Origin of the sequence: Leptospira abararensis, assembly GCF_016918735.1 — a bacterium.
In the GTDB taxonomy this organism is placed as follows: domain Bacteria; phylum Spirochaetota; class Leptospiria; order Leptospirales; family Leptospiraceae; genus Leptospira_A; species Leptospira_A abararensis.
In genome coordinates this window covers 115,344-501,314 of sequence record NZ_JAFFPR010000060.1, presented here as the reverse complement: position 1 = coordinate 501,314, position 385,971 = coordinate 115,344, and the positions used below count along the sequence as shown (strand labels likewise).

Below are 385,971 nucleotides of genomic sequence, written 5' to 3'. Positions count from 1 at the left end.
AGGTTAGGAAGGAACAGAATTTTTGGAATTGGAAAATTAGAAGTCGAAATGATTTAAAAGGTAAATCTAACAGGGATTTGATCCCTGTTAGATTTACTAATTTACTCACCAAAACTTTTTGAAAATTCCAGTGTAAAATTGAGAGCGTTGAAATCAAATTTTGTAGTTTGGGAACCATCCCAAGCTGAATACAAAAGTGTTGCCGTAGGTGAGTTTCCTAAAGAAAGGTAGTTTTGGTATTTCACCTTCATACTTTCTTTGGAATATCCCCATTTAGCAGCAAACCAAGAAGAGAATCGAAACACAAAGTCCAATGTTTGTTTTGTTCCTGTGTAAGTAGCGTCTCCACCTGAATAACCGAAACCAGCTAGGCCAAACGATACGATTGAGGAGGTGACTCTAGAATCATTTCCTTTTAAGGAATAGAACTGCTGGCCCAAATGGATTTCAAACCATCGTAATGGTTTAATTTCCAAATGGATACCTGGAACAATTCCCTTCACGTCCAAATTTGCATCTCTAGACTCAAATCCAAGGTAAGATTGGAAGTTGGTCCCAATAGGAGAAAATCCGTAATATAACCTTGGGGTTTGAGTTAACTGATCAATTGATACGTGTCTTAAACTCGCACCAATATTAAAGTGTGGATTGATCGGGTGGAAGTAGGAAATTCCTAAACTTCTTTTCTTTTCTGTGAATTGAGTTTGGTAAGGATCCGCTTCTTCTGATTTTTTTTGGTTTACTAAGACTCGAGATTCATAAAAAATACGAAACTTATCTTGGTATCGATACTCAAGTTCTCGGGTATTTGAGCTTCCATCAAACTTCGGCATCTGCATTGAGTAAGATAGCAAACTATCGACCGAAGCACCGTTGAACAACATATAAGAAAGGTCTTCATTCCTTACATAATCTTTCTCTGGAATAATTAGACCGCCGGCACTTCCGATAGATCGAAAGTATACACGGTGTTTGTCCGGTTGCCTTACTTCTGGCAATTCATGGGTAGAGTCAAAGTCTTTGGCAAGAAGGCTTCCAAAAGACACAAGCACAACCCCCAATGTTAGGATGATTTTGTTATGGGACACGGTTTATTCCCCCCAAACAATCACACATTCGCGATAGAAAAGGCCGAATGGTAAAATCGTCAAAGACTCCCTATCTACAACAGCAATCTTTTTGATGTTTGCATGTTGTGCAGCTTCTTCAATTGAGTTACCAGCACCATAGAAGAAAATATTGATTGCAAAGCCTGATAAACTGCAAGATTTACCTGATTTTTCTACTTTAGCAGAAGTTACCATATTACCAACTGCATCCCCATTTAAGTGTTGGGTGGTGTTAGCAAATAGATAAGCTGGAAGTGGAGTGGTCACACAATTTACAAAAAGTGCCAAACTAAAAATTGAAAGTAAAAGGTATTTCATAATTATTCTCCAGATACAATTGTACAGTAGTTACGGAATAAACCGGTAAGGACGGATAAAGAAGAGTGGTCGATGGTTGCAATTTTGGTAATTCCGTTTTTGTTTGCAACGGATCCGGCACCTGCATCACCTACGCTAAAAAGATAAAGGATAGTAAACTGACATCCTGTTCCTTCTTTTGCGGCCTTCACATTATTTTCTGGATTGAACGTACCTGCAAATTTTGTAGAAGTAAAAAGAAATCCATGAGTGGGGCCAATGGCACAATTTGCGAATAAAAACACACTTAATAGAGAGATAAATACTAATTTCATTTTCATTGGGAAACTCCGATTATGATCCTTTAACAACAACACATACTCTGTGGTAGATGTAACCCGCTATGATTCCGAGTTGTTCATAATCCAAATATGCCACCTTTGCGATATTAGCATTTTTCTTTGCTGTTTCGATAGATGAGTCACCGAATGCAAACAAATAAAGAACGGAATGGCTACATGCTTTACCTTCGGCAGTTCCTTCGGTATTAAGTCCGAGAGGTCCAGGAACATAAGTTTTGTGAAAGAATAGGCCACCTTTCGTAAGGATGGAAGGGGTTGCGTATTCCCTGGTTGGGTTTGTATTTGCACTTGGCACATAACTTGCGTGATATGAACTACCTGAACAGTTTTGTGTTAAAAGTATAAATGTGAGTGAGATGCTAAAGAAAATGCTCTTTTTCACATGATTCTCCTGATTGATTTTTGACAGTTGTAAAATTTGTTAGGTTTTGAGTCAATCGTGTTGAGAATTTTGAATGAAATCCTTGGGTTCAACTAACAGCCTTGTAGCGGAAAACCAGTGGGAATACAATTGATGAATTTTTTAAAACTGTCATCCAATGTAATGAATGTCCTTTAACGGAAAGTTTGTTGCAATTCGCCTATATTTTTTTCAATTTTTATGTATCCTCCAAAACGGGAAACCTCTGGATTTTTAAAAGGTAAACAGATGCAAAACTAATTCCTAGAAGGGTTCTAAATTTATTCCAAGAGACACAAGAAAATTTATATTTCTCTTTGCTCTTCCTTTCGTCCCATTTCTATTGGGGTGAACGAGATTCAGTTTTTTCACCACTTAGATTTAGGAAGAGAAAAGGTTTTTTGCCAAGTGACTCTATTCCTAAACTATGGCTAAAATATATATACTTTCTAAAGAAGGTTCTGTTTGTTTGCTAAACTTTTTGCCTCAAAAAATGTGATGACGATTTCCGATGACCTTTTCACGGAAGTGATGTTAAGAAACAACAAACGAATGTTCCTTTCGTTTCTTTCGATACTCGCTCTTGCGAATGTTGCAACACTTTCCATTAAAATTGCAGGAAAAGGTTCGGACTATCTCACATACCAAAGTATTCTTATTGAATTTGTCCTAGCCACATCCATATTGATCGTTGGATTTTTACTTTCGACAAAATTAAAAACACACTGGGCTTCTAGTTATATTTCTATTACCGGAGTTACTTTATGTTTGCTCGTGTTTCAATATGTAATTTACGGAGCCACTGAACTTTCTGCTACTTTCTATATATCCTTCGTTTTGAGTGTGTTATACTTCAATCGAAATGCTTCCATCTACAATTTTATTCTGATTATCGTTTCTGAAATTGTTTTGTTTGTGTTCCGACCTGAACTCATTCCCGGTGGTCCAAAAAGTAATATCATTGTAAGATTTCTTATTTTTGTTTGGGTAGGGATTGGTGCGACAGTAGGTGCCACTGCGACGAGAACTCTTCTTAACTTAGCTGTTGAAAAACAAAAAGAAGCAAAGAAAGCCTTAGACAATTTGATGAATATGGCAAAAACTATTTTGAATACAATTGATATGATGAAACAGCAGATTAAAAATCAAGACACCATATCGGATGAATTAAAACAAATTTCTGAACACCAAGCATCCTCTCTTGCAGAAATATCTACCTCTTTAAAAGAATTATCGTCAAAAGCAGATTCAAATAACAAAATCGCCAAATCCTTGTATAACGAATCAGAAGTATCCATTCAATCGGTAAATGATTTAAAAGCGATCAATGAAACTGTTCAAACTGGAACAGGAAGGATATATAAAAATTTAGATGTGGTTATGGGTTATTCGAATGATACTTCCGAACATATCCATCTTTCGATTAACAAGTTCAATATCCTTAAAGATAAAAGTACGGAAATTTCCGATTTTGTCTCTGTCATCAATGACATTGCTGATAAAGTAAATTTGTTATCCTTAAATGCTGCGATTGAAGCGGCAAGGGCAGGGGAACATGGTAGGGGATTTGCTGTTGTTGCAGAAGAGATATCAAAGTTAGCGGATGCAACCACAAGGAACTCAAAAGAAATCTCAAAGATCATTCAAGAAAATCTTTCTCTCATTGGAGAGAGTAGCGAACTCATTAACAAATCATCTGCGATGATGGGAAAATTGGATACAGCAATTGGAATCATCAAAAATGAAATCACCGGTGTTGGCACCAAAATTGTGGAAATTGACAAAGCAATAGAGACCATCGACAATCTAAATACAAGGATTTACGAAACTAGTAAAACCATCGAAAACTCTACGAACTTCCAAAAGATTGCGACCGAAGAATCTACTAAAATCACAGCAAACATTTCGGAATCGGCAGCCAACATAGTCGAAATTTCCAAACAAATTTCAGAAAGTAGTAAATCTTCGGGAGGGATCATTGTTCAGCTGGATTCCATGGCCAAGGAAATGACGAATTAACGATCAAATTGCCAAATATCCGCCGTAAGGAAGAGAAAATTGCGGAAGGATTCGACATTCAGAAAAAGTGAGTGGAAACTCATTTCCTGGTTGACCGATTCTTTTACGTACGTAATGTCCATGGGTTGTATACGCCCACAACTATGAACCGAATCCTTAGCCTTGTTCTTTTTTCCTTTGTTAGTTGGTTTTTCTTGGTAACCCCAACTTCTATCTCTGCTCAAGAATATGTTCCCAGTGCCGGTTGCGAAAAAGATCCTCCACCCAAAAATCTTCCCTTTCCTATGGATGAGAGCAAACAACTTTGTAAAAAGGACATAGAGGATAAAAAGGAAAGTTGGTATCCTACGGGTTTACCTCTTATCAACTCCGATCCAAACGAAGGGATAGGGTATGGGGCCCGAGCTTATATCTACGAGAATGGAAAAAAATCGGACCCACTTTTTTATTACACACCGTATCGTATGCGTGTGTTTGCTCAGTATTTTAATACAAACAAAAATGCCCAATACCACCAAGTAAGTTTGGACATGCCTTTCATTGCGGATACACAATGGCGACTCCGCGCCGACTTATTTTTAACCATCACCCCTACCACACTCTACTTTGGAATTGGTGAAGATACGATGAAACCTTTATCGTATTTGGAGAGAAACCAACCAGATGGAAGGCATATCGTAAATGCAAGCTATATGGATCAGGAAAATAACCTTACTTTCTTTCGACCAGGAACTAGTTCTGATCCGATTAGTTTAGGCGGGAAAACCTATTCTGGATTTCCGCAAACTCCAGGTTATGTTGTTACAGACAAAATGTACAATCGTTATACTATCGAAACACCGATGGCAACGGCAAGTACAGAACGTTCGTTTGTAGGAGGAACTGTCAGACTCGTAGCAGGTTTTAAATTTTCAAATAATATTGTCAGAACATATGACGGAAAATTAGCCCGTGGAGTAGATCCTCTCCTTGGTGGTGAACACACAGCAGATGTTCCCAATGGAAAAACAAGGCTCACGGAAGACTATGAGGGTAAAAAAATAATTGGATATAATGGCGGTTATGTGAATGCTCTTCGAGTTGGTCTTGTTTACGACACAAGAGATTTTGAGCCAGATCCTAACTCAGGAATTTTTGCAGAAGCCACTTACGAAAAACATACAAAGTCAATTGGATCCGAATATGATTTTCAAAAATACTTTGCGCAAACAAAATTGTTTTGGAGTCCCTTTCCAAAGGTTTTTGATAAGTTAGTCATCGCCAATCGTTTTGGATTAGGTGTGACGGATGGGGAAGCACCATTTTATGAATATAGAAATATGTGGGGAACAGAAGGACTTGTTGGGGGGCTTGGAGGCCTTAGAACCGTTCGAGGTTTCAAACAGGATCGATTTGTAGGCCGTGCTATGGGTTGGGGGAATACAGAAGTTCGTTGGAAGTTTGCAGAAGCCAAGTTTGGGTCTGAGTTCTTTGCTTTCAACTTAGTTCCATTTTTTGATTATGGTCGTGTCTGGGACGACGAACATAAATTAGGTTGGAAAGGTTATGCGTATTCTCGGGGTATTGGTTTACGAATTGCCTGGAACCAAGCAACCATCATCATGATCGATTATGCAAAATCTAGAGAAGACGAACAACTTTTTGTGAATTTCAGCCATGTTTTCTAAGAGATTAAGTCTTTTCCTCTGCTTTTTCAAATAGGATTTGGAACTCCTTATCAATTGGTAGTACCTTCATAATCCCAATATTGGCCCCACCTGTATTTCCTAGAGGAACGCGGCCGATGAGAGATCCAATCCCCGCCACGGCTAGTCGTACTAACTGTCCGAGGATTTCGCGTTTGTCATTTTTACGAATTCCTACTTTCAACATCCACCAATGGTTGTATGTATGAGGAATGACAAACCTTTGGCCAAGGATATGAGCCCGTTCCAAATGGAAAAAAGATTCTGTATACTTCGATTCTTTATACAGTTTTTTTGCCTGATTCATTTCAAGTGCAAAAGCATTTTTTAAAATAGGATGCATGATGGACTTTCCTTGTTCGTATTGTAATGGTTAGTTTGTAAATTTGTTTCATAATTTTGAAAAATGAAATTTTTATTTTGAAGGTTTATTTTTAAACTTTAATGCATTTTTGTAATGTTCGTTTGCTTCTGTCAAATTCCCTCTTTCTGTTTCTAAATCTCCGAGGCTTTGATACACCGCACCTTTGTTTGGAAATTTTGATTCTAATAGATCCATATAAATCTTTTCGGAATCATAAAAGTTTTTAACCAATAAGAGTGCATTTGCCTTTAGGAACAAATTGTTTTGATCTGTTGGATCAATCTCTAATGCTCTATTGATATAATGAAGTGCACTTCCGTAGTGACCCAGTTTAAATTCGGTTTTTGCATTTGTAGTTAGCTTTGTTAAATTAGGTTCTTCCGATAAATCTTCTAGCAGAAATTGTGAGTAATCTCGTCCAGAAAGTCCTTGTAGAACATTGATCACAGTAGCTCTATCGTCTCTTTCTAAATTATGTATGTATTTTTCTAAAACGGGAATGGCTCGTTTATCTTTGATTGTATCAAAGGCGAGCGCGGCACAATATTTTGTATGGTAATAATTGTCTTCCTTAATTGTTTTTAATAGATATTCCGTTACCTCTTCTGTTTCCATCCAACTAAGGGCTCTTATCACAGTAAAACGAACATGGTCACTACTTTCTTTCTTCAGTAAAGATGAAAGTGCAGGAATGTATTTAGGGTCCTTCGATAATCCTAAACAGGTAATTCCCTCTACATTTGTGGGTTCCCGAAAACCGTATTCACTTCCATTGATCGCTAAATCTAAACATCTTTCTAAGTGATCACCGTTGCTTTCGAGAGCATTGAGATTTGCGGAAATTAGAAAACTTGTTAGGAGGGCCAAAAAAAAATAACATCTGTTTATATTCAAAAAATAATCAAATAGATGGATTCAAACAAATATTTTTTTAATGGAGTCATGATTTTTATAAAAAATAATCCGAACGGTTCACTCTACTTAGCATATCGTTTTTAAATATTCCTCTGGGCTTAGTCCAATGGTATTTTTAAAATCCTTTATAAAATGTGCCTGGTCGTAATATCCCAGTTCGAGGGCCATCTCCGCATAATGGATAGATTTTTCTTTTTCAATTCGTTCTGCTACTTCTTGGATTCGAAATCGTTGGATCACCCATTTGGGGCTGACACCAACATACTCTCGAAACAGTCTTTGCAAACTACGAAGGTTGATTGAAAAAAGCTTTGAGATTTGATCCACTGTTTGGATACTTCTATCTTCTTTGATTTTATCTATCATTGTATTGATTAAGGGGATTTTAGGATCGGGTTCTGGAAGGAAATTTCCTAACCAAGTTTCAATGATTTTGATTCTACTTTCTTCGTCCTTTTTTTGAAAAATTTCATTTTCAAGCGGAAGGATATCTATCTTTGTAATTTCAGTGATGGGAATTGTTTTGTCTGTGAGGATAGAAATATTTTTTTGAAAGAAGGGATAAAACCCTCCAGGCCGGAATTTGATCCCAAACACAGAACCTTTGCCTGCCAAAAGAGTAGAAAACCTTCCTTTGGTGACTCCGAATATTTTGGAATTTCCTTTTTCAAAGACAATGTGTACGCTTGGGTAGGGAAGAGTCTCTGCAAGATAAGGTTCTTTACCTGTTAAATCCCAACTAACAGTCCAATAGTGTTCAATAAAATAATCTAGTTTTGTATTAGCAAAAAACTGATTGTGTTTCGTCTTCAAATTGGCTTTGGTTTGACGTAAAACTCCTCGCGTTGGTTTTCCTTTTTCTTTCGCCATACCACTTATTTATTGTTTTGTCGTGTTTTTACAATCCAAAACTTTGAATCCCTGGTATCTTATATTTAGAGGCGACCAATGAATACAACAAATCAAATGAATCATAATTTAAGCTTAAGTCTTACAAAAACCATTCATTCAAATCCAGAACGTGTCTGGGAGATTCTTACAACACCCAAATACATCAAAGAGTATTTATATGGATCCGATGCCATTTCTGAATGGAAAGAAGGATCTTCCCTTGTTTTTAAAGGAGTATGGGAAGGAACACCTTATGAAGAAAAAGGGATTATTCTTTCCTTCCTGCCGCCCTATACATTTAAATATTCATATTTTAGTGCTTTCTTTGGTTTGCCTGACAGACCGGAAAACTATTCCATCATCGAAAACAAACTAACATTTGCAGACGGACTTGTAACAATCCACTTAACTCAAACAGGATTTACCGCAGACGACAGACGAGATCATTCTGTTGAGAGTTGGAACCAATGTTTGAATATTATCAGAGAAATTGCAGAGAAAAAGGACTAGAATTTTGATTGCCTATAACTATTTTTAATTTTTTTCATCATATTTTTTTTCAAAAGGGAATGTGTATTAATTTGAACACTATTTTTTTTTGACAATATTTGGATTGGGGTGAAAAGGAAAATGCTTTTCAATAAACGTTGTTACCAGTAAATTTTTCCGAATGGACTCTAATCAAATCACCGTTCAATCCACCATTAGTGCCGACACTAAAAAAGTTTGGGATTATTATACCAATCCGAAACATATCATTCATTGGAACTTTGCTTCTGATGATTGGCAATGCCCTTGGGCCAAAAACGATTTGCGAGTCGGCGGAAAATACAGTGCGAGAATGGAAGCAAAGGATGGAAGTTTTGGCTTTGAATTTGAAGCGATCTATGACAATATAGTAGAACTAAAATCATTTACCTATACGATGGAAGATGGTAGAAAAGCCTCTGTCAACTTGGAAAGTCTGGGTAATAAAACAAAGGTGACGGTAAGTTTTGATCCAGAAAATCAAAACCCAGAAGAAATGCAAAGGGGCGGATGGCAAGCCATACTGGACAACTTTAAGAAATATGTGGAGTCGCATTAGAAACTTTTAAATTTCCTCGTCTTTAAAGTTGTATGCCCTCCTGGAATGCATCGATCAGAAATTTCGTGCGAGAATTAATTCTCCTGATTTTTGTATTCCTTCTCTATCTCATTGCAGGAAAACTCAGCCTCAATCTTTCCTCCATAGATGGATACAGTACTCCAGTTTGGCCGCCCGCAGGCCTTGCCTTGGGATTTGTTTTAATCTTTGGCAATCGCGTTTGGCCTGCATTGTTTTTAGGTGCTTACTTTACGAACACAACCCATCTCCCCACATCCGAAACGTGGATCCAATTTATAATTTCTAATCCACAAAATATAACCATCTCTCTTGGAAATTCGACCTCTGCACTATTAGGATCCTATCTTTTAAAAAGACATTCGAGTCCTAATTTAAATATTTTCCAAGCGAACGAGATTGTAATCTTTTTTATTTTAGCAGGCCCTGTAACTGCATTTATCTCTTCTGTTATTGGAAGTTTGTCTTTGTTTTATTTTAAGATCATCTACTTTGAATTTCTTTTTCAAACATGGATTACTTGGTGGATGGGTGATTCGATAGGAATCATCATTTTTACTCCACTGCTTATTTTGATTTGGAAGTGGTATGAAGGTGAGGAAAAACTTTTAAGATTAATTATTTTTGCTTCTGCAACAATGAGCACTTTTGTTTTTACCTTATCCATTTTTTTTCTAACTAGGAATTGGGAAAAAGAATTTATCAAATATAGGATCAAGTCAGATGGTCAAATCATTTTCGCCGGAATTGAAAATCGATTATTGGAAAACCTTCGAGTTGTCAAAGGCCTGGGTTCATTTATATCCTTAACGGAAAAATTGAATCGTAAATACTTTGATGCGTTTTCAAAAGGGATTATGGAAAATTCTGATAGTGTGACCGCCTTGTCTTGGAATCCATTAATTCGTCATTCGTTACGTCCCATTGCTGAAACTAAATTAAGGATAGATTATCCAGGTTCCATCGGTATCTCCGTACAAAAGGATAAAAAATTACATCCTTCTCCTGAATATGAAGAGTATGTTTATATTCAGTATATTTATCCATATATGGAAAATAAACAAGCAATCGGGTTCAACTTACTTTCAGATGCAGCGAGAAAGGAGGCGTTGTATCACGCAACTGAAAGGCAAGGGATTGATATGACAGGTAAAATTAGCCTGGTTCAGAGTTTGGAAAACAATTTGGGATTTTTAGTTTTATATCCAGTCACAAGATGGAATGGAGAATTTGGGTTTGCTACAGCTGTCATTCGAATCGCTGCTATTATAGAAAAGGCCCTCATCGGGAATGATCAAAATCATTTATGTATCAAAATTGAAGAATTAAATGGCCCCTCTAACATTGGAATATTTTCAAAGGAATGTTCTCATACGGAAGAAAAGATTTTTTCAGATTTTTATTACGAACGTCAAATGACGATTGGTTCGCATATACTCAATATAAAAACAATTGCGACTAAAGAATATTTCCTAATGAATCTTACAAATGCATCCAGATTTTTGCTGATCATATCTTCGCTGTTAACGGGCTTACTTGGGATATTGCTCCTTATCGTTATGGGTAAAGAAAAGAGCATTCAAGATATAGTAGAAAAAAGAACTTTTGAACTTGAAAAAGCCAATCGAGTCAAATCAGAATTTTTAGCAAATATGAGTCATGAAATCCGTACACCCATGAATGGAGTGTTAGGTATGTTAACTCTCTTGGGACAAACGAATATAGATCCAGAACAAAAGGACTACTTAGAGAATGCGGAAAAATCAGTCTTATCCCTTTTGACAATCATCAATGACATATTGGATGTTTCTAAGTTAGAAAATAAAAAATTAGAAATTATAGCTAAACCAACAAATTTGAATAAATTATGCAAAGATGTAACTCAGTTGTTTTTGGCGGATGCAAAGAAAAAGAATTTGGAATTGCATGTGAATTTGATTGGGTTGGATCCAAATCTTTATGTTCTAGTTGATGAAAATAGGCTTCGCCAAATATTGATTAACTTAATTGCAAACGCTATTAAGTTTACATTTGTTGGATCTATTTCTTTAGATGTAATTCTGAATAACGATAAGAGGTATATTGTTTTTAAAGTTAAGGATACTGGAATCGGGATTTCGGAAGGAAATATTCCTAGATTATTTAATCGTTTTGTCCAGTTAGAGGATTCTCGCACCAAAAAATTTGAAGGTTCTGGTCTTGGTCTTTTTATTTCTAAACAGCTTGTTCAGTTGATGGGTGGAGAAATAGAGGTTCATAGTCGAGTAAACGAAGGATCCACGTTTCAGTTTACTATTCCATTTCAAGAAACTGAACAAAACGCATCACCTTTAATTAACATCAATTCAAAGTTAATCGGTACTGGTAAAAATTTTCATATTTTAATCGCGGAAGATAATTTATTAAATCAAAAGTTTGTAGTTAAAATTTTTCAAAAAGAAAAAATTAAAGTAAGTGTTGCATCCAATGGTCTCGAAGTCATTCAATTATTAGATGATTCGTTAAGTCATTTGGAAGATCGCTTTGATATGATCTTAATGGACATTCAAATGCCTGTGTTAGATGGAATGGAAGCAACAAAACTCATCCGAAAGCGAAATGATTCGTATCGTGATATTCCGATCATAGCAATCACTGCAAATAGTATGGATTCTCAATTGAACGAATATTTGGAAAATGGAATGAATGCTTATGTAAAAAAACCAATCATACTTTCAGAGCTCCTCTCCACTATCTATCAAAATTTTAGATAATTAAATTTGATTTTAAAAACCTATAGTCAAAGGCTGAGAGACAAAAATCAAAATCCGTGAATCATTCTCGTAAATTTCTTTTATAATTCTCTCTGTACCAAATAAGCCAATAGGGAGATCAGAAGGCAGAGAGGAGAAAATAGGATTGTATCCCAATATGCAAATTCCTTATTTTTGATCCGTTTGCTGAAACCAACATATTTAAAATCTCCTATGGCTCGAATCCCGAAGATAACAGTCGTAAACCAAAATCCAATCTTGTAAACCTTGGGATCAAAAGACAAAGCTGCAAAACCTGTGAATGAAACATAAAAGCCAGCAAGAAGAGTAAGAGCTAGGCCAACTAAAAAACTTTCGATTCTTTTGGGATAAAATAGAAAACTTCCATCTTTTTTTCGCGGCAGTGCGGATTCAAATCCCCAAAGAATATTGAGGGACCAAAGAAAATGCAAAATGGCGAGAGTGAGAAAAATAACAACTAAGGCCAATGTGTAAAAAAGATTCATATAGGAAATCTTTAGAAATTGGAAACAGGATGGATACTCATTATCTAAAATGATAAATCATAGGAAATTAGAAACTTTTGTGCATTGGAATTCTGTCCCATGGATATTGAATCTTTTTGGATATCAAATTGTAATCCTGATTGGTTAGTTCCTTTTTCCCAAGAGATTCCAAACCAGTAAGTGTATCCAAGTTGCATAATATATTTTAAACCTAGTAAGGTGAGTTTCATTTCATTGTTTTCTCGGATTTTGTCTAAGTCTTTTTTTGAATCCAAACTATGTAATAATAAAAGTAAGTTTTGATCTGTAACAGTTGGTTGGCTAAGATAGGAAAACTGTAATAAGTTTTGCGATTCGGAAAATGTTTTTCTCTCCCTCTCTTCTTCATTGTGGCCTCTATATTCTGATCTTGCTAGTAAGGTTGTAATTCCGGCGACAACATATCCCTTTCGGTAGGCTTTTGCATGAATCAGACCCCATCCAGGTAAAACTGCGCTTCGCCAAACTAAATCCCATCTCGATCGATTCTCTATTTTTGAATCTTCTCGGTCCGAAGGTGATTCATTTTTTGAAGTAACTTCCTCTGCATATGAAATTGTAAAAGCCGTTAACAGTAGCAAGAATAGGATTTTTTTCATAGTGTGATCATATAGTTTTGGAAAGTTCCTGTGGGAGTGATACTAGAAATTTGATAACTTAGGGAATTGGCGTTTTTTGTTGTTAGTTTAGGGTTTGTAGTTTGAGAGTTTTTTTGATTTTTATTCCGTTTTATTCCATTGACAAAATATGTCTCTTTGGATTTGTTTAGATTCTATTCCGGGAGGAATGAGGTGAAACTCCTCAACTGACGGCGCAACCGTAAATCCTTATCCAATTCAGATAAGGAAAGTCGGATCTTCCCACAGATGAATCGCCCGTAAACGATCATCCGTACCGAAAATTTTTTCAGGGCCCCGGACTATTGCTACCGGGATACCCACACCTTTTTCAAAAGATAAGATGTTGTGTCCCGACTAACGGAGATTTAGTCATGGATTATCAATCAGAAGTATTATTAAAAGAAAACAAGGATCGTTTTGTGATCCTTCCCTTAAAGTATCCTAAAATCTGGGAAATGTATAAGAAACAACAGGCATCCTTTTGGACTGCAGAAGAAATTGATTTAAGTAGTGATTTGGATGATTGGAATTCCCTTACCGATAACGAAAGATTTTTTTTAAGTAATGTTTTAGCTTTTTTTGCTGCCAGTGATGGGATAGTGAACGAAAACTTAGCTGTCAATTTTATGCGAGAAGTCCAGCTTCCAGAAGTTAGGTGCTTTTATGGATTCCAAATTATGATGGAAAACATACATTCGGAAACTTATTCCCTTTTGATTGATACCTACATCAAAGAACCAAAAGAAAAAAACAGATTATTCCATTCCATAGAAACAATTCCTGCCGTACAAAAAAAATCAGAATGGGCATTACGTTGGATCGGTGAGGGAAATTTTGCAGAACGGCTTCTCGCTTTTGCTGCTGTAGAAGGAATATTTTTTAGTGGAAGTTTTTGTGCCATATTTTGGATGAAAAAACGAGGGCTCCTGCCAGGACTCAGTTTTTCGAATGAACTGATTAGTCGTGATGAGGCCTTACATTGTGAGTTTGCTTGTATTCTCTTTAAAATGATCCAAAACAAACCAAGTGCGGAGCGTGTGTATGAGATATTTACTGATGCAGTAAATATCGAGAAGGAATTTATCACCGAATCTTTGTCAGTGGATCTCATCGGTATGAACGCAAAACTAATGCAACAATACATTGAATTTGTTGCTGACCGTTGGCTTATCGAACTAGGTTTTGAGAAACTCTATTATTCCTCCAATCCCTTTGATTTTATGGAAATGATTTCTTTACAAGGAAAAACAAACTTCTTTGAGAAACGTGTGGGTGACTACCAGAAGGCTGGTGTTCTTAATTCGGAACAAAGTTTTACTTTTTCCTTAAGTGAAGATTTTTAAATGCTAAAAAGGTAATTATATGTTTGTACTCAAAAGAAACGGAAAACAAGAATCAGTTAAGTTTGATAAAGTCACCGCTAGGATAGAAAAATTATCCTATGGCCTAAGTCGTTTGGTAAGTCCTATCGATGTTGCAAAAAAAGTAATTGAAGGCATTTACGATGGGGTCAGCACTTCTGAATTAGATAATTTGGCTTCAGAAATTGCTGCCTCACTTACCACCAAACACCCAGACTACGCACTCCTTGCAAGTCGTATAGCTGTGAGTAATCTCCATAAAAATACTACAAAATCTTTTTCAGAAACGATGGACCGTTTATATTCTTATAACGACCCAAAAACAGGAAAATGGATGCCTCTCATTGCAGAGGATGTTTGGGAGATCGTAAAAAAACATTCAGAATTATTGGATAGTTCCATTATTTATGATAGGGATTTTGGATTTGATTATTTTGGATTTAGAACTTTAGAAAAATCTTATTTATTAAAACTGGATGGAAAAATTGTAGAACGCCCGCAACATATGTACATGCGTGTGGCGATAGGAATCCACAAAGATCGAATAGATGAAGTCATCAAAACATACAATTTAATGAGCGAACGTTGGTTTACTCATGCAACTCCTACACTATTCAATGCAGGCACTCCGAAACCTCAAATGAGCAGTTGTTTTCTCTTAACCATGAAAGACGACAGCATTGATGGAATTTACGATACACTAAAACAAACGGCAAAAATTTCCCAGAGTGCCGGTGGGATTGGACTTTCTATTCATAATATTCGTGCCACAGGTTCTTATATTGGTGGAACCAATGGAACCAGTAATGGAATCATCCCTATGTTACGAGTATTTAATGATACTGCGCGTTATGTGGACCAAGGTGGTGGAAAAAGGAAAGGAGCCTTTGCCATTTATTTAGAACCATGGCATGCCGATATATTTCCGTTCCTGGAGCTAAAGAAAAATCATGGCAAAGAAGAAATGCGAGCTCGTGATTTATTCTACGCACTTTGGATTTCAGACTTATTTATGAAACGAGTGGAAGAGGGTAGTGATTGGAGTTTATTTTGTCCCCATGAAGCTCCTGGTCTCTCTGATGTGTATGGAGAAGATTTTGTCAAACTGTATGAAAAGTATGAAAGAGAAGGTTTCGCTCGTACCAAAGTTAAAGCCCAAGACCTTTGGTTTGCCATTGTCGAATCGCAGATAGAAACGGGAACTCCCTATTTGTTGTACAAAGATGCAGCCAATAACAAAAGTAATCAGAAAAATTTAGGAACCATCAAAAGTAGTAACCTTTGTACCGAAATTTTAGAATTTACTAGCCCCGACGAAGTTGCCGTTTGTAATTTAGCCTCAGTCGCCTTGCCAAAGTTTGTTTCTAATGGAAAATTTTTATTTGATACTTTGTATGAAATCGTCTATCAGATGACTCTCAATCTAAATCGCATCATTGATGAAAATTACTATCCAGTTCCAGAAGCACAAAATTCTAATTTAAAACATAGACCCATTGGCATAGGTGTGCAGGGTCTAGCTGATGTTTTTATTCTATTACGAATGCCTTACGAAAGTGATGCCGCAAAACAACTCAACATTGAAATTTTTGAAACTATCTATTTTGCCGCAATGACAGCCAGTAAAGATATTGCAAAAGTTGATGGCCCCTATACTAGTTTTGTAGGATCTCCTCTATCAAAGGGAATTTTCCAATTTGATTTATGGAATGTAAACCCTACGGGACGTTGGGACTTCGAAACACTTCGTAAAGAAGTGATCCAATATGGTGCAAGAAACTCTCTTCTTGTGGCTCCTATGCCCACAGCTTCCACCTCACAAATTTTGGGAAATAACGAGTGTTTTGAACCTTATACTTCCAATATTTATTCAAGAAGAGTCTTGAGTGGAGAATTTATCATTGTCAATAAACATTTGTTACATGACCTAATTGAGCTTGGACTCTGGAATTCTGAAATGAAAAATCAAATCATCGCAGCGGGTGGTAGTATCCAATCCATCCCTTCCATTCCTGATTCTATCAAAGAAATATATAAAACAGTTTGGGAAATGAAACAAAGATCACTCATTGATATGGCACGGGATCGTGGTGCATTTATCTGCCAATCTCAGTCTTTAAACCTTTTTGTAGAAAATCCAACCGTTTCTAAACTTTCCTCTATGCATTTTTATGCATGGAAACAAGGTCTAAAAACAGGAATGTATTATCTACGAACGAAAGCCGCCACCCAAGCCATTCAGTTTACTGTGGAAAAAACTAAAGACAAAATTACAAAAGAAAACGAACCCACTTCGCAAGAATCAACTAACAAAGACGAGGCGGTTTCTGAATTTATAGGAGAATCCTGTTCCATGGAAGAAGGATGTCTCGTTTGTGGAAGTTAAGTAGGTCCTTTATGGCATAAGTGAGATCGCTAAAAAAGAAGCCATAATCACTAAGTGGATGAGTCCATGAAGGGATGTGGTTCTTCCCGATCCAAAAGTAAAACTGCCTGCAAGAAATGTTACCATTAAAAATACAATTCCCTTTGCGTCTAAACCGAGGGTTAGTGGCTTATCAAATAACAATGAATAGATGCTTACTGCAGGTATGGTCAGAGCAATACTCGCAGCCCCCGATCCCAAAGCTAAATTCAAACTAGTTTGTAATTCATTGATTTTTGCAGCATTCATTGCAGCCAATGTCTCTGGTGCGAGGACAAGAATTGCAATCACAATCCCCACTACTGCCTTTGGAGCACCTAATGCAGCAATGGTGGTTTCGATTGTTGGACTTAAAATTTTTGACAAACCAACAACGGCAACGAGCGAAAACAAAAGTGAGATAAAGCTAGTGATTGCTCTTTTTTTACTAGGCTTAGCTATCATTGAGTCAGTTGGCTCAACTTCAATCTCTGTCGCAGAAAAAAAGTTTTTATGAGATTTGGTTTGTGACCAAACTAGAGATCCATACAAAACAAGAGATGCAAAGGAAACAAAGATAAGTTGCCCCGCACTATAAGTTCCTTTGTTTGTGGATGTAGTGTATAAAGGCAAAATCAAAGTGAGAGTCGAAAGCACAGCGAGAACTCCGAGTAATGCCGTTGTTCCTACCAATTGGAATCCCAATTCTTTATGTTTTAATCCACCTAACAGAATGCAAATTCCTATGATTCCGTTGGTTACAATCATTAGAGCAGCAAACACAGTGTCTCTTGCAATCTGAGGTGAGTCGGCGGTGTCGTTACTCATAAGACTTACTATGAGTGCCACTTCAATCACAGTGACTGATATCGCTAAAATCAAAGTTCCGAGTGCAGGTCCCACTCGTTCTGCAATGACCTCTGCACTATGAACAGCACTCGAAATTCCTACTGCTAAAAAGACAACAGCGAATGCAATCAGAAGTCCTTCGCCAATGGGTGCGATCATGGCAAAGATCAATACCAAAAAGGAGATGATCGAAAGCCAATCATTTGATGTTAAAGTTTTTGTTTTTGTCATGGGGATCTTACGTTTATAAAATAATACCTTGCCTTCTTCAGACGATCAAAAATGCGATAAAGTTCAAGTAAATCCACAGATTTGCCACCGTTCCCTAATTTGGGGCGCCTCGAAATCTATCTAATCGAAATACTCTTTTCTTAAGCGACCGGGCTTTCCGTTCCACTCGCCGCTTCGCTTCGATTTCCACTGAAATCCCTGGCGCTGACACAGTTCAAAACAGATATTTTTTACCAACGTTTCTATATTTTAGGAATGACATTCTAGCGAATCCGCTTTACTTATGTTTGTTGGTTAGGATGAAGAGATTGTTACTCAATCAATTTAGAATTTCGGGTTTCTTGCGGTATTTACCATCTTTGTATTTGATTGGATGTTTATTTTCGTTTAATGGCTGTCTCCTTAATCCTATCGTTCGAGATTTACTTTGTCCCGGAAAAGACCCTTCCTCCCAATCTTTGTTTTATCTATGGGCCTTACTTGCCAATTCCAATTCCGTAGTCGAACTAAACCACACCTGGGCCGGAATTCGTAAAGGAAACAGTTTACAACTGGAAGCTCAGTACTATATGTACGGTAACAAAACAGATTCCACCTTCCAATGGTCGAGTAGTAATAGTTCTGTTGCCACTGTGGATGCCAACGGGTTTGTTTTAGGAATTGGGAATGGAAAAGTCTCGATTATTGCCACTTCAGCTGATGGAAGGGCTCGCGCAAATTCTGATATCACAGTGTATTCGGGATATGTTTATACGAGTTTGGATATAGCAAATCGAGTTGGCCATTTGACTATGAATGAATCTACTGGAATATTAACTGCGAATCCTACGATTTTGGTTGGGACTTCTCAGCCAACGGGGATCGGTGTAGATCCCGCTGGAAATTTTTTATTCACTAGTGATTTTGGTGGTGCTAGTATTTCCCAATTTCTAATTAATCAAAGTACGGGCGTTTTGTCTCTAAATAGTCCCGCTACTGTATCAGCTGGGTTAAGTCCACGAAATTTAGTCATTACTCCGGACGGAAAGTATTTGTATTTAGCTTCTGAAGGAACTCAGGCCATTCGTGCTTACGCCATTAATACCGATGGTACGCTTAGTTTTTTAAATGTCTATCCAACCATCATTGGACACACGCAAATTCAAATTTCTAGGAATGGAAATTTTATCTTCTATGTAAGTCCCACAGCAACGGAAATCGTTTCGTATCGAATCAATTATGCAGATGGAAGTTTATCGCAAGCAGGGATTAGTCCAACTTTTCCTAATGATGGCTCCGGTCATATTTCGACTCATCCAAACGGAACCTATTTATATGTAGGTTCCTATCCGGCTGTAACCATTTTAAACTTTGATGGCAATACAGGTAATATGGGTTTTGTGGATTCCGTTTTTCATGGTATGAGTATCAACAGTTCCGCAATCCATCCGAACGGTCGTTTTTATTATTTATTGCATATCAATGAGGGTATTATTTCTTGTTATACGATAGAACCTAAAACGGGAAAAATTTCTTATTCATCTAGTGTGACGGGAATCACAGGTAGTTTGCGATTTATGGTGATTGATCCGTCAGGACGTTTTGCTTATGTAGCAAATAACGGCGCGCAACTAAGTCAGTTTAGCATCAACCAATCCACAGGTGAGCTCACTTCTATGGGATCTATCAGTCCCGGCGGAGTTCAGTGGAATTTGACTTTTCTTTAGATAGTTTGCTTCACTTATGCCTTAGGAAGTTCCAAAGCATCCATTCCAATCTTTAATTCCGAAAACCATTGGATGAACCTTTCTACATCAGGGCCTTGGAATACAGAGCCATGTTGTGGACAAAGCATATCCGGTTTGAGATTAGAGATTCGTTCACACCAAGCGAGTTTGGCCTGTTCCGAAGCCATCCAACGTTTGTGAAATTTTTCCATAAACCGAATGTGTTTATCAAAATCTTTTACAATCAAATCAGTTTCATCGACAGGAAGTAAGGCGGCACCCACATCACCACTGAACAATATTTTTGCTTTTGGATCCCAAAGATTTAAGTTTCCCGCGCTATGTAAAAAATGGGCGGGGATGGACCTAAGTTTAATGTTTTGGTGAATGATTTCCATTCCTTCATCGGGCATAGGAATGTAAGTTTCTGCATTTCCTCCAAAGTGAGGTAAAAAACCTGTCCAAAGCCAACTCACATAACAACGAATTGATGGATTGACTTCCAACCATAAAGAAATAGAGGAAACAATATCAGGATCTTGGTGAGATGCAAAAATATTTTTAATTTGTGAAGCCGGAAATACTTCTACCAGAGCAGAAAAAACTTCGGGAAAAATTTCGCTTCCCCCTGGGTCTGTCAGTAGTCCCATTCCATCTGACTCAATCAAGTATTCATTTGTATCAATGAGCCAATTGGGTTTGGCTGGATCTCTTGCAATCACTGACCATTTGTGGTCATTATTCGAATAGATAGTTTGAATTTTTTTCATGGTTTACCAGAGTTTTGCAAGATAACGATAGGAAGATTCGATGATATTTAAAGCTCCATCAAAACTTTCTGCAACTGCTAAAAATAATTTTTGATTTTCGACGATGGTTGCCGATTCAATACGAGTTTGTAAAGAAACCGTACGTCCTTCCAAACAAAGTTTAGTCGAACTTTTCACTATATTTTGAATGGCATTAAATTCTTTTCGCAACTGTGAATCTAACATTTCCTTTTCTTCGTTGCGGTATCGTAAACTAGACTCAATATTTTTAAAATGACTAGGATCAACTTTTCTTCGATTACAAGTTTCGACTGTTAGCTGCATCAAATGATACACCTTGGAAATTTTTTGCATTTCACTTGCCATCTTGATGACAACATTGATCGCATTGGTTAACCTTTCGTTGACTTCTTGGATTTTGTGATTGAAATGAATGATTTCCGCCGATACAACACCATAACTTACCGCAAATGCCCCTGAGTTTGCAGAAAGAATCTGTGCATTGAGAGCCCGAATTTTTAAACTATAAAGTAAATTCCTTAGTTTTAAAATCTCTTCATTGGTAAAAATGATCTTTCGAAAAAAATCTTTTGTCTCATCGTCAGCCATAAGGGAACCTAACAGGAATTTCAAATATTTAGAACTCAATCAGCAGATCATTTATCAGACGAATTGTCAAGAAGAGATAGCAAAATCCAATTTAGGAAAATTAAATATAGAATGGGTCTAAAAAGTCCAGTAGGTGATCAATCGAGAGTATTGAGAGAGTCCGGGCGCCTCGTATTGGATTCCATTTACCGATTGGACCTTAGAACCGACCGGGCTTTCCGTTCCAATCTTCGCTTTCGCTTCGATTTCCTCTACAATCCCTGGTGCAGGGATTTTTAAATCATCGTATATGTTAGGTGAAAATGCCGGCCACATTTTGTTATTGGTCGTTTCGCGTTTCGGTACGCTTCGCTACTCAACGACCGAAACGACCGTTGCTATGATGATTAATACAACTAGGGCATTGAGTAGGCCGAAGGCCGTATCGAAATGCCTCTTTATCCATTCCTTAAAATCTTCTCTATCACTTTGCCTTTTGCTAATTCATCCACAAGTTTGTCCAAGTATCTAACTTGCCTAGTGATCGGATTTTGAATTTCCTCGATACGATATCCACAAATCATTCCTTTGATGAGGTCTGCATTTTTATTTAATTTAGCTTTCTCAAAGAATGTTTGGAAAGTTACGTTCTTCTCCATTAATTCTTTTATCTTCTTCTCATCAAAAGACGTTAACCATTCAATCACTTGGTTTAGTTCTTTTTTTGTTCTGCCCTTTTTTTCTATTTTAGTTAAATAAAGAGGATACACCGAGGCAAAAGTCATTTGAGCCATTCTTTGATTGTGTTCGGCGGTTGGTTGCATGAATTTAACCTTATTTGTTACCGAGTTCTTCGGCTAAACCAATTAAAATTCCTTCGGTTCCACGAATATAGCAGAGTCGATACATGTCTTCATATTGAACCACTTCACCAACGAGTTTCGCACCATGTTTAGTAAGTCTAGATACCATTTCGTCAATGTCTTCAACGGTGAACATCACTCGCAGATAACCGAGTGAGTTTACTGGAGCTGTCCTATGATCTGCAATTGTAGGTGGGTTTAGAAACTGTGAAAGTTCAATTTTGCTATGGCCATCGGGGGTAACCATCATAGCAATTTCTACACATTGCGAACTAATGCCAGTGACTCGACCTGCCCATTCCCCTTCTATCGTGCCTCGCCCTTCAAGCTTAAGTCCTATCTCTTCAAAAAAAGAAATAGCTTCATCCAAGGATTTTACGACGATACTGACATTGTCCATTCTGAGTAACTTGTTTTTGGCCATGATTCATTTCCTCTGCGATTGAATTGGTTATTTGCTGTTCTGCGAAATTTTGCCTTAATATGATTCAGTGTTTCGTAAAGAGCAATTCTAAAAGATTTACCAAAGACGAAATTATCTTCAAGCTGTTTATTATTAAAACTTGGAGAAGTATACTCTATAGTTTTAATAAACTGTTATTCTTTTTAGTTTTGAGAGCCCATGGTAGAGTGTTACCCTTTGTATCTTTTGTGGAATGGCAGGCTTCGAGTATTCAAAATGAAATTAAGATCAATTGATTTCAATTGAATGAATTTCTGAATTCTTTCGGAGTGAGAGTTGTTTTTGTTTTGAAAAGTCTACTGAAATATTGTGGGTATTCGAATCCCAATTGAATTGCAATTTCATTCACAGAAAGCGCAGTAGTGGCCAATTTTTCTTTTGCCCTTTCTATGACCCAAGTATGAATGTGCTGTTGGGTATTTTGGCCTGTGCTCATCCTCAAGAGATCACTTAAATAGTTAGGTGAGACATTCAGTTGGAAAGAAAGATATTTAACTGTCGGTAATCCAAGTTGTTGCACCTGATTACTGTCAAAATACTCATTTAACAAACCCTCCAATCGAATCAAAAGATCGTCATTGGTATGTTTGCGGGTGATAAACTGTCTATTATAAAATCGATTGGCATAATTGAGAAGAACTTCGATATGGGATATCATTAGATCCTGACTGAATGTATCAATAGGAGTGAGGTATTCCTCTTCGATATTTTTCATAATCGTTTCAATTATCGCTTCTTCTTTGTCGGATAGATGCAGTGCTTCGTGTGTTTCATAGGAAAAGAAACCATAGTTTTTGATTTGTTTTGCTAGATGGGAATGGCGAATCAAATCCGCATGAAAAATCAAACCCCACCCTGATAGTTCGGAAACATCTGTAGACTCATCAAAAGAAAATACTTGTTTGGGGGCACTCAAACTCATGATTCCTTCACTAAAATCATAATTTTGTCTCCCATACCGAATGGTACCTTTGATATTTTTTTTAATCGAAATCATATAAAAGTCATAAACAAATTTATTTTCCAAAAAATAGGGACTCATTGTTGTCCCAGTAAATTTCATAATGGATACCAGTGGATGTTGTGGTTTAGGTAAATCCAAAGCTTTGTGATAAGCACCAATGGAATCAAATGTAATCAGTCCTTTTGTTGTCATAATCTTATCCAATGGGTGAGCGGGAGAAAAAATAGGATGAGTTTTGTACTCCCGCAAATTCTTTTAACGATCTAAGAAAGTCATAGAGGCCGCATCATAACGATCTCCGGTAGACGTACCTAGGGGAATGATCGATTCCAGTTGGTCGAGTTCTTCTGTGTTTAAAACAATATTGGCTGCCGAAATATTTTCCTCTACATATTTGACTCGTTTTGTTCCTGGAATGGCAACCACATCTTTTGAGAGTACCCAAGCAATTGCCAGTTGGGAAGGAGTAATTCCTTTCCCAGTTGCTATTTTTTTGATTTGATTTACCAATTCTAAATTTTTATAAAATTGTTCTCCTTGGTAACGTGGAAAATTTCTTCTAAAATCGTTTGCATCAAAATCCTCAGGGGTTTTGATTTCTCCAGTTAAAAAACCTCTACTGAGCGGAGAATAGGCGACAAGTCCGATTCCCAGTTCTCGCATAGTCGCTAAAATCCCTGAACTTTCTACTTCTCTTTCGAATAAAGAATATTCTGTTTGAACGGCTGTTAATGGATGGATTTTATGGGCACGTCTGATAGTGGCGGAAGAAACTTCCGAGAGTCCGATGTAACGCACTTTTCCTTCTTTGACAAGTTGGGACATGGCGCCGACTGTATCTTCGATTGGTGTATTGGGATCCAGTCTATGGAGGTAATACAAATCAACATAATCTGTGTCTAAACTTTTTAAAGAACGTTCCAAAGCTTTTTTTACATATTCTGGCTTTCCATTGATTTGCCAGGTGAGTTGTTCGTTGTCATCTACTTCGTAACCGAACTTGGTCGCAAGTATATAGGCATTACGATTGCCTTTGGTTGCTTTTGCAATCAGTCTCTCATTTTTCAGAGGACCATATAAATCAGCTGTATCTAAAAAGTTTACACCCAATTCAAAAGCACGGTGAATTGTAGCGATGGATTCTTTTTCACCCGCAACACCATAAATATTCATTTCAGCCATTGTGGACATTCCCATACAACCGAGTCCTTCGATAGGAACAGCTAATCCTTGTTCGCCCAAATTTATTTTTCTTATGTTTGTCATAAATTAAATGGAAGTTTCAAATGAAAAAGAATTCAATTTGAATTTAAACTTTGGCTGTATACAGACCCAGTATATTTGTATACAAAATGAAGGAAATATATGTAATTAATATGCGTTAGTTGGTTGGTCGGAAACTCCAGGCTTTAGATTTCCATCTGCGAGAATCCTCATAAACTATCTTACAACCAGATTATGGGGAAGATGCAGCGATGGAAGTGCCATAGGAAAGTGCTACAAAGACACCATTCCCATAGGTAAGAGTATACCAAAATGTTGTGTTCGGTAACGTGCGCGCCGTCCAATTGATGCCGTCAGTGGAGGTAGCCGCCTTTGAGGTGTTATAGGCAACTGTAACAAAGACACCATTTCCAAAGGTAACAGAGTACCAATTTGCCGAGCTAGGTAACGTTCGCTGTGTCCAATTGATACCATCAGGGGAAGTTGCCGCAATATTGCTGCTATCAGCTATGACCACAAAGATTCCATTCCCGTAAGTAACCGACTGCCAAGAAGAAGTGCTGGGTAAAGTTCGCTGAGTCCAGTTAATACCGTCGGGTGATGTTGCCGCTATGTTGCTACCATAAACGATAGCCACAAAGATTCCGTTCCCGTAAGTAACAGCCCACCAAGTATCCGTAGTTGGTAAAGTTCGCTGAGTCCAGTTAATGCCATCGGGTGATGTCGCGGCCCTTGTGCTGGAAATATCAATGGCAACAAAAAGACCATTCCCAAAGGTAACCGATTGCCATCCGACTGCAGGAGCAGGTAAGGTTCCTTGTGTCCAAGTGATGCCATCGGGCGAAGTTGCTGCAATTGTACTGTTGCTACTAGCTATCGCTACAAAGATTCCGTTCCCAAAGGTGACAGAAATCCACCAGGCACCCACTGGCATGGTACGTTGTGTCCATGTGATTCCGTCTGGTGAGGTTGCTGCCGTTGTGCTTCCGACTCCATCAGCAACTGCTACAAAGACACCATTCCCGTATGCAACGGAAGCCCAATTTCCCGTTGGTATCGTTCTTGCCGTCCAAGAGCTTCCATCCGAACCCGCAAAAGGAGAATTGACTAACTTCGAGTAATTGATTCCGCAATGAGAGGATGGATCACGTAAACTGAATTTTAAAAGTATGGTGGAAATATTTGTTTTACTATGTGGATCACAAATATTTTCCATTGGAGTTTGTTTACAGGAGTTGGATAAAAATAAACACACGATTGCAAAAAATAGAAAGAATAGTTTTTTACACTGTTGCTTCAAGATCGAAGTAAGGAAAAGAGTTGTGCTTAAAAAATTTTTCATTTTATGGTATCTATCGTTGCTCCAAGCAATCTGGTAAACCACTGGATATACCTTGTCAATAAATTCCTGTTTTGGAGACTATAGGAGAAGAGGAATTATCTATCTAAATCACATCATATGAATGATAATAATGTAATGATAATACAATCAAAAAATTAATAATTATTGAATTCCAAAAAAAAAGAAACGATAATTTAAATATTTACAATTCATTTTCTTTTTATCGATAAAGAACTTCCTCCCCCTCTTTTTGGATTGAACTTGTTTCGATCACCTTGCGGCTGATAAATTCCGAAACTCTTTCTTATCGAAATTCCTCAACTAAACTCTAAAAACCCTGCGCCCCGGATAGAAGCGGAAATCCTTTGCGATAGCAAAGATTGGAGCGGATAGCCGGAAATGTGCGCCCCAAAAAAACTTGGATGCAAACATATGTTCGGTTTGAGGGTTCTAAATTTTTTCTATACTAGTTTATGGTTTTAAAAAACTTTTAGTATCTTATCGATCTCTTCGTTTTCTATGTACCAACGAATTGGCTCTCCCTTTTTAAAAACGACAGAAGGTGCAATTCCGAAGATGTCCCGAAATACATTGGTAAAGTGAGCTTGGTCGTAAAAACCAGCGTTTAGGGCCGCATCGGTAAGGGTTGCCCCTTTTTTTAGTGCGATCACTGCTGTTTTGATTCGAAACCATTTACGAAAGGCACGAATCGGGAGACCAACCACATTCTTAAATTCGTGTAGTAGCCAAGACTCCGACATTCCAATCTCACTTGCAAGGTCTTCGACATTTAAGGTTTCTTCTGGGCTCTCGATGAGTATACGTATAACGTTAATTAGACGATCATCGTCTTGTATTTTTTTGGCCGGTGTAAGTTGGTTGAAAGGAAAGGAACTGCTTAGAATTTCTGGATATTGTTCCGGATTTGCAGACTGAATTTCAAAACAAGTTGCGATCAATTCCTGAGCCCAAGTGGGATTTGAGGAAAGTCCGTTGGGGCCTGCTTCTTTTGTGAGAATCTCTCCGATTTCACTTCCGGGATCTGCAAACAAAATACCGACAGGTCCATCGAGAACCGTCTCGTGACTCAATGTTCCATCAAAAACAAAACAACGAGAACTCATCCACTGTCCGTTCCCTTTGAGACGTTTTTTGATTTCCGTAGTAAGGCCTACGACAGTTGCAGAGGTAACGGTCGAATGAAAGGCAAGATATGGCAATTGGCCTACGAACAGCACAGCACCTCGAAGAGCACAGATTACGTTCTGCATCTACTCATGTTAAATGGGAAACTATTCAATTACAATCGAAAACTTTGACTCACTCAATGGATGGAAACAAAAAAATCAACGCGGTTCTGCGATCACATATTTGTATTTTGCTTGGGCTGTTCTTTTATTTTCTTCGTTAAAAAAATCACAAACATATTCCAAATGTTTTCCATTCTTTTTTACGAGTCTTGCTTTGGCGCGAACGGTTTCCGTCCGAACGGGGCGCAAGTATCGTATTGATGCATCCATCGTAAAGGTTCTTTCTTTTTCATTTTCCACATGGAAGAAGGCCATGATGGATGTGAGTGTATCACCGACAGTAAAGAAACAACCTCCATGCATAAATCCGTGAAGTGCTCTGTTACTTTGAGAATAGGGAATGTTAGCTTCAGAAATTTCTGCGGTGAGATTCAAAACTTTCATATTCGTCGCCCCGGGATGGCATTGGTCGATCAGATTCTGAGCCTGTTCTACCAAAGAACAGTTTTCCTTTAAAGTAAAAATGTCCAATGGCACATTATGATGTAATAATTCTAGAACCGTCATCCTTTTCCCCGTTTGTTTTTTATAGGAAGAAGGATAACATGTCATAACGTTCGAGTCTTGGAAAAACCTGCAAATGTTTCGGGATAGCCGGAAATGTTCTCCTCAATGAACAGATTGGAAGTACAATTAGGAGAGAAGATAAAGACGGTGCATTCGAGGGAAAATCAAACACACAATCAATGGCAAGGGTGGTCTAATCTATATGCAATCCCTTTCCTTCCCATCATTTCCCGTTGTGGAAACAACCTATACTTCCTTACCGAATTCATTTTTCCAATCCACCAAACCCACTCCAGTTTCTTCTCCCAAAGTTTTATTTTGGAACGATGCTTTAGCACTTGAGTTTCAATTTTCGCATTGGAAAAAGGAGGAGGAAGCCACCGCTCATTTTTTTTCTGGGACAAAATTTCCGGAAGGCATCCAGCCGTTTGCACAAGCTTATGCCGGCCATCAGTTTGGACACTTTACAGTGTTAGGTGACGGTAGAACGATTGTGATGGGAGAATTCAAAAACAGAAGTGGGGAACGTTTTGATTTCCAATGGAAAGGTTCAGGAAGGACTAAGTATTCTAGAAATGGTGATGGTCGTGCCACCATAAGCGCTATGGTGCGAGAGTATATCATGAGCGAGGCGATGGCTGGTTTGCAGATTCCCACAACTCGAAGTTTGGCTGTAGTGAAAACGGGAGAGAGAGTTTTAAGAGAAGAACCACAAGAAGGAGCCATTTTGACTCGGGTGGCAAAAAGCCATATTCGTGTGGGAACATTTGAATATGCGTATCAAACTTTATCCTTGGAAGAACTGGAGGCATTATTTCAATATACGGCCAATCGGCATGCTCCTGAAGTTTGGCAAACAGACAATCCCGCACTAACATTTTTGGAATTTGTGATGAAACGACAAGTAACCCTAATCACAAATTGGATGCGGGTTGGATTTATCCATGGTGTGATGAATACCGACAATATGAGTATTTCCGGAGAAACCATCGACTATGGTCCCTGTGCCTTTATGAATGGATTCTCCGCAAAACGTGTGTTTAGTTCCATTGATGCTAATGGGCGTTATGCATTTTCCAATCAAGTCGGGATTGCCCAGTGGAATCTTGCTTGTCTCACGAATTCCCTCCTCCCTCTCATTGACCCCAATCAGGAGACCGCTATTGAATTGGCAAAAGCAAAACTTTCCGAATTGGAAACTTGGTTCCAGGAAAGTTACATACGAATGTTAGGTGAAAAAATTGGATTTCCCAACCTAACAGAAAAAGATTTACCCTTACTCCAAAACCTTTATCAGTGGATGCAAGATACTGAAGCCGATTTTACCAATACATTTCTGGTATTGGAGGGAGTGTATACGCCAAAAGATTCGATATACAATGAGAGTCGATGGAAAGATTGGGTGAAGGTTTGGATGGAGGAAAAAAAGAAACAAGGAATCAGAGACGAGGATGCCATCTCACTCATGCAAAAAACAAATCCAAGCCTCATTCCGAGAAATCATCTCGTGGAAATCGCACTTGCGAATGTAAACCAAGGTCTTTCAACTGTTGCCGAACAACTCATCGAAAGGAGTTTGTATCCTTACAAACGGGAATTAGGTTATAATTATTCAGAAGAAGTTCCATCTGGTGGTGATGGCAATTATCAAACGTTTTGTGGGACATAGCAATCGTTAGCTGAATTTAAATTAGATAGAACCAGCGACCGGTCATTCAATTCCGATCGTTTCTTCCTCTCATCAAACACGAGATGGATCAGTGAAATTCAGGAATAGACCTACTTTTTCGTGGGAACCTGCTTTGCGGCAGTGGCTGCATCTTTCTTCCCTTTGGCAACAGCGCTTTTCGCGTTTTTCTGCGATGTCTGCTTTGTTTTTGTTTTCGGATTTTTATCGCCCATTTGGTCTCCTGACTCATCGGTCCGGGGCTTTGGTGGCCGCGCCGTAACTACAACGAGAGTAAATCATCGAATGCATCGGTTGTAAACAAGAAAACGTAAATATAAATGTTTCTCTTTTGAAATAGGAAGTTAAGGTTCTACAAAATTCGAAATATTCATCAAGGAACTTCACTATAAGTTACAATCACTTCCTGATAGGATGCATCATTTGCTAATTTAGCTTTGAATATAAACTCACTTGGAGATAGATTTCTCGGATACGGGAAATAAAAAGTTTTGAGTGCCAATTGGTTGGATTCGATTTCAAAAAGTTCAAAAAGTTGCAAAGGATCCACAGATAACAATATTGGGAGCTGAATTGCATTTGCTTTGATTGTTTCTAAAAAATTGCAACAATTGTCTACATGTATTGATTCCGATGAGTCTGCTTTGTCGGATTGAAGTTTAATCTTTGGTTTTGCAGAAACGATAATTTTATTATCACCAGTATTTTGAATTAAAACGTCTAAAATAATATAGTCAACGTTGGGATCTCTAGGTCTTCTATTAAAATCACTTAAACTAAAAGTATCCATCCGTCCCATTTCTATGATTTTGACGGTCATAAATGAGGATGAGCCGTTTTCTTTGTTATCTTTGACACGTTCGATAGTTGAAGTACAATTGAGTAGGTTCAAAGTAAGAAAAATAATAGTAAAATATTTCATAGGTACTCCATTAAACATATTGTTGAACCATCATACTCTAATATGGATTTACGGATCAACATTTTCCATACCTGGACGTTTCGGATAACTCCAGATTGATTTTTTGCCACGAATTACATCATCAACTTCATTCGCCGGAATTTGTCTTGTCTTCAACCCTCTGTCGATGAATCTCCCTGGAATAGGAAACCGAACCCCACGTTTGGTCAACATATCCATTAGTTTGTCTTTATCCGGTTGCAATCCATCATGGACGTTACTTGCTTCCGCCAATCTACCTAACCCTTGTAAATCGTGGTTGTAACCTTGTTCCAAAAACCAAATTGCTATATCAAAACGTGAATATCCTGCAATTGCCAGTTCAGGTGCCGAAGTAACGGCATATTTTTCATCATGAATATTGATGTTCGCACCTGCTTCGAGTAGGATTTTGATATTTTCTAAATTGGCATATCTACTTGCAATGAGCAGAGGTCTACTATCTCCTCCATCCCCTTTTTTTGCATTCAGATCTCCGCCGTTTTTCAAAGCTAGGTGCAAAAATTCAGGCTTTCTCAGTGCTGCAGCCATAACCGTTGCAGACCATCCTTCCTTAATTTTACTCGTAGTAACAAAACGGTATCCCCTCCATCTGAATCCGAACATTCCCGAACCAAAACTCTGACCGTCCCCGATTCCATGACCAGTTCCGTCGAGATTTGGATCTGCTCCTGCTTTGAGGAGCGCCTCGAATCCTTCCTGATTCTCCGCGCATAAAGTCCAAAGGAGCATTGGAACTTTCCCATTTTCCAGATGGTTCGGGTTGGCACCTTTACGAACCAACTCTTCCACCTTTTTACTGTTACCTTTTACGGCTGCATTCACTAATTCTAATGCATTCGCATCTACATAGGCTTCGCTCAAAGTGCAACCTGAACACCTGAGTTCCAAAGAAGAACAAGATATCCCCGTCAGCATTGACATAACGAGGATGATTCCCCCGTAATTTAATGTTTTTGATACTTTCCTATTCACAATTCTAGTCCTATTCTCAAGTGGAAACCGAATCTGACGAGACAAGTCCATTATAGAATGTTAGTTGGCCTTAATCAACACTATTTATCTCAGAAAAGGTTCTTCGAACCACAAACAAAATACTTTAGTATATTCGGAAATAAAAAATGAGAGTCCGATGTCACTGCCTTTCTAATTTTTGGTGACAAACGTTTGTCGGTGCAAACGTTCCTTCAATGTGGGCACCTCGCAATCAAAAGTTTAATTCTGAATTTATTGTGTAAGCGACCGGGCTTTCCGTTCCAATCTTTTCGCTTACGCGAAAAGGATTTCCACTCAATCCCTGGTGCGGGGGATTTTTGTTTTAATTCAAAAGAGATCATTCTCCCGAAATTTTGTGATCTTTTTCATTTAGATATTCTATATTTGGATCTGTACTTTGAGCAACAATTACCAATTCTAATATTTGTGAATTTAGTTGTCTGTATTGAAAATTTAAGATGATTAAATTTCTAAAAATTCCCTTTCTGGAGTTTGAATTGTTGGTTCTCTATCTCTCATCAAAGACGAGATTGATAAACAATGGGAAAGCAAATGATTCATTATTAAATTATATATTGGAAAAATGAATCAGCAGGTCATCCTCAATTCGTCTTTTTCGGTTGGATCGTTTTTCTAGTGATTTCTCCCTATGAAATAACTCTGTTTGTTTATCTTCTCTCTTTACTAATTTCCGCAAAAGGAAACGAATTCGTTTTGACGATTCTTTGCCAATTTACAGGATAAAAATAAACTTATGGCGTTTTTTAAAAAAAAAATTCGTCAGTCATTATGAGGATTTTTACATTATGTCATCTGTTTCTGGAAACTACTTAGAAAAAGGAAGTATGATCGCGAACACGATTCGCATTTCCTTTGCAATTGTAATGTTATCTATCAATATTTTCTTTATGGTGGCTATTCCAACTACCGAACGAACTATGAGCCTTATTCTATCCTTTCTAGAATTTGTAGTTTTATCATATGGTGTTTATACTTTTTGGCTCTATAAAAAACAAAAATTTTATTTAAAATTTGCTTACCTCTCCATTTTACTCGATATCATCATTTATTCGAGTGTTTTTGCCATTGTTGTCATTATGTCCAAAACACCAGCAGAAAAGGTTTCGATTGCAACGTTACCATTTGTAATGTTGGTTCTTCTATTTGTCGTTATTTACTCAGGTTTTCTTTTGTCATATCGCCTAACTATGGCAGTCGGATACATTGCAATTTCAAGTTTACTTCTATATGTATTTTTAGGAGTAACAGGTGGTGCTGAAATTAAATTTATTGCTACCGCTTCAAATCAATTTGGAATTCCATTCATTGGGATCAATACAATTGCTTTGATTTGTGGTGTGCATATGATGAGTGCCGTCGTAAAATTTATGTCGAATTCTAGTAGTGAAGCGACAAAATCTGCAGAAGAAGCAAGGCTAAAATCTGAAGCCGCAAATCAAACAAAACAAAACATTCAACAAGAAGCGGAGACTTTGAATCAAAGTGTCCAAGAAATGTTAAAATTTATGGATTCTTTGAATTCTGAAATCCAAACACAAGTTTCTAGTGTAGAGGAGATCAGTGCGTCTATGGAAGAACTTGCGGCTTCAATGGACAGTGCTAGCGATTTTGTAAAATCACAGTTTACCAGAATTGATGATCTAAACCAAGAAAGTACGGTCATGGATAAAATTTTGTCTGAAGTATACACTTCAACGATCAATTTGGCACAAACCACTGATGAATCCAAACAATATAGTGTTCAAGTAACTACAGCTATGGATTCAGTGAGCTCCAATTTTGAAGAAATCAAAGAAAGCTTTCAAAAAGTGGAAGAAGTAAACCAAATTTTACGAGACATTGCAGATCGAACCAACTTACTTGCATTAAATGCTTCTATTGAAGCAGCGCGTGCTGGTGAACATGGAAGAGGTTTTGCTGTGGTAGCTCAAGAAGTCGCTAAACTTGCTGACAGTGCACAGGAAAATGCATCACTAATTTCAAAGATCATTACACAAGCTGCTAAACAAATTGTGAGCGGAAATACAGCAGCTTCCGAAACGAAAGAAAAAATGGGAATCCAGGACAAAAGTTTTGGTATCCTCGTATCAAACCTTTCTGATTTAAAAATTAAAGTAGAAAAACAAACATCCATTCATAAATCTTTTTTAAATTCATTCCAAGAGTTGTTTTCACTTTCCAAACAATTGGAAGTTTTGGCATCGGAACAAAAAATGGGTACACAAGAAATGTCGAGAGCTCTTGTATCTATTGAACAATCTGCTTCATCACTTGCATCCAATACTTCCCACTTGCGTGAAAATGTGGATGGACTCTCCAAACAATCAGAGCGATTGGCAAAACACATATAGGATTGCAGCGGAGAGCCGGAGATGTGCGCCCAAAAAAAAAGGGAACCAAAAAGTCGGATCAGTTGTTTTCGTGAAGCTTCTTTGAATAAAGTCTCTAATGCTAAGTGAACTAATTTTGTTTTCTTTTGACGTTACCATTGTTAAAGTTGGAATCGAATGATTCTCAGATTAACAAAAAGAGTTCAGGACAACTTCAAATTAAAAAATTTAAAGCCAATTCCAGAATCTAACCTTGAAAATGAGTGGTATGTAAATACCTTCACTGCAGGCAGGCTTAAATATTATCTTGTTACACATGCAGAGACTTTGTTTTCCGTGATCTTCCGTGGCGCTGGTATCAGAACAGAGGAAGAATTTTTAGATCGGATCTTAGAAGAATGGAAACACCAACTGGAAGGAGAGTGTTTACCGACAGTGATTGGAAATCTTTTGGCACCTATGTCCAAAGAAATTTATATAACAACTACTTTGAATCGAAGGGTACTTGGATCTATGACTGATATGATTCAAATGACAAAGTTCATTCTGAAAGACGAACCGAACGGGGACGAATCATCCCCTTTTGCACATAGCAAATTTTTAAATAAAACTCCTTTTTCATATTTAGGAATGGATACTCCAACAAAAAGAATTCAAAAATATAAAACTTAAATATCTAGTTCCATATTAAGACTCGTCCAAGCAGCTCCTGTAAAATCGAATTTTTTTAGCATGTAGTTTAAGCTGCATGAAATCCTGTGCCATCAGTGACTCTTTTTTCTTTCGAGACCAACCTTGCAATTGTTTCTCTCTGTAAAATGCATGATCGATTCTTGAATATGCTTCAAAAAAAATTAGTTTAACTGGCAGACGTTTCTTCGTATAGCTTGCACCTTCTCCGCTTTGGTGTTGCCTAAGTCTTCTTGCCAAATACTTCGTACTACCTGTGTAGTACGTTCGATCAGAACAGAGTAATATGTACATGTATCCCATCGTTTTTAACGTTCGTTTCGCGTTTCGATACGCTTCGCTACTCAACGACCGAAACGACGGTAATGGACCATCAACGACAACTCCGACCAACCAAGTCGAGCATTGAGTAGGCCGAAGGCCATATCGAAATGCGGCATTCTCCTCACCAAATAAGTTAAAAATAAAACATTCTGGTTCTATATTTCCTAATGTAATCACCAACCAAACCCCGCGCCCCGGATAGAAGCGGAAATCCTTTGCGGAGCAAAGATTGGAGCGGATAGCCGGAAATGTGCGCCCAAAAAAAAGAGAACCAAAGGTTCCCTTTTCGACCTTAATCCTTAGAGTGAGAGTTTCACCCGAAGGATTGCAGAGTAGTTTTCTAAATCAGAAATATCTTTTATCGGATCCCCGGTTTGATGTATTTCAATTCATCCAAGTATCGACCTGTTCCTAGCACCACACAAGTCAGTGGGTTTTCAGCACGGAAGACCGGAACTCCTGTTTCTTTGGTGAGGTAGTGTTCGAGACCACGAAGGAGGCAACCACCACCAGTGAGAACGATCCCTCGTTCTACGATGTCGGCAGCAAGTTCTGGAGGAGTGCGTTCCAATACGGATTTGATCCCGTCTAGGATTTCGTCTGTTGGTTCTTTGAGGGCTTTACGGATTTCGTTTGAGTCGAGTTCGAGGGTGCGTGGGAGTCCTGAGATGGCGTCACGGCCTTTCACTTCCATCGTGTCGACACGTTTGTCAGCGAAAGCGTTACCGATCGTGAGTTTGATGTCCTCGGCAGTTCTTTCTCCGACAACTAGGTTGTATTGGTTACGGAGGTATTTGACAATGGCTTCATCAAATTCGTCCCCACCAGTGCGGATGGACTCGGCGATCACCATACCACCAAGAGAGATCACAGCGATTTCTGTGGTTCCCCCGCCGATATCAACGATCATGTTTCCAGCAGGTTCATGGATCGGGATGTTGGCACCAATGGCAGCAGCGAGTGCTTCTTCGATAAGGAAAATTTCGCGGGCCCCGGCTTGTTCTGCGGATTCCCGAACGGCCCGTCTTTCTACTTCGGTAATTCCCGAAGGAACTCCGATGACGATCCGTGGTTTTACAAATGTAGTGCGGTTGTGAACTTTAGCGATGAAGTAACGAATCATCTTTTCTACAGTTTCGAAGTCGGCGATGACCCCGTCTTTCATAGGACGAATGGCAACGATGTCACCAGGAGTTCTTCCTAGCATTCGTTTGGCTTCTTGGCCAACGGCAAGGACCCGACCTGTTGAGGCCTGGACTGCCACGACCGACGGTTCGGATAGGACAATTCCTTGTCCTTTCACATGCACGAGGGTGTTCGCGGTTCCCAAATCGATTCCCATATCGTTCGAGAATAGTCCATAGAGGTTATCAAATATCATATCAGATCCTGGTGAAAGAAGTACGAAAGGGGGAATTTCAGGTGGCTTAACACCAAAATAATATAATTCTACCCGTTCCCCATAATTTTCGGCTGGTTTTTGCTTTCAACCGTAAAAATTTTCGGTACGCTTGTAAGATACAAAATGCTTCCTTTCTCACAAATCTTAAGAAAACCCAATCCCGCATTTCGCACGGAAAAGATACTCGCTGCCATTGATTTAGGCACAAATTCTTTCCATATCGTCGTCGTAAAACTAAGACCGGACGGTACACTCGAATATTTAACCAAAGAAAAAGAATCCGTAAGACTGGGAAGCGGTAGCAGTGATTATGCGGTCATTCAGGAAGATGCCATGGAAAGAGGACTCGCTTGCCTCAAACGGTTTCAGTCTTTGGCAGTCTCCTATAAGGCCGAAATTCGAGCTGTAGCCACAAGTGCCCTCAGGGAAGCAGAGAACCGCCAGGTATTTCTTGACCGAGCCGAGAGGGAAACAGGAATCCAAATCCAAGTCATCTCGGGAAATGAGGAAGCAAGGCTCATCTATTTAGGGATTTTGCAAGGCCTGCCGGTTTATGACAAACGAATCCTACTCATTGACATTGGAGGAGGGAGTACAGAGCTCCTTGTGGGAGAAAAGGGAGAGATACTATTTTCAACTAGTTTGAAACTCGGAGCCATCCGCCTAACAGAAAAGTTTTTAAAGAAAGATCCTTTGAGTGCTACCGATATACAAAAATGTCGGATTCATATTGAATCTGTGTTATCTGCTTTTTTACCACAGATTGAAACATGGAAACCCTTTTTGGTTGTGGGAAGTTCGGGAACCATCTCCTCTGTGGCCTCCATCGTTTTGGAAAAAAAGATGGAAAAACGGGACAGATTGAACGGAACAGAAATTGCCATCGATCAGTTTAAAGACGCCCGCAAACAAGTATTAGATGCTGATAGTCTCAAAAAAAGATTAAAAATTCCAGGCCTGGATGCCAAAAGGGGAGATATCATTGTAGGTGGGGTTTTGGTTTTAGATGAAGTTTTACAAAGGATCAAAGCTCCTTCCATTACCGTGAGTGATTTTGCTCTTCGGGAGGGAATTGTTTATGATACCATTGAGTCTTGGTATCGTCATACGGACACCTCACTTCCTCCTTTAGATAATATTCGTGAAAAAGCAATCAAAACCGTTGCCAATCTTTATCCGGCCGGAAAAAGTCATGCTGAAGCCGTGGCAAAGATCACCTTGCAGATGTTTGATGATTTAAAAGATTTACATAAACTTGGGAATTTGGAACGCGATTATTTGGAGACTGCATGTTATTTGCACCAAGTAGGGCTTTGTATTTCCCATCACAACTACCACAAACATAGTTATTATATCATTAAAAACTCAGAAGCCATGGTGGGTTTTTCCAATGCAGAAATTGAAATCATTGCCCTTCTTGCCCGTTATCATAGAAAAGGTGGTCCCAAAGGAAAACACGAAGAGTTTAAGGCATTAAGAATCGAAGACCAACTCCTTGTCAAAAAATTAGCTGCATTTTTACGGATTGGAGATGGGCTTGATCGTTCGGAAAAATCTATCATTGAGCGATTGGACGCTGTGTATGAAAAAGGAAAGGTTCTTTGTCGGTTGTATCACAAAAAAGGAACTGATCCCAATTTAGAAATCTGGTCTGTGGCAGAAAAAAAAGATCTTTTTGAAGAAACCTATGGTGTATCCTTAGAGTTCCAAACCTTTATCTTATGAATTTATATATTAAAAATGTCCTTCTTCTTTTTCTTTTATTGCCCGTCTCCCTTTGGGCCTTACCGGTCGACCTTACCAAAAACTGGAATGTCAAAAAGGGTTGGTGGGAATCGGAGGTTCCTATTGGTTCTGGATGGATTCCTTTGGAATCCCTCCCTCTTGTTACCATCAAATCTCAGTTAGATTTTCCCGATGGAATTTTACAAAAAATTACAATGGTAAAACCATTTCTTTTATCAGAAATTGATTTTAAGGAAACGGACTCAGATTCCTTTGCCTTACATATACCGTATCTTTCTAATGTGTACAAAGTGTACATAAACGGGGAGTTGGTTTCTAAAAGTGGGGTTATAGAAAACGATCATATCTCGGAAAGTGGATACAAAAGAAACATTCTCGTTAAACTATCACGAAATTTGTTACGAGTTGGGAAAAATGAAATCCGAGTCCTTCTTGCATCAGAATCGGGTGAAGAATTAAATTTTTATAAAGTTTTTAATGATTTTGGTTCATCCATTGATCGTTATGCGGTTTTGGAAAAAGTTGAGGATGAATATGCAACCTTTATGTTGTTATTTTTATACTTTTTTGTTGGGATTTATCATGGTTTGTTTTATTGGAAACGCCGTAATGAAACATACAATCTTTACTTTGCACTCTTTGCTGTATTTTTATCCGCTTATATGTATTTTAGATCCCAGGCCATCTACCAGTGGGATGTTGACCCTTTTACCATTACAAAAATAGAATACTTTATCGTATTTTTGACACCCACCTGGCTTTTGTTATTCGTTGATACTTTTTTTCGCAAACGAATTAGCCCGATCACTAAAGGGTATTTTGGATTCAGTTTCATTTTGGCGATGTTACAAATTTTTGTGAACCGAGCCAGTTCTGTGATGCTTTTGCGAGTCTGGCAAGGATCAGTATTGGCATTCAGTGTGGTTTTGTTTTATATCACAATTCGGGCAGTAATGAAGGGTAATAAAGACGCCAAGCGTTTGTTATCTGGTATTTTGTTTTTGATATTTACAGCCATTTGGGATATTTTGGGGGCCTCTGGACTGATCCCTATTCAGAATTTAAATTTATCAAGATTTGGATTTTTATTCTTTGTGCTTGGGATTGCTGTCGTGTTAGCCAATCGTTTTTTACGTGTGCATAAACAAGTGGAAGAATTGAATGCTAACCTAGAAAGAAAGGTAGTCCAAAGAACAAACGAATTACAAGAAACCCTCACACGAGTCCAGGAATTAAAAATCCAACAAGATGGAGATTATTTTTTAACATCATTACTACTCGATCCGCTCAATGATTCCAAAAAATCGAAATCGCCAATGATTGGAATCCAATCCTATACCAAACAAAAAAAAGAGTTCGAGTTCAAAGGAAAAATCAAAGAGATTGGGGGAGACCTCATCATCTGTGATGACATTGTTCTCAATGGTAAAAAATACTTCGTTTTTATCAACGGAGATGCGATGGGTAAGTCCATCCAAGGGGCAGGAGGCGCCCTCGTATTAGGTGTTGTGTTTTTATCGTTTATCAAACGCACACAACTTCTACTCGAGAGTCAATCCAAATCTCCGGAACGATGGATCAAAGAATGTTTTTACGAACTACAAACTATTTTTGAATCTTTCGACGGATCTATGCTCGTGTCTGTTGTCCTAGGCCTTGTGGAAGAGGAAACAGGAGTGTTGTATTATCTCAACGCCGAACATCCTTGGACTGTTTTGTACAGGGACGGAGTTGCTTCCTTTATTGAAGAGGAATTGGAACTTCGTAAAATTGGAACTAAAGGAATGGCTGGCAATGTGCGCATCCGGGTTTTTGTTTTAGAACAAGGGGATGTTCTTTTTATCGGTTCGGATGGTCGGGATGATTTGATTTTGGAAATGGGATCTGATGGATCGCGTGTGATGAACGAGGATGAAACCAAATTTTTACAAGTGGTTGGTGAGTCGAAAGGAGAATTGGAACAAATTGTTGAGAACCTCCAATCAATTGGAAGTTTTTCTGATGATTTGACCTTACTACGACTGGAATGGATGGGTTCCGCCAAAAGGATGAGTTCTTCTTCCCTAACTACTGTGGGATCAGATCATTTTTTATATTCCGAACTTCAATCAGTATTGGAATCAGGGAATGCGGAAGAAACTTACTCAACCATAGAACGAATGTTAAATAATGAAAATTTGGAAGATGATGTGCGAATCAATTTACTTCGTGAAAAATCTCGCATTTCCCTTTTATTGAAACGATTTGATTCTGCTGTAGAATCTTTAGAATCCATTTTTCCTTATTTTGTTACCGACAATGAAATTCTATTACAATTGAGTTATGCCTACCGAAAATCAAAGAATGTACGTAAGGCGGTGGAAATTGGAGAGAGGTTACGAGCGAGGGATCCAAAACACATTCGAAATCTTATTAATTTAGTAGAATGTTACAGACTTCTCAAAAACAAAGACCGAGCTCGAAAAATTCTGGAAAGGCTTGGGACAACTTCTCCTGAAAATTCTCAATATTTGAAACTAAAAGAGGTTTTGGACAAAGAACTTTAGTTTGCAGAATTTCCTTGAGATTTATGAATAGATCAGAATAAGGAAATAGAATGAATTTTAAGTTCTCTACATATCATGTTTTTGTAGTTGGTTTACTTGCTTTTTTGCAATTCACAGTTGTCCTTGATTTTATGATCCTCTCTCCGCTGGGAGTTTTGGTCATGAAAGAATTACAGATTTCAACACAGCAGTTTGGATTTGTAGTGTCAGCTTATGCGTTCAGTGCAGGTGTTTCTGGAATCCTTGCTGCTGGTTTTGCGGATCGTTTTGATCGCAAAAAAATGTTATTATTTTTTTACATAGGATTTGTGGTCGCTACCTTTCTATGTGGAATCGCAACTAGTTATTTCTTTTTATTTGGTGCTCGCATCTTAACTGGGGTTTTTGCAGGGGTCATTTCCTCCATTTCCTTTGCCATTGTTGCTGACTTATTTCCTCTCCAAGTAAGAGGTAGGGTTATGGGCTTTATCATGACTGCCTTTGCGGCAAGCCAAGTTTTTGGACTTCCGATTGGAATTTTTATCTCCAACTTATGGGGATGGCAGTCTCCTTTTTTGATGATTGCTGGTATTAGTGGAACTGTTGGGTTTGTGATTGTTTTCTTTTTAAAACCACTCACCACTCATTTGGATAATAAAACGGAAAGACATGCTTTTTTGCATTTGGTGAAAACACTCACGGAACCTAAATACTTTCCCGCATATATTGCAACGACCTTACTTGCAACCGGTGGATTTATGTTGATGCCTTTCGGCTCTGCCTTTTCTGTTCACAATTTGGGAGTAAAATTAGAAGATTTACCTTTGGTTTATATGGTCACGGGAGTTGTATCCATGTTAGGTGGTCCACTCATGGGTAGATTGAGTGACTGGATCGGAAAATACAAAATGTTTGTAATTGCTTCACTTTTTGCTTCTGTGATCATCATATACTACACAAAAATGCAGATCACACCTTTGCCTATGGTCATTTTTATCAATTCCATTCTTTTTGTATTTGTGGCAGCACGAATGATTTCTGCCAATGCGCTCACCTCAGCCGTTCCCGATTTACACGACCGCGGTGCCTTTATGGCGATCAGTTCTTCCGTCCAACAGATCTCCGGTGGGATTGCAGCGACTGTTGCGGGTCTCATCGTTGTACAAACTTCTAGTGGTTATATGGAAAATTATGAAACATTAGGTTATGTTGTCGCAGCGGCCATATTGATTACCGTGATCTTAATGTACAATGTGAACCGAATCGCCTTGAGTAAACACTCAAAATAAATATTGTCTGCTTTGGTGAATGAGTTGTTTTGCGGGAAATGAACGGGGGAGAATTAAATTCCCCCGCCGTGTTTGTTTTCACTTAAGTTAGGCTATTTACTTCCGAGACAACTCGTTTGCCAAATCAACTAACAGACGTACGCCGTATCCTGTAGGACCGGAAAATTGAGTTCCTGATTTTTTCTTTCTCCAAGCGGCACCAGCGATGTCAATATGAGCCCAGTTGATAGATTCATCCACAAACTTGGAAAGAAAAATTCCTGCAGAAATGGTTCCTGCTCCTTTTCCTCCACCAGTGATGTTTTTGAGATCGGCAATGTCTGATTTCAAATCTTCACCGTATTCTTCCCAAAGAGGAAGTTCCCATACCCGGTCATCCGATGTTTCGGATGCTTTGAAGAGTGCTTCGCGTAACGGATCTGAGTTGGTTAGGATGGCCGCTGCTTCATGGCCTAGGGCAATGATGACAGCCCCCGTGAGTGTTGCTAAGTCCACCATATAGTCTGGTTTGTAGTTTTTGGAAACGTAGGATAACACATCCCCGAGGACTAGCCTTCCTTCCGCATCAGTGTTTTGGACTTCCACAGTAGTTCCATTGTAGGCGGTATAAACATCACCCGGTTTGATGGCTTTGCCATCTGGCATATTTTCAGCCACACCAATGGCAGCTACAATATGGATGGGAAGTTCGAGTGCGGCAATGGCACCAATCGCGTGTATGGTGGCCGCGGCTCCGCACATATCATACTTCATTTCATGCATTTCCCCTGGAGGTTTGAGGGAAATTCCACCGGTATCAAAGGTTAAACCTTTTCCTACAATAGCAAATTTCTTTTTAGCCTTGGCCGGTTTGTATTCCAAAATCACCATCTTTCCTTGGAGTTCCGATCCGCGGGCAACGGCAAGGATCCCACCAAGACCTTCTTTTTTTAACTGAGGTTCATCCCAAACTTTAATGGACAGTTTGTACTCTTTGGCAATTTCTTTGGAACGAGAAACAAAGTCATCGGGAGTGAAGTAGTTTGCCGGCAAATGTGCAATGTGACGAGCACCATTGACGTGTTTGGCGACAATTTTACTCTTAGAAAGTCCTGATTCGGCTAAACTTGAAACCGATTTATCTTCAAACTTTAAATAAACAGCTCCCACTTTCTTTTTTTCTTTTTTCTTTGTTTGTAAAACGGAAACTGGATAACTTCCGATAAAAAGTGTGTTGGCAATTTGGTATGCAATTCGGTCGGCCGAGAATTTTTTGGAAAGTGCTTTAGAAATGATGATCTCAAGACCCATACCATCATAACTAAGAATTTTTTCTCCGTATTTAAAAAAGTGAGAAATGAACTTTCTGAAATTTAGTTTTTCTTTTTCACCTAATCCGAGATAGATGGTTTTTTCGGATTCATCTCGAAATTCTTTTCCAAGATCTCCAGAAAATACCTTGGTTTCTATTTGGACTGGGAATTTTTTTCCCAATTCTTCTTTCACATCCTCTTGAAAGATAGGGATGAGTTTGTAATAAGAGCCGGATTTGGGTGCACCGATTTGGATTTGTAGCGGAGAGATTTCTATTTTCATTTCCCTTGGATTTCCTGAATGTCTTTGATGATTTCTTCCACGTGACCTTTTACCTTCACGCTGTCATAGATTTTTTTGATTTTGAGAGAACTGTCCAAAAGGAAGGTGGATCTTACAATACCCATGCCTCGTCTTCCCATAAATACCTTCTCTCTCCAAACCCCATAAGCTTCACAAATTTCCCCCGATTCGTCGGAGATCAGATCAAAATTGATTTCTTGTTTTTCAATGAACTTGGTATGAGATTTCGGATTGTCTTTGGAGATTCCAATTACATTGAATCCAAATTTTTTCAAGCGGGCAAAATTGTCCCGGAAGTCACAAGCTTCTGTTGTACATCCTGGTGTCATATCTCTCGGATAAAAATAGACAACGATCCCATTTTTTCCTGTTAGGTCTGCGAGTTTTACTTTTTCGCCATTTTGGTTGCTACTTGTAAAATTGGGGGCTTTTTTGCCGACTTCCAACATATATTTCTCTCCTGGTAATCACATTCTTTTAGACAAAATTCAGTTGTCAATTTCGGAATTTGGTTCGATACTCTTTGTATGGACTCCAAGGAAAGAGCACAACTCATTCGCGAAGCAAATACCGCCTTCAATGCAGGTGATATTCGAAAAGCGCGTGAACTCTTCCTGAAAACCGATTATAAAGATGGGCTCATTCGTTTGGGTGATCACTTTATGTACGATCGGAAACTTCCCATGTTGGCCTTTGGATACTACAAAAAAGCAGGCCGTCAAGACAAGGTGGACGAAATTTTCCAACGAATGGTTTATGCACTCTCTATTTGGCTCGGTCGAGATAAGTGGAAACAACCTGCATCGGCAAACCAAATGGATTCGTCTACTTCCAAACCATCCTCTTTGCTGAACCCTGATGACTTTGTTGTGCATCCCATTCTAAAAGCAAAGGCTTTAGAGATACTTTCTTCGAAACGATAGTCGTTCGAGATCGTCTAAGGAATAAACATGATCGATAGTTTTACCTTACAAGCTCTAGTTATTTCCACACTCATTCTATTTTCTATTTTATCTAGTAAACTATTCTTTCGTTTTGGATTCCCCATTCTTTTGATTTTCTTAACCTTTGGTATGTTAGCTGGTTCTGATGGCCCTGGTGGGATTGATTTCAGCGATTATAGTTTGGCACAGTCGATTGGGATTTTTGCTTTAATTTATATTTTATTTTTAGGTGGACTCGAAAGTGAGTGGGATAGTTTAAAAAACTTCCTTGCTGTTGGGATTCGTCTCTCCATCATCGGAACAATTCTTACAGCCCTCATTTTAGGTGTGGTCATTCATTATTTATTTCCAGTGCTTGGATTTATGGAATCGTTTTTACTCGGATCCATAGTCAGTGCCACAGATGCAGCCTCTGTATTTAATATTTTTAAAACCGATTCTACTGATCTTCCCGTTCATTTAAAAAAGATCATTGAGTTTGAGTCTGGATCAAACGATGCAGTGGGAGTTCTTCTTACCACCATCTTTATGAATCTACTCAGTGCCGATGCCAGTTTCAGTGGGTTCCAATTCTTTCGTTTTTTTGTGATGCAAGTCCTTGTCGGAATGATGATGGGATATAGTTTGGGTATCCTCATTTTGTATTTGATGAACTCCGTTAAACTTGGGTATGACGGTCTTTATTTAGTTTTTATTACGGCATCGGTTCCCTTCATTTATGCAGTGACCACAGTCTTTCAGGGTAATGGATTTTTAGCGGTTTATATCGCTGGTATTATTGTTGGTCGAAACAAATTCATTCATAAAAAATCCATCTTCCGTTTTCTCAATGGATATGTTTGGATTTTACAAATTGGTATGTTCCTTTGTTTTGGACTTTTGGTTTATCCCACTCGTATGGCAAACATTTGGGTACCCGGCCTTCTTATCGGGGTATTACTCATTCTTTTCGCAAGACCAGTTGCAGTTTTTATTTCCTTATTCCGTGTGAATTTACCTATAAGGGAAAAGTTGTTTATTTCATGGGTGGGCCTACGTGGTGCGTCACCCATAATTCTTGCCACCTTTCCTATCGCCCAGGGTCTTGTCTGGGGAGATTTACTCTTCCATATTGTATTTTTTGTCGTTCTTGTTTCCTTACTCATCCAAGGATCGCTCATTCCTAAAGTGGCGCAGTGGTTAGGAATCTTAAAAAAGGATCCCGATCGTAAAATTTATCATCCGACAGACTTTGATAACATCGAGTTTCCGGGCATGACCTTACAAGAGTTAATTGTCCCCTATAATTCTAGTGTGGTGGACAAAGCATTATTTGAAATCAAACTTCCTGAGCAGTCACATATCCTTCTCATTGCTCGGGGGGAACAGTTTTTAATTCCCTCAGGAAACACACAAGTCAAGGGTGGGGATGTGGTTTGGGTGTTGGCAAAAGATGATGTGATGCCTATCATTGGCAGAACCTTTATGGCCATTGCCTAAAGGTTTTTATCACGAAATACAATCTTAGTATCATTTCAAAAGTAAAAACTGAAGTTTGAGTTTTTTAAATCTAAGATTGTTTCAAATTTTAATTCTTTACTTTGACCATCTTTTTATCCAAACGAAATCCGTAATACACGGGAAGGGCAATGAGAGTGATCATAAGCCCCCAACCCGCTGTCACTGGTTTTTCAATAAAGAGAATGGTCATCACGGCAATGTTTGCTAAGATATAAAGAAAAATGGGTAGAGGATAAAAGGGAATTTTGTAATCTGATTTCATTCCCATCTTTTCAAATCGAAACGGTGTAGCGGCCGTTAAGCAGGATAAAATGAGTATCGAACAAGTAATCATATAGAGCAGTGCTTCGATTTCTTTCACAAACAAAAAAAGTATCGCTACAAAAGCCTGAAAGAAAATAGAAACATAAGGGCTATGCCATTTGGGATGGATTTTGGAAAAAGAAGGGATAAACACTCCATCTCTTGCCATAGCAAAGTAAACTCGACTTCCTCCAATGAGGATGGCCGACATCGATCCTAAAATCACCCAAGCTATGAAACTCGTGGTAAGGATCGAATAATTCACTCCAAATAACTTTTGAAAGGCGATGGCTCCAATCCCATCCTGACCCGCAAGCTCCTCAATAGGAGCAGAAATGACAAAAAGTAAATTGATGGCAAAATACAAACCAGCCACAAGAAAACAAGCGGTGATGGCAGAACGAACGATAGTTTTTTCTGGATTCTTTACTTCTTCTGCAATGTAGGTAATCATATTCCATCCCAGATAGGAAAAGGAAACAGGTACGATCCCAATCAAAACTTTGGTATAAAAAGAGAGCTCTAGTAAATTTGGAAAAGGTGAATTCCACAAATAAGACCAGTTGGTATTTCCGATGGAAAACCCAAGTGCCAAAAAAAGAACAAGTCCTGTAATTTTTAAAACAGCAAATACATTCTGCACGCGAACCGCGGACTTAATTCCAAAAAAGTTAAGACCACTAAAAAACAGAATGGGCAATACACCAATAAAGGTAATGGAACTAATTTGTAAGTCTAATCCGAGTAAGGTGAACGTCGGTGATTCCCAAACAGGGATACCTGGAAATAAAATTTGAACATACTTTCCAAAGGCAAGGGCAAGCACAGACACACAGGCGGAAAAATTTGTGAGCAAAGAAGACCATCCACTCATAAAGGCTATGGCCGGTGAGTAAGCAACTTTTAGATAAACGTAATCTCCTCCAGCAAAAGGAAGGAGGCGTGCTGCATAAGCATAAGTGATAGAGCCGGAGAGAGCAAGTACTCCGCCGACAATCCAACAGAGTAGGACAATCCAAAGATTTCCTGTTTCTTTGATGAGATAACCAGAAGTGAAAAAAATTCCCGACCCCACCATGGAAGAAAATAGAACGGAGATGGAATCAAAAGTATTGAGGGAACGTTTTAATTCCAATTAACCGCCAAGAAGTCGTTTTACCATGGTTTCAGAAATTGGTTTCATGGAAGCTGTAGACACAGATCCAATTTTACCTTTGAACTCGTCAGGACTTAACATCATTCCTAGTGAGAAGATGTTTTCGCCTTCCACTTCTTTTTTCTTAAGCTCTGCAAGTAGGCTTGAGATATTGCCTTTGCTATTTTCCAAAATTTCTGGTTTGGTTACTTTGTTATCACCTAACTCTGGGAATAGTGGTTCGCCTTCAAAAAGAAGTTCTTTGAGTTTGTTTTCTTCTTGAGTGGTATCTTCCAAAAGTCCAATCCGTGATTGTTCCTTGGAAAGTTGTTTTTGCAGTTCCGTGAGTCGTGATTGGATATTGTGGTATTGAACAGGAAGGCTGACAACAAAGTCGGATTTTTCATCTGACTTCTGTACGGTGGTTCCTGTCTTTCCAGAACTGACATCTTTAGTGTCTTTTTTGTCCTGGACTAGTTTTTCTGCTGAGTTGAGGAGACGATTGAGACGAACATCCATGTCCTACCTTCCTTGGTAAAGGCCTTATGTCTCGGCGGTGCCTGGACATAAATCCTGTGACTACCTGTCTAATTTTCGGTTAGCCTGTACAAGGAAAATAAACTTTTTCTAAAAAAAAGTAAAGAATTATTAAAGTTGACTCGGGTTTTTGCAAGGTTTTGCTTGTGAGAGTTTATGGAAAGAAACCAATTTCTTCTCTTTCTCTCCTTTTTGTTCTCCACAATTGCCACAATTCTCGGAATTGCCATCCTGGTATCTGGATCAAGTCTTGCCCGTTTCTCTAGTGGGACCGGTGGAAGCCTCTTCCAAGCCAGTGAAATTGGAGCCGTCGTCATACCCATCGTAGGCGAAATCCACTCCGGTGAGTCTACTTTTGATTCTACGGGAGCCGACACCGTCTTACGCCAATTACGGGAGCTCGAAGAGGATGGCAATGTCAAAGGGATCCTTCTTGAGATCAATTCCCCCGGTGGAACGGTCGCTGCCTCCCAAGAAATTTTTAATGAACTGCTGCATCTTCGTAAAACCAAAAAGATTGTGGTGAGTATGAAAGACGTAGCCGCCTCCGGTGGTTATTACATTGCGGCGGCTTCGGATTATATCTTTGCCCAAAATGGAACGATCACAGGTTCCATTGGAGTCATTTCCTTTGCACCTAACGTCAAAGGTCTTCTCGATCGTTATGGGGTAGGGGTTCGCACTTACAAAGCTGGAAAATACAAAGATATGTTTTCTCCGTTTCGCGACTCTACCAATGAAGAAGATGATATGATCGGAAAACAGTTACAAGACACCTATCGCAAGTTTGTGGAAGATGTTGCCAAAGGACGAAACAAAACGGTTAAGTCCATTGAAGAGTTGGCTGAGGGTAAAATTTATTCTGGCGAAGATGCGTTTCGTAACAAACTTGTGGATGATATTGGAGGAAGGAGGGAAGCTCATAAAAAACTTTCTGAACTTTGCCAATTTGATGGACTCATTCCTCTTTTTGAACAAGAGATTTCTCCCTTTGATCGATTTTTGCAAACTTTGGGCGTAAGTTTTTTTGGAGACAATTCTCATGTATCCAAAATTCGTTCCCTCATCCAATCACAAGTGTTAGTCATTCTACCTACAGCTCTTGGAAAATTGATGTTATGAGAGATTTTTTCTTCGATTTAGTTGATGTATTGGAACTTGTATTTTTGGATCCCCTTCGTTATTCGGAGGAAGTGAAGGAGATACCCTTTGCGGCAAGTCCCGTGTCGAGTTGGATGTTTACGATCCTTTCCGCCTTATCTCTGTCAGTGGGAATGAGTATCCTCTCGGCACCGTACACTATTTCCACTTTGTCATTTTTGTTTTTTGGTTTTATAGCCAACTTGATTCTGTTTCGTTTTTTCCCATTTTTTTATGCATTAGTGGCTGACTACTATGTACAAAAAAAAGGAAGAGCGCAAAAACTCTTATTTTTACTGCTGTTTGCAAGGCATTCGGTTGTTTTGTTTTTGTTATTTGCACCGGTTTGTATTGTCTTTCATGCAGTAGGGCTTTCTGGACTCGGATCGGGACTATTTTTACTAATCACATTTGTATTCCTTTACAGTTTGGTTGTTTCTCGTGGACTCAAATCCATTTATGAATTAAGAAATCGCGACTCGCTCAAGTTTTCTTTTTATGCACTAGGCCTTACGATTTTATTCCCTTTCCTAATGAATTTATATACTGCAACCAGTATTCTCCAATCGATCTCAGGTGGTTTATAGTTTGAATTTACTCATCACAAATGACGACGGAATTTCTTCCGCCGGAATCAAAGCTTTGGAACGAGTCCTTGGAAAATCTTATAACACTTATCTCATAGCTCCTTTGAAGGAACGGTCTGTGACTTCCATGGCACTCACTGTCTTTCAAGGAATGCGAGTCGAACGAATCAATGACAACCATTACATTGCGGATGGATTTCCTGCGGATTGTGTGAACATAGGTTTGTATGCAGAAATCTTTCCTAAAATTGACTTTGTGATCTCTGGAATCAACAGAGGTGTGAATATGGGTTATGATGTGCATTATTCGGGAACAGTCGGGGCCGCCAAACACGGAGCCCTTCATGGAATTCCATCTCTTGCGGTGAGTTCTGGTCGGATTGATCCAGACGATGGGTATGAAAGGGAAGCGGAACTGGTTTTATCTTTTCTCTCCAAATACAAATCACAAATCCAATCGGGCGAAGTTTGGAACCTAAACTTTCCTCCAGAAATTTCTGGATCGGGCACAATCAACGAAATCGTTTTTACAAGGCTTGGTCGCAGGCGTTATTCAGAAAAATATGAGAAAAAACAAATCATCGAAGGGGTCAGCGAATTTCAGTTAAACGGAAGTTTACTTGGACACGATGAAGAAACGGGAACAGACTTTGAAGCCTACAACCAAGGAAAGTTACCGGTCACTCCCATCCAATTGGACTTAACGGAAAAAAGACGACTTACGGAATTACAATCCAAATAGAAACAATGGCAGAAGAAACAGACTACCTCGGTTACATGAATAAAGGCAATTATGCCATGGCACTGAATCTTTTGGATCAGGCCTTACTCCAAAATCCAGAAGATCCGATTCTTTTGTATAATTTTGCACTCTGTTGTTTCCAGACCAAAAACTTCAAAAAATCAATTCAGGTTTTGGACCGGATTCTGGAAGAATACCCAGGTTTTATCGAAGTCGATAATGTCTACCGACTGAAAGTGTTTGCCCTTGTGGAACTAAAAGATTGGGAAACCGCAGAGTCGATTATCAAAGATCGATTGCAAGTGGCAGTGGATGATCCCAAACTCCTTTCCTTTTTGGCCCATGTGTATGAATACACCCATCGTTTGGAAGATGCGATAGAAATCCACCGCCGCATCTTGAAACATACTCCCGATTACAAAAATAGTCTCAATTCTTTGGGTTATTTACTTGCTTTAAAGAAAAAAATCAGCACCGAAGAACGCACAGAAGCCATCAAATCCTTAAAAAAAGCATTGGAACTTGATCCAAACAACCCAGCTTACCTAGATTCCTTTGGTTATTTTCTGCAAACCATAGGAAAACCAGAAGAAGCATGGAAGGCCTACCGCAAAGCCCTGCAAAAGAACCCAAACCATCCCGTTCTTTTAGAAAGATTGAAGAACCTGAAGAAATAAATCTCCCTTTTGTTGACACAGTCCATCTGCCAAAAACACTGGTGATTCAAGGACTTTCTCGGGATGTAGCGCAGTGGTAGCGCATCTGTTTTGGGTACAGAGGGTCGCAGGTTCAAATCCTGTCATCCCGAATCAGTTGGTTCTATCCGACCCGGTAGCTCAGCTGGATAGAGCAACTGCCTTCTAAGCAGTTGGTCGGGGGTTCGAATCCCTCCCGGGTCAAGATGTTTTAGAAATGGTGGATGTAGTTCAGCGGTAGAGCCCTGGTTTGTGGTACCAGTCGTCGCGGGTTCGAATCCCGTCATCCACCCATTAAATCGCCTTCGGCGATTCAAATTCCAAACAATCTTTTATTAGAAACCAAATGATTGGGATTCGAACGATTTTGCGATAGAGTTCGAGTAGCCAATTTGGCAAGACACCTTGCCTAATTGGCGTTAAGCGAGAACGACCGAGCACAGGAAGTGCGAGGGCTCGCAAAAGACGGCCTGGAGCGAGTTCGACCTGGATGGGAGAACCGCGTAAGGCGAAATCCCGTCATCCACCCACTTAGAATTCCCCCTTCAGCGTATATACTTTCTTAGATATGGCATGGGTGCCTTGCGTTCGCCTGGCCCTCCATGGCCAGAGCTCCCGCTCGCATCCATCCGTGGATGCTGTTCGGCGCCCATGCCATATCTAAGAAAGGGCTCGAATTCATTTGGGAAATTGGTACAAGTGAAAAGTTATTTAAGATACTAGTTTTGACTTTTTGAATATCTTCAAATGCGAATAGCGAACTAGAGGACCAACCACAGCGAGTTGCGCCAAAAGTGCCATCGGGTAGTTTTTGATCACAGAACTTATGTAATGTTCTAGAAAATGATTTTCTGTTCCAACGTTGATGAGTGTAGTGATGAGTGTCATCAGTAGACACATCCCAGTAACCATAAGTAGTACCATGACAAGAATGTGTTTAAACTTTGGATCTGTAGGTGAGACTAGAATTTTATGGAGTTTAGAAACATTATGACTTACTATTAATTGTTCTACAGCAAATGCGATTAGGAATATTGGAACAAACTGTTTTATGATCAATATAATTGTCTCTGTATGAAATCCAAAAATCAAGACCATATTATACGATAACATTATCGTTACCATACCAATTGTCATCATCGTAGAAAAAGCTAATTCTTCTTTAAGTGTTCGACTCAAAATTTACCCTCTTCATTTAACTCGAAATGAAACCAGGAGCACAATTATTTTTATGGGCCATTTTGGCAATAGGTTTCATAGGACAAGATCACTAACTTTGTTTTTTGGTCGTTTGACATCAAAGAAACATAAATGAATTTATTTTATAACTTCGGTTGTCGTGATATTTGGGAATAATTCGTATCCTGTCGAATGAATATTCTTACATATCATCTTTCCTCCGGAATCCAATCGTATTCCATTCGTTTGGCTGTTCGAATCGCTACTTCCTCTCCAAATATTTTTTGTAAAAGATAAAAACTCAAATGAATGCCAGAGGAGATTCCGCCTGAAGTTAAAATTTTTCCGTTATCAGTATACCGGATATTGGTTTTTACATTTAACAAAGGATAGTTTTTCTTTAAAGTGTCTATGTCCATCCAATGAGTAGTCACTTCTAACCCATTTAAAAGTCCAATTTCTGCTAATAGAAATGCACCTGTACAAATAGAGGCCAAATGCTTAACTTTTAAGTGTTTAGCTTTAATCCAACTAAGAGTTGTTTGATTTTTAATTTCTAACTCTTCTGCACCATATCCTCCAGGAATGATCAGTATATCCATCGGAGGGCAATTTGAATAATCAAAATTAGGCAAAACCATCAAGCCATTCCTTGCGAAGACCGGAGATAGGTTTTCGGCAACAAGAAATACCTGGCATAATTTATTACGGTCGTTAGTTTCTGCGAGAGAGAATACTTCGAAAGGACCGGCAAAGTCTAACACTTCCACTTCAGGGAATATAAGGATTCCTATTTGCAACATAAACTGATTTTTCCTTTTTTTACTTTACATTATAAATAATTAATTTCTAATATGCCTCGTTTGTGACGAAACAAATTTAGTAATTCACTGGAAGGTAGAAACTATATGTCATTCCAAGATGCGATCAAAGTATGTTTACAAAAGTATGCCGATTTTACCGGCAATGCAAAAAGGCCAGAATTCTGGTGGTGGGTTGTTTTCTGCATTATCATTAGTGCGGCAATTAGTGTAGTTCTTCCTTTTGTAGCAGGAGTTTTTTCCTTAGCTGTACTTTTGCCAAGTTTAAGTGTGGGGGCAAGGCGTTTGCATGATACAGGTAAAAGTGGATGGTGGCAATTGATTGGCATCACAGGGATTGGACTTCTTGTGCTTATTTTTTTCTGGGCACAAAAAGGAAAAAGTTAGAATTTAATTTCGAAACTCAATTCCCCCTTTTCTTGCGTTAGGGGGACGTAGGGCTTGGTCGCCTACCATCGTTAGATGGTTGGTGACGGGAGCGTAAGCGCACCCCGGAGTGACCCGGCCCTTATTTGGATTTATTTTTAAAAATCAAAAATTTGGGAACGCACAAACTTGTTCTTAACATGTTTTTGATGTTAGGAGTTCGTTCCTTTTTTAGATTTATATAAGGTTTTATCAACTTCCAATGCGTTTTGGATATAAGGAAGGAGAAGTTTTGGATTTATCTCACCGGGAGAATGGAAGGTGAAACAATAGACCTGTTTACGGTTTTCTTTTTCTAGTTTTTGTTTGGGATCATTTAGAAGGTATCCATTACAAAACCCTAATTGCACGCCTGACTTTGGGCCTGGTTTAATGGATGCCGGCCATATAAAACAAACACGGCTATTTTGAAAGTAATAGAGAACAGAATACGAGATTCTTTCCTCTAGAGTAACAAATGGCTTTAAAATTTCCTTTAATCGCAAAACAATAGAAAGTTCTGTTTCGGTAAGGGAAGAATAAAATAATTCAAATTTCTCGTTCATTCAGTTTTGCTTCAGTATTCTAGTATTTTTCTTTTTTCAAAATTGCGATAGAAATTTCACGCAAATTCTTTGGGAATTTTTCGGTTTTCTATAGGCCAAGGGAAACAAAGTGGTGTTTGTTGGGATCCAGATTTGGATGCGAGAAAGGAAGGTTAATTTTGATTTTCTGTGTCTGGGAGAGAACTTGGAATTTCTTTTTTGGCTGAGATTCGATCTAAAGGACTCACAATGTTTTCTAACCGACTCCTTGCCACTTTTGTATAAATTTGAGTGGTTCGGACACTTGCGTGTCCGAGTAATGTTTGGATCATTCGTAAGTCAGTACCAAGCTCTAACAAATGTGTGGCGAAGGCATGTCTTAAACTATGGAAACTTACTTTTTTCCCTATATTTGCTTTTTTAGCTGCGTTAGTAAAGATTGCCTCGGCAGTGCGGATATGTAAAGGCCTGTTTCCAGAACCTGGGAATAACCAAGGATTGGCACGCACTTCGTTATAACTGTGTTTTAAAAGTAAATTGTATTCTCTGACCTTAAGATATTCTTTTAGTTCTTCGACTAGAGACGTAGCAAGGATGGTATACCTATCTTTTTTCCCTTTGCCCTGGCCCACACGAACCATATTTCGTTTTAAGTCAATGTCTGTGATTTTTAAATGAATGACTTCACTCACACGCAAACCAGAGGAGTAACTGATCAGAAGTAACATTTTATGTTTTCGATTGGGAAGTGCATTGAATATCGACCTAGTTTCTTCTGCAGATAAAACCTCTGGTAGTTTGGAACCGACTAACATCCGTGGAAATTTCAGTTGTGTGAATTGTTGTCTGACTTCGCGGAAATAGAAGATAAATGCCTGTCTTGCCGACCTAACACTTGTTGCCTTTACTCCGCGATCGGTCACTAGGTGGTCTAAATATTTGTCCAAATCACTGGTTTTGACATTCATTGGAAGTTTTCCTGTGTACACCAAGAGTTGAAATATATGGGAGTAGTATGTTTTTGTTGTGCGAAACGAAAAATTACGTTCTCTTGTTGCTTTAAAATAATCATCTAATATTCCGCACTGTTTGGGAATTTCTTTGGGAAGAATTCGGATATCATGATCTGAAAATGCATTTAATACTTGTTTTATGATGTTTGGATCGTTCGGATATGACCAGGATTGGTCAATAGAATTGTAAACACCCTTGGGTAGGGATTTTGCAATGGAATAAAAAGTTTTTGAATAGTGAAATCGTAAATAGAAACGATTGTCCTTTGGAGAATACCGAAATTTGATCATAGAACACCTAACCTTACATTGGTAAGTTTATTAGGTGGAATCTTTACTGTTTGGTTCTTGATTTTTTAATTTTAGGAATTTTTTTAATGGAATTGCGATTATTTGCTTTTGGGGTGGGGGTGTTTTTTTGAATCTTGTATCCCCGCCCTGACTAGGGTGGGGAACTAGACCCGCCACCCAATACGCTCCCTTTACCACGCCCTCGCCGAATCCGAAATCCAAATCTTACGATACGTATTTTTTTTCTTGGAAAGTTCGCATTCTTACATAAGCTTACAGAATCAAGGAGACTTATGAACCTAATCACTGTTGGACTCGGCGTATTTTTTATCCTCTACGGAACCACCACCTACATCCTCCGCCTCTACAAACCCGGATTTTTTTGGAAACTCGAACCCATGAAACAAAAATGGGGCGAAAAACGCGGTTATTTCATCCATGTCTTTAGTTATTCGATTCTTCCCATCATCTTAGGAATTGTTTATACCATCCTTGGTCTTAGAGGTTAATAATTGTTTGGTGTAATTTACCGAACGAATTGATTTATGATTAAATAAACTTAAGTTAGATGGGCGCCTCCCATTTGGTTTTGAGATTTTTGTTTTATACAAAAAAGGACCGGGCCCTCCGCTCCAATCTTTCTCTTCCGAGAAAGGATTTCCGCTAGGGTCCCTGGCGCTTTCGCCTTGATTTGTTTACTTAGAGTTTGTGAGAAACGATGGTATCTTGGCGTGAAGGAGTTCTGTCTTCTGGATAGTCTGTGCTAAAATGAAGCCCACGACTTTCCTTTCGCAGCAGTGCCGACCGAACAATCAGTTCAGCCACTTTCACTAAGTTCCGAAGTTCGAGTAACTCAATTGAGACCGTAGTGCGATTGTAGTAGTCCTTCACTTCTTCTGAAATTAATTTCAATCGGCGAAGGGCTCTTTCAAGCCGCATATCCGAACGAACAATCCCTACATAATTGCTCATTATGGTTTTGATTTCCACCAGATCATGAGAGATGAGGACCCATTCTTCTGTATTTGTGGTTCCTTCTTTATTCCAATCGGGTATAAGATCCGTCTCTTTTGAATAACTTAAGGATCCTTGTGACCGAATATCCCCTGCTATGCGATGAGAGAACACAAGACATTCGAGTAGACTATTCGATGCCAATCGGTTTCCACCATGCACTCCAGTGCAAGTGGTTTCTCCGCATGCATATAAGTCGGCGATATTTGTCCTTCCCAGTAAATCGGTGGCCACACCTCCGCACATATAATGAGCGGCTGGCACTACTGGGATCGGATCTGTTGTGATATCAATTCCCAGTTTTTTACAACGTTCATAGATGGAAGGAAAATGGTTGATGATATCGTTTGCCGGCCGATGAGTAATATCCAGAAGGACATGAGGTTCGCCTTTCTTTTTCATCGTATCGTCAATGGCTCGGGCTACAATATCCCTTGGGGCTAGTTCCCCCATCTCATGGTAGTCCTTCATAAAAGGTCTACCACCTATCTCACGTAAGATGCCACCATGGCCCCGAACCGCTTCCGAAATTAAAAAACTATTTCCCTGTTCATGAAAAAGAGAAGTCGGATGGAATTGATAGAACTCCATGTTCTTAACAATGGCACCGGCACGATAAGCACTGGCGACTCCATCACCCGTTGCAATATTTGGGTTTGTGGTATGTAGATACACTTGGCCGGCCCCACCCGTTGCCAAAATGGTTTTTTTGGCAAGGACGGGAAACACTTCCCCAGTTTCTGTATCTACAATATAAGCACCGTAACACCGGAGGGGAAGGTTGTCTTTTTCCTTTAAATGGTGTTTGGTGATGAGATCCACACAGGCATGGTTTTCTAAAATACGAATGTTTTGGTTGGCGTGAACATGGTCAAGTAGCGATTGTTCTACGGCACTTCCTGTTCTGTCCAGAGAGTGAATGATTCGGTTTTTGCTATGTCCACCTTCGCGGGCAAGATCCAATTCCCCGGTTTGGTTTCTGGTAAAAGGAACTCCCAAATCCAGAAGTTCGCGAACCCGAGTGGGTCCTTCTTCGACAAGGACACGCACAGCTTCCAAATCACAAAGCCCCGCCCCAGACTCCAAGGTATCTTTGATATGTTCTTCAAACTTATCCTTGTCATCGAAAACGGAGGCAATGCCTCCTTGTGCATAATTGGTATTGGACTCGTAGTCTGCTTTTTTGGTAACAACGACTACGGATCCCAGCGGAGCCAACTTTAGTGCTGTAAAAAGGCCACTCACTCCGCTTCCAATGATTAAAAAATCCGATTTAATTCGTGTCACATGATTTCCAATGGTTTCTAAATGTTATATCCATCTCCTTTGGGGACTTGGATTATTTTGTATTCAACATTCCTTCGATGTAATCCAAACTTCTGATGAGCATATAGTCTGGTTTGATGGCATCATTGGCATGTGATTTTAAGAAGGCGTCCGCCTTTCCATTTTTCTTAGCATACTCTTTGATGGCATTTACATTGAACTTGGACTTCACAACACCTTCATGAGGGATGAGGGGAAGGTGGTTCCACATATCTTCCTCACGGTAACGGAATGGAAATCCGCCATCAGGTTCTTCGGAAACTTCAATATCAGGAGAAACGCCCACAACTTGGATGGTTTTTCCAGATGGTGAGTAGTATCTTGCATTAGTGATTTTTAACAAATAATCAGGGTTGTTTTCTAAGTTATTTAAACTTTGAACGGTTGCCTTTCCGAAAGTTCTTTCCCCTAACAAAATTCCGCGTCCATGGTGTTGGATGGCACTGGCAACAATTTCAGAAGCCGATGCCGATTTGGAATTAATCATGACAACTAGCGGCAGTTTAGTGATATCTTTGTTTTTTGCATATTTTTCTTCATCGCTACGGAACGGAGTTCTTGTGAATACAATCATTCCTTTTTCGATAAACATATCAGTAATATCAATGGCTAAATCTAAATACCCGCCCGAGTTTCCGCGTAAATCTAAAATCAAAGCTTTGAGTGGTTTGCCACTGTCTTTGGCTTCTTGTTCCATCTCCACAACTGCATTGGCAATTTGTGTGTCGATTGGTGCTTCGCCTGGGCCTGGTTTGACAAACCCGGTAAGTTTGATATAACCAACTTGAGGATTTTCTTTTACGATATGGTGGGTTACGTTTTTAATCGTAATTTTATCACGAACTACTTCGATGTCCGTTTTTCCAGTGTTACCCTTTCTTGTGATGGTTAGAACCACTTTGGTTGCTTTTGGTCCTTTGATTTTTTTTACCACTTTGTCGAGAGATAAGTTTTTAATGATCTTTCCATCCACAGCAATAATGGTATCTCCACTTCGGATTCCCGCTTTGACTGCAGGGCTTCCTTCCAATGGATTTTCCACAACCACCTCGCGACTGCCACCACCAGAAAGTATGGCACCAATTCCTTCAAAGGAACCATCGCTGATTTTAGCCATGGACTCTTCCCACATTTCTTTTAGGAAAACATTGGAATGTGGATCAAGAGAATTCAAATAACCGTTGGCTGCAGCAAGAAACACTTGTTCCATGCTGAATTCTTTTTTCTCTTCCTCTTCTTCAGGAAGTTCCCCGTCAAGTTCTACAAGCCCTTTGAGAACAGGTGTTTTGTAAGTTTCCAAATTATCTTGGATATAAGAGATCACTCGATCAAATTCTTTACGAGAGAAATTGATTTCTTCCCATTTAGCAGCGATAACCGATTTTTTAAGTTTTTCTTTTTCGATGAGTTTTTTTAATTCTGCATCAGAAAGTTTTCTGTTTTCGTTTTTCTTTAATTTTTCTTTTTGAATTTTTTCTACTAGAACATAATCAGGGTCGAATAACACAAATTTGTCGGAAGGGGAAATTTTGAATGTTTTTCCTGGCCAAAGATCGTCTTTGTCATCGTATTTTTCCCTTTCATTGAAATAACTTTCTGGGTAAATATAGAGTGGGTGAGGCATACTGAGAACGGCAAAGGATGCCGCATCCGTGAAAGCTCGGTTTTTATTGATATTTTTATCAATATAGTACTTATCCACTGATTTGACCACGGTTTCGAAGTCTTGGTAGGTAAAATTGGTTACACGGTTAGGAGCTTTTTTGGCTTCCGGTTCGCAGGAGATAAAGCCTACAGGAAGGGCAAAACTGAGTAGGGTGAAAAAGGAAAGTAGGTAAACAATTCGTTTCAAGGGATCGCTCGTAAAGTGGATAGATTATCCTAAGAATTTCCGATTTTCCAGTCCATGCAACTCAAAAAAAATCGGGACAAATCTAGGACACACGTATATCATAGACGGTGTGATGCGTCCATTCGTTGTCCTGATTTTCGCTCTTTCCTTTGGGTTTTGTACAACAGAGCCTCAGAAAAACCCAACCCGAGATCCGTACAGTTTGGAAACCCTAATCTTCTTGGAAGAGGTGCTCCTTGACGTATGGGAGTCCTCCGATTCTAGAGAAGTCGCTATGTCTCGACTAAGATACGTTTGCCGAACAAGGGACACCGACGATGGATATTTATGTTACACTTGGGGACTTCTCGAATTCCACCGAGGCAATTATGCAGAGAGTTATACTGCTTTTAGAAAGGCTCTAGAGAAAAATCCAAACGACAGTTTGTATAAAAATATGTTACGAATTTCCGCCGAAAAGTCGGGAAATTTAGCGGATCTCAAAGCACATTCTCGGGATGGAGAGGTTTTGGCAGTTTTTACTGAAACACAAAAACTTTGTAAGGAAAACAAACTACCAGAGGCCGAATCCTTTCGATTTCTTGCAGAACGTGGGATCCTCACCAAAGAAACTTTGCGTCGGGGTGTCCTTTCCGATTGTTTCCAACGTTTGGGTGAGGGTGACAAATCTCGGATCCAAAAAGAAATCCGAATTTCTGCCCTTTCCTATAAGGAACGTCTTTATGCGGACCAAATGAAAACGGATCCTTTTTCTAGGATTTGGGACACAGCCAGTTTCCACCGTGGTGAATCGGGACAGGCAGTGGGTGCTAGTGCTGGAGTTGTGACTGCCAATGCACCGCTTGGAACAGAAAGCGGTATGTCGTCCTTGCCTGGATCGGCAAAACCCGGTGCACCGATTACGGATGCTTGGAGAAAACTCAAACTCGCTTCCCTTTCAGGAAACGAATCACAAGGCAAAGAAGCCATTCGTAGTTTTTTATCAGAGATCCAACAGGCCAAACGGAAAGGCAAACTAGAAGGACAACTCGCTTTGGCCTTAGAAAGAGCAGCCAAGTTACTCCTCGAACAAGACCCTCAGTATTCTAAACTTCGTTTCCTAGCGAAAGAACTCTAAGGTAATCCCTTATAGTAGTCTCCATTCCTACGATCAGGCTTTGGCTCACAAGCCTATGACCAATCGAAACTTCTGCTAAATGGGGAAGTTTGGCAAAAACTTGCAAATTGTTTGTATCCAAGTCATGTCCTGCATTGACACCTAATCCCAGTTTGTGGGCCTCTTTGGCTGCCATTTCATAATCTTTGAAACTGAGTAAACCTTCTTCCAAAGACCGTTCGTAAGCATAAGCAAAGGGTCCTGTATACAACTCGATCCTTTCGGCTCCTAATTCTTTGACCAGCGGATATTGTTCGAAATTGGTTTCCATAAACAAAGAGACACGGATTCCTTCTTCGTGGAAACGTTTGGTCATGGATTTTAAAGTTTGGAACACTGTTTTGTCTTTTAAATCAAATCCGTGGTCGGAGGTGATTTCTCCAGGTTTCACGGGAACGAGTGTGGCTTGGTCGGGTTTTGCCAAAAGGACTAGGTCTAAAAATCGTTCACTTGGTTCCCCTTCGATATTGAATTCTTTTTTAGGAAATCCCTTTTTAGATAAATTTTCGTTGTAAGATTTCAAAAACTCCCTTATTTCGAATACATCTTGTTTGGTGATATGCCTTTCATCCTCTCTGGGATGGATGGTGATGCCGTATGCACCGGCATTTAGAATGATCTCAGAAATTTGAATGACACTAGGAATGGATCCGCCACGAGAATTTCGTAGAGTGGCGATCTTGTTGACATTGACACTTAATTGGGTCATAGGAAAAAAAAAACTTTTCATTAAATTTCATCCAGGAGAAAACCGTCCAATTTCAAAAAGGTTGTCCCTCTGAGGGGATTTCCAAAACTGTCAAAAGTACGTTTATGGTCGCAAAAAAAGCAGTCAAGAAGCAGGCCCCGCCCAAGAAAAAAGCGGTAGCCAAAGAGAAACCAACCAAGGACGCAAAGTCCGCTTCCCCGAAGGAAGATAAAAAAAAGCCCGTAGCTGGCGCTAAAATTCCCGCTACTAAGGCGAAAGCCGTGCCGGCCCCGAAAACAGCTTCTGCTGTCTCCAAGGCACCCGCTGTAAAGATCGATCCCAACAACCCTTTGGGCAAAAAGTTCAATTGTTACTCTTGTGGTACCAAATTTTATGATTTGCACAAACTGGAAAAAAAATGCCCTAAATGTGGGGCAGACCAATTGGCAAAACCAGCCATCAAATCACGAATGGCGGCTATCCGCAGTTCTGAATATGAAGTGGAAGAAGAGGAAGAGCCAGTTTTAGAAGATGATGAACTTATGGAAGAAACGGAAGAATTAGAAGAGGCCGAAGAAGAGGAGGTCGCAGCCGAGGAAGAGGTGTGATCCTTCCCATCCTTGGTGGACCCACCGGTTCTGGAAAAACGGCCCTCACTAAAGTCCTCGACCCCAAACGTTTCGAAATTGTTTCTTTTGACTCACGCCAAGTCTACCGGGACCTTCCGGTAGGCACAACGGCACCCACTCACGAAGAGTCCTCCCACATCCGCCACTGGCTCGTTGGTTTTTTAAACGCAGACGAATCTATCAATGCCAGTCAATTTTCCCTCTGGGCAAGAGAGGCTATAAAAGACATTACAGCCCGAGGAAAAATTCCCTTTCTTATTGGAGGCACAGGTTTTTACCTTCGGGCCTTTCTTATGGGAATGTATCCCGTACCAAATGTACCCAAAGAAACTAAGGACTTTGTTTTGGAACTTCCGTTGGAAAAAGCAAGAGAGGAGTTATATGCGAAAGATCCCAAAGCGCTGGAATCTTTGTCACCACAAGATGGATACCGAATCAAACGAGCTTTAGAAGTAGTTCTCACGGGAGTTTTGTGGTCCGAAGTTTCCAAGGAAACGGTGGGTGGATACTTAAATGATTATCCAGATGTCCAAGTGATTGGGCATTGGTTGGACTGGCCCCGTGACATTCTCTATGAAAGAATCAATCACAGAGTGGAAGAGATCGCCACGGGTATGTTAGCGGAGACAAAAGAAGTGGTTTCTAAATACGGATCGAACTGTCCAGGCCTACGAACCTTAGGTTACAATTTTGCGCTTGCCTTTCTAAATGGAATCATAGACAGTAATACATTCATTGAGCAGTTGGCCCAAAGCCACAGGAATTACGCGAAACGACAGATCACTTGGTTCAAAAAAGATCCGTTACTTTCACCCATTTCCTTCGAAGCAGCTGTCCAATTGTATACAAATATAGATAAAATATAGAGAAAACACTCGGGATTTCCAATGTCGGCAAAAAATAATATCCAAGACCAACTTCTAAATACAGCAAGAAAGGAGAAAATCGATCTCACTATCTACTTGTTAAATGGAGTTCCGCTGAAAGGAAAGGTTGTCAGTTTTGACAACTTCACGATCATCTTAGAAAACGAGAGCAAGCAGAACTTGGTGTACAAACACGCGATTTCTACCATCATCCCGGCAAAACCCATCAAACTCCACAGTGAAGATGCCCCGAAAGAAGCGGGAGGGGTCTAACTCTTTTCTGGTTTTCCTCTGTTTGCTTTGCTAGATTCTGGTTCCAAACCCTATGGCAAAATTACCTAAAGAATCCCCGGTTGTCCTCATTATGGCTGGTGGAAAGGGGGAGAGGTTTTGGCCTCGCTCCCGCACCAATTCCCCGAAACAACTCCAGAAAGTTTATTCCAATAAAACCCTTCTCAAAGAGACCATTGATCGTGCTCTCACCATTACTACTCTCGATAGAATTTATATTGGAACCAATGCGAACCTGAAAGCAGAAATCCTAAAAAAAGATCCTAAATTCCCTTCCACCAATTTCATTCTGGAACCAGAAGGAAAAAACACAGCGCCCATCATTGCTCTTTCGGCCCTATACTTTCAGAAAAAATTTGGAAATCCGAATCTTATTGTTTTGTCTGCGGATGCTTTTATTGATCCCATCAAAGAATTTACAAAAACCATAGAACAGGCTCTCTACGAAACAGAAAATGGAATGGTTCTACTTGGGGTCAAACCCAACCGTCCTGAAGTTGGATATGGTTATATTAGCACTGGAAAGCCAACTGATGTAGGTTATACGGTAAAGGCTTTTTTTGAAAAACCAGATTTCAAAACTGCTTTAAAATACATAAAGAAGAAGAATTTTTATTGGAATCCAGGGATTTTTCTTTTTCGTACAGAAACCATTCTTTCGGAATTAGAACGTCATGCTCCTCATATTTTAGGACCACTCAAAAATGGATTTCCTTTTAAGAGTTTTGGAGATTTAAAGACCGCCTTCCAAATGCTTCCTTCAGAAGCGATCGACACAGCCATTATGGAAAAATCCAATCGCATCCGTATGGTGGAAGCTACTTTCAATTGGGATGATGTAGGGTCTTGGATGTCTTTGGAAAGAATCCTTCCAGGGGACAAAGAAAAGAACCACCACCAAGGAAAAGAAGTCCTCTACCATAAAGCTTCTGGGAATATTTCTTCCGTTCAGAAGGAACTCATTGCCTTTCTGGGTGTGAAGGATCTCATCGTAGTGGAAGAACCAGACGTCCTTCTCGTGACCTCTCGTGACGGTGTAGGAGATATCAAAGCTATGTTATCCACTATGCGGAAAAATAAAGTTTTACAAAAGTACCTCGACTAGAATTTTGACAGATAGGCTTGATATAAGGAGGAAGGAATGCCTTCCGGAAAAAAGAGAAAGCGTAGAAAAATCGCAACCCACAAACGTAAGAAAAAACGCAGAGCCAACAGACACAAAAAGAAGAAATAATCTTTCTTCAGTGACTTTCTTTTTCCTCCGATAGATTTGTTATGAAACAAGTCTGGAGGAAACAGAAACCCCGCACACCCGGTTTCATCCGAGCATTTACCATGGAAACACCTCTCGGGGATGTCCTGGAGGCTGAGTTCAACTTTCACGAACGACTCGTTCGGTTAGCTGTAGAAATCAAAGAAGAGAAGGGCCGTATGTATGGTGCCACCGTCAAAAACGGTACCGTACAAGGTGAGAAGGATATTACTTCTGGCCGTGCTTATCCTGTCTTTCGAAAGGTTTGGCCCTTTCGCGAATACTTCAGTGCTCTCCCCGATAAAGACATGCTTGCATGTATTGGCGGGGCGTACGAAATTTATCCCCCCTTTGTACCTGATACCCAGGAAAAAAGCCGTACTTCGAGATTACCTTTACAGTCAGCACTTTTTCCTTCTACCCGCTATGATTCTATTTTCGGCATTGTCCGGGAAACTCGGTTCCAACGTTGGAGACGGGAGCGTCGTGAGGCAAGAGAGGCCCGAGGATCGCTCTGGTTGCGTTTTAAAAGGCGTGTCTGGGGAGATTTGCAAGATATCTGTATGGGGATCGGATTCGGATGTTTGGTGTATTATCTCTATTATGATTATGTCGTATTAGGACTGACTCTGGGAATCCTAGGTATGACCGCAGGACTTCTGGATTTTCTTGTCAGAAAACGTTCTGTCTTAATGACAAAAGTGTTGTCATTTCTGAGTTTCGGTTCATATTTTTTCTACAATGGCTACGTCTACTTCTAGTGCGTAGGTACCATTTTAGAAAGTTATATGGCAAAAGAAACATCATCCGCAAACCAATTCATTCATGAGCAGTACATTATATTCAATTTGGGCGATGAAGAATATGCCATTCCCATCACCATTGTCGAAGAAATTGTCAAAATCACTAACCTAATCCGCGTTCCACAATCCAAAAGTTTTTTTGCAGGGATAATGGACATTCGTGGCAAAGTCGTTCGAATGATTGACCTTGCCAAACGTCTGAACATTAAAAATGTTACAGAAGCGGCAGCAGACCGAGCCATTGTGATTAATGTCTCTGGAAAGTCCATTGGTGTGATTGTGGATAAGGTCTCGCACGTGGTGCATTTCCCCGCAAACCAAGTGGACCCACCACCTCCTTCGGTCAAAGGGATATCTTCCAGGTACATCACGGGTGTGGGTAAAAAGGATAACAGGTTCATCATCCTAATTGATATTGAAAAAATTCTCACTGTGGAAGAAGTCACCGAGTTAGCAACCGTCTAACTACCGAAAGGTTTTCGTTTATAGTTATAAAATATGATCATTTCAAAGTTTTATTACCTAAGAAAGAATTTGTATTCCATGGCAGAACTTGTTTTGGAACAGGTCATTCTCTTAAGTGAGGCTTTAGAAGATGATGATTATGCACAAGCGGAACGTATTGTAGAACGAGACGATTTGATTGACGATTTGGAAAAGGAAAATGATAACCTTTCCCAAAATGCCATTTTAGAAGCGGTGAGTAATCGTAACATTCTTGGTATGGGAGATGTGGACAACGACATCGTCTTAAAAAAAGACCCACTCCGTTTTGCACTCTCCGCCATTCGGATTACTAGAAACATGGAAAGGATGGGAGACCAAGTGGTCAACTGTGCTGATGTTTTTCGCCATAAAACCATTCGCAAAGGCCTTTTTAAAAATGAAGAACCAATGACTCTTATCTTATCACGAGTGACCACTCTTGCGGGAATGGCCATTGAATCCCTTGTTGAAGAAAAAGAAAGGTTTATGGGAAGTGTGAATACTTTAGAAGATGAATTGAATGCTCTTTGTGACCAAGCATTTCATAAATATCGTTGTGTCCCTGATATGGAAAAACAGGAATTTGCTGATGTGTATCGAATCATCCTCGCACTAGAACGGTTAGGTGACTATGCGGTAAACGTAGCAGAAGAACTTGTGCGATTAAATACGGGTAAGGACATTCGCCATTTAGAGAATGTAAAAACCAAAGCTTCTAATTTTCCTTAAAACATTTAGAGTCCTTCTAATTTACAAAAAAAATCGATAATTACATCCTTTATTAAATTCGTATCCTTTTTACTGAATCATTCGAATCTTCTGAAACAAAAAAGAAATTTCCGAACAAATCAACTTACTTGCATTAAATGCTTCTATTGAAGCGGCAAGAGCGGGGGACATGGGAAGGGGATTTGCGGTTGTTGCTTCTGAGGTGGGAAAACTCGCAGAACGGACAGCTTTTTCTACAAAAACAATTTCTGATTTGATTAAACGAGTCTCTGTTTCCTTTGCAACAGAGGAACAAAAAAAAAGTGAATGAAGAAATGAGCTCTTCTGTTCATCATCTGGCAAACGATACCGCAAAATTATCAATGATGTCAGAAAAAACTGCAAAATCATCAGCGGAGTTAAATTCCTTGATTTTAGAATTAAATCGTGAGTTATCATTATTTAAACTATAATTATGATTAGTGCAACTTTTATCTTTAAACAAAAAAAATCAGATCAAGAATTTGAAACTTTGGATTCTTCGATTGAATCGTATGTAGAAAGTCACCCTGAATATTTGGGAAAGGATAGTTGGGTCAATTTAGAAAAGGGGACAATGGCCGTTGTTTATTATTTTAAAACCTACCTTGGCCTCGAATCGCTTAAGACTTTTTCTGATCATACATTGGCAAAATCTCAATATTCTAAATGGTATGAAGGGTATCAAGTGATCATTGCGGAAGTTACCAAAACCTACGGAGATGGAGGGATAATTCATGTAACTAAAAATTAGTTGGTATGATTATTTTTAATTTTTTTCTGATTTTTAGTGTATTTATTTTTTTTAGAATCTAATATCTCTTTATAAGTTTGTAATAAGTTTTCTATATAAAAAGGTTTGCTTATAAATCCATTCATACCTACTTCAAAACATTTTTCTTTGTGTTCGGTAAGGACATGAGCCGTGACGGCCAAAATGATGATTTTTTCAGATTTAGTTTTTTCGAGTTCTCTAATTTTTAATGTGGCTTCAAAACCATCCATTACTGGCATTTCACAGTCCATTAGAATCAGATCATATTGATTTTGCTTAAAAAGAGTAACGGCAATTTCCCCGTTTTCTGCTAAATCAAAATTAATATTATATTTTCTTAATAGTCCACCGATTACTTTTTGATTTAATACATTATCCTCGACTACCAAAAACTTTTGGTTAGAAAATATTGATTCCAAAGAGGCAGTTTGTATCAATTCTGAAACATTCGTTTTGTTTATATTAGTTGAATCTGGGTTTTCGTAAGGAAAAAGGCACCAAAATAAACTTCCTTTGTTTAGCTGACTGTCTGCTCCGATGGTTCCTCCGAGTAACGAAACCAAACGTTCTGAAATAGCAAGCCCCAAGCCCGTTCCACCATATTTACGAGAAGTAGATGCATCGGCTTGTGAAAACATATTAAAAATAGATTTAATTTTTTCATCAGGGATACCAATTCCGGAATCTTCCACTTCCAGCCGGATCCACTGCATTTCTTTTTTAAGTCGTAATATAACAGAACCTTTCTCTGTAAATTTAATAGCATTCCCAAGTAAATTGAAAATGATTTGGCGAATTCTACCAACATCCGAGTAAATAAACTCTGGTACATCCTGATCGATTTCAAGTTTTAACTCAATGGCTTTTGATTTGGATTCGATGGATAATAAATCAAAAATTTCAGTTACTGCATCACGAATATCGAATTTGCTTTTTTCGATATTCATTTTTCCCGCTTCCATTTTTGAAAAATCAAGAATATCATTTAGAAGGAGCAACAAAGATTTTCCGGCAGATGCTATGGACTTTACAAGAGATTCTTGTTCTTCATTTAAGTTTGTTCTAAAAAGGATTTGTGTTAGTCCAATCACTCCATTTAGAGGTGTGCGAATTTCATGGCTCATGGATGCTAAAAATTCCGACTTCGCTCGGTTTGCAATTTCGGCGGAATTTTTTGCTCGTTCTAGTTCTTTTTGAATTTCTTTTGTTAATCCAATATCTGTGGAAATACCACAAAGTGCATAAATTTCCCCGGTTTGGTTCCTTAAGGGGATTTTTACAGTAAGAAAAGAATATGTTTTTCCATCGGAACGATTGTGGATTTCTTCCTCTGCATGAAGTGTTTTTCCTTCCAATAAAACTGTCCTATCGTTTTCGATGATTGTTTTTGCAGTTTCTTCTTCGAGGAATTTTTCATCTGTTTGGTTTAGAATTTCTTCTAAGGGATATCCAAAAAGATTACATACGGCTTGGTTAGCAAAAAGATATCTACCACTTGTGTCTTTAAGATAAATACATGCGGATACATTGTTTAAAATATTGCGAAGTTTGGATTCGCTTTCTATTAATCGTTGTTTAGTGGATTCGCCTTCTTCATGTAATTCCTGTAATCTTTTTTGTGTAATATTTAAACTATAGAGAATGGAATTTTTCAAGGAAACAGGGTGGATATCTCCAGAAAAGTTTCCTTGCCCCAATAAAGAGATTCTACGAAAAGCTTCATCGACACTTCCCCCAATGATTGCGGTCAGTGACCTATGTGTAAGGAATAAACTGAGTGCAAAAAATACACCGGAAACAATGAGTATTGTCCTCAGGATAAAAACTTTTCTTTTTGCATCTTCGATGGCTTTTGTAGTGCGATCATTGAGTTGATAATATAAATCATTGATTGGCTTCATAATCTCCGCTTTTGCTTGGAGATAGTTATCATCGAATAGTAAGTTGATTGCACGTGGATTGGATTTGGATCCAACTTTCATGTCAGAAGCAACAATGGACATAGCTTCAAACTCTATTTTTGTCAACTGGTCAGATTTGCGTTTTGATTCCGAAAGTAATAAATAATCGGACTCAAGAAACTTAGCATTTTTCATGGATTCATAAATGCTGATGGCTTTTCCTTCTTCAGAGGGCGGAGGGAGTTTGTTGGCTATGACTAAATCCCAATAAGCATTATCATAATCTTTTGGTCGCGGACGATTCCCGTCGCGAATATCCAAAATCATCTGAAAGTAAATTTTGTATTTTTCCTCTTTCTGGATCGCATACAATCTTACTAAGTTTGTGAGTTGGTCAGAGGATTGCCGGAGTTCGTTTGCGATTTGTAAAGATTTGTAACGGTTTTCTTCTGCCTCATCGATATTTCTTTCACTAGCAGTATAAAATAAAAAAGCAATGGCGACAAAAATAAAAAGGAGAATGTTCAAAAGTAAGTATGGAAACAACCTACCTTTTTTTGTCCAAATTCTTGTCGGCATGTCAAAAAATTACAGATTCAAGTTTTATGGTAAACAATAATATTAAGAGAGGTTTTAAATAGGAATTTCTTACACTCAGTTTTATAAATTGAATTTTGGTCTTTGTATATTTTTGATTAAAAAGTACTCGTACCCTTACTATATATTAGTGAACTTTAAGATTTTCCTTCCATATAGGCTTGCAATTCTTGTTGTAATCCTTCGGGAAGATTGAGTCCTCGAGCTCTGATTCGTTCATTGTATTTGTTGAAAGACATTCTGTGTTGGTTGGTGTTGAGATACCCTTCCAATGCTTCGGCCGCCCAAGACATAATTTCTTTTACAAAGTCGTGGTTTTCTTCCAGTTGATCACAAAAGGGAATAAACAAAGGGCGATTGACAGGCCTTCCAATATTTCTATAAAATAATAAACAATATAGAGTCTCATCGCCAAGAACAGATTCGGTTCTGATTTTTTCTTCTACATATTTCAAATTGATTGTATCCAGATAATCAATGTTAAATGTTTCTGGAGCTAACCTTTTTGAAACAAATTTAGAAATTTCTGTTTTTACAAAAGACAGATTCGTACAGTGAGCAGGGCAACAACTCTGATCTTTGTGTAAGTCGCATTCCAAAAGCAAAATGCAGTCAACATCGGAAGTGGGATCAACAATTCCAAAGTTGATTGATCCTAAAAGTTCTAAGGCAACTTCATACCCTTTGCGTGACAATTCTTGGGTGGCGAGTCGAAACGCTTGCATCCGTTTGAGGGCATATTTGGTATCATAATTTCGATATTTGTTTTTGAGGACGAGATACCTTTCAACGATGTTTTTTGACATAGGAAATCCAGATCTACGGTGGATTGCCTTACAGTGAACGCTAGTCATTGCAATTATACAACACCTTTTGGTTGTCGAAATTTGATTTTTCGCCGATAGTTAAAATCAGGGAACTGAATCGGATTGTATGCAACAGGATTGGGCCCCAGAAAACCTGGGAAAAGAAAAGAGTGATAAGATGGGAAGTGACTTTCTTGGGAAACTGAGGTCCTTTGTCGTTTCTTTGTTCATTTTATTCTTTGGGGTTGGGAATTTATGGTCTGGAGAAGAGGACCGCAGAAACCCCCTATCTGGGCTTTATTTGTCCCCCTTACAAGTAATATCGACGGAAGAAATCCAAACACTAGATTCAGAAAAAAGAATCCCGATTGATGAAGATTCAGGAATTGCCCTTCGAGAAGAGCCGAAACCTGTAGATCCCAATGCCCAAGATGTGCCAGTTGTCCCTGGAGCCGATACTCCTGTCGATGTCAGCGTCGATACTGGACCTAAAAATTTAGAAACTAAGATTCGTGAGGCGGAAGGTTTACTCAAACGTTATTACAGTCAGTTTATTGAAGAAAAACGAATCTGGGAAGATAGAGAAAAAGGGAATGTTTACAATTCGCGAACGGAGATGAATGATATTCGTCTTTTGTTATGGCAGAGCACTCATAAAAATTCTGAAACCTATATCGTTCGTGATTCCCCATTATTATATAATCTACACATAAGACTTGCTCGACTACATGTTGAGTCGGAAAAATATGCGCCAGCCTTACGTCATTATCTCGCTGCCTTTAGATACCACCCTCTCGAAATGACGGAAGAAGGGTTTAGAAATGGGGAATGGCAAAAAGAAGATCTACTGGGGTATGATGCTTTATCTGCAAAAGAACATGATCGTTTGTTTAATGAGTGGAAACAATCAGAAGAAAAACTTAAAAAAACAAAAGATGAAATTCATCTCAAGGAAAGTAATTGGATTCGAGAAGGAAAAAAATTATCAGATTTAATCCCTCAATCGAAACTTTGGAAAGAGGATGTTCGAACTGCGGAAGAAAATAGAAAACAAACAAAGCAGAAGTATGATGATTCAGTGAATCTCAGATATTTGACTTATCTTAATAAACGAAAACAAATTGAATCTAATGATCTGTATGCATTTGCTAATGTAGTTAGGAAATTGGAAGATGATAACAAAGAACGTCTTAAAATTGTTAACAAATTAGGAACTGCAGGTAAAGGTATTTATGTATTATTCGACTATAAGCGGAACACAGACTTTTTTGCCTATGAACTTATTTTAGAAAGAGCCTATCGTTTATGGAATGAAAATCCTTTGGTGTTAACCGATATCGCAGAACAATACAGACAGGATGGTAAAAAAGAAAGAGCAACTGACTTTTATGAAAAGGGATTGGCTGAACTTTTAAAAGTAAAAAATCCATCCCCAGAAGAACAGGAAAGAATCATAAAATCAAATCTTCGTTTGGCAACCATTAATGCAGATTTGAAACGAAATATCATCGCAGGTCAATACTATGAAAAGTATTTTAACTTATCTCCAGATTCTGTCGATAAAACCAGAGTTTCCTATGAAATTGGTGTTTTTTTTAATTCACAGATTGGGGATCCCGATCGTGCCGCTTCCTTTTTGGAGTATTGGTTAGAACGAAATAGTAAGGACTGGAATCCTGCTTTAGATACGGATACTGGACTTACTGAACTAGAATCGATAGCTTATTATTATCTCAGTAAAAAAGATAAAAAACACAAACGAAACGAATTAGAAAGAAACAAACTCAACATCTCTTTTGCTCAATGGAAGAGGTTAGATGAAAAAATGATTTTGGCGGAAAAAGAACTCAAAGATCTTATCGAGAAAAAACAAAATCTCAAAAAAGATCTTATGGTGACTACACTCGACGATATTCTATCTCAATATCGATTGATGGACTTAAAAATTGAAGATCAAGAAGCAGTGATTCGAGTATTAGAAACGAAAAAAAATAAAATTCCATTGATTAAGATATTGTTTCGGTTAGGTGTTTTGGCTGAGGAATCTAGAGATTTTAGCAAAGCAAAAGAGTTCTATGAACGAATCATTAAAGAAGGTGGAGAAACCGACATTAGGGTTGCTCTGAAAGAATTAGAACGAGTGAAGAGAATTTTAGAAACAGGAAATATACAACCACCCATCAGCGAGAGTATTTGATAATTTCGTCTGTTTGGTCACCAGCTAATTCTTGTTCTAGGTTTTCTTGCGTATAACCTTCGTCAGGTAACACCCTGAATTTTACCTCATCCACCGTATCCCCTTCATGAACGATTTTAATTAAATACTCACCCGTTCGTAATAAGGAAAATTCATCTCTTATTGCAAGTGAATCTGGCTCTACTCGTTTTTTCTTGATATCAATCTCTACGAAGTCCAATTCATAACGATTGAGTGAGATGTAAAAGTCCGTCTCTAAACCAGGATTTCTTGAAAACTGGTAAACATAGTGAATGGTATCGGTGGGAGAAAAGATAAGATCATCCCGCATCATTTTATAGTCGGTGATGGTTTGGATGTGTTTTTCTAGAATGTCCATTTCCTCCATTTTTGTTGTGGTCCACCCAAATTCACCTTTTGGGACTCCGCATTGAATGAGAGTAATCGTGAATAAGATTGGGAGGAGGGCAAAGATCTGCTTGGAAAAATTCCGAATGAGGGGATTTGGTACCGAATTCTGTCTCATCTTAGTTTCATTTTCGACAGAATTACGAAATCACATGGTAGGAAATCGGAACTTAGTCTATAATTTTTCCTCGGTCGGAAACGTCTTTTTCCTTGGATTTGGTCCACCCTTGGTTTTGGGGATAACCTTCTCTTTGTTTGTTCCCTAACTCCTCTGCAATTTTTGCCGGTAAAATCAGGATACGACTCACCCAACGCAGGATCAAAAAAAGGAGAATCGAGAGGACAATGATTTTTGCCATAACACCTCACTTGGCGCGAAGGGATTTGGGAAGGTAGCGGTCTTCCTCATTTTCACCCCAACCGAGCCTCGTAACACCATACAATCCCACTAGGAGAAAAAGGAAAACGGAAAGATAAAGGAAGGGACTGTATTCTTCTGAATAAAACACCCTTCCTTCCCCAGGTTTGGGAACTTTTTTTGGAGTTTGAGGAAGGCCAAATTTCCTCGCGAGAGATTCGATTTGAATGAAGTTAACCACGGGAACTTCTCGTTCTAAAAAAGATTTGATCACCGAGTTCGGAATGTGAACTTCCTCGGGTAAATCGGTAATGAGACCGTTTTTGAAAACTTGTTTCCCTAGGTTAGTTCCAAGGATGGTGGTGCCTCCGCCAACGTTCACAAATAATTTGATTGGTTTTCCGCCCGATAACTCTTCATATAACTTCATTCTTTTTGCAATGGAATCATCAAAGTGAATGGGATCTAAGAATTTTACTTGGTTTCTTTGCAACGCACGATTTAAAAGTTCCTTTCCTTCTTTTGATATTCCCATGGCTTTATCTTGAATTCCACCGAGCGATGCGTAACTGGAGCGAAAGGAAAAAATTCCAGATGTGACAAGTTCTCTTTCCATATCCAACCATAACATTTGCGGGTGGTTCGCTCCAAATTGTGATGCAGAAGCACTGGAGATTATAATTGGTTTTAGTTTCAAAGTATCCAAGGCTGCAAACAAACAAATGTTTAGAGCAGGAAAAGATCCTGATACTGCGACTGCAACGGTATCTCCTTCCTCTAATTTTGCTTTTTTTAGAAACTGAATCATAACCGCTGCAAAGTTTGGATTGATTGAAGTTTGTTTGGCAGATAAAGATCCGCTATTGCTTGTAACGGGTGTTAGGAATTCTCCAATGAATCCAGAATTGGTTGGATCTAGTTCTTTATAATCTGGTTTCTTATGTTTTAGAAGCTCTGGTTTTAAAATTTGAAATCCGCGTTCGGCAAGTTTTGCTGCATGCAGTTTTTTTTTAAAGTAGGATTGTTCCTTTTTTACTTTGCAAGTCTCAATTAATAAAAGCCCCAATATTCCCATTACTGCTAAAATAAATAAAGCAATTCTGGAATGTTTCCATGGGGACCAATAAATTTTTGTCATCATAATGTTTCTAACTCAGTACCCAAAAGAAAAATAAGGAGAATTTTTACAAAAATAGAAGCAAGTATGAGGACAGATGTTGTTTCCAATACACCCTGTCTTTCATACCAAACAGCAATAAGTCCAGGGATGATAAATCCGATCCCTCTCACTTCAGAAAGATAAGCAATATCTATATCAGGAAGGATTTGGTAGTTTAACAGATATCCGAAAAAATATCCAAATAACAATATAAAGACGACTTTTCTCTTTCCAAAGATAAGTAAAAAGTTGGATAATAACTCGACACAAATAAAGGAAAGTAGGGCAATTAAAAAGGTAAGTGCAATGTTCTTTGGATGGTTTAACGACATTGCTAAATACCCAGGAACAACCAGTCCAGTGCCAAGAATTCCAAACAATTCCGAAAACACCAAACTAACAACGAGACTAAGTCCAATGGATAAAGGAAGAATTTCATTCATTCGTTTGTTCCGACCTGTTTTTTAAATATAAAGATAAGTCCATTCCCAAACCAACAATATTTCCAATACCAAAAACTAAAGATTGTTTAGGCAGGATAGAAAGTAAAGATTCAAAAATTCCATCTAAACTTAAGTGTTCCCAAACAAAGATAGGGATGTCTTTTTTGGAATATTTCTTTAGGTATTTAAAAGCAAGGGAAGTGGAGGAGCCAATCAAAATCACAGCCTCGTATCCTTCCCAGTTTGCAAATTCTTTGACTAGTTGGCGACTTCTTTCGGGTCTGTCATCTCTTGTGTGAAATAAGATGTAGCGTTTGTTATGTTGTGGATAACGTTCGATCACAGATGACCAAATGAGTTTTGTACTATCGGGATCATTTGCTGCCATCGCATTTGCATAGATAAATTCTTTTCCAAAAAAGTGGATCGGTGATACGGACAGTGCGCCAGGATCTGGACTTACTTTCCACATAGCTTCCAGGGCCATTTGTCGATTCACTCCAAGTAATTCGCAGACTTGTAGAGCAAGATAAACATTTTCTTTATGTTCCCAATAGGAAAATTTTGTCATCTCTTCTTCGGTAATCGTCTGAATAGAATTTTCTTTGATTAAAATTGCTTTTGATTTTCTATCATCACAAACTTTGAGAATTAATGATTCAAATTCTGTAGGTCCAACAACGAGAGTACCATTTATTGGGCAAGTTGATAACAATGATTTGGCGACATCCAGTAAAGTTGGCCCCATCACTTCCATATGGTCTTCTCTAATGTTTGTAATTACACCAATGTCCGATTTCAAAATTTGACCTTCGCTCGCCCACTGGTAACGCGGTTCTAAGGCCATACATTCTAAAACAACAATTTCAGCACCTTTCCTTTCTGCCTTCTTTAGAATTTTAATTTGTTCTAAAATAGATGGTTTTCCAAATCGTGAGATGGATTCTTCGGATCCATCTGGAAAAATCATTCGCGCCATAGTTCCCGTTGTTTTGGCAAAAACGGACATTCCTGTGCCGGAGAGGCCTGCTCGTATGAGTCTTGTGACACTCGATTTCCCTCTGGTTCCGTTTACATGGATTCTATGTTTGAATGATTTTAATGTACGAATATGTAGGATGTATTCAAAAGTATAATAGATTGCTAAAACGAGGATGATAAGGAAAAAAAGAAAAGCGTTTGGTTTCATCTTAAATTTTCGGGATGATACATTTCCTTCAAGGGAATGTCATTTGATTGTAACTCAAAACTGAGAAGATTCACGTAGTTTTCTATGAGCATACGTTACAAATTCTTATTAATATTGAGTGTGAGTCAAATTCTTCTTGTAATTGCTCTCACTACCAGTTTCGCCTATCTCTTGCAATCGGTTAAGAATATACCGCAAACGCAGCGAGCGGAAGACTTGTCTCGGAATTTTCAAAGAGAATTAGAATTTAAAGAGGAAAAACTGCGTTTACTGCTTGAGGAAATCACTTTTAACTCTCAAACTCGAGGAATTTTAGAAAGAGGGCTTACTGACCGTTCCATACTTTCGAAAGAACTCCCTTATTTACAACAAATCCTAAAAAGATACGGCCTTTCTATTTTCGAAATCGGAGACAACCAAGGAAAGGTTTTGTTTCGGGTACATCGCCCCAAAGATTTTGGTGATGATAAAAAAAACCAACCGATCATTCGAAATGCACTGAATGGGCAATCGACAGCTGCTTTGGAAGATGGACATAGTGGGCTTGGATTTCGATTGGCAGCTCCACTCTTTGGTCGGGGTACTATTCTTATTGGCCAAGTAGTTGATGACAATTTTACAAAAACCATATCGAAAAACAATCGAATTCATTTAGCAATTTTTCAAGAAGGTAAAGTTAAAACCATTGGATCGGATATGATTCGTTCGGTGATGAATGAAAAGCCAGATTTGTTAATGGAAGAACAGAGATTCCATTTTCAAAGCAAACCATATTATTTGGTAAAAATTCCTTATGCGGGAAGCTCGCAATCGGTTAAACACCTGGTATTTCATGTAATGATCGATGAAAACGAAGTAGAATCCAAAACTTGGAGAATTTGGTCTTTTTTTGTTGTCGCCTCACTTATATTATGTGGCGTAATTTTCCTAATATCATTTTTATTTTCAAGAGATATGGTTGAGGCAATCAAACTCCTGACAACAGCAATGGTGGATTTAGACCAGTGGAAACCGGAAACTTTACCTACTCACAGGAGTGATGAGATTGGGCAAATGGGTAGAGTTTTCGTGGAGATGAAAGAAGAGTTATCGGAACACCAAAATCATTTAGAAGAAATGGTGAACCTGAGAACTAGGGAACTAAACGACACTTTATCCGAGATGCAAAAACTCCAAGACAAACAAGATGGGGATTATTTTTTAACTTCACTTCTCATCAAACCTCTGCGTGGTTCCTTTGCAAAATCAGAAACAGTCTCTATTAAAATTTTTGAACGTCAGATGAAACAGTTTCGATTCAGAAACAAACAATCGGAAATTGGTGGAGATCTTTCGGTTTCAGATTCTATATATTTGATGGGTAAAAAATATACTGTCTTCCTAAATGCAGATGCCATGGGTAAATCCATCCAAGGTGCCGGCGGTGCTCTAGTTATGGGAACTGTATTTAAATCCATCATTACAAGAACCCAGAAGCTAAGGTATATGCAAGATAGGCATCCCGAACGATGGTTAAAAGAATGTTTTCAAGAAGTTCATAATGTCTTTATTAGTTTCGATGGCCACATGTTGCTTTCCGCCATACTAGGATTAGTTGATGAAGAAACAGGAACATTATATTATATCAACGCAGAACATCCATGGATTGTATTGTATCGAGATGGAATTGCGAATTTTCTGGAGAATGAACATTCCTTAAGAAAGATCGGTTTTACGGAAATGAGTGGGGACGAAGTGGTGATTCAGATTTACCCTTTGCGTCCAGGTGATGTACTCATTTTAGGATCAGATGGACGTGATGACTTATTTGTTGGTCAATCTGGTGGAAATCGAGTTATCAATGATGATGAAACCATTTTTTTACGTCATGTGTCTGAAGGAGGCGGTGACTTAAATTTAATTTGTAAAGCCATGTTACAATTTGGAGATCTCACCGATGATTTAAGTCTGATGCGGATTGCTTTTTTAGAAGAGGTCGCTTACGCTGCTAAAGAATCCACTAAACCAAATGTTTACTATCAAATGTTGGGAGAAGGCATTCAATCTTATCGTGATGGAGAATGGAACAATGCAATCTTTGCTTTGGAACTTGCATTAGAATCGGAACCAGATGATCTATACTGTCTAAGAGAATTATCTAAATTGTATATGAAATCTAAGGATTATGAGAAGGCGATTGAACTTGCGAATCGATATTTACAATTGAATCCAGGGGACACGGATTTTTTATTCTATATTGCTTATGCCCACAAACAAAGAAGAGATTTTGTATTAGCAACGGATTTTGCCGAAAGACTTCGATTTAGAGATCCAAAAAATTTCAATAACCTACTATTACTTGCAGAAATTCTAATGCATAGAAGGGACATTGAACGTTCGAAAGAAGTGCTTCTTGCTTTGCAAGAAATGGCTCCCGAGAATCCAAAGGTTCAGAAGTTAAAAAACTTTTGGAAGAAAATGGTGACTACTTCGGTCAGTTAAGTTATTTGAAGGAATTGATCGCTTCTTCTGTACTTTCAAAGATTTGAATCACTGAAGAAATTTTAGAAATTCGAAAAATTTGCCTGATGGTTTTGGAAACATTGACTATTCTTAAACCTCCACCTAACTCGGTTAATTTATCATTCAAAGACATGATGAGTCCAAAACCTGAAGAATCAATAAAACTGACACCTTCCAAGTCGAAGATAAATCGATGTTCTTCTTGAGACGCAGATTCTTTGATCCGTTCTTTTAGGATGCCGGCATTTAACATGTCTAAGTTGCCGAACAATTTCAGAACAACAATACCATCGAATTTAGATTCTGTATATTCCATTGAACCGCTTTGAGAATAGCCAATTTTGGGATTTGGTCAATAGATTAATTGACGAACTTATCCCATTTTTCTTCTACCGAAATAGACCTAAGAATCCGCCAAATCAGTTTGGATCCGTTTTCTGAATTGGTCATAATGACAACTCCATATCCTTTTTCTGTGTTGAAAAGAGCAAGCGACTTATGTCCCTTTGTGTGACCCCCATGAAAGAAGTATTCTGTTTTACCGGTGCGGTTTAGAAAAAATCCATGGGCGACCAGTGCATGGACTGTTAGGTTTGCAGCACTCATCTTGGGTGAAAGCAAATACTCTGCTGATTCTTTAGAAAGAAAATTTGATTTCCCTTGTTTCGCCTTCGCTACTTCCGAAAATAATAGACCTACTTCCTCCGGAGTTGTCCAAAGCCCTCCTGAGGATAGTTCTGGTGTAACAAAAGTTTTTTGGGGAAGGATATTTTCTTGTTCATCATATCCATCACAACGATCATCATTGATCGAAAGATTTTGACGAAATGTACTACGTATCATATGTAGGGGTTCGAAAACTACTTCGGACATAAGATTTTGAAATGATTTGCCCGTTCGTTCGGTGAGTATCTCTTGCACAATGCTATAACCTCCACCGGAATATCTAGATTTGGTTCCTGGTTTGTAATACAATTTTAAACCATTCCCTTTGGTTGTATTTGTATCTTTTAACTCACGTAGATGTTTTTTTCCGGAGTTAATGGGATCGTCCCAATTTCCTTTTTCTGTAAGTCCACTAGTATGAGATAGTAATAAATCAAGATTCACGATAGATCTTCTTTTTCCTTTCGGAACGGACACTTTATACTGTTTTAGTTTTCCGATCCAATTGGAATACAAATCTAATTGGCCTGTTTCCACTAATCGTAGTGTTGCGGTTGCAGTCATTGTTTTGGAAAGAGAGCCGGCTCGAAAAAGTGTATGTTGAGATTTTGTTCCATACATTTTTTTCCAACTTAATCCATAATTTCTGAATACTGCAATTCCAAGGGAAGGTACTTTTTCTTCTTTCATTAAATCTTCAATAGATACTTCGTTTGGAAGATTTGATTTTTTTCTTAGATTTAATTTTTTTGCATCAAAAATAATTTCGGTGATAGCCGATTTCACAGAAGACAAATCCCCTTTGCTACTACCATAAGGACTTACAATTGTAATGAAGATCCTACTTTTTAAATCATGATAAACAAAATTGGAAATCCCTTTTTCTTTACCATAAGTCCAATAAAAATAATCTCCAACGAAGATTCCTTCACCAAAGGCGATTGGATCTTCAGATATGGAATCGGACAAAACTGTTTTTTTAATGATTGTGTCTCGAGATAATTTGGAAATTAGTTTTGGTTTTTTAAGTTCTTCACCAAAAATCACAAGGTCTTCGGGAGTAGAATAAATTCCGCTATTACCAATTAACACTTCATTGGAATCCACATTCGTATTTTTCATACCAAGTGGAGTGAAAATATTTTCTTTCAAATAATTGGAATAAGAAATACCTGAAATTTTTTCTATAAGATACGATAGGATGAGATAATCGAGACGGCTATATTTCCAATACTCTCCAGGAGGAAAGGCTGGTTTTAGTTTAGATTCTAAAAACAGTCGTTTGATTTCCTCTCGTTTTAGGTGAGATTTTTCCGTATCGAAATTTGGAAGAAATTCGATGATTTTTGGCAAGCCTGATGTATGGCGTAACAAATGACCTATGGTAACTTTGGAATAGGGAAACCAATTTAGATGTTTAGAAACGGAATCGGACAAAGATAATTTTTTTTCTTCCTCCAATTTATGTATGACAAAAGAAGTAAATATTTTGGTCGATTCACCTAACGGAAAATTATGTTTTTTGTAGAGTTGGTATCTTTTTCTTTTTTTACCGGCATAAATTGATTCTCGAAATAAAATGTTGTCATCTTGGGAGATAAGGACAACTCCATGAAAACCCTCTTGTTTGATTTTCTTTCTGATCTTCTCTTTTGTTTCTTCAGAAAAAGAACCGATTCCGGGTTCTGAACAGTTGAAAAAAATAAAACTGAAAAGAATACCGATAATAATCCGAAAATACATAATAATTGAGGGATTTTAATCCCTGCTAATTAGACTTGGATGGTATCCTTCTGGAGGTTCAAATCCAAGTAGATCCATCATAGTTGCTGCAACGTTGGCCAAACCTTTTTCCTTTAGGTTTTGATCGAGCTTGATCTTTCCTTTTGGATCATAGAGAACAAATTGAACTGGATTGAGTGTATGGCTTGTTTTTGGAACAGGTTTTCCATCTTTAGCTGTCTCTGCAGTTCCTTTTTTTGTGAGTTGGTACATTTCGTCCGCATTTCCATGGTCCGCTGTTATACATAAAACAGTCCCAGTTTCATCGCAGATTTTTTTAATACGTTCTAAACATACATCGAGATATTCTAGACCACGAACGGTAGCATCCATATTTCCCGTATGCCCCACCATATCTCCGTTAGCATAATTGACTCGCAAAAAAGGAAATTTGTGAGATGTTAAAGCAAGCACCAGATTATCGGTGATTTCTTTTGCTTTCATTTCTGGTTTTTGATCAAAGGGGATGATGTCTGATTTAACTTCTTCGTAAGTCTCTAATGTTTGATTGAAGTAACCTGACTTGTTACCATTCCAAAAAAAAGTTACGTGTCCATATTTTTGAGTTTCAGACAAAGCATACTGGGCAATTCCCTCGTTAGCAAAGTATTCTCCCATGGTGCGATCAATTGTAGGAGGGGCAACTAAGTATTGTTTGGGGATAAATAGATCTCCATCATACTGCATCATTCCCGCAAATTCAATTTTCGGAAATCTCTTTCTGTTAAAGTTAGTTAATGATTCTTCAGTAAAAGCTCTTGAGATTTCAATCGCGCGGTCACCACGAAAATTAAAAAATACCACAGAATCATTATCTTCTACTTTACCAACAGGTTTTCCATTGGAATCACCGATTACAAATCCAGGGAGGTACTGATCAATAACGGCCGGATTTTCTTTTCGAAAGGTTTCAATTGCTTCTTTTGCAGATTTGAATGTACGGCCTTCTCCTTCGACATGGTGGTTCCAACCTCTTTCCACCATGGACCAATCGGCATCATAACGATCCATGGTAAGTTCCATTCGTCCACCACCAGATGCAATTTGTATGTCGATTCCGTTCTTACGATAGGAATCTAAATATTCTTCAAATGGATTTAAATAATCTAACGCTGATTTTTCGGGAACATCTCTTCCATCAAGAAGGATGTGTAAACGTATTTTTTTGGTGTCTTCTTTGATGGCATTGTCTATGAGTGCTTTTAAGTGATCGATATGGCTATGTACATTTCCATCAGAGAACAAACCAAGGAAATGAAATGTAGATTGGTGGGATTTACAATTGGCGATGCATTTTTTCCAAATTGGACCGGCAAATAAACTGCCATTTTCTATGGATTGAGAAACTAATTTTGCACCTTGATCAAATATCCTTCCAGAACCTAAAACATTGTGACCAACTTCTGAGTTGCCCATGTCCTCATCGCTCGGCATCCCTACGGCAGTTCCATGTGCTTTTAATAATACAGTGGGGTGAGTTTTCCAAAGTCCTTTTAAGACAGGCATTTGTGCTTTGGCTACTGCGTTCCCATTTTCGTATCCTTTTTCTGTAAACCCAACTCCATCCAAGATGATTAATAAAACTTGTTTGGTCAATGGACCACTTTGGTGTTTTTTAAGAGTTAACATAAATTAGATTCTCCTGCCTTTTTCCATTTTGAAATTTACTGAAGATTTTGCAACTGGAAGATATCGAAGGGTGTTAGTTCCACAGAACTTGGAATAGGATTTAAAAGTACATTCCCAAGATTGGAGTCGTAAACATAAATTCCTGGTCTGGAAAAATCAGTAGAACCTACAAGTAGTTTCCCCTCATTCGTTAACAATAGACCAGAAAGACTGATACCAATATTTCCTGGAATTCGTAAAAGAGTTCCTAGTCGTTCGCCAGTTCGCGGTCGAAAGGCTTGAACCGTTTTTGTAAATCCAGCATCTAATACAGCAGCAAATCCAAGTTCTTCGTTTTTGATTTGGAAAGCGAGAATATCTCCTCCCGCTACCTCTTCTGCAAAAAGACGATTTGGGTGAAATTGACGAGTGCTCAAACGAAAGGCGATAACTCCTGCATCAATTTGCGAGATAAAACCAACTCGCCCTACGCAAGAAAAAACCAAATGTGGTTCACCAAACAAATTTGTTTTTTGGATTTTGGAGCTTGGATTTCTATAAGGTAAGGTGTAAACTGCTCTAATTTGGTTTAAGTCCATATCTATTTCCACCAGGTATGAATCAGAGTTAGGTGGCAGATATCCTGATACATCATTTCTATCCAGTCGCTGTAATAATACAAACAAACTGGATCCGTCCTGAACCATATACGAAGATTCAACAGAGCTGTCAGGAATTCCAGAAGTGGAAAAAGTTTCTCGAAGAGAAGAAAAAGAAACTCCTCCAATTTTGATTCCGTTATACCTCGAATAAATTGCTAATTCATCAGAATTATAAAGGCTCACAAAATATTTATCGTTCCAAACAGAAATGTCTTGGGGATTTTTACCTTGTCCAACGCTAAATTCTTGTTCGGTGATGAATCCAAGCTGAGGATTCAATACTTGAATACTGTCGCGGTTTAAACGGTTCACAATAAAAACTCTATCGTTTGTATACCTTCCCACCGCATCTGAATGGATGGGAATGGAGGTAGGAAAAGTCGTAAAGGAGTTTGGTTCAAAAGTTTTGAATCTTCCGCCACTGGCAAAATCTGAAGTGACAACACCAACGGAAGTGGGGGATGCCGATAAAAATAAAAATTGAAAGAGGCTTGGTTTTTCAATTTCCAATTGAGCGCATTGCAAATGGAAAAATACGCAAAGTAAAGTGAATCGAAAGCTATAGACACTGATGCGTAATTCGTTTAACCGCGAGTAGGATTTAAGGAATGTTTGGGTCCAATCTCTCCCTGCGAATAACCGCAATGCGTATATCCGCCGCAGGGATTTGTATACGAAGCTCCAATACCTTGTTGCGGATAATCGCATTGCGTTTAAAAACCAACTATCGTTAGAAAGTTTAGATCCAACAATCTTTGTTGTCTTCATTAGAACCTGTAACTCCCTGTAAAATAGTAACTGCGGCCGGGTAGGGGATAGCCAACCAAATCTTCTACTCGTTTATCTGATAAATTACGAACTTCAAATCCTAAAATCAATTCGTTTCCTGTTTCTAAATTTTTATAAGGTACGTATTGGATATAGAGGTTCCAAAACTGTCTGGCTGGCAAATAACCTAAATATTCATTGGTTCGGTCTCGAAAATTGGCTCCAATGTATTGGTATTCCAGTCCAATTTCTCCAAAGTCTTTGAAAAAAGAGAGTAGGGCACTCCCTTGGCTTTTGGAACGAAGCGGAAGATATTTTCCATTTAACGCAGGTGATTCGGAGTAGTTCTTTGCATCTTGGTAGGTATAGTTAAAATTAAATTTTATCCCTTTATTCCAAATCACGTTGTGGCTTGTTTCTAAACCGCGAATGAGAGCTTGGTCCACGTTTTCGGGTCTAAGTGTAAATTGTGAGTTGGGCAAAAACAAAATCATGTCATAAATTCGTTTTTGAAAAATGGACACATCGGATTGTATTCTCCAATTGGTAGACGGTTTTGAATGGAGATAAAATCCGAAGTCTCCGTTTCTACTTTGTTCAGGCCGCAGTTTAGTATTTCCTACGATACTTCCTCGCTCACCAAATAACTCTAAAAAGGTGGGAATCCGAAAATCTTTGCTAATATTGGCTAGTGTTCCAAATTCCAAATTTTCTTTTTTGATCCAAACAATTTTTATCCCAAAACTTGGATTGGTGAAAGCTTGTCTTACATAAAAAACATCGCTTAGTGGATCGAGAAGTTGATTGCGAACGCTGGTTTCATCCTTTCCAAATCGGTCTGTATACCGTTCCCATCGAATTTGGGGGACTAAAAAAAGTCGGTTCGAAAATAGTCTAATTTCATCTTGAAAGGTCGCACTTAAAGTATCGCGACGTTTTTTTGGTTCTTTCCTTTCCGTTTCATGGTTGTAACGTTTTTCATATCTTGTAAAAAACTCTTGCTCTGTTTGAAAGGAAGTTCGAATCACTTGGTTATATTCTAATAAATAGAATGTAGGTGTTAGTTGAAATCCGTATTGGTTGGTTTTGGTGAATGCGTTGGGGGTTCCGAAACTAAATTCTGATTTGGGATCAAAAAAATCATCCTTAGAAAAGTTACCATAAGTTTTTGTTTCGAGAGTTAAGTTCTGCAATAGAAATTCATTGGTTTCTGTTGTTATTGCAGATGAGAGTTTACTGAATACACGTTCTACTGAAGCAGTTTGTCTGTTCCCAGGACCAGGTAATCCTTGTTTTCTGTGAATGTAGTCGTTCAGTAAATTAATTTTGGTTTTACCAAATTCAAACGAGATATTCCCAGTAAAACCTGTCTTTCTGAATTGAGCATTCCTACGTGTGTCAATGGAATCATCGTAAGTGTTGAATAAAACAGTTCCTTTGTTATTGAGATAACTAAAGTTTTGATCCGAAGTTTCCTGGAGTGCCTGAACAAAATAGGAACCGCCAACAAATTGGTCCATGTGCGTAACTGTCGCTTTTGCAGTTTTAAAACTTCCTCCCATCAAATTGATTCGAGTCACTGGTTTATCAATTTTAGATTTGGAAACTAAGTTAATGGAACCCCCAATTGACGATCCAGAAAATCCTGCTGGTGTTCCCGATTTATAGATTTCGATTTTTTCTAAATTATCAAAGGGTAGGTCAGCTAAATTGATTTCGCCTCCCATAGAGTTGTTTATCGGAACCCCATTCCAATAGATTTTTGTTTGGTTGGGGTTGGTTCCTCTTAAAGACAAAGTGGAGTAGGAGCCAAGCCCACCGTATTGCCTAACCCGAACCCCCGCCTCTCGGTTCAATACATCTGGCAAACTCATGTAACGTGTGTTTGTTTGCGATAAATCAATTTCCTTTTGAAAACCCGTTGGATTTTTTGCAAAATTAGAATTTTTTGACTGGCTGTCTATATTAGCTCGAATCTCTACCTCTTTCGGATCTTTGTTTTGTGCGAATAAATTTAAGGGTCCAAAACATAGGCAAAGGAGAAAATAGAATCTGAAACTAGAAATCATGGAGCTTTATTTTCTCAGTACCTGCCAAGCTGGAGCATGAAAATTGAGTGTCAATTCCCTAAAGGAAAAAAGCATTGTCCCCATGAAGCATTACGACGTATTCGGTGTAGGGAACGCCCTGGTAGATATCATTGCCTTTATAAATCCCAATTTTTTACAAAAACAAAATATCACCAAGGGTGTGATGACTCTTGTCGATGAATCTAGACAAGGTCAAATTCTTGCCGACCTTCACGATGAAAAGAAAGAACTTCGCTCTGGTGGAAGTGCCGCAAACACAATGATCGCTATTGCAAACTCCGGTGGAGCTTGTTGTTATACGGGAAAAGTCACTCATGATACTTATGGTGAATTCTATAAAAAAGATATGGAAGACGCAGGGGTTTTGTTTGAAACCACTCCAGATGTTAATGGCCATACGGGAACTTGTGTTGTATTAACTACGCCCGATGCCGAAAGGACGATGCTTACCAATCTTGCCATCTCAACATCGCTTGGTCCCAATGATATCGATGTAGAAAACTTGAAAAAAAGTAAGTTTGTTTATGTGGAAGGTTATTTGTGGGATGGTGATTCTACAAAAAAAGCAAGTGAACTCACGATGAAAATGGCAAAGGAAAACAAGGTAAAAGTATCTTTTACTTATAGTGATCCATTTTGCGTAAATCGTTCTAGGGATGAATTTATTCACCTAACAAAGGAATATGTCGATGTGGTTTTCTGTAACACGGAAGAAGGTTTAGCACTCAGTGGAGCAAAAACTGCAGAAGACGCTGTTGAATTTATATCTAAACTTTGCCCGCTTGTATTTATGACTGCAGGGAAAGAAGGAGCTTATGTGGCCGAAAATGGTAAAATCACTTTAGTTCCAGGTTTTCCTGTAAAACCAATTGATACAACGGGAGCGGGTGATGCCTTTGCCGCTGGAGTTTTGTATGGACTGACCCAAGGGTATTCGTCACAAAAATCAGCTCGTTGGGGTAACTATGTGGCGTCTCGCATTGTTTGCGAAGTGGGACCTCGTTTGTCTGTTCGGCTGATGGGAAGACAAGACGAGATTTTAGAAGGGTTTAAAGAGATTTAAAACTTACTGCATTCTTTTCGAATCTTCCCAAAGGGTTTGGATTTTATCAGCAATCTCAAGAGGGGCAAAGGGTTTTTCAATCACACCGATGCCTCCTCTTTTTTGGTATTCCAAAATTTCATTTTTTAAAACACGAGAAGTCATAAAGGCAACAGGAATCGCTTTGGTTTCTGGAAATATTTTTAACTCCTCAATCAGCTCCATCCCATTCATTCCAGGCATCAAAACATCTAACAAGATCAAGTCGGGTTGTAAGATGATTGCTTTTTGTAATCCTTCAGGGCCGGTTTTTGCAAAACTTACCTGATAGGATGAATTGAATTCTAAAGCGATCCGAAGTATTTCTACAATATCTTCTTCGTCTTCAACAATTAACACATGTTTCAAGATAGGTTCGTTCATTGGTTATATCCGGAAGGAATTATACCTGGTTTAATTATTGGCAACTCAATAGTAAATACAGTACCTTTGTCATCTGATGTAAAAAATATTTTACCTTTCATCGCTTCTACAAATCCTTTTGTGATCGATAGTCCAAGGCCTGAACCTCCGACTAATTTATCCTTAGGCGGTGCCCCTTGCGCAAACCGGTGAAATAATCTTGGCGCAAAATTGGGATCAATCCCTGGACCATTGTCTTTAATTAAAATTTGTGCATGAGTATTCGAAGGAACCACAGTGATATACACTTCAGAAAACTTAGGCGTGTATTTTACTGCATTGGAGATAAGATTGGTGATACAATGATTTAATCTGTCTTCATCTACATAAACAGAAGTAGAAGGAAAGTTTTGGTCATAGTTTAACAAAACATGGTATTGTTCGGCAAAGGTTCTCATTCCATCTACTGAAACTTGTAAAATTTCTTCCAACCTGTAGGTTCGAAATTTGAAATTGATATTTCCCGAATCTAAAGCTTCAATGTCGAGCAGGTCTGTTACAAAACGTACAAGTCTTTGGGTGTTTTTACGGCAAATGTTTAGTAAAGATTTGGTTTGGTTGGAAAGTTCTCCTGCAACTCCTGCAAGTAACAAATCGATAGAACCTTTAATCGAAGTGAGGGGGGTTCGCAATTCATGGCTAACCAAACTAATGAATTCATTTTTTAATGCTTCGGCTTTTTTTCGTTCTGTGATATTTCGAACAATAGCAAGGACTTCATCCTCACCAGTTTTTGTGAAACGAGCTTCAAAGTATTTTTCACCATCGTAATCTTCGATAGAATACTCGTAAGTTTTTGTGTCCCCGATTTCCAAAACTTGTATCAGAATGGATTCAATTTCGGATAGTTTTCTGATTGGAAACAGGTTTTCGATTCGTGTGAATTGGATATTCCCTTCATGATGAGAGTCCCAACCTTTAAAATCTGGAAATTCTTTGTGATCAATGACAGACCCGTCTTTGCGAATACCGTACAATTTGTCCGGAAGAGAACTTAGGATGGCTTTGTTTTTGATAAGAACTTGGCTATAACTGTCTTTGGCATTTTTTTCGGAAGTGACTTCGGTTGCAATAACGATGGTAAATTTTTCCTGAGGGAAAACTTGTGTATCAAACCATCCTTTGGATTCCAAAAAGAATTCCCCATACCGGAATGTTTCCTGATTTTTGATGGCATTCGCCAATTTTTTACCAAATTCGGTGGCATCAATGTTTGGAAACAAATTCCAAATGCTTTTCCCGAGCATTTCACTGGCAGTTTTTTCCACCATTGCTTCCGCAGAAGAATTTACGTAGGTGTAATTTCCATCCTTGTCCAAGATAAAGACGGCATCCGAACGGCTTTCCAGGATTTTGTCGAGGTATTGGGGGACAAATTTGTGCCAATTCTGTTGCAGAAGTTGCTTTGCATCAAAAAAGCTGTCTTCATCCTTGAAAAAGCTTTTGATTTTTTCCAGAAATTCATTCATAGGTGCAGGTATACGAAAACTAAACCAGAGTTATGATTCAAGTCAGCAATTTATCAAAATTTTACGGCGAAAAACGAGCCATCTCAGGGCTTAATTTCAAATTAGAAAAGGGCGAAATCGTCGGTCTCTTGGGACTCAACGGCGCCGGGAAAACCACTACAATTCGAATCCTCACAGGGTATTTGATTCCTAGTGCGGGGGATGCATCCATTGATGGAAAGTCTATCTTTGACTTTCCTTTGGAAGCCAAACAGAAAATAGGTTATCTTCCCGAGACTCCTCCTCTTTACGAAGACATGACGATCACAGAGTATCTAACTTTTGTCGGTCGGATCAAAAAAATTGAGGATACCAAACTTGGTTCCGAAATTGAAAAAGTTCTAACTAAAACTAACATTACAAATGTTAAAGATAAGTTGATCGGAACTTTATCTCTCGGATTTCGCAAACGTGTTGGAATTGCCCAGGCAATCCTAGGAGATCCAGAAATTGTCATTATGGACGAACCGATTTCTGGACTTGACCCCAAACAAATTGTCGAAATTCGTAATTTGATTCGAAGTTTGGCGGGTGATCATACCGTTCTCATTTCGAGCCATATCCTAACTGAGATTTATAAAACTTGTGATAAGTTTTTATTTTTACATAAGGGAAGCCTCAAACAAGAATTTTCTTTGTCTCGTTTAGAAGAAGAAATGAATCGACTAGCCGGATGGGAAGTTGGTCTTTCTGGGAAAAATGCAGATGAACTCCACACCTTCGTGAAATCAGTGATAGGTGATGGTGATACTGTGACGGAACTCGGAACCAATAAAGAAGAAATTCAATTTTTGGTGCGAACCACAAATCAAAAACAATTCAAAGAATCTTTGTTTTCCAAAGCGCTGGCTCTCGGAATCCAAATTGAATCTTTAAAAAAACAAGAAGTGTCTTTAGAACAGATTTTTATGGAGAAAATATGAACTGGCAATCGGCTGTTTGGATCTATAAAAAAGAATTACGATTATTTTTTGGAACTTATATGGGACCACTAGTTCTCGGCGGAACTGCATTTCTCAATGCACTTTTCGTGATGATTCTGAATTTTAATGGTACTGCCAATTATGAAATTGCAACCTACATCACCTTCATTTCTTTTATGACAACTATTCTCATTGCAATGGTCATCATTTCTATGGGATCGATTGTAGAAGAAAGAAACAAAGGAACCTTGGAATTACTTTTTACCTCTCCCATTACCGATTTGGAAATTGTATTTGGTAAATTTCTATTTGGTGTCACCGTTTGTGGGATTATCACCATTTTTATCAATGGATTGTTTCCTTTACTTCTTTATTCTTTTTGGAAGGCTCCGTTTTATATGGTAGCTTCTGGGAGTGTAGGAGTGTTTTTGTTAGGTGTTTTTACTTTTACGATTGGGATGTTTGGATCCAGTCTTGGTAAAAACCAAATGATTTCTCTTTTGATATCGGTTCTTATCATTTTGACACTTTGGGTGGTGGGATATTTTTCGCATCTATTCCAAGCTACCACAAGAAAGGTACTTTTTCACCTACATATATTTTCTCACTTTGCTGCTTTTGCAAAGGGTGTGGTTCCATTAACTGGAATCGTATTTTTCCTTAGCGGAACATTTTTGTTCTTATATCTTACCGTAAAGGTCTTGGAATCCAGGAGATGGAGGGGATAGACCATGTTTTTAACCGCAGATAGAGTTTTACCATTTATTAGCTTACTTTCACTTTTCGCCTATTTCTTGTTTGATGGGATGGTCGTAGATCCTAAAAAAAGAATTCTCTTTTTTGGAGTGATCTTTTTATTTTTAGCATCGGATACCATCGTTCGTGCCTTTTCCAAAGGATTAAGAAAGGAAGACCAAAACCGTTACGTTGCTGCTGGATTTGGAATCAGTGCATTTTTATTATCGGTGTTACGTGATTTTCTAGATTTGAAACCGGTCGCTGGATTTAATGAGGAAGTCAGTGCCATTCCCAAAGTTAGAGAATTTTTATTACTTTGTGTGGTTCTCCTTTCCATAGTATTTTTACTCCAAATCATTTTACTAGAGATTGGAAAATCTTCTTTGGAAGCGCAGAGTAACTTGGCAAAATCCAAAAGTTCCCTTTTGCAAAATGCAGTTCTAGGATTTTTGTTTGTTCTGCCGATTTTGGTGGCGGTCAATTATTTTGCGATCAAACGAAACTATAACTTTGATTTGAGTAGTCAGGGAAAATTTTCTCTTTCGCAAATTTCTAGAAACTTAATCAAACCAATTTCCAAAGATGTCACCATCACTGCCTTTTACCCACGTCCCCTAGAAGCAGATGGACCGGCAAATGGGGATAAACTGGCTGCATTTGCTCTCACTCGCATCCGTCCCGATATTGAAATCCTTTTGGACCAAATCAAATCAGAAAACTCACATATCACAGTCCAGTTCATCAATGCCGATGTGGAAGTGGATTTATTAAAAGAATTTGGCCAAGTTTCGAATGGAACCATCTTTGTTCGTTCTCAAAAACAATCACTTTTGACATCGGGAACACCTTTTGCTGAAGAAAGGGTCATTGCGAAAGAAACAAAAGATTTGGAAGATCTGGAACGTAAGTTAGTTGGTGCCCTTCTCAATGTCACGACCGAACAGAAAAAAGTTTATTTCACAGTCGCCAATGGAGAAAGATACGGGATGTCTTTTAAGGCCCTTCCCAATGAACAAGTAAACCGATTTGTTTCTTCATTACAGTTTTTAAATTTCAAAGTAGCTGAGTTGGGTTTTGGTCAAGGTTGGCCATCCAAATTACCGGATGATGCTGAAATGCTTGTGGTGCTTGGGCCTACGGTTCCCTTTTCTAAAGAAGCAAAAGAAGAACTTACAAAATTCGTATTGGAAAAAAATGGAAAACTCCTCATCACCATGGAACCAAAAGGGAATGAAGACTTTGGTTGGTTACTTGCCTCCGCAGGACTTAAATTTAAAACTACACAGTTAATTGAAAGAGAAGAGAAACCAGGATTTGTTGTGGCAAAACGTTTTCCAGACCACAGACTCACCGATTTACTCCAGAAAAAAGATATGGGGATATTGTTTCCTTACAGCGGTTATTTGGAAACAGATGCTACGATTCCTTCCCCTTATGCTTTTAAGTCAGAAACTCTACTTGAGTCTGGGTTTGAAGCGTATGCCGATGAGAACAAAAATGGAAAATTGGATCCAAACGAAAAAAGAGAAAGTAAAATTCTCTCTATTGTGCTCACACCAAACTCTCTAACGAGTGAGAAAGCAGGAAAAATCATTTTACACACAGGAACTTCTTGGGTAACAGATCAGTTCATTCCGTACGCAATGAATTCACAATTCTCCACGGTTTCAATCACTGGTTTGTTTCAAGATGTAGCCGTTGCCGAAATTCCTTTGAAAAAAGAAGAACTCGATACCATCTCCCTTTCCGACAACCAAAAGTTAATGGCATGGGTGATTGGAGTGTTTTTATTTCCAGGATTCATTTTGGCAGTAGGATCCTACTTTGTGTATTCCAGACGAAAGAGTTCCATGATTGAAGTATGAAACAGAAAATTAGTTTAGTTGTTTTAGCCTTTACCGGACTTTTTTTACTTTTTTATTGGATGGAAGACCATCCTGAAAATATTTCGGAAACGAATTATTGGAAAGAAGATTGGAAGTCCATTCAATACATTCCACCAAAAGCTGATTGGTGTGGGACAATGGAGCCAAAGTTTGCAGAAGAAACTATGGTCTTTCGTAAAATCCCTCGTGGATGGAACCAAACCCCATTGTATACGGTGACTTCAACAAAAAATGGAAAAACCAATTCTTATGAAGCGAATTATAATGTTAAAAATAGTTTTTCGGAACTCAGTGTTCTCAAAACAAAACTGATCGAGAAGACATCAGAAGATATTCAAAAGTCCTACTGTTTAGGAGAAAATTCTCCCTCCTTATCTCTATCAGATGAGAATGGACCTACATTTGAATTTTCTAAAGACAAACAATTGTTTTTTGGTAAAAAAATTGGATCCGATGAAGGTCGTGTGTCTGTTTTGGTTCATGAAGAAATCATCGCTCCCTATAACTATTTGATCGAAAAGTTTCGTACTCCCTCTACAAATTTCCGCGAAAAAATGTACGTAACCTTTAACGATGGTTATATGAAGGAACTCTCCTTTACCGGTCAAATTGTCACCGTAAAGGCAGAAAACCGAGCAAAAAAAAACCAATACAATGTTTATGTGAATGATTGGAGCCGCACGACAGGCGAACGGATTGTTTTGCCGCCGGATGTGGGAAATCAATGGGAGTCGGTTGTCAAAGGTTTGAAAGTGGAATTTTATTCTGATGAAGTGGGCGCACCACAGTTTCCCGAAGTTTCTCTCGCAGAAAACCCGGAAGCAGTTTTGGATGTAGTCCAATCGGGAGGAATCAAATACCGTCTCTCCTTTTACCCATTATGGGAAACCGAATCAGGAAAATGGAGGCCTGTGCGCCGGGAACTGATTCCTTATTTTTCCGAGACTGTCACTTGGATCAAAGAAGAAAGCTTCCAAAATTTGGTGAATGCTGTCATGAAAGTGAAAAATGCTTCCCGTTACGAGCGTCCCAACCAGAAAATCCAATAAGGTGCAAAAAGTTTCTACAGTCGCATCTCGGATGGAAATGATCCGAGATTTATTCTATTCTCCCATGTCCGCCTTTGAATCCTACTTTCATAAAACGGACTTGGGTGGTCGAGATTTATGGTTGGCCCATCTCCAACTCATCTTACTTGCCCCCTTAGCCAAATTTTTTGGTAATTTGATCCAAATCCTGATATTCAAAGTTTCTACTGTAGATGAAGAAACAAGACTTACCTACACCCAAGGAATGGGGACTTTATTCTTTTTTTACTTAGGGTTTTATATTGTGATCCGGCTTGTGGATAGTTTTCGGATGTACCACCAAATGCGTGACCGCACCAAAGATTGGGAAGGCCCTGAGCCGCATGTCTTTATGATCTCCTTTCTGCCGTTTACATCCACCGCAATCTTTTGGATTTTTCCGGCTCCCATCCCCTTGGCAATGTTAGGTGTTGGATTTCTCTATTCTTTACATTTAGCTTATTATTATTTATCTCACAGAAGAGAATGGTCCTCATTTGATTTTTTGTTTTTCCTTATGAAGGTAGTTTTGTTTTTTTTGGTTCTCATTTCTGTTCCTTTACTTGTCTACAACCTAATTAGGACGGTACTCTTTTGAAAATCTTTATGGTCGGCATTGGTGGGATTGCTATGGGCAATTTGGCTTATATGCTGAAAAATTTAGGTCATGATGTATCAGGTTCAGATCAAAATCTATATCCACCTATGTCTGATAAATTGGTGGAGTGGGGTCTATCACCTAAATCTGGTTATCGTAAAGAAAATGTAAAAGGTTCTGATTTAGTCATCATTGGAAATGCAATCTCTCGTGGAAATCCTGAGGTAGAAGAAGTTCTGAATACCGGAATGGAATACATGAGTATGGCGCAGGCGATTGGAACTTTTTTTCTAAAAAACAAAAAACCAATCGTGATCTCCGGCACCCATGGCAAAACCACTACTACTTTTTTAACCCACTGGATTTTGGAATTCATTGGGTTAAAACCCGGCCTCTTTGTGGGTGGAATCCGAAAGGATGGGTATCCTGGATTTGCGATTGGGGAAGGGGATTATTTTGTTATTGAAGGGGATGAATATGATTCTGCTTTCTTTGATAAAAGTTCTAAGTTTTTACACTACAGACCCTATTACTTAGCGATGAATGCTCTCGATTTTGACCATGCTGATATTTTTGCCGATTTAAATGCCATCAAAACTATGTTCAAACGTCTGTTAAATTTGGTTCCCAGTCGCGGTAAGGTTTTTTATTGGAAGGGCTCCAAAAACCTAGTAGAGATTACCAAAGATTACAAACACGCGCCCGTAGAATCCTTTGATTTAGGGGATAAAAATTCCATTTTTAAATACGAAAAAGGTGTTTTGTCTGAAATTAGGACCAAGGCCAAATTAAAACCATCTCTCATTGGTGCACATAACTATCGCAATGTGGAAGTGGCAGTCCGAATTTGTTTGGAAATTGCTCCTCAAAAAAGAAAAGAAATTTTAGAAGCCGTTGTTACTTTTCCTGGCGTGAAACGTAGACAAGAAAATCTTTTTGTCTCAGAGAATAGTTTACTTGTCGAAGACTTTGCCCACCATCCTGTTGCCATCCAAGAGACCATCAAAGCCCATAAGGAAGCCTATCCTGGTTATAAAATCATTTCCCTCTTTGAACCAAGAAGTGCTACTTCGCATAGAAATGTATTCCAAGATGATTTTGCCAAATGTTTTAAAGGGAGTGATGTAAGTATTGTTACCGAAGTGTACCAAGTGGACAAGGTAAACAAATCCCTTCGTTTGAATGTCAAAAAATTGGTGAAGGACATTACAAAACATACTAAGAAAGATGCATTGTATGCAAAAGATCCAAAAGAAATTCCTACTCTCTTAAAAAAGATTCTACCAAAATTCCAAAAAGAAAAAGTCATCCTCCTTGCGATGTCGAATGGTGCCTTTGGTGGAATTTATCCTGAATTAAAATCCTTAATCGAATTGCGAGAAACTGTATGAGCCTATCCCAAGAAATCGAATCATTAGTCAAAGAGGCTGAGTCTGTTTTATCATCTGCAACATCGGAACAAGAATTGGATGCTTTTAAAAACCAGTTCCTCGGAAAAAAAGGGAAACTCACTTCTGTATTAAAAGGTCTTGCTTCCCTTTCGGTAGAAGAGAAAAAAACAGTGGGAAAACAAGCAAACGAAGCACAAAACCTGCTCGAGAGTTTTGTTGAATCCAAACGTTCTTCCTTAAAAGAAAGTTTTTATGAAAATCAATTGGGCCAAGAATTTTTTGATAGTTTGCGTCCACTCGCTTCTAAAGAAAGAGGGAGCCTACATCCCATCTCGCAAATCCAATACGAAATCGAAGATATCTTTACCTCCATGGGGTTTTCAGTCATGGATGGGCCAGAAGTAGAAACCGATGAGAACAATTTTGGTGCCTTAAATTTTACCGAAGACCATCCAGCACGTGACATGCAAGATACCTTTTACACAGAAGATGGAAACTTACTGCGAACTCATACTTCTGCCATCCAAGTGCGTGCTCTTCGCAAATTAAAACCTCCGTTTCGTATTATTGCTCCTGGTCGAGTATTTCGTTATGAAGAAGTGGACGCCTCTCATGAAAATACTTTCTACCAAGTAGAAGGGATGGTGGTGGGAGAAAACATTTCTGTGGCTCATTTGATTTATACCATGGAGACACTTCTTTCTCGTGTGTTTCGTAAAGAAATCAAAACAAGACTAAGGCCTGGTTACTTTCCTTTTGTGGAACCTGGATTTGAACTTGATATCAACTGTTTGGTTTGTAATGGAGATGGTTGTAGTGTTTGCAAACATTCGGGATGGCTCGAACTATTGCCATGTGGTCTCGTACATCCAAACGTATTAGAATCGGCTGGGCTTGATTCCAAAAAATGGACGGGTTTTGCTTTTGGTCTTGGACTGGACCGGCTTGTCATGATGCGTTACGGAATCCATGACATCCGGTATTTCCAATCAGGGAATCTACGGTTTTTAAAGCAGTTTTAACCTAGTAAAACTGCTTGGATTTTTCCATCCTTCTTTTGGAACTCCACTTTCGATTTCCCAAGTTCTAATCCCTCTTTGGATACAATCTCAGTTCCGTCTTTAGCAAATAGATTGGTGAGAACCATCTCTCCATTTTCTTTTTTAGAACAAACAATTAGGTAAGGTGGTTTTTTTTCTCCACCAGGATTGAAATAGATAGTACTTACCGTGAGGATGGTGGCCGTTTCTCCCATTTTTGGACTTGGTACATTCACTTCTAATGGTTGTAAAGCCATAGGTTCTCTGGTCGCAGATTCTTGTTTGTCTTTGGCAAATAAAACGACAGTGTTGATGCTATCAATCCCTCCGTTTCCTCCCAATAAACTCACATTAGGTGGAGTAGGAAGTTTTTCTGGAATGGGATCTACGGCCAATCCATATTGGCTTGCAATGTCAATGAGACCAGTGGCACCGGACAGAGCCATGGCTGCTTGGTAGTTCAAAATCCCCCCGCTTAAATTGATAGGAATCTCTCTTGTTCCATTGGAGATTTTGCCTTTGCGAAGGGATGTGGCCGTATCTTTTGGGGATACACCAAAATACAATCCTGCTTCATGGATGATCATTCCTGTAAAACAATCATAAATCCAAGCGTATTCAATGTCCGATCGTTTGAGTCCGGATGATGCCACTGCTCTTTCACAAGCAAGGGCAGCAGGGCTTTTTAAATCTTTCTTTTGGATGAAGTATTCGGCATGGGCACTTTGCCCAGACCCCACCAAATAAATATGCGAAGCATCTTTTTTGATGATCTTGTTATCAATTAACTTCTGTTTCATGAATTCGGATGTGATGAGTGTGGCAAATCCGTGATCAGTCACAATCGCAATCATAGGAGTGCTATACACACCAGAAAGTGGTTTTTGTAATTGTTTATCCGTGATTGGTTTTTGGTATTGGAAGGCCCGCGGATTGGTTTCGGCCAAACTTCGAAAGTGTTTTGTGATTTCTTCTAAATCTTCACTAGTCACTCCGGTATCAAACATCATTCGTTCACATAACAGAGAGTAGAGTCCAATGAGTGTGGCCCCATAAGGCATTTCCCAATCTTTATGGCAAACAGTCGCAGTGAGTCTTTTTAAATCTGATATTTGTTTGAATACGGATTTCGGAACATCGGCAGCGGCCACAAGAACCACAGCGTAAGGATTGGCTTTCACAATCGTATGGGCTTGCCCGATCGCCCCACCGACACTCGCTCCACCTAAATCTACAGTATGGCATGCAAGGCCACCAAAACCCATATCATTTGCATCTTTGACAGTGAATCCATACCCTTCGCGACCTAGGGACTGGGCTTCGATGGAAACAAAGTCGGTTAGGTAGGGGGAAATAGACGAACGATCCGTTCCTAAAAAACCAAATAGTTTGTCTACGGAACGGAAAAGTAGGGAATGATATTTTTCTAAAGGAGAAAGGTTTTTATAAATTTCCGAATCAAATTCAGATTCGATGGTGTCGCTGACACCGAGTAAAATTGGGTCCATACCGCCAAATTAGAATCAACCTTCCATATTCATCAACGCATTCATTCGAAAATCTTGTATGATTTGTTTGCAGCGTTCAGTGATTCGAGTCAGGCTTTCTCCAAATTTTTTCCCACCAAAGGAAGTATGTGCATTCGGATATTCCTTTTCATTGACTTGAACAATCATATCAGGATTGATTCTGTTTTTACTGACTAAATCTTGGACAGCAACGGTGATATTTTTTAAAGCTATACAACCATCTTTCAAAAGATTTTGGGATGCCTTCTCAATCACAATATTGTTTCCATTAGCATCAAGTAAGGTTTTAATAAATTCTTGCATCTTCATAGAAGGAAGGCCACGTCTTGTCATTCCAATTCGTTCCACTTGTAACACTGCATCTTGTAAAAAAGAATACTCTGGCGTTCCCTTGAAGATATGAATGAGAACTGGAAGTTCTGTTTCTGTAAAATCCAACATAGCCCCATAGAAATATCTTGTTTCTACTTTTGCCAGTGGATGAAAATCCACCTTCTTATAATTGGCTAACTTTTCAATGGACTCATCCATAATGCGATTCAGAGTTTGCGCTTTGGCAGCTTCTTTTCTTGCGGCTAGTTCTTGGAATTTAGATTTTAATTGTTCGAGGAAGGTGACTTCTTCAGTTAGAAATTTTGTGATATTTCCACGCAGTTTGAGAACTTGTAAATATCTTTGTTCGAATCCTGTTTGGTCGAAGGCTTTGGGATTTAGTTTCCCGTGTTCTTGGTATTCCGATCTGATTTTTTCTAATATTGCTTTTGTTTCTGCTTCCGACAGTTCTTTCATTTCGATTGTTTCCAGTGTTCTATATCAAGGATGGTTTTATCCAGATCTTGTGCAAAATATAGGGATGCATTTTTGGCATCGACATACATCAACTGGTTTGCATATTGCAATTGTTTGACCTGAATGTCACTCTTCAGATTTAAAATATTCAGCAATTGCAAACTCAGTTTTTTGAAGTCCTTAACAATTATATCGGAAAGTCTTTGCATTTCAAACAGATGGAGTCTGTTTAATTTTTCCTTATCCGATTCAATCAATTTCATTTCTTCCCTTTTTTCTGCCGGTGCTTTCGAAATATAATACGTAATAGGACGAGGATAGGATGTCATTTCTTTGTGAAGATCAACCATTTTGTCGATGCCTTCAAATACTTGTGCATCCATTTCCCGAGCAAAATTCCCTACGATGTTTTTATTTTCCGACGGGTCACCAGTGAGCTCAAAGATTCTTGAGGATTGTAGATTGCGAATGATGGCAGTGACTCGCTCCCTATAGGTAGTCAATAATTTGATAAAGTCCTCTATTTGTTGAAAGGCAGTTTTGTCATTTGATTCTTCCCCTGCTTGTAAGTTGGGTTCCGCATTTCCTTTTTCTTCGGTCTCTGCAGGACTTGGTAAGTCGGGAGTATTGAGTAGACCTGCATGAGAGAATGTTTCTTGCATTGGGGGAGGATCTTCCCCTTCGAAAATATTTAAGTCCACATCTTCGCGCATTAAGTTTTCTTCTGGCGCTGGCCCCAATTTTTCATTTTGAATTTCCGTAGGTTTTTCAGGTGGATTGTGTTTGGTAACTAAATTACCAACTAACTTTCCTAAAATGGGATTGGATTTTAGGTCTTCTGAGATGGATGTAACAAGAGGGGAATTTTGTTGTGTTTGTACTTGCGATGGTTTCGAATCTTCCGCAGTTGTTTGTGCCAGAGAATGAGGAACTAATTCGAAATGATTTCCTACTAGTTTTAAGATCTCAATTCTACGTGTATCTTTGTTAAACCTTAGGGCATAACGGTTGTTATCTTTATCGATATATCTCTGTTGGATTTGGGAAATTGATAATTTAATGGGATCAATTTCGGAAATAGACTCAATTTTTATATAATGATATTTTGATTTTTCAGGAGTCACAGTCTTAAAATTTCCAACAAAGCTTCTGTGAAAGCATATGAGAGTAATACGTTCGGGTCAACTTCCTTCTCCCGAGAAATTAAGCTTAAGGTAAAAAAATCATATCTGCTGAGTTCCATACGTTCGTAATGACCAGATTCGCGTTTCTCGAAGGTTCCTGGTTCCATTCCTTCTACTTTTAGGGATAATATAGCCATTTTTGTGACAAGGCCCAGATCCAAATGTCTCTGTTTCAGGATTTCGTAGAGTTCAGAATCGATCCAAATGAGTATGGGGAACATAGTGGTCTCCTAAAAAGAGAGGTTTTGGACCCTTACTTTGGCTCCTATTTTTTTCTCTTTCGCCTTGACCGGCAGAGTGGTACTCAAAAGATAAGTAAAAATTCCTCGTAGGGGACATTCCTTGGCTAATTTAAAATCATCTAAAAAAGACATTCGTAGAACTGCTCGTAGAAAAGAGCGAAATGGTGAGGACCGCACTGAGTTGCGCACTTATGCTCGCCTTCTTCTCAAAGCAATTAAAGCTGGAGACAAACCGGAAGCACTTACTGTATTCTCAAAACTTGCATCCAAGTTAGACAGAGCAGCAAAAACAAAACTGATTCATAAGAAAAATGCAGATCGTAAAAAATCACGTATGGCACTTCGTATCAACTCCATCGAGACAAAAGCCGCCTAACACTCGCTTTTAGCTAGAAGGAATGAGGCCACCAATGGTGGCCTTTTTTATTTCTAAATCTTATTTACAAAAATCTCCACTCCGGTTCACTGGTCATTACAACGGGCGATTAGCTCAGCTGGGAGAGCAGCTGCCTTACAAGCAGCGGGTCGGCAGTTCAATCCTGTCATCGCCCAAACCGTTTTTCTTTTATCTTCACTTTTATTCCATTTCACTGACACATTCCGAAAAGCAAAAAGATAGACTTGCAGTGGGAATCCGCGACCCTTGATAGTATTGTATGCAATTTACGAAAGAGTATGATCTGTCCTCCCTGATGATTTCCATCTCCGGCGTTCGGGGTAAAATTGGACAAGGATTTGGATTAGAGGAAGCTTTGGCCTTCGCAAAATCATTTGCTTCGATGATGAATGGAGGGACGGCCGTAATTGGTCGAGACTCAAGACCAAGTGGGCCTTATTTAGAATCACTTCTCACCTCTGCATTGTTAGCTTCTGGAAATTCTGTTTTAACGTTAGGTCTCGTTCCTACACCGACCACCAAAGCGGTTGTCAATCTTTCTAAAGCCAATGGTGGAATTATGATCTCCGCCTCTCACAATCCTATGGATTGGAATGCATTTAAATTCATTTCTAAAAAAGGATTTTTTTTCTCTGCTGAGGAAAATAAAAAACTCCTTTCTATCATTCAAAACGGCTCTTACCCCAAAGAACAAATTTCCCCCAAAGGGTATATTGATTCTGGAGAAGACTATATTGATCTCCATTTATCTTCTGTTTTGAAACGTGTGAATGTCGCCAAAATTAAGAAGAAAAAATTCACCGTGTTTGTAGATGCTGTTGGTGGTGCCGGTTCTTATGTCGTTCCTCGATTTTTACAAATGTTAGGTTGCAAAGTAGTAGCTCATAACTGCAATCCAAATGGAACTTTTCCTAGACCGCCAGAACCAACCGCAGCGGCATTAAAATCGGTAGAACCTTACTTTAAAAAATCAAAAGCAGACATTGGTTTTGCGTTAGATCCTGATGCGGACAGGCTTGTTTTGTTTTCTCCCAAACGTGGTGCCGTTTCTGAAGAATACACTTTGCCATTGGCTTTAATGAATGCCTTGTCTACAGCTAAGAAAAAAGCCAAAGTGGTTGTGAATCTTTCTACATCCTTCTTAAATGAAGAAGTGGGTTCAAGATTTGGTGCAGAAGTCATTCGCAGTAAAGTGGGTGAAGCCAATGTGGTAGAAGAGATGTTGAAAACCAAGGCAGTGTTCGGTGGCGAGGGGAATGGTGGTGTGATTGATCCAAACATTCCTTCCTTTGGTCGGGACACTTTGTCCGGTATTGCTCATATTTTAAACTTAATGGCTGAAACGGGAAAATCAATAGATACCCTTTTGGATGAATTACCTTCCCTTTATATGGACAAACAATCCTTTCCTTTAGCGAAGGGAATGTCTTTAGAAAGTCTTTATGAAAAATTTCAGTCTGCATTTTCTCCGAAGGTGATTTCAGAGAAAGACGGACTTTGGATGTATGTATCAGATTCTTGGATTCATATACGTCCTTCCAATACAGAACCAATCTTTCGTGTCATTACTGAAACTAAATCCAAATCCGATTTGGATGCTACCTTAAAGAGGGTAAAACAATGTGTGGAATCGTAGGTTATTTAGGAAAAAGAGAGGCACTCCCTCTCATCATCAAAGGTCTCAAACGTCTTGAATATCGCGGATATGACAGTGCCGGCGTCGCCTTGTTAAATGGTGGTTTGGATATCGTAAAAAAGAAAGGGAAAGTTGCAGATTTAGAAAAAGAAATTGGTGACCGTAAGTTACTAGCAACTCTTGGAATTGGACACACACGTTGGGCTACTCATGGAGAACCCAATGATCGTAATGCCCATCCACATACAAGTTCGGATGGAAAACTCGCCATCATTCATAATGGAATCATTGAAAACTACGGTTCCATCAAAAAAGAATTAGAATCCAGTGGTCATATATTCAAATCAGATACTGATTCTGAAGTTCTCATTCATCTAATCGAAGAGATTAAAAAACAAAATAATTGTTCTATTGAAGAGGCAGTGCGCCTGGCTTTGAATGAGGTTGTTGGTGCCTATGCGATAGTTATCCTTTCGAAAGAAAATGAACGGATGATGATTGCCGCAAGGAAAGGCTCTCCCCTTGTGATCGGAATTGGCGAAGATGAATACTTTGTTGCCTCAGACGCAACACCTATCATTGAATATACGAACAATGTAACTTATCTCAATGACCAAGAGATGGCAATCATCAAAGACGGAAGTCTTGTGGTAAAAAACCTAGAAAATGTAACCAAAACTCCATTCATTCAAAAATTGGAATTGGATTTGGAAGACATCGAAAAGGGTGGATACCCTCACTTTATGTTAAAAGAAATTTTTGAACAACCAAAGTCTGTGCGTGATGCCATGCGTGGCCGTTTAGTTTCTAGGGAACATCATCTTTTCTTAAGTGGGATTGACCAATACCTCAATCGGTTTTTAAATGCGGATCGTTTGATTCTTGTAGGTTGTGGCACCTCTTGGCATGCAGGCCTCATTGGTGAATATCTATTTGAAGATATTGCAAGGATCCCAACTGAAGTGGAATATGCATCTGAGTTTCGTTATCGCAATCCCATTGTGACAGAAAGAGATGTGATCATTGCTGTGTCTCAATCAGGAGAAACTGCAGACACTCTCGCTGCCATTGAACTAGCAAAGTCGAAAGGTGCATTGATTTTTGGTGTTTGTAATGTTGTAGGATCTTCGATTGCACGCGCATCTCATGCGGGAGCTTACCTGCATGCAGGTCCTGAGATTGGTGTGGCATCCACAAAAGCCTTCACATCCCAAGTGACAATCCTTACAATGATGGCTTTGTATTTAGGGCTTAAAAAAGGTTCAATTTCCTTATCGGATTATCAAACATTACTTCAGGAATTGGATTCGATTCCAGACAAGGTGGCAAAAATTTTAACCAAAGATGATGACATTCGTACGATCGCTGAAAGCTTTTATCGTGCATCTAACTTCCTTTATTTGGGGCGTGGATTCAATTTTCCTGTGGCATTAGAAGGAGCTTTGAAATTAAAAGAAATTTCTTATATCCATGCAGAAGGTTATCCAGCAGCAGAAATGAAACATGGACCGATTGCTCTTATTGATGAAGATATGCCCGTGGTGTTTATTGCGACAAAAGATGGTTCTTATGAAAAAGTCATTTCAAATATCCAAGAGGTAAAGGCTAGGAAAGGAAAGGTGATTGCTATCGTGACAGAAGGGGATACAGATATAAAGTCAATGGCTGATTTTACATTTGAAATTCCAAAGACGGCTGATGCACTTGTTCCACTGCTTGCTGTCATTCCCTTACAACTTTTATCCTACCATATAGCAATCCTTAGGGGATGTAATGTTGACCAACCTAGGAATTTAGCGAAATCTGTAACTGTGGAGTAAACAGTGAACCTTTTACTTGACGATTCTAAGAGAAATCCTTCTCTTGAGCCTTTATCCAGATTTCATTCCTTTTTTGAATGGAATTTGGGAGGTGTAAACTTACTTGAAAAACTAGAACGTAAATACCCAGGGGCAAAGATTTTTTACAAAGGTCCCGATCCATCATTCGAGAGGCTAATCTTTCATAGATACCCTCATATACTTCCTGCAAATTTAGATACATACGATTCGATTTATAGTTCTGATTCGTATTTGCCTTGGGAGCTATTAGGAACGGTAACTTCCATTATTGAAGAAATACTTACTTTAGAAAAAGATTGGAAACGGTTTCGTCAAAAATACAAAGCAAAACAATCCGGCTTTCATATCGTAGGAAAGGAAAAACACTTATACATCCATCCGCAGGCCACTGTGTATCCAGGTGTTGTGTTTGATACAACACACGGTCCCATTCTCATTGAAGATGGAGCCAAAATCTCTTCCTTTAGTTTTTTAGAGGGCCCACTCTTTGTGGGAAAAAATACTCAAATCGACAATGCCCGAGTTACAGGAGGTTGCCTCATTGGGAACCAATGTCGAATTGGCGGTGAAGTCGAAAATTCAATTTTATTAGATTATACCAACAAACACCACGAAGGTTTTTTAGGTCATAGTTTTGTATCTTCTTGGGTGAATTTAGGTGCTCTCTCCACTACTAGTGATTTAAAAAACAATTATGGAATCGTGAAACTAAAGATAGGCGATTCGATAGTCAATACAGGAACCATTAAATTTGGCTCACTCATTGGTCCCTTTACAAAACTTGCCATTGGTGTGATGTCCAATACAGGAACGGTATTTGATATTGCAAGTAACATTGTAGAATCCAGAATCCAAGGGTATGTGCCTGCTTTTACTTGGATCAAACCAGGTGGGCGTTACCGTTTAGAAGAGTTTCTTTTTGATACAAAAAAAATCATGGCTCGCCGTGGGATGAATCTTTTTGAGTTTGAGGAAGAATATTTACGAAAATTATACGGAAGTTTTGCGGAGTAAACATGACACCCAGTTTGTTAGAACATATCAATTCTGGTAAAACAGTAGAAATTGACGATTTGAGTTTTTTTTATTTGGATGAAGGAAAAGGGGAAGAAATCATTCTCCTCCTTCCTGGTTTTTTGACAACATCATATAACTATCGTAAGTTGGTTAATTTATTGTCGACTCATTATCGAGTGATCGCTCTAGATTTTTTAGGTACTGGATTTAGCACAAGGCCCGATGGCCCCCTATCTCATAGGCTCCAGGCACATTACCTGGCTCCTTTTTTAGAAAAGGTGGTGGGGGACAAAAAAGTTCACGTGGTGGCTTTTGATTATGCACTTCCTATCCTTTGTTTTACTTTTAAGGAACATGCAATTCAGTATAAATCCTTATCCATTTTGGGCGGATTTATGAAGTTACCAAAGTTTCACTTTTATTTCCCCTTGCATTTTTTACGATTGCCGCTCGTCGGAGAAGTGTTTTCTTTTTTGTTTCGTCCACCACTCCTTCGTTTATTTTATAAATTGTTTTTAGTAAAAAAAACACATCACTTAACTTATGAGTGGGAAAAAACCATGTATCATTTGTTATTCGAAGGAAAGGCTCGTAAAAATACATTGGAGTTTGTTCGCAATGTAGACAGGTCCACACATGCCTTACGTGAAATCGAAGAAGGAGCAAAAAACTTTGTAGGCCTTCGTCAAATTTATTTAGGGGACGAAGACTTTCGTATTTCTCCAAACCAAACCGAATACATGAAGGAAACACTTCGGACAAGTAGCCTTGTGATCCTTCCTTCCAAACACCTTCCTATGGAAGAATGTCCAGAAGTTGTTTATGAAAAACTCCACTACTTTGTAGATTCCTTCTCACATAAAAAAACAAAAACCTTTCACTTTAATAAACAAAATAAGGAATGATATGGAACGAATCATCTCGAAGATAAACCCACAGGCATCCGAATTTGTTGCCAATCGTACGTCATATTTAGAAACCATAGTTCCCATTCGTAAAACTATCGAACAGGTAAGGTTAGGTGGTGGTAAAAAAGCTCTCGAAAAACATAAATCTCGAGGAAAACTTACGGCAAGAGAACGTATCGCAGAACTCATCGATGCGGGAACTGAATTTATGGAAATTTGTGGCCTTGCGGGAGAGGGAGTTTATCCTGATCCGGTTCCCTCTGCTGGGATCATCACAGGAATTGGAAAGGTAGAAGGTGTGGATTGTATGATTGTTGCCAATGATGCGACCGTCAAAGGCGGAACCTACTATCCACTCACGGTTAAAAAACATGTCCGTGCTCAGGAAATTGCAGAAAACAACTCCCTCCCTTGTATTTATTTGGTGGATTCCGGCGGGGCTTTTTTACCCATGCAAGATGAAGTGTTTCCTGATAAAGATCACTTCGGACGTATTTTTTTTAACCAAGCACGTATGAGTGCTAAAGGAATTTCTCAAATAGCGGTCGTTATGGGGTCATGCACGGCGGGTGGTGCTTATATTCCCGCAATGTCTGATGAATCTGTGATTGTCAAAGGAAATGGAACTATTTTTCTTGGTGGGCCACCACTTGTAAAAGCTGCTACTGGTGAAATTGTCACTGGTGAAGAGTTAGGTGGTGCCGATGTCCACTGTCGTGTCTCTGGAGTGACAGACCACTATGCAGAAGATGATTTCCATGCTCTTGCGATCACTCGTTCTATTGTTAAAAATTTAAATTCCAAACAAGAAACCCTTCCCAAAGAAACAGAAGAACCTTTGTATCCCGCTGAAGAAATTTATGGAATCATAGAACGCGACTCACGTAAGTCTTATGATCCAAGAGAGATCATCGCAAGGATTGTGGACGGTTCCCGGTTTCATGAGTTCAAACGACTTTATGCCACAACCATTGTCACTGGGTTTGCCGAAGTGTATGGATATCCGGTAGGAATCATTGCCAATCATGGAGTTTTATTTTCCGAGTCTGCGCTCAAGGCATCTCATTTTATCGAACTTTGTGACCAAAGAAGGATTCCATTATTGTTTCTCCAAAACATCACGGGGTTTATGGTGGGGAAAAAATATGAAAACAATGGGATTGCTCGTGATGGGGCCAAAATGGTAAATGCAGTATCCACAACCACTGTCCCCAAACTAACTATTGTTACAGGTGGTTCTTATGGTGCGGGAAATTATGGAATGTGCGGCCGTGCCTTTGCTCCAGAATTTTTATGGATGTGGCCCAATGCTCGAATTTCTGTAATGGGTGGAGAACAAGCCGCCAATGTTCTTTGGACTGTCAAAAAAGACCAAAAGGAAGCGGCCGGAGAAGCAATTTCATCTGAAGAAGAAACCTTATTTAAAAAACCAATTTTAGAAGATTATGAAAAAAAATCTTCGGCCGTGTATAGTTCGGCTAGACTTTGGGATGATGGAATCATTGATCCTGCTGATACTAGAAAAGTTTTAGGAAGAGCTTTGTCTATCCTTAGCAGAAGGAAGGAAGAAAGAAAACCATTTGGTGTCTTTCGAATGTAATTTTTGTCTTTTCATTTCCTTTTGGGGTGAAAACTAACTACAAATGATCATCCATGAGAAGTCATCCAATCAAGTTGCCATCATCTCCATTGAGGGTGAGGTTGATTTGTACAATGCAAAAGAATTGAAAGACATTCTGGATGACAAAATGCGCAAACACCAATACGAGATTGTCGTGAATCTGGAAAAGGTTCCTTTTATGGATAGCTCCGGAATTGGGACTTTGGTGACAGCCATGTACAAACTGAAAAAATACCATGGCAATTTAAAAGTATGTAGCGTTCATGGATCGGTAGCAAAGGTATTTAAACTTACGGGAATGGAAAGTCATCTAGAAGTCTTTGATTCAGAAGAAAACGCTGTGTTGTCCTTAATTAAGGAAAGAGAATTAAACGAGTAATTCTTGTTTGGTGAGGGAGTTATTGTTTCGGTCAACGATTCATTAGATTTCATTCAAGTTTTGAGTCCATTTGAATTATCTGCCAAAAGGTTCAAACAACCTAATCTACGGTAATTGTAGACCCGCCTTTACTTTTTCCATTACCTCTTTTCCCTCAAAAATTTCTAAAAGATACAAAGCAAATTCAAAAGCAGAACCGGGGCCCACGCTCGTATGGACATGGTCATGTGATTCGATTCTTTTACCTGTATACTTTCCTCCTTTTCCTTTTGCCAAATCTTCGGAAGAAGGAAAAGCCGTGTAAGGATCATCCCCTGAAATGATATCTAAATTACGTAAGGCACTGGGAGCCGCACAAATGGCACCGATCAGTTTTTTCTCAGATTGAAAAGAATTTAGAATCTTACTAATTTCTGGATCGACCATGAGTTGTTTGGTACCTTCCAGGCCACCGGGAAGGAGGATGGCGTCAAACTGGTCTGGTTTGATTTCAGAAAAAACTTTGTCTGCAAAGTGTAGAGTTTTCCTTGAGGCAAGGATGGGTTCTTTGGTTTTTCCACCGGAAACCACTTCGACGTTTCCTCTTCTTAAAACATCGATCATAATGATGGCTTCCATTTCTTCAAAGCCGGTGCAGAGTGGGATAAAAACTCGTTTCGCCATAAAAAGACTAGTTTGACTTTGTACAAATTGTTCAAGTTTTTTTGCAAAAAAAACGATCCAAAGAAATGAGAACTTTCCTGGAGCTTTCAGGGTCTCATATAGTAGGAGAGATAGTTAATTGTCTATGATTGATAAAAAAACGAATCCTTTACGTTACCTTGCGATTGCTTTTAGTTTTTTACTTTTGGGAACATTTTTGTCGCCCATCCTGACTTGCGGAAATTCTTCCGAAAATCCTCTGCAATTAAAAGCAGATGGCAGTGATAAATTGTCCCCGGCCCAAACACAAGCTGTGGCTTTGGAAGATGCCTTCCAAGAAGTATTTGATAAAGTTTCCCCGAGTGTGGTTTCGATTGCCACAGAACGGACAGTCAATGTCCAACAACATCCATTTTCCGGGGATCCCTATTTTGATCATTTTTTTGGAAGGCCTGGCGGTGGATCGGGTCGAGTGATGAAACAAAAACAAACCGGCCTTGGTTCTGGAATTGTTTTGAATGAAGATGGTTATATTATGACAAACCACCATGTGATCAAAGACATGGACAAACTCACCGTGAAGTTTAAAAACCAAAAAACTTTTGAAGCCAAAGTGATTGGTTCGGATGAAACCATGGACATCGCCTTACTTAAGATAGATGCTCCCAAGGGAACACTTCGTCCGATTGTTCTTGCCGATTCTAATAAAGTGAAAGTGGGGAACTGGGCCATTGCCATTGGAGCTCCTTTAGGATTCGAACATTCCTTCACAGTAGGTGTTGTTTCAGCCGTACAACGTGGTGGGATTGATTCTTCAGGACTTTCTTACATCCAAACTGACGCTGCCATCAATCAAGGAAATAGTGGGGGCCCACTCCTCAATATCCGTGGAGAAGTGATTGGAATCAACCGAATGATTGCCTCTCAGTCTGGTGGGTCAGTGGGAATTGGATTCACCATCCCGATCAACGAAGCCCGCCGTGTAGCAGAAGAGATCAAAACAAACGGCAAAGTCATCCGGCCTTGGATTGGTGTGGGTCTTGATGCGATCAATGAAGAAGACATCGAACAACTCAAACTAAAAGACAACAAAGGTGCCATTGTCCGCCAGATCATGAAAGGGTCTCCTGCGGATAAAGCGGGTTTGAAACTCTTTGATGTGATTGTGGAAATGGGTGGAAAAGAAATCCAAACACCTGAAGAACTCATTGGATTTGTGAGGTCTGCAAAAATCGGAAAACGAATCGAGATAAAAATCATTCGAAATAAAAATGAAATCTTGACTTCCATCACTCCGGAGCAGAAACCCAATTGAGGTGAGTTTAAGAGAAGATTGGATCCAACCGGCCGAAGATGAACCAAGCCTTCGGCCTACCAAATTATCCGAATTTATAGGACAAAAAGAAGTTTTGGCCAATCTCTCGGTATACGTGGAGGCGGCTCGCAAACGGAAAAGCCCCCTCGACCACGTTCTGATTTCCGGGCCCCCTGGCCTTGGAAAAACCACACTTGCCAATATCATCGCCAATGAGTTGGCAGTGGCCTTCACTCCCACTTCCGCCCCGGCCATCTCCAAAGGTGCAGATTTAGTTCGATTCCTTACCCTGCTCAAAACCAATGAAGTCCTCTTTATCGATGAGATCCACGGCTTTATCAAAAAACAGGAAGAACTCTTATATCCTGCGATGGAGAACTTCTTTGTGGATCTTGTGGTCGGCGAAGGAGTCACTGCCAATGCCCTCCAGATCCAACTCCAGCCCTTTACCCTAGTCGGTGCCACCACTCGCTCGGGACTGGTGAGCGAACCCTTAAAGTCACGGTTTGGAATCCATCTGAAACTTGATTTTTATACAGATGGAGAAATGCAAATCATCGTGGATCGTTCGGCAAAACTTCTCGGAGTTTCTCTTGGGGATGGTGTTGCTTTTGAGATTGGAAAACGAAGTCGCAAAACTCCAAGGATTGCCAACCATCTTTTAAAACGAGTTCGTGACTTTGCCGAAGTTAGGAATGAAACCGCTGTTAGTTTAGATACTTGTCGTTTTGCTTTTGATCGTATGGGTGTGGACCATCTGGGACTCGATGTTGTAGATCGCCAAATTTTGGATATTCTTATCCATCGTTATGGTGGTGGACCCGTGGGAATCAAACCCATTGCTGTGGTCCTCGGAGAAGAGGAACGTACCATTGAGGACACATATGAGCCCTTTCTTGTCCGAGTAGGACTTGTGGATCGCACTCCCCAGGGCCGAGTGGCAACGAAAAAGGCTTACGAACATTTGGGACTTGTGTATACTGGAAATACTGGGGAAAATCGCGAAAATGGCCCAACTCTCTTTTGATTTCCGATTGCCTGAAAAGGAAGAAGGGGAACGTAGACTTTTCTTCGCCTTCACCTTCGTCATCCTCATATCTTCCTTTGTTCTCGCTCACCTCATCACAAGAAATATGCTTTGGAAGATGTTGGCCGAAGAACAAGCCTCACAAATGGTTGGGCCAAAAGAACAAGAAAAAATTTACGAAGTTCTTGTAGAACAACAGTTTATCAACCCAGATAAAAAAGACGAATACAAAGCACTCTCTAACAAAGATTCATCTGGTGGTGGTGGTCTTACCGAAAAACAAGGATTTCATACCCTCACTCAATTTCGTGAATTTATCATGGGAAGTTCTGCCTCCACTCCGAGTAAAGCGCAACCCAAATCAGAACAATCCAAAGAAGAAGAAATTTTCGAAGTAGGAATCTTTAAAGCAGATCCTAAAAGTAATTCTAATTCAGAAGAAAGCCCGAATCAATCTGCAAGTTCTGGGCAGATGACAAAAATTCCATTTAACTATAGATTCCAACAGGATTTTTTGTTTCGATGGGACGGAGCAAAAGCACTCACCATTCCCACCAAGCAGTTGGCAGGTTATTATTATTTTAAAAGTATGTTGAAACGAATTGAGGAATCTTTTGCTCCCCCTGGTGGTGGAAACTATGCTTATCGAGATATGGCAGGTGTTGTGGCAAGAGAAGGAATTAAAGAAGGTGAAACCAAAGTTTTATTTATGTTAAGCGAACAAGGGCAAGTATTGGATGTCCGTTTGGTTTCTTCCCAAGGCCAAGTGGTGGTGGACCAAGCTTGTATGGATTCCATTCGGGGCCAAAACTTTGGCCCGGTACCAGAAGAAGTGAAATCCAAAGGTCTTATCTTTGGGATCAACTTCATCTTTCCCGGAATTCGTTATTATCGTTAGTTGTTAGTCTGTCACTAAACTACAACCATACTCTTTAGAAAGATACTTAGCCGTATTGGTTTTCCCAAGTCCCTTCACCGTTACCGATTTGTTTTCCTGATCCAGATTGAATTCGCTAATTGGCACCCACTGGCGAGCAAAGTCATGGCACTGGTTTTCCGAAAGTTCCATCACAAAGTAACAACTACAATACTCTTTGGAATAAAAACTGGAGATAATGGAGGGAAAACTAGAAAGGTGTTTCCAATTCCACTGAGCCCAAAATAAAATAAATAAAAATAACAAAGAAAGCAGAACAGATATTTTTCTTTTCATAAGGTTACCGAATTACCGACTCTTTCACTAATTTTAAAAAATCATTTTTGATGAATGCCTTTTCGCGATCATCTCCAAACCGAACAATGATTAAATCAAGGCTTGGAATCACATACAACATTTGTCCCCAGTGCCCAAGACCGGCAAAAGTATCCTTTGGTGCATCGGGCCATGGTTCGTGGATTCCTCTTTCTGGAACTCCCGTGTTGGCATACCAGTGGGCGGTATAATTGTCTTGTGATAAATCTTCGGAGTAAGGTGTAGATTTGTATCCAGGGGCAGGGGTTCTTGTGAACTGCACCCAACCTTCAGGTAACAGACGTTCCCCGTTCCAAACTCCATCATTTAAATACAGGTAACCAATTTTTGCTAAGTCTTTGGCAGTCATATACAAATAAGAAGATCCCACATAAGTGCCAGAACCATCTCTTTCAAAAGTAACATTGGTGATTCCTAGAGGTTTGAATATCTTTTCGAAAGGAAGTTTGTCATATTCTTCTGCGCCATATACTTTTTTCAAAATAGCAGAGAGGATATTCGTATCACAACTAGAATAGTAGACTTGGGTTCCCGGTTCGGCACGAAGGGGAAGACCAGCACAAAAGGCTCCCATATCTTTGCGACCCCTTGTATACAACATGGCGATTACGGATGATTTTAATGGGCCACTTTCATATCCTTCTTCTGCTGCAAGCCCTGAGGACATATTGAGAAGGTGTCTAATCGTAATTTTTTTGTGCGCTTCATCGCGACTCAATGGTTCGTAATGATAATAACCAGGATCGTCCAATTTAACTAACCCTTGTTTGACTGCGATTCCATACATGGTTTGCAAAATACTTTTGGATACCGACCAAGTTAAATGGACTTTGTCTTCCGAAAAGTTTCTCGCATACTTTTCATAAATCAGTTTTCCATTCCTTAAGATGACAAGGGCATCGGTCCTTCTACCTTTTCTATCTGTTTCATCTCCTGTGCGAGTGAAGGCATATTCCTCTACTAACCCCAGTTTGCTACTCGATACACCAACAGATTCAGGGGAAACTACTTTCCAGTTAGGACTTGGCCATTCTGGTTTTAAGCGAGTCTTCAGTGTGATTACTTCTGGTTCACCACCAAAGGGAGATAGATCTTTGCCACATTGGACAAAAGCGAGTAAAAGAAGGATACAGATAAAACTTTGTTTCATAGAATTCCTGGTTCAGATTCGTTTCAGAATTCTATGCGAGTCTTAATCGTTTGCAAAGGAAAAAAGAAAGGGATTATACTTTTTCTGCGTATCCTTTTAGTTTTTGGACCATGGAGAAAAGTCCGTTTCTTCTTGAGATCGAAAGAAATTTAGCAAGGCCAACTTCTTCTATGAAACCTAGTGAGGCATCCGCTATATCTTTTGGAGATTGTCCTGAAAATACGCGTATAAGAATAGCGATGAGTCCTTTAGTAAGAGCCGTGTCACTATCCGCATCAAATTCTAATCTACCGGCTTCCAGTTTTGGGGCGACCCAAACTCTGGATTGGCAACCTGGGACAATATATTCTTCTGTTCGTTTTTCGTCTGGATAAGTAGGGAGTTCCTCACCTAACTCAATCAAATATTGAAACTTCTCTTCCCAATCAGTTAGTTCGGAGAATTCTGCGATAATTTCTTTTTGGATTTCCTCAATGGACTTACTCATGTTTTGCACTCGGAGATGGGATCTCAGTGAACTTATCTTTTTTTCTCATATAAAACTTGTTAAAGTTTGCTGTGGTAAGATTTTTTAATTCCACACGATTCACTGTGGAAACGGTAAGTTCATACAACTCACCATTTGATTTAAAAAAATAATCCATTCTAAGTTTTTCTTCCAAAATGTATTCTACATCATTCCAAATTAGTTTTTTGGATTCGAAGTCTACATACAAACATTCAGGAGGTTTGGTAAGCACATAACAAAATTCGCCGGCTTTAGGAACACCTTTATAAAATAATCCGCACTGGAATAAAAAAAGAGAAAGTAGGAAAACAAAAGCCTTCATTCTTTTTTATCCGGTGTTAGATCTAATTTGGTTTTGGCTCCCGGTTTTTCCATAATCATCTTGGTTATGAGGAGGGGAATCTCTGGATTCTTTTTACCAGAAGAAAGGTAAAAATCTTCCAATAAATCGATTCCTTTTTGAGAAAGATTTTGTAAGTGAAAAATTGTGGCTTCTGTAATGATAGAAGTCTCTGTAATCCGGTCGGGATTGTTTGACTTAGCTTGTCTCAGTAGTGACAAAGCTCCTACATAATCTTTTTTATAATACTTTCCAAGACCTCGCAAAAAATTCTCTTCCCTAGGTGTGAATTGAATTCCTGCTTTATAATTTGGATCTTTTGTGATTGTGATGAGTTTGTCGAGTCCCGATGCATCCCCAGCTAACATCGTATTGAAGGTGAGTAACCAAATATAAACGGTTTGGAACTCTGGAGAAAGTTTAGAACGATCCAAATTTCCATATTCGGTGATTAGTGTTTGGGGCCTTTTCACATGTCGGTGTGTTTCGCCAAGGAATAACAAAACTTTATTGTTTTCCCAATCAGAAAACGGAGAGGAGGAAAAAGATTCGGCAGTCCTTGCATTCCAAAATACGGAGTCCAAAGTAGAATCTGCAAGGACTGAAGAGCCAATGAAGTCTTGGAATTCGGATCCTAAATGCAAAATCAAACTGTCGTGATCAAAATAAATTCCAATTCTATATAAATTCCAAAATAAACTCCGGGCAATTAAATGAAAGGCAACAGGATCTGTGGGATCTTTTTCGGAATAGGTAGTAGCAATCGATTGGAAGTCTTCGATATCTTTTTCTTTCAGATTTCCCGATTTCCAGAGTTCGATTGTTTTTTCTTTGGTTTTTTCTGCCCTGACACTTTGGTCTTTTGCAAAAAGAAAATAAATTTCTTTTCTATAGGTAAACCCTAACACGGACAGACCAAGCGCTAAAACCAATAGAATTAGCGGTGTCTTTGATTTCTTCTTTCTGTGCGGTTCGTACCGGGAGTAAATCGCCATCGTTGGTTCCCATTTTTTTTTGCCCTCCCCACTTGACACGGCTTTTTCTTTGTGATTTAGTGAGAAGGGTATGGAAGATGACTTTTTAGAAGATGACGAATTCGAAGCGGATAGCCTCAACGAAGACGTCGTAACGTATGCTTGTGAGGATTGTGACCACCGTTGGGAAGCCGAAGGGGAGGACGAATACCTCGATTCTTGGGAACTGATCTGCCCTATGTGCGGATCTGCGAATATCACCGAACTGTAATTTGACTTATTTTCAGTATATTTTTGGTTTTTTGATTCTACCTTCGCTCCTTTGGGGCGAGGCCTCCGGTTTTTCGACCCTATACACAGAATTCAAAAAAGGAAATTACGCGACTGTATCCAAAGGCTCCCTCCAGTATTTGAATGGGCCAGAGGGAGAGAAAGATCCTAGGATTTTTTTTCTTTATGTTTCCACAGAGGAAAATTGGTCTCAACTAAAGACTAAGGTAATTCGGGAATCTCCACCTAACTTCAGATCATCGGTTCACTATTGGAACGCCATTTATCTATTTATGGAACGAGCACTTGTCTTTGGGGAGTCGGATTTACTCATTGAGTGGGGAAAAGATTTCCAAAAGTCAGGAAAACAAAGCCCCAAATACAACGATGCACTCCTATTGTATGGTCTTGGGTTAATGGATTTAAAAAATGAGTCGGAAGCAAAGAAGGTTTTTTTAGAAATTGAGGCAAATTCTCCCTCCAAACATGTGTTATCTCAATTAGAAGAAATTAAGTCTTCAGGTAAGTAAATGAAAGGACTACGTGTATCACAAGGTAAGTGGAAAGGGAAAGAAATTCCTTCTCCAGCAGATGTATCCGGACATTTAAATTTTACCAATAGCCTTATGAAAAAAGCCATTTTTTCTTTGATGGACTCTCGTCTGCTTTCTTGGGGTCTTAGTTTTGAATCTGTCTTGTTTTGTGATTACTTTGCAGGAAGTGGACAAATTTCTGCCGAAGCTTATAGCCTATCTGTCAAAAGACTCCTAACTTACGAATTAGACCAAACTAGGTTTAGGCAACTCCACTCTCTTTTTCGAGGCCTCACTAATGTACAATTGTTTCGAAAAGATGCAACCAAACATACGTTAAAGTGGGAATTGAGTGAGGAAGAGGCTTATATTTTTTATTTAGATCCGCCTTACACTTATTGGTCGGAAACTCCCGCCCGTATGAAAGAGATGTTGGAACAATTATATAACTTTTGTGTATCTACGAAAAAACCTTTTTTGATTTTATGCCAAATTCCAGAACGCCAAGCCATTGATAAAATTTGGGCATCAGTTCCTCATAAAGTGAGGGAGTATGGAAGCCATTCGATCATCGAAACAGGTTATGAAAATGCCGAGACTACTTTTCGGTAAAAAAAACTGTCTTGATTTTGAATCCATTCGAAATTTAGTTTCCATTGTTTTATTCGTTTTCCTATTTCTAGGATCTCCTCTTTGGTCTTTACCTACTTATGAAGAAGTAAAATTCACTTACCAACCTTCCGACATACAAGTGTTTGATCGGAATGGGCAATTGGTCCAAAGATATCGAATCAAAAATGGATACCGATCCGAAGAATGGACTGACTACGATAAACTTCCTAAATCATTCATTGAGTCGGTGGTACATGCAGAAGACAAAAGATTCTTTACTCATGGGGGAGTGGATTCCAATGCTTTGGTTTCTTCCTTCCTAGGAAATTTCACCGGGTCAACCTTACGTGGTGGATCGACAATTACGATGCAACTGGTCTCTCTTTTGGATTTGGAATTACAACCAAAGGAATCCAAACGTAGGTCAATCTTTCAAAAACTAAAACAAATCCAAAGAGCGGTGGAGCTGGAAGAAACTTGGACTAAGGAAGAAATTTTTACAGCCTATAGCAACTTAATTTACTTCAGAGGTGAACTAAAAGGAATTACTTCCGCAAGTAAGGGATTATTTCGGAAATCGCCTGAGGCACTGACACCTAACGAATCCTATCTACTCGCCGCTCTCATTCGTTCCCCGCAAAGTTCTATTGAAAAAGTGGCGCGGCGTGTTTGTTTACTGAAAATGGAGAGAGATGGGGTGGATGATTGTTCTGACATTTCTCGTTTGGTGAGAGAATCCTTGTTTCGTAATTTGGATTATTCGCAGTATCCTTCTTTTGTTCCTTTATTTACAAAAGCTCTTTTAGATTTCTCCAAAGCAGATGGATATTTGAATTCGCAAGTATCATCTTCCTTATCTTTAAACTTCCAAAGAAAAGTAGAAGAGATCTTGAAACGAAATGTAAAGACCCTTGCCGATAAAAATGTTAAGGATGGGGCCGTCATCGTAATCGATAATCGAACAGGGCAGATTCTTGTTTATGTTCCCAATATTGGAGAAGAAAGTTCTGTTGCAAAACTAGACCTCATTCGAAGCAAAAGACAAGTGGGTTCCACTCTAAAACCATTTGTTTATGCACAGAATTTTCAAGAAAACAAACTCACTCCTGATTCTATTCTTTCTGATTCTCCGGTAGGGATTCCTGTTTACCAGGGAATCTATCGTCCGTTAAACTATGATAAGTCCTATAAGGGAAACGTAACGGTAAGACAAAGTTTAGCCTCCTCTCTCAACATTCCTGCCATCCGGGCTTTGTCTTTTTTAGACATCAATGAATTTGTTTTTGTGTTAGAGAGGTTGGGAATCAGTGGCCTTCGGTATCCTGAGTTTTATGGTCCCTCCTTGGCACTAGGGACTGCTGATATGACTCTACTGGAACTTACCAACGCCTACCGCACCCTTGCCAATGCGGGAGTTTATTCTGACTTTACTTTCCAACCTTCTAAAAAAAGCCATTCTTCTGTTAGAGTTTTTTCACCTACTGTTAGTTATATGGTATCAGAGATCCTTGCTGACCGAGAGGCACGATCCTTGGGATTTGGCTGGGATAATTATCTATCAACATCGTATTATACATCAGTCAAAACAGGCACAAGCCAAGACATGAGAGATAATTGGTGTATTGGTTATTCAGAATTTTATACAGTAGGTGTTTGGGTAGGAAATCCTACAGGAGCACCGATGTTAGATGTCTCGGGGATCACCGGAGCCGCTCCTGTTTGGCGAGAGACAATGGATATTTTACATGAGTCACTAGATTCAAAATTAATAAAACCAGAACTGGAAAATCCAACAGATACGGCATATAGTCTGTCTAAAGACGGCGGAGTAGAGAAAACAAAGTCAAAGAGAATTTTGACTCCTATCAGTGGAAGTATTTTTGCATTGGATCCAGATATTCCCTTTGGCCGTCAAAAAATCCTCTTTACTTTCAGTTCCTACGAGGTTTCGTATTCTTATTATTTAAACGATGAAAAGATTGGTTCCGCAGAAGGGCCTTACCTCTGGGAACCAAAGAAGGGAGAGTATCGTTTGCAAGTAAAAGATAGAGATGGAAAAGTTTTATCTCTTTCCTTATTTGAAGTTCGGTAAAATAAAATGCCAAAACCAAGCAAATACAAACATAAATTCACCCAACAAGTAGTCTGGGGTGAGATGGATGCCTTCGGGCATGTAAACAATGTTACTTACGTCAGATACTTTGAATCTGCCAGGGCTGATTATTTTACAAAAGAAGGTTTGTGGGATTCCCCACTAAAACCTGTTAAAGCAGGGCCAGTCCTCACTCATTTGGATATGGATTATCGCAAACAAGTGGTTTTCCCCGCCACTTTAGAAATTTCATTGGAAGTGGATTCCATATCCTCTCGAGCCTTTACGGTGATTTGTTCTATGTGGAATGAAAACGAGGAATGTGTTCTGACTGGAAACGCTGCTTTTGTGTGGTTTGATTTTGAATTACAAAAACCATCGGCTCTTCCTGACCATTTTAAAACAAAATTTGGATCTAACCATTTGGTATGATAAAACAATCCTTCCAAGAACGATTTAAACTTGATGATGAGGTAATGAAGATTTCAAGAATCTGCCTTATTGTTTTTTTTAGTTTTATTGGTTTTGGAGTTTTTGCACCCATTGATGAGTTGGGATTGTATGATCCCAAGTGGATTCGTATCTTACACGCCTCAGTAACCTTAGGTTTTTTCTTTGCCACTTATGTGTCTGATTGGGTTCGTAAACAAATCCAATCCATCATGTTATTTTTCTTTTATACCATGAGTGCCCACTCTCTTATTCTTTTGTATTGGAACTCACTTTACATCGGTTATCTGGTTGGAATGATTTTGGTACTTTCTTGTATTGGCGTTAGTTTTGTGGATAGAAGATCCCTTGTTTCTTATTTGGGAACTGTGTCTTCTGCTGGAATTATCATTGGCCTTTACACGAAAGAACCACAAGTGGATTTGCCGTTATATCTTTCGGCCATCATCACACCAGCTCTTGTTTCCTATCTAACACTCAATATTCGATTGAGCTCTGTTGAAAAACTTCGTGTTTCGGAATCCCAACTCAAAGGATTTCAGGACCGTATGTTAAACGAATTGGATTTAGCAAATGAAACCCAGTCCAATCTGGTAACCACCGAGTGGCCTAAAACAAAAGGAATGAGACTTCATTCCTTTTTTCGCTCCTTTGGACAAGTGGGCGGAGACGCCATAAGTTTTCTGGAAAGAGAAGATGGAAAGTTGGCACTTTTTTTTGCCGATGTTTCTGGTCATGGAATTGCCTCTGCTATGGTTTCTGCCATGGCCGTCCTTGCTTTTAAAATTCACGGGAACCAGACAGAACCTTCTGCTTGTTTAAAATCGATTCATACAGACTTACAGGCATTAGTTCCCAATAATCACATCAGCGCTTGTGTATTATTTGTTGATACAACCACAAGAGAAATCCAATATTCTATTGCGGGTCACCCACCCCTAATCCGTATGGAAAAAGATTCCGAACCGAAGTTTATGGAAGGAATGGGAACCCTCATTGTATCCTATCTAAAACCCAATCTAAAGGATTTTACTCTTACTCCCAATCCAGGAGATCGTATTTTACTCTATTCTGATGGAATTTTAGAAGTTTTTGACGATGCAGGTGAGATTTATGGAGACGAACATTTACTCTCTTCGGTAAAAAATCATTCTGACAAAAAAGGTGAAGAATTTTTGAATGCTCTATATGAGGACTCAATGTCATTTTCGGCAAAACGAATTTCCGACGATATGAGTATGTTGTTATTGGAAATTTTATGAATTTGTTGTTAAAACCCTTTCTTTGGTTCAAAAAAGAATTCATTCCTTTTCGCACTTTAGATCGTTATTTATTTTTAGATTTTTTTAAAACCTTTATTGGTACTCTCATCATGCTTACTTCCATGATTGTGATTTATAAATTCACAGACGTGATGAAGTATTTGGTTTCTTCAAAAGTAAATCAAGTGCATGTGTATTTGCATGTTTTGTATTCTTTGCCATCGATGGTGGATCAGGTGGTCGCACCAGCTCTCATGTTTTCCGTTTGTTTTGTCATCGGTCAATTTAGTGTAAACAAAGAACTTGTTGCGATGATGGTTGCCGGAGTCTCCTTTTTCCGTATCATTACACCCATTTTATTTTTTGGAATCGCTATGTGGCTTTTTATGACTCTATTTGGTCAAACAGTCGTGATCCCAGCTAACAAACAGGCCCAAATTGAATATAGTATGATGGTTAAGGGTTCCAATCGTCTGATAGATTTTGTATACCAATTGCATATTAAAGGCAAAAAAGGATTCTATTATGTCTATTGGATCGATGAAAAAGATAATACTGTAAAAGGAGGATTCAATTACATTGAAATCAAACCAGACGGTTATCCTACTTATACTGTATCCTCTCAAAAAGCAAAATTTATCCCATCACCACACAGCTGGGTTTTGTATGACGCAGAAGAAGTCAGGTTCAATGATAACTTAGAACTTGTTTCTCGAATCAAGTATCCCGAAAAAACTTATGACTTTCCAGAAGACTTGGCTTATTTTTCGAAACCCATTCGGAATCCAGAAGAAATGAACTTTTTTGAATTGGCAGATGAAATTGAGTCTAGGATCACAAAAGGTATTCCTTTTCGCAATGTGATCGTCCAACAACATATGGCATTTGCTATGCCGCTCATGTCTTTTGTAGTTGTTGCTCTGGGAGCACTTGCTGGTGCCATCACCAAACGTTCGGCAGGCGTGGCAAGTCTTGGTCTCACCATCGCAGTAGTTTTATTGTATTATATTCTAAATTCTACGGCTAAAACTTTGGCAGAGAATGGCGCTTTACCGATTTCGATTGGTATGTGGATGACACCGGTTATCTTTACTTCGGCGGCGTATTTTTTATACAGACGAATGAATATTTAAATCTATCTGTCTGTATTTCAGTTTTCTTTTGAATCCAATACATGGTTAAGATTTGAATCTGTTTCTCGCATAGATTGAAAGACTATGCGAGAAACACTAATATTTAAGTTAGAAACACTCGTTTGTAAAGGTCAGTTTGTAAAATTCCTTTAGGATCGTATTTTTTCTTTAAAGAGTGAAATCTTTTGAGATTGTCTTTGGGGAAGTAAGATTCCATCACACGTTTGCGTAGTGTTGAGTCCTTAGCAAAGTAAAATCTACCTTTGTGTTTTAAAACAATTTCGTCCATTTCATGGCAAAGTGCCCAAAGTTTGTCTCTGTTACCTTTGGTAACCGGAAAGTCCATAGCCATGGAAAATCCATCCACTGCATGGGTTAAAAGAAATGGATCTGGTTTGTGTTTTTTGAAAACAGATAGATAGTTTACGATTCCTCTCTCTTGGCAAATGGTAAAGATTTCACGGAATGCTTGTTTGGCGCTCTCTTTGGGAATAAAAACTTGGTACTGAATCATTGCCCCCGGTTTATATACAAATTTCCAATTGGGAACATAGTCCAAAAGAAAAGCATATTCCGCATGACCTTGGTAATATGCTTTATGGTTTACGAGAATGCTTGCAATACATTTTGCTAAATTGATAAGACGCATTCCCAAATTAAAACTAAAGGGCCTCATAAGAATCCACATCCATTTTTTTGGAATCAGATAAAACAAACGAGTAGGAAGGTGTTGTCTTTCCAATAAACAGTTTCCAGGAAAATCAGGATCTTCTCCTTCTTTTAAATTGGTAGCCTTGTGGATTTGGCCTCTCCCCATTGATTTTCCGGAAGCAAACGCATCGATCCAACCAACTAAATAATCGGATGATTGATAATGTTCTTCAAAGTAGGCAAATAGTTCATCAAAGTTTCTAACATACACTGGATCAATTTTCATCTTACCTGCGTAAATTGGTTTCATTTTGATTTGTACTGTTAGAAAACAACCTAACATTCCAAAGCCGGAAATTGCAGAATAAAATAGATCTGTATTTTTTTTAGGAGAACAAACCAGGATATCTCCTTTGGCAGTTAGAAATGTAAATTCTTTGATATGTTCGCCGATGGTTCCCACTTTGAAGTTATTTTTTCCATGAATGTTCATAGAAAGTGCACCACCAAGTGTTGGCATCATGGTTCCAGAAACTACAGGTGGCCAATATCCGTTTTCAATTCCTGTTTCCCAAAGGTCTTTGATTCGTGCTCCAGATTGAACTGTCATCACTCCGGTTTTTAAGTTAAAATCTAAAACCTTGTTGAAATGAGTTAGATCTAAAACAATTCCATCAGTATTTGTGGATGCATCGCCGTAACTACAGCCACCACCACGTAACGCCACTTTAGTGCCTGTTTGGTTTGCCCATACAAAGAGTTCTTTGATTTCTTCTTCTGTCTCTGGACGAAATACTGGAGAAAGAGAAAAAGAACTCATCCCCCATGCTTCCACCTTTTCCTTCTTGGGAACTTTCATATCAGGAATGGATTTTGTTTTTTTTGCGACCATGTTATATACTCAGTTTTTTAAAAATGAAATTGGGAATGTTACGAATGATAAGACCAACGAGTGCCCAGATCCCGGGAACAAATGCTTCGTCTTTTCCGCTCGCCACAATGTTACGAATTTTTTCCGCAGCTTCTTCAGCGGTGATCGCTTTGAGTAATCCTTTTTCAGGAAGTTTGAGACCCTTAGTCATTTCTGTGATGACAAATCCTGGTTTAATGGTTGTTACTTGGACATTGGACTCTGACAGCCGGTTACGAAGTGCTTCTAGGTATGTGTTGAGGGCCGCTTTGGAAGTATTGTAAACTGGATTTCCTTTACGACCCCTTTCTCCAGCAATGGATGAGATCCCTACAATTTTACCAGACTTTTGTTTCGTAAAATAAGTAGCCACGGGATTTAGGAAAGCAACGGCACCTAAAACGTTTACATTTAACATTTCCAAATCTTTTGTCGTATTGTATTCGTTAGGAGAGATTTCAGGCATTACACCAGAGGCAAAATACACTTCGTCCACTTTGCCAAGTAACGAGACGGCTTTTTGAAATGTTTTTTCTGCAGTGGAAAATTTAGTCACATCAAAGACCAAAGGAAAGGCTCTTTTCTCTTTTCCTAAATTGGCTTTTTTGGCTATGGACTCTAGGGACTTTTCCCTTCTTGCCAAAAGGACCACGGAATTCCCCGCGTTCAATTCAGCTTCTGCTATGGCTTTTCCGATCCCACTCGAGGCACCGACGATGATTATTTTTTTCCCCATGTTTACGTTTTTTTGGTTTAATCGAATCTGGCAAGTGGTTTCAATAGAGTTGTGCCCGTAAATGAGAGAATCCTGATCGACGGGATGAATCTAATGTATAAATTTCCCGATTTGGCTTTTTGTTTGGGGGAATACCGCCTGCAAGATGCCCGGGACGGGTTATTGGCCCACCTGAAACGATTCTATGCGGAGAAGAAACATTCTAAGATTTTAGTATTTTTCGACGGAAAAAAGGACCTTACCTCTGATTGTTATTCGGAAGAATGGGGTGAATTCTCAGTTCATTACAGTCATGAAAAAAAAGCAGATGAACTTATCATCGGTTATCTCAATCTTTGCCCAGTACCTTCACAGTGTTTGGTGATCACCTCCGATAAAGAAATTGTTAGTTTTGCTCGTAGGCTTCGGGCCAAACGAATGACTTCCGAAGAATTTTATGCAGACTGGGTCAAACGAGAAGCCGAAGAGGACGAAACCGAATTTAACCACCTGAAAGAAGGATTGACACCAAGTTCGGAAACCGATTACTGGGAGAGACAATTCCTTCCTTGATATGTTGTTCAACTCAATCCCATTTTTAATCTTCTTTTCCATAGTCTATTTGCTCTATTGGGCTATTCCGAAGGCAACTCGTAAGTATTTCTTACTCATGGCAGGAATTGGTTTTTATGCCTACTTTTCTTTGGCATTAACTGTCCACTTTCTTGTCGTCATTAGCATCAATTATCTTCTTTATCGAAAAATCAAATTAAGTCCCACTAAGTTTTGGATTGGACTAACTGTCTCACTCAACCTTATCAATTTAGGATTTTTTAAATATATTTATTTTTTCAGCAAGGTTCTTGCTGATCTAACTAACTATCCGTTCTTTAAACAGGTCCCGGATCTCATTCATATTGCGTTACCTCTAGCGATTAGTTTTTATACCTTTCAAGTCATTGCTGCCGCTGTTGATACTTATCGTGATTCAACAAAACCTGTAGTCAAAGTAGAAGATTACTTTTTGTTTGTGGCCTTTTTCCCTGTGCTCATCGCCGGACCCATCATGAGGATGTCCGACTTTTTTCCGAACTTGGACAAACTCACACCAAACAAAGAAAAGATGTACCGAGCATCTTACTTACTTATGTCAGGGCTTGTGAAAAAAGTACTCGTTGCTGATCCGATGTCTCTTACCATTTCGCCTGTGTTTGGATCTCCTGCGGAATATGATTCCTTCTCTTTATTTATCGCTGGGATTTGTTATTCGATCCAAGTATATAGCGATTTTTCGGGACTCACTGACATGGCTCGTTCCATTGCTTTATTCTTAGGATTTGAAACTCCTGAAAATTTCAAGGCCCCTTTTTTCTCAACATCAGGGAGAGAACTTTGGAAACGGTGGCATATTACACTTTCTTTTTGGCTTAGGGATTATATTTACTTCCCACTCGGTGGTTCTCGCAAAGGAGAACTTCGTACCTACTTTAACCTAATCATCATCATGACACTCGGAGGGTTTTGGCATGGCGCTGATTACACCTTTATTTGTTGGGGATTTTATTGGGGAGTAATTTTGGCTGGGGAAAGGTATTTCGAAGATAACCTTGGTTGGAAGTTAACACCTCAAAAAAACAAATTTCTAATCGTTCTCAAAGCTATGATTGTCTTTGTATTATTTTCTATTTCTGGACTTATGTTTCGATCCAATAATGCAACTAACATGGTGGATCATTTTTATGGTATTTTTACTCACTTTTCCAATAGTTTGGAGTCCATGTTTGTCGGTGATGCCAATGAGTGGTTGGTTTCTGCAACATCCCTTTTTGGAAATGGTTCTTCTTTTCGATTCCAACACATTGAAAACTTGGAGAGAATTTTTTATACTTCAGTTGCCTTACTTTTTTTCCATCATATACAATATGTTCCGGAGTATTGGGAACGGGTTCGTAAACACGATATATGGCTTGTCCCCGTGCTTGGTATTGTTACAATCTTTCTTCTTGCTACTCTTTCACAAGATGGCGGAGAATTTATCTACTATAAGTTTTAGGAGACAGTGTGGATTTAATTCGTAATCGATTTTTACTCGTCCCTTTCCTAGTTGTCTTCCTTACCTTTTGCCTAGACAAACTATTACTTCTCGAAAACATACATACCTATTTTTCAAAATCACTTTCCGATATTAACTATATCCAAAAACAAAGGTTATATGAAGATTTAAAGCTTTATTTATCAAACAAAGATAGAGACAAAGTGTTGGTTTATTTTGGTAATTCTCGTGCTCTTTTGTTTGATAATGAATACATTCATAAAAAATACCCAGGTTGGGTGATGTTTAACTTTTCCGTGCCAGGAGGAAAACCCGATTATGTTTTACAGTGGATGGAAGAGTTTCACAAAGATAATGTAAAACCGGATTTCTTTTTGTTCGATCATTCTGTCGAAATGTACAATTCAGCAGCTACATTAAAAGTAGATGAAACTTTGACAAATGGTCTCAATGTATCTTTTGTGTTAAAACATTTTTCATTATTTTCAACAGATGATATTTCGACTCTTATCGCCAAGCGAATGTTTCGTGCATATCAATACCGCCCGAAATTAGATATAATTTTAGCTAGGGCTAAAAATAAGGAGATGTTTTTATTTCCTTATCGTGAATTGCGTAATAGTCTTATGGAAAATTTGAATCGAGGAAAGGGTTCTGCTATGACTCCTGGCACTCATCAATCAGTTCTTCCACCAGAGTTATTAAAAAAATCAGCGATTGGTGACTTCCATTCCTATCTCGTACCCTTTCATTTTTCTGATCAGGTTTTGAGTTTTACAAACCAATCTTTGGAACTTGCAAAACAATTGGGAGTTCCCTCTGCTGTGATTTGGGTTCGACTTTCATTGCCCTATATGGATCACATTCGCAATTTAAAGGTATCTGTGGGTGGAGAGAAGGTCGACACCGTTTATCATGATTGGTATCCTCGAATGTTAGAATATCATAAATCAAACGGGATTCCGTTTTGGAATATGAATGATGATACAAATTACACCTGCAACAACTTTAGTGATGCAGGTCACATGTCCCCGACATGTTATGATGAGTATACCGATTATATCTTTAAGAATCTAATTCAGTCTTTTGTAAAAGGCGCCCGGTAAAATTCCGTTCGATTTTGAACATCATTGGGTGAAAGTTTTTCTGGATCCGTAGGATTTGGTTTGGTAGGATTCTGTGGTTGCGGTTTGGTGTTGTTTTCCTTATCCACTGAATATCCATAATAATAACCATGGACAATTTCAACAACTGTCACGGGAGTTTCTGAGCTTACGTTTTGAATCTCTACGGTAATCTCTTCGGGCGGCGCTAACAATTCAAAGACCCACTGCGCTTCCCCTTCGATCTTTTCTTTTCTTAAGATGGTTGGATTTTCGTTTTGGCCGTTTCCTGAGTATACAGTGAGAACCCATTCTTTTAGTTTGCCATCGGTTGCCACTCCGATCCCGATCGACTGGGGTGATGATTCCCCTGCCTTTAAATCAAATCGAATGGCACCACCTTTAGAAACGGCACCATAAAGTCTTTTTTTAGAAAGAGTAGGGTAGAGGGCCAAATCTTGAATTCTAGTTGTGACTTCTTTCACATTTTGGCTTAGAACGGATGGTTCGGAATGAAGTGCTTGGATTGTGACAAGCGTGATTCCAACCGATGCAATCAAAGAGTATCTCATTCTCTTAATAGGACTAAAAAAAGGGATTCCTTACAAGCAAAAGAATAAGAATTTACCTCGGGCAACTTCGAAATTTGGTCAATTCTTGGAGTAACGATTGGCGTTCATCGGGGTCCAGATTGATTCGATTTTTCCATTGTAATTCCATTCCTTCGAAGGCCGGTCGGAATCTAGGCGAGCAGTTTTTACTAAAATATTGATAAGCACTGATTCGATCAGATTCATTTTCGTTAATCAATTTATAGAATTCAAAAACAGAATGATTGTCTTCGCTCGAAAAATTTAATATAACATAAGTTTTATGGCATTCACTCAAAGTTAATGCTGGAATCTTTGTGTTTTTACAATTGATTGCAACATCAGTTTTTAAAAATGCTAACATTTCTTCGTAAGTGTAATCTCGAAAAAGTTTCCCTTTCGGCCTTTTGGATCCTGAGTTTTCAGATTCTTCGCTCGTATCTGTAGACATGTGTTTTGGTTCTTCAACCTGAACAAAATTCGTAACTACCTTAGGTTTCTGATAGGGATTGGTGACTGTTAAATCATAAGGACCTGACTTTGCATCCGTTGTATCTACTTTTAAGTCAATACGTTCTGGTGATTTCACTTCCTTACTTAAGATAGGAAGTGTCTCATTCTTCTTTGTTAAATCTACCTTGGTCGCTTCTAAAAAGTGTTCCCCTTCGATAGTAACATTCGCTATAGTTTTTTCAACTTTTGATTCTGATTTTGGAAGTATAATTGGCTTTTGTTCTTCTATCACTACCTTAGGCGCTTCAGAGATGATGACTTCTAAATCTTTCCAGGCAGACCAAACGGCAGGTTTTTTAAATAAGTTTAAGGGAGCTGTCCTAACTTGATAAACACCGGATGGGAGATCTTCGATGGAGTGATAGGCGGTATCAATTTTTTTATCGATAACTATTTTGCCAGATTTTTCTTTGATCTGGATTTGGTATCCACTTGCTTCGGGAATCGGTTTCCATGCAATGAGTTTGGTTCCATCTTGTGCTCCAATCGAAAACGAGATAAACCAAAATAATATAAGAATTCGTTTAGTATTTAGTTTCATCTTTTTTCTTTATACAACCGTTTTGGAGAAATGAATTCAATGTCAGAAGGTTTTAAAGATTTAAACTGATCCAATGCTAGTATAAAACTTCCCTTTCTGGATATTAACAAGTTCGAATCTTTATACACACTGAGATCCCAAGAGAAAGATCCTTCATCTAGGATACTTAAATCCTTTAAGTTATGTTTTGAATCTTTGGTTGTTATTTTATATATGGCTGTCTTTTTATCTCCACTGTGTTGGTATAAAACTAGATCATATTTTTCCCCTGTCACTCCTGTTACCTTCCATTGAAAGTCTAAACTGGATTTTCCTTTCATTTGAACAATGGTTCCATTCGGAGACATCATTTCTAATTTAGGTTCTAATTTGTGATCAGGTTTGCTTTCTGTTGGATCTTCTATAGGCTCCGGTTTTTTCTTCTTGTCTACTATAGTAAAACTGAGTAAGGAAGAGGTTTCCGTTTCTTTGCCTTCTTTTGATTTTCCAGTGATTGTTGCAAAAAAAGTTCCTTTCCCCAATTGATTCCAGTTGGGGACGAGAAAGTTGGAAGCTGTTTCTTCAGAAAACATTATTGATGACATTTTGGAATCTTTGGCAATTTTTACCTGATATGATTTTAGTTCTGCATTGCCATCCCAAATCAAGATAGCCTGGTTCTGTTTGATTTCTTCGGCGGAAATTTCAGATCCTGGAGAAGGTCGTAACCATTTCGGTGCAGGAACTGTGTTTTGTTTTTTGATGATAAAGGAAAGGACTTGGCTCTCTCTATCTTTTGTATCGGGAAATGATGACTTGGCAATGACCTTCCAATAGTAGGTACCTTCCTTTAGATCATCATAAGATATTTGGGTTGCCGTTGTTTCCAATAGTTTTATCGGATTTGTAAGTTTAGGAGAATTGGAAACAATCAACTTATAAGTATTAGCTGTGGATAGTTTAGTCCAAGTGAGAGTAGTAAGTGGGTATGTCTGAACGAAGGGGATTACAGTTCCTTGCTCAGGAGATTCCCCTTGGAAGACTTCCAATTTAGTTACAAAAAATTTATTGATTTCACTGAATTCGTTACCCGAACCAACTTTGTTTTTAACCTTTAATCTCCAATAAAAGGTACCTTCTTTTAGTTTAAAATCCGCTTGATTCCCTTCCACCTTTTCGTTGATTAGCGTCATTTGAAAGTTAGGTGATCTGGAGATTTCCAAAATAGGATTTTCATACCCAGATTCGACTTTCCATTGAAAGTGAACGGATACTTCTTCTGGTTCGGCAAAGAATAATTTTTGAGAAGAAGGTGAAATCAATACAACGGGAATTTTTTTGATTTCGATTCCTGTTTTTTTGAATTCAGCTTTTTTTCCCTCTTCTACAGCAACAGACTTACCGTCTTGTTTGACCGTTGTTTTACCTTTTTCAACAAATAGACTCAATTCTCTTTCTTTGGATCTTTCAATTTTAACATTACCAGAATCGACATTGATTTCGCTGCCGGAACTTGTGATTTTGAGCTGATTGGGTTGTGTATCGTTCTTTTTAACTTCTAGGGAACCTTGGGTGAATTCAAGATTTGGTTCTTCTCCCGTCAAATCTAAGTTAAACATTGAATTTTCATCAATATTGATTTCTGTTCCATCTTTTAATCGAATGAGTGCATCGGAATATGCTTCCGATCGGATTGTATCTTTATTGGTAAGTGGACTATTGTTTTCTAGTTTTTCCCAAATCACCTCATCTTCAAATTTTCTTTGAACAATATTGTTTTTAAAAAAGATGGTCCCTACAACTTCTCTATCCCCAATCCCAATTTTGCGATTGATATCCAAATAAAATAAAAGGGAAAATAGTAGAGCAACAGCTAAGAGGGTGAATAGGACGAGGCGGTCTCGTTTATCTAAATTCATTTTTTCCCCTTTTTCATTACGGTAATACCAACTAACTTCTGTAGTTCGCTCAAATTTTTTGGATAATTGGGATCCGTTTTTCTTCCAAGAACAGCGTATACTTTTTGAGCTTTGGATTTTCCTTTTAATTCAATTTCCCCCATACTTATCACATGATAATCGGATTTCACTTCTTGGTAAGTAGTTTCTGTGATGAGGATGTCTGTATGGGTTTCTTTATTTAAAGATTCTACCCGAGATGCAAGATTGACCGAATCTCCAATCACGGTGTATTCCATTTTATCGGAACTTCCAATTTGTCCTGCAATCACATAACCAGTGTTAATTCCGCATCCGATTTGGATGATCGGTTTTTTAACAGTTCCTCTTCCTTTGTTAAACTCAATGAGTTTGTCTCGCATACGGAGTGCTGCTTCTACTGTTGATTTTGCGTGTTCTTTTGAATCACGAAGAGCTCCCCAAGTGGCCATGATGGCATCACCGATAAATTTATCTACAGTCCCACCAGTTTCTTGAACACATTTTACCATCTCAGTCATGTATTGGTTTAAAAATTCTACAACCTCTTCTGGTTGTAACTTTTCGGAAATAGCTGTGAAACTTCTAATATCAGAGAAAAAGATAGTACAATACTTTCTTTGCCCACCAATCGATAGTTTTCCTTTGGCAGCAAGTTCTGCGATGTCTTGGTTTACGAATCTTCCAAAGGAATCTTTTAGTTTTTCACGTTCTTCCAAACCTCGTCCCATACTTACGAACGATTTGGTTAGCGTTCCAATTTCATCATGGCTGGTTGCATGGAGTTCAATGTGGTAGTTTCCACGTCTAATTTCTTCTGAAGCATCTACTAATTTTAGAATAGGGGTTGATAACGATTTAGCAAAAACATAGACAAAAATAAAAGAAAGAGCTAATGAGACAATTAGTATGTAAACATTCCGTTTTTGAATGTTATTTACTTCTTCAAAAATTTTTGCTTCACGAACTTGGGAAACAACGCCTACTCCACCTAATCCAAGTTTTTTGAAAGATCCAAGGTAAGATACACCGTCTTTAGATTCATAACGAAACTGTCCATTGTCTACGGTGGACTTTTTCATTCGTTCTACAATAGGAAGATCATTAAGATTAATTCCTGAGAGAACAACTTTCGCATCTGGATGCGCAAGAACACTTCCATCTTCACTGACTAGAAAGGTTTCTACTGGTCCTGAGGTTTGGAATGCATCTAAAAGACTGTCTAGTTTCACTAGAGTGACAAGGATCGTATGTGTGTCTTTGGATTCTGAAAGTGGAAAACTAAGACAAAGGATGGGATGGCGAAAATGCGGACTGGCATTCCAAATCACGGTAGTCCCACTAAAAGATTTTTTTAGTTTGGGTTGGATGTTTCTGAGTAATCCCTTTACTTCTGATTTTTGGTAATCGTATTTTTGTAAAAAATCGTCGTTTAAAGCTTCAAATTTTGGATCGAGACTAACATCATAGGCTCCAATTAAAAGAAAGTTTTGATCTTCTTCAAACAACTCTTTGGCGATGGCATTGGCAGAGTTCGGATTTCTTAAAATGGCAGAGGCTGTAATATGAACATCTTGTTTTATTGAATGTAAGTCGGACTTTACTTTTAATGATAAGATTTCATTGATTTTGATATTGTTTTCTTTAACTCGAACCTCACTATCCTTTCTGAAAAAATAGGAAGCGAGAAAGATGATTCCTGACATGGAGACAAGTAATACAACTGATGTGATGAGTAGGAGTTTGAAGCGAATCGGAAACTGCAACTCTCCATGGGGGAGGGAATCCTTGGAAAGAAGGGAACGGAGTTTTAGCAATATCGTTTTCATATGATTGGTACTTTTACCAACTTCACAAAAAACGGGAGTAAAAAAAAAGTAAAATTGAATAGAGAAACTAATTTTTTACTAAGGGCATGTCAAATCAACGTTATATGTTTGTCGGAACGGATATTCTGGTATATTAAATGTAGTCTCACGTACTACAGTGTCAGGATATCCGTCCTGCTTTATCAGATCCGCCAAACAAACCGCCTTATAAATACCAGGATTTAGGTATTTTATTTTTGCATTTTGTTTTGCAGGTGTTGCCGCAAGAGGCAAAACGTTTAAAAATTCAGTTTCCTGGTGTCTAAAGATGCCATAATAGTGTAACAAAGAATTGCCGCCGCCTGAAATTGTAAGACTAGAAGCGGTCTCCGGATAAATAACGCGAGCCCTAGTCAAAATATTTCCGCCAGCGTCTCCTTCCCCTTTGTGATCGAAAAAGATATCGCTCACACCGACATAAGTTACTGTCGTAGACCTACTGGTAACATAAGAGTGTAACATTAAATTTTCTTTTAAGTTAACTCGAACTTCCAAAATATACGGATCAAATCCATCTCGAATCTGCATATCTGCCTGGGTAGGGATTTGGGTGTATAAAGCAGGAAACATTTTAGGCACAATGGTACTTTTCGCAGACGAAGTCGTTCCCGCAACATAGTTGTTACGCGGAACAATGTTAAGCCCGTTGACAATAGGTCTATTATCAAAACGACCGGTTACAGGAAGTCCTGCATCAAGTGCATAACCAGTCACAAGAGACCGAAAGTAAATAGCAGCATAATAATACTGGCGACCAAGCCAAGGTTGACCGGTAAGTAAAGCAGTCTCCCAACTTTCTGTCTGGGAAGAGGGGTCATTGGAAGGAAATTGTGCTCCGATTCCGTTAAAGAAATCAGAAGCTTTGAGTATTCCGTTACTTTCCGTGCAAGTGTTGTTATCAAATGAATAAGTGACCGTACAAAAAACTTGTCGGTTCGGTGCAATATAGTCCCAAAATTTATTGGAATCTACTGTGTCGCGAATTTGAGTGAGTTCGTTTAATCCTTTCAGGTATTTACTGGAAATTCTCACCTCTCCAATATCTAAAAAGATAGGAACATTACCTGCTTTGGGTCTATTCACCAATGTCATCGTGGGGTCGAGACCTTCCCCTTGTGCATCTACATACAAATCCCCGGTTCCATTGTTTAGTTCAGCCCAGTCCAAAGGATTATCTGTTGCATAAGTTCCCTTTAAGAGTAACAACATTCGATTGTTGAATAAGGTTGAAATGACTGGAAGTTTAGATTCGTCACCAAGGTCTAGTTTGGTTTTGCAACCTATGATCACAAAAACATTGAGTAAGAGAAACAATAATTGTAGGTATAATGACTTCACTAAAACAACACTCCTACAGTTAGACCAAAATAGAAAAAATCTACGTTCTGCAAAGTGTAATTGGCCGGATTTTGCAAACGAGGGTCATCATAAGGACTAGAAAGTGGGTATTGGTATTGATTCGGAACATCCATATGGGTCTCAAAGATCTTATGATAATCCAATCGAACACCAATTCGGATTCTACGACCAGCAATAAAACTTGCTTCTAACCCAGCGAAGGCGGATGGATTCCATCTCGCAGTATCTGAAGGACGAGCTACAACATAGGCAGAACCGCCACCACCTTTGAGGAAGAATTGGATGGGAAGTTCAATGGGAATTTTGTAAGCCAAAGCTGCATAAAGTGGCATCGCAGTAAGAGACCTCTCTGACCTTGACAAAAATACAGCATAAGAACCACCAATTTCTGTATAAAAAATCCAAGGCCAAGGCATACGTGCATAAAACCCTCCACCTAGGGTTGTCTCTAACACGCGAACTGTAGGGGTTCCAGGCATAGGATTGGCAGCTCCGACCCAGCCACCAATTTCATAACGACGTTTGTTGTATTCTTCTAGTGTTTGTGCAGAAAGAAGGCTAGAAAACAGAGTGAGTGCAAAAAATAGGCTAAGGAAGAGTGATTTTATACAATTCATGAATTTCTGGATAATCTTCGTAATATGCGCGGACAAAATAGAGTCCATCCGGCGGGAGGGTGATCCCTGCAATCGAACGGTTCTTCTCTTCCAAAATGGAGCCGATGGATCTAGATTTCCAACGTCCCTTCCCAATGTCTAGTAAAGTTCCTACAGTAATACGAACCATATTGTGCATAAATCCATTGGCTCGGATACGAATTTGGATCCAATCTGATGTCAATCGTTCCAAACGAATGTCAAATATATTCCTGATGGAGCGTTTGCCAGCCATAGACTTTGCCTTTGTGAGTGATCGAAAGTCTTTTTCTCCTATAAGGGTCGTGAGTTGGTTTTCCACATAATCCCAATCCACTGGATGTTTCTCCCAATAAGCTCTCCCTTCCACAAAACTACTTTCGTATTTACTATAATAGATTTTATAGATATACTCTCTACCTGTGCAACTGAATCTAGAATGAAATTCTATGGGAACTTCGACAATGTTTTTGACTGAGACTCCTCTTTTGGTGAGAGCATTCACAGACACTAGGAATTTGTGAAAGTTGGGAATGGGAAATTCCGTTTTAAAATTGCATACCATACCTAATGCATGAACACCAGTATCTGTTCTTCCAGCAACTGACAAACGTGATGCGGGATTTCTTCTTAGAATAATAGAAAGAGCAGATTCAATGGAAGACTGGACTGTGGGAATGTCTTTTTGTTTCTGCCAACCATAAAAATGAGTACCGTCGTATTCGACGAGAAGTGCGTAATTGGGCAAACCCTTACTTCTCGCCCCCCATCGCTTCCAAGATGGCATTGTATTCATCATACAACTCTCGAGTCATTTCCACAATCGGACCTGGTTTTCCTTTGGAAGCCTTTCCTGAACCGTATAGTCTTGCGAGTGTTCGTTTAGCGCGAGATAAAAGCAAAACTTGGTCTTCTGGTTTCGGAGCCATTTGGTCTTTGAATTTTTTTGTAAGATATGCATTGAGATAGATAACACCATCAAATCCCCAATTGTTATCGGTATCGGGCCCGAGCATTCCAGCCGCTTGGTCTACAGGTTCGTTCCCATTCTGCATGAGCTCTAAGGTATAACCATAGATAACTGCCGCTTTTTGGTAGAGTAAATCCCTGATTTTATCATAACCGATATGAGGAAACTCTTCATGTAGATCAGAAAAATACCAAGCAGCACGAATCGCACAAACTGCTTTTTTGGGAGTGGGGGAAACGCTCGCACCACGGAGTTGGTAACAATCCATCCCGAGTAAATAAGATGCAGCACCTAACACAATTTGACGGTCTGCAGTAAAATCAAGTGGGCCTAGAATTTTTTCAATATAAGCTCTGCGGCTATCAGTGGACATACGGATGGCTTCGTTGTCTGCGGGATTTAGTGAATTCCAATCTTTGGGGAAGGAAGAGTATAAACAGCGAGGGCAAACGGACATGACATAATCCAGGGGACTGACACGACCAAATTTTCTGTTTTTTTCATATAAACGACGTAAATCTTGAGCCAACTTCCCGGCGATAAGTCTTCCACCACCTTGGAACATTTGTTCTTTTTGGTGATTTTCATCACAAATCGGGCAGACTGTGGACTCTTTGGCACGAAAAGATACTTTTTTTGACTGTGCAGCAGCTAGGGACATAGGAAAAATCTAGGAAAAGGCTCAATTTTAAAATACAATCTGTCAATCCAATATCAGAAATCTCCGATAATACTCACAGGGGCCACCCCGAAATTACTTGTAAGATTCTTCCAAGGAAGGAAAGTACGGAAACGGAATGAACGGCAGAGCAATGAAACAATCCCTTCTTATTCTCATGATGAGTCTCATGATGCAAGCACCTATGTTTGCAGAATCGGTCTCTAGTAAATCATACCACAAACGAATCGAGCTTCTGACTTACCTACGTGAGTTAGAACCTATGGTTAAAAATTTCCGTGGTGAAGATCCGGAAGGTAAACCTACGGAGATCAATGCACCGGAAGGAAAAGAAGGCTTTCGTATGAAGAAATACGGCGAAGCCAAACGAATCTACCAAGAAGGTTTGCAATACCACTTCGAAGGTAATTTTCCATCGGCTTACCAACGTTTTCTCGAATGCCAATTGGGAATCGAAAAGATAACCGAAGAACTTTCGCAGATCTACATTATACGTGCAGAAGAGATGATGAAAACGGCAATGGAAAGAAAAAATCCAAACAACCATATGGATAAGGCTCTTCTTGATATTTCTATCGAATATGGAAAAGGTTCTTACTTCCGCCAAGATGTTATGGACATTCCTAGAGAAGCTCCTTTCTCACGCCGTATGTATGATCCAAAAGAAGCTCATTATAGTTATAATAAATATGACATTGAAAAAAACTTGGAGTTGGGATACAAACATCTGGGGCTTGCCAAAGAAGCTCGAGCGACTGCATTGAAAGTGGAAAGAAATTTGGAAAAACACCAAAAACTACAACCATCTCATAGAAAGTATCGTATCGATCTTTATTTTGGTGCGATCAACTTAGCTCGTGATTCCAAAGCAAATGCAATTAACATTTATAAGCTGAAGTATCCATACGATAACTATTACCTGAACAATTCTCAAGCAAAATCAGAGACTCTAAAGGATGAAAATGGTGCACCTGTGGAAGGACAACCAATGAAGGTTGATGGCGTTACTTACGATTTTTCAAAGAACCCTTACGTCAAATATGACAATCGTATGCAAGCTATGTTTGATGTCCGTGTTCCGGAAGATTACCGAGTGGACCATGCAGACGTAAGAGGCCGAGTGTATGATTTGGATTCCAACAATATGGTGTTCATGAAATACGACCAGGAACGTAAAAAAGCATTGAATGTTCCTGCGAAACCTGCTGCTGGAGCAACATCCACTCCGCAACAATAAGAAACGTTAACTAACACCGTTTCCGAAGTCTTAAGCCCAAGATTTTTCTTGGGCTTTTTTATTTCCATAGAATGACCTCTTTTGTCTAATTGTTGCTATGGCGAAAATTCCGGTCGTTGACGATCTCATTAAGAAAAATTTGCATGGACTGAGTGTCCACTACGGGCGTTTGGTGATGAAGGTTTACTTAAGAATCACCCTTCTTGTTTTTGGAAAAGCAAGCCCCTATTTGATCAGAGGGATCTACCGTTCTCTCACAGGAAATAAAGAAGCTCGTATTAAAGAGTTTTTAGAGGGAACCAAAATTTGGGCAGAAGATGTCCTAAAAATTACAAAAACTAAACTCATTGTATTTAACGAAATTAGTGTACCTGAAAAAGGACATATGATATTTTTAAACCATGTAAACGAAATGGATTTTCCTTATGATTGTTATGTGATCAGAAAACCATTTTTGGCTAATCAAGTCATAAAAAAAGCATGGTTTGCCTACTGGTGGATGGTGGCTATGGGTTCCCAAGTGTTTGATAATTCCAAAGCCATGTCTGTTGCTGTTTCTGTAAAAAACTTAATCGAAGGTTTGAAAACCACTTCGTACATTGTGTACCCAGAAGGAAAAAATACCTATTCCGAAGAAATCCTCCCCTTGAAGAAAGGGATGGTGAAAATTGCTTTTGATCAAAAAATTCCAGTTTTTGTGGTATTGAAGTCAGGCGTGACTACTTACCAAAATTACCAAAAAGGTAATGTAGTTGGTTATTTGGGTTTGGGTGCCCATGATCCTACCGATTTTTCTTCTTGGGAAGAGTTCCAAACTTATTTAAATAACTTAATGCAAACCAAAAAACAAGAGTTAGATGCGATAACGGAAGCCGAAAGAGCTAAACTCTCTCAGGTTTAGTTTTGTAACTTATAGGTAATTTATGATTTAATACTGTAATTCGCTAACTAGCTATCGGCTCTCAATTTTATGAGCAAAAGGCTTGACAGGCTGCATCTTTTGTCTAAAATTTATTTCTTAAAAAATGGGAGAGCTTATGAAGAAGTTGGTTGGTTTCCTCGTAGGAATTTTGTTCAGTTCTGCTCTTTTTGCCGGAGAAGTTGGTTCTGATTGTACGTTCAAAGGGAAAAAATTAGCAGGTAAGGTTCAGTTCGTTACTAGTTTTCCTGATTTTAAGGTACAAATTGTAGATAGTTTCCCTGACCTCAAAGTACAAAAGGTGAATAGTTTTCCTTCCGATTGTGGGAAGTGGCAAGAAGTCAGCTCCTTTGCCGATTTCAAAGTTCAGATTGTGGCTAGTTTTCCGGACTTCAAAGTCAAATATGTAGATTCATTTCCTGGTGTACCGTAAAGAACCTTCTAGTGGATAAAGAGAATTACGATTCATCAACTCCAAGGATAAATTAAAGAAGGCCCTTGCCTTGATCGTTTGGCGAAAGCAGTTTTTTCGATCTGGATTACAGGCTGGGTCTTGCCCATAGGGTGGGATCATTTGGAAAATAAACTGAGTGTCTCCATCTACACTTTGATAAAGAATTTTTTCTTCATCAATCCAACCGCAAGCACTTCCATAGGCAAAGTAAGTAATCCCCGACTTCACACCACTAGCACGCATGTCCTTACCAAACCCTGAAAAAAAGGTCTCTCTTCCTACCACTCCTAAAATGGTGGGTAGAACATCCAATTGAGATGAAATTCTATCATCTAATATAGGTTTTATGTATTTTGGTGCGTATAATAAAAAAGGAACCATTCTATCTTCATAATAAGACAGATATCTGTGATGGGTATGGTCTCCTACAAATACAAATAAAGTGTCCTCAAAATACTTTCTTTTTCGTATTTCCTTCATAAATGTTTCTAAGGCAGCATCGGAATAGTGATAGGTATTGAGATAGTCAAAATCGGTGACGGTAGAATCATAAATTTCATATTTCGAGTTTGGCACCTTATATGGGTAATGTGTTGTCATTGTGAGAATGGTCATGAGGAAGGGTTTGTTATCTTTTTGGTACAAGTCCATTTCTTCCAAAGCTTTTGTATACAGATGTTCGTCATCATAACCCCAAGCACCAATGGCGTATTTTCCCGATTTACGAAAGTCTTCTTTTCCAATCAAAGTTTTGAATCCAAAGTGAGGAAGGATGGTGGCTAAACTATCGAATTTTAAATCATCTCCTGTAATAAAACTGGTTTGGTATCCAAATCCAGAAAATAGATTTCCGATCGCAGAAAAGTTGCTTAAAATTTGCGGTGTACGAATCGCAGTGAGACCCGGCCTATCGGGAACACTGGTAAGAACCGAAAGCAACGCATTGCTGGTTCTACCACCATTTGCATAGAATTTTCGAAAACTATGCCCCTTTTTCGCCAAATTGTTGTAATATGGTGTTACTTCCTTACCCGACCAAAATCCATCGGATACAGGCCAAACATACTTTCCAGTCCAAGATTCTTGGATGACCAAAACAACATTGATTGGTTTTCTCCCCGGTATTCCTTTGATTTTTCGAACTAAAGGAAACTCTGGATCATTTACAAATTCAGAACCCTCGTATAAAATTTCTTCCTGAACCACAGCCAACATATCTTTGTCAGTCATTTTTAGATGTTTAGGAATGGACTGGCTTTTAAAATCGTTTATGGTTGTATAAATTCCATTTAACGCCAGTTGGTTGATGAGGGCATCATCTGAGATAATAGCCTCGCTTGCACGTAAAGGGGATTCTTGTGGTCCACCCCGAAGTCCGATAAAGAAAAATAAAATCCAAAGAATACTTACAATCAGATTGGATCGAAAACCTCCTTTGGCATTCACCTGGTCGGAGATTTTTTGTTTGGAAAACCAGTGACGAATCCCCGTTACATACAAGATAATAAAGACAAAAAAAGATAAAATCTTTAATGGTGCTTCCTCAAAGGCTGAAGAGACCAAAACATCCAAATCTCCTAAAAATACGATAGCTTCATACCCAATGTGTTTGTTTGCATTTTCAAAATACAATAAATCAGCAAATAAATGGACTAAACAAAAGGGATAAATGACGAGCGGAGTGATCATCCAAAAATGCCGATACAATTTTATCTTTGAGGCTTTGCCCCAAAGGGAAAGTAGGTAAAATCCGACTAACAGAATAGAAATGGTAACCCAGTCAAATCGAAAGCCGATTAAAAATGCTTTGAGTAGGATTAAAAATGGGAACTCTTCCAAACGATAGGAATAAACGATAAAAAATAAAATACGGTGCAGGAAGAGAGTCAAAAAACCAAAGGAGAAATAAGTTAGAAAGATTCGATCCGAAAATCGGAGAGATATATACTGTTTCACCATAAAAAAAGAATTTGTCACAGAAGGTGGCGGTCAATGAAGTTCCGATCTTTCTGTTGATTTATTTTCATGGCCCTTTAGTTTTGATCCTACTCATATGAAGCCGATCCAAAAAATACTCATCGCCAACCGTGGTGAAATTGCCGTACGTGTCATTCGCACCGCAAAAAAAATGGGAATCAAAACTGTTGCTGTCTATTCTGATCCAGATGCACACAGTCTATTTGTTCAGTCTGCTGACGAAGCGTTCTCTTTAGGCGGAACAGATGCCCGCTCTTCTTACTTAAATGTAGAAAAGGTGATTAAGGCTTGTTTAGAAACAGGAGCGGATGCTGTTCATCCTGGGTATGGATTTTTATCAGAAAATACTGATTTTGCTACGAAATTAGAAAAACATGGAATTCGATTCATTGGTCCCAAACCCCATTCGATCGAGGCAATGGGTGATAAAATCGGCTCACGTTTGTTAGTTGCAAAGAATGGTGTTCCCGTTGTTCCCGGTTACGAAGGTGCTTCCCAAGAAATGTCTGTGTTCCAAAAAGAAGCCGAAAAAATTGGTTATCCCATTATGGCAAAGGCAAGTGCTGGAGGTGGTGGAAAGGGAATGCGTCGCATCAATACACTGGAAGAATTGGAACCAGGGATTCTTTCGGCAAAAAGAGAAGCACTTTCTGCTTTTGGTGATGATCGTATCCTTTTAGAAAAATACATCACAAATCCTCGCCACGTTGAGTTCCAAATTTTTGGAGACACAAACGGAAACATCATCCACTTACACGAAAGGGATTGTTCCTTACAAAGACGTCACCAGAAAGTTGTGGAAGAAACTCCAGCTCCTCGTTACTCCGCAGATTTAAAATCCAAAATGTCGGAAGCGGCAGTGATGGCTGCCAAGGCAGTTCAATACGAAGGTGCAGGAACCGTAGAATTTATATTAGGTGAGAGTGGAGAGTTTTATTTTTTAGAGATGAACACTCGTTTGCAGGTAGAACATCCTGTCACAGAAATGACAACAGGTCTTGATTTGGTAGAGTGGCAAATTCGAGTCTGCCAAGGAGAACCCTTACCACAAATTCAAACTCCTCCCCAAAAAGGACATGCATTAGAAGTTAGGATTTATGCAGAAGATCCCAAAGAAGGTTTTTTACCATCTACAGGACGGATCCACCATTTATCCTTTCCTAAAAGAGATTATTTACGTATTGACTCAGGTGTTGTCTCTGGTTCTGAGATCACCATGTTTTATGACCCCATGATTGCAAAATTAATAGTATGGGGCGAGGATCGAATTACTGCTATCAACCGCCTAATCGAGTGTTTGTCGGAAACCATTGTATTTGGCCCCAAAACCAATTTACAATTTTTGCAAAGACTGGTGTCTACAAAAGAATTTGCAGATGGAAAGGTATCGACACACTTCATCGCAGACAATGAGTCAGAATTATTGTCAGACAAAACCAAGGATGAAATGAAATTGGCCTTAGCTGGTGCCTTTTTTACTTCTAAAGAATCGAACAACCCTTGGGTAAAGGAAACCACCTAATATGGATTATCTATTTGAAACAAAATCTGGTCCTGCCTCTGTTTATGTAAGTGGATCTTCGGTTCGGGTTCGTATGGGGATGGACTCTTTTTCATTCCAGTTAGAAGATTTGGTAAAAGAAAAACCAAACTCATCCAATACAAATCCATTACAAACCGTTCTCATGAAAGATGGATCGGTATTACAATATCTTAAAGTAAGAAATGAACTCTTCCTTCATTGGAAAGGTGAGACTTGGAGTGGAAAACTAGCCGAACGTCAGTATGAAGGTGGGGCTCAAACTTCACCCGAAATCAAAAGTCCCATGCCTGGAAAAGTGGTGCAAATCTCTACAGAAGTGGGAAAGGAACACAAACAGGGGGAGACACTTTTGATTTTGGAAGCAATGAAAATGGAGAACGCTGTTAAGGCACCTTATCTTTGTCGTGTGGAAGAAATTCGAAAATCGCAAGGCGATCTCGTCCAACAAGACGAAGTGCTGATCATATTACACAGAATCGAACCGGAAAAAACATAAATTTTCGAATCTATTTGACATATTTTTCAAACTTCCCACCATAAGGCAGTTTCTTTGGCTGATAGGTAGAGAATGTACAATCATATTTTAAGAAGTTTTGCACTTCTGTTGTTTTTTTCGTTTTTTCACGGGGTTTTCGGTCAGGAACGTCAACCTCGTACCGACCTTCCGTTCGAGATCTCTGAAAAAAGGAGATTGAGCGAGAGGGATTTTAAGAATAAAAAAGAGGGGGGTTACTTTACTGGCCTTCCTCTCATCAACTCTGATCCCAATGTGGGAGTGGGGTATGGGGCCCGCGTGCTCTATTTTTACAACGGGGCAAAAACATCCCCAATGTTTGAATATACACCTTACCGTGTCAGGGTCTTTGCTCAGTATTTTAATACAACAAAACGGGCTCCCTACCACCAATTGAGTATCGATGCACCATATATCTTCGATACCAAATGGAGGCTCCGTGCGGATTTAGTCTATGAACGAAATCCAAACTCTCTTTTCTTTGGAATCGGGGAAAATACTCTCCAACCCCTTTCTTATTTAGAACGAAATGATCCCAATGGTCAAATCAGACGGAATGCTCCTTTTGCCGATTATGAGGACAATTTAAACTATCGCCGACAAGGGGATGCCGGTTCTGGGGAAGCTCCTATCGTCAGTGATCATAGATACAATCGTTATGACATTGAAAATCCTAACTTTAGCACCTCTGGTGAATACTCCTTCTTCGGAGGAACACTTCGTGCAGTAACGGGTATTCGTCTCTCCAAACAAATCATTCGTCGTTATGATGGTAAGTATAACGATGCACAATTAGGACCTGCGGACGGAATTCTAGGTCTTCTGGATGTGGATCGTACTTTTGGAACTCCACAAGGGGAAACAAAGTTAACCCGCGAAGATAAAGATGGAAAAATTAGAGGCATTAACGGTGGTTATACGAATACGGTTCGTGCAGGGATTGTATTTGATACACGCGACTTTGAACCAGATCCAAACCGTGGAGTGTTTTTAGAATACACTCATGAACGGTCTACTAAGGCCATTGGTTCAACATCGGAATTCAATAAGAACTTAGTTTCGGGTCGTATTTTCATAAGCCCCGTCCAATGGTTTACAAATAAACCCCCTGAAATTTTAGAAAAGTTTGTCCTTGCTGCTCGGGGAACTATGATCCAAACCAATGGGGATGCACCTTTCTACGAATATCGTAATATGTGGGGAACAGAAGTAAATCAATCTGGTCTTGGTGGTAGAACGACCATCCGTGGTTACAAACAAGATCGTTTTGTGGGTCAAACCATGGCATTTGCTAACTTTGAAATTCGTTGGAAGTTCGCAGAAGCAGAATTTGGTGGACAACACTTTGACTTTCAATTGGTTCCATTCTACGATGTAGGTCGAGTATGGGATCGCACGGAAGATGCAAATCTTAAAAACTACAAACACTCTCGAGGGGTTGGTCTACGAATTCCGTGGAACCAAGCAACTGTTATCTATTTTGATCATGCGATTTCGAATGAAGATAGACAAACTTTCATTAACTTTAACCATATATTTTAGGAGGGCAGAGCTTATGAAAAAAATTCAATATTGTTTCGCTCTTTTGGTCTTATCTTTTTTCATGAATTGTGAAATGAAGCCGGTAGAAGATGTCTACGGTTTAAGCCCGGAAGAAACTAACCAGCTATTTGCTGGCCTTATCGCTAACCAAAGTCTTCGTGACAATGGAAACGGAACCATTACAGACACTGTAGCCAATTTAATTTGGCAAAAATGTACACATGGGCAAGTCTATCGTGCAGGATTTAATGATTGTTTGGGGGCTCCACAAGGTTCGATCTTCAATCCTTATGATTCCGCCCGAGCAGGAGCTGCTCAAGTTGCCTTTTGTGATTCCAATACACATGCTTGTAATTCGGTTTCGTTTCCGCAGGTGATCCAAGGTTTTTCTTCCATAGGAATTTTGGGTTCCAGCGAATTGTATGGTGCTTGCCAAAACAGCAATTTTTTAGGCGCCACTTGGAGAGTTCCTACCGCAATCGAATACCAAAGATTAGTGATTCCTGGTAGAGCGGCCACTCTCCAATTCTTCCCTTCCACTCAGGAAGAGGACTATTGGACTGCTTGGTCCAATAGTGAAGACCTTCCAGGAGAAACTGCCTATGCCATTTCTTTTGACAGACAGTCTTATGGGGTCCAAAGAAATGTTGTGAAAACACAAAGGAATTATGTCCGTTGCATTCGAACAGGCCCGTAGCCTCTAGATAACAACCATTTTCACTCACTCTCCTGGCCCTCCAGGAGAGTTTTCGCTTTCCAAAAATCCAATTTCTTACTAATATTTTCTAAAGACAAACCGAAGTACCCAATAGGTGGTGAGGTTTCCATGAGAATCGACGAGTCCCCATTCAATCGTATGAATGTAGATCTTTTAAAAGATCGCCGGGTGAACTATGTTGGTCATGGACAATTGGAAAGTTCCCCGGAATCCCTTTCCGCTTTGCATGTCATTTCACATGAACTCGGACATGCAGCCGAATTCAAAAATGAAGCCTTCCAAGAAGGGCGAGATGTTCAGTCGGTTCAAGTCAAAATCAATTATGAGTTAAGAGATGGTCGGATGGTGGCTGTGAGTGGGGAAACCCAAGCAGTCACTCGCCCAAAATCGAATGCAGAAGAAGATTCCACACTCACTCCTTATTCGGATGGAAAGTCCATCAAGGATCTTTTCCAATTAAAAGAGGAAGAAGATAAAAAAGCCAATGCAAAAGAGAAAACAAAATTAAATCCCAAAGAGTTAATGCAAAAATCGCATGAAAAAGAATTGGAATCTAAAATTAAAGAACTCGAAACACGACTAGAATCTGAGAAAACAAAAAAGTCATCCTCTGATGTTCAGTCGGCTGAAAGATTGAAAGAAATTGAATCGGAAAAAAAACGTTTGGAAGAAGAAGTAAGACTGATCCGAGTGAAAGAACAACTAAGAGAAACGTTTGCTTTGCTCACGGACTTCCGTAAAATGATGACTTCTAATTTATTTGGAATGATGAGTATTCAGACCGAATCAAATTCAGGGAATTACTTAGACACCTTTGTTTGATCTATCATATTTTCTACTATAAACTCACGTAACTCACCCACACCCCTTCCTGTCGTCGCGGAAAGATAAAACACTCGAAACGGAATCCCAATTTCATTCATTGCAGCTTCCATCTCTGTGCGAACCCGGTGTTGTTCACTTTGGTTCAGTTTGTCTATTTTAGTTCGGATCACCACAGGTTTGATTTTTTTCTCCATAGCAACTTCTATCGTTGAAAGTTCTTCTTCTGGAAATTCTCTTTGTGAATCACAAAGGATAAATAGAATTTTCAAATGTCTCCAAGTGTTCAAAAAACCTTCCAATAGTTTCATCATATCTTTGTGTTCTTTGTGAGAAGCTTTTGAATAACCAAACCCAGGTAAGTCGACAAGGTTAAATCCTTCTCTAGTTCTGAAAATATTGATGAGTTTCGTTTTCCCTGGAGTTCTAGAAACTTTGGCAAGTCCTCTATGGTTTGAGAGTGCATTCAGTAAACTGGACTTACCAGAATTGGACCTTCCCATAAAGGCGATGGAAGGAATCGAATCCAATTCTTCTTTTTCATTTAGATTGGCAATGGAAGTGAAGAATTTAGTTTCCGGAAAGGGAATTTCTTTGGAATACTTGTGCATCTAGCTCACCTTTCTAGATAGATTCGTTTCGGATAATTCTTTTCGCTTTTCGAAAAGAGAGAAAACAAAATTTGGATCGGTTCTCCATCAAAATAGAGAATAGGAATGTAGGTTCTTAAGAAAAAAGGAATTCCGTTTTCCCTCATACATTCAGAAATTTCCTTATTTCCAGAGCGAATTTGAATTTTTTGACCGTGGTGCCAAGATCCAAGACTGTATTTTTCGGTTGGATCAGAAAGTTTGAACCTGTTTTGATTCCATTCAATACAAAGAGTATCCCCATCCCGATGGGAGACTGCTTTTTTAAATGCTGGGGATTTTTTATCAATAATGAAAAGATCACCAAACTTTGATTTGTATAAAAAACAGTTTTTATTTTCTAAAAAAGCTCTTTCCCCTTCTGATTGAAGATGAAAATTATCAAATCCAGATTTGTATAAAGGATAATGCCCGAGTAACGTTAAATGAAAATCAATCAGTTCTTTTTTGGATGATAAATTGAGGCTTGTCCATGTTTCGTGGGGGATACGAAAGATATGAGGTTCTTGTTTAGAAACGGATTCTTTTTTTAAATCAAACTGTAAATTAAGTTGAGAACGGTCATGAAAATTCCAATAGGTTTTGTGAAAGTTCCAATTTTCTTTTTCTAATATAGGGAGTAAGTCCATTCGAATTCGATTTCGTTTGTAGATTGGATCTTTGTTGGATTCATCTTCAAAAACTTTCATGTTGTTCAATACAAACTCGTAGAGTAAGTCTAACTCTTTATCTTCAAAAAAAACTAAAGGTAAAAAACGTTCTCCATCAAATGGAGGAAGAGTATAAAATGCTTTTTTACCACCTCCTCTCGTTAGGTGCAAAAAGATGGATTCTGTATAGTCCCTACAATGATGTCCAGTGAGGATAATGGCAGGAATTCTATCGGTAATTTTTTTAAGCTCGTGGTAACGAACTAGCCTTCCCGTTTCTTCTAAGCCTTTTTTTAGTTTGAGAGATAGATTTGGGATTTTTTTTTTACAAAATGAAAAGGGAATTCTGTAGATTTCAGGAATTGAAATAATTCTTTTTCTTCAGTTTCGATGGAACGAATTCCATGGGACAAATAAAACAGAGTGGGTGTTTGGATTTGATATGTTTCTTTTAAATATTTAAAAAACAAAACGAGAATTGAGGAGTCTTTCCCCCCAGAATAGGCAATGAGAAACTGGGTTTTGTTTTCTGCCCAGACTTTGGGGACCTTTGTACCCATTCTGGCTAAGGCAGTTTCGAAAAGTTTTGTAATAGAAGTGGGGATTTCCGGGATCATATCTTCCTTACTGCCACCATAGTGATATCATCGTGTTGTTCCTGTTCTTTGACAAATTCTTTTAGTTCTGAATAGATCTTCTCGAGTATGTTTTTTGGCTCTAGTGAGATAAAGGAAAAAAAATTAGATTTGAGTTTGGGTTCTCCAAACTGTGTTCCCGAAGCGTTTCGTGCTTCTGTCACTCCATCTGTGTACAATAATATGGTGTCACCCGAATGAAATCGCAATTTAGATTCATTGCGGAAGGAGGAAATATCAGGTTGGATTCCTAGGATTACACCTTCTGTTTCGATGATAGAGAGAGAATTCGATTCTGAATTGTAGTGATAAAAATTTCCATGCCCAGCACCCGAATACTGGACCTCTCCGGTAATGAGATTCCACCTGAGTAAAATCATACTCATAAACCGAGGAGTGATGGCTTCCTTATAACTAGTATAGAGGTAGTTATTGATGTCGTTTAAGATCTCCCAAGGAGAATCTTTTACGCGGACAAGGGAGTGCAGAATAGTTCTGACCGTTGCCATAACAAGGCCTGCGGCAACACCTTTTCCACTTACATCTCCAATACAAATAAACAGCTCATTTCTGTTAGGTGATAATATAAAATCATAGTAGTCTCCGCCAATTCCTCGCGCAGGTACCATAAAACCACCGAAAGAAAACCCTTCGGCTTCTGGAGCTTTTCTAGGTAAGAGGGTACTTTGGATTTCTTTTGCAATTTCAATTTCTTTTTCCAACCTTTCTTTATTGGAAAGGTTTTGATATAAATTGGAATTTTCCATAGTGATTCTAGCTAAGGAAACGAACGCATTGAGGGCTTCGATTTCATCCTGCGGGAATCGATTTTCTTGTTTGGTGAGGACAAAAACACAACTGGTTCCGTTTTCCAAAATGAGTGGAAAAATTATGGATTCTTTACCTTCGATCTCGAGGTTTGTCAAACTAGAATTGGTAATTGGACTAAGCGTAATGGTTTCATTTGTTTGTAATAGAGATATGATTTTGTCTACATCGATAATTTCTGTCTTTGTCTGGATTTGGTGGTTGTCTAAATCCCGATAGAGTTTGAATACTTTCGCTTTGGAAGAATCGCTCGTTCTTTCGATAAGGCAGGTCAAAGACGATTCCACAATTCCTGAAAGCGTTAAAAGAATCATACGGATCATTTCATCGTGATTATTTAAATAGAGTTGGCTAAGGGTAAGTGCTGCTGTATGCAAACTTTGAAAGTTTTTGGATTGGTTTTCCGATTTAGAAAATAAAAGAGAATTTCGTAGTGAAACTGCAAATTGGCCCACTACAAGTTGCAAAATTTCTTGGTCTTCCAGAAAGTCTGAATAATCTTCTTCCTCGTAATCGATGGTGACCATTCCTACTGCCGTATTGGCATAAAGAATAGGAATGACTAGTTGCGATTTTGTTCCTGTAAGTTTTGAATAAAATTGGTAGAATGGATGGCTTTGTTCAGAGAATTTATAGAAACAAGACTCTCCTTTCGCCATTGCTTCAATCAAAACTCCATAACTCAAATCATAATCTAAAGTGATTCGTTTGATGGCTCTTTGTAATGTTCTTTGTCGACTCGAATAATAAGCAAGCTTAATCTCACCTAATTCTAGATTGGTGATAAAGACTGCAACCTTATCACGTTTCAAACGCACAGAGATGAGTTCAGTAAATCTTTGCATTAATTCTTCCAAACCCATGGAAGAATTGAAGAGAGAGAGATTGTCCAAAAGAAATTCTGTTTTCTCTTTTGAACTTAGGATGTTTTTTCCAATTCTTGGAATTTTTCGTTTTTCTAAAATCCATTCCCGATCACAGGTCTGGCAGAAAAAACGGCCATCCTTTGTGATCCCGTTGGGAACCTGAGATTCGGCACAGAGCAAACAAATCCGGTCATCATTGGGCTCTCGGTTCATCCTAAGCCAAGGTATTCGATTTCTTTTTTCATAAGCTACAAGAATTTCCGTCAGATCAGAGAAACCTGGTACGATTCATGCTTAATCTATAAGCAAATGTTGTTTTTTCTGCAGAAATCGAAAGGATGTCGGTAGATATGATTAAAAAATGGTTTATTTGTTTATTAAATAAGCATAGTGTATTGGTCACTAACAATGTTTTTCTGTATTCTTTCGAGGCAGAGCGTAATACTAAAGAGCAAGAACTATGAGCGTGAAAAAATTTAATCCCATCCAATCCATCCATGAAGTAGCCACTGCTATGAATTCTACCCAAGACCCGGACGGGCTTCTTGAGCTCATTTTGGATCGATGCATCCAAATCTGCGGTGTGGAATCGGGATCCCTAATGCTCATCGATGAAAAACATGGGGTTTTAGATGCAGTCACCTCACGGGGAATGAACCAACAGTTGCTTCGTGAAACCAAACTCAAAATTGGGCAAGGGATTACGGGGATGGCAGCCTCTACCGGGAAAGCAAAACTCGTTAACGATGTTTCAAAAGATCCAGACTACATCCAGGTAAAAGAAGAAATCAAATCAGAGTTAGTTGCACCCATGATCGTAGAAGACGACATCATCGGTGTCATCTCACTCGATTCAAATCGCCTGAATGCATTCACAGCAGAGATGTTAGAAATAGTCAGTGTCCTTGCAAACCAAGCCGGACAAATTTTTAAAAATCTACAAACTATTCGTAGTTTAGAACAAAGAACTAAAATCCAGGCAACCCTCATTGAGATTTCCAAAGTGGTTAGTTCCACATTAGACCAAAACGAAGTTTTTGATTCGATTATGGTCACTATGGAAAAATCCCTGCGTTTAGAAAAAGGGAGTATCGTATTATTTAATAAAGAAGAAGGATTACTTCGTATCGTTGCAGCTTCAGGTCTATCACCAGAAGAAATTGATAAAGGAAGTTACCAGCCGGGAGAAGGAATCACTGGAAAAGTATATGAATCTGGGGAACCGATCATCATCGAATCTGTCGCAAGTCACCCAGACTTTTTAAATCGAGTTGGATATTTATCACATTTTAAACATGATCCACATAACGTAAGTTTGTTGTGTGCACCGATACTTAGCGAACAAACTATGTTAGGTGTTGTGAATGCATTTATTGTCCAAAACAAACATACGGATTTAAAATCGTTTTTAGACTTTTTGCAAGTAGTTGCATCCATCATCTCTCAATCGATTAAAATTCAGAATTTGGTAGAAGAAGCCAAAAAAGAAATTTCTCGTGAAAATATCCAACTCAAAAGAGAACTAAAGAATAAATATAAGTTTGGATCTCTCATTGGAAAAGCAGCAAGTATGGAGAAGATGTTTGAAAAAATCCAGCTGGTTGCGGATTCAAGAGCATCAGTTTTAATCACAGGAGAATCGGGAACAGGAAAAGAGATGATTGCCAATGCGATTCATTACAATAGTTCTCGTTCTGAAAATCCATTTATCAAAATTAACTGTGCGGCTATTCCAGAGAACTTATTAGAAAGCGAACTTTTTGGTCATAAAAAAGGATCCTTTACCGGTGCGGTGACTGATAAAAAAGGGAAGTTTGAATTGGCAGATACAGGAACCATTTTTCTAGATGAGATTGGTGAAATGGATTTAAATCTACAATCCAAGTTACTTCGTGTTTTGCAAGAGCGAGAGATTGAAGCAATTGGATCTGTAAAGGCCAAAAAAGTAGATGTAAGAATTATTGCCGCAACCAATGCTGAATTGGAACAACTGGTTTCTGAGAAAAAGTTCAGAGCCGACCTTTTTTATCGATTGAATGTTGTGAAAATCAACACACCACCGTTACGTGATCGAGTCGAGGACATCCCACTCCTAATGAATCACTTTTTGGAAAAATACACGAAAGATAATAATAAAGTAATTAAGGGTATATCTCGGGAAGCATCCAAACTTCTTTTGAAATATCGTTGGCCAGGTAACGTTCGTGAGTTGGAAAATGTAATTGAACGAGCGGTTGTTCTTGCTCAGGACGAAATACTCAGCGAGGAAGATTTCTCTGATATTTTAGCAAGTTTGGAAGATTTACCAGAAAACACTACAGAAGTGACTCAACTCAATCATGTGGAAACCACATCTGGCGCAGAACCTTTGGATTTAGGATCAGGACGATTGACACCAGGGCAATTAGATGGTCTAGACGGTCGTGCTATGGAAATTGTTGTCAGCGAAGTAGAATCCCGACTCATCCAATATGCAATGAAAAAGTTCCGCTATACCAAAACTCGTGTCGCCAAGTTTTTAGGAATCAATCGAAACACCTTAGATAAAAAAATCAAAGAACTGAATATCGAATATTAGATTTAAGTTCAGTTGGTTGGTTCAGGGAAATGATTCAAATGATGGATTGGACCAGTTTGTATTTCATCAACTAATGTTAGGTGAAGATATTCTTTTGCAGAACCAACGGCTTCGGGTAAGTTTTTTCCATGAGCGAGAAAGGATGTAATCGCGGCAGAATAGGTGCAGCCAGTGCCATGAGTATTTTTACCTTTTAAAAATGGTCTGGAGAAAATATAAGATGATTCTCCATCGAACAAAACATCCGTGGCTTCTGATGCATTTGGTAAATGTCCTCCCTTTAAAAGGACGGGAACTTTGTATTTTTGAAATAACTTTTCTGCCATAGGAACCAATTGGTCATATTGGTGGATTTTTTCACCGAGAAGTAGAGACGCCTCATCTAGGTTAGGTGTAATTAACTTCGCCAATGGTAAAAGTTCTTCAGTTAAAGACTGGATTGCATCATCTTTTAAAAGTTTGGCTCCACTTGTGGCAACCATCACTGGGTCAAGGATCAGTTGTATGTCTGGGTTTTCATAAAAAAATTCAGCAACAGTTTGTATGATGTTTGCTGAATATAACATTCCTGTTTTTGCTGCTTTGATCGGGAAATATCCTGCAACCGCTTTCAGTTGCGCAGAGACAAAGTCTGGGGAAATTTCGAAAATATCGCTCACTCCATCGGGATTCTGAGCAGTTAAACAAGTAAAGACGGTGGTTCCAAAAGAAGCGAGGGATGAAAATGTTTTTAGATCCGCTTGGACACCAGCACCTCCGCCAGAATCGGAACCAGCAATTGTTAAGGTAATGGGGAAATCTTTTTTCATATTATGGAAACCATCCGTACTTGTCAAAATTTAAGCGATCCTCGTTTAAATCAAAGATAACACCTTCTGATTCTAGGATTTTTTTCTGCAAAGAGGCACGGAAACCATCACCTCGAAACGAAATTCTACCTTGGGCATTGATCACTCGTTGCCAGGGAATTTTTTGTTCCATTTCTTTTTTGAGTGCATTCAAAGCATATCCTACTGCCCTTGCGGCTCTTGGACTTCCTAGTAATAATGCGATATGACCATAGGTGGTTACCTTTCCCTTGGGAATCTTTTTTACGACTGCATAAACAGAATCATAAAAATTCGTACTTTTAGTTTTGGCTGTATCCATTGAATTTGGATTTATCTCCTAATTATTTTATTTTTTTGTAAATTCCTTTTTAAAAGTCATCATTGAAATGAAAATCTCTGAATACGCAAAACATTTGTTACTTGCTCCAAACTTAGAAGATAAACTTTTGCCTCCAAGTCGCCAATGGGAGGAGGAAACGGAGTTTACTGCTCTTCGAATCGAAACACCGGGACGTTCGGTTAAACTTCAATTTTCCGATAAAAAAGTAAAAATCCCTCGTTTGGAACATCTCAATTTAGAATCCAACCGGGGCCTAAGCCTCCATCATTTTGCCAATCATGAACTTATGGCAATTGAGTTATTTGCTTGGGCTTTACTTGCTTTTCCTTCGGCACCTAAATCCATCCGCAATGGATTTTTGAAAACAATCGAAGAGGAACAAACGCATTTAAAATTGTATTTGCAACGTATGAGAGAGTTTGGAATCGATTTTGGTGACATTCCTTTGAATTATATATTTTGGAAACAAATTGGTCAATTTGGAAGTTTAGAATCTTTTTCTGCGGTTATGTCAATTTCTTTTGAAGGGGCAAATTTAGACTACGCACAAGTGTATGCCCAAGTTTTTTCTTTTTTTGGCGATCAGCTAACATCCGATATCATGCTTACTATATTTGAAGACGAAGTGAAACATGTGAAAAGAGGACTTCGTGCCTTTGAACGTTCTGTTCCTGAAGAGAAGAACCATTGGGATCACTATAAATCTCTGATTCAATTTCCTTTTACTGCGAGAAGAGCGAAGGGTTATCTTTACCTTCCAGAAACAAGATCACTTGCGGGAATGGACCCTGATTTTATCCAAGCTCTTGGCAGTTACGAAGATGAATATACAGGGCGAGTGAACTTGGAATCCGTAAAAAAATTCGGGTTAGGAGAGACCATACTTCGAAAAAACAGACTTGATTCTCAATAGCTAAGTCATTAGGATTCCTAGCGGAAGGTAATTATGAAATTGAGAATGATGTTGAGTTTATTATTGTTTTTGTCAGCACTCGGATTTGTACTGAATGCAGAAAAAAAAGCCAATGCTTCAGTCGAAATGAATCTTCATGATTTTATGGAGGATTATACAAAACCGGCAACGAAGTTGTATGACAAAAAAGATAACGCAGACTATCTCAATAAAATATTAGAAAAGGTTCCAGACATGGCTCCCGATGATCAAAAGGCAGATTGGAAAGAAATCATCGATGCTAAATTAGCAGTTGGTAAGCCGGATGAAACTTGTAAGTCTTGCCATACAAAATTTAAAAAAGAATACAAAACTAAATATAGAAAAAAACTAATCCCTATTCCTGAAGACCTGCTTGGGTTTCCGAAGGAAATCAAAGAGTTGTTAAAGAGATAAGTTTTTTTACTTCAGCTTTGCCTGAGCAAATCGCATGATACAATTAGGGTTTTTTAAATCTTCTATCCTTCTATGCAGTTTGTCCCTTTGTTTTTCTGTATTGAATGCCGAGGAGCTGAGTCAACAGAAGAAAGAGGAAACTATACCATCGCCAAATCCGCTCCCTGCTAGTTTGAAGTTTGGAGCATTTGTGGATACCTATTATTCTCACAACTCCAATCACCCTCTATCGAAAGAACGACAATTCACCACGCAAGCGGTCCGCAATGATGAGTTTAATATCAATTTAGGGTTTGTGGATGCCAAGTGGCAGGAAGAAAAAACTAGAGGACGATTGGCTTTTCAGTTTGGGACATCGGTAAATACTAATTATGCGCCTGAGTCAAATAAAGATGTTAGTTCTAATCAAAACTCGGTTAAACACATCCAAGAAGCCTACGTGGGCTTTAAGTTGGCAAAAGACACATGGGTGGATGCGGGAATTTATTTGGGACATATCGGGCATGAATCATGGATTTCTTCAGATAACTGGAATTATACTAGGGCGCTGGCTCTAGATTACGTTCCTTACTATTCTTCGGGGGTTCGCCTTACAACTAAGTTTACAGAAAAGTTCCAATTTCAATTTCACGTGATGAATGGTTGGCAAAATATTACTGACCAAAACAAAGATAAATCTCTCGGAACTCAGTTTAAGTTTTTTTTGGCACCTAATTTTACGATTACAGCAAACCAATTTGTTGGGAATGAAGCTCCTGATTATGAACGAAAACAAACAAGACTTTATAATAATACAATTTTAGAGTGGAAGGCGTTGGATTGGTTGTCCTTCGCTTTGTCAGGTGATGTTGGGGCGCAAAAAGCCAAAGAATCATTTCAATATGAACCTTGGTGGAAAGAAATCAATCCTACTCTTGGAATTTATACCAACAGAGAGTCAAGGGTATACAACCAATGGTATCATGGAACTTTTTGGGTCAGCTTTCGTTATGAGGATCTTTACCGGTTGAGTTTTCGCGTAGAAAGATTTTATGATCCAAAACAAGTAATGGCTACAACCTATACACGAAATGGATTTATGACCGATGGTTATACGGCCACATTTGATTTATTACAGTGGAACCCAGGTATGATCCGTTTTGAACTGATTCAAAGGGAATCCATGGATCCTGTTTTTGAAACTGATAAGAACAAACACACTCGCGTAGAACGTTTGTTTGTGGTTGCAGCTTCCTTTCGGTATTAGTTTTTAAGAAAAAACCTCCAAACCACTATACTGGTTTGGAGGTTAAGATAGGAGAAGTGGGAAACCTTAGGTTTCTTTATTGATTATAAGGTCTTAGGTTTTCTTTTTTTCTTTGTTTGTTTTTTCTTTTTCTTTGGAGCTTCATCCTCATCATCATCTTCTTCCAAAGGTTCTTCGCTGAGTTCAGTTACAAAGTCAAGGAATGGAATGTGTTTTTTATGACTCATCTCTTCTAGTTCCCTTGCATTTGGTTTTCTTTCACCCACTACTACTAGGTAGAGAGACGGGAGGATGGTTAACACAAGACACATTGCAGAGAACAAACCGCCTACGATAACTGTCGCAAGTGGTCTTTGAACATCGGAACCTACCCCTGTTCCTAGAGTTGCTGGGATTAGACCAAGTAACGCTAGTAACATGGTCATAAGCATTGGACGTAATTGGATTACAGCTGCTTTTTTCACTGCTGCTTTTGTTGTAATGTCTGGTTCTTCGATTAATAAGTGGTTGGTTCTGGAAACGAAGAGTACGCCAGCCATTGTTGCAATTCCAAAGAGCGAGATAAATCCCACACCACCAGAAACGTTGAAATAGTAACCTCTCATTAGAAGAGCGTAGATTCCTCCAAGGAGTGAGAGTGGTATACAAGCCAAAGCAACGTATACATACTTGAGGTTTCTATACAACAAATAGAGGACACCGAAAATAATGAGAATCGTAATTGGTATGACAAGGGCTAACTTTTTACCAACACGGGAGAGGTTCTCGTATTGCCCGCCAAATCGGATTTCATATCCATCAGGAAGTTTGATTTTTTTCTTCACTCGTTTTTGAAGTTCAGAAACAAATCCCCCTTGGTCACGGCCGCGGATATTCGTCCGAACGGTGACAACTCGGCGACCCTCTTGGCGGAAAATCATCGTAGGTCCATCAATCACTTCAATATCAGCCAATTGTGATAAAGGAATCCTTTCTCCTTTCGGTGAAATGATCGGCATGTTTTCGATGGCTTGTTTGGATGCACGGTATTCTTTAGAAAATCGAACTACAATTCCAAATCGCGCTGGCGTTTTTGGAGGAATGTCGGAAGGGCCTTCGTAAAGGGTACTCACTCGTTGCATTCCGATGGCAGCTTCAATCATCTGTTGGATGTCAATTACATTGATTCCAAATCGTGCGGCAGCTTCCCTATTGATACTAATGGTTAGCTGGGGACTTTCTGCTTCTTGTTCAATACCGAATTCACTAGCTCCTTTCATTTCCTTAATTTCTTCGAGGACTTCGTTTCCGATTCCACGCATGATTTTTAAATCGTTACCGGAAACAAAAACAGCTAAATCAGCAATGGTACCCATAATGGCTTCCGAAAGGTTGTCCATAATTGGTTGCGAAAAACTGACTCTGGCACCAGGAAGTGTTGCTTCTAAATCATTTCTCATCCGCATGAGTAACTCTTGTTTGGTGATTTTTTCTTTCCATTTACTATAGTCTTTCAAACCAATCAGAACTTCCAATCGGTTTGGTGGAAGTGGATCGGTTCCATCATCGTTTCTTCCTAACTGCGAAATGACCACACTCACTTGTTCATTTTTATAAACAGTTTGGCGGATTTTTGGCATAAACTTTCTTGCTTCCGGTAAGGAAATACCTACAGGAAAGAATATACGAATGTTAAATCCACCCTCGTCCATCTCCGGAAGGAATTCTGTTCCAAGTGAGAACATACCGATAGCAAGAAAAATGGTCACTACACTGAATGTGTATTTTACAGCTTTACGCGATCTATCGACAATGAACTCGATGATTCGTTTGTAACGTACTTCAATCCAATCATAAACTGGGTTATGCCATTCAATAGGTCCCGGATTTTTTGATTCAAAATAAGTTTTGTAGATGATGGACATGAGTACAGGAATCACTGCCATCGCAAAAATTAACGCACCTAAGATCGCAAAGGAGATGGTAAAAGCCATTGGTTTGAACAAACGGCCTTCAATCCTTTCAAAAGAGAAAATAGGTAGGTAGGCTAAGATGATGATTAAAATCGAAAATAGGATTTCTGTTCCTACTTCCGATGCTGCGTCCCGTGTAAATGCTAAGATACCATGTGATTTTTCTTCTGGAGTTGCATCCCGGTATCTCCTCATGATATTTTCCACCATGATGACGGCCCCATCCACGATGATACCAAAGTCAATGGCACCTAATGAAAGTAAACTTGCCGGAATTCCCGTCATGTTCATTAGTAGGAAAGCAAACAACATCGCAAATGGAATGGTTGCTACTACGACAAGGGAGGCACGTACACTTCCAATAAAGAAAATTAATACTAAACTGACTACGACGACACCTTCCACTAATGTTTTACCAATTGTGCGAAGAGTATAGTTTACTAAGTCTGTTCTATCATAAGTATTTCGAAGTTGTACACCTTTTGGAAGATAGTTTTCGTTGATTTCTTTTACCTTCTCACGAATTCTTTCTCCCATTTCGTTCGGGTCTCCCCATCGACGCATGGCCACCAAACCTTGAACAGACGAATCTACATCGATAATACCTTCCTCATCATTTTGAATGGTATAACCAAGGACTCCGCTGGGGATCGGATGAGAAATTTCAACAGAACCTAAGTCTCGAATAAAAACGGGAACCCCATTTACGGTTTTGACTACAATGTTTTCAATGTGTTTAGGATCTCTGATGGCACCAAGAGAACGAATTGGGAAACCTTGTTCCCCTTGGAGGAGCAAGTTTCCACCCGTGTTTAAGTTGTTTTCTTGGATGGCTTTAATCACGTCCCCAATAGTTAATTTGAAACGAATTAACTTATCGGGAGAAGTGACCACATGATACTGTTTAGGAAGTCCACCAAATGTCACAACGTCGGCTATACCCGGAATTTGTAACATCTTTGGCATTACAATCCAATCTTGGATGGTTCGCAGTTCCATGGGTGTATGGTTTTCTGATGATTCGACTACATAACGATAGATCTCACCCACTGGTGAACTCATCGGTCCAAGTGCAGGATGAACGTCTTCCGGAATGTCTGCATCGGCAACACGTTCCATAAGCCGCATCCGAGCAAAATAATCATCTGTTCCATCTTCAAAAACAAATTGGAATACAACCAGACCATTGATGGTTCTGGATCTTCGCACCGCTACTTTAGGAATCGCATTTAATACGCGTTCAATGGGAAGAGTGACTCTTTCTTCCACTTCTACGGCAGCTTTTCCTGGGAATTTTGCAATCAGACGTACTTGTGTATCGGCAATATCAGAATAGGCTTCTTTACGAATGTCAATCCATGCCCATAGTCCAAAGAGAACGGCAACGGCTGCCGCAATGAGCGTGGTAACGCGATTTTTAAGTGATGTTTCTATGAAATCTTTAATCATGATATTCCCTCGTATTGAAGAGGTAACCCATCTGTAGTAATAACTGCGGGTTTTTGTAGTCGCCTTGTCCAACTCCACCACCTACTTGTAAAAAGAAATTTCCAAGTAAGAAGTCGTAAGTCATACCAATGTATCTTTGTGATAGATGAACTCTCTGTCTTTCTCTGCTTTCATATTCTAAATAAGCTCCCACATTGCTATCAATGGAGTTTACGTAAGAACGAATGAGTAGATCTTCTTGTGAAGGATCTCTTCGATTGTATCCAGGTATATTGAGTCCGGTAGGATAGGAAGATTGGCCACCACGACCCGCTTCCGGTGCAAATGGATTCACTTCAAAATACCCACCCACAAGGGATATGCTATGGGCAATGACAGGAGTTTTCCAGAATGTATATCCTAAGTCTACCTGCCCACCATACCAATGGGGTCCCCAAACTCCGCCTGATCCTCGTAATACGACATCTTTAAAGTAGTATCCTAAATTAAAGTTCACACTTGCTGGAGATCCGATGGAGGCGCCATACACCCAAAAATTTGTAGACTTCGGAAGTCGTTTGGCATCCAAACTATCGGCTTTTAATTTTTCATCTTCACCAAAGGCCGACTGGTCAGATTTAGTTGGGATCCATTCTGGTTTGATTTCATTTCCATCTTTATCTTTGGGATAAGGAGAAGTTTGGGCAAACAAAGAAGGACCGAATAAAAAAACGGTAAGGAATAAAAGGATTAGTTTTTTCATATTAAAAACCAAAACTTAAACCTTTTAAGAGAATGGAACCTTGGACGGCTACCTTCTCACCTGGTGTAAGACCTTCGATAATATTGACTCTTTCTTTTGTAGAGATTCCCAATACTACTTCTCGCCTTTTGAATGTTAAAGGTTGTTCTTCTACGAATACATAATTTTTTCCTTCAACAGTCACAATTGCTGTATAAGGGAGGACAACACTATCACCGCCAGTTTGTTCTGGGAATTTTACAACGCCAAACATACCTGGTTTTAATCTGTATTTATCATTTACAACGATGATCCTCATTTTTGCAGTTCTTGTCAGTGGATCTACGTTATCTCCAATGGCTTCTGCGGTTCCGATAAACTCTTCGTCAGGGAAAGATGCGAATACTACCTTTACTTTTTTCCCTTTGCGTAAGGTAGAAATTTGGGATTCAGGAACGTCAGTGATGATCCAGGCTTTTAAACTTCCTGCAGTACTGAGTTCACTTGGGTTCAAACCTTGTGCTCTCAATTTTCCTTCGAATTCAGCAAGTTCTGCTGCATCGTTTCCAGAATCTGTTTCTGATTCCACTAAGTCTTTTTCTGTAGCAACTCGGTGAACAAACATATCTTTAATCCTGCTAAGGTTTTTATTTGATCTGTGTAGTTTGTTTTTTGCATGGATATAACCCACGTAAAGATCGTTTAACTCTGCTGATTCGAAGAGAATGATTCGTGATCCGTTACTCACGGAAGGAGAAGTAGATGCGATGAGTCTTGCTGGTGCTTCCAAACTTACAAACTCTCCACCGCCACCGATTGCCGTTGATTTCACAATTTCAAGTCCTGGGCTGTTGGGTTTAAAAACGATACGTAATCCACCGTCAAAAACTTCCGCTTTTTCTGGATGTTTGTGAGCCGGTTTTGCTGGTTTCGAAAAAACCATAAATAGGATTGCAATGACTACAAGAGCCACTCCTGAAATCAGGAGGATTTTTGCCTTTTGGTTTAGAGATTTTAAGGTGATTAACATTTTATTCCTCAGATTTAGGATTGGTTTGATTTTCAGATTTAGGGATAAAGATTCCTTTTCCCACGGAGTAGTTTACATTTTCAATGGCTTCCATTCGATCCGTTTGGAGTTTTAACATCTCCACTATACTGGATCGATAGGTTTCAAAGAAGTCGGCGAATTCTAAAATGGTTATGTATTTCTTTTCATAACTCATAATCATATCTAATGATAAACTTCCGTAATCTTTGATATAGGCGTTACTAAAACGTTTATAAAGTGCGTCCTTGATGCGTGCCGATTGGTAGGCTACTGCCACTTCGTTTTCTACTTCGAGGATATTGTTCTTTAGCTCTTGTTTGCGGACAAGAATGGCTTTTTCTGCAGCTTGGATGTTTCCTTGGTTTCTATCAAAGAGCGGAACACTAAGCTGTGCTGTGACTCCCCAATAGTTTTGGAAAGCAGTACCACCGCGGTTATAAACAGGACCAAATGATAAATCAGGAATGGCATTTGCGTATTGCAGTTCTAAATTGGCTTCTTCGAATCGTAATGTCTGTAGTGCTTTTTTTAGATCTGGTCTGTTTTCTCGTGCGATCTCGACTAAATCTTCTAACTTTACTTGGTTCGGCACAATCATATCTAATTGAGTTTCGTTGACGATAGGATTAAATTCTATTCTCGCATCGCGATACAAATCATCATTCAAAAGGACTTTTAGGTCTGCTTCTTTTTCGTAGACCTTAATCGCCAGATCTTCTCTTTCTTTTTTCAAAAAGAATAAAAGGGCTTTTAAACGTAAATGTTCTGCTTGGAGGAGTGCTCTTCTTTTGTAAGCAAGTTCCGAGGAATCTACAGTTTTTTCAATGGATGCGATACTTTGGTCATAAAACACAACTGCCTTTTTGTAAAAATAAACAGTATAAAAGGTTCTTCTTAGTTTGGTAATTACCGCACGCGCTAAATCATAAAAATCTTGTTCGGAGATCTTTGCATTGAGTTCTGCAACTTTCACACGTTTGTCAATTTTCCCACCAAGTAAAAACACTTGTTGGATTTGGATTACCGATTGCCCCGACCTTGTTGTATCAAAGTAACGTTGTGTGGGTTCTGCAAATATACTTTGGTCAATGGCTATGTTCGGATTGGCGTAAAGTCCTGCTTGTAGAATTCCTGCTTTTTTAACATCGATTTGAAAGCGAGCTGCAATGAGTAAAAGGTTATTTTTCCAGAGTAACGTCTCTGCAGACTCTAAATCAATTTCCCGAGTAAACCTTTGGTCATCAGGATACAAACTAGATCCCAAGGAAGACCTTGGATTTTCATCTGAAAGTTGTCTTTTAAGCGCTTCACTTGCTTGTGCTACTCTGGTCTCCCCCCATAGATAGGAGGTAGAAAACACAAGAAAGAGGTAGATACCGATTCTGTTATAAAAACTCATAAATTACCAAACATACAAAGATTGTGAGAAAAAGAAAACATAGGTATGACTCTTTATAATAAGAGGACATACTTCCGGATTCAACGAATGCGAAATAGATTAAACGAAAGAAAGTGGGGGTGGAATATTTAAGAGGAGAGAGGAAAGTAAATTGGGAATATAATTTCCCTCTGAAATCAAATCAACAAAGGTAATCAAAAGTGATTCGGACAATAAAGCGGAATTACTTTCGTTAAAAAAATCTAAAAAGTCTGCTCGAGAACGACTGATGGTCGCAGAATCATCAATGGCTGAGATTTCAGGATCGTCGATAGCAGTGTTTTCTGGAGTTTCCAGTGATGCAGAATAGGATTTTTTAACCTGGTGTAGACTTGCTTCTAAATATTCGGCAACTGTATCAGACGTATCGTCTAACGAAAAACCTATGGTTATCGTTAAGAGGAATGCTATCAGTTTTGTCGACCAGTTTGCCGTCATTTTGTCCACTCATTCATTTTGATGTAGGTGTTCAATTCTAAAATACTTTTAATGTTTCAAACAAATCTTAAACATTGATCAGATTGGTTAGAATATAAGAAATGGGACGGATGGGTTCTCAAAAAAATGACTGCCCAGAGTCAGGAATTCCCTGGAGCAGTCATAAGAGTCTTTGGCAAATGAGAAACAAATCATAGGAAATGTTAAGAATATAAAAACATCCTGTGTCCCTTACGGGACACAGGTTTAAGCGGTAGAGAGGAGTTAAACGGGTGGAGGTAAACTTAGGTAACGAGAGGCAAGAAGCCCTGAAATAAAAGAAACGTGGTGGTTTTTATTGTGTGTTAGGTGGGAAGTCCTAAAGGAAGACTGCCCCTTTCCACCCCATGTAAGTACATCTTCTAAATCTTTTGTACCTGAAGATTCTTCAGCAGAAGATCTACTGATCGAAATGGAAAGAGAACCTGAGAGTTGACTCTTTCCACCCACTCGGCTGGATTTGGCTCCACGAGTGCGCATGAGTACATTTTCTTCCGAAAGAAAAGCACTACTCAGGGTGAGGGTGAGTAGGGAAATCCCAAATATTTTTACCACTTTCCTGAGCATAGATACAGTATAGACAGGATCTGATTAAAATCTAGCATTTTTTTTAGAAGATGCTTATAAAATAAGCAGATCGACCAGTATGATGGAAAGACCCACGTTTGTTCCGTATTAAAGCACTTTTCCTGGGTTAAGAATTCCTTTGGGGTCAAATGCCAATTTGATGGCTCGCATCGTCTCAATTTCGGATTCGGACCTAGAAAAATTCAAATATTCCTTCTTAAGTAATCCAATTCCATGTTCTGCCGAGATGGAACCTTTGAACTTTTGGATGAGAGTGAACATTTCTGGATCCACTTGTTTGCACTTAGTAAAGAATTCTGTATCTGACATGTCTTTTGGTTTAACAATATTTAGGTGGAGATTTCCGTCCCCAATATGTCCAAAAAGAGCAATATGGAATCCTTGGTACTTCGATGTGAGTAAGGCCGTCATTTCGTCCAAAAAAGATTCCATGTTACGAAGAGGGAGGGAGATATCATTTTTGTGAACCGTGTAAGCAAGAGATAAGGATTCAGAAATCCCTTCTCGGTACTTCCAAAAAGTTTCGTTTTGGCGAGAATTTTGGGCAATGGACCCATCAGTAATCAGTTCTTTTTCGGTGATGGATTCTAAAATGGAATAGAGTTTTTCTTCGTCAGTTTCTCCATTCACTTCGAATTCCATGAGCACATAATACTTGCTTGGTGTTTGGAATGGATCAGGAACTCCCAAATGTTCTTTCACCTTTTCCAAACAATAGTCGGTTAAAAACTCGAAGGCGAGTAGCGGTAAATCGAAGTTATGTGTTTCTCGAAAGATTTCTAAAATATTTTTGTATTCGGGTACAGCAAGGAAAATGACACGAATGTCTTTTGGAGGTTTTGTGAGTTTGACGACTGCCTCTGTGATGATCCCGAGGGTTCCTTCGGAACCAATAAAGAGATGTTTGAGGTCATATCCAGTATTGTTTTTTAAAATTTCTCCATTGAATCGGTAAACCTCACCCTTTCCATTCACAACGGTAAGACCAAGAACCCAGTCTCGGATGAGTCCATAATGAACCACTCGCACACCACCTGCATTGGTGGCTATGTTTCCACCTATGTGACTGGATCCAGTTGCCGCAAAATCTACTGGAAAATAAAATCCGCGTTCTTCGGCTTCTTTGTGAAGATTTTTGGTGATCATCCCAGCTTGTACGTGTAAGGTGCCGAGAAAAGGATCAAAATCAACCACCTTGTCCATTTTGGATAATGAGATGACGATTTCACCATTTTTGGCAACAGCACCACCAGCGTATCCTGTTCGTCCTCCAGAAGGAACCACAGAAATTTCATTTTTGTATGCGTAAGATACTATGGCTGCTATATCTTCTGTTGTTTCTGGAAAAACAAGGACTTGGTAGTTGGGCAGATACACTTTAGTTCTATCCGTTCCATAAGAATTGAATAAAGCCTCATCCATGGTCCCATCATTTTTTTGAATGACCTTTTTATCGCCAATGAGTTGGCCTAAATCAGTTGTTGTTTTTGTAAAATCCATTTCTAATCCTTTAGATATCAACCATGTCAATTTGAGAGTTTACCGCAGGATCATCATCCCCTGGTGTCAAACGAGTGTAAGAGCCATCCGATTCCAGGACCCTTGCTTGTGTGTTGTCTCGTAGTAGGAGTTCTAAAATTTTTCCAATTCGTTTTCTATGTTTGTCTTGAAGGATGGGAAACATAACTTCAATTCGGCGAAGGAAGTTCCTTGGCATACAATCCGCAGAAGCCAAATACACTTCTGGTTTTCCACCATTTTCAAAACTATAAATTCTAGAGTGTTCCAAATACCTTCCCACAATGGAGCGAACGCTGATTCGATCAGAAACCCCTGGAATTCCGGGCCGGAGACAACAAATCCCTCGTATAATCAGGTCAATTTTAACCCCAGCTTGTGAAGCTTCGTAGAGTTTTAAAATCACATCGGGATCCACAAGAGAGTTCATCTTAAAAATCACTCGTGCTTGTTTGCCGTTTTTTGCATTGTCTGTTTCCCTTTGAATGAGGTGGAGGAACTCTTCTTTTAAAAAAGTAGGAGCAGCATAGATTTTAGAAAGCCTTGGCATTTTGCCAGAACTTGTGATGGTATTAAAAAGAATCGCAACATCTTCCGTAATCTCTGGGTTTGCAGTGAATAGACTTATGTCAGTGTAAAACCTGGCAGTGGTAGAATTATAATTTCCAGTACCTAAGTGCACATAACGATTGAGTTTATCATCTTCCCGGCGTACGATGAGTAACATCTTACAATGGATTTTGAGACCAACCACACCATAAACTACGTGCACACCACTATCTTCTAATTTTTTTGCCCAACGGATATTTCTTTCTTCGTCAAACCTTGCTTTGAGTTCCACAAGTACAGTAACTTGTTTTCCATTCTCTGCCGCTTCTCCTAAAAATTGAATGATGGGTGAATCTCCTGAGGTTCTATACAAAGTCATTTTAATCGCAAGTACTTTAGGATCTTGGCTTGCAATCTTTAACATATCCTCAATGGATTTAAAACTTTCGTATGGGTGATGGAGGAGGTGGTCGTTTTTACGAATTTCAGAAAAGATAGATTCACTTTTTTTAGCAGCAAATCCAGATTTAGGAACTGGATAGGAATACTTTAAGTGGCTTGTTTTTTCCAACCCTTGGAAAAACATCATATCATTTAAACTAAGTAAGGTGGGAATTTCCATCACTTGGTATTCTTCCAATTCTAAAAGTCCACGTAATAGTTCTTTGATATGACCCGCACCCGAATGGACATCCAAACGAACCGCATCTCCCCACATTCGGTTTTTTAATTCATTTTTCATTGTGGTGAGAAGGTCACCAATGTTTTGTTCTTCGTTGATGGAGATATCTGCATCACGAACAATTTTAAAGGTATGAATTTGTTTTACATTCATCCCATAAAAAAGATCACCTAAGTGAAGTTTGATGATTTCTTCTAGGGGAAAGTATCTTCTCACATCTGATTCTTTATTCGGAGGTAATTGTAAAAAACGGGGAAGAACACTTGGCACCTGAACGATGGCAAAAAGTTCTTTGGCTTTGTTTTTATCATCATCCGAATACAAAGTGATTCCGAGATTCAAAGTTCGGTTCAGAATATGTGGGAACGGATGGGATGGGTCAATCGCAAGAGGAGTGAGGATGGAAGAGACTTCCCTTTTGTAATAATTTTTTACAAATTGGATATCATCACCGGCAAGTTCACTTGGGTCTTGAACCACTACGATTTTGTTTGTTTTCAGTTCGATGAGGATCTCATCTAAGGATTCATATTGTTTTTTAACAAATTGTTCAACCTTGGAGTAGAGTTCGGCTACGGTTTCGGAAGTTCGTTTTCCATTGAGGCTTCGTTCTTCGATCCCTGCATTTTTTAAGTTCACAAGTCCGGCCACACGGACCATAAAAAACTCGTCTAAATTCGATTCTGTGATACAAAGAAATTTAAGGCGTTCGAGGAGAGGGTTTTCTTTGTCGAAAGACTCTTCTAGGACACGGTGGTTGAAGTCGACCCAGGAAAGTTCTCGGTCGAAGAAGATATTTTGGTTCCCCAGTTCTATTTTTTCTGTAGGGCTAGCAGTCATAATTCTAGGATTTGGGAAGGAAAAAATTCTGTAAATTCCTAATCCTTTTGTAGAATTCGACGACATTAGATTCAGAGGAATTTGAAACGATATGCCAGCATACACTATGCCAGGTTTGATGACCGGGCAAAATACAAACGATATCGTTAAAAAACTGGTCGAACTCGAACGTCGGCCTATCCGGCGATGGGAAACCGAAAACGAGTATGCCAAAGCCCAAATGCAAATTTGGGGTGAGGTAAAAAACCTTACGACAAACCTCCAAACCAAAACTCGTGCTCTTGTTTCCTTTACCGCACCTTTTGCTACCAAATCGGTCTCTTCTTCCGAAGAAGGGGTGATTACGGGAGAGGCCTCTCGCGCTGCCAAATCGGGAAATCGGGCCTTAGAAATCACAGAAATGGCAAGCAAACATCAGTTATCTGGTGTTGCCATTGATACAGACATTCGTTTGCCAGAAGGCAGTTTTACCATCTATTCTGGAAAGTCCAAAGAAACAGTGACCTTCCCTGGTGGGGGATTACCGGAGCTTACTCAATCCATTAAAAATATGGCCGGCGGTCTTGCAGAAACTTCTCTCATCAAAATTGATAAAGACTCATCCATTCTCACTGTGACTTCAGTGAAGACCGGTAAAAAAAATGAACTCCAGTTTTCTGATCCTAATGGAATTTTGAAACTGGCGGGTCTTGTGGGGGAAAACAAGGCAGGACTCGAAAATACAAATCAATTATTGTCTTTAGATATACTCAAATCCAAAGTATGGGAACCGGCAAAGTTTAAAAAATCGGAAACAGAAACGGAGAAGTTGCTCCAAACCGAAGAAGGAATTTCAATCAAAGCAGACACTGCCTTTGCTGTTCCAATTGCAGTGACAGAAATCAAAGAAAGAGCCTTTGTAGAAATTGAAATCGTTGGGGAAGCTCCTGCGGTGATGGAGCTCGGGATTGGCTTTGAAAAAGAGGGCAGTGTTCGTAATAAATTCCTCCCCATTTCCAAAACAGAATCCAAATATATTTTCCCTGCGGGTGATTATGCAGCGGACAAAAATCTAACAACGATTATTTTATCAAATGCTGCGACTACCCCTGTTCTTATCAAATCGGTCACTCTTGTCACACCCCCCGCGCCGGGAACTGCAGAACCAGTTAAGGTTTTACAAGAAGGGAAAGATCTTAAAATCAAAATTGATGGAGTGGAAATCACTCGTGCAACAAACGATGCGATTGCGGATGTTTTGGAAGGGATTTCTTTTAATGTTCACAAAGTCACAGAAAAACCTGTCACTTTAAAGATCCATGTGGATCATGCAAAAGGTTCTGCCCTCATCAAAGAATGGGTGGATGCGTATAATGAACTGATGAAGTTTTCAAAGGAAGTGATATCCGTTGAAAAAAATGCAAGAATCTCTGATAAAAAAGAAAGTGATGATTCCAAAGCGGCAGATATCTCCAAGGATTTTTGGGATAACAAATCCAAATCAGGAATCCTTGCTGGTGAAAATTCGATCCAAAGATTAATTGCTTCTTTAAAAACAACAGCTAACTCATACTATCCGGCTCCGAAAGACAACGGATTTAAAGTTCTCACAGACATTGGGATCTCCACTGGGGCTGTAGGATCCAACTGGGAAAAAATCCAAGACGGACTTTTACAAATTGACCAAGAAAGACTTGTTTCCGTTCTTTCTGAAAATCCAGATGGGGTTCGTGATTTGTTTGCCTCTGACCCGAATAACGATGCAAAGATGGAAGAAGGGGTTGGAATTCGATTATTAGAAATCCTAAAACCTTACAACCAATATGCTTCTGGAATTGTCACAAGCAAAGTAAAACTTTTAGAAGAAAGTGTCGCAGGGAATAATAAAAAAATCAAAGAACATGAGTCTCATCTCATTAGTTTCGAAGCCAAACTGAAACAACGGTTTCTCTACATGGAACAAGGTGTAGGGAAAAACAAATCAGTGGGCAACTATTTACAGAATAATATGTTTAGGGGTAACGGTGGGGAATGATGAATATTTATATCAACGAACAACAATTAGATACTAAACTGGATGGCGAAACAAACCTCGGCCAAGTGTTGGATGAAATTCAAAAATGGATTGAATCCAATGGAAAATACCTTCGTCATTTCACCGTCAACGGAAAGGAACTGAATCGTTCCGATCTAAACGCAGTCGGTGTAGACGAAACAGAACGTTTGGATTTATTTGTGGGTGAAGAATTAGATGTCATTGAAGATAGCCTTTGGGAAGTCGATAATTACGTAGACAAAGTGGGAACCACTCTTGTAGGTCGTGATTCTCTGACGGAAAAAGAAACAGAGGATTTAAAAGAAGGAATCCCTTGGATCATTTCCATGATCCAAACTACCACTAAAATTCTAAATTTAAACCTAACCCTCATCCAACCTATGGGGAAAGGTAAGAACGTCGAAGAAATTTTAGAGTCTTTGCAAAATGGATCCGAAGTTTTAGATTCTACCAAAGCGATTGAGACCTTTTTGGAAGACCTTCGGGATGTAAAACTTTTCCTTATGGATCTAAGCACTCGCCTTGCGGTAATGCGTATGGATGAAAGCGATCTGATCGAAATTATTTCTCGTTTTGTGGATGATAAAGAAAAAGTCATAAGAGACTTTATGGCAGTGAATGAAAACTTCCAATCAGGAAAAGATCATTTGGCCTCTGAGATTTTGAATGATGCTGTGGGACGGCTAACGGGGCTTATGTCGGCGCTTGTATCAGTGCAAACTCGCCATTCAGAATTGGATTGGCAGTCGCTTTCCATTGATGATAAAAAGTTATCAGATGTGATCACCAGATTGAATGAAACACTCTCTAATATCGCATCTGCGATGGAAAAAAATGATATTGTGTATGCGGGTGATATTTTGGAATACGAACTTCCAGAACTTTTAGAGGCGTTCATTCCGTTCCTTTCTCTTGTACTCGAAAGAGTTTCTGTTTAAAGATTTGGTTCTTTGGGGAATCGGGCAAAAATCCGGTTCCCAACTCCAAACAAAATCCCCACAACAAAAACCACGCTTCCCCAAATTAGATTTAGATTCCACCCCAGTGACTTCTCATACATAGAATCGGACCAAGTCAAGACTCCATAGAATGAGAGGATTAGTCCAAGGGTTAAGAACAAGGCCGCTAAAATAGAGGATAGGGAAATCATACCCTTAGTTTATCGCAAGTTTACCTTTGTTACAAGTCAAAATCCTAAGAATCCTCTTCTAGCTGATAAATGAATATCCTTTTGAATCATCGGCACCCGTTTGGAAGGTACCGAATACAGTTGCAGCTCTTAACTTTGCCGAGTTATGGTTTTTTCAGCGTCAAAAATAAAGTATTATTCCAGTTGATGGTTCCAAAACTAAGAGCAAAGATAAATTTGGTAAGATAATAATAACCTAACTTGAAATAAACGGCAAGTTTACTTTTGCTACCCGATACAGAAAGGATGGGCATCAGCACTTTGTACTTTGGATCTGTAAATCCGCATTGTTTTCCGAGTTCAGCAAGTGTTTTCATTTTGTAATTGTTTACGTGGTCTTTGGCTTCTAGGTAATGAACTCCCTCCAACATTCCTCTCAGTTTCACCTTCAAATTGGCTTTGGTTAGTTGGATGGGAAAGTTAGGCGTTTGTAAAAAGAGAATCCCTCCGGGTTTCAAAAGTCCATGGAGATAAGTGAGAAGAGAATGTGGTTTTGGAATGTGTTCGATCACATCCCATAACGTGATGATATCAAAACTTTCTTTGGGTAGTTTCGAGTCTTGGACAAGACCTGCGTGTACGGTTTTCATTCCATTTTGTTCGTTCGCAAATTTGACTGCTTGTTTGGAAATCTCATAACCCACTGCAGACCAACCTGGTTTTTTTGTGAGTACGGCTTTGACAAAAAATCCAAGCCCACAGCCTACATCGAGTAGGTTCCCCTCGTCTTTTTTTAAATAAGTAGAAATAAAATCAGAATACACTGCCCTGTGGGCATCATCCCACCATTTTAAATCATAAGTCTGTTCTGCTCCGTCCCAATAACCTTCGTAATGTTCTTCTTGTTCATAAGAGGAATACACGTGACCACAGTTTTTACATTCTAAAATGGGGGTTCCATTTTCATTGAATACGGTTTTGGACTCGGAAGATTGGCAAAGGATACAAGATTTCATGGTCTATCGGTCAGTCTAAATGATGAGAACAAGGGTCAAACCAAAAACCTTGATCCGACTTGCCAACATCCATGGCAAAAAAAACATGGGGTGAGATAAGAGAGGAACCGATGAAAATTAACTTCACCAAAATGGAAGGAATTGGAAATGATTATGTGTATATCGATGCCACAAAAAACGATATTCGCTTGAGTCCCGAACAAATCCAAAAACTATCCGACCGCAATTTTGGAATCGGTGGTGATGGAGTGATTTTTATTCGTAACTCAAAAACCGGTGAGTTCCAAATGGACATGTACAACTCCGATGGAAGTTCATCTGAGATGTGTGGCAATGGAGTTCGTTGTGTCGGAAAATTTGTTTTCGATCATGGCCTTACCAAAAATCAAAAACCTACCATAGAAACTGGGAAAGGGGTCCTCACCCTCGACTTAAAAACAGGAACCTCAGGCAAGGTAGAAATGGTCACTGTGGATATGGGCGAACCCATTCTCAAACCCTCACTCGTTCCCATTGTATGGGCAGGCGATGATGCAGTCATCAACCAAGTGATCGAAGTCCAAGGGAAGCAATATCATTTTACGGCTGTTAGTATGGGGAATCCACATTGTGTGATTTATGTGGATGATGCCGATGCCTTTCCGGTTCGAGAAATCGGGCCTCTGATCGAAAACCATCCCCTCTTTCCAAGAAGGGTTAATGTGGAATTTGTTTCCGTCAGAGGAAAAGACCATCTCTACCAAAGAACATGGGAAAGAGGAACCGGTGAGACCTTGGCCTGCGGTACAGGAGCTTGTGCGGTCACTGTGGCATCCATCTTAAATGGAAAAACAGGGCGTGCTGTTCAAATTGATCTACGCGGGGGAACCCTTCAAGTGGAATGGAAAGAAAATGGATCTGTGATGATGACAGGACCTGCGAGAGAAGTATTTTCTGGAGAAGTGGAAGTTTAAAGGGAGCAAATTTAGGCCAATCCATCGGCCTTTTTTCCAATTTATTGAATCACCAACTAACAAAAGTTTTCATCCACAATGTAGATAGATGATCGTCTGAATTCATTTGTTGGTTCAGACAATTCAATGGAAGGTAGATTATTTCTTTAAATAATCTACCTTTTGTAATTCACCCATCCTACGTTTGGTTTCGTTCGAAACTTCCACCATACCCTTGTCAAGTGGGAGATGAGCATAGTTCTCATATTTAATCACTTCCCCAAACACAACGTTGATTTTTTTATAAACAACTCGGCGTTTGATATCACAAACCTCTTTCGGCATACCCATAAAGGCACGTACCAGTGGAGGGATGGGGTAATCTGTGACTGTTTCTTCATCGGGAATGATGACTGTTGGTAGGATATCTACCTTGTTGCGAAGGCTAAAAGCAGCAAACCCAGAATGGAAGTTGGCGAGTGGGGCTGAGAAATCATTTTGCACCATATAGTCGTGGCCTTCTGGAAAAATTCCAAGCACATCTCCATTTTTAAAGACCTGTTGTACCTTTTTGATACTTGCCATGGAGATATTGCCATCAATGGCCATAGGAATGGTTCCTGTTTTTTCCACTAAGTCTTTGAAAAGAGGAATGCGAGTTGTGTACTCCGCAGCAATCCAGGAAATAAACCTGGGAAAAACCGAACCAATGACAAAGGGATCCATATCACTTCTATGATTGCAAGTGAGGATGAGTTTGCCATTGGGAACAATGTTATGGTATCCGTAGACAGTTGTGGTCACAGCCAAATTAAAGAACGGAGTGACAAACTTTTTGATGTTCTCAACATTCTTTTTAATTTGGTCTACGGTGTTTTCCATTTCATTCTCCTAAGATCTTTTGCCACCAGGACTTAGCAGAGGGATCTGAACCAGTATTTCTCGGTTCTTGGCCCACTCCGCTGCCTTCATTGGACTCTCTTGGATCAGTCACGAGTGAGTTCTCTCTACGTTTTTTCCCCACATGAGGGCTTGGAACGGTTCTTTTAATCTCTTCCAACTCTTTTTGAGCGGCTGCATTGGATTTTAAAAATGCACGGATTTCATCCCATTGGGGATCAAAATCATTTCCGTACATGGCATAATTCATAAGATCAATACGATCAAAATCGGGCATGTTCAAGATTGAAAGTGATGCCCCGACAAATTCAATCCAATTTTTATTCGGGCACTCCAGAATGGGGGAGGGCTGTTCCGAAAATAATAAAGTGAGAGATAGAATCGAGTCCAAGAGACATAAGATCAAAAAAACAAACCAGAACACATCCCTTTTGCCGCCAAATGTGGTACCCTTTCCCGTACTCCCCAATAAGGAGAAAATTTTCCATCTTTGTGAAGATTTGTTTTGCGAGCCGGGTGAGGAACAGGAAGCATAGAAATGATGCCAAAAAGACTCGCCCTATTAGCTATATTTTTCCTTTTGTTTCAGAACTCGATGTGTTTGAAACTTTGGACCGTATCCTCCAAATACCGAACCGTAGAAGATTCCAGAGACCACAAAACCTATCAGAAAACTCGCAGTTATCTAAAGGCCAAACAGTGGTTGGAATACAAATTGGATCCGGAGTTATCTAAGATTGAAGAAGAGAACCAAGAAACCGGAGAAATCAGAGGGATTGGTCTTATCAAGTGTTACGTTCCTTATGGAATTGGGGAAGTGGATGCGAACGAACATGAATTTGAATATGTTGTGAAAGTTCGCGATGGCCATGCCGAAATGCAGGTGAACAAAATCTTTTCGTTCATCCGCGATCCGAATGATATCATTCTAAATTATGGGCCAAAAAATGAGAAGGTAGCAAAGATTACCATTAGGTCTTGTTTTCGGCCGCTTATGGATGATTTCTTTGAATTTATAAAATAGAAATAGAAAAGAGCGAACTAGTAACCAAGCGGGTTCCCGACAGTGGAGCCCGTAGAACCGTAAGTGTTGGTTCCGGTTGCGGAATCAGTCATTCCGTGATAGTTTAGATTATTCGAATTGCCATTGTTAGTGGAAGAGCTGGAAGAAGAATTAGACGATCCTGATTGGGAAGCAGCACCTTGTGTTCCATCCCCTTCCAAAAGATCGAGGATGTCTTCAGTGCTTACCAATTTGATTTCGTTACACGAAACAAGAAAGAGGCTAAATAATAAAAGACCAAGGACAAACTTCATTCCATCCCCATTTTGGATGTTTTCACGAGGGAGTTCAATCATTTTATTCTGAAGATGAGTAAGAATAAATCCTTTCTTTGGACTCTCTTCCTTTTAGTTCGTATTCTCCTTCCGATTGGAGTTTGGAACGAATTTCTTCGGGCAACAAAACGGAGGTGTTTTCTGTAAGGAGTAGATTTTTCTTTAACCCCTTACATAGGCCTTCCACTCGTGAGGCCGTATTGACTGTATCTCCAATGACTGTAAATTCCATACGATTGGCAGATCCGATATTTCCCACAAGAAGGCTCCCCGTATGAATGCCAATTCCCATTTTCAGTTCGGTAAGTCCTTCTGCTAAAAATTGTGCATTCAAAGAATCTAGATTTTTTTGCATTTGAAGAGCTGTTGCAAACGCACGTTCGGCGTGGTCTGCCATAGGCATGGGAGTTCCAAAGACGGCAAGAATGGCATCCCCTATGAATTTGTTGATAAATCCTCCGTGGATTTCTATGGCATTACTCATTTCTTGGAAGTAACGATTGAGGATATACAATACTTCCTCTGGTTTTCTTTTTTCCGAAAGTTTTGTAAAATCGCGAAGGTCTGAAAATAAAATGGAAGCATCGACTACTTTTCCACCTAGGCTATGTTCGTTGGATAATAAATAGTCACGAACCCTTGGGTCAACGATTCGTCCAAAGGTATCTTTCATTCTTTCTCTTTCTGCAAGTCCTTCGGCCATTTCATTGACGGCATCCCCGAGAAGACCTAACTCGTCGGAGCTAAATATTTTGACTCTGGTATCAAACTTTTGTTCTTTGATGAGTTCCGTGGCTTTTTCAATTTGGTTCAGTGGGTGTTGTAAACTGGATGCAAAAGACATCGCAAAGGCAAATGAAAAAACGAGCATGATGGCAATGACTTCAAACAAAACATCGTTATGAACCAGTTCATGGAGATTCAAAATGTTTTGATTGGTTCGGAGTAAAATTCCAAAGATTAAAAGAACAATGGGAAAGAGTGTGGATGCGGCCCAAAAGATAAATTGTTTGGTAACAATGGAAAATTGTTTTCCATGAGCATACTTTCCAAGCCCCCCTTCAGGAAATACACAAGGGATGATGAGAAGTTTGTTTAAGTAAGTGGTTGTCGCATAGGAAAAGGCAAAAGCAAATAGTCCCCAAAATCCAAACAAAATAGAAACGGTAATGATACTTTGGTGGGGTGCATCAGGAAAGAGTGTATCGATACGACAAACACTTAAAAAATTAGAGATCTCCCATCCGATAAATCCTAAAATACTAATGGTGAGCGGTGAGTGAACTATGCGGTGACGAGCCCTTTCTTCAGAGATAAAGTTACAACCTTTGGAGGAAAAAAGAAATTTTGCGATCGGTAGGCTGTAAAAAAACAAAATGAGAGTAATGATGGGAAAGGGGGCCCAAGTGAATATAGCTAATGTTAGGTCATTTTTGATTTGAGTCGCTTCGAATAATGCTAAGAACTGATCTGGCAAAAATGCAGAGGCCGTATAGTTTGCAAAAAGTAGCGTGAACAAACAGGCACAAAAGGGAACTATAAAGTAGATTAATAAAAATGCGATGAATTGAAGGGTGCGGCCTGGTTTCATAAATAGTCTCCCTTATACCTTGGTTCTCTTTGCGTTACGTTTCAATAAGATTCTTTGGACTTGGATGTGTTTTATGTCTGTTAATGGAAAAAATAAAAAGAGGATCGAACCAAATATAAAGAAGAACCCCACTCCAGGACCAAAGATCATTGCCAGTCGAAAGCCGACTTCTGGAGATTGGGTGGTAGCACCGTTTTGGAATCCAATGGCATCGAGTAAAAAACCAGTGAGAGCAATTCCAAAGGCCTGAGAAAACTTAACTCCCATCTTCCAAATCCCAAAATACAAACCTTCTCTTTTTTCTCCAGTTTTGAATTCATCATAGTCCACAACATCAGTCAAAATTGAGTCCATGATAAGGATGGATCCGGCACAGATTCCTCCGACAAAGGCAGCGATGAGAGGAGGACGCAATTCTCCATAAGGGAAGAGGGGATAAACAATGACAGTAAGTAACCCAAGTCCAAAAACTCCGAGAAAGGCAGGAATTTTTTTCCCAATTTTTTTAGCGATCCAAACCCAGAATCCAATAGAAAGAATCAGAACCAGAAAAAATGGCAAGAGGATATTGATGACGACAAGTGATTCTTTGAGTCCCAATCTATATTCATAATAATAAAGGGCAATGGCTGAGTTGAATGTCCTACCAATGGTCGCAATGATAAAGGCAAAAAGCAAAATAAGAAACATTTTGTTTTTGAGAACAGAAACAAATGCAGTAAAAAAAGGGATCTTTTGTTCTGTGTGATTTCTCACATTGTCTCTTCCCCGAGTCACGAGAAAGGTAGTGATCGAGGAAACCAAAATCACAAGAGATACAATCTCTCCGGCTACGGTTCGGGATGTGATGATATTCTCCTTGGAAGATTCATCGCCTAAAGATTGTAATATGGCGGCGGGTACAATCATTCCAATCAGCATTCCTATGTTGCTAAAAAATAACCTCCATCCAAAGATAGATGTCCTTTCGTTTCTTTCAAAACTGAGTTCTCCACCCAAGGCAATATGGGGAACCGAGATAATCGTCATGGCCGTATTTACAAAAAGGTAAACCGACAAAAGATAAGCAAACTTACCAAGCTGCGTTGTCAAATGCGGGGGTGAGAAGAGGAGTAAGACTGCCAGGGAGAGTAAAACCCCACCAAGGAGAATGTAGGGCCTTCTGCGACCCCATTTGGTATGAGTGTGGTCAGAGATCCTACCCATGAATGGGTCGCTAATCGCATCCCAAAGGACTGAAATGGATAAGGCAATTCCAGCCAAACTGGAATTGAGACCCACAATTTCCGTATAGTATTTCAATAGATAAATTTGAGTAAAGAGTTGAACGGCCGTTATACCAGTCTCTGCCGATCCATATCCCATTTTAATAGGGAGTTTCAGTTTAGTTTGGTTCATTCATAAGCTCAAGTATTGGACGGTAGGTAGGTCAATTCCGGAAGAAGAAATTTCCGATCTTTTGGTGAAGGGTTTTGGTTGGCTACTTTGTTTTGGGTAAATAACAGATCCTTATCAAAGAAATATCGTCGATGACTTGTCCTAAAGATTCAATTTGTTTTGTAATGGCTAACAAATTGCCTTTGGTCGATTCCACGAGATTTAAAAAACCTCTTCATCAGAGTTGACTTCCCATTTTCCGGAAGCATCGATTCGTAACACATCGTCTTTTCCATCTGATCCAATGATGAGTACATCGCCCGATTGGAGTTGGAATTCTTTTATGTTTTGGATGGGTATGGCTCCTAAAGTTCCGAGTTTTCTGTAGGAAACATCGGCTTGTAAGTATTCTGCTTTTCCATTCCTATACAAAACAATAGGTGGGTGTTCCGCATTTAGAAAATATAATTTTCCTGTATCCTCTTCTAATAGACCCATTGTCAGCGAAACAAGCATCGTTCCATCAAAGGCCTCAAAGATCATATGCATTTCTTGGAGATTGTATTTTAACCAATCATCTGGACCTAATACTTGGTAACCTGGATCTGTTTTTGTCCTTTGGACTATGGATTGAAATACCGCTCCAAAAACTAGTGCCCCGCCTGCACCTTGCATGGACTTTCCCATGGCATCTGCATTGGCAAATAATAAGAATCTCCTATTTTGTAAGACAATGGAATGGGAGATATTGATATCTCCCCCAATGTCATATCTTTGGTTTTTGTATTCGAATACTTTTTTCTGTCGAACCAAATGATCGACTTCCAGTTTTGTACTATCTACATCTTTGATGGCAAGTGGATTTAGCAATTGATAGGTAAGGAAATAATCTCCATCTTGTTGGATTTTTAGATTGCTGATGTCTTGTAAGGATTGGTTTAATTCGTTGGTTCTTAAAGTTACTTTTTCTTCTAATCCTTCGTTTAGATTCCTAATTTCCTCATACATCCCTTTTAATTTAGAGATAACCGAATTGAGATAAAATGCTTGTTTTGCGAAGTCATCACTGGATTTGGGAGTGACTACCACATCAAAATTACCATTGGCAAGTTCTCCTAATGACCTACTAGTTTCGTTTAGTCCTTCATTGACTGATTTGGCAACTACATAAGAACAGACAATCAGAGGAACGATAAATATAAAAGATACAGTCACAATAGGGATCATCGGATCTTTGACTGCAATTTCACCCATCGCAAGGGAATAAAGAATATAAGAAAAGATAACAAACGGAAGGGCCGCCAAACTAAAAAAAGCAACTAGGATCCTCGTGAAATAATTAAACTTAGGAATGTCCTTTTCTTGGAGTTCAATATTTTTGATTTGGGGAAGATCAAATAAACAACGAATCGAACTTTCGGAGATAAAATAATAAGTTACAAAAGAAATCGGTGCGATCATTACAAAGGTAAAAATGGCAGATCGAACGACCGAAGGCATGTAAGTCACCAAATAAAAAAACAAAAGGCTGATTGGGATAACACCAGATAACCAGCGTATAACGATAACTATGGCTTCTAGTAATGGATAACGGAAAAGAAGAATTTTTACAGATCTCGCATATTCCAATTCTTCTTGGGATAAAGAAGAAATTCCCAGGGTCGGAATGGGAATCCTTTCAATTTTGGCATAGAGATATTTCAGAAGGAGATGGCGAACAAAGGTTCCAAGAAGGCCAATCCCGGTGGCAAAAACCACACAGAGCGCAATGAAAATTTGCCAATGGGCAGGTTCCATTTTCTGAGTGATGATGGCGTAATAAACTGCGAAAGGAACAGGAACTGTATGTGTGAAGGCTTCGAGTTTTAGGGTTAGGTCCCAAAAAAGAGACTCTCGTTTCACGTTGTTACTTGTACCATCCATTGCCAGTAATTTCATTTGTTCTCGAATCCCGTGAGAACTTATGACAAAAAGAGTACAATGTCAAGCCAATGCCCACTTCGAGTCCAAGAAATCGAACTTCTTACTTTTAGTAGGTTTTGGAATATTCTAATTTGTTCTTGGTTGATTCAATGGATTCTGCGATAACGAATCTATGCGTAAGAATCTGCCTATCACTGATACAGAAATCGAATTCAAAGAAGGAACAAAGATCACCTCCAAAACAGATTTGAAAGGGATCATCACCTATGTGAATGAAGATTTTTTACACATCAGTGGTTATGCTGAACAAGAGCTAATCGGTCAACCGCACAACCTAATTCGTCACCCCGATATGCCAATCGCCGCCTTCCAAGATTTATGGGACACAATTAAGGCCCAAAATTCATGGGTGGGAGTTGTCAAAAACCGTTGTAAAAGTGGAGATTATTATTGGGTAGATGCGAACGTATCGCCGATTTACGAAGAGGGAAAACATATTGGTTATATGTCGGTACGGACCAAGGCAACCAAAGAACAAATCCGTAATGCCGAGACACTATATGCTAAAATGAATTCGGGAACATGGAAACCCAAAACAAAAGTGGGAATGATCGCTGGATTTTCTTCCTCTTCCATTTTCCGTATACAAACGATTGTAAGTGGTAGTTTGTTGTTTTTGTTTTCCCAACAATCCAATCCAAATTTTTTTAATCATCCTATGGTATTTACTTTTGGGTTTGTTTTGTTTTTCGTTGTGACTGTTTTCGGTTATCTAAAAATGACAGATCATAAAAATTCTCTTTTGAAGGTAAAGGGATACCTGGAGAATTTATACAAGGGTCATCTAAAGTTTGATGTGGTTTTAGAAAATGGCGGTGATTGTGCAGAAATCCTTTCTTTGATCAAAAAAACTCAATTTGAATTTAGAGGAATGATTTCGCAATTGATTGGGAATGCCGAAATTGTAAAGTCGCAAATCAAAGCACTCACTTTTGCAGTAGAACATATCCATGTGGCCTTCCAAGAGTTATCTAAAGCCATGTTTTCTTTGGCCGATTCAAGTATCGTCACTCGTGAAAGTTCAGAAAGTATTTTTCATCAGATGGATTCCTTAAACCAACTCATCTGTAATATACGAAATGAATCGAATACAGTGCAATTGGAGTCCACAGAAGCCTACCAATTTTCCTTAGTGGGAAAAGACCGTTCTGATAAAGCAATGACTCAGTTTCTGAAAGCAAAAAAACAAATTTTTAAAACTTCAGAAACCATCAAAGAGTTGGGCGAAAAAACAAAGGCCATCCGAAAAATCACAGAAACCATCGCTGCCATTTCTGAAAAAACCAACTTACTTTCGTTAAATGCATCTATTGAGTCAGCTCGGGCAGGTGATGCAGGAAAAGGATTTGCAGTCGTTGCCGGGGAAGTGGGAAAACTTGCTGAACAATCCAATAAATCTGCAAAAGAAATTTCTGCTTTTATTACAGAACTGACTGCAAAGATATTACAAACTGTAACTGATATCCAGGAGGGCCTCACCGAAGTAGAAGTGGGTTCTCTCGAATTCGAAACGGTTCAAGTAGAGATGGATAAAATTTTAAAGAATGCAGAAGAAACAAAAATAAGTGCAGAGAAGATCAACGGTTCCACAGAAGGGACAGAGTCCATGTCTGGAAGTGTTCTCGGAAATATGGAAAAGATCCAAACCCAATTGATCAATACCTCCGCCATTGTGGAAGAGTTGTCCGCCGCTGCCAACGAACAAAAACAAACCATCGCAGCAATTGAAGAGTCGATTACAAATTTAGACCAAGTAGCGGATCGATTGGATTCTGTTGCTTTTCGATTTCAGTTTTAAGATTGTACAAGTGCAATTCAGGATCAGACAATGACAGACCCCAAACCAAAAATGAGTTTCCATGTGGAAACAACGCGAGTTGATTCGCACTCAAGCCAATCCCAATGTAAATCGGCAGAGATTGTTTTGGATACGGACATGGCGGGAAATCCAAATGCATTTAACCCGGCGGAGTTATTACTCTCTGCACTTTCGGCATGTATCATTAAGGGAGTGGAAAGAGTGACTCCCATCCTTCATTTTCAACTAAAAGGAATTCAAGTCATCGTAGATGGGGTTCGTCAGGATGTTCCGCCCAAAATGGAATCCATTCGTTACCAGATCATTGTGGATACAGAGGAATCGGATGACCGTCTAAACCTGTTACACGAAAATATAAAAAAATATGGAACTGTGTTTAACACCATTGCCCCAGGAACTGATTTGGCTGGCGAAATCCGCAGAAAATAAAAAACCCAAAGACAAACCTTTGGGTTATCGAATTCAAACAGAGTTTTATGTGATTCTTATTTATAGTCTATTTTGCCGAGAGACTTAATACTAATATTACAGTATAAGAAAACAAGTAGATAGATCCAAAAAGTGGAATAATTATAAATATGTCATCAATAGAATAAAGTGTTTGTGTTGGTGTGAATTTTTTACGTAATGCTATCGGAATATGCTTACACTCATCAAAATTCGGAAATTCGACTAATATGAGTTGAACAATACTTTTTGCATGAGTTAGGTAATCTTTCTTCCAGCCTCTAAACGAATAGTTGATGTAAGTTGCCAATAAGCCAATAACAAACAAAAAAATATTTAATGAGATGACTGCATTTTTGTAATTATCAGAAGCTAAGATCACAGATACTAGAGCTAAATAAAAGCCTATTACACTAATAGACTTCAACTCGGTTTGTTGCATTAAATTGATATAAATGGAGAGCAGCTGAATATAATCTCCAACTTTATTTGGCTTACAATCGTGCGAAATTGGAATACTCCAGTTTTTTCAAGAAAGTAACCATAAATTTTTTTAATAAACTATAATGTTTAAGATTTTTTTTGGAAATGGAAATTGAGACAGTATGTGGGAACCAAAGAGGAATCGGAATGATGCCGACTCCTCTTAGAATTTATCTACTTCCCTAAGATGAACACGAAGTTCGTAGTCGCAGATCCACCGATGTTGAGCATCAGGCCATTTTTAGCGCCTTTTACTTGGTAATCACCAGCTGTGTTTGTGACTTGTTTGTAGAGGTCGAGCATCATACGAACACCGGAGGCACCTACAGGGTGACCCACACCGATGAGTCCACCAGATGGATTGATTGGTTTTTTACCACCAAAGTCAATGGTTCCGTCTTCGATCGCGATATGTTCTTTTCCTGGCTCAGAAATTCCAAACGCAGAAATCGCCGCATACTCAGAAGAAGTAAAACAGTCATGTGTTTCAAACACATCAATGTTTTTTACATCTAAGTCAGCACGTTTGTATGCATCTTTTACTGTTTGGCGAGTCCATGGAAGGATGTATTTGTCCCCAACGGATTCTTGTTTTTTTGCTTCAAATGTAATCGGTGCTACACGGTGGCCCCAACCTTTGACGCGAGGGATATCATCGATTTTACGACCAGTTTTTTTAGCGTATTCTTTCGTGTAATCTTTAGAAGCAAGGATGGTGACAGCAGCACCGTCTGTAACTTGAGAACAGTCAGTGATACAAAGTCTTCCCCCCACAGCCATATTGTTATCTCCACCGCGAGCCATCGCATGTTCTTTGTTCATGAACCATGTGCGAGTTTGTGCTTTTGGGTTACGTTTTGCGTTTGCGTAGTTGATCCGAGAAATTTCTGCAAGAGCATCCATAAATCGTTCTTCTTTTAGTTCGTAACGCTCCAAGATAACATCTGCTAGTTTTCCGAAAAGTTTAGGGAAAGGAAACTGAACTCCCTTCGCTTCTTTATCGTAATAAGCAGCTGTTCCAAGAAAGTCTCCACCCACTGAGGAAGAAACTGTTTTCATCACTTCCACACCAAGAACGATCGCTAGATCATAATCTTCGGCACGGATATGTGTGATGGCAGCGTCGAGGGCAACGGATCCAGAAGCACAAGCGGCTTCGTAACGAGCCCCAGGAACACCAAAAAGAGCCGGGTTTACTTCTGTCAAAAAAGCACCTAAGTGGCCTTGGTTGGCATACTGTTCTGCATCGAAGTTACCAACAAATACAGCCACTTTGTTTTCTTTATTTAATCGTTTGATTTCATCGTAGCTAATGCCAACTTTCTCAAGAGCATCATCTAATACTTCTCGCATCATAGACATGAAGGTTTTTCCTTCTTTGGTCCAGTTGCGTTGGAAGTCGGTTTGTTCCCCACCTAGTACAAATACTTTTTCACTCATATGATACTCCTAATTAACCTTTGAAGAGAGACCTTGCATCCAGTTTGTCGCCAAGTTCGTAAAACTTTTTGCCTTCTTTTGCATCTTTTAAAAGTTTGGGAACTGGTATTTTAGACGCTTCCATTAGCTTAATTGTTTCTTTGGGGCCACCAAGGAAATCAACAAAAGCGGAAGCTGGAACCCAGTTAAAACCGAAACCCATAGCGCCGTCAGTGTTTTCTTTTGTATCCACCACTTCCCCAACAAGGGAGAGCGAATAACTGATGTAACGTGAAATGAAGTAACGAGCAATGTCAGCTTCAAAGCCACTTGCTTTTTTTACTACGTCCATCGCACCTTTGTAGTCGGACTCTTTGATTTTTTGGCGAGCTTCTTTGATAAAAGGAATATCAAATTTTGGGTACGGATCGTACTCACCAGTTTTGATATTATAAACAAACTTTTCCCGTTTTCCGTCAGCGTGTTTCACAACTTTTGTGAGACCACCACCAGATTTCATACCAAGTTTACCGGCATCGATTAACTTTTGGAAGTAACCAGGAAGTTTGAATGTTTCGTGAGCTTCGTCTTTTGTATTGTCGTAGATATTGTCTACAATTGCTTTGTGAACATCAAGTCCCACGAAGTCAGCAGTTGCGAGTGGTCCCATAGCGCGGCCAGTGTAACCAGACATGATTTCGTCAAGGAGGGCAATTCCCCCTTTGTCAGCATACTTTTCTGCAAAGTGTGCCACTTCGTTCATCAACTGAAACCCAATGCGGTTTCCAGCAAAGGCAGGAGTGTCATTTGTATACACAACAGCACGGCCTAACACTTTATCCAAGTATTCACCTAACGCTTGTGTGACTTTTTTATCATTTCCAGAGTGAGTTACGAGTTCACAAAGGATCATTTTATAAGGAGGGTTGAAAAAATGTGTTCCGTAGTAATGTTTTTGGCCATCTTCATCGTAAGCTTTTGCCAAACGACCAATGGAAAGACCAGAAGACACAGTGGACACGATGGTTCCGGGACGACGAGCTTTCGCAATACGAATGTTAATCGGTTCTTTGACTTCGTAACTTTCCGCCACGAGTTCGAATACCCAATCTGACTCAGCGACAGCTTTTTCCAGATCCGCATCGTAGGAACCAGGGATCATTCTTGCGCGAATTGTATCCGTTTTTACGGATGCGACAGCGGCTTCGATACCCTGTTTGGCTTTTTCAACATCTCTAGCGAGCATATGGACTTTAGCACCACCGAAGGCGGCAATGACGCCTGCACTTCCAGAGCCCATGGCTCCGTTGGCACCTAAAATCGTGACAGTTTTGATTTCTCTCATGAAGGAATTTCCGAATCTAATTTTTACTTACCGTTCTAGAAAGCCAAGGTGACAGGAAAATCGTTTTTTTTTGTCAGATTTGTTACAAAAGAGGGTCGGAGGGGCTGGGGGTGTGGATTTTGTACTCCCCGCCCTGACTCGGGTGGGGAACTAGACCCGCCACCCAATGCGTTCCCTTTACCACGACCAGCTCCTTTTCACACGCCCTTTCTGAAAATCTCAGATTTTAATTTCGATAAGTTCATAGTTTGCATTCTAGGGCACCCGGGCGGGCTCTCTTCGGGGTGCGCTTTGCTCCCGTCTTCAGCGGGCTTACGCCTCTTCAGACCAAGCCCTACGGAGCCCTGGCGCGAGTCCACAAGAGATCATGAGAAATCATCGCAATTTTATATTGGTGATTTTTTGATGAAGATTCAAAATGAAATCTAAGCGCCAGCGGTAGTAGCGGAAATCCTTTCGCGATGCGAAAGATTGGAGCGTATAACGCGGTCGGTAATCGAAATTTTGTTTGTGATTGTTAGGATTCGAGGCGCCCCAAAAAGAAAATAAAAAAACTTCTTTTTGGGCCATGGTTTCCTGACTTTTATTTCCCTTGCACTTCTCTTTCTAAAAACTCAGTAAATTCAATTTGTCGATTAATGAATGTTAAATTGTATCTGCTTTCATAAAAAAGAAGGGCACTTGCCAAAAATAAACAAACTCCTCCAGTAATTGCCACTACAGTGGGAATCCAAGCATACCCTTTGGCAAAGGCAAGAGTGATGGCTAAAGTCAGACTCGAAACCACAAAGAGAGAGGTTGCCAAATACAAAAATGCCATGGAACGTTGGATGAGAACGGCACGTTTTTTTTGGACAGAGAGTTGTTGGCGCATATAGACCATTCGTTCCTTTTGAAACCCTCGTTTGCCTTCTAAAAGGAATTCCACTTCCGACTTTAATAGATTCACTCGATCAAAAATACGACCCAGTCTGTTGGCTGTGGAAAATATCAAACTAGCGCAGGCGGATACAAGAACTGCTGGGGTGATCATACCGGAAAGGATTTCAGAGTTGGAAAACGATTCGAACATAAGGAATAGGATAAAGAAGTGTATTGGTTTTTAAAGGAAAAAACTTCTTCTTTGGGATAGGAGGTTGTATGAAGACGGAGTGAAGTCCTTTTTAGAAAAAGTGAACCAATTTAATTAGGTAGATAAAACCAATCCATTGTCAGTCGTAGTTGGATCTCAATACAAAAAAATCTGTCCTATGCCATGGTTACTTGCGCATTCAGATACTTTGTAAAGTCATCCAAGTTTGTGAATCGTTTTACCGTTTCAAAATCTTTTTCAGCTTCCGGATACTCACGCGATAAATAGTGTAACCATTGTTTGATTCTTCCTGCCCGGCTTTTTGCTTCCATATCTGTTTCTAAACTCAACCAATACTGGAACAAAATTTCTTTCATTTCTTCCCATGGGAGGCTTTTATTTCTGTCTGTGCGAATCATTAAAGCAAGGGCTGGGTTTGCAACGACACCTCGTCCAATCATAATGTCGTGGCAGCCAGAAACTGCAAGACACCTTTTAGCATCTTCGGCAGTCCAAACTTCTCCATTCGCAACAACAGGAACCTTTACTGCAGCACGAATTTTTGCGATCCAATCCCAGTAGGCAGGAGGTTTGTATCCATCGGTTTTCGTTCTGGCATGGACGACTATTTCTTCGACTCCTCCCTCTTCTAGAGCTTTTGCACAAACTAGCGCTAGTTCTGTGGAATCAAAACCTAATCGCATTTTTGCAGTGACTGGAATGTTTTTGGGAACGGCGCTACGAATCGCTTTTACAATGGCAAACATAAGATCGGGTTCTTTGAGGAGAGCCGCACCTCCCCGGTTACGGTTCACTGTGGGAGCAGGACATCCAAAATTAATATCAATCCCGTATGCACCGAGAGAGGCCACCTTACTTGCGTTCTCTGCCATACAAATGGGATCGGAACCCAGAAGTTGCACCTTCACTGGAACGCCTGCTTTGGTTCGGCATCCTTCATACAACTCGGGAACATAACGGTAAAACCGGTGTGAGGGGAGAAGCGTATCATTCACTCGAATGAATTCGCTGACACATTCATCAAACCCACCTACGCGTGTTAGGGTATCACGTAAGCGGTAATCGAGAAGTCCTTCCATGGGTGCAAGTAAGATACGCAAGAAAAAATAATCATCCTATCCCGTCACTTTTCTCACGAGGGCTCGACTGATCATTCTCAATTTTGTAGCAAAGGGAAGGCGTTTTAGATTCGTTCCCACAATTCCTTGGGTGAAACGGGTTTTTTTACTGTAATCAATATGGACATCCAAAATGACGGGGTTCCCCTGTTTGGTAAGGTTCCAAGCGGCTTCTAACTTTTCTTGAATCTCGCCATTTGTTTCTATACGAATATATTCGGCACCGGTAGCAAGGGCGATCCCTTCAAAACGTGTGGCCCCAAGAACCGTGCAGGTTTTGCGATTGTAAGGAACTTGTTGGGCCTGTGCGATTTGGGATAACTCACCATCATTGAAGACGGCAAAAATCGCTCCGATATGGTTTCTACTGGCAGTCACAATTTCCATACAGGTCATAAGGAAAGCACCATCTCCTATGATACCCACCACTGCCTTGTCGGGGTTGGCTAGTTTTGTGGCGATCGTTGCCGGCACCGCATAACCCATACAATTAAAATCAGTCGGAGAAATCATATGCCTTGGTTTATGGATCGGCATTAGTTCTGCTGTAAGAAATGTATGGTTGCCATCATCCACCACAACAAAACCATCATCGGGAAGTGTGGAACGCAAAACGCTGAAAAATCTTGCAGGATTGACTCTATCCTTGCTGTCATGTTGGAACCATTCTTCCGTGTACGCTTTTTTATTTTTAAGAATCTCTAATTGGATTTTTTGTCTGTGGTCATTCCGGTTTTGTTTGGTTTCATCTAACTTAAGTTTGAGTTTTTTTACCAATTCGGGTAATATTAATTTAGCGTCGCCAGTAATGCCTACTTTGGCTGGATAATTGGCACTTAATACATCGGGGTTGATGTCGATATGAATGAGATTTTTGGGAACAGTCACTCCAAAGCTTGCGGTAGCAATTTCGGCAAAACGAGTTCCTACCGCAAGTAAACAATCACAATCAGAAAATGCTTTTGTTGCCGCAGGAACTGCGGCAGCGCCAAAACTCATTCCGCAATGCAAAGGATGATTCCCTGGAAATGCACTTAAACCCTGTAAGGTGGTCGATACTGGTGCACCTAGTAGTTCGGCAATTTCTATCGTGGATGTTGTTGCGTCGACCGCCCCCCATCCTAAAAACAAACCAGGTGACTTGGCCTTCGCCAATAGTTCCACAGCCTCGTCTATACTTGCAAAAGGAAATGGTGGATAGGTTATAGTTTGTGCCTTGCAGTAATCTTTGTATGTGCGAAGGTTTTGTACCGGACCAGTATATAGCTGAATATTGACTGGAATTTCCACAAATACAGGCCCTGGCTCTCCACTAACAGCGATTTGATACGCCTCGTAAAGAGTTTCCACCACTTCGTCTTGCGATTTTACTTTAAATGTTTTTTTAGTAATGGGTTTGAGCAGTGTATGTTGGTCCATATCATGCAGTTGGTATTTAAATTGTGAATCACTTCGAACTCCGCCGGCAATGACGAGCATGGGAATGCCATCTAAAAAAGCTTCTCCGATCCCGCTTGCTGCATGAGTCACTCCTGCTGCGGGCACAATGAGTAAGGTCCCAATGGAATCACTGGTACGACTGATGGCATCGGCCATAAAGGCACCACAACCTTCATGGGTGACTAACATCGGGGTGACGGAATCTGAACTATTGAGTTCATCATAAATTTCGGTATTGTGGACTCCGGGAATTCCAAAGGTATAACGAACTCCAATTTGTTCCAGAGCATATCTTACTAACCAAGCACCTGTTTTATTCATGTTTTTATTTCCTTTGTGATTACTTATTACTTTCTTTAAACACTGACACCGATCGACTTTGCCGCAGCTCTTGCAGTCAATATACAGCCAGAGAGAAAAGTTCCTTCTAGAGATTTAAAACCACTTGCACCACCACCACCAAATCCCGCAGCTTCCCCAATTGCATATAAACCTTCGATCGGTGCACCTAACGTATTTAATACGCGACTTTGTAAATCGGTTTGAATTCCCCCAAGGCTTTTGCGGGTAATGAGTCGCAGTTTGATGGCAATGAGAGGTCCTGCACTTGGATCGAGAATGGGTTTGGGTTTGCAGGTACGCACTCGATCGGAGCGCCAAGATCTAGCATGTTGGATCCTTCTTAATTGGTCGTCGTTCCAAAGCCCTTTTCCGCGCCGGATCATATCATCAAACTGAGTCACTTCGTTTTTTAATACTTCGAAATCAATTGCTTGGTCACCATTTAAGCGATTCATTTGATTCACAAGTTCCCGTAAATCATGAGCCACGATAAAATGATCACTTTCTTTTTGTAACTGTCGCACTAAGCGGTGGTTGCCGAGTAAAACTTCTCTTAGGAAGGAAAATAGTTTTCGATCTCGGATCATGGGATTGTGTTCCGAACCCGAAACTGCCAGTTCTTTGGCGGCAATTCGCCAGTTTAACAGTTGCCAGGTGTAGGGTTTGTCTAATTGCGAAATTCGACGACAAAGTTCATTGGTATCAAATCCGGTCACCATTGGTTCCGGTCCAAGCCTACGGCCACTATGGTCCAACCACAAGGCAGACTTACAGGGGATCAAACTGAGCCCATGGGCTTCGAATTCTGGTTTGGGATTGGGAATCCCTGCTGCATAATTCCACATCTTATCCAGATGGGTAAGATTGCCACCATGCCGACTCACAGCATCATGAACTAGTCCATCAGCAAAAGGATGGGAGCCGTTGAGCATTTCTGTAGGTGGCTTCCCCCAAGGTTTGTACCAGTATTCTCTTACTTTATCGAGGCATCCTGTAATCCCACCGGTCGCTACGACCACATTTTCGGCAAAAAAAGATAAATTATTCTGTTTCGCATTCTCCTGTTCGGCGATACAACCTACAATTTTTCCATTCTCTTGGATCAAATCAGTTACTTTATGCTCAAAAAGATAAGTCAAACGGTCATTACTCGGATGATTTTTTAATAATTCTTCAAAACGTTCCACCAAACGATGGCCAGTTCCCCAGAGTACATGGTAACGAGGCACTGAGTTTCCCCTCTTGTACTGTCCTCGTTCCACCCAATTGACAACGGGAAAAAACTTTAAGTCGAGACCGAGTAACCAATGATAAACCTGTTCAGCACTTTCATGGACATACTGTTTGGCCCACTGCTTCGGTAAAACATCGTGTGGACCAAAATCGGCGAAGGAATGCCAATCATCCAAGGCAATCGCAGGACTATCTTTGATCCCTAGACGCCTTTGCAGTGGAGTGCCAACTAAAGCCATACCACCAAATGATAATTTGGCGAGTCCACCAATATGTTGCTTGGTATTTCTTTCAATGATTAAGACCGTTTTTCCTTGATTTAGGCATTCGAATGCCGCCACCAAACCAGCGATCCCCGCTCCGATGATAATGACATCGTTTTTCTTTACGACCACTCTGAAATCCTCCGATTACTTTTTGTAAATCAAATGGAACTTACTTTCGCTTCTTGTAAAATGGATCGCTAAGTTTTGTTTAAAGCGATATTTTTTATGTAAGAATGTACACGATAATACTTTAAATGAAACAAAAGCGACTCGTTTTTTATAAGTTGTGAAATTCAAATATTAGAATGAATTTAATAACATGCGTGAGGTGTTTTGAATTTTATAATTATAACTAGAATAGTTCTAGAAAATATGGTATTTTTTTTGTTATAGATAGCAATTGTTAGCTTATTTTTTGTATTGGATCAGTTTTATCGGAGGATCGATTGTATGAAAGGAATTATCTTTTTATTCTTTTGGTTCATTGGTGATGTTTGTGCGTATAGACTTGAAGTTATTTTTTCCTCCTTATGAAATCCCACCGCTTCCCTTGTTTGGTTTTGAAATGATTTAAGTAAAAAATATTTTTTGAAAATAATCTTTCATAAAAAAAGTTTATAATTCAAAATTGTTAAAGTAGAATTGGAAATTTATTTCCAAAAGAAAACCAATTCTTAGAAAATTGATTTGAATGGGAAAAAATTTGCGCTGCTTAGGCCATGTTTCGGGAAGCATTTTTTTCCAGATTAGCGTAAAAAAAGAATTTCCAACTTTTGCAATTAATGAATCAATCTTGGATTGCTTTTTCCATTTTTCTTTTTTCTTAATTCCTCCGATTTCGTTTCCCTTTCTATTTTTATTATAGCCTTTGGGGAGTATGGTATGACTATTCAGGTGAAAATTCCGCAGAACACAACTCTATCCATCAAAACAGATTTGCGTGGTAATATAGTCTCCGTTAACGATGATTTGGTTAAATTGAGCGAATTTGGAAGAAGTGAGTTACTCGGCCATTCCTTCAAAAAAATACAACATCCAGAAACTCCGGAATCGATTGATTTCAACATCTTCAAAACTTTGAATTCAAATGAGCCTTGGAATGGAATGTTGAAAAACCAAACTAAGTCAGGTAACTATTTCTGGGCAAATACAACCATCACCCCTTATTACGATACCGAAGGAAAAACTGTAGGTCACATGTACGTGGAACGCGCTGCCTCAGAAACCCAAATCAAAACTGGCGAGCAGTTCTATCTGAATCCAAAGACACAACAATCGGGATTTACTTTAAATCCTAAAAAGATACTATATAAATTTAAAATTAAAACAAAACTTTTGTTTGTCTTTGGACTTATGGCCATAATGATGATGGTTTTAGGTATCAATTTAATCTTAATCAAAAAAACTGAATATGAAGATTCCTTCAATCGACTGAAAGGTGCAGAATACAATTTAAGTCTTGCGAAACTGATGCGACTAACTGCAAAACATAGGGGTCTTTTGGCTCGAGTTTTAAGTGCGGATTTATCAGCCAAAGAACCTTCCTTAAAAATCGAATATGAATTAGATTCCGCTTATCAAAAATTTTTAGAATTAAATGAGGAGGAAGGGAAACACTTTCATGTGTATGAATTGTCCAAAGAAACTTATAAAGATTGGAAACACCTTAAAGAAGTAAACCTTACTTTAACACCTAAAGAAAGTTATATCGCCCATGTAAGTCTGATTAAAAAAATGTTGAACGTGAATAGTGAGGTAGGGGAATCCTCTGGATTATTTTTAGATCCTGATAAAGATACTTACTTTATGATTGATGTTTCCCTTTCGAAACTACCTTATTTGGCTGAAAAACTTGGTCAACTTCGCGCTACAGGATTGGCATATTTAGGAAAGAGGGAAAAGGCCGAAGATTCAGAAAAGATTTTGATTCAAGAAATTATGGGAGCCACTCTCGGACACTTTGAATCAATTTCAGTAAGTATAGCATTTATTACAAAGTTCAATCCCGATAGTAAAACTATCGTTGCTACTTACAAAGATGCAGTAGCGGATTTCCCTTCCTTACATGCACTCATTCAAAATAGAGTTATCAAAGAAAAAATACCAACGGTAAAACCTCTAGAATATTACAATGCTACGACCAATTTGATCGACCAAATTTTTAATGTGAACGAAATTATCTCAAAACAACTATCTGAAAAATTTTTGCAGCGAGCCCAGGTTGCAAAAAATTACGCTTTAATAATCACACTTGCTACGGTAGCCATTCTTATCTTTTTTATTGTGCTTCAGTATTTAATCATACAAAGCATCATGTCTGTAATTAGAAATAGTACAAATATCATTAGTCAAATCGTACGTGGATCGGGAGAGCTAAAAGAAAATTTAGATTATGGAATTCATGATGAAATTGGAGGTCTATTAAAATGGATGGGAGTTTTTATCTTAAATATTACTGAAATCGTATTTATCTTAAGACAAGTTTCTGGCGAGTTATCTGATAAATCAAAAGAAGCGGCAAATTTAGTGCGTAATTATTCCGCAACAACACAGGACCAAGCTGCTTCCACCGAAGAAACTTCTGCGGCAACAGAAGAGTTGGCCGCCTCTGTGGATAATGTTTTTTTAAGTATCTCAACTCAAGCTGACCACTTAAAAGAAATCGAAAAAGTGACTTCAGACTTCAAAATCGCAATGGCAGAAGTTGCCAATGCAATGTTAGGGATGACAAATCTTACAGAAGAGTTTTACAAACAAGCAAACGACGGAATGTTAACCACGAAAAATACTGCGGATTCCATTCATATTGTGAATCAAAAAGCAGAATTGATCGATGAAGTTGTCAATATTATCAATGAGATCTCCGATCGAACCAACTTACTCGCGCTTAACGCAGCCATTGAAGCCGCAAGGGCAGGTGATCTCGGTCGCGGATTTGCAGTGGTTGCCGAAGAGATAGGAAAACTTGCCGAACAAACGGCTCACAACACTAGAAACATTCAAGCCTTAACTACAGATACTAAAACTGCCATTAAAACTAGTGTCGGCCTAATGATGAATACAGAAGCAAGTTTTAGAGAGTTACTGAACAATATTTCTAAGATTCAAGAAACGGCAAAACTTGTGAGTTCTGCGCAGGACAAACAAACAGAAGATACTAATCGTATTGTGGAATCAGTTCATAAAATCAATGAAAATTCGCTACATATTTTAAATGCTGCATCTCAAGAAAAAATAGCAGTCGAAGAAATCTCCAAATCCATCGAAACGATAGCAACTGGAACACAAGTCATTGCTGATAATTCATTGGTCCTTCTGGAAACAGCAAAAGACATTGAAGTTACAGGAGAACATTTACAAACAGTTGTAGAAACGTATAAATATTAGTTTTGAAGCTTTTTTGTAAACGATTTTGTTTTGTCTTTGGTTATCCGAAAAAGAGATTGTTTATTACAAATGGAATACTAACTATATCTTTTATATTTAAATGAAACCTAACAAATTCCGTAGTTTAACATTTGTTTTCCTAATCTCCTTTGTGTCCTGTGCTACGCAGGAAGTGCATATTCCAAAATTAAACCTAAATGGTAAGCTAGCGCCTGCTCAGTTTGTCAAAAAATTAGAATTCTCCGAGTATATACTTCCCAACCTCTCTGGATCTATAGAAAGACCTAATTCTCGGGGAGAATTGTATTATGGTATTTTACGAGATAAAGAAACCAATCGAATGGTAAGAAGTATCGCTATTTTAGTTGATACTAAAGACTTAGGTTTAGAACCAGAAAAATATTTACAATACCCTGTTTATTATGCAATCAATATGTCTGAAAATTTTGGATTTAGACAACCTTTAAGCTACGAATATGATATTCGAAGGGCCAATGATTTGGCTCCTGTTTATATGCCTGTTTATGCTACAGGTACTGTAGTCGCTCTTGCTGCCTTCGGAATTGTCTATGTAGCATTTACAGGTACAGCCTTTATCTTTGGAATGGGAAAAGGAACATACGAATTCACAGAAGACATCATGGAAGGCATTATTATATCTAATGAAGAAATCGTACTCGGTTATAACGATTATCAATATGATAAGGAAGGAAAACTGATTAAGATATCCACTTACCTCCCTTATCGTTCAATTTCTAAGTCCGTGATTCCATTTTATGACCGCTATGGAAAAAAACAAATCGGCCAAATGTATCCCTCTTCTAAACCAATTTTAGTTTCCGAAATCAATTATCAATATGCATATACCAAAGCTTCTTCGATTTTTCCCAAATCAGCGGAGATCATTGAACATTTACCTAAGAAAACAAAACAACTGGTGCTTCTTCCCATGAATGAACAACCCAAAATAAGAAAGTAATTTCTTGCATAAAAATGGCAATGCCTATAATGATTCTATGGCTGTTAGCATTTTCTAAGGAATGACAATTATTTTTTATAAAAACATTTTAGTTTTCAATCTCTTTGTTTTATCATACGGAATCTTTGCAAAAACTTGGCCTGATCTAGAATCAGAAAAGGAAATAAAGGTTTATGGAAGTGAGCGAAGTGCTAAGTTTATTGCCAGTAATATTTTCTATGACGTAGAAAATTGGACAGACCATTATTCTGTCCGAGTCTTGGGTTTCTATCGCTATTATGACTACCCAAAAGCAAAGACAAAATCTGTATTTCCTTTCTACTATCATATACAAAGCAAATCAGATAACCGCGAATACAAACGAATCATCAACGTAAATCGAACCAAAGAAAAAGATTCAGTGGATCAATCTTTTTATCCATTGGTTTTCTGGGGAAAGGATATAAACAGTTCCTATTTAACCACAATTCCCTTTTTCTTTTCTCACTCGAACGAAACAAATAGCAAATTTGGCTTTCCCGTCATCCCATTGTTATACTATCACAATCGAAACACCAGTGTCGAAAATAAAAATCATTATACTCGTCTTTTCACTTTATTGCATTTGGAAGTAAGTGAGAAAAACGGTCTTCATAAGTTTTCGTTTTTCCCGTTAGTGTATTATTCGAAAGAAAATTACTTATTCCTTCCTTTACTTTTGTATTATAATAACTATCATTCCAATAAGAATGAATATTGGTTGGGGCCTATTTATTATTCAAATGATAAGGCTAAGGAAGAGCGGCTATTAGTTGGCTTCCCCTTCCTTGCACACTACAGAGCTCCCGGGAAGGAATTCGATCTTGTTTTCCCAATATATCTTAACTATTCGGACTCGGAAGAAGACTACCATTTCAATTTGTTATGGTATACGAAAACAAACTCTGCTAATGTGAATTTATCAACTAACAATAGTGATTTGTATGTCGATTTTGACTTTGGCGTTTTATACAACTTAGTTGGATATTCACAAAGAACCAAAGTTCTGAATGGAGACTTAGATTCTAAGAAAACAAAATCGATCGAAATAGATAATCCCAAGTTGGTAAAAAAAAGAGAATTCAACCGAGAGAATAGTGATAGTTTTATCGGTTATAATTTTCTTTTCGGAATTTTCTCTTATGAGAGGGCCGATTCCAAAAGGCATATTCGATTATTACCCCTTGCCTGGTTTACTTGGGACGAAACATCGAAAGACAATGTCGTATTATTACCGCCTTTTTTTCCGATTTGGTTTAGTTATCAATCTGACGATTTGGAATACAAAGTATTGTTTCCGTTATATGGAAAACAAAAAGATAAGGATTCAGAATTTCGGGCTTATCTTTTGAACATTTATCTGACCGAGGATATTAAAGAAAATAACAGAAAGGAACGTTCGTATCTTTGGCCTCTGGTGAATGTCTATGAGTCGAATGTTGATTCTGGTCATAGGTTCCTTCCATTTTATATTCATCGAAACTATCAAAGAGAGGAATATTCCGATAGTCATACATTCACATTATTATCAGTTCATAAAAAGAGGACAGGAGCCTCCTTGGTCAGCACGGAATTTTTATTTTGGCCTTTATGGATTTCTTATGAAGATCGAAATCCCTCTCGTTCAGAAAGGGAACAGACTGTTTGGGTAACTCCTTTTTTCTATCGAAACATAAAAGGCAGTCGAACAAGAACAAATTTTTTATGGTTTGTCGATTGGGAGTGGTATAAAGAGCGAAATTATAGTAGTAGCTCAAAAACTAAAATAGAAGAGGATTCAAAAGAAGAAAAATTATCTCATCTATTAGTTTTTCCTTTCTATAAAACAGATTCTAGTTTTTCTGTGATTCCATTTTCTTTTAATTATTGGCATAGTGACGGTTTTACAACGTTTACATTTTTTAATTATTTAAAATGGGAAAGAAGCGGTCATCATTATAATTTTCTATATTTAATAGAATCAGAAAATACTGAATCTGATTATAGGATCAGAAGTTTGGGTGATTTACTTTGGAGTTTTAAAAGAGAACCATCTCAGATCAATCGAATGACTTTTCTTTGGTTAGGCTATGATGACAAATCTTATAATACCATATATAATTTTTTTCCAATCGTAAGGACTGCCGATGCAAAGAAAGAAAAGTCAAGGTTGTATGGGCCATTTCTTTATTATCTTTTTGATTCGGAAGAAGAAAAAACGGAACTAATGATGGCTGGGCTCGGTTATTATCATAATGAAACTAAATATGATAACCAATATTCAACTTACGTATTGTTAGGTGTTTTGTATCAGGAAAAAACGGAAATTGAGAGGGGATACATTAAGAGGGGAAGTTTATGGGGTTGGCTCTGGGAATACCAGACAGAAGACAATGGCTATGAAAAATTCTCTATATTGAAATTATTTTCTTACAGCAAGGAAACAGATGGAACCAAAAAAATTATGGGAATGTCTATATAAAACATGAAAGATTCGAAAACAAAAATTCTCGCCATTTCAGGTGGAATTAGCCCTACATCGTATAACAAAAAAATTCTGCAAACCTTACAAAATTCTTTTTCAGAAGAATGTGAATTCAAAATTTACGATGAGATTGAAAAGTTTCCTTTTTTTGCCTCTGGCATTTCTGATGAAGAAACACCAATGGTAATCAAAGATTTTTTAAATAAAATTCAAATTGCTGACGGGGTTTTTATTTGTTCACCTGAATATGTATTTAGCATTCCAGGTGTATTGAAAAATGCGTTGGAATGGGCTGTTTCTTCTGTTGTGTTTACAGACAAACCGGTAGCCTTGATTACAGCAGCCTCCGTCGGAGAAAAAGCACATGAATCATTACTGTTAGTTTTGAAAACAATAGGTGCTAAATTATCGGAGGAAACAAATCTTTTGATTTCTGGAGTGAAAGGAAAAGTTTCTTTGGATGGTCAAATTACAGATGAACCGACGAAACTTGCTATAAAAAACTTGATGGATGTCTTTTTGAATTCCTTAAAGCAAGCTGAGTGAAGACTTCTCTTAAATCGTTTTGATCAGTTTTGTATTTCGATAGTAATACTTGTTCTGGCTGGACTGATAGTGTCGGCATCGACCTTGGATATGAAAAGTTTTCTATTGTAAAAAAATTCCTTATTCCAATGAACCTTATACAGCCAAGAACATTATGGAGATTATAATTTAGAGATATATCTATTCAATTTTGGCTTGAATTTGGCGATCTCAATTTTCAACTTTTTGAATATGGGAATTGATTTACTATATATTTTGCTCAAATTTAGTGAAAATAGGGCGAATTTGAAAGTTATTCTCTAAAAGTGGAATGTTTTCAATCTATCTTGAAATTTTCAAGATTAAACAATCAGATTGAAAACAATGATTCATAGAAATTTTGCTTTATATATTAACACAAACGGAAGGTGACGAATTGTTGCAAGAAAATCCGGCTTCTACTCTACATGTATTGTTACATCCATCTCCATTCACCAAGTTACCATCATCGCAAGCCTCGTAGGAAACCTTCACTCCATTCCCACAAATATTACAATCTGCAGTAACGTCAGTTATATTCGAGGTTCCGATGGTTCCAGAGGCTTTATTCGTAATTCCACATGTCACTCCATTTGGATTTGAGAGAACCGAAACAGAGTAACTGCTATTTGACTTGATTGTTGTGCTAAACAAAAAATTCCCTAATGTATTTCTAGAGAGGTTGTTTGCTCCATTAAGTTGCAAAACTAATGTTCCTCCATTCAATTGACCAGTTAATGTTCCTCCAACACTTTGATATGTGTCTGGAATTTGAGCCTGGCTTGTTTGCGAAACTATTCCAATAAGTGTAAGTAGCGAACTTTGGCTCGCTTCGTCATTTTTTTTATCTGCTATTTCACAGCTTAATAAGGACATAAGTGTTAGCATTAACATTACTGAAATCATTCTATTTGATATGGATATTGTTTTCACATTTTTCTCTTTTAACAAGAGTTAAGTAATGGTAAGTTTTGTGTAAATAAAAATTTTAAAAATAAAGAATATCTGAATTGGTTTAATTAATAAAGTTGAATATTCTTACCATTATCTTCTGGACTACATGCATTTGATTGCCAATACAAATGTAACCTCATTTCTGCAATTTCCATTTCTAGTTGTGAATGATGCTGGATCACCAAATGTATGGCTTTGAAGTAATTCTTGTTATGGCATCGGTGGCAGCACATGTTTTGAATGGACAGTTAGCATTAGTGACTACTATAGCTGTAGGGTTTGTCGCAAATATTCTGACAAAGCTCTGTTTGGTGGGGATGGATTATGAAGTAAGTAAAAATATTGAAGTTCAAAATTTGAATTACATCCAATCATAGGTCGAAAACGTTGTTCTAATTTCAATTTATGGTTATGGCTGAACTTAAGTCGAATGCGTTCTTTTTTCTTGTTATGCGACTTTTACTCAATCTTTCGTTCCTTTTTTTGATTTCATGTGCTAATGGATCTTTGAATAATACCTGTGATATCAGCTCAAAAGCCTATGCGGAAACTTCTGCTTAATTAGGTTTTTTAGGACAAAAACATCATCCTTGTTATCCGGGCCTGCAAATTGTAAATAACCCAGGGCTCAATGTTAGTTCGACAACTGGAACCATCGCTGAGTTTGGTGGGAACTCTCTCCAAGGGTCGTCTCTTTCTTTTGGTTTGTATTTAGGAATGGCGCCAAAAGATCCAGTGTCTGTGCAAGTAATTGTAAGTAATTCAAGTTATGCGACTGTTTCTCCACCTTCTTTTGTTTGGACAAGCTCTGACTGGAGTGTAACTAAAAGCATTGCGGTAACCGCTGTAAATGATACCATCATCAATGGAACTCGCAATTTTTCGATTCGATTAGTCGTCACTTCGAATGATTCCTCAATGAGACTGCAAGATCAAATCATCTCTATGGAAATCATAGACAATGATAAAATTATTTTTACAACTTCAAGCAGTTATACTGGAATTTTGGGAGGGGTTTTTGGTGCTGATGCCATTTGCCAAGCGGATGCAAAATGCCCTGTAGGTAAAATTTGTAAAGCCATGTTAGCCGATGGTGGTTCTGGCGTTCGTAGAGCCTCCTTAACTGCTGGAGTAGGTGATGGGCAAATCGATTGGGTTCTCAAACCATTTTCTACCTATTTGAGAAATGACAGTCCGACGGTGATTGGAACTACAACTGCCGCTTCTCTTTTTACTTTTCCCATCGTGGGGATTCGACCTACCTCTGCCACCGCTTGGACAGGTCTGAGTGCAGATTGGACAAACAATGGCAATCATTGCGGATCATGGACTGTGGATTCTGGTAATGGAAATGCAGGGGATACAGCAGGAACAGGCACCGCAGCAATCGGTTTTAGCAGCTTTCCTTGTAATAGCAACTTACCTTTTTATTGTGTAGAACAATAATTCAAAAAACTCTAAATTTCCTCATTGACAATCTATATCTATTAGATATAGCTAGAAAATATATCTGGTAGATATGGAGTTATTATGAAAACAAAGGAAAAGAATATTCTTGTTGTTCTTGGTCATCCGAACCCAAATTCACTTTGTGGTCATTTAGCCGAAAGTTATGTGAATTCGGCAAAAGAATCTGGTCATACTGTTAGTTTTTTGAAACTTTCGGAACTAAAATTTGATTATAATTTATATTCGGGTCACAAAAAGGATTCCATCCAAACTCTTGAACCTGATTTAATTCAAAGTCAAAAATTAATATCTGAAGCCGATCACATGGTGTTTGTATTTCCTAGTTGGTGGGCCAGTATGCCTGCAGTTTTAAAAGCATGGATTGATCGTGTATTTTTGCCTGGTTTTTCTTTTAAGTATCGAAAAAACTCTCCACTTCCCGAAAAACTACTGTTAGGAAAAACGGCTCGTATCTTGGTTACGATGGATGCCCCCAGTTGGTACTATAAATGGTTCAATAAATCACCAGGTGTACAATTGTTAAAGTTTGGTACACTAGAGTTTTGCGGAGTGTCTCCAGTGAAAGTAAGTATTTTTGGACAGGTGAGAACTCGAAAACAAACAGATATTTCCAAATGGACAAAAGTTGTAGAGTCTTTGGCGATTCAAGGTAAATGATGTGAATTTTTATAATCCAGAATTAAATGAGTTTGAACAAAGTGGTAAATATTTAAATTTTCAAGGTCATTCTATTTTTTATCGAACGCTAGGTGAGGGTGAAAATTTATTTCTTTTACATGGATATCCATTCAATAGTTTCGATTGGAATTTAGTCATTCCCAAATTATCCAAAAACAGGAAGATTATACTTTTGGATTTTTTAGGAATGGGGTTTTCGGATAAACCTAAAAATCATAAATATACATTCGAAGAATATGCAGAAATAGTGAATGCAGTCGCAAAACACCTGAAAATAAAGGAAGCAGATATTTTAGCTCATGATTTAGCTGTGAGTGTTGTTCAGGAAATGTTAGCATCATCGGAAAAAAATCTGTTTAACATCCGCTCTGTTGCTTTTATGAATGGAGGTTTGTTCACTGACGTCTACAAACCTAGACTGATCCAAAGGCTGTTATCACAGACTCCCAATGTGATAGGAAAATTTTTAAGTAAAAAGATGAGTCGTAAGTCTGTAGAAGTTTCTTTGTTTCGAGTGTTTGGAGCAAACACTCAACCAGATTCTCATTGGTTAGGAATCTTTTGGGAAATTTTGAATTATAAGGAAGGCAAATCCATAGCTTATTTGATTGGCCGAATGGTTTTTGATAAAGTGCGTTATCAAAAACGTTGGATCGGTGCCATGTCGGATACAACGATTCCATTTTGTTACATCTGTGGACCAGCGGATCCAAACTCAGGTAGACATATGGCAAATCGTTTTTTAAAAAGTTTTCCCACAAAACCCGTATATTTTTTATCAGAATTGATTGGGCATTGGCCTCAAATTGAGTCGCCAGAAGAAGTTTCGAGTAAATACTATCAATTTAAAAAAGATTTGGAACATTCCAATGAAACGAGAAAGTAAAACACAATATGCATTGTTGGGAATTCTTTCCCAATGTGAAATGAACGGATATGAAATCCGAAAATACATAGAGTCTACGATTAGTTTTTTCTGGAACGAAAGTTTTGGCCAGATATATCCAACACTTTCTAAGTTAGAAGAAGAAGGTTTGATTCGCGAATGGGAGAAAACGGATGTTAGTGGGAAAAAGAAAAAAGTATATAAAATCACTCGTCCTGGCTTAGAAGAATTCCGACGTTGGATGGACGAATCACCAATCCAATCTAATAAAAGAAACGAATTATTGTTTAAGGTATTTTTTGGAAGGCATATGAATCCGAAATTATTAACCCAACAATTAGAAGAAGAGATTCGTAAACAAAAGGAAGATTTAAAATCATTGAAGGTATTTCAAAAAGAATTAGATAGAGATTGGGACAAACACCCAGATCAAGAATATTGGTCTTTGACGCTCGAATTCGCAGAAAAACAAACAAAACTGAATTTAGATTGGATTGAAAAAGTTAAGAGTAAAATCAAAACCTGAGTCTCTGTTTCAATTTGTATGAGAAATTATCTATACTACGATGAATCAAAAGAAATCTCATAAATAAAATACTATTCATTTCATTTAATTCATTGATTTGGAGACCTAATCTATATAAAAAACAGAGTATGGGTTGGCACATTGTCTCTAAAAAATTTTGTTATGTCTTCTTTGTTTGCCTCCTATTTACCTTTGCCTCCCCCATTTTTGGGATCGAAAAAGTAACTCTCCATCTTAAATGGTTTCACCAATTTCAATTCGCTGGTTACTATGCTGCCCTCGAAAAAGGTTATTATAAGGAAGCCGGTCTTGATGTAGAAATTATAGAAAGTACAATTGGAATCAAAGGGATTCACGATAAAGTCATTCAATCTACTGGACAATACGGCATTGGAAGTAATGAACTAATTAAGGAAAGATATGCGGGAAAACCTGTTGTAGTTCTCGCTGTTATCTTACAACATTCGCCATCTGTCCTTTTTTTTAAAAAATCATCAAATATACAAAGTATTCATGATCTAGTTGGAAAACGGGTTATGTTGACTCCCCATATGGATGAAATTGTTGCTTATCTCAAAAAGGAAAGAATTAACTTAAGCGATTTACAGTTGTTAGAGCATCGATTCAACCCGAATGACTTAATTCAAGGTAAAGTAGACGCTTATTCGGGTTATTCAACAACACAAACCTATGACTTTAAAAAAGCGGGATTCCCTTATGTTGCCTATTCACCGAGAGTGGCTGGTATTGATTTTTATGGTGATAACTTTTTTACTAGTGAAGAGGAGGTTCGTAAACATCCCGAAAGAGTAAAGGCATTTCGAGAAGCGAGTCTTCGTGGTTGGCAGTATGCAATGAGCCATAAAGAAGAAATCGTAGACTTAATCTACGAGAAATATTCAAAGAGAAATCCGAAGGAACGATTACTCTTTGAAGCGGAACAAATGACTCCTTTAATCCAACCAATCCTTGTAGAGATGGGATATATGAATCCTGGTCGATGGAAACACATAAACGAGGTATATGCGGAGCTGGGTATGCTTCCGAGGAATATTAATTTAAAAGGATTTATTTACGATCCTCATCCTCCCGCTAATTATGATTGGATTTATTATTCCTTTGGGATTGTTGTTTTTTCTTTAGCGATTATTTGGTTAGTCCAATGGAGACGATTAAATAAACAATATTCTGAAAATTTGAAGAAACAAGTAGAGGTAAGAACAGAGGAATTGAAACATTCCAACGAATACCTACAAGTTTTAAATCAAAGTTTGTTGAATACATTAAAAGAACTTACTGAAGCGCAAGATAGACTTTTAGCCTCAGAAAAATTGGCTGTACTCGGGCAGTTGGCAGCGGGCATGGCGCATGAATTAAATACTCCACTTGGTGCCATTGTTTCTTCCAACCATTCTCTTGCTGATTTTCTAAAAAATAAGATGAACATTATTATGGATACTATTGTTGGCTTTGATAAGCAAGATTCTTTACGATTTCATATTTTGTTGGAAGAAAGTCTCAAGAACCAAACTTTTCTTGAAGGAAAAATAGAAAGGTCTATTAAGAAAGATCTAGCTTCGAAGTATTCAAATATAGAAAAGATGGGCTTGTATGGGAAACATATGCAATTAGTGGTTGAGACTGGCGCCTTTCGATTAGGTGATGGACTCTCTCAGATATTAGAAAGTGAAAATTCGCTTAAGATTTTAGAAACTGTCTCTAACATAACAACTGCTTACCGTTCGAATCAAATAATTTCGGTTGCTTCCGATAAGGCCACTCATGTAATTAAAGCTCTGAAGAGTTATCTTGTTTCCGATAAAGATGTATTAAATGGAGATACAAACGTTGATATTGCTTTTGAAATGGATACCATCCTTTCACTTTACCATTATAATCTAAACAAAGTGACCATATTGAAATCATATTTAACTGAAAAAAAATGCAAAGGTAATAGAGACAAACTCAATCAAGTTTGGATTAATTTGCTAAATAACGCATTACATGCGATGTCTTATAGCGGAACATTAGAAATCAAAATCCAATTGATTGAACCTTGGATCAAAGTATCGGTTATCGATTCAGGCATTGGTATTGCTGATTCGATTAAAGAAAAAATTTTTGATCCATTTTTCACAACAAAACCTAATGGCGAAGGGATGGGGTTAGGTCTTGATATTTGTAAAAAAATTATATCACAAATGGGTGGGAAAATTGAATCGGAAGATGTTGTCAAAGGAGCTTGTTTCTCCGTTTGGTTGCCTACTGTAGAGACCTAATTTTTTCGATCGATTGTTTTAGTTTTGTTAAGAGAGAATTTAATGAATTAATTTCCTCATCTGTGAAATCCTGAATGCATTCCTCTTCGTTTTGCGTGTGTGAGACAACTGCCTCATCAATGAGTTTTAAACCTTTTTCTGTCAGGGAAACTAGGGTGGCTCGCCTGTCATTTGGGTCAGGCAATCTTTCTATATAACCTGCAGTTTCCAGGCGATCCAATCGATTGGTCATCGCTCCGGAAGAAAGTAACATTCCTTGCCAAAGTTGGGTTGGGTTCAATCGAAAGGGTGCACCCGACCTGCGAAGTGAGGCCAAAACATCAAATTCCCCTAATTTTAATCCCCACTTTCCTAAATTCGACTCCACTACATCGCTTGCAAGGAGGGCCGCTTGGCCTAAACGTCCGAATACTTCCATTCCGCGGAGAGCAAGGGAGGGATTTTCCTTTTGCCACTGCTTTAAAATCTCATCGATTGCATCCATTCACTGACTCTTGGGAAAATTATCTTGACGTCAAAGTAAAAATCAAAATATCTTTATGTAAAGATTCTTTATGGAGAGATAATTGTGAAATCCCTATCCCCGATCCTGGCTTTGGTTGTTCTTTTTTCCCTTTTTGGTTGCTTCGGCAGAGCAGCAGTTCCTTATACAAAAGAGGTTCTCCCGGTCCATCTCGAGAAACCTATTCCTGGTCTCAAACTAGAAGTTTTCCAAACCGGTCGGATGGTCATCGATGGTTGGGCTGCATACACAGGCGGAGAGGGGAAAGTTAATATGGACCAACCTGCTTATTTGATCTCCCATCCGCGCTATGGATTGATTGCCTTCGAAGCCGGCCACCATTCAGAGATAGCAACTAATCCCTCTGAACATTTAGGTTGGATTCATCGAGTGGGACTAATGCCTATGGAACAAGACCCTGGCCAGGACTTCCGTAACCAGTTGAAAGCTACCGGGAACAATCCAGATTCCCTTCGAGATATTTTAGTTTCACATTTTCATCCAGAACATGTGGGAGCTGTAGAAGAATTCCCTAAGGCCCGTATTGTAGCAGATCGTCGTGAAATAAATCATGGGCTTGAATCACCAAACTATAATTATGTGGAAAATGAGTATGATGGTGTTCCGAATTGGCATCAAATTAATTTTTCTTTAACAAAACAATTTGGCTCCTTTGAAGGGTTTTATGATTTGGTGGGAGATGGATCCGTAATCGTTCTTTCGACACCAGGACATACCCCTGGACATATTTCTGTTTTAGTAAATTTAGAATCAGGGCCTGTACTTCTAACCGGCGATATGGCTTGGACAGAACATAACATTAATACTCAATCGATTGGACTTCCATTTATTTCCTCTGATGGAGAAGCGGCGAGGATTTCACTCGGGCAATTATTGGCATTCCAATCTTCAAATCCAAATGTTCTTATAGTCCCTGGGCATGATCTAAATCCATTAAGAAGAAAAACGAGAAGGGATATCAAAATTCACCCATGGTCAGGAGTTGGGAAAAAATAAGTATCAAATCTTACCGTAAATAATAAACGATAAGCGCTTATCAACCGAATGGCTCTCCCACTCCCCCATTCTTGGCGGGAGGGGTAGTTTAAGCGACATTCGTATAATCATCAAATTGAGCAGAATTATTGTGTTTCGCATCGGGAAACCGACCCCCATGTGTGGATATTTGAATTTCGTAAATTAATCCAAGTTTACTTTTTCGATTTCAATTACGATAGCCTGCTCTAGATTCGTTCTAGTACGTATGGAGCCTTTGAAAGAAATGTATTCCCGTGAATGGGTTCTTGGTTTGGGAAATCACTTAAACCAAGTGGATTCCAAGATCAGTCCTTTGGAATTTCAGAAGCAGGTGTTTTTTTCACCTTGGAAAGAAATGGAGTTAAAGGAAAGAATCAATCGGCTTTCCGATGTTTTGGTTCAATATTGGCAGGGGCCGATCTCTCTGATTTATCCCAATCTCATTGCATTGATAAACTCACTTCGAAATCAAGGAATTCCAGATTTTAATTTTCCTTATATTTTTCTAAATGATATTGTCACAAAATCAGGGTTAGATGACTTCGAAACTTCTATGAAGGCCTTGGAAAAGGTTACTGTATTTTCAAGTGCCGAGTTTGCGATCCGTTTTTTCTATAAACATCATTTTAATAAAACTTTAAAGCAAATGCACCTTTGGTCAAAACACAAAGAACCAATGGTCCGAAGGTTAGCAAGTGAAGGTAGTCGCCCTATGTTACCTTGGGGAATCGGAATACCAGAGATAAAAAAAAATCCAGAAATTCATATACCAATATTAGAAACTCTTTGGGATGATAAAGATGAGATTGTTCGCAGGAGTGCTGCAAATCATTTGAATGACATATCCAAATTGAACCCCGATTTAGTTTTGGAGTTTTGTAGGAATAAGTTTGGAAAATCAGAAGAATTGGATAAAAACTTAAAACATTCGTTACGCACACTTTTAAAAAAAGGAAACACTAAAGCATTAGGATTCTTTTCTTATAATACAAAGTGGAAACCAGAAAAAATAAAATTTTCCTTATTAAATAAGGAAGTCAAAATCGGAAATTCACTTGAGTTTAAAATTTCTGTTAAACAAACAACTAAAGATAAAACGAAGATACGGATGGAGTATAAAATTGGGTTTTTGTTATCGAAAGGTAATTATGGCTATAAAGTATTCCAGTTAGGTGAGCGAATGTTGCTACCAAACGAAACAATGGAAATCATCAAAAAACACTCGTTTGCTCCCATCACTACACGGGTTTATTACCCTGGCATACATACAATTTCCGTTTTACTGAATGGAAATGAATATAAATTACAAAAGTTTGAGTTAAAAAGAGGATAGGAATCAGCTTTGAGGAAAATTTTTAATAGTAGTTTGGTGTTTGCTTTTATATTTCCCTTCTGGTCCTGTTCTGTTTTTTATTCTTCAGAAAGACTTAACGCTGATTATTCTAAATATAGCAAGGACAAGTCACTGAGTTATGAATTGATAGGTTGGGATGATGAAGCAGATCGTCGCAGAATTTCTTATATACTTGCTGCCCTCCAATCGTCTGGAAAATTTTCTTCCGTTCGATATCAGAATCAAAATAAAACAGATGTACATGTCCAAATTATACTAGAATCAAGTCCTAAGTTTAAATTTTTTCTAGGAGAAGCGACCGAACCTGTATCGTATTTACCGGAAAGAAATCCTGAAAGATTTAGCGTTTATTTATTGAATCGATTTTTGGCGATAAGTACATTTTTTGTAATTCCTGATATTGATCGAGATGATGACTATTTGGTCTTTCGGCTGAGCAAAAAAGGTAAATTCGAGAAAGAATATCGATATCCTATGGAATCGTATCGAGTGTTTGGTTGGATTTCCCTTCTTCTAATGTGGGGAGATGATCGGAAGGAATGGAAACCGATCCTAACGGAAAAAGTATCAAAATTTCTAGGAGATACTCAGGATGAACTGTAAACATAAGATTCTAATTTTGTTAGAGGTTGTATCAGTTCTTTTTTTTCTGAACTGTGCCGCCTTTCCAGATCCAGTCACTTCTAAAGAACGTAAAACTCATTCTATTGGAAAAGAAAAAGTAAGAGTTGTTTTTATCGGGTTCTATCGTTATGAACAAGAAAAAAAAATAATTATGGATAGATTGTCCAATGCGGGTTTAAGAGAAGATCCTAACGCAAATTCAGAGTTAGAAGTGATCCTCCAAAAAAAAGATCCGGTGTATAAATATGTAATTTTGCATCGGTTGAATTTTTTACTAACTTTTTTATCCGGAGGGATGGTGCCCTCTCATATCAGAACTGAACAAACACTTACATTTCGATATTCTAAACTAGGTGTGGTTGAAAATGAATCAAAATACGATATAGGGATGGATCAGTGGCGAGGAATTCCGGTTGTGATTTTTATGATCACTCAATGGCCCAATCGAATTTATAAAGAACAATTGATTGATGCTACGGAATTGGAGATAAAAGAAATATGAGAAACCTTTACCTGATTGTATTCTTCTGTTTGGTTTTATCTTGTATGGGATTGAATCGACGATTGTTACCGAATGAAAAGTTGGACTTCATTGACATCCAAAACAACAAGAGAACTTATATTGTCCATTATCCAAAACAATGGAATGGATCACCAATACCTTTGTTAGTTGCCTTACATGGTCGATTTGGATCAGGTTCTTCCATGATTAAACAAACTAAATTAGATCTTTTGGCAGATACTAAAGGTTTCATTGTTGTATTTCCTGATGGTTATAAAAGGAGTTGGGCTGACGGACGAGGGAATACTCCAGCAGATGAAAACCAAATCAACGATATTGCATTCATTGAAGCAATGGTAAAACGATTGATTGCAGAAGGGTCAGTGGATCCTAAAAAAGTATTTTTGGTAGGTCATTCCAATGGCGGTTTTATGGCTCAGAGAATGGCCGCCGAAAAACCTGGTTTATGGAAAGGTGTATTGAGTGTTGCGGCGCAGATTTCAGTTTATACTCTCAAAAGAAAATCAATATTAAATTCAAATCCGGTTTCTGTCGGGATTATTGCAGGCACTGATGATCCTCTCGTTCCATATAGCGGAGGGTATGTGAGAGATGGTGGTGAAATTCTATCTGTTGATGATTCAATTTTACGTTGGAAAGAATGGAATCTGTGTAATGATTCTGCTGTAACAAAAACTCAAACATACCAAGAGGATTTGGCAGAGATAAAAATAGATTTTTTACGATATGAAACTTGTGCGGAAAATACTAAGGTTGAGTTGATTCGATTGAATGGACTTGGTCATAGTTGGCCTGGGGAAACACCAATGATTCCTTTTATTGACCAAGGGAAAACAACAAAAGTGGTCGATGGTTCAAAACTTGTTTGGGAATTTATGGAAAGCCTGTGACTTTAACAAAGGTAGCATTAGTCACGGGAGCTTCGCGCGGAATTGGACTTTCCATTTCGCAAATGTTGGTTTCCTTGGGTTATAAAGTTTATGGGGTGGCAAGAAATCCAGATCTTTGCGTTTATTCCAACGAATTGTTTACATTGATTTCTTGTGATCTTTCCAATGCCAAACAATTGGACCAGTTGCTTGATCGTATTCCTGAAAAAAAAGAAATCAGTTTGTTAGTTCATAATGCAGGCCTTGCTTATTTTGCACCGGTAGAAGAGTTGTCTTCGGAAAAAATTCGTGAGATGATCAGCATTCACGTGACAGCACCGATGTTACTGACTAGTCAATTGACTCGCATTCTAAAAGAAAATCAGGGTCGTATTGTGTTTATTGGTTCTGTTGCAGGAAAGGAAATCTCTCCTTGGGGAAATGTCTATGCATCTCTTAAAGCAGGGATCCATCATTATGCCAGAGAGTTATTTGCCGAGTTACGAAAGTTTGGTGTCAAGGTTCATTTAATCATTCCTGATATAACAAAAACTGATTTTTATAAGAACTTAAATTTTGAACCTGACGAGGATCCAAAGTCCTATTTGTTACCAAATCAAATTGCGGAAGTAATTGAGGAATTAGTGGTTCGGGATCGGGGATGGATGATTCCGGAAATTCAGATTTCGCCAGAATTCTTTAAGTTAAAACGTAAAAAACAAAATTAACTAGATTATTCCCCAACAGGTGTTGCATTATCGGAAAATGGATCTTGGGAAGATGTGGATACAGCATCGTCTTCGTTAGTCGGTGTTGGTAACACTTTGGCTATCATTGTATCTTCGTCTTGTTTGCGTTTGATGGCACGGATCTTTCCATCTGTCTCATAGAGTCTTTCTATTACTTTTTTAAGTAATAGAAAGAGGAACTCGGGACTTTCTTGGCTCATTTGCCCGAACGTTGTCCGATTGATGATTCCCAGTTTTGCAGATTCTGAAACAACTACTATGGATGCAGCCCTTGGACTATTGTTGATAATGGCCATCTCACCGAAAAATTCGCCGGGTAAAATACTTCTCAGTTTGACATGTTTACCTTCGATTTGTTTGTAAATATCTAACTGTCCTTCAAATAAAAAGAACATAGCTCCGTTGGACGGCACCCCTTCTTTAAAGAGTACCTCACCCCGTTTGATATTGATCATACTAAGTTTTGCGAGAGATTCTTTAAGTCCCATCACTTGACTCCGTTAGATCTTTTAGTTTTTGTTCTGCTTCTATCAAACGTTCTACGTAAGTTTGTAACAATGCATAAACAAACATAGGGTTTGAATTGGCGATACGAGTTAAATTTTGTTTATCTAAGATTCCAAGTTGTGCTCGGTCTGAATCTATAAAAACTGTCATGGCTCTTGGGTGGCTTGAAATGAGAGCAATCTCTCCAAAGAATTCACCAGTGGAAAGTTTACGCACTTCATGAAAATTTCCCTGATCGGGTGCACCCATTCCCACAGAAAGTGAACCACTAAGAATGAAATACATCTTTTCGTTAGACGGTTCACCTTCTCTTACGATGATTTCTCCTCGTTTGAATGTCTTCGTGGGGACAGTGTTAACGAAGTCAAAGATGTTGATTCGATTATCTTTCTTAGGAATGGACATTAAAGGCCGCGGTAAATCTCAATCAATTCAGTTACTTTCTTATCCTCCGCATATTCCAGAGGAGACTTTCCTGTTTTATCTTCTATTTTTGAATCTCCGCCATTTAAAACGAAAACTCTAGCCAATTCCAAAATGGAATCACTTTTACCAGGATCAAACTGGATTGCTAGTTCGGAAAGTATAGTTTTCCCTAATTTATCCTGTTGGTTTAAGTTCGCTCTTCTTTCTACTAGGAATAGTACTAATTTCTTATAACTTTCTGTTTGCATATTCTCTCTAGAGGATAAAAACTTTTGAATGGCTTTGTGTAAAACAGTAAGGCCATTATTATCTGTTAGGTTGGGATCAGCACCTAAGGTTATGAGTTGAGACATGGTATCTATACGATTTCTGTTGAGGGCAATGTGAAGAGCACTTAACCCGCGTTTGTTTTTTGTGTTAGGGTTTACGCCTTTGGTTATCAATAGTTTAATAGTTTCGTCTGCAAACTTTTGTTCTTTTTTATCAATCTCCAATTTGCAAATTGTAGTGATTAGGTTTTCGCCTTCTTCGTTTAAGGTTTGGAGATCAGCACCCGCTGCTACTAAAAGTTTGAATGCTTCTGCATCCTTTCTTTCGATAGTTGAAAAAATCAAACTGGAACCATCTTTTTGTTTGTGGTTGGGATTTGCTTTCTTTGATAAAAGAAACTTTGCAATAGAAACTTGTTTGTTTTCCAAAGCAAGAGAGAGTGATGTTTCGTTAGTTTTTTGGTTTAAAACATCGACGGGAACATTTTTTTTCACTAACTCTTCTACTATCTTTTGGCCAGATTTTCTAGAGGCTAAATGAATGGGAAGGTATCCGGCAATATTTGGTATCATCACATCTGCATTTTTCTGGATGAGAATTTCTGCAATGGACCATTTGGATGCTTCAATGGATTCTTCTAATGGATTTTTATTTGTGGATAATGTTTGATTGGGATTGGCACCCGCTTCTAAAACAAGTTTTAGAAGATTAGAATCGTTTTTTTGTAATGCGAGTTCAAATAGAGTTATGTTCTTTAAGTTTTTGGAATCAACAGCCAGTCCTTTTTTGAGGAGTAAGTTTACGGCTGTTAGGTTTTTCTTTTCTACCGCATAAAACGGTAGGGATTCTCCCTCTGGTGTTTTAACATTTGCGTCAGCACCTCGGTTTAGAAGAACTTCCAAACCTTGTGTAAATCCTTTTTCAATAGCAAATATAATCGGTCGAATGGACTTTGTATCTTCTGTATTGGGGTTTCCGTTCGAATCCAAACTTAAGTTCAGTAGTTTTAAGTTCTTTTGGTCAATCGAAACAAAAACCGGCGTCCGACCAGTTAAATCGGGAAGGTTGATGTCCGCTCCATTTTGAAGAAGATAGTTAATAGAATCTATTTTTGATTTTTCAAAAGCCAAATAAAGAGGAGACTTCCTCGGATTGTTTCGCAAATTTACATCTGCTTTACTTTCCACAAGTAACTTCTGTACGGCGAGATTTGCTTTTAGAACGGCAACATGTAAAGCGGTATTTCCATCAGCATCATAAGCATTCAGGTCCGCGCCTTTTTCCACAATGGTTTTGATTTGATTTGTGAAACGAGAGGTGACCACATAATGTAACAATGTTTTGCCGGAAAGATCTCGTTTGTTGAGGTCGGCTCCTTGGTTCAGTAAAATCTCAAAATGTTTCGGTTTGTTTTTTTCCACTGCTAGAACAAGGAGAGTTTTTCCCGATTCATCACTGGCATTGATGTCACCACCATTTGTGATAGCTGTCTCAAATTCCTTTACATTTCCTTTGGATAAAATCTGAACCATGTCGGGAGTGACAACGGTCATTGATGTGGGTTCGGCTAAGTTTTCTTGTGCAAAACTGCCACCGAAAGAAAAGAGGAAAAGGATAAAACTAAAAGTAATTTGATTATGTTTCATTTGGGTAAATAAGCATCTGGATCCAACGCTTGTTGGTCAGGGCCTTTCCTAACTTCAAAATGTAAATGTGGGCCGGTGGATTTACCGGTGTTTCCTACCTGACCAATGATATCTCCAGATCGGACACTGTCACCTTCTTTTACTTGGCGTTCGTTCTGATGGGCATAGTAGGTGAATATATTGTTTTTATGGCTTAGAATGGTAAGCATCCCATAACCACCGCTAGTTGTTATGGTCCTCCATACCTTCCCATCACTCACAGCTTTTATGGGTGTACCGATGGACGCCGGTAAATCGATTCCTGAATGAAACGCACCCACCTTTCCCGTCACTGGATCCACTCTAGTTCCAAAATTGGAAGATACATAACGATCGTTATCTACCGGAATCTGAAAGTATTTAGAGATATCGTCATTATCAACGAGAGGTCCACGTTCTTTGGATACAAATCCGCCGAAGATCCAACCTTCCCATTCATCATTCCAAGAAATGTAAATCCATTTGGAACGAACTCCTCCGATGGTTTCTATTTCTTTTTTTGTATCAATGATTTTGATTTTTTCATCACCAACAATTGTGGTGATCACCGAACCATAGTCATTTGGTTCATCGCGCATTCGTAAACTTGTGGAGCGAACATATCGTTTTTCTCCTGTTTTTAGTTCATCCGGATTTTCTTGTGGATAGGAGATTTCACCTGGTTGGACTTCGTAAGAGACCACTTCCGAAGCACTTAAATAACCACCAAATACCCATCCGTTGCCATAAGCCGAGGAAACTTGGTGCCAATAGGAAGTGATTCCGTCTATAGTTTCTTCGTTTGCAGTGGATGTTTCGATTTTGACTTTGAGTCCTTTTGGTAACCTAGCAACAACGTAAGCATTCACGTCAGGTTCTCCTCTCATATTGAGAGAACTTGCTTCCACCCACATATCCTTTCCTTTTCTAGAATCAGAATAACTTGTATTTGGTGACTCTGCGATTCGTCCAGAAAGTGATGATAAGTCTAAAGATAAACCTTCTGTGTTTCTTGCCTTAACTGCGGGTTTGTTTGGTGAAAGTAAATCTTGGGTAATGTATCCTTCTTGTTTGGATTTGGTTCGAACTAAAACCCAATGAGATCCTTCTTTTTTGGCGCTTACATCTTGTTTTAAAACCATCACCACTTCCAAGGAATCTCCTTTTTTTACTTTCGTAGCAGAACGAGTCGAAGGGTTGCTCATTGGTTCTAGTTGGAGAAAAAAACTTTCGGCGGCGATTGCTGTAAGAGATTTTGATTTTTTCTCTTTCGCACCAGGTGCAGCATTATGATCTGAAATTCCTTCTGCTTGTTTTAAGTCGATAGGGGATGAGGAAATTTTGAGTCCTGGGAATTTGGTTTGTACTCGATTCACAAAGTCATTGTACTTCTGTAGAATTTCTTCCTGTTTCTTTTGGTTGGTAGTGACAAGGCCCGATTGTCGTTGTTTGTCTTTTTCCTCAAGGGAGGTTTGAGCGAAAACCGACAAGGAACAAAAGACTAGAAAAATACACGTTAGAAGGATTCTCTGATTTTTCATAAAACAAACTATAAATAACCAAAGAAAACGAGAATGGTCAAGGTTTTTTGTTTAATCTTCCTCGGGCAATAAAGGAGTTAAAAAATAAGAAATAAATTCTAATTTCCCTCTCATGGATGATTTTTCATAGATCGATGCTGTTTGGTTCTCAATGGTGCGAAGGCTTTTTTTTCGAACTGCCGCAATTTGTTTTTGGGAAAAGCCACGTAATAAGAGGATTGCGATTTCAGTCTCCGCTTCCGACAAATTCCATTCTTCCATTTGGGCTTTTGCCTCTGCCCAAAAACCTAGTTCTGGATTTTTTAAGATCCGGTTTGTGCGTTTCAGGACATGGATTTGCGACTTTGCTTGTACGTTTTCGACAGCTTCGGCTTTCAATTCTTTGTAAAGGATAAAGACGACAAGAAAAGAAGATATAGCAATGAAAGACTCAACAGTGGCAATGACGATTCTAAATCGATCAAAATACTCGGGTGGGTTGGTAAGAGTGAAAATTTCTTCAGCAATCCAAACAATGAGAGATAAAACGTAAAAACCTAAAAAAAGAATTCTTACCTGGCGAGTGTCCATATTTCTATCTAACCTTCGCAACTAGTCCCTGGATAGGCAAGTCCGTTTCTTAGGTAGTACCCACATTTGCGGACATCCTCCATGGTAGGATGGGCAGAAATCTGAGATCATAACAACATGAACGGATGGATGTTAAAATTATCATTTCTTTGTTTTGGATTCGTGCTGTCATTTGCTGGATGTTCCAACTCAAAAAACCATGAAACAAGATCTCAGTGTATGGATCGATGTGTTCGCGAACAATATGTTTGTGCTTTGGCCCTTGCCCCTCAATTGGATAATACCACTGCCACAACTGTGACTTGCGTTAGTTTGTACATGATTTGTTATGAAAAATGTCCTGTGGCATCGACTACAAGAACAACATCGACATCAACAAGACGATCCAGCAGTTCTTCTAGTTCTGGTTCGGGCAATAAAGGCGGAAGCAGTTCAGGGTCGGGTAGTGGATCTAGTTCTTCTGGTGGTGGAAACTAATTTAAGAACCAGTCTGTCTATAAATGATCTTAGCACCGATCTGCAAATTTTTATATAAATCCAAAAAGATTTGGTTGGGTACCATTCCCTCCGCATCCCTTGAAAATTCAGGACGAAGTCGCTTTAAAAAATACATCCCGAGTTCCCCTTTATTTTTGGCTTTGATTTTACCTCTGTATTCACATTCAAAAAAACGTTTTACCTTATCGTAAGTTATTTCCGAAAGATTGATTTCGCCAGCATCACCTGAACTTTCCATTCGACTAGCAGTGTTGACCGTATCTCCCCAAACATCGTAAGCAAATTTTGTTTTTCCAACAACACCTGCAACAACAGGTCCCGTATGGATACCGATTCGGATCTCCCAGAAATCTTGACCTAACATTTGTTTAAAGGATCTGATCTGAGTCATAAAGGATTTGATCTCCATAGCAAAAAGGCATGCATCCACTGGGTGAGTGAAATTTCCTTGAGGGATTCCTCCAGCAGCCATATAAGAATCACCAATGGTTTTTAATTTTTCAAAATTGTGGCGCACTGCGATGTCATCAAACTGAGAGAAACATCCATCCAATTGTTCAATGAGATCTTCTGGAGAAAGAGATTCTGCTGCCATCGTAAAGTTCTTAAAATCGGTAAATAGAATACTTACCGATTCGTATTCCATCGGAGCGACTTCTCCTCTTTCAATCAACTCATCAGCTAAATCTCCTGGCAAAATGTTTCGGATGAAGTGGAGCGTTTTTTCTCTTTCATTCTCTAAATCTCGCCTAAGGTTTGCATTGTGGATGGCGCCAGCAACTTGTTCGCAAAAAGAAATTATTTCTCCGAATTCTTCTTTAGTCCAGTCTTGTTCTCTGGTGAGGCGAGTGACACAAATGATTCCAATGGTTTGTCCTTGGACCACAAGTGGAATTTGTCCAAAGAGTTCTAATTTGAAACTATCTACAATCGATGTATCAATTGGAGACAATTGATTCCATTGGATTGATTTTTTTAAATAAACAGGTTTTTGTTTTTGGTAAGTTCTGAAAAGAGAACCTATGTTCGGTGATAGAGTAGGTCGAAATGTTCTAAGGAAATTAGTTACAAGAAGTCCTTTGTTGAAAACTTCAGCCCCCTCCATAAGGGGAACAAGAGCATTTGTTTTTAGATCTACAAGAAGGATGAAGCCTAATTCCACTCGATGGTTGATTTTGAGATAAGAAAAAACCTCTCTTGTGATATCTTCAATTTGTGAAAACGAGTTTATTTTGCGGTTGAATCGATGTAAGTTTTCTAACTTCAATCGATTGGTTTCTATGTTTTCTTTTTCCCTTTGGATGGTAATATTTCCTTGTTTGAGTTCATTTAAAAGGTAACCGGTTTCAATGGTTCCTGCAATGTAATCGGCAATGATTTTTATTTGGTTTAATTGTTGTTCGGTGAGCTCAAAAATTCCCGAATAATCTAATAAATCAAGTGTCCCAATGAATTTATTACGTAGGTATAAAGGAACGATAAGGAGAGATTTTAGATTAGCTGATTGTTTGTTTGCAAGTTCGATACCTTCTGTTTTATAAGACTCAAAATCTTGGATATAAAAACTTCGTTTGCGTTTGCGAACATAGGCATGGGCATACATTGTTACGTAGGAATCGGAAACAGGAATTTGCCTTCCCATAATTTCTTCTTTTACTTTCTCTGTGAGTTCTTCTGGAAAGTTGCTGTGAAAAAATTCTAGAGATTCTAAATCTTCTTTGTAAACATACAATAGATAATGTGGGACTTTAAACTTTTCTCTGATGTAACGACCTAGGATTTTAAGAATGTCTTTTAGGTCAGAAGCAGAGTTGATTTCTCGAAGTAGGCCATCCAAATCAGAGAGTTGGCTATAGGAATCAACCAATTTGTCAGAGAATTCTTCTGAGATAGATTTGGTGCTTATCAGTTCTTTTTCTTTTTTAGCAAGATCTTCTTTGAGTAAATTCAATTCAGCTTGAAACACAGTGATTGTATTGTCTCTATCTTCTTTTTGTTTGTATAAGGTAAAGATCCAATACAGGATACTTACAAACAGAAGTGCAATGCCAAAAAGTAGGTAGATCATTTGATAAGAATTTTGGCTCCACGTTTTTGCTGCGTGTATAACCTTGCAAATTTTTCGTTAGGTAATAATCCTTTATCATCAGACAAATCGGGTTTTAAGGATAACAATTCATAAATCGGGAACTGATCACCTTCATATGTATTGATTTGACGTTGGTTGTCTATATGGAAGAGCCGTTTTACTTTTTCCATTGTTTCTAATGAAATATTGATAGGAACACCCACACCACCACGGCGGATTGCTTGGGTTTGCGTGACTGTTTTGCCCCAAACATCATAACTAAACTTTGATTTGCCGATGACTCCTGCCACTACTGGGCCTGAATGAATGGCAATTGTAATTCCATTGGGCCGGAAAGGAATGTCTCTAAAGTCTTCCATCATTCGAATCACTTCGTTTTTGATTTGTAAGGCGGCAAGGCAGGCATCCACTGCATGGGTGAAGTTACCCACAGGAAGTCCTCCCGCTGCCAAATACATATCCCCAGTCATACGAAGTTTTTCCATACCTTGGGCTTTGATAATTTCATCAAATCGTGAAAAATATAAATCCAGTCCTTCGATGAGTTCTTCTGGAGTCAATTGTCCAGTGATTTGTGAAAATCCAGGAAAACTAGTCATCAGTAGTGTTACATTTTCAAATTCAACTGGATTGACTCGTCCCTTTTTTTGTAACTCTTCCGCTACGTTTTTGGGAAGGATATTGAGTAAAAGAGAATCGGATCTTTGTTTTTCTTCCTCAATTTTTTTAAGTAAAAAGTGGTTGTTGATGGCACTGGCAATGTGTTCGGAAACACCGACTATGGAATTTACTTCATCGGTAGTCAGTTGGATGTTTTCATCACTGATTCCATAAATAGCCATAGCAACCACTTCATCATTGTTTACAAGAGGTGAGATGAGAAATCCTTTCATTCCCGATTTTTCTGTAATTTGTTTGTCAACAGCAAATGGCATGTCTTTCGGGACATGTTTCATATAAAAGTGGCGCTTTCTTTTGTAACATTTGTATATGAATCCACTTTCTTCTCGGAGGGGAAAACGAAGGGATTTAAAAAAGTTTATATTTTCGTCAACTAACAAGTCAAATCCGGAGTGGTTGAGATAACGAAACTCATTGTATTCTTTGTCCAGAAAATACAAGACACAATGTTCAATTTTATAGTTTTTCCGAATGAATCCGAATATTTCTGCGAGGATATTTTCTAAGTTATTCTGAGAGTTTACATTTTTTGCAAACTCATTCATCTTTTGGATTTCTCCCTTGGCTCGTTCAGATTTTTTACGTTCCTCTTCTGTAATTTGTAATAGTAACGAGTTTTGGATGGCACCAGCGATTTGGTCACAAAAGCCAGAGATCCTTCGGAGTACTTCACGTCTGATTTCTAGGGGTTTTTGGTAGGAAGTGAAATACGCCATACCAATCACTTCATTTTGTACAACCAGTGGGACAGCAACAAAGGAGGTGAGGCTGAGTTTAGAAAAAATTTGTTCGTCTAACTCTGATTCATATTGTTTCGGAGGTTTGGGAACAAATAAGGCCCGTTTTCTTAGGTAAGTTTTGTAAATGATTCCTCCTTTTTCGTTTAGAGGGACACGGAAAGACTTCGCGAATAATAACTGTTCCTCTGTTGCATACGCAGGGATGGTCGTGTTGTAAGTATATAACTCTTTATTCTTTGTATCTATAAGTTGGAGGAGTGTAGCCTCGATTTCAAATGTTTTTAGAATGTAATTAAACATCTCTTCGATAATTTGTGAAAGACTAGATTCCGAATTAATTTTTTTTGTGAATTCGTTTAGTTTCACAACTTCGTTTTTTGCATTTTCCATTTGCATTCGTGCATTTTCAGCAATGAATTTTTCGCGGTTCATTTCTTCCACGAGGATGGAATTGGTGACCGCTGTAGCAATGTTCTCTGCTGTATTTTCTACAAGTTGGAGTTGTGATTTTGAAAAACTTGTTCCTCTTTGTTCACTAAAAATTGCTAACATTGCGATGACTTTGCCTTGCGAACTAAGTGGAATGATCATACCGGGATGTTTTCCAATCAATTGTACAAATTTTTGGTTGGATTCGTTGAGACGTGATTCCCAAACTTTTGCAAATCGAAAAGGACGATTTCTTTTGTATACATGATAAAAAAGTCCGGCACTTGGATCCAAAGGAAAACTCATTCCTTGTAATTTTGATTCTAACGCCAATCCGGAGTTAGGAGAGGAAACGGATTTGTGATAAATGATTTTTGAATTTTCTGAATCTACTAAAAGTAAAATCATTGAGTCACATAAAACTTCCTCATTCAAATAATCAAAAGCCTTGGCGAGAATACTGTCTAGCTCAAGGGAGGAGTTTAATGTTTTAGCAAATTCGTTCAGTCTTTCGATATTTGCTTTGGAATTTTCTAATTCATGAGTCCTTTCGACAACAATGTCTTCCAATCCCTCTTTTAGAATGTTTAGTTCTTTATTGGAAACTTCTAATCTTTCTTTTAGTTTTTCAATCGAGAGGTAGGCCCTTGTGAATCCATAAGAAAGAATGTATCCTTGGAACAAAATAAAACCCAAAAATCCAAATGGAGTTAGATTCATAGTGTTGATTACATTGTTTTGATAAAGGATATCATGGACAACCGTTCCAAAAACAAAACTAAACCCAATGAGTGAAAGACCCGCTCCCACTGTATCAGAGCGGTAAGCCATAATGATGGCGATGGTAATCCTTATGCAGACTAAGATTAAAAAGATTTGGAAATAGTGAATTTGGGCACTAAAAATGGCGACTGGTAAAAACAGAGAAGCAAGGAATGGTGTGATGAGGATTCCGAGAACCCACATGGTCTTTTGACCTACAGTATTGGGAAATACTAGGCGGTAAAAGTAGGCAAAGACAATGGTTGCTATGTAGATGGTCGCAAATTCCAATCGGATGAGAAAATTCATTTGCATACCGGGAAAGATATTGAGGATATTCCTTTCGCCAATCGTAAGAAGGCGCATAACAATGAGTAAGCTAAATAGTGATATAAAAAGACTGGCTTTGTCTTGTCTTCGCATAACAAACAAACCCAAGTGATATAAGGCCCAAAGAAAGATACTGCCGGCAAGAAAGGATGTAATTTGGTAACTACGATTGACTTTGTCATATAACATCCGTCTTTCGCCAATTTCCATACTTTCCCAAAATCCGCCTTTGGAGTAGTGAAAGTTAGAAATTTCATAAACAATTTCTGTTTCACCAGAGACAGGTTCTATATCCATAAGTACGGATTTGTAAGAAGGTTCGAAGTAGCTGGGACTGATTCCAAAACTCCCTTGTTCCACAACCAGTTTGCCATTGATGTACAATCGGTATGCAGAGGAGAGGTCTAGGTTGTGAAAGGCGAGGATGGGGGTATTTTCAGGAAAGAAAACTTTTAACTTATATGTCGCATAACCAAATCCACCGAGGGGTTCACCAAACCAGTCGACACCTTTCCAATTTGAAGGAATAGTTTGGTAGATGTACTTAGGTTCTCTATCTAGTTCCGTATCAATTTGGATTCCTTTCTTTGTTTGATTCCAATAAAATTCCCATTCTCCATCCAGGGTGATGTTTCCATCTTTAGAAAAGTCCCATGAAGATAAGTCCAAGATTCCTTCTTTTGCGATTGGTTTGTTGCGATTGACTTCCGTGCAACCGGACAATCCAAAGAACACGCAAGATAGATACAGTAAAATGACTCTTTTCTTCATAGGTAGGCTACTAAGGTTAAGAAGTAGTGATAGAAAAGAAAAGGAAAAATTCAGGAATAACTTACTTTTATTTGAGAAGGAGAAAAATGTTTGTGCAAGGCCATTTGCATTAGTTCTAAAATTTCTTCTGTTTCTAATTTTGAATAAGAAACTATTTTATCTTTTTTTTCAAAAGCATGAAATAAAATGGAAGAGTCCTTTCTGACATCCACCATCCTTTTTAGAAAATCAATATTCATTCGGAACCCACCAATGCTAATGTCAGCAAGGCCTTCTGTTTTTAGTTCTTTCCCTAATGAATCGACTAACGATTGGTAATGGGTTTGCCAGTTCGGAACTCTTAGAATCGGATCAATACAGATACGAACCTTCCAACCGTCACGGATAGCACGGCTTATGGCCTTTAACCTGGCTTGTAAAGACGGGGTTCCATGTTCGATGGTTTCAATAATGGTTTGAGGACTCAAGGTCCATGCTAAGATCACATTGGGGTTTGGGGTAGATTTCGCAATTTGACTGTAGTTAGTTGACTTTGTCCGGATCTCCAAACTCAAGTTTGGCTGTGATTCTGCAAATTTAAGCCATTCTTTCGTCGCAGGAAAAAACGATTCCAAGGCCAAAAGGTCAGTGTCGTAGGATAAGGCAAGATAGAGTGATTTTTTCTCCTCTAAAAAATCTTTGGTAGCAGAAAAAAAATCCTCCCAATTCACAAATAACACGAGATTTGCGGATGGAAACATTCCCTGTAAATAACAGTATTCGCAATCATAAATACAATTGAGTGCCAAAGTATTGTAGTAAAAGTGAGGATGTGAGAAGTTAGGTGAAAAATCACTTCCTGGATATAAAAATTGATCTTTTTTTTCGGCCAAAATTAACTTGGGAGTTTCTTTTTGGATTCGAAAGTTTTGGGAGTTCCGATTAAAACTATCTTTATAATGCCGAATCAAAACTGGTATGGCATTGGGAAATTTAGCTAAAATTTCTTTGGTGCGCGAGTGGTCTTTGATCCCCTCTTCAATATAAATATGAGAGAATGATTTAAACATGGAGGGATTTTTTCCATGTTTCAAAATAATTTTTTAAATCTGACTTGGATTTTAGATTGGCTTTTGTTGCTTCATCGGGAAAAGGAAGTTGAGTGTTGGGATTTCGTAATCGAAAAAAACGAACGGATTTTTTTAGATCATGTTTCATGGTTTCCGTTAGGCGAAGATCCCCGATGAAATTTTCGACCTTCGGCCATTCAATGGTGTCGATTTCGTCAATACTTGCCCAAGGCAAAGGGGAAATCCATTCTTCGAAAAGCTTTCCTGCAATATTTTCCATCCACTTTTCCACATCTTCTGTTTGGCAAAATTTTCCCTCGAGGTGATCTGAGACTACTTTTCCAACGTTTATGTTTTCTAAGGGAAAATATAGGGAGGCGGCTTCAAAAAATCCAGAGCCTTCCATGTCTACTAAACTAATTCCATCTAACTCTTCTTTTGTGAGAGAAAAAAACCTATCTATATTTTTTTCTTTAGTGATGGGCCTATCAAATGTTGTGAGATTTATTTCTTTGGTGAATAGGGAATTTATGATCCTGTCGGGATAAAAGTCTCTTTTGGTGGCGGCATCAGTAATTTTATGGATCCAGCAAAAATCACCTAATGATAGTTTGTTAAGATTAGAACCGGCAATTCCCAAATTCCAAACCTTCATTTGATTCCTTTCCTCTTTGGATAAGGTATGAGCAAATTCGGAAACCGCCAAGGCCATAGAAATTTTGCCTGTGCCAGAAATGATTATCGAATGAGAATCTTTTTGGAAGATTCGAAATTTCCCAGAATGGACCAAGGGTTTCGCCTGCAAAAGTTCCAACCATGGTTTGGCTTCGGAAAGAACAGCGAAAAACAATGCAGACATAGTCTAAACATGAAACAGGGGGGTTCCATGCAAAGAAAAGTTTTGTTTGCCATTTTTCTCTTGATTGGTTTTCCTATCTATGCTGGAGCAAAAAAGATGTCATTCCATGATTTCAAATCAGTTTCAATCCAAGGGAAAGAAGTTTCTCTTTCCGAATACAAGGGACATCCCGTCCTAGTAGTCAATGTAGCATCTAAATGTGGTTATACGCCACAATATGAAGGACTCGAAAAAATCCATCAGTCTTATAAAGACAAAGGACTAAAAGTAGTTGGGTTTCCTTCGAATGATTTTGGTGGACAAGAACCCGGAACAGAATCGCAAATTGCAGAGTTTTGCAAACTAAACTTTGGGGTTACTTTTGATCTAATGAAAAAAACCAAAGTTCTTGGAAATGATAAAGATCCCGTTTATCAATTTCTGACAGAGAATGCAAAAGAAAAAGGGGATGTGAAATGGAACTTTGAAAAATTCCTAATCGATAAAAATGGGAATGTAGTCCATCGGTTTCCTTCTGGAACCAAACCAGAAAGTGCGGAGTTAAAACAAGCGATTGAAAGCCTTTTGTAGTCTGTTTCGATCTCCGATTGTATTTGTTTTTCTTTTTGTCTTAGGAATTTCTGCCGAGGAAGTTACTTTTCCTGTACAAATTGTTCGTACTTCCACGGCAGAAACTGTTTCCATCACAGAGATTGTAAAAGAATCTTCCAAATATGATGTCATCATTCTGGGAGAAGAACATGACAATGGGGACCTCCATCGTTTTTATGAAACTCTGTTTAAAAGTATATCTGAGGTAGAATCCACCTCTTTATCTTTGGAAATGTTGGAGCAAGACCAACAGATCCTCGTAAATGAATTTACGAAAGGAACCATTTCAGAGTCACATTTTCTTTCTTCAATAACTCATTGGAAAAATTTCAAATCCGACTATTTACCGTTAGTTGTCATTGCCAAAGAAAAAAAGTGTAATGTGATTGCTGCCAATCCGCCCAGGCGTTATGTAAATGTAATTTCAAGAAAGGGTTTGTCCGCTTATCGGGAGTTCTCTGATTTAGCAATTCAGTATCTACCGCCTGCCTATAGTTTGGAAAAATATCTAAGCGAGGATTACAAACAAAGGTTAATGGCTCTCTTTGCGGAAGGACATGGCGGAGGCCACGGACCGACAAACCAATACTTGGTTCTCGGGCAAGCCACCTGGGACCAAGGGATGGCCGAGGCAATTTCCCGAGAATTCTACAAAACGGGAAAGAAGGTGGTCCACTTAAACGGTCGCTTCCATTCGGACCGGAGGGGTGGTGTCGTCCACAGACTACGAGAAATGGGGCTTTCTGTCTTAGTTATCTCTGGATTTGTCAAAGATCGGGAAGAGAGTAGCGAATTTGTGAAAATCGCTGATTTTGTAATTTTAACAAACGTCCGATAAGATTAGGGAGAACCTATGTCGGCACTTTCTCCCAAATACCTTTGTCCCCACTGCCAAAAGGCATCTAGGTTACCCGAACCAATCCCCAGGGAAGGTAAATTTCAGCTAACATGCGCTCATTGCAAAGAGAAGGTAATTCTTAATTTTTCTGACTATCGTTTTGAAATTTTGCAGGTAATAACCAAGGAAACACCGGTTTCCGATACGGAGCAATCCTTCCAACCTTTTAAAATCCCAACGCCATCCATAACCAAACCGAATTCCTTTCAGGAAAGATCGGAATCCAAATCCAAACCATTTTGGGAACGAAAGGTTGTCTTTGAAAGGGAAAAAGAACCTGAAGTTCGGACATTCAAACCCAAACCCTTAAAACAAAGACTGACCAGTGGACGCAGAAAAACTACTTCCTTTTCTTATGTGAAGCTTGCTTTCACTCTCACTTCTGTTTGTTTATTTTTGTTTATCCTCGGGTTTTCTTACTTTGTGGCAGGAGTCCTTGCTACCAAAAAAGAAGTGCCCATGTATTTGGAGTCTCTTTCTAAAAATATTCCTACAAAAATTCTAGATCGTAACGGACAGATGGTGAGTGAAATTTTCCAGAAACGAACATCCACCTTACATTTGCAAGATTATCCGGAAGATATGATTTCAATCCTTTTGAATATTGAAGATCAAAAATTTTTCTTTCATGGGGGGATAGATTATTCCGCAATCCTTAGAGCCATTTTTAAAAATATAATCAACTTAAGTTATAAACAAGGTGCCTCTACCATCACACAACAGTTAGCACGAATTATTTTAGATGATCGTCGTAAAAGTTTAAATCGTAAGTGGCGTGAAGCACAACTTGCATTTGCTCTGGAATCAGTTTTAACAAAAGAACAAATTTTGGAAACTTATATGAATCATGTCTACTTGGGTCATGGTGCTTTTGGATTTGGGGAAGGGGTTAAATTTTATTTTCAGAAAAATCCGATGGAGTTAAGTAAAGAAGAAATGGTGCTATTAGCATCTCTTCCTTCAGCTCCCAACAAATACTCTCCACTCAAAAATCCCGAAGAATCATACACCCGAGTCCGAGCCATATTGCAGATGTTTCGCAATCGTGGCATTTATCCCAACCTAGATCGGGATAAGTTTGTTAGTTTCTATCATAACCTTTCTACTCGTTCTCCCAACGAAACAGTTTTCGGATCCAGACAAGACATCGCTCCCTATGTAACAGAACATGTTCGCGGAGTTCTTTCTTCTTTAGAAGGAGATAAAAATATTTACGAAAGTGGTGGGTACACTGTGGAAACCACCTTGGATCGCGGGGCACAGGAACTGATTGGTCCCATGGTTCGTGAGTATCTTTCGAAAACTAGGAAGTCTGGGAAAATTCAGAAAAAACGAATCCGATTAAAACCGGAGTCGCCCATGGATTTAGCATTTCGTCAAAAAATGGAAGAGGTAACCATCCTAAACGAAATGGTTTGGAATACTGACAGTTTGGATTCTGAAAAAGATACAAGCGCTGTCCAAGCAGCCATTGTCGGAATACAACCAAACACAGGTCAGGTGTTATTTATTCATGGGGGTGAGGAATTTAACTCACAAAACCAGTTCAATCGGGCCACACAGATGCGTAGGCAAACGGGAAGTTCCATCAAGGCAGTGTTATATGCCTCGGCAATTGATGCTGGTGTGATCCAAGCCGGAACAAGAATTCTAGACGCTCCCTTGTACTACCGTGGTGGTGGTGGAAAGGAGTGGGCACCTGAAAACTTGGGGGGAAGTTTTGATGGAGAGATTTCTTTACGCACGGCCCTAGTGAAATCAAAAAACACGGCAGCCGTCCAAGTTGCGGAGCGATTGGGAAGTGCAGGCATTGAACGTTATTTTACAAAGTATTTTTTTCCGAACGATGCTGAAAAGAAAGCTCGGTATCGCGGTGATTTGTCGTTGGCACTCGGAACCTTAGAGATCTCTCCACTGGAGATGGCATCTGCCTTTACTGGTTTTGTCAACCAAGGAACCGTGAAACGTCCCTACCTCATTCAAAGAATTAAAAATGCGAAGGGTGTTGTTTTATATGAAGCGGGTGGGGCCGATGAGTTTAAATTAAAATTACCTCCAGAGCGCCAAGTGATTCGCCCAGATACTGCCGAGGTGATGGTATCTTTACTTAGAGATAGTGGTCGTGCCAGTGGAGTACGGAGCGGTGGTTATGCGGGGGATCTGATTGGAAAAACAGGAACCACAAATGATTATAAAGATGCTTGGTTTGTGGGAGCAAGGCCAGACTTAGCATTGGCAGTATGGATTGGTTACGACAATCCAAAATTTGGAATGGGTGGTAGTGGACTTGGTGGGGCAGTGGCAGCACCGCTTTGGGGAGAGATTGTTTCTTCTATTGATAAAAAAAATATCATTCCGAAAATCCAATTTAGTCAACCGGTGTATGCAAAGCCGCATAAAATTTGTGCCTTAACGGGAAAACAAGCATCCCCGACCTGTCCTGTCGCGAATGAACTCTATCTTTCCGATTATCCTCCCGAAGGAATTTGCACAGAAGATCATAAGTCTGTACAATCAGAGAACAAAGATTTGATGAAAGGATTGTACTAATTGAAAACAAATCGCATACAACTCATTTCTTTTTGTATCATTCTATTCTCGTTTGTATTTAATCTTTCTCTTTCTGCCAATTCGTATTACGAAGAGGGGTATGAAATGGAACAGGTGAATACACTTTTTGCCATTCCCTTATATGAAAAGGCTCTCAGTCAAAAACCATCCGGAAAGTTACAAAAGGCTGTGGTTTCGAGACTTTTCTTTTTGTATAAAAAACATGGGAAACTTTTGGATGCTTTGTTTTTAGGAAGTAAGTTTCCATCCCTCATACCCTCAAAAGAAAGAGGTTGGATTTGGTCTCATCTAATAGAGATTTATAAACCGATTGGTGTATCGGAACTTTCCGCTACTTATGTATTAGCATCGAAGGCCTCATCAGATAAGTCTAGTGAACTTTCAGAGCATCTAAAAATAGCCAACTCACAAAAGTTATATGAGTTTGCCTCCATCATTCTTTTGAAACGCAAACAATATAAAGCGATTTTATCGATTTACTCCGAGAATCCGTCTATGGCCAAAACTCCATTATTCATTGGGATTTCTGAATTTAAAATCGGGGCTGACTCTGGTAAGGAATTTTTAAAAACGATCCTCGGGGAACCAGAAACCGAACGGTCGGAGCAAGAAAAATCAGATGTTTTGTATTTGATGGGGGTATATTACCGCCAAACAACAGAATATGAATTGTCTGCTCGTTACTTTCGTATGAGTGGGAGTTTTGGATCCAAACCAAGATCCGATTTAGAAACCACAAAATCTCTCGTATTCAACGGAAATACAAAGGAGATGTGTTCTACATTTAAATTTAGTCAGTCATCCTCAGATGAAATCGAAACCCTGTTGTATTTTTATTGTTCTCCGACTGCCAACAATTCCTGGAAACAGTATGAAAGAAGCATTCGCATTTTAGCGGAAAGAGAAGGAAATGAATTTTTAACATTACTCTTTCCGGGGACAAACCAATGAACCGTAAATTTTATCTTTTTTCTATCGCTCTAAGTTTACTTTGTTTCACCTATCCTGTGTTATCTAATTTTTTAGTCACACCAGAACAAACTTTAAGATTAGAACTTGTTGGTTCTTCCCGAGATCAAATTCGTTTTTGTAAACAAAAACCCATCCATGTATTTGGGCGAAATCCAATTTCTCCTTCTGTCAATTGTATGCATTTACCAGAAACAGAAATAAGTTTAGATCAGTTTTTTACCGAAGAACTATCAGATACCGAAGAAACACAATGGGCCTTCTATGATGGATCAGGCAAACAAATATATCCTACAGTTTTCTGGGAAGGCCAAGAGACTTTGAATTTTGTATCCGTTGTACGTTCCAAACGAGGTCAGTTTGGAGTTCAGTTGCAAAGGAAAAAAGACGGGGCGTATTATTTCTATCGAACTAAGATGCAGAACTGGGTGATTTAGGGTAGATCGCAATCACTAAGGGGAACGATTCGAATCCTTCAGTTTGTTGTTAGTTGGGAGTTTTTTTCCTTTGAATCGGAACTTAGTTTGGGCAGGGAAGGCATTCGCCCACCCTTCGCTCCGCCATCCTGGCTTCGCTTGCTCGGGCCCGTCACCGCTCGCTTTTCCGCATCGTGCGGAAACTACTCCTATTGTCGCAGTCGCTCGGGTTCTATTCGAATCCTTCAGTTTCTTGTTAGTTGGGAGTTTTGTTCCTTTGAATCGGAACTTAGTTTGGGCAGGGAAGGATTCGAACCTTCGAAGGTAAAACCAGCAGATTTACAGTCTGCCCTCGTTGGCCACTTGAGTACCTACCCGAAGAAGTGCATGAAGCCGCCTGAGGGATTTGAACCTCCGACCGGCTGTTTACAAAACAGCTGCTCTACCACTGAGCTAAGGCGGCATGCATTTCCAATTTTTGTGAAAAGCCGTTAAGGTCAAATAAAAATTCTTTGAGCGGAGGTGGATTCTATCAGAATGACAGGAGATGGCACTGTTTTTGGTCAATTCTCTCATGACGGTCTCCCTTATTGGATTCTATTTGGGTTATTTTTTTCGAAAGAAGGACCAAAACCGACATAGGTTTTTCAATACCATCGGGATTTTAGCAAATTTATCTGCCGCAGTCTACTTACTAAGCATGAAATATTTGTTAGGTGGCATAACGGAACACCAAATTTATCCAATGGCGCCAGAAATCATCATTCATATCCATCGTTTTTTTGCAGCCATAGCCCTCGTTCTTATGTTGTGTATGGGTTATTTGGGATGGAAAAGAAAACGAAACCTACACGTAAAATTGCATTACATCTTTTTGCCATTGTACACGATTGTTTATATCTCCGGTCTGTTTTTATTTCAATCAAAACCGCTTTAAGGAATGTTCATGGAAAAAATTGAAGTCGCAAAAAAATTTGCAAAAGATATCCGAATCCAAGTGATCAAAATGGTAACGGCTGCAAACTCAGGTCACCCAGGTGGTCCTCTTGGACTTGCTGATATTTACGCGGCACTTTATACTTCTATTTTGAATCATGATCCAAAAAATCCTGAATGGCCAGAAAGAGACCGACTCATTCTTTCTAATGGTCACGTCTGTGCGGTTCGTTATGCTTCCATGGGACTTTCAGGATATTTCCCCGTAGAAGATTTACTTACATTTAGAAATATCAATTCTTATCTCCAAGGCCACCCTTCCACTCGTTATATGAAGGGAATCGAATCTAGTTCTGGATCTCTGGGGCAAGGTTTATCTGTTTCTGTTGGTTTGGCACTTGGTGCGAGACTAAAAAAAGAGACATATAAAATTTATACATGCATATCTGATGGGGAATGTGGTGAAGGAATGACTTGGGAAGCCGCACAATCTGCAGTCCACTTCAAAACTGATAACCTCATTGCCTTTATGGATCGTAACTACATCCAAATCGATGGTAACACAGAAGAAGTAATGAAGTTAGAACCATTGGATAAAAAGTTTGAGATGTTTGGTTGGAATGTAATCAATGCAGACGGACATAATATGGAAGATATCTTTGCTGCCTTTGCGAAAGCAAAACAACATACAGGTGGACCAACACTGATTGTGTTTAGAACTATTTTAGGAAAAGGTGTTTCTTATATGGAAAACAATCCTAAATGGCATGGAACTCCTCCGAACAAAGAACAAGAAGCACAAGCACTTGCGGAATTAGTATAAACTTTCAGATTCGATTGACATTTTTGATTTTTTATAAATAGTTTTTGTATGGGACAAACTTCTTTTCCTGATTTTTATCCTGACGATATCACTCGTCTTCTGTATGATTGGGAAGTTGCTCCTCCTGAAAAAAAACGTTTTTTATTAAAACTCATCGCTTCCCGAATTCCATGGCAGATCCAGTTAGAATCTGCTTTGGAAGAAGTAAAAGACCCTTACCTTCGAGTACAAGCGCGTAATCTAAAATCGGAAATCACTCGTCATAGACTTCGCCATTCTTTCTTTAAACTCACGTTACGTGGGAATACAAACCATTATAAAGATTTGGAAGAGATGGCAGTTCAATTGTCTAGTATTGGATTTCCTGATCAAAACTATGCTGAAATTAAACATGAGTTGGATCGGATTGCGCTTCGTGTTTCAGAACTCTATGATGATCATTCCGGTTATTTAACCGACGAACTCAAAGTCCAAATCCTTTGTCAGGTTTTATTCCAAGAAGAAGGTTTTGTTGGAAATATCCAGAATTATAATGATCCTGGTAATTCTTATTTATTCCAAGTAATCAAAAGTCGGTTAGGGATTCCCATTTCTTTGTCCGTAGTCTATTTGTTAGTTGGACAACGGTTGGGATTGCCACTTTATGGAACCAATTTGCCACTTCATTTTCTTTTGCAATATGAATCGGAAGGATACTTTACCTATATTGATCCATTCCATGGTGGCGTTTTGTTAGACAAGTTTACTTGTGAAAAGTTTTTAGAAGCGAACGGATATACCAATTCACCAAAATATTTCACAAAAGCATCTACACTTTCTATGATCAAACGTATGTGTCGGAATCTAATCCATATTTACAGAGACAACCAAACAAAAGAAATGGAAAATATCATTAAGGACCACCTGCAGATTTTAGAAAGCAGATCCACGCATGTGGAATAAAGAATGAAATCAAATCTTCGAATCCAATCCATCTTAGCTAAGTTTGATAAAAATTTGGATGGAATCATCAAAGAAGATATTCCCGTTCTTAAAAAAATAAAAAAACATGTAATCACTTCTGGTGGAAAACGGATCCGTCCATTCTCACATTATTTATTTTGTCAATTTCTGGGTGTAACGGACGTAAGTTGGCTTGATGTAGGAAGTGTTGCCGAACTCATCCATGCTGCGAGTTTACTTCATGATGATGTAGTAGATAATGCTCCTATCCGTCGTGGTAAACCCACCATTGGATCCTTATTTGGAGACAAAACTGCCATCCTTGCCGGCGACTATCTCTTGGCTTGCGGAATCAGTCGACTCAACTCACTTGGGAATCCAGAACTTATGGAAATTTTTTCCCAAGTATTAAAGGACCTATCCGTGAGTGAACTGTTGCAAATGGAATGGGAAAAAAATCCTAAAATATCCTTAAAAATTTACGATTCCATCATTTATGGAAAAACTGCTTCGTTATTTGGAGTTTGTACAGAATCCGCAGCAATCCTTGCTAACAAATCCAAAAAGGAAAGGGCTGTCATTCGCGATTTCGGTGTTAGGTTGGGTAAACTCTTCCAAAAGAAAGACGATTGTTTGGATTATTTTGTAGATTCTAGCACAAGTGGTAAGGAATTTTTGAAAGATTTTAAAAATGGATTATTTACATATCCTGTCCTTGTCCTTCGTAACCAACTTGGCCTTTTGGAAAAAAGAAAGTTAGAATCTGTATTCAAAAAAGAAGAAAGAAACACTTCTGATGAATCTTATATCCTGGGCCTGATGGAATCTAAGAAAATATCTGCAATGTTGCACGAAGAACTAAATTCTGAAAAAAACTTTCTACTTGGTTTTTTAAATCAATTCCCAGATAGCTCCGAACGGAAGTTATTTGTGGAGCAATTAGATCGCCTTACTTAATAATCATAATCATTCTTCGACGAATGGTTCATTGGGGTCAATGAATTCGATGATTGGTAACTGAATGGAGAAACAAGTTCTTCCAGGTTCAGATTCTATATAGATATTCCCTTTGTGTTTTTCAATGATTGATTTTGTAATGCCAAGTCCCATCCCTGTTCCTTCACCGTGATTCTTAGTTGTGAAAAAAGGATCAAAGATTTTTTTCTGAATCTCTAATGGAATTCCAGGGCCATTGTCTATTACTTTGATCTCAACTAAATTTCCATGTTTTTCTGTAGTGATCATAAGATTCCCTTTTTGGTTCATGGCTTCCAGTCCATTCATAATCAAATTTGTCCATACTCGAATTAAATCTTCCGGCCAACCAAGAATCGTTGCGTCCGTTAAAAATGTTTTTTTTAAAGAAACTTTTCCTCGCATTCTATATTGATAAATTGTCAATACTGTTTCTATATTATCAAGTAAAGTGAAGATCCTCCTCTCTTCTGCTTTTGTCACACGAGAAAAGTTTTTGAGAGCTAATATGATTTTTGAAGATCGGTCTACTGCTATTTGAATGATAGATAAATGGAGTTTGAAATTTTTTTCTTCAAAAATTAGATTGGAAAGTTTTTCCTGTCCTGATTTTAGTAGGGCTATTTCTTCATCGTATAACTTGGTAATTCCCACATCTAAGAATCTTTCCAACATTCCGTCATCCAAATCTAAATCATTGTCTTTGCAGGTTTGTTTGAGATCTGCTTTTTTATCCTTTCGTTCGGTGTAACTTGCGACAAGCCCAAAATCAGATTGATAGGTAAACATTTGTTTGATGGTTTTGATTTCTTTCGGGGCGAGTGAGGAATAGATATTTTCTTTGTTCCCTAAGTTTTTGATCTCATTGTTTTTTGATTCAATTAAAGTTTCTATCGACGCTTTAATTGCACTGAGCGGGTTGTTGATTTCATGAGCAACACCAGCCACTAGTTTGCCTAATTCAGACATTTTTTCTGAAAATACAAGTTGGCTTTCTGTATGACTGATTTGTAGTAAGGCTCTTTCTAGTTTCTCTTTTTGGGTTTGTAGTTCTTTGGTTCGTTCTAATACCATAGTTTCCAACTCCGCATTTTCTTTGGTTACAGTTTGTTCTTTTCTGATGCGAGTTTGAATTTGAAATTTAGAGATGGCAATCGTGAAGATTGTCATTTGAAGTGCTGCCCCAATTTCATTGGCAGAAGACAAAAAAGGAAATGATGGTAAATGTCCCAAGTTAGTGAGGATGAGTAGGGTTGTGCTGATTTGTCTGACTAAAAATGCATAAAACAAAACATTTGCATTTTCTCTTTTGTTTATCATGCAATAAATGGCATAACCGAAATTTGCTGTAGACAACATTAGATTATTTGCATAGATAAATCGAAAGTATAACTGTAGATCAATAAAGACAATAAAAATGGAAGTTAACAAAGAATATGCATAAAAAATCAAATACCTATCTGCGTTGGGGTATTTCTGTTTTGTTTGAAGGAATTCTCTTAAAAAAAGAATTAGTCCAAATGGACTTAATGAAATAAGGCCAGGTACGTATCTATAAAACCACTCACAATCACTAAAGCCATATTCATAAAATAAACCAGATCTTAAAACGTTTGTAAATAGAATCGATACTGTGGCAAAAGTCAGAAGCAGATAAATTTTTTCTCTTAAGATTATGTATTGAGTTGCAGATAGCAGGCAAACTAAGATACAAAGCCCAAAGTAGAAACCTTGCCAGAGGGAAATGGATTTTGTGTACTGTAATAAACTGAATTCATCACGAATTCGAAAATTAATTCTATGTGTATCATCGGATTGGATCCGAAATCGGTAAGTTCCCTTTTCTTTAGCAGGAAAAACAAATCCTCCGGAAAAAGCAACTTCCGGAAGTTTTTTCCTAACCAACCCTGTTTGGATCTTTGCGACAATTTTTCCGTTTTGTATTAACTCATAATCTAACTCAGAAATCATCCCGTTTTCAAATTGAAAGTATCTTGAAGGGCTTTCTTCTAAATTGATTTGGTAATAGTGGCTATCTTTTGTGAATCCGAAATAGAAGAGAGAATTATAGTCTTTGGGGCTAAGATCTGTTAGTTTAGTGTTTGGATTTGTTCCTAAATGCCAAAGTCCCACTCCACCTTCTGCCCAAAGCGAAAGTGGGAGTAAAAGAAAGCAAAAAAGGAACCGATACAATCTTTAAGATCGTTAGCTGGATTTTATTGTGGAACGATATTTGGTGCGTTGCATTTTAATGTTCCGCGGATGATCACAGACTTTGCATCTGTTGTTGTGTTTTGCACAAGGCAAGTTTTATTATCTGAAGTAAAACATTGTGTTGTGGAAGTTCCCGATGTACAATTCACACTATCTAATGTATTACATGAGTTTAAAATGTTGGTGGAGGAAGTAGAAGAACTATACGTTCCGTTCAGCGTAATTTCTAAGTTAAAGAAAGAGATTTGTTGTGCGCTTTGGAGTGATGTATCTATATTGATCCCTTGGTTGAACCATTCTACAGTACCTTGTGTTCCTTGGACCGTTTTACCAAATGCTCCGCCCGCAAGGACAAAACCTTGTTGTGGATCGATTTTTCCTTGGATCTGTGTGCTATCATAAGTAAAACGTAGGTTAAGAGTTTCTTTGGTTTTGAAGATCAACTGGGAAATAACCGTGAAACGTGTGTTATTGGTCGTGGAAGTTGACCCTGTGGTTCCTGTGGTGGTTCCCGTTCCTGTGGTGCTTGTGGTAGCCGGAGTGGCTTGCCCACAACTAGTGGTGATATCGCTATCGACTTCTCCCAAGAAGTAGAGAGCGGGTTCTCCTTCGGCAAGCATAGACAATTCCGCTTTGTTTTCGTTCTTAAGACCACAAGCGGTAAAAACTGAGGAAAATACCAAGAGGATTACGATAGATCGAACCATACCATCCAATCGTCACAGGAATTCATTCTTGGGTCAAGAGGATTCAGAATTTCCTTGGGAAATTTAGACGAATTTACAATCTTGACCTATGGGGTCAAATTTCGGTCTAAAGGGCGTGTTTTCTATCCAGGGACCGCGATCGATTTATGTCTATTCTCTATTCATTGGTTTGCTTTCCGGTTTTGGCGCCTATGGATTCAACTGGATCCTGACTTGGACAGAATCCTTCACCTTTGGGAACCTTATGGGTTATGATCCAGGCATTCCTTCGGGGGACTTACACTTCCATTCCGTTGGAACCGTCGGCCCCATTTCTCCACTTTGGATCGTTTTTTTACCTGCCATCGGCGGACTCCTAGTCGGAATCATCACCAGTTTCTTTTGTTTGGAAGCACAAGGTGGTGGAACAGATTCACTGATTTATGCATTCCATTTTAATGAAGGAAAAATTCAGGCCAAAGTTCCTTTTTATAAAGCACTTGCCACCATACTTACGTTAGGTTCCGGTGGGTCAGGGGGAAAGGAAGGCCCCACCGCGCAGATTGGAGCAGGGTTTGGCTCGAGTTTGGCAGGGTTCTTGGGTGCAGGAGCACGAGCGCGAAGGACATTGATGTTAGCAGGAACTGCCGGAGGACTCGGTGCCATTTTTCGTGCTCCGCTCGGTGGAGCCATCACTGCGGTTGAAATGGTCTACCAAGAAGATATCGAAAGTGATTCTCTTGTACCTTGTATTCTTTCTTCGGTAACTGCTTATCTTACTTACACAAGTATTGCGGGAAGTGGTTCTATATTTTCTGTACAAGAATATAGTTTGAATGACTATCGACATATTCCCTTGTACATTCTACTTGGGCTTCTCTGTTATCTGGTAGGTTACTTTTTCGTAAAAATATACCATCTTGTTCAAGATTTGTTTTCCAAACTTCCCTTACCAAACTACTTAAAACCAGCATTTGGTGGACTTATTGTAGGTTGTATTGCTTTATTATTTCCTGAAGTTTTGGGTTCTGGATTTGGACTGATCCAAAGGATGATCAATGGCGAAGTTTTAGAATCTACAAGTTTTGGATTTTCTGGACCTTTTTTTCTATTGGCCGTGGCTTTATTTAAAGTCTTTTCTACTTCACTTACTGTTGGTTCGGGAAGTTCTGGGGGTTTACTCGGGCCATCATTCGCCATCGGTGGAATGTTAGGTGCCTTTGTGGGATCTATGGCGCAAGTGTTGTTTCCCGAACTAAATATAATCATCTTTCCCTTTCTTTTGGTTGGAATGGGGTCTTTTTTTGCGGGAGTAGCAAAAGCTCCCATCGCAGGAATGATTATGGTTTGTGATATGATTGGAAGTTATGAATTGTTACCTCCACTCATGATTGTATCTGTAGTCGCTGTCGTATTGTCTCATAAAACCTCCATCTATCGAAACCAAATCAAAAACAGATTTTTGTCTCCCTCCCACCACTGGGATATGAACCAAGACATCATGGATCGGATTCGTATCACCGACCATTTTTCTGAATTTCGTAAGTATGCTATGGTCTCCGAAAATCTCTCCCTTACGGAGTTACAATCCAATGCTCCAGGGATTCAAGCCAGTGATTTCATTTTACTTGGAGCAGGGGATGAGTATAAGGGAATTGTATCACTTCGAAAAAATAGAATCCTTCCAGAATTTGAAGCAGACTTAAAAAACCTCATTACCTGCGGAGAAATTGTACAAGATGTTCCCTCTGTTTGCACAAAAGATACTTTAGGAAAGGCCCTTCGCATTCTTTTAGAATATGATGTCGACAAACTTGCGATTGTTGAAGATGGTAAATGTTTAGGATATTTGAGATACATTGATTTATTCAATGCATACCAAAATGAAGTGAAAAATAAGCAGCGTAAGTCAGTATGAGATTTTCTAGTCATTTTATGAAATTTCCATCACTCCATCCACGAATTATTTTTCGCCAATTCTCATACTTATTTGTAATTGTTTCTATTCTTGTATTGATGAATTGTTTTGGCTCCAAACAAATCATCGAGAAAAAACCAGATTCGCATATCAAACCCATTGTCATTCCTCCTCAATATTTAAAGCCTATAGTTGGTCGAGTGGAGTGGGTTGAATTTCCTAATTGGAAACTGAAACTTCGTGCTCGAGTAGATACGGGAGCTAAATCCTGTTCCATCCATGCGATCAATATTGAAAGGGTCACTGAAAACGGGGAAGTGTTTGTTTTGTTTGATACCTTCGTGGACGAAAAACCAGTTCGTTTAAAAAGTAAATTTGTCAAAGAAGCTAAGGTGACTAGTACTTCCGGTGTTTCTGAGAATAGAATCATTATTAGTGAATTGATGAAGATGGGAAAGTATAAGGAAGAAGTGATTATTAATTTAAATGATAGAACCAACTTAACTTATCCCATACTCATTGGTCGAAACTTTCTTATGGGTAAGTTTCTTGTCGATGTTTCATTATCACATGCCTTAGGGGATTAGTTTGGATCGTAAAACTTTAATTACTGTATCTATCCTTATCATTTTGCCAATTGTATCAATTCTTTATAAACTTAATGTTGCTGAATTGTCCTTGTTGCCTGTGGAAGTGGATGATACTGTTAACTTACAAGTAGTAATCCTCCCAAAAGAAAATGTAGCTGTTTCTGAAGTCACCTTTCCTATTCCGAAACAATTCATCCAATCAAGAGTCCTTAAATCCAATACCAAAATGGAGGATTTAGATTTTCGTTTGCAGAAAAAACAATATGGTCATTTGGGAATTTGGGAAGGAGAGGATTGGAATTCTTCTATTGGATACTATGCAAAAATAAAAATCCTGCCATATACACATACCAACCCAGAACCAGAAATCATTCCTGAAAATAGAAAACAGCCAACCAAAGAACCATACTACCTTTCTTTAAAAAACTTTTCCCCAGAAGAAATACGTTTAGCAAAAAAGTTATTCGAACAAATCCATCCGTATGACAAAGACAATGTTGCTTCTGCCAAACAAATATACTATTTTATCTCTGAAGAAGTATTAAATACAACCAAAGAGATCACCCTCGCAGATACGATCCGTTTGAATAATGGAAGTGCTTATACACAAGCCATGTTATTTTCTCTTCTCTGTCGTATGAAAGGAATTCAAGCAAGGACAGTCGCTGGCTTTGATTTGTCCAAACAAAACACAAAGGATAATAAAGCGAAACTCAGTTTTTGGAATGAAATTCGAATTCACGGGAAGTGGTATTTTGTGTCCACGTACAAAAATATTTTTGCCCAAAGTGCCAGCGGGTATTTACCGCTTTGGAAGTCTGTGGAGGAGAGGCGTTCTCTTGGAGAAGAGCCAGCTACTTTTCGTTATACGGCGTATATCACAAAATCCAATGTAAATCGTTATAATTTTAAAGAGTATAGCGAAGAAGTGGCTTCTAGTAATAGTTTTTTAAGGTATTATTCTTTATATAGCCTTCCGACACCATTACAAAATTTATTCCGTTTAGTAATCCTGATTCCTATCGGTGCCTTGGTTTTGTCGGTGGCCAGGAATATGATTGGGATTCCTACCTTTGGAATTTTTACCCCGATTTTACTTGCCATGTTTTTTTATGAGACGAATCTCCTTTTCGGGATTAGTTTTTTTCTTTTAATGATAGGGCTTGGTTTTTTTGAAAGGTATGCCTTGGATAAATACTATCTACTCGCAGTTCCTAGGCTTTCTATTCTGCTCACCATCACGGTAATTACCTTAATTTTATTTTCTGTTTTAAATGAAGAGATTTCTTTTTTCAATCAGATGAGTGTGACTTTGTTTCCTATAGTCATTACTACGATCTTTATTGAGCGATTTTCGATTATGATCATTGAAGAAGGTGTGATGCATTCTTTGGTGACTTTGACAGGAACATTGCTGATCGCCCTTATCAGTTATATGATTTTCTTTTTTGGTTCTTTACAAATCCTCTTTTTTACACATCCTGAATTGTTATTTGTTGTAATCGCCATTCAAATCCTTCTTGGCCAATACAAAGGTTACCGTGTATCTGAACTATTTCGGTTTAAGGAAATATTTAAGTCGTGATTTCCCTTTTCAAAAAATTTGAAGGGGAGGGTGTCCTTGGAATCAACCGTAGGATTGGTGAATATATTTTACCTTATAATCCCAGAGAATACTATCCGTTAGTTGATGATAAATGGAAAACAGCAGAACTTGCAAGACAGTTCCATGTGCCGATGCCCTATCACTATGGAGTTGTGGATACTTTCGGTGGGATTCGCAATATACGGGAACTCATCCAAGGGAGACCGGGCTTTGTTGTCAAACCAGCTAACGGTGGTATGGGGAACGGAATCCTTGTGATAACACGCGAATCCGAAGTCGCCAATGGTTCTGTCAATTACCATAAGGTAGATGACAAAATCCTATCGGAAAAAGAACTCCATCATCATATCTCAGGAATTCTATCAGGACTTTATTCCTTAGATGGCAACTCTGATTCTTGTATTTTACAAGAACGATTGGAATGCCATTCTTTCTTTCGGGAAATTTCTTTTCGTGGGATTCCCGACATTCGAGTGATTGTATTTTTAGGTTATCCAGTGATGGCCATGTTGCGATTGCCTACAAAGGAATCAGGAGGAAGGGCGAACCTCCACCAAGGAGCACTCGGTGTGGGTGTTGACCTCCGCCGAGGAGAACTCACCCATGCAGTATGTAATGATAAAATCATTCATCTCCATCCAGACACAAAACAGACATTAAGCGGAAGAATTATACCTCATTGGCCAACAATTTTGGAGATGGCCTCTCGGTGTTACGATATGTCTGGACTAGGGTATTTGGGTGTGGATATTGTACTCGATGAATCGAGAGGTCCATTACTACTCGAAATGAATGCAAGGCCAGGACTTGGAATTCAAATTGCGAATCGGATGGGTTTACGAGATCGGTTGCAGTTAGTGGAAAGGATTAAGGATTCGGCAGATGGTCCAAGCGACCGAGTCCACCGAATGTTTCAAGAGTTGTAAAAAGAAAAACTTAAGTACTTTAAGCGTTTTGTTTTGCCGTAACAAATACGGTTCTGTTCAGAAGAGCCATGGATCCAAAAAGGATTCCCGAATACACTAAATCACCCGCAATTGAGTTTTGGAAAAAAGGGATGGCAAGTGTAAAACAAGTCACTAGGCCCGACAGATCCAAAGTATACATTCCACTCGTCGCCCAAACCGCAAGGTTTGTGAGAACAAAGAAAACTACCGATCCGGCCACTGTAAATCCAAAGGATTTGGTAAGCGAAGATCCGATTTGTTTTCCAAAAAGGACTGCAAGAATCATAAATCCGTAAACCACAGGCATTAGGTCATGAAACCCAATGAAAAAATCGGAAACAAACATCGCCAAGATCGGAACTAAAAGAGCAAGTCGTCTGTCTGTCAAATAAGCACCCGAAAACAAAGAAACAGCCAAAATAGGCGTAAAATTCGGTGGGTGTGGTAGGATACGGCTGATGACAGTAGCGATCACCATGAGGATGGCAACGGAGACACGGGATTGGAACATAGGGATAGACTCGTAAAGGGGGGGGCCTTTCGCAAGATAAAATTTCCGTTTGCTTCCCGCAAGGTTCGGGAAAAATACAATCAGTGAACCCTCCTAATTTTGATTCTCCCTTGGAAAACTTACTCGCACTCACGGCGGATTTACGTAGCCCCGAAGGTTGCCCTTGGGATAAAGAACAGACCCATCTTTCCGTCATCCCCCATTTACTAGAAGAAACCTATGAGGTGGTGGATACCATCGAACGAGGTGACGACAACCACTTAAAAGAAGAACTCGGGGACTTACTTTTCCAAATTACTTTTCATAGCCAACTAGCCAAAGAACGCGGAGCTTTTGCGTTCCAAGATGTGGCAAACGATGTATTCCAAAAATTAGTCTTTCGTCATCCTCATGTCTACGGAAACAAATCAGGAATTGATTCCGGTGAACAGGTCCTTACCCAATGGGATCAGTTGAAACAAAAGGAAAAAGAATCCAAAGGCAGTAACGACTCTGATAAAAGCATTTTGGCAGGAATTCCGAGAGCACTCCCCGCCATCCAACGTTCCGAAAAAATTCAAAGTAAAGTCACCAAACAAGGATTTGATTGGCCCACTGTTTCTGGAGTTTTTGAAAAGTTTCAGGAAGAAATTAAGGAACTGGAGGTGGAATTAAAATCCCAAGGTTCACTCAATTCCAAAAAATTGCCTTATAATGAGAGAGTCGAAGATGAGTTAGGTGATCTGTTCTTTTTGTTAGTGAATTTGTCACGCAAACTCTCTGTCGATCCAGAAACCTGCCTCCGCCGGGCCAATGAAAAGTTTGAAACCCGGTTTCGTATGGTAGAAGACTTGGTTTTGCAAACAGGAAAACCTTTTAAGGATCATTCCTTAGAGGAACTCGATTTGTTTTGGGACCAAGCGAAATTGCAATTGAGAGAGAAACATTGAACGAGAGTCGTATGAATTCCATTGGTCTAAATGATTTACCAATTCTAAAAGAATTTTCGATCATCGCCTATAAGTGGTTGTCTGGAAATTATCCGAAGTTTGATGACCAACTAAATATGGATGCAAATGTTGAACTTTCCTTTCCCATTCGCTGGAAAACTAAAATGGAAGGTGAGGTCTTTGAATGGGTGGTCTCTGACATGGGCTCCATTACACTGAGATTAGGTGGACTGGAAGGGAACCGGCGTAACCCATCCCCCATTTTTTATTTGAGCCTTTTGAAAACAGAAGGAGTGGAGTTCCTATGGGCCGATCCCGAAGGGAATCCTGTGTCTTTCCCTGATCCTTCCATTTTAGAAGAAGTCAAATCAAGAGTGCAATTGTATTTGGATTCGGTAACGTAAAATAGAATTGAATTTATGGTAACTTTAGTTATGTTTAAAAACCAAATTAAACAAGCGGTGATCACATTCTTGCTTGCAATATCGCCATTCATTCCATTTGAAATTTTCGCTTCGATTGGCGACAAAAAATGTGATACGTTTCATACAGGTGTTTTCTCATATAACGCGCAATTTGGTGAATTGATTATAGTGAGAACTAAATTGGAAGAAGTGAGTTATCGTGTATATCCTGATAAATTCATCAGGTCATCCGTTAAATGGATTTCTCCTTGCGTTGCCGAATATAAAGTATTGGAAGTTAAAGACGACTTATTTAATGCAGATTTTGTAAAAGAGCTGTATAGTTCGAGAAGTTACTTACACATTACAGAAATTTTCTATGATGGTTATTCATACAAACTAACTGATAATAAAATTCCGGAAGTGTATTATGGTAAAGCGCAAGTCTACAAGAAGTCTCTTGGGGCAAGATGAAAATCTATTAGGAGTTTGAAGTTCACAGCCTACTTAAGTAAGCTGTGATTGAAACGAGGATTCTCAAGCCGATTTAAGATTCTTTAGTTTCGATTCCCACTTTCTTTTCAATGTTTTCGATGCGCTTCAGCCATTTGTTTAAGTTCACAATGTTTTTGATATTCACACGATACTTTTGAAATTCAGGGAAAGTAAGACCTAAATCCCATCCTACATAAACATCTTTTGTTTTCGGAGAAGTGCGTAGGCTTGATCCACCAGCAATGATGGTACCATCAACAAGTGTTAAGTGGTCACTGATCGCACAAGCGCCACCGATAATTACATGGTTTCCAAGGGTGACACTTCCAGCAAGACCGGACTGACCTGCAATGATTACATGGTCTCCCACCTTACAGTTGTGAGCAATGTGAACCATATTATCAAATTTACATCCGTTCCCGATGGTTGTATCGGTAAGAGCGCCACGATCAATTGTACAATTACTTCCTACTTCCACATCATCACCGATCACAACGCGACCCACTTGTGGAATTTTGTTGTGTTTTCCATCTGCGAAGACAAATCCAAACCCGTCGCCACCGAAACTAGAATTTCCAAATACAATGAAACGTTTGCCAACAATAGTATCATCAAAGAACACGCAGTTTTTTCCAATTCTGGAACCATCACCAATTTGGACTCGGTCACCGATTTTCACTCCGTCTTCAATGATACAATCATTTCCAATCACAGAATTTTTGCCGATAGATACAAAATGCCCAAGATCCGTATTGGATCCAATCTTTGCCGAAGGATCAATCGCAACTTGTGCACTATGTTTTCCTGTAGGTTGTTTTTCTGGAAAGAAGAGACGAATGATTTTTGCGGTCGTTAGCTCTACTTTGGGAACAATGATTAAGGCTTTTTCTGTGAGTGAGTCTACAACATCTGAGGATACAATGAGTACAGGAGCTTTGGAAGTTTTTGCTTCGTTCACAAATGTTTTAGAAGCTACAAAGGAAATATCATTTGCAGTTGCGAGTGATAATGAGGTGAGTCCAGTAAAAGAAACAGAAACGATACTATCTGTATTTAAAAATTTTGCTTCTGGTAGTAGTGACTGGAGAGTAGAAAGGTTGATTGTGTGCATCTCCGATTCCTTATCGATGGTTTAAGACAAGGAATCAGAGAGGTCAAAGTTTGGCTAACACTATTAGATAGTCTTAGTCAAGATTTTATAGATGATTATCCTTCGATTTTATGTGCGATGATATCATCAAGGGAAAACGAACCAGCACCTTTAATGATCAGAGGGATTGCCAAACCAAAAGTTAAAAGTTGAAATTCAAATCCACCTTTATCAGCGAAAAATCCATTGGGTAAGTGAACGAGAACTGCTGCCACAAGCATAGTTGAGAAAATTCCAAACGCAGCCACTCTTGTGAAAAGTCCAAGGATGAGACCCAGCGCACCAAAGAATTCAGCGATGATGGCAAGAAGAGCAAAGATGTAAGGAATGCCCAATTGACCAGTAAAGAAACCCATAGTTCCTTCGAATCCGTATCCACCGAAAGTACCTAGAACTTTTTGAGCTCCGTGGGGAAGGATCACAACTCCGAGTGTGACACGGAGGATAGTGAGTGTAATGTCTTTGTTTGTTGCGAGTAGTTTGTAAAACATAGAACCTCTTATTGCTGAATAGTTTAATATCAAACTATTTGATGCTGATGGATCTCGTCAATCCTATTTTTAAAAAAATTAGCCTTTTTCATAAACAAGGAAAATTTCGTTTCCTTTGGCAAAATGGTCTTTTAGGGTCCAACTGTTTTTGTCAAAACCTGGAAGTTCGGAATTACGGTCGGCAATACCGGCAAGTCCTGTTTTTCCGATGATATAAGGAACCACAGTGACATAGATTCGATCCACAAGGTCGGCTTCCAAAAAGGAGAAATTGAGTTTGGGCCCCCCTTCCAAAAGGACGTTTTTGTATCCTTTTCGTTTCAGAATCCCTGTGACTTTTTTGGGATCGATGTCATCAGAATCCAAAGCAAAAATTTCGGCTTTGTTCTCGAGGCTTGTTTTGATTTCTTTTAAATTCGATTTGGTACAAATGATGAGAGGGATATGGTCGGATTCTTCAAAGACATGTTTGTCTGGGGGAAGGGTTCCTTTGCGAACCAAAATGACAGGTCTTGGGTTGAGAGCATTGGGGATCGCTCGAATTTTGACGATAGGATTGTCGTTTAATATAGAGTTTTTCCCTACAAGGATCGCATCCGATTGCGAACGATAGACATCCATTTGGGTTTTGTCCTCGCTAGAAGTAAGGCCATACCAACGACCATCCGGTCGAACGACCTTCCCGTCCAAGGTCATAGCCATATTGATCGATAATTTCATGAAATTTTCCTCCGTGAGAGATTCTGCAATTCGCGCTGGAGGATGTGGTACACCTGCATCGAACAGGTGCCGCAGCCGGTAGAGGCCCTTGTGGTTTCTCTGATTTGTTCCATTGTCACGGCGCCTGCATGGATGGCACGGACTAATTCATCTTCAGTCACCATTCGACATAAACAGACCCGTTTGGGTCTCATGAGGGAATTTAAATCGAAAGGATCCATACCTGAACTATTCATTTGACAGATTTAGGAAAGGGAGGGAAACTCTTTAATTACTTTCAACCAAGGAAAATTCAAACACCCTCTATGTCCCAAGACAGAACCCCGGAAGCCAAAAAGAAAAAAAACCGTGAAATTTTTGGATGGTGTATGTTCGATTTTGCGAACTCCTCCTACACCACCGTTATCATCAGTGTTGTTTATTGTGAGATTTTTACAAGACTGGTTGTTCCAGCAGATATGACCTCGGACAATCCGTACCGAATGGGAAATTCCCTTTGGGCTTGGGCACTAGCCGCGTCCTATTTGTTCGTTGTCTCTACTGGACCTATATTTGGTGCCATTACGGACTACAGTTCTAAGAAAAAACTTTTTCTTTTCTTAAGTTATGTAGGTTGTGTGATCGCGACTTTTTTACTCTACTATGTGGAACCAGGAATGGTTTGGCTTGGGATGGTTCTTGTTGCCCTTTCCAATTTTTTCTTTGCTTCGGGCGAGAACTTCGCCTCTAGTTTTTTACCCTTTCTTGGTTCCAAAGAGGACCTAGGTAAAATTTCGGGTTATGCTTGGGGGATTGGTTATTTCGGTGGGATTGGTTCTGTGGCTCTTGCCACCACTCTTGGTGATTACACTTTAGACAATTTCCAAAACTTAAAGTTAGTCGGACCTTATACTGCCATCTTCTTTTTAATTGCTGCAATCCCTACTTTTCTCTTTTTGAAAGAACCACATTTGCCACTTGGTGTTTCTCATAATGTAAATTATTTTAAGATTGGAAAAGACCGTGTGATCCAAACCTTAAAGGATGCAAGTCACTTCAAAGATTTAATGATTTATTTGGTTTCTTTGTTTTTTACTATGGCGGCCCTTGCCATTGTGATTTCCTTTGCTTTCATTTATGGATCACAAGAAATTCATATTGAGGCCGAACACAAACAAGCCATGTTTATCTTTATCCAGATTTTTGCTGCTGTAGGTGCCCTTGCCTTCGGTGTGATCCAAGATAGTATCGGTGCTAAAAAAACATTCAATCTTACGCTTGTTCTCTGGCTTGTGACCTGTGCTTTGATTTATTTTGTATATGACATCACAAACTTTGCCAATGCCACTCTTGGTAAAACTTGGACCGTGCAATGGGTATTTGTTTTCATTTCTTCCCTAGCTGGAATGGGACTTGGTTCCACTCAATCTGCTTCTAGGGCTCTTGTGGGTATCTTTAGTCCTGAATCCAAATCGGGAGAGTTCTTTGGAATGTGGGGTCTATCTGGAAAAATTGCGGCCGCAGCGGGACTATTTCTATTTGGATACATCCAAACATTAGTATCACTTCGGAATGCCTTCCTTGTGGTTGCTTTCTTTTATTTTCTATCACTACTCATTAACTTGTTTGTAAATGAAGAACGGGGAGTGGAAGCGGCACATCGTTTCCAAGAAAAATCATGATAGTAGAAGATGAAGACGATTTCGAATTACACCAGAGCCAAAGAAATTTGGCCCTGGCAACCATCGATGAACTTATGTTAACGAAGATGGATCTACTTGATGCAGAAAAAAAAGTGCCTCGTTTTATCAACAATGCACTTTCGTATTTAAAGAGGAAGTATGTAACAGAGGAGCAAACGATATCGCAGCTCCTCATCAGTCGGCGGGAAAAACAACAAACTTAAAAAGTGCGGTTCTCTTTTTACTTTTTAGTTTGTATTATAGTCCAGAATTTTTGTGATCATTTGTTTTTGATCTAGTTCAATACTGCGTAATTTGAATGCAGTTTGTTTCGAAATTTTACGCAACATTTTCTTGTAAGATCTCATGATATGTTTTTGTTTATCATAAGGGAGTGGGTCTTTGTCATCATTTAAAACCATTGCAATATCAGGTTCTGCCGGTTGCACAGGATCATTTGGCCAAATGGTATCGGAAGTAAGGGATCTATAGTATTCCAAACGAATATCGGAATTTGTATCTAATTTAGCTTCACCTTTTTCATCTTTGTCAGGACTTTCTGATTTTGGTGATGGGTTTACAAGCCTTCTCATTTCCTTTACATGGATCGTTCCGTCTGCATTCACTCGGCGAAAAGCCAGAATGATTTTGTCTAAATCACTATAGTCTTCTTTAGGGTAAATGTATGCAATTCCATCATACAAAAAAACCGTCGGATAATCGATGTAAGACTGTCCTTGAGGAAGTTTGATTTCCAAATAGGGTTTACCATCTTTGTCTTTTTTATAGAGTTCTTTGTGTTCATCGGGAGTATGAGCCAAGTATTGCGCAGCGGTTTTATCCACCCCTAAATCTTGGAGTTTTTTCATTTTTCGTAAGTTCCCAATGATGTTTGCGTGTAGGGTGTCGATTTCGTTATCGCCAAACCCGTTTTTTCTTTGAAGGTCGATTTGTTTTTGGGTCTCACGTTCCTTTAAGGTAGCAGAAGCCGGTTTTTCAGCGTAGAGGGCCGAAATCCCAAGTAGGAAAGAGAGAGCGATGGAGAATCGTAGAATCATGACGTACCTCAGAGAATTCTGTCCTTTATAGTATCGAATCCTTCCTTGTCGATTCTTGAATGGATTAGATCAGATTTTTCTTGTAGAAAAAAAACGGTTCAGGGAAAGGAAAAGGTCCTGTTCTGCTTCTTTGGCTTTGGGGATGAGGCCTGTCAGTTGGATGTATCCATGTACGAGAGAAGGAAAAAGGCGTTCTTCCACCTTCACCCCGGCCGATTGTAAATGTTTGGCATAGGTTTCCCCTTCCTCGCGGAGTGGGTCATAACCGGCGATTCCGATGTAAGTGGGGGGAAGGCCTTTTAGTTCTTTGGAGTCAGCTAGAACCGGTGAGTTGGTAGAAGTGAGTCTGTCTTTTTTGTTCGGAAGATAGTTTTGGATGAACCACCGCATAAGGGAACGTGTGAGGACATAACCTTCACCAAAAAGTTCGTAAGTCTCTGACTCTTTTGCTGTATCAAGCATCGGGTAGAGAAGGGCTTGGAATACAGGAACAGGAACTTTGTCTTTTTTGGCTCTCTGACAAAGGGTTGTGGCAAGTAAGGCTCCTGCACTATCTCCACAAACGGCAATGGCGTTTGGTGATCCTCCAAAGAGGTAAGCGGTGTTACGAACATATTGGTAAGCAAGCCAAACATCATCATGGGCAGCGGGATAAGGATGTTCCGGCGCCAAACGGTAATCGACAGCAATCACAATGCTTTTTGTGTAATGAGACATTTTCCGACAGAAATTATCATGTGTCTCCAAATTACCAATGGTGAGTCCGCCACCATGAAAGAAAAGGATGGTGGGGAGGTTTCTTTTTTGTGGGTTTGCGTTGTAGACTCGGATAGGAATGAAAGAGGCGCTGGGAGTGGGAATGAGTTTGTCTTCGATGTGTGGGATGGGAAATTCCGGTTCATCGAAGATCCGCATTTGATCGCGGTAGTGCCGACGTGCCTTTTCTGGACTCATTTGTTCCATTTTGGGAAGGAAACGTGCAATGTTACATGCCAATGCACAACGCGGATCCAAAGCGCTAGTTTCCGGTTGGTTGTTCTTACGAACCAAAGTGGAAATCCAATGTTCTGGTAACGAAAAGACAAGTTGTGCGACTGATTTTTTGATACCTAACATTAAATAACCGATAATCGTTCTAATAACATTCTATAGATTAAAAACAAACCGTAACTATCAAGTTTGCAGTATGCTTTCAAATCCTCCAGAACACGTTTTTTTTCCTCGGCTGTCACCTGCTTTTTTATTAATCTTAAATATTGATAATTTGCATCTTGTCCTTCGCGAATAGAAAGTCCGCCATGGCTTTCTGTACTAAAACAAGGCAGAATTTCTTTTAAAGATGCTTTGCCATTTTGACCGGGATGGTAGATCCAAAGTTTCTTAAAAGGCATCGCTAGGTCGATAAACATCGATTTGACTCTATCCCAAAACTCTAAAAACTCCGGAAAGGCTATGGCCGTCTCTTGGATGATCAGTTTTTCAAAGAAATCATTGAACGAGAAGATGGTCATCTCTTCAGGAAGGTCTTTTTGTAATTGGGTTATGAGGGCAAGTCGGGGATCTGCGCCCACATCTTCATGTAAGTAGGTTTTATGGGTTATAATATCGGTTTCCGTATCCCAAATGTGTAAGGAATAGAGGTAGGGAACATGTTGGAATGGCCTTGTGTTCGGATAGAGGGGAAGGTAGGGATTGATGGACTCAAAATCTAAAAATGCTACCGTTTTTGTAACATTTGTTAGGTAATTTTCAAAAGCATTTCGGTCAAAGTAAGTTTTCCCTGAGATATGGGCCTGTTTTTGTATCTTTTGGATGGGTGTAAGTTCAGAATCGGGAACAGATTCGTACGAATTGTACCCCATGGCGAACCACTGTTTGGCTAATTCGGAACTGTCTCGAAAATCAAAGATCTCTTTGGCATTTTCTTTCCCTTCGGCACAATGATTTGGCGATAAACAGGTTTTTAGGGAACGGCAACTGGGTTTGGAATCGAGAAATGAAAACTGTACAGATTGTTCGTTTGTTCTTTCTACTTCAGAGATAAATTGTTTCCATTCTTCTTCGCGTGTACCCAATTCCGATTCCATTCTCGGTGTTATGTCTTCTAAGAGTAAGTAGTCTTCGGGAAGGATAGGCCCACCAGGGAAAAGATATTTTGTTTGGATACGAATGAGTTTGTACCCAAGGATGTTGAGTGACATTCCTTCTGCCACTTTCTTGTGAAAGTAAAAGGAACGAAGGATGTCTTGTTTGACCGAACCAATCGGGCGAAAGTCCCAAAGAATCCAACCATCTCTTTCCGGATCGTATTCTAAATATTCTACAGTGGAAACAAATGGATTCGAACGCAGGTGGGCATGAAATATGGACTTTTTTTCCAAAATCCATTCCCTGGTTTTTAAAAAACTCTCTTCCCTTTCCATTGTTTTGTCAATGGTCGCTGAAGTTGGGAATCGGCTTTTGCACAATTGGAGAAAATCTCCCCATTCCAAATAACCACCGTAAGATGAGGATTGGGGTTTGGGAACAATTCCTTCCCTTACCAAATGGAAAGCATTTTTACATCTTAAGTATTGTAAATACTGAGACTTGGTAACGGGTGTAACCGGTTGATCAAACAAATTGATACAAGTCTTCCCAATGTTTTGTATAGGATTGGAAGTTTTTCTTCCAGTCTTCGGAAGTGGAGACAAGAGCTTCAGGAGAAAGGACAAAAAATTGGAAAAGCGCATTTTGATTGGTTGTTCTCACTCGATATTCGTCACTCGCTTTTTCAAAACTCGCACCTTCTAAAAACAACTTCCAACGGTCCTCGTAATCAGGATTGATTTGAAAAGGAATTTCGATTTCTGGATGTTTTGTTAGTAACAAGGGGTGAAAGTTGAGATCTTGGTTTGTAATTTTAAGATTGGATTGGAACTCTTCTTTAGATTCTTTTTTAACAGTGATTTTGGGAAGTATGAATCGTCGTAAGGATTTTTTTCCGCGATCATAAGCAAGTAGATAGAAGTCCGTTGTATTTTTGCGAACAAGTCTGTAAGGCTCAATGATTCTTTCGTTTGCATCAAATCCATATTGGATGGTAAGGGCTCTTTTGTCTTTGATGGCTTGGAGGATTTTTTCAGTGTTCGCAGTGTCGGGGATTTCCTCCGACACTGCTTCTTCTTTTGGTTGTTTGGCGAATTTGGGAATGAGATCCAAATGATGGGAGAATAGTTTTTGAGAGAGGCTCAATCCTTCGAAGGTAGGTTCTTGGGCAAATAAAACTTGTGAAAGGTATTCTAACTCTTCTTTGGTGAATTTAAGAGTTCTGTCGATGGATTCTTTCTCTAAATAATAAGGAAAATAGTCTTCTGATTGGTAACCAAATTGAGCTACCTTGATATTGAATCCAAGGTTTTTGAGTTGGTTTAGGTCGCGGTAGAGTTTTTTACGATCCGATTCCCTATCTTCATTTTTATAGAACCGAGGCATGATGTTGCGAAACTTTTGGAAACTAATCCCTTTTGGTTCGCGGAGGAGATTGAAAAGAAGAGCAAAGAGACGAACTTCCGTCTCATTCATTTTTTTCACTTCAATCATCGGGAAGTCTTCAAAAGAAGCCATATCTCTCCAAACTGTGTGTTTTTTTGATTCCGAAAAGTAGAAAATGAAAAAAACTGGAAAAGAATGCGATTCATCGGACTCCTCCTAAGCCTTTCCTTTTTTCTGCAATGTGCAACCTATTGGAAAAATCGTAAAAATGATTTTCAGGACATCGTCACCGTTGGTGCCGAAACACCCATGTATGGAGCAGCTGTTAAAGTGGGCCCACTTCCCATTGGGGTTCTTTTCCAAGGCGGGGAGTCGGAGATGGGGAAAAAAGATTTGGGCCGAGGAATTGGCCTTCGTGGTGGGCAGTTCGGGACCTATCATTCCCAACAGCTCGTCTTTGGTGTATTAGGTGGTGAAAGTTTTCATTCGGGACTTCCTACACTGGACGCCAAAGGAAATTGGCTTGTGGATAAAAAAGGAATCCCTCTTACGAGCGATGAAAGGGCCAATGTAAAAAGTTATAAGATGCGGTATTATTCTTACTGGTATGATCCAGTCAAAGATCGCAAAAAAAGAAAAAAAGAACACTTCCGCCGCGAACTCACAAAGGACATTGTTGCCCAAACTGGACAGAAGGAATTTTTGATTTATCTTCCTCCAGAAGATCAAAAACCTTTTGGGTATCCCCCTGGTTATTCTTGGAATTTGGAATTGGTTGCAGGTGTTTATGGTGGTGCGAGACTTGGATTCAATGTGGCAGAAGCTTTTGATTTTTTGTTAGGATTCACCACCGTTGATTTGTTAGATGATGATGTGGAAGGAAAAGCCAAACCAAGTTTCCCTGGTTTCCCTTTTCCTGCTCCCACAGATGCGGAATTAGAAACAGAGTCCGAATCCGCAGAATGATTTTATAGTTTGAAGTCTTTGGCTGTGATTTTGTTTTTGGGATCAAATGTGAGTTTCAAAAACTTTTCCACTACATCTGGTTTTTCTTTGAGAGTATAGTACTGTTCGGGAACATCACGATCTTCTGCAAAGTACCATACCATAACCGTTCCGGTAGGATCGATTGATTTTTCAGTCGATTTGCCAAGAACCGCTTCCGTTTTTACCAAACCATCGCCTACTTTAATCATATCGATTTCTAATTTACGAAGTGCTGTGTGTGGATGAACTTTAGTGCTTCCTGCCTGAACTTTGTTTCCGGAAGTACAAGAAACTAAGAAAAGAACCGAAGTGAGTGTGCTGAGTATCAAAAGTTTTTTGATCATAAACCTTTACCTTAAAGATGGACTAAACAAAGATTCTACAGGATGGGATCGGGGTTGGCAAGTGATATCTTTTCTCTTTCTTCATCGATTCGACCCATTTTCCCCAAAATCTTTTTGAAAAAAGGAATGGTTAAAAACACAAGACCAATCTCCAAAAATCCAAAAAAGAAAGAGAGGGCAGAAAAACTATAAGCCGGTGGTAAAATCGATTCAAAGACCGTTTGCATTTGCACAGAAACAACAGGACCTAACATAAACCCAAGGGAACCCACACCGGTAAAAGCGGACATGGTAGTTGCAGTAAGGCCCGGCTTTGACATTTTACTTGCAAGCAACATGGAGGGAACAAACATCACACCCGCTCCCACCCCGCAGATGAGTAAAAATGTAAACAGGTACCAAAACTCATTGGTAGTGCCTGAAAGCCCAAGAAAAATTCCGTAAATAGTCGATCCAACAAGCACAAGAGGTAAAACACCTGTTTTGCGAGAGAGGATGGCTGATGGGTAGGAAAGTAAACTCATCGGAAATAAAACGAGTCCTAAAAACACTCCAAGCATCCCTGGATGGAAGGCTAATGTTTCCCTTAAGTGGATATTGAAAGAAGAGATAATAAACCCAACAGTAAAACGATCGATGAAGTTGAATAAAAAGGGAACAAATAAAAATGGATTTTCAAAGATTGCAACTTTTAAGTCGATTAGTTTAAAATCTTTGACTCTATGAATTCCTCTGTCTTTTAACATGAGTAAACTCATCAAACCAACAAAGATCAGAATTCCAGAGCCTACATAAAATGGCAAAAGAGGATTTTTTCTTCCGAGAATTCCGAGAGGCATTCCAAAGGCACCACCCAGGGACAAAAACATTCCCGTGATCCCCATAAGAATTCCTTTGCCATAATAACGTTTGTTATCCGGATCGTTTTCTCGATCGGCAGCGGAGCTAAGGAGGAGACCAATGATAAAAATGTGAGCTGCTCCCTCAAGGAATCTTAAAAAAAGAAAGAGTCCCATATCGGTAACAATGGTGAGTAAATAAAAAAGTCCTGCGTCCAAAAAACAAAAGAAACTAATGAAATACTTTCTGTTTTTAAAACGGTCAGATATGATTCCCGCAATCGGTGCAAAAAGAAAGGAACCGAGCATAGGGATACTTGTAAAGTATGCTACTTCCCAGTTGGACCCCATTAGCCGATCCTTCACAACATCCTTTACTACCGGCACAATCATTGTTACCGGCAACATGGATAAAAAAACTAAAGTTACGAGTGTATACGGGAATCCCAAAAATTAACCTGCTGGTAGGAGCGTTTGGTAACGATCCATTCCGATATTTTCTTTTAGATCGGAATCGAGTTCAATGAACAAAAATTTATTCAAATCAAAAGTGGCATTTGCCTCAGCCAATAGTTCTGCTTTCTGTGTATCGTTCAAAGGGAGTGTATCCAAGTTTTGGCGGTAGACCCCTTTGAAAGCCATAAGGTCTTCGATTTCAGGAAATTCATAAAAAGCAGTTCCTTCATTACCTTCCAATTCAAAAGTTTTTGCTACTACTTTTTTGATCGATTGTCCACCAGAAAGATCTCCCAGGTAACGGACGTAAGCTTGTGCGACCAGTAATTCCGGTTTTGTTTTTGCAATGTTTTTGATATGGTCGATGTAGTTTTGCGTCGCTTTGGAAATGGAACCACGAAGTTTTGTGCCGAACTTCTTTTGGAAGGTAGCGATGTCTTCTTTCAGAGAATTTTCCCGAAAAAGAGCTGGGAAGTAAAGTTTGGCAAGAATCGGGTTGTCTTTGTTTTGGCGGTAGAGTTCTTCCATTACTGTGTAAACGGCAAGTAGGCTTTCCAATTGGTAAGTATAAGTTTGGGAATCAAGACCCCCTCGAAAAATAGCCCGAATATAAGGAACTTTTTCGGTTTCCTGGTGTTTGTCGGCGGTTCCTTCTCGTAACATCATTGCTATGGACATAATGGCTCCTTGTTCTCTATGTGAGAATCAATCTCATATATGACACTACCCTGACAATTGCAGATACTGTCAAAGAAAATTATAGGGAATCTTCCTGGGTGGGAGAATTCCAGAATTCGAGAGGGGTGTTAGCCCTTTGTTCTGGATAGAGGAAGTAAGAAAGAAAGAAAACAAGAATCGAAACCACAATTCCAATTGTGGCTAGCACCACATCCTTTCCCACTTTGCGAAAAGTGTCCAGGTAAGGCAGGTCTTTGTAAGTGATGACGTTTAGAATGATTTCCCGACCAGCAAGGAGGCCAAGAAAGGCCCAGGTGGTGGACATGGGGACATTACTTACGTATTGGAAAAAGAATAACAAACTTCCATATACTAAGTCGACAATCGTGGCGGCCTTGGCCCATTGGATGTCTGATTTTTCAGAAACCACTCTTTGGATGGTTCCTCCGTTTGTGCGTATGATGACAAGAAGGGCCACAATGAGTATGAATACAGCGGTTAAGAATTCGATGATTCCTAATTGGCGTGGTAAAAAAACGGCGATATTGGCAGTATCTTGTAATAACCATGCCACCCATAAATACATAGTGGATAACCATTGTAACTGAGACCACCTTCTTTCTGTTACTGGGTCTGGTGTGTGAACTTCATGGTATTCGTGGGGATCAACTTTTACAAGAACCGCCCAAACGACAATAGCCACAAGAAAAGCTAGGCCATAACCAAAGAAGGATTTGGTTAACATTTGGTCGATACTTTTGCCACCAAACAAACCTAAAACGAGAAAGGTTGTGGAAACGGGGGCCCGAAGCCTTGTGATGATTACAAGCAATACAGGTGCGAGGAGTTGGAGTAAATTGAAGTCTTTGGTTTCCGGAATGGAATCGAGTCTATGGAAGTGGATTTCACCGCCATGTAAAAACCAAGCAACCAAATGGACAAAAAATAAAAGACCTCCGAAAACGAGGATCTTTTGGAGCCAGTGGACCGATTTTTTACTCTCGATAAAGGTTCCGATGGTTTGGACTGCATCGTTTCCGGCCACAGAGAACGATGCAATCGCAAAAGAAAACCATCCGAGATAATACCGAGGAAACCCCAGGAAATAACCGGCACAAATGGTAAGAACCAGAACTAGAGTAAAAAGAAAGAATCTAACTTGGTCCTTTTTTGTTGGGTGCTGGTAATCTATTTCCTGGTTAAGGCTCATGCATTCATGTAGTGTTTCGCGTATCTCTCCGTGATTTCCTTACGGTCGAAAAGAATAAACACATCTGTAGTACCAAAAACAGAATCCAGCGCAGGAATTCCACAGATTTTAGCACCTACTCGGAGGTATCCTTTCAAAAGTGGAGGGATATTTTTAGAGATTGTTTTAGGATCTTCTACATGAAAATTAGCGTCAAACCCAGGAAGGACGTAGTCTGGATTTGGGAACACCCGAAATTCTTCCGGAGCGATCGCTTCTTTGGCTTTTAAAAATCCATACGATTGGGAAGCAACAGCCGCATCAGTGGAGTGGATAGATCCACAACCCATCAAATAACGAACATTATGTTTGTTCATAAATTCAGCAAGACCTTGCCAAAGGAGTGAGATCACTGAACCATCACGGTATTCAGGATGAACACAAGAACGTCCTACTTCTGCAATTTCATCCGGTAGGTTATATATAGAAGTGATATCAAATTCGTTTTCACTGTAGAAACCGATTCCGTTTTTTGCATTTTGGCGTGTTAAAATGCGGTAGGTTCCTACAATTTTTTTGTCATCTGTAGATTTATCGATAACAATTAGGTGGTGGCAGTACAAATCGTACTCATCACGGTCTTTACGAGTTGCAGAAGATTGTGGCAGACCTTCTCCCATCTCTAAGTTGAACACTTCGTAACGTAGGGCAAGTGCTCTTTCAATTTCCAATTGGTTTTCAGCTAAACGAACTTCTAAGATTCGTTCTGTTTTGTTGATTGTATTTGGTTTCATCGGATTCTATCCTCTTGTTTATCTGAACAAAAGGTAACCACCCTTGGTTACGACAATGTGACAAAAGGGTGAATTTCGGATTTTGTTTGAGAAGGTTTAATATGACAACCTTGTTACACTTTTTTGAGCTGCTCTTTTTTGAGGATAAATGGATATTCTATAAAGCGGTATAATACAAACCCAACTAAAAAGCTGATGATACAATAAATGAGGAAGTAGGTCACATAGTAAACACCTGGGTGGATATTTTCTGGTTTTGTTATTAATCCTGAATTTCCGAGAATGGAAGATATAGTTAAATGCCAGAGATAAACTGTATAACTAGTCCTTGCTAAAAATACAATCGTACTTTTATAAATAGAACCTAGTTTCGTATCATACGCTCTTTCTTTTGTATGCAAACAAAAGATCAAAAGAAATCCATAACCAATATTAATTACGTTGTATTTGAAAGTCACGGATAGAAAAGAATCATTTCTTGGAATCAAATGGTTTATGGAGAGAAGTACTGCAAAAATTGATAGCGCTACGGAACTATTAAACAACTTTGATTTTAGAAAATCCTGTTTGTATTGGCCCCAATATGCGATCATGATCCCAACTATGAAAGCATCATAACGAGTTTCGGTGGAGTAATACATTTTTTCAGATTTAATGATCACTGCATCTGAATAAAAATAAAAAATACGGAAGAGGATGGCAATAAAGTAAAGAATACCCAGAAATGTCATCGTATGTTTTGGGTGTTTAAATAAAACGAATGTCATAAAGAAGGGGATAAAAAGGTAAAATTGTTCCTCTACCGACAAAGACCAAGTATGATCGTGAATTCCTTTAATGTAGTTTCCTACAAAGACAAAATCTGCCCAAGAAGAGCTAAACCTTGCTTTTAAGGAAGCGAAGTCGGAGAGAACAGCTACATCAGTAATCCCTTTTTTTTGAATTACATTGTCAATTAATAGAATTTGCAAAAAAGTTAATATAATAATAGTTGTAATAAAGAAATAATAGCCAGGAAATATTCTGAGAACACGATTTCTGAAAAACTTTTTAAAACTCATGTCTTTGCCCTTTTTGTGTGCACTAAAAAGTTGGTCTGAAATCAGGTAGCCACTTAACACGAAAAAAGCATCCAAAACTGATGTAAAGTTTGTGAAAAACCCGAAAAGTTCAGGGTTTACGTTAAAAGCTTCTTTGGCCAAGGTATGGCAAAAGTGAACCATAAGAACAAAAAGGATACCTATCCCTCGCATTGCATGAAGACTTAATGTTTCGTTTGGACGCAGGTTAGTTAGGTGATCAAAATACTTTTTCATTATCTCTGACAATAAGTTCAAGGGCGAATTCAGCTGTCAAGTCCATAGAATTAGAAAATTATGATTTAACAAGGATATTATGGGTTTACTCTGGTTCGGGCTCGTCCAAATGTTGTTATTTAGTTAGTCGATGAAAAAATCTTTGCGAATCATTCTAAGGTGTTTGGTTTTATTTGTAATCGCCTTCAGTTTTCTGAAGTTAATTGGTTATGTAAACTCCAATCAATCTAGAATTTTATTAGAAAATATGTCGTTTTCGGCCACAGACCCACCTACGGTAGGGCCGTGGCTGTATCGTGATATTTACTACCAGTTAGGTTGTTTTTTAGTTTTTGTGTTAGTTGGAGTGGTATATCTCTTTGTTCTGCCCCAAGACCTACGTTTGCATCAGGACAGATTTCGTAATTTGATTCTTTACATTGTGATGATTGTTGTTCTCTTAACGATTAAGTTAAAGGCTGATAGTTATTTACCTCTCAAAAAATACTTTGTCATTGCTTTTGTCATTACGCTTTATTTTTTATTCATTACTAGGCCGAATGTTTTTCAAAACCTCTACGATCGTTTTACAAAGCGAATGGATCTGGCGATCCTCGGTCTGGTTTTTGTTAGCACGATTCAGAGATTCACTGCCCTTTATTTTGATCCCTTTTCACTGATCAAGGGAGATGACCCGGAAACATACTTTTCTGCAGCCAAAGCCCTTTTTAGTGGGCAGGATTTATTGAATGGGTCATTTAGTCGGGGAATGACTTGGTTTCTATTTCATTGTTTTCAGTTGTTTGGCGAGGGACAATTGGTTCCAAAGATCATGATGATTTTAATCGGAGCAGTTGGGTTGTATTGTTTGCTTCGTTTTACTTTGGATTATACTGGAAGCAAGGCCGTTACTATTTTGGTCGCATTGTTTTATCTTTTTTCTAGCCATTATATTTCTTTCTCCAATCAATTTTGGAATGAAAACTTGTTTCATCCTATATTCTCAATTTATCTATTTTTACTTTTTAAATCCAAGTCAGGAAAAAACGTATATAAAAAATTGATTCATGGAATTACAGTTTTGTTTCTTGCTTTAGTTTTATCTGAATTCCGATCTTGGTTTCCACTTGTTTTTATCGTTTCTATTGTGGTGTATTATGCAAATAGTATATTTAGAATTTCGAATGTTGTGTATCCTGTATGTCTTTTGTTCTTTTATTTTGTAGCTAGTACTGGTGGTAAAGAACGAATCGACTCATCTGTACCTTTAATTGCTAGTTCAAGTATGGAGTTTAATTTTCTGGTAGGGAATAATCCGTATACACAGGGAACATACTCTAGGCACTGGTTGACTTATTCTGAAGAAGTTCAATTAAGCAAAAATAAAGATGAAATATTCCAACATATTTTACAGATAAACTTAAAAAATCCCCAAATTATCATTCAGAACTTATGGAAAAAAACGGTACTTTGGCTTTGGGGGGCAGGTGGGCCTCGGCCTCTAGCGGTGTATTATCAAAATCCCCTTTCCTTATCGCAAACTTTATACCGGTGTTTGCTTACAGTTTTCCTCTTTCTCGGCATTTACCAACTGGTAATAAAAAAAGAATTCCTAATTTGTTTTCTGTATTTAATAATTTTTTGGATACATTTAGTCTTTTTTGCCGACTATCGCTTTACACTCACTGCAATGCCTTTGCAGGCCATACTTGTTTCGTATGGATTATTTTCTATTGTGAAAGCAAATTGGTTTCGAAATAGTTTTTTAAAACAAAATGACTTCCTTCCTAATTGATTAAAAAAAATGTTTGAATCATTAGAAACAGTTTTGTTCCGTTCTGTTTTTGAAATTTAGTGCCAGGGATGGATTGTAAACTATTGTTAGATGATTGATCGTTTTCTCTGCTTTTATTGCTAAGTATCCTTTAAGGGAACATGGTTTTATCGATTCCTCATTTGTCGAAAAATTCGAATGAAATTTTTGATTAATAACAAGGGTTTGCTTTTTTTGTAATATTTTGAATTGAAACTCGTCCGGTTTCCAGGATTCCGGTTCTATCTTCTTACCCGTCTCAAGAATATAGAATTCACCTCTATAGTCTGTATCTCCTATCGTTTGATTCGTAAAATAGAAAGTTATATTTTCATAAATATCATTCGTCGATAGGTTCGCTTGTAGGGCTGGCAACATTTTTGAATCAGCCCCGTAATCGGGAACGGTAGAAACAGCGATTGGATAGTGATTTTGATTTTGAATGGAAACTTCTGGCAAAGGAAGAACAAAGATTTCTGAAAGAAACTTTGTGTTCATTTTCCTTGCCTCTTGGGCATGAAGTAGTAAACAAAGTATAGTGATAACACCGAGTATTGTATGAAATTTTTGGGGAACCTGGTTCCAAAGATTTTGAAACCCAACCGCCAAACACCAAACATATAAAAAAACCACACTAAGACTCCATCTGGGATAGACTCGTTCTAAGGAATAAATAGGTAGGAGTTCTAAGATTGCTGCAGGTGAAAAGGTGGAAGTATTTCCTGCCATCAACCACAAAACAAGTAAAAGAAGGAAGAGAACGGAAACCATTTTTCTTTTTGTAAAGAATAGCAAAGGCGAGAGAAATAATGGCAACTGGCCTAGATAGTTTCCATACTCCCAATACCGGTATTGCATTTGTGATAGAGGTTTGGCGAGTAGTGGATGTTGGGAAGAACCGAAAAAAATTGGATAGTAGTCTTTCCAATGTAAATGGTGGTAATCTCCCACAAAATATCTACCCACGGAATGGATGAATTGGTACATCGGAAACCATTTGATGGCGAGAATGCCTAATACAAAGAGTGAGAGTTTTGCAAATCGGTTGATTGCCCCTATAGGAGAATCAGAAAGATACACTTCTCTAATGACCATAAAGAATACAAGGAATGCTGTTTGGGAAAGGGGGTAGATGCTTCCTTCGGATAACAAAATATAGGTGATTGTTGTAACTAATATCGCGATTCCCCAATTTTGTTTTTTAGTAAAACTAAGAATGTAATATACAAGAGCCGGTAAAAATAGTCCAGGGATTTGGTTTAAGTGGCCGGCATAGAATTTTTGAAATACAAATCCAGAAAATTGAAATACCAATGTGAAAAGTAACGAAGCCAAAACATTTGATTTTGTATAAAACCGGAAGGAGTGAAAATTGAGAATTCCAGATAAGATAAAGTAAAATAGAAAACTAATCTTTAGTGCGGTGAGTGTGGGAAAAAAAAGAACAAATAGATGGGTGAAACTCGCCACCTTACTTGTTGGGTTTTCCCAGACAGGAAACCCAGCACCATAATACGGATTCCATAATGGGAAGATGGTACCAAATTCTAAGAAGGACTTTCTTAAGAATTCGACATGGAAACTATACATATCCCAGTCGAATCGACCATAGAGGTTATCGTTTAAGAATAGATCCTTCGTGTTCCAAAGATAAAATAGAAAAAAGAGAAAAAGTAAGGCAAAAGGCCTAATGCGCTTCATCCCAGTTACCGCCAAACTTCCCTTGGGCGACAATGGGAACTTTTAATTTCATTGCAGATTCCATTTCTTCTTTGGCCATTTGGTAGAATTCTTTTTTTTCTTTTGGATCTACTTCAAATACTAGTTCATCATGGACTTGGAGGATGAGTTTGGAACGAAATGATTCTTTTTTGATTTTCTTTTGGATCTGAATCATTGCTAACTTTATCATATCCGCAGAAGTTCCTTGGATGGGTGAATTGATGGCGACACGTTTGGCAGCTTCACTGGCCATTTTATGTTTGGAATGGATATCGGGAAGGTAACGCCGACGACCAAGTAGTGTTTCCACATAGCCGTGTTCTTTACAAAACTCAACGATTTCTTCCATATAAGTTCCCACACCCGTATAGGTGGCAAAATACTTTTCGATGAATTCTTTAGCTTCTTTACGACTAATCCTTAAGTTGTTGGAAAGTCCAAATGAAGTGACTCCATAAATCACAGAAAAGTTAACCACCTTTGCTTTATTTCGCATATCGGGAGTTACTTGGTCTTCTGGGATCCCAAAAAGGCCGGCTGCGGTTCGTTTGTGGATATCGGCTCCCGATTTGTAAGCGTCCATCATTTGCGGGTCATTGGCAAAGTGGGCCATGATTCGGAGTTCAATTTGGCTATAGTCTAGGGATAGGATTTCGAATCCTTTTTTGGCAATAAATCCTTTTCTGAGTAACCTTCCTTCTTCATCTTTGATCGGGATGTTTTGTAAGTTGGGGTTTGTTGAGGACAATCTGCCTGTGGCGGCAATGGTTTGGTTGTAACTTGTATGGATTCGACCCGTTTTGGGATTGATGAGTGTGGGGAGAGTGTCCGTATAAGTGGATTTGAGTTTGGAAAATTTTCTGATCTCTAACAAATGATCAATGATGGGGTGAGTTCCTTGGAGAGATTCCAAAACAGAATGGTCTGTGGAGTATCCCGTTTGTGTTTTTTTCTCAGCAGGAAGACGTAAGTCTTCGAATAGAACGGTTTGTAGTTCTTTCGTTGAGTTGATGTTAAATGGTCTTCCGGCAAAGAAATGAATGTTCTTTTCGTGTTCTTTGATTTTAGTTTCAAAGATTTTGGAAAGGGATTCGAAGTATCCTGGTTCTACGGCAATTCCTTCAAATTCCATATCCGCCAGTGTCAAAAGAACTGGCATTTCAATATCAAAAAATAATTTTTTATGAATACCTTCGTCCATTTTTGGTGCGAGCACATTACAAAGTTGTAAGGTGATGTCAGCATCTTCGCAGGCATATTCGGAAACTTTTTCAGGGTCTATATCGTATAGGTTTTGTTTTTTTTTGCCCGTGCCAACTAACTCTTCGTAAGTGATGGTTTTGTAATCCAAATAATCGACGGCCATATCGTCCATATTGTGACGACGTTCTCCTGGATTCAAAAGATAAGAGGCAAGCATGGTATCAAAGTAAATTCCCGCAAGTTCCAGACCGTAATTTCGAAGCACTAATAAATCATATTTGATGTTTTGCCCGATTTTTTTCCACTTGGGATCGGTTAACATTGGTTTTAAAACTACTAGTCCTTCTTCGGGTGTTGGAAGGAGGTGGCTATAAATAGATTCTGGATGTGAGAAAGCGATATAATAACCAACACCAGGTTCCTGAGAAAAAGAAACACCTAACAACTCAGCAAGCATGGGATCAGAAGATGTGGTTTCTGTGTCCACAGAGATTGGTTTTTTCGGATCGAGTTTGCTAACGATTTTTTTCAAATCGTCTAAAGTTTGGATTCGTTTGTAGTTCTTTTTAGATACCGCAGAACCTTTGTTTGGTTTTGATTCGGTTTTTTCGTTGGTTGAATCTTCTGCAGTTTTTTTTCCTTTTTTTCCAGTTGTTGGTTCGGAACTGACTTCTTTGTTATCCCCATCGCTGGTGATGGGAATTCCCGCTTGTTTGGCAAGGTCACGGTGGAGGACATTGTATCCTTCATCTTTAAAGTATTGTACTTTGGCCGGATCATAATAATTCGGAATTTTTAAATCATTCTTTTTGATATCTAGTTTGAGGTTGGTGACAATGGTAGCGAGTTTTCGAGATAAAAAAGCGTTCTCTTTGTCCGCCGCTAGTTTATCGATAAGGGATTTGTTTTTGACTTGGTCTAGTTTTTTATAAATGGTTTCTAAGTTTCCAAATTCTTGGATGAGTTTAGCCGCCCCTTTTTCACCCACACCTTTGACACCGGGGATGTTGTCGGAGGCATCACCGAGAAGCGCCATATAATCGGTCACTTGTTCTTTGGTGATTCCAATATTTTCTTCTACCCACTTGGGATCGATTTTTTCAAATTCGGAAACACCCCGTTTCCCACGTAACATATGTATGTTTTTATCGAGAACTTGGTATAGGTCTTTGTCACTCGAGAGGATGATGATTTCTTCAAAGTCTTTCGCAAATTTTTTACACAATGAACCGATGATATCATCTGCTTCAATTCCATCCATTTTGTACATGGGGAATTCTAATGCCTTTAACATCTCATAGATTTTGTGGATCTGTGGTTTTAGATCCTCAGGCATTGGTTTTCTATGCGCTTTGTAGTCCTCATACAAATCATTTCTTTCGAGTCTTGTGCCCGGGTCGAATGTGAAGGCAATATGAGATACCTTTTCATCTTGCAAGAGTTTGAATAACATCCTCCAGAATCCAAAGATGGCACCACTAGGAAGTCCCGTTTTGGAATTGGTGAGGTTGGATGCAGCAAAAGCAAAATAGGCTCGGAAAGCCAAGGCATGGCCGTCAATGATGAGTAGTCTTCCGCTCATGTTCCCTCTCCGTACAAACTATCTCCTAAAAAGGAATAATAGATTAGTTTTGTTTTTTCAACTGTTTTGGTGACAGAAAATCGTTTGACCGAGGTTTTGTTGAACGTTCCGAACTTGGTTCGTAATTCTTCGGAGCCAACCAGTTTGTCCAAACCTAACGCAATATTCTCTGCATCTCCCACAGAACATACGTAAGCACCTTCGTTATGGTCTAACATTTCCCCAATTCCACCACCATTGGTGGCAACAATCGGAAGTCCTGAGGCCATCGCATCTAAAACAGAAGTTCCAAGGCCTTCTTCTTTGGAGGTGAGTGTGAAGATATTAAATAAAGAAAGTAGGGCGGGGATGTCTTTACGATAACCAGTAAAAATTACTTTTTCGGTGATTCCTAATTGTTCCGCTTGGGTTTTGAGTTTGTTTTCAAGTTTCCCTTCACCTACGATCATTAGGCGAAAGTCAGCACCCGTTCTCATCTTTGCTATTGCGTTGAGTAATGTTTCTTGGTCTTTGTGATCCACAAGAGCTGCCACATTCCCAATCACAATGCATTTTTTGGGAATATGAAATTCTTCTTTTAAGTATTCATGAGGGACGGATTTAGAAAATCTTTTTAAATCAATTCCCGAATAAACTGTGATGATTCTTTCTGGAGCAATTTTACTTTCCATCATCACTTCTTTGATCTTTTGCGAAACGGGCAAGTAATAGTCGTTTGCTAGATGTTGGTACTTCCATCTAGAAAAGAAACTGGATTTCGGTTTGAAGTCTACCCTGCGAGATACAATGAGAGGAATATTTAAGTGATTTCTTTTGGAAAGAAGAGCCAATGTATGTGCATGAGCCGTATGAGTGTGGATGAGTTTTACATTTTTAGAAATACAGAGAGATCGAATATTCTTATATGCCTTTCTATCCCATTCTCCACGCATTTCGATGGGAACAAATTCATATCCATTCTCTTTGCATTTGGTTTCTAAAGGAGATCCAGGTTGGCCTACAATCATTTGTGGGATTTTGAAAGTGGTTAGTCCTTGGACTAAATAATAAAGCTGTTGTTCTCCACCGCGCCATTCGCGGGAAGTATTGATATGAAGGATCAAATTATAAGTGTTTGGAACGGTCGTATTCGAGAGCGATGATGGAGCCCATAACTTTGAACCCCGCCGGAGCTTCGTCTACCATTCCTTCTCCGTGAAACATTACTTTAACGGAGTCCATCATGGCATTGATAATTTTCAATCCTTTTCCCATGTTCTTATGTTTTTGGCCTGAACCATTATAAGGGAGGGTGTCCGGTTTTTTACTTTGGTGATTTTTGATATGGTCGAGAAAGGTACTAAAACATTGTGATTGGTTTGCCTTAAGCAGGTCTTTGTCTGTGTCGGGAAGAGATCCTTCTTCCGACAGTCCTGATCCATAATCCAAAATATAAAGGGTGAATTTGGAAGAATCAATCCGCCACCGACAAATGATGGTTTCGTCACAGTGACAAGAAACATTGGCACTCACCGCATTGGTAAGCGCTTCGTCAGCGGCTAATTCAATATGCATGATATTATCAGCACTAAAACCATTGTCTTCTAGGGTGCGTTTGAGTTCAGTTCGGAAATGCCTGACAGAGGACATATCGGGAGGTAGGAACATCGCATACGATCCTGCGGAGGGAGTTAACAAATACGGTAAAACTTCTGATGGTGCTGTCAATGGCCGCCTTGTCCCCCTCTCCTATTTATATTACACGAAAGAGAGGGAGAAAAAAAGTCAAAAAACCTTTAAATCGGAAGGGGAGGGGAAAAAATTTCCTAAACCGTAATCCCTAAGGCCAAAGCTAGCTGTTCCATCCGTTTGACGAGCTTCTCTTGGCCGAGAAGGCTAAAGAGGATGGGCAGTTCTAGCCCGTGAGATTTTCCCGTAGTAATGGCACGAATGGGCATAAAGAGAGTTCTTCCCTTTTCTCCAGTCGTTTCCCCCGCCTTTGTCATGGCTTCCTTGTATTCGTCGGGAGTCACTAAGGCATGGGCTTTGACATATTGATAAAAAGCAGAAACCACCGCCTTGCCGTTTCCTTCCAAAACCAATTGTTTGGCCTCATCATTTTCGAATTGGAGATTCTCTAAAAAGAATTCTTCGATATAGGGTGGGGCTTGGATTAGGCGATCCAAATACACACGAACGGAATCCAAAATGGAAAGGAGTTGCGGATTGGTTCCCGACTTAAAGGCTTCCGGGATTTGGCAATCTTTTAGGAATGGTTCGAGTTCCTTTCCTAAAGTTTCAATGTTTACATCGCGAATGTATTTATTCGACATCCAATTGAGTTTTGATTTAGGATTTAAGTATTCGGCAAGACCAAGAAGGGATAACTTATTGAAATCAACAGTTTCCTTTTCTTCTTCTTTCAATTTTTTAAATACATCGAAGGTAGCAGGGGATTTGGAGCAGCGTTCCACATCAAAGACGGAACAAAGCTCTTCGTCACTCATGTATTCTTTCCCATCGGGAGAAGTCCAACCGAGTAGGGCCATATAATTACGCATGGTATCACTGGAATAACCGAGATCACGAAATGCAAGAACCGATGTGGCACCCGCACGTTTGGATAGTTTTTTCCCATCGGTTCCTACAATTTCGCTAGCATGAGCAAAACGAGGCAGCGGAAAACCAAAGGCTTCAAAGATCAATATTTGGCGCGGTGTGTTGGAAAGATGCCCCACTCCCCGAATCACATGTGTGATTTTCATAAGTGCATCATCGATCACCACAGCATAGTTATACGAAGGAAATCCATCCGATTTGACTATGATAAAGTCACCAATGAGTTTGGATTCAAACTTTACCTTTCCTTGGATCATATCATCAACGATCACAATTTTATGAGGAGTTTTGAATCTTACTGTGAAAGGAATTTTGTTATCGATTTGGGATTGGATTTCCGTTTCTGTTAGATCAGAACATTTCCCATCATAAATATAAGGAATTCCCATGGCATCAGCTTGTTTCTTTTTGCCGTCTAGTTCCTCTGCGGAACAAAAACAACGATAAGCTTTCTTTTCTGAAATCAGTTTGTCAGTGTATTCTTTATAGATAGGAATTCTTTCGGACTGAGTGTACGGGCCATTGGGACCACCCACTCCAGGACCTTCATCCCACTCCATTCCGAGCCACTTTAAAGATTCTAAAATGATTTTGAAGGATGCTTCTGTGGACCGGTCTTGGTCCGTGTCTTCGATACGAAGTAAAAACTTTCCTTTTTTTGCTTTTGCGTATAAATAATTAAATAGGGCAGTTCTTGCTCCTCCAACGTGGAGAAATCCTGATGGGGATGGGGCAAAACGAGTACGAACTTCTGTCATTTCATTTCCTCTTTGAGTAAAAAATCTCCGATCCGCTTATAACCAAAAGGTTCTTTTGTTTTGGTAGTCAGTCCATTGGCGTAAGGCGGGACAAAAAAAACTTGTGTATCATTTTCTTTATAGATCGGTTTAAAAAATAGTTTGTCAGATTCTGTTTCATTGTATTCATAACGAAGTTGTAAATAGTCGTAATGATTGGAAACATGTTCCGATTGGATTGTATTGTTTGATTGTTTGGTAAAAACAGTGGAAGATGCGAAAAATTCCATACTTCCCAAACTATGGGACCAGCGGCTATCCCCACCAACTGTAGATCGAATTCCTTCCTCAAGGAGTGATCCTGTATCACCACCTAATTCGAATATGTCGAACTCTTCGATTTGAGTTTTGTTTTCAATGACGTTTGTTTTATTTTCTAATAGTGAGGTGAGTGTGGAACCTTTTGTTTCTGAAACGTAGGCGCTTGTATAAACAAAGAGAATTCGTTTTTCGGATTCTTCTTTTTTGAATTTTCCCACTTTTCTGTTCCAAATGATCTTATAAGATTCAAAAGGTTCGTTTCCAAATTCTGACTTTATTTTCGATAAAAAAAGACTATCGTAAGCAAGGAAACTGAGCTCAATTTTCTCTGCATATCCACTAGATTTTCCAGGTTCCCATTCAATAAAGCGGAAGTGAGAGGACCCTTCTTTGAAGAAGGATGGGTTCATTTTCCGGGGAGATTTTAAATAGAGAATCGATGCGGGAATTTCTGAAATTGGATCTCTTGTGATGAGTGATTTCAGGTTCTGGCAGTTGGATCCAGAAAAAAAAATCAAGATACAAAAAAGCCAATAGAATCGGGAGTATTCTTGAGTTTCTGGGGACATAGATCAGTGTGTATCGCCAGTCTAAAAAGGGAAAACCGCTTGACAAGTCAATTCACCCCATCCCTGTGTCATTTGGAACCATGAAGAACGAAGAACAGTATCCGAAACGCCCCTTTGAAGACCAAGTGAATGATGACCAAAGGAAATACTCTCGTTATGTATGTGATTCGAGAGCCATTCCGCAAGAAATTGATGGTCTAAAGCCTGTTCAACGAAGAATACTTTGGGCGATGTGGAACTCGGACGCAAGAAACCGTCACACAAAGACAGTAAAAGTAGCCGGCCTTGCGATGGGATACCATCCTCACGGGGATCGTTCCATCCAAGATGCCCTTTCTCAAATGGCACAAGACTTTGCTTTTGCGAATAACTATCCACTCGTTCATGGAGAAGGAACCTTTGGTGATGTTTTGGATCCTAATGCGATCGCCTCTCCTCGGTATACAGAAGTAAAACTTTCTGACTTTGCCAAGGATTTAGGATTCTTTGAAAGTTTGCCGGACATTGATTATGTCAAAAACTACGATGAAACAGAAGACGAACCCATTCACTTTGTGGGAAAAGTTCCCGTTGTCCTTTTAAACAACATCCAAGGAATTGCAACGGGATTTCGTTGTTTCATCCCTGCTCACAAACTAAGTGATGTAATTGATTCCCAAGTCACTTATCTCAAAACGGGAAAACCAAAGAAAGTCACTCCGTGGTACAAAGGGTACGGTGGAGAAGTGAAATTGTCTAAAAATGACAATGGTAACACTGTCATGTCCACCACATTTGGTTTCAAAAAAGAAGATGGGAAGTTGTTTCTTGTTGATTCACCCATGAATTGGAACCGTGAAAAAGTAGTTAATTATTTAGATGATTTGATTGAAAGAAAAGACAACTGGCTAAAAGACTATGTGGATCATTCCAGCCAAACCTTTAAAATTGAGCTCATTGCCAAAAAAGGCGAAGAACCTTCCGAAAAAGAAATCAAAGAACTTTTTACTAAAGAAAACAACGAAGTCCTTACTATCAACGTTATCACTCACGAAGGAAAACTTCGTAACTTTGTACCTGAAGAAATCATCAAACGATTTTGTGATTTTAGAAAAACTCATCTCATTCGTCGTTTTAAACGATTGGCGGGTTTGGAAAAAGAAAAGATTGATAGGAACTCAGAACTCATTCGGTTCATTAAAGAAAAATGGAACGAAAAAGTAACAGGGATTAAATCCAAAAAAGAATTTGAAGATAAACTAAGAGCTGCTAAGTTCATTTACTTCGAATGGTTGAGTTCCATTCCTGTATACCGAATGACTTTGGAAGAAGTTCGTAAATGTGAAGATGCCATCGTAGAAGCAAAAACCAAATACACTGAGTATACTGCATTACAAAAAGATGATAAAAAACTCACCGGTTTTATGACCGATGAACTTGATGAACTGAAGAAAAAATGGGATCCGAAATAAATACATATGGCTCAAAAAACTGAAAAAACCTCAGGGAATTCGCGAAATTTTAAGAAATTATCGAATGTAGAACACGTTCGGATGCGAACCGGAATGTGGCTTGGGCAAAACTCTTTGTCCACATTCGAACAACATTTTTTTACTAAAGATAGTGCTGGTACATACGACATTGTGCACGAAGAACTTTCAGACATTCCTGCCAAACTCAAATGTTTGGATGAAGCTTGTATGAACTGCGTGGATGAGTATAGAAAGAACTTAAACGACAAATCCATCCCAGAAAAAGACAAAATGAATAAACTCATCATCCAATTGTCTACAGATCGCAAACGGGTTACCATTCAAGACAATGGTCGTGGGATTCCTGCTGACAATGCGGAAGGTGTTTATCTTCACTTGATGTATGGAGAAAACTTTGATGATAAAGTCAAAGAAGACCATGTGGCAGGACAAAATGGAGTTGGTATATCTCTTGTTCGTATGGTCTCTTCGTTTTTTAGAGTGAAGACCATCAATGGTGGTAAAGCTTATAAAAAAATGTTTAGTATCCATGATGATGTTAAAAAAACCATTAGAGGTTTTAAACTTTCGAAAGAAGATACAGAACGTGTTTATTTGTATTATGATGAACATGGAACTTTTGCTGATTGCCCTCTTTTATCGGCAGACCAAATCAAACAACTAAAAGCTCCGTGTGATAAAGCGGGAATGACTGCTGTTGTAGAAACTGCTAAAAAAGAAGATCACGGAACCACAGTTGAGTTTGAATTAAACCCAGCCTATTTTAATAATCTGGATACTTCGTTTAATATTAATTTGGTGAAACAATACCTGCAAGACATTGCGATGTCTAACCCTGGTTTGGAAGTAGTATTTATCCACAAAACTGGAAAGGAAAAGTATAAATTCAAAAAAGGTTTTGATGAGATTTTTAGTAATTCCGAGATGGTTTACTATAAATTGGATTATGCGGATAAAACTTCTGCTTCTCAAATCCATATGGACACCTATGTGGTTGTGGGCCAAAACAAAACCCTCACTTGGGTGAACTCGATTTTCTGTCCACAAGGTGGTTCGGCCATTGAGTATTTGGAAAACAGGTTATGTGATGAGGTTCGTAAAAAATCGCAAATTGTGAGTTTAGAAAAGAAACTCAATACACAATGTACACGTAACGATGTTAGAAGTTGTTTCCACATGTATGTGAACCTTCGTATCCTCAATCCCCGTTTTAAATCACAAGATAAATCCTATCTCATCAATGATTTGAATGATGATATCCGAAAGTCGGTCGACAAACATTTGGACAAACTTTTAAAGAAAACGGGTTTGATCGAAGAAATTAAGATGGTGATGGAGCGTAGAACCCAGCTAAAACAGCTTGAGGACGCGCAGAAAGGCCTCCGTAAGGCGTCTCGGAACAATATCCCTAAGCTTATGCCTCCGACAGGCAAACCAAACGATCCAGGCCGAATTCTATTTGTGGCGGAAGGGGACTCGGCGATTGCGGGTTTACGTCCGGCAAGAAATCCAAAATTACATGGTCTTTTTCCTTTGCGAGGGAAACCACTAAACTGTAAGGGAATGTCTCTCGCAAAAGCTCTCCAAAACGAAGAGATGAAAAACATCGTTGCGATCGTAGGTCTTCCACTCGACCAAAAAGTGAAGTCCATCGATGAATTGCATTACGATCGTATCAGTATCATCACAGATGCGGATTTTGATGGTTATGCGATTCGTTCTCTTATGTTGTCTTTTTTCTATGAGTATTGGCCGGAACTTTTTGATTTAGGTTTTATTAATATTTCTGCAGCACCACTATACGAAGTGGATGTGAAGTGGAAGGATGCCAAAAAAGAAACTGTCTTCTGTATCGATGACTCCGACTACGATAAGTTAGTGGCACGTGTCAACAAACAAGGTGCAGAAATCACTCGTAAAAAACGAAATAAGGGACTCGGAGAAACAGGTAAGGAAGCCATGAAGTATGCGGTGGATCATTGTATGACTACCATTACTGTGGGAAACAAAAAGACTGCCAAAAACACCCAAGACCTTTGGTTTCACAAAGACTATGCAGAAAAACGTCGCGAAGCGATTTCTGAATACTCTATGAGTGTCATCCAAGACTAAATTTTACAAATTAGGCATTCGGTGTTAGATGCCGAATTGCCATTGGCTCTTTTTTTAGTAGCGATCACTCCTCATTTCATAGGTTTCGTGAGTTCTTTGTTTTATGGACTTGCAGTAGATTTATGATTCTATTTTTTTAGGGGAATGAAATCCAAAGGCTCGCGCCAAAAAACTAAGCCTTCGATGAAGGCAAAAGCGAAGGAAAAGGAAGATTCACTCCTCTCCTTAAAATCATTGCCATTCTTTTTTCCCCTTCCTCCTTTTTCGAATCGCAAATCAAAATCCTTTTTCCTTTTTTTAAACATTCTAATTTTACTCCAATGTTCTTCTTTGCAAGAAAAACCGAAAGAGGTTTATCATAATAACATTGATGCTACTGAGAAGGTGATTCAATCCAAAATAGAAGAATTGCAAAACTCTGGAATTCAATCTTTGTCATATATGTATTTGTTAGGTGATGGTAAAATCAAATCAGGAAAACTAGGAGGGGAGAAGTCCGATCCGATCCAAAGGTTTAAAATTGGAAGTATCACCAAACTATTTACAGGAATTGCCCTTTTGCAATTGCAGGATAAAGGCAAACTGAAGTTAGATGATCTTGTTTCCCGTTACATCCCGGAAATCAAAGAGATGCAAAAAATGGAGCCAAACCTTAGAGAGATCACAATCCGAGATATCCTGACCCATAGCTCGGGTCTTCCCTCTGATTTAGCTTCTGGTTTTTTTATTTCACCTGAGGCAAATGATACGGAAGTTTTGGATTCGTTTCGCGCTCTTCCCAAACAACTTAGCCAGATAGAAAGAAAGGAACCGAACAAAGTCCATTCTTATTCCAATTTTGGTTTTGGTCTTTTGGGAACAGTGATTGAACGAGTCTCTGGGTTGGGAATCGAAGATTACTTTCAAAAAGAAATATTTTCCAAAGCAGGGATGAAACATTCCACCTTACTTGAGTTTCATGAAGGATCGGAACTAGTTCCAGGTTACCAGGGATTTTTTTGGAAAACAAAAACGAGTCGTCCTCTCATTCGAGATATAACTGCAGGCTCTCTTTCTACTACCGGGGAAGATATGGGGCTCTTTATGAAATCTTTTTTTTTGAGTAAAAAAAACAAAGGCTTACTTTCCAAAGAAAGTTTTGCGGAGTTCCATCGCATCCAAACTGGTCCTACATCTAATTTTGAAATGAAACTGGGTCTTCCTGTTTTACTTACAGAGATGCGAGCTTTGGGAAAACCGGTTTGGATCTCCGGGCATTCGGGTTCTTTACCACCTTACTTCGCTGATTTGGTGTATGAAGAAGAAACGGAAACTGCGAGTTTCCTTGCCGGGAATACATTGGGTTTGGGAACAGGGGCCATCCAACCAACGAACAAAGAAATTTTGGATCTTATTTATGAATACAAAACTGGTTCGCAATTAGAATCTCCACCTCTGCCGGAACGTAAAGAACAAAACCGGTTGGATGGATATTTGGGGCTCTATGTATCTCCTTTTGGGGTTCATGAGTTAAAGCAGGAAAAAACGCCTCAGCTAGAAATCATGGGACTTAACTTTGATTTAGTGGAACGAGAGAACCGGTTTGGTGCCGACTTACGTTTGTTTTTTGGCCTTGTTCCAGTAAAAGATCCAACCATCGAAAGTTTTCGGATCGAATTTGAAACCTGGGAAGGGGAAAAAGTTTTTACCCTCTATTCTCGAGAAGTTGCGAAAGGAAGTATTGGTTTTGCCCTTCTTTTCCAACCGGACCAAAAGTTACCGGACAAGTCTTACTTCACCACTTACCAAACGAACGATCCTTATTCTCTTATTCCTCAAGTGGAACTTAAAAAAGACAAACGTGGTTTTTTAGCCTCTACCGTTACTTACTCGCTAGGTGGTATGGAAAATACTGTCACCTTGCCTCTTAAAATGGAATCACCTACAAGTCTTAGGATTTTGGGATTTGGTCGGAATTTAGGGGAACGGATGGATCTAAAAACAATCGATGGAAAACCAAGGTTGGTTTATTCGGGGATTGAATTTTTTGGAGATTAGTTTATAGTTATCGCTGCCTACTTTCCGAAAACCTTTTGTTAGAAGAAGAAATATTGATAGATTCATCCGATAATAAATGATGGGTAATGTTAGTGGATAAAATATGAAATTGAATATGAATCAAAAGATTTACCTTGTTTTTCTCCTCCTGCTTATGATGAATTGTAGTCGTTACGTTTACGAGACAAGTTATACGATTCGCCCCGAAAATCAAAAAAAAGTCGATGAACATTGGGAAGAGTTGGTTACAAAGAAAACAGCACCTAAAATTGCTTTGTTCGGTTTCCATACCTACCGAGTGGCAAGTAAAGATAGTAGCCTTCTCACAAAAGAAACGTATGCGGAAGTAGATTATCAATCCCAAACGTATAAGTTTTTTAAAAATGGGAAATATATTGATCAGGCCATTACTGATAAAATTATACCCGTAGATGCTTCGGATGTCAAAAGATTTGTAATTGAATACTTGAGGGTTACAGAAGCCTCTGGTAAAAGCGAAATCGAGAAAATCCTTGTGCCTGCTAAGGGGAAAAAAGATAAATTCGCACTTCGCAAAATAGATGCAGATTATATCGTAATGGCTGTACATTTGCCTTATTATCATGAAAGAACCAAATCAGCGATCAATGCCATTACTGGTTTTTTCGGGATAATCACATTAGGGCTCGTTCCCATATATGAAGAATCAAAAGCAGAAACTTTTTTTATTGTCTTTGATAAAAATTTAAAATACCAAAACAGTTTTTATTATAGCAGGCCTTATACGATTGTTTCAGCAATTTGGATGTGGCCTAATGAGGGATTACAAACCTTTTTTACCCAGGATGAGGTTCCCCCGGCGAATGCTTACAAGATCCATGTGGAAGAATTTGAAAGAGAAATGTTATACCAACTAACATTGAAAGTAAAATAAATAAAAAAGCCAACCCAAGTTTGGGTTGGCTTTTCGTTTCCAGAGGAAAAAAGAAAAAGTTATTTTTTCTTAGGTGCTTCCGGAGTTGTTGCTGCTCCAACATTGATAGTTGGGTATTCTTTTTTATACATTGCAATGTCTTCTTCTTCTAAACTACCTACACTCTTAGAGAAATTTCTAATCAATCCAGATTGTCTAGATGTGTATTGAAGTTTTCTTGTAGTTGCAAAGTCGTCATTCATTGGATCGTAAAGGAAGATACCAGCGAAAAAGTCATAAATTTCTAATGGGTGGTATTCAAATTCAGCACCAAGGAAAATGAATCCTCCATGCGCACCAAGTCCCCAATAGTCGCGGTAAGTTTGGTAGATTGCTTCTGAAGGTTTGTGGAACCAAAGAGCGTCTGCATTGTAAGCGAGTCCACCTGTTCCCACTTTTGCACCAAATACTCCGGCAGCTACCACTGGCCCAACACCGATTTCAGTATTTGCTTCTGATTTGAAACCAAGCATTTTCTTTTGTCCACCACCGAGTGCAACCGTTGCGCCAGTGTAGGCCTCAACTTGGACTGCACGAGTTACGTGACCACCAATTCCGATTTGTGGTCCAAGATGGATCCATAATTCAATTTGGTCAACAAGGTCAAAAATTCTGTCTGGAATGTACCATAATACTTTTTCAGTTGTAGTCGGTTGCACTTTTGCTCGGATGGCTTTGTTGTAACCTAACATTACAGAAGGAGTTACTGACTCAATTTGTTCTGCCGTAGCTCCACTTTTGATTTCGTTAAGCAGGGGATCGTTCGGGTGTAAAACGTCAATAACATTGATTACTCGGATTGCTTCCTCTACCTTTCCGTTTGCCTTTAATTCTTTCGCTTCTTTTGCGATAGCGACAGCAGTTTCGTTAATTTCTTTAATTGTTGGTGAAGCGCAATTTGCTAATACCAACGATGCAACCGCAGCAGCGATTAACAGTTTCGATGTTTTCATCATTTCTCCTAATAATTTGGAGCAAGAATGGCATAATCTAACAGGTAACGTAAACAAAAAAAAACTTTAGTAACATAAAAATTCAATTTTTGTAAAAGTATGACACTTGTTCAGTTCTCCCCTCCCTGAAGGAAAAAATTGGGTCCTTGAATTCCTTACAATTATGTTTTTAAAATGCCCGAAATTTGAAAAAGCAAAACGTAATTGTAACTTAAAGTTTTCCTTGCATGGCCTTTTTCTGCAATTTTGAACGATGTTCATAAAGGCTTCGAAAATTTTCACCTAATATTCTGAACTTCTCTTTGTATCGGTTTCGTTTTATGGGAGAGGGTTGGCCTTTTCGGTCGGGATCGGATGGAGCTAAACAGCAGAGATCTCTGATATTAGATTATAAAAGAGCTGATCTATTTTTAGAATCTTTCTATTTCCCTGATGGTTAATTGTAAACCTCTCAGAAAATCAAAGGTTAGAATTTCATAAATAACTCAAAAAGTTTTTGACTAAAGTAATTATACTGATAGATTTCGACGGAATTTGATTCGAAAGTTTCAAAAGGAGAATTCGAAATGGGAAAAAGAATTACCTCAATCCTATTTTTGTCTTTTGCCGTTGTAGCTGTCGCAATGACATCTACATCTGTAGAAGCAAAAAAATATGGTATGGCTGGTTGTGGACTCGGAACGTTAATCATTCAGGGCAATGACAAAACGCAAATTTTAGCGGCGACATCCAACGGGATCTACGGAAACCAAACTTTTGGTATTACATCTGGAACATCCAACTGTACTGCTGATGGTGTTGTAAAACAGGACAAAGTGCAAGAGTTGTTCATCACTATGAACTACGATTCTTTAGGCCAAGAAATGGCTTCAGGGAAAGGGGAAAAGTTAGAATCTCTCGGAAACCTTCTTGGTTGTTCTAGCGATTCTTTATCCAGATTTGGCCAAGTAACGAAAGAAAACTATGCTAAACTCATCACTGAGGATTCTACACCTGCAAGCGTTCTTTCCGCGGTTAAATCAGAAGTTAAAAGCGATAAAATCCTCGCTAAGTCTTGTTCACAAATCTAAGGAGATATGAAATAAAATGAAAAAGTTAACACTCATCTCCACAATCGGAATCTCCATGGTTCTTCTTGCTTCTCAAATGTCTGCTGCACCTAAATATGGAATGGCAGGATGCGGTCTTGGAACTCTAGTAATGCCTGGTGGCAACCAGATTTTTGTTGCTACTACAAACGGAACAGCAGGAAGCCAAACTTTTGGTATCACTACTGGAACGTCTAACTGTACAGCAGATGGCGTTGCTCAAAAAGAACATGCACGTGAAATTTATGTGCATATGAATTTTGATAGTTTGGAACAAGAAATGGCAGCTGGGAAAGGGGAAAAACTTTCTAACCTAGCAACTCTTTTTGAGTGCAAATCTGGTGTTCGTTTCAATGAAGTAGTGAAAGAAAACTACTCTAGAATCTTCACAGAAGAATCGAAAGCCAACCCAAGTTTGATGTTGTCCAATCTTCACGAAACTTTGGAAAAAGACCAAACAGTAAAAAATTACTGTAAAATCTAAACCTTTGTAAAAAATCAGAGTATCCGATTATTTGGATACTCTGGTGTTTCCTCTGTACTTACTAACTCTTCTTTTTCTCATCTTTACCTCTTCGCTTGGAGCGATAGAACCTCCTAGCATCAATATACTAGAACTAGATTTTTTAACGGCAAGAAAACAAGGTCAGGAAATTCCTAAATCTCTCAAGGCTCAGCAGTACCTCCAAGAACTCATCGATGAATCGAAAGAAATACATTTGGCCGAGGACATACATTGGTACCGGCTTTTGCGTTTTAAAAAAACTAGGTGGGGGAATTGGGAAAGTGAAGTAGATAACAAACGTTACTTTCTCTTTGAAGATGGGAAACACAATCCTGAAAAAGAATTAATCGCAACACTCCACAGTTTTTTTACCGAAGAACCAATTCCCGAAGGTTTACAACACCCACAATGTGCTTACCCGGAACGCTACCATTGGCTAAAAGAAAAGTTAAAGTTTGACCAAAACCGATTAACGGAAGTTCCTTGCGAAAGGTTTGAAGCTTGGAAAGAGGCATTAAATCCAGAATCCTTATCGGTAGTTTTTTCTTCTTATTATATGCAAGCACCTGCATCTATGTTTGGTCATACACTCCTCAAACTCAATAATAAGGTAAATGAAAATGCCGAGTTGTTGGATTATGGAGTGAATTATGCAGCAACCCCAGGAGAAATGGATCCATTTTCTTATGCATATCGGGGGCTGACCGGAGGATATCCTGGTAGTTTTGCTATATTTCCCTATTATCTGAAAGTCAATGAATACAATGATATGGAAAGTCGTGACCTTTGGGAATACAAACTGAAGTTAAAACCTGAGGAAAGGGAAAGGTTTTTGCGTCATCTTTGGGAAATGGGCCGAGCTGATTTTGATTACTTTTTTATCAATGAGAACTGCTCTTATCATTTGATGGAGATATTAGAAGTTGCCATTCCTGGATTAGATATTAGTAAAAAAACTGGTTGGATCGTCGCACCTGGTGACACCATTAAACTTTACTTAGCTGAAGATGGATTTGTGATTTCAAGAAAATATCGTCCATCCCTCTATTCCAAAATTAAATACAAAATTTATGATATGTCCGAAGAGGAAAGAACAACCTATTGGGAAATGATACGTTTTGAAAATGCTTTTTTGCCGGAACCAAAAGAGAATTTCCGTATGTCTCTTGTGACTGATGCTGTTTTAGATACATACCGTTATCGTTATGCAAACAAAGGTACCTTATCAAAACAACATAAAGAGTATTATGATAAACTATTAATTTTTCGAAGTAAACAAAATGATGAGTATACCGCAAATGAGCAAGTTCCTTTATCAACTCCACCAGAAGCTTCTCATCCGCTGAGTCGAGTTGCCACTTCCTTCGGTACATCTTCTTTGGGGAATTTTGCTGAGTTCCAATACAGAATTGCTTATCATGATTTAATGAATGTAGGTAAAGGACATGCACCTAATTCGGAGTTAGCTTTTTTTGATACTACAGTTCGCACCTACGAAAATAAAAAACCTGAACTAACGTCGATGAGTGCGGTGAAGGTTACCTCCTTAAATCCCTATAACTCAATTTCAAAAGATTTTTCTTATGTTTTTGACACAGGAATTCAGACAGCTGTTTATCGGAACAATGATGAAACCCTGCGAAAACAAGTTGGTAACTTCGATTTAAGATTTGGATATTCTTTTTCAAATGAATTTGGGAAAACTCCAATGAGTATGGGTGTGCTCAGTGTTCTTGCAGGGATTAAGGTTCAGAACGGAAGGATGTTTGAGAATGGGGTCCGTTATGGGGGAAACTTAAGTTTGCTTTATCAAAATGAATGGGGTCCTTGGAAAATTTATACCGGAGCTACGGCTCAAAATTATCAATTAAGCCATAATTTAAATACTTATTATGCAACGTTTAAAATTAGGTATGCATTTTCAAATACACATGAGTTACGATTGGAAGTCAATGGAGAAAGGTTTTATGAAGAAGCACTTATATCATATCATTATCTGTTTTAGTTTTGTTTTTATCAATTGTTCTTCGTTGTATTATCATCCAACGAAAGAAACTTATTTTACTCCTAAACAAATGGGGTTTTCGTATGATTCGACATTCCTTACTGCCAAGGATGGTGTGAGGTTGAATGTTTGGAGAATTTACTCTAAAAAGATTGATACTCCGAAAGCAGTCATCTTACAATTTCATGGGAACGGGCAAAACATGAGTGCTCATTTTTTATCCCTAGTTTGGCTTGTGAATCATGGTTATGAGCTGATTGTATTTGACTATAGAGGTTATGGGGATTCAGAAGGAGAGCCAGATCCATACGATATATTGGAAGATAGCAAACTTGTTTTGGACTTCGCGTTGCAACAGGCCAGAGATAAAGGTACAAAGTTGATTGTATATGGTCAAAGTTTGGGTGGAGCCATTGCTATGCAGACTCTTTCTGATTGGAAAGATAAAAATGAAGTGGTTTTATTTTGTATTGATGGTTCGTTCCCGTCTTATCGAGAAGTTGCCAAACAAACAATGAACCATGTGCTTTTCCCTCCAGTAGGAAATCTCTTCGCCTGGCTTTTTCACGATCGCACAAGTCCCCGTGATTCGATTGCCAAACTTTCTCCGATCCCACTTCTCATCATTCATGGAACCGAAGATACAGTTGTTTTTTTTGAGAATGGAAAACAAATTTTTGGCTTGGCTGGCGAACCAAAGGTTTTTTGGGAAATCCGTGGTGGTGGGCATGTGGACTGGATGAACCTAGGCCAATCCAAGTTTGCAAAAGAGTTTTTAGTTTTACTCAACAGGCATTTGTACTGATAAAAACTGGTGCTCTACGAAAACAGGAACCGAAAGGACTTCTGACAAGGTGAACTCTCGATCAATTTCTCGAAAGGTTAGTTCGCTCCTGCTAATCTTTGTTTCACTAAAGATTTTTAGTTCTATGTATTTCTCTTCTCCTTTTTTGATTTGAAATACTTTTGTTGCATCTGGTTTCCCAACTACATCCAATCGATAGGTTCCTTCTTGTAATCGAAGATAACCGAGTGAGGCATTTTGAAGTTCTATTTTATAAATAGGGTTTGGTTGGATCCGAGAAGAGAATTTATCTGGATAATGTGATAACAAACATTCGTAGTTCCAAAGGGAAAGTGCAGGGTGTTCAGGTCGAATCAAATACAAAAGCCCTGTATCATTTTCCTTTGAAACCAATTTAACAAAACTTTTTTTTTCCGCACATTGCATCGTGAATCCAAGTAGGATGTTAAAAAAAATAAAAATGGTAAAATAGGAGATTTTGTATTTGGAGTTCATGGTGTTTCTTGTGATTCCATTGGAAAACGTTTCTGGTTTCTATAATGTGCAATATAGGTAATGAGAACAAGAGCGCCCACTGGAACAGAAAAATAGATATGAACTTGGATAAGTCCGGCAATCATTCCTAAAATTCCACCTAAGAATTGTATCACGACAAGATTCCCACCAGTATTGTCCAATATCATTTTTTCTAAATCATCGGTGTCAAGTGCCATCACTCGTTCTTCCACAAGAGCAGTCACATTGATATTGTGGACAAATTTTTCAATATTGGTTTTGAGATAAACTTTTCCCTCTTCACTATTCATAAATTCTAGAAGGCGTTTTTTTACCCAATCTACTGCTCGAAAAAAGTTTTTTTCAATTTCTTCCCAGTTGTTGGGATCATCTAAATAATCTTGTAGACGTTCAATTCCAGAAGGCAGTAGGTTTTGTCTTGCATAGTCCCCACTGGCTTCCAACCAGTTAGAAATTTTTCCAGTAATGAATTCTTGTGTTTCTTTAGAGTTCAATCGTTCTTGGAGACCGGCCATCATTTCATCCAACATCTTCATGAACTGGTCAGATGTTTCTGGATCTTTTACAAAACGTTCCAAAAGTTCGCGGATGGCCTCCTCGTTAAAGGAAAATATCTTTTTAACACCGATTCCAATTTTTCCAAGTGTGCTTCTTGTTTTTAAATACTCTTCTAAACCTTCGTTGAGTAGGTTGGCAAGTTTTGGCATCTCTTCCAGAAGGACCACTCGTAGTTGTTTCCCTAAATCTTCGCGATTGGCTTCTTCGGTTAAATAATATGTTAGGCGATCTTTCGCATAGTCCCAAAGTTTTTGAATTTCCTCTGGGCGTTCGGCCATTTTTTTCATGGTTTCTTCGGAAAAATCAAAGATAACTTCTAAAATCTCAGGCCCTCTAGCTTTAAGCATAGAAATGATTTTAGTCACGAGCATGGTTCGAATTTCTACATTATGAATAGCTTCATCAATTTCTTTGACTATTTTTTGGATTCCCGTTTCGACCAAATTACGTTCGTAGATATAAGATAAGATGATATCTGGATGAAGTAAGTTACTTTGGATACTTTCGCCGAGTGATTTTGCAATTTTAGATTTGTTTTTGGGAACAAGCCCGGACCAACCAAGAACCTTACCATGTTTAGGTTGGAATAACATTTTGATGGCAAGGAAATTGGTGAAGTAACCCACAACCCCTGCCATTAAAACCACAAAGACTGCGTTTATCCAAACATTGCCTTCGTAGTATGCTTGGAATCCTCCGGCGATAATGGAAAAGATTATAAGTAATCTACGATACCAGGCATCTAATTTTGCAACATCCATTCGATTCTATTCCTCTTCTAGTTTTAAGTATTTTCCGCTTAACCTTCGTAAAAAGCCTCGTGGAATGAGTTCGGAAATAGTAATCGCTCCTTGGTTAAAGGAACCAGTGATACAAACTGCTTGGTTATGACTAAGTGCACTCAGTGATTCTTCAACTACTACATCTGCATCCTGCCACATAAAAGATGGATATTTAGATTTACTAATTCCTGCTCTTTGGTGGAAGTCGGAATGAGTAAGTCCAGGACAAAGTGCTTGTACATAAATGCCGTGAAGTTTTGCTTCTTCATGGATGGATTCGGTAAATGATTTTACAAAAGCTTTGGTTGCTGCATAAATCGCACTACCTGGAGCTGGCAGGTAACCTGCGATAGATGCCACGTTAATCAAATAACCTTTTTTATTTTTTTTGAATCGGTTCAGTGCAACATGACTTAAATGGACGAGAGTTTTTACATTTAAATTTACTTCATCTAGTTCTTTGTCGAGTGGCAAAGTAGCAAACTCACCTACAGTTCCAAACCCCGCATTGTTCACGACAAGTTCTGCATCTTTATCTTTTGTTATGATTTCTGCGAGTTCTTCCACATCTTTCTTTTTGGTAAGATCGAGCGCAAAGTATTTTAAAATACCGCGAGATTTAGGTTCTAATTCTAAAATTACTTTTTTTAAATCGGATTCAGTCCGCGATATCAAAAAAACATTGTAGTCTTTCGCGAGGGCTCGAACAAATTCTTTTCCAATTCCTTGGGATGCGCCAGTGACATATGCATTTTTCATTCAGGTAGATTCCTTTTCATCAGAACGGCTGTGGAGCCGTCTGGATAGTATTTTTTACGTCTCTCTAATTCTATAAAACCAACGGACTGGTAAAGTCTGATGGCTGCTTCATTTGATTCCTTAACTTCCAGAAAAAATTCTTTTTTAGGAAATTCTCGGAAGAGAGCCAAGATAAGTTCCTTAGCTAAACCTAACTTTCGATAGTTGGGAAGAGTTGCGATCCGAAAGATTTCTATCTCCCAAGGAGTTTCGCAGACGAGCGCATAACTTTGCGTTTCTGGATTTCCGAGACCAAAAGCCACATGGAATTCTAGATGGGTTTGGATCATTTTTTCTGTCCATTCCTCGCCGGGGAAACAGAGAGATTCCCATTGGAGGAGGAGAGAAAGATCTGATTCACCCAGCCTTCGAAAACTATGAGACATAATCACATTTTTTTCTTTTCATCCAAAAGAAAGAAACTAAAATCGAACCGATGGGCACAAAAAACAGCAGGTTTTCTTTGGTTTTATTGCCAATGGGCATCCTACTTGTCCTTCTTGGCTTTAGTTTCACAGGTTGTGATTACCTCAAGTCACTTACCGAATCGAGATACCGCAAACGCATTGGAGGCGAACCCGCTTCCGAAAAAGACATTGTCAATTGGAAAGAAAAGTTGGCCTTAGAAGAGGCGGAAATCGAAGAGATGGACAAAAGAATCCGAAAAATGGTTCAAAAATCCAATCAATCCGCTGCCCTTTCTTGGAAGATCGCGAGGGCTTATATGCGGGCTGGTTCCGCTGATCTGGGGGCTCGTTATTATGACGAAGCTTTGGCGGAGGCTCTTCCGAATGCAAAACAAGGTGGTTTTGAAATCCACTCATATGAATCCGCCTTACCATATTTTGATAAGGCAATCCAATCAGGAAAGTTAGATAAACAATTGTTATATGAGACTGCAGTCGCTTATGCTAATGCCTCCAAAGATATGGGTTGGGAATCCACAAGGCGCAGTCGGGCCATCAATTTATTCAAACAATTATCCAGACTAGACAAAGAGGATTCTCGGTTTCCATTTCAACTGGCACTTGTTTATTTTGATTCCTCTTTGAAGGATGAGGTTTGGAATGGAAAACTAACGAGTGGGTATGATGAAGTGGAAACTGCATTTTCCCTTCTGGATCAAATTTTACGGAAAGAACCTTATAATGTTCCGACAAGGTTTGCCAAAGCAAACTTTTTATACCAAGTGGGGAAATCTAACTTAGCCTATGATGAATACACTCGTATCAAATCCATTTTGGAAGAGATGAAAGAAAAAGGAACCATCCGGGAATCTCTGGAAGAAAATTCCTCTTATCGTAATGTGATCAAAAACTTAAATCAATTAGGGGCCCAAAACAAATCCAATTGACCTCATAAATTGTGGTCGTTTCGATTCTCGGGCATCCTAGGGTCTCTCCTCTTCTTCGCAAAACAAGAATTTGGTGTAATTACACCAAATTTTCTGAGTTGTATCAAGTCCTGCCAAATTACTTTGAAGAGGATTTCTGGAACCAATGTTTGAAAGAGTGTATAGAATGGGAAGCGGGCAAAAGTCCCCTTTGGAAACTTGTGAGTTTTTATGACCCCGAGTATCCCAAAAATCTAAAAGAAATTTATGACCCACCCTTGGTATTTGCCTGTATGGGAAATCTCGCCTTGTTACAAGCTCCTTTGGTCGCCATTGTAGGAACAAGAAAGTCTTCCCCTATTTCCCTATCTGCCACAAAAGAACTCGTTCGATTTTTATCAACAAACAAGGATTTGTCGGTTGTTTCCGGTATGGCTCTTGGCATTGATAGGCAAGCATTCTTATCCGCTTTGGACTGGGGTGTTCCTGTGGTCGGCGTACTCGGAACTACCTTGGGAATGGAATATCCTCCTGGGAATCGGGATCTTTACAAACGGATCAAAGAAGATTCAAACCAACTCCTTCTTACTGAATTTTTACTAAAAACAGAACCTGCCAAATGGACATTCCCAAAACGGAATCGTGTGATCTCGGGTCTTGCGGACAGAGTATACATTATGGAGTCGGGTCGAAAATCAGGTACGATTTCTACTGCATATAGTGCTATGGAACAAAACCGTGAGATTTACGTATTTGATCATCCCAAACAATTTGATAACGAAGGAGGAAGATTGTTAATACGACAAGGTGCCCAAAGGTTGTTTTGTGAAACCGAGATCGCAAAAGAAGAAGTGAATTTCGTGGAGTTGAGTTACGATGAATGGAGAATAAAAAGAACCATCCCCTCTGGATTAGGAAGAGATGGTGGACCCGATTTAAAGTTTACCCTTTAAAAACAAATCCTGCGGCCGTGGCAAGAATGTAGATGAAAAGTAAAAATACACCAAATGGTCGTTTGATTTTGTCTTTAGAAAAAACAATTCCCAAGCGGAATAGAATGAGAACAATCAGCATCGAAGGAAAGTAGAATGTAAAAAAACTCACCGGAGCTTCGAGTCCATTTCTTGTGACAGCAGCGGCAGCTCCCGATACAAAGAGAACATTTAAAATATCCGCACCGATGATATTTCCGACTGCTAGTTCCGAATGTCCCCGCCGTGACGCTTGAATGGCAGTGACAAGCTCTGGAAGCGAAGTTCCAAAGGCTACAAGTGTGGCTCCAATGATGGAGTCTGGAATCGAGAGTCTAACGGCCGTTTCTTGAACAGAAGGAATCAACACTTTCGAGGAAAGGATCACAAATGTGATGGCTCCCACTAATTTTAATAATACAATCCAAAAGGGTGCGGAATCGTATTCGGTTGTGTCATCAATCCCTGCTTCCAATTCTCCTGGTTTGGATCTGGACCAACGGATACTTAAATAAATGTAAACGGCTAGAAGAAGTAAAAATACAAATCCAGTTCCTTGGTCGATACGTCCCCCAGTAGAGAAAACAGATGTTAGGTTAGTCCAAGGAAGGGCAGCAAAAACCAGTAAAAATCCAGAAAGTACTTGGATCCAACCTTGACGGTTCACTAATCGTTTGTCGATGTCAGGTGGAGAAATTAATATCGCAATTCCTAAAATAAGGCCAGTATCACAGATAATGGAACCAACCGCATTTCCAAGAGCAATCCCTGGATTTCCTTCGAGTGCGGAAAGCACCGATACAGAAACTTCAGGAAGGGTTGTGCCTAAACTTACGATGGTGGCCCCAATGATCATTTTGGGAACTCCCCAACGAGTGGAAAGAGAGACTGCCTCGTCTACAAGTATGTCAGCGGCTTTGCCCAAAACGAGGATGGAGCCAATGATGACGAGTAAAAGAACTGGCAGGGGAAGGGTTTGAAAAGTTGCAGTAAGAAATGCATCCATGGATAAAGGTCAGAATATGGAAAACTTCATCCGACTGCGACTCTTTCTTTGGGTAGGGACCCTCGGATTTTTTTCTCCGGTACTCGGAGAACCACGATTGCCCAAAGAACCAAATCTTCCCTCTCTCCCCATGGAAGAATCCAAGGAACCAAGAAATGCTCGTGGAGACAAAGATTCTACTGAATCTAGGGTCATCAACTTAACCCTCTGTGATGGAAGGACAGTTCGCGGAGAATCATCTAGCGGCAGTCAGTCGATGTCTTTTGAACATTCCAAAGATGGAATCCTTTACAAAAAAAAGTTAACAGTAAGTGAACTTGATTCCGTACGGATCGACTCTTGGGAACTCAAACAAAAACGTGAAGAAAAAAAAGGAATCACCTTTGAAGTCGTTCCGAAAAAAATTCGGATTCGGACTCGCAATGGAGAAGTGTTTTATAAAGAGACTGGTGTTTCCGATTTAAAACTACTGAACATCGAAATCAAAAACAACAACGGAGAAACCACTCTATTTTCTTATTGGGTAGATTTAAAGTATCCTGATGGCAAATGGTATTCCGGTCTTCCTATGATCAAACAGGATCAAACTATGAGAGAAGACTGTTTGAAAGATGTAGTTAAAATGATTGAATGGGAGTAGGTAAAAAATTTCTGAGAATTAGTCCAAACAAACTCCAGACAAAAAAGTCAACCTGGAGTTTGTTTTTTGTGAACTTTAGTTTTTATTCAGATACACAGTCTACATAGTAAGTCATATGTCCGGATTCTGATTTTTCTTCCACAAGGCCGTGGATGTCTGTTTCGAATCCTGGAAACTTTGAGTTAAACTCACGAGCAAACTGTAAATAGCGAATGATGGTCATGTTGAATATTTCACCAGGAATGAGAAGTGGAATTCCTGGAGGGTAAGGTGTTAACAACACCGAAGTAATCCGTCCTTCCAATTCATCAATCGGAACTCGTTCAATATCACGGTGTGCCATTTTCGAAAATGCTTCTGATGGTTTCATTGCAGGAATCATTGGGCTTAAATACATCTCTGTTGTTAGGTGAGAGATATTGTTTGCTCTATAAACTTCGTGCATAGATTGGCATAGGTCTCGGAGTCCAATACGATCGTATTTTGGGTGTGTGGTTGTAAATTTTGGCATCACACGCCAGAGGGGTTGGTTCGAATCATAATCATCTTTGAACTGTTGTAATTCGGTTACCATAGTGTTCCATCGACCTTTGGTAATTCCAATCGTAAACATGATAAAGAAACTATAGAGTCCTGTTTTCTCTACAATGATTCCGTGTTCAGCTAAGTATTTGGTGAGAATGAGTGCTGGGATTCCCCAATCAGCAAACTCTCCTTCCACACTCATACCAGGAGTGATGACAGTTGCTTTGATGGGATCCAACATGTTGAATCCTTCGGCAATGTCTCCGAACCCATGCCAGCGGTCATTGGTTTTCAGAATCCATTCGTCTCGTTCTCCTGCACCTTCATCGGCAAGAGCTTCTGGCCCCCAAACACTAAACCACCAATCTTCTTCCAGTTCCAAACCAACTTTGCGCATGGCACGTCGGAAATCTAGTGCTTCTTCAATGGACTCTTCCACAAGGGCATTCCCTCCGGGAGATTCCATCATGGCAGCTGCCACATCACAAGAAGCTATGATGGCGTACTGTGGACTTGTACTGGTGTGCATTAAAAATGCTTCATTAAAAAGGTTTCTATCTAAGGTTTCTTTTTCACTGTTTTGAACAAGGATCTGGCTTGCTTGCGATAGGCCGGCAAGTAGTTTGTGTGTGGACTGAGTGGCAAAGATCATACTTTCTTTAGGACGAGGTCTGTCAGAACCGATAGCATGCATTCCTGTATAAAATCTATGAAAGGATGCGTGCGGAAGCCAAGCTTCATCGAAGTGTAAAGTTGAGATTTTGCCATCTAACTCAGATTTGATGTCTTCCACATTGTAGAGAATTCCATCATAAGTACTTTGTGTGATGGTGAGGATTCGCGGATTTCCTTTTACGTGTTTGGCAAACGGGTGTTCTGCGATCTTTTTCTGAATATTTTCCCATTTAAATTCCGCTTTGGGAATGGGTCCAATGATTCCGAAGTGGTTTCTTGTAGGCATAAGAAATACAGGAATGGCCCCAGTCATGGTAATGGCATGTAAAATACTTTTGTGGCAGTTGCGATCTACGATCACAACGTCCCCTGGGGCTACTGTACTATGCCAAACAATTTTGTTGGAAGTGGAAGTTCCATTGGTAACAAAATACAAACTATCACATTGAAAAATCCGTGCTGCGTTTCTTTCGCTGGCAGAAATGGGACCTGTGTGGTCGAGTAGTTGGCCTAGTTCATCCACCGCATTACAAACGTCAGCTCGAAGCATGTTCTCCCCGAAAAATTGGTGGAACATTTGGCCTACAGGACTTTTTAAAAAGGCAACTCCTCCCGAGTGGCCAGGGCAGTGCCAACTATAACTTCCGTCATGTGCATATTGGGTTAAGGCACGAAAGAAAGGTGGAGGTAAACTATCTAAGTAGGATTTGACTTCCCTATGGATAGCGCGTGCCATAAATTCCGGGGTGTCTTCAAACATATGAATGAAGCCGTGTAATTCTTTTAAGATGCTGTTCGGTATATGGCGACTAGTTCTTGTCTCTCCATAAAGAAACAGTGGTATGTCGGCATTTCTATGTCGGACTTGGGTGACAAAATCTTTTAGTTGGCGTAGAGCATCTGGAACTTCGCCTTCTGTTTCCGGTGTGAACTCTTCATCATCAATGGAAAGGATGAAGCCACAAGCCCGGCTTTGTTGTTGCACAAAACTCGTTAAATCTCCGTAACTGGTAACACCCAGAACTTCAATCCCTTCGCCTTCTAGGGCCTTTGCAATAGCTCGAATGCCAAGACCGCTGGCATTTTCGGAACGAAAATCTTCATCGATGATGATGATAGGAAATTGTACGATACCGTTTTGATACATCAACTCCATAGGAGGTGCGACCCCTGCAGAATCAAATAATTTTAGTATTTAAACTCGTTTTTTCGGAAGGTATTTATAATACTCCATCTCTACCGTGTTGATGAGGTAGGTGTAGTACTTAACTAATTTTTTATCGAACTTCTTTTTGTTCATTTCCTCTCTGTAATGGTCAGCCAGTTGGCCACGAAACAGCGCAGATTTCATATCAGTGCGGTTGATGAGGATTGTGTTCGGAAGGTCACGAATGGCAACATCGTCAGGAATGACAATGGTGGAAACGGATTGTAAGACAGCGTATTCGACTGTAGAAGCCACCTTATCGTCATCTTTCTCTTTAGCAAGAGTCATGTTGTTTCGTTTGATATTGTCTAGGTTTTCGTAAATTCGAGAACGTAAGGACTTTGGATCCAAAACTTTGTCTGTGATTTTATTGAATCGTTTAGGAAATACGAAATTATCTGCGGCCTTGTAGATATGAGAAAGTTTCTCTTCTTTTTTACTCGTTTCCGCTTCGTCTTCATAGGAAGAAGAGGAGGAACTGGAATTATAAGTTGGTTTTCCCCAGTCTCCTATCCCTGAAAACTTTCCAGAATTTTTGATGTCCTCACGGATTTCTTCAGTGGATTTTTCTCGGAAGTAAATGGCTGCCATAAATCCAAGCACAACGGAAAAAGGAACGCCGAAAAAAATAGGCATCGCCGAACGAAGGTAATAAGCACCTGTAATGAATATCAGTGTACTCACTACAAAGGTCAAAATTCCAGGAACAGCATTGAAACGAGAACGGATTTCATTGGAACGTTCTTTTTCCAATTCTTCCACTTCCATGTTTTTTACATCCGCATTCAATTTTGCAATTAACTCAGGTTTGAGTTTGTTGTTGAGTTCTGGATGTTTGGGATTGGAAAGTTTATGATTGATGATTTTGGCATAACCTAGTTGTTTTTTGTATTCGGGGTTGGTTCTACCCTCAAACGCTAGTTTATGGATGACAGCTGCCATATAACCATGATCTACTACGTAATAAACTGACCTGCCATCCGGAAGTTTTTCTTCATAATAGGAATGGTCTGAGAACACATCGTCTTTCAAACGTTTGATGTATTCGTTGGCTTTTTCTTCCGATGTGATTCCGGCCTTTGCCACTTCTTCTTCAAAATCAATACGAAGCAGTGTGTTATGATTTTTTGTATGTTCTGGAATTCGACTGATCACCGCATTTTTTACGGTTCCGTAAATGTTATCGTCCTTACGTGTAAGAACAGAACCTTTTTCTTCGGAAAGTCTTTTTAGGATTTTTACACTGAGTTCAATTGTTTCTTTAATTGATAAAGCTCTGTTTCCTTTTTCTGTGGGATAAGGAAAGTTTTCGATGACAGCTAAAAACTTTTTTACTTCTTCTTCTGGATTCATTTTAGAATCGGCGGAAGTAAATTTTGGTTTGGATATATAATCGTTAAAGGAAGCTAGAAAGGATTCATACTTTGCATCTTTGGCTAGTCTTGTGAGTTGTTCTTTTGTGAAATGTTCCAACCCGTTCATATGAGCCAAGATTTGGTTCACAACTTCTGGCAACCGTTTGAAACTTCCATCGGGTAGGATGTTCAGTTCATCAATGACAATATGATAATCAGTTAAAACAGAAAGTGCTAGGTTTTGTTCCCGTGCAAAGTTTGTGAAGTCTTGGAGAAAGTCCGGCATGGGGATATAAGGTAAATTTCCAAATCCTTTTCTGACGAGTGAAGAGATTTCCGCTTCCAAAGAGCCAAGCTTAGGATAAAGCCAAGTGTTTCCCTCTTTATTTTTTTGTAAGAGCAAAGAGCCTGGATTGTCTTCGTCCCAGTTTCTTCCTTTTTTGGCACGGTTCTCTAAAAGCACTTGGATGAGATCTTGTGAAAATCGAAAACATGCCTGCCTGTAAGGTTGGGTATCCGTTTTATTTTCGTTTTGCGGTGCAATCAGGGCAATTTTAGAAGAAATTTTGCTACCGGTACGGATGAGGTAAGGATAAGCATAGGCAGCTCTGTTTTGGCCCCGATGGTCAATGTCTAAAATTTGGCGGAGGGCATGGTGGATGGAATTTTCAGAACGACCTTGGGTGCCGAGGTTTGTGTACTTTCCCAGGGCTTCGGGAAGTTTATCCACGGTCATAAGATAGGATGCATGTTTTTCTTTACTGCCATGTTTTTCTACACGTTTGTGCCAATCTTTGAGTTCATCTAAGATACATCGTGCAGTGGGCGTTAGGCTCCCCACTGAATCAGACAAAAAGATGTAGGACTGAGCAGAGGGTCTATCGGATGAACTTTCCTCTCTGGATGAGGGGTTGTCTACAACTGTGTCTGATAGATCAATACTGTCTTCACTCATTTGGATTTTGCCTGGTGTGAGGCCACAATCTCAGCCAAGATATGGGCTCCCCTGGCTAATTCTTCTTCCTTACGGCAATATGTCAAACGTATGCAATCTTGAGTGTGCGAAAAATCTGAGTTTAAACCGGGAAAGAAATAATGTCCCGAAACAATAAAGAGCCGTTTATCTTTACAAAGGTGGTAAAGTTTGTGATTGGATACAGAAAGATATGGGAAACGAATCCAAAGAAAAAATCCACCCATAGGATCATGGATTTCATACTCGACTCCATGTTTTTGGAATTCCGATTCAAAGATAGAAATAGCAAGTTCCTTTTTTTGATCATAAAACGGACGTAAGATGTTTTTGGAAAGATCGGGAAGGATATTTTTTCGAAATAGTATCTCCATCATATACACACCGAGGTTTCCCACAGCCAAATTCCCCACAGCAGCATAAGATGAAAGAGTTTCGATTGTGTCTGGGCTTGAGATGATGATCCCCAAACGAACCCCTGGCAGCCCAATTTTGGAAAAACTTAAGGAAAGGGTTCTGCCTTCCCGGTAAATAATCGGTTCTTCCTCTCCAATCAAATTGGGGAAAGGATTTCCATAAGCTAAGTCAATGAGAAGGGGAATCGATTTTTTTTGGGTTCTTTCTTCTATCCAGTGAATGTCTTTTAGAGACAAAATATTACCCGTGGGGTTTGTGGGACGTGATAGAGCCACACAACCTACATTCGAAAGATCAAAATCAGTTTTGTTTAATCCATAACGAAACCTATGATTTCCTGTGGGAATTACCTCGGGTTTGGTTGCCACAAAGGCATCTGCTTCTATCGATTGGTCCGCATAACCAATGTATTCTGGGACAATGGGGAGAAGGATTTTTTTAAAACTCCCATCACTCATTTTACCGGAGTGGACGTTGAGTAAATACGAATAGGCGTTTTGGCTGCCATTGAAAAAAGCGATGTTGTCTTTAGTCAGCGTAACACCAAAGTGCGGAGATAAATATTCAGCCGCGAGTGTGCGGAAACGATCATTGCCGATGGGGGCTTGGTAATCTCCGAGAAGTGCTGTAAGCGACGGGTCTTTGGCCAGGGAGAGAAAACAATCCGCGAAAATTTCTTCTGCTTCTGGGATATGGGCCGGATTTCCTCCCCCGAGTAGGATTTCGTCTGGGTGGCCGGTGACTTGGCCCAGATCTTCCATAAGGGATCGGATTCCCTGGTTTTGGCGGAGGCGGGTGGCCCAAAGAGAAGAAAAAGAATCCGTCATGGGGGCCATATTCACCAGACTTTCCTCATCCAGAACCATTTTTCCAAGGGAATCCTAAAATTATGTTCGCATTTCGAAAAATGAAGTGACATAATTCAGAAACAAGGTATTTAAGTGACATAATATATAGGAGTGCTGTTGGATGAGCACCGAAACAATACAAAGACCCATTCGAAAAGAAAAAGATATCGAATTTTTTAAACCAACCCTTTCTCGGGAAGACCTGAAAGGCGTTTTAGAATGCCTCGTGGACGAACACCTATCTACCGGTGAAATTGTAGAAAGATTTGAAAAAACGTTCTGTCACACTTTTAAAATCAAATATGCTATCTCTTCTAATTCCCTAACTTCAGCTTATCATCTGGCCTTACTTGTGTTAGGTGTAAAAGCGGGTGACTCGGTTTTACTTTCGAGTTATGCTCCGATCTCTGCTTTGGATGCTATCTTTCTTTTACAAGCCAAGCCAGTGCTCGTGGATTTAAAACGAAATTCCTTTCATCCTTGTCCGGAAGAATTCCTTCGTAAAAAAAATGAATCGGGTGCCACGTTCGCTCTTTTTGATCATAGTTTTGGATCTCTCATTCGTTTGAATGATTACTCCATCGAAGGATTGGAAGTTTTAGAAGACTTTACCGAAGCGATTGGAGCCACTTCCGAAACGATTAACGTGGGAAAACAATCCAAAATTGCCATTTGTGGCCTCAGTGCGGAAAACATCATTACTACTGGAAACGGTGCGATGATCATTACTTCAGAAGCGTCTCTTTCTACTTCCGTAAAATCATACAAGTCGGGTCCTTCCGCCAAACGAAACTTTGGTGAACCAAAGTATGATTACAATTTAGTAGATTATCAAGCCGCCCTTGGAATTGAACAACTTTCCAAACTCGGCGTTATTTTAGAACGTAAGAAAAAAATTGCTTCAGCTTATTTACAAGCGGTGCAGAATTCTAGGCTAGAAACTTATTTTCAAAATCCAACAGAAGATACCTTCCAAAGATTTCCTATTGTTGTCTCGGCACAAAACTACGAAGAGATCCAAAGGTATTTTAAATCCATTCATATTGGAACACAAAGAACTGTGGATGAACCACTTCATCGAGTATTGGAAGTTAACCATTTGGAGTTTCCGAATGCAGAACGCCTTTACCAAAGAGGGCATTGTATTCCGATTTATCCTAACCTAACAAAAGACAACGTTCAACGGATTGCTACTGCCATCCGACGCATCTATTGATTGGCTCAGGTTCTCTATTATCTAGACTCACTTTTTGAGTATAGATTACCTCTTAATCCCTTAAATTTAGATTCCTCCCTCAAACGGAGGAATCGTTGTTTGGAGAAGATGTTCTTTCCTATTTCGCATGAGGAAGATTTTGTCCTCGTAGAAGAATTACCGAGTGAGGAACTCTTTACTCATTGGAAGGATTCTGGACTCACTCCAGGCACTCCCGTCCAAGATGGTTCTCTTCTAGGAGACGTGTCCCTTGTTGAATGGGGATGTAGGAACGAATGGTATGAGGGAAGGCTAATCGAAGATCCCATTCGCATTGAAACCTCACGGTATCTCAATTCCAAGATCACACAACTTGATTTTCGAAAAAATCATTCTCCTTTGCCAGCAAAGGTAATTTCCTCCGAGGAACATTTGTTCGCTGAACTGGAAGAAACAAAACTTCCCATCGTACTCAAAAGTGAATTTGGTCTTGCAGGAAGAAATCATATTATTTTTAGATCGGCTTCTGATTCCTGGAAAATGTCACAAGTAAACAAACGACTTTTTGGTTTCCCCATCCTTGCGGAGTTTTGGGTCGGGGAGGAAAGGTTTTTTGATTTTTCCACTCTTTGGGATGTTCGGGATGGGGAATTCTTTTATCTCACCTCTACAGCCATGCTTATTGATAAAGAAGGGGTGTTTCGGGGGATTCGCATCGGAGGTTCTGAGTTTCCATACTCGGCTCACTTTTTACCTTTAGTGATGGATCTCGTACGTGATGTTCAGGGTCTGATCCCGAAAGAGTATTCGGGGCCATGTGCCATTGATGGATTTTTATACAAAGAGGAGGGGCGGGTTCAAATCCAGCCGGTTTCTGAGTTTAACTTTCGTTACTCGATTGGTCGTATCCTCTTTGAAGTTCGTAAAAAACGAAATCCAAAACAAGAAGTGATCAGTGGAATTTTGATTTTACCTTATCCCAAACAAGGTTCTCTTGATGAGTGGTCTACCATCAAACGTTTGGAAAAAGAATTGGATATAATAATGATACTTCTAACGCCTGTGAGAGATTTATCTGGAAAACCATACCAAAATTCGGTTCTGTATTTTGAAACCACGGAAGAAAAAGAACCTTCCGTGGTAGAATCCATTTGGTTATCTTGGATGGATTAAATAAACTTAAACTTTAAGTTCTTAAATTTAAACTCCGTCCCGGTTAGAGATGAACTCGTGTTTTCCATTGATCTCAAGTGTTGGATCAGATGGATTTCCTCTACGTTTGATTTCCAAAATATCTGTATTGGTGAGAGGGAGAGTTGCTTCTAAACTGACTATGACTCTGTCTCCTTTTTCTGTCCAAGTACATAACATCTTAGCGGTTTCATATCCCATTTCACAAGTTCCATCATTATGAAGTTGGATTCTAGCTATATTGGATTTGGTTTTCCATTTTCCGATGGCCCAAGTATTCTTGGGAGGAATGAGAGCTGATCCCGCTTGTTCGGAATTGAATACCACTTCGGCAATGGCAGTGTTTTCGGAATTAGTTCCTTTGTATACTTCTTGGATGGTGAGAGAGATTTCTTTGGCTCGAAGTTCGGATTTGAATTCTATCATTTGAAGAGACAAACTATCTTTCAGAGTTATAATTTCTTCATTTCCGTCTTCTGTGGAAATTTTTAGTTTTTTGATTCTATTGTTTGCTGCCCAAAGTTTTGGGTCACCAAATCCATTGTAGATGGATAGAGAACGAAAGTTGATGGGAGACTTATATTTAATTTGTAAGGATTCACCGATCCCTTCACCTTCCGCACCTTCGACCCAACTGGTTTTGAGTTTTCCATCCATAGCAAGAATGGGGGTGTATTTTTTTGACTTTGGTAACAATTGACTGGTGGAAGTAATATTTGGAGGATTGAGTGGGCCGGCAAGGATCGGAAGACAGAGAGCGGCAACGAGTAGGGAAGTTTTGAAAGTAGAAAACTGCATACACAAAATCATACGTATCTAAAATTTTGGGCAAGTAGGAAATAAATTAAATGAATCAAACATGGGAATTCAGCACTGTCTATGTCACTTTTTCCTCAGAAGAGGAAGCAAAAAAAATCGCAAAAATTGTCATCACAGAACGATTGGCTGCCTGCGCTAACATAGTTAAGGGAATGGATTCCATCTACATTTGGAAAGATCTTTTGGAGGAATCAAAGGAAGTTGTTTGTTTGTTCAAAACGACAAGTGAGAAAGCCGAGCTTTTAATGCAGAGAATCAAAGAATTACATTCTTATGAAATTCCCTGCATTGTTTTATGGCCTATCGTTTCAGGAAATCCTGACTATTTAGATTGGGTTCGAAATTCTTTATAAAACTCTCCGATTCTATCAAATAACAATTCGAATCCTAATTCTTTACGCCAATTAAGAAAGGTTTCAGGCATTTGTACAGAGGCAAACCAAGGATAGGCGGGAGATTCTTTGGGTTCGGCAAGCATTCCCATAAGACTTGCCAAAGTCAAATCCACTCTTCCAAAGGAGTTTCCGTTAAAAAATTTACGACTTTTGTAGATTTCTATTAATTCCTTGGAACATTCATCTAATAATTGTTTTACGACTTCTAGGTTTTTGGGAGTGATTTTGTATCTTCTTTTGAGAGATAGGGCTATCAAATCAAAATGTTCAGGAGGTCCAACAGTATCACTGAGTGAAGCAGGTTTTAATAAAAATAATTTTCCTACAATTTCGGGATAATCTAGGATGAAGTGATACAAAAGAGTTTGTAAACTTTTCCCTATTTGTGTATCTACCTTCTCTTCCATCAGTTTTTCTTCTGCTGATGCTTTGTGACCAAATGCTTTTTCTTCAACTAAATCCAGAATCTGCCCTGAACCTTGAATGACATCGGTTTCCGTCTCTAAAACTGGCACATAAAGATCGTTTACAATAGGTTTTAATGTTTGGATGTGTTGTCCTGGGACTAGTGGGTTTAGTTGGTAGGGATAGTTTGCAAGATCCAGTGCCCATCTAGCTTTTTCAGAAAAATGTGAGATTGGGAAAGTGTATAGGGTTGAACTCATGTGTCGAAGTTTAAGGATAAGAAATCATTCGGCAATCAAGTTTTTATGATGGAAAATAGATTGTCTTTTAAGTGTTCCTATCCTTAAGATGATTCCTGTTTTATGAGATTTGGTTTTTTTATCCTATTTTTAGTTTGTCCTATTGGATTTTTAATTGCCAAAGAACATTCGGAGTTCTGCTCCATGGACAGACTCTGTGTTATTTATGTTCAGGACAAAACGGGAGTCGACATCTACTTCCAGAATAAAATTGCGATCGATGAAACATACACAACTGTTTCTGTCAATGCAACTTCCAAGAATATGAAAAGCAGCATTAAACTTCCATTAGTTACAGTATTAAAAGGGCCAAAACGTAAAAAACTATTTCGTTTGAATGTAAACAAACCAAACAAACGATGGGTCTACCAAATCAAATACAAATGGATCCTTGGTAATTATTCTGTATCGCATGATGCAAAAGTTGTTTATGATTTACCTTTTGAAAAAGGTATGAAGGTTCGGGTCTACCAAGGTTATAAAGGAACCAAAAGCCACCAAGGTGACAATCGTTATTCGATCGATTTTGGATTGAAAGAGGGAGATTTGGTAACAGCGGCTAGGGATGGGGTGGTCATTGATACAGAACAAAAAAATAATGAAGGTGGATTCGAAATCAAATATATCCACTCAGCGAATTATGTAAAAATTCTCCATGATGATGGAACCATCGGTCAATATGCTCACCTCCGTTATATGGGAGTTCTTGTCAAACGTGGCCAAAGGGTGACGACAGGATCTCCCCTGGGATATGCCGGTAGTACTGGATTTAGTGATGGTCCCCATTTGCATTTTGAAGTTTACAAACCGACTTCCCTTTTACGTAAAAAAACAATACCAACAGTGTTTCGGACAGAATCCTCTGATGCGGAGGTTCTTTCGGAAGGGCAATTGCATTGGCGTCGAGAGGAAAATGAGCCGATAATTAAAATGGTTTCCGATGTGGGGGAAATCCAGATTTGTGAATCGGTTCAAAATTTGGAACGGTTGGGATGTAGTGCCACCTCCTTTTCTAGAAGTTCTCCTCTTTACTTTTATATTCCTCTTTTGAAACCTTCTAGGTATAAGATCCAAATTTCCGTTCGTAAAAATGGGACCTCTATTGTTAAATTGTATAATTGGGAGACAAATCCAGAGTGGTGGGATACCTATCTGGATGTTCCAATAGATGATTCTTTGGAATCTCCCGAGGGTGATTGGACTGCAACCATCTCAATTGATGGTGTTGTTCAAAAAGAAATTCAATTTCAAGTAACGAGTGTAAAGTGATTAGGTTTTTATTTATCATATTGTTTTTTGGTTTTTTCTTTGGCCTGTATGCGGAATCAAATGTTACCGAAGAATGCAATCAAGAATGGATTTGTCTTATCCAAACTAAGGATGAGGATGGAATTGAGTTATCAATTCGTAACCACAATCCTAACCCTAAAATTACAAATTCAGTTTTACTCAATGCGACTCTTATCAATTTTAAAACGGATTTAGTTTTCCCATACTTCGTAGTTGTGAAGGGGCCAACCCCCGTTTTCATTACAAAATTTCTTTTGGAAGATAAAACGAAAAATGCCTTCCATTCTTTTTCCTTCCGAGTTCGGCCAGGGGATTGGGATAGCATACATGATGATTCTGTGAGTTATTTATTGCCTTTCGGCCCAGAAATTCGAGCAAAGGTTGTGCAAGGGTATAATGGATCGGTGACTCATTTTGGTAACTTTGCTTATTCTATTGATTTTGGAATTCCTGTCGGCACTCCTGTACACGCAGCAAGAAAAGGTTATGTGATGGCAACTGAAGCTCGTTATTCGGAAGGTGGGTTCCGAAGGGAGCTGTTATCAAAGGCTAATTTCATCATCATCCAACATGATGATGGAACTTTGGGAAATTATGCCCACCTAATGAAAAATGGTGTTGTGGTTAAACTGGGAGATATGGTAGATGCGGGTCAATTGATTGGATACTCGGGTAATACTGGTTATACGCAAGGACCACACCTCCATTTTGAAGTACACAAACCGAATCGTCAATTGGAAGTAACTACAATCCCCACAGTTTTTAGAACACAATATTCCGACAGAGACACATTAAATGAATATTATATGTATTGGCATCAGCGTCCAGGAATTGATACCAAAACAGATATACAAGAAGAAGATATTCAAATTTGTAAGTTAACGCCAAAACGAGAAAAGACACAATGCGGTGAAAACTCTTTCCAATTGGGAGAGAACTTTTTAGTCTCCTTAGAATTTGCAAGACCAGGAAACCAACATATTGAGGTGGATATTTCTATTGATGGAAAGGGTTTTGAGCCTATGAAATTGGATTGGGTTGCTCAAAAGAATTTGGCCTTTGAGGGCAGATATCTGTCGATAGCAAACAATCCCAAGTTTATTGGTCGTTGGAAGGTCCGAGTGAAGGTCAATGGAGAAGAAAAAAAGATTCTTTTTTTTGATGTAAAAGCATAATCGCTTGACAAGCAAATATATGTATAGTAGATTGACTTTGGGCTTTCCAAGACCTTTTGGTCGTTCTACTGGGGGTGCAAACCCCCATCTTTTTTCGCACCTAAGTACAGAAACATCTTCCCATTTTCGAATCCTACCCTAGCTTGAGATTTCTATGGAAATGGATGAATCTTTGAATGTACTCGGCGGACCTCTGGCTCCCTGTTCCACTCATCCTCTGACTGGTTTTTTTCGGGATGGATGTTGTAATACATCTGATGATGACGTTGGTTCTCACACAGTCTGCGTTTTGGCCACAGAAGAATTTTTAGAATCCCAAAAACAAAGTGGCAATGACCTAATCACTCCTTGGCCTCAGTATGCTTTCCCAGGTGTGAAGCCAGGAGAACGTTGGTGTCTTTGTGCCTCTAGATGGTTAGAGGCTTACCGTAATGGTGTTCCTCCCAAAGTTTTTTTGGAGTCTACCCACAAACGTGCGTTAGAGATTATTCCTTTGGAGTTACTGGAAAGGTTTGCCGCTGACGATTTCGATTAGTTAGTTTTTAGAGCATCCAAATAGGCTCTTGTGTGTTTTGACGTATTACGTAAAAGGGATCCAAGTATATTATGGATTGGATGGTTTGGTTCATAGAGCGTTTCGTATTTGGGAATTTCTAAATGTTCCAGCTGTTCGTCCATTGGTTCTCCGGCATCATATGCTTCTTTGCATATGTTCCCTCGCAAAGCATCAATCCCCTGCCATTCAATCTGATCGTTTGATGAAAATCCAGTGATAGAGTTTGCCACTGGGTGGTTCCAGTTTTTTGTTTCAATCAAGTTTCGAATTAAATAGTATTGGTATTCTTCGATTAAGGTATGTCTTCCTGAAACAAATCGAATCATATCATCTTTTGGGGATTGGTATCCAACAATGGATACAAGTTGTACGCCAATTTGTTTGGCCGCACTGACCCTTGGTAATACTGACGAGTGATAAGGTTGCGTGAGGTCTTGGATGTAATGCAGTGCCCAACCGGCAAAACGGTATCCCCAATAAGGATGGCCTGTTCGAAATGCTAAATTGGAAAGTTCTGTAAATTGGTGGATACGGTATTCGGGATAAGTTCGTTTTAAAAATCCAGCAAGGGTAAAAATGATACCAGGTTCATAAAAGAAACCCATATGGAATGGTGCTTGAGAGGAAAATTCTACTGCTGGATTTCCAAAAGGTTGGCTTCCAAATCCGTAAATTTTCCCCACTTCACTTCCACTATCTTCAAATAAATACAAATCTAAATCATAATCAGGTTCATCCGTTGCCGAAATCAACACTTCGTCAGCACCGATCATCTGCCCTTCTTGTAAGGATAAAAAGGTTTCGTTTCCCAACTTCCCTTTGTCATTCAGTGTTGTGAGTTGGTTTAATGGAAGTTTGGTTCCATTTCTTTTGGGAACTGATTGGATATACAAGGCTGGTTTGTGGTTCGGATTGACCCGAAGGGCTTTATAAAAACTGACAACAAGGTCTGCATCTTTTGTTGTTTTGGAAAACTTCAAACTATCATTTGTTGGTGTTAGATGGGGGAGGCGTTTTAGAGCCCATTCCTCAGAAATGGACAAACTATTTTGAATTGATACTTTTTCTTTTGCTAAAAAAGTTTTTAATGACTCTACTTTGACTTTTGGAGAGTTTTTACTCTTCCAGTGATCCTTTAGAATGAGATAGGTAATTCCTGCATGGTTGTTCCAGGCAAATAGAGGGAGTGTAAAAGTTAAAATTACAATTGTTGTGAGGAATTGTTTCATAGAGTTTATTGGTTTTCCTTTTTTTGGAAGATGGTTCCATTCCAAATGTATTCTGATTTGTAGTATTCGTGAAAATTTGAGTCATCAATGTCGAAACTATGGGTTACTTCTTGGATTGTATTTGGTTTCCCTTTGGTAACTTTTCGCTGTGTTTTTGCATCTTCTGCTAGAGTTTCCTTGGGAAACACCAACCAAGACTCGGCACAAGTTGGAGGATCACAAGACCCTGGGTTCCACGAAAAATGGGAAACTATTTTTTCATCAGCCGAGATAGTAATCAATTGTTCGTTCGTATATCCATATTCGATTTCAGAAAAAACAAAATAAGTTAATCCAAAAAGAAATTTAGGGCTGGGTGAAAGTTGTGTTGCGGGATAAATTTCATGTTTCCAGGTTTCATTGCTTACGGGACCTACTTCCCATTTTGTATGCGATAAAAGTTTGTTACCTTGGATTAGTTTTAATTCTATTTTGCGAAGTTTGACACCCAAGTTTCTGCATAAAATTGTATTTTCTTCCAAGGGAAAAGAATAGTCTGCGATTAGTCCTCCCCAGATATAACCTGTTTCATTCTCAGATTGAACTTGGTACCAATATTCTTTTACTGAATCTTGTTCCATAATTTGGTTCGTTTTTGTAAGAATGGTGATGGTAGTCCCCATGGTGAGTGTTTTTTTGACTTTAGATTTTATATTGTCGGACTCTCTAAGGTTTACATTGTCACCAAATATTTGATAGGTGGAACCAACGGTTTTTTCGTGAACGTAATCATCCCAGTGATTTTCAGCAAAGATGGGGAAAACAAATAGAATAAGTGGAATGTAGAGTAAAAATTTGTAACCCGACATAGTACAAAAAATAGGGAACGTACTGCCTTGAGTCGACCTCTTTTCCAAAGGAATGGTATTTTTCTCGGAACGATAGGTCGACAATAGTAGTGTAGGCTTTTTCCTCTCAAAGGTTGTTGGATGATACTCGCGCAAGTAATGAAACCGTATTCGATGGAACAAATACGAACGTTAGAAGAGAAAATGAATGCTTATGAAACTTGGGTGTTTGTGCTGATCCTCTTCGTTGCCGTACTTGTCCTAATTGCTGTCATGCAAAGGCTGACGATTGCTAAGTTAAAATCATTAGAAGCATTCAAATCAAAATCGATTCCCAGAAATATAACTTCTGGATTGAATCAAAACCAATCAAGTTTAGCAGAAGTTCCCATTGCCGACATCCATACCATTACACAAACACCGATCCATTCTGCAATGACCGTCCAAGGTAAAGACTTACCAGATCCAGGATTGGTATTTAAATATTTTGTCTCACCCGCGGTAGGTAAAATCATCACGATTGGCCAAAGGGAAGGAAGTATTATCACTCGTTCTACAGAAGTTTTAGATCATCACCTAACGATTGATATAAATGCATTAGATACATCTAACTCAGAAATCCTTTCCTACAGTTTAGAATTTAGAAGAGAGGGAAAAGTTGTATTACAACATCCCGGTGCCAAAGACTTTCGAGAAATGGGCATCAAAGAGAAAATTCATATTTCTAAATCTTTATCTTTTGATGGAGAGACTTGTTTTGAATCGTTGGATACGAATCATCCTTTACGAATTCGATTGGGGAGTCGCTTGAATGTTGACGGGAAGTTTAATACAGGTTATTTTGAGTTTCATTTGTTTACCAAAGATGTACTTGAAAAAACGACAAACGGAACCAAACGAATTGAAAAACATTTTTATTTGAAATTATTCAAGATCTTTCCTGGATACGATACGGCGGGACAAACGAAAGAAGGGCTTGTTCCGATGCTTGCGAGATTTGGAGGGTAGGATTGTGAATCTTGTATCCCCGCCCTGACTAGGGTGGGGAACTAGACCCGCCACCCAATGCATTCCTTTTACCACGGTCTTCTGCTTTTTTCAAATCCCTTTTGCAAAACCAAAAATTCTTTTTAAATAAGTTCACCTTTTTGTAAACTATGGATCTCTAATTTCACATTGTGGCGGCTTTTGATTTCATATTTGTCAAAGAAGAAATCTGTATGGAAGAGGCGAATATTTTCAACAAAGTGATCCAATACTTGGATTCGCCCTTTTTGGTAATCTTCGCGGGAAAAAATCGAATACTCTTTGCGAATGTTTTTCGCATATTCGTAGTATTTGATTTCCTCACTCCCGAGAATTGATATATCAATATCTAAAAAATAAGAGGTATCTGGGTGGCATCTGTCACCTAATCTATGTGATTTGGTTGCTAAAATTTCTTCTATACAAGTTTCAATCCGTTCGGTTGCAATTCTCAATTCGGATAATCTTTCTTTGGCGATCTTTGCACTTTCTTCTTCATTGGTTTTCGAAGAGACGTCATAAATTAAGTCATGGTAGAATAAAGCAAAGAGTGTGATCTCCGGATCTTGTAATTCCGTAGATACCGAATCGTATTCCCCTAACATTTGGTAGAGGTGGTTTAGATTGTGGTAGGTGCGGTGGGGCTCTGAGTAGTGTGATTGAATCTCTTCCCAAAGAGATTGAGCGAATGTGGAGTTTCTGTCAATGTATTTGGAGATTAAGGATTCAAACCTGCTTTTACATTCTTCTTGAATTTTCATGGTTTGAGCCCTCTGTCAAAAAAGGATTGTGAATCTTGTATCCCCGCCCTGACTAGGGTGGGGAACTAGACCCGCCACCCAATACGCTCCTCTTACCACACCCTTTTCGCTTTCACAATTCCTTTCTGTTATTTACAAAAATCTTTTCAAATAAGTTCACTATTTTGCAGAGTTTGGATTTAGAAAGGGTTTTGCCGTGAGCTGATAAGGTTTGTTAAAAAGGAAGGATTTCACTCATACAACATCGTATGTATCCCAAGGCTGGTAATCGTTGCAGAGTTTTTAGTTAAAGAAAATAGTTACTTAGAAATTTATCGTTTCTCCAATGCAAAGGCTGACAAATCAACAAATTTGGAAGCATTTCCATGAATGTCGATACCGACAGGATTTCCTTTTTCATCTAAATCGATATTGATATCCTTCGAAATTTCTTTGGTTTCATAAGCGGACTTAGTGGCTAAATCTATATAGAGGGAATCTGTTTCTGAATAATAGGTAACTTTCATGGTTTGAAACCTCGATCGAAAAATGCATTGTGGATAGTAAATCGATCATCTAACAGAATGACTCTAAGGTATTTTCCTACAGGGTCAATCCATTTCCAAAGTCGTATCCTTCCGTCTTCCTGAATTTTCTTGTATTCTGGAAAATAAAAAGTTTCCAATACCCATTCTAATTGGATTTCAGGACGTTTTCTTGAGACTTCATTCTGAAAGTAAGCAGTAAATTCCACTCACTTTTTAAGGTAGCTGATAAAGCCTTATGGTTCATAAATAAAACAAAAAAGCCAAGGTTTCCCTTGGCTTTTCCATCGACCTTTCGATAAAAACAAATTCGAATTTTAAATTCGATTATGCTCTTTCTACGATCATAGATCCTGCGATCCCACCGTGTGCACATGCAGTCACTAGCACCTTTTTCACGTCTTTGTTTTCTTCAAAGTCCATGATGGCGTTGTGAAGGAGTCTCACACCAGTAGCACCAAACGGGTGTCCAATGGAGATAGATCCACCGTTCGGGTTGATTTTTTTCTCATCAAATTTCTTTTCCCAATCAAGACCAGTTCTGATTTTGATTTCTTCCAGAGCCGCTACTGCTGTGGCAGCAAATGCTTCGTGAATTTCGATGATGTCGATGTTTTCGATTTTATCACCAGTTTCTCCAAGAAGAGCTACAGTTGCTTCTGCTTGGCCAAGACCCATTAGGTTTGGATCCACACCGCGCATATTAAAACCGTTTACATAAGCTTTCGCTACTAAACCTAGTTTTTTAGCTGCATCTTCAGAAGCTACGATGATCCCAGCCGCTCCATCAGATCGTGGGCTTGCATTGAAGATGGAAAGAGTCGGTCCATGAGATTTTTTTAAGTATTTGCTGTATTTTTCTTTGAACTGGTCAAATTTCATTTGAGGGTTGTCAAAGAGTAACATCGCGCGACCCATACGAGTAGGGTTTTTCACAAGACCTTCACGAAGAAGGACTGCTTCGTCAGCTTGTAACATGTTTCCTTCATCGTCTTTTACTTCCATAATGTATGGTTTGTAACGACCTTCTTGTGTGGCATCAAATGCACGTTTGAAAGATTCGTAAGCTACTTTGTCTTGTGTTTCGCGTGGAAGCGCATAGTTTTGTGCGAGGATTTCTGCAGTCACTTGCATTCCAAAAGATGTTTCGCCATCACCAAGTCCGTCTTCTAATGTATCACGAAGTTCTACACCTTCAGGAAGATCATTTGGAAGAAGTTTAGTAAGAGCATCCAAACTGTTTGTTTTTTTGTTAAGGCGTGCATTTTTCACAACGAATGGCATAGAAGTTTGTGACTCTTCACCAATCACGAGAAATACTTTTCCTTCGCCAAGCATGATGCGGCGAGTGGCTTCAGCAACTGCTTCCAAACCAGATACACAGTTGTTGGCAACAGTAAGGCAAGGAATTTCCATCGGAAGTCCGAGTAAGTTGGCAATCACACGTGCAGAGTTAGGTGCGTTAGAAAATCCTTCTCCAACGATCACACCGTCAATATCAGTAGGTTTCAAACCACTGCGTTTCATTACTTCTTCACCTACGATTTTTCCGAGGTGGTGGCCAGAATACTGTGAGAGCGCCTTGCCAATTTGAGCAAAAGGAGTTCGTGCTGGTGCTGCGAGTACTATCTTTTGTGTTACTTTCATATAAAATCCCTTCTTCCTTTCTTTAGACTTAAACTGTTGTTACCTTAAAAATTACTTCGCAAGCCACTTCATCATAGAACGTAGTTTTGTTCCTACGGCTTCGATAGGGTGGGCTGCATTTTTTTCTTTGAGTTTTTTGTATTCAGGGTATCCAGCCTTTGTATCGGCCATCCAACGTTTAGCGAACGCTGCCCCTTTATCTTTTTGGATATCAGTAAGTACATCCTTCATACGAGCTTTCACACCTGCATCAATGATGCGTGGTCCGCTGATATAATCTCCATACTCTGCTGTATCAGAAATAGAATAACGCATACGAGCAAGGCCACCTTCGTAAATCAAATCAGTGATGAGTTTCACTTCATGTAAACATTCGAAGTAAGCGATCTCTGGATCGTATCCAGCTTCCGTCAAAGTTTCAAATCCACTCATAATGAGGTTGGCAACACCACCACAAAGAACCACTTGTTCTCCAAAGAGGTCAGTTTCAGTTTCTTCACGGAAAGAGGTTTCTAAAATTCCTGCTCTTCCTCCACCGACTCCACTGGCGTGAGCGAGGGCGCGTGCTTTTGCTTGGCCTGTTGCATCTTGGTAGATCGCAATTAGGCAAGGAACTCCACCACCTTCTGTGTAAACACGGCGAACCAAATGTCCTGGACCTTTTGGTGCTACCATATACACATCTACGTTTTTCGGAGGAGTGATGAGATCATAATGGATGTTAAATCCATGAGAGAATACAAGAGCTTTCCCTTCGCTAAGGTTCGGTTCAATGTCCGCCTTATACATGTCAGCTTGGATGGTGTCCGGAGCGAGGATCTGAATGATGTCTGCTTTTTTTGCGGCTTCCGCAACACTGAAAACTTCAAAACCAGCTTCTTTTGCTTCTTTTACTGATTTGGATCCGTCGCGAAGTCCGATGATGACTTTCAAACCAGAATCTTTCATGTTTTGAGCTTGGGCGTGACCTTGGCTTCCGTAGCCAATCACTGCAATGGTTTTACCTTTAAGGAGATTTAGATCGCAACTGTCGTCGTAATAGATATTTGCCATGGATGGGCACACTTCCTGCGGAAAATTTAACTTATTTTTCCATCATTTTTAACTATTAGGAGGGAAACAAGAACGAATTAGGGCGCCTTTCCTTGCTCGGTCCGGACTCCGCGTTCGCTTCGGTCCTTCGGACGGCTGACGCCTCCTCCCCATCAAGGGCGCATAAGAGACATAATATTTCTTCCCCAGCCTTTTGTGATTTTAATCCAACAGAAACCATTCGTATAGGTGATCACCGCAATTGCGGAAACCCTCCATTGGAGAAATGTTTTATCTCACCTATACTGGATTCATGATGAACAGAATCAATTTTGAATCCGTGGAAAAGCTTAACCGTCAAAGACTCATTAGGTTTTTCTGCTCCTTGTTTTTTGTTGGTCTTCTTGGCGGAGGATGTGTGACATCTTCTTTCGCACACGATCCCTATAATGACAGATATCGCGGTGGGAATGGACAGAACTTCCGCCACTATCCATACCAATACCAAAACGGGAATGGATACAATTACCCCTACAATGGGGGACGGTCTTCCTTCCAATCTCCCCACCATGGTGGCGGTCACAATCCCCTCCATGTACCTGCGGGTAGATACCATAATATGGGGAACCCAGGAAAGTGGAGGTTATAGATCTTGGGAAATTTGAATCTTTACCAACTCTCTTCGGACTCAACTGTGCCTTTCCGTACAATCTGTCCGAATAGAATGCCATCTCGCGTTCGATTTGTTCCTTGCTATGTTTTATTTTTCTATTCCTGTTTCTCTCCGCCTTTCTTTTGGTGGGATGTGCGAGCCTCTTGCCACCAGAAAAGAGAGTGTATCCCAAAAATCCGGTAACTTTACCTGAAGGGATGGATATCCATGGTTGGATCCTAGCGAAGAAAGAACAATACCCGCAGCGATTGCGTAGTTATTCTCCCTATCCAGATTCCTATAAGATTTTGTTTTATCGAAAAAAGAATACATCTCTCGGTTCCTTTATCTCTTGCGGTGCTTACCTTCGTCAAACCAACACAGCTCAAATAGAAATCATCGAAATGGTTTCTAATGTAAATTACGCTGATTATGAAAAATCTGTCATTCCTCGAGGTGGAGAACTTGGTCCCATGAATGAAAAAGAAAGATCAGAGATCCTACTTCCTTGTATAGAAGAATTTCTAGAGCCTCCTTTGAAGGAGTAAATCGTCAAACGCCCGTATAACGAATGAGTCCAAAGGTCAAATCATCTTGGATGGCCGTGATCCCTCCAGAAAGTTGGATGACCGATTGAAAAACCTGATCTCTAATTTCTATCAGAGGTTTTTTTCTCATATCACGAATCAAATGGAGGAGTCTTTCTTCTCCATACATTTGGTAAGAGTCCGGGGCTCTCGCTTCTGTTAGGCCATCGGTTAACATCACAATCAAATCACCTGGTTCCAGTTGGAATTTTTCTTCTTCGGCAAGAATAGCAAAGATAGGAGTGATGATTCTTCCCATAGGTTTTAAACTTACCATGGCACCGGAAGAACGAATGATAAAAAGAGGAAAATGTCCTGCACGAGCAAAACGAAGTTTACCCGAATCTGTATGTAAATGAAGTAAACTAGCCGTTACAAAATGTTCCCGAAGATTGGGAATGATTTGGTTTCGAATCGATTCTAAATTTTCTTTTAGGTTGGAGGGGTCTTCTTTCCATTTGTCAAGGGAGGTTTTGACAAGGGCACTGAGTAGGGCTGCCGGAATTCCATGACCAGAAACATCACAAATAAAAACACCTAACTCGAATTTTTCGGGTTTCCAAACAATATCATACAAATCACCACCCACTTTCATCATGGGAATGTTCTTGAAAAGAATTTCCACACCTTCAGGAAAAACTTCTTTCTGAGGAAAAAGGGATTCTTGGATCCGTTTTGCCATATCCAATTGTTTTTCGATTTCCGATCTTTGTTCTTCGATGACTGCCGTTCTTTCCAATACCTTTTGTTCCAATTCTTCATTGGCTTTTTCTTTCAGTTCATTTAGAACTTGTAAGGATCTTAACGATGCGAGTTGTGCTCTTTCTCTTTCCCTCGTGGCCGTTACCAAAAAGTAAGCAATCCCACTGATACAAAATAAAAAGGCATCTAAAAAGATAAGTGAGTCATTGATCGAAAGTCCGCTCGCATCACGCCTTGCAAATACACCTTTTCCTTCAATGGTCAGTGTCACAGCGGTAAATGCGAGGACAACAGTTGCCAGTGTGGCACCGAACTGACGAAACCGAATGCTTGTGACAATGACAAAAGGAATGGGTAAAAAAAGTAAGGGCCACTCGTCACTAAAAGCAATAGAGCCCGATATATACACTAAAATGATCCAAAGTAGCAGTTCGATTTGTTTGCGTAGTTCTAACTTTAGTTTTGCTTTGGGATGGAACCAAACATAAAGTAGGGGAGCAACAATGAGAAAACCCAACATCTCTCCTGAGAACCAAGTAAAAAATACATTGAAGTATAAGTCTGAAGATAAAAAATCCCAATACCATAAACTGGTAACACCGAGCACAGTGCTCACAAGAGATCCAGGAAAGGTTCCAATGCTTAGAAAATAAATTAAATCCTTTGTAGAATAGATAGGATCACTTTTTTCTGTGACTCGTTTGATGATGCTGTAGTTTATATAACTGCTAAGGGTATTTCCAATTCCGATAATAAATGCTGTAGGTAAATGAGGGTTGTTAAAAAAATTAGCAAGTGTGGCTCCTAAGTAAATTCCAGGTAAGGCAACCGGACCAAGGAGAAGAAGTGATGCAAGGCCTACGCCTTCTGGGGGCCAAACGGGAGAAACTTGGCTATTTAAAAAGGCAATTTTAAAACCAATCTGAGCTGAGATGAAGTACCCAATAAAGATGATGGGTGTCCAAATAAAAATTCTTGTATATAGGACTGTCTTCATTCGGAATGAAGCATTTCCCATTCCTCCATTTTGTAAAGAATTTCCGACTCTATCTTTTGGATTTCTTCGGTTATTTTGCTTAGTTCGGTATGATCATTTGCGAATGTACTTAATTTCTTTTCTAATTCTAGTTTTGTGGACTCTAACTTCGCAATTTCAGATTCTAATTTCGAGAGTTTCTTTTGGTCTTGTTTGGATTTTTGTGGTTTCCCCGTTGTAGTTGTCACTTGGGGAACTACGGTCTGTTTTGGGGAACTAGGTTCACTTTCTAATTCCAAAGTATCTGTTTCTAAAAAGGAAGAGAAGGTTCCTATATAGTGGTCTAGTTTTCCTTCCTTTCGAAAGATAAGTAGGCTCTCAGCCGTTCTATCTAAAAAGTAACGATCATGCGATACAATCACAACGGTTCCTGGAAATTCATCCAGGAAGGATTCTAAAACAGAAAGTGTTTGGATGTCCAAATCATTGGTCGGTTCATCTAAGATGAGAAAGTTCGGGCCAGTCATTAAGATCTGCACAAGAAAAAGTCTACGTCTTTCGCCTCCCGATAGTTTGGCGATCGGTGTGTATTGCAACTTTCCATCAAATAAAAATCGTTCCAACATCTTTGCCGCAGAGATTTTTTCACCCGATTCGGTTTCTATCATCTCACCGGCAACGTCTTTGATATAATCGAGAACATTTCGATCGAGGGGAAGTTCCGAACTTGTCTGGTCAAAATAACCAACTTTTGTATTCATTCCAGGTTTGATGTACCCACTATCAGGCGTAATGCGGCCTGCCATTAAGTTGAGTAAAGTCGATTTCCCAATACCGTTGGGTCCAATCACACCGAGTCTTTCTTTGGCTTTAAAGGTATAAGTAAAATCGTTGATGAGTAATTTATCAGCAATGGCCTTCTTTAGATTATGAATTTCTAAAATGGTTTTCCCTTGGCGTTTGGCTGCAACACTAAGTTCTAAATCTTTTTGTTCTTCGCGTTTTTCTCTATTTTGTAGTTCGCTTGCACGTTCAATCCGTGCCTTTTGTTTTGTGGAACGAGCTTTGGGTTGGCGTTTCAACCACTTCACTTCTTGTTTGAGAAATTGTTTGATTTTATCTTCTTGTTTTTGGAGGGTTTCTTCTCTTTCTACTTTTCGTTCTAAATAAATAGAATAGTTCCCTTCATAAAGGAAATGACTGCCACGGTCGAGTTCCAAAATTTTATTCACAATCCGATCTAAAAAATATCTGTCATGAGTGATGAGAATGATGGCTTTGTCGAGGCCTGCCAGATAATCTTCTAACCATAAAATTGATTTTACATCCAAGTGGTTTGTCGGTTCATCCAAAATGAGTAAATTACTTTCGTCGATGAGAGACTTTGCGAGTTCTACTTTTTTAAGCATCCCTCCTGATAACTCAGACATCTTTCTTTCTAACTTTTCAACACCTAATTCTTTTAATATGGACTTAACTTGTTGTTCATAATCCCAAGCGGACAGTCTGTCCATCTCCCCGGAAATTTCGGTAAACTCATCATCGAGTCCTTCGACACCTTCACTCATTCGGTCACAGATATCTTCATACTGGCGAATGGTTTTGACTAGTTTGTTATCACCTTTGTAGATATGATCGAGGATGGTTTCCTTCTGATCAAAAACAGGATTTTGGTCAAGGATGGAGATTTTGAGATTATTATTTTTGATGATTTGGCCGGAGTCCGTTTCTTCTTTGCCGAGGATGGCTCGAAGTAGGGTGGATTTACCAGAACCATTGATCCCAACAATGGCGAGTTTTTCTCCTTCACTAATAGAGAAATCAAGGTTTTGAAAGAGTTTTTTTTCGCCGATGGTTTTGGAAAGTTTGGAAACAGAGACTAGCACAATGTCCATGAGATGGAAATAGGGTCAAATGGACAATCTCATTCAATATTTTGGCTTGAATGTACATCTGATTTATCGACTTTGATTTGGTTTTTGTAGTCCCCTCTTTTTTAGAATTCACTGATTTCAACAAAACTTCTTAATAGAGTGAAATGTTATCGAACGGACAAGGCGAATTTTATACATCCATACTGAATCGCCAATCCATCCCTGAATCCGTAGTAGGCGGAAAACAAGTGGCCAGCCGCTTTTTAGAAGAATTGTTTTCGATTCTATTTTCTGGATACCATTCGGAGCGTAATTTTTCCTCCAAGGACCAAATCATGGATCAATTGGAACTATTTCGTATCCGTTGGAAAAATCTATTAGAACCTTATGCCTCTTATGCGGATAGAGAGTTTGGTCGTGTTGTCGCATTGGATGATATTCTGCATAACTTTGTTGCTAAACTTCCTGGTTTGTACCAATGGATGTGGGAAGATGCCGAAGCTGCCTTCTTAGGAGATCCGGCTGCTGAAAGTATCCATGAAGTAATTCTCGCCTATTCGGGGTTTTACGCTGGTGCTGTCCACAGAGTGGCAAATTATTTTTTTAAATCTTCCTTACCCATTTTCCCTAAACTTCTATCGGGTGTGGCTCACGAAGCTACTGGAATTGATATCCATCCGGGGGCAGAAATTGGCAGAGCTTTTTTTATGGACCATGGAACGGGGATTGTGATCGGAGAAACTACGCAAATTGCCGACAACGTAAAAATTTACCAAGGTGTCACTCTCGGAGCTTTATCGGTAAACAAGTCTTTGGCGAAACAAAAACGTCATCCTACGATTGAAGAGGGAGTGGTGATTTATGCGGGAGCTACAATCCTAGGTGGAGAAACTGTCATCGGCAAACAGTCAATCATCGGAGGAAATGCCTGGATTACCCAAAGCATTCCTCCGTATTCCGTTGTGTATCAGAAATCAGAAGTGAGAGTGAGAAGTTCGAACGAAATCCAGGGACTAGATTTTACTATTTGAACTAAATTCCAATCCGGTTCCGACTTCCTAATTGAAACAACACTCGAATCAGTGCATCAATGTCTTCACAAGAATTGTAAAAGGCAAGTGATGGTCTCACTGTGGATTCCAATCCAAATCTTCGCAAAATCGGTTGCGCACAATGGTGACCTGCTCGTACAGCAATTCCTTCTTCAGCCAATCGTTTTCCAATTTCTTCCGTTTTGAATCCATCCACCACAAACGATAAAACACCTGCTTTGTCTTTAGCAGTTCCTATCAAACGAAGTCCTGGTACCTTTAACAGTTCTTTGGTGCCATATTCCAATAGATCGTGTTCGAATGCAGAAATTTGTTTCATCCCGAACTTGTTTAGATATTCAATGGCAGCTCCGAGTCCGACCGCATCTGCAATGTTACCGGTTCCTGCTTCAAATCGGAAAGGTGCTTCTTGAAAAGTAGTGTGATCAAAGTTGACATCCTTAATCATATTCCCTCCTCCTTGCCAGGGAGGCAAACTGTCTAAGATGGCTTTTTTCCCGTAAACCACACCGATCCCTGTAGGGGCAAAAAGTTTATGACCACTAAACACGAAGAAGTCGCAGTCGATCTCTTGTACGTTCACTGGCATATGAGAGACAGACTGAGCTCCATCCACTATCACAAGAGCCCCCACTTTATGAGCCGACCTTGTCATCTCTTCCACAGGAACCACTGTTCCTAAAGCATTGGATACTTGTGTGATCGATACGATTTTTGTTTTAGAATTTAACAGTCGTTCGTATTCACTTAAAATGATTTGTCCCGAATCATCCACAGGAGCCACTTTTAACTTCGCACCCTTTTTCGCGCAGACCATCTGCCAAGGAACTATGTTTGCGTGGTGTTCTAAGTGGGTGATTAGAATTTCATCACCAGCTTGGATCTGTTTGTCGGAGAGGATGTTGGAAAGGAGGTTGATTCCTTCCGTGGTTCCTCTCACAAAAACAATTTCTTCTACACTACCCGCTCCGATAAATCCTTGTACAAGAGACCTAGCTTTTTCATAAGCATCAGTAGATCTTGCAGCAAGAGTATGAGCCGCACGATGGATATTGGAATTCTCATGGAAGTAAAAATGAGATAACCTTTCAATCACGGAAGTTGGCTTCTGGGTGGTTGCCGCATTGTCGAGCCAAACCAACGGTTTTCCATTGACAGTTTCAGTTAGGATGGGAAAGTCCCTTCTTGCTGAAGCAATGTTTCCGCCACCTGACTGTGGTATGTTGGTGGTTGGGAATGATTGAAAATCGGAGTAGGAAAAACCTGTTTCCGTTAATTTCAAATCTTCTAAGTAAGGTAATTTCTCTTTCTGAACATTCTGAGAAGACAAAACATTTGTGGGAATATTACTTCCGCCAAATGATTGCAATACGCCAAACATTTCCCGAGCCAATTTTTCGAGCGACCTTTCATCAGGAAAATTCGCACCGATGCCATCTGTGATTGAATCCGGGTTAAGTTTTAGAAAACTCGGATCATTTGTATTCATAATAATTTCCCACATCTACGTTGTCTAGTGCCGCTATGGCATCGTCCGTAAGTATGGCTGCGGAGCAGTAAAGAGAAATCAAATACGAACCAATGGCAGATCTGTTAATTCCCATAAAGCGAACCGAAAGGCCTGGAGTTTGTTCCCCTGGTAAATTTGATTGGAAAAGTCCCACAACACCTTGTTTTTTTTCACCGACTCTAAGAAGTAAGATATTAGAAGTTCCAGTCGCTGATTTTGGATTTGTTTCACCATTCACAAGAAGTTTGTCAGTAGGTATGAGTGGGAGTCCTCTCCAAGTTAAGAATTGAGAACCAAACATGGTAACGGTGGCCGGTGGAACTCCTCTTCTTGTACACTCACGACCAAAAGCGGCAATCGCTAAAGGATGTGCTAAAAAGAAAGAAGGTTCTTTCCAAACTTTTGTAATCAAATCATCTAAGTCATCAGGAGTAGGTGGACCTTTTCTTGTACTAATTCTTTGGTGAGTGGGAACATTTTTTAATAGTCCATAATCTTCATTATTAATTAGTTCGAGTTCTTGTTTTTCTTTTACGCTTTCAATGGCTAACCGAAGTTGTTCGTTAATTTGTTCATGTGGAGAACTATATAAATCAGAGACTCTTGTTTGTACATCAAGGATTGTAGAAATTAAACTGAGAGTGTATTCGCGAGGTTTTTCTTCGTAGTTAACAAATGTTTCTGGAAGTTCTTGTTCTCCTTTTTGACCACATAGAACATCAACTTGTGTATTGGACTTAACTCGGTTGACACGTAAAACCCCAGCCTCTAATGGTTCCCAGTCAAGTAACCTGACTAAAAAGCGCGGGGTGATTGCACCATATTGTGCATTTGTTTTTACCGTATTTGCCAGTTGGCGAGCGGCTAAATCTCCCAATGCGTGTTGGGTTTGTTCTGCCATAAATGACCTCTTTTTCGGAAATGGATCATTAACTGATGATCCATTTCTATGTTCCGAAAACGAGAATCGATTGTTTCTATAAAAATAGAGTCAAATTTTGTGTGGTATATTGTGGAAATTGGTCAGTAGATTAGCAGTCTAAACGATTTGAAGCCAGCGTTTCATCTTTTCGGATATAGTTTTCAAAACCACTGGTTTAGATATATAATCATTCATTCCACATTCGAGGCAACGTTCTTCTTCACCTGACAAAGTACCAGCGGTGAGCGCAATGATTGGCACAAGTTTTCCATTTGCTAACTTTCGAATGGCTTTTGTAGCATCATAACCATTCATTTCTGGCATTTGGACATCCATAAAAACAAGTTGAGGATCTGTTTGGATGAAATTTTCGACTGCCAAAGCTCCATTCTCCGCTTCAATGATGATAGTTCCCGGTAGGGATTTTTGGACAATCGCCTTAGTTAACATCATGTTTACTGGATTATCTTCTACAATCATGATCTTAATTTTTTCATTCGTAACAATCGGATGAACTGGCTCATAATTAGGTGTGATTACTTCCGAACTTTTGCCTGAGATCAATTTGTCCAAACTTTCATACAAGATGTTTGTTTGAATGGGTTTTAAGAGGACAGACTGTATCCCGAGTTCTCTTCCTCTTTTGTAAATGTTTTCGTCATTGGAAGATGTATGAAGAGAGAGGAAAGGTTTTCGTAAATTTTTTGATTCTACAATTTTTAAAAGTTTTTCAATGAAATCTAAACCATTCATTTCCGGCATATTAAAATCAGAAATCACTACATCGTAGAAAGTCCCCAAAGAGATTGAGTTTAGGGCTTCTTTTGGTGATCGGAAACTATCAACTTGGATTCCTTTGTAAGCTAACATTTCATGGATCACAAATAAGTTGGTTTCGTTGTCATCTAAAACCATAACTTTTTTGATTTCGCCAAGCTCTGGTTCCATGTTCCTTTCGTTGTCAGCAAGAGTTACAATTTTGAAAAAGAAACGAGATCCTTTGTCGCGCTCGGATTCTAGTTCCATTTTAGAATCAAATAAATTTAAAAGTTTACTAGAGATGGATAATCCAAGGCCAGTTCCGCCGAACTGACGTGTGGTGGATGTATCAGCTTGTGAAAATACTTCAAAAATTTTGTTTCTATTTTCGGGACTAATTCCAATTCCTGTATCAATCACTTCAAAGAGTAATTCATATTCATTTTTATCTTTTGGTTCTGCAGAAATTTTGATTTGGATTTCACCCTTTAAAGTAAACTTCAATGCGTTTCCAATTAAGTTCAAAAGGATTTGTCTAAGTCTAAGGGAATCTACAAAAATGTTTCTTGGAACCTTTGGCGAAATATTAAGAATAAGTTCAAGACCTTTTTCGTATGCTTTGTGTTTTACGATTTCCGCAATTTGATGGAGTAAATCATAAATATTGATTCTTTCCTTATAGAGTTCCATTTTTCCGGATTCAATCTTGGAAAAATCTAAGATATCATTGATAAGGTCTAATAATGAACTTGCCGAAAGATACACTGTTTCCATGTATTTTTTTTGCACCTGATTGAGATCAGTTCGCATAAGAAGATCGGAAAAACCAATCACACCATTGAGAGGTGTTCTGATTTCATGGCTCATATTGGCAAGAAAGTCTGATTTCGCTTGTGAGGCTTTTTCTGCATTTTCGCGAGCAACAATGAGGGCATTTTCTAGTAGTTTTCGTTCGGTTGTATCCGAGTGAGTTCCAATCATCCGGAGTGGTTTTCCGTCTTCTGTCCACTCAATGACTTTTCCTCTGTCTAAAATCCATTTATAGGATCCGTCTTTACATAACATTCTATGTTCATTTACATAAATAGACGTTTCTCCATTAAAATGTTTGTCTAAATCTGCAAAATAATTTGGTTTGTCTGCGGGATGAACTCTTGACTCCCATTCGGAAATGTCAGATCCTATTTCTTCTTCTGAATATCCTAACATGTTTTTCCATTGGTTAGAGAAGAAAACTTTGTTTGTCATCGCATTCCAATCCCAAATCCCGTCCCCAGACCCTTCCAAAGCAAATTGCCAACGGCTCTCACTAGCACGTAACGCTTCTTCGGTGGCTTTATGAGCTGAAATATCAATTCCGATCCCCAAGTATCCGGTGATTTCTCCTTTTTTGTTTTTACTTGCAGTGACTACAAGTTGTACGGGGAATTCAGTTTTGTCTTTGCGGACATAAGTCCATTCGTGAGAATCAAATTCACCTAACTTTGCATTGTATATAAAAGTATCGAATCCGGTAATGAGTTCTCCAAATTCTTTGGAAAGAGCATTTGAACGTGTTTGTATTTCTTCGGGTTTATGGAAAATTGCGGGAGAGGTTTTCCCAACCACTTCTTCAGCATTATATTGTAAGTGGAATTCTGCACCTTTGTTGAAGTGTGTGATGATCCCATTCGTGTCAGTTCCAATGATAGTTACATGGGTGGTTGCATCAAGAATGCTTTCTAAATTCCCAAGAGCCTCTTGCTTTTGGATATCTAATTCAACGTTTTTTGTAATATCTTGAAAACTTCCAAATACTCGAATGCATTTCCCATCTTTAAATACAGAATGTCCGATAGTTCTTGCCCATTTCAGTTTGCCTAATCTGGTTTTGATTTGTAGAACTAAATCATAGGAAGTTCCTTTGTTTACCGCATTGTCGAATGCCTCAAGTAACATGTTGCGATGTGATTCTAATGGATAAAAATCGAAAGCAGTTTTTAAATCAGGGAGATAATCATCAGGAACTTCATGGATACGTTTTGTTTCTTTTGCCCAAAAAAGTGTATGATTTACCAAATCGACATCCCAAGCACCCACATTGGCTGCGGCATTCGTTTCTTCAAACAGTAGTTTGACCCTTGCTAATTCATCTCGTTGTTTTAGGATTTCTATTTCTTTGTCTTTTCTTTCTGTGATATCAATTAGATAAGAAATTTTTTCTGTTGGATAGGAGTTAAAGAAACTGACAACACTATAGTCGGAAACGAAAATATAAGTTCCGTCTTGTTTTTGAAATCTATACTCTCTTTGGTAGGTGCGGACTTTGTTTTTGATTTGTTCTTTTTCTTCGGCCAGTGTTTTTTCTTTGTCATCGGGATGAATGAGGTCATCTGGTTTTAACATCCCTTTTTTAAAGTCACCTGCCTGGTATCCAAGATTTAGCGAAACATTGGGAGATACATATGTGGTTAGAAACTCCGTATCAAATTTAAATCGAAAGATCACATAAGGTCCGCTATCCAAAATTACATTTTCGATACTGAAGTTTGGTTCCCCACGGAGGATCACTCCCGGTATGTTTTTAAATTCTAAATACCTTCCTGAAATTCGAAAGGGATTTCCGAGGAGACTGGTTGTGAATTGGAAAGGGGTTCGTTTTGCTAATGTTTCCTGGCAAAGGTTGGTTAGGATCAGTGCATCTCTTGGAATGATATGGAGGTCGTTGATATGTTTCCCAGTGGAGATCGAGTCAGGTGGCAAATAAAGATTGGGGGAAGTGCGAGAAAATTGAATTTCTAAAAAGGGATCTACATAGATTAAAAATTCGTCAAAACTTTCCACAATGGATTGGTAGTTGAAACTTTCTGCCATGAATTGTTATGTCACTTGACCAAAACGATTGGTCCTAAAGAATAATGGATACGATGTTGAATCGCCTGTCACTTTCTATTTTTCTATGTTGTATTTCTGCATTTCCGGCGGGAAATTTATGGGGCCAATCCCAAAGAAATCATGGTTGGGTGGTATCTGGGTCTTCCTCCAAACTCTTTGTCCAAGGGAAAGAAATCTTAAATGCGAGGGACGAATTTCGATTTAAGAACCCGGAAGGAATGTCCCAAATCCAAGAGATCGACTACTATCTCATGTTAGGGGAATATTACCTTCGTAAAAAAGACAAAGTAGGAATCGCCAATATTCTGTATGACCTCCGGACTAAAAAAGGAGAGTATGCTTTTGCCGATTTTTTACTGACTTCTCTTTGGAAACAATCGCAAGGCGAAGAAGTGCAAGCGATTAAAATTCTCGATAATTACATTCAAAAAGAACCCAACACTTACTTTCGCAACCTAGCAAAAAACATGCGAACCAATTTGTTTCAAGCTGGGGAAGATGAAAAAAAATCCATGATTCGTATGGATTGCCAGAAAACAAAACCTTACTATTCCCTATGCCGTGTTTTCCGTTTGCAATACTATATCGACCTTCCTTCTGGAAAGGAAAAAGATATGCATAAACATTTTGTGAACATTATGCGCGTTAGTTCTCCATTTTTTGAGGATGCGAATTTGGAATGGATTCCTCTTTTGGACCGAATCGATGAAGATCTTCCAGCCAAACTCGCATTTTTAGGATTTGTTAGAGAAGGAATCCATTTACAAAAAATGATTATGGATTTGGAAAAAATCGCAGATGGTTCCGTTGGCGAAAATTCGAACGAAAGGATGGCTTTTTTTCAAATCCTTGGTGGAGATTATTCGGCAGCCGAAGAATCTTTGTTAAACTTTCTTAGATCTGCTAAAGGGAAAAAAACTTCTATCTTAAATCGGGTGTATGTAAAGTTAGGTGCTCTTGCTTATTTCCAAAAAGATTATAAAAAATCTTTAGATTATTATCTAAAGTTGGATTTGAGTAATTGGTCATCAGACATCCACCATCCATTTTTGAATGAACCTATGTCCATTACTGGAGTGAAGGATTTAATTTCCGTATCTTTATATAAAGTGAGTGGGCCAGAGGCTGCATTAAAAGCCCTACAAAAAATCAAAGATCCAGAAAAACTAACAGAAGCAGATATTTGGCCTAAACTTAGAATTTCCCAGATGTTAATGGATCAAAATCCTGAGTTGTCATCAAGAATGACAGATGAAATCATTTATATGGCTCAGGAAAAAAAATGGAGGCGGTTGGAATATGCAGCAACCATTTTACAAGGTTATAATCAAATTTACAGAAAGGAATTTCGTAAATCTACTATTGAGTTAACAAAGAGTAGGGGAATTTTAGACGAAGAAAATAATTTTTATGCCGCAGAATTTCTTCGTAACTTTGGGTTTGTGTTTGCCCATACAGCCTCAGGAAAAAAAGGCCCTGTCAATGGGAACATTCGGGATGGCGTCGGAGATTACCTCCAAAATAATATTTATGAAGATTTGTATTATATTCGCAACTACCGTCCACTTGCGTTTTCTACTGATTTATTTTTTGAATATGCTCTCAGCCATTTGCGGGATGACAACGATGTTTGGGGACTTTTAGATTCTATTTACAAATATAATGCTGTAAAATGGATTCGTGCTGGAAAGGGAAGTCCCCATTCTTTGTTCCAAATCCAATTTGTGGACAAACAATTCCAATACCTCTCTGGTTTTTCTACTGCTCGGGAATCTAAGTTTTTTGATTCTACTTATGCGGATAGTCGGGAAACGGAAAGTCAAATCCAAAGAAAAAATGAAGAAGAGTCCGTACGTAATTTAGAATCTGCTAAACTTCCGACTGTCCTTTTATTACCTTACAAAGAAGAGTTTTATCTTTTCACCTTCAATCCAAGGGAATCCAAACGCAACCAACTCAGTTGGAAGGTGATTCGTTCCCAAAGACCTGACTCTTCCGATGCCATTGATTCGGTAAGAGAACTCGTAAATTCCAGCAAAGATGCGGACAATATACAAATTTATTTGAATGAGTCAGGTGCTAGTTTGATGCGATCCCTCAAAAAAGAAATGAAGGAGACCGGGTTTATCTTTTTCTTTTCTTTTCTTCCGCAAACGGAGGCGCAGAAACCAATGAATGTATTTTCTTGGAAATGTCCACAAAACATGCGTTCTTTGGAAGGAAAGGGTATGAATCTTGTGGAGACTGCTTATTTTGAAGGTTCTCGTATTTTAAAAGAAAAAGAAAGATTACATCTTTGGGATTTTCCAGCAAATACCGGTTCGGCGAGCTCGGTCACTAATCTTTCTTGGTCTTGTAAGTCAGAGGCTGGAACCTTGGAAGAAATTCCTTTTCTAAAACTATTTCGCCGGATTGATTACCGCACGGTTCCTAAAATGGTAGTGTATACCGAACGCGTTCTTGGAAAGTCCTGGTCGGATTATTCTTGGCACTACCAATGGTTGAATTTCTGGTTTCGATCGGGTACAAAAAAAATTGGATACCTTCCTACCCTCCCTGTTTTGGATGCAAGTTCCGTTTCTGGTCTTGCCGATCCAGCACGTTATCGGGAAGATGGGGTCTGGATCCAGGCAACCGCCCAATAGAGTGACATAATTAGCGTAGAATCTTTTGGACAGAATTCCATTTCCTTTTTATTTCCGGCAAAAATGGGCCAAATTGTAGGCGACACTGGGAGATCGGTCCAAAATACTTAATTCTATTCCTCATACGCAATGGACCCTGATCATAATACTTTAGTGGTGCTCGAGTTTCTATGGAAATAATCGGCATCTTTCTCATCTTCCTTCTTGTCTTTGTCAATGGTTTCTTTGTAGCAGCAGAGTTTGCTATGGTCTCCATCCGCCCCTCTCGCCTAGAGGAGCTCGTCAAAGAAAACAGAGCTATGGCTCATCTTACCAAAAAGGCCGTCTCAAAAATTGATGATATGTTATCGGTTTGCCAAGTGGGAATCACCGTCGCAAGCCTACTCCTTGGATGGATCGGCGAGGCTTTGTTTGCCAGTGTTGTTTCAGGATTCCTTCATATGTTTCATATTGAATTGGATCTTGTTACCATCCATAGCATCTCTATTGGAGTATCTTTCACTCTCATCACACTCCTTCATGTGATTTTGGGAGAGCTGGTTCCGAAGACACTTGCCATCCAAAACACAGAGGCAATTGCTCTTGGAGTGTCTGCTCCTATGTGGTTGTTTTATTATCTTTTTTTCCCTGTCACATTCGTAATGAATCGTTTGGCAGGAGGAATTCTCACAATCTTTCGGTTACAACGTACGGGTGATAAGTATGTTCACTCTGCGGAAGAGTTGATGATCATCATCGAAGAACAAAGGAAACAAGGTCGGATTGATAATGCAGAAATGCAACTCATCCAAAAGACTTTTGATTTTTCTGAACATACTGCCAAAGATGTAATGACACATAGACTTTCTATCATTGGAATTTCGCAAGAGTCAACGATAGATAAGATGCTTCCCCTCATTGCAGAACATAGTTTTTCAAGATACCCGGTATATGATCAAACTTTGGATCGTATTGTGGGAATTGTCCATGTACAGAAATATTTAAAATGGCAAGCAGCCCATCTTTTAGCGAAAGGCAAAAAAGAAAAGATCACCGTGATTATGGAAAAAGATTTTGTGAAAGTTCCAGAATCTATGTCCATTGAACGAGTGATGACCAAACTTCGAGAGAAAAAACAACACATGGCGATTGTCATTGATGAATATGGTGGAGTTTCCGGTTTACTTACCTTAGAGGATATTATTGAAGAATTTTTTGGTGAAATTCGAGATGAAACAGACACAGATGAAGTGGATGTTACTTCAAAGAATAGAAAAACCAAAACCATTACTCTGGATGGAGAAACCGAACTCTCTAGTTTGTCCGATATTTTAGAAGGGGAAGAACCTTCGGATATGGAAGAAGTTCGGACCATCGCTGGTTATTTTATGGAAAAGAACGAAGATATGCCGAAAGAAGGTAGCATCGTTCAAATTAAAAAGGGAAGTCTTAAAGTAAAGAAAATGGAAGGAAATAAGATCATCTCCATTTTGTTTACTCCGAAACTAGAAGAAGATAATGATTCTGAAATGGAGAGGGAGCTCTCTTACGAGGACAGGTAGATGAAAGAAATTGTGATTGCGGTTTCAGGATCCATAGCTTCTTACAAGGCTTGTGATTTGGTAAGAGGACTTACCAAACAAGGATACCCTGTCCGTGTGATCATGACTTCCAATGCTACCAAATTTGTCGGAAAAATTACCTTCGAAGCTTTGACAGGAAAACCTGTAAGAGTGGATGAATTTGATACAGGTATGGCGCATATCGAAATCAAAAACATTGCCTCCGTTCTCGCCGTAGTTCCTGCTTCCGCTAATATCATAGGAAAAATGGCAAATGGAATTGCTGACGATTTAGTCACTTCCACTTATTTAGCTTGTACCTCGCCTGTGTTAGTTGCACCTTCTATGAATCCAGGAATGTATTTACATCCTGCAGTCCAAAGAAATTTAAAAACCTTGGAAAAAGATGGTGTGACTATAGTTTCACCTGATAAAGGTATCGTTGTTTGTGGGGATGAAGGATACGGCAAACTTGCCACGGTGGAATCCATTACCGAACAAATTATCAAACTCCATACAACAAATTCATGAACCTAAAATTCAAACGAGTGATCGTTACCTCTGGCCCTACTCGGGAATGGATTGATCCTGTACGTTATATTTCCAACGCCTCTTCGGGAAAAATGGGTTATGAAATTGCTAAGTCCTTTTTGTTATATCCTGTTGAAGTGATTTACATCCACGGAAATACATTGGAACGATATGCCAATGTCCCAGGTGCCAAACTCAATATAGAAGTGGAAACCACCATCCAATTACGAGATGCTGTTTTGTCTCAGATTACTAACGATAGTTTGCTTGTGATGGCGGCGGCTCCTGCGGATTTTCGCCCTATCATGACCGCAGAACATAAAATTAAAAAAGAAAAAACTTCCGAAGGAACGAAAGGTCTTCTTCTTGAGTTAGAAGAAAATCCAGATGTATTACAACAAGTCACTGAATTTGTCGCAGAACACAAAATAGAGAATTCGATTCGTGTTGGTTTTGCTGCCGAAACAAGAGAACTAGAAAAATATGCGAAAGACAAACTAACAAAAAAAGGGCTTCATTTCATTGTGGGAAACTATGTGGGTGCAGGCAAAGGGTTTGGAGAAGTGGATTCTAGCGTTCGTATCTTTAGTGGCAAGGGATTGGAGAAAGAAATTGGACCACTGCCGAAAGAAAAAATCGCAGAAGCTCTAGTTCAGTTCTTAGTGACCGTTTGATTTGTTTCCAAAACCAAACGCAAAATAACCCGCAAGAAGAATCAGTCCAAAACTAACGATATAATTCCATTTGAGCCTTTCTCCCAGGAAGAGAGTCGCGAACAGAATGAACACAAAGATAGTGATCACTTCTTGGATGATTTTTAATTGGAACCCTTCAAATTTATAAACAGAATATCCAATCCGGTTTGCCGGAACCATAAGCACATACTCAAAAAAAGCAATCCCCCAAGAAAAGAGAATGATATAAAACATATTGCTGGACTTGGCAAACTTCAAGTGGCCATACCATGCGAAGGTCATAAAGATATTGGAAAGGATCAGTAGGATGATTGTGGTCATATAATTCTCTTGATTATATTCAATGATTTGTATGTCTTTATTTTATGAAAGCGCAAGTTTTTCAGAAAAGAATTTAAGGATACGAGTCATTATTTTACTTCGGTATTCCCTCTGGATAAACTTCGTTAAAAATTTCAGGAAGGATTTCACCCGATTTTCCACCAAAGTGAAGTTGTATGGAAGGAGTGAGTGATGTGGTTTCCGGATTGATTTCGATTCCGAGTGCCCCATTGCGAATGGCAGTTAGAGCCAAGTTTGCAGGAACTGAGACATTGGCGCTAGTGCCAATCACAAAGACCACATGGGCCACTTTACTTTGTTCCCAAGCTTTGGTGAGGAGTTTGTTGTCATAACCTTCTCCAAACCAAACAATGTCTGGGCGTAACAAAGATTCACATTCCATACAAAATTTGAGGCCTGGCTTATCATATCCATCCTCGTTTAAATGGAATTTAGCATGGCAGTGGGTACAACGTGCACGAAAAATATTGCCATGGATTTCTAGAAGATTTTTACTCCCCGCTTTTGCATGAAGGCCATCTACATTTTGTGTGATGAGATTGACAAACGGAGAAGATGATTGCCACTTTGCGATAGTTAGGTGGCCTTCGTTGGGTTTGGCCTCGCGGCATATCCCCCGCCTCCAGTCATACCATTCCCAAACCATTTCGGGATGTCTCGCGAATCCTTCCGGTGTGGCTAGCTCCTCTGCTTTATACGTTTTCCAATACCCATCCTCGCCACGAAAGGTAGGAATCCCACTTTCGCTAGAAATCCCGGCTCCCGTAAGAAACAAAATATTCCGAGCAGTACGGATACGTTGAATGACATCGGGCTTGAGGAGGCTCATCTGTGGGATCATTCTAACAAAAAGGGTAAAAAATTAAATCGGAAAAATTTAAGGAAAAAGAAAACTGGTAGCCAATGGCAAATCACTGGGAAGAAGTCCAAAAAAAACTAGATTCCATTCACGAAAAACAATTGTTTCGGGAAACACGTCTCTACCAAGGAATTGATTTTTGTTCTAACGACTATATGGGCCTTGCAACTAATCCGAGTATGTTGGAATTTTTTCAATCGAAAAAGGATATTTATCCTTTTGGTTCCACTGCTTCTCGTTTGGTTCGGGGCAATACTTCCTCGATGGATCAGTTTGAAGCTGAGTTTGCGAGTTTTGTGGAAGGGGAGGCCGCTCTACTTGTTTCTACAGGGTTTACGGCAAACTTTGGTCTTTTGGATTCCATTGCCGCTCCCGACTGTTACGTGTTTACCGATCGCCTCAACCATGCCTCCATTCTGGACGGGATTCGTATAGCCGGTGCAAAGAAAAAATACTACAATCATCTGGATTTAGGCCACCTGCGATCTCTCTTAGAAAAATTAGACTTGGAAGATCCTACACGGAAGAATAAGCGAATCGTGGTGACAGAATCTCTGTTTAGTATGGATGGAGATTCTCCCGACTTAAAAACCCTTTTGTCTTTAAAAAAAGAATTTGGATTTGTCCTCGTATTGGATGAAGCCCATGCATTCGGAATTTATGGCCCTAGTGGAAAGGGTCTGGTCTTTCAGGACCTAACCCCTTCGGAAATTCAATCTATCGATTACCGGGTTTATACATTAGGAAAATCTTTAGGACTCGAAGGTGGGATCATTGTTACCAAAAAAATCGGTCGTGATCACTTAGTGAATGTAATGCGGTCTTTTATTTTTTCTACGGCTCCACTGCCTATGATTTCGGAACTCGCCTCTTTTGCACTTTCCTTACTAGGTTCTATGAACAAAGAAAGAGAAAATCTTTTATCCCTTGCAAATAAGCTAAAGGATTCATTAAAACAGAATGGATTTTTGATTACCGATTCCACATCGCATATTGTCCCACTCTTACTGGAAACAGAAAAACAGGCCTTGTTCTATGCGGGAAATTTGCAGGAGCGAGGTTTGGATGTGAGGGCCATTCGCCCCCCAACAGTTTCCACTCCGCGTTTACGAATCAGTTTGAATGCAAAACTAAGTTTTTCGGACATCCAACGTTTGGTGGAAGAACTCATCCTGGTTCGAAAGAAGTGGCATTCTCTCTAACTTTTTTAATTAAACAGAAAGAAGGTCAATTAATGAAATAGCTTACCTACGATTCTCGTAGTATAGTTTCTTTGGAAAGCGTTTGATTCGGTGAGCTTTTTATAGATGAAAAAGCATTATGTCGAAAAATGTGCCGTAGAACGAGTGATAAGCGAAAGTTAATTTCTGTTCTTCATCTTATTAGTTCAAATTCTTTGTATTCACCCATTAAAAACTCAAATTTCTTTTTGAACAAGAAAGAGAATTTTTTATTGGCTGTAGCAAAAAATATTTGCTTGTTTTCTTTAACAATAAAATATCTCAAAAAATCTAAGAATGAAAGAGCATTAAAGTCATCGATAAATGTAACTGGATCATCAAATATAATAATTTTTGGGCCGTTCTTAATTTTTCGATTTAGACTGATAAAAATCGAAATTACTAATGCGGCTCTTTGCCCTGTACTTACCTGACTTACTGAATACTTAGCTTCTCCTTTGTAAAGCACTAGGTTCTTGTTTTCAAACTTTATATCTGTAAATTCTTGAGGAGAGTGGATTGTCTTAAAAACATTTAGTATTTCTTTCAAATTGTTATTAAAATATTCTTCTAAATTGCCTTCTCCATCGCTTGATAATAATTTTTGTAACATTACGACAGCCTTTTTAAGTCGTTCATATTTTAGATTGTTTTCTGAAATGAAAGACTCTGCATGTTGGAGTTCTTCAATCCTTCTTTGTAATTCCAATTTTCTATTTTCGGAATCTTCAAGAGATAAAATATTCTTTTCTAGAACATTCAGCTCCTTACTCAAATCTGAAATAGACTTGTCATCGGGTAGGTCTATATGTCTTTTAATTTTGGTAAAGCTATTTTCAATCGAATTTAACTTATCAATCTTTGAATTGATTCCATCTAATATTTTGGGAATGTTATTTGTGACTTCATTAAGTTGAAGCGACTTATTTAAGTCCGAGATTAGCTTGTAATTCTCTTGAGAAATTTTGTCTATTGCTTCAGTTCTTTCTTTGATGTCTTTTTCCAAGCTTCCTAATAATTTATCTAATTCTACTTTGTTAAATGGATTGTTTTGATTTAAATATGTTCTGATGTTTTCTTTAAGTAAAATGAATTCTGCTATTGAACCTTCGATGTTTTGAATTTGGGCTATAATTGCTTCTGTTTTCGTTTTTTGTATAAGTAATACTTCTGTCTCTGTTAATAAAGAGGATAATCTATTAATTAGTTCTCTTGCTGTCAAAGTGTCTATATCAGTAAGTTGTTCTTTCGAAATGGATTTTAGTTTGTTTAGCATTCCTAATTCTGAAGTTAAGGTTGCTTCACTGATTTTTAACTCTGAAAGTCTATTTGACTTTTCATTTAATATGCTCTTATCAAGGTTTCTTTTGAAGTCGACATCTATTTTATTAAATAATTCAATATGGGGAATTTGTTGTTCACATAATGGGCAGGTTTTAGAATGTTCATTATGTGAAAGATACTCTTTGCCTAATAATTTAATTTTATTTATTAGATCCTCAATCGCTGAGAAATTTTCACTTAAAACAATGATATCATTTTCTACCGCTTTTCGCTCTATAGAAACCTTTCGCAATTCTTCCTTTCTCGCCACTTCAATATCAGTAATGCTTTGGCTATTGCTCAAAAATGAATCGAGATTTAACTTGGAGAGTTCTATTTTTAATTTTTCTAATTTTAATATTTTCGAATTATATTGCTGGAGTTGTTCCTCAGCATTTTCAATATTATCAATTTCCTCAATAGCAAAATATTTAAGGAATGACGTGATTTTACTGCTCTTTAATTCTAAGCTATTATTTTCAGCATGTAAATCCGCCTGCCTACTAACCCCTTCATTATATTTTTCCTTTAATGCATTTGCTGTTTTTAATTGATCATAGATTTGGGATCTTAAGAAATTAAAGTTGTTAAAGTTGAAAACAAGATTTTGGTTGAGGATGTATTCAATTTCAGTTCTTAATTCGTTTATACTCAAATTAGGTATTGAATAGTTATCTTCAGAATATTTAATTTTAAATTTTATTTCTAATATGTTCCCTGCAATTTTTTTCTTAATCTCATCCAATGTCTTATCAGATTTTAAATCATCAATTAATTTTGAGTTTGCATTGATTGACTCTCTTTTTTCTTGCAATTTTCTTTCAAGACCACTTAATTCAGGTTTCATTACTTTTTCCAAACCTGATATCCTATCTCTTAAAAAGGAATAATTAGAACCAAATATAATTTGCTTTAAGGACTTATTAATTTGGTCTTCGTGCTCGGTAGATGCAAACTGGTAAGCGGCATCTGTGTTGAAAAAATTAAATTGATTGAATGATTGATAGCAATTATTTCCTTTTGCATGATAATTGCGATTATACCATTTAACATCTCTTGACTTATACTTTGCTGTATCTTGTGGAGTATATATCTCTTCTGTTTCATCATTCAAAATGGCGCTTATAGAGCCATTTTCTTCGTCTTTGGTGCTGTTTCGATTTGATTTTCCTGTCAAAATAAGTTCAATTGATTCCAGTAAACTGGTTTTTCCTGTTCCATTTGTTCCTAAAATTAGATTTACTAAACCAAAATCAAAATTTCTTATTAATGGAAAATCTCGATAATTACTTTTGAGGTTAACATTCGTGACTTTTTCAATTGATAATACATTCGTTAATTCATTTGATACTACTTCATCAACTTCTTTTATACTTGAATTAGAAAGAAACCGATCTTTAATTTCGGTATAAGAAGCGACGCTATAAATTTCTTGTAAATCCACACTTTCAAGCTCACGTTTCCATTCAGAAACAATATCCGGTAAGGAAGTCTGGTTTGATTCTTCTAAATGAAAATAATTCAGAAATTCATTTTCTTGAAAGATTAATTTACGAGCGTATTTATCGTCAGTTAATATCGTTGATCTTAGAGATTTAGAAATGTCACAATTAATAAAAAGTAGGTAAATATTCCATTGTAGGAATTCTTCGTTTTTATAGAATTCTTCGGCTAAATATTTGTATTGGATTTCATTGAAATCTTCTTCTGTAATCCTTTCGCTAAAGTTTAAAAAATAGATACCAGCAAGTTTATTATTTATTAGGTAATTACCTTTATATAAAGAGTCACTTAGTTTTTCGAATTGAGTAAACAATTCTTTAGATTTGTTTATTATTTGTGCTGTGTTCACGGTCTTTTATAGAAATGAAGTATTATCCTTCGGAGGGTTTGTTATACTGCCTTCACTTTTATCATATTCTGCGTTTAGATTTATACCAATTTTATAAAAAACAACAATTCTTCTTTTGCCTTCCGTACCATATTCAAATAATTTTTGAAGTTCATCATAAATTCTTCTGACTTTGCTTATTGACGCATTACCTAAGTAACAAATTGTTGCTTTTCTAATTTCTCCATTATCATTCGTTATATTATACTTGTATTTATATATATGAGCATCTTGAGAATAGGAGAGTAGAATATTTTGATGAATTAAATCTTTGATACTATCTGGATAATTAGATTTATTAGGTAAAATTTGTTGATCCAGTTCACTTAAATTTGTACATATAAGTTCTCTATTAGATTCACTTGCTGGGTAAGTATCTTCCACGTATGTCATTCTGCAATTGCACTCATCTGCTTCTTTCAGATTAAAGCTGTTTAAATAGATGACTTCATGCCATTCGTTATCGCTTTTTCCATTTACTAAACCAGTAGATATGTTTATAAGTCTTTCTTTGTCAACAATAGAATTAATTGGGTCTAATAGAAAGTGGTTTTCAATTCCTCTTTCTTGGAAAAATTCTATATGTTTATCATGAATGGTTTCTTGTTCTATAAAGCCAGACATTTCATTGTTCAAATTATAAATCCTAATTGCTTCTGGGCCACTTCGTCTTCTTTGTTGAGGAACTCCTTGATTAATATCTACAGATTTATTTTGAATCTGAATTAGTTCCAAATTGCCGTTTAGAAAATATACGAACTTATTTCTATTTTGATATAAGAAATAAAACCCTTTATTGTGATTTTTTATTATTTTTGAAGTTGAATGGTCTAATTCCGTTACCAATGTTTTAAAAAATATACCACTTCTGGGAGAATTTACATCTTCTGAATACCAAGGATTATTATTTGCATATGTTTCTTTTCCCCAGTTCAATGAAACAACTTCCTTTTTTTCGCTTTCGAATATAAAATTTCTAAACTTAATAAATTCAGGGTGAGAAGGGTTGGGATTAATTTGCGGATTGAGAATTAAAAATGGCTTGTCGTTCCAATCAATATCTTCTTTCACTTTAACAGTTAATTCGTCTTTTACGTTCATAGCTTCAGAACAAATAAAAGTTACTAGTCTAGTTGAATCATTTGAGTTTTTTATTATATAAATATCATTGCCTTCAATTAAATTGTTAGCCTCTATTTGTCCGCCGCTCCATAATCCGCCCATATGTCTGGTTTTGAATTGGATTAGTATAATTAACTTAGTAAGTCCTTCGTGTTGACCAAAAAAAATATAATACAATGGATTTAAAAAGCATTTATCAGATTGTGTATAAACATCCTCACAATGGATAAAAATATTGGTTTGATTAATTGCTACTAAGAGTCTTACCTCTTCTTTGTTTATTGACTCCCCTGCTAAGACCCATATTTTATTTGGTGTCGGTTTCATGTTTTCATTATTAATTATGTAATTTATAACGCTTTTTGGGCATGAATACTCGGGAGATAAAACTAGAGCAATATTATCTTCTTTTGCTTTTTCCAATAACTTTAAAAATTTTGTCTGAGCAATATCTTGATCAACATTTCCTATCCTGTTATTATTAGCAAAAAAAATGCCCTTGTGCTGATATAGTAATATGCTGTTAGGTTGCGTGTCCCTTTTTAAAATGTCAAGTTCTGTTGATATATTTAAGCTGTTTAAATCTACGAAATTCATTGGTGTTAGATTAGAGTATTAGTATAATTTCTAAAATTAATTATTTAAAATATACCAACTATCGCTTATGTCGCGACTTTTATTTGTTTTTCCACAACCCGCTAGTTTTGAAATTAACACTTTCAATTCGTCTTTTATTGAAGATGGGTTCAATTAAGTTTCTTCTTCGAATTTACGGATTTTGTTTTTGATTTCTTCGGTGGTAGACTTTTGATCACTTGATGGCTTAGAATTTGCCTCTGGAGTTTCCTTCTTTTTTCTGGTCCCAAATTTATAGATTCCAAAAAGCCCGAGAACACCTAACGTAAATAAGGTGAAATTGATCCATGTTCCATCTGGTTGCGCTAAAATTTTTGGTCCAAAACCATAAACTATGGAATCTACCATTCCCTGGTTTCCGTTTTCTTGAAACATCACCACAATGGGGTCTTTTAAAACGGAATCTCCAAAACCATTTTCCATTTTTGAAATGATTTCTTCTTCCTTCATCCCGTCTTTGATTCGATTTTCGATAAAGGTTTTGAGGTAACTCGAGGCCGCACACATATTAAACGAACAAGATTGGATAGGTAGACTCGGCAAACAAATACAACGAATTTGTTCGGTCACTTTTAAGAAGGTTTGGATTTGCCCTTCTTCTTTTAGGTTGGTTGTCGTTTTCTGAGCCAATAAAAGGTTTGGTAATAGGAGTAAGAAACCAAAGAGCACGATCCAGACTTTCGATTTGGATCCTATGGCAGTCAATCTTCCTAGTGGGAACGATTGCGAAAAAACCATCCTCAATTGGTGGTTTCTGTGATAAAAATTTTCTTTTTCCATCTGTTAACCTACCGTCTTCTTTTTGGTTTCCCCAAGAGGGAGTAACAAAAAAATTCCAGAAAGGAAATAGAGTAAAGATCCAAGCCAAATGAGTTTTACCAGTGGATTCACCCAAACTTCTAAGTTGGCTACAATCTGTTTTGGGAAGTTGAGAAAAAATTTGAGTTTGTCCATTTCACTTCCTGGTGTGAAGTAATACTGCATAAACATCAAAGGTAGATCTGGGTTTTCTGATTTCAGATCAGAAGTTTCAATGGCACCAAGTTGGATGTAAAAATCTTCTTTTGCCATAGAGAGGATAGCCGGTTCACTGGTGGGAATGTGAGTTTCGAAATCTCCCGTTAGGTGAGAGATCTGTGGGTAAAACCTACGTTCGGTAACTAAATCCGAAAGTTTTTCTGTTCCTCGAAAGATTCCGTATGTTCCCTCTTGGGAAACAATCACATTTTGAATGTTAGGTTCACCACCAAGACCTGAGATTAGGACTGGTTTTAATTTGAGAGTGGAGGCTTCAATTTGATACCCACCAATCATTGCTTTGTCGATGGACTGATAAACTATCTCTTCAGAAGTGGGTGGTTGGAGTTCATAAAAAAATCGGACGGATGTATTGATTTTAAATGCGTTTCCCGCATACCCAATAAAAATAAGAACTAGGGAAAAATGAACTAAATACCCACCATACCGACGTTTGTTTTTGAGTAACATTCGATATCCGGCTACAAAAAAGTTCTCGTTTTTAAACTCTTCTCGCCGAGCCCTAATCCCTCTATAATATTCTTGTATGATCCCTGATATGGTAAAAATACCGATGGTAACCGTAAGAACCGAATACACTTCGGCAAGTACGTCTCCATACTTACTGTCTGGTTTTGTAAAGTTTTGGGAATAGAAGAGGATGTACAAACCACCACCAATGATCCCGGCGATAAAAGGTTTCAGAAGGGTGGAAAAAAAGACAGCTCCTGCCCCTTTTCGCCAAGCCAAAAGTGGTGCCGATCCCATAAGAAGTAAAAGAAAAATCCCAGCAGGAACTCCCCAAGAATTAAACCAAGGAGCCTTAAATTCTTTTCCATACAAAAGTGGAGAAAAGACACCTAACAGAATCGCTGCAGTCGAAAGTACGAGTAAAAAGTTGTTTAAAAGAAAACTCCCTTCTTTGGAAGTGATGGCTTCCAGATTTCTTTCTGGAGTTAGATTTTTTCTTCTATAAATGACAAAACCTGTAAAGAAAAGAAAACTACCAATGATATAAATGATAAAAGGAGTTCCAATCGTAGACTTAGAAAAACTATGAGGACCTTCCAGGACTCCCGAACGAGTGATCCAGGTGCCAAGCAAACTAAAATGGAAAGCAAGGATCACAAGTAACATATTCCAAAACTTCAACATCCCTCGACGTTCTTGGATCACAACCGAATGCACAAAAGCACTAGTGAGAAGCCAAGGCATAAGCGATGCGTTTTCTACCGGATCCCAGGCCCAATACCCACCCCAACCTAACTCTTCATAGGCCCACTTGGACCCGAGTAAAATTCCCGTTCCGAGAAAAAACCAAGAAAACAAAGTCCATTTACGGATGAATTTCATCCAATCTTCGGAGAGTTGGCCAGATACCAGAGCGGACATGGCAATGGCAAAAGGGATCGATATACTTACGTAACCAATATAAAGGATGGGTGGATGGATGATCATCGCCCAATGCTGGAGGAGGGGATTTAGACCCCGGCCTGCAGCCGCTTCCGGAACAAATTCACGGAATGGTTGGGCATCTCCATAAAAAACAGCGAGGAAAGAAAAAAATCCAGACAACACTGCAAGGATGAGGTTCATCATGGGGATTCTATCTTCAATGGACTTACGAGTTTGCCATAACACGATAAAGGTGAAAACGTTTAGAATCAAATTCCAAAACAACAAACTTCCAGAGGAACCTGACCATATCGATGTCATTTTATAGAACAAAGGTAGGTGTTCGCTGGAATGCATGACCACATAATAGTTGCTATAGTCTGATCTTACAAGTTGTGTGAGTAGAACGGCAAAGGTGAGTACAATGACAAATGGATTTGTCATTAAAGCAAGACGGCCAAGTTCAATGGCTTTTCGTTCTTGTCTATAAATTCCGTAGATGGTTTGTATTGCGGAAAAAACTAAAATGGCTAAAGAGGCAGCGAGAAGGATGGTTCCTAAATTATTCATTTTTCCTCAGCGTATCCCGCTTCGTATTTAGAGGCACATTTTGCTTCCACATGGGATGCTACTAAAACTCCGCGATCCAACTTTCCATCCACTCGCGCCCTTGCTCCTTCTTTGAAGGCATCTGGCAAAAGAGTGGCTCCTGTAAAAAATACAGGAATGATTTGATCATTGAGTTCCAAATCGAATTTGGCTTTTTTCCCTTCCCGGACTAGGCTTCCCACCCGCACAAACCCACGCACACGAAGATTTTGGTCCGAGTATTTGGTTTGGTTTGCTGCCAGTTCTGAGGCATCCAAAAGGAGGTAAGAAGTTTCCTGCGAAGAAAAATACGCGATCCCGCCGAGTGAAAGTCCAATGAGAAACAAAAGAGTTAAAAACTTACGATTCATAATCCATTCTTTAGACGGATTCCCGTCTTTCTTCTAGCCTCCCTGATTGCAAGTTTCGGTCAAACAAAAAGGTCTTAAAAAAAAGGCGGATTTAGAAGTGTTACAGATAGGATTTGGCACGATATACAAAATATCCCACCCATTCTTTGATCGCGAGAGTAGTTTGGTCCAAAAAACTAGCGGAAGGAATGTAAAGCTCAAAGGCCCCTGATTGGAGATTGGTGGCACGAAAATCTGTGGGAAAAGTGAAAAACCGAATGTTTTGATTTCCAAAACAACCGGTCGCGCGTTTCATATGGAAGGCAGAAGTGATAAGAACTGCTGACTCTAATTTATTTTCGTTTAACAACTTTTTCGTTTCCACAGCATTTTCATAAGTGTTTCGAGACTGGTTTTCCCAGATTAAATCTTTTTCAGGAACACCGAGTCCTAAAAATATTTCTTTTGCTAAATCTGCTTCTCTATAAGCGTCTGCAAATAGAAGTCCCGATCCGCCAGTAAAAAGAATCTTTTTTACTTTCCCTGCTTTATAAAGCCGGATCGCATCTGTCAATCGGTCTGCGGAGTCTGAAAGTTCTGGTCTACCTGGATGTAAGGATATTGTGTTGATCATTCCACCTAACACAATCGCTACGTCCGACTTAGGAACATCCCTTATGGCAACGGGTTGATAGTCTTTTTCCAAAGATTGGATCAGGAAGTTGGCAACATAAGCATTAGATGCTAAATATAAAAACAAAATGATTTGTAAGAGGCGAAACTTCCCATGTCCTGATTTGGTTTTTAGGAGGAGTAGGATGGCCATAAGAAAAAAAACGGGAAGGGGGTAGAGTAGGACTGTTCCAAGTTTGGAGAGTATAAAGAAAATTGAATCCATTGGGATTAGGATTCTGAAAGTAAAGGAATCTTACCAGTCTAAATCAGGACCTAGGACACCAATCCCACTTCCCCAATACTGTGAGGGGTGTGGGTAACGAACTGAAATTCCTAATGGGGAACGAGAAAATTTCCAATCCCGTGCAATTTGTTTTCGTTGTTGGATTTGTTCTTCAGGGATAGAACTTTCGAATTTATTTAAATACAATTTGGTGATTTCGACCCATTCTTTGATGGCAGCAGGATTTTGTTTTTTTAAATCTTGGATAAGAATTCTCAGTTCGAACTCGGCATCTTCTCGGAGGTCACGAGCAATTTCGGAAACCTCGGCATTGGCTCCAAAGGCAGTTTCACTTCCTTCGGTACGATCGACGGTGTCTCTCCATTTTGCATAGGCAATCATCAAATCTTTTGTTTCATCGTGCCTAAACATAATAAGAGAAAGGTGGTTCTCGATTTTAAAAAACGCAATCGAAAATTCCAAACATAGGAAGTTTGTTTCGGTCTAATCCTCGTGAAGTCCCTATCTTTTGTCTCCTTAATTCTTTTTTTTGTTTTGTCCTGTTTTGCAGATGCAAGTGTTCGTAAATCCCACCATACAGCAAACGGATTTAAAAACCCAAACCCCAACTTTGAAACCAAAGGTTTTTGGGATGTCATCTCTTGGCAATTCCAACGTTTTCAACTCCCCAATAGTTTAGATCCAAAAGATTATCCTCCTTTTCCTATCATGCCAAATGACGGCAAACAATTGCAGACCAACAAATCAAAACTTTCTGTCACTTGGGTGGGACATGCAACCACTCTCATTCAAATCGATGGAGTGAATATTCTAACAGATCCCATATGGAGCGAAAGGTGTTCTCCGGTAAGTTTTATTGGCCCCAAACGTTACACTCCCCCCGGAATCAAAATAGAAGACTTACCTCGGATAGATATTGTGATTTTATCACACAATCATTACGACCACACCGATTTACCCACACTCAGACAATTAGAAGAAAAGTTCCATCCTCTTGTATTCACTGGAATTGGAAACAAGAAACTATTGTTAGCTGAAGGTTTGAAAAATGTAAAGGAAATGGATTGGTGGGAAGAAACGAAAACGAAAGAATTATCCATCACTTTCACTCCTACCCAACACTTTAGTGGGCGCGGGTTACTCGACAGGGATGAAACTCTCTGGGGAAGTTACTTGATTTCGGGAGAAAAGGAAAAAGTCTACTTCGGGGGAGACACTGGTTATTATACCCATTTTCGCGAAATCGCAGAACGATTTGGGCCTGTTGACGTTGCCATTTTACCAATTGGGGCAACGGAACCCCGCTGGATGATGGCACCCGTACACATCGATCCCGAAGAAACAGTGAAGGCTTTTATGGATCTGAAAGCCAAGTATCTGGTTCCTATGCACTATATGACCTTTGTTCTCTCGGATGAACCCTTGGATTCTCCTGTGCCCCGCACTAAAGAGGAGTTAAAACAAGTGGGAATCTCGGAAGCACAATTCGTTCCTTTAAAAATTGGAGAATCTCGCTTTTTTTAGTTCCAAGAGGTTTCGATTTCAGATAAGCTGTCCTAAAAAAATAGGATGGTGAGCATGTTGAAGAAGCTTCTCACAATGATAGTATTCCTGGTTTGTTTGTCAGTGACAACAGCAGGTTTATTTGCGGAAGACCCGACTCCGGTTCCGACTCAAACAACGACAGAGGAAGAAACAGGACATTCGTCTCATGGCGAATCAGTACATGAGGAATTACCGTATTGGACGGTTTTACCTTTTGTTGCCATTTTACTTTCCATCGCAATCTTACCGGTTGCCTCTCACAAAACTTCTCATTGGTGGGAAGACAATAATAACAAATTGATCCTTGCTGTTGGACTCGGAGCCATTTCTTTTGTGGTACTTCTAATTTATGGTTACAGCCATAATATTGTTCACACAGTTTTTTTCGATTACGTTCCCTTTATCATTTTACTTGGATCTTTATTTTACATTTCCGGTGGAATTGTGATCAAGGGGGACATCCATGCAACTCCACTCAATAACACATTGTATTTGTTAATAGGTGCGGGCCTTGCTTCCTTTATTGGAACCACAGGGGCATCGATGTTACTCATTCGTCCTTTGTTAAAAACAAATAGCGAGAGAAAACATGTGGTTCACACAGTTGTTTTCTTTATTTTCCTTGTTTCGAATATCGGTGGTTCCTTAACACCGCTCGGAGACCCTCCACTATTTTTGGGATATTTGAAAGGAGTTCCTTTCACTTGGACATTCAAACTTTTGCCTGAGATGTTAGTGGCTGTAGGGATTTTACTCGTTGTCTATTTTATTTGGGACACTATCGCCTATAAAAAGGAAACAAAAAAAGATCTCAAAAAAGACGATAAACTTGCGACTCCTTTCTCTATCGGTGGGCAAGTGAATTTCATTTGGTTACTTGGTGTGATTTTGGCGGTTGCTTTTTTGAACAGTAACTATATTCCAGAAATCAATAATACTCCTACTCTTGGATTTATCCGTGAGGCAGTTCTACTTGTTCTCATTGGACTTTCTAAGTTTACTTCCAAAGAGGCAGATCGTAAGTTCAATAACTTTACCTTACATCCAATCCAAGAAGTCGCTTATCTTTTCATTGGAATTTTCATTACGATGATTCCGGCTCTCGTACTTCTTGAGGCACATGGTAAGGAACTTGGAATCACACAAAACTGGCAGTTTTTCTGGGCAACGGGAGCTTTCTCTTCAGTCTTAGACAATGCGCCAACTTACCTCACCTTTGGTTCGTTAGCTTCTGGTCTACTCACACCTGTGGGTGCTGCTGCTCCATTAACTCTAGGTCAGTTTATTGGAAATGTCCAAGCAGAAGAAATTCTAAAAGCCATTTCTGTGGGTGCGGTTTTTATGGGTGCGAATACCTATATCGGTAACGCTCCGAACTTTATGGTGAAGTCTGTGGCAGAAGAAAACAAAGTAAAAATGCCGTCCTTTGGTGGTTATTTAGCATACTCTATGGGAATTTTAGTTCCTGTTTTTATTCTAATTACCTTTATCTTCTTCGTCTAAACTTTTGGACAAACCGGGGATGTCTCCCCGGTTTTTATATCATTTTGAATTTATCTACACTCCAAACATTATCCAATTCTGGTTCATTCACTCATTTAACCAATGTTCGTCTTGCGATAGAAAAGGAACGAAATCAATTAGAATCTATTTTAAAATCATCCAAAGAAAAACTCATTTATGGAATCCATACGGGATTTGGCCCTCATGCCTTCGTTTCCAATGATGATGTCGAAAAAATCCAAAAATCTTTAATCTATCATCTGACGGTTGAACCTGTTTTTACCAAAGAGGGAGTCCCGCATTCGCATTTGAATCATAAGGAGGCAAGGGCAGTTCTTGCGGCAAGGATTCATAGTTTGTCACTCGGTGGTTCGGGGATTCGTTATAAAACATTAGAACTTTTGAATGCACTTTTGGAAAACGATTGTATTCCTGTTTTACCAGAAAGAGGTTCTCTATCTGCCTCTGGAGATTTGATTCCTCTCAGTTATATCCCTTTGGCACTTCTTGGTGAGTCCGGATTTACTGGCAAAGGAAAAGACTTAGGCCCCTCTCGTTGGAACGGAGCGGCATCAAAGATCCCTGGTTTTCCCTGGACACCAGAGGCAAAAGAAGCCATCTCCCTCACCAATGGAACCAGTTTTACTACGGCCCTTCTTGGCCTCCAAGTCCTTGAATTTCGAAATCTTCTCTCCTATTCCTTAGAACTTTTGCAGTTTTTATTTAGTTATCATTCTGTATTTTCGGATGCCTTTCATCCGGCCTACCATAACCATAAACAATTTTTAGGTCCCAAAGAAATTGTTCGTTTTCTTTATCCTATCGTTTCCCAAAACTCCAAAGAGAAACAAGAAGGAACACGAATTCAGGATATTTATTCCATTCGCTGCATTCCCCAAATCCTTGGTTCCATTTTAGATGAAATCATTTCTATTGGCCAGGTCGTCGAACAAGAGTTAAATTCACTTTCGGACAATCCGGTTTTAATCAAAACAGAAAATTCGGATGTTCGGTTTGCGGAAGGTGGAGGTTTTTATGCGGCCCAAGTGAGTTTTGCCGCCGACCGATTACAAAATGTGATGGCAGTTTGGTTTACTTGGGTGGACCGGTTTTTGAATTATCTTTATGAACCAAAAGAAAACGGCGAGTTTCCGCTGATGTTGTCTGAAAAACCAGGAACCTATGCAGGTCTTTCTGGGTTAGGGCTTATGTCCACTCATCTAACAGCAGAAGTACGAAGAGATAGTATGCCAGGATCTGTCCAGTCCCTTCCTACCAATGGGAATAACCAAGATATTGTTCCTATGGGTGCTATTTCTGTTTTACGTAATCGTAGAACAGTAGCTAGCGGGTATAAATTGTTATCCATTTTGGCTTTTTCGGTTTACCAATCATCCAGGTTTGCCAAAAGAAAAGATTTGGTTCCAAAAATAGATTTATTTGCAGGGATAGAGACAATGGCTGAAGACAGGAGTCTGGATTTTGAAATCCAGACTTTAATGGAAAGGCTAAAAGATTCTACTTCTTCTCTTGTAAAGATTCCAATCGATTGAGACCAAAACCAAGAACAAGTCCGAAAACAAGAGCAGCAAGCGGAATTTGTGCCTCTGCAAAGTCTCTCGGCAAAACATTTTTCGCGGTTGCGATTTGAATGTCTCTTTTCACCTCTCCAGATCTTCCTACAATCGCCTGACCATTGGCATAATCTTTAAATGGCCAAAGGATAAAGAAAGATCCGAGGATAAGGCCTAGTAGAAATGTCATTGTATGAGATTTGTATTTCAAAAATAACCATTTTACAAAATGAGTAAAAATAAGAAGTCCAAGCAAACATCCAATTCCAAATGCTCCGAGGAAAATAATGGAACTTGGCTCGAGGATAGTAGAGAGTTTTCCAATCACAATTTGGTATTCCCCGAGTACAAGCATAATGTAAGAACCAGAGATTCCTGGTAGAATCATTGCGGAAATAGCAACGGCACCTGTGAGAAAAGCAATGAGTGGATTTTCAGATCCTGTTGTATCGCCCATAAAAAAACTAGGAACAATTGTGAGTAAGATTCCTGGAATTAAAAACAACCATACAAAGATACTATGTTTTTCGATGAGTTTGTATGGAACGGCTAGAGATGGGAAAATCAGTCCAATAAACAATGCTAAGGTTGCTTGTGGATAGTTTTGGAGTAAAAACTGAATGAGTTTGGCTCCAGAAACAACAGATAACAAAAGACCGATTCCAAGAAAGACAAGGAACCAGAAATCAATTCGTTTCATTTCTTCTGCAAATCGTTTTCTTACATCTTCTTTCCAAAAACCAAACACTAAAGATAAAGATACTTTGATGGTTTCTAAGTTTAGGGATGTGATGGCAGTGATCAACCTGTCATAAAGCCCAAGAATGAGTGCAAAAGTCCCTCCGGAAACACCGGGGATAAGGTTGGCAATCCCGATGAGAAAACCATTGAGAAGGCAGAATAGAATTTCTTTTTTCGATAGAGGCATAAAGGAAAGGATGGGAGTGCGAAGACTTTATGCAAGGTTTTTTCTAGGGATAAGAGTCCAAAGAAGACCATAACTAATGACTGAATAAAGCAAAAGAATGGCGAGGGTCATTAGGTTGGAAATTCCATTGGACTTTAATACAAAATGGATACAAACAACCGTGAGGTTTAAAAGAGAAAAAATAACCAAAGAGCCAACTTTTCCTAGTTTGGTTTCCGTAATTCTCTGATAGAGATGTTCTCTATGTGCTGAGAACAAATGTTTTTTTTGAAAGAATCGTTTGATCAGAATAAAAATTCCATCTAACCAAAAGTATGGGAACAAATAAAAATAATAAGTCACATCCCAAATACTGGAATTTGGTTTCCCCCACTTTCCAACAAACAAAGGTAATGCCATGACTAAAAAACCTAAGGCTAAAGATCCACTGTCACCCATAAACAATTTTGCTTTTGGAAAATTATAAAATATAAATCCAAACATAGAGAGAAACAAAATAAGATACAAACTATAACCAAAATGACCTACAACATAAAATTGGGGTGCGACAATTGCCAAAGAAAAAAAGGAAAGAAACAGAGTGGTAACTAAATACCAATCCATTCCATCCATAAAGTTTACCAAATTGACTGCAAATACAAGAAAGACAGTCAAAAGAAAAACCTGGAAAGGTTTTGGAAGAGAAATCATTCCGAAATATGTGATCTCGGGGTTCGTTCCAACTAAAAAAAGAGCTACAACGGTAAACTCTAAAAACAATCGAAGTTTCGGCGTGAGGTGATATAGATCATCAATAAAACCTAAAACACAAAATATAAGAGCCCCAGCTAACAAAAGATAAATATCCAGTCTTGGTCCAGATTCCTCTGGGAAAGGAAGTGAATTTCTTCCATTAGAAGAAAAGAGGAGATAAATTACCGAGACAAGAAACAGGGGAATGAAAAACATTCCTCCTGATTTTTTGGTCACAACGTCGTGAAGGCTTCGTTCGTTTGGCACATCTTTGACGCCAAAACGGGAATAGACATAGAAAGTATGCAAAATAAGGCTGAGAATGGCAAGAATGGCTAGTATTGGCGGGAAAAAAGAGACCATTTTCGCAAAGTTTATCTGTACGGGGTCTTTTGGCAGTTTTTTATTGCAAAATTCCGTCCCTCTTCGATGTTTAATTTATGTTTCAGGGCGTTTATACTGCGGTCATCACCCCCTTCCGCCAGGGGAAAATCGATTATGATAGTTATTTTAAAATCCTAGAAAACCAAATCCGGTCCGGTGTGGCAGGAGTGGTTCCCTGTGGGACTACGGGTGAATCTCCCACTCTTTCTTACGAAGAACATAAAGAACTCATCCAGAAGACGGTTCAAGTGGTTGCAGGAAAGATTCAGGTCATTGCAGGAACGGGATCCAACTCCACCAAGGAAGCCATTGAACTCACTGAGTCCGCTTGCGCCGATGGAGTGGATGGAATTCTTTCTGTGAATCCTTATTACAACAAACCCACACAAGAAGGGATGTATCGTCATTTTACAGAAATCGCTAACGTATCTTCCAAACCGGTGATGTTATACAACATTCCTGGCAGAACCAATGTTAATTTACTGCCAGAAACCGTAGCAAGGCTTGCGACCCACCCAAAAATTGCAGCGATCAAAGAAGCAACGGGTGATTTGGGGCAAATGGCTAAGGTAATTGCTACTTCGCCAGCTAACTTTGAATTATTGTCTGGGGATGACAATCTAACACTTCCGGTATTGTCGATCGGAGGAAGGGGGGTTGTATCTGTTGTATCCAATCTTTTTCCCCGAGCATGTGTGGATATGGTGTCCTTATATTTACGAGGAGATTTGGAAGCTTCCAAAAAGATTTATTACAAACTCCTTCCAGTGTTTATCAGTGCTTTCATTGAAACAAATCCCATTCCTATCAAAGCTGCTATGAGTTGGTTTGGGTATTGTGAAAATGAACTTCGTCTTCCTATGACAGCTTTGTCTGAAGGATCGCCTGCCGATGCTTTCAAAAAAACCGTTTTCCAATTAAAAGAGGAAGGCATTGTCTAAAATCAAAGTCGGTGTGATTGGTGCTGGCGGAAGGATGGGGAAGGCCATCATCCAAGTGCTTTCTTCGTCCAAAAAATCAGAGTTAAGCGCAGCCGTTGTGAGAGAAGGAGCTGTCTATTCTGGTTTTGATTCTGGAAATCATGCAGGAATCAAAGAAACGGGGATTTTACTTTCTACCGACTTACAAAAAGCATGTGAATCTTCTGATGTGTTAATTGATTTCAGCACACATACTGGATTTGAATCCATTTTGAATATTGCCCTTGCCAGTAAAAAACCTTTGGTGATTGGGACAACAGGACTTACCGAATCGGATAAAGCCCTCATCCAATCGGCCGCCACTTCTATACCGATCGTGTTTTCACCCAATATGTCTGTGGGAGTGAATTTGTTATTTAAGTTAACAGAGATCGCTGCAAAGGTGTTAGACGAAGATTTTGATGTGGAAGTTTTGGACATTCACCACCGCCATAAAAAAGATGCCCCGTCGGGAACGGCCATGTATTTAAAAGAAGTTCTTTTGAATGCCACCAAACGAACGGAAGATAATGTCATTTATGGTCGGCACGGAATGTATCCGGAACGGGACCAAAAAGAAATCGCCATGCATACCATGAGAGCTGGTGAAGTGGTTGGGGAACATACTGTTTATTTTTTAAGTTCCGAAGAACGAATAGAAATCACTCACAAGGCTCAGGATCGCAAAACATTTGCTACTGGGGCCGTCAAAGCCGCCGAGTTTTTACACGGCAAATCCAAAGGACTCTATAATATGTTCGATGTGTTAGGAATCTAAATTGGATTTTTTTCGAGGATTATACATCATTCCATGGAGTAAAAACTATATCTCCATAACATTGGATGTATTAATCGTCGCATTTTTAATTTATAAAACCTATACCACACTTCGAAGGACTCGTGGAATCCAACTATTGCTTGGAGTGGGGATCATTTGGATTTCTGGAAGTTTTGCGGAATACTTGGGCTTTGAACTTCTGGAATGGATCTTGACCAACATCAGACCAGCACTTGTGTTTGCTATTATCGTTTTATTACAACCAGAGTTACGTCGTTTGACTGGAGATTTGGCTCGTATCCGTTTACTTAGGTTGTTCTTTCTGAAACCTACGTTTGATTTAGATCCCATAGTCGAAGCGGTTCGGATCATGTCTCAGGAAAAAACGGGTTCTATCATAGTTCTCGTCAAAGACATTAGTTTGAAAGATATTTCAGAAAATGCAGTCCCTATGGATGCACAAGTAACCTCAGAAGTATTACAAACAATCTTCTTTAAAAATTCTCCTCTGCACGATGGGGCTGTGATCATTGAACAAAATAGAATCGTTTGTGCGGCCTCTTACTTACCTATGAGTAGTTCTGTGGAGATTGCCACACTCGGTGCAAGGCATAGGTCGGCACTCGGACTCTCCGAAGAAACAGATGCTATCATTATCGTTACATCCGAAGAAACAGGTGACATTACCATTTGTTACGAAGGGGAAATGTTACACCCAGTCAAACCACTGGAACTCAAAGCACTTGTCAGCGGGCTTATGACAGGAAGCCGTAGGACAAAAGATGATTCGCTCCGTAAACCAAAAGAAAAGGATACGGGGGTCAGTATATGATTTTGAAACTGTTGGGAAAATTTGTTAGAAATTGGAAAGCAAAAGTTGTTTCTCTTATCATTGCCAGTATTTTTTATGTCAATCTTCAAAATTCCAAAGTATTAATTAAAACAATTAATGTCCCTATCGACTATCCAAAGTTATCTGGCAATTTAAACTACTCTAAAAATCCGGAAAAAACAATCCCGGTTCGAGTGGAAGGATTGAAAGATGTGGTGAATTATTATTCGCAGTTTATGAAAGCTGTGATTGATCCAGAAGACGTTCAACTCGGAGTTACGGAAGTTCCCATTAAAAAAATCGTAGGTGTTCCGAGCGGAGTCAAAGTCACCAAACTTAAAAAAACAGTTCCCGTGGAAATTGAATCGCGTGGATTAAAAGTAGTCCCTTTGGAAGTTGTATTTGAAGGGGCACCTCCGGCTAACTTTGAAAAGCTGACTCAGATTGTAAGTCCACAAAAAGTAACTTTAAGTGGAAAACCACAAGACTTGGAAAAGATCTCCAAGGTTCTATTGCCAGAAATTTCACTCACAGACAAGAAGGAACCTTTTGCGAAGACTGTTCGTATTCCTGATCTTCCGAAAGGAGTCAATGTCCTTGGTAATCGGGATGTGACTGTGAATGTAAACATCATTCCCCTTTCTTATAAAACGGGAGAACAAACTGCTGCAGGAATCCCTATTGTTTGTTCGGGACTTGATGGAAAGTTAGATGCCGAACTTTCTGAAGAACAAGTGGCGATTCGTTATTTTTCTTTAAAACCGATTCGTTCGGCACAGATTCTAACAGGAATTACAGCCCAAGTACCTTGTAACTATATCTTCGATCCCATCAAAAACAAAATCGTTCCTGAATTACAGCCGCAAGTTGCTAAAGTACGAATCATAAAAAACAAAGATCTCAAAGGAATTGAAATTTTACAAATCAGTCCTGAAAAAATTGAGATTCGTTATAAAATCAAAGAACAAAATCCGGAAGCCGATCCGACAGATGATGGAACCGGGCTAGAAGTTCCCGGAGAATTTCCATCTGATAGATCGTAAAAAAATCGCATTTAATTATAGTCTTTAACTTTAGATAGGTCTTAAACTAAATCACCAATTTGAGAGCGTATTTTTAAAGTTTTGAATTGATTTAAATATAAGTTCTATTTTAAAAATTCATAAATTTCTTTAAAACTTTCTTCTGGATTTTCCCATTGCGGGTAATGTCCGATCGATTCCCAACGAATTAATTTTTTGTTTTTGATTGGGAGTTTTTCTATTTCATCTGCTAAATGACTTCCACTCACGGGATCTTCTCCGCCATTAATAAAAAGGAGTGGTACTTCCGTTTGTAGGAGAGCATTTTTCCAACGTTCCCCGTGTAATCTTCTGTCTGGAATGTATTTCAAAAGTTTGTGTGGGATGAGAATTTTGTTTGGATAGGTAATCAATTTCCAAAGAACAGATATTTCTTTGTCTGTGGGTTTAGTATTTTTCCCGAAAACTTGACTGAATGCGACTCCAAATTTTTTTTCATCATAGAACCTTGCGAGAATTGCACCTAATATTGGTGTGGCGAGGAGTTTTTGTTTGAATGTGGGTCTGTGTAAATGGGGGAAAAGTCCTCCATTAAAAAAAACAGCTCCATCAATTTCATACTTCCGCTCAGTTCGTTCTAAATGCCTTGCTAAGATTTCTTGGCCCACACTCACTGCATAATCATGAAAAACAAACTTCACCCTCCGAAGTGCATTTTTTTCAATATAACTTTCAACGATATCAGCTTGTTCCATGAGCGTGTATTTATGTTTTTTGGGTTTCGAAGAATATCCAAATCCTAAAAAATCAATGGCGATTGTATTAAAATAACGAGACAGGCCATTAAAAATTTTGGAGTAATCCCAAGAGGATGTAGGAAACCCATGGAGTAAGATTAAGTTTTGTCCTCTTCCTTCTTGGATATAAAAGATTTGAAACTTCTTATATTCGAAAAATTTACCGGCAGCCAACCATTCAGTAGCGTTCTTTTTTGGAAAATTTAGATCAACCATATCCGACATAGCACAACAAAAGAGGAAGTGAGTCAAATAGAAGAATTTGCTACTTTATGATTTCCCGAAAGCCGATCTTTATAGGGATGGAATCATACCCTCTTATTTATTTTTTAAAACCAGAAGGAATTATATCGGATTGGGAATACTTTTGGTATCAGATTCCTTATGGGGCTCCAGGAATTCTGACATTTTTTGTAGGATTATTTCTTAGTTACTTTGCCTTCCAAAAATTTCGTAAATCGGATGATGAAAATAGAATCTTCCATTTGAACTTAACCATTGCTTTTATCAGTTTTGGATCAGTTGGGCTTGTCCTCACCACGAGAGCTTGGATTCAGGATGTAAACACATTAGTTTTTTGGAATGATCTACTATACTTCCTTGTGGCACCCTTGGCCCCTGCTGCCTTTTATTTGGCCTACCATATGACGGGTAAACAAAGTAAGTTATTATTGTATTATTCGTATGTGTGTTGGTTTGCCAGTTTTGTATTGTATTTTGGAGTTCTGATTGGCAAAGGGTTCGAAACCACCGTATTTGAATTCACGTTTGGAAAGTATCCTAGAGGGAGTGCTTATGTGCGGCCATGGGGAATTTTGGCACCTCTTGGATACTTTTTACTCATTTTACCGTCATTTATCAAACACTACCAATACATTCGCAAACATTACCATCTAACATTGTTTCATGGGGTAAATTTACTTTTTTTACTCACAACGATGAATGCCCCCAGTATCCTTGGATTTAAAGTGTATCCAGGAGGATTCTTTTTATTCATTCCGATGTTACTGGTGGCCTACGGAGTGTTTCGATCTGACTTTTTTGATGTGAACGAACTTCTATTCCAAAAGAATGGAATGTTCTATTTTTTATTTGCGCTTTTGTCTTTTGTTCTGATTTTTATTTCCTTTGGGGTTTCTTTTGGATTGTCACCCGATGCCTATGAATCTGCGAAATGGTATCCCTGGGGGATTCCTCCCGTAGTATCCGTGTTTGGTGCTGTATTTTTATCCATCATTGTAGCGGGAGCCAATCCTTCGGCAAGGATCAACCAACTCTGTGCCTTTGCGCTGATCCTCACTGGTTTTTATGTGATCCAATCTGTTCCTTTGAAATTAAACATTTCCTATGTAGTGCAACTTAGAATCTCTCAAATGACATTCGTAGCTTTCGCCTTTGCCCCAAGTATTATGGTACGTTTGGTATTTGAAGCTATCGGTCAGAAATCACCCAAATGGATCCAAGGAATTGATTTTCTTTGTGTCTCTGCCGCAGTTCTTGCTCCTTCACCTTATTTATTTGTTGGGTATTTTGACTATCCATGGTCGAGAGTCCACCACGGAGGCCCTGCGGAATTACTTGTGGGTGCGAATGGCGCGATTGCTTTGATTTTGGTGCTAGTTACTTTTTTACGAAACAAAGGTTACATTAACTTTGCTTCCAAATGGATCATTGGTTCCTTTCTACTATCTGCGGTTTTACTTTTAGCAGCATTACTTCCTAGTCATGGAATTCCGATTTATCCTTTAGCGGACTTTCAATTTGTCCCAGCGTTTTTACTCGGTTATGCGGTTCTCCGTCATGGAGCCTTATCATTGGAAGGACGAACGATCCAATTAAGCCAAAGACTCGCCAATTTAGGTCTTATCACGATGGCAATTGCTGCCATTTTGTATTTCCCACTCATACGTGAGCAATACGGAGTCGGGGAGTCGGCATTTCACCTAACCATGATTGTATTGCCACTGGTATTATTCAACTACCTTGTGGTCTACATCATGTCTCGTCCCTTGGCAGAGGAACTTGATATCAGTTATTTTCTCCTCGATTTAGAAAAACAAAAAGCGGATGAAGAAAGAGAAAAAGCCCTCATTGCCCAAGACAAAGCAGAAGAGGCAAGAGAAGAATCAGAAAAATTGTTACTCAACATCTTGCCTTATAAAGTAGCCCAAGAACTGAAACAAAAGGGAAGTGTTACTCCATCACGGATTGAAAACGTAACGGTTTTATTCACTGACTTCAAAGGGTTTACCAAAGTGGCCGAAGGTATGGACGAACAAAGTCTCATTGAGGAACTTGATGCATGTTTTACTCAGTTCGATGAAATCATTCTCAGGAACAATTTAGAAAAACTAAAAACCATTGGGGATAGTTATATGTGTGCGGGTGGTGTTCCTGTAGAAACAAGAACCAGTGCCATTGACGCCTGTTTGGCGGCCCTCGAGATCCAAAGTTTTATGAACCAATTGAAAGAAATTAAATCAGCGCTTAATTTACCCTTTTGGGAGTTAAGACTTGGACTTCATACGGGGCCAGTGGTTGCAGGAGTAGTCGGACGATTTAAGTTTGCCTATGATATTTGGGGAGATACAGTAAACACCGCTTCACGCATGGAGTCGGGTGGAGAAACGGGAAAAATCAATGTCTCCAAAGAAACCTATGAACTTGTGAAGTATTTTTTTATTACCGAATATAGAGGGAAAATTCACGGTAAAAATAAAGGGGAATTGGATATGTATTTTGTGAATCGCCTAAGGCCCCGTTATTCGCAAGACCCAGACGGAAAAGCACCGAACCAATACTTCCGGGAAGTGTATTCCCGGATATCCAACGGTGCCAACATTCGTTGGAAAAACGGAGATTGAAGTTCTTATCTTAAGTCTGTTCTTCCTCGGCAAGCCAAGTGCGAAGTAACTGAGCCACATCTTCTGGTTTTTCTTTTGCCAAGTTGATTGCGTTTTCCAGTAACTCGCGTCTGAGTTTTTCGTCGAGGGAGAGTTCGACTTCTGCTCCCCCTTCGTCCATGACTCGTAGAGCCGCTTCCCGCATCATTTGTTGTTGCGCTGCCAGTTCTTCTTCTCTGAGTCTTCTTCTTCTTGCGATTTCTTTTTTGATCGCACGATAGACTAAGATCGCAAGGATGAGTAGGATTAAAATTACGAGAGAAGCAATGACCATATTCCGAATGGCTCTTTGTTTTTGAAACTCTTCATCTTCCGCACGGAACTGTTCAGTTCTATCTTTGGGAATCGTAATCACACTGATTTGATCCCCACGTGATCTTGTGTAACCAATCGCTGCTTCTAAGTTTTTACGAACGAGTTTTAGATCATTCTCAGCAACAGGAATGTACTTTCTATCATACCCAAGTCCATCTTCTCTTTCTTTTCGTTCCCAAACACCATCCACAACAACAGAGAGACCAATTTTTTCAATTTTCCAAGGTTGGCGTTTGATGTCTTTGACTCGTTTGTTGAACTCATAGTTATTGATGTTTTCATCTTTCGAGTATTCTGCTTTTTGGTAGTCCGTGTCTTTGTATCCAGGAGGAAGGTTTGGTTCTGTTCCCGCTGGACCGTCAGGTGTAAACCCTCGTCCTTTAAACGATTCTTTGGTTTCTTTGGAAGAAACTTTTAATGAATACCCATCCACAAGCTTTCTTTCGTTATACGGTGTTTCCGGGTTATCTTCTTCGGCAACGACAGGTAGTACTTCGTTTTCGGTTAAGGACTCTTGGTCCCAATTGAAAGAATATTCAAAACGAGTGATGTCCACACGATCTTCTCCACCCAAATACCAACGTAAGGTATTCCGAATGTCGATGAGTCGTTTCACACGTTCTTCTTCTTCAATCCTCAGTTTTTCTTGGACGATACGAAGTTCTAATCTTTCTTTTTCTAAGTCTTCTTCAAAGTCTGAAATGATTTTACCATCAGGATCGGCCACACTTACGTTTTCCGGTTTTAATTTGGGAACAGCCCTTGCGACTAAGTTCACAATCCCTTTGATTTCTTTTTTACTCATTCCCTCTACACCAGGTTTGAAGTGAAGGATAACACTTGCCTTTACCGGTGAAGCGTTGGCTTCAAAAAGATCTCCTTCAGGGATAGCAATGTTTACATCGGCTCTTTCTATTGGGCGTAAGGTGTTCAGTGATTTTTCAATCGCACCTTTGAGGGCTCTATACTTTTTAATGTCTTTGTCAAATTGGGTCTCTGTAAACTTTTCAATATCAAAAAGTTCCCAACCTGTCACACCGGCAGGAATTAAATTTTCCTGTGCGAGTTTGGTGACGATCTCTTGTCTTTGGTCTGGATCGACAGTGATGAGACTTGTTTCACTGGAGCCATAGGAATACCCAAGGGCATCTAGTTTTTTTGTGACTTCAGAGAAGTCTTTGGAATCCAAATCCTTAAAGAGAACCACACGGTTTCTTTGGGACGAGACATTGGAGAGGATGATGACTGCCACTACCACTACGGCGAGCACACCACCCAAAATCATTTTTTTGGTTTTATCGAGTTTGTTGAACAACTCTTTGAGATTATCGATGATTTTTTGCAGTGGTTCAGGCATAGTACGGGCCTCGTCGTGATTTGAGACATAATGCCCCGATTCTTCGGAAACGTACAAGTACTTTTCGGAATGGGGTAGAAATAAACCCGATTTTTCCTGGAAATTCCCATTGACGGGTTTTTTGGAGTGATTACATTGTAATTACTATGAAAACTTCTATTGTACAGATCGGAAATTCAAAAGGAATCCGAATTCCTAAAACTGTTTTGGCGGAATGTCACATTGAAGATGAAGTCGATCTACAAATAGAAGATAATAAAATCACCATCACTCCTTATAAAAACAAACCACGCTTAGGTTGGGAAGACCAATTCAAAGCGATGGCGGAAAGAAAAGAAGATCAGTTACTCGTTCCAGATTCCGTTGATTTAGATTCAAAGGATTGGGAATGGTAATCCATCAATATGACATCTATCTAATCAATTTAGATCCGATCGTGGGTTTTGAAATTAAAAAATCTAGGCCTTGTATTGTCATCTCTCCGAATGAAATGAATCAGTACATAGGAACTGTGATGATAGCACCTATGACCACTAGGTCGAGGAGTTACCCAACAAGAGTAGATATAACCTTTCAAGGGAAAAAAGGTGCCATTGTTTTGGATCAGATTCGAACGGTTGATAAAACAAGATTGATTCAAAAACTGGGTTCGACTGATCCTAAAACCATTCAAAAAATCAAAAAAGTGATCCAGGAAATGTTAGTCGACTAACTCCATCTCCTGGATTGTTATCCTATTACCTATTACCTATTACCTATTACCTATTAACGCTGACTTTTTATTAAGCCACACCTTCCACTTTTTGAAAGACTCTTTCAAATCGTTTGAGAGCATCATCAATCACGGCATCGGTATCGGAAGCACTTGTGTAAAGCCGACTTCCGGCGAGGGTCACAAGACCTTCTGACATATAAGCCGCTCCCATTTCTTCCATCGCATGTTTTCTTTTATGAGCTTCGGCAATGGTTTTTTTGATGGTCCAGAACTTCTTGATATTGATATCGAGTAACATCGTACCGACGGTCTCCAAATGGCAAATGGAACCTTGGTTGAAAGCCACAAAAGGGAGATCGTATTTTTTGATTAGTTTTTGTAAACCTTTGGTTAAACGGTCTCCTGCACGGCCTGATTTTTCGAGGGCTCCTGTTTTTTCCATTTCACAAAGAGTAAAGTAACCGGCAGCGGAGCTTAAGGGATTTGCGGCCATCGTTCCACCGATTAACGCCTTTTTGGTGCCGGTTTGGAGACCTGCAGATACATATTTCATGTATTCTTTTTTTCCACCAAGGCCACCAGCAGATGGATATCCACCCGCAACAACTTTTCCAAAAATAGTTAGGTCAGGATCCACACCAAAGTACCCTTGTGCCCCACTGAGGCCAATGCGGAACGCTGTCACTACTTCATCAAAGATAAGGAGTGCCCCATATTTGTTACAAAGTTCTCTCACTCCTTTGTTGAAATCAAAGTCAAGAGGCCTTGTTCCACTTTCTGGTCCGACAGGTTCGATGAGAACAGCTGCGGTTCCTCCATGGAATCGATTGCGTTTCAAAACGGATTCTAAAGCGTTCAAATCGTTCGGATAAAATTCTTGAGTGTATTTGAAAATGGATTTAGGAACTCCGTTGGCTTCGAAATGCCTTGTGCCAGGAATACGAAGTCCATAGGCCAATTGGTCACTCCAACCATGATAAGCCCCACCCATCTTCACGATGTTTTTTTTCTTTGTCGCAAGTCTTGCCACTCGAATGGATGCCATACAAGCTTCCGTTCCTGAACCTAACATGCGAAACATTTCCACCGAAGGAACTAACTCTACAATTTTTTCAGCTAACTTATATTCGTATTCATGAAAGAGTCCAGTTACAGGCCCCGTTGTATCTAAAAGTTCTATGACTTTTTTGCGAACAACACTTGGATTGCTACCAAGCACTGTTGGCCCACCCGCTTGTAAAAAATCGATGTATTTGTTTCCGTCCAAATCATACAAATAGGCACCGGATGCTTTTGTAAAAACGAGAGGAAAGGGATGGTTAAAAGAAAGATTGTGTTGTACGCCACCAGGGATGTATTCCGAGGCTTTGGTGATCATGGCTTTGGATTTAATGCATTTTTTCTCGAAGTAATTTTCGAGGATGCTGTCCATCGCGTCTTTACGAATGGATCGGATCGGAAGGGAAATTAATTTCCGTAGGTCTTTGTAGATTTGGTCTACATTGGGGTATTCGTTCATGGAAAAGCCTTGGGCCATTGATTCTTTCCTCTTCCGGGTCTTTTTTATTGACAATGAGTGATAACTCACTCATTGTCAACCAGGAATTGATAAAATATTGCGGGAAAGCCGGAATCTTTGGAAATTTCTATAATTTCCTGGAGAAATCCAGCCTTTTTTCGTTTATTGGACGGAGATAGATATGGTAACGAAGCATTTTAATGACAGTTTTGAACGAATTTCGGAAGAAAAGAGAAACCGGATTTTAACCATAGCCATCTCGGAATTTGCCAATCGCGGGTTTACCAGTGCCAATACCAATACCATCGCTCAAAAAGCAGGGATTAGCGTAGGTTCCCTCTATAAATACTTTGAAACCAAAGAAGATTTTTTTCTCACCGTTGTGGATCATGGAATCACTCAGTTAGAAAAAACATTAGAATCGGTCCTATCCATGGACTTAGATCTCTTTGGTAAAATTGAAAAGATCATCCGCATCATCCAAACTCATTCACGTATCAACCAAGACATCATTCGCCTCTACAATGAAATGACAACGGAAAGTAATTATGAACTCATCACACGTTTGTCAGGCGAACTCGAATCTTTATCTGCAAAATGTTATATTGAAATGATAAACCTTGCCAAAAAGGAAGGAAACATTTCTTCGGAAGTGGATAGCAATTTGTCTGCGTTTTTACTCGATAGTATCTTTATGACCTTGCAGTTTTCTTATTCTACAGTATATTATAAAGAACGAATGAAGATCTATTTAGGAGAAGATGTGTTTGAGAAAGATGAAGAAGTTGTGGCAGGAGTCATGAAAGTGATTCGTAGAGCGCTCGGCGGGTAGTTGGATTTGTTTGGATAGCGCTAAAGTGGGTCAATCGGGAATGCTAGGTCATTATATGCAATGGGTAAAAATTTAGACTGAAAAACTAACTATCCATCTTGACAAGTAGTCAAGTTAATGGTATATTTTTTTCAGATGAAAGCATTTCCTGTGGGTGAATTAAAAAGCAATTTCTCAAGTATCCTAGAATTAGTTCAAAAAGGAGAAGAAGTCGAAATTCTTTTTGGGAAAAATAAGAAACCAGTCGCAAAAATTGTTCCCCTGCATAATCAAAAAAAGGGAAAACGCATCTTAGGAATTTTAAAAGGAAAATCAAAGATTTCCTTCGCGTCCGATTTCAAAATGACAGAGGATGAATTGCTGAATTCAAAATGAATTATTTAATTGATACACATTGTATACTTTGGTGTATATCTGATCCTGGCAAACTAAGTAAAAATGTCTTAAAAATTCTCGAAAATTCTAGTAACCGGATTGTAGTTTCAAGCATTTCATTATGGGAAATAGCATTGAAAATAAGACTTAAAAAATTATCAATATCAGGATTCAGAGAAGAATTAATACCTGAACTATTAACTAAAATGAATATTGAAATTTTAGATTTTTCTGGAGAAGAGGCAATCCTTTTTTCCAGGTTCGAAATTTTAGAGCATCGTGATCCATTTGCTTTATTTCTTATTTATCTATCTGTTAAGGGTAACTTTACTCTGATTAGTAAAGATTCAGTAATTTCAAAGCTGAAGATCAAGGGTTTTAAGACAATTTGGTGAAGAGCGACAATAGAAATATTACCGAAACGTAAATTGGATTTCGAAAAAATTAAAACATTGATACTATGTTAAAAGCTATTATTTTCGATTACGATGACACGTTAGTCCAAACAAGAAAAACTCGTTATAAAACCATCGATAGAGTAGCGAAAGAAATATTTAAGGCCAATATCTCCGAAAAGGAAATTGATGAAGCCTGGGGACTTCCTGCTGAAGATTTTTTACTCAAACTCTTTGGTCGATTTTCATCTGACATAAATTACCTTTGGAGTGTCTATATAGAATTTTCAAAAAAAGATTTGAATATTCCTCATCTGCATACTTTTGACTTTATCAGAAAATATCAAGACTCCTTTCGGTTTGGAATTGTAACTTCATCAAGTGAGAAGGTCGTCATTCGTGAATTGAATGAACTTCAAATCAATACAAGTTTGTTTCTACAAATTCAGGGCTCCGAACACACAACAGTTCATAAACCCAATCCAATGGTCTTTGAGCCAATGTATGCATTATTAATGAAAGAAAATATCAATAAGAATGAAATTGTCTATATAGGTGATTCTCCGGCGGATTATGAATCGGCGAGTCAGTTTGGATTTCATTTTTTGGGGATTGCTCATGATGATAGGCATATTCGTTATTTCCAGAAAGAAAACGTTGCCTTTGTTCAGAGTTTTATAGAAATTGAAACAGTTTTGATCCATGGGAACTATTTCGCATAACAACGGAAAGTTCGGTTCTATTTTGTAAGATACGGTAACCAGTGCCAGTTGGTGAGGGAATAAGATAAAACAATGAAAGACTTTCAGGATTCCGTAAATTCATACAAAAAGCAGCTCCAAATCGGAGATATCCAAGTTGCCTACGCAGGCCTTGTGAAATATGTAACCAAACTTGGTACTACATTATCTAAGAACCTTTCCAAAAGTTATTCATTTGGTAGTTTATTCCAAGGTTATATGGACTATACCTATTTCTATTATTCGAACAAATTCTTAAAAGACAGAAAGTTAAAAATGGGCTTAGTTCTAAACCATTCGAAAATGCAATTTGAAGTTTGGCTTTTGGGGCAGACCATCCCCATTCAGGAAAGGTATTGGGAGTATTTTAGAAATACAAAGTGGAACCAAAATAGAACCACCAAACCTCAGTATTCCATTCTGGAAGCGGTCCTCATTGAAAATCCTAATTTTAATGATCTGGATTTACTTACCCAACAATTGGAAAAGAGTTTGGTGGAAGTGACGGTTGAGATTATTCAGGAGATTAAGGTTAGTAAGTTGAAATAAGAATCTCATTATATCAAATATGTAAGTAATGAATCATCAGCGCACAAGAATTCAGGGTCTTGCCTCCTTGATTTTTTTGAAGAAAAAATATTTGACTATTCCACAAAGTATATACAATGTATAATTCATGGAATCGACAATTCAGAAATGGGGAAATAGCCTCGGCATTAGAATCCCAAAACTATTTGCAAAACAATTAGAGCTTAATGATGGAAGCCAAGTGGAAGTGATTCAAGAAGGGAATCGAATCATTATCTATCCTTACATTAAGGAAACTTTGGATCAAAAATTAAAAAAAATTACCAAGAAGAACCTTCATAATGAAGTTGATTCGGGTGATACTGTAGGTAATGAGTTTTGGTAAGTAAAAATAAATACGTCCCCAATCGAGGAGAGATCGTTTGGCTAAACTCCAACCCTCAAGTTGGGCATGAACAAATGGGAAGAAGACCTGCTCTAGTTCTATCTCCAGCGGAATATAATCTGAAAACGAGTTTAGCAATTTTTTGTCCTATCACCAGCAAAGAGAAAGGATATCCGTTTGAAGTAAAAATCAACGGCAATAAAATTAAAGGAGCTGTTTTATCCGATCAAATTAAGAGTTTAGACTGGACGATTAGAAAGGCTGAATTCATAGAAGAAATAGAAAAACCTGCACTAAAAGAAGTCGAAGATAACATTAAACTCTTAATTATTACATAAAAATCTATTTGCAATGGCGATATCGCTAAACATTCACAAATCATGCAAAACAATCATTGGAACAAAAAAAATCTATTACTCATCGCAGTTTATGTGATTGGATTTGGTATTGGAACCATTTCCCATACCATGGATATGGTGAAGTTAGGTTTTTTGGGTTATACGTTTGCACCGTTTGTATTGAATGTTTTTTGGACTTCTTTACTCATTCTCGATCCACTCGTGATTGTTTTGCTTTTGGTTCATTTCCGCTATGCGATCACTCTCGCCGTTCTTATTATGATTTTTGATATTGTTATCAATCTATCTTACGGGGTAGCTGTCGGAAATCGAAACATCCTTCTCGGCTTAGCTACACAGATTCCTTTCGGATGTTTTGTATTTCTAACAGCCAAACATCTATCTAGGTATATGTCGATCGCTTCTTGTTTGAAATGGTAATGGTTCAAAGTAAGTCACCACTCGTGTACCTTTTTTTCAGTAACAAGTGGCAACATAAGTCATTCAACGAATAATAATATTAATTCTTCATCGCCTAAGGTTCCATAAACGGAGATTCTTTTAGCCAAAATACTAGAATCAAATTGATCATGGATAGAAAGAGAAGGACGTATAAAAAAGATACCATCCCAAAAAAGTTAAGGCCTAAAATGAAAAGAATTCCCGAAACTTGTCCCACAAGGAGGAGGAGTCCTTGTGATGTGGATTCTGGGGCAGGCGAGGTAATCTCGGCACAGTATTGAAATCCAATCGGTGCCCCAATTCCCAGAAGAAAAAATCCAATCACAATGGAACCAATGAGTAAAAATATAAATCCTTGGAATAAGACAAATAAACTAAGGCCCACTAAAAATCCAGCCATAGCAATGATGAGAAATAGTTTTCGTTTTTGTAATTTGTCTGAGATCGGTGGAATGATGATCCCGCCGATGATTCCTGCAATTAACATCACTCCGCCAACTAACCCTGATTCGTCGATATTGAGTCCTTTAATTTCACAGATTTGGTCAATACAAGTACTCACTGCATTAAATACACCGAGACCAATGAGAAATAAAAATAGAATCTTACGCATATCCTTCCCCTTCCATAAAAACCGAAGTCCTTCTAAAAAGGGGAGTTCGTGGTCTTCCCCGTGGGTACTCGGAGAGGTCGGCGGTTTTTCTTTGATGAGAAGAAGAAAAAGAATCGCAGAGATTACAGAGCCGACACCGTAGATCATCATCACATCAGGGATGGTGTTTCCTCTTTGGAGTAGGATGGGTGTGAGAATCATCACAAGAATGATTCCTAAAAATTGAGCGAGAGTTCCAAGAGCAACAGCCGTGGCTCTTTCTTGGATGGGAAACCACAATACACTAATTTTTGTGACTGCATTCAGAAGGAACGGTTGGGCTACAGCGAGCCCAATTTGGCAAAATAAAACAATGGTATAGTCGGCAGCATAGAAACCTTTTAGAAGCCCACAAATACCTGTTAATATGGCGCCGAATCCGACTCCTTTTTTGATTCCGTATGTATCTATCACATAGGAGGCAGGAATGGCGATGATCACAAAAATCCCAAGAAAGACCAGGGAGAGTAAATCGATTTGGATGGGGCTTACCTGATAAAACTCTTTGGCATCCCGGGCAATCGGTGCATAGGTCAACCATTGCAAACAGATGGTTGCGGTGATGACGATGTAGGCGAACAATACGACCCAGCGGTAAGGATAGAGTTTGGTTGGGTTTTGGCTCATTTCTGTTCCCTTTTTGGCAAACTATGGATTTGGATGGAAACCAATCGTTCGGAATAAATTCCCGAGAGGGGAGATCCCGAAGGAAAATGATTTGCCATCCGAGCCGATGATTCTAAATCTTTGTGAGTCATCACTCACTTTTTTCCTCTGCCAGGAGAAAAACGACAGACTCCAATTTGGCGGTTTATCCACAAATGGGAGCGAGAACCTGCGAGTGTGTAAGTAAGGAAAGCCGCTGGAGTTACCATGGAATCTGGATATATATTAACTTATGATATTGGCACAACTGGGGTCAAAACTTGCCTCTTCCGGATGTCAAAGGCTTTGGAGCTCGTCCAATCAGCCAGTTTGGAATACTCCATCCAACTTTTAGAAAACGGGGGTGCCGAACAAAACCCCGAAGACTGGTGGTCGGCTCTAAAACAAACAACGACCCAGGTTTTAGCCCAATCGAATACCAATCCCAGTTCCATCCAAGGGATCTCTTTTTGTTCGCAGATGCAAGGTCTTGTACTTGTGGATTCGAATTTCCAATCGGTTCGTCCTGCGATGAGTTATATGGACCAAAGGGCAACTCGTGAAATGAAAGAAGGGATTGTTCATGGAATTAAAATTGAAGGGATTAACGCCGTAAAACTTTTGTTATCTCTTTGGATCACAGGTGCCGTCGCTGCCAGTGTGAAAGATCCTATTTGGAAATACAAATGGGTCGAAAAAAATGAACCCGAAGTTTTTTCTAAAGTGAAGTGGTGGTTGGATGTCAAAGAATTTCTCATCGCTCGATGTACAAACGAAGCGGTGATGACAAGGGATTCCGCCTTCGCGACATTTTTATATAACTCGCGAGTGGGAAAAGGGAATTGGAGTCCCATCTTATGTAAGTTATTCGGTATTAGGTTAGATCATTTGCCAAAGATCATCAATTCTTCTGACAGAGTTGGTGGTTTGACAAAGGAAGCCGCAGAATTTTTAGGATTAAAAGAAAACATATCCGTGTTTGGTGGTGGTGGTGACGCATCCCTTATTGGTGTGGGAGCTGGCGCTGTTAAAGAAGGTGATACTCATATTTATGCGGGAACTTCTGGATGGATATCAACAGTTACCAAAAAAAGGACGGTGGATATAGGAGCAAGGATTGCTTCGATTGTCGGTGCTAGAGAAGGATATTATAATTATTTTGGGGAACAAGAAACATCAGGCAAATGTTTGCAATGGGTCAAAGACCACTTGGCATTAGATGAAATTGATCTGTATTTAGAAAAAAAGAAAATCACGGATGGTCCAGAGGCTATTTACGCAAGTTTATTTGAATTTATGTTTGATTCGATTAAAGATACAGAGCCTGGTTCCCATGGCGTGATTTTTACTCCATGGTTACATGGAAACCGTTGTCCTTTTGAAGACCCAAAAGCAAGAGGGATATTCTTTAACATTAGTTTGCATACAGGAAAACGAACTCTTATCCGTTCGGTTGTGGAAGGAATCCTCTTTCACAAACGTTGGATTTTAGAACTTTCAGATGGGAAGATGCCTACATCCGATACAATTCGTTTTGTCGGAGGGGTGGCCCGATCCGGATTTATCTGTCAGTTGTTAGCTGATATAACAGGAAAAACCATTGAAAGGGTAGTTCATCCAGAAAACGTTGGCGCGATGGGAGCAGCGGCGATTGTAGCTTACGGACTTGGAATGATTCCAAAATTTGAAGATATCAAATCCATGATTCCTATTCAAGACAAGTGGATCCCAAATCCAAATCATAAAAAAATCTATGATAGAAATTTTAAGGTGTTTAAAAACCTTTATAAATCCAATCAAAACAACTTTGCAATTTTAAATACATAAAATCAGGACGCATTATGGACAAAAAAAACATTCAATTTACCAAAGAGAGTTTAGGAAAACCTTTCGCCATTGGAAGGTCAGCTGATTTATTTCTTTTACCAGAGAATAAAATTCTAAAACTCTTTTTTCCTGATGCAAAAGAATCAGAGATCGATTTAGAGGTTGAAAATACTGTAGAGGCAAATCAAAAGGGTGCTTCGAAGATGCAATGTTACGGGAAAGCGAAAGTAGAAAATCGATTTGGAATTATCTTTGATCGAATTACTGGAATTTCTCTAACTAAACTTCCTGATAAAAACCCATTGGAACTATTTCGTATTGCGGGAACACTCGCTCGTTTGCACTACGGGATCCACCAAATCCAATCGGATAGGTACAAAGATATAAAAGTAGTCTTAAATTCCTGTTTGTCTTCGGAACCTCTTTCCTTTTTAAGTTCAGAAGAAAAAGCAAAAGCAAAATCTTACATTAGCGGATTACCGAATGGAAATTCCATCCTTCATTTGGACTTCCATCCTGAAAATGTAATCGTACAAGGCAAAGATGAGATCATTATCGATTGGATGACTGCGGCCAAAGGAAATCCTGCGGCTGATGTTGCTTTTACTTTTTTACTTTTCACCGATGCAGAACTTTGGCCAGGAACTCCTAAACTAAAAATCATTTTTTATACCTTCATCCGAAAGTTCATTCTAAAAGGTTATTTGAAAGCCTATAAAACCTTAAGTGGGATTACAGATGCTGAAATTGCGGCTTGGAGATTGCCTTCTCTCATCCTTCGTTTGGGGCTTTGGAATATCGAAAGCGAAAGAGAAAGTTTGAAATCACAACTCAGCCGTTTGGTTGCTCTCGGAGGTAAGGTATGAATTTAAAACTGGATCGTTTTATAGAATCTTATGATGGCGAAGAGTTTGATGTTACCATTGTAGGTGGCGGAATCACGGGCGCCACTTTGGCATATGAATGTGCTAGTCGCGGTTATTCTGTGGCTCTTGTGGAAAAAAAAGATTTTGGTGGAGCCACATCTGCTGCCACAGGGAAACTCATTCATGGTGGCCTTCGTTATCTAAAACAATTTGAAATAGGTTTAGTCAGAGAAGCATTAAAAGAACGTAGAATCCTTTCCAACATTGCACCTAACTTGGTTTATCCTTATCCTATGGTGCTTCCAAAACCTGGACTCATCGCAAGGATTGGACTTTTTGTTTATGACCTTTTATCTTTTGATAGCCGATGGACTTGGGATGAATCTAAACAAATTCCCAATCATAAATATCTCAAACGAAAGGAACTTTTAGAAAAGAATTTAGGGGATTTTGAAGATGCTGCATACTTTTATGATGCGATTTGTTTGAGCCCAGAAAGGTTAACACTTAGTTTTTTGAAATCTGCCGTAGCTTACGGAGCCAAGATTTCTAACTACACTGTTGTGGAAGATTTGCTTTGGAATGACAAAACCGTAGTAGGAATTCGAGTACGCGATGCACTTTCCAATGCAGAATCCGAAATTCGTTCTAAGGTAACAATCAATGCATCGGGGCCTTGGACTCATCATATACTATCTAAATCTCCTAAAACCGAACAACCTCTGCCTAAAAAAAGATCAGAAGGGATTTATATTATCACTAAGAAATTAACAAACTTAATGACACTTTATGTTGGAGATAAAGGCCATTTCAGTTTTGCCCCTTGGAGAGGGCATTCGATGATTGGGCCAACAGAAAAGTCTTATTTTGGAAATGTGGAAGATTGGAAACTCACACGCGAAAGTATTTTAGAATTCATAAATTACATCAATGAAACTTCGCATTTAAAAGAAAAGTTATCGATTGATGATGTGATTTTTTCTTATGGAGGCCTTCGTCCACTCATCGAAAGCTCAGATGATACCTATTCGGCATCTAGAAGGTCTGAACTGTATGACCACGCAAGGGACGGAGTCCAAGGACTCATCACAGCGGCAGGTGGGAAGTATACAACGAGCCGGAATTTTGCCGAATCGATTTTCAAGAGAATCAAAAAGAAATTAACAAAAAAGTCGACTGAAAATATTTCCGCAAAACAATATTTATACGCATCGCAAATTCCGAATGTGGAAATTTTCATCCAAGGTGCTATTAAACAAAATACTGACTTCTCCGAAAAAACAATAGATTATTTAATCCGTCATTACGGCTTACAATTCGAGATCATTTTGGAACTGGCAAGAAAGACCAAAAACTTAAGTGCGGTTCTAAATCAAGACGGAGAAATACTGGCAGAAGTGGTTTATGCAATTCGTTACGAAATGGCAAAATCTCTTTCTGACATCTTTTTAAGAAGGACAGGTCTTGGAACTTTGGGGATTCTTTCCGATGAAATTATGAAGGCTATCATTGATGTTGCCGCAGCGGAATGGAAGTGGTCAGAGGAAACAAAAAAGATGCAAGCCGAAACGATTTACAAAGCTTTAAAATTACCAGTTTGATTTGGAAAAGAAGAAGGAATTTCGGCTGACAACCGAATCCTTCTCATTGTATCTTTGGTTATGGGTTCAGTCCAAACTATAGATACCGAATATGCAAACATCCACCTAGTGGCTTCGGCTTATCTTCTAGAAGAAGAAGGTCGGGGAGTTGTTGTGGAAACCAATACAACTCATGCCATTCCAAAGATTTTAAAAGCAATGGAATTAAATGGTGTTAAGCCACCAAATCTTGATTATGTGATTGTCACCCATGTCCATTTGGATCACGCTGGTGGCGCTTGGGCCCTACTCGAAGCCTGTCCCAATGCAATTTTACTGGCTCATCCCAAAACCGCCAAACATTTGATCGATCCGAGTCTACTCATTAAAAGTGCCACCTCGGTGTATGGAAAAGAAAACTTTGATTCTTTATACGGCGAAATCAAACCCATTCCCAAAGAAAGGATTCGTGTGATGGAAGATGGGGAGTGGTTGGAATGGAAAGGCCATTCCTTTCAATTTTTATACACCAAGGGACATGCCAACCACCACTTCTGTATTTATGATAGGAAAACAAATGGGATCTATACAGGGGATTCCTTTGGGATTTCCTATCCTCACTTAGAAAATGGAAAACGATTTATTTTCCCAACGACTACGCCAACTGACTTTGATTTTGCGGAAGCCATTCGTTCCCTTGATCGAATTTTAGACACTGGGGCTGAGGTTGCCTACTTAACTCATTTTGGTCCAATCAGAGACTTAAAAAAGAATGCAGAGGACCTAAAAGAAGGACTCACTCTTTGTCAAGAAGCTATTTCTGAGTTGGAGGCCGTAACCAAAGAGGATAGGTTGGCCTTTATGGAATCAAAAGTGGAGGCCATGATCCAAACTCTCGCTAACAAACATTCCATTACTCTAACGGCATCCGATTGGAAGTTATTAAGTTTGGATGTAAATCTAAATGCACAAGGGTTGGTGTATGCTTTCGAAAAATTGCAACCCAAGGGATAAGGGGAAACATTCGTTGCATCGAAGGCAATTGTCTTTCGGTGTGGGTATTGTTATTCGTTTTCGATTAGCATTTGTTTTAGTTCTAGGGATTGTTGGATTCGCATTTCTCTTACAATGTTCTTTGGTTTCCAAATCTAAAAAATCAAAAGACCCTCAAATCCAAATTCATTTTCTCTCTCGGGATTTTGAAGAAACAAAATCCATTCCCTCTTCTCTATTGGAATCAAAAGATTTATTGGTGATTCTTGCTGAGTTGTCTAAAAAAGAAGATCCCTCGATGCGTTTTATCTCCACCAATAGAACAGAAGAAATTATGGAAGTGAATGGAAAATCCAATTCTTGGACAGCGGGATGGGTGGTCTATGTGAATGAGGAAAGGATAGATGGAGTGCAGATGAAACGGGGAGTTCGTGTCAGCCCCACAGATAAAATTGAAATTCGATATGAGGCCGTAGAGCGCGTGTTTGGTCGCCCTACGCCATAACCCATGGATTACTATTTATCTAAGTGTTGTTAGTTCGCGGTAAGCTCTTACAAATCCATCAGACATTGTTTTTGCAAATGTCAAAGAGATTCTAGCTTTTTCCGCAGCAATCATCACGTCGTGAAGTTCCACTGAGTTTGGATCAAAAACAATTTTTTGAGTGAGTTCATCTGCTTCCACTTGTTGGTCATTGACTTGTTCAAAAGCCTTTTTCAAAGCATCTCCAAAAGTGCCAGCTACTTCATCAGGGGACTTGGCTTCATTGGTTTTTCCATAGTGGCGTTCATTGGAGCGAAAGATTCCTACCTTGTCGCCTTTTGGGAGAAGGGAATAGGGTTTGTAGGTTTGGGAACTGAGATTGGAAATGCGATCAATGGCCATGGGTGTTTTCCTCATTCTATCCATCGGCCAAATCGGTGAAACCTAAAGAAAAAAATTATGTCACATTAAAAAACAGCAGAAAAGTTCGTAGAAAGCCCGGATTGGGCCGGCTTTTTTACGCCCGACCAATCTCCATCGCCTTGTTCATCATCGCTTTGGATCCGTTGATGAGTTGCACGTTTGCCTCATAAGAGCGGGAAGCCGAGATCATATCCGTCATCTCAGTGACGATGTTGATATTGGGAAGTTCGACATATCCTTTTTTCGGGCCCGTTTGGATGGCATCAGGATGAGTCGGGTCATAAGTGAGCCTGAGAGGACTCATATCCTTTTCGATCTTCATCACCTTCACCCCTTTGCCTTCGCCGGGAGCCACACCAAAAGGATACACTGGACTTTTCCAATTGGTTCTGAGATTAATCGGTGTTAGGATGACACGGTCCCTTCGAAAAGGGCCGTCTCCATTGGTATTTCTCGTAGTTGTCGAGTTTGCAATGTTATTCGAAATGACATCCATGCGGAGTCTTTGGGCAGAAAGCCCAGTAGCCGAAATATTAATAGAATCAAACATTCCCATAACTTACTCCTTAGTTGGTTCTCATCACAATGTTGAGAAGGCGGTTGTTTTGGTTTAAGCGATCCACCATAAGGCTGTAACTCATTTGGTTTTGGTTGGCATCCACCACTTCTTTTTCAATGTCTACGTTGTTTCCATCAGGTCTCATTGTGGTGAGATAATCCAAATTGGTTTTGGGTTTGGCATCCCGATAATCTAGCGGTTTAAAAAAATCAATATGACGATCGTTTGTGATTTTGGTAGGGACAGCTTTGTCCTGTTCGATTTTTTCCGATTCGATGGCACGTTTCAGCATAGATTCGAACACCACTTCCGAACGTTTAAAATTAGGAACGTCCGCATTGGCGATATTATCAGTAATCACTTTTCGCCTTTGGGTAGATGCACTGAGGCCCCGTTCCAAAAGGTCTTGAGTTTTCATGAAATGTGTTGCTTCAAACATATTTCTCTTCCTCTCTACACTCCCCTTCGGTCGGTTTTTCTTCCCCCTAAAGCATTTTATGTCCCTTCTTTATGATTTTTTTTGGGCGGCCCCAATTTGTTTCTAAAACCAAACAGGCAAGTTGGCTGGGTCGGGCTCTCCCTCCAATCCGAAGGATTTCCGCTCGATCCCTGCCGCAGGGTATGGAACTAAAAACACTTTTTCCATAAAGTAAATACTCTAGGGCAAATTTATTCTTATTTTTTGGTTCTATCTTCTAACTCGAGAACCATCGACTGGATGCGAGTATTGTTTGCAAGAAACCAATCCGAAAAAATTCCTACAATGCCTCGGAGAATTTGGATAGGAATCCATCTTGCAGGGACAATGATTCTAGGGCTTCTTTTGCTTAATCCTTTGATCAGTGCCGTTGCCACTTTTTCTGGAGTGATGGCTCTTCTTAAAAAAGGGGGAAACCCAATTTCTCGCATTTTTGTTGTTAGATTGTCTCCACCAAAAACACCTTCCGTGAGTGGGGTTGTGATCCAACCGGGATACAATACTGTGGAACTTGCCCCTTTTCCTGCGAGTTCCGCTCGAAGGGAGCGGGACAACATTTCGATTCCTGCTTTGGATGTGGCGTAGGGTGCATTACACATTCCATTGGTAAAAGCATAGATGGAAGAAGTCACTACAACTTGTCCTTGGTTTTTGACTACTTCCGGTAGTGAGGCTTTGATAGTCCGCCAAACACCTAATAAATCCACATCTATAATTTTTTCAAATTCAGCCTCATCACAATTAAAAACAGTATATGCGGATTCTTTCCAGGAAATTCCTGCATTGGCAAGAGTGATATCAAGTCTACCAAAGGTGGCAACAGTTTGTTTGATTACTTTCTTAATGGAACTCCAATCAGTTACATCCATCGCTTTTGCCAAAACCCTGTCTTTTGCAAACTCAGAAGCCAACGCATTAACTGAAGATTGAGAGATATCTGTTAATACTAGTTTGGCGCCATTAGCATAAAGTTCTCTGGCACAAGCAGCTCCAATACCCCCAGTAGCACCAGTGATTAGAACTACTTTGTCCTTCAATTCATATTTCATAACTTCCCCTTTATCTCTGTTAAGGTTGATAAAGAGAAATAGGTCAACTGGTTATTCAAAAGGAATCAGTTACAGGTTTTGTTTCTTTATTGGATGAATAAAGGTAAGAAATTTATATTTCATTTAGATCCACGAGTTGAAAGGGTAAAACATGGTCGGTAAGGCAAAGGCCTTGTTTTTAATAATTTACTAAATCTAATTCCTTAATCTTCATTTGTAAGAGAGAAATTTCTTTGTTAGATTTGGTCATTTGGATGGCCTTTTGGTAATGTTGGGAAGCTAGTTCTGTATTTGAGTTGGAATATAAATAACCGAGAAGAGAGTGGTAATCACGATTTTTATAATCATTATAATTTTTTACCTCTTCCAGTGCTTTTTGTTTTCCATAAACTTTCGAATAGGCAAACACTCGATTTAAAAAAACAGAGGGAGAGTAATAAATTCCCAAGAATCGATCATAAATCATCAAGACGTATTTCCATTTTTCTAAGGATTCTTCCTGTGTATGCCAGTAAGCAATTGCTGCTTCATAATGGTATCTTGATTGCGAATCAGGATTGAAAGCTTCTAAAAAATATTCATTTCCTTTTTGAATTAAGCTTTGATCCCATTTTGATTTATCTTGGTCTGTAAATATAACTACAGAACCTTCTGGATTCATTCTGGAATCAAGCCGCGATGCCTGAAAACAAAAGAGTGACATGAGTGCTAATAACTCGGGTGTTCTTGTTAACTTTGTTTCTAAAAGAGAGAGGCCAAGGTTCATCGCTTGTTTAATTAAATCTAAACGAATCACGGAATCTTTTGTTTTTGAAGAATAACCTTCATTAAAAAGAAGATAAATAGTTAAGAGAACCGTATCCATTCGAAGACTGATATCTTCCTGCGTTAGGTTTTTGATCTCAAAGTTGGATTCACCCAATTGTTCACGTGCGCGAAATAGAATCTTTTTTACAGTTTCTTTATTAGAATGGAGTGCAAAAGCAATTTCTTCAACACTAAGTCCACAGAGAATTTGTAGACTTAAACAGATTTTACCTTTGGATGAAAGCGTATTATCACAGACGGCAAAAATCATTGTTAGGTGACTATCCGCTATGATAGTGTCATCAAAACTAACTTCTAAACTTTCTTTTGGATTCGAATCTAGTAGATTTTTAAACTTTTTAATTTCAGATGTTTTTTTTCTGAAAGTATCTTTTGCAATATTTTTTGCGACTACATAAAGCCAGGCCGAAGGATTTTCTGGAATTCCTGATTGTGGCCATAACTCTGTAGCTTTCAAAAACGTTTCAGCAATCACATCCTCAACCAAATCCAGGTCTTTGATTCCAAAATGACGGCATAAAACTGCCGTCATTTTAACTTGTTCCCTTCGAAACAAATCAGAAAGTATAGTGGTTCCTTTCTCAGCTATTGTCATCAGGAGTAACGACCTTTCTAACTTCGACGTTCCCTCCTATTTTCAAAATGGGGCAATCTTTGGCAATTTCAACTGCACCAGCAAGAGTTTCAGTTTTGACAACAATGTAACCATTGATAAATTCTTTGATCTCTGTATAAGGTCCATCCGTGACTAAATTTCCAGGGTGAACAGTTTTTGAATCTGTCACAGCCAATCGGTTTCCTTTATCCGCTAACTGGTCCTTGGCGGATATGTTTGCCATCCAAGACATCCATTCTTGCATAACTTTTTGCATTTGGTCTGGGGAAGGTCTTTCGCCTTCATGATTACTATTTCTAAAAATTAAAGTGAATTCTTTCATTTTTTTCCTCGTATGAAAGTAACGTTTCACCTGAGCAAATGGGGACAAAGAAGATAATAATTGTTTAGATAATCCGGTTTTTTTTGTTAGCAAATTTCGCTACGGGTGAGTGGTCGAAGTTTGCTAACTCATTCAGAAACTTTTACTAAACCAAAACTTCGCGATCGACGTTGGCACTTGCCACTTTCTCTTTTCGTTTTCTATCTCTTTCTGCAGTCACTTGTTCAAAGTAAGATTCATAATTTGGGAAATTAGTTCCCATCAAACGATCCCAAACATTGAAATAAAGTGAGTAGTTCCCTTGAAATTTTTGGTGGTGGAGATTGTGGTGTGTGGAGCTGTTGATCCATTTGGTGATAGAGTGTGATGCCCAACCTTTAGGAAAAAATTCGTACCCCAAATGCCACCATATATTCAAAACCATCGCATAGAATGTATGGAAGATTAAAACATAGAAATGAATCGGAACAAACATCACAAAGGGAACAATGTAGATGGCTTCTAAAAATGCTTCCGTTGCTTGGAACCTATAGGCAGCAAGGGGAGAGGGGTTTACTGATTGGTGGTGTTCGGAATGCACATGCGGGTAAACTTTTTTTAAGTGAGCAAATCTATGCATCCAATAGAACCAAGTTTCGTGCCAAACGGTAATCAGGGCGAAGCTTAACAAAATGTATCCGGCCCCAGACCATCCCGAAACAGGTCCGAAATAAACAGCACTCGGAACTATTTTTGCTTTCATCAAAGTGATGTTAGTAACAGCAACTAATGTAAAGACAATGAGTGTGACTGCCGATTGGCGAAATTCCTTCCAAACTTTTTCAGCTTTAGGGTAAACTTTTTGGATGCGATAGGTTTCGAAAAAATCCTTTCGCCAAACATAGAATAAAAGAAAAGCTAACCCCGCAATTGGATAATAACGTAGGAAATTCAAAATTCCTTGTGCAAAACCAATTTTGGTAATACAATCAATTACTAATTCACACTGAACCGGTCCACCAAACATACAACTCTCCTAAACAAAACCCTTGAAGATGATCCCATTCTAACAAAAAATAAAACCCAAATCGACCGGATCGGTAAAGCCGGAATAAAAAAAGATTCCGAACGGGTCCATCCGGATCATAATTTCAGAGACTTTCTAAATTCACTAGGACTTGTACCCACCTCTCGTTTGAAGGCGTCATAAAATGTGGATTTGGAAGGAAAACCAACATCATAAGCAATGGTAAGGATGTTTCTTTCTGGATGCATCGAAAATAGTTCTTTGGCTTCTTTGATGCGGTAGTGATTCACTAAATGAAAGAAACTTTTTTTTTGGTGGAGGTTCAAATATTCAGAGAGTTGGTGTTCCGAAAGATTCATCTCTACGGCCAACTTTTCTAAATTGATACTTTCATCTCGGTAAATTCTTTCCTCTTCCATAAGTTGTTTCAGTTGGTTCTGAAGATCCTCTAAGTTGAAGTTACCCAACTGCGAAGTTTGATATTTCTTTTCTTCGATGACGATTCTTTGTACTTCACCCCATAATTCTGGACTTTTTTGCCGCAAAAGATAAACACCAATCAGCAAAAAAGCGATGAAGGTTGAGACAATCTCCAACCCATGCCTTTGGTGGAAAAATAAAGTATAAATTCCAATCAAACTAGAAAAGGCACCAATCCCTACAACAATGCCCACCAAACGAAGGTGAGCTGACTTTCTGAATCTTTCCAGGCGAATGTATTTAACCATGTTAGTGAAGACGTAAAAAGCAGCATAAAATATGGGTGAAACCGCAATGAGAATTGTGATTTGAAAGATCAGAGGAACACCTTCTTTCAAATAACGTGTGTGAAGGGAAATTTTTTCTTCTGCTGACGATATATAAAATGGAATGAGTAGGAGTGTAACAATCCCTGCTGGAACTAACTCCCAGTATGAAAACTGGTTTCTATTGGGGCTTTCATCCCAGAGCTCAGAAAAGTAACGCCTAAGCAGTACTCCAATACAGGCGGTAAAGGGCAAATGGACGAGATAAAAATGCGGAAAAAATTGGTAAAGGCCTGTAGATGTAAAATAGGTATGTGCCTGAAACATGGCAGCAAAGAGAAATAACAAACCTTGCACCAGAGTTTGTCCGGAACTGTTCTTTCTCAGGAATTCTCCCCAAGCAAAGAGGAGAGAGAGTCCAGCTGAAAAAACAATCAAATAACTTGTTAGATTCCACACTATGGTTCATCTTTTAATCATTCGATTGGATTGTAAAATAAAATCACTTGCCTCGGGTTCGTTCTGAATTAGAATTACGTATGAAACGTGGATACCATTCAACGACAATCCTCCTTTTTGTGGGAAGGTAGCACCTTAGAGATCCACCTCCCAGCGATCCTCACTGCCTCAGAAACAGGCAAAGATTGGACTGCATTTTTTGAAATTCTGAAAAAAAATCCACCGCGTAACGTTGCGGTTCATGCTGGGAATTTACAAGAATCAGATACCTCTGGAATTTCTTTTTTAAAGTTAATTCGTTTGGAATGTGAAACCAGGCGAATCCAATTCGCTTTGTACGGATTAGGTGAGACTTTCAAATACCGTCTCAGCATTTCTGAAGATGATAGTAAAAAAAATAAAGAAACGCTCGCATACTCTCTTCGAAGATCAGAAAAAATCGGAAAAATTACCATTGATTCGTTGTTAGAGTTTAAATACTTAATTACCTTCACAGGGGAACTTACTGTATCCTTTTGGCGTTCTTTTTTACATCCTTCCAAAATCCGTTGGAAGGACACCTTCCGTGTTGCGGAATCAATGGGTGTGAATGCATTTCCCATCATTGCAATGATAGGATTTTTACTCGGCCTTATCATGTCTTTTCAATCGGCAATTCCTATGCGAAGGTTTGGTGCAGAAATCTTTGTCGCAAACCTTGTGGGTTTATCTTTGTTTCGTGAGCTTGGTCCTCTGATGACTGCTTTTATTTTGTCGGGAAGGTCTGGTTCTGCCTTTGCGGCCGAACTTGGAACCATGAAAGTTTCCGAAGAAATTGATGCATTGACCACAATGGGACTTCCTCCCGTTCAATTTCTCATTATTCCTCGTTTGGTGGCTTCACTGATTATGACTCCACTTCTTACAATTGTGTTTAATCTGTTTGGTTTGATTGGTGGGGCAGTTGTATTAATTAGTTTCGGGTTTCCACTTGTTACTTTTATCAATCAAGTAAACCTTGCTGTAGGCCTCTCCGATATTCTTGGTGGTCTTTTGAAATCATATTTTTTTGGAATGATCATTGCCTCCATTGGCTGTTACCGTGGACTAAAAACAGCATCTGGAGCAGGTGCTGTTGGGGAATCTACCACTTCTGCAGTTGTTGGTTCTATCATTCTTGTTTCCATCTTAGATGGAATTTTTTCCGTCCTATACTTTTACCTACGCATATGAAAGAAAAACCGATCATTCGAGTAGAACATCTAACCACTGGATATGGCCAGACCGTGATTATGGAAGATATCTCTTTTGAGGTGAACAGAGGAGAGATTTTCGGAATCCTGGGAGGCTCTGGTTGTGGGAAGTCTACCGTTCTAAAAAATATGATAGGATTAACCTCACCGTTTAGCGGCCGTATATGGATTGATGAAGATGATATGGTTTTAGCCGAAGGAAAGAAAAAGATAGAGATTTGGAACCGAATCGGTGTGATGTACCAACAGAGTGCATTATTTGGTTCTATGACATTACTCGAAAACATCCGATTGCCTTTGGAAGAGTTTACTAAATTACCACTTGCCATCATGAATGAAATGGCGCTTACCAAATTGAAAATGGTTGGCCTTTTCCCTTTTGCTCATCTTTATCCTGCTGAACTTTCTGGTGGTATGAAAAAACGTGCCGCCATTGCCCGAGCGATGGCGATGGATCCTGAAATTTTATTTTTAGATGAACCTAGTGCTGGCCTTGATCCCATTACTAGTGTTGAGTTAGATTATCTAATCATTCGTTTGTCGAGAACTCTGGGTGTAACTTTTGTAATTGTTACGCATGAATTACCTTCCGTATTTACTATGGCAGATCGTGTGATTGTATTAGATAAATCTAAAAAAGGGATTATTGCCGAAGGCAAACCAAAAGATCTCAAAGAAAAATCGAAAGATCCATTTGTAAAACAATTCTTTAATCGTATTCCACAGGAGAGTTCCCCGTTATGAACCAATCAAGTAAAATCTATTTTAAAGTTGGGGTCTTCGTCCTTGTTAGTTTTTTTACACTTATTTTGTTTTTGATCGTTTTTACTGCGGGCAATATCTTCCAAAGATCTGTTAGTTTAGAAACGTATTTCGACGAATCGGTGCAAGGTTTGGATATTGGTTCCCCAGTCAAACACCGCGGTGTTAAGGTAGGTACGGTCCAAGAGATTACTTTTGTTCAAAATGAATATTCGGACAAACTCACTGAGGATACGGAACTTCGTTATGGAAGGTATGTTTTGATTAAAATGTCTGTCCCTGACTTTGTGAAAGGAGTTTATGGCGATGATTTAAAGAAAACAGTGAAAAGGATGATTCAGAGTGGGCTTCGGGTTAGACTCGCCTCACAAGGATTAACTGGAACAGCCTATCTAGAAGTGGATTATCTAAATCCTGAAAAAAATCCACCATTATCCATTGAATGGGAGCCAAAAACAGTTTATATTCCTTCGGCACCGAGTACCATCTCTCGTTTTACTGCTTCTGTTGATAAGTTTTTTGATAAAGTAGAAAAGGCAGATGTGGATAAAATTCTTTTGGGGGTAGGGGAACTTATTCGAAATTTGAATCAAACCATCCAGGAAGCCAAACTCGGAGACTTGGCTCGCGAATCAACGGGACTACTCGTTGACTTAAGAAAAACCAATGCAGAAGTAAAAGCCCTCATTGCAAGCCCCGAGACACAAGGGTTACCAAAAAAACTGGATGCATCTGTCACCCAACTCCAAACCACTTTAAAACGATTGGATACGCTACTTGCTTCCAACCAAGGCGATATTTCTACATCGATTGAAAATTTGCGAATCGCTTCTGAAGATTTAAAAGAGGTTACTGCAAATGCAAAAAAATATCCTTCTCAGTTTCTCTTTGGAGAAGCACCAAACAAGTCTAAACTTTGGAAATAAAAATAATGAAATCTTTTATTCGTTCTATATTCCTTTTGGGATTACTTTTCCTTTTGAATCAATGTTTGGGTGTGAGTAAAACCTTCCCAGAAAAAAGGTTCTTCTTAATTGAAACTGGTGAGACCAAACAATTGTTTTCAGTACCAAAACAAAAAACTTTCATTGTGCGTAAGGTTTTTGTTTCCCAAAGGTTTGAAGGAAAAGAGTTTGTTTATCGTAAAGAAAATGCGGTTTATGAATCGGATTTTTATAATAGTTTTTTTATTCCTCCCGCTCACAACTTTAAAGAAGAATTCGTCCGTTCCCTTTTAAAATCGGGTAACTTTGAATGGGATGCTAGTATGCATACAAGGGTAAATATTACCCATTTCATTGAGCTGAATCTTTCTCAAATGTATGGAGACTTTCGAACAAAAGAACCAAAAGCAGTCATCGAATTTGAAGTGGTTGTGTATGAAGATAAAGATTCTATCTCTACTCCTGTGTTTAGAAAAACATACAAACAAATTCAGGCCATTGAGAAAAAGGATCCAGAAGCATTGGTTCTTGGTTGGAACCAAGGACTTACCAACGCTTTCAATGAATTGAACACTGATCTAAGTAATAAATTAAAATAATTCTAAGGATAAAAATAATATTATTAAATAACGCTCTCGTTGTAATGTCTTCTTTTGGAATCTCAATAGAGGTAGATCGTTAGAAACGAGGTTGCTTTTCAAACCGGACTAGTATAGATAGTAAGGACTTAAAGGATACCCTATGAGACTCATTGAATCCATTGCTCCTATTTATATTTTGCTAATGTTGGCTGAGGTTCTCTATACTCGGTTGAAAAAACAGGATTATTATTTTTACGAAGATTCTTTATCTGATTTGAGTTTAGGGGTTCTCAGTCGCATATTTGATGGTCTCATTCTCCTCGCGTTGGTTTTTGTTTATAACGCGTTATACCAGATTTCTTGGGGTGTCGAGTTTCTTTCCAAAGTTTTTTTATCTCCCCGTTCTCCTTTACATTGGATTGTTTTATTTGTCCTACTCGATTTTTTGTTTTATTGGGCTCACCGCTTTAGCCATGAAATCAAAGTTTTGTGGGCCTCTCATGTAGTGCATCATTCCAGCGAAGAATTTAATTTATCAGTGGCTCTCAGGCAGTCCTTTGTTCGTAATATCGGCATTGGACTTTTTTATTTACCTTTGGCTCTTGTTGGATTCCCTGTTGAATCCTATTTAATTATTGATGCACTGAATCGCACTTACCAATTTTGGGTTCATACTCGGACAATTGGAAAACTTCCCGCTTTGTTCGAGTATGTTTTTGTCACTCCATCACATCATAGAGTCCATCATGCTATGAATCCAGAGTACATCGATAGAAATTATGGCGGAGTGTTTATTTTTTGGGATCGAATTTTTGGAACCTTTTGTGAAGAAACTAAAGAACCTAGATATGGCCTTGTTTCTCAACTGCAGACTTATGATCCAGTGAGTGCAGAATTACATGTATTTCGAGATTTGTTTTCAGATTTAATCCATACAAAAAACAAATGGCAGGGCCTTATTTCCTTTTTCTCGTATCCGTCAGTCAGGCCAGATGACCTTCAGTCCCCTATGGATCGTGGAGTGAGAGACCCTAAGGTTTGGTTGAGTCATCACAGAGGGGAAATCGCTTATAAAGCACTGGCACCACAATACAGGCGTAAGGCTGGTGATTCGTTGTATCGGCTCTTTCTCCTATTTTCTTTTTTGGTTCCTACAATATTTACTTTATATTTTTTGAAACGTATGCATTTGTTTTCTTTGGGAGAGATTGGTTCTGTATTTATTCTTTTAGTTTTTTCCTTCGTTTCTTTGGGTAGACTTCTCGAGGGAAATAGAGATTGGCTTCGATTTGAGATTCCCAAATATATTTCTTGGCTTGTGCTTTTGGTCTATTTTTTCTTATAGTAAGAAAAGATGAAATATTTACACACAATGATTCGAGTTTTGGATTTGGATAAGACCCTTCATTTTTTTGTGGAGGTCCTTGGACTCAAAATAACTAGAAGGAATGAACATCCCGAAGGCAAATTTACTTTGGTGTTTTTATCTACCGGTGAGGCAGATGCACCCGAGATCGAACTCACTTACAATTGGGGCCAATCGGATCCTTATACTTCGGGAAGGAATTTTGGACACATCGCCTACGAGGTGGATAATATTTATGAGACTTGTGAACGGATTCAGAAGATGGGAGTTACTATCAATCGTCCTCCACGGGATGGTCGTATGGCATTTGTTAGGTCTCCTGATTTAATCTCCATTGAACTTCTTCAGAAAGGAAAACCTTTACCTTTGATCGAACCCTGGCTTTCTATGCCGAACACTGGTGAGTGGTAGGATTGGCAAAGAAACCAAAAATTGCTATCATTGGTGCTGGGGCATCCGGGTGTTTTGCGGCCTTACAAATTCATGAGGAATTACAGGGGTTATGCGAAATTCAAATCTTTGAAAAGTCAAAAGAGCCTCTTTCTAAACTTCGAATTTCTGGGGGTGGGAGATGTAACGTTACTCATAATCTCTTTGATCCAGAACTTCTTTCCGAGAGGTATCCTCGAGGAAACAAAGAGTTACGTTGGGCGTTTGAAAGTTTTGGGCCAAAAGATACGATCGAATGGTTTCAAAAAAAAGGGGTAACACTAAAAGCTGAAGCCGATGGAAGGATGTTTCCTACAACAGACAGTTCCGATACCATCATCCAGTGTTTTTTAAATGAATTAAAATCAAAACGTATTCCTGTCCATTTTGAACAGGGGTTAGTTGGGATATATTCAAATCAAGTTTCGGACCAAACCAAAGGTTTCAGAGTTTTATGGGAGGGAGGAACTGAGGAACATTTTGATATTGTTGTTCTTGCGACTGGATCGAACAGAAAAGTTTGGAGTATTTTAGAAAAGCTGGGACATAAAATCATTATACCTGTCCCCTCGCTCTTTACGTTGACTCTAGAAAAAACAGATCTTATGGAACTCACTGGCCTTGTGGTTCCTTACTGCGAAATCAAAGTATTGCCCAAGGGCAAACCACAAAAGGGACCCACGCTTATCACACACTGGGGACTCAGTGGACCTTGTGCCCTTAGGTTGTCTGCTTGGGAGGCTCGCAGTTTCTTTGAAGCAGATTACAAAGTGGATCTTTCTGTGAATTGGGTATCTGGAAGATCAACACAAAGTATAGAAGATGAGTATATATCAAAAAAGGAAAAAACACCGGCAGATAAATTGACTCACGATCCCGAATGGAAATTGCCATCTCGGTTTTGGGATTGGATCTTAAAAGAATCGAAAATACAGACTAATAAACGTTATTCGGATATTTCAAAATCAGAAATTCGGGCTTTGAGTCTTTCCTTAACACAAACCAAACTTCGAATGGTTGCCAAAGGTGTGTTTAAAGAAGAGTTTGTAACTGCAGGAGGAGTCTCCAGAAAAGACATCCAGTTCCAAACCATGGAAAGCAAACATATCACAGGGCTTTATTTTACTGGTGAGGTCATTGATGTGGACGGAATTACGGGTGGTTTTAATTTTCAAAATGCCTGGACTACGGCAACCATCGCAGCCCGAGGCATTCGCAAAACAATTGTTACTTGATTTTGTGGATTTGAATGAAGTCAACAGTTTGTGCCACAGATCCTGGTGCACCAGACAAAATCACAACCGTATCTCCCGATTTTAATTTCCCTTCTGACTTTAAAGTTTTACTCATAAAAGCAATCATATCGGGAAATTTATCCATCATTGGCATTACGTAGGATTCGACTCCCCAAAACAACTGCATCTTCCTTGCTGTGCCAAGAAAAGGTGTAAATGAATAAATTGGTTTTAGAGGGCGAAATTCTGAAGAGAGAAGTGAGGAATATCCAGACCTTGTGAAGTTAATGATCGCTTTTGCATTGATCGACCTAGTAATGGATTCTGCAGCGCTACCAAGGGCAGTTCGTTCCACTTCAAATTCTGTCCGATCCATATTTCGCAAATGCGATAGATAAATTTCAGATTCTTCTGCCGCTTGGATGATACTTGTCATGGTTCGAACAGTTTCCACCGGATATTTTCCAGAAGCTGTCTCTCCAGATAACATTACTGCATCGGTTCCGTCCATTACCGCATTAGCAACATCACTTGCTTCCGCCCGTGTCGGGCGTGGGTTGTCAATCATCGTCTCTAACATTTGTGTTGCGGTGATGACAGGTTTTCCTCTTTGATTAAGTTTGGTAATCATTTCTTTTTGAATGATGGGAACATATTGTGTATCTAACTCCACACCCAAATCACCACGAGCAATCATAATTCCATCACAATTGTCGATGATCTCTTCAATATTTTGAATCGCTTCTGGTCTTTCTATTTTTGCAATGAGGCCAGCGTAACTATCTTTCATAAACTGACGTGCCATTTCTAAATCACTTGCTCGTCTAACAAAGGATAAGGCAATGTAATCTACACCTAATGACAAGGCAAACTGTAAATCTTCGATATCTTTTTCCGAAAGAGCTGGTGCTGAAATTGGAGTTCCAGGAAGGTTGATTCCTTTGTTGTCTTTTAAGATTCCACCAATCACGGTTTCCAAAACTGCTTTTTCTTTTGTTTTCGATTTTACAACAAAAGAGAGTTTGCCGTCATCAATCAGCAGTTTGTGTCCTACATCGATATCGTTTAGTATGTATTGGTAAGTGCATCCGATCTCATCCGCTGTACCGAGAAAATCGGATTTATTATTGATGGTGATTTGGTCGCCCGTTTTGAGTTCCAAGGGTCCCGTTCCCAACTTTCCGGTTCTAATTTTCGGCCCTTGTAAGTCTGCGAGAATTCCAATGGACTTGCCAGATTCTTGTTCACACTCACGTAACAACTCGAAGATTTCTTTATGGTAATCATGGGTGGAATGAGAAAAGTTCATCCGCGCTAAATCCATTCCCGAATAGATGAGACTTAAGATAGTTTCGCGGTTGGCAGATGCAGGACCGATGGTACAGATAATTTTTGTGCGTTTGTTGGGGATTTTTTCGTCTACCGGCATAGACCCTATTCTTAGCTTTTTTGTTTTTTCCTGCAAGTAAATTGTTCGGTTTGAATTGACTTGTGTCATTTTTCACAAAAATATCATTTTAATGGCATCTAATGCACTCGCTCTCATCTACCATTCTTCGTACAATCTCGAATTACCGGGCCATGTTTTCCCTGCACATAAGTATTCTCACCTTTACAATCGTGTCAAAAGAGATCCCGTGTATGCATCATGGGACATTTTGCTACCTAAAAAAGCAGAAGACGCAGATTTAGAACTCGTTCACACAAAAGAATACTTAGACGATTTGTTTAGTTATGAACACACTTCGCGAACCATGTATTCTGAACTTCCGCTTAATCGAAGTATTGTGGAAAGTTTTATGTATGGAGTTGGCGGCACTATTATGGCAGCAGAACTTTCTAAAAAGTTTCAATTTGCCTTGAATATGGGCGGTGGATACCATCATAGTTTCCCAGATAAAGCAGAAGGTTTCTGTTATTTAAATGATGTAGCAATTGCTATACGGAAACAAAAAGAAACAAATCCCAATATTAATGCCCTCATCATTGACTTGGATTTGCATCAAGGGAATGGCAATTCATATATTTTTCAATATGATGACAAAGTTTTCACATTTTCGATGCACCAAGGTAATCTTTATCCAAAGAAAGAAGTATCTAATTTAGATGTGAATTTAGAACCAAATACAAAGGATGATGAGTATCTAACTACATTAGAAACATCATTAAATCAAATTCGCAAAGATTTTGATTCCAATATAATTTATTATGTTGCAGGTGCTGATCCTTATGAAGATGATTCTCTTGGAGAATTAAAAATTTCCATGAAAGGTCTGAAAGAACGAGATTTGATGGTTCGTAAGTTTGCTGAGTCGCTAGGTGTTCCTTGTGTTGTGACTCTTGCGGGCGGTTATGCTCGTGACTTTCGCGACACTGTTGAAATTCATTTTAATACAATCACTGCATTTGGTGAAAAGTAATGGGAGTTTTTTCTTCTACAGACAAAAAGAAAAACCAAACCGATTGGTTGGATTTAGATGATTTGTCTTTAGTAGATGTATCTAAAGAACTAAATACTTCTTTAAATATGGAACCTAAGTTATTCAACCGGTTCACTCATTATGAAGTAGAACAGATGTTAGTTAGTGCAGGTCTCATCACGGCTGTCGAAAAACGTGGGTTTCATAACTCAACTATTGAGTTAGAAATTCTCAATGATTACGACAATCGTATTTATGTTAAGTCTGAAAGTAAAAAAATCCTAGTTCATACTCGTCTTAAAGTATCTCAGTTTCAGTTGAAAGGTGACGATGAACAGTTCCCTATGATTTATATAGATTGGCTTCTCACTCAAAATATTAATTTTGAGCCAGGAGATATCAAAAAGGAATTGTACTTTGGGCAAGAATATCCAGGTCTTAACGTTCTGAATGAATTCACCGATTTTATACGTGATCTTTCCAAAAAACTTGGTACATCAGGTGCCTTTAATGTTCCTGAATACTTTCATGATGCTGTTTTGTTTTCTCGTAAATTTCGTTTCATCGATCCTGAAAAAGAGGGAACCTTTCGTGCTCTTGTGAAAAATTTTCGCGGGACTAATCTAAGAAATTTATCATCACAGATCCATCAGAACAGAGTTCGTTATGAAAATGGAGAACCTTACGAATGGAAATATGGTGAAATGATTTCCTGTACAGATGCTTATTTGGAGAAAAAGGTTTTCCATGAGGCCTATTTTAAAAAGGTGGAGGAAGTGAAAGGAAAACTAAAATTCACATTGGTCTCAAAATAAGACCTGCCAAAGCCGATAATTTAGTAGATGTCCGAATATTCTTTTAAACCTGAGATTCTAATCATAGATGATGATACAGAGATTTGCGAAACTCTTGAACTCATCATCAATGGGCTGGGGTATTTTGTAAGGTATTTTACAAACCCGCTACAAGGTTTGGAATACTTCGAAGGGGAACGGAATCCCATTGTGTTTTTAGATGTCAATATGCCTCAGACTTCTGGTCTAGACCTTCTGCCAAAAATCAAAGCCTATGATTCTAAAACCCAAGTCCTTATGATGACTGGGGAACATGATATACAAACTGTTGTTTCTTCACTTTACCACAGAGCCTCTGATTTTATTCTAAAACCTTTTCACACTAAATCGATCGAAGCAGCGATTTCACGTGCATTTGAATATTATAATTTCCTAAAAGATAAAGAGTCTATGGATGAGTCTATCAAACGTGACCTAAGGCTTGCTGCAAAAATCCAAACGAAAACAATGAATTTACCTCAGCTTACTCACAAGATATACGCTGATATCAAACCTGTGAGTTTTGTATCGGGTGATTTTTTTCAAGTTTTGCCTTTGGGAGAAGATCGAACCTTGATTCTAATGGGTGATATTGAAGGCCATGGCGTGACATCTGGTCTGATTGCTATCCTTATGACAACTATTCATAAAGAATTAGCACGAACGACAACAGTGGCACCTTCGGAGTTACTTTCTCGTTTGAATGGTGAGCTTTGTAATGAAATCGGAACTCATAGTATGACAGCCATTAGTATTGTTGTCGATCATCCTAAGAAAAAAATCACTTACGCCAGAGGTGGGCATCCCTTTCCTATCGTTTTTCAAAAGGAAAGTCGTGCTCCATTGATTTTACAAGATCAGTCTGGTCAAATTTTAGGAATTCTGAAAGATATGGAATTTGCTGAAAATGAAATCCAGGTAGAGGAAGGAGACATTCTCTTTTTGTATTCGGATGGATTACTTGCTTCCAGCACCCATCCTTTGGTTCAAACTTTAATCCAACTTCCTGCTGGGGCCAGTCGAGTGGAAGGTATGAAAACAGAGATAACAAACTATATCCAATATTTAGAAACATCCTCTAAGGCATCGGATGACATATCTTATTTACTTCTAGAGATTTAATGTATTCCACATTGGTTTTTGTAGCTTCGGTCAAAAATTGACCGAGCACTTTTTTGGATCGGAAACTCCCAGTTTCAAATCCGTGTTTCCATTCTTTTCGGTGTAAGTTCATTTTTCGGATGATTTCCTTTTTTGCAGGAAAATCACAAAGCCTGTTTGTGATCATTCCTCCTTTATAAAATAAAAAATCTCCTTTGGCATAGAACTTCTTATCTTCTTTGGGTAAATTGTCTATGTAAGATTTATTTTCTGTCACATAACTTTGAATTGTTGTTTTGGTAACTTCCCAAAGGATTTCTTTGTCGGGGTTCGCTTTGTTTAAAGTGAAGGCTGAAAAAATCACAATGACTGTTCCAAATAAAAATGGTGGAATCCATTCAAGAGTAAGGTCTCGGGATTGGATCCAAAACTGATGTGCGAGAAACGTAATGGGTAACCAATAGAATCCCATAAGATCCCAGTCCGCTGGGAAACCTAACTGGGGATTGTGAAAGAATCCATGAAGAAAAAAAGCAAAGCAAGCCACTAGCATTATTTTGGTTTCCGGTCTTTGGACAAAAACCTTCCAGTCTTTTTTGAAAAAGAAAAATTGATAGAACAAAAACAAAGTGGCGATTGAAGCATTCCAATATAAAACACCTAAAATTTCTTTGAAGTGATTGAGTGATACTAATCGGTTTTTAGGATAAAAGGGTGGGTGGATTAAGTGGGTGCTATTTCTATCAATCGCTGGGTCATGATAGAATAAGAAGTATAGGAACCAAGGGATAAGAATACTAAAACCGATAAGCGCAGAAACAATAAGGTGCTTTAACTTTTTTTCTTTTGGAGCATAGACATACCATAAATAACCCAATAGAATGACTAGGTATCCTGAAACCAAATGGAATAACATAGAAATGGCTACAAGGGCCGTCGCTCCATATAACAAAAGATTGTTATCCTTCGGGTTCTGCACATATCTTGAAACAAAAATATATAATAGAAGGTGGCAAAAAGTGACGAGCGTATAGTTTTCGGCATAACCAAAGGTAAGTAAAATTCCACCTGACGAAAGTAAGATGAGAATAGAGGCCGTATTTGATTTGCGATTTTCTTTCGCAGTCCATAAAAAACCAAATACCATTCCTATCCCTGCCAGTTGGGATAAAAATGTATAAGAAATCCGTGGGTCATCTGGAAAACCAAACCAAGAAAGTAAGTGAGAAACTTGGCTATGCAGGAGGGTTTCTAAAATTTCATCCAAGGTGAATTGGAAACCAAAGAGTTTTGTTTCCAAAAGATTGGTTTCAAGGAGTAGGAGGCCATCTCCCCAATCCATATTTCGAATGGGTAATAATACCAAACCTAGAAAAAATAATGAGGCCAAAATCCAGTTGGGAGGTATGTAGTTTTTCCATTCCGACGCAAAACGTGTATTAGTTGTCTTTCCATACAGGACAAAGGATTGGAGGAGAATAAAAAAGATCGATAGGCAGATATATACAATTCGTTCTCCAGGAAGAAACCAAGGTTTTACGGATAAGAATTGGCAACCGAAAAGGAAAAGATAGGGAAGGTATAAAAAAAATGTTTTCATAAGGATTCTTTTAAATAATATTCTTTGGGGATTTCTTCTGCAGCGATATAGGGAAAATGACCTTTACGGATATTAAAAAACACAAGTTCTGGAAGGCTATAAAATACAGATTCGGTTCCTTTGGAAAACCGACTTCCTTTATCAAAGGGAGCACTGAATACTCCCATTCCCGTATATCCAATCCCATAGATTGTATTAGCTATACCCAAAAGGGGACGGTTCCAAATGGTTTCTTCGGTGAAGAATAAAAAAGGATGATCTATGGGGTTTGGTTTATAAATTTTTGAACTAGGAACAAAACTTTCTTTAAAATGTTTTTCCGTAAAGTTCACTATTTTTTTTCTCTTTAGATTTCGGTAGGAAGGGTAAATTTTTCTTTGTTTGGTGCCAGAATTAGATCCTAGTTTTAAAGCTGCCACTGAAGGTATAAAATTAAGACTCATCACCTCACTTGATAATGGATCCCAAAAAGTTTCATTTCCGATCTGACCTTCTGGAAACATTTCATTCATATAACGAAAAAGTTCTGTTGTACAATTCTTATGAGTCAGATGGTAGGAGTAAAGAGTTTGGACCCCTTTCGTATAGGATTCATAGTTTCTTTGTTTCGACTGGATATCTGTTTCCTCTGAACTAGAGAGGTTTTTGGATGGATCTTGGTAAGGATTGAGTCCTACCCAGTCAAATTCAATCCCCTCCTTTCCCACTCCGGATTCCAAAAAACTTTGGTAACGAACAAGGAAAGATTCCCAATTAAAAAATTGGATGGGGTCATATCCTGAAACGAAGATTTTTTTTTGAGTGGAAAACAATTGAGCATATTCTTTCTGTTTGGTGATCTGAACTGCTTCCGGTAGTGCAATCACAGGAAGGTAATGGAAACCTTCCAGATTTTTTTTAGGAAAGACTATGGTCCTGCTGTCGATAGATTTCTGTATGTAAAGAATGCGTATCAGTAAGGTCATCTCTTCCCAATCATTACAATCAGTTCCGAATATACAGGAACGTAAATCTTGAACTAGGCGAGCGAGATAATCTCTCCAAACTTTGATCTCTTGTTCCCTTAGTTGAAATTCAGCCCCATTTAATTGTAAAAAAGAAGGTTCATACAATAGGACAGGATCTAAGAGAAACTTCCGAACAAAACTTCTTTTTTGTGCGCTGGTTTGGCGATCTGTTTTCGTTTGAATGGAGTGGATTAATCTGTAGGGCGAGTCTGTAGTTGGCAAATGAATTGGATCATTTGTTAGGTGGGAATTCTCTGAGGCTTCAATCCAATCAACACTTGATCTTTTTAAGTTCTCCTTCTCTTTTTTGGAAAAGGAAAATAATTTTGGAATTGGAGAATGGGGGTCGGGTAAATTTGTAAAATATCCAA

At 38.9% G+C, this 385,971-nt stretch carries 355 protein-coding genes, 6 tRNA genes and 2 pseudogenes (1 of these 363 cut by a window edge); 179 read left to right on the top strand and 184 right to left on the bottom strand.

Annotated elements, in window-relative coordinates:
- Nucleotides 1-101: 101 nt before the first annotated feature.
- The 4 genes from JWG40_RS19630 to lsa14 are packed head-to-tail and all read right to left on the bottom strand — an operon-like array spanning nt 102 to nt 2,150.
- Nucleotides 102-1,088: a hypothetical protein gene (locus JWG40_RS19630; protein ID WP_205287428.1), complete on the bottom strand. Its 987-nt coding sequence runs from the start codon at nt 1,086-1,088 to the stop codon at nt 102-104.
- Between the two features lie 3 nt (nt 1,089-1,091).
- A complete protein-coding gene (locus JWG40_RS19625; RefSeq protein WP_205287427.1) occupies nt 1,092-1,427 on the bottom strand; it encodes a TRL domain-containing protein in 336 nt (111 codons plus the stop codon).
- Nucleotides 1,428-1,429: 2 nt separating this feature from the next.
- Entirely contained in the window at nt 1,430-1,747 is a 318-nt protein-coding gene (locus JWG40_RS19620; protein WP_205287426.1) for a TRL-like family protein, read from the bottom strand.
- Between the two features lie 13 nt (nt 1,748-1,760).
- Nucleotides 1,761-2,150 carry an adhesin Lsa14 gene (gene lsa14 / locus JWG40_RS19615; RefSeq protein ID WP_205287425.1) on the bottom strand — a complete coding sequence of 130 codons (390 nt, stop codon included), beginning with the start codon at nt 2,148-2,150 and terminating at the stop codon, nt 1,761-1,763.
- 483 nt (nt 2,151-2,633) lie between these two features.
- Between lsa14 and JWG40_RS19610 the strand changes: the two genes are divergently transcribed.
- Both JWG40_RS19610 and omp85 (JWG40_RS19605) read left to right on the top strand, forming a co-directional pair.
- Complete coding sequence (locus JWG40_RS19610; protein WP_205287424.1) at nt 2,634-4,187, top strand: methyl-accepting chemotaxis protein; 1,554 nt, start codon at nt 2,634-2,636, stop codon at nt 4,185-4,187.
- Between the two features lie 143 nt (nt 4,188-4,330).
- Nucleotides 4,331-5,854, top strand: a complete 1,524-nt coding sequence (gene omp85, locus JWG40_RS19605) for an Omp85 family outer membrane protein (RefSeq protein ID WP_205287462.1) — start codon at nt 4,331-4,333, stop codon at nt 5,852-5,854.
- Between the two features lie 4 nt (nt 5,855-5,858).
- On the opposite strand, the gene JWG40_RS19600 is transcribed toward omp85 (JWG40_RS19605), so the two are convergent.
- The 3 genes from JWG40_RS19600 to JWG40_RS19590 form a co-directional block, all read right to left on the bottom strand.
- The gene (locus tag JWG40_RS19600) at nt 5,859-6,215 is read right to left on the bottom strand and encodes a DUF3703 domain-containing protein (RefSeq protein ID WP_205287423.1); all 357 of its coding nucleotides are present in this window, start codon (nt 6,213-6,215) and stop codon (nt 5,859-5,861) included.
- Nucleotides 6,216-6,287: 72 nt separating this feature from the next.
- Nucleotides 6,288-7,103: a HEAT repeat domain-containing protein gene (locus tag JWG40_RS19595; RefSeq protein ID WP_205287422.1), complete on the bottom strand. Its 816-nt coding sequence runs from the start codon at nt 7,101-7,103 to the stop codon at nt 6,288-6,290.
- Nucleotides 7,104-7,217: 114 nt separating this feature from the next.
- Nucleotides 7,218-8,021, bottom strand: coding sequence for a helix-turn-helix domain-containing protein (locus JWG40_RS19590; RefSeq protein ID WP_205287421.1), 804 nt, complete (start codon nt 8,019-8,021; stop codon nt 7,218-7,220).
- Between the two features lie 78 nt (nt 8,022-8,099).
- Here JWG40_RS19590 and JWG40_RS19585 point away from each other — a divergent pair, with 78 nt between their 5' ends.
- From JWG40_RS19585 to JWG40_RS19575, 3 genes are all read left to right on the top strand, one after another.
- Nucleotides 8,100-8,552, top strand: a complete 453-nt coding sequence (locus JWG40_RS19585; protein ID WP_205287420.1) for an SRPBCC family protein — start codon at nt 8,100-8,102, stop codon at nt 8,550-8,552.
- Nucleotides 8,553-8,712: 160 nt separating this feature from the next.
- Entirely contained in the window at nt 8,713-9,129 is a 417-nt protein-coding gene (locus tag JWG40_RS19580) for an SRPBCC family protein (RefSeq protein WP_205287419.1), read from the top strand.
- A 32-nt stretch (nt 9,130-9,161) separates the two neighbouring features.
- Nucleotides 9,162-11,900, top strand: coding sequence for an ATP-binding protein (locus JWG40_RS19575; RefSeq protein ID WP_205287418.1), 2,739 nt, complete (start codon nt 9,162-9,164; stop codon nt 11,898-11,900).
- An 80-nt stretch (nt 11,901-11,980) separates the two neighbouring features.
- Here JWG40_RS19575 and JWG40_RS19570 read toward each other — a convergent pair whose 3' ends face one another.
- Both JWG40_RS19570 and JWG40_RS19565 read right to left on the bottom strand, forming a co-directional pair.
- On the bottom strand, nt 11,981-12,406 hold the full coding sequence (locus JWG40_RS19570; protein WP_205287417.1) for a DUF3995 domain-containing protein: 426 nt from the start codon (nt 12,404-12,406) through the stop codon (nt 11,981-11,983).
- Nucleotides 12,407-12,450: 44 nt separating this feature from the next.
- A complete protein-coding gene (locus JWG40_RS19565; RefSeq protein ID WP_205287416.1) occupies nt 12,451-13,044 on the bottom strand; it encodes a hypothetical protein in 594 nt (197 codons plus the stop codon).
- Between the two features lie 392 nt (nt 13,045-13,436).
- On the opposite strand from JWG40_RS19565, the gene JWG40_RS19560 reads away from it, so the two are divergent.
- Together JWG40_RS19560 and JWG40_RS19555 are read left to right on the top strand one after the other, a co-directional pair.
- A complete protein-coding gene (locus JWG40_RS19560; protein ID WP_205287415.1) occupies nt 13,437-14,408 on the top strand; it encodes a ribonucleotide-diphosphate reductase subunit beta in 972 nt (323 codons plus the stop codon).
- Between the two features lie 19 nt (nt 14,409-14,427).
- The gene (locus JWG40_RS19555) at nt 14,428-16,812 is read left to right on the top strand and encodes a ribonucleoside-diphosphate reductase subunit alpha (protein WP_205287414.1); all 2,385 of its coding nucleotides are present in this window, start codon (nt 14,428-14,430) and stop codon (nt 16,810-16,812) included.
- Nucleotides 16,813-16,821: 9 nt separating this feature from the next.
- On the opposite strand, the gene JWG40_RS19550 is transcribed toward JWG40_RS19555, so the two are convergent.
- Complete coding sequence (locus tag JWG40_RS19550; protein ID WP_205287413.1) at nt 16,822-17,910, bottom strand: calcium:cation antiporter; 1,089 nt, start codon at nt 17,908-17,910, stop codon at nt 16,822-16,824.
- Nucleotides 17,911-18,209: 299 nt separating this feature from the next.
- Between JWG40_RS19550 and JWG40_RS19545 the strand changes: the two genes are divergently transcribed.
- Nucleotides 18,210-19,616 carry a beta-propeller fold lactonase family protein gene (locus JWG40_RS19545; protein ID WP_205287412.1) on the top strand — a complete coding sequence of 469 codons (1,407 nt, stop codon included), beginning with the start codon at nt 18,210-18,212 and terminating at the stop codon, nt 19,614-19,616.
- Between the two features lie 14 nt (nt 19,617-19,630).
- Here the strand turns inward: JWG40_RS19545 and JWG40_RS19540 are convergent, their stop codons facing one another.
- From JWG40_RS19540 to JWG40_RS19495, 10 genes are all read right to left on the bottom strand, one after another.
- Nucleotides 19,631-20,386 (bottom strand): oxygen-binding di-iron domain-containing protein, encoded by a 756-nt coding sequence (locus JWG40_RS19540; protein WP_205287411.1) that lies wholly within the window; start codon nt 20,384-20,386, stop codon nt 19,631-19,633.
- 3 nt (nt 20,387-20,389) lie between these two features.
- Nucleotides 20,390-21,019, bottom strand: a complete 630-nt coding sequence (locus JWG40_RS19535; RefSeq protein WP_232369510.1) for a hypothetical protein — start codon at nt 21,017-21,019, stop codon at nt 20,390-20,392.
- A gap of 93 nt (nt 21,020-21,112) precedes the next feature.
- A complete protein-coding gene (locus JWG40_RS19530; RefSeq protein WP_205287410.1) occupies nt 21,113-21,310 on the bottom strand; it encodes a hypothetical protein in 198 nt (65 codons plus the stop codon).
- A gap of 122 nt (nt 21,311-21,432) precedes the next feature.
- Nucleotides 21,433-21,798, bottom strand: a complete 366-nt coding sequence (locus tag JWG40_RS19525) for a DUF2200 domain-containing protein (protein ID WP_205287409.1) — start codon at nt 21,796-21,798, stop codon at nt 21,433-21,435.
- Nucleotides 21,799-21,808: 10 nt separating this feature from the next.
- On the bottom strand, nt 21,809-22,261 hold the full coding sequence (locus JWG40_RS19520; RefSeq protein WP_205287408.1) for a VOC family protein: 453 nt from the start codon (nt 22,259-22,261) through the stop codon (nt 21,809-21,811).
- Between the two features lie 277 nt (nt 22,262-22,538).
- Complete coding sequence (locus tag JWG40_RS19515; RefSeq protein WP_205287407.1) at nt 22,539-23,456, bottom strand: helix-turn-helix domain-containing protein; 918 nt, start codon at nt 23,454-23,456, stop codon at nt 22,539-22,541.
- A gap of 63 nt (nt 23,457-23,519) precedes the next feature.
- Nucleotides 23,520-24,506: an aldo/keto reductase gene (locus tag JWG40_RS19510; protein ID WP_232369509.1), complete on the bottom strand. Its 987-nt coding sequence runs from the start codon at nt 24,504-24,506 to the stop codon at nt 23,520-23,522.
- Between the two features lie 214 nt (nt 24,507-24,720).
- Nucleotides 24,721-25,704 (bottom strand): hypothetical protein, encoded by a 984-nt coding sequence (locus tag JWG40_RS19505; RefSeq protein WP_232369508.1) that lies wholly within the window; start codon nt 25,702-25,704, stop codon nt 24,721-24,723.
- A 605-nt stretch (nt 25,705-26,309) separates the two neighbouring features.
- Entirely contained in the window at nt 26,310-27,101 is a 792-nt protein-coding gene (locus JWG40_RS19500; protein WP_232369507.1) for a helix-turn-helix domain-containing protein, read from the bottom strand.
- 75 nt (nt 27,102-27,176) lie between these two features.
- Nucleotides 27,177-27,647, bottom strand: a complete 471-nt coding sequence (locus JWG40_RS19495) for a PaaI family thioesterase (RefSeq protein WP_205287405.1) — start codon at nt 27,645-27,647, stop codon at nt 27,177-27,179.
- A gap of 202 nt (nt 27,648-27,849) precedes the next feature.
- Between JWG40_RS19495 and JWG40_RS19490 the strand changes: the two genes are divergently transcribed.
- Entirely contained in the window at nt 27,850-29,316 is a 1,467-nt protein-coding gene (locus JWG40_RS19490; RefSeq protein WP_205287404.1) for a protein adenylyltransferase SelO, read from the top strand.
- A gap of 110 nt (nt 29,317-29,426) precedes the next feature.
- Here the strand turns inward: JWG40_RS19490 and JWG40_RS20070 are convergent, their stop codons facing one another.
- The 3 genes from JWG40_RS20070 to JWG40_RS20110 form a co-directional block, all read right to left on the bottom strand.
- A complete protein-coding gene (locus tag JWG40_RS20070; RefSeq protein WP_269751641.1) occupies nt 29,427-29,549 on the bottom strand; it encodes a hypothetical protein in 123 nt (40 codons plus the stop codon).
- Between the two features lie 158 nt (nt 29,550-29,707).
- Nucleotides 29,708-30,256: a hypothetical protein gene (locus JWG40_RS19485; protein ID WP_205287403.1), complete on the bottom strand. Its 549-nt coding sequence runs from the start codon at nt 30,254-30,256 to the stop codon at nt 29,708-29,710.
- A gap of 48 nt (nt 30,257-30,304) precedes the next feature.
- On the bottom strand, nt 30,305-31,270 hold the full coding sequence (locus JWG40_RS20110; RefSeq protein WP_205287402.1) for an ankyrin repeat domain-containing protein: 966 nt from the start codon (nt 31,268-31,270) through the stop codon (nt 30,305-30,307).
- Nucleotides 31,271-32,097: 827 nt separating this feature from the next.
- Between JWG40_RS20110 and JWG40_RS19475 the strand changes: the two genes are divergently transcribed.
- Together JWG40_RS19475 and JWG40_RS19470 are read left to right on the top strand one after the other, a co-directional pair.
- Complete coding sequence (locus tag JWG40_RS19475; protein WP_205287401.1) at nt 32,098-33,663, top strand: methyl-accepting chemotaxis protein; 1,566 nt, start codon at nt 32,098-32,100, stop codon at nt 33,661-33,663.
- Between the two features lie 156 nt (nt 33,664-33,819).
- Complete coding sequence (locus JWG40_RS19470) at nt 33,820-34,314, top strand: DUF6933 domain-containing protein (RefSeq protein ID WP_205287400.1); 495 nt, start codon at nt 33,820-33,822, stop codon at nt 34,312-34,314.
- Between the two features lie 15 nt (nt 34,315-34,329).
- Here JWG40_RS19470 and JWG40_RS19465 read toward each other — a convergent pair whose 3' ends face one another.
- Both JWG40_RS19465 and JWG40_RS19460 read right to left on the bottom strand, forming a co-directional pair.
- Nucleotides 34,330-34,626 carry a GIY-YIG nuclease family protein gene (locus tag JWG40_RS19465; protein WP_232369506.1) on the bottom strand — a complete coding sequence of 99 codons (297 nt, stop codon included), beginning with the start codon at nt 34,624-34,626 and terminating at the stop codon, nt 34,330-34,332.
- 388 nt (nt 34,627-35,014) lie between these two features.
- A complete protein-coding gene (locus JWG40_RS19460) occupies nt 35,015-36,037 on the bottom strand; it encodes a rod shape-determining protein (protein ID WP_002972591.1) in 1,023 nt (340 codons plus the stop codon).
- A 144-nt stretch (nt 36,038-36,181) separates the two neighbouring features.
- Here JWG40_RS19460 and JWG40_RS19455 point away from each other — a divergent pair, with 144 nt between their 5' ends.
- Genes JWG40_RS19455 through JWG40_RS19445 form a run of 3 tightly spaced genes read left to right on the top strand, consistent with a single transcriptional unit; the run spans nt 36,182 to nt 41,618 of the window.
- A complete protein-coding gene (locus JWG40_RS19455; RefSeq protein WP_205287399.1) occupies nt 36,182-37,783 on the top strand; it encodes a Ppx/GppA phosphatase family protein in 1,602 nt (533 codons plus the stop codon).
- Entirely contained in the window at nt 37,780-40,350 is a 2,571-nt protein-coding gene (locus JWG40_RS19450) for a SpoIIE family protein phosphatase (RefSeq protein ID WP_205287398.1), read from the top strand. The genes JWG40_RS19455 and JWG40_RS19450 overlap by 4 nt, the downstream gene beginning before the upstream one ends.
- A gap of 50 nt (nt 40,351-40,400) precedes the next feature.
- The gene (locus JWG40_RS19445; protein WP_205287397.1) at nt 40,401-41,618 is read left to right on the top strand and encodes an MFS transporter; all 1,218 of its coding nucleotides are present in this window, start codon (nt 40,401-40,403) and stop codon (nt 41,616-41,618) included.
- Nucleotides 41,619-41,714: 96 nt separating this feature from the next.
- Here JWG40_RS19445 and JWG40_RS19440 read toward each other — a convergent pair whose 3' ends face one another.
- On the bottom strand, nt 41,715-43,193 hold the full coding sequence (locus JWG40_RS19440) for a leucyl aminopeptidase (RefSeq protein ID WP_205287396.1): 1,479 nt from the start codon (nt 43,191-43,193) through the stop codon (nt 41,715-41,717).
- The gene (bcp, locus tag JWG40_RS19435) at nt 43,190-43,663 is read right to left on the bottom strand and encodes a thioredoxin-dependent thiol peroxidase (protein ID WP_205287395.1); all 474 of its coding nucleotides are present in this window, start codon (nt 43,661-43,663) and stop codon (nt 43,190-43,192) included. The genes JWG40_RS19440 and bcp overlap by 4 nt, the downstream gene beginning before the upstream one ends.
- Before the next feature lie 78 nt (nt 43,664-43,741).
- On the opposite strand from bcp, the gene JWG40_RS19430 reads away from it, so the two are divergent.
- Together JWG40_RS19430 and JWG40_RS19425 are read left to right on the top strand one after the other, a co-directional pair.
- Nucleotides 43,742-44,137, top strand: a complete 396-nt coding sequence (locus JWG40_RS19430; protein ID WP_205287394.1) for a hypothetical protein — start codon at nt 43,742-43,744, stop codon at nt 44,135-44,137.
- A gap of 27 nt (nt 44,138-44,164) precedes the next feature.
- Nucleotides 44,165-45,637 (top strand): potassium/proton antiporter, encoded by a 1,473-nt coding sequence (locus JWG40_RS19425; RefSeq protein WP_205287393.1) that lies wholly within the window; start codon nt 44,165-44,167, stop codon nt 45,635-45,637.
- A gap of 88 nt (nt 45,638-45,725) precedes the next feature.
- Here JWG40_RS19425 and JWG40_RS19420 read toward each other — a convergent pair whose 3' ends face one another.
- A complete protein-coding gene (locus tag JWG40_RS19420; protein ID WP_205287392.1) occupies nt 45,726-47,096 on the bottom strand; it encodes an APC family permease in 1,371 nt (456 codons plus the stop codon).
- Entirely contained in the window at nt 47,097-47,615 is a 519-nt protein-coding gene (locus tag JWG40_RS19415; protein WP_205287391.1) for an LIC10415 family protein, read from the bottom strand.
- A gap of 174 nt (nt 47,616-47,789) precedes the next feature.
- Here JWG40_RS19415 and sppA point away from each other — a divergent pair, with 174 nt between their 5' ends.
- The 7 genes from sppA (at nt 47,790) to JWG40_RS19380 (ending at nt 51,089) form a co-directional block, all read left to right on the top strand.
- Complete coding sequence (sppA, locus tag JWG40_RS19410; protein WP_205287390.1) at nt 47,790-48,755, top strand: signal peptide peptidase SppA; 966 nt, start codon at nt 47,790-47,792, stop codon at nt 48,753-48,755.
- Nucleotides 48,752-49,360 carry a hypothetical protein gene (locus JWG40_RS19405; protein ID WP_205287389.1) on the top strand — a complete coding sequence of 203 codons (609 nt, stop codon included), beginning with the start codon at nt 48,752-48,754 and terminating at the stop codon, nt 49,358-49,360. Before sppA ends, JWG40_RS19405 begins: the two co-directional genes overlap by 4 nt.
- A 1-nt stretch (nt 49,361) precedes the next feature.
- Nucleotides 49,362-50,102, top strand: a complete 741-nt coding sequence (gene surE / locus JWG40_RS19400) for a 5'/3'-nucleotidase SurE (RefSeq protein ID WP_205287388.1) — start codon at nt 49,362-49,364, stop codon at nt 50,100-50,102.
- Between the two features lie 5 nt (nt 50,103-50,107).
- The gene (locus JWG40_RS19395; protein WP_205287387.1) at nt 50,108-50,779 is read left to right on the top strand and encodes a tetratricopeptide repeat protein; all 672 of its coding nucleotides are present in this window, start codon (nt 50,108-50,110) and stop codon (nt 50,777-50,779) included.
- Between the two features lie 59 nt (nt 50,780-50,838).
- Nucleotides 50,839-50,910: transfer RNA gene (locus JWG40_RS19390), tRNA-Pro, on the top strand.
- Nucleotides 50,911-50,927: 17 nt separating this feature from the next.
- Nucleotides 50,928-51,001, top strand: a tRNA-Arg gene (locus tag JWG40_RS19385).
- Nucleotides 51,002-51,017: 16 nt separating this feature from the next.
- Nucleotides 51,018-51,089 (top strand) — tRNA-His (locus JWG40_RS19380).
- A gap of 419 nt (nt 51,090-51,508) precedes the next feature.
- Here JWG40_RS19380 and JWG40_RS19375 read toward each other — a convergent pair.
- Nucleotides 51,509-51,976, bottom strand: coding sequence for a DUF2798 domain-containing protein (locus tag JWG40_RS19375; RefSeq protein ID WP_205287386.1), 468 nt, complete (start codon nt 51,974-51,976; stop codon nt 51,509-51,511).
- Nucleotides 51,977-52,185: 209 nt separating this feature from the next.
- Nucleotides 52,186-52,779, bottom strand: coding sequence for a DJ-1/PfpI family protein (locus tag JWG40_RS19370; RefSeq protein ID WP_205287385.1), 594 nt, complete (start codon nt 52,777-52,779; stop codon nt 52,186-52,188).
- Between the two features lie 105 nt (nt 52,780-52,884).
- Between JWG40_RS19370 and JWG40_RS19365 the strand changes: the two genes are divergently transcribed.
- Nucleotides 52,885-53,184, top strand: coding sequence for a DUF805 domain-containing protein (locus tag JWG40_RS19365; RefSeq protein ID WP_205287384.1), 300 nt, complete (start codon nt 52,885-52,887; stop codon nt 53,182-53,184).
- 191 nt (nt 53,185-53,375) lie between these two features.
- Here JWG40_RS19365 and JWG40_RS19360 read toward each other — a convergent pair whose 3' ends face one another.
- Together JWG40_RS19360 and JWG40_RS19355 are read right to left on the bottom strand one after the other, a co-directional pair.
- Nucleotides 53,376-53,768, bottom strand: coding sequence for a DUF1801 domain-containing protein (locus JWG40_RS19360; protein WP_205287383.1), 393 nt, complete (start codon nt 53,766-53,768; stop codon nt 53,376-53,378).
- A gap of 152 nt (nt 53,769-53,920) precedes the next feature.
- The gene (locus JWG40_RS19355) at nt 53,921-55,051 is read right to left on the bottom strand and encodes a tyrosine-type recombinase/integrase (RefSeq protein ID WP_205287382.1); all 1,131 of its coding nucleotides are present in this window, start codon (nt 55,049-55,051) and stop codon (nt 53,921-53,923) included.
- A gap of 293 nt (nt 55,052-55,344) precedes the next feature.
- Here JWG40_RS19355 and JWG40_RS19350 point away from each other — a divergent pair, with 293 nt between their 5' ends.
- On the top strand, nt 55,345-55,560 hold the full coding sequence (locus JWG40_RS19350; protein WP_205287381.1) for a hypothetical protein: 216 nt from the start codon (nt 55,345-55,347) through the stop codon (nt 55,558-55,560).
- A 190-nt stretch (nt 55,561-55,750) separates the two neighbouring features.
- On the opposite strand, the gene nadB is transcribed toward JWG40_RS19350, so the two are convergent.
- Nucleotides 55,751-57,352 (bottom strand): L-aspartate oxidase, encoded by a 1,602-nt coding sequence (gene nadB / locus JWG40_RS19345; RefSeq protein WP_205287380.1) that lies wholly within the window; start codon nt 57,350-57,352, stop codon nt 55,751-55,753.
- Nucleotides 57,353-57,404: 52 nt separating this feature from the next.
- Nucleotides 57,405-59,243 (bottom strand): S41 family peptidase, encoded by a 1,839-nt coding sequence (locus JWG40_RS19340; RefSeq protein ID WP_205287379.1) that lies wholly within the window; start codon nt 59,241-59,243, stop codon nt 57,405-57,407.
- A 112-nt stretch (nt 59,244-59,355) separates the two neighbouring features.
- Between JWG40_RS19340 and JWG40_RS19335 the strand changes: the two genes are divergently transcribed.
- Nucleotides 59,356-60,360, top strand: coding sequence for a tetratricopeptide repeat protein (locus JWG40_RS19335; RefSeq protein WP_205287378.1), 1,005 nt, complete (start codon nt 59,356-59,358; stop codon nt 60,358-60,360).
- On the opposite strand, the gene JWG40_RS19330 is transcribed toward JWG40_RS19335, so the two are convergent.
- Nucleotides 60,329-61,108 (bottom strand): pyridoxine 5'-phosphate synthase, encoded by a 780-nt coding sequence (locus tag JWG40_RS19330; protein ID WP_205287457.1) that lies wholly within the window; start codon nt 61,106-61,108, stop codon nt 60,329-60,331. The two genes, JWG40_RS19335 and JWG40_RS19330, sit on opposite strands and share 32 nt — an antisense overlap.
- Before the next feature lie 104 nt (nt 61,109-61,212).
- Between JWG40_RS19330 and JWG40_RS19325 the strand changes: the two genes are divergently transcribed.
- The 9 genes and pseudogenes from JWG40_RS19325 (at nt 61,213) to JWG40_RS19285 (ending at nt 66,915) form a co-directional block, all read left to right on the top strand.
- Nucleotides 61,213-61,695, top strand: a complete 483-nt coding sequence (locus tag JWG40_RS19325) for an FYDLN acid domain-containing protein (RefSeq protein WP_205287377.1) — start codon at nt 61,213-61,215, stop codon at nt 61,693-61,695.
- Nucleotides 61,692-62,582 (top strand): tRNA (adenosine(37)-N6)-dimethylallyltransferase MiaA, encoded by an 891-nt coding sequence (miaA, locus tag JWG40_RS19320; protein ID WP_205287376.1) that lies wholly within the window; start codon nt 61,692-61,694, stop codon nt 62,580-62,582. The genes JWG40_RS19325 and miaA overlap by 4 nt, the downstream gene beginning before the upstream one ends.
- Nucleotides 62,583-62,603: 21 nt before the next feature.
- Nucleotides 62,604-62,855 carry an RNA chaperone Hfq gene (gene hfq, locus JWG40_RS19315; RefSeq protein ID WP_015681952.1) on the top strand — a complete coding sequence of 84 codons (252 nt, stop codon included), beginning with the start codon at nt 62,604-62,606 and terminating at the stop codon, nt 62,853-62,855.
- A 52-nt stretch (nt 62,856-62,907) separates the two neighbouring features.
- Complete coding sequence (locus tag JWG40_RS19310; RefSeq protein WP_205287375.1) at nt 62,908-63,978, top strand: mannose-1-phosphate guanylyltransferase; 1,071 nt, start codon at nt 62,908-62,910, stop codon at nt 63,976-63,978.
- A gap of 170 nt (nt 63,979-64,148) precedes the next feature.
- Nucleotides 64,149-64,886: a hypothetical protein gene (locus JWG40_RS19305; RefSeq protein WP_205287374.1), complete on the top strand. Its 738-nt coding sequence runs from the start codon at nt 64,149-64,151 to the stop codon at nt 64,884-64,886.
- A gap of 27 nt (nt 64,887-64,913) precedes the next feature.
- Nucleotides 64,914-65,393: a chemotaxis protein CheW gene (locus JWG40_RS19300; RefSeq protein WP_205287373.1), complete on the top strand. Its 480-nt coding sequence runs from the start codon at nt 64,914-64,916 to the stop codon at nt 65,391-65,393.
- Between the two features lie 33 nt (nt 65,394-65,426).
- Nucleotides 65,427-66,143, top strand: a complete 717-nt coding sequence (locus tag JWG40_RS19295; protein ID WP_205287372.1) for a phosphate signaling complex PhoU family protein — start codon at nt 65,427-65,429, stop codon at nt 66,141-66,143.
- 100 nt (nt 66,144-66,243) lie between these two features.
- Nucleotides 66,244-66,429 (top strand): annotated as a pseudogene (locus tag JWG40_RS19290) (methyl-accepting chemotaxis protein); the annotation flags it as partial.
- Nucleotides 66,430-66,597: 168 nt separating this feature from the next.
- On the top strand, nt 66,598-66,915 hold the full coding sequence (locus JWG40_RS19285; RefSeq protein WP_205287371.1) for a hypothetical protein: 318 nt from the start codon (nt 66,598-66,600) through the stop codon (nt 66,913-66,915).
- Here the strand turns inward: JWG40_RS19285 and JWG40_RS19280 are convergent.
- Entirely contained in the window at nt 66,912-69,416 is a 2,505-nt protein-coding gene (locus JWG40_RS19280; RefSeq protein ID WP_205287370.1) for a PAS domain-containing hybrid sensor histidine kinase/response regulator, read from the bottom strand. The two genes, JWG40_RS19285 and JWG40_RS19280, sit on opposite strands and share 4 nt — an antisense overlap.
- 155 nt (nt 69,417-69,571) lie before the next feature.
- Nucleotides 69,572-70,240, bottom strand: coding sequence for a hypothetical protein (locus JWG40_RS19275; RefSeq protein WP_205287369.1), 669 nt, complete (start codon nt 70,238-70,240; stop codon nt 69,572-69,574).
- A gap of 127 nt (nt 70,241-70,367) precedes the next feature.
- Here JWG40_RS19275 and JWG40_RS19270 point away from each other — a divergent pair, with 127 nt between their 5' ends.
- Nucleotides 70,368-72,437 carry a tetratricopeptide repeat protein gene (locus JWG40_RS19270; protein ID WP_205287368.1) on the top strand — a complete coding sequence of 690 codons (2,070 nt, stop codon included), beginning with the start codon at nt 70,368-70,370 and terminating at the stop codon, nt 72,435-72,437.
- On the opposite strand, the gene JWG40_RS19265 is transcribed toward JWG40_RS19270, so the two are convergent.
- The 5 genes from JWG40_RS19265 to pgsB are packed head-to-tail and all read right to left on the bottom strand — an operon-like array spanning nt 72,421 to nt 75,994.
- Complete coding sequence (locus JWG40_RS19265) at nt 72,421-72,963, bottom strand: LIC_12238 family plasminogen-binding lipoprotein (protein ID WP_205287367.1); 543 nt, start codon at nt 72,961-72,963, stop codon at nt 72,421-72,423. The genes JWG40_RS19270 and JWG40_RS19265 overlap by 17 nt on opposite strands.
- 52 nt (nt 72,964-73,015) lie before the next feature.
- A complete protein-coding gene (locus tag JWG40_RS19260) occupies nt 73,016-73,204 on the bottom strand; it encodes a hypothetical protein (RefSeq protein ID WP_205287366.1) in 189 nt (62 codons plus the stop codon).
- Nucleotides 73,205-73,210: 6 nt separating this feature from the next.
- Nucleotides 73,211-74,341, bottom strand: a complete 1,131-nt coding sequence (pgsW, locus tag JWG40_RS19255) for a poly-gamma-glutamate system protein (RefSeq protein ID WP_205287455.1) — start codon at nt 74,339-74,341, stop codon at nt 73,211-73,213.
- Nucleotides 74,341-74,805, bottom strand: a complete 465-nt coding sequence (pgsC, locus tag JWG40_RS19250) for a poly-gamma-glutamate biosynthesis protein PgsC (protein WP_205287365.1) — start codon at nt 74,803-74,805, stop codon at nt 74,341-74,343. The genes pgsW and pgsC overlap by 1 nt, the downstream gene beginning before the upstream one ends.
- On the bottom strand, nt 74,798-75,994 hold the full coding sequence (pgsB, locus tag JWG40_RS19245) for a poly-gamma-glutamate synthase PgsB (RefSeq protein WP_205287364.1): 1,197 nt from the start codon (nt 75,992-75,994) through the stop codon (nt 74,798-74,800). The genes pgsC and pgsB overlap by 8 nt, the downstream gene beginning before the upstream one ends.
- 84 nt (nt 75,995-76,078) lie before the next feature.
- On the opposite strand from pgsB, the gene JWG40_RS19240 reads away from it, so the two are divergent.
- Nucleotides 76,079-78,475, top strand: coding sequence for a SpoIIE family protein phosphatase (locus tag JWG40_RS19240; protein ID WP_205287363.1), 2,397 nt, complete (start codon nt 76,079-76,081; stop codon nt 78,473-78,475).
- A 1-nt stretch (nt 78,476) separates the two neighbouring features.
- Here JWG40_RS19240 and JWG40_RS19235 read toward each other — a convergent pair whose 3' ends face one another.
- The 5 genes from JWG40_RS19235 to JWG40_RS19215 all read right to left on the bottom strand — a co-directional run bounded on the left by JWG40_RS19235 (nt 78,477) and on the right by JWG40_RS19215 (nt 86,051).
- Nucleotides 78,477-78,812, bottom strand: coding sequence for an STAS domain-containing protein (locus JWG40_RS19235; protein WP_135602143.1), 336 nt, complete (start codon nt 78,810-78,812; stop codon nt 78,477-78,479).
- Between the two features lie 44 nt (nt 78,813-78,856).
- Nucleotides 78,857-80,905: a serine hydrolase domain-containing protein gene (locus JWG40_RS19230; RefSeq protein ID WP_205287362.1), complete on the bottom strand. Its 2,049-nt coding sequence runs from the start codon at nt 80,903-80,905 to the stop codon at nt 78,857-78,859.
- A gap of 15 nt (nt 80,906-80,920) precedes the next feature.
- Nucleotides 80,921-82,573 carry a 2,3-bisphosphoglycerate-independent phosphoglycerate mutase gene (gene gpmI / locus JWG40_RS19225; RefSeq protein ID WP_205287361.1) on the bottom strand — a complete coding sequence of 551 codons (1,653 nt, stop codon included), beginning with the start codon at nt 82,571-82,573 and terminating at the stop codon, nt 80,921-80,923.
- A gap of 35 nt (nt 82,574-82,608) precedes the next feature.
- Nucleotides 82,609-83,724 (bottom strand): hypothetical protein, encoded by a 1,116-nt coding sequence (locus tag JWG40_RS19220; RefSeq protein WP_232369501.1) that lies wholly within the window; start codon nt 83,722-83,724, stop codon nt 82,609-82,611.
- 257 nt (nt 83,725-83,981) lie between these two features.
- Nucleotides 83,982-86,051 carry a TonB-dependent receptor gene (locus tag JWG40_RS19215; RefSeq protein ID WP_205287360.1) on the bottom strand — a complete coding sequence of 690 codons (2,070 nt, stop codon included), beginning with the start codon at nt 86,049-86,051 and terminating at the stop codon, nt 83,982-83,984.
- A gap of 82 nt (nt 86,052-86,133) precedes the next feature.
- On the opposite strand from JWG40_RS19215, the gene JWG40_RS19210 reads away from it, so the two are divergent.
- Nucleotides 86,134-87,135 (top strand): adenosine kinase, encoded by a 1,002-nt coding sequence (locus JWG40_RS19210; protein WP_205287359.1) that lies wholly within the window; start codon nt 86,134-86,136, stop codon nt 87,133-87,135.
- 3 nt (nt 87,136-87,138) lie between these two features.
- On the opposite strand, the gene JWG40_RS19205 is transcribed toward JWG40_RS19210, so the two are convergent.
- Both JWG40_RS19205 and JWG40_RS19200 read right to left on the bottom strand, forming a co-directional pair.
- Entirely contained in the window at nt 87,139-87,537 is a 399-nt protein-coding gene (locus JWG40_RS19205) for a response regulator (protein ID WP_205287358.1), read from the bottom strand.
- Nucleotides 87,534-89,045, bottom strand: a complete 1,512-nt coding sequence (locus JWG40_RS19200; RefSeq protein ID WP_205287357.1) for a PAS domain-containing sensor histidine kinase — start codon at nt 89,043-89,045, stop codon at nt 87,534-87,536. Before JWG40_RS19200 ends, JWG40_RS19205 begins: the two co-directional genes overlap by 4 nt.
- 32 nt (nt 89,046-89,077) lie before the next feature.
- Here JWG40_RS19200 and JWG40_RS19195 point away from each other — a divergent pair, with 32 nt between their 5' ends.
- From JWG40_RS19195 to pheS, 7 genes are read left to right on the top strand one after another with little or no spacing between them, the layout of a single operon-like run.
- On the top strand, nt 89,078-90,007 hold the full coding sequence (locus tag JWG40_RS19195) for an ABC transporter ATP-binding protein (RefSeq protein WP_205287356.1): 930 nt from the start codon (nt 89,078-89,080) through the stop codon (nt 90,005-90,007).
- On the top strand, nt 90,004-90,735 hold the full coding sequence (locus JWG40_RS19190; protein ID WP_002971699.1) for an ABC transporter permease: 732 nt from the start codon (nt 90,004-90,006) through the stop codon (nt 90,733-90,735). The genes JWG40_RS19195 and JWG40_RS19190 overlap by 4 nt, the downstream gene beginning before the upstream one ends.
- A 3-nt stretch (nt 90,736-90,738) precedes the next feature.
- A complete protein-coding gene (locus tag JWG40_RS19185; RefSeq protein ID WP_205287355.1) occupies nt 90,739-92,610 on the top strand; it encodes a motility-associated ABC transporter substrate-binding family protein in 1,872 nt (623 codons plus the stop codon).
- Complete coding sequence (locus JWG40_RS19180) at nt 92,607-93,680, top strand: hypothetical protein (RefSeq protein ID WP_205287354.1); 1,074 nt, start codon at nt 92,607-92,609, stop codon at nt 93,678-93,680. Before JWG40_RS19185 ends, JWG40_RS19180 begins: the two co-directional genes overlap by 4 nt.
- A 1-nt stretch (nt 93,681) precedes the next feature.
- On the top strand, nt 93,682-94,296 hold the full coding sequence (locus JWG40_RS19175; protein WP_205287353.1) for a hypothetical protein: 615 nt from the start codon (nt 93,682-93,684) through the stop codon (nt 94,294-94,296).
- Nucleotides 94,293-95,687 carry a UDP-N-acetylmuramate--L-alanine ligase gene (locus tag JWG40_RS19170; RefSeq protein ID WP_205287352.1) on the top strand — a complete coding sequence of 465 codons (1,395 nt, stop codon included), beginning with the start codon at nt 94,293-94,295 and terminating at the stop codon, nt 95,685-95,687. The genes JWG40_RS19175 and JWG40_RS19170 overlap by 4 nt, the downstream gene beginning before the upstream one ends.
- The gene (gene pheS / locus JWG40_RS19165) at nt 95,684-96,709 is read left to right on the top strand and encodes a phenylalanine--tRNA ligase subunit alpha (protein WP_205287351.1); all 1,026 of its coding nucleotides are present in this window, start codon (nt 95,684-95,686) and stop codon (nt 96,707-96,709) included. Before JWG40_RS19170 ends, pheS begins: the two co-directional genes overlap by 4 nt.
- Here pheS and JWG40_RS19160 read toward each other — a convergent pair.
- The 4 genes from JWG40_RS19160 to JWG40_RS19145 are packed head-to-tail and all read right to left on the bottom strand — an operon-like array spanning nt 96,706 to nt 100,450.
- Entirely contained in the window at nt 96,706-98,235 is a 1,530-nt protein-coding gene (locus tag JWG40_RS19160) for a thiolase C-terminal domain-containing protein (RefSeq protein ID WP_205287350.1), read from the bottom strand. The genes pheS and JWG40_RS19160 overlap by 4 nt on opposite strands.
- A 15-nt stretch (nt 98,236-98,250) precedes the next feature.
- Entirely contained in the window at nt 98,251-99,045 is a 795-nt protein-coding gene (locus tag JWG40_RS19155) for a hypothetical protein (RefSeq protein WP_205287349.1), read from the bottom strand.
- Nucleotides 99,042-100,169, bottom strand: coding sequence for an LIC_10450 family protein (locus JWG40_RS19150; RefSeq protein WP_205287348.1), 1,128 nt, complete (start codon nt 100,167-100,169; stop codon nt 99,042-99,044). Before JWG40_RS19150 ends, JWG40_RS19155 begins: the two co-directional genes overlap by 4 nt.
- Nucleotides 100,166-100,450: a hypothetical protein gene (locus tag JWG40_RS19145; protein ID WP_205287347.1), complete on the bottom strand. Its 285-nt coding sequence runs from the start codon at nt 100,448-100,450 to the stop codon at nt 100,166-100,168. Before JWG40_RS19145 ends, JWG40_RS19150 begins: the two co-directional genes overlap by 4 nt.
- Before the next feature lie 121 nt (nt 100,451-100,571).
- Between JWG40_RS19145 and rpsT the strand changes: the two genes are divergently transcribed.
- The 8 genes from rpsT to JWG40_RS19105 all read left to right on the top strand — a co-directional run bounded on the left by rpsT (nt 100,572) and on the right by JWG40_RS19105 (nt 108,270).
- A complete protein-coding gene (gene rpsT / locus JWG40_RS19140; RefSeq protein ID WP_205287346.1) occupies nt 100,572-100,847 on the top strand; it encodes a 30S ribosomal protein S20 in 276 nt (91 codons plus the stop codon).
- Nucleotides 100,848-100,950: 103 nt separating this feature from the next.
- Nucleotides 100,951-101,023: transfer RNA gene (locus JWG40_RS19135), tRNA-Val, on the top strand.
- A gap of 104 nt (nt 101,024-101,127) precedes the next feature.
- Nucleotides 101,128-102,504 carry a phosphoglucosamine mutase gene (glmM, locus tag JWG40_RS19130; RefSeq protein ID WP_205287345.1) on the top strand — a complete coding sequence of 459 codons (1,377 nt, stop codon included), beginning with the start codon at nt 101,128-101,130 and terminating at the stop codon, nt 102,502-102,504.
- Entirely contained in the window at nt 102,489-104,324 is a 1,836-nt protein-coding gene (glmS, locus tag JWG40_RS19125) for a glutamine--fructose-6-phosphate transaminase (isomerizing) (RefSeq protein WP_205287344.1), read from the top strand. The genes glmM and glmS overlap by 16 nt, the downstream gene beginning before the upstream one ends.
- Before the next feature lie 3 nt (nt 104,325-104,327).
- Nucleotides 104,328-105,359 carry a GlmU family protein gene (locus tag JWG40_RS19120; protein WP_205287343.1) on the top strand — a complete coding sequence of 344 codons (1,032 nt, stop codon included), beginning with the start codon at nt 104,328-104,330 and terminating at the stop codon, nt 105,357-105,359.
- A gap of 2 nt (nt 105,360-105,361) precedes the next feature.
- Nucleotides 105,362-106,267: an alpha/beta fold hydrolase gene (locus JWG40_RS19115; protein ID WP_205287342.1), complete on the top strand. Its 906-nt coding sequence runs from the start codon at nt 105,362-105,364 to the stop codon at nt 106,265-106,267.
- Between the two features lies 1 nt (nt 106,268).
- Nucleotides 106,269-107,870, top strand: a complete 1,602-nt coding sequence (locus JWG40_RS19110) for a carboxyl transferase domain-containing protein (protein ID WP_205287341.1) — start codon at nt 106,269-106,271, stop codon at nt 107,868-107,870.
- Between the two features lie 43 nt (nt 107,871-107,913).
- On the top strand, nt 107,914-108,270 hold the full coding sequence (locus JWG40_RS19105) for an STAS domain-containing protein (protein ID WP_205287340.1): 357 nt from the start codon (nt 107,914-107,916) through the stop codon (nt 108,268-108,270).
- Between the two features lie 105 nt (nt 108,271-108,375).
- Here JWG40_RS19105 and JWG40_RS19100 read toward each other — a convergent pair whose 3' ends face one another.
- Nucleotides 108,376-108,933: a DJ-1 family glyoxalase III gene (locus JWG40_RS19100; RefSeq protein WP_205287339.1), complete on the bottom strand. Its 558-nt coding sequence runs from the start codon at nt 108,931-108,933 to the stop codon at nt 108,376-108,378.
- A gap of 124 nt (nt 108,934-109,057) precedes the next feature.
- On the opposite strand from JWG40_RS19100, the gene JWG40_RS19095 reads away from it, so the two are divergent.
- From JWG40_RS19095 to JWG40_RS19085, 3 genes are read left to right on the top strand one after another with little or no spacing between them, the layout of a single operon-like run.
- Nucleotides 109,058-110,227 (top strand): trypsin-like peptidase domain-containing protein, encoded by a 1,170-nt coding sequence (locus JWG40_RS19095; protein ID WP_205287338.1) that lies wholly within the window; start codon nt 109,058-109,060, stop codon nt 110,225-110,227.
- Nucleotide 110,228: 1 nt separating this feature from the next.
- A complete protein-coding gene (gene ruvB / locus JWG40_RS19090) occupies nt 110,229-111,254 on the top strand; it encodes a Holliday junction branch migration DNA helicase RuvB (RefSeq protein WP_205287337.1) in 1,026 nt (341 codons plus the stop codon).
- Nucleotides 111,235-112,152 (top strand): energy transducer TonB, encoded by a 918-nt coding sequence (locus JWG40_RS19085; RefSeq protein WP_205287336.1) that lies wholly within the window; start codon nt 111,235-111,237, stop codon nt 112,150-112,152. The genes ruvB and JWG40_RS19085 overlap by 20 nt, the downstream gene beginning before the upstream one ends.
- Before the next feature lie 3 nt (nt 112,153-112,155).
- Here JWG40_RS19085 and JWG40_RS19080 read toward each other — a convergent pair whose 3' ends face one another.
- The 5 genes from JWG40_RS19080 to JWG40_RS19060 all read right to left on the bottom strand — a co-directional run bounded on the left by JWG40_RS19080 (nt 112,156) and on the right by JWG40_RS19060 (nt 115,412).
- Entirely contained in the window at nt 112,156-112,467 is a 312-nt protein-coding gene (locus tag JWG40_RS19080; RefSeq protein ID WP_205287335.1) for a hypothetical protein, read from the bottom strand.
- A 4-nt stretch (nt 112,468-112,471) separates the two neighbouring features.
- Nucleotides 112,472-113,656, bottom strand: coding sequence for a serine hydrolase domain-containing protein (locus tag JWG40_RS19075; protein ID WP_205287334.1), 1,185 nt, complete (start codon nt 113,654-113,656; stop codon nt 112,472-112,474).
- A 73-nt stretch (nt 113,657-113,729) separates the two neighbouring features.
- Nucleotides 113,730-114,143 carry a SufE family protein gene (locus tag JWG40_RS19070; RefSeq protein WP_205287333.1) on the bottom strand — a complete coding sequence of 138 codons (414 nt, stop codon included), beginning with the start codon at nt 114,141-114,143 and terminating at the stop codon, nt 113,730-113,732.
- Nucleotides 114,136-114,486: a hypothetical protein gene (locus JWG40_RS19065; RefSeq protein WP_205287332.1), complete on the bottom strand. Its 351-nt coding sequence runs from the start codon at nt 114,484-114,486 to the stop codon at nt 114,136-114,138. Before JWG40_RS19065 ends, JWG40_RS19070 begins: the two co-directional genes overlap by 8 nt.
- Nucleotides 114,483-115,412: a hypothetical protein gene (locus tag JWG40_RS19060; RefSeq protein WP_205287453.1), complete on the bottom strand. Its 930-nt coding sequence runs from the start codon at nt 115,410-115,412 to the stop codon at nt 114,483-114,485. Before JWG40_RS19060 ends, JWG40_RS19065 begins: the two co-directional genes overlap by 4 nt.
- Before the next feature lie 157 nt (nt 115,413-115,569).
- On the opposite strand from JWG40_RS19060, the gene JWG40_RS19055 reads away from it, so the two are divergent.
- From JWG40_RS19055 to JWG40_RS19025, 7 genes are read left to right on the top strand one after another with little or no spacing between them, the layout of a single operon-like run.
- Nucleotides 115,570-115,749 carry a hypothetical protein gene (locus JWG40_RS19055; protein ID WP_015682203.1) on the top strand — a complete coding sequence of 60 codons (180 nt, stop codon included), beginning with the start codon at nt 115,570-115,572 and terminating at the stop codon, nt 115,747-115,749.
- A 1-nt stretch (nt 115,750) separates the two neighbouring features.
- Nucleotides 115,751-116,278: a hypothetical protein gene (locus tag JWG40_RS19050; RefSeq protein WP_205287331.1), complete on the top strand. Its 528-nt coding sequence runs from the start codon at nt 115,751-115,753 to the stop codon at nt 116,276-116,278.
- Nucleotides 116,279-116,893 (top strand): RsmD family RNA methyltransferase, encoded by a 615-nt coding sequence (locus tag JWG40_RS19045; protein WP_205287330.1) that lies wholly within the window; start codon nt 116,279-116,281, stop codon nt 116,891-116,893.
- Entirely contained in the window at nt 116,871-118,985 is a 2,115-nt protein-coding gene (gene pbpC, locus JWG40_RS19040) for a penicillin-binding protein 1C (RefSeq protein WP_205287329.1), read from the top strand. The genes JWG40_RS19045 and pbpC overlap by 23 nt, the downstream gene beginning before the upstream one ends.
- Before the next feature lie 6 nt (nt 118,986-118,991).
- Nucleotides 118,992-119,417, top strand: a complete 426-nt coding sequence (locus JWG40_RS19035) for an acyl-CoA thioesterase (RefSeq protein WP_205287328.1) — start codon at nt 118,992-118,994, stop codon at nt 119,415-119,417.
- Nucleotides 119,414-120,697 (top strand): PP2C family protein-serine/threonine phosphatase, encoded by a 1,284-nt coding sequence (locus JWG40_RS19030; RefSeq protein WP_205287327.1) that lies wholly within the window; start codon nt 119,414-119,416, stop codon nt 120,695-120,697. The genes JWG40_RS19035 and JWG40_RS19030 overlap by 4 nt, the downstream gene beginning before the upstream one ends.
- Nucleotides 120,694-121,830, top strand: a complete 1,137-nt coding sequence (locus JWG40_RS19025; protein WP_205287326.1) for an LptF/LptG family permease — start codon at nt 120,694-120,696, stop codon at nt 121,828-121,830. Before JWG40_RS19030 ends, JWG40_RS19025 begins: the two co-directional genes overlap by 4 nt.
- A 103-nt stretch (nt 121,831-121,933) precedes the next feature.
- Here the strand turns inward: JWG40_RS19025 and JWG40_RS19020 are convergent, their stop codons facing one another.
- Both JWG40_RS19020 and JWG40_RS19015 read right to left on the bottom strand, forming a co-directional pair.
- Entirely contained in the window at nt 121,934-123,373 is a 1,440-nt protein-coding gene (locus tag JWG40_RS19020) for an FAD-binding oxidoreductase (protein WP_205287325.1), read from the bottom strand.
- 1 nt (nt 123,374) lies between these two features.
- A complete protein-coding gene (locus JWG40_RS19015) occupies nt 123,375-124,127 on the bottom strand; it encodes an SDR family NAD(P)-dependent oxidoreductase (protein ID WP_205287324.1) in 753 nt (250 codons plus the stop codon).
- Nucleotides 124,128-124,178: 51 nt separating this feature from the next.
- On the opposite strand from JWG40_RS19015, the gene JWG40_RS19010 reads away from it, so the two are divergent.
- From JWG40_RS19010 to JWG40_RS19000, 3 genes are read left to right on the top strand one after another with little or no spacing between them, the layout of a single operon-like run.
- Nucleotides 124,179-124,679, top strand: coding sequence for an NYN domain-containing protein (locus JWG40_RS19010; RefSeq protein ID WP_332471109.1), 501 nt, complete (start codon nt 124,179-124,181; stop codon nt 124,677-124,679).
- A gap of 1 nt (nt 124,680) precedes the next feature.
- The gene (locus JWG40_RS19005) at nt 124,681-126,159 is read left to right on the top strand and encodes an MBOAT family O-acyltransferase (RefSeq protein WP_205287322.1); all 1,479 of its coding nucleotides are present in this window, start codon (nt 124,681-124,683) and stop codon (nt 126,157-126,159) included.
- 8 nt (nt 126,160-126,167) lie between these two features.
- The gene (locus JWG40_RS19000; RefSeq protein WP_205287321.1) at nt 126,168-127,265 is read left to right on the top strand and encodes a DUF1574 domain-containing protein; all 1,098 of its coding nucleotides are present in this window, start codon (nt 126,168-126,170) and stop codon (nt 127,263-127,265) included.
- Here the strand turns inward: JWG40_RS19000 and JWG40_RS18995 are convergent.
- From JWG40_RS18995 to JWG40_RS18960, 8 genes are all read right to left on the bottom strand, one after another.
- On the bottom strand, nt 127,238-127,834 hold the full coding sequence (locus tag JWG40_RS18995; protein WP_232369498.1) for a hypothetical protein: 597 nt from the start codon (nt 127,832-127,834) through the stop codon (nt 127,238-127,240). The genes JWG40_RS19000 and JWG40_RS18995 overlap by 28 nt on opposite strands.
- A gap of 52 nt (nt 127,835-127,886) precedes the next feature.
- Complete coding sequence (locus JWG40_RS18990; RefSeq protein WP_205287320.1) at nt 127,887-128,906, bottom strand: hypothetical protein; 1,020 nt, start codon at nt 128,904-128,906, stop codon at nt 127,887-127,889.
- The gene (locus JWG40_RS18985; RefSeq protein WP_205287319.1) at nt 128,903-130,804 is read right to left on the bottom strand and encodes a FecR domain-containing protein; all 1,902 of its coding nucleotides are present in this window, start codon (nt 130,802-130,804) and stop codon (nt 128,903-128,905) included. The genes JWG40_RS18990 and JWG40_RS18985 overlap by 4 nt, the downstream gene beginning before the upstream one ends.
- Nucleotides 130,801-132,651 carry an adenylate/guanylate cyclase domain-containing protein gene (locus JWG40_RS18980; protein ID WP_205287318.1) on the bottom strand — a complete coding sequence of 617 codons (1,851 nt, stop codon included), beginning with the start codon at nt 132,649-132,651 and terminating at the stop codon, nt 130,801-130,803. The genes JWG40_RS18985 and JWG40_RS18980 overlap by 4 nt, the downstream gene beginning before the upstream one ends.
- 78 nt (nt 132,652-132,729) lie before the next feature.
- The gene (locus tag JWG40_RS18975) at nt 132,730-134,028 is read right to left on the bottom strand and encodes an LIC11270 family surface protein (protein WP_205287317.1); all 1,299 of its coding nucleotides are present in this window, start codon (nt 134,026-134,028) and stop codon (nt 132,730-132,732) included.
- Nucleotides 134,028-134,666: a hypothetical protein gene (locus JWG40_RS18970; protein ID WP_205287316.1), complete on the bottom strand. Its 639-nt coding sequence runs from the start codon at nt 134,664-134,666 to the stop codon at nt 134,028-134,030. Before JWG40_RS18970 ends, JWG40_RS18975 begins: the two co-directional genes overlap by 1 nt.
- Complete coding sequence (gene truA, locus JWG40_RS18965; RefSeq protein ID WP_205287315.1) at nt 134,638-135,432, bottom strand: tRNA pseudouridine(38-40) synthase TruA; 795 nt, start codon at nt 135,430-135,432, stop codon at nt 134,638-134,640. Before truA ends, JWG40_RS18970 begins: the two co-directional genes overlap by 29 nt.
- A gap of 4 nt (nt 135,433-135,436) precedes the next feature.
- On the bottom strand, nt 135,437-136,315 hold the full coding sequence (locus JWG40_RS18960; protein ID WP_205287314.1) for a DUF2225 domain-containing protein: 879 nt from the start codon (nt 136,313-136,315) through the stop codon (nt 135,437-135,439).
- A 136-nt stretch (nt 136,316-136,451) separates the two neighbouring features.
- Between JWG40_RS18960 and JWG40_RS18955 the strand changes: the two genes are divergently transcribed.
- The 3 genes from JWG40_RS18955 to JWG40_RS18945 all read left to right on the top strand — a co-directional run bounded on the left by JWG40_RS18955 (nt 136,452) and on the right by JWG40_RS18945 (nt 138,922).
- Entirely contained in the window at nt 136,452-137,570 is a 1,119-nt protein-coding gene (locus JWG40_RS18955) for an LIC11274 family protein (RefSeq protein ID WP_205287313.1), read from the top strand.
- A gap of 175 nt (nt 137,571-137,745) precedes the next feature.
- On the top strand, nt 137,746-138,471 hold the full coding sequence (locus JWG40_RS18950) for a lysophospholipid acyltransferase family protein (protein WP_232369527.1): 726 nt from the start codon (nt 137,746-137,748) through the stop codon (nt 138,469-138,471).
- Between the two features lie 136 nt (nt 138,472-138,607).
- A complete protein-coding gene (locus JWG40_RS18945; protein ID WP_205287312.1) occupies nt 138,608-138,922 on the top strand; it encodes a 7(1) septoil knot domain-containing protein in 315 nt (104 codons plus the stop codon).
- On the opposite strand, the gene JWG40_RS18940 is transcribed toward JWG40_RS18945, so the two are convergent.
- Complete coding sequence (locus JWG40_RS18940) at nt 138,902-140,902, bottom strand: LTA synthase family protein (RefSeq protein WP_205287311.1); 2,001 nt, start codon at nt 140,900-140,902, stop codon at nt 138,902-138,904. The two genes, JWG40_RS18945 and JWG40_RS18940, sit on opposite strands and share 21 nt — an antisense overlap.
- A 94-nt stretch (nt 140,903-140,996) precedes the next feature.
- On the opposite strand from JWG40_RS18940, the gene JWG40_RS18935 reads away from it, so the two are divergent.
- From JWG40_RS18935 to JWG40_RS18915, 5 genes are all read left to right on the top strand, one after another.
- The gene (locus JWG40_RS18935) at nt 140,997-142,442 is read left to right on the top strand and encodes an acetyl-CoA carboxylase biotin carboxylase subunit (protein WP_205287310.1); all 1,446 of its coding nucleotides are present in this window, start codon (nt 140,997-140,999) and stop codon (nt 142,440-142,442) included.
- Between the two features lies 1 nt (nt 142,443).
- The gene (locus tag JWG40_RS18930) at nt 142,444-142,959 is read left to right on the top strand and encodes an acyl-CoA carboxylase biotin carboxyl carrier protein subunit (RefSeq protein ID WP_205287309.1); all 516 of its coding nucleotides are present in this window, start codon (nt 142,444-142,446) and stop codon (nt 142,957-142,959) included.
- Nucleotides 142,960-143,031: 72 nt separating this feature from the next.
- Nucleotides 143,032-144,519 (top strand): Omp85 family outer membrane protein, encoded by a 1,488-nt coding sequence (gene omp85, locus JWG40_RS18925; protein ID WP_205287308.1) that lies wholly within the window; start codon nt 143,032-143,034, stop codon nt 144,517-144,519.
- A gap of 13 nt (nt 144,520-144,532) precedes the next feature.
- Nucleotides 144,533-145,216, top strand: coding sequence for a surface adhesin Lsa25 (lsa25, locus tag JWG40_RS18920; protein ID WP_205287307.1), 684 nt, complete (start codon nt 144,533-144,535; stop codon nt 145,214-145,216).
- 129 nt (nt 145,217-145,345) lie between these two features.
- The gene (locus JWG40_RS18915) at nt 145,346-146,059 is read left to right on the top strand and encodes a hypothetical protein (protein ID WP_205287306.1); all 714 of its coding nucleotides are present in this window, start codon (nt 145,346-145,348) and stop codon (nt 146,057-146,059) included.
- Here the strand turns inward: JWG40_RS18915 and yihA are convergent.
- The 4 genes from yihA to JWG40_RS18895 are packed head-to-tail and all read right to left on the bottom strand — an operon-like array spanning nt 146,038 to nt 149,901.
- A complete protein-coding gene (yihA, locus tag JWG40_RS18910) occupies nt 146,038-146,670 on the bottom strand; it encodes a ribosome biogenesis GTP-binding protein YihA/YsxC (RefSeq protein ID WP_205287305.1) in 633 nt (210 codons plus the stop codon). The two genes, JWG40_RS18915 and yihA, sit on opposite strands and share 22 nt — an antisense overlap.
- Nucleotides 146,671-146,675: 5 nt before the next feature.
- On the bottom strand, nt 146,676-147,677 hold the full coding sequence (locus JWG40_RS18905) for a tRNA lysidine(34) synthetase (protein ID WP_205287450.1): 1,002 nt from the start codon (nt 147,675-147,677) through the stop codon (nt 146,676-146,678).
- Complete coding sequence (locus tag JWG40_RS20065) at nt 147,653-147,976, bottom strand: PP-loop family protein (protein WP_205287304.1); 324 nt, start codon at nt 147,974-147,976, stop codon at nt 147,653-147,655. Before JWG40_RS20065 ends, JWG40_RS18905 begins: the two co-directional genes overlap by 25 nt.
- The gene (locus JWG40_RS18895) at nt 147,973-149,901 is read right to left on the bottom strand and encodes a GAF domain-containing SpoIIE family protein phosphatase (RefSeq protein WP_205287303.1); all 1,929 of its coding nucleotides are present in this window, start codon (nt 149,899-149,901) and stop codon (nt 147,973-147,975) included. Before JWG40_RS18895 ends, JWG40_RS20065 begins: the two co-directional genes overlap by 4 nt.
- A 247-nt stretch (nt 149,902-150,148) precedes the next feature.
- Here JWG40_RS18895 and JWG40_RS18890 point away from each other — a divergent pair, with 247 nt between their 5' ends.
- Entirely contained in the window at nt 150,149-152,266 is a 2,118-nt protein-coding gene (locus JWG40_RS18890) for a sigma-54-dependent Fis family transcriptional regulator (protein WP_408611560.1), read from the top strand.
- A gap of 8 nt (nt 152,267-152,274) precedes the next feature.
- Here the strand turns inward: JWG40_RS18890 and thiD are convergent, their stop codons facing one another.
- Together thiD and JWG40_RS18880 are read right to left on the bottom strand one after the other, a co-directional pair.
- Nucleotides 152,275-153,075: a bifunctional hydroxymethylpyrimidine kinase/phosphomethylpyrimidine kinase gene (thiD, locus tag JWG40_RS18885; RefSeq protein ID WP_205287302.1), complete on the bottom strand. Its 801-nt coding sequence runs from the start codon at nt 153,073-153,075 to the stop codon at nt 152,275-152,277.
- A gap of 1 nt (nt 153,076) precedes the next feature.
- Nucleotides 153,077-153,415: an MGMT family protein gene (locus tag JWG40_RS18880; protein WP_205287301.1), complete on the bottom strand. Its 339-nt coding sequence runs from the start codon at nt 153,413-153,415 to the stop codon at nt 153,077-153,079.
- Nucleotides 153,416-153,482: 67 nt separating this feature from the next.
- Between JWG40_RS18880 and JWG40_RS18875 the strand changes: the two genes are divergently transcribed.
- The 3 genes from JWG40_RS18875 to JWG40_RS18865 are packed head-to-tail and all read left to right on the top strand — an operon-like array spanning nt 153,483 to nt 156,030.
- Nucleotides 153,483-154,349: a DUF455 family protein gene (locus JWG40_RS18875; protein ID WP_205287300.1), complete on the top strand. Its 867-nt coding sequence runs from the start codon at nt 153,483-153,485 to the stop codon at nt 154,347-154,349.
- Nucleotides 154,350-154,382: 33 nt separating this feature from the next.
- Nucleotides 154,383-154,784: a hypothetical protein gene (locus JWG40_RS18870; protein WP_205287299.1), complete on the top strand. Its 402-nt coding sequence runs from the start codon at nt 154,383-154,385 to the stop codon at nt 154,782-154,784.
- A 34-nt stretch (nt 154,785-154,818) separates the two neighbouring features.
- Nucleotides 154,819-156,030 carry a porin gene (locus tag JWG40_RS18865; protein ID WP_205287298.1) on the top strand — a complete coding sequence of 404 codons (1,212 nt, stop codon included), beginning with the start codon at nt 154,819-154,821 and terminating at the stop codon, nt 156,028-156,030.
- Nucleotides 156,031-156,113: 83 nt separating this feature from the next.
- On the opposite strand, the gene JWG40_RS18860 is transcribed toward JWG40_RS18865, so the two are convergent.
- The 8 genes from JWG40_RS18860 to ppk1 all read right to left on the bottom strand — a co-directional run bounded on the left by JWG40_RS18860 (nt 156,114) and on the right by ppk1 (nt 167,361).
- Entirely contained in the window at nt 156,114-159,431 is a 3,318-nt protein-coding gene (locus JWG40_RS18860; protein WP_205287297.1) for an efflux RND transporter permease subunit, read from the bottom strand.
- On the bottom strand, nt 159,424-160,173 hold the full coding sequence (locus JWG40_RS18855; protein ID WP_205287296.1) for a hypothetical protein: 750 nt from the start codon (nt 160,171-160,173) through the stop codon (nt 159,424-159,426). The genes JWG40_RS18860 and JWG40_RS18855 overlap by 8 nt, the downstream gene beginning before the upstream one ends.
- 1 nt (nt 160,174) lies before the next feature.
- Nucleotides 160,175-161,182 carry an efflux RND transporter periplasmic adaptor subunit gene (locus tag JWG40_RS18850; RefSeq protein WP_205287295.1) on the bottom strand — a complete coding sequence of 336 codons (1,008 nt, stop codon included), beginning with the start codon at nt 161,180-161,182 and terminating at the stop codon, nt 160,175-160,177.
- Between the two features lies 1 nt (nt 161,183).
- Nucleotides 161,184-162,602 (bottom strand): TolC family protein, encoded by a 1,419-nt coding sequence (locus JWG40_RS18845; protein ID WP_205287294.1) that lies wholly within the window; start codon nt 162,600-162,602, stop codon nt 161,184-161,186.
- A 99-nt stretch (nt 162,603-162,701) separates the two neighbouring features.
- Nucleotides 162,702-163,079, bottom strand: a complete 378-nt coding sequence (locus tag JWG40_RS18840; RefSeq protein WP_205287293.1) for a hypothetical protein — start codon at nt 163,077-163,079, stop codon at nt 162,702-162,704.
- Between the two features lie 264 nt (nt 163,080-163,343).
- Entirely contained in the window at nt 163,344-163,673 is a 330-nt protein-coding gene (locus JWG40_RS18835; RefSeq protein WP_205287292.1) for a hypothetical protein, read from the bottom strand.
- A gap of 120 nt (nt 163,674-163,793) precedes the next feature.
- Nucleotides 163,794-165,206 (bottom strand): FAD-binding oxidoreductase, encoded by a 1,413-nt coding sequence (locus tag JWG40_RS18830; protein ID WP_205287291.1) that lies wholly within the window; start codon nt 165,204-165,206, stop codon nt 163,794-163,796.
- A 10-nt stretch (nt 165,207-165,216) separates the two neighbouring features.
- Nucleotides 165,217-167,361 carry a polyphosphate kinase 1 gene (ppk1, locus tag JWG40_RS18825; RefSeq protein WP_205287290.1) on the bottom strand — a complete coding sequence of 715 codons (2,145 nt, stop codon included), beginning with the start codon at nt 167,359-167,361 and terminating at the stop codon, nt 165,217-165,219.
- Between the two features lie 25 nt (nt 167,362-167,386).
- Here ppk1 and fliD point away from each other — a divergent pair, with 25 nt between their 5' ends.
- Both fliD and JWG40_RS18815 read left to right on the top strand, forming a co-directional pair.
- Nucleotides 167,387-169,309, top strand: coding sequence for a flagellar filament capping protein FliD (fliD, locus tag JWG40_RS18820; protein WP_205287289.1), 1,923 nt, complete (start codon nt 167,387-167,389; stop codon nt 169,307-169,309).
- Entirely contained in the window at nt 169,306-170,268 is a 963-nt protein-coding gene (locus JWG40_RS18815; protein ID WP_205287288.1) for a hypothetical protein, read from the top strand. The genes fliD and JWG40_RS18815 overlap by 4 nt, the downstream gene beginning before the upstream one ends.
- Nucleotides 170,269-170,623: 355 nt before the next feature.
- Here JWG40_RS18815 and JWG40_RS18810 read toward each other — a convergent pair whose 3' ends face one another.
- Nucleotides 170,624-171,475 carry a class I SAM-dependent methyltransferase gene (locus tag JWG40_RS18810; RefSeq protein ID WP_205287287.1) on the bottom strand — a complete coding sequence of 284 codons (852 nt, stop codon included), beginning with the start codon at nt 171,473-171,475 and terminating at the stop codon, nt 170,624-170,626.
- Between the two features lie 110 nt (nt 171,476-171,585).
- Between JWG40_RS18810 and dapF the strand changes: the two genes are divergently transcribed.
- Nucleotides 171,586-172,428 carry a diaminopimelate epimerase gene (dapF, locus tag JWG40_RS18805; RefSeq protein WP_205287286.1) on the top strand — a complete coding sequence of 281 codons (843 nt, stop codon included), beginning with the start codon at nt 171,586-171,588 and terminating at the stop codon, nt 172,426-172,428.
- 138 nt (nt 172,429-172,566) lie between these two features.
- Here the strand turns inward: dapF and JWG40_RS18800 are convergent, their stop codons facing one another.
- Nucleotides 172,567-173,268 (bottom strand): lysophospholipid acyltransferase family protein, encoded by a 702-nt coding sequence (locus JWG40_RS18800; RefSeq protein WP_205269490.1) that lies wholly within the window; start codon nt 173,266-173,268, stop codon nt 172,567-172,569.
- A gap of 22 nt (nt 173,269-173,290) precedes the next feature.
- Entirely contained in the window at nt 173,291-173,584 is a 294-nt protein-coding gene (locus tag JWG40_RS18795; RefSeq protein WP_205287448.1) for a hypothetical protein, read from the bottom strand.
- Between the two features lie 261 nt (nt 173,585-173,845).
- Between JWG40_RS18795 and JWG40_RS18790 the strand changes: the two genes are divergently transcribed.
- On the top strand, nt 173,846-174,331 hold the full coding sequence (locus JWG40_RS18790) for a DUF4468 domain-containing protein (RefSeq protein WP_205287285.1): 486 nt from the start codon (nt 173,846-173,848) through the stop codon (nt 174,329-174,331).
- A gap of 17 nt (nt 174,332-174,348) precedes the next feature.
- On the opposite strand, the gene JWG40_RS18785 is transcribed toward JWG40_RS18790, so the two are convergent.
- The 4 genes and pseudogenes from JWG40_RS18785 to JWG40_RS18770 all read right to left on the bottom strand — a co-directional run bounded on the left by JWG40_RS18785 (nt 174,349) and on the right by JWG40_RS18770 (nt 179,515).
- Nucleotides 174,349-174,666: a hypothetical protein gene (locus JWG40_RS18785; protein ID WP_205287284.1), complete on the bottom strand. Its 318-nt coding sequence runs from the start codon at nt 174,664-174,666 to the stop codon at nt 174,349-174,351.
- 1 nt (nt 174,667) lies between these two features.
- Nucleotides 174,668-176,236: an adenylate/guanylate cyclase domain-containing protein gene (locus JWG40_RS18780; RefSeq protein ID WP_205287283.1), complete on the bottom strand. Its 1,569-nt coding sequence runs from the start codon at nt 176,234-176,236 to the stop codon at nt 174,668-174,670.
- A gap of 12 nt (nt 176,237-176,248) precedes the next feature.
- Nucleotides 176,249-177,634, bottom strand: coding sequence for an MFS transporter (locus JWG40_RS18775; RefSeq protein ID WP_205287282.1), 1,386 nt, complete (start codon nt 177,632-177,634; stop codon nt 176,249-176,251).
- 82 nt (nt 177,635-177,716) lie between these two features.
- Nucleotides 177,717-179,515: pseudogene (locus tag JWG40_RS18770) on the bottom strand (SpoIIE family protein phosphatase).
- 193 nt (nt 179,516-179,708) lie between these two features.
- Here JWG40_RS18770 and JWG40_RS18765 point away from each other — a divergent pair.
- Both JWG40_RS18765 and JWG40_RS18760 read left to right on the top strand, forming a co-directional pair.
- Nucleotides 179,709-181,394, top strand: a complete 1,686-nt coding sequence (locus JWG40_RS18765) for a methyl-accepting chemotaxis protein (RefSeq protein WP_205287281.1) — start codon at nt 179,709-179,711, stop codon at nt 181,392-181,394.
- Nucleotides 181,395-181,424: 30 nt separating this feature from the next.
- A complete protein-coding gene (locus JWG40_RS18760) occupies nt 181,425-181,844 on the top strand; it encodes an OsmC family protein (protein ID WP_205287280.1) in 420 nt (139 codons plus the stop codon).
- 675 nt (nt 181,845-182,519) lie between these two features.
- On the opposite strand, the gene JWG40_RS18755 is transcribed toward JWG40_RS18760, so the two are convergent.
- From JWG40_RS18755 to JWG40_RS18730, 6 genes are all read right to left on the bottom strand, one after another.
- On the bottom strand, nt 182,520-183,785 hold the full coding sequence (locus tag JWG40_RS18755; RefSeq protein ID WP_205287279.1) for an acetyl-CoA acetyltransferase: 1,266 nt from the start codon (nt 183,783-183,785) through the stop codon (nt 182,520-182,522).
- A 13-nt stretch (nt 183,786-183,798) separates the two neighbouring features.
- On the bottom strand, nt 183,799-185,109 hold the full coding sequence (locus tag JWG40_RS18750) for a 3-hydroxyacyl-CoA dehydrogenase NAD-binding domain-containing protein (RefSeq protein WP_205287278.1): 1,311 nt from the start codon (nt 185,107-185,109) through the stop codon (nt 183,799-183,801).
- Between the two features lie 583 nt (nt 185,110-185,692).
- On the bottom strand, nt 185,693-186,181 hold the full coding sequence (locus JWG40_RS18745; protein WP_205287277.1) for a DUF2721 domain-containing protein: 489 nt from the start codon (nt 186,179-186,181) through the stop codon (nt 185,693-185,695).
- A 176-nt stretch (nt 186,182-186,357) separates the two neighbouring features.
- A complete protein-coding gene (locus JWG40_RS18740) occupies nt 186,358-187,302 on the bottom strand; it encodes a tRNA dihydrouridine synthase (protein WP_205287276.1) in 945 nt (314 codons plus the stop codon).
- Nucleotides 187,303-187,317: 15 nt separating this feature from the next.
- Nucleotides 187,318-189,081 carry a thiamine pyrophosphate-binding protein gene (locus JWG40_RS18735; protein WP_205287275.1) on the bottom strand — a complete coding sequence of 588 codons (1,764 nt, stop codon included), beginning with the start codon at nt 189,079-189,081 and terminating at the stop codon, nt 187,318-187,320.
- Between the two features lie 35 nt (nt 189,082-189,116).
- Nucleotides 189,117-190,730 (bottom strand): FAD-binding dehydrogenase, encoded by a 1,614-nt coding sequence (locus JWG40_RS18730; protein WP_205287274.1) that lies wholly within the window; start codon nt 190,728-190,730, stop codon nt 189,117-189,119.
- Nucleotides 190,731-191,483: 753 nt separating this feature from the next.
- Between JWG40_RS18730 and JWG40_RS18725 the strand changes: the two genes are divergently transcribed.
- The 4 genes from JWG40_RS18725 (at nt 191,484) to JWG40_RS18710 (ending at nt 197,995) form a co-directional block, all read left to right on the top strand.
- Nucleotides 191,484-193,988, top strand: a complete 2,505-nt coding sequence (locus tag JWG40_RS18725; RefSeq protein WP_205287273.1) for a methyl-accepting chemotaxis protein — start codon at nt 191,484-191,486, stop codon at nt 193,986-193,988.
- Nucleotides 193,989-194,088: 100 nt separating this feature from the next.
- Nucleotides 194,089-194,967 (top strand): hypothetical protein, encoded by an 879-nt coding sequence (locus JWG40_RS18720; RefSeq protein ID WP_205287272.1) that lies wholly within the window; start codon nt 194,089-194,091, stop codon nt 194,965-194,967.
- Between the two features lie 61 nt (nt 194,968-195,028).
- The gene (locus JWG40_RS18715; protein ID WP_205287271.1) at nt 195,029-197,446 is read left to right on the top strand and encodes an LA_1737 family protein; all 2,418 of its coding nucleotides are present in this window, start codon (nt 195,029-195,031) and stop codon (nt 197,444-197,446) included.
- Nucleotides 197,447-197,449: 3 nt separating this feature from the next.
- On the top strand, nt 197,450-197,995 hold the full coding sequence (locus JWG40_RS18710; RefSeq protein ID WP_205287270.1) for an NADPH-dependent FMN reductase: 546 nt from the start codon (nt 197,450-197,452) through the stop codon (nt 197,993-197,995).
- Nucleotides 197,996-198,379: 384 nt separating this feature from the next.
- On the opposite strand, the gene JWG40_RS18705 is transcribed toward JWG40_RS18710, so the two are convergent.
- The gene (locus JWG40_RS18705; RefSeq protein WP_205287269.1) at nt 198,380-198,946 is read right to left on the bottom strand and encodes a myxococcus cysteine-rich repeat containing protein; all 567 of its coding nucleotides are present in this window, start codon (nt 198,944-198,946) and stop codon (nt 198,380-198,382) included.
- Between the two features lie 191 nt (nt 198,947-199,137).
- On the opposite strand from JWG40_RS18705, the gene JWG40_RS18700 reads away from it, so the two are divergent.
- From JWG40_RS18700 to JWG40_RS18675, 6 genes are all read left to right on the top strand, one after another.
- Complete coding sequence (locus tag JWG40_RS18700; protein WP_205287268.1) at nt 199,138-199,344, top strand: hypothetical protein; 207 nt, start codon at nt 199,138-199,140, stop codon at nt 199,342-199,344.
- Between the two features lie 340 nt (nt 199,345-199,684).
- Nucleotides 199,685-200,413 carry a DUF1554 domain-containing protein gene (locus tag JWG40_RS18695; RefSeq protein WP_232369492.1) on the top strand — a complete coding sequence of 243 codons (729 nt, stop codon included), beginning with the start codon at nt 199,685-199,687 and terminating at the stop codon, nt 200,411-200,413.
- 84 nt (nt 200,414-200,497) lie between these two features.
- Nucleotides 200,498-201,094 (top strand): NAD(P)H-dependent oxidoreductase, encoded by a 597-nt coding sequence (locus JWG40_RS18690; RefSeq protein ID WP_205287267.1) that lies wholly within the window; start codon nt 200,498-200,500, stop codon nt 201,092-201,094.
- Nucleotide 201,095: 1 nt separating this feature from the next.
- Nucleotides 201,096-202,001 carry an alpha/beta fold hydrolase gene (locus JWG40_RS18685; RefSeq protein WP_205287266.1) on the top strand — a complete coding sequence of 302 codons (906 nt, stop codon included), beginning with the start codon at nt 201,096-201,098 and terminating at the stop codon, nt 201,999-202,001.
- Nucleotides 201,985-202,527 carry a PadR family transcriptional regulator gene (locus JWG40_RS18680; RefSeq protein WP_205287265.1) on the top strand — a complete coding sequence of 181 codons (543 nt, stop codon included), beginning with the start codon at nt 201,985-201,987 and terminating at the stop codon, nt 202,525-202,527. Before JWG40_RS18685 ends, JWG40_RS18680 begins: the two co-directional genes overlap by 17 nt.
- Before the next feature lie 128 nt (nt 202,528-202,655).
- Nucleotides 202,656-204,806: an ABC transporter substrate-binding protein gene (locus JWG40_RS18675; protein ID WP_205287264.1), complete on the top strand. Its 2,151-nt coding sequence runs from the start codon at nt 202,656-202,658 to the stop codon at nt 204,804-204,806.
- Here JWG40_RS18675 and JWG40_RS18670 read toward each other — a convergent pair.
- Nucleotides 204,790-205,290 carry a MarR family winged helix-turn-helix transcriptional regulator gene (locus JWG40_RS18670; RefSeq protein WP_205287263.1) on the bottom strand — a complete coding sequence of 167 codons (501 nt, stop codon included), beginning with the start codon at nt 205,288-205,290 and terminating at the stop codon, nt 204,790-204,792. The genes JWG40_RS18675 and JWG40_RS18670 overlap by 17 nt on opposite strands.
- Before the next feature lie 84 nt (nt 205,291-205,374).
- Here JWG40_RS18670 and JWG40_RS18665 point away from each other — a divergent pair, with 84 nt between their 5' ends.
- From JWG40_RS18665 to JWG40_RS18640, 6 genes are all read left to right on the top strand, one after another.
- Nucleotides 205,375-206,325 (top strand): N-acyl homoserine lactonase family protein, encoded by a 951-nt coding sequence (locus tag JWG40_RS18665; RefSeq protein ID WP_205287262.1) that lies wholly within the window; start codon nt 205,375-205,377, stop codon nt 206,323-206,325.
- Between the two features lie 247 nt (nt 206,326-206,572).
- Complete coding sequence (locus tag JWG40_RS18660) at nt 206,573-207,679, top strand: DNA alkylation repair protein (protein WP_205287261.1); 1,107 nt, start codon at nt 206,573-206,575, stop codon at nt 207,677-207,679.
- A 9-nt stretch (nt 207,680-207,688) separates the two neighbouring features.
- Nucleotides 207,689-208,303, top strand: a complete 615-nt coding sequence (locus tag JWG40_RS18655; protein ID WP_205287260.1) for a hypothetical protein — start codon at nt 207,689-207,691, stop codon at nt 208,301-208,303.
- The gene (locus JWG40_RS18650) at nt 208,293-208,826 is read left to right on the top strand and encodes a hypothetical protein (protein ID WP_205287259.1); all 534 of its coding nucleotides are present in this window, start codon (nt 208,293-208,295) and stop codon (nt 208,824-208,826) included. The genes JWG40_RS18655 and JWG40_RS18650 overlap by 11 nt, the downstream gene beginning before the upstream one ends.
- Entirely contained in the window at nt 208,823-209,737 is a 915-nt protein-coding gene (locus JWG40_RS18645; RefSeq protein ID WP_205287258.1) for a CE1 family esterase, read from the top strand. The genes JWG40_RS18650 and JWG40_RS18645 overlap by 4 nt, the downstream gene beginning before the upstream one ends.
- Entirely contained in the window at nt 209,734-210,444 is a 711-nt protein-coding gene (locus tag JWG40_RS18640) for an SDR family oxidoreductase (RefSeq protein WP_205287257.1), read from the top strand. Before JWG40_RS18645 ends, JWG40_RS18640 begins: the two co-directional genes overlap by 4 nt.
- 5 nt (nt 210,445-210,449) lie before the next feature.
- On the opposite strand, the gene JWG40_RS18635 is transcribed toward JWG40_RS18640, so the two are convergent.
- From JWG40_RS18635 to JWG40_RS18615, 5 genes are read right to left on the bottom strand one after another with little or no spacing between them, the layout of a single operon-like run.
- Nucleotides 210,450-210,953, bottom strand: a complete 504-nt coding sequence (locus JWG40_RS18635; RefSeq protein WP_205287256.1) for a Crp/Fnr family transcriptional regulator — start codon at nt 210,951-210,953, stop codon at nt 210,450-210,452.
- The gene (locus tag JWG40_RS18630; RefSeq protein WP_015681290.1) at nt 210,943-211,377 is read right to left on the bottom strand and encodes a Crp/Fnr family transcriptional regulator; all 435 of its coding nucleotides are present in this window, start codon (nt 211,375-211,377) and stop codon (nt 210,943-210,945) included. Before JWG40_RS18630 ends, JWG40_RS18635 begins: the two co-directional genes overlap by 11 nt.
- Nucleotides 211,377-213,314 carry an ankyrin repeat domain-containing protein gene (locus JWG40_RS18625; RefSeq protein ID WP_205287255.1) on the bottom strand — a complete coding sequence of 646 codons (1,938 nt, stop codon included), beginning with the start codon at nt 213,312-213,314 and terminating at the stop codon, nt 211,377-211,379. Before JWG40_RS18625 ends, JWG40_RS18630 begins: the two co-directional genes overlap by 1 nt.
- The gene (locus JWG40_RS18620) at nt 213,311-214,873 is read right to left on the bottom strand and encodes a peptidoglycan DD-metalloendopeptidase family protein (protein ID WP_205287254.1); all 1,563 of its coding nucleotides are present in this window, start codon (nt 214,871-214,873) and stop codon (nt 213,311-213,313) included. Before JWG40_RS18620 ends, JWG40_RS18625 begins: the two co-directional genes overlap by 4 nt.
- A gap of 51 nt (nt 214,874-214,924) precedes the next feature.
- Nucleotides 214,925-215,443: a helix-turn-helix transcriptional regulator gene (locus tag JWG40_RS18615; protein WP_205287253.1), complete on the bottom strand. Its 519-nt coding sequence runs from the start codon at nt 215,441-215,443 to the stop codon at nt 214,925-214,927.
- A gap of 219 nt (nt 215,444-215,662) precedes the next feature.
- On the opposite strand from JWG40_RS18615, the gene JWG40_RS18610 reads away from it, so the two are divergent.
- Entirely contained in the window at nt 215,663-215,920 is a 258-nt protein-coding gene (locus tag JWG40_RS18610) for a hypothetical protein (protein WP_232369490.1), read from the top strand.
- 1 nt (nt 215,921) lies between these two features.
- On the opposite strand, the gene JWG40_RS18605 is transcribed toward JWG40_RS18610, so the two are convergent.
- From JWG40_RS18605 to JWG40_RS18590, 4 genes are read right to left on the bottom strand one after another with little or no spacing between them, the layout of a single operon-like run.
- The gene (locus JWG40_RS18605) at nt 215,922-218,009 is read right to left on the bottom strand and encodes an adenylate/guanylate cyclase domain-containing protein (RefSeq protein WP_205287251.1); all 2,088 of its coding nucleotides are present in this window, start codon (nt 218,007-218,009) and stop codon (nt 215,922-215,924) included.
- Nucleotides 218,006-221,743, bottom strand: coding sequence for an adenylate/guanylate cyclase domain-containing protein (locus JWG40_RS18600; RefSeq protein ID WP_205287250.1), 3,738 nt, complete (start codon nt 221,741-221,743; stop codon nt 218,006-218,008). Before JWG40_RS18600 ends, JWG40_RS18605 begins: the two co-directional genes overlap by 4 nt.
- Before the next feature lie 50 nt (nt 221,744-221,793).
- Nucleotides 221,794-222,792, bottom strand: a complete 999-nt coding sequence (locus JWG40_RS18595) for an SPL family radical SAM protein (RefSeq protein WP_205287249.1) — start codon at nt 222,790-222,792, stop codon at nt 221,794-221,796.
- On the bottom strand, nt 222,785-223,651 hold the full coding sequence (locus tag JWG40_RS18590; protein WP_205287248.1) for a phosphorylase: 867 nt from the start codon (nt 223,649-223,651) through the stop codon (nt 222,785-222,787). The genes JWG40_RS18595 and JWG40_RS18590 overlap by 8 nt, the downstream gene beginning before the upstream one ends.
- Before the next feature lie 9 nt (nt 223,652-223,660).
- Here JWG40_RS18590 and JWG40_RS18585 point away from each other — a divergent pair, with 9 nt between their 5' ends.
- From JWG40_RS18585 to JWG40_RS18565, 5 genes are read left to right on the top strand one after another with little or no spacing between them, the layout of a single operon-like run.
- Nucleotides 223,661-224,221 (top strand): glutathione peroxidase, encoded by a 561-nt coding sequence (locus JWG40_RS18585; RefSeq protein ID WP_408611559.1) that lies wholly within the window; start codon nt 223,661-223,663, stop codon nt 224,219-224,221.
- Nucleotides 224,205-225,080, top strand: a complete 876-nt coding sequence (locus JWG40_RS18580) for a ChaN family lipoprotein (protein ID WP_205287247.1) — start codon at nt 224,205-224,207, stop codon at nt 225,078-225,080. Before JWG40_RS18585 ends, JWG40_RS18580 begins: the two co-directional genes overlap by 17 nt.
- Nucleotides 225,081-225,095: 15 nt before the next feature.
- Entirely contained in the window at nt 225,096-227,690 is a 2,595-nt protein-coding gene (locus JWG40_RS18575; RefSeq protein WP_205287246.1) for a transglycosylase domain-containing protein, read from the top strand.
- Nucleotides 227,691-228,662 carry a hypothetical protein gene (locus JWG40_RS18570; RefSeq protein WP_205287245.1) on the top strand — a complete coding sequence of 324 codons (972 nt, stop codon included), beginning with the start codon at nt 227,691-227,693 and terminating at the stop codon, nt 228,660-228,662. It abuts the gene before it with no gap.
- Nucleotides 228,659-229,117 carry a hypothetical protein gene (locus tag JWG40_RS18565; RefSeq protein WP_205287244.1) on the top strand — a complete coding sequence of 153 codons (459 nt, stop codon included), beginning with the start codon at nt 228,659-228,661 and terminating at the stop codon, nt 229,115-229,117. Before JWG40_RS18570 ends, JWG40_RS18565 begins: the two co-directional genes overlap by 4 nt.
- A gap of 274 nt (nt 229,118-229,391) precedes the next feature.
- On the opposite strand, the gene JWG40_RS18560 is transcribed toward JWG40_RS18565, so the two are convergent.
- Nucleotides 229,392-229,473: transfer RNA gene (locus JWG40_RS18560), tRNA-Tyr, on the bottom strand.
- 14 nt (nt 229,474-229,487) lie between these two features.
- Nucleotides 229,488-229,559: transfer RNA gene (locus tag JWG40_RS18555), tRNA-Thr, on the bottom strand.
- A gap of 84 nt (nt 229,560-229,643) precedes the next feature.
- Here JWG40_RS18555 and JWG40_RS18550 point away from each other — a divergent pair.
- From JWG40_RS18550 to JWG40_RS18535, 4 genes are read left to right on the top strand one after another with little or no spacing between them, the layout of a single operon-like run.
- Nucleotides 229,644-230,033, top strand: a complete 390-nt coding sequence (locus tag JWG40_RS18550) for a hypothetical protein (RefSeq protein WP_205287243.1) — start codon at nt 229,644-229,646, stop codon at nt 230,031-230,033.
- Between the two features lie 9 nt (nt 230,034-230,042).
- Nucleotides 230,043-230,855 (top strand): transketolase, encoded by an 813-nt coding sequence (locus tag JWG40_RS18545; protein ID WP_205287242.1) that lies wholly within the window; start codon nt 230,043-230,045, stop codon nt 230,853-230,855.
- A 48-nt stretch (nt 230,856-230,903) separates the two neighbouring features.
- Entirely contained in the window at nt 230,904-231,797 is an 894-nt protein-coding gene (locus JWG40_RS18540) for a transglutaminase-like domain-containing protein (protein ID WP_205287241.1), read from the top strand.
- Between the two features lie 3 nt (nt 231,798-231,800).
- The gene (locus tag JWG40_RS18535; protein ID WP_205287240.1) at nt 231,801-232,754 is read left to right on the top strand and encodes a polyprenyl synthetase family protein; all 954 of its coding nucleotides are present in this window, start codon (nt 231,801-231,803) and stop codon (nt 232,752-232,754) included.
- A gap of 9 nt (nt 232,755-232,763) precedes the next feature.
- On the opposite strand, the gene JWG40_RS18530 is transcribed toward JWG40_RS18535, so the two are convergent.
- Together JWG40_RS18530 and JWG40_RS18525 are read right to left on the bottom strand one after the other, a co-directional pair.
- Nucleotides 232,764-234,965, bottom strand: coding sequence for an ATP-binding protein (locus tag JWG40_RS18530; protein WP_205287239.1), 2,202 nt, complete (start codon nt 234,963-234,965; stop codon nt 232,764-232,766).
- Between the two features lie 23 nt (nt 234,966-234,988).
- Nucleotides 234,989-235,693, bottom strand: coding sequence for an LIC10920 family plasminogen-binding lipoprotein (locus JWG40_RS18525; protein ID WP_205287238.1), 705 nt, complete (start codon nt 235,691-235,693; stop codon nt 234,989-234,991).
- Nucleotides 235,694-235,781: 88 nt separating this feature from the next.
- On the opposite strand from JWG40_RS18525, the gene JWG40_RS18520 reads away from it, so the two are divergent.
- Genes JWG40_RS18520 through JWG40_RS18505 form a run of 4 tightly spaced genes read left to right on the top strand, consistent with a single transcriptional unit; the run spans nt 235,782 to nt 240,712 of the window.
- A complete protein-coding gene (locus JWG40_RS18520) occupies nt 235,782-237,590 on the top strand; it encodes a chloride channel protein (RefSeq protein WP_232369489.1) in 1,809 nt (602 codons plus the stop codon).
- 17 nt (nt 237,591-237,607) lie between these two features.
- On the top strand, nt 237,608-238,177 hold the full coding sequence (locus JWG40_RS18515) for an ATP-dependent zinc protease family protein (protein WP_232369488.1): 570 nt from the start codon (nt 237,608-237,610) through the stop codon (nt 238,175-238,177).
- Between the two features lies 1 nt (nt 238,178).
- Nucleotides 238,179-239,765 (top strand): 7TM domain-containing protein, encoded by a 1,587-nt coding sequence (locus JWG40_RS18510; RefSeq protein WP_205287236.1) that lies wholly within the window; start codon nt 238,179-238,181, stop codon nt 239,763-239,765.
- A complete protein-coding gene (locus JWG40_RS18505) occupies nt 239,762-240,712 on the top strand; it encodes an alpha-L-glutamate ligase-like protein (protein ID WP_205287235.1) in 951 nt (316 codons plus the stop codon). Before JWG40_RS18510 ends, JWG40_RS18505 begins: the two co-directional genes overlap by 4 nt.
- 19 nt (nt 240,713-240,731) lie before the next feature.
- On the opposite strand, the gene JWG40_RS18500 is transcribed toward JWG40_RS18505, so the two are convergent.
- Entirely contained in the window at nt 240,732-241,244 is a 513-nt protein-coding gene (locus tag JWG40_RS18500; RefSeq protein ID WP_205287234.1) for a DUF6580 family putative transport protein, read from the bottom strand.
- An 83-nt stretch (nt 241,245-241,327) separates the two neighbouring features.
- Here JWG40_RS18500 and mazG point away from each other — a divergent pair, with 83 nt between their 5' ends.
- From mazG to JWG40_RS18485, 3 genes are read left to right on the top strand one after another with little or no spacing between them, the layout of a single operon-like run.
- Nucleotides 241,328-242,173 (top strand): nucleoside triphosphate pyrophosphohydrolase, encoded by an 846-nt coding sequence (mazG, locus tag JWG40_RS18495; protein WP_205287233.1) that lies wholly within the window; start codon nt 241,328-241,330, stop codon nt 242,171-242,173.
- Between the two features lie 11 nt (nt 242,174-242,184).
- Entirely contained in the window at nt 242,185-242,577 is a 393-nt protein-coding gene (locus JWG40_RS18490; protein WP_205287232.1) for an LIC_13241 domain-containing protein, read from the top strand.
- A 15-nt stretch (nt 242,578-242,592) separates the two neighbouring features.
- Nucleotides 242,593-243,051: a hypothetical protein gene (locus JWG40_RS18485; protein WP_205287231.1), complete on the top strand. Its 459-nt coding sequence runs from the start codon at nt 242,593-242,595 to the stop codon at nt 243,049-243,051.
- Nucleotides 243,052-243,124: 73 nt separating this feature from the next.
- Here JWG40_RS18485 and lpxD read toward each other — a convergent pair whose 3' ends face one another.
- From lpxD to JWG40_RS18465, 4 genes are all read right to left on the bottom strand, one after another.
- Nucleotides 243,125-244,183, bottom strand: coding sequence for a UDP-3-O-(3-hydroxymyristoyl)glucosamine N-acyltransferase (gene lpxD, locus JWG40_RS18480; protein ID WP_205287230.1), 1,059 nt, complete (start codon nt 244,181-244,183; stop codon nt 243,125-243,127).
- A gap of 95 nt (nt 244,184-244,278) precedes the next feature.
- Nucleotides 244,279-244,713, bottom strand: coding sequence for a DoxX family protein (locus tag JWG40_RS18475; protein WP_205287229.1), 435 nt, complete (start codon nt 244,711-244,713; stop codon nt 244,279-244,281).
- A gap of 78 nt (nt 244,714-244,791) precedes the next feature.
- Complete coding sequence (locus tag JWG40_RS18470; RefSeq protein WP_205287228.1) at nt 244,792-245,433, bottom strand: RibD family protein; 642 nt, start codon at nt 245,431-245,433, stop codon at nt 244,792-244,794.
- Complete coding sequence (locus JWG40_RS18465) at nt 245,430-245,627, bottom strand: (2Fe-2S)-binding protein (RefSeq protein WP_265370187.1); 198 nt, start codon at nt 245,625-245,627, stop codon at nt 245,430-245,432. Before JWG40_RS18465 ends, JWG40_RS18470 begins: the two co-directional genes overlap by 4 nt.
- A gap of 111 nt (nt 245,628-245,738) precedes the next feature.
- On the opposite strand from JWG40_RS18465, the gene JWG40_RS18460 reads away from it, so the two are divergent.
- Nucleotides 245,739-247,094, top strand: a complete 1,356-nt coding sequence (locus JWG40_RS18460) for an MFS transporter (protein ID WP_205287227.1) — start codon at nt 245,739-245,741, stop codon at nt 247,092-247,094.
- On the top strand, nt 247,091-247,318 hold the full coding sequence (locus JWG40_RS18455) for a hypothetical protein (protein WP_002971906.1): 228 nt from the start codon (nt 247,091-247,093) through the stop codon (nt 247,316-247,318). Before JWG40_RS18460 ends, JWG40_RS18455 begins: the two co-directional genes overlap by 4 nt.
- Before the next feature lie 24 nt (nt 247,319-247,342).
- On the opposite strand, the gene JWG40_RS18450 is transcribed toward JWG40_RS18455, so the two are convergent.
- From JWG40_RS18450 to JWG40_RS18435, 4 genes are all read right to left on the bottom strand, one after another.
- Entirely contained in the window at nt 247,343-248,152 is an 810-nt protein-coding gene (locus tag JWG40_RS18450) for an LIC13212 family protein (RefSeq protein ID WP_205287226.1), read from the bottom strand.
- A 69-nt stretch (nt 248,153-248,221) separates the two neighbouring features.
- Entirely contained in the window at nt 248,222-249,268 is a 1,047-nt protein-coding gene (locus JWG40_RS18445; RefSeq protein WP_205287225.1) for an alpha/beta hydrolase, read from the bottom strand.
- On the bottom strand, nt 249,268-250,773 hold the full coding sequence (locus tag JWG40_RS18440; RefSeq protein ID WP_205287224.1) for a DUF2779 domain-containing protein: 1,506 nt from the start codon (nt 250,771-250,773) through the stop codon (nt 249,268-249,270). The genes JWG40_RS18445 and JWG40_RS18440 overlap by 1 nt, the downstream gene beginning before the upstream one ends.
- Entirely contained in the window at nt 250,766-251,758 is a 993-nt protein-coding gene (locus tag JWG40_RS18435; RefSeq protein WP_205287223.1) for a helix-turn-helix transcriptional regulator, read from the bottom strand. Before JWG40_RS18435 ends, JWG40_RS18440 begins: the two co-directional genes overlap by 8 nt.
- Nucleotides 251,759-251,821: 63 nt before the next feature.
- Between JWG40_RS18435 and JWG40_RS18430 the strand changes: the two genes are divergently transcribed.
- Nucleotides 251,822-252,592, top strand: coding sequence for an LIC13411 family adhesin (locus tag JWG40_RS18430; protein WP_205287222.1), 771 nt, complete (start codon nt 251,822-251,824; stop codon nt 252,590-252,592).
- Between the two features lie 2 nt (nt 252,593-252,594).
- Here JWG40_RS18430 and JWG40_RS18425 read toward each other — a convergent pair whose 3' ends face one another.
- From JWG40_RS18425 to JWG40_RS18400, 6 genes are all read right to left on the bottom strand, one after another.
- A complete protein-coding gene (locus JWG40_RS18425; protein WP_205287221.1) occupies nt 252,595-252,957 on the bottom strand; it encodes an LIC13410 family lipoprotein in 363 nt (120 codons plus the stop codon).
- Between the two features lie 35 nt (nt 252,958-252,992).
- Nucleotides 252,993-254,246: an MFS transporter gene (locus JWG40_RS18420; protein WP_205287220.1), complete on the bottom strand. Its 1,254-nt coding sequence runs from the start codon at nt 254,244-254,246 to the stop codon at nt 252,993-252,995.
- A gap of 3 nt (nt 254,247-254,249) precedes the next feature.
- A complete protein-coding gene (locus JWG40_RS18415; protein WP_205287219.1) occupies nt 254,250-254,930 on the bottom strand; it encodes a biliverdin-producing heme oxygenase in 681 nt (226 codons plus the stop codon).
- Between the two features lie 79 nt (nt 254,931-255,009).
- The gene (locus JWG40_RS18410) at nt 255,010-256,140 is read right to left on the bottom strand and encodes a hypothetical protein (protein WP_205287218.1); all 1,131 of its coding nucleotides are present in this window, start codon (nt 256,138-256,140) and stop codon (nt 255,010-255,012) included.
- Nucleotides 256,137-256,913, bottom strand: coding sequence for a GNAT family N-acetyltransferase (locus JWG40_RS18405; protein ID WP_205287217.1), 777 nt, complete (start codon nt 256,911-256,913; stop codon nt 256,137-256,139). Before JWG40_RS18405 ends, JWG40_RS18410 begins: the two co-directional genes overlap by 4 nt.
- Before the next feature lie 113 nt (nt 256,914-257,026).
- Nucleotides 257,027-258,229: an acyltransferase family protein gene (locus tag JWG40_RS18400; protein WP_205287216.1), complete on the bottom strand. Its 1,203-nt coding sequence runs from the start codon at nt 258,227-258,229 to the stop codon at nt 257,027-257,029.
- 142 nt (nt 258,230-258,371) lie between these two features.
- Between JWG40_RS18400 and JWG40_RS18395 the strand changes: the two genes are divergently transcribed.
- Complete coding sequence (locus JWG40_RS18395; RefSeq protein ID WP_205287215.1) at nt 258,372-260,003, top strand: hypothetical protein; 1,632 nt, start codon at nt 258,372-258,374, stop codon at nt 260,001-260,003.
- Nucleotides 260,004-260,024: 21 nt separating this feature from the next.
- On the opposite strand, the gene JWG40_RS18390 is transcribed toward JWG40_RS18395, so the two are convergent.
- From JWG40_RS18390 to JWG40_RS18365, 6 genes are all read right to left on the bottom strand, one after another.
- On the bottom strand, nt 260,025-261,722 hold the full coding sequence (locus JWG40_RS18390; RefSeq protein WP_205287214.1) for a hypothetical protein: 1,698 nt from the start codon (nt 261,720-261,722) through the stop codon (nt 260,025-260,027).
- Nucleotides 261,709-264,528: a DNA polymerase I gene (gene polA / locus JWG40_RS18385; RefSeq protein WP_205287213.1), complete on the bottom strand. Its 2,820-nt coding sequence runs from the start codon at nt 264,526-264,528 to the stop codon at nt 261,709-261,711. The genes JWG40_RS18390 and polA overlap by 14 nt, the downstream gene beginning before the upstream one ends.
- Nucleotides 264,525-265,631: a glycosyltransferase gene (locus JWG40_RS18380; RefSeq protein WP_205287212.1), complete on the bottom strand. Its 1,107-nt coding sequence runs from the start codon at nt 265,629-265,631 to the stop codon at nt 264,525-264,527. Before JWG40_RS18380 ends, polA begins: the two co-directional genes overlap by 4 nt.
- A gap of 1 nt (nt 265,632) precedes the next feature.
- On the bottom strand, nt 265,633-266,235 hold the full coding sequence (locus JWG40_RS18375; protein ID WP_232369487.1) for an ATP-binding protein: 603 nt from the start codon (nt 266,233-266,235) through the stop codon (nt 265,633-265,635).
- 98 nt (nt 266,236-266,333) lie between these two features.
- Nucleotides 266,334-267,884 (bottom strand): glutamate--tRNA ligase, encoded by a 1,551-nt coding sequence (gene gltX / locus JWG40_RS18370; protein WP_205287211.1) that lies wholly within the window; start codon nt 267,882-267,884, stop codon nt 266,334-266,336.
- Complete coding sequence (locus JWG40_RS18365) at nt 267,881-268,753, bottom strand: hypothetical protein (protein ID WP_232369486.1); 873 nt, start codon at nt 268,751-268,753, stop codon at nt 267,881-267,883. The genes gltX and JWG40_RS18365 overlap by 4 nt, the downstream gene beginning before the upstream one ends.
- 80 nt (nt 268,754-268,833) lie before the next feature.
- Here JWG40_RS18365 and JWG40_RS18360 point away from each other — a divergent pair, with 80 nt between their 5' ends.
- The 4 genes from JWG40_RS18360 (at nt 268,834) to JWG40_RS18345 (ending at nt 275,287) form a co-directional block, all read left to right on the top strand.
- A complete protein-coding gene (locus tag JWG40_RS18360) occupies nt 268,834-270,204 on the top strand; it encodes a DNA gyrase subunit A (RefSeq protein ID WP_205287210.1) in 1,371 nt (456 codons plus the stop codon).
- A gap of 6 nt (nt 270,205-270,210) precedes the next feature.
- The gene (locus JWG40_RS18355) at nt 270,211-272,337 is read left to right on the top strand and encodes a toprim domain-containing protein (protein ID WP_205287209.1); all 2,127 of its coding nucleotides are present in this window, start codon (nt 270,211-270,213) and stop codon (nt 272,335-272,337) included.
- A 144-nt stretch (nt 272,338-272,481) separates the two neighbouring features.
- Nucleotides 272,482-274,374 carry a serine hydrolase domain-containing protein gene (locus JWG40_RS18350; protein WP_205287208.1) on the top strand — a complete coding sequence of 631 codons (1,893 nt, stop codon included), beginning with the start codon at nt 272,482-272,484 and terminating at the stop codon, nt 274,372-274,374.
- A 115-nt stretch (nt 274,375-274,489) separates the two neighbouring features.
- The gene (locus JWG40_RS18345) at nt 274,490-275,287 is read left to right on the top strand and encodes an Lp29 family lipoprotein (protein ID WP_205287207.1); all 798 of its coding nucleotides are present in this window, start codon (nt 274,490-274,492) and stop codon (nt 275,285-275,287) included.
- 59 nt (nt 275,288-275,346) lie between these two features.
- On the opposite strand, the gene JWG40_RS18340 is transcribed toward JWG40_RS18345, so the two are convergent.
- Nucleotides 275,347-276,279 (bottom strand): hypothetical protein, encoded by a 933-nt coding sequence (locus JWG40_RS18340; RefSeq protein ID WP_205287206.1) that lies wholly within the window; start codon nt 276,277-276,279, stop codon nt 275,347-275,349.
- Between the two features lie 566 nt (nt 276,280-276,845).
- Here JWG40_RS18340 and JWG40_RS18335 point away from each other — a divergent pair.
- From JWG40_RS18335 to JWG40_RS18320, 4 genes are read left to right on the top strand one after another with little or no spacing between them, the layout of a single operon-like run.
- Nucleotides 276,846-277,349: a DUF3015 domain-containing protein gene (locus tag JWG40_RS18335; protein ID WP_205287205.1), complete on the top strand. Its 504-nt coding sequence runs from the start codon at nt 276,846-276,848 to the stop codon at nt 277,347-277,349.
- Between the two features lie 16 nt (nt 277,350-277,365).
- Nucleotides 277,366-277,851 carry a DUF3015 family protein gene (locus tag JWG40_RS18330; RefSeq protein ID WP_205287204.1) on the top strand — a complete coding sequence of 162 codons (486 nt, stop codon included), beginning with the start codon at nt 277,366-277,368 and terminating at the stop codon, nt 277,849-277,851.
- Nucleotides 277,852-277,894: 43 nt separating this feature from the next.
- Nucleotides 277,895-279,877 (top strand): Lnb N-terminal periplasmic domain-containing protein, encoded by a 1,983-nt coding sequence (locus JWG40_RS18325; protein WP_205287203.1) that lies wholly within the window; start codon nt 277,895-277,897, stop codon nt 279,875-279,877.
- Nucleotides 279,840-280,682 carry an alpha/beta hydrolase gene (locus tag JWG40_RS18320; RefSeq protein ID WP_232369485.1) on the top strand — a complete coding sequence of 281 codons (843 nt, stop codon included), beginning with the start codon at nt 279,840-279,842 and terminating at the stop codon, nt 280,680-280,682. The genes JWG40_RS18325 and JWG40_RS18320 overlap by 38 nt, the downstream gene beginning before the upstream one ends.
- Here JWG40_RS18320 and JWG40_RS18315 read toward each other — a convergent pair.
- Genes JWG40_RS18315 through JWG40_RS18300 form a run of 4 tightly spaced genes read right to left on the bottom strand, consistent with a single transcriptional unit; the run spans nt 280,659 to nt 283,722 of the window.
- The gene (locus JWG40_RS18315; RefSeq protein ID WP_205287202.1) at nt 280,659-281,177 is read right to left on the bottom strand and encodes a hypothetical protein; all 519 of its coding nucleotides are present in this window, start codon (nt 281,175-281,177) and stop codon (nt 280,659-280,661) included. The two genes, JWG40_RS18320 and JWG40_RS18315, sit on opposite strands and share 24 nt — an antisense overlap.
- Nucleotides 281,174-282,517, bottom strand: coding sequence for a DUF445 family protein (locus tag JWG40_RS18310; protein ID WP_205287201.1), 1,344 nt, complete (start codon nt 282,515-282,517; stop codon nt 281,174-281,176). The genes JWG40_RS18315 and JWG40_RS18310 overlap by 4 nt, the downstream gene beginning before the upstream one ends.
- Before the next feature lie 6 nt (nt 282,518-282,523).
- On the bottom strand, nt 282,524-283,297 hold the full coding sequence (locus tag JWG40_RS18305; RefSeq protein WP_205287200.1) for an SDR family NAD(P)-dependent oxidoreductase: 774 nt from the start codon (nt 283,295-283,297) through the stop codon (nt 282,524-282,526).
- A complete protein-coding gene (locus tag JWG40_RS18300; protein ID WP_205287199.1) occupies nt 283,294-283,722 on the bottom strand; it encodes a GNAT family N-acetyltransferase in 429 nt (142 codons plus the stop codon). The genes JWG40_RS18305 and JWG40_RS18300 overlap by 4 nt, the downstream gene beginning before the upstream one ends.
- A 50-nt stretch (nt 283,723-283,772) precedes the next feature.
- Here JWG40_RS18300 and JWG40_RS18295 point away from each other — a divergent pair, with 50 nt between their 5' ends.
- Entirely contained in the window at nt 283,773-284,690 is a 918-nt protein-coding gene (locus JWG40_RS18295) for a tetratricopeptide repeat protein (RefSeq protein ID WP_205287198.1), read from the top strand.
- Between the two features lie 11 nt (nt 284,691-284,701).
- The gene (locus tag JWG40_RS18290) at nt 284,702-285,622 is read left to right on the top strand and encodes a DNA-processing protein DprA (protein WP_205287197.1); all 921 of its coding nucleotides are present in this window, start codon (nt 284,702-284,704) and stop codon (nt 285,620-285,622) included.
- Here JWG40_RS18290 and JWG40_RS18285 read toward each other — a convergent pair.
- Nucleotides 285,612-286,646 (bottom strand): calcium/sodium antiporter, encoded by a 1,035-nt coding sequence (locus tag JWG40_RS18285; protein ID WP_205287196.1) that lies wholly within the window; start codon nt 286,644-286,646, stop codon nt 285,612-285,614. The genes JWG40_RS18290 and JWG40_RS18285 overlap by 11 nt on opposite strands.
- Between JWG40_RS18285 and JWG40_RS18280 the strand changes: the two genes are divergently transcribed.
- Nucleotides 286,645-287,286, top strand: coding sequence for a hypothetical protein (locus tag JWG40_RS18280; protein WP_205287195.1), 642 nt, complete (start codon nt 286,645-286,647; stop codon nt 287,284-287,286). The two genes, JWG40_RS18285 and JWG40_RS18280, sit on opposite strands and share 2 nt — an antisense overlap.
- 82 nt (nt 287,287-287,368) lie before the next feature.
- Here JWG40_RS18280 and JWG40_RS18275 read toward each other — a convergent pair whose 3' ends face one another.
- Genes JWG40_RS18275 through JWG40_RS18265 form a run of 3 tightly spaced genes read right to left on the bottom strand, consistent with a single transcriptional unit; the run spans nt 287,369 to nt 293,274 of the window.
- On the bottom strand, nt 287,369-289,633 hold the full coding sequence (locus tag JWG40_RS18275) for an arginine/lysine/ornithine decarboxylase (protein ID WP_205287194.1): 2,265 nt from the start codon (nt 289,631-289,633) through the stop codon (nt 287,369-287,371).
- Nucleotides 289,634-289,681: 48 nt separating this feature from the next.
- Complete coding sequence (locus JWG40_RS18270; RefSeq protein WP_205287193.1) at nt 289,682-292,003, bottom strand: hypothetical protein; 2,322 nt, start codon at nt 292,001-292,003, stop codon at nt 289,682-289,684.
- On the bottom strand, nt 292,000-293,274 hold the full coding sequence (locus JWG40_RS18265; RefSeq protein WP_205287442.1) for a valine--pyruvate transaminase: 1,275 nt from the start codon (nt 293,272-293,274) through the stop codon (nt 292,000-292,002). The genes JWG40_RS18270 and JWG40_RS18265 overlap by 4 nt, the downstream gene beginning before the upstream one ends.
- 133 nt (nt 293,275-293,407) lie before the next feature.
- On the opposite strand from JWG40_RS18265, the gene JWG40_RS18260 reads away from it, so the two are divergent.
- Together JWG40_RS18260 and JWG40_RS18255 are read left to right on the top strand one after the other, a co-directional pair.
- Entirely contained in the window at nt 293,408-294,502 is a 1,095-nt protein-coding gene (locus tag JWG40_RS18260; RefSeq protein ID WP_205287192.1) for a DegT/DnrJ/EryC1/StrS family aminotransferase, read from the top strand.
- Between the two features lie 108 nt (nt 294,503-294,610).
- The gene (locus tag JWG40_RS18255; RefSeq protein ID WP_205287191.1) at nt 294,611-295,654 is read left to right on the top strand and encodes a hypothetical protein; all 1,044 of its coding nucleotides are present in this window, start codon (nt 294,611-294,613) and stop codon (nt 295,652-295,654) included.
- 27 nt (nt 295,655-295,681) lie between these two features.
- On the opposite strand, the gene JWG40_RS18250 is transcribed toward JWG40_RS18255, so the two are convergent.
- Nucleotides 295,682-296,470, bottom strand: a complete 789-nt coding sequence (locus JWG40_RS18250) for an NADase-type glycan-binding domain-containing protein (RefSeq protein ID WP_205287190.1) — start codon at nt 296,468-296,470, stop codon at nt 295,682-295,684.
- Nucleotides 296,471-296,520: 50 nt separating this feature from the next.
- On the opposite strand from JWG40_RS18250, the gene cutA reads away from it, so the two are divergent.
- Nucleotides 296,521-296,844: a divalent-cation tolerance protein CutA gene (gene cutA / locus JWG40_RS18245; protein WP_205287189.1), complete on the top strand. Its 324-nt coding sequence runs from the start codon at nt 296,521-296,523 to the stop codon at nt 296,842-296,844.
- Here cutA and JWG40_RS18240 read toward each other — a convergent pair.
- Entirely contained in the window at nt 296,814-297,551 is a 738-nt protein-coding gene (locus tag JWG40_RS18240; protein ID WP_205287188.1) for a glutathione S-transferase N-terminal domain-containing protein, read from the bottom strand. The genes cutA and JWG40_RS18240 overlap by 31 nt on opposite strands.
- A 102-nt stretch (nt 297,552-297,653) precedes the next feature.
- Between JWG40_RS18240 and JWG40_RS18235 the strand changes: the two genes are divergently transcribed.
- The 3 genes from JWG40_RS18235 to JWG40_RS18225 all read left to right on the top strand — a co-directional run bounded on the left by JWG40_RS18235 (nt 297,654) and on the right by JWG40_RS18225 (nt 300,590).
- Nucleotides 297,654-298,859, top strand: coding sequence for a M23 family metallopeptidase (locus JWG40_RS18235; protein ID WP_205287187.1), 1,206 nt, complete (start codon nt 297,654-297,656; stop codon nt 298,857-298,859).
- Entirely contained in the window at nt 298,856-300,055 is a 1,200-nt protein-coding gene (locus tag JWG40_RS18230) for a M23 family metallopeptidase (RefSeq protein WP_332471065.1), read from the top strand. The genes JWG40_RS18235 and JWG40_RS18230 overlap by 4 nt, the downstream gene beginning before the upstream one ends.
- Before the next feature lie 154 nt (nt 300,056-300,209).
- Nucleotides 300,210-300,590: a DUF2237 family protein gene (locus JWG40_RS18225; protein WP_002971716.1), complete on the top strand. Its 381-nt coding sequence runs from the start codon at nt 300,210-300,212 to the stop codon at nt 300,588-300,590.
- Here JWG40_RS18225 and JWG40_RS18220 read toward each other — a convergent pair.
- Together JWG40_RS18220 and JWG40_RS18215 are read right to left on the bottom strand one after the other, a co-directional pair.
- Nucleotides 300,587-301,840 carry a phospholipase C/P1 nuclease family protein gene (locus tag JWG40_RS18220; protein ID WP_205287186.1) on the bottom strand — a complete coding sequence of 418 codons (1,254 nt, stop codon included), beginning with the start codon at nt 301,838-301,840 and terminating at the stop codon, nt 300,587-300,589. The two genes, JWG40_RS18225 and JWG40_RS18220, sit on opposite strands and share 4 nt — an antisense overlap.
- 5 nt (nt 301,841-301,845) lie before the next feature.
- Nucleotides 301,846-302,772, bottom strand: coding sequence for an SH3 domain-containing protein (locus JWG40_RS18215; protein ID WP_232369483.1), 927 nt, complete (start codon nt 302,770-302,772; stop codon nt 301,846-301,848).
- Nucleotides 302,773-302,808: 36 nt separating this feature from the next.
- Between JWG40_RS18215 and JWG40_RS18210 the strand changes: the two genes are divergently transcribed.
- Entirely contained in the window at nt 302,809-303,675 is an 867-nt protein-coding gene (locus tag JWG40_RS18210; protein ID WP_205287185.1) for a hypothetical protein, read from the top strand.
- A gap of 122 nt (nt 303,676-303,797) precedes the next feature.
- Here the strand turns inward: JWG40_RS18210 and JWG40_RS18205 are convergent, their stop codons facing one another.
- The 5 genes from JWG40_RS18205 to ilvC all read right to left on the bottom strand — a co-directional run bounded on the left by JWG40_RS18205 (nt 303,798) and on the right by ilvC (nt 307,678).
- Nucleotides 303,798-304,454, bottom strand: coding sequence for an HD domain-containing protein (locus JWG40_RS18205; protein WP_205287184.1), 657 nt, complete (start codon nt 304,452-304,454; stop codon nt 303,798-303,800).
- Between the two features lie 311 nt (nt 304,455-304,765).
- On the bottom strand, nt 304,766-304,960 hold the full coding sequence (locus JWG40_RS18200; RefSeq protein ID WP_002978788.1) for a DUF2283 domain-containing protein: 195 nt from the start codon (nt 304,958-304,960) through the stop codon (nt 304,766-304,768).
- Nucleotides 304,957-305,187: a hypothetical protein gene (locus JWG40_RS18195; protein ID WP_205287183.1), complete on the bottom strand. Its 231-nt coding sequence runs from the start codon at nt 305,185-305,187 to the stop codon at nt 304,957-304,959. Before JWG40_RS18195 ends, JWG40_RS18200 begins: the two co-directional genes overlap by 4 nt.
- Nucleotides 305,188-305,305: 118 nt before the next feature.
- Nucleotides 305,306-306,625: a thiolase family protein gene (locus JWG40_RS18190; RefSeq protein ID WP_205287182.1), complete on the bottom strand. Its 1,320-nt coding sequence runs from the start codon at nt 306,623-306,625 to the stop codon at nt 305,306-305,308.
- Nucleotides 306,626-306,676: 51 nt separating this feature from the next.
- Entirely contained in the window at nt 306,677-307,678 is a 1,002-nt protein-coding gene (gene ilvC, locus JWG40_RS18185) for a ketol-acid reductoisomerase (RefSeq protein WP_205287181.1), read from the bottom strand.
- Between the two features lie 397 nt (nt 307,679-308,075).
- Here ilvC and JWG40_RS19975 point away from each other — a divergent pair, with 397 nt between their 5' ends.
- Together JWG40_RS19975 and JWG40_RS18175 are read left to right on the top strand one after the other, a co-directional pair.
- On the top strand, nt 308,076-308,306 hold the full coding sequence (locus JWG40_RS19975) for a hypothetical protein (protein WP_232369482.1): 231 nt from the start codon (nt 308,076-308,078) through the stop codon (nt 308,304-308,306).
- Between the two features lie 167 nt (nt 308,307-308,473).
- On the top strand, nt 308,474-308,857 hold the full coding sequence (locus JWG40_RS18175; RefSeq protein WP_205287179.1) for a hypothetical protein: 384 nt from the start codon (nt 308,474-308,476) through the stop codon (nt 308,855-308,857).
- A gap of 4 nt (nt 308,858-308,861) precedes the next feature.
- Here JWG40_RS18175 and JWG40_RS18170 read toward each other — a convergent pair whose 3' ends face one another.
- Together JWG40_RS18170 and JWG40_RS18165 are read right to left on the bottom strand one after the other, a co-directional pair.
- Nucleotides 308,862-310,595: a PP2C family protein-serine/threonine phosphatase gene (locus tag JWG40_RS18170; RefSeq protein ID WP_205287178.1), complete on the bottom strand. Its 1,734-nt coding sequence runs from the start codon at nt 310,593-310,595 to the stop codon at nt 308,862-308,864.
- Nucleotides 310,592-312,469: an ABC-F family ATP-binding cassette domain-containing protein gene (locus tag JWG40_RS18165; protein WP_205287177.1), complete on the bottom strand. Its 1,878-nt coding sequence runs from the start codon at nt 312,467-312,469 to the stop codon at nt 310,592-310,594. The genes JWG40_RS18170 and JWG40_RS18165 overlap by 4 nt, the downstream gene beginning before the upstream one ends.
- 143 nt (nt 312,470-312,612) lie before the next feature.
- Here JWG40_RS18165 and epsC point away from each other — a divergent pair, with 143 nt between their 5' ends.
- Nucleotides 312,613-313,479: a serine O-acetyltransferase EpsC gene (epsC, locus tag JWG40_RS18160; protein WP_205287176.1), complete on the top strand. Its 867-nt coding sequence runs from the start codon at nt 312,613-312,615 to the stop codon at nt 313,477-313,479.
- Nucleotide 313,480: 1 nt separating this feature from the next.
- On the opposite strand, the gene JWG40_RS18155 is transcribed toward epsC, so the two are convergent.
- From JWG40_RS18155 to JWG40_RS18145, 3 genes are all read right to left on the bottom strand, one after another.
- Complete coding sequence (locus JWG40_RS18155) at nt 313,481-314,989, bottom strand: family 2A encapsulin nanocompartment cargo protein cysteine desulfurase (protein WP_205287175.1); 1,509 nt, start codon at nt 314,987-314,989, stop codon at nt 313,481-313,483.
- The gene (locus JWG40_RS18150; protein WP_205287174.1) at nt 314,976-315,911 is read right to left on the bottom strand and encodes a family 2A encapsulin nanocompartment shell protein; all 936 of its coding nucleotides are present in this window, start codon (nt 315,909-315,911) and stop codon (nt 314,976-314,978) included. The genes JWG40_RS18155 and JWG40_RS18150 overlap by 14 nt, the downstream gene beginning before the upstream one ends.
- A 138-nt stretch (nt 315,912-316,049) precedes the next feature.
- Nucleotides 316,050-319,544: a PAS domain-containing hybrid sensor histidine kinase/response regulator gene (locus JWG40_RS18145; RefSeq protein WP_205287173.1), complete on the bottom strand. Its 3,495-nt coding sequence runs from the start codon at nt 319,542-319,544 to the stop codon at nt 316,050-316,052.
- 53 nt (nt 319,545-319,597) lie between these two features.
- Between JWG40_RS18145 and JWG40_RS18140 the strand changes: the two genes are divergently transcribed.
- The 4 genes from JWG40_RS18140 (at nt 319,598) to JWG40_RS18125 (ending at nt 324,956) form a co-directional block, all read left to right on the top strand.
- Nucleotides 319,598-322,210 (top strand): hypothetical protein, encoded by a 2,613-nt coding sequence (locus JWG40_RS18140; RefSeq protein ID WP_232369481.1) that lies wholly within the window; start codon nt 319,598-319,600, stop codon nt 322,208-322,210.
- 170 nt (nt 322,211-322,380) lie between these two features.
- Nucleotides 322,381-323,751, top strand: coding sequence for a hemolysin family protein (locus JWG40_RS18135; RefSeq protein ID WP_205287172.1), 1,371 nt, complete (start codon nt 322,381-322,383; stop codon nt 323,749-323,751).
- Nucleotides 323,752-324,282, top strand: a complete 531-nt coding sequence (locus JWG40_RS18130; RefSeq protein WP_205287171.1) for a phosphopantothenoylcysteine decarboxylase — start codon at nt 323,752-323,754, stop codon at nt 324,280-324,282. It abuts the gene before it with no gap.
- Complete coding sequence (locus JWG40_RS18125) at nt 324,279-324,956, top strand: phosphopantothenoylcysteine decarboxylase domain-containing protein (RefSeq protein ID WP_205287170.1); 678 nt, start codon at nt 324,279-324,281, stop codon at nt 324,954-324,956. The genes JWG40_RS18130 and JWG40_RS18125 overlap by 4 nt, the downstream gene beginning before the upstream one ends.
- On the opposite strand, the gene JWG40_RS18120 is transcribed toward JWG40_RS18125, so the two are convergent.
- Nucleotides 324,942-325,298 (bottom strand): DMT family protein, encoded by a 357-nt coding sequence (locus JWG40_RS18120; RefSeq protein WP_205287169.1) that lies wholly within the window; start codon nt 325,296-325,298, stop codon nt 324,942-324,944. The genes JWG40_RS18125 and JWG40_RS18120 overlap by 15 nt on opposite strands.
- Before the next feature lie 94 nt (nt 325,299-325,392).
- Nucleotides 325,393-326,148 carry an SIR2 family NAD-dependent protein deacylase gene (locus JWG40_RS18115; RefSeq protein WP_205287168.1) on the bottom strand — a complete coding sequence of 252 codons (756 nt, stop codon included), beginning with the start codon at nt 326,146-326,148 and terminating at the stop codon, nt 325,393-325,395.
- Between the two features lie 74 nt (nt 326,149-326,222).
- Here JWG40_RS18115 and JWG40_RS18110 point away from each other — a divergent pair, with 74 nt between their 5' ends.
- Nucleotides 326,223-327,380 (top strand): aminotransferase class I/II-fold pyridoxal phosphate-dependent enzyme, encoded by a 1,158-nt coding sequence (locus JWG40_RS18110; RefSeq protein ID WP_205287167.1) that lies wholly within the window; start codon nt 326,223-326,225, stop codon nt 327,378-327,380.
- A 172-nt stretch (nt 327,381-327,552) separates the two neighbouring features.
- Here the strand turns inward: JWG40_RS18110 and JWG40_RS18105 are convergent, their stop codons facing one another.
- From JWG40_RS18105 to JWG40_RS18075, 7 genes are all read right to left on the bottom strand, one after another.
- Nucleotides 327,553-330,573, bottom strand: a complete 3,021-nt coding sequence (locus tag JWG40_RS18105) for an AAA family ATPase (protein WP_205287166.1) — start codon at nt 330,571-330,573, stop codon at nt 327,553-327,555.
- A 6-nt stretch (nt 330,574-330,579) separates the two neighbouring features.
- On the bottom strand, nt 330,580-332,331 hold the full coding sequence (locus JWG40_RS18100) for a hypothetical protein (protein ID WP_205287165.1): 1,752 nt from the start codon (nt 332,329-332,331) through the stop codon (nt 330,580-330,582).
- Nucleotides 332,332-332,484: 153 nt separating this feature from the next.
- Nucleotides 332,485-333,150 (bottom strand): cytochrome c-type biogenesis protein CcmH, encoded by a 666-nt coding sequence (locus JWG40_RS18095; RefSeq protein ID WP_232369480.1) that lies wholly within the window; start codon nt 333,148-333,150, stop codon nt 332,485-332,487.
- A gap of 3 nt (nt 333,151-333,153) precedes the next feature.
- Nucleotides 333,154-335,352 carry a heme lyase CcmF/NrfE family subunit gene (locus tag JWG40_RS18090; protein WP_205287164.1) on the bottom strand — a complete coding sequence of 733 codons (2,199 nt, stop codon included), beginning with the start codon at nt 335,350-335,352 and terminating at the stop codon, nt 333,154-333,156.
- Nucleotides 335,349-335,741, bottom strand: coding sequence for a cytochrome c maturation protein CcmE domain-containing protein (locus tag JWG40_RS18085; RefSeq protein WP_205287163.1), 393 nt, complete (start codon nt 335,739-335,741; stop codon nt 335,349-335,351). The genes JWG40_RS18090 and JWG40_RS18085 overlap by 4 nt, the downstream gene beginning before the upstream one ends.
- 100 nt (nt 335,742-335,841) lie before the next feature.
- Nucleotides 335,842-336,618, bottom strand: a complete 777-nt coding sequence (locus JWG40_RS18080) for a YdcF family protein (protein WP_205287162.1) — start codon at nt 336,616-336,618, stop codon at nt 335,842-335,844.
- Between the two features lie 30 nt (nt 336,619-336,648).
- Nucleotides 336,649-337,050 (bottom strand): hypothetical protein, encoded by a 402-nt coding sequence (locus JWG40_RS18075; protein ID WP_205287161.1) that lies wholly within the window; start codon nt 337,048-337,050, stop codon nt 336,649-336,651.
- Between the two features lie 81 nt (nt 337,051-337,131).
- Between JWG40_RS18075 and JWG40_RS18070 the strand changes: the two genes are divergently transcribed.
- Genes JWG40_RS18070 through JWG40_RS18060 form a run of 3 tightly spaced genes read left to right on the top strand, consistent with a single transcriptional unit; the run spans nt 337,132 to nt 341,240 of the window.
- Nucleotides 337,132-338,163, top strand: coding sequence for an MBL fold metallo-hydrolase (locus tag JWG40_RS18070; RefSeq protein WP_205287160.1), 1,032 nt, complete (start codon nt 337,132-337,134; stop codon nt 338,161-338,163).
- 57 nt (nt 338,164-338,220) lie between these two features.
- Nucleotides 338,221-339,687 carry a sodium:proton antiporter gene (locus JWG40_RS18065; protein ID WP_408611564.1) on the top strand — a complete coding sequence of 489 codons (1,467 nt, stop codon included), beginning with the start codon at nt 338,221-338,223 and terminating at the stop codon, nt 339,685-339,687.
- A gap of 44 nt (nt 339,688-339,731) precedes the next feature.
- A complete protein-coding gene (locus tag JWG40_RS18060) occupies nt 339,732-341,240 on the top strand; it encodes an aromatic amino acid ammonia-lyase (RefSeq protein ID WP_205287158.1) in 1,509 nt (502 codons plus the stop codon).
- Here JWG40_RS18060 and JWG40_RS18055 read toward each other — a convergent pair.
- Both JWG40_RS18055 and JWG40_RS18050 read right to left on the bottom strand, forming a co-directional pair.
- Nucleotides 341,206-342,189, bottom strand: coding sequence for a DUF368 domain-containing protein (locus JWG40_RS18055; protein ID WP_205287157.1), 984 nt, complete (start codon nt 342,187-342,189; stop codon nt 341,206-341,208). The two genes, JWG40_RS18060 and JWG40_RS18055, sit on opposite strands and share 35 nt — an antisense overlap.
- A 27-nt stretch (nt 342,190-342,216) precedes the next feature.
- The gene (locus tag JWG40_RS18050) at nt 342,217-343,284 is read right to left on the bottom strand and encodes an MraY family glycosyltransferase (protein WP_205287156.1); all 1,068 of its coding nucleotides are present in this window, start codon (nt 343,282-343,284) and stop codon (nt 342,217-342,219) included.
- Between the two features lie 77 nt (nt 343,285-343,361).
- On the opposite strand from JWG40_RS18050, the gene dapA reads away from it, so the two are divergent.
- Genes dapA through JWG40_RS18030 form a run of 4 tightly spaced genes read left to right on the top strand, consistent with a single transcriptional unit; the run spans nt 343,362 to nt 346,917 of the window.
- Nucleotides 343,362-344,246 (top strand): 4-hydroxy-tetrahydrodipicolinate synthase, encoded by an 885-nt coding sequence (gene dapA, locus JWG40_RS18045; RefSeq protein WP_205287155.1) that lies wholly within the window; start codon nt 343,362-343,364, stop codon nt 344,244-344,246.
- The gene (gene dapB / locus JWG40_RS18040; RefSeq protein ID WP_205287154.1) at nt 344,239-345,042 is read left to right on the top strand and encodes a 4-hydroxy-tetrahydrodipicolinate reductase; all 804 of its coding nucleotides are present in this window, start codon (nt 344,239-344,241) and stop codon (nt 345,040-345,042) included. Before dapA ends, dapB begins: the two co-directional genes overlap by 8 nt.
- Before the next feature lies 1 nt (nt 345,043).
- Nucleotides 345,044-345,874 carry a diadenylate cyclase CdaA gene (gene cdaA, locus JWG40_RS18035; protein ID WP_205287153.1) on the top strand — a complete coding sequence of 277 codons (831 nt, stop codon included), beginning with the start codon at nt 345,044-345,046 and terminating at the stop codon, nt 345,872-345,874.
- Nucleotides 345,871-346,917 carry a CdaR family protein gene (locus tag JWG40_RS18030; protein ID WP_205287152.1) on the top strand — a complete coding sequence of 349 codons (1,047 nt, stop codon included), beginning with the start codon at nt 345,871-345,873 and terminating at the stop codon, nt 346,915-346,917. The genes cdaA and JWG40_RS18030 overlap by 4 nt, the downstream gene beginning before the upstream one ends.
- 104 nt (nt 346,918-347,021) lie before the next feature.
- Here JWG40_RS18030 and JWG40_RS18025 read toward each other — a convergent pair whose 3' ends face one another.
- Nucleotides 347,022-347,909, bottom strand: coding sequence for an alpha/beta fold hydrolase (locus tag JWG40_RS18025; RefSeq protein ID WP_232369479.1), 888 nt, complete (start codon nt 347,907-347,909; stop codon nt 347,022-347,024).
- An 86-nt stretch (nt 347,910-347,995) separates the two neighbouring features.
- On the opposite strand from JWG40_RS18025, the gene JWG40_RS18020 reads away from it, so the two are divergent.
- Entirely contained in the window at nt 347,996-350,557 is a 2,562-nt protein-coding gene (locus JWG40_RS18020) for an adenylate/guanylate cyclase domain-containing protein (protein ID WP_205287436.1), read from the top strand.
- Between the two features lie 10 nt (nt 350,558-350,567).
- On the opposite strand, the gene fliF is transcribed toward JWG40_RS18020, so the two are convergent.
- Nucleotides 350,568-352,268, bottom strand: a complete 1,701-nt coding sequence (gene fliF, locus JWG40_RS18015; protein ID WP_205287151.1) for a flagellar basal-body MS-ring/collar protein FliF — start codon at nt 352,266-352,268, stop codon at nt 350,568-350,570.
- 146 nt (nt 352,269-352,414) lie between these two features.
- On the opposite strand from fliF, the gene JWG40_RS18010 reads away from it, so the two are divergent.
- Nucleotides 352,415-352,663: an AbrB/MazE/SpoVT family DNA-binding domain-containing protein gene (locus tag JWG40_RS18010; protein ID WP_205287150.1), complete on the top strand. Its 249-nt coding sequence runs from the start codon at nt 352,415-352,417 to the stop codon at nt 352,661-352,663.
- Nucleotides 352,657-352,980: a type II toxin-antitoxin system PemK/MazF family toxin gene (locus JWG40_RS18005; protein ID WP_205287149.1), complete on the top strand. Its 324-nt coding sequence runs from the start codon at nt 352,657-352,659 to the stop codon at nt 352,978-352,980. The genes JWG40_RS18010 and JWG40_RS18005 overlap by 7 nt, the downstream gene beginning before the upstream one ends.
- A 70-nt stretch (nt 352,981-353,050) precedes the next feature.
- Here JWG40_RS18005 and JWG40_RS18000 read toward each other — a convergent pair whose 3' ends face one another.
- Entirely contained in the window at nt 353,051-354,520 is a 1,470-nt protein-coding gene (locus JWG40_RS18000) for an aspartate aminotransferase family protein (protein ID WP_205287148.1), read from the bottom strand.
- Between the two features lie 163 nt (nt 354,521-354,683).
- Here JWG40_RS18000 and JWG40_RS17995 point away from each other — a divergent pair, with 163 nt between their 5' ends.
- The 7 genes from JWG40_RS17995 (at nt 354,684) to JWG40_RS17960 (ending at nt 358,536) form a co-directional block, all read left to right on the top strand.
- A complete protein-coding gene (locus JWG40_RS17995; protein ID WP_205287147.1) occupies nt 354,684-355,334 on the top strand; it encodes a TetR/AcrR family transcriptional regulator in 651 nt (216 codons plus the stop codon).
- A gap of 371 nt (nt 355,335-355,705) precedes the next feature.
- Entirely contained in the window at nt 355,706-356,104 is a 399-nt protein-coding gene (locus tag JWG40_RS17985) for a type II toxin-antitoxin system VapC family toxin (protein WP_205287146.1), read from the top strand.
- Nucleotides 356,105-356,169: 65 nt separating this feature from the next.
- On the top strand, nt 356,170-356,826 hold the full coding sequence (locus tag JWG40_RS17980; protein WP_205287145.1) for an HAD family hydrolase: 657 nt from the start codon (nt 356,170-356,172) through the stop codon (nt 356,824-356,826).
- Between the two features lie 72 nt (nt 356,827-356,898).
- The gene (locus JWG40_RS17975; protein ID WP_205287144.1) at nt 356,899-357,393 is read left to right on the top strand and encodes a DUF7000 family protein; all 495 of its coding nucleotides are present in this window, start codon (nt 356,899-356,901) and stop codon (nt 357,391-357,393) included.
- A gap of 127 nt (nt 357,394-357,520) precedes the next feature.
- Entirely contained in the window at nt 357,521-357,757 is a 237-nt protein-coding gene (locus tag JWG40_RS17970) for an AbrB/MazE/SpoVT family DNA-binding domain-containing protein (RefSeq protein ID WP_205287143.1), read from the top strand.
- Entirely contained in the window at nt 357,751-358,095 is a 345-nt protein-coding gene (mazF, locus tag JWG40_RS17965; RefSeq protein ID WP_205287142.1) for an endoribonuclease MazF, read from the top strand. Before JWG40_RS17970 ends, mazF begins: the two co-directional genes overlap by 7 nt.
- A 42-nt stretch (nt 358,096-358,137) precedes the next feature.
- Complete coding sequence (locus JWG40_RS17960) at nt 358,138-358,536, top strand: hypothetical protein (protein WP_205287141.1); 399 nt, start codon at nt 358,138-358,140, stop codon at nt 358,534-358,536.
- Nucleotides 358,537-358,630: 94 nt separating this feature from the next.
- On the opposite strand, the gene JWG40_RS17955 is transcribed toward JWG40_RS17960, so the two are convergent.
- Together JWG40_RS17955 and JWG40_RS20060 are read right to left on the bottom strand one after the other, a co-directional pair.
- Nucleotides 358,631-359,836, bottom strand: coding sequence for an MFS transporter (locus JWG40_RS17955; protein WP_205287140.1), 1,206 nt, complete (start codon nt 359,834-359,836; stop codon nt 358,631-358,633).
- Nucleotides 359,833-359,967, bottom strand: a complete 135-nt coding sequence (locus JWG40_RS20060; RefSeq protein WP_269751631.1) for a hypothetical protein — start codon at nt 359,965-359,967, stop codon at nt 359,833-359,835. Before JWG40_RS20060 ends, JWG40_RS17955 begins: the two co-directional genes overlap by 4 nt.
- 115 nt (nt 359,968-360,082) lie before the next feature.
- Here JWG40_RS20060 and JWG40_RS17950 point away from each other — a divergent pair, with 115 nt between their 5' ends.
- From JWG40_RS17950 to JWG40_RS17930, 5 genes are read left to right on the top strand one after another with little or no spacing between them, the layout of a single operon-like run.
- Nucleotides 360,083-361,681, top strand: coding sequence for a xylulokinase (locus tag JWG40_RS17950; protein ID WP_205287139.1), 1,599 nt, complete (start codon nt 360,083-360,085; stop codon nt 361,679-361,681).
- A 14-nt stretch (nt 361,682-361,695) separates the two neighbouring features.
- A complete protein-coding gene (locus JWG40_RS17945; protein WP_205287138.1) occupies nt 361,696-362,547 on the top strand; it encodes a phosphotransferase family protein in 852 nt (283 codons plus the stop codon).
- The gene (locus JWG40_RS17940; RefSeq protein WP_205287137.1) at nt 362,544-364,148 is read left to right on the top strand and encodes a glycerol-3-phosphate dehydrogenase/oxidase; all 1,605 of its coding nucleotides are present in this window, start codon (nt 362,544-362,546) and stop codon (nt 364,146-364,148) included. Before JWG40_RS17945 ends, JWG40_RS17940 begins: the two co-directional genes overlap by 4 nt.
- 60 nt (nt 364,149-364,208) lie before the next feature.
- Complete coding sequence (locus tag JWG40_RS17935; RefSeq protein ID WP_205287136.1) at nt 364,209-365,141, top strand: MBL fold metallo-hydrolase; 933 nt, start codon at nt 364,209-364,211, stop codon at nt 365,139-365,141.
- Between the two features lie 13 nt (nt 365,142-365,154).
- On the top strand, nt 365,155-365,625 hold the full coding sequence (locus JWG40_RS17930) for a hypothetical protein (RefSeq protein ID WP_205287135.1): 471 nt from the start codon (nt 365,155-365,157) through the stop codon (nt 365,623-365,625).
- 15 nt (nt 365,626-365,640) lie between these two features.
- Here the strand turns inward: JWG40_RS17930 and fliE are convergent, their stop codons facing one another.
- From fliE to JWG40_RS17890, 8 genes are all read right to left on the bottom strand, one after another.
- Complete coding sequence (fliE, locus tag JWG40_RS17925; RefSeq protein ID WP_205287434.1) at nt 365,641-366,006, bottom strand: flagellar hook-basal body complex protein FliE; 366 nt, start codon at nt 366,004-366,006, stop codon at nt 365,641-365,643.
- Nucleotides 366,007-366,121: 115 nt separating this feature from the next.
- Entirely contained in the window at nt 366,122-366,583 is a 462-nt protein-coding gene (gene flgC, locus JWG40_RS17920; RefSeq protein WP_002975027.1) for a flagellar basal body rod protein FlgC, read from the bottom strand.
- A gap of 10 nt (nt 366,584-366,593) precedes the next feature.
- Entirely contained in the window at nt 366,594-367,025 is a 432-nt protein-coding gene (gene flgB / locus JWG40_RS17915) for a flagellar basal body rod protein FlgB (RefSeq protein ID WP_205287134.1), read from the bottom strand.
- A 236-nt stretch (nt 367,026-367,261) separates the two neighbouring features.
- Entirely contained in the window at nt 367,262-368,113 is an 852-nt protein-coding gene (locus JWG40_RS17910; RefSeq protein WP_205287133.1) for an SDR family NAD(P)-dependent oxidoreductase, read from the bottom strand.
- A 178-nt stretch (nt 368,114-368,291) separates the two neighbouring features.
- On the bottom strand, nt 368,292-369,536 hold the full coding sequence (locus JWG40_RS17905; protein WP_205287132.1) for an RNA polymerase sigma factor: 1,245 nt from the start codon (nt 369,534-369,536) through the stop codon (nt 368,292-368,294).
- Nucleotides 369,523-369,879, bottom strand: coding sequence for a YciI family protein (locus JWG40_RS17900; protein WP_040507083.1), 357 nt, complete (start codon nt 369,877-369,879; stop codon nt 369,523-369,525). Before JWG40_RS17900 ends, JWG40_RS17905 begins: the two co-directional genes overlap by 14 nt.
- A 145-nt stretch (nt 369,880-370,024) precedes the next feature.
- Nucleotides 370,025-370,885: a sterol desaturase family protein gene (locus tag JWG40_RS17895; RefSeq protein WP_205287131.1), complete on the bottom strand. Its 861-nt coding sequence runs from the start codon at nt 370,883-370,885 to the stop codon at nt 370,025-370,027.
- 116 nt (nt 370,886-371,001) lie between these two features.
- A complete protein-coding gene (locus JWG40_RS17890; RefSeq protein WP_205287130.1) occupies nt 371,002-372,090 on the bottom strand; it encodes a helix-turn-helix domain-containing protein in 1,089 nt (362 codons plus the stop codon).
- 87 nt (nt 372,091-372,177) lie between these two features.
- Between JWG40_RS17890 and JWG40_RS17885 the strand changes: the two genes are divergently transcribed.
- From JWG40_RS17885 to JWG40_RS17855, 7 genes are all read left to right on the top strand, one after another.
- Nucleotides 372,178-373,302: an MlaE family ABC transporter permease gene (locus tag JWG40_RS17885; protein ID WP_205287129.1), complete on the top strand. Its 1,125-nt coding sequence runs from the start codon at nt 372,178-372,180 to the stop codon at nt 373,300-373,302.
- Entirely contained in the window at nt 373,299-374,066 is a 768-nt protein-coding gene (locus JWG40_RS17880; protein ID WP_205287128.1) for an ABC transporter ATP-binding protein, read from the top strand. Before JWG40_RS17885 ends, JWG40_RS17880 begins: the two co-directional genes overlap by 4 nt.
- Nucleotides 374,063-375,010: an MlaD family protein gene (locus tag JWG40_RS17875; protein ID WP_205287127.1), complete on the top strand. Its 948-nt coding sequence runs from the start codon at nt 374,063-374,065 to the stop codon at nt 375,008-375,010. Before JWG40_RS17880 ends, JWG40_RS17875 begins: the two co-directional genes overlap by 4 nt.
- Nucleotides 375,011-375,015: 5 nt before the next feature.
- Nucleotides 375,016-375,627: an ABC-type transport auxiliary lipoprotein, LBF_0736 family gene (locus tag JWG40_RS17870; RefSeq protein ID WP_205287126.1), complete on the top strand. Its 612-nt coding sequence runs from the start codon at nt 375,016-375,018 to the stop codon at nt 375,625-375,627.
- 142 nt (nt 375,628-375,769) lie between these two features.
- The gene (locus JWG40_RS17865; RefSeq protein WP_205287125.1) at nt 375,770-376,954 is read left to right on the top strand and encodes a sterol desaturase family protein; all 1,185 of its coding nucleotides are present in this window, start codon (nt 375,770-375,772) and stop codon (nt 376,952-376,954) included.
- A gap of 9 nt (nt 376,955-376,963) precedes the next feature.
- A complete protein-coding gene (locus JWG40_RS17860; protein WP_205287124.1) occupies nt 376,964-377,386 on the top strand; it encodes a VOC family protein in 423 nt (140 codons plus the stop codon).
- 2 nt (nt 377,387-377,388) lie between these two features.
- On the top strand, nt 377,389-378,639 hold the full coding sequence (locus JWG40_RS17855) for a BaiN/RdsA family NAD(P)/FAD-dependent oxidoreductase (protein WP_205287123.1): 1,251 nt from the start codon (nt 377,389-377,391) through the stop codon (nt 378,637-378,639).
- Here JWG40_RS17855 and pyk read toward each other — a convergent pair.
- Nucleotides 378,632-380,068, bottom strand: a complete 1,437-nt coding sequence (pyk, locus tag JWG40_RS17850) for a pyruvate kinase (protein WP_205287122.1) — start codon at nt 380,066-380,068, stop codon at nt 378,632-378,634. The genes JWG40_RS17855 and pyk overlap by 8 nt on opposite strands.
- A 91-nt stretch (nt 380,069-380,159) precedes the next feature.
- Between pyk and JWG40_RS17845 the strand changes: the two genes are divergently transcribed.
- The 3 genes from JWG40_RS17845 to JWG40_RS17835 are packed head-to-tail and all read left to right on the top strand — an operon-like array spanning nt 380,160 to nt 383,014.
- Complete coding sequence (locus tag JWG40_RS17845) at nt 380,160-381,059, top strand: histone deacetylase family protein (RefSeq protein WP_205287121.1); 900 nt, start codon at nt 380,160-380,162, stop codon at nt 381,057-381,059.
- Nucleotides 381,059-381,874 carry a hypothetical protein gene (locus JWG40_RS17840; RefSeq protein ID WP_205287120.1) on the top strand — a complete coding sequence of 272 codons (816 nt, stop codon included), beginning with the start codon at nt 381,059-381,061 and terminating at the stop codon, nt 381,872-381,874. The genes JWG40_RS17845 and JWG40_RS17840 overlap by 1 nt, the downstream gene beginning before the upstream one ends.
- 27 nt (nt 381,875-381,901) lie before the next feature.
- Nucleotides 381,902-383,014, top strand: a complete 1,113-nt coding sequence (locus JWG40_RS17835; protein WP_205287119.1) for a SpoIIE family protein phosphatase — start codon at nt 381,902-381,904, stop codon at nt 383,012-383,014.
- On the opposite strand, the gene JWG40_RS17830 is transcribed toward JWG40_RS17835, so the two are convergent.
- Nucleotides 382,971-384,593, bottom strand: coding sequence for a glycosyltransferase family 39 protein (locus JWG40_RS17830; RefSeq protein WP_205287118.1), 1,623 nt, complete (start codon nt 384,591-384,593; stop codon nt 382,971-382,973). The two genes, JWG40_RS17835 and JWG40_RS17830, sit on opposite strands and share 44 nt — an antisense overlap.
- Nucleotides 384,590-385,971: the 3' portion of a hypothetical protein gene (locus JWG40_RS17825; protein ID WP_232369478.1), read on the bottom strand. It continues 271 nt past the right edge of the window; only the last 1,382 of its 1,653 coding nucleotides appear in the window; its start codon lies beyond the right edge, outside the window; it ends in the stop codon at nt 384,590-384,592. Before JWG40_RS17825 ends, JWG40_RS17830 begins: the two co-directional genes overlap by 4 nt.

What these genes read in the sequence shown, in the direction of transcription:
- JWG40_RS19625 (WP_205287427.1), bottom strand. Translation starts at nt 1,427, where the DNA reads ATGAAATACCTTTTACTTTCAATTTTTAGTTTGGCACTTTTTGTAAAT.
- JWG40_RS19620 (WP_205287426.1), bottom strand. Translation starts at nt 1,747, where the DNA reads ATGAAAATGAAATTAGTATTTATCTCTCTATTAAGTGTGTTTTTATTC.
- omp85 (WP_205287462.1), top strand. Translation starts at nt 4,331, where the DNA reads ATGAACCGAATCCTTAGCCTTGTTCTTTTTTCCTTTGTTAGTTGGTTT.
- JWG40_RS19600 (WP_205287423.1), bottom strand. Translation starts at nt 6,215, where the DNA reads ATGCATCCTATTTTAAAAAATGCTTTTGCACTTGAAATGAATCAGGCA.
- JWG40_RS19590 (WP_205287421.1), bottom strand. Translation starts at nt 8,021, where the DNA reads ATGGCGAAAGAAAAAGGAAAACCAACGCGAGGAGTTTTACGTCAAACC.
- JWG40_RS19585 (WP_205287420.1), top strand. Translation starts at nt 8,100, where the DNA reads ATGAATACAACAAATCAAATGAATCATAATTTAAGCTTAAGTCTTACA.
- JWG40_RS19580 (WP_205287419.1), top strand. Translation starts at nt 8,713, where the DNA reads ATGGACTCTAATCAAATCACCGTTCAATCCACCATTAGTGCCGACACT.
- JWG40_RS19575 (WP_205287418.1), top strand. Translation starts at nt 9,162, where the DNA reads ATGCCCTCCTGGAATGCATCGATCAGAAATTTCGTGCGAGAATTAATT.
- JWG40_RS19570 (WP_205287417.1), bottom strand. Translation starts at nt 12,406, where the DNA reads ATGAATCTTTTTTACACATTGGCCTTAGTTGTTATTTTTCTCACTCTC.
- JWG40_RS19565 (WP_205287416.1), bottom strand. Translation starts at nt 13,044, where the DNA reads ATGAAAAAAATCCTATTCTTGCTACTGTTAACGGCTTTTACAATTTCA.
- JWG40_RS19560 (WP_205287415.1), top strand. Translation starts at nt 13,437, where the DNA reads ATGGATTATCAATCAGAAGTATTATTAAAAGAAAACAAGGATCGTTTT.
- JWG40_RS19555 (WP_205287414.1), top strand. Translation starts at nt 14,428, where the DNA reads ATGTTTGTACTCAAAAGAAACGGAAAACAAGAATCAGTTAAGTTTGAT.
- JWG40_RS19550 (WP_205287413.1), bottom strand. Translation starts at nt 17,910, where the DNA reads ATGACAAAAACAAAAACTTTAACATCAAATGATTGGCTTTCGATCATC.
- JWG40_RS19545 (WP_205287412.1), top strand. Translation starts at nt 18,210, where the DNA reads ATGAAGAGATTGTTACTCAATCAATTTAGAATTTCGGGTTTCTTGCGG.
- JWG40_RS19540 (WP_205287411.1), bottom strand. Translation starts at nt 20,386, where the DNA reads ATGAAAAAAATTCAAACTATCTATTCGAATAATGACCACAAATGGTCA.
- JWG40_RS19530 (WP_205287410.1), bottom strand. Translation starts at nt 21,310, where the DNA reads ATGTGGCCGGCATTTTCACCTAACATATACGATGATTTAAAAATCCCT.
- JWG40_RS19525 (WP_205287409.1), bottom strand. Translation starts at nt 21,798, where the DNA reads ATGCAACCAACCGCCGAACACAATCAAAGAATGGCTCAAATGACTTTT.
- JWG40_RS19520 (WP_205287408.1), bottom strand. Translation starts at nt 22,261, where the DNA reads ATGGCCAAAAACAAGTTACTCAGAATGGACAATGTCAGTATCGTCGTA.
- JWG40_RS19515 (WP_205287407.1), bottom strand. Translation starts at nt 23,456, where the DNA reads ATGACAACAAAAGGACTGATTACATTTGATTCCATTGGTGCTTATCAC.
- JWG40_RS19505 (WP_232369508.1), bottom strand. Translation starts at nt 25,704, where the DNA reads ATGGAAAATATTTGTGATCCACATAGTAAAACAAATATTTCCACCATA.
- JWG40_RS19500 (WP_232369507.1), bottom strand. Translation starts at nt 27,101, where the DNA reads ATGCAGAACGTAATCTGTGCTCTTCGAGGTGCTGTGCTGTTCGTAGGC.
- JWG40_RS19495 (WP_205287405.1), bottom strand. Translation starts at nt 27,647, where the DNA reads ATGACGGTTCTAGAATTATTACATCATAATGTGCCATTGGACATTTTT.
- JWG40_RS19490 (WP_205287404.1), top strand. Translation starts at nt 27,850, where the DNA reads ATGCAATCCCTTTCCTTCCCATCATTTCCCGTTGTGGAAACAACCTAT.
- JWG40_RS20070 (WP_269751641.1), bottom strand. Translation starts at nt 29,549, where the DNA reads ATGGGCGATAAAAATCCGAAAACAAAAACAAAGCAGACATCGCAGAAA.
- JWG40_RS19485 (WP_205287403.1), bottom strand. Translation starts at nt 30,256, where the DNA reads ATGAAATATTTTACTATTATTTTTCTTACTTTGAACCTACTCAATTGT.
- JWG40_RS19475 (WP_205287401.1), top strand. Translation starts at nt 32,098, where the DNA reads ATGTCATCTGTTTCTGGAAACTACTTAGAAAAAGGAAGTATGATCGCG.
- JWG40_RS19470 (WP_205287400.1), top strand. Translation starts at nt 33,820, where the DNA reads ATGATTCTCAGATTAACAAAAAGAGTTCAGGACAACTTCAAATTAAAA.
- JWG40_RS19465 (WP_232369506.1), bottom strand. Translation starts at nt 34,626, where the DNA reads ATGTACATATTACTCTGTTCTGATCGAACGTACTACACAGGTAGTACG.
- JWG40_RS19460 (WP_002972591.1), bottom strand. Translation starts at nt 36,037, where the DNA reads ATGATATTTGATAACCTCTATGGACTATTCTCGAACGATATGGGAATC.
- JWG40_RS19455 (WP_205287399.1), top strand. Translation starts at nt 36,182, where the DNA reads ATGCTTCCTTTCTCACAAATCTTAAGAAAACCCAATCCCGCATTTCGC.
- JWG40_RS19450 (WP_205287398.1), top strand. Translation starts at nt 37,780, where the DNA reads ATGAATTTATATATTAAAAATGTCCTTCTTCTTTTTCTTTTATTGCCC.
- JWG40_RS19445 (WP_205287397.1), top strand. Translation starts at nt 40,401, where the DNA reads ATGAATTTTAAGTTCTCTACATATCATGTTTTTGTAGTTGGTTTACTT.
- JWG40_RS19440 (WP_205287396.1), bottom strand. Translation starts at nt 43,193, where the DNA reads ATGAAAATAGAAATCTCTCCGCTACAAATCCAAATCGGTGCACCCAAA.
- bcp (WP_205287395.1), bottom strand. Translation starts at nt 43,663, where the DNA reads ATGTTGGAAGTCGGCAAAAAAGCCCCCAATTTTACAAGTAGCAACCAA.
- JWG40_RS19430 (WP_205287394.1), top strand. Translation starts at nt 43,742, where the DNA reads ATGGACTCCAAGGAAAGAGCACAACTCATTCGCGAAGCAAATACCGCC.
- JWG40_RS19425 (WP_205287393.1), top strand. Translation starts at nt 44,165, where the DNA reads ATGATCGATAGTTTTACCTTACAAGCTCTAGTTATTTCCACACTCATT.
- JWG40_RS19415 (WP_205287391.1), bottom strand. Translation starts at nt 47,615, where the DNA reads ATGGATGTTCGTCTCAATCGTCTCCTCAACTCAGCAGAAAAACTAGTC.
- sppA (WP_205287390.1), top strand. Translation starts at nt 47,790, where the DNA reads ATGGAAAGAAACCAATTTCTTCTCTTTCTCTCCTTTTTGTTCTCCACA.
- JWG40_RS19405 (WP_205287389.1), top strand. Translation starts at nt 48,752, where the DNA reads ATGAGAGATTTTTTCTTCGATTTAGTTGATGTATTGGAACTTGTATTT.
- JWG40_RS19395 (WP_205287387.1), top strand. Translation starts at nt 50,108, where the DNA reads ATGGCAGAAGAAACAGACTACCTCGGTTACATGAATAAAGGCAATTAT.
- JWG40_RS19370 (WP_205287385.1), bottom strand. Translation starts at nt 52,779, where the DNA reads ATGTTGCAAATAGGAATCCTTATATTCCCTGAAGTGGAAGTGTTAGAC.
- JWG40_RS19365 (WP_205287384.1), top strand. Translation starts at nt 52,885, where the DNA reads ATGTCATTCCAAGATGCGATCAAAGTATGTTTACAAAAGTATGCCGAT.
- JWG40_RS19360 (WP_205287383.1), bottom strand. Translation starts at nt 53,768, where the DNA reads ATGAACGAGAAATTTGAATTATTTTATTCTTCCCTTACCGAAACAGAA.
- JWG40_RS19355 (WP_205287382.1), bottom strand. Translation starts at nt 55,051, where the DNA reads ATGATCAAATTTCGGTATTCTCCAAAGGACAATCGTTTCTATTTACGA.
- JWG40_RS19350 (WP_205287381.1), top strand. Translation starts at nt 55,345, where the DNA reads ATGAACCTAATCACTGTTGGACTCGGCGTATTTTTTATCCTCTACGGA.
- JWG40_RS19335 (WP_205287378.1), top strand. Translation starts at nt 59,356, where the DNA reads ATGCGTCCATTCGTTGTCCTGATTTTCGCTCTTTCCTTTGGGTTTTGT.
- JWG40_RS19330 (WP_205287457.1), bottom strand. Translation starts at nt 61,108, where the DNA reads ATGACCCAATTAAGTGTCAATGTCAACAAGATCGCCACTCTACGAAAT.
- JWG40_RS19325 (WP_205287377.1), top strand. Translation starts at nt 61,213, where the DNA reads ATGGTCGCAAAAAAAGCAGTCAAGAAGCAGGCCCCGCCCAAGAAAAAA.
- hfq (WP_015681952.1), top strand. Translation starts at nt 62,604, where the DNA reads ATGTCGGCAAAAAATAATATCCAAGACCAACTTCTAAATACAGCAAGA.
- JWG40_RS19310 (WP_205287375.1), top strand. Translation starts at nt 62,908, where the DNA reads ATGGCAAAATTACCTAAAGAATCCCCGGTTGTCCTCATTATGGCTGGT.
- JWG40_RS19305 (WP_205287374.1), top strand. Translation starts at nt 64,149, where the DNA reads ATGAAACAAGTCTGGAGGAAACAGAAACCCCGCACACCCGGTTTCATC.
- JWG40_RS19300 (WP_205287373.1), top strand. Translation starts at nt 64,914, where the DNA reads ATGGCAAAAGAAACATCATCCGCAAACCAATTCATTCATGAGCAGTAC.
- JWG40_RS19295 (WP_205287372.1), top strand. Translation starts at nt 65,427, where the DNA reads ATGATCATTTCAAAGTTTTATTACCTAAGAAAGAATTTGTATTCCATG.
- JWG40_RS19285 (WP_205287371.1), top strand. Translation starts at nt 66,598, where the DNA reads ATGATTAGTGCAACTTTTATCTTTAAACAAAAAAAATCAGATCAAGAA.
- JWG40_RS19280 (WP_205287370.1), bottom strand. Translation starts at nt 69,416, where the DNA reads ATGCCGACAAGAATTTGGACAAAAAAAGGTAGGTTGTTTCCATACTTA.
- JWG40_RS19275 (WP_205287369.1), bottom strand. Translation starts at nt 70,240, where the DNA reads ATGTCAAAAAACATCGTTGAAAGGTATCTCGTCCTCAAAAACAAATAT.
- JWG40_RS19270 (WP_205287368.1), top strand. Translation starts at nt 70,368, where the DNA reads ATGCAACAGGATTGGGCCCCAGAAAACCTGGGAAAAGAAAAGAGTGAT.
- JWG40_RS19265 (WP_205287367.1), bottom strand. Translation starts at nt 72,963, where the DNA reads ATGAGACAGAATTCGGTACCAAATCCCCTCATTCGGAATTTTTCCAAG.
- JWG40_RS19260 (WP_205287366.1), bottom strand. Translation starts at nt 73,204, where the DNA reads ATGGCAAAAATCATTGTCCTCTCGATTCTCCTTTTTTTGATCCTGCGT.
- pgsW (WP_205287455.1), bottom strand. Translation starts at nt 74,341, where the DNA reads ATGACAAAAATTTATTGGTCCCCATGGAAACATTCCAGAATTGCTTTA.
- pgsC (WP_205287365.1), bottom strand. Translation starts at nt 74,805, where the DNA reads ATGAATGAAATTCTTCCTTTATCCATTGGACTTAGTCTCGTTGTTAGT.
- pgsB (WP_205287364.1), bottom strand. Translation starts at nt 75,994, where the DNA reads ATGAAACCAAACGCTTTTCTTTTTTTCCTTATCATCCTCGTTTTAGCA.
- JWG40_RS19240 (WP_205287363.1), top strand. Translation starts at nt 76,079, where the DNA reads ATGAGCATACGTTACAAATTCTTATTAATATTGAGTGTGAGTCAAATT.
- JWG40_RS19235 (WP_135602143.1), bottom strand. Translation starts at nt 78,812, where the DNA reads ATGGAATATACAGAATCTAAATTCGATGGTATTGTTGTTCTGAAATTG.
- JWG40_RS19230 (WP_205287362.1), bottom strand. Translation starts at nt 80,905, where the DNA reads ATGTATTTTCGGATTATTATCGGTATTCTTTTCAGTTTTATTTTTTTC.
- gpmI (WP_205287361.1), bottom strand. Translation starts at nt 82,573, where the DNA reads ATGTTAACTCTTAAAAAACACCAAAGTGGTCCATTGACCAAACAAGTT.
- JWG40_RS19215 (WP_205287360.1), bottom strand. Translation starts at nt 86,051, where the DNA reads ATGATTTCTAGTTTCAGATTCTATTTTCTCCTTTGCCTATGTTTTGGA.
- JWG40_RS19210 (WP_205287359.1), top strand. Translation starts at nt 86,134, where the DNA reads ATGAAGCATTACGACGTATTCGGTGTAGGGAACGCCCTGGTAGATATC.
- JWG40_RS19205 (WP_205287358.1), bottom strand. Translation starts at nt 87,537, where the DNA reads ATGAACGAACCTATCTTGAAACATGTGTTAATTGTTGAAGACGAAGAA.
- JWG40_RS19200 (WP_205287357.1), bottom strand. Translation starts at nt 89,045, where the DNA reads ATGAATGAATTTCTGGAAAAAATCAAAAGCTTTTTCAAGGATGAAGAC.
- JWG40_RS19195 (WP_205287356.1), top strand. Translation starts at nt 89,078, where the DNA reads ATGATTCAAGTCAGCAATTTATCAAAATTTTACGGCGAAAAACGAGCC.
- JWG40_RS19190 (WP_002971699.1), top strand. Translation starts at nt 90,004, where the DNA reads ATGAACTGGCAATCGGCTGTTTGGATCTATAAAAAAGAATTACGATTA.
- JWG40_RS19185 (WP_205287355.1), top strand. Translation starts at nt 90,739, where the DNA reads ATGTTTTTAACCGCAGATAGAGTTTTACCATTTATTAGCTTACTTTCA.
- JWG40_RS19180 (WP_205287354.1), top strand. Translation starts at nt 92,607, where the DNA reads ATGAAACAGAAAATTAGTTTAGTTGTTTTAGCCTTTACCGGACTTTTT.
- pheS (WP_205287351.1), top strand. Translation starts at nt 95,684, where the DNA reads ATGAGCCTATCCCAAGAAATCGAATCATTAGTCAAAGAGGCTGAGTCT.
- JWG40_RS19160 (WP_205287350.1), bottom strand. Translation starts at nt 98,235, where the DNA reads ATGGACCCAATTTTACTCGGTGTCAGCGACACCATCGAATCTGAATTT.
- JWG40_RS19155 (WP_205287349.1), bottom strand. Translation starts at nt 99,045, where the DNA reads ATGAAAGAACTGTCGGAAGCAGAAACAAAAGCAATATTAGAAAAAATC.
- JWG40_RS19145 (WP_205287347.1), bottom strand. Translation starts at nt 100,450, where the DNA reads ATGTTCCCCATACTCATTTGGATCGATTCTGAACTCTACGAAATCCTG.
- glmM (WP_205287345.1), top strand. Translation starts at nt 101,128, where the DNA reads ATGCAATTTACGAAAGAGTATGATCTGTCCTCCCTGATGATTTCCATC.
- glmS (WP_205287344.1), top strand. Translation starts at nt 102,489, where the DNA reads ATGTGTGGAATCGTAGGTTATTTAGGAAAAAGAGAGGCACTCCCTCTC.
- JWG40_RS19115 (WP_205287342.1), top strand. Translation starts at nt 105,362, where the DNA reads ATGACACCCAGTTTGTTAGAACATATCAATTCTGGTAAAACAGTAGAA.
- JWG40_RS19110 (WP_205287341.1), top strand. Translation starts at nt 106,269, where the DNA reads ATGGAACGAATCATCTCGAAGATAAACCCACAGGCATCCGAATTTGTT.
- JWG40_RS19105 (WP_205287340.1), top strand. Translation starts at nt 107,914, where the DNA reads ATGATCATCCATGAGAAGTCATCCAATCAAGTTGCCATCATCTCCATT.
- JWG40_RS19100 (WP_205287339.1), bottom strand. Translation starts at nt 108,933, where the DNA reads ATGGCGAAACGAGTTTTTATCCCACTCTGCACCGGCTTTGAAGAAATG.
- JWG40_RS19095 (WP_205287338.1), top strand. Translation starts at nt 109,058, where the DNA reads ATGATTGATAAAAAAACGAATCCTTTACGTTACCTTGCGATTGCTTTT.
- JWG40_RS19085 (WP_205287336.1), top strand. Translation starts at nt 111,235, where the DNA reads ATGGCCCAACTCTCTTTTGATTTCCGATTGCCTGAAAAGGAAGAAGGG.
- JWG40_RS19080 (WP_205287335.1), bottom strand. Translation starts at nt 112,467, where the DNA reads ATGAAAAGAAAAATATCTGTTCTGCTTTCTTTGTTATTTTTATTTATT.
- JWG40_RS19075 (WP_205287334.1), bottom strand. Translation starts at nt 113,656, where the DNA reads ATGAAACAAAGTTTTATCTGTATCCTTCTTTTACTCGCTTTTGTCCAA.
- JWG40_RS19070 (WP_205287333.1), bottom strand. Translation starts at nt 114,143, where the DNA reads ATGAGTAAGTCCATTGAGGAAATCCAAAAAGAAATTATCGCAGAATTC.
- JWG40_RS19065 (WP_205287332.1), bottom strand. Translation starts at nt 114,486, where the DNA reads ATGAAGGCTTTTGTTTTCCTACTTTCTCTTTTTTTATTCCAGTGCGGA.
- JWG40_RS19055 (WP_015682203.1), top strand. Translation starts at nt 115,570, where the DNA reads ATGGAAGATGACTTTTTAGAAGATGACGAATTCGAAGCGGATAGCCTC.
- JWG40_RS19045 (WP_205287330.1), top strand. Translation starts at nt 116,279, where the DNA reads ATGAAAGGACTACGTGTATCACAAGGTAAGTGGAAAGGGAAAGAAATT.
- pbpC (WP_205287329.1), top strand. Translation starts at nt 116,871, where the DNA reads ATGCCGAGACTACTTTTCGGTAAAAAAAACTGTCTTGATTTTGAATCC.
- JWG40_RS19035 (WP_205287328.1), top strand. Translation starts at nt 118,992, where the DNA reads ATGCCAAAACCAAGCAAATACAAACATAAATTCACCCAACAAGTAGTC.
- JWG40_RS19030 (WP_205287327.1), top strand. Translation starts at nt 119,414, where the DNA reads ATGATAAAACAATCCTTCCAAGAACGATTTAAACTTGATGATGAGGTA.
- JWG40_RS19025 (WP_205287326.1), top strand. Translation starts at nt 120,694, where the DNA reads ATGAATTTGTTGTTAAAACCCTTTCTTTGGTTCAAAAAAGAATTCATT.
- JWG40_RS19020 (WP_205287325.1), bottom strand. Translation starts at nt 123,373, where the DNA reads ATGGTCGCAAAAAAAACAAAATCCATTCCTGATATGAAAGTTCCCAAG.
- JWG40_RS19015 (WP_205287324.1), bottom strand. Translation starts at nt 124,127, where the DNA reads ATGGGGAAAAAAATAATCATCGTCGGTGCCTCGAGTGGGATCGGAAAA.
- JWG40_RS19005 (WP_205287322.1), top strand. Translation starts at nt 124,681, where the DNA reads ATGTTGTTCAACTCAATCCCATTTTTAATCTTCTTTTCCATAGTCTAT.
- JWG40_RS18995 (WP_232369498.1), bottom strand. Translation starts at nt 127,834, where the DNA reads ATGAGATACTCTTTGATTGCATCGGTTGGAATCACGCTTGTCACAATC.
- JWG40_RS18990 (WP_205287320.1), bottom strand. Translation starts at nt 128,906, where the DNA reads ATGAAACTAAATACTAAACGAATTCTTATATTATTTTGGTTTATCTCG.
- JWG40_RS18985 (WP_205287319.1), bottom strand. Translation starts at nt 130,804, where the DNA reads ATGAATTTAGATAAACGAGACCGCCTCGTCCTATTCACCCTCTTAGCT.
- JWG40_RS18980 (WP_205287318.1), bottom strand. Translation starts at nt 132,651, where the DNA reads ATGAAAACGATATTGCTAAAACTCCGTTCCCTTCTTTCCAAGGATTCC.
- JWG40_RS18970 (WP_205287316.1), bottom strand. Translation starts at nt 134,666, where the DNA reads ATGAATTGTATAAAATCACTCTTCCTTAGCCTATTTTTTGCACTCACT.
- JWG40_RS18960 (WP_205287314.1), bottom strand. Translation starts at nt 136,315, where the DNA reads ATGTCCCTAGCTGCTGCACAGTCAAAAAAAGTATCTTTTCGTGCCAAA.
- JWG40_RS18955 (WP_205287313.1), top strand. Translation starts at nt 136,452, where the DNA reads ATGAACGGCAGAGCAATGAAACAATCCCTTCTTATTCTCATGATGAGT.
- JWG40_RS18950 (WP_232369527.1), top strand. Translation starts at nt 137,746, where the DNA reads ATGAAGGTTTACTTAAGAATCACCCTTCTTGTTTTTGGAAAAGCAAGC.
- JWG40_RS18945 (WP_205287312.1), top strand. Translation starts at nt 138,608, where the DNA reads ATGAAGAAGTTGGTTGGTTTCCTCGTAGGAATTTTGTTCAGTTCTGCT.
- JWG40_RS18940 (WP_205287311.1), bottom strand. Translation starts at nt 140,902, where the DNA reads ATGGTGAAACAGTATATATCTCTCCGATTTTCGGATCGAATCTTTCTA.
- JWG40_RS18935 (WP_205287310.1), top strand. Translation starts at nt 140,997, where the DNA reads ATGAAGCCGATCCAAAAAATACTCATCGCCAACCGTGGTGAAATTGCC.
- JWG40_RS18930 (WP_205287309.1), top strand. Translation starts at nt 142,444, where the DNA reads ATGGATTATCTATTTGAAACAAAATCTGGTCCTGCCTCTGTTTATGTA.
- omp85 (WP_205287308.1), top strand. Translation starts at nt 143,032, where the DNA reads ATGTACAATCATATTTTAAGAAGTTTTGCACTTCTGTTGTTTTTTTCG.
- lsa25 (WP_205287307.1), top strand. Translation starts at nt 144,533, where the DNA reads ATGAAAAAAATTCAATATTGTTTCGCTCTTTTGGTCTTATCTTTTTTC.
- JWG40_RS18915 (WP_205287306.1), top strand. Translation starts at nt 145,346, where the DNA reads ATGAGAATCGACGAGTCCCCATTCAATCGTATGAATGTAGATCTTTTA.
- yihA (WP_205287305.1), bottom strand. Translation starts at nt 146,670, where the DNA reads ATGCACAAGTATTCCAAAGAAATTCCCTTTCCGGAAACTAAATTCTTC.
- JWG40_RS20065 (WP_205287304.1), bottom strand. Translation starts at nt 147,976, where the DNA reads ATGATCCCGGAAATCCCCACTTCTATTACAAAACTTTTCGAAACTGCC.
- JWG40_RS18895 (WP_205287303.1), bottom strand. Translation starts at nt 149,901, where the DNA reads ATGAACCGAGAGCCCAATGATGACCGGATTTGTTTGCTCTGTGCCGAA.
- JWG40_RS18890 (WP_408611560.1), top strand. Translation starts at nt 150,149, where the DNA reads ATGAGCGTGAAAAAATTTAATCCCATCCAATCCATCCATGAAGTAGCC.
- thiD (WP_205287302.1), bottom strand. Translation starts at nt 153,075, where the DNA reads ATGAAAAAAGATTTCCCCATTACCTTAACAATTGCTGGTTCCGATTCT.
- JWG40_RS18880 (WP_205287301.1), bottom strand. Translation starts at nt 153,415, where the DNA reads ATGGATACAGCCAAAACTAAAAGTACGAATTTTTATGATTCTGTTTAT.
- JWG40_RS18875 (WP_205287300.1), top strand. Translation starts at nt 153,483, where the DNA reads ATGAAAATCTCTGAATACGCAAAACATTTGTTACTTGCTCCAAACTTA.
- JWG40_RS18870 (WP_205287299.1), top strand. Translation starts at nt 154,383, where the DNA reads ATGAAATTGAGAATGATGTTGAGTTTATTATTGTTTTTGTCAGCACTC.
- JWG40_RS18865 (WP_205287298.1), top strand. Translation starts at nt 154,819, where the DNA reads ATGATACAATTAGGGTTTTTTAAATCTTCTATCCTTCTATGCAGTTTG.
- JWG40_RS18860 (WP_205287297.1), bottom strand. Translation starts at nt 159,431, where the DNA reads ATGATTAAAGATTTCATAGAAACATCACTTAAAAATCGCGTTACCACG.
- JWG40_RS18855 (WP_205287296.1), bottom strand. Translation starts at nt 160,173, where the DNA reads ATGAAAAAACTAATCCTTTTATTCCTTACCGTTTTTTTATTCGGTCCT.
- JWG40_RS18850 (WP_205287295.1), bottom strand. Translation starts at nt 161,182, where the DNA reads ATGTTAATCACCTTAAAATCTCTAAACCAAAAGGCAAAAATCCTCCTG.
- JWG40_RS18845 (WP_205287294.1), bottom strand. Translation starts at nt 162,602, where the DNA reads ATGAGTTTTTATAACAGAATCGGTATCTACCTCTTTCTTGTGTTTTCT.
- JWG40_RS18840 (WP_205287293.1), bottom strand. Translation starts at nt 163,079, where the DNA reads ATGACGGCAAACTGGTCGACAAAACTGATAGCATTCCTCTTAACGATA.
- JWG40_RS18830 (WP_205287291.1), bottom strand. Translation starts at nt 165,206, where the DNA reads ATGGATTTTACAAAAACAACAACTGATTTAGGCCAACTCATTGGCGAT.
- ppk1 (WP_205287290.1), bottom strand. Translation starts at nt 167,361, where the DNA reads ATGTCGTCGAATTCTACAAAAGGATTAGGAATTTACAGAATTTTTTCC.
- fliD (WP_205287289.1), top strand. Translation starts at nt 167,387, where the DNA reads ATGCCAGCATACACTATGCCAGGTTTGATGACCGGGCAAAATACAAAC.
- JWG40_RS18815 (WP_205287288.1), top strand. Translation starts at nt 169,306, where the DNA reads ATGATGAATATTTATATCAACGAACAACAATTAGATACTAAACTGGAT.
- JWG40_RS18810 (WP_205287287.1), bottom strand. Translation starts at nt 171,475, where the DNA reads ATGAAATCTTGTATCCTTTGCCAATCTTCCGAGTCCAAAACCGTATTC.
- dapF (WP_205287286.1), top strand. Translation starts at nt 171,586, where the DNA reads ATGAAAATTAACTTCACCAAAATGGAAGGAATTGGAAATGATTATGTG.
- JWG40_RS18795 (WP_205287448.1), bottom strand. Translation starts at nt 173,584, where the DNA reads ATGCCCGATTTTGATCGTATTGATCTTATGAATTATGCCATGTACGGA.
- JWG40_RS18790 (WP_205287285.1), top strand. Translation starts at nt 173,846, where the DNA reads ATGATGCCAAAAAGACTCGCCCTATTAGCTATATTTTTCCTTTTGTTT.
- JWG40_RS18785 (WP_205287284.1), bottom strand. Translation starts at nt 174,666, where the DNA reads ATGATTGAACTCCCTCGTGAAAACATCCAAAATGGGGATGGAATGAAG.
- JWG40_RS18780 (WP_205287283.1), bottom strand. Translation starts at nt 176,236, where the DNA reads ATGAAACCAGGCCGCACCCTTCAATTCATCGCATTTTTATTAATCTAC.
- JWG40_RS18775 (WP_205287282.1), bottom strand. Translation starts at nt 177,634, where the DNA reads ATGAACCAAACTAAACTGAAACTCCCTATTAAAATGGGATATGGATCG.
- JWG40_RS18765 (WP_205287281.1), top strand. Translation starts at nt 179,709, where the DNA reads ATGCGTAAGAATCTGCCTATCACTGATACAGAAATCGAATTCAAAGAA.
- JWG40_RS18760 (WP_205287280.1), top strand. Translation starts at nt 181,425, where the DNA reads ATGACAGACCCCAAACCAAAAATGAGTTTCCATGTGGAAACAACGCGA.
- JWG40_RS18755 (WP_205287279.1), bottom strand. Translation starts at nt 183,785, where the DNA reads ATGAGTGAAAAAGTATTTGTACTAGGTGGGGAACAAACCGACTTCCAA.
- JWG40_RS18750 (WP_205287278.1), bottom strand. Translation starts at nt 185,109, where the DNA reads ATGAGAGAAATCAAAACTGTCACGATTTTAGGTGCCAACGGAGCCATG.
- JWG40_RS18745 (WP_205287277.1), bottom strand. Translation starts at nt 186,181, where the DNA reads ATGTTCGAATCGTTTTCCAACTCTGAAATCCTTTCCGGTATGATCACC.
- JWG40_RS18735 (WP_205287275.1), bottom strand. Translation starts at nt 189,081, where the DNA reads ATGAATAAAACAGGTGCTTGGTTAGTAAGATATGCTCTGGAACAAATT.
- JWG40_RS18725 (WP_205287273.1), top strand. Translation starts at nt 191,484, where the DNA reads ATGACTATTCAGGTGAAAATTCCGCAGAACACAACTCTATCCATCAAA.
- JWG40_RS18720 (WP_205287272.1), top strand. Translation starts at nt 194,089, where the DNA reads ATGAAACCTAACAAATTCCGTAGTTTAACATTTGTTTTCCTAATCTCC.
- JWG40_RS18715 (WP_205287271.1), top strand. Translation starts at nt 195,029, where the DNA reads ATGACAATTATTTTTTATAAAAACATTTTAGTTTTCAATCTCTTTGTT.
- JWG40_RS18710 (WP_205287270.1), top strand. Translation starts at nt 197,450, where the DNA reads ATGAAAGATTCGAAAACAAAAATTCTCGCCATTTCAGGTGGAATTAGC.
- JWG40_RS18700 (WP_205287268.1), top strand. Translation starts at nt 199,138, where the DNA reads ATGCTGGATCACCAAATGTATGGCTTTGAAGTAATTCTTGTTATGGCA.
- JWG40_RS18695 (WP_232369492.1), top strand. Translation starts at nt 199,685, where the DNA reads ATGGCGCCAAAAGATCCAGTGTCTGTGCAAGTAATTGTAAGTAATTCA.
- JWG40_RS18690 (WP_205287267.1), top strand. Translation starts at nt 200,498, where the DNA reads ATGAAAACAAAGGAAAAGAATATTCTTGTTGTTCTTGGTCATCCGAAC.
- JWG40_RS18680 (WP_205287265.1), top strand. Translation starts at nt 201,985, where the DNA reads ATGAAACGAGAAAGTAAAACACAATATGCATTGTTGGGAATTCTTTCC.
- JWG40_RS18675 (WP_205287264.1), top strand. Translation starts at nt 202,656, where the DNA reads ATGGGTTGGCACATTGTCTCTAAAAAATTTTGTTATGTCTTCTTTGTT.
- JWG40_RS18670 (WP_205287263.1), bottom strand. Translation starts at nt 205,290, where the DNA reads ATGGATGCAATCGATGAGATTTTAAAGCAGTGGCAAAAGGAAAATCCC.
- JWG40_RS18660 (WP_205287261.1), top strand. Translation starts at nt 206,573, where the DNA reads ATGGAGCCTTTGAAAGAAATGTATTCCCGTGAATGGGTTCTTGGTTTG.
- JWG40_RS18650 (WP_205287259.1), top strand. Translation starts at nt 208,293, where the DNA reads ATGAACTGTAAACATAAGATTCTAATTTTGTTAGAGGTTGTATCAGTT.
- JWG40_RS18645 (WP_205287258.1), top strand. Translation starts at nt 208,823, where the DNA reads ATGAGAAACCTTTACCTGATTGTATTCTTCTGTTTGGTTTTATCTTGT.
- JWG40_RS18635 (WP_205287256.1), bottom strand. Translation starts at nt 210,953, where the DNA reads ATGGGACTTAAAGAATCTCTCGCAAAACTTAGTATGATCAATATCAAA.
- JWG40_RS18630 (WP_015681290.1), bottom strand. Translation starts at nt 211,377, where the DNA reads ATGTCCATTCCTAAGAAAGATAATCGAATCAACATCTTTGACTTCGTT.
- JWG40_RS18625 (WP_205287255.1), bottom strand. Translation starts at nt 213,314, where the DNA reads ATGAAACATAATCAAATTACTTTTAGTTTTATCCTTTTCCTCTTTTCT.
- JWG40_RS18620 (WP_205287254.1), bottom strand. Translation starts at nt 214,873, where the DNA reads ATGAAAAATCAGAGAATCCTTCTAACGTGTATTTTTCTAGTCTTTTGT.
- JWG40_RS18615 (WP_205287253.1), bottom strand. Translation starts at nt 215,443, where the DNA reads ATGGACACTCGCCAGGTAAGAATTCTTTTTTTAGGTTTTTACGTTTTA.
- JWG40_RS18610 (WP_232369490.1), top strand. Translation starts at nt 215,663, where the DNA reads ATGGATCGATGTGTTCGCGAACAATATGTTTGTGCTTTGGCCCTTGCC.
- JWG40_RS18605 (WP_205287251.1), bottom strand. Translation starts at nt 218,009, where the DNA reads ATGATCTACCTACTTTTTGGCATTGCACTTCTGTTTGTAAGTATCCTG.
- JWG40_RS18600 (WP_205287250.1), bottom strand. Translation starts at nt 221,743, where the DNA reads ATGAAGAAAAGAGTCATTTTACTGTATCTATCTTGCGTGTTCTTTGGA.
- JWG40_RS18595 (WP_205287249.1), bottom strand. Translation starts at nt 222,792, where the DNA reads ATGTTTAAATCATTCTCTCATATTTATATTGAAGAGGGGATCAAAGAC.
- JWG40_RS18590 (WP_205287248.1), bottom strand. Translation starts at nt 223,651, where the DNA reads ATGTCTGCATTGTTTTTCGCTGTTCTTTCCGAAGCCAAACCATGGTTG.
- JWG40_RS18585 (WP_408611559.1), top strand. Translation starts at nt 223,661, where the DNA reads ATGAAACAGGGGGGTTCCATGCAAAGAAAAGTTTTGTTTGCCATTTTT.
- JWG40_RS18575 (WP_205287246.1), top strand. Translation starts at nt 225,096, where the DNA reads ATGTCGGCACTTTCTCCCAAATACCTTTGTCCCCACTGCCAAAAGGCA.
- JWG40_RS18565 (WP_205287244.1), top strand. Translation starts at nt 228,659, where the DNA reads ATGAACCGTAAATTTTATCTTTTTTCTATCGCTCTAAGTTTACTTTGT.
- JWG40_RS18550 (WP_205287243.1), top strand. Translation starts at nt 229,644, where the DNA reads ATGGCACTGTTTTTGGTCAATTCTCTCATGACGGTCTCCCTTATTGGA.
- JWG40_RS18545 (WP_205287242.1), top strand. Translation starts at nt 230,043, where the DNA reads ATGGAAAAAATTGAAGTCGCAAAAAAATTTGCAAAAGATATCCGAATC.
- JWG40_RS18540 (WP_205287241.1), top strand. Translation starts at nt 230,904, where the DNA reads ATGGGACAAACTTCTTTTCCTGATTTTTATCCTGACGATATCACTCGT.
- JWG40_RS18535 (WP_205287240.1), top strand. Translation starts at nt 231,801, where the DNA reads ATGAAATCAAATCTTCGAATCCAATCCATCTTAGCTAAGTTTGATAAA.
- JWG40_RS18525 (WP_205287238.1), bottom strand. Translation starts at nt 235,693, where the DNA reads ATGGTTCGATCTATCGTAATCCTCTTGGTATTTTCCTCAGTTTTTACC.
- JWG40_RS18520 (WP_232369489.1), top strand. Translation starts at nt 235,782, where the DNA reads ATGGGGTCAAATTTCGGTCTAAAGGGCGTGTTTTCTATCCAGGGACCG.
- JWG40_RS18515 (WP_232369488.1), top strand. Translation starts at nt 237,608, where the DNA reads ATGAAATTTCCATCACTCCATCCACGAATTATTTTTCGCCAATTCTCA.
- JWG40_RS18500 (WP_205287234.1), bottom strand. Translation starts at nt 241,244, where the DNA reads ATGTTCCAATCCCGTGTCTCCGTTGCCATCCTCATGGTGATCGCTACT.
- JWG40_RS18490 (WP_205287232.1), top strand. Translation starts at nt 242,185, where the DNA reads ATGAATTCCATTGGTCTAAATGATTTACCAATTCTAAAAGAATTTTCG.
- JWG40_RS18485 (WP_205287231.1), top strand. Translation starts at nt 242,593, where the DNA reads ATGGTAACTTTAGTTATGTTTAAAAACCAAATTAAACAAGCGGTGATC.
- lpxD (WP_205287230.1), bottom strand. Translation starts at nt 244,183, where the DNA reads ATGCACACAATCAACCTTTCTACTCTCCAGTCACTACTACCAGAAGCA.
- JWG40_RS18475 (WP_205287229.1), bottom strand. Translation starts at nt 244,713, where the DNA reads ATGTTTTACAAACTACTCGCAACAAACAAAGACATTACACTCACTATC.
- JWG40_RS18470 (WP_205287228.1), bottom strand. Translation starts at nt 245,433, where the DNA reads ATGAAATTATCGATCAATATGGCTATGACCTTGGACGGGAAGGTCGTT.
- JWG40_RS18465 (WP_265370187.1), bottom strand. Translation starts at nt 245,627, where the DNA reads ATGAGACCCAAACGGGTCTGTTTATGTCGAATGGTGACTGAAGATGAA.
- JWG40_RS18460 (WP_205287227.1), top strand. Translation starts at nt 245,739, where the DNA reads ATGTCCCAAGACAGAACCCCGGAAGCCAAAAAGAAAAAAAACCGTGAA.
- JWG40_RS18455 (WP_002971906.1), top strand. Translation starts at nt 247,091, where the DNA reads ATGATAGTAGAAGATGAAGACGATTTCGAATTACACCAGAGCCAAAGA.
- JWG40_RS18450 (WP_205287226.1), bottom strand. Translation starts at nt 248,152, where the DNA reads ATGATTCTACGATTCTCCATCGCTCTCTCTTTCCTACTTGGGATTTCG.
- JWG40_RS18445 (WP_205287225.1), bottom strand. Translation starts at nt 249,268, where the DNA reads ATGTTAGGTATCAAAAAATCAGTCGCACAACTTGTCTTTTCGTTACCA.
- JWG40_RS18435 (WP_205287223.1), bottom strand. Translation starts at nt 251,758, where the DNA reads ATGGCTTCTTTTGAAGACTTCCCGATGATTGAAGTGAAAAAAATGAAT.
- JWG40_RS18430 (WP_205287222.1), top strand. Translation starts at nt 251,822, where the DNA reads ATGCGATTCATCGGACTCCTCCTAAGCCTTTCCTTTTTTCTGCAATGT.
- JWG40_RS18425 (WP_205287221.1), bottom strand. Translation starts at nt 252,957, where the DNA reads ATGATCAAAAAACTTTTGATACTCAGCACACTCACTTCGGTTCTTTTC.
- JWG40_RS18415 (WP_205287219.1), bottom strand. Translation starts at nt 254,930, where the DNA reads ATGTCCATAGCAATGATGTTACGAGAAGGAACCGCCGACAAACACCAG.
- JWG40_RS18410 (WP_205287218.1), bottom strand. Translation starts at nt 256,140, where the DNA reads ATGAGCCTTAACCAGGAAATAGATTACCAGCACCCAACAAAAAAGGAC.
- JWG40_RS18405 (WP_205287217.1), bottom strand. Translation starts at nt 256,913, where the DNA reads ATGAAACCAAATACAATCAACAAAACAGAACGAATCTTAGAAGTTCGT.
- JWG40_RS18400 (WP_205287216.1), bottom strand. Translation starts at nt 258,229, where the DNA reads ATGAAAAAGTATTTTGATCACCTAACTAACCTGCGTCCAAACGAAACA.
- JWG40_RS18390 (WP_205287214.1), bottom strand. Translation starts at nt 261,722, where the DNA reads ATGAAGCGCATTAGGCCTTTTGCCTTACTTTTTCTCTTTTTTCTATTT.
- polA (WP_205287213.1), bottom strand. Translation starts at nt 264,528, where the DNA reads ATGAGCGGAAGACTACTCATCATTGACGGCCATGCCTTGGCTTTCCGA.
- gltX (WP_205287211.1), bottom strand. Translation starts at nt 267,884, where the DNA reads ATGACAGAAGTTCGTACTCGTTTTGCCCCATCCCCATCAGGATTTCTC.
- JWG40_RS18365 (WP_232369486.1), bottom strand. Translation starts at nt 268,753, where the DNA reads ATGTCCCCAGAAACTCAAGAATACTCCCGATTCTATTGGCTTTTTTGT.
- JWG40_RS18360 (WP_205287210.1), top strand. Translation starts at nt 268,834, where the DNA reads ATGAAGAACGAAGAACAGTATCCGAAACGCCCCTTTGAAGACCAAGTG.
- JWG40_RS18355 (WP_205287209.1), top strand. Translation starts at nt 270,211, where the DNA reads ATGGCTCAAAAAACTGAAAAAACCTCAGGGAATTCGCGAAATTTTAAG.
- JWG40_RS18350 (WP_205287208.1), top strand. Translation starts at nt 272,482, where the DNA reads ATGAAATCCAAAGGCTCGCGCCAAAAAACTAAGCCTTCGATGAAGGCA.
- JWG40_RS18345 (WP_205287207.1), top strand. Translation starts at nt 274,490, where the DNA reads ATGAATCAAAAGATTTACCTTGTTTTTCTCCTCCTGCTTATGATGAAT.
- JWG40_RS18340 (WP_205287206.1), bottom strand. Translation starts at nt 276,279, where the DNA reads ATGAAAACATCGAAACTGTTAATCGCTGCTGCGGTTGCATCGTTGGTA.
- JWG40_RS18335 (WP_205287205.1), top strand. Translation starts at nt 276,846, where the DNA reads ATGGGAAAAAGAATTACCTCAATCCTATTTTTGTCTTTTGCCGTTGTA.
- JWG40_RS18330 (WP_205287204.1), top strand. Translation starts at nt 277,366, where the DNA reads ATGAAAAAGTTAACACTCATCTCCACAATCGGAATCTCCATGGTTCTT.
- JWG40_RS18320 (WP_232369485.1), top strand. Translation starts at nt 279,840, where the DNA reads ATGAAGAAGCACTTATATCATATCATTATCTGTTTTAGTTTTGTTTTT.
- JWG40_RS18315 (WP_205287202.1), bottom strand. Translation starts at nt 281,177, where the DNA reads ATGAACTCCAAATACAAAATCTCCTATTTTACCATTTTTATTTTTTTT.
- JWG40_RS18310 (WP_205287201.1), bottom strand. Translation starts at nt 282,517, where the DNA reads ATGGATGTTGCAAAATTAGATGCCTGGTATCGTAGATTACTTATAATC.
- JWG40_RS18305 (WP_205287200.1), bottom strand. Translation starts at nt 283,297, where the DNA reads ATGAAAAATGCATATGTCACTGGCGCATCCCAAGGAATTGGAAAAGAA.
- JWG40_RS18300 (WP_205287199.1), bottom strand. Translation starts at nt 283,722, where the DNA reads ATGTCTCATAGTTTTCGAAGGCTGGGTGAATCAGATCTTTCTCTCCTC.
- JWG40_RS18295 (WP_205287198.1), top strand. Translation starts at nt 283,773, where the DNA reads ATGGGCACAAAAAACAGCAGGTTTTCTTTGGTTTTATTGCCAATGGGC.
- JWG40_RS18280 (WP_205287195.1), top strand. Translation starts at nt 286,645, where the DNA reads ATGGATAAAGGTCAGAATATGGAAAACTTCATCCGACTGCGACTCTTT.
- JWG40_RS18285 (WP_205287196.1), bottom strand. Translation starts at nt 286,646, where the DNA reads ATGGATGCATTTCTTACTGCAACTTTTCAAACCCTTCCCCTGCCAGTT.
- JWG40_RS18275 (WP_205287194.1), bottom strand. Translation starts at nt 289,633, where the DNA reads ATGTATCAAAACGGTATCGTACAATTTCCTATCATCATCATCGATGAA.
- JWG40_RS18270 (WP_205287193.1), bottom strand. Translation starts at nt 292,003, where the DNA reads ATGAGTGAAGACAGTATTGATCTATCAGACACAGTTGTAGACAACCCC.
- JWG40_RS18265 (WP_205287442.1), bottom strand. Translation starts at nt 293,274, where the DNA reads ATGGCCCCCATGACGGATTCTTTTTCTTCTCTTTGGGCCACCCGCCTC.
- JWG40_RS18260 (WP_205287192.1), top strand. Translation starts at nt 293,408, where the DNA reads ATGAGCACCGAAACAATACAAAGACCCATTCGAAAAGAAAAAGATATC.
- JWG40_RS18255 (WP_205287191.1), top strand. Translation starts at nt 294,611, where the DNA reads ATGTTCTTTCCTATTTCGCATGAGGAAGATTTTGTCCTCGTAGAAGAA.
- JWG40_RS18250 (WP_205287190.1), bottom strand. Translation starts at nt 296,470, where the DNA reads ATGCAGTTTTCTACTTTCAAAACTTCCCTACTCGTTGCCGCTCTCTGT.
- cutA (WP_205287189.1), top strand. Translation starts at nt 296,521, where the DNA reads ATGAATCAAACATGGGAATTCAGCACTGTCTATGTCACTTTTTCCTCA.
- JWG40_RS18240 (WP_205287188.1), bottom strand. Translation starts at nt 297,551, where the DNA reads ATGAGTTCAACCCTATACACTTTCCCAATCTCACATTTTTCTGAAAAA.
- JWG40_RS18235 (WP_205287187.1), top strand. Translation starts at nt 297,654, where the DNA reads ATGAGATTTGGTTTTTTTATCCTATTTTTAGTTTGTCCTATTGGATTT.
- JWG40_RS18225 (WP_002971716.1), top strand. Translation starts at nt 300,210, where the DNA reads ATGGAAATGGATGAATCTTTGAATGTACTCGGCGGACCTCTGGCTCCC.
- JWG40_RS18220 (WP_205287186.1), bottom strand. Translation starts at nt 301,840, where the DNA reads ATGAAACAATTCCTCACAACAATTGTAATTTTAACTTTTACACTCCCT.
- JWG40_RS18210 (WP_205287185.1), top strand. Translation starts at nt 302,809, where the DNA reads ATGATACTCGCGCAAGTAATGAAACCGTATTCGATGGAACAAATACGA.
- JWG40_RS18205 (WP_205287184.1), bottom strand. Translation starts at nt 304,454, where the DNA reads ATGAAAATTCAAGAAGAATGTAAAAGCAGGTTTGAATCCTTAATCTCC.
- JWG40_RS18200 (WP_002978788.1), bottom strand. Translation starts at nt 304,960, where the DNA reads ATGAAAGTTACCTATTATTCAGAAACAGATTCCCTCTATATAGATTTA.
- JWG40_RS18190 (WP_205287182.1), bottom strand. Translation starts at nt 306,625, where the DNA reads ATGAAAGTAACACAAAAGATAGTACTCGCAGCACCAGCACGAACTCCT.
- ilvC (WP_205287181.1), bottom strand. Translation starts at nt 307,678, where the DNA reads ATGGCAAATATCTATTACGACGACAGTTGCGATCTAAATCTCCTTAAA.
- JWG40_RS18170 (WP_205287178.1), bottom strand. Translation starts at nt 310,595, where the DNA reads ATGAAGACAGTCCTATATACAAGAATTTTTATTTGGACACCCATCATC.
- JWG40_RS18165 (WP_205287177.1), bottom strand. Translation starts at nt 312,469, where the DNA reads ATGGACATTGTGCTAGTCTCTGTTTCCAAACTTTCCAAAACCATCGGC.
- epsC (WP_205287176.1), top strand. Translation starts at nt 312,613, where the DNA reads ATGTTATCGAACGGACAAGGCGAATTTTATACATCCATACTGAATCGC.
- JWG40_RS18155 (WP_205287175.1), bottom strand. Translation starts at nt 314,989, where the DNA reads ATGAATACAAATGATCCGAGTTTTCTAAAACTTAACCCGGATTCAATC.
- JWG40_RS18150 (WP_205287174.1), bottom strand. Translation starts at nt 315,911, where the DNA reads ATGGCAGAACAAACCCAACACGCATTGGGAGATTTAGCCGCTCGCCAA.
- JWG40_RS18145 (WP_205287173.1), bottom strand. Translation starts at nt 319,544, where the DNA reads ATGGCAGAAAGTTTCAACTACCAATCCATTGTGGAAAGTTTTGACGAA.
- JWG40_RS18140 (WP_232369481.1), top strand. Translation starts at nt 319,598, where the DNA reads ATGTTGAATCGCCTGTCACTTTCTATTTTTCTATGTTGTATTTCTGCA.
- JWG40_RS18135 (WP_205287172.1), top strand. Translation starts at nt 322,381, where the DNA reads ATGGAAATAATCGGCATCTTTCTCATCTTCCTTCTTGTCTTTGTCAAT.
- JWG40_RS18130 (WP_205287171.1), top strand. Translation starts at nt 323,752, where the DNA reads ATGAAAGAAATTGTGATTGCGGTTTCAGGATCCATAGCTTCTTACAAG.
- JWG40_RS18125 (WP_205287170.1), top strand. Translation starts at nt 324,279, where the DNA reads ATGAACCTAAAATTCAAACGAGTGATCGTTACCTCTGGCCCTACTCGG.
- JWG40_RS18120 (WP_205287169.1), bottom strand. Translation starts at nt 325,298, where the DNA reads ATGACCACAATCATCCTACTGATCCTTTCCAATATCTTTATGACCTTC.
- JWG40_RS18115 (WP_205287168.1), bottom strand. Translation starts at nt 326,148, where the DNA reads ATGAGCCTCCTCAAGCCCGATGTCATTCAACGTATCCGTACTGCTCGG.
- JWG40_RS18110 (WP_205287167.1), top strand. Translation starts at nt 326,223, where the DNA reads ATGGCAAATCACTGGGAAGAAGTCCAAAAAAAACTAGATTCCATTCAC.
- JWG40_RS18100 (WP_205287165.1), bottom strand. Translation starts at nt 332,331, where the DNA reads ATGAATTTCGTAGATTTAAACAGCTTAAATATATCAACAGAACTTGAC.
- JWG40_RS18095 (WP_232369480.1), bottom strand. Translation starts at nt 333,150, where the DNA reads ATGGAAAAAGAAAATTTTTATCACAGAAACCACCAATTGAGGATGGTT.
- JWG40_RS18090 (WP_205287164.1), bottom strand. Translation starts at nt 335,352, where the DNA reads ATGAATAATTTAGGAACCATCCTTCTCGCTGCCTCTTTAGCCATTTTA.
- JWG40_RS18085 (WP_205287163.1), bottom strand. Translation starts at nt 335,741, where the DNA reads ATGAATCGTAAGTTTTTAACTCTTTTGTTTCTCATTGGACTTTCACTC.
- JWG40_RS18080 (WP_205287162.1), bottom strand. Translation starts at nt 336,618, where the DNA reads ATGGATTCAATTTTCTTTATACTCTCCAAACTTGGAACAGTCCTACTC.
- JWG40_RS18075 (WP_205287161.1), bottom strand. Translation starts at nt 337,050, where the DNA reads ATGTTTAGGCACGATGAAACAAAAGATTTGATGATTGCCTATGCAAAA.
- JWG40_RS18055 (WP_205287157.1), bottom strand. Translation starts at nt 342,189, where the DNA reads ATGCCTCTATCGAAAAAAGAAATTCTATTCTGCCTTCTCAATGGTTTT.
- JWG40_RS18050 (WP_205287156.1), bottom strand. Translation starts at nt 343,284, where the DNA reads ATGGTCTCTTTTTTCCCGCCAATACTAGCCATTCTTGCCATTCTCAGC.
- dapA (WP_205287155.1), top strand. Translation starts at nt 343,362, where the DNA reads ATGTTTCAGGGCGTTTATACTGCGGTCATCACCCCCTTCCGCCAGGGG.
- JWG40_RS18030 (WP_205287152.1), top strand. Translation starts at nt 345,871, where the DNA reads ATGATTTTGAAACTGTTGGGAAAATTTGTTAGAAATTGGAAAGCAAAA.
- JWG40_RS18025 (WP_232369479.1), bottom strand. Translation starts at nt 347,909, where the DNA reads ATGGTTGATCTAAATTTTCCAAAAAAGAACGCTACTGAATGGTTGGCT.
- JWG40_RS18020 (WP_205287436.1), top strand. Translation starts at nt 347,996, where the DNA reads ATGGAATCATACCCTCTTATTTATTTTTTAAAACCAGAAGGAATTATA.
- fliF (WP_205287151.1), bottom strand. Translation starts at nt 352,268, where the DNA reads ATGCCTGAACCACTGCAAAAAATCATCGATAATCTCAAAGAGTTGTTC.
- JWG40_RS18010 (WP_205287150.1), top strand. Translation starts at nt 352,415, where the DNA reads ATGAAAACTTCTATTGTACAGATCGGAAATTCAAAAGGAATCCGAATT.
- JWG40_RS18005 (WP_205287149.1), top strand. Translation starts at nt 352,657, where the DNA reads ATGGTAATCCATCAATATGACATCTATCTAATCAATTTAGATCCGATC.
- JWG40_RS18000 (WP_205287148.1), bottom strand. Translation starts at nt 354,520, where the DNA reads ATGGCCCAAGGCTTTTCCATGAACGAATACCCCAATGTAGACCAAATC.
- JWG40_RS17995 (WP_205287147.1), top strand. Translation starts at nt 354,684, where the DNA reads ATGGTAACGAAGCATTTTAATGACAGTTTTGAACGAATTTCGGAAGAA.
- JWG40_RS17985 (WP_205287146.1), top strand. Translation starts at nt 355,706, where the DNA reads ATGAATTATTTAATTGATACACATTGTATACTTTGGTGTATATCTGAT.
- JWG40_RS17980 (WP_205287145.1), top strand. Translation starts at nt 356,170, where the DNA reads ATGTTAAAAGCTATTATTTTCGATTACGATGACACGTTAGTCCAAACA.
- JWG40_RS17975 (WP_205287144.1), top strand. Translation starts at nt 356,899, where the DNA reads ATGAAAGACTTTCAGGATTCCGTAAATTCATACAAAAAGCAGCTCCAA.
- JWG40_RS17970 (WP_205287143.1), top strand. Translation starts at nt 357,521, where the DNA reads ATGGAATCGACAATTCAGAAATGGGGAAATAGCCTCGGCATTAGAATC.
- JWG40_RS17960 (WP_205287141.1), top strand. Translation starts at nt 358,138, where the DNA reads ATGCAAAACAATCATTGGAACAAAAAAAATCTATTACTCATCGCAGTT.
- JWG40_RS17955 (WP_205287140.1), bottom strand. Translation starts at nt 359,836, where the DNA reads ATGAGCCAAAACCCAACCAAACTCTATCCTTACCGCTGGGTCGTATTG.
- JWG40_RS20060 (WP_269751631.1), bottom strand. Translation starts at nt 359,967, where the DNA reads ATGACTCACAAAGATTTAGAATCATCGGCTCGGATGGCAAATCATTTT.
- JWG40_RS17950 (WP_205287139.1), top strand. Translation starts at nt 360,083, where the DNA reads ATGGAATCTGGATATATATTAACTTATGATATTGGCACAACTGGGGTC.
- JWG40_RS17945 (WP_205287138.1), top strand. Translation starts at nt 361,696, where the DNA reads ATGGACAAAAAAAACATTCAATTTACCAAAGAGAGTTTAGGAAAACCT.
- JWG40_RS17940 (WP_205287137.1), top strand. Translation starts at nt 362,544, where the DNA reads ATGAATTTAAAACTGGATCGTTTTATAGAATCTTATGATGGCGAAGAG.
- JWG40_RS17935 (WP_205287136.1), top strand. Translation starts at nt 364,209, where the DNA reads ATGGGTTCAGTCCAAACTATAGATACCGAATATGCAAACATCCACCTA.
- fliE (WP_205287434.1), bottom strand. Translation starts at nt 366,006, where the DNA reads ATGGCCATTGATCGCATTTCCAATCTCAGTTCCCAAACCTACAAACCC.
- flgC (WP_002975027.1), bottom strand. Translation starts at nt 366,583, where the DNA reads ATGGGAATGTTTGATTCTATTAATATTTCGGCTACTGGGCTTTCTGCC.
- flgB (WP_205287134.1), bottom strand. Translation starts at nt 367,025, where the DNA reads ATGTTTGAAGCAACACATTTCATGAAAACTCAAGACCTTTTGGAACGG.
- JWG40_RS17910 (WP_205287133.1), bottom strand. Translation starts at nt 368,113, where the DNA reads ATGAAATATGAATTGAAGGACAAAGTAGTTCTAATCACTGGTGCTACT.
- JWG40_RS17905 (WP_205287132.1), bottom strand. Translation starts at nt 369,536, where the DNA reads ATGACAATAGCTGAGAAAGGAACCACTATACTTTCTGATTTGTTTCGA.
- JWG40_RS17900 (WP_040507083.1), bottom strand. Translation starts at nt 369,879, where the DNA reads ATGAAAGAATTCACTTTAATTTTTAGAAATAGTAATCATGAAGGCGAA.
- JWG40_RS17895 (WP_205287131.1), bottom strand. Translation starts at nt 370,885, where the DNA reads ATGTTTGGTGGACCGGTTCAGTGTGAATTAGTAATTGATTGTATTACC.
- JWG40_RS17880 (WP_205287128.1), top strand. Translation starts at nt 373,299, where the DNA reads ATGAAAGAAAAACCGATCATTCGAGTAGAACATCTAACCACTGGATAT.
- JWG40_RS17875 (WP_205287127.1), top strand. Translation starts at nt 374,063, where the DNA reads ATGAACCAATCAAGTAAAATCTATTTTAAAGTTGGGGTCTTCGTCCTT.
- JWG40_RS17870 (WP_205287126.1), top strand. Translation starts at nt 375,016, where the DNA reads ATGAAATCTTTTATTCGTTCTATATTCCTTTTGGGATTACTTTTCCTT.
- JWG40_RS17865 (WP_205287125.1), top strand. Translation starts at nt 375,770, where the DNA reads ATGAGACTCATTGAATCCATTGCTCCTATTTATATTTTGCTAATGTTG.
- JWG40_RS17860 (WP_205287124.1), top strand. Translation starts at nt 376,964, where the DNA reads ATGAAATATTTACACACAATGATTCGAGTTTTGGATTTGGATAAGACC.
- pyk (WP_205287122.1), bottom strand. Translation starts at nt 380,068, where the DNA reads ATGCCGGTAGACGAAAAAATCCCCAACAAACGCACAAAAATTATCTGT.
- JWG40_RS17845 (WP_205287121.1), top strand. Translation starts at nt 380,160, where the DNA reads ATGGCATCTAATGCACTCGCTCTCATCTACCATTCTTCGTACAATCTC.
- JWG40_RS17840 (WP_205287120.1), top strand. Translation starts at nt 381,059, where the DNA reads ATGGGAGTTTTTTCTTCTACAGACAAAAAGAAAAACCAAACCGATTGG.
- JWG40_RS17835 (WP_205287119.1), top strand. Translation starts at nt 381,902, where the DNA reads ATGTCCGAATATTCTTTTAAACCTGAGATTCTAATCATAGATGATGAT.
- JWG40_RS17830 (WP_205287118.1), bottom strand. Translation starts at nt 384,593, where the DNA reads ATGAAAACATTTTTTTTATACCTTCCCTATCTTTTCCTTTTCGGTTGC.